We start from the raw sequence: 445,394 nt of genomic DNA, 5'->3' as shown, positions 1-445,394 counted from the left end.
GTGGAGTACACGTCGACACCGGTGGAGACCTGCTCGGAGAACTCGCCCTTCAGGTGGTGCGCGAGACCGGTCGCGAACTCCACGACCTCCTGCCCGCGCGTGATCTCGCCCAGCGCGTCGGAGACGACCTTGCCGTGCTCTTCGGTGATGATCTCCGCCAGCTCGCCCTTCTTCGCCTCCAGGAGTTCACGGAACTTGAACACGATCTGCTGACGCTTCGCCAGCGACAAGTCACGCCAAGCCGGGAACGCCTTCGCAGCCGATGCGACAGCTGCTGCGATCTCGTCCTGATCGGCGAGCGCGACGTGCTTCGTCGCGACACCGAGTGCGGGGTCGTAGACGGGGGCGGTGCGACCGGAGGTGGAGGGGGCTTCAGCGCCGTCGATCCAGTGCGGGATGACCGGGAGCGTGGAGTCGGTACTCATGTGCGGTGGGTTCCAATCTGTGGGGGAACTGCGAAGTCGTGCAGGTCAGAGGTCGTTGTGGACGAGGGCTGCGGCAGTGTCGACCGCTGCAGCCACGTCGCCGTCGTGCGGGTAGATGAGGGTGCGACCGACGACAAGGCCGCGCACTCCCGGCAGGGCGAGGGCTCGTTCCCAGCCCGCGTAGGCCTCGTCCTGGTCGCCACTCGGTTCACCGCCGAGCAGCAACGTGGGCATGGTCGTGGCGGCCATGACTCGCTCCATGTCGTCGACGACCGGCAGCTTCATCCAGGTGTAGGCGGAGCTGCTCCCGAGGCCCGAGGCGATCGCGATCGACGTGATGACCGCCTCCGGAGAGAGATCGTTCACGATCCGACCGTCACGCCACTCGCTCATGAAGGGCTCGAGCATGATCGGCACACGCGCGGCGACGGCATCGTCGACGGCACGGGCGTTCGCTTCGATCGTCGCGACCGAACCGGCGTCCGCGAGGTTCACCCGCAGGAGTGTCTTGGCGAAGTCGAGTCCGTCACGGACGATACCGGGGACGTCGTAGCCGGTGAAACGATCGTCCATCTCGAAGGCAGCACCACGCAATCCACCGCGGTTCATCGATCCGACCACGACCTTGTCGTCGAGCAGACCGAGCAGGGCGAGGTCGTCGATGATGTCCGGGGTGCCGAGCACGCCGTCGACACCAGGACGCGAGAGCGCGAGCGCGAGGCGGTCCAGGAGCTCGTACCGGTCGGCCATCGCCATCGACTCGTCGCGCACGCCGAGGGCTCCGCGAGCCGGGTGGTCAGCAGCAACGATGAAGAGTCGGCCATCACCGCGGATGAGCTCGCGCCGACGCCGGCCGGCATGGGCGCGGGCGATGGCGGCCGCGTCGGATGCGCGGACCTCGCGCAGGCGCTCGAACTCACTTTCGCGGAGGAAGCGTGATGTCCTGGTGTTGTTCACGATGGTCATCGGGCACCTCCGAGTTCTGCCGCACCGACGGTGCTGATGCTGTCGAGGATCTCGAGGACCTCGGCGGAGTTCGGCATGGCCGTCGAGCACTCACGCCGCGAAGCGACGATGGCCCCGGCGATGTTCGCGAACCGCAGGATCTTCTCGAGACCCCACCCTTCGATGAGGCCATGACAGAGGGCGCCGCCGAAACTGTCCCCCGCGCCGAGTCCGTTCACGACGTCCACAAAGTACGGCGGGATTTCGACGGTCTCATCGCGCGTCTTGGCGAGGACCCCCTTCGGACCCTGTTTGACGATGGCGAGTTCGACGCCGCGTTCCAGCAAGGCGTCCGCAGCGCGGTGTGGATCCGTCTCGCCGACAGCCACCTCGCATTCCTCACGGTTGCCGACCGCGACCGTGACGTGTTCGAGCGCTCGCCCGACCTGGGCGGAGGCCTGCCTGGCCGAGTTCCAGAACATCGGACGGTAGTCGAGGTCGAGGATCGTCAGCGGCCGGCGGGCGCGGGCTTCCCAGGCGGTGAAGTGGGCCGAGCGGCTCGGTTCTTCGCTGAGCCCCGTGACCGTCGCCCAGAACACCTTGGCGCGGTAGATCGCGTCGAGGTCGAGCGACTTCGACGTGATCGTCAGATCGGGTGCCTTCGGCTTGCGGTAGAAGTACAGCGGGAAGTCGTCCGGCGGGAAGATCTCGCAGAAGGTGACCGGCGTCTGCAGCTCGGCCTCCCAGCCGACGAACTCCTCGGCGACGCCGAGACGTCCGAGCTCGCGGTGGACGTATCGACCGAAGGGGTCGTTGCCCGTCCGGCTGATGAGCGCCGTCGGGTGCCCGTGCTGTGCGGCCGCGACGGCGACGTTAGCGGCGCTTCCTCCGAGGTACTTGCCGAAGGTGTCGACGTCCTCGAGCCCGATGCCGTCCTGCAACGGGTAGATGTCGACGCCGACGCGTCCCATGGTGACGACGTCGTACGTGGTGGCTGATGGAGCGGTCATTGGTGCGTGTACAACTTTCTGTGAGGTGATGCCGTCGGTTCACGCGTCTGCGGGGAGGGAGTCGTCTCAGATTCCTACGGCTGCTAGCCGCTGCGGCTCACGGGTGACCATGGGATTCATTCCTGGTCCGTCGACGTCGCTGCGGCCAGACGACGGAATGCAGAGCCGGAGACCAGGTCGCGAAGGTGACCACTGTGGACAGCGCGGAGAACAGCAAGTGCCTCGTCTCGCCAGGCCCGGGCTGCAGGCAGGATTTTCGTGAGCCCACCCGAGATGTGGATGTGCCCGCGCTGGAGAGAGAGTATGGCCGGGACTCCGGCCTCGTTTAACTTCTCGGCGTAGGCAGTTGCGTCATCGCGGAGGAGGTCGTATTCGGCCGGCATCAGGTAGGCGGGCGGAAGCCCCGCGTGATTTCCGGCGAACAAGGGCGAAACGTGCGGGTGTCGAGGGTCTCCGTTCTCGCCGAGATACAACGGCAGGAGTCTTTCCACATCCGAACGGTGGAGCGCGTACATGGAACCGAGTTCTGTATCTGCGTGGGACGGCAGGCTCAGGGTGAGGTCCAATGCCGGCACCTCGAGCAGTTGGAACGTGATCGCGGGACCGCTCTCGTCACGATTCTTCAGACATAGCGCGGCCGCAAGATTGGCGCCGGCCGATGCGCCGCCGACCGTGATGATGGACGGGTCCACTCCGATCTCCGCCGCATGGTCGACTACCCACTGCAGAGCTCCTTGGCAATCGTCCAACGGAATGGGATGCGGATGCTCTGGCGCTTTCCGATAGTCCACTGCGACGGTGACACAGTGTGCGCCGACGCAGCGTTCCCGCGCAACGATGTCCGTGAATGGGCTCAATCCGCTCCCTGCGACCCATCCGCCGCCGTGGAAGTAGATGTGCACAGGCAACGTCTCGTCCAGAGCGGGACGGTAGATCGCCAGGGCGATGGTCCCACCGGCGACGGGAACGTAAACGATGCGCTTCTGGGCGACGTCGGGGCCACGTTCGGCGACTTGTTCGACCATGGTGTCCGCGTTCGACTCCTCACGAACGCGAAGGACGGGGACATCGAGGTCATCCGGCAGCGTTGGAGCTGGCACGAACGCTGCGAGGATCGGTTCCAGAGGCATCGGATCTCCTTCGGGTTTCGAGGCGGTACTAGAGAGATTCGCGGAGGGCGACGCAGAGCGCCTCGGCTCGTATGTCGTCGTCACCACCGGGCTGGATGGTCTGGTAGCCGAAGCCAAGGCCGAGTGAGGGCTGCGCGAACGCGAGCTGCCCGCCGGCGCCGTCGTGCCCGAAGCTTCCGGGACCCGCCATGCTGCGACGCGCAGAGTGCAGCATGAATCCTGTTCCCCAGACATCACCTCTGTCCGCTCCGATCAATGGCTTGCCGTAGGAGATTGGTTCGATGGCGTGAGCGATGGCATCGTCACTCAGCAGGCGGGGGCCATCTGTCGCATACACCGTCGCACCGTAGAGCGCGGCAAGATCGGCCGCGCCGGTCACGATATTCGCGGCAGGGCTCTCGGGCCCCAGGAATCCTGGCAAGTTCGCTGCCGTGAACAAGTCCGGCGCGTAGGCGCCGTCCATCAGGACCATCCGAGCCGCCAGCGCAGCGTCCTCAGCAGACAGTGGGATGCCCCCTCCAATCCCCTCCGGCTCCAATTGCAGGGCGAGGTCCGGGTCGCTCACCGGTGCTCCGTAGGACATCTGCAACCCATACGGGCCCGTGACGTACTCGGCCAACCACTCACTGGGCCGCTTTCCGGTAGCTCGGCGCAAGACCTCGCCTGCGATAAAGCCTACGGAGACGGGGTGGTAGAGGAAGGCAGCTCCAGGTTCCCAAAGCGGCTGCTGAGCTGCGAGGTCGGCAACCACCGGGTACCAATCGCTGAGCGCTGCAGCGTCCCACGGTTGTGAGAACGACGGAACTCCGCAGCGGTGCGCAAGCGCTGCCCGGATGGTGATTCGGTCCTTCCCGTGCGCGGCGAACTCCGGCCAGTAGGTGGCAACCGGCTGATCCAAATCGAGCAAACCTTGATCGGCCGCCATCACCAGGCTGATCGCGGTGACACCCTTGCTCACCGAGAACACGGCACTGCGGGTGTGAGCGGTCCACGGGACGCCGCTCCGAGCCTCGCCCCCGAAGATATCGACAACCGTCGTTCCTTCGATGATGATCGAACAGGCGGCACCGCGGTCGCCGCGGTCGCGGAAATTGAGTGCGAATGCGTCGGCGATCCGGCCGAATCCAGGGGCTACGTGCCCGCTGACGGTCTGAGCAGCGCTCACGAGAGTCACGCGACCGGGGTTGCTGCATCGGGAGCGACGAGCTGATCGCGCTCGAACGTGTTCGCGATCCGACCCTTCCGGAACCCGACCCATCCGATCAGAACCCCGAGCGCTGCCGCTGCCGCAGAAGCCACGTAGGCGACGGACGGATTGAACGCGATAAGGGCAGGGATGAGCGCCGTCACACCTGCGTTGAGCAGCCGTCCGAAAGTGAACACGAAGCCCTGGGCGGTGGAGCGCAGCATGGTGGGGAAGGCCTCGTTGGACCAGACCCGAGCGAGGGGTTCTCCTGCGCTGGTCGCACCGAGGCTGCAGATCAGCAGCGCCGCAAGCAGTGTGACGAGGGAGAAACCGAAAACCACCGGTATCAACAGGCCGGCCACGAGGACAGTGCCGCCGATGAGTAGCAACGGAATCCGGAATCGGGTGTCGACGTATTTCATGAACAGGAACAACGCGACAAACGCCAGAGGGAACAGCACTAGCGAGTACGGAACGATATCTGAAACCTCTAGCCCGACGATGTTGACTCCGACGTAGACCGTGAATCCACCGACGATGGTGCTTCCCGAAAGGGCGAGCGCATAGTACGAAGAAAGCACGATGAACGGTCGACGGTACGGGGTTTGAAACAGATCACGGATGCGGCCTTTGTCTGCGTCGACTGTGGGGACTCCGTTCCGGCGATCTTCGCGGGCTTGAAGCCACAATGGAGACTCCGGGACGGTCAGCCGCAGGACCAGTCCGATCACCGCGACGGCGACGATCATCCCGTACAAGATCTGCCCGCTGAGGCGACCCAGGCCGCTCGTGGCTGTGGTGAGGATCACCGTTGTCAAGGATGCAGCGTTCCACATCACCTGGGTGAACACCAACATCTTGCCTCGGTTGCTGTCCTTGGCCGCTTCAGCGATTGTGGCCAGCGAAACCGGCAGGTCTGCACCCACACCGAGGCCGACCAACGTCAATCCACCAAGAAGGACCCAGAAGTTCGTAGAGAACGTCGGTGCAAGCGCTCCGATAGCGATCATCAGCATGGTGACGATGAACACGGTGCGGCGCCCGTAGAGATCGCCGAGTCGTCCGCCGACCAGCGCTCCGATGGCCAGACCCGCAGCGACGACGGCGGACAGGAGGCCCACCTCGTTCGCGGACAATCCGATCGTCTGCTGATAGATCACGAGCGCGATGCCATTGACGGTGAGGGCGGCTCCATCGACGAACGATGCGAGTCCGGCGATGATCGCCACGCGCCAGGGGTGCTTGTAGACGCCGACCCGTTGGATCGTCCCGATGGACGTCGTGTTCGAACCGCGTGCGCCAGGAGAGTTCATGAAAATCCACCTTGATTAATCGTGTCAACTACTCTGTCGTCCGCCACCATATGCGGTACGGTTAATCGTGTCAAGCACAAGGGGGAACGATGAAATCTGCACCGTTGACGGTGACTGACATCGCCCGGGAAGCGGGCGTCTCGCGAGCAACCGTGAGCTATGTCCTGAACGACCGTCGAGATGTGCGAGTCAGCGAGGACACCCGCGGGCGCATTCTCGAGACCGCACGGCGGCTCGGGTACGTCGGATCACCTGCCGCCCGCGCTCTGCGCAGCGGACGCGGTGACGTCGTCCTGCTTCTGCTACCGGATTGGGACATCTCTGCTCAGCTCGAGCTCCTGCTCGAGGAGATCGGTCGCCTCGTCGCCGAGTATGGATTGGTATGTCTGCGCTATGAAGGCGAACACTGGCAGGGGGCTCTGCACAAGCTGCTTTCACGCATTTCAAGCGCTTGTGTGGTCACCTTCGATCCCTTGCATCGAGATGATCGGCAAGCGCTCGATTCTGCCGGAATTCCGGATATCTCCGCGCAGCTGCTTGATCACCCGGGCCTGCCGCACACGACCGCCTTGGGGCAGGACACGATCGTCTCCGCCCAGATCGATCACTTGCTCGCGCAGGGGTATACCCGCCTTGCCTACCTTGCGGTTGACGAGCCCCGTGGACGACCGTTCACCGAGGCTCGTGTGAAGGCTTTCCACGAGATCTGCGCGCAGCGGCAAGTCGACGGCGTCGTCTCGGCCACGGTTCCCAGTAGCGCCGAGGCGATCTCCGACACCATCCGCGACTGGACCAAGCGGTCTGACGAGCCGCTCGGGATCGCTGCATGGAACGACCTCGTCGGCCTCGCGATCACGAGTGCAGCCGCTGACCTGGACATCGCCATTCCTCGCCAGCTCGGAGTCATCGGGGGAGACAACACTCGAGTCGCCGCTTTCGCGCGGCCGCCGATCAGCACCGTCAAGTTCAACTTGCCCGCTGAAGCAAGGTGTATCGCAGCTCGAATCGCTGAGGTCGTCGGGCGCGAGGCGCAACACGACAGCTCCAATGACGATCCAACCGTTGAGGTCGTCCCCCGCCTTTCCACTGCCCTCCAAGCGACGCACGGGAATGACTTTGATGAACGAGAGACAGGCTGAGTCGCGCGCAATCAAGGCCGGGGGAGACAAGCGAATTCTGTCCGGGGACTTTCCTCCACGCGCGGATACGGAAAAGGACGGTCTCCGACGCCTCATGGCGTCGGAGACCGTCTGCGCTTTCCAGAAGGGTCAGTGCACCGGCAGCGCGGGTGAAGCCTCTGCGTCGGCGCCCTGGGGCAGCAGGTCCGACTTCGAGCCGCGGATGAACACAGCCGCGATGATCGACGCCAGTACCATTCCGATGGCAGCTGCGACGAACGCCGCGGCGTACCCGCTCGTGAACGCGTCGAGCTCCGATCCGCCGCCGTCGTAGCCGGCGACCGTGGATGCGTAGAGGGCAGTGAACACCGACAGGCCGATCGATCCGCCGATCTGGAGTGCGGAGTTCAGGGTGGCCGAGGCGGCGCCGGCGTCGTGCGGTGCGACTCCAGTGAGCGCGAGGTTCTGCAGAGGGACGAAGATCATCGCCATGCCAATGCCCACGACGATCAGCGCCGGCATCACCTGCACGAAGTACGAGCCGTCGGCCGTGATCAGGCTGAGGTATGCGAGACCCGCAGCGGCGATCAGCGGGCCGACGATCATCAGTGGCCGCGGGCCGATGGCGGACAGCAGCTTGGTGGCGACAGGTGCCATCACCATGATCATGAGCGTCATCGGCAGGGTGGCGAGGCCGGCGGGCAGTGGATCCATCCCGAGCACGATCTGCAGGTGGAATGCCACGTACAGCATCGAACCGATCAGGACGCTGCCCACGATGGCCTGCACGAGGAAGGCTCCACCTCGAACGGGGTTCGTCACGATGCGCAACGGCAGCAGCGGCTGGGCGACGCGACGCTCGATCACGACGAAGAGCACGAGCAGGCCGGCACCCAACGCGAGGAAACCGATCGTCTCAATCTGGGCCCAGCCATGCTCAGCGAGGCTGAAGCCGTAGACCAGCGAGCCGAGGCCCAGGGTGACGGTGAGTGCGCCAAGGAGGTCGTAGCGGTTGTTGCCTTCGGCCTTGGATTCCTTCACCAGGAAGATGCCGCCGATGAGTCCGACGATGACGAAGAAGACGTTCACCAGCAAGCACCAACGCCAGTCGGCGAACTCGGTCAGCACGCCACCCAGCACGAGGCCCACGGCCGCGCCGGCACCTGCGACCGTTCCGAAGACGGCGAACGCGGTGTTCCGTTCGCGACCGCTTGGGAAAGTCACCGTGAGCAGTGCCAACGCGGCCGGCGCGAGAAGTGCGGCGAACACGCCCTGGAGTCCGCGAGCGATGATGAGCTCGGTCCCGTTTTGGGCGACTCCGCCGAAGGCGGATGCCACGCCGAAGCCGAGCATGCCCACCAGGAAGGTGCGCTTACGGCCCCAGTAGTCAGCAACTCGGCCACCGAGCAGGAGGAGCGCTCCGAACGCGAGGGCGTATGCGGTGACGACCCACTGGCGTTCGACGTCGCTGAGGCCGAGCTCCTGCTGTGCCTGTGGCAGGGCGATGTTGACGATGGTGCCGTCGAGCACCACGACGAGCTGAGTGAGCGCGAGAACGACGAGCGCCCACCAGCGCTTGGGGGAAGGGGAGGATATGGACACAGGCCTCGAGGGCATAGACATAGAGAAGATCTCCGGGCTTAGATGAGGATGCCGGAGGTTTCGAGCCTCGGATCGACCGCGTCATGCGCTGTGTCGACCGCTCCGATCAGAATCGGCCAGACGACGACTATAGCCCACCTTTCACTCATTTCGTCAGTCAGCGCCCCGAAAATATTCTTCCCAGAAGCAGAAAAACTGAGATGCGTGGCTTGTGCCCCCACAGGCCATGTTGCCCGCGAGGGGCTCGTCTCCAGTAGTTGGCCGCGACGACGCCGAACGTGCGCCAGGGCTTCAATCGGTGGCGGGGAGCTCCTCTGCAGAAGTGGTGTCGGGAATGCGACTGGCGATGATGTTGGCGAGTGCGGCACGGAAGTCTGGGGCGAGCGGGGTTGATGTGAGCGATTCGTATGCCCAGAGGCCGTCCGCGGCTAGGCGTGCGAGGAATTGCTCGGTCGCTATCGGGTCGCTGGTGTCCGTTGGGGCGGGCGGAACCCATCGGTTCAGGACTTCATTCCATGGCGCGGCGTGCGCTGCGTTGGTGGACCCTTCAAGCTGGAAGAGCATCTCTGCTCGGGTGGCGCATTGCATCGCCGCTCGGGCGTATCCGACGAGTCGCTGCGTCTCGGAGGCTTCTGCCGCTGGCATCCCCACGGCCGCGACCATCCCTTGTTCCCACACCCCCGCCATGTGTTCGTGGAGGGCTGTGACCATGTCCTCTCGGGAGGTGAAGTGGTAGACCACACCCCCTTTGGTGAGTCCTGCCTCCGCTGCGACCGTCTCATACGTGACGGCCCTCACCCCTTCGCGTTCCACGACTCGGGCGGCGGCGTCGAGTATGTTGTCGCGTTTGCTTTCTCTCACGGATCTGCATTCCTAGTGGTCTGCGGCCATCTCTGAACCGGAGCCGTGCCGACGAACGAGGACGCCGGTGGCCGAACAGCAAACACGAGCAGACGAAGCATCATCGCGTCTGAGGACGCAGCAGAGATCCCTGCTGACCCCGCCGTTGCCCACTCCAACCGGTGGCGTTCCGACGATGATCGAGCTGCGCCAGCTCGCGAAGCAGCAGCGCATCGCCGGCTACCGCCGACAGCCACGCTCAGTGAGGCCCGCCCAGCACTCGTGCCCGTGATGCCGTCCTCGAGCAAGGGTCGGTTGGGAGACAGTCCTCCGCCCGACGGATGTGCAGTGGCTGATGTTCTCCTACGTTCGAGAGTAGAAGCAGAAAGGTGCCAGACGTGACCGGAGCAACGGACTTGAAACTGAACCAGGCCGCGGGCGTCATGACAGTGGTCATCGCTGTCGCGTTCATCATCTTCGGGATTGCTATCCAGAACTGGGCGGTTGTCGCCGTGTTCGTCGTATTCGGTATTGCCGGGCTGGCCGCCTCAACGACGGCCGCCCGCAAGCACTGACCGATACGCCTGTGTATGCCCACATCGCGTGTTTACGTGGAGCATCTAGCCTGCCGACATGACCAATACGATCCCTCCGCAAGGATCGACGCGGCGACAACGACGACAGAGGCGGATTGTTCTGGCTATCATCGTGCTCTTCGTGGCGTTGATCGGAGCGACCATGTGGCAGCGAGCGAATCCATTCACGATCGTGACCCAGATCGAGATCGATGCTCCGCCGGATGTCGTCTGGGAGGCGCTCACTGACTTCGACGCCTACCCGGAATGGAACCCGGCCTTGGCCGGAATGACCGGAGAGCTCGAAGTCGGCAAGAACCTCCGGTTCTCGACCGACGCCAGCGACGACGCGCTCACCTTCGAACCAGTAGTCCGTGAAGTGAGGCGGGGCGAGTATCTGCGGTGGGAGGGCCACCTGTTCGTGCCCGGCCTGTTCGACGGAGAGCACGCCTTCGTTCTCGATCCCTTGCCCAATGGCGGCACCCGGCTGACCCAGTCGGAGAACTTCCGGGGAATCACCGTTCCGTTCCTGACCGGTTGGTTGGAAGAAAACACCCGACCCGACTCCCTCGCCATGAATGAAGCGCTGCGTGATCGCGCCGTCAGCATCGACCCGGACCGCTAGAGACTGACGCCCGGACGATCCGGTCAGCCGGTCGACGTCGGCCTTCGGGAACGAATAGCGCATTCGCATGCGTTACGGAGCCTCGTCCCCCACCTCGCCCGACGCCCTGGCGAGGAACCCCTCGGCGCGCTTTCGCACGACGAGGATCGCGGCAAGTCGGTTCGCCCCGAACGACAGCAGGATCAGTCCAGTGGCTTCCGCCAGGTTCGCTCCGAGCACGGAGGCTAGGTAGAACGATCCGACCCGGATCACGATGAAAAGTGCCCACAACCAGATCCCGGCGGGGCTGAGCTTGTACTGGAGTTGCGCATCGGTGGTCCGAAATCGCGTGACCAAGCCCATGACGGTTCCGGTCACTGTGACCAGGACGAGTTCACCGATGATGATCCAATCCGCTGCAGCCCAACCGAAGCCACCCCACAGTTCAATGACGAGGTAGACGAGCCCCGCCGCGATGATCACGACGGGCAGCAGGAGCATCCGATGCAGCTGCGTCGAGCGCCAGATGAATTGGCGGACGATGAGGATGATAATCCCCGCCGCGATGATGACGTCGTCCAGACTTTTGTTCGCCGTGCCCCAGTTCCATTGCATTGATCCGCTCCGTTTCAATCACTAGTGATGAATCGAACAGTATCACTAGTGATTGAATGAAGTTATGCGCGCATCAGAACTCCACCGTCTCGCCCGCAAGCTCCGAGAGATCGCACTCGAGGCAACCGGAAATGTGGGCGCGGACCGCGTCAACGCAGGCCAGCTCGCCGTTTTCGAAGACGTCGCACGGCACCCCGGAGCATCAATCCGAGACGTCACCGTCCGAACCGGGCTGGCGCAGAGCCTCGTTTCGCGAATCGTTCACGCCGCCGCCGCCGCCGGGGCACTAACCGTCACGACCGACGAACGGGACCGCCGCAAGGTCCAGGTCGAGCTCAGCGACACCACGCGCACAGCGATGCTTCAGCGAGCCAACGAACCCCTCGAATCAGCGCTCATCATCCACACGCCCACTCTGACCAATCAGGAGCGCACCATGCTTCAACGGCACCTGGCCGCCGCCGCTGAACTCCTCTGTAGAGGCGACCGAGCGAACTGACGAGCATCACAGCTGCCGCCGAAGAGCGGGGTCGTGTTCGCAACGTCCCTGGGAACTACACCTAGGTCTCGTCGCTGGCGCTCCTGTGGCCGGCGCAGCACTGGCGCTCCTAGCCATTCACGAAGTTCTGCAACGCATTCGACACCGAGACGACTTCCAGCTGGCGCAACGGAAGCCCAGCTAGCCGATGTTGGCGGCGATCCAGGCTTGCATCGCTTCGCGGATGACCCTGGCGTTCGGCTTCCCGCCGTAGGTTGCTGCGAAGCGTTCGTCGCGGGCTGACCTGGCGTTGCTTACGCCTCGAGAACTGCGCGGTACCGCACGTCACCCCGGCGCACTCGGTCGACCGCTGCATCTGCGTCAGACATCGCGAATTGTTCGATCATCGGTGTGATGTTATGGCGAGCGGTGAAGGTCAACATCTGGGCAGTGTCGTCCAGGGCGCCGGTCTTGCCGCCGACGATCCGTCGCTCTTCGCTCAGCAGGTGATATAGAGACACTTGGAAAGGGCTCGGCGACGTTCCGGCGATGCAGAGTGTTCCCTGGGGCCGGAGCGCCTCGACGTAGTCCGTCCAGGGTAGGTCAGCGCCGACGGTCGAAAGGATGAAATCGAACTTTCCACGCACCGTGGCCATTGCACCCTCGTCACCGGACGCGACGAAGTGATGGGCTCCCAAGGCGCGTGCTTCGTCTCGTTTCGCGTTAGTTGAACTGATGGCGGTGACTTCGCACCCCCACGCCGCGGCATATTGCACGGCCAGGTGCCCGAGTCCGCCGATGCCGACGATTGCGACCCGGTCGGTTGGCTTGACGCCGTAGTGCACGAAGGGCGTGAACGCCGTGGCTCCTGCGCACATCAGCGGCGCGGCGTGTTCAGATGCAAGGCTGTCTGGCAGAGCGAACGCGAATCGAAAGTCATCGACACGAACGTGGGATGCGAAGCCGCCGTGGTGACCGCCGAAGATCGTGGCGACGCCGTTCGGGCAGACGTGCTGCTGCCCCCGGAGGCACCATTCGCAGGTCATGCAGGAACCGCAGAGGGCCCCGACGCCGACGCGTTGCCCAACTTCAAGGCCGACGACCGCCTCGCCAATGGCCTCGACGACGCCTACGATCTCGTGTCCCGGCACGAGTGGGTATTGCGAGAATCCCCACTCGTTGTCGATCATCCCGACGTCGGTGTGGCAGATGCCGACGTGCGTGACCCGCACGTCGACTTGGTACCGTTCAAGGTCACCGAGGTCGATCGTGCGACCGGTGAGAGTCCCAGCCGGGGCGTCGGCCGCCAGCGCGTTGATGAGCAAGTAGTTCTCCATTCGATTGATCTTGACTTCGATCGGAGTACTAACAGTATCTTTTGGAAACCAAGTGTCAATTGGGCACCTATCTGACACCTAGTATCCAAGGAGAAACCACGATGCCAAGGAGAAATCACGATGGTTGACAGCTCACGCGAGACGGTGGATGACGTCGAGTTCACGCGCCTGGTCCTCGATCAGCTCGCCAACAAATGGACGGTACGCATCATGTGGGCCTATTGCCCGGACATGCAACCCATCAGGTTCAACGATCTGAGGCGCCGCTTAGGGGGGATCACGCAGAAGGTACTCAGCGAGCATCTGCGTCGGCTGGAGCGAAGCGGCATTCTTGAGCGGCGGGTGTTGTCGACCCGACCGCTCGCGGTGGAGTATGCCGTCACGCCCCTCGGGCACAGCCTGCGGCGTCCCGTCTCAATCCTTTACGGATGGGCACGGGAGCACGCCGTGGACGTTCGCGCCTCCCAGCTTCGGCATGACCAATCGCTGGCCCGACATGACGAGCCTCTGACACCTTGAGGGCTGATGGTGTCTGCGAATCCTCGGTACACATCTCCTCGAGGCCGCGTCGCTTGTGGGCTGACTGCGGCGGTGGCTTAGATTTGAATCATGACCGACCTTCCGCTCGCCGAGCGAATATCCGCGCCGCGTCGCGCAATTCCCGCGGATGTCGACGGCGTCGAATGGCGCGAACTGCGCGTGACGGATGCGGATGCCCTCGTCGACCTTCACCAGGCCATCGGGGCGGTAGACCATCCAGGCTGGGCTGACTCCAGGGAAGAGATCCTCGAGGAGCTCGGTCACAGTTACGTTGACCTCGCCGCGGACTCGCTGGCGGCATTCGCCGCGGGAGAAATGGTCGCGTGGGGGCTGGTGGTGTTTCCGCCCTCGCAGGAGACCCTGGTGCGGTCGATTCTGTTGGGTGGGGTGACGCCCTCGTCGAGGGGCCGCGGCATTGGGCGCGCCCTGCTTGCCTGGCAAAAAGACCGCGCGCTGCAGCAGCTGGCCAGCTCACACAAAACACTCCCCGGCTGGATCGTTGCGGCTGCCGACGGGCGTGCTCCATCCGCAGCCCACTTGCTGCAGCGAGCGGGACTTGCGCCCAATCGCTGGTTCCAGACGCTCAGGAGGATCGTCGCCGACCCCATTCCCGCTTCAGAGCCAGGTGGCGGATTCCGGGTCGTTGCGTACACCGCTGACCGCTCGGAAGCCGCCCATGCCGTTCGTGATGCCGCATTCTCCGGGGTGGGTAGCAGTCAGTCGATGAGTGAGGAGCAGTGGCACTCGATGATGTCACTCAGCACTTTCGCCCCGCACCTCTCATTCCTCGCGGTCGATGGCGATGGAGCCGTGGTGGGCGTTCTGCTTTCCTTGCTCGAGCAGGCCACAGCGCGCGTCTGGGTCGTTGGTGTGCATCCGGATGCTCGTCGCCAGGGTGTCGCGAGAGCGCTCTTGACACGTCATCTCCTGGCTGCAGCGAAGGCGGATGTCGAGGCAAGCGCGCTGGATGTCGCTTCGGATGGGCCGGGCGAGGGTCTAGGGCTCTATCTCTGCCTCGGCTACGTGCCGCAGTCGACGAGCGTCAATTACGTAGACGTTTACTAGCTGCACTGCTCACCAAGCGTGGATCTACGCACTCAGGGCAGGCGAACCCTTCCGATCAGAATCGGCCAGACGACGACTATAGCCACCTTCGACAGGTTTCGTCAGTCAGCGAGCCCGGATTCCTCGCCACAAGCATGTTGTCACAGGTCAGCTGACCTCCGCCGGGATCTCCACTGCACCAGCGCCGCTGGCTGCGATTTCAGCTCCGTAGGTTTTGGCGAACTCATCGTCTGTGTAGTAGCGGTAGGTGTGGACGAGGCCTACTGCGTTGATCGTGAACCATACCGTGGCGCGTCCCTCGTAGCGTTTGCCGTTGGGCTGCACGACGAGGTCATTCGTGATGGGCCACGGGCGGTTCATGACCCCCGACTCGATGAACTCGCACACGACGGACTCGCCGCTGGCGACCATGTCGATGAGCTCCCAGTGTGTTTCGTCGAAGGCCAGGTTCCATCTGCGGGACATGTCTGAGTGCGCGTCACGCTGCATCGGACGCGCCTACTGAGAGGACCCGATCCGGGTGAAGTCGGGGGACATCAGGGACTTCATGCCGGCGGTGTCGGCGGCGTTGTAGTACTCGATGTACTGCAGCACCGTACCGATAGGCGTGCGGGCCCGCCAGGAACTGGTCTGCCGTGTGGGGTCGATTTCAGTCATGGTTCCTTATCTTCGTTTCGTCGGGCGGCTTGCTCGTTGTCTCGAGCTACGTGACGCTCGCTGCGCTGACAGCCGCATGTTCGGCGGTCCCTGGTTGGGGTTGTGGGGAACGCGATGCCCCAAGCGGTTCGACATCTGTCTCGCGCCGGGCGCTGGCCGCAGCTCGGCGTCGGTGCATGATTGCGGAAAGAGTGACGAGCACGATCGCGGTAGCCGTCCAGATGAGGAGTTGTGCGAGCCAGCGGCCGGTCTGATTGCCGTCGAAGAACATGATGCTGCGCATCGATTCGAATGCTCCGGAACCAAGCCAGCCGTTGTGGATGACCTGCCAGAACGGCGGAAGCATCGACTCCGGGACGCTCGCGCCCGCGCTGGGGAAATTCAGGGCGACGAGTATCAGGATCTCGGCGAGCACCGCGCCCTGCCCAAGGACGAGGGTAAGCAGTGTCGCGATCAATCCCACGGTGAGCGTGTAGATCATCCCGATCCCGATGACTGCCGCAACGGAACCGAACGTTGCCTCGAAGTCGACCCAGACGCTGATCATTGAAAACCCAAGTGCCGGAACGATGAGGGCGGCGCCGGCCGAGGTGGCGAGCATCGCTCTGGCGCGGACCTTCGGGATGGCCTGACTGATCACGGTGACGCTGAGGAAGCCGCCGACGGTGCAGACGATGAGGAAGTAGAACAGGACGGTGCCGCTCGGGTCATCGGCGGGGAGCGGTGCGACGTCCTCGACGGTGGCCGTGCCGCCAAGCTGGGTCGCGATCTTCGCGCCGAGCTGTCGTACGGCGGGCGCGGCGATCGCCCCGCCACCCGATGCGACGATGGTCGTGACAGCGGTGCCGTCGATGATCACGGCGCCGACCGCCTCCCGCTCGAGGACCGCGTCCCGAGCCTTGTCGGCGTTGGTCGTCTCCGTGACGGTGAAGGCGTTCTCCGCCTTGTCGGCGATGGTGTCAGCGAGCTTGGCGGTCAGCTCGGCTGGCCCGGAGATTGTGACGGCCAGGTCATGCGGCACCGGTGAGTGTGTGGCGCTGACGTAGCAGAGCGTGAACGCCAGGAGGAAGAACAGCGGCATGGACACCACGGCGATGACGCGAGTGCGGAGAGACGCTTCTCGGCTCGGCTCGACCGAGTCGGGAGTCACGACCATGTCGAGGTGGTTTTCCGGCATTTGCAGCGGATCGCGGCCATTGCCGTCTGGACGCGTGCTGGGGGTCTTCGTGCTCATCGGGTTGCTCCCTCGGACTGGGCAAGTGCACGCACTCGCTCGTGGTCTCGGTCATTGAACGGTTCGTGTTCGTGAAGCTGATAGGTCTCTGCTTTCACGTGTTTCACGTGTTTCGCGGGTGCCGGCTCAGCCTCGGGTTGGCGCTGCAGTGTCGGCTGCTCGGAGGCTGAACGGGAGAGCTCGACGATTTCGAGCTTCTGCCGGCGGACCGTCTTTGTGAGGTACACGACGAAGTTGACGAGCACGATGCCGAGCGTCCACGCGAGCAACTGGAAGATCCAGCGTGCAACACCGTTTCCACCGAAGTACACGATCGATCGCATCGCCTCGTACGCCCCGGCGCCGAAGTAGAACTCATGGATGAACTGCCAGAACGGTGGCAGCATCGCGGCTGGAGCGGCTCCACCGGCGCTCGGGAAATTCAGGAAGACGACGAACAGCATGATGCCGAACGTCGCGGCCTTGCCGAGAAGCTGCTCGACGAGGATCCCGATCGAACCGACGGTGAACACGTACAGCGCTGTGACCCCGAGCAAACCCATGATCGTGCCGAAGCTGGCCCCGTAGTCGCCGACGAAGATCGACGACAGTCCGAAGGCGATCAACGGTGCGGCGATCGCTGCCGCAGTGACCGCGCCGAAGCGGGCGCTCAGTCTGGCCTTCGGCATCACCTGCATCAGCACGATGACGACGAGGTACCCGCCCACTGAGGTGTAGGTGAGGAGGTAGAACAGGGTGACACCGAGTGTGTCGGTCGCTGCAAGCGGTGCGAGGTCTTTCACGGTCGCGGTCGTACCCAATTGTTCGGCAACCTTCTCGCCCGCAGCCGTGACGGACGCTGCGACTGCCCGACCTTCGGCGTTCGCGACGTAGGTCGTCACCATGTAGGTGGGTGTCGCGGCGGCGGAGTTGGCGGCCGTCGGATCCGGCGCCGTTCCCGCGGGATCTGACGGCGCGGCATTGTCGGCCGTGTCGACGCTGACGAGAATCGAACCCATGACCTTGCGCTCCTCGACGCTGCTCTTGGCGTCGTCGACGATGTCGGTGGCCGTCGCGGCGAACTCGTCGGTGTCGTCGAGTCCGGCAGTGATCTTCGACACGACCTGATCCGGTCCGACGACGAGGATGCTGAGATCGTGTGGTGTCGGCTTGTGGATCGCGCCCACGAACAGCAGGGGGAACGCGATCACGAAGAACAATGGCAGGAGGAAGGCAGCGGCGATCTTCACCGCCCCTGAGGATTCGCGGACCGGTGCAGCGATCTGTGGACGAGTCGATTCAGCCAATGTGGCTCCAAACTGCGGCGGAGGGATGGAAAGGCCACCTGAAGTAAACGGGGTTTACAGCAGCCGCGATCATCGTAAACGGGGTTTACACTAGGTGTCAACTCACTGTTACCCACTGAAGGGACACCATGACCGCTGTTCACACGGACCGGTCCTCACTCGTCAAAGACGCCATCCGAGACTCAGCACGGCGACTGTTCACTGCGCAGGGATTCGAAGCGACCGGGGTGCGCGACATCGCTGCCGACGCCGGAGTCAACCCAGCGATCGTGATCCGGCACTTCGGCTCCAAGGAGCGACTCTTCGTCATGTCCATCGACGCGCCAGCGAAGTGGCGGGCACTGCTGGAAGGTCCGCTCGAAACGCTTGGCGAACGGGTCACTCGCGCGCTGCTGCGAGGCCAACACAACGGATTGCCGATCTGGGGTGCGATGGTGCGCGCGTCCGGCAGACCCGACATTCACGACCACCTGAAGCGATCCGTCGTGGCGCTCTTCGCAGAGCCTCTCGTCGAACGACTGGCTGGACCGGATGCGGAACTTCGCGCACACCTGTTCGCCGCTCAACTCGTGGGCATCATGAGTGCGCTCGTCGTGTATGACGACGAGTTCGTCATGCATGCACCAGTTGAGTCGGTCGTGGCCCACTACGGGAGAAGCCTGCAGCTGACATTGACGCCAAGTGGGTAGGTCTGCCAGTTCGCTTGCGGACCTTGTCAGCCCGAATGTGCTCGTCTGCATTTGCTCACATGGCACGGTCAGATGTTCCGAGAATCTCAAGGTTCTAAGAGGTGCGCGACTATCAACATGGTTTCCATCTGACGACGTACCGCGCCCGCGAGGCTCCTAGACAACATCTGCGCTTGACTGCGCGCGCCACCTTTGCCGAAGTGCGGACAAACCTGGAATCATGACGTCATGTCGAACCTCGATGCGCGTTCCGAAGCTAGTGCCCCTGATCAGCCGGGCCTGGATGGCCTCGAGGCGAAGTGGGAACAGGTATGGCGCGACACGCAGATCTACGCCTTCGATCCCAATACGACGCGTGATCAAGTGTTCAGTGTCGACACACCTCCTCCGACAGCGTCCGGGGCTCTACATATCGGGCACGTGTTTGGCTATTCGCAGGCAGATATGATCGTGCGTTACCAGCGCATGCGGGGCAAGAACGTCTTCTATCCGCTGGGCTGGGATGACAACGGTTTGCCCACGGAGCGTCGGGTGCAGAACTACTTCGGGGTTCGGTGTGACCCGTCTTTGCCATATCAGGCTAACTTTGTGCCGCCGCGAGAAGGGGGCGACTCCTCGTCCACGAAAGCCGCCAATCAGGTTCCGGTATCCCGGCGGAACTTCATCGAGCTCTGTGAACGGTTGACCAAGGTCGACGAGGCCACGTTCGAGGGCGTATTCAGGACGCTGGGCTTGTCGGTGGACTGGAACCACAGTTACCAGACTATTGATTCTCGGTCCCGGGCAACGAGCCAGCACGCGTTCCTGGAGAACCTGAAGCGCGGCGAGGCGTATATCTCAGAAGCGCCGACAATGTGGGATGTTACCTACCGGACGGCGGTGGCGCAGGCGGAGCAGGAGGACCGCGACCGTGAGGGTGCCTACCATCGCCTTGGTTTCAGCAAGGTCAATAACTCCGGTGAGCGAGTGTTCATCGAGACAACCCGCCCAGAGCTGCTGCCCGCGTGTGTCGCCCTTGTCGCGCATCCGGACGACGAGCGTTATCGCAGCTTGATCGGCTCAACGGTAGTTTCGCCACTGTTCAAGGTTGAAGTACCCGTCCTTGCGCATCCCCTCGCGCAACCAGATAAGGGCGCCGGGCTAGCAATGATCTGCACCTTTGGTGATGCCAACGATGTTACGTGGTGGCGGGAGCTTCAACTTCCAACACGCGGGGTCATCGGAAGAGATGGACGCTTCCTGCCAGACGCGCCCTGGATTGCATCGGACGAGGGTCAGCAGCGGTATGCGGAACTGGTCGGGCTTACGGTCTTCAGTGCGCAGAAACGTATTGTTGAGATGGCTACTGAGTCAGGTGACCTCGTCGGAGAGCCGAAGCGGATCATGCACCCCGTCAAGTTCTATGAGAACGGTGACAAACCACTTGAGTACGTAACGAGTCGGCAGTGGTACATCACGAATGGCGGACGAGACGTCACCGAAGCCGGACTCCGGGATGCACTGATTGCCCGTGGTAAGGAAGTGTCCTGGCATCCCGCGTACATGGAGGCTCGTTACCGCAACTGGGTGGAGGGTCTCGCCGGCGACTGGCTGGTGTCTCGCCAACGCTACTACGGCGTCCCCATTCCAGTCTGGTATGCGGTCGACGACGACGGCCAGACTGACTACGACCGAGTGTTGACCCCGGATCGTGAACAGCTGCCTGTTGATCCGACAACTGACGCTCCGGCTGGTTACACCGAGGCCATGCGCGACCGGCCAGGTGGATTCACGGCGGATGCCGACATTCTCGACACCTGGGCGACCAGCTCGCTCACGCCTTGCATCGCGGGGAACTGGATCACTGATCCTGAACTCTTCGCGAAGGTGTATCCGATGGACCTTCGACCCCAAGGGCACGACATCATTCGCACCTGGTTGTTCTCGACCATCGTGCGCTCTCATCTGCAGCAGAATTCGTTGCCGTGGAAGAACACCTCGATCAATGGGTGGCTTCTTGGCCCAGACGGCAAGAAGATGAGCAAGTCGAAGGGCAACGGCGTGACGCCGCAGGGCTTGCTCGAGCAACATGGCGCCGATGGTGTGCGCTACTGGGCCGGGCGCGCTCGCCAGGGGGTCGACACCAAGCTCAACGAGGGCCAGATGAAGATCGGCCGGCGGTTGTCGATCAAGATCCTCAACGCGTCCAAGTTCGCTCTTGCGTTCGGTACCGCGCCCGAGGACCCCGCGAAGCGACTTGCTGCAGATCCGGCCGTCGTCACCCAACCGGTAGATCGAGCGATGTTGGCCGCCCTGGCTGGCGTGGTAATCCAAGCGACTGATGCGTTCGATGACATGGACTATGCACGAATGCTCGAAGTCGTTGAGCCGTTCTTCTGGGTCTTCTGCGACGATTACATCGAACTCATCAAGGACCGTGCGCATGGTGCTTCGAGCAGCGGAGCTGAAGGTGCCGCTTCAGCGAGAGCTGCTCTCGCGATTGCGCTGGAGGTGCTCTTGCGACTATTCGCCCCTGTGCTGGTGTTCGCCACCGAGGAGGTCTGGTCGTGGTGGCGAGACGGAAGCGTGCATCGTCAGCCATGGCCCGACTCCGCGCCATTGATCGAAGCTGCGCATGCGGAGACTGGCGCCCTTCTCGGCAGCCTTGAGCAAGCCGCGACCGTCATCCGACGCATCAAGACCGATGCGAAGGTGTCCCAAAAGACTCCGATCCTCGACATGCAGCTGCACGTACCGCACAACATCCTCGACCACATCGAGGCGGCTCGTGAAGAGCTCGTAGCGTTAGGACGCATCGGGACGTTAGCAGTAGTTCCCGTCGACGGGAACGACATCACGGCCGAGAACGTAGTGCTGGGCGAAGCTCCCGCTAAGCGACCGCGTCAGTGAATCACCGTTGACCAGGCACCGCGCCTTCGGGCAACCGTCTTGCGAGCGCGGGTATCGCACTCCGCGTTGTCCTACGGGTGACTTCTGTTCCACGAATCTCGCTGAACGTCGTCCTGCGGATGTTCAAGAAGATCGCGCCATCACGGTCCACAGCACCTGCTCGCGCCCAGCGATGCGCAGTATCCTCAAGTCTTGCGAGCGGACCCCTCGAAAAAGCCTCGCTGAAGTCCTGTGCAAATATTTGTTGAGACGTGCAAATTCATCGATCGTTCTTCCGCGCTAATTTGTTGCTGGTCATGAGGCTGTTGACGGCACGCGGCTGACCCTTGAGTCGCTAAGCAAAGTCGCTTACAGAAAGTGACATGGTTGATGAAAGAGTTGAAGAGGAAGTGACGTTCGGCACGTACTACGTTCGGGCTGGTTCTGCCGAGGAGTTCGAGCGAGTGCTGCCGGAGAGCTGGGCCGCTTTGCATCGGCTGGGCTTCATCGCTGAAGAGGCGCCGCTGCTGTTCCGATCGGTGTCTGCACCGCTGCGGTACATCGAGCTTGCCAAGCGGGTTCCCGGGGTGATGGGTCCCGCGCATGAGCACCCTGACCTGATCCTGATCTGGACTCGCCTTGCGAACCTCGTCGAGCCACACGCGCCGGCTGTTGTGGACCGTGGGCTGGTGTTCGATGAGTTCGTGCCGGTTGTGCTGAATGCCGTCGCCTGAGCTCATCCCGGGCCTTGCCGATCTAGAGCGCCTAGATGCAGTGTTTGCGGCGCTGTCGCACCGGACTCGGCGAGCAATATTGGTGACGCTGCTGGCAAACGGTGGCTCTCAGACCTCTGGGAGGATCGCTGGTCGAATGGACAACAGTTGGCAGACGACGAGCCGCCATCTCCGCCTGCTCGAGGAAGCGGGGCTTATCACCGTTGGATTGCAGGGGCGAGAGCGGATCTACTCGTTGGACAGCGCATCAATGTTAGACGCGCTCGATCAGTGGGGTAATCGGTTCCGGTCATGACGCGCGGGTCCCTTATCAGGCCTCCGCCCCCAGGGGGTCGCATTCGACTAGGTGTAGTTTCCCCGGACGTCGCGAACACGTCTCAGGGGAATCGGGTGAATCGTTCCTCAATGGTGCGGAGCATGTCGCGCCTCTGGCGGTCTAAGTGGTCAGCGACGCCACTGTGGTTGATCCGTGTCAGATTGCGAATGCCGATCTTGCGGAACGTGCCGCTCCGATCTGGCGGCTTGTGGCTTCAGCTATAGTTGCGCCGCATGACCTCTCCACGTCGACAGATCGGTTATCGATGAGCTCCGAGACGTTCGCCTTTCTCGCCGCGTCGGTGATGGTTGCTGGTTCGTGTGCGCTGTTGTTCGTCGCCGACAGCCGGCGGGCTTTCTCCGGACGGTACATGAATCTGTGGCTCACCGCCTCAATGCTGGTCGTGCTCTGTGCTGCCTCCTACCTCACCGAAGCAGAGTTGGATCACCCCTCGCTGGTCGTGGCACTGGCGAACGGCGCAATGGTTGGGGCTGTCGGGTTCGTCTGGCTTGGCTGCCGATCGTTCAACCAGGTTCCTTTCCGATTCGGCTGGGTCGGTGTCGCAGTCCTCCTGATCATGCTGCTGACGGTCCTGCAGAGTTCGCTGGGGTCGAACTGGTCGGGGATGTTCCCGAAGATGCTCGGACTCAGTGCCTTCTCTGCGCTGACCGCGATCGAATCACGCAGGGGAGCCTTCGGCTCGTTCCGGGTGAGTTGGGTGATGACCATCGCCCATGCCCTGTATGCGTCCTACGCCGGAGCGAGAGCGGCAGTGCTCGGTCTGCGAGGGCACGATGACGTCGTGTTCGAGAACTACTTCAGCGTTGAGGTCATGACGATCTTGAGTCTCGTTTTCGCTCTTGTCAACACCATCGTGCTGGTGTTCGTCCGAATCGAAGAACTCGTCGCGCGACGAGGGAACGGCGCTCCCGGCTGTTACACTTCGCTCCGCCGGCTGGCGACCCTGCATCGCCAGCTTGCAGGCTCCGTGGTCCTCGGGGTTGAAATCCTGGACTTCAGGGTCATCAGGCATGCCTACGGTGTTGCGCATGCACAAGAATTGGTGACGCGCCTGTTCTACTGCGTCCTCGAGTGTCGTCCTGACGCGCTGGCCATAGCCAGCGATCGTGGCGGTGTCGTCTCGGTGCTTCTGGCGGAACCGCACGTCCATGACGACTTCTTCACCGCGCTGAGGAGCGAGTACTTGGCGCAGTCGTCGGGGCTTGCAGACGGCTACGCGAGCACTCTACGGATCACTGTATCGACGGCGAACGATGAGGCTCGGCTCAGACAGAATGGGGCTGTGCCTCCTGCAGCAGGCTGAACATGCCCCGGGGCTCGGTCGTCGCTACCGCGGGCGATTGTGTCGAGCTCCATGTTGCTCGTGCGGCCTCGTATCCACTCGGTTCCGCGCCGAGTAGGTTCGCGCCGAACATCGTAGATTCCAAGACGAGTTGGCGGATCATCCCGTGGCGCTGCATCGCGGCGTCGGTTGTTCATCCACAATCGACATCCTCGAGGTACTCGCTTGACACAAGGATCAGGACATCGATATTGTCTCGCCTAAGTAAACTGTGAGCGCTAACAACTCTCCAAAAGGGCCCGAGCATTCTCGCTGACGAGATGAACAGGAGCCATCAAGGCCAGACCGGCCACGGGTCTTGTTAGCCCTCACAAGCCCTGCCCTGGTGCTGATCACGATTCGCAGCTCATCCATCTGCTCAAAGCTCGTGGTCGGTGGGGTTGCTCGCAGCGGAACCACTGCTGGTCCCGCACCGCGACCGCTCCATCCCACCGCGAAGCACTCGAGCAGCAACCCACGACGAAGTGAGTGTCATGACGAGATCCCGACGAGCCGGTATCACCGCGGACTCGGCTGCAGATCTGCTCGACCGTGTCTCGTGGTCGAACCACTCCTTCCTCCTCACTCCCGGTCGTGCGCGAACTCCGGGCGGCGGCATGAAACCCACTGACGCCGACGGCGACCTCAGCCAGACCGGATCCGGCATGTGGGATTCCGGCCGGGGGACTGCTGCTCGCCCATATCGACATTGATTGATCATCGCGTCGCCGCACCCACGCACGCACCTAGCACTAAGACGCAACACGACAGAAGGAGAACGATGACGTTTTCGACAGCGAAGGTCGCCGGGATACTGGCGACGATGGGAGTGGTGGCCTCGGCGTTGCTCGTCACTGCACCGGCGAACGCCGTATCCGCTGACGGGCTGATCGGGGAGTACCTCTTCACGCAGAACACGGGCAACGCCGTGGCGAATACTGCGACCGGCCCGGGTGCCGTCGCCGGCGGCAAGGTGGTGAACGGCACCGACGCTCAGTGGACAGGGAGCTCGCTCGTCTTCACCGGCGGAGCGAAGGACAGCGCCGCCAACTGGGTGGAGCTTCCCGACAACATCCTCGCGGGAAAGACCTCGGCCACGATCACGACCGAGGCCAAGATCGATCCTTCGATGAAGACTGCCAACCACTTCCTGTGGAACATCGGCGGCGACACGAATGCCGCCTACTGGTTCACCACTGCACGAGACACCGCGCGCACCGCTATCACCACCACCTCCGGAGGTGGTGAGGTGAACGCACGAGCCGCCGACGCGCTCGACGCCGACCGCTGGTACAGCCTGACCTCAGTGATCGACGGCGCATCCGGAACCATCACGTACTACGTCGACGGCACGCGGGTCGGGCAGGCCGACACCGAGCTGACCCCCGCATCCATAACCGACCAGTCGCTCAACACCATTGGCCGATCGCCGTGGCCCGACCCCTTCTTCAAGGGTGAGATCGCGGCGTTCCGTGTCTACGACCGCGCGCTGACCGTAGACGAGATCGACGCCGTCTCAGACGAGGACGCCCTCGTCCACTCCGAGAGCCTCGGTGAAGCTGCGCGGGCCCTCGTCGACGGCATCGCGCCCGTGACCCTCGATGACAGCTCGCTGGCGCTTCCCACAGTGGGGGGAGCGGTGAGCTGGACGACGAGCAGCCCCGGCATCACGATCGCCGCCGACGGTGTGACCGCGACGGCTGTGCAGCCGGCAGCGGGCGAACCCGCCATCACCGGTTTTCTCACTGCTACCGCGACGGTGCGCGGAATCACCGCGTCGAAGGAGATCGCCGTGGCAATCAGTCCGCTGGTCGCCCAGACCGACGACTACGGCTATCTGATGGTGCACTTCGTCGAGGACTCCGCCGGATACGCCGAGAAGATCTACCTCGATGTCTCGCGTGGGGACAATCCCGAGCAGTGGGACCCGCTCAACGGTGGCGTGCCGATCCTCGCGTCCGACCTCGGAACGACGGGTATCCGCGATCCGTACCTGACCTACAACCCCGAGACCCAGACCTACTACATCATCGCCACCGACTTGCGGGTCTTTGGCGGAGACAGCGGCTCGGGCTCCTGCACCACCTGGTGCTATTGGACCAAGAACGCGAGCACCAAGCTCAACATCTGGGAGTCGAAAGACCTCGTGACCTGGGGCGACCTGCGCCAGATCGACATGGCCGCCGATGCCGAGGGCAAGACGGTAGCCCAGCTCGGAATGGCGTGGGCTCCCGAGGCCACCTGGGTCGACGACTACTACCCCGACGGTCGCGGCGCCTTCGTCGTCTATTGGGCATCGAACGTCTTCCCCGCCGAAGATACGGCGCACGACTCGCCGTCCTACAACCGGGTGCTGTGGGGAGCGACCACCGATTTCACACAGGGCAGCTACTCCTACGGCGGAGATTTCGTGAACACCGGCGGTAACACGATCGACACCACGATCATCCAGAGCGATGCCACGACCTACCGCATTACGAAGGACAACTCCTTCGGAGACGGCATCTACATGGAGTCGACCGAGGCCACCCGCTGGTGGGAGCCCGAAACGACGTGGACGACCGTACAGACGACGATCGGTGCGGTCTGGGCTGGCGGCAATGCTGGTGGAGTCGAAGGCCCGGCGGTCTTCAAGAGCCACAGTGACGACACCTGGTATCTCTATGTCGATGTCATTCCCGCCACCGGCTACCGGCCGATGGTGACGAACGATCTGGACGACGGCTGGACGCAGTTGACCTCGGCCGGTTTCGAGATGGCCCCGAGTACGAAGCACGGCGGCATCATCTCGTTGACCAAGGCCCAGTACGACGAGGTCCGGTCGGCGGATGCGACGTCCGCGGTGTCGGCGGAGCTCGGCATCTCGTCCATGGTGCAAGGTGCGACGACGGAGGCGGTCGCTGCTTCGTTGCCTGCCACCGCCTCGGTCAATCTGGCGTACTCACGCGGTGTCGCCGAGCTGCCGGTGGATTGGGATCTCAGCGGAGTCGACACCTCCGTCGCCGGAGAGTACCCGGTCACCGGCACGGTGCGCTCGATCGGTGCGAACCTCAACGACTGGTTCGGCGCGGGCGGATCGACCACGTGGAACGCGGCTGACAAGCAGCTGTCGAGCTCGACAGTGATCGAGGTCACGGCGACCGTTCGAGTCTCTGCGGATCAGGCGGTAGTCCCACCGGTCGACCCGGGTACGGGTGTGCCCGAAACTGGGCAGCCCGGTACGGACGGGCCAGACGCGTCCATCCCGGCGTCGCCGGTCGCTGCCGATCGGCTCGCGGCCACGGGTTTTGCCACATCTGGAACAGCGGTACTCGCCGGCCTCCTGGTAGCAGCCGGTGCCGCAGCACTCATCCGTCGCCGCCGCTCCGCCTGACCATCCTCCATACCCTCAACCGAAGGTGAACACGTGATAACCAGAAATCTCAGGCGGGGCGCAGCAGCCGCGGTGTCGCTCGCCGTCATCGGTGCGGGCCTGTCCGCCGCCGGGGTCGCTTCGGCTGCCGCCCCGACCGACGGCCTCATCGGGGAGTACGTCTTCTCGCAGACGTCTGGACTGTCAGTGGTGAACTCCGCCACCGGAACCAGCGCCCTCGGTGACGCCACTGTCGTGAACGGCAGCGACGCCCGGTGGACGGGCGACTCCCTGGAGTTCTCGGGCGGCGCGAAGAACAGCGATGCCAACTGGGTTCGCCTGCCGAACGACATGCTTGCGGGCAAGACGTCGGCCACGATCAGCACTGAGGTCAAGATCGACGCCTCGATGAAATCGGCGTTCAACTTCCTATGGAGCGTCGGCAACGACTCGCCGTCCTCCTACTTCTTCGCCACAGTGCGGGATGTTCCGCGCACGGCCATCACCACAGCATCGAACGGCGGCGAGGTCAACGCTCGGGCGACGAACTCGCTCGAGGCCGACCGCTGGTACAATCTCAGCTCGGTGATCGACGGAACCGCGGGCACGATCTCCTTCTACGTCGACGGAGTAAGGACGGGCCAGGCGAACACCGCAGTCACGCCCGCCTCGATCACCGACCAGTCGCTCAACGCGATCGGTCGCTCGCCTTGGCCCGACGGCTTCTTCGCCGGCGAGGTCTCGGCATTCCGCGTATACGACCGCGCGCTCGCCGATGACGAGGTGGCAGCTGTCTCAGATCAGGATGCGACCATCCATTCGGGCGAGATGGCTGCACAGGCGCAGTCGATTCTCGACGGTCTCGGGCTCACCGATCAGACGGTCGACTCCGGCTACGTCGCGCTGCCGACGGCCGGGGGCGCGGTCACATGGACCACGTCGGACGAGGCCATCCTGACCGCCGACGGCCGTGTCAGCCAGCCCTCGGAGGAGGACGGCCCGGCGACGGTGACCGCCACGGCGACGAGCACCGTTCGCGGCGTCAGCGCATCCACCACTATCGCCCTCACCGTGCTGCCGACCAGCGACCAGGAGCGACTCGACGCCGCAGCGGAGGGCTATGTGCTACCGCCGGTCGTCATCTCGGGGACCGTGGTTCCTGCCCCCGCCGACGGTACGAGCGTCGTCCTCGAGAACGCGCAGGGCCTGACGGTCGCGGCCGACGGCACGATCACGGTGCCTGATGCAGCGGGCGCATCGGCGGTCACGGGGACGGTCGACGCGGTCATCTCCAGCGCCGAAACCCCCGCGGTCACGGTGACGAAGACGTTCACCGTGCGGGTGCTGCCGGCCGGTTCCTCGCAGGAGCTGCTGAGCTACCACCGCACCCCCACCAGCGCGAACACGGCGAACAACGCCGATGTCGCCCTGAGCATGCACCTCGCCCTCCCTTCCGCAGACGGCGGCGCTTGGGCGCCACTGAACGAGAACTACGGCATCTTCTTCCCGAAGACCTCCGTCACACCTCTGCCGAACGGGACGTCGAACGACCTCATCCGCAGTCTGGTGAACCCGCAGGTGTTCGCGCTCAAGGATGGTGGCTACGGGGTGATCTCCACGCGCACCGCCCGAGAGGGAGCCTCTGACGGCTCGCAGACCTCGAGCGTCCTCATCGCGACCTCGACCGATCTTCTGTCGTACACCGAGGTGGGTCTCCTCGACCTCGGCGAGACGAACGGTGTCAACGGGCCGCATGCTGTCTACGATTCTTCCGCCGACGTGTACCTCATAGCGTGGACCGATGATTCGGGGACGCCGAAGTACACGACGGTTGGAGACCTCGCCGATGCGGCCACCCGTGGGGACGTCGTGGTCGGCGTCATCAACGATCGAGACGTAGTTCCGGCCGCATCCGGAGTCGACGACTACGTTGCAGGGCGCACCGTACCCGTCGACGCGGCCACGATCACAGCCCTCGAAGAACGCTTCGGCCGCATTACGAACACCGGCTATGAGGCATTCGACGACGTCGACGTGTCGCTCGGTGCGGATGCGTCGGCGCTCGAATTGCCGACCGATGTCGAACTCGAGTACTCCGACGGATCGACCGGTTCGCTGCCCGTCGCCACCTGGGACACCAGCGCTGTCGACACCTCGAAGCCCGGCACCTACACCGTGACCGGAACCGTGAAGCAGACCGAGTACCCGCGCCCGTTCGCCGACGAGCGCGCCGACCCGTCGGTCTACAAGTACGACTTCAACGGCACCACGAAGTTCCTCATGATCGCCACGAACGACCTGTACGGGTCGAACATCGACCAGCAGGGTTCGGCGAGAATGCCCATTCGTATCGCTGACACGGTCTCGGGGTTGTCGGATGCGGAAGGAGCACAGGAGATCGACTTGCTGAAACGCGGCGACACCGACGCGCAGGGTGCGCTGATGACCGGCTGCTTCTGGGCCCCCGAGTATCACGAGATCAACGGTCGACTGTCGATTCTGTTCATGCCTTGCTACGGCGACAGCCCCGACATGTGGTCAGGCCGGGCGTCGATCATGCAGCTGAAGCAAGATGCGTCGGGTGCGGACCTCGACCCGGCCGTTCCCGCGAACTGGACGAAGCCATCCCATGTCCTGCGCGCAGACGGATCCGACCTCAACCAGGTCAACGGCATCTCGCTTGACATGACCTTCTTCCAAGACGAGACGGGCCAGGCATACTACGTGTGGCAGCACCTCGGCGCGCTCTTCATCGCCAAGGTCGACCCAGCCGATCCGACCCGTCTGACAACCGACCCGGTGCGCATCTTGGCTCCGGAGTACGCGTGGGACAACACGATCGCAGAGGGCCCGAACGTGACCACCCGCGACGGCAAACTTCAGCTCATCTACTCCGGCTCGACCGTCGGCGACACCTACACGACGGGCCTCGCAACGGCGGACGCGTCGGGTTCGACGGATCTGACGACCCCTGAGGCCTGGTCGAAGCTCAACTACCCGATTCAGAAGTCGAGCCTGTTCGACGGCGCCTGGCAGCTCGGCACCGGCCACGGCATGTGGTCGGAGGACGAGGACGGCAACATGATCTACGTCTTCCACGCCCGCACCGACAACAACAACCTGAACGGACGCGACATGTTCGTGCGCCGGGTGCACTGGTCGGCCGAGGGCCTGCCGGTGCTCGACATGGAACCCGAGGAAGAGCTTGCCTCGCCGACGGTGACGCTCGACGTGGTCGTCGCCGACGGCGAGGTCGTGTCGCCCACGAATCCGACCGATCCGACGAACCCCACGACTCCCACCGGGCCGACCGACGGCACGTCGGACGGTTCATCCGCCACGAATGGCTCTGTTTCGACGGGGCCGCTGGCGCTGACCGGTTCGGACGCGGTGTTCGCCGGTCTCTGCGCGCTCGGCCTCCTCCTCGCCGGCGGCATCGCTCTGGTTCTCAGACGTCGGAACGCCTCATCGATGTCGCTCACACAGTCCCCCCACGATCGGAGAGAAGCATGAAAGACACTGCACGTGATCAACGTCGTCTCAGGAGAGCTGGCAGGGGGCTGACCGGCCTGGCGCTCGTCAGCGCCATGGGCGTCGCTTCCGTCGCGGCGGGAGCATCTCCTGCGTTGGCCGCCGTCGTCCCACCGATCCTCGACTACACGTTCAACGATGCGTCGAGTGTTGCGACTGCCGCCCTGGTCCCTGATGCCAGCGGCAACGGCTTCGACGCCACGGTCGTGGGCAGCGGGGCAGAACTCACCGCGGGGCCGACCGGCCTGGCCGGTGACAAGGCGTTGAAGCTGCCCGGCGGCTCGAGCACATCCACGGCCGCCTACCTCTCGATCGCCCCGGGTCTGGTCAACGATGACGCCACCGACCTCACCATCTCAGCCTGGGTCAAGTGGGACGGAGCCAACCCTTGCACGTGGCCCTTCGCGCTTGGCTCTGCGGTCGAGCGACACGTATTCGCCACGACGCAATGCGGCAGCGGCGCTTACGGGGCTATCCGTGACGGGAGCGAGGTGCGCGCATCGGGCGCAGAGCCCGTGCCGGTCGGCGTCTGGACGCATCTGGCCGTCGTCGTCGACGGTGGTACGTCGGTCTCCACGTATGTCGACGGTGAACTCGTCGGCACGGCGCCGATCACCTACGCGGCCGCTGCCGCGCAGGGCACGACCACCTTCTCCGGCTATGTCGGAAAGTCGTTCTATGCGCCAGATGCCGTATGGGGTGGCGTCATCGATGACGTCGAAGTGCACGACAGTGCCCTCAGCGCAGCGGACCTGCAAGACAGCCAGGCTTCGGTCTACGAGGCGCTCGCACAGGCGGATGCCGCCGTCGATCTCGGCGATGTGAGTCAGGTCACCGCTTCGCTCACGCTACCGACGACCGGTGAATCCGGTTCTGTCCTCAGCTGGGTCTCATCAAACCCCACGGTCATCGCGGCGGACGGCTCTGTGACGCGGCCCGCCGCCGGTCAGCCGGATGCCACAGTGACGCTCACCCCCACCGCCACGCGTGGCGGGGCCACCGAGACGGGCGCGGGCATCACGGCTACAGTCATCGCGTATCCTGCCGGTCAGAATGCTGAATCCGAGCTCGCTGCGGCGGTCTCCGGAGCGCTCGCCACCTCGCCTCAGCTCGCCTCCGACGTGCTCGGAAGTCTCACGCTACCGGAGTCGGGAGCCGACCTGCCTGCCGTTTCGGCGCTGGCAGGAGCCTCGACGGCGGTCATCACCTGGGAGTCTTCCTCCGATGCGATCAGCACGGTCGACACAGGATCGGGAGAGAACGTCGTCAAGAAGGGTGCAGTAACCCGAGGTAGTACCGACACCGCAGTCACTCTCACGGCCACGGTGTCGGTACCCGGTGCCGAAAGCATCGCCGTGCCGTTCGACTTGACCGTTCCTGCGCTCGCGGGTCCGACCGCCGAAGACCTCGAGGCGTACATGTTTGTCTACTTCACGGGTGACTCGGTCGACGGTGAGAAGCTGCGTTTCGCCGTCTCCGAGGGCAACAATGCCCTGGACTGGGACGAGTTGAACGATGCCCAGCCCGTGCTCGAGTCGACGCTCGGCACCAAGGGGCTGCGTGACCCGTTCATCATGCGATCTCCGGAGGGCGATCGCTTCTTCCTGCTCGCCACAGACCTTTCAGTCGGCCGAAGCGGGTGGGGAGGGGCCGTGGGCAACGGAAGCCACTACCTCGAGATCTGGGAATCGACGGACCTGGTCAACTGGGGTGAACAACGTCACGTGGAGGTGAACCTGCCGAATGCAGGCATGACCTGGGCGCCTGAGGCGACCTACGATGCGACCATCGACGCGTACGTCGTCTACTGGACCTCTTCGCTGTACACCGATGAGACTCGCGTTGTCGGCGACGGAAACGGCCCTCAGATTCTGATGTCGATCACCCGGGATTTCAGGACTTTCACCGAGCCCACTCCGTGGTTCACGGCAGCCGACCTTCCCTCGCTCAGGCCCGAGAACGGACTCATCGACTCGACGGTGCTCGAGGAGGACGGAACGTTCTACCGGTTCACGAAGGCCACGCAGCTCGCAGGATGCCCCTCACCCGACATCATCGGGCAGAAATCCGAGTCGCTGCGGGCCACGACAGCGTCCGGAGCCTGGGAGCAGGTCGACGATTGCATCGGTCGCACAGCCGGAACCCCGGAGGTCGAGGGCCCCAGCGTCTTCAAGGCCAACCCTGGTGACGAGAGCGGATACAACTACTTCCTGTGGGTCGACAACTACGGCGGAGTCGGGTACATCCCGCTCGGAACCGACTCGCTGGAGGGCAACATTCAGTGGGACTACCCGGCGGACTTCTCACTCCCCGCGTCACCACGACACGGCTCGGTCCTCGCCATCACCCGCGAGGAGCGTGATGCTCTCGCTGCGAAGTGGGGACCGAACCTGCTCGTGACGAGTGTCGAACCGGTCGAGGTGCAGACGCCCGCCGGCGGGACAGCGGTGGCGCTGCCAGAGACGATTTCGGCGACCTTTGCCGACGGCAGCGCGCGTGAGCTCTCCGTGGACTGGGACTCGGTGACCGCGGCCGACCTCGCTGCACCAGGGATCCTCACGGTACGAGGGGATCTTTCGAACGGCGCGGCGACACGAGCGACCGCGACGGTCACCATCACCGCAGTACCCACGGAGCCCGGCGCGGTCACGCCTGCCCCCAGCCCGTCGACACCCGGCACACCGGGAACCGCCGTCGTGGGGAAGCCGGACACGTCGTCACCGGATTCGATGGCATCGGACCCTGCTCGCTTGGCGCGAACGGGCCTGGAGACACTTCTGCCTTCCGTACTCGGCACGCTCCTGATCGCCGCCGGTGTGCTGGCGATGATCGCTCGGAAACGTCGAGGTTTGATGACGCGCTGACCGTAGGACTCGTTTCGCTCGCGGGAGGCGTGGAGTCCGCGATACGGACCAGGGGGAACCGGTATGACGGTTTCCCCTCGTCGTATCTGCCATCTGATGTGTACTCACCGAGACGGGGCTTGCTCCCCGGCGACGCAGCAGGTGACAGAAAGCAAGGGGCAGTGTCGGAGCTTCGGAGGCCCCGGACGGTCAGGGTTTGAGAGCCCGGCGTGCGCGGTGGCCGCGGCCGGCGTGCGGGTATCAGCCGTCGCCGGCCCGGCGAGGCTGAACGCCCCTGGCGTTCCATACAGATCGGCCGGCACCGTCGGCTAGTTGTAAGTTCCCAGGGACGTCGCGAACACGTCTCAGTGGAATCGGGCGAATCGTTCCTCAATGGTGCGGAGCATGTCACGCCTCTGGCGGTCTGAGCGATCAGAGACGCCACTGTGGTTGATCCATGTCAGATTGCGAACGCCGATCTTGCGGAACGTGCCACGGAAGGCGATTTTCGTCAGGGGGTTACCGAACCACCATCGATAGATGGGTGCCGGCGTGCTCATGACGGTGATCAGGGTGACTCCGGCGAGCCGGGGCAGATTGTTGACGAACGGTTGCCCGGGCTTCGGCTCGTCGTAGACGATTCCTTTGGTAAGTACCCGATCGAAGAACCCTTTCGTCAGAGCTGGCATCGCTTCCCACCAGATTGGGAAAGCAAAGATGATGTGGTCGGCGGCGAGCACGCGCTGCTGGTAGTCCAGCACTTGGGGGTCGATGGCGCGCTTCGTTCGCCAGGCGGACAGGTCCTGAGCGCTCATGACCGGGTTGAACCCGTCCTCGTGCAGGTCGATGGCATCGACCTCGTGCCCCGCGGTGCGGAGTCCGCGTTCCGTGGCCGCAGTTAGCGCAGCAGTGAAACTGCGTCGATGCGGCACGTTCTCGGACGCACGGCGGGTGTATGGGTGGTCGAACACGATCAGTACGCGCATGGTTACTCCTTGATGGTTTGGTACTCAACTAATACCCAAATCAATAGTTGAGTGTCAAATAGTTGCGCGATAAACTTTTGTGATGATGACTGATGCGTCGCTGCCGGAGCAGCTGTGGTTCGAAGTCCGCAAAGCCGCCACCTTGATGGAACGGCGCGCGGAGTCCGTTGTGATGGCGAAGACGGGGGTGACGCTGGGGCTCTTCATGGTGTTGAGCGTCCTGCACGCGCGTGATACGCCGGTCAGTCAACAAGCCATCGCCGACCGGCTCGGGCTGACCAAGGGAACAGTCAGTCGGCTGCTGGAGTCCGCGCGAAGGGAGGGGTATGTGACCTCCGAGGTCGCTGCAGCATCACGCAGAGAGCGCGCAGTCGCGCTCGCCGCATCAGGGCGAGAAGTCGTCGAGGCAGGCGATGCCGCCCTAGCGCTGTCGGATCTTGCCGACTTCGCAGCGAAGGACCCGGCGACGGCACTCGCGGTGATCGGCGGACTGCGGGGCTTCATTGCAAGCATGGAAGTGAATCCATGATGCACCCGAACGCTCCGCTCACCCCTGAGGGGAGGCGGAGACTGGCTGCGCTCATTGTTGACAGTGCGTGGCCGGTGCGCCGCGCGGCCGAGCGGTTTCAATGCTCACCATCGACTGCGTCGAAATGGGACCGGCAGTTCAGAGGCGAAAGCGCCAAGACGACGTCGCCTTGGCGTCGCAGAGTGTCGACTCGACTCCCGAGATCGTCGATTCGATCACTACGTCGTAGTACTTCCAGCGCATGCGTGAGGCAGTGTCACCGCCTTCGGCGAACGGACGTATGAAGTCCTCTCCCATCGAGCGAACCTCAGCCGAGGCGGTGGGCATCTTCTGGAACTCGGCCATCATCGTGGCGTGATCGCGGGGGCCGTCACGTTCGTGCTGCAGCCGGTCGTCATTCATGGAGATGGTGAGCATCGCGTTGTTGAGCAGCACTGCGTAGGCGACATTCGACTGGGCTCCGAACTGAGCGCGGTGAAGGATGGCCATGCCTGCTTCCAGGATGGGGAGCACTGCCGGAATGGTGGGGCCGTGCATCAGCATCCACTTCGCCGTGCCTGGGTAGTCGGCTGCACAGCGGCCAGCGGAGTGCAGCAGCGTGCGGAACCAATGCTGCCAGGGAAGCTCGCTGCTCGGCATCGTGATCTGTCCGAGCATCCGCTCGACGACTCCGCGCGACAGCAGGTCTTTCCCGCCAACATGGTGGTAGATCACGGAGGGAGCCACGCCGAGGCGGCTTGCGAGATCGCGCAGAGACCAGGTCATCAAGTGTGAAGTACGGGTCAGCTCGGCAGCAGCATCGACGACGCGGTCCGGCGTGAGGCCGAGGTGGAACGGTGCTGGATCGGATGTGTTCACCGTGGGTCCTTCTGGTGGGATGCGCACGAGCTGTCGCGCGTTGGAATCGTGGGGTCGTTGCTGACAACTTCGCATACAGATTAGAACACCGTTCGGTAATTATGTGATAATCCTTCTCAATAACGTTTGGAGGTAGCGATGATTGGACAGCGCATGCGGGTGTCGCCCGAAGGAGCGCAGGAGTCGTTCTTCGCGCCGGTTCGCCATCGACTGGCCGGGATCGTCGCGTTGAGTGCGATCGGGGCGATCAGCGGAGTGATCCCGTTCATCGCGATCGTCGAACTCGCCCGCACCTTGTTGCCCGCGTCCTCGAGCGGAGCAGTCGATGCCGGCCGGGTGTGGTTGATCGCAGTCGTGGCGTGTGTGGCCCTGGTGGTGAGTTTCGGAGCGGCATTCCTCTCTGGACTGGTGAGCCACTTCGCGGACGCTGAGCTCCAGTTGTCACTCCGCAAGCGAATCGTGCGGCATCTGCAGCGGCTGCCGCTGGGGTGGTTCGATCAGCGCTCTTCGGGAACGGTGCGGAAGCTGGTGGAGAACGACGTTGTGGCCCTGCACCAGCTTGTGGCCCACACTGTTCACGATGTGGTTACGGCCGTCACCGTCGCAGCGATCAGCGTCGCCTATCTGTTCGTCGTGCAATGGCAGTTGGCTGTCGCTGCTCTCGTCCCGTTGATCCTCACGGCAATCCTCTACCCCCTCATGATGCGCGGGGGTGCCCAAAAGTACCTGCAGTACGACGAGTCCACGGCCCGGTTGTCTGGCGCCACCGTCGAATTCGTGCACGGGATTGCCGTGGTGAAGCGGTTCGGTCAAGTCGGGCGCAGCCACCGACGCTATCGGGAAGAGACGCAGAAATATGTGCGATTCGTCGGGGAGTGGGTTCGTGCCACTGCGGTCTTGTTCACCGTCATCGAACTACTCACGTCCCCTGTCGTGGTTCTCCTTTGGATACTGGCATGCGGACTCTCGCTGGTAGATGGAGGAGTGGCGAAGCCGATCGACATTTTGCCCGGACTTCTGCTGAGCCTCGGTCTGACAAGTCCACTGATGAAGCTCGGGACGTCCGCGCAGTTCTTGAGGACTGCAACGAAAGCCCAACAGTCGCTGGGCGAGTTCTTCAGGCTCCCGCCAGTCCCGCGTCCCGAGCAGCGACTCGTGCCGCGCGGGAACGACGTCGATTTCGACCACGTCTCGTTCAGTTATGACGGTGAGCATCCAGTCCTTCACCAGGTCGCGGCAACGTGCGCGCCGGGAACGGTGACGGCGTTGGTCGGGGCATCGGGTTCCGGGAAGTCGACGCTAGCGAAGCTGGTGCCACGTTTCTACGACGCACAGCGCGGTCGAGTCACCGTCGGGGGAGCCGATGTACGGCACGTCGCGGCGGCTGACCTGTACGAGTCCGTGGGCTTCGTCTTGCAGGACGTGCAACTGCTGCGCGCGAGCCTGCGCGACAACATCCGCCTCGCTGACCCCCAGGCCTCGGACGAGGCGGTCGTAGCCGCCGCACGCGCCGCGCAGATCCATGACCGGATCATGCAGTTCGACCACGGCTACGACACTGTCGTGGGGGAGGAGGCACACCTTTCCGGCGGAGAGGTGCAACGGGTCACGATCGCGCGCAGCCTGTTGGCAAACACTGCCGTGCTCGTGCTGGACGAGGCAACGGCCTTCGCGGATCCCGACTCCGAAGCGGCGATTCAGCGAGCCCTCTCAGCCCTTACCGCGAATCGGACCGTCCTGGTGATCGCGCATCGACTCCACACGATCATCGGCGCCGATCACATCCTCGTGCTTGACGACGGCCGCATCGTGGAGCAAGGCACGCACGCAGACCTCATCGCCGCCGGAGGCCGATACGCCCGGATGTGGACGGACTATCAGGCAAACCACACCCGGTCTCTCCCCGAACCTCGGCAAGCTCCTTCGGAAGGACGACTCTGATGATCCGACAACTGCTTCGCTACTCGTCGCCGACGGCGCAACGCCTCCTTCGCGCGGAACTGATGTTCATCGTCGCGACCGCGGTGCTGCAAGGCATCGCCTTCCTGCTCCTCGTCCCGCTACTCAGAGCTCTCCTGGTCGGCGACATGGAGGCCTCGGCCCGGTGGCTGATCGCCGTCGTCGGAGTCTGCATCGGCTATGTGATCACGACCTGGTTCTCGAGCCAGATCGGCATGAAGGCCAGCACCGAGTTGCTTGATTCCCTGCTGACACGATTGGGCGACCGTCTCGTCGAACTTCCCGTCGCATGGTTCAGCACTGACCGATCGGGGCTCCTCGCCGGGCTCGCGACCCAGGGGGCCATGTTCGTTTCGAACACGCCTTACGCGATTCTGCGTCAGATCCTTACCGGGTTCATCACTCCGGGCACGGTGCTGATCGGGATGTACTTCTTCGACTGGCGCCTCGCCTTGGCGATGACCGTCATGGTGCCCGTCTTGATCTTCGGCTATCGAAGGCTGCAGACGGCGATCGGTCGAAGCGACGCCATCCACTCCGACGCCGTCGATGATGCCTCCGGTCGCGTGATCGAGTTCGCGCGTGCGCAGCCGGCGCTCAGAAGCGCGGGTGACGCCACGATCGCCGATCGGCTCGTGGACGAAGCCCTGCAGAACCAGCACCGCGCCTACCGCGGATTGCTCATCTCCGGAGGTGCCGGTATGGCCACTTTCGCTGGTCTCGTGCAGCTCTCGCTGACCCTGCTGCTGGTCGTCGGCGCCTATCTCGCTGTCGGTGGTTCCGTCGATGTGCCCACACTGATCGCCGTGCTCGTGCTGGGGGTGCGGTTCAACGAACCGATCGTGTCCGCTGGTGACCTCGGCGGCGGAGTTGCCGTCGCCCGAACGACCCTCGACCAGTTCGACCGCCTCGCCGCGGTCTCTGCGCTGTCCGAACCTGAGTCGCCTCGTGTCCCTGATGGCTGGGACGTCGCCTTCGACGGCGTCACGTTCGGCTATGGGGACGTCCCGGTCTTGCGGAACCTCTCGTTCACCGCCCCGTCCGGCGGCATGACGGCCATCGTCGGACCATCAGGTTCGGGAAAGACGACGATCACGAGACTCATCGCGCGTTTCTATGATCCCGTGCATGGCGCGGTGTCGATTGGCGGGGTTCCGATTCCGGAGCTGGGCACGGCTATCGTCGAGGCCGCAGTCGCCCCGGTCTTCCAGGACGTCTACCTGTTCGACGACACCATTCTCAACAACATCTGGATCGGCAACCCCGACCTCGCCCGTGAGGATGTCATCGCCGCCGCGACGCGCGCACGGGTCGACGAGATCGCCGCGAGGCTCCCCGGGGGCTGGGACGCGCCGGTCGGCGAAGGAGGGTCGAATCTCTCAGGAGGCGAGCGGCAACGGGTCTCCATCGCTCGTGCGCTCCTCAAGGATGCTCCGATCGTCCTGCTCGACGAGGCCACCGCGGCTCTCGATATCGGCAACGAGATCGCGATCGGTGCCGCCATCGATGCGATTCGGTCCGAGCGGACACTGATCATCGTCGCTCACCGTCTTCAGACGATCATGACCGCCGACCAGATCATCATGCTCGACGGTGAGGGCGGCATCCGCGAGAGCGGAACCCACGAACAGCTCCTCGCCGCTGATGGGCCGTACGCGCGGTATTGGAAGGAACGCGTCGAGGCTGCCAGCTGGCAACTCGCGCCACCGCGATGACCTCGGTGCCCCTGTACCCTCGCGCGTCACGTCGAGAGTGTCGGCAATGGCGGACTGCGGAAGGTGGGCAGCGTCATCGCGATGATCGCCGTGAGTAACGCGACGGCCGCGGCGATGAGCAACGCTGTGCTGACATCGATCGTGTCGGCGAGGAGACCTGCTGCGCCGGCGCCGAGTGGCTGGCCACCCCATGCGATCATCCGAGCGGTGGTGTTGACGCGACCCTGAAGGCCGGCGGGCGTGAGCGTCTGGCGGACGATGATGCCGTTGAGGGAGACCGTCGTGGTGCCGATCTGCCAGGCGACGAGCGTGGCGCACCCGAGGGCGAAGGATCCAGCGACGCTCCATCCCGCGATGCCGAGTGCCGAGAGGACGAGCCCGGCCGCGGTAATGACGCCCGTCCGGATGCGCCGTTGGAGTCGACCGATGAGCCAGGACGAGGCGAGGGCGCCGACCGCACTGGCGCCGAACAGGACACCGATGGCTGGTGAGTCCGTGTCCAAGCCGAGCGTTCTGACGGCGGCGACGATGAGGAGGCCGGACACCGCGCCGCCCGCGAGGCTGTTGCCGATGCCGAGGAGAGTGAGGTCGCGGATGATGGGAACTGAACGGATGTAGCGGAGTCCTTCCAGGATGCCGTCCCTGAGCCGTCCCCGCGCAGCGCCGTCGGACTCGGGACGCCCGTCGAGCACGGCGATACGGGAGAGGAGCAGTGCGCCGACGAGATACGACGCGGCGTCGATCAGGAGGACGGCCGGCCCGCCCGTGGTCGCCGCGATCAGTCCTCCGAGTGGCGGTCCGGCGATCCCGATGAGTGTGCTGACAGTCATCATGCGGGCGGTCGCCGCGGCGATTCCGGTTCGCCCCACGATCGCCGGGATGGCGCCGAAACTCGCGGCGTCGAAGAAGACGAACGCGATCGAGGTCGTCAGGCCGACGAGGACGAGGTGTGCCGGAGTAACGGCGTCGAATATGGCCGCCATCGGGACGCTTGCTGTGGCTAGAGCGCTGATGACGCTCGACCCGGTCAGCGTGGAGCGGGGGCTCCAGCGGTCGACGAGCGCACCGACGGGAAGGCCGAGCACGAGGTAGGGAACCGCTTCGACGGCGGCCAGGAGTCCCGCGAGGGCGGCACTGCCGGTGAGCTGGAAGAGCATGAGGGGCAGTGCGACAGCCGTGAGGGCATTACCGGTCCAGGAGATGCCGCGGGACCAGAGGTAGACGCGGAGCATCAGTGCGGAAGCGGGGTCGGGCGGCGGACCGCATGGATCGGACGCCGTCCGCCGAGGAACGGCCATGCGTGGGGTGCGTTCGAGATACGCCCGGGCACGAGCATCCTGACGACGTGGAGCCCGTGCGGTCGGACATCGTCGGTCGTGAGATCGACGGTGATGACCCGCTCGCCCTGTCCGGAGAAGTGGGCGAGGAGGTGTTCGAGGTCCGGACCAGGGCGGACATCGCCCAGGCGGATTGTTCCGATGAGGCTGCGGTCGAGCTCGTCCGTGAAGCGCCCTTGGATCGTCGGGTCGAGGTGCAGCTGGAGGTGACAGCCGTAATCGAGGACGTCCGAGAGGTCCTCGGCGTACGAATGGGAGTAGCGACGGTCGGGGCGGTGTGGTGCCAGCGGGCTTCGCGGGTCCGTTGCGACCTCGGCGTACGGTCCCGCGGCTTCGTCGAGGTCCGCGACGAAGAGTTGCAGCTGCAGGGCCTCGCCGAGCGCCTTCAGCGCACTCGCCTCGGGGTCCGAACCCGTGCCGACGCCGAGCGTCAGGTACTCGGTGCTGCGGTCGTGCAGGAGGGCGCCGATGACGGGCACCCCGGTGTCCGTCGGGAAGAGCAGCCAGCGCGGCTGGAGGAGCCCACGCGGTCCTGCAGCGAAGGTGTCGAGCCATCTGGGCACCCGCAGTTCCAGCATGCCGCTCCCGCCGACCCAGGCGCGGGTCATCGCATCGCGTTCGACGATCTCACGGAGACCGCCGAAGCGCGCAGCGTCGAGCGAGCGCTCGGTGGCGAGGCCGGCCTGCATGACCGGGTGGAGCAGCGGTCTCGCCTGGAGGCTGTAGGAGACCCATACCGACGCCGCAGGGACGAGCACCTCGCTGCCGTTCGCGTCGTGGCCGATCGTCCAGTCGGTCACCGTGTCCGACGTGAAGTGGGACCTGGCCGGGAGTGCCAAGTCCTCGGGGTCGACGTGATCGACCCCGTCCAGGTCGCGGGCGCTGGAGCGCACGAGTGGTCCGGTGACGAGGTTGCCACAGTACCGTTCGACCGCCTCCCCGATCGCGGCCCCGAACATCGCCGCACCGTCGCCGAACGCGTACCCGGCACCGCTCGAATCTGAGCGCCATTGGGCGAACGCGGCGGTGTCGGAGAGGACGGCGTGCAGGAGCCCGAACGGTTCTGGGAAGTGAGCGGGGACACTTCGTGGTTCCACGGCGCGGATCACTCCGGTGCGCGCGTTGACGAGAGGTGCGAGGGCGGGAGGCAGGTCGAAGGACATCGGTGATCCCATCAGGCGAGGGGGAGGGGGAGATGCGTCAGTTCTGTTGTCGAGGCGGGTTGACGGTCCCAACCGAGGGCGCGGGGCAGGCGTAGGTAGCGATCGGAGCCGCGAAGCGGGAACGCCGGGGGTCCGTTGCCGACGAGCCCCGCTGCGACGACTCGCACGACGACGAGCCCGCAGCTGCGGATGTCTTCCGTCGTGACGTCGACCGAGATCATACGTACGCCGCGGTCGGTGAGCATTGCCACGCGATCTCCTGTGATCGGGGTGAGCGAGCCGAGATCGTGGCGCCGGTCGGGCCGGAGACGGGGGAGGGCCGCCGAGGCCATTCGAGGGTCCAGGTACAACTGGGCGATGGAGGGGAGGTCCGAAAGGGTGCTGAAGTCCTCCGGTACGGCGTCCCGGTAGCTTCGATCGGCACGGTAGGGCAGAAAGACGTGGGCTTCGATCGCGTCGGCGCGCATCGCACGCCAGACCTCCGACTCGGGATCGAGGAGCTGCCGGGTGATGCGGTGGAGGCCGAGGGCCTCCATGACGGCTTTCCGCGCGGCCGACCTCGGGTCGCTCCGACAGGCGCTGCCGAACGCAAACAGTCCATCCTGCTCAGGATCGCCGTCCTCGATGACGGCAGCGACGACCCGGCCGGGGAGGTCGGTGGGTATGTGAAGTAGCCGCACGTCGAGGCATGTCTTCCCGAGCATGCCGCGGACGACGCCACCGTCGTCGAGTTCGTGCGTCGAGGCGCCGGAGGCCCACCAGACGGTCGTCGCGTCGCGTTCGATCAGCTCGTCGATGGCGCCGGTCTCCGCGCTCGCGCGGTCCTGCCCGGCCGCGATCCCGGAGTACATCAACGAGTGCGTCGAGCGCTCCCCGGGCCGGTTCGACGCCCGCGTCTCCAGGTAGACGAGCGACGCCGGTACCCACACCTCGCCACCGGTGCGCACGTCGCGACCACGGGCCCACCGGACCGGGAGGTCTCTGGTGAACGGCGTGAACGGAAATCCGGGGAGCTGGTACTGCTCGGGTGTGTACAGGGCGAGCGTCTGCGGGTCCAGTGCATCCTCGCCACGGCGCGCGTGATCGTCCCAGCTGCAGTAGGTGAGGTCCGCGGGTACGGCGTTGCCGCAGTACCGTTCCACGGCTTCACCGATCGCGGCACCGCGGGCGGCGTCAAGATCGCCGAGGGAGGCTCCGAACCCGAACCCGTCGGCCCGCCACGCTGCGAAGCGCTCGGTGTGCGCGACCGTCGCTCCGTGCGAGCGCCAGAACGAAGGATCGTCCACCGATGGGGGCTGCGCTTGCGTCGAGGTGAGGATCCCGGTGCGCGGGTCGATGAGGCGGTCGACGTCGATCATGCGACGGTCCCGTCAGCGTGGCCGACCGCGGGCAGGATCAGGCGGCCTCGGTCGACGGTCTGGACGATGAGACGCGGGAGGCTGTCGGTCCCGGTCCGGTAGCGATCCGCGGTGCCGGTGTTCCTGGCGAGTCGCGGAAGGTCCGCAGCCGTCAGTTCAAGGACGAGCGAGTGTCCATGTTGCAGCTGGATCGACAGGGGACCGAGAGGGAGATGCAGGCGCACCTCGGTCGTGTCGGTGCTGGCTTCGGTCACGGCGAGTTCGACAGCAGGACCGCTCTCCGACACGAGGAGGAGCCGGAGGATCCAATCACCTACGTCCGCATCGCATCGGCCCTCGAGATCCACGGAGCCCCACCCCACGAACCTGGTCGCTGCAGTGGGGATCGGCCACCGGACGGCGTCGGCGCGCGCGAACAACGGGCTGCGATCCACCGCTTCCGCCCGGCTTGGGAAGGGGGATCGCGGATCGCTCTCCAGGACCGCAGCTCGGAGTTCGTGCACGTCCGAGGTGCTTGCCGGAGGCCAGCGGTCTGCGGTGTCCCAGGTGTCCGCCCCCATGACGAAGGTGTCGGCCCGCCGGAGCGGGAGGCGTCCGGTCAGGGCGTCGTCGATCCAGGTCAGCAGCTCGGTCGACCAGGCGATCCGTGATGCCTCGCCGTGGTCGAGTTCGCCCACCCGGGTTCCGACGGAGAACACCAGGTCGTGCAACCATGGGCCGACCAGGAGTCGCTTCGGCGTGACGGCGTCTCCGACGAGCTCCCAGTGTCCGAGGGTCCCGTCGACCAGCAGGTCGTGCCAGCCGCCGACGTGCAGACTCGGCGCACGGACGGCCGCGAGGTCGGATGCGGTGATCTCCTCACCCGTCAGCGCTTCCGGTCCCGCCACGATCACGGCATTCCAGCCGGGCAGAGCGACGCCGAGTCGATCGGCGATTTCGACGACAGGGAGGTGGTCGAGCAGGGTCGGATCCTCCCGGAAGACGATCGCGGATAGACCTTCCCTGCTCGTCCGGGCGTCTGCACGCTCGGCCCACCAGGCGGCGTGCTCGCCGAGGCGAAGGATGCCTGACGGCGAGAACTTGGTGCGTGCGAGCGACATCGATGGACCGAGGCTGACGATCGCAGCGGTCTCGTCAGGACGTTCGACGGCCATCGCCCAAGCGGTGTAGCCCGCGTAGGAGCCACCGATCACGATGATCCGTCCGTCGCTCCAAGCCTGCGCCGTGATCCAGTCCACAAGGTCGGCGCCGTCGGCCCGCTCGTTCCGATACGGGTCCCAAGTGCCATCGGAGTCGTAGCGACCGCGGACGTCTCCGACGACGAACGCGTAGCCGCGCGCGGCCCACCCTCGGCCCTCTTCGAGATGCTTCGAGCGACCGTACGGGGTCCGCAGCACCACGGTCGGTACCCGGTCTGCGGTCGGCGGTCGATGGACATCGTAGGCGAGGGCCGTACCATCGGCGGCGATCAGCCGCTGGTTCGCGAGGATCACAGCGAGGCCACTGCGGGAAGCGGGAGCACGGGGTGGTAGCGCAGCAAGCCATCCGCGCGGATCTCGACCTCCGTCGTCGCGTTCGGCACTTCGGTTCCGGACGCCCACGCGAAGAGGTCCGCGGCGATGATCGCAGCGGCGATCCCGGCTCTTCCGGGTGTTGCACGGAGCGGCACGGTCGGGAGGCCGTCGAGATGGGTCCAGAGCCCCTCGAGTTCGTCGAGGAGCGGGTCCGCGGCCCGTCGGCGCCCGCGATAGTCGAGATAGGAGGCGGCGTGGGGACCCGCACTGAACGGACCGACGAAGAGTGCGAGGCCATCGTCGTGGCAGCGGTGCAGGGGGATTCCGCTTGCGGCGAGTCCCGTCCAGTGCCGGTCTCGGAACCACGGTTCGACGGACACGACGGCGTCCGGCTCGGCATCGCCGATGAGCACTTGGACCAACCCCGACTGCGCGTCCAGTGCCAGTTGCAATGCGTCGGTCACAGCACCCCGTCCCAGGATCCGGACCTGCTTCGGTGTCACCTGTGCCTCGGTCCGTGCGGGATCGTCGATCAGTGCGCCTCGATGGCGAAGCTGTTGCTCGAGCGCCTCCGCGTCCGGTCCGAGCGAGGCCAGGTCGGTGCCGGACGAGATTGCGTTCGCAATCACCGACAAGCGGTCATCCGGTCCGTCGATCCGTTGATACCGTCCGCCAGGTTCGGCCAGTCGCCACGAGTCGGGCGCTGTGGCGTAGAGGTGGTATCCGGGGGCGAGGCGGGTCATGACATGGGGCCTTCCGACGACGGGGTGAAGTGGTTCGTTCGAGTGCAGAGCGGTGGTCGCCGCGCCGAAGCACGACGACCACCGGGTTCTCACTCCGCGTCGAACGCGAAGGGGTTGTGCACGAGAGCGTTCGTGCCCGGACCCTGTGGCGCGCTGAGCACACCGGCGGGAGCGATCGTCTCGAACGCGAACGGGTTGTGCACCAGCGCGTTCGTACCCGGACCCTGAGGTGCACTGAGCACTCCGGAGGCGGCGATCGGTTCGAGGGTGATGTTCTGCATGACATCGTCCTTTCTGTATTGAGAACCATTCTCAATTAACTCGACCCTAGAGAGCGTTCGTTGATTTCGCAACCGAATCGTCGGTTCGCTTCCCCCTCGCTTAATGAGTATGGTTCTCAATACGCGACGTGCTGTCGCGACGGAAAGGCATCAGATGCATGATCGACGGGCACCCTTCGCGAGCAGACCACGCACCCGGATCCTCTTGGTCGTCCTGGTCGTGTCCCTCGTCGTCCTGGGCGGGACTTCGATGGCTGTCGGATCCGTCGGGGTCACGCTCCCCGAGGTGATCGGCGTGATCCTGGCGCACCTCCGAGGAGGGCCGAGCGCCACGGGAGCGGTCGATCAGATCGTCTGGGACGTCAGGGCACCACGCACCATCCTCGCGACGGTCGCCGGGGGCGGGCTGGCGATCGCCGGCGCGGTGATCCAAGCGATCGTCAGGAACCCACTCGGGGATCCATCACTGATCGGGGTGACGCCAGGTGCGTCGCTCGGCGCCGTGGCGGTGATCGTCATGGGCGGCGGAGCACTCGGCGGCTTGCCCCTGACGATGGCCGCGTTCATCGGCGCTCTCGTGACCTTCGGCGTGGTGTTCCTGCTCGGGCGGTCCTCGGGCCGCATCCCTCCGACCCGGCTCATCCTCGCGGGCGTGGCCATTGGCTACCTGGTGTCCTCGATGACCTACTTCCTGCAGACCATCGCCACACCGAACCAGGTCCAGCGCGTGCTGTTCTGGAGCCTCGGCAGTGTGGGCGGCGCGGACTGGGGTGTGCTCCCGATCCCGGTGGTCATCGTCGTGCTCGGGACCGCATGGCTCCTTGTCAACGCCGTCGCGCTGAACGCCGTCGTCGGAGGCGATGATCTCGCTGCGTCACTCGGGATCGACGTGCCACGGCTGCAGATGACGCTCCTGGTTGTGGTCGCCGCCATGACCGGTTCGCTCGTCGCCGTAGCCGGTGGCATCGCGTTCGTCGGCCTCGTCGTCCCGCACATCGCACGTCTCCTCGTTGGCGCGGACCACCGCCGCATGCTGCCGGTGACGGCCGTCCTCGGCGCGATCTTCCTGCTGCTCGCGGACCTCGCAGCGCGGACCGTCCGTGCTCCTGCCGAGCTGCCGATCGGCGTCATCACCGCAGCCGTGGGCGCGCCGTTCTTCCTCTGGTTGCTCACATCGGGCAGGACGACGCGCGCCGTTCGTGCGCCCTTGACGGGTGCGCCAGCACTGCGGAAGGCGTTGCGCTGATGCGGGTCGAGGTCGACCAGGTCAGCATCGACGTCCACGGCTCGACTCTGGTCGACTGCGTGTCCTTCGTCGCGCCTGCGGGTGCGACTGTCGGATTGCTCGGCCCCAACGGCTCAGGGAAGTCAACCCTGCTGCGGGCCGTCTACCGTGCCCATCGTCCGGCGTCCGGCTCGGTCCGCATCGGCGGGGAGGACGTCTGGTGCCTTCGCGCGCGTGAGGCCGCCCATCGAACCGCGGTCGTCTTGCAGGAGGAGCAGCGCGAGTTCGAGTTCTCGGCTCGCGAAACGGTCGAACTCGGGCGCATCCCGCATCGACGACCTGGCCGTCGCACCCAGGGCTCGGATGAGGAGGCCGTCGGCCGCGCGATCGAGCTGTGCGGGATCGGCGAGTACGCGGACCGCCCGCTCGGATCACTCTCAGGCGGTGAACGACAACGTGTGGCCGTTGCGCGGGCCATCGCGCAGGAGACCCCGGTGCTCGTGATGGACGAGCCGACGAACCACCTCGACGTCCTCGCGCAGATCGAGCTGCTCGAGCTCGTGTCCGGGCTCGCGACGACCACCATCGTCGCACTCCATGATCTCGGGCTCGCGGCCGCGTATTGCGACCACCTCGTGGTGCTCGACCGTGGCCGTGTGGCGGCGTCCGGTCGTCCCGAGACGGTGATGACTGCGGCGCTCATCGCCGAGGTTTACGGAGTCACCGCCGAGATCGGCGTGAACCCGCTCACCCAACGTCTCGCCGTACACCTCGGCGCGGCAATCCCCAGAACCATCACGAATCCCGTGGTCCAGCCCGCGGGACGAAAGGAACCCCGACATTCATGAACCTCCACCCGAAACGCGCTGCCGCCAGCTTGGCCATCCTCGTTGCGACACTGATCACGTCCGCAGGGTGCGCGAGCGGAAGCACACCCGTCTCGACCGCCGCCGCTGCGACCGGGGAAGCATACCCCGTCACCGTGTCCAGCTGCGGAGCCGACTACACCTACGATCATGCACCGAAACGGGTGCTGCTGGGGGCTCCGGGTGTCATCGACACCCTCGACGCTCTCGGTGTCGGAGACCGAGCGATCGGCTATGCACTGGCCGACCTCGATAGCGGTGAAGCCAAGGCCCATCCGAAGCTCACGCACAACACCACCGATTGGACGCCCAGCAAGGAGTATCTCGTCGGCGCCGCTCCAGACCTGTTCATCGCAAACGACGAGCAGCAGTTCTCCGGAGATGGCGCTGCCGGACTCGATGACCTCCGAACACTCGGGTCCGGTCTGTACGTGCTCGGCGACTACTGCGCCGGCGCATCCGCAAAGCCATCGGTCGACGCTGTGTACGACGACATCGATGCGCTCGGTGCCATCTTCGACGTCCCGCAGCGTGCGAAAGCGTTGAATGACAAGCTGCGGGGCCGCGTCGCCGCAGCAGCCGCGTTGCGCGGCGACCAGCAGCTGAGAGTAGCCTCGGTGACCATCGCTGACGGGACGGTCTACGCCCTCACCGGCGCCGGGTACCAGGCGGTCCTCAATGCCCTCGACCTGAAGAACGTCTTCTCTGACGCGGGCGCGAACTTCACCCAGATCAGCCGTGAAGACGTCATCACCGCGGACCCCGACGTCATTTTTGTCACCTATGCAGGCGAGGGGGAGAAGGATGCGGCGATCGCATCTGCTAAGTCATTGTTCGCGGGGTCCCGGGCTTCCGAAGACGGGCGTGTCTTCGGGCAGGACGAGAACGCCTTCCAGGCCGGTGGTGTCCGCATCATCGGGGTTGTTGAGCAGGCGGCGAAGGACGCCTTCGCCGACTGAACCTGGCTCGACACGCGAGCGTGAGTTTCCGAGGTACTGCGTCGCGTAGCTCGGAGTCGCGCAACAGGTCATCCCGCGTCGGCGCTGGGCAATCGCCGCGATTTGCCCGCCAGGCGCGGCGTCCATCGTGTTCGGAATGGTCCCCAGTAACGCGCTTCCACGTGATCAGGTCTCATCGCCCCGAAATCGACGGTCGGCGAATTCGTCCAGCTCTCGGTGCCATCCGGCCTTTCGGCGGTCGTTGGCGAAGCTTGCATCGATGCCGGTCCTGACCAGAGGCCGGAGGTCCGCGCGTCCCAACCGGAACGCGTCCCGCACGCGGCGGTACTCGTCTGAACATCCGGGGGCCGTCGCTCCGAACCGTCATGGCGGCCATTGAGCTCTTCACACACATCGACAGGCTCAGAACTGGACTCTTCATCGACCCAGTGCCCGTAGAAACGAGCAGTGTTGGATGCGTCCCCGTGCAGAACCACCCTCAGCTTGCACCCGCTCCCCGGCTGGCATGTCTGCTTGCCCGCGTTTCCGACTGACCCTCCGGTCGTTGTTCGACGCGTGAATCACAATTCTACGACTTGTAGAGTTACTTGTAGCGCCTGCGTGGAGGTCCTCACGAAGCCCGCGACGCTCCGGTGCAAGCCCTGATGCCGTCCCCTCGGAGAAAGTTGTCTGTAGATGCCCTGTGATCGTTTAGCGGCCGCTCGGCGACGCACCTCCGGGCTGTTCGGACGGTGCCCGATGCCCATCCTCGTGGGTGTTCTCATCGCGGTCATCGTCGTCAGCGCGGTCGTCGCCATCGGTGTCGGAGCAGTTCCGATCACGCCCGGCGAGGTGCTGAACGCGCTCGGGGCAGGGGTGCAAGGTCGCGGTTCTGGCGCGACGGACTTCATCGTCTGGCAGCTCCGAACCCCTCGCCTGCTCGAAGCCCTGCTCGTCGGGGCGGGCCTTGCCACCGCCGGTGCGCTCGTGCAGGTTCTCGTCCACAATCCCATCGCGGACCCGTACACTCTGGGGCTGTCCTCCGGTGCATCTCTGGGCGCGGTGGCCATCCTGACGAGCATCGGTATCGGAACCTCCACCGGCTTGAGCCTCCCGATCGGGGCGTTCACCGGCGCCGCTATCGCCGGGGTGATCGTCTTCCTGTTCGCGACCTCGTCGTCAGGCATCAATGCAGGCCGCCTGGTCCTGGTCGGCATCGCGATCGGGCAACTGCTCTCCGGGCTCACGTCGTTCCTGGTCCTCCGCACGGGTGACAGCGACGCGACACAGCAGGTCATGTTCTGGCTGCTCGGGAGCCTCTCCGGCGCCACCTGGCAACTCCTCGGTATTGCGACGCCGCCCGTGGTCCTGATGTTCGTCGCCCTGGCGTTCCTCACCCGCCGCCTCGATCTGCTTTCCTTGGGAGACGCGACGGCGTCTGCGCTCGGCATCCATCCCGGACGCACCCGAATCCTCGTCTTTGCCCTCGCGGCCGTCCTGACTGGCACCGTCGTCGCGATCTCCGGAACCATCGGCTTCGTCGGGCTCGTGATACCGAATCTGGCCAGGATGCTGGTCGGCGGCAGGCATCGGAGGCTGTTGCCCATCTCGGCACTCCTCGGCGCCCTCCTCATGCTCCTGGCGGATACCGGGGCTCGAACGCTCCTCGCACCGACCGAGTTGCCGGTCGGCATCATCACCGCGCTCGTCGGTGTTCCGGTGTTCGTCGCCGTCGTCAGAAAGGCCGGTGTGCGGTCATGAGCGCCATCACCGTGAGGTCATTGGCCGTCACATTCGGCCGACTGGAGGTTCTCCACGACATCGATGTCGACGTCCCCGCGGGGAAGTTCACCGCCCTCGTCGGGCGGAACGGCAGTGGGAAGTCGACCCTGCTCGGGGCTTTCGCCGGGGGCACGGGCAAGACGCGTGGAACGATCCGAGTGGGAACCGAAGACCTACTCGCCCTCCGTCCAGCCGAGCGCGCGAGGCGAATCGGAGTCCTTCCGCAGGACGCGCTCAGCGGTGTCGAGCTCACGGTCGCCGAGGTGGTCGAGTTGGGGCTTCCGTCCGAGCGATCGCGTGTGCTCGCCGGCCGTGACCGGCGCGATGCCCGTGCGGCTGTCGATCGAGCGCTCCTGAGTGTCGGCGCCCTGGGACTCGCTGAACGCTCGCTCTCAGCGCTTTCGGGTGGAGAACGGCAGCGAGTCCTCCTCGCTCGTGCGGTCGTCGGCGACCCCGACGTCCTCGTTCTCGATGAGCCGACCAACCACCTCGATCCTGGCCATCAGTTCGACGTACTCAGCCTCGCCTCGTCCTCCGGCGCCACGGTCATCGCGGCCTTGCACACGCTCGACCTCGCCATCCAATTCGCCGACCATCTCGTCGTGCTCGACGCCGGGACGATCGTCTCCGCAGGTCCGCCGACCGAGGCTCTGACCGAAGAGGTCCTCACATCGATCTTCGGCGTGCGGGGTGCCTACCTCCCCGCGGCTCGGGGGAGGCGGCCGCATCTCACGCTCGATCAGCTCGACCCCGGACGTGCGGTAATGATCTCAGACCGGTGAGCGTTCCGCCGACGTCTGCGCTGCGCGGATTACGAGGCCGCAACCACCTCGTCGGCGATCGCTCGAATCACGTTCACGTTCAAGAGCCCTGGCGACAGCAATGCGCCGGAAGGCACGACGACGACATGGCGGTTCTTCACCGCTGAACTTTCCCGGAGGAGCGGACTGTCGAGGATCGCGTCGCGGAAGTCCGCGTCGCTGAGCTTGGTGAATCCGGATGCCGCGACGATCACCTCCGGATCCGCTTCCGTGAGCGCTTCGGCCGAGAGTGTCACGAAGTCCGACCGCTGGTCTCCGGCGATGTTCTCTCCGCCGGCAAGGGTGAGGACCCCGTTCGCAAAACTGGACTCACCCCGAACCGCGATACCCGCGCCGCCGTCCGGCACGGCGAAGACGGTGACGATCCGGACAGGTTCATCCCCGAGATCCGCGGTCGCCGCCGCGACCTCCTGCTTGAGTTCATCAACCAACGCCTCTCCGCGGTCGGCGACGTCGAAGACCTGAGCGAGGGCGGTGATGTACCGGTAGGTCGCGTCGATCCCGGTGGTGATACCGCCTTCCGTGACGCCGCAGGCGATCAGGGCGCTCGCGCCATTCTCAGCGAGGTCAGAGGCGGTCGGATTCCCCTGGAAGCCACCGATCTCCAATGCGGACATCCCTGTGACCAGATCTGGGTTCGCGGCGATCACCGCCTCCTTGTTACCGGTGCCTTGGTCGAGGACCGGTACCGACTCGAGACCTGCGCGAAGCTCGCCGTCGTAGTCGGCGATGAACTGGGGAGCCGCAGTGCCGACCAGACGGTCCTGTAGCCCGAGGCGGATCATGATCGCCGCGGCATTCGAGTCCATGGTCACCACCCGTTCCGGCGGGCTCTCGATCGTCACGGTCGCTGGGCAGTCCGACGATGCCGGCTCCGACGGCCCCTGGGTCGGATCTGTTACAGCGGTGGCCGTTGGAGCCACCGAGCACCCGGCCAGTGCGACCAACGTGCCCACGAGGGCGGGCAGAACAAGCAAGCGTCGACGCGACATGCAACCTCCTGAGTAGAAGCCAACTCTACATAACGTAGAGGACCATGTTTGTCGCGATCTACTTTGCGATCATCTCGGTCGACTAGTCCCTCGACGAGGCTGCTTCTCGCACCTCCTTCGAAGGCGCCGACTCAGCGCGCGCAGCTCGTGGATGGAGTCGCAGAGCTCGTCTCTCAGCGACGATGGCTGATCAACCTCGCCACGTTCCGGCGACCGCAGTCCGATAAGTGCAATGAACGATGCGAGGACAGCCACTTGAGTGAAGGCCAGTGCGTAGGCGATCATGATGGGCTCACCGATTCAACAGGGGAGATAGAAGACGCCCTCGGCGCTGACGGAGGGGCGCGCGTCGGCTCGTCGTTGCGTTGCCCTGACATGATTCGGGGACAGCTGCAGTAAGCGATCAGATCGGGCGACCAGGCCGGCGCTGCTACGAAGCTCAGCGATGCGAGCCAACGCCATCGAGACCTGGTGATGCCCGCACACACGGGCTGCGCTGTCGTCAGCGATGAGCTCGATCAGCAGATCGGTCGCGCGCTTGAATTCCGTCGCCCCCAGCACGCCCGGCAGACAGGCGGAGTTGATCAGGGCGAGTCGCTTCACGAGCGCATGCCGGTGTCGCAGATGAGCGCGCTCGTGCTCGATCACGGCGCGAAGCTCGCCGGCACTGAGCTCATCCTGCAGGCGGGTGGAGACGATGACCTCCGCGCGTCGTCCAGGCGATGTGCAAGCGATGGGGAGCGACGAAGCGATGAAACGGATCGTGAGCCGCCCGACGCGTTCAGAGCGAGCGAATCCGGAATCGAGGAGATCCGCGAACGATTTCTCGGCTTCGCGGTCGAGCTCGAGGAGTGGTTCCGCGCGTGCGAGGACGAGCGCGGACAGGCCGCCGACAATCGCCAAGGCCAACCACGCTGAGACGACGATGACCGTCGGACCGAACGCATCGGTCCTCATCGTGGGAACCATCCCGTTGACGCCGACGGCGAGTGCAACCGCGACGACCATGCTGACGATTGCGGCCGCTATTCCGCTCAGGAACGCCCCGTGCCAGAGGATCAGGGCGAGCCCGGGGCGTCGCATGCGCCAGTGCCCCCTCGTCAGGACGAGCGGCGCTGCGACGATCGTCAGTCCGGTGTAGGCGAGGAGTGCGAGGACCAGGGGCATGGACTCAGGGCTTACGGCGGGCTGCAGCATCCAGTGCTGAGCGGAGGAGTGCCACGTCGTCGTCGTCGAGGTCGCCGGCGAAGTGTATTAACGCGGCTGAACGGTCGCCGACGCTGGTCAGGGCGGTCAGCATCGCATCAGCCGCATATCCGGATTCCGTGGTGCTCGCGGAGAACCTGTTTCCCTGCGGGCCGTCCGACTCGCGCACCACGCTGCCCTTCAGTCGAAGTCGTTCGAGGACGGTGAGGAGCGTGGTGATGGCGGGCTGCTTGTCCGGAAAGTGCTCTTGGATCTCGCGGACACGGAGCGGCTCGGCGCTGTCCCACAGAATGCGCAGCACGGTGCTCTCTAGCTCACCGCGCGCACGCAAGCGCTCTCCCGCCATGAGCCGTTCCCTTCGATCGCAACCTCCGCGATTCTACATCCGGGAGTGCATGCGTCTACGTCTTGTAGAATGGACCCGGCGAGCAGGACAGACATCCCATCGAAACTGGAGAACACGCCATGCCCACGATCACCGAATCCTTCCGGGTCTCCGGAATGACCTGCGAGCACTGCGTCGCCTCCGTGACGCAAGAACTCACCGAGCTCGAGACGTTCGACAGCGTCAGGGTGACTCTCGAGGAAGGACTCGTCACGGTCACCTCAGCGCAGCCGATCGACGAAGAGATGATCCGTCAGGCCATCGAGGCGGTCGGCTACGACTTCGGTGGGCGCACGAACTCGTGAGTCGCCGAGCATGACTGCGACCGACGACGGATGGCATCGCCCAAGCACAGCGCCGCGCCTCACAATCACCCGGACACGAGCGATCGCCGTCGGCGCAGCACTGTTGTCGGGCGGAATCGTGGTCGGTACCACGATCACCCTCGGGGGTACCGGCTACGAATCGCTCAGCCGTGGCAACCCTGGTCTACTCGTCTCCGTCACCACCGCTGCATTGCGGGTCGTGGTCGAGTGGTCGGGCGCCATCACCGTCAGTGCTCTGGCCTACGCCGCATTCCTGCAACCACGCGCGGGACGCTCGCGGACCACGATCGACAATGTCGGCGACCTCGGCATCGTCCGGGTCTCGGCGCTGGTCTGGGCGCTCGCGGCCTCAGCTTTGGTCGTGTTCGATGCGGCGGACGCCAACGGCGTCACCCTCGATCGAGTGTTGGCTCCTGGCGGTCTTGCCTATCTGGTGGACGCCTCCTACCTTCCGAAGGCTTGGATCGTCGTCACGCTCTGCGCGTTCATCGTGCTCTGCTGTAGCTGGTGGGTGCGCAGCTGGACCAGCCTGCTGCCCCTGATCGGCCTGTCGCTCCTGGCGCTCATCAGCCCGGTCGTCGTCCACCAGGTGCTCGTGGGCCCCGGCCACGACTTCGGCGTCGACGCATCGCTGTTCGGTACGCCCGCGGTCGCGCTCCTCTTCGGCCTGCCGCTCGTGGTCGCGTTCACCGCGCGGCGAGAGCATGGACGCCTCCCGAAGCTCACCCTGACGCGCCTGAGGAACGTGCTCGTCGTGTCATGGGTCGCAGCGTTCGGCGCCGAGCTCATCATGCTGTTCTTCAAGACGGTGATGCTCCGCTTCCTCCTGACATCGACCGGCGGTCTGGTCGCACTTCGTCTGCTGCTGCTCCTCGCGTTCGCCGGACTCGCGTTCCTCGTCGCGCGACGCATCGACCGTTCGGCCTCGCCGCAGACTCCGGTGACCTTGCCGTCGGGGTTCGCGATCGGGTTCACCGTGCTCGCAGCGGCGTTCATCGCGGTCACCGTGGTCATGACGCGGATCCCGCCGCCGCAGTACTTCGTCTCCTCCAACGCCATGGACATCCTCTTCGGCTTCCAGACGATCCCGGCACCGACGATCGACGTCCTCATCAGCACATGGCGCCTGAATCTCCTGTTCGCGGTCGCAGGTGCAGCGGGTGTCAGCGTGTACCTCCTCGCCGTCGTCAGGTTGCGTCGCCGTGGCGACCGCTGGCCGGTCGGCCGGACGGTGGCATGGATTCTCGGCTGGGCGGTGATCGTGTACGCCACCTCTTCCGGCTTCGGACGCTACTCCGGACCGTCGTTCAGCATCCACATGATCGTGCACATGGCCCTGAACATGCTCGGCCCCGTGTTGCTGGTCATGGGCGGCGCGGTGACCCTGTTCCTCCGAGCGACGCCGTCGGCGAAGCGTCACGCGGTTGCCGGACCGCACGAGTGGCTGACCGACGTCATCGGCAGCGGGTTGGCCCGGTTCATCTTCAACCCGCTGCTCGTGTTCGTGACCTTCGTGGGCTCGTTCTACGTGCTGTACCTCTCACCGCTGTTCGGTGAGCTCATGCGGTTCCACTGGTCCCACCAGCTGATGAACGTGCATTTCCTCATCACCGGATACCTCTTCTATGCGCTGATCATCGGGGTCGACCGCCCGCCCAAGCCGCTCCCTCCCCTGGGGAAGCTCGGCTTCGTGCTCGCGGCGATGCCGTTCCACGCCTTCTTCGGGGTCGCCGTGATGACGAGCACCACCGTTTTCGCCGAGAACTTCTACTCCTACATCGACGCTCAGTGGTATGACGACCTCCTTGCCGACCAACACATCGGCGGCGGCATCGCCTGGGCAGCGGGAGAACTCCCGCTGCTGCTCGTAGTGGTCGCTCTCTGTCTCCAGTGGGCGAAGCAGGATCAGCGCGAGGCCAGACGCAAAGATCGACACCTCGACAGCGGCGTCGACGACGAGTTCGAGGTGTACAACCAGATGCTGGATCGACTGGCGCACCGCGGACCACAGCAGCAGCCGTCGGAGCCAGTGACGGGTACACAGAACGGATCGACCAGATGACCGTGACCGAGGAGTACCTCGAGCTGAACATCGCCGGAATGACCTGCGCCGCTTGCGCGGGACGTGTCGAGCGCAGTCTCAATAAGCTCGAAGGCGTCAGTGCATCGGTAAACTACGCGACCGAGCGTGCCGTCGTCAGCGGTGTTACCGTCCGCGACGCCGACGTCGCCATCGGAGCGGTCACAAAGGCCGGCTATAGCGCAGTACTCCGAACCGAGAACGACGATGAATGGACGCGGCGGGCCACCGCAGAACGGATCACCTCCCTTCGGCGACGGTTGACGGTGTCGGCGATTCTGACGATCCCGCTCTGCGACCTGACCATCATCCTCGCGCTCGTCCCCGCCATCCGCTTCCCCCTCTGGGAGCTCGTCTGCATCATGCTCGCGGTGCCGGTCGTGTTCTGGTGTGCGCTGCCCTTCCACCGCGCGACGATCCGCAACCTCCGCCATGGCACCGTCAGCATGGATACGCTGGTCTCGCTCGGGATCGTCGCCTCCTTCGGGTGGGCCGTCGCCACACTGCTGCTCGGGGTCTCGGACGAACCCGGCTACTGGCTCGGCTTTGGGATGACCCCGGCCGGCGCGGACTCGATCTACCTGGACGTCGCCGCGGGGATGACGACCTTCCAACTCGCCGGCCGCTACTTCGAGACGCGGTCGCGCCGTCGGGCCGGCGACGTCCTGAACGCCATCGGCGACCTCGCGGCCACCGAGGTGCGTGTGCTCCGGGGCGACGAGGAGCAGATCATCCCGACGATCGAGCTCCGCAAGCGCGACCACTTCGTCGTACTCGCGGGCGAGACGATCGCGGCGGACGGGACGGTCGTCTCCGGCCGCTCGATCCTCGATGCCAGCATGATGACCGGTGAGCCGGTGCCCGTCGAAGTCGGTCCCGGTTCGGCCGTCGTCGGCGGTACGATCAGTACCGCCGGTCGGCTCGTCATCGAGGCCGAATCGGTCGGTGCAAACACCCAGCTCGCGCAGATGGCGACGCTCGCCGAGCAGGCCCAAGGACGCAAAGCTCGCGTGCAGACGCTCGTCGACCGAGTGATCACGATCTTCGTGCCGAGCGTGATTGCGCTCTCGGTCGTCGTCGGCCTGGCGTGGCTCCTCGCCGGAGCGGCCCCCCGCGACGCCTTCGGTACCGCTGTCGCCGTGCTCATCATCGCCTGCCCGTGCGCGCTGGGCCTCGCCACACCGACGGCCCTCATGGTCGGCGTCGGTCGTGCCGCCCAACTCGGCATCCTCATCAAGGGCCAGGATGCGCTCGAAGCCAGCGGGCGGATCGACACGGTCGTGCTCGACAAGACGGGCACGGTGACCTCCGGGACGATGCGGGTCACCGCCACGGCGTTCGCCGACGGTCACCACGAGCTCGACGCCCTCCGGCTGGCATGCTCCGTCGAGGCGTCGTCGGAGCATGCCATCGCTCGTGCGATCGCCGAGCACGCGATCGAGCGGGGAGCGGAAGCGCACCCCGTCGAGCTCTACGAGACGCTGCCTGGGCTCGGCGCACGGGCGCTGGTCGACGGGCGGGACGTCGTCATCGGGAACAAGCGTCTCGTCGCCGCCCATCTCGCGGAGCCGTCAGCATTGCGTGGATTCGCTTCCAGCGAGCATTCCGAGCCCGGTGACACGACCGTGTACCTCGCCGTCGACGGCGCGTGTGTCGCGCGGTTCTCCCTCCTCGACACGATCAAGGAGTCCGCGGCGCCGACCGTCGAACGGCTTCGTGCCCTCGGGCTGCACACGATCCTGCTCAGCGGCGACGGCCCTGGGCCTGCGAATCGCGTCGGCGCGTTGATCGGGGTGGACGAGGTCATAGCTGGAGTCCTCCCGACCGAGAAAGCCGACATCATCCGTCGACTACAGCATGCCGGCCGCACGGTTGCGATGGTTGGGGACGGCATCAACGATGCGGCGGCACTCGCGACGGCTAACCTCGGACTCGCGATGGTCGACGGCACCGACATCGCGATGAAGTCGGCCGACATCATCCTCGTTCGAGACGACCTCGGCGTCATCGTCGATGCCGTCCAGCTGTCGCGTCGGACCCTCAACGCGATCACGGGCAACCTCATCTGGGCGTTCGGCTACAACCTCGCGGCGATCCCCATCGCGGCGATCGGGTTCCTCAACCCGCTCATCGCCGCCGCGGCGATGAGTCTGTCGTCAATCCTCGTCGTCTCCAACAGCCTGCGACTCCGCAACTATCAGCCGACTGCGCGGACGAGGACGAAGCGTGTTGAGGCTGTTGCGGGAGGATGAAGACAGTCGATGGAGGTCTCCGACGAATCGCGTAGGCGCTCTCCCGATCCAGGGCGAAGGGCTGACGGGGCTAGAGCGGGTTACCCGGATCCCGATGCAGACCGCGCACGGCCTCGGTGACCATCGCCCGCCACGCTCGCGATGACGGAGACACGGATGCGAGCTGGGGCGCGAAATGCACCTGGCCGCCGAACACGACCGACACGCAGATCACACCCGCGAGGCGGAGCCTGTCGGCGTACGCCTCTGCGGCAGGCCTCACGACGTCGATTTCGGCGGTCAGGATAAGGGCTGGAGGCAGGCCCACGACCGACGGGGTGTCTGCGGGCGACACGTAGGGATCATCAGACGGGACTCCTTCAGGGAGATAGAAGTGCTGGAACTCGAGGAACGAATCGAGGTCCGACGTCGAGAAGTCCGCTGGCGGGTCGGCGACGACGGAAAGCGCCAGATCGATGCCGGGAACCTCGAGGATCTGGAGCCGGACAAGTGGCGCCCCGCCGTCGCGATCCATGAGGGCTACCCCCGCCGCGATCGCACCACCTGCGGACAGGCCTCCCACGGCGAGTCGCGTGGCGTCGATGCCGTACTCGGAACCGCTCTCCGCCATCCAGCGCAGAACCGACATCCCCTCGTGTAGGGCGGCGGGATAGGGATACTCTGGGGCGAGTGCGTAGTCGATCTCGACGATCACCGAGTCGCCTTCGACGGCGAGTTGACGACAGATGGACAGCATGTCCTCCGTCTCGTACGAGCGCATCCAGAACGCGCCGCCGAAGAAGTAGAGCACCGACGGGAGCTGGGGGCGTTCACCGACGGGCCGGAAGAGCCGGATCGGTATCGGTCGGTGCGGTCCCGGGATCGTCAGCTCGGTGACCTCCACGCCGTCCCACCGGTTGTCGCGCGGGAGTGTGGTCATGAACTCCTGCAGGTTGTCGGCGATGATGTCGCGGCGTTGCGCGGGAGTGAGGGTCGGGTTCGACGGCGGTTGCGCCATGGTCGACAGGGTGTTCAGGGCGATCGGATCGATGGGCATGGGGTCCTCGGCTCGTTGGAGTGCAGCAGTGCGACAGGAGTGATCAGGTGCGCCGCGCGGGCCGCGCCGCTCCGGCAGCGAAGGCTCACGCGGCCGCACTCAGCGGCCGCCGAATTCGCGCAGGACCGCTGACACCTCGGCTTGCCAGAGGCGGGCCTGACGCACCCGCCCGGTGATCCCGGGCGCGCCGTGCAGCATTCCGAGGTGTCGTGTGGACGACACCTCGACACCGGCCTCGCGCAGGGCGACCACGTAGTCCTCCGCGGCGGCGGCGATGACGTCGTACTCGGCGGTCATGATGTGCGTCGGGGGTAGGCCCTGCAACGAGCCTGCCGCGGGTGACAGGGACGGATCGTCCGCCGACCGACCCGGTGCGTAGGCGTCCAGGACGGCGAGGAGGTCGACCTCGCCGATGACCTCGTCCCCCTCCGCCGACAATCGATCGGTCCGCCGGAAGTCGACGAGCGGGACCTCCAGGATCTGTCCGGCCAGCGATGGGCCTCCGCGGTCGTGCGCGAGGTGTGCAAGCGCGGCCGCGATGTTGCCTCCCGCCGACACGCCGCCGATGATGAGACGATCGGGGTCCACGCCGAGTCGGTCGTGGTGCTCGTGCACCCAGTACAGAGCCGCATACGCGTCTTCGAGCGGCGTGGGATGGGGATGCTCCGGCGCGAGTCGGTAGTCGACATCGAAGAGCGAGACGTTCCCTTCGGCAGCGCGCTGGGATGCCAATGCCTGGTTGATCGATTCGTCGATCGAACCCTCCCAGAACGCTCCTCCGTGCAGGAGGAGGTACCCGGGCAGGACGCCGACGGCGCCCTGCGGCCGGTAGTGCCGCACTCGGATCTCGCCCCCGCGCACCGCGACGACGTGGTCCTCGACGGTGACGCCCCAGTCGCGGTGCTGTCCGAACTCGGCGAACACCGCGTCGCTCAGTCGCTGGCGTGCCGTACGCCCTCGGGCATCTGGGGGATCGACGCCGAGATCGATCTCGGACGACAGCTCTTCGAGGCGGACGAGCCACTCGCGGATGCCGGCTTCGATGACGATGCGACTCACGGTGCGGTCCTCTCACGTCGTCGCGCTTGCTGGATCCGTGGATCGGGCGAGGGCGCGGCCGCCAACAGTGCCTGTGTGTATTCGTGCGTCGGTGTGTGGATGATGTCGCGCGACGGGCCCTCTTCGACGATCACGCCCCGGTGCATCACCGCTGTGCGATCCGCCATGTGCTCCACCACGGCCATGTCGTGGGTGATGAAGACGTAGCTCACGCCGAGGCGGTGCTGGAGATCGAGGAGCAGATTGAGGATCTGTGCCTGGATCGACAGGTCGAGCGCACTGACCGCCTCATCGCAGATCACGAGGTCCGGTTCGATCAACAGTGCGCGGGCGATCGCGATGCGCTGGCGTTGCCCTCCTGAGAAGTCGCCGGGATAGCGTTTCGCGGCTTCGGGGGACAGGCCGACGATGTCCAGCCACTCGGCCACGCGAGCCGTCGCCGCCGCACCTTCCGCGATGCGGTGGGCGATGAGTGGTTCGAGGAGGGTCGCTCCCACCGGCTTGGCAGGGTTCAGAGAACCGTACGGGTTCTGGAAGATCACCTGAATGTGCTTGGTGAGCTCGCGCCGACGTGCGCTGGACACCCCTACGAGTTCTTCGCCGTCGAACCGGATGCTGCCGCTCGACACCGGGGCGAAGCCCAGGATCGCATCGCCGAGCGTTGACTTGCCGGATCCGCTCTCTCCGACGATGCCGAGGGTCTTCCCGCGGGGGATCGAGACCGAGACCCGATCGTTGGCGAGCAGGGGCGAGCGACGGAACCCGCGCGAATACGCGACGGTGAGATCGCTGACTTCGAGCAGTTCGCTCATGATGCCTCCTCCAGTGCGTCGATGCGGATGCACCGGCTCCTACGGTCGTGTTCAGGATGGGCCATGGCGATCGGAGCCTCGCGGCAGGCATCGAGGGCGAGCGGGCACCGGCTCGCGAAGTGGCAGCCTGCCGGCCAGGCCACAGGTGCCGGAACCTGACCGGGGATGCTCGGCAGCGGCACCCCCGGCTCGGCGCCGTGCGGGTTGGCCGCGATCAGTGCCCGGGTGTACGGGTGGAGCGGCCTCTCATAGAGGTCGACAACGGTCGCCTCTTCGACGACCTCGCCGGCGTACATGACGACGGCTCGATCGCACACGTCGGCCAGGACTCCCCAGTCATGGGTCACGAGCACGAGCGCCATCCCGAATCGAGCTCGGAGTTCCACCAGCAGGTCGAGGATCTGCTGCTGGACCGTCACATCGAGCGCCGTGGTCGGCTCATCGGCGATGAGCAGCTTCGGACGCCCCGCGAGTGCGAGGGCGATGCCGATGCGCTGTGCCATTCCGCCGGACAACTCGTGGGGGTACTTCCGGAGCACGGTCTCCGGGTCGGGGAGACCCACCAGCTCAAGCAGTTCGACAGCCCGCTCGTGTGTCGCCCGTCCTGGGGTCTTGTCATGCCGACGGATGACTTCTCGGAGCTGCGAGCCGATCGTGAAGACCGGGTCGAGCGTGTTCATCGGCTCCTGCGGGATGAGCCCGATGCCCGATCCCCGGAGCCGCGCCAGCGCGGACTTGCCGAGTGTGCCGAGCTCGCTGCCGTCGAACGTGATGGACCCTCCGAGCGGGCGTCCGCCGTCCCCGAGCAGTCCGATCAACGCCCGGGCGGTGACCGTCTTCCCGCTGCCGGATTCGCCGACGATCCCGAGCGCCTCTCCACGCTTGACGTCGAAGTTCACGTTTCGCACGACGACCGTCGTATCGTTCCCTCGCCCGAACCCGACGGACAGGTTCCGCACGCTCAAGAGTGCCGATCGGCTCGCTGCAGGGACATCCCGGTCAGGAATGGTGATGGCACCGACGGACCGTCCCCGCGACCTGCCCTCTCGAGCGATCGCGTCGCGGACCCCGTCGCCGATGAGGCCGAGACACAGGACGACGAGTGCGATGGTCGCACCCGGCGGCACCAGCAACCAGGGGTACCGACTCAGGGCTTGTGAGGCCTCGCTGATCATCGAGCCCCAGCTCGGGTCGGGTGCTTTCACCGAGAAGCCGAGAAATGCCAGACCGCTTTCGACGAGGACAGCCGAGGCGGCGAACAGCGACACCTGGACGATGACGGGACCCCAGAGATTGGGGAGGATATGGCGCCAGAGGATGGCCCCGTGTCGCAGGCCGGACGCGCGCGCCGCCTTGACGTACAGTTCGCCTGCGGCCGCGATCGTCGTGGCTCGGACGACCCTGAAGAGCCCACCGAAGCCGAGGACACCCAAGGTGACCATGGCGACCACGAGGTTCTGGCTGAACACCGAGAGGACCACGAGCAGGATGATGATGACGGGCACGGCGAACAGCACCTCGACCACTTTGGTCAGCACCACGTCGATCAGTCCGCGTACGTAGCCCGCGATCATGCCGAGGGTGAGTCCGAGGACAGTGAACACGAGCACGGCGATGAGCGCACCCGAGAGCGTCACCTGTCCGCCGTAGAGGAGGCGGCTCAACAGGTCCCGGCCAAGGGTGTCGGCGCCGAGCGGATGTTCGGCGGTCGGGAGAGAGTTCGCCGACCCGAGGTCCTGGGCGATGGGGTCGAAGGGTGCGAGCTTGGAGGCGAAGACGCAGGCGAGGACGGTCACCGTGAGGAACACGAACGCCACGACGGCGACCGGCTTGCGGAGAAAGGTGCGTACAGGGTTCATGACATCCTCGTTCGTGGGTTGAGCAACCCGTAGCTGAGGTCGACGACGAGGTTGGTGAGGACGACGACGAGGGCGAAGACCAGTGCCACGCCTTCGACGACGGGAATGTCGTGCGACACCGTGGCCTGAACGACCAAGCCACCCAACCCGGGAAGGGCGAATACGTTCTCGACGATTACGGTGCCGCTGAACAGCCCCGTGAACAACAAGCCGAGGACGGTCGCGATGGGAACCGCCGCGTTCTTCAAGACGTGACGGTAGACGATCGAGCGTTCCGACAGGCCCTGGGCTCGCATCGCATTCACGTACTCGAGGCTGAGCTGCTTACTCATTGCGTCTCTCGTCTGCTTCGCGATCAATGCCACTCCTCCCACGCCGAGCGTCACGACCGGGAGGACCAGACTCCTCGCCCATTCGGATGGCGAACTGGCGAAGTCGACGTAGCCGGTAGCAGGGAACACCGGCAGGGCGACCGCAAACGCGATCACGAGGATGAACCCCAGCCAGAACGTCGGAATGGACACACCCAGGAGCGAGAGCACATCCGTCGCCCTGGAGAGCGCCCCGCGGCTGCGAGCACTGGCGATCCCCAGAGCGATGCCCAACACGGCGGAGAAGAGCAGGCCGCCGACCACCAGGGCGAGCGTCGGAGCCAGGCGACCGCTGATCATGTCTGTCACGCTCTGCTGGCTGTAGATCGACACGCCGAGGTCTCCGTGGAGGGCACCGCTGAGCCAGTGCCAATACCGGAGCGGAAGCGGATCGTCCAGACCGAGTTGCGCTCGCAGTGCTTGATATTGCTCGTCGGTGCCGTTCTTGCCGAGGATGACGCGAGCGGCGTCTCCTGGCGCGAGAGCGGTGAGCACGAAGGTCAACGCCGAGACCACGAACAGGAGTAAGGCCGAGGTACCCAGCCACCTCGCCAACAGACGAATCATGACGGATCCCGTTCAACGAGGTGGCTGGTGCTCATGGCGATTCCTTGGTGTCGAGAGTCAGTCGGCGGGCTTGATGTCGATGATCGCAGCGCTGGGCGACAGCCCGGTCGTCGCGTTCATCGCAGCCGAGTCGACCTTGTCGGACCAGTAGTACCCCAGGGGAGCCCAACCGACGGGGGCGAACCAGGCGAGTTCCACCAGACGCTTCTCCAGCGCTTCGCTGACCCGCTGGACGTCGTCGGGGGCAGCGACCAGCAGCTGGTTGTAGAGCTCGGTGAGCTGGGCGTCCTCGCTGTGGAGGCCGTTGAAGAAGGCGGTCGGCAAGAAGAGACCGGGACCCTCGACCGACAGGGGGAGGCTGCCGTACCCGATCGAGGCTGCGGGGAACTCACCTGACGACATCCGCGTCGCCCACTCGTTGGTGTCGGCGATGCTCTCCATGTTCACCGTGATGCCCACCTTCGCGAGTTGACCCGCGATGGCCTGCACCATGGTGTCGCCGTTGAAGAACGGCGTGGAGGCCACACTGAACTCGAAGCCGTCGGGGTACCCGGCCTCGGCGAGCAGCTCGCGAGCCTTGTCAGGGTCGTAGGAGTAGTAGTCGTCGAGCTCCTCCTGGAAACCGACGTCCTGCGTAGTCTGCGTCGTCGGATCCGCGAACTCGCCGTACAGCGCCTCGCCAACAGCCTTGCGGTCGATCGCGAAATTGATCGCCTGACGTACTCGGACGTCGCCGAGGGCGGGCACGATACTTCCCGCGCGGTCGAGCAGGTTGAGGCCCGTGAATACGTTGGGCACGGAATGCACGTTCAGGCTCGCGGCCTTGGCATCGGCGGCCGTCGTGTAGTCGAAGGGCGCAATGTCGACCTGCCCGGACTTCATAGAGTTCAGGATCGAGCTCTGATTCGCGATGACCTTGATCGTGACCTTGTCCCAGTGCACGTTCTTGGGGTCCCAGTAGTTGGGGTTCGGGGTGAACACGTAGTGGTCACCGGTGACCGTGGCGTCCTCGTCGAGCATGTAAGGGCCCGCACCGTGGGTGCTGGTCCCCAGTGCAGACGGGTCGGCGAGGCCGTCGGGGCTGATCACGTCCGCGAGGCCCGTGCCGAATTGCGTGAAGAAGAACTCCACGCCGGGGACGGGGCTCGCCAGGGACACCTGGACGGTCTGGTCGTCGATCGCCGCGAAGGTCGCGCCACTGAGCCAGGTCGAGGGCGTCGCGCCGGCGGACTGCACGTAGTTGAGGTGGTCCACGACCCCTTGGGAGGTGAGCTTGCCACCGTCCGAGAACTCGACGCCCTGTCGGAGCGTGAGTTGGAAGGTGGTGTTGCCCTCGCCGACGTATCCCCAATCGGTGGCGAGCCCTCCTCGGAGGGTTCCGTCGGAACCACGGATGATGAGCGGGCTGTACGCGAGGTCGGCGTAGTAGGTCAGGCCGGCGTCGAGGAGGGCGGGGTCGAGCGAGGACGGGTTGGTCTGCATGGCGACCGTGAGTTCCTTGGCCGACGACGCCGAGGGCGCCCCGGTGCAAGCGACGAGGGTGACTGCAGCGACGGCGAGGGAGGCTCCGAGGGCCACCGCTCGTCGTGCACGTGGAGAGAACATCGTTGTCATGGTTTCCACTTTCGTAGGCGAAGGGTGCGTGGGTGGTGCACCAGCAGCTGTGCCGAAGGACGTCCGGTTCGGTCAGGGTCTACGTACGCTGCGGCGGGGATCGGGGGACCCCTTGGGAATAGAAGGTATGCCGAGTGAAACGTCCTCGCTATGTTGCGTCCACCAGAAAGAGCTGCAGGAGTTTGTCCAGTCGGCCAAGGGTCTTGGTCCGCCATCACGGTCGGACTCTTGTACAGTCGTGCTCGATGCCGGGCCTCAGGTGATTCGGCGCAGGAAAGCGTGGTGTGTCGTGACGGTCGCCCTGGGAAAGATGCTCGACGAGCTCGGGCCTGTTGCGCTCGAACTCATCGCCGGGAGGATCGTGGCCTCCGCCCCCGTGGTGGACGTCCTGTACTACGACCCACTCGAGCCGATCACGACCACCGAGAGTGCCATCCTCCTCTGTCCGGGCGTGGCCGGCACCGAAGCCCTCGGCGAGCTGCTCACCGAGGCGAGTCTCAGCAGCGTCGTCGCGGTGATCGTGCGCAGCGCGGTGACCGCACCTCGTGACGCGGTGCGTCTGGCCGTCGAGCGCGGTATTGCCGTGTTCGAGCTTGCTGACGGATACACCTGGCGCCACCTCATCGTCTCCGTGCATCAGATCCTCGGTGACGCGCTCACGCCCGATCGGATCACCAGCGGGCCGGCTGCCGAAGACCTCTTCGCCCTCGCCAACGCCGTCGCCCAGATGGTGGGCGCCCCCGTCACGATCGAGGACCTCGGTTCGAAGATCCTCGCGTTCTCGGACGACCAGAACCGGGCGGACGAAGCCCGCAAGGCCACCGTGTTGGCTCGACAGGTGTCCCAGCACAACACCGACTTCCTCCGTTCCGAAGGGTTCTTCACACGCATCTACGGGCGCGACGAGGTGGTGCACGTTCCGACGGAGGGTGTCGGCGGCACGATCCCGCGCGCCGTCGTGCGCTTGCATCACCAGGGCCGCACGCTCGGATCGATCTGGGCGGCCACCGCGGCCGGGCCGAGCACGGATCTGCATGAGGCCCTGCTGCAGGGTGCCGCGATGGTCGCGCCACGCGTCGCCGAGCTGGCGGCCGGAGAACGCGCGGCCCAGGCGGGCACGGCCGCCCAGGTGCTCGGCCTCATGCGTGGCGGGCCGACGGCGCGCGAGGAGGCGTTCAAGCTCGGCATCACGCGGTCTCGATGGGTGGTCGTGGCGATCGCCTCCCAAGAGCCGGGTGCCATGGACACGGCCATGCGCGAGGCGGCGCTCGTGTTCGGCTCCCACATCAGAGGGACGTTCCCCAAGGCACGCAGCGCGCTGGTCGACGGACATCTCTATGCGGTCGTTCCCCTCGGTAAGAACGGCGACGTGACCGTCGCCGCGACGATCAAGATCTTCGTGAAGACATGGAGCGCCCAGGCGTTGCTGGCCGTCATCGGCGACAGCGTGGGAGATGCCGCCGACATACCCGACAGCCGGAGATCGGCCGACCAGGCGCTCAGGGCGCTGCTCCTCCAGCCGGTCCGACCGCGGCCGGCCGTGCCCATGCTCCTGCTCGCAGCCGAGCTGCAGGATGCGGTGCTCCTGCAGCGTCTCACCGATCTCATGGCCGCTGAGCATGTCCAGCCGATGGGTCCGCTGGAGCGTCTGATCAGGTACGACACGCATCACGACACCGATCTGGTGGCCACCCTCAGGGCGTGGCTCGACGCATTCGGGGACGTGTCAGCGGCGGCCGTGTCGCTCCACGTCCACGCCAACACCTTCCGGTACCGCCTACGTCGGGTGGCCGAAATCGGTGAGGTCGACCTCGGGAACAGCGAATCGAGGTTCTCGCTGATGCTGCAACTCCGGATCCTGCAACACTCGTCGACGCCCGAGTGAGCGATCGCACGAGGCAGGCTTCACCCGAATCGGTTCGGGTCCATGCTCTCGAACGCCGACTGATCGTCCATCGTCAGCGGACTCACTGCACCGAGGATGGCCGCGGCAGCGAGGATGGAGATCGCCGCAGAGGTCTGGATCCCGTAGCCGCCCTGCCCGGCAAGCCAGAAGAGCCCGTCGACATCACCGTCGAACCCCACCGCGGGTACGTCGTCGGGGGAGACGGTGCGAAGCCCGGTCCATGCCTCGCGGGCGGTCGTCACCTCGAAGGACGTCAGTGCGTTGAGCCTCGCGAGGGTCTGCTCGACCACCGCTCGTCGCGGACGCGCATTCTCGGCGACGCTCGCCTCGTCCTCCAGGGGTGAGGCGAGGACGTCTCCACCCCGCGGCCTGAAATAGACCGAGCCGGCGGCGTCGTACAGCATCGGCCAGGCCGCGCCGATCGGCGTCCGGGTCGGTGCGGCGAGGATCACGGTGCGACGTAGCGGAGTGAGGCCCAGAGGTTGTGACCCTGCAAGGACAGCGACATCGTCGGCCCACGCACCTGCAGCATTGACGATGATGGGGGTGGTGATGGTCCCCGCGGTCGTGTTGAGCCGATAGCTGGAGCCAACGCGCGCGACCGCGGTCAGCTTCGCACGCGACACAAACTCGACGCCCGCCAGCTGGGCGCGCTGCGCGTACCTGCTGAGGAGGACATCGACCTTGACCTCACTCGCGCGGTCGTCCGCCGCGACCTCGCGAACGAGCCCCGGGAGAACGCCCGGAATGGCGTCCTCGACTTCGGCGGGGGTCGTCATTCGCAGCCCGGTTCCTTGGTCCGCCATCCGCTGGACCATGGACGAGTCGTCCAATCCAACGACGTACAGGGTTCGGGGCGAGAGGACGGGATCGGGCGCACGCTCGTCGAGCGCTCGGAGGAGGTCCAGGGTGGTGGCGGTGAGTCGCCGGATCGCCGGCGGCCCGTAGCTGGGCTGGACCTGCTGGGCGGAGCGACTGCTCGTGTGCCGGAACAGGGCGTCCTCGGTCTCGAGCACCACCACGCGGGCCCGATCGCCGATCTCCGCCGCCAGCGAGACGCCGGCGATCCCGCCGCCCACGATGACGATGTCGGCGGTCTGAGGAACTTGCGTCGCAGTGGCGGGGCTGGTCATGTCGGTGTACACGCCGCTATTCCACCAAGGGCCGCGCCATGAAGCATCGTTCGATCGGACAACGATCTGGCCCGCAGTTGGTTCGTCGGCCCTCCGAGACCTGGGTCAGCGCCGTTCGCTGCGAATCGCGCGACCCGGACGGCTCGTGGCGATGGCGGCGCCGTCTCGGACGACGAAGGTACCGCCCACGACCACGTGCCGGAATCCTGTCGACGCTCTCAGCGTCTCGAAGGTGGCGCGATCGGAGATGGTCTCGGGATCGAAGATCGCGAGATCGGCATCCGCCCCGACCTGCACGCGTCCCTTCTTCCGCATGGCAGGGACTGAGTCCTCGAGGATCGACGCGGGAACCGACGTCACCCTCGCCAAAGCATCCATCAGCGTGAGGACACCGAGCTCCCGAACCAGCCAGCCCAAGGTGCGCGCGAAGCAGCCGGCACTGCGGGGGTGGGTGAGTGCCCCTTCCGGTGGTGGCCATTCGTTGTACACCCGGTGAGGCCCGTGCGTGAGTGGCATCGAGTCGGAGGCGATGACGCCACCGGGCATGGTGAGTCCGCGGATGAGCATCGCCAGCTGCGTCGGATCATCGGTGTCCAGGAAATCGATGATGCACATCCCGCCGGGATCCGTCTGACGGAGCTCGACCAGGCGATCCACTGAGGCGATGCGTTCACCCGTGGGAAGGTACTGGATCGACCGAGTCGTGATCCCCAGCCGGTCGAGCTTGTCGGGTTCGAAGAACGCAGCCCCCACGCCCGTGGAACCGGCTGCATACGGGTAGGCCTCCGTGGTGACGCGATTGCCGCGCGCCTGAGCATTCTCCACGGCGAGACCGACGTCGTCGATGCGCTGGAGCGAGGTGCTGTTGATGTGGCAGATGTGCAACGCGGCGCCCGTTCCCGCGGCCGCGCCGATGATCTCGAGCGCACCGTCCAGGGACGAACCGGGTTCGATGTTCGACATTTGTCGGGAGTGCGTGAAGGCAGGCACGCCCAGCCGCTCGGCCAGCTGCGCGGTGCGGAAGAACTCTTCGCGTCCGGACTCGGGGGAGTAGCCGAGGAGCACACCGATACCGATGCCGCCCTCGTGCACTCCCTGCTCCACACGATCCAGGATGGCTGAGACCTCCCATTCGCTGGCCGGGGTGTTCCACCGTGCTCTCGTCTGGTTCTCCTCGAACACGTGGATCGGCTCCGGCAGCGGGTCCGCGGTCCTCGCGTCGGGGAGCGGTACGGCATCGAGGACCTGCATCCGGGCAAGCGCCCAGGATGACGAGAACCCGAAGTTGATGGGTCGCCCCTCGGCTTCGGCCCGTTCGTACACCACGGAGATGGGCAAGGCACCGGCCTCGAGGTCGAGGGCCGTCGTTACGCCGTCCAGAGCTTGCAGCAGGAGGCCGGTCGGTGACTGAGCATGGCTGTGCATGTCGATGAAGCCGGGTGCGATCACCAGACCAGTGACGTCCACGATCGAATTCGAATGGGGGAACCCCTGGCCGATGTACGCGATCGACCCGCCCAGCACTCCGACGTTGCGTACCGCGTCCAAGCCGGTTTCGGGATCGATGACCCTGCCGCCGACGAACAAGATCTGGCAGGGGCGCGTGAGGGGTTCTTCGTCTCGGTTCAGCACGAGTGCCACGCTACCTCTCGGGCTCGGGCGTCTTGTTGTCCTGAGGACCACAATCGTCGAGTGCTACTTGTGCGGTTGGCCAACCGCGTCGGCCAACCGCGCGGCAGCGATCCCCTCGGCGGCGGCGAGAGGGGTGATGCCCTGATCCTGAGCTTCGCGGAACGATGCTCGGAGGGTGTCGCCGATGGCGCGGACCCGCTGGTCGATGAGCGCCCGGTCGGCACCCTCTGTTGCCATCGCCAGGCCGATGACTCCGCCGGCGTTGACGACGAAGTCGGGCGCGTAGAGGATGCCTCGCTCGGCTAGACGATCCGCCCCGTCGCGGACAGCGAGCTGGTTGTTCGCCGGGCCCACGACGGCGCGGACGGCCAGCACGTCGATGGTCGTCGCGGTCAGAACGCCACCTAGAGCGGCAGGGACGAACACCTCCGCAGGGGTCACGAGCACATCGTCAGCGGACACCCACCGGGCGCCGAGTTCGTCCGCAAGGGTCCTGCGCGAGGGATCCACGTCGGCGACGATCAGTTGTGCGCCATCGGCGGTGAGCAGCCGCGCAAGTCGGCCACCCACCTGACCGAGCCCTGAGATCGTGACGGTCCTCCCCACGACGCCGGGTGTGCCCATGGCTTCGAGCGTGGCGTAGATGCTGGCGTAGACGCCGAGGGCTGTGTCCTGGGCGGGCCCCCCGCGGCCCGGCGTGTGCCCAGGAAGACCGACCACATGCCGGGTGCGTTCGGCCACGATGCGCAGGTCGTCTTGGTCGATGCCGACGTCCTCGGCCGTGCGGTACCGGCCGTCCAGGGATTCGACGAGGTCACCCAGGTCGAACAGGACATCGCGCCGCCGCTGGAGATCGAGCGTCTCGCCGGTGCCCAGCGTGATCACGGCTTTGCCGCCGCCGGCGTCGAGTCCCGCCGCTGCGTTCTTGAGGGTCATGGCTGCGGACAGCTGCAGGGCATCCGTGACACCGTCAGCCCAGCTGTCGTAGTTCGACAGGCGGCAGCCGCCGAGCGCGGGACCGAGGCGGCTCGAGTGGATCGCTACCGTGATGGTGATGCCCGACCGTGCTCCCGACACAGTTGTCACGTGCTCGTGGTCGAACTCAGGCAGGGGGGCGTAGGTCATCTTCGTTCCTTCGTGGTGGGGGAGGACGGCTGTCGATCGAGGATGCGCACGCGCTGCACTGACACGATCCGGTTCAAGCGCTTGCTGAGCAGTTCGGCACGGCCGTGTGCCACGACGTCCATGAGGACCAGGCCGTTCTCGATGCTCGGGGTGTTCCGGAACTGCAGCCTGGTCAATGAGAACGGTTGCGTCGAGACCAGCCGCACAATGCGGCTGAGGGCCGTCGGGTCGTCGCTTACGACGACCTCCACGGTGGTCACAGCCTCGGCATCCATACGCAGATGGTCTCCACCATCGTTCAAGATATGGAATAGTCGTTCAACATATTGACCGATCTGATCGAAGATCCGGAGATGTTGGGAAGCACTGTGGCGAATATGGCCAAGAGGCTCGACGGGGCGAGCCAGAAGATCCTCCTTGCGCTCGATGCGCAGCCCCGTGCCACGGTGGGGTGGTTGTCCGAGCGACTGCGACTCGCCCGCGGGACGGTGCAGGCGCGGATGTCGCTGCTGTTCGGCGACGGAGTCCTCCGGCCGACGAGCACCCTCGTGCGGCCGGAGTCGTTGGGATACGCCACGCGCGCATTCATCACCGCCGAGGTGAGCCAAAGCGAGTTCGAACGCGCTATGAGAGCCTTGGAGACCATTCCCGAGGTGTTGGAGTGCCACGCGATCTCCGGGGAGACGGACCTCATCTGCCACGTCGTGGCCGTCGACGCGGACGACCTCTACCGAGTGGGCCAGCAGATCCTCCGCTGTGCAGGTATCCGACGGACCTCGACCTCGCTCATCCTGCGGGAGCTGATCCCCTACCGCGCTGCACAGCTCCTCCAGACCGGGCGGTCTTCATCGTCCGTTCCGCAGAATGAGCACGAAGGGAAGCGCCTGTGATCGAGTACCAACAGCAGACGGCGACCGCGGGACGCTGGCTCATCCGGAACGGGAGACTCTTCGACGGACGCGACGGTCGTATCACCGGTATCGGTCAGTCGATCGTCGTAGATCAGGGTGTGGTCGAATGGATCGGCTCTGACGGCGAGGCTCCCGCCGCATCCGTCGTCATCGATGCGGCTGGCGGAACGATCATGCCCGGTCTCATCAACTCGCATGTGCACCTCGCCAATGACGGAGCAGCAGACCTCGGAGCGCAGGTGCGCAGCGACTCGACGGCGACGGCGGCGTACCGCGCAACCGCGAACGCGCTCATCACGTTGAACGCGGGCATCACCACTGTGAAGGACTGCGGGGCGGCCGACAACGTCGTGATCGATCTCGGCCGGGCGGTCGAGGCGGGTATCGTGCCCGGTCCGCGTATCGTCGCTGCAGGTCGCGTCATCACGATGACCGGGGGACACGGCTACTTCATGGGTGTCGAGGCCGATGGTACCGATGCCGTCCGAACGGCCGTCCGGGGGCAGCTCAAAGCGGGGGCGGGGTTCATCAAGGCCATGGCGACCGGCGGAGTACTCACCTCGGAGGTCAAGCCCACGCAGACGTCGCTGTTGCGCGAGGAACTCGCAGTGATCGTCCAGGAGGCCCACCATGCGGGCCGACGGGTGTCGACCCACGCGATCGGCAGGGAGGGCATCGAGAACGCCATACGTGCGGGCGTGGACACGATCGAGCACGGGTTCCACCTCGATGCGAGCCTGTTCGCTCTCGCACTCGAGCGCGGCACCTACCTCGTCCCCACTCTTGCCGCGATCGGGAACATCGTCGCCCAGGCTCCGAACGGCACGATCCCCCCGTGGATCGTCGACAAGGCCAGGGCGGAGGAGGACCGGAGCATCTCGATGTTCCGCGCCGCAGTCGAAGCGGGGGTGAACATCGCCGCGGGGACCGATGCCGGAACGCCGTTCAACCCGCACGACGGTCTCGTCGATGAGATCATCGCCATGGTCAGGATCGGTCTGACACCCGAGCGTGCTCTGCTCTCCGCGACCCGCGATGGAGCGGTGAACGCAGGCCTGCAGGATCTGACCGGAACGCTCGAGTTGGGTAAGGCCGCCGATCTCATCGTCGTCGACGGTGATCCGCTCGCCGACATCACCGCGCTTCGCACGATTCGACTCGTCGCCAAAGCCGGAACGGTCTACCGCGACGACCTGACCGGGGCGGCAGTCGGTGTGCACGATGGTGGGATCGGGGGCGGTCTGGGATGACGCAGCAACCGGACCCGTCCGATCCTAACGTCCCGCCCGGTGCACCGCAGGAGCTCGGCGACATCGTGCGTTCCCTGCGGACGGCCTCGGGTATGAGTCTCAACGCCCTCGCCGGGGCCGCCGACGTGAGCTCCGGGCTCCTCAGTCAGATCGAACGAGGCAACGGGAATCCGTCGTACAGCACACTGATCAAGCTCGCTCAAGCGCTGGGGGTGGGCGTCGGCGAGTTCTTCGGCGGACAGGACCCCCGTCCCAAACAGGTCGACCTCGTACGAGCATCAGCCCGCCGCCGCCTCCTGCTGTCGGAGCACGACCTGTCGTACGAGCTCCTCACTCCGAGCCTGAACGGCCAACTCGGCATGATCCGCGCCGAGATCGGCGCCGGCTGGAGCAACGAGTCGGCACCGTTCCGCCACGACGGTGAGGAATGCGTGATCGTCGTAGCAGGCTCGTTGGTCGTCGTGGTCGGCGGTCATCGGCACGAACTGCTCGTCGGTGACACCATCACCTACGACGCGTCGATCCCGCACTGGTACGCGAACCGCACCGCCGAGCCGGCGGTGCTGATTGGCGCCATGACGCCCCCGTCGTTCTGAGGTCAGTGTTTGTTGACCTCTGAGATGCCCCGCGCGAGCACTTCGAGGAGACGTGGGGCGTCATACTTCGGGAGGACCACGCGGATGAAGGCGCCGACGTCGGAGGTACGGGTGCTCGACAGGGCTGCTTGCAGCTCGGCGGGCGTGCTGACGCTGAGGACGGTGACCTGGTCGGCGCCGAACGCCGCCGGCACGAGATCCCAGTTCCAGCGCACGATGTCCTGATAGCTGGCATCCGGGCTCTGGATCTTCCGTTCGACGGTGTACCCGTCGTTGTCCAGGAGGAAGACCACCGGGTTGCGACCGTATGCGTACAGATGTCCGAGCTCCTGGATGGTGAGCTGCGCCGAACCGTCTCCGATGAAGAGCACGGGCCGACGATCCGGCCGAGCGAGCATGGCTCCGAAGGTCGCGGGAAGGGTGAACCCGATGGAGGACCAGATCGGCTGGCCCATGAGGTCGCTTCGTTCGGGGATGTCGAGGTCCAGAACACCGTAGAACGCCGTCCCTGCTTCGGCCGCGATCGTGGTGTCGGGCTGGAGCCAGCCTTGGATCTGCGGCCAGAACGAATCGTGGGTGAGCGCGGAGTCGTCGGTCGCGGTAGCGGTCGCCGAAACGAGCGCAGCGGCCCTCGCGGTCGCAGGCACGGCCTGGAGTGGGGCCGATGCCGCAGCCGCGTGCAGGGCGCGCACGGTGTCGTCGAGCCGGACACCGCGGTAGACGGCGTGTCCGATCCGTGCGTGGTCCAGTGCAAGCTCCACAGCCGACGACGGGTCGTACCGATGGGTGAAGAACCCCGTCGTGAAGTCGCTGAACGTCGTGCCGATCATGACGAGATGTTCCGCGTCGTCGACACGGTCGCGGGACTCGGCGCTGCGCGTCGTCGCCCCGAGGTAGGTCCCCAGACTGGAGCGGTGGGTCTCGTCGAGGATCGCCTTCGAACCGCTTTGGGAGGCGATGCTGATGCCCGGAAGCTCCGCGAGGGCTGCGACGTCGCGCTCGATCCCTCGGCGGTGGATGTCAGGACCGGCCAGAACGACGAGGGATGAGGCGTTGGCGAGGTGGCGGGTGAGGGCGGAGGTGAAAGCCGAGAGCGCCTGAGGGTCGCTTGCCACTGCAGCGAGCGGAACGTCGAGCGATGCGGCCGCGACGGGCGCGTTCGCCACATCGAGCGGCACACCGAGGTAGACCGGCTTGCTCGCCGAGATCATCGCCACGAGCAGCCGATCGATCTCCTGTGCGGCATCGTCCGGGTCGATAACGGCATCCGCGACGGTCACCTCGCGGAACATCCGCACGAAATGGCCATAGTCGCCGTCGAGCAGGGTGTGGTGCAGCGGCGCTCCCGAAGCCATCGACGCACGGGCAGGAAGGCCGCCGATATGGATGACCGGCACCTGCTCGGCAAAACTCCCGGCGATGCCGTTGAGCGCTGAGAGCTCGCCCACCCCGAACGTCGTGACGAGCGCTCCTGCTCGCCGACCGACTCGTGCGTACCCGTCGGCGGAATACGCGGCGTTCAGCTCGTTGGATGACCCGACCCATTCGACCCCTTGGACGGTGGACATCTCGTCGAGCAGGTTGAGGTTGAAGTCGCCGGGGAGGCCGAAGACATGGCGGACCCCGAGCTGGAGGAGCCGGGTGGCGAGGTACTGGCCGACGGAGACGTGGCCATCAGTGAGCGTCATGCCGTCGATGTCATCATGAGCGCCGCGCGGACGGAAGCGCGGGCTTCCAGGTCGGTCGGAATGATCAAGATCAGAAGGGTTCAGCACGGTTTTTGAACAGGACTGATCGATGTCGGCTGGGAGATGCAGGATGTAACGATCATCACGAGCAGTGCCCCCTTGCAACTTTCGTTACGGCGCAGCATGATGTCACTACGAAGGAGGGCACATGTCCGATCGCACCCCGTTGATCGCGTGGTTGGAGTCACTCGCCGCCCAGGCGACGCGCACCGAGACGACGGAGAAGCTCAAGGACGCCCTCGCGCAGAACCCCTCGCGAGGTTCCTACGCCGCCATCTCCGACGTCTCGAGCCTTGCAGAGCTCAACCCGGCGGCGGTCACCCGCACCGCTCAGAGCTGGGGTTTCTCGGGTTGGCCCGAGCTGCGCGTCGCGCTGCGGAGCCGGTACCTCGAGTCGCTCTCGTTCACCGAGGTCGCTTCCGAGCGTCGGTTGGGTACGCCAGCCAGCCCTGTGGCGAGCTCGTTCGACGCCGACCGCCGCGCGCTGATGAGCACCTCGTCGACGATCGACCTCGCTGCCGTCCGCGCCGTCGCCCACATCGCTGGCGCCGCTCGGCGCCGTGTCTCGATCGGCTCCGGCACCTACAAGTCGGTCTCTGATCTGCTTGCCACCTACTTCACCCTCGCGGGGTACCCGACACAGTCGCCCGACGAAACCTCCGGGATGGTCGGTGCGCTCAGCGACCTCGGCCCCGGCGACATCATCTTCGGCGTCGACCTATGGCGCGGGTACGCATCGACGATCGAGGCGCTCGCCATCGCTCGGGAGACGGGCGCCACCGTTTGTCTCATCACGGATCGGGGCGCCACAGGCCTGCGTAAGGTCGTCGACCACCTCTTCCACGTCTCGAGCGAGTCCTCGACGTTCTTCCCCACCCTTGTACCCGCCGTCGCACTCGTCAACGCCCTCGCTTCGGAGCTTGCCTTGCTCGACTCCGCCGTGACCGAGGCCTCCTCGCAGCGCTTCGAGCACACCTGGCGTCGCATGGGCTTCGACCAGAAGCACCGACCCCCGTCCCCGACAGAGAGAAGCACCCCATGACCTCACCGCTCCAGATCGGCCTGATCGTCTTCCCCGACATGACCCAGCTCGATGCCACGGGCCCCCTGCAGGTGTTCACGAGTATCCAGATCTTCGCACCAGACCCCGGAGCCCAGGTGCACCTGCTCTGGAAGGACCTCGAGCCGGTTCCGACAGACGCCATCATGACCCTCACTCCGACGATGACCTTCGCCGACTGCCCGCAGCTCGACGTGCTCTGCGTGCCCGGGGGACAGGGAACGGATGCTCTCCTCAACGACCCCGAGGTGATCGACTTCGTCCGTCGCCAAGGCCAAGGGGCGCAATGGGTGACGTCCGTCTGCACCGGCGCGCTCGTCCTCGGAGCAGCGGGGCTGCTCGACGGGTACCACGCCGCCACGCACTGGTCGTCCATGCACCTGCTCGAGGAACTCGGCGCTATCCCCACGCAGCAGCGCGTGGTGGTCGATCGCAACAGGGTCACGGGTGGTGGTGTCACCGCCGGCATCGACTTCGCGCTCACGCTCGTCGCGAAGCTGGTGGATCAGCCGACCGCCGAGGTCATCCAGCTTCGGATGGAGTACAACCCCGCACCGCCGTTCCACGCAGGCCACCCTGACGAGGCTCCCGCAGAGATCGTCAACCGGTACAAAGACCGGGTGGCTCCCAGCCTCGCGAAACGCGAGCAAGCTGTGGCCGAGGCTGCTGCCCGCTTCGAAGTATGACAGCCGAATCAGGAGTACCCCGAGACGGCGTCCCGCGGTCTCGGACATCGCAGAGCGAAGGAACAGCATGAGACTCTCAACCACCACCGTTGGCGACGGCGCCAAGACCGCGGCACTCGTCCACGGCCTCTCAGCGCACGGTGGCTACTGGTCCGAGGTCGCGGCGTGGCTCGCATCGCTCGGTTACACCGTGACCGTCGTCGACCAGCGCGGTCACGGGGCGAGCGACCGCGCCGACAGTTACCTCACCGAGGAACTCGCGGACGACCTCGTCGAGACCCTTCCCGCCGGACTCGACATCATTGTGGGTCACTCGCTCGGAGGGCGGGCACTCCTCCTGGCCGCAGACCGATTGCGTCCCGAGCGTGCGATCTACGTCGACCCCGGTTGGAACGTCCCGGCAGGGCTGTCCATCAACTTGCCGGTCGACGAGAGCGGCGACATTCTGTCCCTCAAGTCGCTCTCCGAGCTCCTTCCGAACTACAACCCCGAACAACTGAACCGGTTGCGCCGCGGCTTCGTGCTCGCCGATCCGCTCTGGTTCCAGGCACCGAACCCGATCCTTCCCGACCTCGAACCGCCGCTGTCTCCCGTCGTGCCGTCGCTGGTCGTGCTCGCCGACCCGCCGCTCGCGGTCCGACCCGAGCTCGAGAAGCGGCTGCGTGACGGCGGCTACAACGTGCTCACCGTCCCGGGCGGCGTCCACGACATGCCCATCGAACAGTTTGAGCTGACGAAGCAGGCGCTCGCGGGCTGGGTCTGATTGCTGCTTGCGGACGAGGGTGAGCAAACTGCGAGCGTCGAAGACGACCATGGTGGCCTCGTACTTGTCCACGATCTCGGTGACAATCTTGGGGGAGAGGCGGCGACTCAGGCGCACATGTTGGACTGCGTCATCTGACTTCGGTTGGTGGGACTGGGCCTCTTTCAACAGACTTTGCAGGCGGTCCAGCGGCGGCGCCCAGGTGAACGAATTGTTCGAAGGTGAGCCCGGAAGGTCTCGGCGTTTGCCTTCTACCTCGCATGGTTCCCATTCCTGCCAACCACAGCGTCCATCGACTCCACCTCATGGGCGCCACCACACCGACGCGGCGCATCAACCTCGTCCTACGCCGTGGAAGTGCCAAGCACCCCACGATTGCCGCTGCGGTCGGTGCACTCGAGGCCGTCGCTAGCGCAGAGAACGGGTGACAGAGAGTGTTCCACGAACGTCGGCTAGCACCGCTGATGAAGTGTGTGTCCTGCTGCGTTCAGACCGGCGGTGCGTGGGACACCGGATGGGGTCCAACGCTACTTACAGTGGCGGGAGCTGTTAGAACCAGGTGCCGTGCCGGCCTCAGGTGCTGGCGTGGGTCTCCCGGAGAAATTGGGTCAGCGCGTCGCGGCTGGTGGTGAGGCAGGCGATCTTGGTGTCGAGGTCGTCGATCTGTTCATTCACCATGCGGGCGAGAATGTCGTCACAGGTGCTCGACCATCCGGAGTGGCCGTTCTGGCGGTCGAGCACGATCTTGATGAATCGCGTCGGGACACCGGAGCGGGAAAGATCGCGGATCGTGACGACCTGGTTCAGGTCGGATTCGGTGTAGTCACGATATCCGTTCAGGTGTCTTCCTGGGTGGAGGAGTCCCTGGGCTTCGTAATACCGCAGCATTCGGGGGGCGACTGCACTGCGCTGGGAGACTTCGCCGATCCTCATCCGCTCACTCCTCGTGCTCGGGCCCTCAGATTCCGGACTTGACCTTGACAGTGGTGTCAATCTTTAGCTTCGTCGCATGAGAACACGATCTACGGAGTCGCCCTCGCCTGGCACAGCCGGCTCGCACCGAACCTGGCCGATTCTGGCGGTGTTGACCACGGTGACGTTGCTGACGGTGACGGTCGAGATATTGCCATCCGGACTCTTGCCGGTGATGAGTGCTGATCTGGGTGTCTCGGAATCAGCGATCGGGCTGCTGGTGAGCGCCTGGGCGCTCACCATTGCGATCGTGGGGATTCCGCTTGTGCGACTCACGATCCGGGTGCCCCGCACACCGCTGCTGGCAGCGTGTCTGATCGTGATCGCCGCAGCGAACCTGCTCACCGCGACTGCTTCGGGCCTCGCGCTCGCGCTTGCGGGTCGTATCGTCGCCGCGACGGCGCACGGGCTGTTCTGGGCACTCGTCGTTTCCTCTGTCGCCTCCGTCATCACTGCCGAGCGGCTCGGACGGGCACTGGCGATCGTCCTGGCCGGGCCAACGCTCGCTGGCCTTGCCGGACTACCGGCGGCGGCGGCTTTGGCCAGTGTGGTGGGGTGGCGGGCCGTTTTCACCGGCCTATCTGTGGTTCTTGTCCTGACCGCCGGGGTGCTCTGGCTCATCCTGCCGCAGGTACCGTCAGCGTTGCCTACCCGTGGCGGCGCGTGGGATCGCAGCGCGTCCCGAGTGATCGCGGTCGCGATCGCGGGAGGGCTGGTGTTGGTCGGGCATTTCGCTGTCTTCACCTACCTCACGGCACTGGTCACCCGGTTGGGAGGTCTGCCCAGCGCCGCGATCCCCTTGATGCTGTTGGTGTTCGGCATGAGCGGGGCGGTAGGCATCGCCGGATCCGGCGCCGATAATGCGAACGCCGACGAGACCGCGCTGGCAGAAGGGTGTGCGTCGGGCACCACGAATTATCCAAGTCAGCCGCAGTTCAACTGCCTCAGCGTGACACTGGACGGTTCCGGGGAGAAGGTAGTTCTTCGGCAGGGACAGAGCGGCGCAAGCGGCTTCGGGTACCTACATGCCCTGCTGGATCACAACGTGGAGCAGCAGACCATTGAGCACACCGTCAGTATTAACACCGGCGGGTACGCGCAGCCCAACGGCCGTTACCTCTATGGGGCCTACTACAAGAACGAAGACGGGGATGTGGTCATCAACTTCGAGCTCATCCAGGAGCGCGGCCCCGGAGGGGACAGTCCCGACCCCTACGAGCTCGGTGTCGTGACGGCATATTGCCGAGATTCTGCGTCTGCACCGACGCGCGCTTGCCCACAATGGGTCAACGACAGCCTGTGACAACAGAAAGTTCTTCATCGCCCGCCGCGGCCTTTGCTCGACTCGTCCAGGCCGAATGGGGTTCGGGCCCCGGCGGGCCCATCTTTTCGAACAGCACCCAGCTGGGGTGGATTCCATACACCGCTGTTCCTCGGGCGACGCTCGACGCTCGCCTTCAGATTGAATCGGCTGGTTCCAGCGGCCCCTTGGCTCTATTCATATTCCGTCGATCGAATCAGAGGCTCGTGGTCGCCACCCAGCCTTCCACTGAAGTCGCAACGGTGGAACTTTTTGAGGCACTGTGGCGCACTCTCGACCCGCTGGTGACCGATCGACAGTCCTGGGAAGCAGCAACCCTACGGATCACTGATACTACGTACCTTCTTACGCCGTCATCCCTTCCGCGAGAGCTCACCGCGTGAGGCCGGCGTCGGGCAATACTGCTCGGCTTCTGCAGTTCCCTCGCCCACTCCGACACGGTGCCGGCGCCGCGGCGTCCGCCGGGCTCGTCGCGGGGCGTCCAGAACCGACCGAATTGCCCGCTCTTCCAAATCGGGCGGATACTCTTCGGGCAGGTCGAGTTCGATGTCAGCATCCGCGGCGCTCTGCTAAGGACCTGATGCAGTTGAGCGACGATGATTGCTGTGCCTCAAACGGCATGAAGCCGAACTACTCAAGTCCGCACTGCGAGTTAGATGCGGAAATACGCCTGCAAACTGGAATGCGCGCGACTATCCGAAGTCCGCGTCGTCCGCCGTGCCCATGGAGGGGGCTCGTGGTCACAGAAACCGCATGGGCCTCTCAGTACCACTTCGTCAGTCCACCGTCGATGACGAACTCCGCTCCGGTGGAGAACGAGTTGTCATCGGAGAGCAGGTAAAGCACCAACGATGAGACCTCGTCGGGCTGGGCGCGACGCTTCAGGGGGGTCATTCCGACATAGTGGCTCAGAACGTCCGCGTCGATGCCGGCATCCATCTCCGTGTCGATGAACCCAGGACAGATGGCGTTGACGAGGATGCCGTCATCTGCGAACTCGACGGCTGCGACGCGGGTCATCGCCATCACGGCGGCCTTCGAGGCGCAGTAAGCGACTCCGTGCACCGTTCCGCGCAGTCCAGATGTTGAACTCACGTTGACGATTCGACCTCCACCCGAGCGAGCCATGACCTGATGAACCTCGCGCATGCCGAGGAAGACGCCGAGCTGATTGATGCTCACCACCCGCTGGTAATCGGCCACGCTGAACTCGTCGATGCTTCGCTCCAGATTGATTCCGGCATTGTTGACCAGACCGTGCACGCCGCCGAACACTCGCTCCGCTTCAGAAATAACATTCGACCAACTCGCCTCGTCGCTGACATCGTGGGCGACGAAGAGCGCCCGCTCGCCGAGGGCATCGGCGTTTCTGCGTCCGCGGTCGACATTGATGTCGGTCAACACGACGTTCGCGCCCTCGGCGTGCAGCCGGCGCGCGTGAGACGCGCCCATGCCGCTTCCAGCGCCAGTGACGATCACTGTCTTCTGAGCCATACGGTTCATTGGTTCCTCCTAGTTGAGAGACGGTAGGTCAGACTGCGGCTGCCCGAGATGCGAGTCGTTGAGTCTCGTTTGGATGCTATGCGCAAAATCGCAACCTGTCTACTGTTGACAGATTGCAGATTCGTCCCTAGATTCACACAAACGACGATGCGCTCAGCAGGGCTCTGTCGACGATCGACTAAATCTGCTCGGCACGATGCGTCGCCATCGAGATGAAGAGGAGTTTGGATGCGCAACGGCGAAATCGGATATTGGATGGCGCAACCCGACCTCGACTGGCCAACGGCTCCGAGTGTCGATGGTGATGAGTCGGTTGACGTCGCGATCATCGGCGGCGGGCTTACGGGGCTCTGGACTGCTTGGGCCATCAAACAGTTGGACCCGCACGCGTCCGTCCATGTCTACGAGGCCGAGCAGCTCGGTTACGGCGCGTCTGGTCGAAACGGAGGTTGGCTATCTTCAAAGCAGATCGGCCTCCGCAGCGTCCTCGCGAATGGAGCCGGCGGAAGGGCCGGAGTGGTCGCGATGAACGAGCGGCAGAAGCGCGCCGTCTACGAGGTCGTCGACCTGCTCGGGGCGGATACGATCCACGCACGACGCGGCGGAGCTCTTCAGGTGGCACGGAGCCCTAGCGAGCTGGCGCGGTTGCGTGCATACATCGACAAGAGCCGCCAATGGTCCGTGGCTGAGGAAGACCTACGCCTGCTGAGCGCGGAGGAGACTTCGGAACGGGTCAACATGACTCGTCTGGTCGGTGGGATGTACTCCCCGCACTGCTTCACTGTGGATCCAGCTCGGATGGTCGCGAGCCTTGCGCGCCTCGCTCGCGACGCCGGGGTCGAACTGCGCTCGTCGGCCCGGGCCACGGCCATCCAGTCGGGGACATTCATGGTCGAGGGACACACGATCCGGGCGGGATGGATCGTCATAGCGACAGAGGGCTACACGTCCCTTCAGCCGAACCAACGCCGAGCAATGCTCCCTATGAACAGCTCCATGCTCATCACCGAACCCATCGCACCGGCCGATTGGAAGCGCATCGGCTGGTCGGAGCACGAGGGCGTATCCTCGACCGCCCACACATACTTCTACGGCAGACCGACAGTCGACGGACGCATCGCAATCGGAGGACGCGGCACACCCTATAATTTCGCGGGCTCGTTCGACCGCCCAGGCAGGGTAGACGGAAAGACGATCGAAGCACTGCAAGCGACGCTTGATGACCTTTTCCCTGACGTGTCCATGACGCCAGCGCACGCGTGGAGCGGAGTCCTCGGCATTCTCCGTGACTGGTCGCCATACGTGGATGCTGACGAGGAGGCGGGGATCCTGCGGGTCGGCGGCTACGCGGGCCAGGGTGTTACCGGTGCTTACCTCGGCGGGCAGATCGCGGCCGAGCTCGTGCTCAGCCGAAGGACAGAACTCTCCGACTCGCCGTGGGTACGACCATTGCCCAGTAAGTGGGAACCAGAACCCTTGCGATGGATCGGCGCCAATGCCCTGTACGGCGTGTATGGCTGGGCCGATCGCCTTGAGCGACACCGAAACGACGGTCGCACCTCGGCTCTAGCGACTATCGCAGACAAGTTCGCGCGACGTGGATAGCAGTCCCTGAGTCCTATGCGAGCAATTTCATGCATCACACAGAACGTCCCAAGACAAGCGACGATCGCTTGCGGGACCATGGATTGGAGAAGACAGTGAACCGATCAGGCCAACCCGCCCCCGAGGGAATCGCCGCAGCACTCATCCCCGCGCTCGAGACGGCTTTTGCCCAGCCCGATGCGGCAGACCTCGCCGAGCTGTTCGTTGACAACGTGGGATGGCGGGACGTGTATGGACTCACGCTCAACATTCGCCAGTGCCATTCTCGGGAGGAGGTCAGCGAACTTCTCGTCGCGGTCAGCGACGAGATGGCGCCTACCGGATTCGAGATCGACGTCGATCGCCCCGCGCCCTCTCACGCGGCTGACGGGACAGTCGAGGTCTTCTTCCGTTTCGAAACGACGATCGGGCGCGTTCGCGCGCTGGCATACGTCGATGGCAACGGGAAGGTGAGCAACCTGCTGACGCTGCTCGACGGTCTGCACGCCGCACCGCCCGTATGGCCCCGACGTGGAAGGTTCGACATCCAGAACCCGGGCCAGAGGTGGTCGTCGCACATAGAAGCCAAATCGGCGTTCGTCGATGAGGATCCCGAAGTCCTGATCGTCGGCGGCGGGCAATTCGGCGTCATGACAGCTGCCTCGCTCGCGCGACTCGGCATTGAAGCCCTTGTGGTCGACCGACTGCCGCGGGTCGGTGACGTGTGGCGCACGCGCTATGAGGCCCTGCTGTTGCATCAGAGCTACGGCGTTCTTCAGTTCCCCTTCATGAAGTACCCCGAGAGCTTCCCGGAGTACCTTCCGAAGGACAAGTTCGCCGACTGGTTCGAGGTCTACGTGAAGGCCTTCGACCTGAACTTTTGGACGTCGACGACGGTTCTCGGCGCGACCTACGATGAGGACACCGAGCGGTGGGCGGTCGAACTCGAGCTCGCAGACGGTACTCGGCGCACGATGCGGCCGGCGCAACTGGTCATGGCCATGGGAGGGCTCGGTGTGCCTTCGTTCCCTCAAATGGCAGGTCTCGACTCGTTCGCAGGCGAGAAAGTACATGCCGTGGACTACCGCGAGCCGTCACCCTATGTCGGAAAGGACGTCCTCGTTGTCGGTATGGGCACTACAGCGCACGACATTGCCCTCGACATCACCCTCGCTGGCGGGAGGGCCCACATGCTCCAGCGCAGTCCGCTGATCGTGATCGATCTCCCCACCGCCAACAAGATGTACGGCGATCTCAACAACCCAGAGATCCCCACCGATCTCGTCGACATGAGGAGCCTTGCGACGGTGTACCCGAAGCAGCGGCAGGCATTCCTCGACTTCCAGCGTGAAGTTGCTGATGTCGACGACATCGAGCTGTCGTCCGAGCTCGAGCGAGCCGGAATGAGGGTTTGGAAGGGCGAGGACCAGACCGGATTCTATTACAGCTTCCTCCGCACGCTGGGTGGCTTCTACATCAACGTCGGGGCGTCCGACGCGATCGTGCGTGGAGACATCAAGGTTGTCCAGGCCGCGGAGGTCCAGCAGTTTGACGAGCTCGGCCTGATCATGAGCGACGGGAGTCACCGTCACTTCGACTCAGTGATCTTCGCCACGGGGTCGGAAGCGCCGGCCGAAGGTCTGCGCCGGATCCTCGGAGACGATTTGGTCGCGAAGGTCGGGAAGATCTGGGGACATGACACCGACGGCGAGATGTCCAACGTCCTCAAGCCGACGGCTCAGGCCGGTCTGTGGATCATGATGGGCAGCATCCCCATGGCGCGCCAGTTGACGCCTCCCGTCGCGCTCCGCATCGCGGCGGAGCTGAAGGGAGTCATCCCGGCATCCTTCGACGATGAGGCCCATCCGACCAGGCGTCGACGCCTTCCCCTCCACGCTGCCGACAACGGTCGCCTGATCGCAGAGCCCGAGCCCATCTCCCAGCACGAAGCAACAGGACGGACGAACGCATGATGCATGAAGTGGTGAACCCCGCGACCGAAGACGTCATCACGACGATCGAGCTCGCAAACGCAGGAGAGGTCGATCGAGCGGTAGAGCGTGCGCAGCCTGCGCTGCGCGCGTGGAACGACATGGGGCCGAGTGGGCGGGCGCGCGCGCTGCACCGGCTCGCCAGAACGATCGAGGATCACGTCGACGAGCTTGCACGCATCGAGTGCTTGAACACGGGTCGGCCGCTGGCGGATGGCGTCGCTGATGCTCGCCACGTCCAGAGTGTCATCGAGTATTACGCGAACGCTCCAGAGAGGATGTCGGGAGAGCAGATTCCCGTAGACGGTGGCATGACGTTGACGTTCCGCGAGCCGCTCGGCGTGATCGGCATCATCGTGCCGTGGAACTTCCCGCTGATGATCACCGCATGGGGGGCAATCCCCGCCCTCGCAGCTGGAAACGCGGTCATCCTGAAGCCCGCTCTGCTGACGCCACTGTCCGCTCAGCGGCTGGAAGAGCTTTTCGTCGAAGCTGGACTCCCGCACGGGCTCTTCCAAGTCATCGTGGGCAGCGGTGCGGAAATCGGCGAACGAATCGCCACCCATCCCGGGATCGCAAAGGTCGTGTTCACCGGCTCAACCGAAGTGGGAGCGCGAGTAGCGAGCCTGGCGGCGCCATTGATGAAGAAAGTGACGCTGGAGCTCGGGGGCAAGAGCGCCAATCTCATCTTCGCCGACGCCGACATCGCAAAGGCAGCGAAGGCTGCGACGAAGGTGTTCCACAATGCGGGTCAGGACTGCTGTGCGCGCGCGCGCATCTACGTCGAGCGGCCAGCATACGACGAGTTCCTCCGCGAGTACGAGCGCGCGATCCAGTCGCTTCGGATTGGTCCTCCTGACCTGCCCGGCGGAGCGGATGTGGGACCACTCATCAGCCGTCGACACCTCGAGCACGTGTCAGCATTCGTTGATGGGAGCGACGAAGTGCTCATCCAGGCAGATCGGCCAGAGGGGCCCGGGTTCTGGTTCCCTCCCACCGTTATCTCGCCCGCGAGCCGTGACGCGCGGATCATGCGCGAGGAGGTCTTCGGTCCTGTCGCCACCGTGGTCCCCTTCGATCACGAGGACGAAGTGGTCAGGGAAGCGAACGACTCTCCCTTCGGCCTCGCCGGAACGGTATGGACCAGTAACCTCGCTCGCGGGGTGCGCGTCTCGCGCGCTATCGAGGCGGGCGTCATATCGGTGAACTCCAACTCCGCCGTACGCTACTCGACGCCCTTTGGCGGGTACAAGATGTCCGGCCTCGGCCGCGAGCTGGGACCGGACGCACCGTTCGAATTCACTCAGACGAAGTCCGTGTTCTTCGCGGCGGATTGACGCCGACTCGCTCCGGCGGAGCGCCTCCTGCGTAGAGTGGGGGGGCGGTCCGCCGGAGCAACTTGCGAACACACTCACGGGATGAATCCCAACCAGCACACGAGGGAGCAGTATGAGTGTCCTTGAGCCGGTAGCCAGCGGTGCACTGACCAGTGAGATCACGGCGAAGCTACGAGACGCGATCCTTGATGGCACCTACCAGCCTGGGCAGCAGCTTTCGCAGGCCGAGATCGCTCGGCAACTGGAGACGAGTCGCGGACCCGTCCGAGAAGCGCTCCTCTTACTCGTTGGCGAGGGGTTGATCAAGGAGATCCCACGACGTGGTTCATTCGTCACGAAGCTCAGCGTTCAGCAAATCGGCGAAATCCTTGATGTGCGAGTCGCTCTGGAGGTACGTGCCGCTCAACTCATCCTCCGTGATCGTCCTGACGGGTGGGAAGCGCTCCTCGAAAACGTATTGATCGAAATGGAGGCGGCCATAGCCTGCGGCGACGCCAACCAAATCTTGTCGCTCGACGTCGGGTTTCACGAAGAGCTCTGCCGAGCTAGCGAGAATACCTGGCTCCTGTCAGTCTTCAAACAGGTTTCCAACCAACTTCGGATCTACATCAGACTCGACAACGCCATCGCAAATCTCAGCGGCGGGAGCATCCTCGACGAGCACCGGAGGCTGTTCGATGCCCTCCTGAAGGGCGCTGGCGAGGAATTCTCGGACCTCATCGTCAGACATATCGAGCAGACGAGGCTTCGCCTTCTGCAGCGACTGTCGGACTAGGCGCTCGCGACGCCGCAGATGCGAATGCCTCGAGCACGGTGCTGATCGCCGGAGCGACCTCCGCCCCAGCACGATAGGCCGCGAACACCTTCCTCGCCGGTGCTCCATCGAGCCTGACTGACTGCAGGGCAGGGCGCTCGCTCTCGATCAGCAGCCGTGGAAGCAGTGCCATTGCATGGCCCTTCTCGACCAGACGCATCTGCACCAGGAGGTCGTCGGACTCGAACTGCACGTTGGGCTCTACTCCCGCGTTCCTGCACATCGACATCGACCAGCGACGAGCATCGCTGCCTTCTGGCTCCATCACCCAGGGCAGGCTTTCGGCGGCCGAGGCAATCGTTCGGCCCCCTTCATAGTTCGGAGGCACCACGAGATCCAAGGAGTCCAGCAGGATGGTTGTGCGATGCAGCAGACCAGTGCGTGTCACCGGCTGACCCGGATACTCCTCACCGATCACCAAGTCGAACTCGCGAGCTGCAAGCGCGCCAAGCGCTCGAGCCGGTTCGATTCGACTCACCAGCATCCGGAGCTGCGGCGACGTACTCGCCAGACGTTGCAGCACGTGAGGTACGAGTGCGAGTGCAACGGTCTGCAACGCGGCCACCCGCACGTTGCCGGCTGGCTCCGCTCGTACAGCTGCGACCTCGGCCTGCGCTATCTCAACGAGTGAGAAGATCCCAGTCGCGTGATCAGCGAGAAGCTCTCCCTCTTTCGTCAGTCGCAGTCCTCTTCCGACCCTCTCGACGAGCTGTGCTCCGACTTCACCCTCCAGCACCTTCAGCTGCTGCGACACCGTGGATGGAGTGAAAGAGAGTGCGTCGGCGACCGCTGCAAGCGAACCCCGCCGTTGCAGCTCCTCCAGGAGCGCGAGCCGATGCAAATTCAGCATTCGCCATTGTAACCATTCGATGAAACCGAAGTAAACACCAGCAAATCATTCGCTTGTCACTGAGGGTTGATCCACTCATTGTTGACCCATCACGCACGTGATGTGAAAACGACCTAACGCGAACTGAAGGCAGAACTTGCATGGCCCCCTACAGCCCCTTTCTCTTCCTCTCCGAGACGGACATGTTGACGGCTGGGGTGAGCGACGCCGGGAGAAGCGTTGACGTGGCAGACGAGGTCTTCCGGCTGCTGCACACCGGCGACTATGTGATGGGCGGTCTCGACCAGAACAGTCATGGCCTTGCCCTGGTGTTCCCGAAGTGGTCTCCGTTCCCGCAGATGCCGGTCGCGGGTCCGGACCGCAGATTCTCCGCGATGCCGGCATACCTCGGCGGCCGTTTCGACCTCTGTGGAGTCAAGTGGTACGGCTCGAACGCCGCCAACCGTGAGCGGAACCTACCGCGGTCAATCCTCACGCTGATGTTGAACGACAAAGACACCGGTGAGCCGCTCGCTTTAATGTCTGCTGGCGCACTGAGCGCGTCACGAACTGCAGCGGTCCCAGCGGTGGCGAGCAGGTACTTGCCGGCGCGTCCGCCGCGGACTCTGGCTGTGATCGGGTGCGGGGTCATCAACCGGGCAATCGTGCGCGCACTGCTCTCGCAACACCCCGGGATCGAGCGTGTGGTGTGCCACAACCGCACCACGTCGACAGCTCACGACTTCGCCGGGTGGCTGCAGGACGAGTATGGCCTTGATACCGCAGTTGCCGACACGGCCCGCGAGTGCGTCGAACTTGCCGACATCGTGTCGGTGGCTGCTTCGCGCACGGCGCCACTGCACCTGGAGGCGTCCTGGTTCACGGCGCATGCGTGCATCCTGCTGAGCGGGCCCATGAGCGCTGATACGGATCTGTGGACCAGCAGCAGAATCGTCCTCGACCATGTTCCTCTCCATGAGTCCTATGTCAATGATGCCCGCCGTAGCGAAGACGTCAGCGCATCCTTCGCCGCCCAGATTGGCGGACCGGTCTACGAGCTCATCGATGCCGGTCTCCTGCCGCCCCTGGCTCGCTTCGAGGATCTTGGCGGCGTCATCGCTGCCGACAGCGCGCCGCACCCGGGCCGCACGGTGTTCATCGCGAGCGGCATGGCCGTCTTCGACGTGGCCTGGGGTTCCGATCTCCTTCGCACCGCTCGCGAACGAGGCATTGGAACCGAACTCGAACTCTGGGGTGCATCGCCCGATACCGTCGCCTCTCCCGCCACCGAAGGTGCTTCCGCATGAAGATCAAGAACTACGACGCATTGACCGCAGTCGGAGATATCTCATCGCGAGAGCTCGTCCTCGGCATCGCCAACGAAGCACTCCAGCAGGTTGACTCGTACCGGCGCATCCGAGACCTCATGAGAATCGACGGCGACGTTCTGCACGTCGGCGCCCGATCGTGGGATCTTGGGCAAAAGCGAAATGTCTATCTGATTGGGGCGGGAAAGGCCTGCAACTCCATGGCCATGGCCGTCGACCATGCACTCGGTGACCGACTGACACGGGGGATCGCGATCGTGAAAATCGCTGAGCCTGACGATCACTACCACCGCACCGAAGTGTATGTCGGTGGCCACCCGTTGCCCGACGCGGCAGGACACCGCGCCACCCTCCGCATCCTCGCGATGATCGACTCAGCAGGTCCAGAGGATCTCTTCATCGCAGTCGTGAGCGGAGGTAGCTCAGCGTTGCTGAACGCGCCCATCGCCCCCATTACGGTGGAAGACGAGGCTGTCGCGACAGAAGTATTGCTCACCTCCGGTCTCGGGATCTACGAGGTCAACGCGGTCCGACGACACATCTCTCGGACGAACGGCGGCCGCCTTGCGCAGCGCATCGCTGCGCAAGGAGCCGAGCTGATCACCATTGGTATCTCCGATGCCGTCGGGAAGCCCCCGACGGCCGACGTGACTCAACCCGACCCGGCATATTCCAGCACACCATTCGGCCCCGATGCGACCACGCTCGACGATGCCCGCGCCGCGATCGACGGGCATGGCCTTCGCAGTCGACTGCCGGAAACCGTAACCCGATTCCTCGACGAGGCCGGCGCTAGCGATGAGACCCCCAAGGCGTTTCCCGACAACACGTACTTCCTTATCAACACGCTCCCTGACCTCGCGGAGGCAGCCCTCGATGCCGCCCGATCTCGCGGAATCGATGCCCATCTGCTCACCACGTATCTCGAAGGAGAGAGTCGCGACGCGGGGACGTTCATGGCGTCGCTCGCGCACGAGATCCAAGCAACCGGCCGTCCCTTCGTGGCGCCGTGCATCGTTGTGAGCGCTGGAGAGACGACCACCCATATTCGACCGGCGACAACGATCACCGGGCACGGTGGACCATCCCAGGAGCTCACGGTCGGCTTCGCCCTCGCGTCAGCCGGAATTCCCGGAGCGTGCATGTATTCCATGGACTCTGAAGGCACCGACGGCACATCACCCGCCGCAGGTGGCATCACTGACTCGACATCATTGCGCCGGGCGATTGAGGCGGGAGTCGACCTGCGTGAGCACCTTCGAGGACATGCAAGTTTCGAGGCGCTGTCCGCCATCGACGATGTCGTGCTCAGTGGCAACACCGGCACCAACCTTTGCGACCTCAACATCCTCTTCGTCCCCGACCGACAGCAGCAGATCGCAGTTCAGGAGAACGCATGACCGTCATCACTTCCGTCGCCGCCCGACAGGTCCTCGACTCCAAAGCCCGCCCGATGGTCGAGGTTGAGCTCACTACCGCCTCCGGCGCGACCGGACGAGCCGCGGCTCCCACCGGATCGTCCGTCGGCATGTACGAAGCAAAGATCCTCCGCGACGGTGACGCAGCTCGCTACGGCGGCATGAGCGTTTACTCCGCTGTGCGCAACGTGACCGACACAATCGCGTCCGCCATTGTGGGGCGACCGTTCGAGTCCCAAGCCGACTTCGATGCTGCCCTGCTTACGCTAGACGGCTCGGCGGACAAGGGAGTCCTCGGCGGTAACGCCATCTATCCCACTTCCGTCGCATTCTTGCGAGCGCAAGCGGCAGAGACGGGTCGTCCGGTGTATCAACACATCGCCCGCGGTGACCTCAGCACGCTGCCCGTGCCCTGCTTCAATGTAATGAACGGTGGCCACAACGAAGTCCTGCAGGCGTTCAACGAGTTCCTCATCGTCCCGCACGGGGCGGAAAGCGTCGAGCATGCCGTCGAGATCGGTGTCTCTGTATTTCAGCGTCTGCCCGCCGTCATTGAACGTCGGACGAAGAAGGTGGCAGCGGTAGGCGGCTCTTACGGCTTCGTTGCGCCCTACAGCGATCCGGCCGCGGTCCTATCCCTCATCAGCGAGGCCGTTGACGCCGCCGGCTACACCGAGGAAGTCGCGTTTGCACTCGACTGCGCCTCGAGTGAAATGTTTGATGCGACGACCGACACCTATGAGCTCGACGGACACCGGGTTGACAGCGAGCAGATGGTCGATCACCTCAGGTCGCTGACCGAGGAGTTCGACCTGCTCTTCATCGAGGACCCGCTAGACGAGAACGACTGGGCTGGTTTCTCCCTCGCTGTTCGAGAGCTCTCCCGGACCCTGGTCTTTGGAGACGACCTCATCGTCACGAACAAGCAGCGGCTCCAGAGGGCGATCTCCGAACGAGCAGTCGACGGTTTCGTCCTCAAGCCCAACCAGGTGGGTACTGTGACGGAATCCCTGGAGACATTCGATCTCGCAGAGGAAGCTGGGCTGCTCGCGCTTCCTTCGGGCAGGTCCGGTGGCGTGATCGACGACATCGTGATGGACCTCTCGCTGGGCCTGCAGGTCCCTTTCCAGAAGAACGGGGCACCAAGGACCGGCGAGCGCATTGAGAAACTGAACTTCCTCATCCGAGCAGAACGCGAGCTCGGCAATGCCACTCTTAGCGATGTGGCACGCATCGCGCGCTATTGACGAACGACGGGCGCCGACGGCACCAGCAGCAAATTACCTCCGGAACCACTACCTATAGAGGAGTCACAATGACCACAAATCGCGCCGGTCACCCCCCGGTGACCCGCACCGAGCCGGAGAGCCATGATCTCAAGGGCAATCTCGGCTATTTCCATCTCGTCTTCACGGTCGTCGCGTACAACGCCCCGATGGTGGTGTTCCTCGGGTTCATCCCCGTCGCGATCCTTCTCGGCAACGGCACGGGCACCCCCGTCACGTTCATCGTATGCGGGGTCATTGCGCTCCTCTTCGCCGTTGGGCTGGTCGCGATGGGCCTGCGGATCCCGCGGCCAGGCGGTTTCTACACGTTCGTCACGGCCGGTCTGGGTAAGCGACTCGGCTTGGGCACAGGGTTCCTGGCAATCCTCGCCTACTACGCCTGCAACCTCTCGGCCTACGGCCTGGGTGGAGGCGCGACCCAGAGCTTGGTCCGCGATGTATTGGGCGGTCCGGACATTCCGTGGTGGGTCTTCGCCATGGGCTACTTCGTCATCGTCTCCATCCTGGGGTACTTGAATTTCGACTTGTCGGCGAACCTCCTTGTCATCTTCTTGGCGCTGGAAGTCGCATTGATGATCATCTACATCGTCGCTGTGTTCGCGCAAGGCGGGGCCGGAGGGATCGAGTTCGACAGTTTCCGTCCGGAGAACATCTTCTCCGGATCGCTCGGCATCGCTTTTGTCTTCGGCGTGGGAATTTTTGGAGGATTCGAGGCAACGATCATCTTCCGCAGCGAGGTGAAGAATCCGCAGAAGACCATCCCTCGTGCGACCTATACCGTCGTGATCGGCCTTCTCGTTCTCTACACGGTGAGCAGCTTCACGTTCATCAACGCCTACGGCGCGGATGTGGTGATGAGCGTGCTCTCAGACAACGTCATCACGGCATCCACTGAAAGTGTGCGGCAGTACACAGGCGAGGCGGGCTACGTGGCCGCTTCCATCATGCTCATCACAAGCGCCTTCGCCCTGATGTTGGCCAGCCACGGGATCGCCGCGCGATACCTGTTCAACCTGGGCGTCGACGGAGCCCTGCCCAAGTTCCTCGGGCGAGCACACCCCCGCTACTCGTCCCCGCATCAGGCCTCGATCGTCTTGAGCGTCGCGGTGCTGATCGCGCTCGCAACACTCATCTCGATGAACATGTCCGGCGACGCAGCCTACGCGGTGCTGGCGGGTGTGTTCTCCTATATGTTCTTGATCCTCCTGGTTCTCGCCTCGCTCGCCGTTACGATCTTCCTGTTCAAGGACCACTCGCAGCCTCGCCGTGCGACGAGAGCAGCGGTTTGCTCCGGCATCTCATTCGTGTTCTTGTCGACAGCGCTGGTCCTCGCGACGGGGAACTTCACCGTGCTGACGGGAGCGACCGGATGGATCACCCCCACGGTGATTGCCGTCATTTACCTCACGATCCTCGGCGGGGTAGTCGCAGCAAGCATCTATCGGACCCGTCGGCCCGAGACCTACCAGCGCATCGGAAGGTATGAGGCGGTGGTCACTCGCGAGATCAAGACCGTCGACTCGGACAGAGCTTGAGCTTCACAAGAAGGCGCGCTCCTCTAACGCCGACCTTTGTCAGGCCGAAATCGAGACCGCAGCATCGATATGTCGACTCCGTCGATCGAGTGAGGATACTGCACGCGGCGTCGAGCTTCCCTTCGGCAGGCGGTCAGCTCCTCATCAAGAGTGGCGAGGAGACCGCACGGACACGCGGGTGCTCGCGTCGATGATCACTGTCACGATGTCGACGGACCCGGGCACCGGGACGCACAAGGGCAGCACCTGGCCCGAGGACCGAGCCCTGCTGATCCGCCTTTGCATGAACCGGGCTACCGCCTGCGACGGCAGCTCATAGGCCGAGCCCTCATGCACCAGCACCCACCGTTGCGACATGGTCCCGCCCCCTCTCAACCATCACCCGGCAATCTTCACTGAGCGTGGCTGTCAGCGATGGGAAGTTCGACGGGTCGAGGAGGGTGGCCTTGTTCATGCGGGAGTAGCCGGGGAAGCGTTGCTGCTTCGTGAGCTGGCGCAGCTCGATCATCGTTGGGACGCCTCCGGTGCGAGCCGGCAGGGGAGGCGTAAGCAGCGATCTCCTCTGCGTCCTCAGACGTGACGATGCTTCGTCAGCTCGCGTTCGCTGTTCGGTCAGTGCGGTGACGGCTTTCTCGTGCTTGGCCGTGAGCCTTTCCGTCCGTTTCGCGAGCGCTGCCGCCTGTTTGCGGAGCTCTTTGCTCGAGGAGCGAACTGCTTCGCGGGCGACTTCCACTGCCTGTTCGGCACGGGCGAGGGCTTTCTCGGCAGCTCGCCGTTGCTGCTGCTCGGCCAGTTTCGCCGCGGCCTTGGTGCCCTGCTTTTGGTCGGTCTTGTTCTTGGACATCGCACGTACCTCCACTGGCTGAACCCGCTCGGTTGCGCCCCACGGTACCCAGGATTTGCAGTGCATTCCAGGCGTGTGGACTTCATACTGTGGGAATGCAGAACCAGGACGAAGTACAACAGATCGTGAACGTGGTCGATCGTCTCGCGCTGAAGTTCCCCGACACCCTGCGAGACGACGTCGCTCGGGTCGTCACCGAGGTGCATCGGGAGCTCGACGGGAGTCCGATCCGCGACTACGTGCCGGTGCTCGTCGAGCGCGAAGCCCGGCAACGTCTGCGACGTCGCTCGCAGTAGTCGCCATGGGAGGCTGGGCGGCATGAAAGCCGTGGGCGCCACGGTCCGACCGCGGTCCGGCCCTTGCGCGCTCCGAAAGCTGCGGCACCACTTCCTCGCGCTCGAACACATCGTGACAGCGCCGGGCGAATACCTCGTGCAGCTGCCCGGCACCGGTGCCGTGGTCGTCACCGAGGACGACGCAGCGATCACGATCGACATTGCCGTTCCGAGCGAGGCCGTCGAGCTCAACGCCATTGGTGCGATTGAGCGGTTCATAGCGGATCACGACTCGAACGTCACATTTTCGGCTGCCGTGCACGATCGCCTACGCCGAGACGATGACGGGAGCGTCGCTGGTTGTTCCACCACGTGTCGGATCCTTTGGGGGTGTCGATATTACCCAGCGCGGAGAACGGACCACTAGAGCTCCAGACCTCCCCCAGACGAAGTCTGATGCGGCGGATGAGCTTCGTTGGAGGCAGCCTGCGAGCGTGGTTGGTGGACTCTCCGCGAGAGCTTCCGAGCGAGTTCGGCCAATCGGCTCCTCGAATCGACGGCCAGTGCGTCTACGGAGTGTTCGGACACGCCCGACTCCCGTGCCTGTTGGCGACTATCGCGGAGCTCCCGAAGGTACCCCGCGGCTGGGTCCTCGTCCGGAGTCCAGTCGATGAGGCGGGGTGGCTCTCGCCAGCTCGAAGCTGTGGTCGACGGTGCGGGTTCTGGACTCGCAGGCACGGCAGCGACCGCAGCTTCGTGAACGTTGTCCAGCGGAAGGTACAAGTCCGGACGCCAGAGCGGCCCGCCGGTCTGCGAGAGGACCTGGTCGATGCTCTCCAGTTGTTCATCGATCACGGCATCTCGACCATTCCACGTTCCAGCCAAGACGTAGAACGTATCGAGCCACGAATCGGGATCGGGGTCGACGTCGAAGTAGGACGCCCCGGTGAACCGGAGGAGCAGATCCAGCTGTGCCTTGATGATTCTGCGTTGAATATCCTCCTCAGCCTGACGTGGGTCGCTGTGGGCGTCCAGGTAGAACGGACGGAGATCGCCGAGTCGCATTCCATAGCAATAGGCCCTCACCCACCCATGCTGAGCCTGGCTCAAGTCCGACGAGGGGCCGGTCTGTTCTTCGCTCATCCTGCGAGTCCCTCGCTTGAGTCGGTCAGGCTGGCTCGACGCCGTACGACACCGCGAACGACGAAGGGCGAGGCTCCGAGGAGCATCGTGGCGGCAGCGCCTGCGGCGAGGGTGGCGCCGTCGAAGCCGGTGCTCGCGAGCTGCTGTCCGGGGCGGTCGAGGAAGAGAGTCTGCTCACCCTCCTGCCCACAGACACCCTCGCTGAGTAGCACCTGCTTCGTGTCATCGGCATAGGTGCGCTCGATCCAGTTGACCCCGGTGCCCATATCGCGGGTGGCAGTGAATGTCGGCCCGGGCACATCCTTGCGGCCGTTGACCAAAATCGGCACCGACTCCGGCAGGTATTCGGTCGTGGCGTCGCAGACGGGCTGACCGTCGGTGATGCGGTAGGCGGTGAAAGTCTGCACAGCGGTGTCGGGGTAGAGGGCAACATCTTCGTGGTGGGCGGTGTCCCCGTACTGCTCTCCCTCCATCACCGACGGCACGGCCTTCGTCGTGACGCGGGGGATGACCGTGGTCTCGTCGGGCAGCCCGAACGCGTCGTGCCACGGTCCCTGCAGGACGGACTTGGTCGTGTCGGACTGCTTCTCGAGATCGAGTGACCAGACTGCAGTGATCGGCCCGTCGGCCTCGTCGGGGCGGGGGAAGCTGGCTTCCATGACGTCGCCGACCCCGTCACAGGTGGCGGTGGCCGTGCCGAGCGCCGGCCGCCCTTCCGGGACCTCAGGGAGGCCGCCCTCGCCGGGAAGCTTGGCGTAGATCGCGACGTCCCAGATGACTTCGACGCCTTCATCGTCCCGGTTGCGCCGCCAGGTGGTGCTGATGCTGTCGGGGGAGAGGTCGCAGGTTGCGTGGTCGATGATGGTGCCGCCGACGGGGACGAGGGTCCGCTGCATCTCGCTCGTCACGATCGGCTGGAAGATCGTCGAGGCGGTGATGCTGGCTTCGGAGGTGAACGGGATGGGGGAGCGGTTCTCGCTGCCGCGGGCGAGGCGCTGTTGACCGGGCGTCTCGTACATCCACGTCTCGGAGGCGTAGCCGCCGGGCGTGCTCCAGGAGCCGTCGGCGCGGATGTCGTAGTCCGCGATGCCGTCGGCGGGATCGCCGGTGATGTCGATGCGGGATCCGTTCCCGACTGCCACCGAGGTCGCGCCGGTGCTGGTCCCGTGTGCGCCGGTGAGGGTGAGCGTGCCGGTCGCCGCGGCGGGGTCCACGGTCACGTCGATGTAGCCGGTGGTGCCGTCGGTCATGGTGATGGTTGTGGTCGCCGTCTTCGAGCCGGCCGCGGCAGCCCAGTGCTCGCCGACCCATGCCCAGATGCTGTTGAACGCTGCAGTCACCGCAGCATCGTGGCCGTCGGCTTTCTGGCCGATGTAGTGGATGGCGCCGTCGTAGCCGGGGTGGTTCTGCGAGGTGAAGGCGTAGACGAACGCGGCGACGGCTGCCGCGGTGTCGTTGTCGGTGGTCTGCCCGAACTGGCCTCAGCCGAGCGGTTCATCGACGTCCCCGCCCGCGGTCGGTGCCGAACTGCTCGACGGCTCGGGGGTGAAGGTGACCGCGCCGGCCGGGTCGCGGGTCAGCACACCGGTGTAGGAGACGGTCGTGATGGGGAGCTCATCGTCGGAGAAGCGGATGCGGAAGGTCGACGTCGCGTGGTACTCGCCGTCGATCAGGGTGAACGCGGGTCCCGGCTCGCGGAACCACTGCGCGGTCACGGCCTCGCCGAGGGGTTCTGACAGCGACGCGGTCAGCTCCGCCGGGCAGGACGGCCCGACGAATCGCTCGGCTGCGCAGGCCGCTTGCAAGCCCTCGACGGCGGCGGCGAGTCCCGGTTCGACATCCGGCGTGAACGCCGGCGAGAAGCTGAAGTCGGCCTGGCCCTCGTCGCCCCCGAGGTTTGGGACATAGGCGGTGAACGCGTCCTCCGTGCCGAGGAGCTTCGTCAGGCCGGTCGGATCGTCGTAGCTCACGCCGTACGCGCCGGGGAGGAGCTGCAGTTCAGCGTCGTCCTCGGCGAGCGGGTACTCCAGCTGGTCGTTCACCGTCACCGTCGCAGCCGACTCGATGCCGCCGATCGTGATCGGGGTGTCGCCTCGCCAGCCGGTGATCTGGAGCTCCCCGTCCTCGCGATACACCACGAGTTCGAGCTTGCCGGGGGCTTCGGCGCCGTCGAAGGTGTACTCGACGGTCGCGGTGAATCGCCCGGCGTCGTAGCCCGTGGTCTCGACGATGCGTGCGTCGGTCGGCAGGGCGTCGGATGCGCGGTAGAAGTCGTCGTCGATGAACTCGTCGGGGAAGTCGATCGTGGTCAACGCTGCAGCCTTAGTGGCCTCGCCCGCTTCGAGGTGGGCGAAGAACTCCTCGACCAGCGCGGTGCTCCCGGAATCGTCCGTGTCGATCCCCCGTGCACATCCCGTGAGCGAGACGGCGATGGCGAGCACGCCGACGAGTGCTGTGCGTTTCCTCATGTCCACACGCTAGTGATCCCGCACGGCCGGGCATATGGGGACCGCTCCCCATCCACCGACCCGACCGTTCGCACATCCAGCGATGACCTCGTGCTCGTCCGAGCGTCATCTCCCTTGGGCGGCTCCATCAGCTTCACCCGGCTGTTGCCCTGGAACACCCAGGTCAGTGGCTGTTCTGGTTTTCGGGAGGCTCCTCGTCCGCCGCCGAAGCCGGTGCGGAGTCAGCCGTAGGATGACCGGATGGATGCACTCGCCAGAGCTACGGACGCACAGATCGATGCAGTCTGCGAAGCCTTCACGTCGGTGTCGTGGCCGCTCGGTCGCGACGACTTCACGGCACTCGCGGAGCGTCTCGGGTGGCAGCTCAAACTGGAGACGTCGAGCGGTGTCCAACACCGTTCCGGGTATCCGGTGAACCTGCCGACCGTTCGTTCGCTCGTCGCAGCTGAAGCGATCGCCCAGGTCGTGATCGCTGTCTCCGACAAGAGCGACGACCCCGGCGCGCTGCGGAGTGCCGCTCAGGCGCTGCAGTCGGCGCTGAGGGGGCACCTTGGTCAGCCCGCCGGATCCCAGGGCGGAGACCCTCACTGGGAACTGGCGAACGGCGGCAGGATCTGGCTCAAGACGGTGCCCAAGAAGGTGCTGCTCGTCGTCGAAGGGCAGCGGTTCGCCGACGTGGAGCGGGCCGAGGAGCGGCTGGGCATCGACCCCGGCCGCACGCCGGGCATCGATGACGACACTGACTGAACCCGTCAGGTCGACTGCGGCGTCATGACGACCCGTCCGCCGGCCTGATGAACACGCTCGCGATCGCGGTGAGGAGGATGAGCCCCGCGGCGATGACGAGGCTGAGTTGCAGCCCGGCGATGAAGCCCCTCGAGCCGGTGAGGAGCGCCCCGAAGACCGCGATGGCGACCGCACCGCCGAGTTGGCGGAAGGTGTTGAAGACCGCACTCGCGGTGCCGGCGCGCGACGCCGGAACGCTGGCGAGGACCACGGAGGTCACCGGCGGCATCGCCACGGAGCCTCCCGCGGCGGTGAAGCATGCGAAGACACCCACCCAGATCGGCGACCCCAGGTGCGCGGTGGCGACGGTGCCGACGAGGCCGACCACCATGAGGAGCAACCCCGCCACGATCGGGACGCGCACCCCGAACCGGTTGGCGATGGTGCCACTGACGATGTTGCCGACGACGGCGAAGAGGGCCGACGGGAGGAACACCAGGCCCGCGAGCAGCGGCGGCAGCTGGAGCTGCTGCTGTAGGAACAGACTCAGGACGAACACCGTCCCGAAGTTGCTCATCATGAACGCGAAGCCGACGGCGAGGGCGATGCGCATGCCGCTCGATCGGAACAGATCCAACGGCATCATCGGGTGCGCGCCCCTGGCCTGGATGACGAGGAAGCCAACAATGCCGACCAGCGCGACGCCGAGGCTTGCGACCACGACGGGACTGCCGAACCCGTCCGACCCGCCCTCGATGAGTCCGAACACCAGCGCCGTCGATGCGATGAGCCAGACGAACTGTCCGGCCCAGTCGAACGGCTCGGGCCGTGAAGGGGACGACGCGACCGTCCGGAGCAGCAGGAGCATCATGATGCAGACGGGCAGGTTGATCGCGAACACCAGTCGCCAGTCGATGGTCGTCAACGCGCCGCCGAGGACCGGCCCGAGCGCGGTGGCGACCGCGCCGCCGACCGCCCAGACGCCCAGCGCGCGAGCGCGCTCGCGACCACCGGGGAACGCCTCACGGATGAGCGCCATGGACGCCGGCAGCATCAACGCCGCACCGGCGCCCTGCAAGGCTCGAGCGGCGATGAGCACACCGATCGACGGGGCCACCGCACACGCGATCGACGTGACGAGGAAGGCGGCGACGCCGACGCCGAACGCCCGCTTCGCGCCGAACCGCTCCGAGAGGTTGCCGGCGAGGAGCAGGAGGGCCGCGAACAGCACGGTGTAGGCGTCGATCACCCACTGCAGCGATGCCGTCGTTCCGCCGAGGTCTCGCGCGATGCTGGTGAGCGCGATGGTGACGATGAGGATGTCGAGGGTGATCAGGAAGAACCCGAGCGCAGCCAAGAGCAGCGTCAGGCGTTGTCGCGGCTTCCGGTCTTCGCGGTCGTCGAGGCCGTCGTCCGAGGTCGGTGATGACACCCGGTGTGCTGCCGCGTTCCCATGGTCGATCTGCATCCCTCGATCACACACCACCGGCGACGAAGCAGGGATACTCCGCCAGGGCACGTCTCAGGGCGGCCCGAGCACGGGAGACGCTGCCTGCCTGCCCGGACGGCCTCCACGAGGGCGGGGATGGGTGTCCTGCAGGAACACCCCAGCCCCCGAGGCCGCGTCATATCGTTGTCGGCATGGACAATCGAGACGAGGTGCGCGAGTTCCTGACGACCCGTCGGGACCGACTCACGCCCGAGCAGGTGGAGCTGCCTGGCGGAACGAACCGACGCGTGCCGGGGCTGCGTCGCACCGAGGTCGCCATGCTCGCCGGGGTGAGCGTCGAGTACTATTCGCGTCTCGAGCGCGGGAACCTCTCGGGGGTGTCGGAGGCGGTCCTCGACGCGATCGGCACCGCACTGCGGTTGGACGACGCGGAGCGCTCCCACCTCATGGACCTCGCTCGGGCGGCGAACGAATCGCCGATCCGGGCCCGCCGACGGTCTGCGCCGGCCGGCGTGCGGCCCGGTATGCAGCTCGCCCTCGACTCCATCACCGCGGGCCCGGCGTTCGTCCGGAACGGCCGGATGGACGTCCTCGCCGAGAACGCGCTCTTCCGCGCGCTGTACGCCGACCTCTACGCGCTCCCCGAGCGCCCGGTGAACCTGGCTCGGTTCGTGTTCCTGCACCGCGACCTCGCGGAGGCGTTCTATCCGAGCTGGTCGACCTCGGCCGATATCAACGTCGCGATCCTTCGCACCGAGGCGGGGCGCAACCCGCACGACCGGGCACTGCAGGACCTGGTGGGTGAGTTGTCCACGCGCAGCGAGGAGTTCCGCGTCCGTTGGGGCGCGCACAACGTCCGCCATCACACGTCCGGCGAGAAGGTGTTCCATCACCCGGTCGTCGGCGAGCTCCGCATGATCTACGAGGCGATGGAGCCGATGGACCAGCCCGGCCTGAACTTCCTGATCTACAGCGCCGAACCCGGCTCGCCGAGCGAGGAGTCACTCAAACTCCTCGCCAGCTGGGCGGCCACCTCCGAACACGCCTCGCCCCACCACTGACCCAAGGAGCACCAAGCATGGAGTACACCCGCCTCGGAGCGACCGGGCTCCGCGTCAGCCGCCTCGCACTCGGCTGCATGACCTACGGCGATCCGAACCGCGGACTCCACCGTTGGACCCTGGACGAAGCGGCGTCCGCGCCGTTCTTCCGACAGGCGGTCGAGCTGGGGTTCACGTTCTGGGACACCGCGAACGTCTACCAACAGGGCAGCGGCGAGGAGTACGTCGGACGCGCGATCACGCGGTTCAGCCGCCGTGAGGACATCGTCCTCGCGACGAAGGTCTCGGGGAGGATGCATGACGGGCCCGGGGGATCGGGACTCTCCCGAACGGCCATCCTCGAACAGGTCGACGCGTCGTTGCGACGACTCGGGACCGACCACATCGACGTGTACTACGTCCACCGTTTCGACGAGGAGACGCCGGTCGAGGAGACGATGCAGGCGCTCGACGACATCGTCCGGGCGGGGAAGGTGCGCTACCTCGGTGCCTCCTCCATGTGCGCCTGGCAGTTCGCGAAGCTGCAGACGGCCGCAGCGGTGGGCGGGCTGACGCCCTTCGTCGCGATGGAGAACCAGTACAACCTGCTGAAACGCGAAGAGGAACGGGAGATGATCCCGATGTGTGCGGACACCGGCGTCGGCCTCACGCCGTACTCGCCGAACGGTAAAGGACGACTGGCGCGGCCGCGCGGCGCAGCCACGGACCGCTCGAACGTCGACGAGGTGGCGAAGGCGTTCGACACGGACGCCGACGGCCCGATCATCGACGCCGTCGAGGAGATCGCGGTCGAGCGAGGCATCCCGATGGCGCAGGTCGCACTGGCCTGGGTCTTGCGGAACCCGACGGTCGCAGCTCCCATCATCGGCGCCACCAAACCGGCACACCTCACTGATGCCGCCGCCGCGCTGGACGTGCAGCTGACGGACGACGAGGTCGCCAGGCTCGAATCCCCGTACGTGACGCAAGCGCCCTTCTGGTGGTGAGCGCCGCTCGGCCCGGGCGCCGGGGAGGGGGGGGCATCAGCTGATCCCGTCTGGTCGACTGCGGCGGTGCCGCTCAGAGCGTCGTGATCCGCAGGGTGCTCGCGTACCCGTCGACAAGCGCAACCGACTGCTTCCAGTAGGCGTCCTCGATCGCGGCGTCGACCTTCGCCTCCACGCTGCCGTGTCCGTCAGGCAGCAGGAGCAGGACGGTGCCTCGGCGGGTGCTGGCAACGGCTTGGGCACCCGGACTCGACTGGACGACACTGTCGATCAGCCGACTCACGAGATCGTTCGCGTGCGCCACGCCGTAGGCGTCTTTGACCACGGTCAGATCGACGATCTCGATGGAGTGGACCACGGAACCCGGGTGGTCACGATGGAGTGCCCAGAGCCGACGGACCGTCGTGAAGCAACCGGGTCCTCCGCTCGCCCGCCGGCTGGAGAGCTCTTCGATTCGCAGGAACACCAGGACCAACGTGGTGACGACGACGAACACCAGGTTGATCACCGTCGTGATCTCGGTGTTGAAATACCGCTCGAACACACCGCCACGGGGACCCTGGAGACCGAAGATGACGGCCCGCGCACCGCTGTAGGACCCGTGAAGTGCGTGCACGATGGTCATCGCCCAGCTCACTCGGAACGACCCGAAGAGACCCCTCCGCGATTCGACAGCGGTCAGCACGGCGAAGAGGCTCAGGCTCAGCAGTTTCGGGACGACCCCCGCCCAGTTCGGACCTCGGGACTCGGGCAGGAACGTCAGGATCATGACGATCAGCACCACCGTGACGACCAGCCAGAACCGGATCCGTCGGCCGTTGAACGCCTGGCAGCCCAGCCAGACGAATCCGACAGCGCCGACCATGGCGCCGTTCCCCAACGCCACGACCAGGGGCGGATGCCCCAGCCCCGTCGCGGCGAGGTAGGAAGCGGTGCACAGGACGGCGAGCATCGAGGCGGTGAGCCAGAGGTTGATGTACCGCCCGGAGAGCGACCGACGGCTGTCGACGACGAACAACAGGGCGCACGACCCGGCGACCAGCACGGATACGGCGAGCAGCACGAAGGTCTCGGAATTCATCGGTCCTCCGCATCGTCGCGCCTACCGTTTCGCCAGCACTCTAGTCCTCCCGCAGCCTTGGCCGTCGAGGCTCGATGGGTATCGCTCGCACGCTCACGGCAAGACAGCCGCGGGAACGGTCGATGACCGCCGGCCGTCCGTCGACGACCGATGTCTACACTCGTCGCATGGGCTTCTTCCGACGCAAATCCCAGCAGCCACCGATGTCACCCGCCGCGAGCGAGCCGGAGCCCGCCAAGGCTGAAGACCTCGACGACCTCGATGAGCGTGGATGGGACGCCGTCACGCAGGCGGTGTCGCAGCACTACCCGGGTGCCCGCGAGTTCCATGTCGCCTACTCGCCGGGACTGCACTTCGGGTCCGCTCTGCAGGGGTGTTCGGCATTGCCGGGCCCCGACCACTGGTTCTACGTCACCTACGGGCTCACCGAGCTGTGGGGCAAGGACTCCGACGATCCGACGACCAGCGGCTTCGGGTACGAGCTCACGATGCGCGTGCGCCGGTCTCCGGCGGACGAGACGCCGCCCCAGTGGCCGTACCGTGCGCTGATCGTCCTCGCGCAGTACGTGCGCAGCGGGCCGCAGGAACTGTGGCTGGGGGACCGGATCCGGCTCGCCGACGGCGTGACCGATGATCCCGACGGCGCGCTCACCACCCTCGCCGTCACCGCCGACCCGAAGGTCGTGCCCATCGAGACGCCGAACGGCCGGGTCGCCTTCTGGCAGGCCGTCGCGCTGACCGACACCGATGTCGAGGAGGCGAAGCGGTCGACGACGGACGAGGTACTGGAGCGTCTGGCGGCCGACGACCCGCTGCTGACCATCGACCCGGAGCGCCGCTGAGCCGTCAGGCCATCGGCCTCAGCCGCAGTCGCTCGCCAACAGACCGAAGACGACTGTGTCGGTCCACTCGCCCTTGCTCCACCAGTTCTGCCGGAGGTGGGCCTCGTGCCGCATGCCGACCCGCTCCGCGAGCCGCGCCGACGCCGTGTTCCGGCCATCCAGCTGAGCGGCGACCCGGTACATCCCGGGCGTGCTGAACGCGAGGTCCAGGACCGCACCGACGGCCTCGCTCGCGAACCCCTTGCCGCCGTGCGCCGGGTCGAGGACCCAGCCGATCTCGGCGACGCCCCGCTCATGGTCGGTGTACCAGAGCAGGACCTCGCCCACGGGTGCACCCTCATGCTCGACGATGAGTGCGAGCGCACGCGCCGGGCTGTCCAGGCCGGTGCGCTGAAGCCGCTCGGCACTCTTCGTCCGTGCGACCTCCTCCGTCCACGGCTCGTCGAGGAGATAGGTGGCGACGTCCGGCCGTCCGTAGACCGTGAGCAACCAGGAGACGTCCGACGGTTCGTGCAGGCGAAGGACGAGTCGGTCGGTGGATAGCGGGAACGTCGTGGGAAGGGAGGTACTCACGTCGATCAACGATACGAGATCACGCTCTGGAGCGCCGCTGAGCCGTTACCGGCGCAGGTCGGTCAGCGCAGCGTCGGTGGAAGACCGCGCGAGATCCGCAGCTTCTGGGCCCGCCGCTCGACGACGTAGTACCGCCACGCGATCGGGGTGAAGAGCATCTCGAATCCGAGGAAGAACCACTCCACCGGACCGAGCGGGTGGTCGTCCGGGTTGCTCGCGAGGAGGCCGTTGGCCTGGGCGATCCCGACACCGATGAGGACGAGGATGAACACGTTGAGCACGGTCAAGAGGAGCGCGATGAACAACAGACCACCCGCCGAATTGACGGGTTGGACGATACTGCCCACGTCGCCCTTGTAGACGCCGTACTCCTCGGCGGTGAGGCCCCGGCGCTTCGCGTCCTCCGAGGACAGCTCGTCGTAGAACCCCTGCATCCGGGGCGGACGGGGTGCGCGGGGCGCGCGCGTCACCCGGGGTTTCGGCGGGGCACGGAAGAACCGGACGATCCCGAGGACCAGGACACCGAGGGTGAGGATGACACCGACGATCATCGTGAACGTGACCGCACGGATGGCCTCCCTGGGGGCGTCCACCGATCGCAGGGCGACGATGAGGAGCACCGCGGCGACGATGATGACGGGGATGGTCACGAGCGGTGCCACCCAGGTGCGGTGCCGACGCGTGCGAACCACGCCGAGGGTCGGCGTGTTGGTCGGCGGCCCGCCCTGAACCGCCGCCGACCACGTCTGCTGCGGCTGCATCGGCCCACCAGGCACCCACTGCGCTTGCCGGGCGGCCTGCCTCGACCGGTACTCGCGCTCGGCGCTGCGTGCGACAGCGAACCGCCACCATGCGGCGGGCGTCGCCGCGACCGCGAGGAACAACCACGCTCTGGACCCACCCGTCCCAGCCCGGTCGGCGATGAAGTCCCCGAACCCGGCGACCATGACGATCACCGACACGATCGTGAGCCCGATGGCGACCGCGAGCAGGACGCCGGAGGTCCGTCGAGGCTCCGGTTCATCGCCGGGGAGTGGGTTCACGTTGGCGCTCATGGATACAGTCTGACGCCTCTCCCGGCGCCAGGGCCCGAGGGTCCGCCTGCGCCGGGGACCTTTCGGACGGCCCACAGGTGCGGCAACATGGGTGGCGCCGACTCGCAGATCGTTGAAGGGGACCTCGTCCATGACCGCACCGCACCGCAGCCGACTCGCCCTCGTCTGGGGCTCCGGCCTCCTCGTCGCCGGCCTCCTCGCGGGATGCTCTGCACCGTCCAGCGGGGACCGCGACTCCGCGGCGCCGTCGTCGACCCCGACAGCCACGGCGACCGCCGATGCCGCGGACGGGCCCGCCGACTACACGACGTTCTGCGCGGCCAACCGCGCGGCGGCGACCGCGAAGTCGGGCACCGTCGGCGAGGACCTCGAAGCCGTGCAGGCGCAGGTCACGACGATCCGCGACCTCCTCCCGCCGGACGACGTGAGCGCCGAGGTCGCAGCCGGCGCCGAGGTCTTCGCCACCGCCGCTGAGGAGACCGCCGCGATCCTCGCCGAGTTCCCGGCCGACAGCCTCGTCTCCGACGTCGGGCTCGACCCGAGGTTCACCGAGTCGCAGGCCGTGCAGAGCGCCGCGACCGACCCGGACTACCAGGCGTTCATCGCCTGGACCATCCAGACCTGCGGCTTCGACACCGGCGGAGAGTGAGCCGGTTCCTGCCCTGACGGGCGACACCGCCTGCCGACGCTGCCGCCGTCACCACGTCTGCGCGGTGATCGCCTCGGCGACCACTCTCACACCGAGCTCCGATCAGACTCCGACAACCCGGCGATCGCGGCCCGCACCGTCTCGCGGCCGCGAGAGAGTTCCTGCATCCGCTCCTCGATGACCTCGAGCTGCTCCCGCAGCAGGTCCACGCGCTGCGAGACGGGCATGGTGTCCCAGTCGCGCATGCGATCCCGCATCTCGTCGAGCGAGAAGCCGGCCGCTCGACCCGCCTGGATCAGTTCCAGACGCCGCACGGCGCTCGGCCCGTAGTCGCGATACCCGTTCGCTCGCCGTTCGACCTGCCCGGGGCTGAACATGTCGCGCTGCTCGTAGAAACGGATCGCGGACGTCGCCAGACCGGTCCGTCTCGCCAGCTCACCGATCCTCACCGGAACCCTCCTTGACCTTCAAGTGACTTGAATCTCTAGCCTCATGGACGGAAGCCCGTTCCACAACGTCCTGAAGGGTCATCATGTCTCAACCGATCTTCGTCCTCGCCTCCGTCCTGTTCGGATGTCGACTGCTGCTGCTGATCGCCCTCCATGTCGTGCCCGGCGGGGTCCACCCCGTCCGCGACACCGTGAGCGACTACGCGGTCGCCGACTCGCGCACCACGCGGACCCTTGCGACCGTATCCTCCTGGAGCGCGGCTGCCGCCTGGGCGGCACTGGGCATGGGCGTGTTGACGGACGCGTCCCTCGGCGAGAGTCGGCTCGGTGTCGGCGGCTGGCTCCTCGTGCTCGGGGGTCTGCTGGCGGCGATGCCGTTCGTGCCGACGGATCGGACTGGTTCCTCGACGACAGCGGGCGGGAGGGTGCACCTCCTGTTCGCCGTCGCCTGGTTCACCCTCGGGTACTCGACCATCGGCCCGCTCGGACGCCTGCTCGGTGGAGCGCCGGGCGCCGTCCTGGGCGTCCTCGATCCGATCGCCGCCGTCGCGCTCGCCGCCCTCGTGGTCTCACTCCTGGTCCAGGCGCTTCGTCCGCACACCTTTGGCTTAGCCGAGCGCGCGTTCATCCTCGTGGTGACGGTCGCGCCGCTTATCGCGAGCGTCGGTCTCGCCGCTACCGGGTCTGGGCGATGATCGCCTCAGCGACCGTCTGCGCGCCGTCACCGGAGCTGACGGCGTAGAACGTCTCACCGACGATGAGGTAGAGCGGCGACCGCGGACCGTCCGTGCGGCGCGCGACGAGTGCCGATTCGCCGTCGACCGCGCCCTCGAGGGTGACCGGCTCGAGCGCCGCCGCCATGTCGGGCTGGGCTGCCAGCTCGTCGATGATCGTCGCGCCGTCGCGCACGACCAGGATGTCGGTGTACCCGAAGCCCTCTGCGAAGAGTTCGCAGCTGAACGCACCGACACGGGCGCTCGCCGCATCCTCCAGATCGCCGATCGGCTGGGCCCGCGGATCGATGACGGTGTAGGTGGTGGTGGCCTCGCCATATTGCAGCGCGGAAGCGATCCCGGCCTCGTCCAGCCCGCCGTCGCAGGTCGCGTCGCCTTCGCGTGGCGCGAGCGCAGGCCAGGCGAGCTGAGCCTCGGAGGCGGGCTCCACCGTCGAGAAGGTGGTCTCCGCCGCCGAGGCGAGGTTGTCGAGGACCTCGCCCGCCGGCGTGCCGTCGAACCGGCTGCCGGTGGACGTCAGTCCGGAGGCGGTGATCGACAACTCGACCCAGGCCGAGCCGACGGGAGCGGACACGCGCCACCCGGTCTCGCCCGACGCGGTCGTCGCCTCGACACCGGCGATCGTCCTCGTGTCCTCGGACGGTGTGTCGCCGGCGTAGGGCGGTGCCCAGTCGTCGGCAGCACCCGGCAGGATCTCGATCGAGAGGTAGGCCCAGTCACCCGCTCCGTCGCCGATCATCTGCTGACCGGTGCCCACCCGCCAGGAGCATGCGAGCCCGCCGGCCGCGGTGAGGACCGCCAGATCCACGGCGTCGGACGGTTGGACGGCCTCGACGACGTCCGTCGGTTCAGCGGCGAGGACGCCGGCGACGGTGTCGAGCGATGCGAGGTCGCTGCACGCGAGGAGGTCGGCCGACGCCGGGGTGCTCGGTGCATCGGAGGTCGGCGACGCGTTCGGCGTCGCGGACGATCCGCACGCCGACGCTGACAGCACCACCATCACGGCGAGTCCCGCACTGATCCCGACCGACCGCATCCCCGCACCCCTGATCCCCATGCGCCGAGACTATCGGTGGCGCGCGTCGTCCGCTTCCGAGGGAGGATGGAAGCGGTGTCGTGCCGATGCCATCACCGAACCGAGGAGTTCTTTGTGACCACGACCCGTCGCGCCCTGATCCTGATCGACGTCCAGCAGGAGTACTTCGCCGGTCCGCTCGCGATCCAGTACCCGCCGCGCGACGAGTCGATCTCGCGGATCGCGGACGCCATCGATGCGGCGACCACGGCCGGGGTGCCCGTCGTGGTCGTCCAGCACTCATCCGGCAGCGGGGCCCCGGTCTTCGACCCTGACACGAGCGCGTTCGAGCTGCACCCCGAGGTCGCCCGCCGGGTGCAGCCGTCCTGGAAGGGCGTCGTGAAGCAGTACGGTTCGGTCTTCGCCGGGACCGAGCTCGAGGCGTGGCTGCGCGAGCAGGGCGTCGACACCGTCACGCTCGTCGGGTACATGACGAACAACTGCGTCATCGCGTCCGCGGCGGGCGCCGAGGAACTCGGTATCCAGGTGGAGGTGCTCTCCGACGCGACCGGCGCGATCAACCTCGAGAACGCGGCCGGGTTCGTCGACGCGAAGACGGTCCACACGACCCTCATGGCGCTGCTCGATTCGAACTTCGCCGCGGTCGCGACGACCGCGTCCTGGACGCAGGTCCTCACGGACGGCACGGCGCTGCCGAAGGACGACCTGGTGTCCTCCGCCACGCGCGGTGCGGGTCGCGGGTAGCCTCCCGCCACCGATCAGTCGGTGACGGCGACGTCCCTGAGGTCGAGGTGCTCGCTGACGAAGTCGGTGGGGAAGCCGGTGACCCCGTCGCGCACGACGGTGAGGGTGATCCCGGTGTAGAGCCAGTCTGCGGCGTGGTCCTTCGAGACCAGCGCTGCGGCTTCGCGGAGTCGTTCGTCCGCGACCTCGGGGTCGGTCGCAGCCCTCGCCTCGGCGACCAACGACTGCACCGTCGGGTTGTCGTAGCCGAAGTAGTAGTCCGGGTCCGCCCAGTGCCGGACGTCGCGTGCCTCGACGTGGTTCACGAGACTGAGGTCGTAGTCGTGGTTCGTGTAGACGTCGTTCAACCACGTGGGGAACTCGACGCTGTCGACCGTGAGGGTGACGCCGATGGCCTTGAACTGCGACACCAGGACGTTGGCGGCGGCGGTGCCGTAGTGGTTCGGGACGGTGAGCGTGAGTGCGAGGTCCTCCTGGCCGGCCTGGGCGAGGAGCGCCTTCGCCGCTTCCGGGTCGTAGCTCACGACGTCACTGAGGTCCTCGTAGCCGGGGTCGAGCTCCGGGATCGGTCCGTACTGCAGGGCCGCGGCGCCACCGACCGCTTCGACGATGGCGGAGTGGTCGATCGCCGTGCGGAGCGCCTGGCGGACGAGGGGGTCGTCGAGCGGTGCGCGCTGGTTGTTGAAGGCGAGGGTGTACTTGTCGGTCGTCTTCCCCTCGACGATCGTCAGGCCGTCGGCACGCTCGACCTGGTCCCGCAGGTTCGCGTCGAGACCGATCTGCACGTCGACCTCGCCCGCGAGGGTCGCGTTGACGGCCGAGGACGCATCGGGGATGTAGCTGAAGACGACCTCCTTCACCTTCGGAGCGTCACCCCAGTAGTCGTCGTTCCGCTCGACGGTGATGCTGTCGCCCTGCTTCCACGACGCGAGCGTGAACGGCCCGGTGCCGTTCGCCGTCGTCGACAGGTCGTTGTCCGCCCCGGCCTGGAGGACGAGCCCCGCACGACCCGTCAGCGCCCACAGCAGGTCGGAGTCGGGGGAGCTGAGCTGCAGCCGGACGGTCCGGTCGTCGACCGCCGTGACGGTCTGCAGCTGCTCCAGGTCGAGGTGGTCGACGAACGCCGCGTTCTGCTGCACCTGCGTGAGCGAGTCGACCACGTCGGTGGCGGTGAGTGAAGCGCCGTCGTGGAAGGTCACACCGTCGCGAAGGACGAAGGTGTAGGTGAGCCCGTCGGCACTGACCTCGTGGCGCTCGGCGAGGGTGTCGACGATCTCGTTGTCCGTCGTGCGCGAGACCAGCCCCTGGTAGACGTTGTCGATGAGGACCTGCTCGAGTGCGACGCCGGAGGTCGTCCGGATGTTCAAGTCCGACGGCTCGAGGACGAGGCCCACGCGGAGTGTCGCGTCGGTGTCCGCGGCCGGTGTCGTGGCGGGGCCCGCGCAGCCGGAGAGGACGAGGAAGGAACCGGTGGCCGCGATCACGGCGGTGAGTAGGTGACGACGCAGTCGGTGACGGGGCATGGGGAACATTCTCGCGGATCCCGGCACCAGCCCGAGCCGGGTCAGTCCGAGGCGTCGTCCGACAGCGAGCCGCTGATGACCGCGAGCGTCGCCGACTGGGCGCGCTGCGCACGATCGCCACGTCGGCCCACGAGCAGACCGACCACGGATTCCGTCACGAGCATGATGGCCGCCCGGGAGGTGTGCACGAGTTCGTCCCGGAAGGTCGCGTCGATGGGAGCGACCACGAGCGCGACATCGGCGAGTTCGGCGACGGCCGAGCGCGGGAAGGAGGTGATCGCGAGGACGGTCGCGCCACTCGCTCGAGCTGCCGCGGCCACGTCGACGGACGCCCGGTTCGCGCCCGAGCCCGACAGGACCAGACACGCCGCGCCCGGGCCGAGATGGGTGGCGGCGATCTGCTGCCCGAGCGTGTCGGGCAGGTACTCGGCCGGTCGGCCGGCCGAGATGAGCCGCATCGCCAGATCGGACCCGAGCGGTGAGGAGAGGCCGTTCGCCGCGATGAGCAGTCTCGGCGCCTCGTCGAGCACGCGGACGAACCGTTCGAGCGTCTCCTCCGTCATCGCCGACGTCGTCTGGCCGAGGCGACCGGCGAAGTGGTCGACGGCCCCGCGGAGGGTGCCGAGCATCGTGTCGTCACCATCGTCGCGGGCGGTCGGTGTCCCGAGCGCGACCTCGCGGGTGAGGGCGACGCGCAGCTGCGGGTAGCCCTCGTACCCGAGCGACTGCGCGGTGCGGATGACGGTGGCGCGGCCGACACCGGCGAGGTCGGCGACCTCCTGAGCGGTGCGCTCGATGCTCGCCTCGATGTCCTCGGCCACCGTCTCGGCCACGCGGCGTTCGCTCGGCTGGAGCGACGGCGCGAGCATCGCGATCCTGGCCGTCGGCGGGGCGTCAGCGGACCCTGTCCACATTGCGGCTCCTCGTCGTGCGGGCGGGAAGGGCGGTACGGGTGGTGCGGGCGACGCCGGGGCCCCGGGTGACCCGGCGTCGGATGGCACCCGAGATCGCGTCCATCGTCATGGTCACGACGACCACCACGATCAGCAGCATCCCGACTGTATCCCACTGGCGATAGTTGGTGTAGTTCGCCAGCATGCTGCCGATCCCGCCCGCGCCGACGAGCCCGAGGACCGCCGAGGTGCGGATGTTGATCTCGAACCGGTAGAGCGCGAGCGACAGCAGTGCCGGGGCGGCGGCGGGCCAGAGCGCCCAGCGCGTCACCTCGGCGGTACCGCCACCGGCCGCGCGGACGGCCTCCGAGGCGCCCTCCTGCACGGACTCGATCGTCTCGTAGACCCACTTCCCCTGGGTGCCGATGCCGGCGATCCCGAGGGCGAGCGCGCCTGTGAACGGGGTGAGCCCGGTGATCGTGAGCAGGATGAGGGCGATGATCACCTCCGGGACCGCGCGGATGACGGCGAACACCCCGCGCATCGGCAGCCGCAGCCAGACCGGACCGACCGACCCTGCGGCGAGCATGCCGAGCGGGATCGACACGAGGACGCAGAGGATGGCCCCGATCCAGGCCATCGAGATCGACCGCCACATCTCGGTGAGGGCCCGCGGCAGCTTCTCCCAGTTCGGGCTCTCGAACATGAGCCCGCCGAAGTGCACGAGCTGCGCCGGGACGGTGCCGAGGTCGCGCCAGTCGATCGGCAGGCCGGCGGTCGCGGCGATGACGACGATCCCGACGGCGACGGCCGCGATGGTCGGGACGAGTCGAGAGGGACGGCGGGGGAGCACGGGGTTCGGATCGTTCGCGGTCATACGAGTCGCCTCCGCAGCAGGTTGGACGCGACCTCGATGAGCACGACGACGACGAGGATCTCGAGGACGATCACCGAGACGTCGTCGTAGGCGTAGAACGCCCGCCGTTCGTCGAGCAGCCGACCGATGCCGCCGGCACCCACGATGCCGAGGATGGCGGAGATGCGGACGTTGAGCTCCAGGGTGTACAGCCACTGGTTCGCGAACAGCGGCCAGACCTGCGGGAGGACGGTGACGCGGTTGATCTGCGTCTGCGTCCCACCGGCGGCCTTGCCGGCCTCGATGTACGGGTGGTCGGCCGAGTCGATCGCCTCCGAGACGAGTTTGACGATGATGCCGAGGTCGAAGAGGAAGAGCGTCAGGAGGCCGGGCAGCGCACCGACGCCGACCATGGCGACGAGGATGGTCGCGTAGACGAGGTCGGGCACCGCTCGGATGACGTTGACGATCGCGCGCAGGATGCGACGCGACAGACCGTTCGGGTTCGTCGGGGCTGCCGCCCACAGCGTCAGCGGGACGGACAGCAGCGCAGCGGCCACCGCACCTACGAGCGCCATCTGCAGCGTCTCCAGCATCGGTTGCACCGTGCGGGGTAGGAAGGCGAAGTCGGGTTGGAAGAGCTGGAGGAGCAGCCCGGATCCGTTGTCCCAGTGGGAGATGAGCGCGCCGAAGTCGAGCTGCACGCCGCCGATCGCAGGGAGGCAGGTGGCGATCGTGAAGGCGGCCACGGCCCCGATGATGAGGGCGGTCCGCAGCCGGGTGCTCGGCCTGGGCGGCAGCTGCCAGTCGGTCCCGGACGGCAGCTTCACGTCGGTCCCGGTCGCCGTCATCGGTCGAGCCGATCGTCGGGCTGGATCGGGCGACCGTAGATCCGCTCGAAGTCCGCCTCGGTCGCGTCGGCTGCGGAGCCGTCGTAGACGAGTTCGCCGTCGCGGAGCCCGATCATGCGCGTCGTGTAGGTGCGCGCGAGGTCCATGAGATGGATGTTCACGAGCACCGTGAGGCCCGTCTCGGTGTTCACCCGGCGCAGGTCGTTCATCACTGTGTGCGCGGTCGGCGGGTCGAGGCTCGCGACGGGCTCGTCGGCGAGCATGACGCTCGGCTGCTGCGTGAGGGCGCGGGCGATCGCGACACGCTGCTTCTGCCCGCCGGAGAGCTGCGCCGCGCGGGTCCAGACCTTGTCGAGCATGCCGACCGACTGGAGCGAGCGCAGCGCGAGCTCCCGGTCGGTAGCCGTCGTCAGGCCGAGGACGTTCCGGTACGTCGGGGTGCTGGCGAACCGGCCGACGAGCACGTTGCGGTACACACTCGTCCGGTCGGCCAGGTTGAAGCCCTGGAAGATCATGCCGACGTGCCCGCGCAGACGACGCAGCTGCCGGCCGCGCAGACCGGTGACGGTGTGCGGCCCGACGGCGACGGTCCCGCTCGTCGCCGGCACGAGGCCGTTGATCGTGCGGATGAGCGTCGACTTGCCGGAGCCGGAGAGCCCCACGACGGAGACCATCTCCCCGGCGGCGATGTCGAGTGAGACGTTGCGGAGCGCCTTCGTGCCGTTCGGGTAGGTGACCGAGACGTCGTCGAGACGGATGGACCACGACGCGGAGGCCGCGAGCTGGGCTCGGGCCTCCGCGCGATGCTGATCAGTGTTCATGCACCGGATTCCTGGAGAGGGTCGATCGGTTGGAGCGGGTCAGTTCGAGAACTGGTCGAGGATCTCGCCGTAGCGGGTGATCTCGTCCGGTGCGGTCTTGTCGGTCCAGCCGGAGAGGCCGACGAGGTCGAACATGACCTTCTTCGCCGCGTCGGAGGAGTCCGCGTAGCCCGCCATGAGCTTCGTGAGCTGCTTGGTGAGGTCGGCCGGGAGCGACTTCGAGACGGCGACGCCACCGTTGGGGATCATCTCGGTGTAGGCGAAGGCGACGACCTTGTCGGCGACGTCGGGCGCCTCCTTGAGGACGGTCGTGCGCGCGTCCCAGTAGCCGAACGAGACCTCGGCGTCGCCGTTGTAGACGGAGAGGACCGCGTTGTTGTTGCCTTCGACCGGCACCTGGGTGATGTCGGCGTCGGTGTCGATGCCGGCGTCACGCATGGCGACCACGGGGTACTGGTATCCGGCGGGTGAGGTCGCGGCCTGCAGGGCGACCTTGGTGCCCTTCGAGATCTTGTCGAGGGCCTTCAGTGCCGCCGGCCCTGCGCCGGTCGCAGCGTCTGCGCCGGGCTCGATGCCGTTGCAGTACGAGAGCGGGGTGTCGCTCGCCGCATAGGTGACCATGACCGGCGCCTCAGCGCAGTACTTGTCGGGGTTGTTCGTGTAGGCGACCGACGCGTACGAGGTCGCGCCGAAGCGGACGTCGCGCAGGACGAGGTTCGCGTCGTAGCGCTCGGTCGCGTTGTAGAGCGAGCCGGCGTCGGTGATGATGACCTGCGCCTGGTCGCTGCCGAGGGCCTCGACGGTCGCGGCGTAGTCGGTCGCGACGACCCCGTTGACCTCGATGCCGAGGTTCTCCGACAGGTAGCTGGTGAGCGGGTCGAGTGCTTCGGCGAGGTCCTCGCCCTCCACCGACGGCACGAGCGAGATGGTGATGGAGTCGGGCCAGGATGCCGTGCCCGTGGCCGACGGGGACGAGGCGGCGGGGCTGCAGCCGGCGAGGGCGAGGGCGGCGACGGCCGCGACGCCGGTGAGGAGCAGGGTCTTGCGCATGTTCGGGATGCCTTTCGAGGGTGGAGGGTGATCAGGAGGCGGACGGAGCGGGAGTGGAGGTCTGGGAGGCGTCGGGGAGGCGCGATGCTGCTGCGGCCCAGGCGATGATCTGCTCGTACAGATCGGCGAGCGACCGCCCACGCATCGTGGCGGTGGCCGTCGAGCGCTCGAAGGTCGCGCCGACGAGGGCGGTGTCGGCGCCCAGCTCGGCGGCGGGAGCGAGGTCGTTCTCGACGATGTCGCCGACGGCGAGGACGGGGCCGGCGGCGAGCGCGTCGCGGATGAGCGGGACGAGTCCGGCCGGCTTCCCGACGGTGAAGTGCACGGCGTCGAACGCCTCGGCGACGCCCCAGGACTGGAGGAGCGCCGTGATGCCGTCGCCGGGGGCGTTCGTGGCCAGGACGAGTCGGGCGTGGGCGCCCAACGTCTCGAGGAACGCGGGCAGGCCCTCAGGGGAGTCGACCGCCGCTTCGCTCGAGCCGAGCAGCGCGCGGGAGTCGTCGTAGGACGCGCCGATGACGTCGGCGCCGACGCCGGCTTCGCGGGCGATCCGGGTCACGGCGTCGTACCCGTCGCGGGCGTCTGTCTCGCCGTTCGTGAATGCGGCGAGGGCGGCCTCGGCGCGCATCGCGAATCCGGTGTTGCCGGTGCGCTCGGCGATTGCGCGGGCGAAGGCCGTGATCGGCCCGTCGCCGAGGGCGAGGGTGCCGTCGAAATCGAAGAGGATGGTGGGGGCCACAGGCGCTCCTTCTGAGCGTGTCGTTCACACGGCCGCTCCTGCGGACGCTGCGTCCATCATGGATGGCGAGTGTGGACGCAATCACCATGGCGGGTGAACGGCGGGTGAATTCACCGACGCACGAGCCGCCTATGCTCTGGTGCTGTGATGATGACGGAGCTCGCGCGACGAGCAGAGACCGAACCCTCGACCGTGCTCGAGGAGCACTCCTGGTTGGGCGCGGCGATCGACGACGACACGGCGGCCGGCCGGTTCGCCTCGTGGGGTGCGTCGACCGTCATCGACGAGCACACCGGCGGGCCCGTGATCCCACGTGCGCTGTTCGAGGCGCTCCATGCGCGCGCCGGCCTCGCCGCGGCCTGGCCCGTCGGGAACGCCGGGCTCCTCCACGTGTACGGCTATCTGCTCTCGTCGGTCCCGACGCCGTACGGGTTGAAGCGCGACCGCTGGCTGGACGGAACGCTCGCGCGCGCGTTCGGGCTCCCCGACGACGAGTTCGTCCCGTGGGCCCGTGCGTCGTCCCTGCTGTCGCGGGTGACGGCGGCCGCGCAGGACCTGCTCGCACGACCGGTACGGATGGCCGACGGGCCGATCGGTCGGATGGTTCTGGGGCTCGGTGACCCGACGGACACCGACGCCGTCGCGCTCGTGTACGGCATCGACGAACGCCTGATCACGACCTTCCCGGTCGCCTCCGGAGCGGCGGTGCTGGAGGAGTGGGACGCCGACCCCGACCGTCCCCGGTGGAACGCGGCTGTCGAAGGCTGACGCGGATCAGGCGTCGGAGGATCCTCGGTGGGCGTCCCGGCGACGCCCTGATCGCACGCCGGATCGGCGGAGGCGCCCGGCGACGAGACCGGCCAGCTCCATGGCGAGGACATAGCTCACGACGCGGACCACGAGCAGCACGATGACGAGCACCGGCGAGACGAGGTCGGGCGAGATCAGCGCGAACGACAGTGCCCAGATCGCGACGCCACCGGCCGCAGCCGCAAGCCAGGTCGTCACGCGGCCGGGGTGACGGCGGCGGGCGAGCACCAGGTCGATCGCGGCTGCCGGAACGACGAGCGCGACGATGATCGCCGGGCCGAGGGCCGTGACGGGCAGCGCCAGGAGCCCCGTGACGGCTGCGGTGAGCACCGTCGCACCGGGGACGCCCGTCCAGCGCCTGGCGAGCATCGGCATCACCATCGTGACGGCGGCGATCGCGGCGTAGAGCACCGGGTTGAGCACCGCGGCGGTCGACGTCAGCGGGCTGACGAGGAACAGGACGACGGCACCGACGGCGCCGAAGGCCGCGCAGCGCAGCAGGGTCGTGGTGGTCGCGGATCTCATGGCCTCAACAGGGTAGTGGTGGTGGAAGTACGACGGGCGGGCCGAGCCCGAAGGCTCGACCCGCCCGATCGGTCAGGTCCGGGTCAGCGCCCGGTGACGAGGCGGCGTCGGATGACGAGCCCGGTACCGAGCAGCAGCAGGATCGCCGCCCCGACCACCAGCGGTGCGAAGGTCGTTCCGGTCGAGGCGAGCACCGGACCCGGCGTGCGCACGGTGGCCGTGGACGGGTCGGAGGTGAACGACTCGCCGCCCGGCGTCGTGCCGGTCCCGAACGCGGTGTTGCGGATCGAGCCCGCGTTCAGGTCAGCCTGGGTGACCGTGTAGGTCGCGGTGCAGACGACCTGGAGGCCGGGGGCGAGGAGCGCCGTGCCGGTCGGGCAGGTGATCGCCGAGAGCGTCCCGGTGCCGGTGAAGTCACCCTCCTGGACCGCGACGTCACGCAGCGTGACGTTGCCGGTGTTCGTCACCTGGAACGAGTAGGTGACGACCTGTCCCGCAGTCGTGGCCCGCTCGACGTCGGCCGTCTTGACCACCGAGAGACCGGGGACCGGCGGCGACGGGATCGTGACCTCGGACGGCGGCGAGACCGGCGGCACACCGTTCACGCTGTTCGGCGGCGTGGCCGTCGCGGTCGCCGAGTTCGTGATCAGGCCCGCGTCGACGTCGGCCTGCACGACCGTGTAGGTGGCCTCGCAGGTGATCGTCGCGCCCGGCGCCAACGAAGCGGCTTCGGCCGGGCAGACGACGTCGGACAGCTCGCCGGCGCCGGAGAACTCCCCTTCCACCACCGTCGGGTTCGTCAGCGTGACGTTCCCGGTGTTGGTGAGGAGGAAGGAGTAGGTGACGACCTGGCCGACCGCGAGGCCGTCCTGAGCCACCGCATCGGCCGACTTCACGACCGTGATGGCCGGTGTCGCCGGGAACGCGACGGTGGTGTCCGACGGCGGCGAGACCGGGGGAGTACCACCGTTCGGCGGGGTGCCGGTCGCGGTCGCGCTGTTCGTGACCGATCCCGCGTCGACGTCGGCCTGGGTCACCGTGTAGGTGGCCTCGCAGGTGACGGTCGCAGCTGGGGCGAGCGCGCCTGCCGCGGGCGGGCACACCACGTCGGACAGCTCGCCGGTGCCGGTGAACTCGCCCTCGATGACCTGGACGTCGGTGAGGGTGACGTTGCCGGTGTTCGTGACGAGGAACGAGTAGGTGACGTCCTCTCCGGCGTTCGCGACCGTGGTCGGCGTCGCGGACTTCGCCACCGTGATGGCGGGCGCGGCGGGGAACTCGACCGTGGTCTCCGACGGCGGTGAGACCGGGGGAGTGCCGCCTGCCGGCGGGGTGCCGGTCGCGGTCGCCGAGTTGGTCACCGAGCCGGCGTCGACGTCGGCCTGCGTGACCGTGTAGCTCGCTTCGCAGGTGACGGTCGCCGCCGGGGCGAGCGAGCCCGCTGCGGGCGGGCAGACCACGTCGGAGAGCTCGCCGGAGCCGGTGAAGTCGCCCTCGATGATCGAGACGTCGGAGAGGGTGACGTTGCCGGTGTTGGTGACGAGGAAGGAGTACGTGACGTCGTCGCCTGCGTTCGCGACCGTCGTCGGCGTCGCCGACTTCGCGACGGTGAGTGCCGGGGCCTGGGCCACGCCCGGGATGGTGACCTCGGACGGCGGTGAGACCGGCGGCTGGCCCTGGGGCGGTGTCCCGGTCGCAGTGGCCGAGTTGGAGACGCTACCGGCATCGATGTCGGCCTGCGTCATCGTGTAGGTGGCCTCACAGGTGACGGTCGCCGTAGGCGCGAGCGAGGCGGCTCCCGCCGGGCAGACGACATCGGAGAGGTCACCGGTCCCGGTGAACGCGCCCTCGTCGACCTGGACGTCGGTGAGCGGGACGTTGCCGGTGTTGGTGACGAGGAAGGAGTAGGTGATCTCGTCGCCGACGGCGTACTCCGCAGCAGCGGGGGACGCGGACTTCACGACGGTGATCGCGGGGGCCCGCGGCACGAACTCGACCGTGGCGTCGGCCGGCGGGTTGAGGCCCACGCTCGTGATGTTGTCGGGACCGTTCGTGAAGGTCCCGGCGACGGGCGAGGTGACCTCGACGGTGACGGCGCAGGAGGTCATCCCCTGGCTGAGGTTCCCGGTGACGTCGATCGACGAGCCGCCCTCGGGCGCGGTGACGACACCCGACGGGCAGGTGGTCGAGGCGTCGCCGTCGGCGATCGTCAGGCCGGCGGGCAGCGCGTCCGTGAAGGACCAGCCGTTCTTCGCCGCGAGCTCGTCGGTGTTCGTGATCGTGAGGGTCAGCGTGGACGTCTCACCGGCGACGACGCTCGCCGGGCTGAACGACTTGTCCAATTGCGGGGAGACGTCGAGCACCTGGATGTTGTCGAAGGCGTGGTCGTTGCCGGCCGTGCCGCCGCCGGTCAGGTTGCGGGCGACGATGCCGACGGTCGCCCCGGGGAGCAGGACCGCTCCCGGCGAGACGTAGGTGCCGACGCGGACGTTCTCGGCCCCTGCCGCACCGGTGGCCGGTGCCGTGACGGACCGGGAGCCGGCTGCGGTACAACCGTTGATGGCCCCGACGGAGTGCGCACCGCCCTGGTCGTCGGTGAGGAAGAACTCGAGGACGGGCTGCTGCGACGCGTTGCAGGACACCGCCGCGAGATCCACCGAGGTCGTGAGGTACCGGCCGGCGCTCGTGAGCGCGATCGGGTCGACGGTCGCGAACTCGACCGCGTTCGGCGGGTTCATCGTGAGGTTCTGCTGCGAGGTCCAGGCGCTCACGGAGTGGTTGGCCGTGTCGCCGGCGCCGAGGGCCCAGGCGAGCTGCCGCGTGCGCCCTTCACCGGACGCCGACGCCGCGAGGCACTGCGGCTCCGCGGACGAGGCGAAGCTCGTGATGTTGCCGTTGCACTGGGTGTGGTCGCGCCAGGAGGCGTCCGCGGTGTACCGCGTGCCGTCGGCTCCGACGTAGTCCTCGATGTACGTCGGCGACGTCACGCCGTTCTCGAAGTCCTCGGTGTAGACGACCGAGCCCGACTGCGGTGTTCCCGGCGTCCCCGGCAGCGCCTGCGCGCTCGAGCCGACCCCGACGAGCGAGAGCGCCGACAGGACGGTCACCCCGATGATCCCCATGGTCGCGCGACCGGCGGACGGTGCGCCCCACCGGTTCCGCCACCGTGCGCGGTGACTCCTTCGACCCGTGTGCTGCTGCATGTGTGTTGCCTTCCCCGTGAAGCGGCGGTGCGCCCGCCGAAAACCTGGCCCCAGCTGTGGGGCCGAGGATCAGTAGAGCGGCAACCCCGACGCGGCCCGGGCGGATCGGCCAAAGACCACCCCGCATCCTGCCCCGGGTGTTCCCCGACAGGTGACGGTCACTTAGGGTTGACCCGTGCGCATCGGTCGGAATAGGTACTTTCCCTCCCTCGGGGCGGGGTTCCTCCACCCCACGGACGTCGCCCCGGTCACCCGTCTCCTCACCACGGCCATCCAGGAGGAGGACTGGGACACGGTCGTCTCGGTGATCGAGTACGAGTGGGGGATCCTCATGGCGCTCGACCTCGCGACACTCGACCACGCACTGCAGGCGCTCCCGGCGCGGGTGCTCTCGAACCACCCCATCGTCTTCGCCGTCCGGGAGATCCGGCTCAACATCCGTGGGGAGACCGACGCACTCGACCAGTCGGTGGCGCGGTTCCAGCTCCCGAACGATCCCGACGACCTCCGAGACCGAGCCCGCGGCGAGCTCGCGCGCATCAGCCTCAGCGCATCGACGGCGTTCATGATCGCCTACCGCGTGCACGGTCGGCACCAGCGGGCGTTGCATTACGCGCGGATCACCGAGGAGCTCGCGCGACGGGCCCGCGTGCACCGCCCGACCGAGTTCGCGCCCCGTGTCCCCACCGCCCTGCTGCAGGTGGGGATCACGAAACTGCTCGTGGGTGACCTCCACGAGGCGAGCCTCGTGCTCCGCGAGGCGTACGAACTCCGGCACGAGTCGTGGGACGGCCGGAACGGCGGTGACGCCTCCGGCAAGCTCGCCCTGCTCTACGCGGTGCGCGGCGAGATCGTGGAGGCGGACCGCTGGCTCGGGCGCCACGACGACGGGGGCGGCGCCCATGGGTGGATGGTGCCCTTGGTCCAACTGTCCGGTTCGATCGCCCGGGCGTTGATCGCCATCGCCCGTGTCGACCGTGTGGCGGCGGAGGCAGCGCTCGCGACCCTGGAGCTGCAGGTCAACCGTGAACGGTCCTGGGCGCCGTTCATCACCTACGCGCAGGCGCAGCACGCACTCCTCTGGGGCGATCGACGGGCGGCGCTGCAGCTCATCGAACGCACCCGGGTGTTCGCCGGTCGCAGCCTGCGTCATGCCGGGTCGGAGCGCCTCCTCGACGCCGTGGAGGCGTCACTCCTCCTCGCCCTCGACCGTCCGACGGAGGCCAGCGTCCTCCTCGACGGCCGTGACCGGAACGCCCACACCGCGGCGGTCGCCTCGCGGCTCGCGCTCCTGACCGACCGCAAACCCCTCGCCCGGGAGCTCGCCACCGCCGGGCTCGCGGAGGAGCACATCGACGCCGGTGCGCAGACGGAGCTGCTCATCACCTCCGCGCTCGCCGACGACTCGGACGAGGACGGTCGGCGGCATCTCCTGCAGGCGATCGCGACGACGGCGCGGACGGGGATGCTCACACCGTTCGTGGTCGCGCCGCGCAGGCCGCTTCGGCAGCTCCTCGGCACGATGTCGCCCAGCGAGACCCATGCGCGGATCGAGCGGACGCTCGCCTCGAGTCCCGAGCCGACGCCGGAGACCGTGCAGCTCGTGGAGCTCACCGCCACCGAGCGCCGGATCCTCCAGCTCTCCGCGGAGGGCCGGACCCGACAGGACATCGCGCAGGCGCTGTACGTGTCCGCGAACACGGTGAAGTTCCACTTCCGGAACGTCTACCGGAAGCTCGGGGTCGACTCCCGGGAGGACGCGCTGGCCACCGCACGGCGGTTGGGGTTGCTTCCGACCGAGCGGTGACGCGCGGCGCATCCAGCGCTGCGCGTCACCGCGTCTCCGGGTCAGTGGGGCGCCGACACGCCGCCCGCGACGGGGAGCGCCAGCGACCAGGCGTCGGCTCGCACGCCCGCGTCGTGCCGCACGGCGTACCGCTCGCCGTCGGCCGGATACGCGCGGAACGTCCGGGCGGGGTGCCCGGTGTGGTGGATCTCGACGATGGACGCGTCGATGAGGATCCGGACCTCGTCGCCCTCGGCCAGCTCGCCGTGCCAGATCAGCTGCGTGTCTGAACCCGCCAGCTCGAGGGAGGCCGCGCCGGCGCCCGTGAGTCGCACCTCCGCCTGATCGGGGAGTTCCGCCGCGTCGACGACCTCGGCGCGGAGTCCCGTCAGTTCCCGTGCGGGGATCAGCTCCACCTCGTCGCCGCGGACCACGAGCTCGCGTGGGAACGTCAGCATGCCCGACCAGCCCTGCGCGTCGGTGTCCGCCTGCGTCCGGCCGCGCACGCCATCTGGTGCGATCTCCTGGGCCCAGCCCCAGAGGAGCACCCGCTCCGACTGTCCATCCGAGCCGTCGGACTGCACGGCCTGCGGCGCGTAGAAGCTCGATCCCTCGTCGATGATGCCGGTCCGGCGAGCGCTGAACACCGGCCGCCCGGTGGCCTCGTCGAGCTCCATCGAGCCGAGGACCCAGGCCACCCCGCGGTGCGGCTGGCCGTCGAGCCACAGTGACACCAGCAGCACCCAGTCGTCGCCGACGCGCACGAGCTGGGGGCACTCCCACCCTTCGCACGGAGCGAGCTCCGAGACGACCGGCGCCTCGGCCGTCAGCAGGTACCCCTCCTCGCTCCAGGCGTCGAGGTCGTCGACGCCGTACAGGAGTAGTGCGCCACCGACGTCGGAACGGCCGGCGCCCTGGATCGCCCAGCGGCGCCCACCCAGCTCGAAGACGAACGGGTCGCGCACCATCGTCACGCGCTCATCCGCGGGGAGCCCGGCAGCGACGATGCGTTCGCCGCTCCAGTCCTGCGCATCCGCCGAGCCGTGGACGACGACGACCTCCGAGAACCCGTGTCGATCACGCGCGCCCGAGTAGACGACGGCCGGCCGGCCCTGGTCGACGACCCCGACGCCGCTCCAACAGCCGAAGCCGTCGGTGGTGCCCGGGCGGGGTGCCAGGGCCACCGGGTGCTCCTCCCAGGCGAGCAGGTCCGGCGAGCTCACGTGACCCCAGTGGATGTCCTCGTGCCGGGCCGACCCCGGGTTGTACTGGAAGAACACGTGCCAGCGACCGTCGACGGACATGATGCCGTTGGGGTCGTTCAACCACCCGGCCTCGGGTCGTGGGTGCAGCTGCGGGAAGCCGCGGTCGAGGACGTGCGTTGCGTGGAGGCCGGTCATGGCTTCCTTTCGGTTCGAGATCAGTCGGATCGAGGGGAGGGCGGTGGTGCTGATCACTTGCTGACGCCGGCGGTGAGCCCCTCGCGCAGCGGCTTCTGGCCGAAGACGAAGACCAGCGCGGCCGGGATCATGGACAGGACGACACCGGCGAGGACGGTCGCGACCGACCCGGTGCCGAGGTTGCCCTGCAGGGTCACGAGCCCGAGCGGGAGGGTGAAGTTCTGCTCGCTGATCGTGAGGATCAGTGGTCGGAAGAACTCGTTCCAGTGGTAGTTGAAGGCGAGGATGCCGACGATCGCGAGGCCCGGGGCGGCGAGCGGCAGGTAGATGCGGAAGAAGATCTTCCACGGTCCCGCCCCGTCGATCTGCGCCGCCTCGGCGAGCTCCGGCGGCAACCCCATGAAGTACTGCCGCATGAGGAACGTGCCGAACGCCGTCGGGATCATCGGGATGATGAGCGCGAGGAGCGTGTCGGAGAGTCCCATGCCGCGGATGAGCATGAACACGGGGACGATCGTCACCTGCATCGGCACCATCATCGTGGCGAGGATGAGGCCGAACAGGATGCGCTTGCCGCCGAAGTCGAAGCGCGCGAACACGTAGCCGGCCATCGCCGCACTGAGCATCTGCCCGGCCGCGATGAGCAGCGTCACGAGCGCGCTGTTCCACGTGTAGAGCAGGATCGGGATCTTCTGGAAGACGTCGATGAACGCTCCTGGGCCGAACTCGGTCTGCCCGGTGGCGACGTTCGCGGGGGTGAGGGCCGTGATGAGCGTCCACACCACCGGAGCGAGGGTGAGGAAGGCGGCGATGACGAGGACGAGGAACTTCCCGGCCGTGGCGAGTCGGCGGCGTGACGAGTCGGGGGTGACTGCTGCGATGGACATCTGGGACCTCATCCGTAGAAGACGAAACGCTTGCTCAGCCGGAACTGTGCGGCGGTGACGAGCATGATCAGGAGCGTCAGCACGATGCCGATCGCTGCGGCGAGACCGAAGTCGAGCTGCTGGAACGCGGACTCGTAGATCACCATCACCGCGGTACGGGTGTCGTCTCCCGGCCCACCTCGCGTGAGGACGTACGGCTGGTCGAAGATCTGCAGGGCGCTGATGATGGCCATGACGGACGCGACGAGCATGGTCGGGCTCACGAGGGGCAGGGTGACGTTCCGGAACTGGCTCCAGCCGTGTGCGCCGTCGAGCGACGACGCCTCGTAGACCTCGCGTGGGATCGCGGCGAGTCCGCCGATGAAGAGCAGGAAGGTGAAGCCGAAGTTCTGCCACACGTACACGAGCAGGACGACGATCTTCGCGCCGAACCCGGTCGTCAACCAGCCGATGTTCCCGACGCCGAAGAGCCCGAGGAACTCGTTGACGAGGCCGAACTCCTGGTTGAACAGGTACGACATCACGAGGGACACGGACGCGGCCGACAGCACCAAGGGGAAGAACAGCGCGGAACGGAAGAAGGTGCGAAGCCATTCCGGCATCCGCGACTGCACGAGGATCGCGAGCAGGAGGGCCACGGCGAGCTGCAGCGTCACCGCCACCACCACGAAGCCGACCGTGTTCAGGAAGGACACGCGCACCGTCGGGTTGGCCGCGAGGTCGACGAAGTTGCCGACGCCGACGAACTCGGGTGCCGAGATGATGTCCCACCGGAAGAAGGCGAGGACGAACGACCCGATGATCGGGACGAAGCTGAAGAGTCCGAGGCCGATGAGCGTCGGGGCGAGGAACACCCAGACGAGCAGCCGGCTGCCGCGGGGGGACCGCTTGCGCCGTCCGGTCTCGGCCTCGGGCGGGACGACCAGTGCCCGGGTCGCCGTCGGTGACTGCAGTGCCATCATCGTCCCTTCAGCGCGAGCTCGAGGTCCCGCTGCATCGTCTCGAGGCCGCGGCGGACGCCGTTCGGGCCGTTCGTGATCGTGCCGACCACGTTCTTGATGAGGGCCGATTCCACGGCCGCCTGTTGGGGCGGTGCGGGCATCGGGCCGGTCGTCGGGAACCGGTCGAGGGTGTCGTAGAAGACCTCCCAGTGCTTCGGGCCGATGTCACCGCCGTACAGCTCCGCGTTGAGTGAGCGCCGGGGCAGCGACGAGTCGGGCTGGCTGTGCGCGATCGACATGCCCTCGACGGAGATGCAGTACTTCATCCACTCCCACGCCTCGTCCTTGCGTTCGGAGGTCTGCATCATCGCGTACCCACCGGCTCCGAACTGGTGGCGCTGTCCGCGCATCTTCGGGAAGTAGGTCACGTCGTACTCGTCGTTCCCGAGGCCGGCGTCGTTGAGGCCCTTGACCCAGAACCCGCCGGCCGGCGTCATGCCGACCGAGCCGCGGGAGAAGAGCGAGACGAGCTCGTTACCGCCGCCCTGCGCGGGGTTCGCGGCGATGCCTTCCGAGACCATGCGCTGCAGGACCTCGAAGCTCTCGACGGTGCGGTCGCTCAGCGCGTCGGCGTTCTCCCACAGGTACCCACCACCACGAGGGGTCTCGTTCGGGTAGAACTTCGACCACATCCAGTCGCCGCCGGGTGCCTTCTCCTCGGTGAGGAAGCTCGTGTCGTTGATGTACAACCAGGGCACGACGCCGCCCCAGAGCCGGTTGTTCCAGAAGTACGGCAGGAACGATCCCGGGGCGCTGGCCTGCATGGTGCGGCCGACGGTGAAGAAGTCCTCCACCGACCAGTCGTCGCGCGGACGCTCGAGGCCGGCGCGCTCGAACGCGGAGGTGTTGTAGTACATGTTCGCCGCGTTGAAGTTGTCGGGCAGTTGGAACAGGTTGCCCTTGTACATGAACGACTCGATGAGCGAGGGGTTCACGTCGTCGAAGTACTCCTGCAGCTCGGCGGCGTCGCGCTGCACGTACTCGTCGATCGGGTGGGCGAGGCGCTCGGCGAACAGCTGGGTGCCCTCCGTGGCGACCGACACGATGTCCGGCGGGGTGCCGGCCGCGACCATCGTGAGGATCTTCGCGAAGAAGTTGCCCCAGTCCTGGCCCTGGATCGCGATGATCCGGACGGGGATGTCGGGGTGCAGCTTCTGGAAGCCGTCCACGAGCGACTGCCGCGCGGCGGCGTCCTGGGCGGTGCCGAAGAGGGCGACGGTGAGGGCGTCGTCGCCTCGGCCGGGGATGTCTCCGCCGGTGAGGCGCGGCCAGGAGATGGCCGTGCCCGCCAGACCGAGACCGAGCAGGGCGAGTGCCGCCCTGCGACTCAGATCAACCACGTTGTTGCTCCTGCGAGATCGGGGCAGATCGTTCGCAGGGCGCGGACGATGAGCCGTGAATGGAGGTGCTGAACGGATTCAGCAGACGAAACATAACACAGCTCCGCGCGATATGCTGAACTGATTCAGCAAACCGCACGAGGGAGTGTCATGTCCACGCAACGCCGCCGCACGACCCTCGCGGACGTCGCGGAGCGTGCGGGCATGTCCAAGGCCGCGGTGAGCATGATCATGAACGACCGCCCCGGCTCCCGGCTGTCCGCGGACGCCGTCGAGCGGGTCCGCGCCGCCGCGGCGGAGCTCGACTACCGCCCGAACCCCGCGGCCCAGGTGCTGCGCCGCGGGAAGACCAGGACGATCGGGTTCATCTCCGACGAGGTCACGCTCACCCGGCACGCTTCGGGGCTCATCGGCGGTGCGCTCGAGGTGTCGAAGGCCCACGACCACACGATGCTCATCGCGGAGACCGAGGGGATCGAAGGCGGTCTCGCCCGCGCGTTCGAGACGATGATCGACCACCGGGTCGACGGCATCCTCATCGGCCTCCTCGGTGCCCGCCTCATCGACCTCCCCGCCACCTCGACCGGTGTACCGGTCGTCGTGCTCAACGGAGCGTCCTCCGCCGGACACGCGAACGTCCTGCCCGACGAACGGGCTGCCGGGTACGCGGTCGCGAAGCGGCTCGTCGACGCCGGCCACCGACGGATCGGCGTGGTCGGCGACCTGCCGCAGGACGTCATCAGCGACCCACGACAGAGTGCGACGGTGGCACTCCGCTTCGCGGGCATCGCCGCGGCCTTCGCAGAGGCCGGGATCGAACCGGCGCGCGTCGACATCGTCGAGTGGCAGCCGGAACCCGGTTACGAGGCGACGGCCGCGCTCCTCGAGCGCCACCCCGACGTCACGGCCATCCTCGCCGCGAACGACGGCGTCGCCTTCGGTGCCTACCAGGTGCTGCTCGAACAGGGGCGTCGGATCCCGCAGGACGTCTCCGTCGTCTCCTTCGACGACGAGATCCTCGCCGGCTACCTGCGCCCGGGCCTCACCACCGCGCGGCTGCCCTACCAGGAGATCGGCGCGCTCGGAGCCTCGATGCTCCTCGGCCAGCACGCCCTCGGGCACGAGCTGGTCACGATGCCGATCATCGAGCGGGACTCGCTCATCGCCGCGGTGTCGACCGACGCCGGTTGACGCCACCTGACCCTCGGATCCAGCAGAGAGAGATGCCATGCACGCAGCCCCCACGACCGACGTCCTCATCGCCGGCGAGACCCTCATCGACATCGTCCGGCGGCTCGACGGGACGCAGGCGGAGAGCCCCGGCGGCAGCCCGGCGAACGTCGGGATCACCCTCGGTCGGCTGGGCCGCGCCCCGGCCCTGGTGACCCATGTGGGCGACGACGAGCGAGGCGCGGCGATCCGCTCCTGGCTCGACGCGTCCGCGGTGACCCTCGTGTCGGCTCCGACCGGCCGGACGTCCACGGCGCAGGCGACCCTCGACGCCGAGGGCGCGGCCACCTACGAGTTCGACCTCTCGCTCGATCTGGAGGCTTCGGGTGCGCCGGACGCCGCCGTCGTCCACACGGGCTCGATCGCCTCGGTCCTCGAGCCGAGCGCCGACCGCCTGCGCGAGCTGGTCGAGGCGCGTCGTCCCTCGGCCCTCATCACCTACGACCCGAACATCCGGCCGTCGCTCATCGACGACGCGGCCCGCGTCCGTCAGGCGGCCCTCGACTGCATCGCGCGCGCCCACGTCGTGAAGGCGAGTGACGAGGACGTCGTGTTCCTGCTGCCCGGTGTGGCGCCGGTCGACGCAGCTCGGGAGTGGGTCGCGGCCGGGCCGGGACTCGTGGTCGTGACGATGGGCGGTGACGGGGCGGTCGCGGTCAGAGACGGTTCCGTGCTCGAGATCGAGACGCCGCGGGTGCAGGTGGCCGACACCGTCGGTGCCGGCGACACGTTCATGGGTGCGCTGATCGACGGGCTGCTGACCGCCGGTATCGCGGGGCCCGGGGCCGAGGAACGGCTTCGCGGGGTGTCCGACGAGGTGCTGCAGCAGCTGCTCGACCGCGCCGCACGAGCTGCGAGCATCACGGTGTCGCGGCCGGGAGCGAACCCGCCCACCTCGGCGGAACTCGACGCCTGAGCGTCAGGACGGCTGGGACGCCGGGGCTTCCGTCCCGGCGAAGCGCTCCGACGACACCACCTGCTGGGCCGCCCGACGGAGGGCGAGGATCAGTGGTTCGGTGAGCACGGTGCCGAGCACGATGTACTGCACCGCGAGCTCGGGGGAGTCCGCGGGGATGCCGTCGATCTCGGCTTCGGCGATGCTGCGCGCTGCGTCGACGTAGCGGTCGAGCACCGTGGGTGGCACGGTGAAGCCGGCTCGTTCCAGGGTGTCCAGCGCCCCGGCCAGGCCGGCGAGGAGTCCGGGATCGCACTGCGCCTCGATGCCGCCGAGCCGTTCGTAGAGCTCCAGTGCGCGGGTCGTGTCGACCGGACCGCTCGGGCGCGGGGTGACGGCGGTGTGGGCGACGCCGAGGAGGTCGTAGGGGCCCGCCGGCGGTGAGTCCAGCGCGGCGACGACGTTGCGGGTCTCCGCGATGCTCACGCCGGCGGTGAGCAGTGCGCGGATCACGCGGAGCCGGGACACGTGGGCGTCGCCGTAGCTCGCTTGGGTCGCCGAGGTGCGCTCGCCCTCCGGGAGGAGTTGCTCGCGCAGGTAGTACTTGATGGTCGCCACCGGCACCTCTGACGCCGCCGCGAGTTCCGAGATCCTCATCCTGTCCCCCTCGTCTGGATAGTGCTACTATCCAACTTGGATAGCGTCACTATCGAACAGGAGCAGTCTATGTCACGCGTCGTCGTCGGCCGAATCACTCATCGTCACGAGGGTGAGCTCGTCGTGTTCCACATCGGGATGACCATCAACCAGTGGTGGCGGGTGGACAAGTGGCTCCCGATCTTCGGCGACATGCCGCGCATGCTGCAGGAGCTCATGTCCGACCCGGAGTCAGGGCTCCTCGGTTCGCACATCCTGCTCGGTTCCAGCGGCCCGTACCTCGTCCAGTACTGGTCGTCGATCGACAAGCTCTACGCCTACGCGTCGGCACCGGCCTCCGCCCATCGGCCCGCCTGGTCGCGGTTCAACAAGCGCGCCCGGTCCGCGCCGAAGGCCGTCGGCGTCTGGCACGAGACGTTCCTCGTCGATCGCGCCGAGAGCATCTACGTGTCGACGCCGTCGATGGGGCTCCCTGCGGCGACCGAGGCCGTGCCGGTCGGGTCACGGCAGCAGCACGCGCGCCAGCGGTTCGCCGACGGCCGGACCGCCGGTCAGCGGTAGCGCGGCGGAACCGCGAGGGGAGCGGAGACGAGGGCGGCACCCTGCGGGACCTCGCCCTCGCCGCGCCGGATCGGACCGCGCAGGGTGAGGGTGATCCGCAGGCCGTCGGCGGGATCGTGCTCCGTCTCCGGCTGCTCGAAGTTCAGCGTCGGAGGGTCCTCCGAGGTGCTGTAGCTCAGCAGGATCATCGAGCTCGACCCCGAGGCCCGCAGTCGCGGTCTCGAGAGACGCACCGAGGATTCGCGCACGGTCAGGACCTCGTCGCGGTGCAGGATGCGTCCGGGGCCGTTCAGCTCGTTCCCACCCGCGCGGACCGCGACCTGTGGGCCGGCGAAGCCGACGATCGCATGGTTCATGTCGTCGGGAGCGGTGATGAGTCCGGCGGCGTCACGGAGCTCGACGACCTGCAGTCGCCAGCGGATGCGGCGGTCGACGTCGGTGCTGGTCCACACGTCTCGCACGCTGCCCCGGCCACGGTCGAGTGGTTGCCGCACGAGGTCGGCGAACCGGATGAGCCGCGGTGGGCCCGGGTCGGCCGGTGGTCGTGACGCGACGTCGACGAGGACGAGATGAGCGGGGGTGGCAGCCGGTTCGGGTCCAGCTGCTCCGCGCATCTCGTCCTCGTCGGGTCGGGTCGGGCAGGTCGTTCAGGCCGGTGGATCAGGCCTTGTCGTCGACGAGGATGTAGCCCTCTTCACCGTGGACAACGGTGTCGATACCGGCGATCTCATCCTCGTTCTTCACACGGAATCCGATCGTCTTCTCGATCGCGAAGCCGATGATGAAGGCGAGCACGAAGGAGTAGATGAGGACGGAGAACGCGGCGATCGCCTGGACGAGCAACTGCGAAGCGTCACCACCCATGAAGAGGCCGGTGCCGTTGGCGAAGAAGCCCAGGTACAGGGTGCCGATGAGACCACCGACGAGGTGGATGCCCACGACGTCGAGCGAGTCGTCGAAGCCGAGCTTGAACTTCAGGTCGATCGCGAGCGCACAGACCGCGCCGGCGACGACACCGAGGACGATGGCCCAGATCGGGTGCAGCGAACCGCACGCCGGGGTGATCGCGACGAGACCGGCGACGGCACCCGACGCGGCACCGACGGAGGTCGGCTTGCCGTCCTTGATCTTCTCGACGACGAGCCAGGCGAGCAGGGCTGCTGCCGGTGCGGCGATGGTGTTGACGAACACGAGTGCCGCGGTGCCGTCGGCCGCCAGTTCCGAACCGGCGTTGAACCCGAACCAGCCGAACCAGAGGAGACCGGCGCCGAGGAGGACGAACGGCGGGTTGTGGGGGACGTAGGCGCCCTTCTTGAAGCCGACGCGGCGGCCGAGGACGAGCGCGAGGGCGAGGGCTGCAGCACCGGCGTTGATGTGGACCGCGGTGCCACCGGCGAAGTCGATGACGCCGACGCCGAAGACGTCCTGCAGGCCGTGCGTGATCCAGCCGCCGTAGGCGAAGCTGCCGTCGTCGGCGAGGCCGAAGTTGAACACCCAGCTCGCGACCGGGAAGTAGACGACGGTCGCCCAGATGCCGGCGAAGATCATCCAGGAACCGAACTTCGCGCGGTCGGCGATGGCGCCGGAGACGAGGGCGACGGTGATGATCGCGAAGGTGGCCTGGAAGGCGACGAAGGCGAGTGGCGGGTAGGCCGCTCCCTCAGGCGTCTCGAGGGCGGCGGTCAGGCCGATGTTCCCGGTGTCGATCGCCCAGGGGGCGACGGTGCCTTCGGAGCCGGGGAACGCGATCGCGTAGCCGTAGAGCACCCAGAGGACGCCGATGAGGCCGAGTGCGCCGAAGCTCATCATCATCATGCTGATGACGCTCTTCGCCTTGACCAGGCCGCCGTAGAAGAACGCGAGCCCTGGTGTCATGAGCAGCACGAGTGCCGCTGATATCAGGATGAACGCTGTGTTTCCTTGATCCATTCGAGGTGCCTCTCCGCAGGGACGCGGCTGGAGCGCGTCGGGTGCGCCCAGCGTGACACCGGCGTGTTTCCGATGGCCTGTGCGCGTGTTTCCGGCACGTTGCGGAATCGGCCGCTGCGTAAACAGCACATGACGGATCGCTCGACGTACAGTGGGGACGAACGGAAGGGAGCCCCGATGTCGACATCGAGCACACCCGAGGATGGCCCGCAGGTCGTCCGCAACGACGAGCGTCACGAGTACGAGATCCTCGTGGGGGAGCGCGTCGCCGGGATCGCCGGGTACCGGGAGGAACCGGGTCGCATCCTGTTCACCCACACCGAGATCGATCCGGACTTCGGTGGGCGGGGGCTCGGCAGCGTCCTCGCTGCCGCGGCACTCGACGATGCGGTCGAGCGAGGACTGACGATCGTGCCGTACTGCCCCTTCATCCAGGCCTACCTCCGCAAGCACCCGGACTTCAGTGGCGAGGTGTCCTGGCCCGACGAGGCGTCGCGGCCCGAGTGAGCGGTCGTCACCCGGTGCGCGGCAGTCGGAGCAGGACGGCCTCGCACCGGTAGTCCTGCGAGCTCGCCATGTCGCCGCGGAACCACAGGAGCGAGACGATCGAGGGATCGCCGGGCGCGACGATCGGCCGCAGGTTGTCGACGTCCGAGTCCGCCGTGACCGGCGTCCAGGTCCAGGTCGCCCCGTCGTCGTCGGTGCGACCGTGGAAGATCTCGTGGTGGGCGAGCGGTTGGTCGTCTCGCGGATCGATCGGTGTCGAGACGTAGAGCGAGTCGATGTCGTCCGGGTCGATGGCGGCGAGTCCGGTGTAGTCCTGCTCGTGCGGGAGGAGGCCGGGGCCGGCGAGGGCGAGTGGGTGTACCTGCCAGGAGCCACCGGGCGTGAGGCGGGCGAAGAGGAACCGGTGGTCCAGGACGGGCCGGAGGCGTTCGGTCGCCTCGTCCGGATGCGCCGGTCCGTCGTCGGCGCGAGCGGAGACGATGGCGGCCACGGTGCCGTCGGGGGCTCGCCGCAGATCGACAGTCCAGCAGTGGGAGAGCAGGTCGCCGGCCCAGCTACCGCCGTCGGGCATTCGTGAGCCGGCGGCGACGAGGGTGGTGAGCTCGACCTGCGAGGGTGCGTCGCCGCGCAACGGATGCGGGTCGATGACGGCGCCGTCGGTTCGGTGGAGCCCGTCGGCGTCGAGGAAGCCGTGATACACGCTGTTGTCGTAGTCGCGCGGGTGGTGGTCGGTGGTGATGAGGTCGATGCGACCGGGGGCGGAGACGTAGCGCGTGTAGCCGTTGACGTAGCCGATCTTCGGTCGGGTGAACAGCTTGCCGGCGTAGCTCCAGGTGTCGCCGTCGTCGTTCGACACGAGGGCGCACTGGTCGTCGTTGACGGCGCGGGCGAAGCAGTACAGGCGGCCGTCGAGTTCGTGGAGGTTCGAGTAGGTCACGCCGAGTCCGCCGGTGTGGGCGCTCCAGTCGAACGTGTGCTCGGGCCCCCAGCGGCGCGGGTCGTGTGGTTCGCTGATGCGCCAGCGGGTGAGGTCGTCGGTCTTGTGACGGGTGTACATCGCGAGCCAGCGCCCGTCGCGCCGCCGCCAGAGGGCCGGGACGTCGTGGTCGTCGGACTCGAGGCGTTCGTGCAGGACGACGATGTCGGCGGTGCCGCTCGCGAGGTCGACGACGGTGACCTCGACGTTGCCGCCGCGCTGCTCGCCGTCGACGCCGCCCGTTGACGCGATCGAGCCGACGACGAGGAGGTTCGAGACCGGATCGACGAGTGCGCGTTCGTCCTGGAACCAGCACCAGGCGGCGTTGTCGTTGACGACGATCGGCGTGGTGGAGGTGTCGTTTCGGCGCAGCATCGCGACCTTCCGGGTGGGGTTCCGGACGAGGCTACCCGCCTGGACGCGCGTTCGGCAAGCGCTTTCCGCCCGTGCGACGATTCAGTGCGATAAAGAATGTTACATTCTAGAAGAAGTTCGTATTTCACACATGAAAGGCAATATGAGTGACGACACCTCCGTCGGCTACGCGCCCGGCCCACCCGACGGGCCGACGTGCGCAACCCGCTCCGTCCGCGGGGCCGACGCTCCGCAGGCACATGCTCTCCCGCTCCCCGGGGCCACGATGTCACAGGCGATCGAGCGCTGTTTCCGCCAGTATGCGACCTTCACTGGTCGAGCCTCGAGGAGCGAGTACTGGTGGACGGTGCTGTTCCTCTCCCTGGTCTGGCTGGTACCGACCGTCCTGTTCGGCCCCGGCCTGGTGATCGCGGGCGTCGTGGCATCGCAACGGGAACCTGGGTTCGACGACGCGTCTCGGCTCCTCAATGCCGCCCTGATCGTCGTCGGCCTGCTTGTTGTGGTCACGGTCGTGCCCAGTTTGGCCATCCTCTGGCGGCGCTTGCATGACGCCGGCTTCCCCGGTGCGCTGTGTTTGCTCTCGATGATCCCGTTGATCGGCGGCATCACCGTGTTCGTCCTGCTCCTGATGCCGTCGAAGTCGGCAGGGCGGCGGTTCGACAGGACGCTCTGATCCGCTCCCGGTTCGAGCGTGCCCTTCGACAGGCTTGAGGGCCAACCTGTTCCGGGTGCACTTCTCCCGGTCGCTGAGCCTGTCGAAGTGCCCACGAGGGCGCGTCGTCATTCCGGGCGCACGTCTCCCGGTCACTGAGCTTGTCGAAGTGCCCACGAGGATGCGTCGTCGTTCCGGGCACACTTCTCCCGGTCACTGAGCTTGTCGAAGTGCCCACGAGGGCGCGTCGTCATTCCGGGCGCACTGCTCCCGGTCACTGAGCTTGTCGAAGTGCCCACGAAGAACCCTTCGACACTTCGACAGGCTCAGTGCGGCGCAGCTCAGGGCCCGGAAACGGTCAGAACGGTGCGGGATCCGGTTCCGTCCGATGATGCTTCCCGTCGGGCGTCGTCCACTTGAGCACCCCGCCGGGCCCGTGGTCGAGGTTCCACCCCGGGAGGTGCTTCATCCGATGGTGATGTCGACACAGGCAGGCGAGATTGCCCACATCCGTCGTCCCGCCGTCCTCCCACGCCACCGAATGATCGAGGTCGCACGCCCGGGCTCGTCTCCCGCAGCCAGGTGCGCGACAGGTGCCGTCCCGAAGGCGCACCGCGCGCTGGAGGTCTGCCGGAACCCGATACTGCTTTCGCCCGACGGAGAGGACCGCGCCGGTTTCCGGCTGCACGAGGATCCGGGCGAAGCTGGGCGCGTTCACCGCGATACGTGCAGCGGTCGCCGGGTCGATGGGACCGTAGCCGTCGAGGGTGGCCGGGGCGTCAGAAACGCCGGCCATGGCGAGCGCCGGCACGGTGATCTGCACCGTGGGCACGATGTGTTCCTGGACCTCGATCGGGTGCGGGAGCACTGCGCTTGAGGCGGCCTCATCGGGGGTGACGCCGGTGAGCGCGAGGGCCGCGAGGGCGTCTGCCTGGAGTTGTGCGCAGGTGCGAGTGTCGCCAGCGGCGCGCGACTCCGCTGCCGCGGCTTCGACCCGCTCGATGATCCCCTGCGCTATGGGCGCCGTGGTGAACAGGTGCACCCACGCCATCCCGTCGGCGGCAGGCTCGAACTCGACGCGACGGTCCGCTTCGGAACGCTTCGAGCGGGTCGTGATGGATTCCGGGTGGAGGCGTTCGCGCAGGACGCGGGCGCGCCTGCGGAGCTCCGCGTCGGTGGTCTGCTCGGCCACGGGCAGCACCTTCGCGAGGAACACCGCCCGTCCCTCGGTGGGGACGTCGCTGAGTTGATCGGTGATGGTCTTGGCATGCCGAGCCGAGATGCGACCTGCCTCCAATGACTCGAGAACGGACGGGGCCTCGTCCATGAGCGCCTCAGCGTCGTTCGTGGCCCGCTGCACGGTCCGCTCAGGTGTGCGGGTCGCCATCGCGAGGGCCGCGCAGGTTGACCGGCGAGACAGGGCACGGCGTTCAGCGGGCGGGAACGCGGCCGGGACCACCGAGTCGGCGAAGGCATCCGCGTATGCGGCGGAGCGGGCCAGGAGGCGCGCCTTGCGTGCGTCCAAGACGGCCTGTTGCCGGTGGATGTCCGCGTACTCGTCCGAGAACTGCGCGAGCTGCGCGGCGTACTCGTCGCCGTCGCGGATCGCGGTGGTGGTCTCGGTCATGGGACAAGTCCACCATGGACCACTGACATTCCAGATGGTGAGTTGTACCGGTTGTGGAAGTCTTCTCGTGTGCCCTTCGACAAGCTCAGGGGCCGGGAGAAGGTCACCGGAGCGGGAGCGTCCTCGTGCGCCCTTCGACAGGCTCAGGAACCGGGGGAAGATCACCGGAGCGGGAGGGCCCCGCGCGCCCTTCGACAGGCTCAGGGACCGGAAGAGGTGCGTCGTATTGGCGGGATTACCCGTGTGCCCTTCGACAGGCCAGGGACCGGGAGAGGTCCGTCGGATTCGTGGGATGCGCCGTGCGTCCTTCGACAGGCTCAGGGGCCGGACGAGGTTGCCCGGGACTGATGGGGCCATGCCCGAAATCGGTCGGTCGCGCAAGTTGTTCTTGAGTAGTCCAGTGTTATGCCAGGATCTCAGTACCGTGTACCTCGATCGAAAGACACCATGAGTTCCAACACCACCCCTGAATACCCCGCGACGCCGACGTACGGACAGCCGTACGCGCCCGCTCCGATCCGCGGCGCCGCCTCCCCGGAGGACCTGACGCTCCCGCTCTACGGGGCGACCTTCCCGCAGGCCATCAAGCGCTACCTCCGCAAGTACGCGACCTTCACCGGCCGCGCCTCGCGGAGCGAGTACTGGTGGGCCACGCTGTTCGTCTTCCTCGTCGCGCTCATCCCCAACATCCTCTTCATCACGGGTGTCGTGATCGGGTCCGTGTCGGCCGCCGCGCAGCGTGAGCCGGTCGTGTTCGACGGCATCACCAGTTCCAAGACGTACTACACCCAGCCCGGCATCCTCGAGATCCCCGGAGCCGCTCCCTTGATCCTGACCGGGCTGGTGCTCCTCGGCCTCATCTGGCTGGCGACCATCGTCCCGAACCTGGCCATCGCCTGGCGCCGCCTGCACGACGCCAACTTCCCCGGCCCGTTCTACTTCCTCTCGCTCATCCCGTCGGTCGGCGGCCTCATCCTGTTCGTCCTCTTCCTCCTGCCCTCGAAGCCCGAGGGCCAGCGGTTCGACCTGGCGCGCTGAGCCGCGACCTGACGACCGGAACGGGCCGGTGTGGACACGATCGTCCGCACCGGCCCGTTCTCTGTCTCGCAGGACAGGCGGGAACGCCTCAGCCGGCCGCCGCGACGTCGAGCACCCACGTGACGCCGAACCGGTCCGTCACCATGCCGAAGCCGGGGCTCCAGGCGGACGCGGCGAGCTCCTCGACGACCGAACCTCCGACGACGAGGCGGTTCCAGAACACCTCGACCTCCGGGAGCGTCTCGCCACGCACCGCGACGAAGCAGGACTGCTCGGTGACCGTCGTCCCGTGCTCGCGGCGGGTCGTTCCGGTGCCGATCAGCGACGCCGCAGGAGCTCCGGGGCTGTCGTACGCCATCACCCGGAAGCCGTCCTCGGATTCGACCTGACCGAAGACGACCAGGTCGGCACCCGGGGCGTCCTTCGGCATCCCGAAGTCGCTGTAGCTCGCGATCGTCGTCCGCCCGCCGAAGACGGACTCGTAGAACTCCAGCGCAGCGCGGGCGTCGCCCTGGAAATTGAGGTGGGTCGTGGTCGTGATGCTCATGCGTGCTCCTCGGTTCGTGCCGGGCTCCTCCCGGTCGAGCACCACTGTCCCAGGCGTCTAGGACAGTTCATGTCCTGCACTCGGACTACGCTCGCACCATGGCTTCACCGACCTCCCGACTCCTGCAGTTGCTCTCGCTCCTGCAGGCTCGGCGCGACTGGCCGGGTGCCCTGCTCGCCGACCGGTTGGACGTCAGTCACCGCACGATCCGCCGCGACGTCGACCGGCTCCGGGAGATGGGGTATCGCATCGAGGCCACGATGGGGCCGGACGGCGGGTACCACCTCGACGCCGGGAGCGAGCTCCCGCCGCTGCTCTTCGATGACGAGCAGATCGTTGCGCTCGCCATCGCCCTCCAGACCGCCGCCGTCGCGGGATCCGGGTTCGAGGAGCCCGCGCTCCGAGCACTGGCGACCGTGAGACAGGTCCTGCCGTCGCGGCTGCGGCATCGACTGGACGCCGTCGACGTCACCTCGGTGCCCCGCTCAGGCGATGGGCCGACCCCGCAGGTGGCCGTTCCGGGCCTCCTCGCGCTGTCCGCGGCCATCCGCGCACGGGAGGTGCTCCGCTTCGGCCGGTCCACGGACGACCCGGAACCCCCTCGGCGCGTCGAGCCGCACCACCTGGTCACCTCCCAGGGACGCTGGTACCTCGTGGCCTGGGACCTCGATCGCGACGACTGGCGGATCTTCCGTGCCGACCGCATCGTGCCGAGGACGCCGACCGGACCGCGGTTCCGTCCGCGTGAGGTGCCGGGTGGAGACGTGCAGGCGTTCGTGGCTGCGAGGTTCAAGGGATCCGATCAGACCGACGCCTGGCCCTGTGTCGGCACCGTCGTGCTCCACCTGCCGATCGAGGCGGTCCGACCGTTCGTCGGTGACGGCACCGCCGAGCCCCTCGGCCAGGAACGCACGCGCTACACCGCCGGCGCGTGGTCGTGGGTGGCGCTCGCCGCCTCCTTGAACCGCTTCGACACCGACATCGACGTCGTCGAGCCGCCCGAGCTCGTCACCGCGTTCGCGCAGCTCGCGGAGCGCAATGCCGCGACCGCGCAGACCGTCAGCCGTGGAGCGCGTCGTCCGGCGGACCGAGACGGACGGCGGTGAACCGCACGGTGAGACCGGCCCGCGTCGGCGCCGCGCAGAAGAGTCCCGCCTCGATGTCGGCCTCCGGGTCGAGGTGGGCGACGCGGACCAGTCTCCAGTCCTCGTCGTCCACCCGGGCGCGCACGGTCACGGCGTCGCCGTCGCGGCTCGCGCGCACGGTGACCGTTCGTCCGAGCCAGTCGGGGACCGGCGCCACCGACCAGTCGGAGGTCCCGTGCGTGACGACCGCACCGAGCTGGGCGACCCCGTCGGACACCTCGACCCCGGCCTTGATCCACGTCGACTCGGAGGCGCGGAGGAACACGCCGGCCTGATCGAACTGCTCGGAGCCGTCGAGGACGAACGACACCTCGATCGCCGCCCGTCGTTGCATCGGCGCGATCAGCGCATGCTCCGTGTCATGGACGAAGCCGTAGGAGGTGTGCCGCCAGGCGTCACTGCCCTCGACGGCGGTGACGAGCAGGGAACCGTCCGGCTCCGTCGTCACCGCCGCAGGGGCTGTCGTCCAACGTCCGTGCTCGGCGAGGTTCTGGAGATCCATCCGTCCATCCTGACGTATGGATGCGGGCGCCGCAGGGGCGGGGTCGTTGAGGCACGGTGCGGGACGGCGTCCGGTCGGTCAGGCCGGCGACGTCTGTGCTGTGCCGCCGGTACGGCGTCGCCTCGTCACGATCAGGTAGACCGTCACGATGAACACGACGTGGACGGCCGAGTTCGAGGCGCCGGAGGTGATCCAGCCCTCGAGCCACTTCGCCGGACCCTGATTCAGGTCCAAGACGGAGAAGCGTCCGACGAGGAGGGCGACACCGACGGCGATCTGCACGAGCGTGCCCGTGCCGAAGCCGAGTCGCAGGAGGCGTTGCGTGTCCGTCCCCGTGGTCCCGCCGCGCCGCATCAGGATCCACAGCACCGCTCCGCTCGCCACGGCGATACCGAGCAGCTGCAGCAGGCCGGCGTTCGGTTCGGTGACGGCCGTCAGGGTGTTGCTGAGGTCGAACACCGCGCCACCGGCGACACCGGCGATCTGGATCGACAGCACGCCGACCAGAGAGACGTAGACCAGGCTCAGCGCGAGTCCGATCGCGTACGACGCGGCGTGTTTCACGGGATCCCCATCTCCTGTTGTCCGGCGATCCCGCCGGAAGGAACGTCAAGCCTAGCGAGCGCACCCGTCGGACGCGGTCGGGCACCGTCGCCGCGCCCGACCGCGCTCGCCTCAGATCGCCGTGCCGAACTCGCGGATCGTGATCCCCGAGGCGGTCAGCGGCCCGCCATCGGAGTAGAGCGAGATCCCCGTGTCGCCCTCGGCGAAGTGCACCTGCTGCGAGACGACGGTGTGACCGGCGTCGACGAAGACCTCGACGCTCTGGGTGTCGATGAAGACCCGCAGGTGGACCGAGCGCGCAGCGGCATCGATCGGCGCTGCGGCCCGCGTGTACGGCTGCAGCGAGAAGCCGGCCAGGTCGGACGGCGCGCGGTCGACGTAGAGCTCGGCCCCGGCCTTCCCGATGTTGGTGTGGCGGGAGCCGTCCGCCGAGCGCCCGACGGAGAGACCGACGTTGGTCGCGGTGTCCCAGGTGAGGTCGAGCTCGATCTCGTACGCCAGGCCGCTCCAGGGCAGGACGGCGCTCCCGGTGACCGTCTGGTCCGGGAGGGGGACGGTGGTGGTCGCATACCCGGCGAGGGCGTCCACGGGTGAGCTGAGCAGGCTGTACCGACCACCGGACTGGGCCTCGAGTCGCAGCTCCCGGACGACGGAGTTCTGGCCGTTGTAGCCGTCGGAGGCGTCGGTGGGGACGTCGCGGGCCGCGTACTTCCAGTTGTTCATCCAGGCGATCGCGAGCCGGCGGTCGTCGGGCGACTCCGCCTTCGGCCAGGTGACGGCGGCGTACCAGTCCCAGCCCCAGTCCAACCACTGCGGGGTGAGGTCGTCGGCCGTGAACCGCGTCCCGTCCCAGGTGCCCGTCCAGTAGGCGTAGGTCATCGGCAGGCCGATCGAGTAGGCGTCCATGCTGGCGCCCAAGACCCAGTGCCAGCTGCCGTCACCCGCTCGCATCTGGAACAGGTCCGGGCACTCGATGCCGCCGAGGTCGTGGTTCGGGAAGTCGAAGTTGTGCTGCAACTGCCACGTCGTGAGATCGGGCGAGGTGTAGAAGGCCGCGTAGCGCGCCCGGCCGATGACGCAGACCCATTCGTTCCTGGCCGCGTCCCAGTGGACCTTCGGGTCCCGGAACCACTCGGCGTTCTCGATCTCCGCCGTGGTCTGGGCAGCACGTCCGTCGGTGTTCACGATCACCGGGTCGGGGAGCATCGTGAACGTGAAGCCGCCGTCCGTCGACCAGTAGAGGTACTGCTCCTGGTACTTCCGGACGCCGTCCGTGGGCTGTGTCGCGAGGGCGATGACCGCACCCGCACCGAAACCGGCGGTGTTCGCGGTGTCGACGACGGCGGATCCCGACCACACCGGGAAGTCCGGCTGCAGCGGCATGACGGTCCCGTGGTGGGTGAAGGCGACCCCGTCGGTCGTCGTCGCGTGATCCCAACCGCCCGGGCCGTTGTTCTGGCCGGAGTGCAGGTAGTACAGCTGGTAGGCGCCGTTCGTGAACACCGGTCGTTGCGGGTCGCAGAGCCACCCCGACGGCGGCGTCATGTGGAACACCGATCGGAGGGAGGCCTGCGCCTGGGCGGTGGTCGTCGCCTGGGCGGCGAGGGGCGTGCCGGCACTCACGAACAGGGCGAGCGCCCCGAAGCCGACGCCCTGGAGGACGGTCCGGCGGGAGAGGTCGTGCGTCATTGCTGTTCCTTTCGTCGGTGCCGCGGGCGCGCCGAAGGCACCCGTGGCGGGGATGGTGCTGGATCGTGCGGTGGAGGACTGCTCAGGCGAGCGCGTGCACCTGGTCGGTGGCGGGTGCCCGGTCGAGGACGGCGACGGCGACCGAGACGGGACTGGCGCGTTCGCTCGCGAGCGTCAGCGTCGGTCGTCCGCTTCCGAGGAGGACGAGGTCGGAGACGGTCGCGAGACCGCCGTCGACGAACAGCTCGAGCAACGGGCCGTCGAGGCTGAGGAGGAGCCGGGCCGGACGGTCGCCGGTGAGCGGGACGATGCTCGTGGAGGCGAAGTCGGGGTGCACCGTGTCCATGGCGCCGCCCGACCGGGTGACGGCGAGTGACGACGACCTCGGGTCGTGGACGATGAGGACCGCTCCGTCGGTGTCGGCCGTCAGTCGGAGCCGCAGCTCGCCCGTGACCGACGGATCCCAGCGCAACTCGACCACGCCGTCGCCCTCGAGCGGCAGGTCGACGGCGTCCGAGGAGAGGGCGACGGTCGTCGGTTCGATCGTGGCCAGTCGATCCCTGACGAAGGCCGGCGGCTCCTGCACGAGTCGCGGCGCGCCGTCGACCGTGGTCAGGGCGAGGCGTCTGGGGAGCGACATCGCGCCCCGCCACGGTGAGGCGGGGAGGTCGGCCGCGTAGCGCCAGTTGCCCATCCAGCCGAGGATCACCGCTTCACCGTCCGGAGCGCGGTCGAACCCGACCGCCGCGTAGAAGTCCCGACCGTGGTCGAGTCGCTGCAACTCTGCCCGCTGAGGCGTGAACACCGTGCCGTCGAAGTCGCCCACGAGATAGCTCATCGACGACCCGTCCGGGTCCTGCGCGTCGCCGACCGGGTTGGTGCTGAGGAGCAGGACCCACCGGAGCTCGTCCGGGCGGCCGTCGACCGCGAGCGGGATGAGGTCGGGGCACTCCCACACGACACCGGCGGGACCGATCGGCCCGACGGTGCTGACGTGCTCCCAGGAGCGCAGGTCGGTGGAGGAGTACACGAGGACCTGACGCTCCACGGCTTCCACCGTGAGCATGATCCAGCGGAAGCCCGCTGCGTCCTCGTACCGGATGATCTTCGGGTCGCGGAACGCGTGCGAGCCGCGATCGAGGATCGGGTTGTCCGGGTCGCGTTGCCAGGTGAGCCCGTCGTCGTCACTGGTCGCCCGGGCCTGCGCCTGCCGACCGTCGGGGGACACGCTCGTGTAATACGCCGTGAGGCGTCCGTCGGGACCCGCGGCGACCACGGATCCCGAGTACACCTGCTCCTCGGCGGTGTACCGCAGGGCGACCGGATGCTCGTCCCAGTGCTGCAGGTCGACGCTCGAGGCGTGGCCCCAGCTCATGTTGCCCCAGTCGCCACCCTCCGGGTTGTACTGGAAGAACGCGTGCCACCGCCCGCGGTGGAAGACCAAGCCGTTCGGGTCGTTCATCCAGTTCCGCTGCGGCGTCAGGTGGAAGCCGGGCCTCGGCAGGGCGTGCTGCTCGTCGTGCACGGTCGCGCCCTCAGACGGAGTGCCGCGGGACGGCCGGGCAGGCGATGAGCTGCGGCCCGGCGGGCAGCGCGGCGTCGAGACCGAGCAGCCGACGGACACCGGCCGCTCCGAGCTCGTAGTGGGGGAGGGCCACCGTCGACAGCGGCGGCCGGAGGTGGGCGGCGATGACGTCCTGGTTGTCGAAGCCCATGACGGCCATGTCGTCGGGGATCCGCAGTCCGCGTTCCCGCAGGCCGTCGTAGAGTCCCATCGCCACGCGGTCGTTGTGGCAGAACACCGCGCTGGCGCCCGAGTCGACGACCGCCGCGGTCGCCGCGTACCCGCCCTCCTGCTCCGGTGAGGCCGGGAACACGAGGGCGTCGTCGAACGCCACCCCCGCCGTCTGCAACGCCGAGCGGTATCCGGCGAGCCGGCCGGTCTGTGCCGGTGAGGGGGTCGTCGTGTTGACGAACGCGATCCGTCGGTGACCGGCCGCGAGCAGCGCCTCGGTCGCGGTCCGCCCGCCCTGCTCCTCGTCGGGGACGACGGCCGGGAGCCCGCTGCCCGCGGCGTAGCAGTCCACGAGCACCGTGTCGGTCTGGAGGAGTGCCTCCGGCACGGTGATCTCGTGGTGGAACCAGGTCGAGTAGAGGATCCCGCGGACCTGGTGCTCGAGCATCATCGCGATCGCCTCCTCCTCGGCGGCCGTGTTGCCGTCGGTGTTGGCGACGAGCAGGACGTAGCCGTGGCGCCACGCCTCGTCCTGGGCGCCGTGGATGATCTGGCCGGCGAACGGGGTCGTCGCGATCGCGTCGGCGACGAGGCCGATGAACCGGGAGTGCCCCTGGGACAGGGTCTTCGCGAGGGCGTTCGGCCGGTAGCCGAGCTCCGCCACCGCCTCGTGCACCCGGCGCTTGGCGTCTTCGCCGATCCGCGACCCCGGCTTGTCGTTGACGACGTGCGAGACGGTCGCCACGGAGACGCCGGCGGCCTTCGCGACGTCGCGCATCGTGATGCCCGAGGTGTTCTTCGGGTGGTCCGCGCCGGGCTTCGACTGGTCGGTGCTGCTCATCCCTTGGTCGCTCCGCTCTCGAGGCCGCTGATCATCGCTTTGTTCAACACGAGGAACACCAGCAGCAGCGGTGTGACCGTGACGCAGACGGCGGCGAACGTCGCCGTCCAATCAGTGTTCCCCATCGCCCCGATGTAGTTCTGCAGGCCGAGCGGGATGGTCTTCAATCCATCGGAGAGCACGAAGGTGTTCGCGAAGATGAAGTCGTTCCAGATGAAGATGCTGTTGACGAGCACGACCGTGATGATCGTGTTGACCGAGAGTGGGAACGTGATCTGGCCGAAGATCCGGTACGGGCCCGCCCCGTCGAGCGACGCGGCCTCGTACATCTCCCTCGGGATGTACTCGTAGAACGACGAGAACAGGTACACCGCCATCGGCAGGGCGAACGCCGCCAGCGGGATGATCATCGACAGGTGGGTGTCGAGCAGGCCGACCTGCGAGTAGTCGATGAACAGGGGGACGAGCGCGATCTGCACGGGCACGATGATGCCGAGGAGGAACAGGCCGCGGACGAGTCCGCTGAACCGGAACCCGAGGACCTGGAGCGCGTACGCCGCCATCATGCCGGCGATGACGATCAGGGCACTCGACCCGAGGGTGACGATCAGACTGTTGACGATGTTCAGCCCGAGGTTGCCGGTCGAGAACGCCCGCGCGTAGTTGTCGAGCGTCCACTCGGACGGCAGCGCGAAGGGGTTGCCGCCCGCGAAGTCCGCCGCCGTCCGGAAGCTCGTGAGCAGCAACCAGACGAGTGGGTAGACCTGGACGACCACGATCGCGACGACGGTCACGGTGAGGATCGTCCGCTGCACCCGCACGCGTGGCGTGTGCCGGGGCTTCCGCTTCGGTGCCGGCGCCGCCGGGGGCGCGACGTCTTCGGTCGGCCGGGCGGGGAGGGTGGCGGTCATGACTTGTCCTTCCGTCGGAGCAGCAGGAAGATGAGGCCGACGGCGACGAGGCACTCGACGACGATGAACATGGAGATCGCGCTGGCGTAGCCGTAGTCCGTGTGGACGAACGCCGTCTTGTACATGTACGTGGTCAGCAGCTCCGACGACTGGCCGGGCCCGCCGTTCGTCAGCAGGTACGGGATGTCGAAGCCGCGGAGGGCGAAGGTCGTCGCCATGACCGTCGTCGTGATCCACACCGGCCGGATGTACGGGAAGCGGATCCGCCAGAAGATCTGCCACCAGGAGGCGCCGTCCAGCCGGGCGGCCTCCTCGAGGTCGCGGGGCACGGCCATGAGGGCGGCGTAGATGATGAGCATGTACAGGCCGGTGAACCGCCAGCCCTCCGGGATCGACACGGCTGCGAGGACGGTCTGCACGTTCGACAGCCAGGCCGTCTGGAGGTCGCCGAGTCCGACCCACGCGAGCAGCTGGTTGATCAGCCCGACCGGTTCGAGCGCGTACAGCCGCTGGAACAGGATGGCGATCGCGACCGTCGAGATGACGGCCGGCAGGAGGTACAGCGTCTTGACGAGCTCGCGGGCCCGGGGGAGGGCGGTGAGCAGCCCGGCGACGAGGAGTGCGCCGCCGAGCTGGAGCACCAGGCAGATCGCGAGGTAGCCGAGGGCGTTGCCGAAGGAGGTCCAGAAGACGTCGTCCCGCGTGAGCATCTTGACGTAGTTGTCGAGTCCGACGAACGCCATGTCCGTGATGCCGTCCCACGAGAACAGGCTGAGGAACAGCGACTGCACGATCGGCAGGAGGACGGCGACACCGTAGAGCACGAGGGGCGGCACGAGGAACACGAGCACCGACAGCGTCGACCGGCGGGGCAGCATCGACGTGGACATCGGCTTCCGCCGCCGCGGTGGGCGGGCCGGTGCCGCGCCCACCGCGGTCTGGGTGAGCTCAGTCATCGACGTTCTCCGTGAGGGCCGCATCCATCGTCGTGATGAACTCGTCCGGCGTGATGTCGCCCTGCACGAGCAGGGTCAGCTCCTGCTGGAGTCGGGTGTTCGTGGCCGGGTCGAGCTGGGTGTCCCAGGGCATCGCGATCGCCGGTCCGACGCCGTCCGCCTGCGCCACAGAGCTCGCGTACAGCTCGGTCGCGTTCGCGGGGACGGTGGTCTGCGCGGAGGTCGTCGGCGACAGCGCGCCAGTCGCCGCGTAGAGCTCCGGGTAGCGCTCGAGGGCGAACGCGAGGAAGTCGCGCACGAGCGGGTCGTACGTCTTCGCGTTCACCGCCATGCCGATGCCGGACGGGGTGACGTACTCGTTGTCGGCGGTGACGGCACCGTCGATGGTCGGCAGCGTGAAGGTGCCGACCGCGTCACGGACACCGGGGTCGAGCGCATCCGTCGCGAGGTTCGAGAGCTCCCACGTGCCGATGTTGTAGACCGCCGCCTTCCCCGAGGTGAAGAGCGCCTGCGCGTCCGCGTAGCCGGTCGAGGAGAAGCCCTCCTGGAAGCAGCCGGCCTGCCCGAGGTCGTACAGCCACTCGGCCGCGGCCTTTCCTGCCGGGTCTGAGAAGGAGGCCTTCCCGGCCTTGAGGTCCTGGATGTACTCGGGACCCGCCATCCGGAACGGGTAGTAGGCCATATAGCGCTCGAGCGGCCACTGGTCCTGACCGTCGAGTGCGATCGGGGTGACGCCCTTGGCGCGGAGCGCCTTGCACATGGCGGGGAAGTCGTCGAGCGTGGCCGGGACGGTGACACCGGCGTCCTCGAGCAGGGAGCGGTTGTACCAGAAGAACTCCAGCTGGAACTCGAACGGCACCATGTACAGCGAGCCGTCGTCGAACCGCTGGTAGTTGAGCGCCGCCTCGCGGTAGGAGTCGGCGAGACCGAGGTCTTCGAGGAGCAGGTCGACGTCGACCATCCGGCCCTGCTTCGCGAGCTTCTGCGCGAACGGGGTCGCGTCGGTGTCGAAGAGCTCGGGGAGCTTGTTCGCGGCCGCGAGCGTCTCGTACTTCTGGATGTAGGACGGACGGTCGGGCGTCGTGATGAGGTTCAGCGAGAAGCCGGGGTGGTCCTTCGCATACTCGTCGGCGATCTGCTCCATGGCGGTGATCACCCCGCCGTCGGCCGGGCGGGAGAGCAGCCACGAGATCTCGCGGGGGACGATGTCGCCCTTCGGGTCGACGTCGGTCGGGTCCGTGGCGCTCGATCCGCCGGCACAGCCGGAGAGGGCGAGTGCTGCAGCGGCGACGAGCGCCACGAAGGCGGTGCCACGGGTGGGGCGCATGGTGCGGGGGCGTGCGGTGGTTGGCATGGTCGGAATCTCCGTTGATCGATCACAGGTGGGTGCGGGTGTGCGGGTAGTGGTGCAGCAGGGCGGAGCGTGGTGCCGGGATCAGGACGTGGTGCTGGTGAGGAGTCGGTGTGAGGTGGGGTCGTCGTCGGAGTCGCCGCCGTCGCATTCCAGGAGCGTGCACGCCTCGACGGTGACGGTCCCTTCACCGACGAAGACGCCGACGCGACCGGTCGGTCGGTCGTAGAGGCGCGTGCTGAGGACGACCGCGTCGTCGACGGTCGCGACGCACAGGTCGCCGTCGACGATCACCTCGAGCTCGTGCAAGCCGGGGGCGAGGTGGCAGGGGCGTTCGAGCTCGACGACGAACGGGACGTCGCCGGAGATCTGCCACTGCTCCGTGCCGGTGCTGGAGCGCGGCCAGCGGTCGAAGACGAGGCGGTCGCGCTTCGGCTCCAGGCGCAGGACGTACCCCTCGTCGCCGTCGTCGCTCGCCCGGAGGAGGACGCCGCACTCGGTCGTGCCGGGGGCGATGTCGAATCGGGCGACCAGCCGGAAGGACGTCGGCGCGTCCACGGCCGAGAGAGCGTCGGCGTATCCGTCCGGAGCGCTCAGCACCGTGCCCGAGGCGACGACGGTGTCAGTCGGCTCGTCGGCGGGTGCGAACGTGTCACGCAGTTCGGCGGGCGGGTGGAAGGCGAGGCTGCCGTCGGCACGCTGCTCCGCTTCGAGGACCGACATGGTGCCGGCCCACTGCCAGGCGCCCGCGTCGTGGGCTCCCTCACGCGAGGCGATCCAGCCGAAGAAGAACCGACGTCCGTCGCGGGCGGCGGACTTCGCCGCGTAGTAGGCGCGCCCGTCGAGTGTGTCGTGCTCGGGGACGAGCCAGGGGCCGTGCAGGGTGCGCGACATCCGGTAGCGCGTCGTGAACGACTCACTGAACTCGGAGTACACGAGGTACCACCAGTCGCCCCATTGGAAGACCTCGGGGCACTCGTGGGCGATGTAGCGGCGCGGGTCCCAGAACGGCTCGACCGGTTCCCAGCTCGAGAGGTCCGTGGAGATGCATTGGGCGATGACGCCACGACGCCGTTCCGGGCCGTGTGCGTGTCGGGCGGTGATGAGCATCCGCCAGACGGCCGCGTCCTCGTCCCAGAAGACGAAGGGATCCCGCCAGTCGGCGGTCTCATACCCTGCGGTGGCGCCGAAGGTGTCGGCCTCCCGGCGCTCCCAGGTGCGCATGCCGTCGGTGCTGACGGCATGCATGACGAGTTGCAGCGCCAGACCGTCGGCACCGCGGCGCTCCGGGTGCTGTCCCGTGTAGAAGACGTGGTGGACCCCGTCGGGACCCCGGACGATGCTCCCCGTGTAGACGTTGAAGTCCGGCGCGGACGGTCCGCCCGACGCCAGTGCCTCGCCGAGCTCGTCGAAGTCGACGAGGTTCCGGGTGGTCACGCGATGCCACGGCATACCGATCTTGGGCACGCGACGCGACTCGTGCAGGTAGAGGAGGTGGAAGACACCGTCCTCCTGCCAGGGGATGACGTCTCCGACCCATGCGCCGTTCGGCTGGTGGAACCCTCGTTGGTTCATGACGTCCTCTGCAGTGAGTGGTTAATCGGTTACGCAGTTACCGTAGCGGGGTGCTGAGAAGGTGGTCAAGCGGTTAAGCAAAGTTAAGCAGCTCGATCCTCGACTTGCCTCGTGCGACATTCGAACGTATGTTCGACACATGACCCGTCCGCGTCCGATCCGCCTCGACCACGACACGTGGCTCGTGATGCGGAACGACCCGGTGATCCCGAAGGCGGTCATCGAACGGCGCCGGGATCGGGGCGGTGCCGACGCGTACTTCGTCATCGCCTGGGACATCGATCCGCTCAAGCGGGTGTTGATGAGCGTGCAGCCGAGCCTCGAGCGTGCCGATGCGCTCGTGCGGTACGACGTCCCGCGCACCGCCTCCGACCGCGATGGACCGCCCAACGGACTCAAGGCCACCCCGCGCTGATCCGCTCTGTCGGTGCGCGCCGTCGGGGAGTAGCGTTCCCGCATGGCGATCGATCCGAAGCTGCTCGACTGGTTGCTCGACGCCGATCCGGCCCTCCGGTGGCAGGTCGAACGAGACCTGGCGGGTGCGCCACCCGAGGTCTGGGAGGCGACGCGGAGCACCGTCGCGACGACCGGGTTCGGGGCCGAGCTGCTCGCACATCAGGACCCCGACGGGCAGTGGGCGGGCGGTGCGTACTTCCCGGCGGGCTTCTTCGGCAGTGCGGAGCAGGAGGAGCCCGGGCAACCCTGGGTCGGGACCACCTGGGCGCTCAAGGACCTCCGTGAGTGGGGCGTGGATGCCGCCGTCCTGACCGACACGGCCGAGCGCCTGGCGGTCAACAGTCGGTGGGAGTACGACGATCTGCCGTACTGGGGCGGTGAGGTCGACGTCTGCATCAACTCGTTCACGCTCGCCACCGGCGCCTGGCTCGGCGTCGATGTCTCGCCGCTCGCCGCCTGGTTCACCACGCATCGCCTCGCCGACGGCGGCTGGAACTGCGAGGCGGAGGAGGGCGACTCGGTGCGGTCCTCCTTCCACTCGACCCTCAACGCGGTGCGCGGTCTCCTGGCGTACGAGGCGTACACGGGTGACTCGAGCGTTCGTGAGGCCCGGCAGGGTGGCGAGGAGTACCTCCTGACGCGACGACTGCTCAACCGGGCGACGACCGGGGAGCGGGTCGGCTCGTTCGTCGACCACCTGGTCTTCCCGAACCGCTACCGCTACAGCGCCCTCGCCGCCCTCGACCACTTCCGGGACGCCTCCGTCGCCGATGGCGCGCCGCCGGATCCGCGCCTCGCCGACGCCGTCGAGCTCGTCCGCGCGGCTCGCCGGTCGGACGGGACCTGGCTCCAGGGGCGGCCGCTGCCCGGACGCGTCTGGTTCGAGACCGACGTGCCGGAGGGCGAACCGTCGAAGTGGCTCACGCTCATCGGTTCCCGGGTCCTCGCCTGGTGGGACGATGCGGGCTCGGCAACCGCCCAGCAGACCCATCGACGACGTATGGACAGCTCAGAGGAAGCCCATAGCCGGCACACCGATGCTCGTCTTACGACCGATCGAGACCACCGATCGCAGACGAAGGCGAGGCGCACCATGAGCAGGATCCCGACACCCGAGACCACCCCGGACGGCCCGGCCTACGAGGGCCGCTTGCTCGACCGGGCCGACGAGGAGGTCGTCGACCAGGGCGTCGCGTTCGACCTCGGAACCCTCGTCAGCCGACGCACGGTGCTGAGCCTCGTGGGTGCCGGGGTCGGGGCCGTCGCGCTCGCCGCCTGCTCCACCGGGGCGTCCGGTAGCAGCAGCACGAGCACCGGCGCCGCGAGTTCCGGCACGAGCACCGCGACCGCGACCGGCGACCTCCCATCGGGCGAGATCCCCGACGAGACCGCAGGTCCCTACCCGGGCGACGGCTCGAACGGAGCCGACGTGCTCGAGGAGTCCGGCATCGTCCGCAGCGACATCCGGTCGAGCATCGGGTCCGGCACCACCGCGAGCGGGGTCCCCATGGCCCTCTCGCTGACCATCCTCGACATGGCGAACGGTGACGCGCCGTTCGCCGATGTCGCCGTGTACGTCTGGCACTGCGACGCGTCGGGCGGCTACTCGATGTACTCCGACGGGATCGAGGACGAGACCTACCTGCGCGGTGTCCAGGTCGCCGACAGCTCAGGGACCGTCTCGTACACCTCGATCTTCCCGGCCTGCTACTCGGGCCGGTGGCCGCACATCCACTTCGAGGTGTACCCCACGGTGAACGACATCTCCGACTCCGCGAACGCGATCGCGACCTCCCAGGTCGCCCTCCCGCAGGCGGCGTGCGACACCGTCTACGCGCTGTCCGGCTACGACGGATCGAGCGCGAACCTCGCCCAGGTGAGTCTCGACGACGACAACGTCTTCGGCGACGACGGCGGTGCCCTGCAGCTCGCGACGGTGACGGGCGACGCGACCTCCGGGTACCAGGTGGCGCTCACCGTCCGGGTGGACACCACGACGACGCCGACCGCCGGTGCCGCGCCGTCCGGCGGTGGCGGGGCTGGCGGCGGAGGAACGCCGCCGAGCGGACGCTGATCGCGGCGCCTCCACGCCCTCCTGTCCCGACCCGCATCGACCCGAAAGGACCCGTCATGGGATTCCTCCAGAACCTCACGGGCTGGCACGCCCTCATCGTGCTCGCCGTCATCCTGCTGTTCTTCGGCGCCGCGAAGCTCCCGAGCCTCGCCCGCAGCGTCGGGCAGTCGGCACGCATCCTGAAGGACGAGGTGTCGGGCGACGCCGACACGCGCGCCGACACCCGCGCAGACACCCCGGCCGCCTGATCACCGGAGCGCATCGTGTTCGGACTCACCATGGACAAGCTGATCGTCATCGGCATCCTCGCGGCCGTGCTCATCGGCCCGACACAGTTGCCGGTGTACGCCGAGCGACTCGGGGTGCTCGTCCGTACCGTGCGCGACCTCGTCGCCACGACCAAGGCGCGAGCCGCCGAGGAGCTCGGCCCCGAGTTCGACCCGACCGAGTGGAAACGCCTCGACCCTCGACAGTTCGATCCCCGACGGATCATCCAGGAGGCGCTCGTCGAGGATCGTGGGTCGGTCCCGCAGCTCGAGCAGTCGACGACGTCGGAGGTGCAGGTGGAGCCGTCCGTGCCGTCTGCCCCGGCGAAGCCGGTCGCGAGCGGCGGCTGGCAGGCCGCGCTCCTCGAGCGGGTGGGACGCGACGGGGCGGATGCGCACCGCGCACCCGCCCCGATCGTGATCACTGAACGCGTCGGACTCGACGAACGTGTCGACGAGTCCGCTAGCCGGCGGGCGTCGTGACGCGTCCGTCCTGGCCGTCCGCCGCGGCACCGGTGGTCGACGCGGGCGGCAGGATGTCGAGCGGCATCGTGTGGGTGTCGATGAGCGGGTTGTCGTCCTGCCCCTTGACGAGTTCCACCGCCTCGGCCTTCGTCTCGACCGTCGGCACCGAGCCGATGAGCGGACGACGAGCCGTCTCCCGCATCGTGAGCACGCCGACGCCCGCCACCGCCGCGAAGAACATGATGTAGAACGCGGGCATGAAGGTGTTGCCGGTGAGCTGGATGAGGAACTCGCTGAACAGCGGCGTCGTGCCACCGAAGAGCGATACCGACAGGTTGTAGGCGATCGCCATGGCACCGAAGCGGGACGCCGTCGGGAAGAACGCCGGCAGCGAGGCCGCGGACGGTCCCGCCCAGAGCGCGACCGGGGCGGCCACCATGAAGAGGGCGATGAAGATCGCCCAGATCTCACCGATCTGCATGACCGCGAACGCCGGCACCATGAGGGCGAGGGTCGCGCCGACGGCCATGAGGTAGACGGGCTTGCGGCCGAGCTTGTCGGACATACGGCCGACGAGCGGCAGGCAGGCGGACATGATCAGCAGGACCGGGATGGTCGCGACCGCGGCCGTCAGGTTGGAGACGCCGACGTCCTTCTCGAGGTAGGTCGGCATGTAGCTCGTGAGCGCGTAGCCGGCCGTGTTCGTCGCGGCGACGATCGCCATCGCGATGAGGATCTGGCGCCAGAAGTGACGGAAGATCCCGAAGACACCCTGGCGGGCCATCGGGTCTTCGTGCTCGGACTCGATCCCGCCGGCGGTCTCGGCGACCTCGTAGGCCGGGGTCTCGGGGATCTTGAGGCGGAACCACACCGCCACCGCACCGAGCGGCAGGGCGATGAGGAACGGGATGCGCCAACCGAACTCGGTCATCGCGTCGGGGCCCGCGAGGCCCTCCGCGATCAGCGTGGTGAGGGCGACGGTCCCGGCGCCGGCCGCGAAGCCGACGTAGGACCCGACGTCGAGCCAGGAGGCCCAGAACCCGCGGCGACGGTCGGGTGAGAACTCGGCGACGTAGGTGGACGCGCCGGCGTACTCACCACCGGTCGAGAAGCCCTGGATCATCTTGAGGAGGTACAGCGGGGCGATGGCCCACAGCCCGATCTGGGCGGCGGTCGGCAGCACGCCGATGAGCGCGGTCGCCGCGGCCATCATCGACATCGTGAGGAAGAGGATCTTCTTCCGGCCGATCTTGTCGCCGAGTGGTCCGAGCACGAGCCCGCCGAGCGGACGCACGAGGAACGACACGGCGAAACCGAACAGGGTGACGAGGATGCCCGCCTCAGGAGGGAGTCCCTCGGTGAAGACGACGGTCATCGTGACCGCGAGGTAGCCGTAGATGCCGAAGTCGAACCACTCCATGAAGTTGCCGACGACGGTGCCTGAGATGGCAGTGCGGACCTTGGACGTCTTCACGACGAGGACGTCGTCGACGCGGAGGCGCCTGGTCTTGCGGGCCGGCTTCCGGCCGGTTTTGGGGGAGGGGGATGCGGGGGACGATGATGCCGCGTTGTCGCTGGAGTTCACAAGTAGTACTCGTTTCCTGACAGTCGTGTTGAATCATTCGGCACTCGCGTAGTCGCTCAGTGCCCGAGAAATGCCGGAGGATCGCCATGCTGCACTGGCACGGAGCTCGGGGGAGCTTCACGTCGGGTGGCGGGTCGTTCTCGGGGAGAACGCGTCCTCTCGGCTCTGGACGGGTATAGACAATACCAGGTGTCCAGTGGCGCCCCTCCCCGCGGTCGTACGGGCACAATGGACGGCATGGATGTTCGTCGCGGTGTCTGGACCCTCGACGGTGGTCTCGGAACGCTGCTCGAGGCACGCGGGCACGACCTCTCCGACGCGCTGTGGAGTGCTCGTCTGCTCCTCGAGAAGCCGCAGGCGATTCTGGACGCTCATCGGGAGTTCTTCGCCGCTGGAGCGCAGATCGTGATCACGGCGTCGTACCAGGTCGGCTTCGAGGCGTTCGAGCGGATCGGCATCTCGGATCTCGAGACCGAACGGCTTCTGCGGTCGAGCGTCGAGCTGGCGCGTGCGGCGCGCGACACGCGGTCGGAATCGGACCCCGACGGCCCGCTCCTCGTCGCCGCCTCGGTCGGTCCGTACGGCGCGACGCTCGGTGGCGGCTCGGAGTACCAGGGGGCCTCCGGTCTCAGTCGGACCGAGCTGCGGCAGTGGCACGAGCGGCGTCTGGCGGTGCTGGCTGACGCGGGCCCCGACCTCCTCGCCCTGGAGACCATCCCGACGCTCGACGAGGCGACGGCGCTCGCCGATCTGGTGCGGGGTTCGGGCGTGCCGGCATGGTTGTCGTTCACGGTGGAGGGCGGTCGTCTGCGCTCGGGTGAACCGATGGCGGAGGGCTTCTGTCTCGTCGAGGGGATCGACGAGTTCCAGGCCGTCGGCGTCAACTGTTCGCACCCGGACGAGGTCCTCCCGGCCATCGCCGCTGCGCGGTCCGTGACGGACAAGGCCGTGGTGGTCTATCCGAACTCGGGCGAGCGCTGGGATGCCGACGCCCGCTGTTGGCGCGGAGCCGCCGGGGTCGGTGAGGTGGAGGCCTGGCTGGAGGCCGGGGCGACGATCGTCGGCGGCTGCTGCCGGATCATGCCGGACGACATCGCCGACATCCGTGCGCGGATCGGCCGGGAGGGACGCCCCTAGCCGACGTTGAACCCGCCGTTGCTCGAGAGCACCTGGCCGTTGATCCAGGACCCGGCCGGCGAGAACAGGAAGCGGACGAGGTCGGCGGTGTCGGACGGCGTACCGAGCCGGCCGGCGGGCGTCGCCTCGGCTCCCCAGCGGCGGATGTCGTCGGTCATCCAACCCGTGTCGATCGGACCCGGGTTGATGACGTTCGCCCGCACCCCGCGGTCGCCCAGCTCCACCGCGGCGGCGGTCACGATGCGGTCGAGCGCACCCTTGCTCGCGCCGTAGGGGAGGTTGTTCACGGTGTGATCGCTCGTGAGGGCGACGATGCGACCGGCCACCCGGGGCGGCGCCTCCTGCACGGGGAGCTGTTCGGCGAAGGCCTTGATGAGCAGCCACGTCGCCCGCGCGTTCACGGCGAAGTGGCGGTCCCAGCTGTCGAGGTCCGTCGTGAGGATCGAGCTGTCCACCGACTCGCAGTGCGACATGACGAGCCCCGACACGGGACCCAGCTGCGCCGCCCGATCGACGAGTTCGGCCGGGAACGCGGGGTCGGCGAGGTCACCGAACACGACCTCGACGGTCACGCCGAGCGCGCGGCACTCGTCCGCGATCGCCTCGGGGTCGTCGGGGGTCCGCTCGTAGCCGAGGCGCTCGTCGTAGGGCCGCCACGCGTTGAGGACGAGGTTCCAGCCGTCCGCGGCGAGACCGGTGGCGAGCCCTGCGCCGATCGAGCGGCGGCGTCCGACCCCGGTGATGATAGCGATGCGGTCGGCGGCGGTGGCGTCATCGGTGAAGTCCATCCCGAGACCCTACGCGATGTCGGGTGGTCGCCGACAGGTCGCCCCGGTTCCGGTCAGACGGCCAGGAGGCGACCGGCGATCGCGCGGGCGGTCTCGAACGGTTCGCGGAAGGTGCGCATCCCGACCGTCACGATGGCGCCCTCGTACAGCAGCATGAGTTCGCGGGCGCGTGCTCCGGGGTCCGACAGGCCGGCCTCGGTGATGAGCTCGGCGAAGCGGTCGAGCAGCCACTGCTTCTGTCGGGTGACCTCGGGGAGGACGAGGCCGCTCGTCGCGTGGTCGGGGATCTCCGCGCGCGCGTTGACGGCACTGCAGCCCTTGGGGCTGTTGTCGTCCGACCAGCCGATCGCCGCGTCGAAGATCGCGAGGACCCGGTCGATCCCGGGCTCCGGGTGCCGGGCGAGGAACTCGTCGACCCAGACGCGCCAGCGGGCGTCGCGATGCTGCAGGTAGGAGAGGACGAGGGCCTCCTTGCTGCCGAAGCGGTCGTAGAGCGTCTTCTTCGTGACCCCGGCCGCCTCCGCGATGGTGTCGACGCCGACCGCGTGGATGCCGTTCTCATAGAAGAGCACGGAGGCGGCGTCGAGCACGCGTCGGGCGCCCGGCGTGAGGGGTGCGAGCTCTGGAGTGTCGACCGTCATGCGAAAACTATACCAGTCTGTATACTGCGGGGATGAGTAAACAGATCGGTATACCTGCGGTTCGTGCGATCCGCGCGGTCATCGTCCCCCTCGCGGCGATCGGGTTCGTCCTCGCGTGGAGCTCCGGGTTCATCGTCGCGAAGATCGGAACCGAGGAGGTGCCGGTGCTCACCGTGCTCCTCTGGCGGTTCGTGCCGCTCGCCGTGGGGCTCGCGATCGTGCTGCTGTTGAGCGGGCAGTGGCGGAACGCCACCCGGGCACAGGTGCGCTCGCAGCTCGTCATCGGCCTGTTCGCGCAGTTCGGCTACGTCGTGTTCGTCTACGCCTCGGTCGCGGTGGGCATCTCGACCGGGACGACCGCGCTCATCGACGCCGTCCAGCCGCTCGTCATCGCGGCGCTCGCCGGACCGCTGCTGCACGTGCGGGTTCCGGGGGCCCAGTGGCTGGGACTCGGGATCGGCGCGGTCGGGGTGTTCCTCATCGTGCAGTCCCAGTTCGGCGCCTCGGACGCACCGCCGATCGCCTACGCCCTGCCCGCACTGGCCATGGCCAGCCTCATCACCGCGACGATCCTGGAACGGCGCTCGCCGCACCGAGCCCCGGTCCTCCTCACGCTGACCGTCCACGCGACGGCGACCATGGTGCTCCTCGCCGTGCTCGCCCTCGCGACCGGTGAGGCGGTGCCGCCGGGCGACGCGACCTTCTGGTTGACGACGCTCTTCCTCGCGCTCGTCCCCACGCTCTCGGCCTACGGGCTCTACTGGTGGCTGCTGCATCGCATCGGGGTCACGGTCCTCAACGCGCTCCTGTTCCTCGTCGCGCCGACGACCGCCGTCGCGGGTGCGCTCCTGTTCCGGGAGCCGTTCACGCTCCTGACGGCCGGCGGGTTCCTGCTCAGTGCGGCGGGCGTCGCCCTCGTGCTCGTGAGCGACGCCCGCGGTCGCGTCGACGCCCGTCGGGTCAGTGCCCCTCCGGCTGCCGATCCTGCTGACGGCGCATCTCTTCGGCCAGTGCCGGATTCCGCTCCGCAAGGTGCGCGGTGATGTCGTCGACCACCTCGGGCGTCTTGTTCTGACTGAGCTTCGCGCGGGCGTCGAAGCGGGTCACGCGCATCCGGAGGCCGACCGTCCCCTTCGCGGCCCGCCGGGTGCCGGCCTCGTCCTGGGACAGGTGGCGGCCGTCCGGGCGGTGATCCTCGAAGTGGTCGGTGAGTCGCGAGAGCATCTCGTAGTTCTCGTCCTCGCTGAGGACCTCCGGTGTGCCGTACAGGTGCGCTGTGACGTGGTTCCACGTCGGGATCAGCTGGCCCTCCGGATACCAGCTCGGCGAGACGTAGTCGTGCGGTCCCTGGATGATGACGAGGACCTCGTGCTCGCCGAGCTCGTGCGAGCGCTCGTCCGGCCGGCCGAAGTGGCTGACGATCGACAGCTCGTCCCGGTCCTCCTCGAGGATCGCCGGGTAATGGGAGGCGACGAGTCCGGTGCTCGCAGGCGAGACGAACGTCGCCCACGGGTGGTTGCGGATGAGGCGCTTGACCTCGTCGACGTCGGTCATCAGGTACGTGGGGGTGTGGCGCATGGTGGGGTCACTTCCGGTCGAGACGGGTGCGGACGGCGAGGCCGGCGCACAGGATGACCGCGAGCCCGCCGAGCACGGTGGCCCAGTCGAGTCGCTCGCGGAGGATGAGGGTCGCCCAGACGATGCTCAGCACGGGCTGGACGAGTTGGATCTGGCTGACCCGGGCGATCGGGCCGATGGCGAGTCCGCGATACCAGGCGAAGAAGCCGAGGAACATGCTCACGACGCCGAGGTAGCCGAACGCCAGCCAGCTGCCGATGGCTGCGGTCGGCGGCTGCTGGACGACCGACAGTGCCGTGAGGGCGACCATGAGCGGTGCTGCCACGACGAGCGCCCAGGAGATCGTCTGCCAGGAGCCCAGCTCCCGGGCGAGCAGTCCGCCCTCCGCGTAGCCGATCGCGGCCGCGACGACGGCACCGAGCAGGAGCAGGTCCGACCAGGCCATCGGTGCGAGGCCGCCGTGCTGCACCGAGGCGAAGACCATCGCCGCGACCGCGCCCGAGCCGGCGAAGATCCAGAAGCGGCGCGTCGGGCGCTCGCCGCCCCGGAGGACGGCGGCGACCGCCGTCGCCGCCGGGAGGAGGCCGATCACCACGGCGCTGTGACCGGCGGGAGCGGTGGTCAGCGCGAAGGAGGTCAGGAGTGGGAATCCGACGACGACGCCGCCGGCGACGATCGCGAGGCGAGCCCACTGCACGCCGGTCGGTCGCCGCGCTCGCAGGGTGGCGAGGGTGATCGCGGCGAGCAGGGCTGCGACGACCGCGCGCCCGGAACCGATGAAGAGTGGCGAGAGCCCGACGAGCGCGACCTTCGTGACGGGGACCGTGAAGGAGAACGCCAGGACGCCGAGGAAGCCCCAGCCGAGCCCGCTGCGGGATAACACTCGCGCCGGCGTCACGATAACGCTACTCTTTAGACTCATGGACAACGATAGCACCGGACGGATCGTCGCCGCCATGGCCGCCTGGATCGCCGCGGCACCTCCGGGTGCACGCGTGCCCTCCAACCGGGCGTTGACCGCCGAGTTCGCAGCGAGCCCCGTCACCGTCCAGAATGCGATGCGCCAGCTCGCCGGCCGAGGGCTCATCGAGAGTCGGCCGGGCGTCGGCACCTTCGTGCGGGCGGCTCGTCCGGCGCGATCGGTGGACTACGGCTGGCAGACCGCTGCGCTCGGGGCGCTGCCGTGGCGCTCTGGCGCACTCTCCTCGGCGCAACGGTCGGTCGCACCCGCTGCGATCGCGATGCACTCCGGATACCCCGCCCGAGAACTCCTGCCTGAACGGCTGGTCCGCGCCGCACTCGCGCGTGCCGCCCGCACCGACGTGGCGATGACCCGATCGCCGGCGGCCGGCTCGCCGGAGCTCCAGGCGTGGTTCGCAGCCGACCTCGCGGCAGCCGCACCGCCCGGGGTCACGCCGCCGACCGCGCGGGACGTCATCGTGATCTCCGGCAGTCAGAGCGGGCTCAGCTCGATCTTCCGAGCGCTCGTCGGCCCGGGGCAGCCGATGCTCATCGAGTCGCCGAGCTACTGGGGTGCGATCCTCGCGGCCGAGCAGGCGGGCGTGACGCTGGTCCCCGTGCCGACCGGTCCCGACGGACCGGACCCGGACGTCGTGGAACGCGCGTTCCAGGACACCGGTGCGCGGGCGTTCTACGCGCAGCCGACCTTCGCGAATCCGACCGGCGGCCGCTGGTCGCCGGAGACGGGGATCGCGATCCTCGAGGCCGTCCGGCGGCACGGCGCGTTCCTCGTCGAGGACGACTGGGCGCACGACCTCGCGATCGACGTCGATGCCCGGCCGCTCGCCGCACTCGACGACGACGGACACGTCATCTACCTGCGGTCGCTGACCAAGAGCGTCTCGCCGGCGCTCCGGGTCGCCGCCGTCATCGCGCGGGGGCCCGCCCACGACCGGATCCTGGCCGACCTGGCCGCCGAGTCGATGTACATCAGCGGGGTCCTGCAGGCCGCAGCCCTCGACGTCGTCACCCAACCCGGGTGGCGGTCGCACCTCCGTGGTCTGCGACCGCTCCTCCGTGCTCGGCGGGACCTGCTCGTCGCGAGTCTGCGTGAGCACGCCCCGACGGCGCACCTCGAGCGGCTGCCGCTCGGTGGGCTGAACCTGTGGCTGCGGCTCCCGGAAGGCACCGATGTGCCGCGCGTGGTCCGCACCTGCGAGAGCCGTGGGCTCATCGTCTCCGACGGCACCGAGTGGTTCCCGGCGGAGCCGGCGGGGCCCTACCTCAGAATCAACTACTCCGGCGAGGACGCGGGTCGCTTCGGTGAGGCGGCCCGCATCCTCGGCGGTGTCCTGGCGGACGAACGTGCCTGAAGGTGTCCAGGCGATCGTTCGTTACAGGTCGAGCTTCGCGTTGTCGCCGCCGTCGTAGGTCTCGCCGGTGACCTTCGACTTCACGAACGCGACGGCGGTCGCGATCTTGCCGCCGGGGCTGTCCCAGTACTCGGCGCTGTCGGCCGAGAACTTCAGCAGACCGACGCGCGGGTCGGAGGGGCCGTCCGGGAACCAGGCCTCGACGACGCTGTTCCAGAGCTCTTCCAGCTTGGCGTGGTCCTCGACGAGCTCGGCGGTGCCGGCGAGCGACACCCATGAGCTGTCCGAGCTCAGCGTGACGCCGGCGTTCGGGTTGACGTCGAGCTGCTGGACGGCGGAGGCGTCCTTGCCGACGATGAACCACAGGTCGCCATCGAACTCGCGCTCCTGGACGGTGAGCGGGTGGGCGACGAGCTTGCCGTCGAGGTCCACCGTGGTGAGCATCGCGAAGCGGAAGTCCGCGAGCAGCTTGTTGAGGGTCGTATAGGGGTCGGTGTCTCCGGCCATGGGGTCTCCTTCGTCTCGTCGACCGGCCCGTCGGTGTCGGGGTGCCGGTCTGCGTGGCTCGCAGCCTACGACTCGCGGCTCCGACAGCACCTGGATGGTGCCGACCGTTGACGCGAGGCGGATCTTCTGCTCCTGCGGCGACTCCGGCCGTCGTGTCCGATCGCCGTCTCCAGGCGACGTCTCGGGTCGCCCTATCGCACATCTCGTGCGCGAGCGCCATGCTCCCGTCGTTCCCGGGTCCGCTCACTACCCTGGACTCTTCACCACCGTAGGGAGAGACACATGAACACCTCATCGCTCACGAACCAGATCAACGAGGCGCTCGCGGCACTTGGAGGCGGTCCGTTCCTCACGACGAAGACCACCGAGCAGGACGCCACGACCACGGTCACCGGCACCCTCGGCGACAGCGAGATCCACATCGACTTCATCGAGGAGGGTAACGGCACCGAGGCCGAGAAGGACCACACGGTCGTCGTCCGCGACGCCTCGGGCAAGCAGATCGGCGAGGGGCGCGGCGACTCGACCTTCGCCGACGCCATCTCCGCCTTCGGTTGGGCGGGCGTGCTCGACGCCGTCAAGAACGGCTGATCGCGTCGTCATGACCTCCAGGGTCCGGTCTCGTCCGCATGCGCGGTGGGCCGGGCCCTGCGTCGTCTCCAGGAAGCACCCGTGACGCCGCGATCGGACGACGGGCCGGTGGAGGACGACCACTGGTTCGTCGTGAACGGCAGGCGCTGGCGCCGGACGGACCCGAGTCTGCCGTCGGAGCTCGTCGCGTCCCTGCAGTCCCACCTCGGCCGCGGGCGTTCCGGCGTCGGCGTCGCGAAGCGGGCGGGTGACGACGATGCGGTCGCTGCTGCCCGCCGTCGCGTCGGCCTCGCCAAGCACGGGCTCGGTGAACGCGGCCCGAAGTGGTGGGAGGAGCCGGAGGCTGATCGACTCCAGCGTGCCGAGGCGGCGCTGCGAGAGCTCGACGCGCTCGACGAGTCACCGCCCGGATGATCCGGCTGGGCGGACGTGCTTGCCGCCCGCTCTTGCGTTCTGATCGATCTCGGCATATCGTTTATCGATACCAACGACAATCGATATGGATGTGATGATCATGACCGAGTCCACCGATCGCCCGACGCCGTCCGGCTTCGACCACGCGGCCTGGCAGGCTGCGAAGACCGAGCGCTCCACCCGCAACGACCTCGTATCCGTGCTCGGTGCCGCCGTCGTCGCGGCAGGGGCTGTCGTCGTCACGCTCGTCCTCCGGCTGCTCGACGTCTTCGGCACCGACGGGACCCGGGTGCCCGTCTTCTTCGACGCCGTCGATGCAGTCCTTCCGGGTGCGGCAGGAGCCGGCTCCTTCACGATCGACCAGGGCTCGGTCGTCGTGGCCGACCTCCCGGTGGTGACCTTCGTGTGTGTGCTGCTCGCCGCGATCCTGCCGGCGATCGCGAACCTCGTGGTCATCGTCTGCGCGTTCCGCTTCTTCCGCCGCCTGCTGCGTGGCGATGCCTTCGCACCCGGGAACGCACGGCTGCTCTCGATCGCCTCCATCGCCATCCTCTGCGGGTGGATCGCGGACACCTGGTTCGGCACGATGGCGTCGAACGGCGCGCTCGCGGCCGCGACCGACGGCGCCGTCGAAGGAACCCCCTATCCGCTCACCTGGATCCCGTTCTTCGTCGCCATGGCGGTCGGCGGCCTCGCGATCGCCTTCCGCGCCGGTGAGCGCCTGCGCGCCGACACCGAGGGACTCGTCTGATGGTGCCGGCGCCCGAGGAGGACGTCGCGACCGGCGTGCACTGCAACCTCGACCGGTTGCTCGCCGACCGCGGTCTCACCCTCGCCCGACTCAGCGAGCTCGTCGGGGTGAGCGTGGTGAACCTGTCGGTGCTGAAGAACGACCGTGCGAAGGCGATCCGGTTCTCGACGCTGACGGCGATCTGCCGGGTGCTCGACTGCACGGTCGGCGAACTGCTGGAGCTCGACGACGCCCGCTGAGCCGTGCGGTCCCGACCCCTCAGCGCCGCCGTTCGCGGAGCAGCAATTGCGTGAGGTACAGCCCGCCGACGACCACCGTGACGACGCCGACCGGCACCGTCAGCGGGATCAGATGCTGGGCCACGAGGTCGGACGCGAGGAGCAGGACGCCGCCGACGAGCCCCGTCGCGACCAGCGGGATGCCCGGCGAGCGGGTCAGTCGGCGTGCGATCTGCGGCGCGGCCAGGGCGATGAACGCGATCGGGCCAGCGACGGCGGTCACCGCGCTCACCAGCGCGACCGCGAGGCCGATGAGGATGGCGCGTTCACGGGTGAGGCGCACCCCGGTCGCAGCGGCCACGTCGTCACCGAGTTCCAGCTGGCGGAGCGGACGGGCGGCCAACGGCAGGACCGCGAAGAGCGCCACGAGGCACGCGAGTGCCGGCCAGACGACGGTAGCGGTCGCGGTGTTGAGCGTCCCCGCGCCCCAGGCCGCCGCGAAGAGCGCGACGTCGAGGTCGGCCCGGAGCAGGAGCCAGCTGTTGAACGCCGCCAGCATGGCCGAGACGCCGATGCCCACGACGATGAAGCGGAAGCCCGACAAGCCCTGGCGGAGGGCCAACAGGAAGATCGCGACCGCGGCCGCCAGACCGCCGATCAGCGACCCGGCCATCAACGCCGGCCAGCTGCCACCGAGGAGGAGCAGCGCGACGAGCATCCCGGTGAACGAGCCGTTCGCGAGGCCGATGATGTCGGGGCTCGCGAGCGGATTCCGGGTGAGGGTCTGGAAGATCGCTCCCGAGACACCGAGCGCTGCGCCGAAGCCGATCGCCGCGAGGACCCGAGGCAGGCGCCAGTCCAGCACGACGGTGCGGGCCAGGCCGTCGACGCGTCCGGTGAGGACGCCGACCACCTCGTCGGTGGTCAGCGGGTAGTCGCCGAGCGCGAGACCGGCGATCGCCGCGACGACGATCGCCAGGAGTGCGGCGGCGCAGACGAGGAGCGTCCGCCGTGCCGGTCGGCGCCCGGTGATCGGATGTGCGGTCTCCCGTTCCCGTGTCGTGCTCACAGGCCCGAGGCCGTTCTGCGTCGGGCGAGCGCGATGAGGACGGGCGCCCCGACGAACGCGGTCACGAGCCCGACGGGCATCTCGCCCGGGAGCACCGCGATCCGTCCGACGACGTCGGAGCACAGCACGAGGACGCAGCCGACGAGGACCGAACCCCCGAGGATGCGGCGCTGATCACTGCCGATCGACCAGCGCACGAGATGGGGCACGACGAGGCCGACGAAGGCGATCGGCCCGGCGATCGCCGTGGCGCCGCCGGCGAGCAGCGTCACCGCGGCGAGCACCAGGATGCGACTGCGCGTGACGCTGACGCCCTGTGCTCTGGCGACGTCCGGACCGAGGGCGATCGCATTGAGGCTCCGCGCGCTCGCCGCGGCCAGGACGAGCCCCACGACGAGGAAGGGGAGGACCGGCACGACGACACCGAGGTCGCGTTCGAGCAGGCTGCCGGCATTCCAGCCGCGCATCCGGTCGAACGCGTCGGGGTGCGTGATCGCGATCCCCGTCGTCAGCCCGGCGAGTACGGCGCCGAAGGCGACACCCGTGACCGTGAGGCGGGCGGTGGAGGACTGCTCACGCCCGCCGGAACCGATCGCGTACACGACGAGGGTGACGACGAGCGCCCCACCGCAGGCGAGCCAGGCGATGTCGCCCGGCGCCCGGACGCCGAGGAACGCCAGGCCGATGGCGACCGCGAAGCCTGCCCCGGCGTTGACCCCGAGGATGCCCGGGTCGGCGAGCGGGTTCCGGGTGAACGCCTGCATGAGCGCACCCGCGACACCCAGGGCCGCACCGACGGCCAGCGCTGCGACCGTGCGCGGCACTCGCTGGTCCCACACGACGAAGTCCGCCTCGTCCGAGCCCGCGCCGAGGAGCGCCGCACGGACGTCATCCGGCGAGATCGGGTTCGCGCCGACGAACAGGGACAGGAGGACGGCGACCGCGAGCACCGCGACGCCCGCGAGCAGCACGACGAGCAGGCGGTGTCGCTGCGGCGCCCGCCGTCCCACCGAGGTGTCGCGGGCGGTCAGGATCGCGGTCGGGTTCGTCACGACCCGTCGGAGAGCAGCCGGTCGAGGTCGTCGAGGACGGCCATACCGCCGAGGGGGCCGACACCGGTGATCCAGAACGACTGGTCGACGAGGTGCAGCTCGGGGAAGGCGTCCGTGTTCGCAGTGAGGGAGGCCGGCAGCGTCGAGGTGTCATCGGGATCGACGCTCGTCACGAAGACCTGGTCGGCCTTCGCCTCGAGTACGCGCTCAGGGGAGAGGTCGAGGGAGATGTCCTCCCAGGCGTGTTCGGGCGTCGTGAACCCGGCGCACTCGAGGGTGCTGCCGGCGAAGGAGGTCGGGCCGTAGAGCGTCAGGACACCGTCGCGCGGGCGGATCAGCTGTGCCGTCTTGCTGGCGGTGTCGTGCTCCTTCGCGATCTCCGCGCAGCGCGCGTCGTAGGCGTCGAGGAGTTCGTCCGCGCCGTCCGGGTCACCGAGTGCCTCGGCGACGAACTGCACGTTGTCGCGCCAGGGGTCGGTCTGCGTCGCCATGAACACGGTCGGCGCGATCTCGGACAACTGGTCGTACAGGGCGGAGTGCCGCGACTCGGTGCCGATGATGAGGTCGGGCTTCGCGGCGGCGATCAGCTGCACGTTCGGCTCCGCCACGGTCCCGACGGTGGGGATGTCGGCGGCCTGCTCGCCGAGGTAGGCGGGGACGCCGGCGGTCTCGTTCAGCACCGCTGCGCCCACCGGGGTGATGCCGAGCGCGACGGTCGTGTCGAGCTGCACCGGTTCGAGGACGACGACCCGCTTGGGTGCGTCGGGGATGGTGGTCTCGCCGTGGGCGTGCTCCATGACGTGGGTCGCGCTCGTCGCGGTGTCCGAGGGGGTCGAGGCGCTCGAGCTGCTGCAGGCGGCGAGGCCGAGGGCGGCGATGGAGAGGGCGGCGACGGCGACGAGACGTCGACGATCGGCGAGGAGGAGGGGCACGGATCACCTTTCGAACGGGTCGCGGCGGACGCGACCGAGTAAGGCAAGCATAACCTTCACTCGGGTGTGGCTCTGGGCCGGGCGTTCCAGTAGCCCTGCCCGTGGACGCGCTCCGGGTCGATCCCGTGGTCGGTCGTCGCAGCGCGCAGGAGGGGGATCCGGGTGCTCTCGGTCACCAGCCAGGCGGCGAAGCCGGTGCCCAGTGTCGCCGCCGACGAGCCGTGGGTGCGGAGCCACTGTTCGACGCCGGCGACGAGCGCGTCACCGCCCGCCTGCCCGGCCCGTTCATGGACGTCGACCGTGTGACGCTCGAGCAGGGGCTCGAGCAAGGCGGTGTCGGCGGGGTCGCCGAGCTCGAGGAGGACGTGGGCGCGGACGTCGTCGTCGAGGGAACGCAGGATCCCGTGGACGGCGGGGAAGGCCGTCTCGTCCGCGGCGATGAGGACGGTCGTCGCGGTACCGGGTGCCCACTGGACACCGTGTGTCGGGTCGCCGCGACGGACGTCCGGCCCTGAGACGAGCAACCGGTCGCCCACCCGCGCCCCGAGTGCCCATCGACTGGCCGGGCCGGCCGGTTCATGGACGAACACGTCGAGGTCGACCTCCTGCTGCGCCGGCCTGACGCGGTGGGCGGTGTAGCTGCGCATCACCGGGCGGTCCGCGGGTGGGAGTGCGCGCCAGGCCCGCCGCCACGCGTGCTCCGGCAGACCGTCGTGGAGTTCGTCCGGGTAGGCGCCGTCCTCTCCCGGCAGCAGGATCTTGATCCGCTGGTCCCGCTCGTACGGGGCGAAGTCGGCGAGCGAGGCACCGGCCAGGGTGAGGCGGACGAAGCCGGGCGACAGTCGTTCCGTGCGGTCCACGACGGTGTCGAACAGGATGTTCGGCGAGTGCAGGAACGGGACGGGCATCGCATCGAGTCTAGGAGGACCCGGCTGCGGCGTGCCGGGTCCTCCGTCGTTCACCCGCGGCGGACGGCGCGTGCGATCACGGCGCAGAGGGGGATGGCGACGACGGTCAGCGCGGCCGCTGCCGGGAGGAGCAGGGCCGGGCCCCAGGTGCCGAGGACGATCCCGCCGACCGCCCCGCCGGTGGCGATCGAGCAGTTCCACACCGTGACGAGCGCCGACTGGGCCGCGTCCGCAGCGTTCCCGGCGACCCGGGCGATCGCGACCTGGAAGAGCACGGAGTAGGCGCCGAAGGCGAGCCCCCAGCCTGCCGCGGCGAGGAGGAGGACGACGACCGGGGGATCCCAGGCCACGACGGCGAGGCCGACGGTCCCGAGGAGGGCGGCCGCGAGGATGGTCGTCCCGAGGCGCAGGTTCGCCAGCCGTCCGGCGCCGAGCGTCCCGACGACCGACGCCACACCGAAGGTGGCGAGGAGCAACCCGAGCGGCACGGGCGTCCCGCGGGAGGACAGGACCGGTGCGAGGTAGGTGTACGCGATGTTCTGGCCGATGATGCAGACGGCGAGGGCGACGAGGATCGTGACGACCGCGGGGCTGCGGAGCGCCGCACCCATGCGCGTCGAACGCCCGGGGGCGCTGCCTGCCACGCGAGGAGCGACGACGACCGCGAGGACGCCGAGGAGCGCGGTGGTGGCGGCGACGATCCCGAACACCGCGCGCCAACCGAACTCCTCACCGAGGACCGCGCCGGCCGGGACGCCGAGCGCGAAGCCGAGCGTGGCACCGGACAGCACGATGCCGAGGGTGGAACCGAACCGCTCCGGGGCGGTGAACCCGCGCGTGTACCCCGGGAGCATCGCCCAGACGACGCCGGCCACGAGACCCGCGACGAACCGGGTCGCGAGATGCGTGAGCAGGTCGGGCGCGACGGCCGTGCCGGCGTTCGCGAGCGCCGAGACGACCAGGGCGAGCAGCACGACCGTCCGGCGGTCGAGCTTCGCGAGCGCACGGCTGAGCGGGATCGCGGCGACGATGCAACCGAGTGCGAAGACGGCGACGCTCTGGCCCGCGATCGACTCCGAGACGCCCAGGCCGGCGGCCATCGCAGGGAGGACCCCGGCCGGGAGCACCTCGGTGAGAAGTGTCACGAAACCGACGGCGGCGAGGAGCAGCGCGGTCGGGAGGGGAGAGCGGGTTCGGGTGGCAGGAGGGGTCGTGGATCGTGTCGTGCGCACGCTGTCGGTGGTCATGTCGGTGAGTCTCCCGGCCTGCCACTGGTGGCAGGGTCAAGTCGACGAGGATGTCCCGGGAATATCCTCCCGGCACCGACGGCTGCTCCAAGAGGACACAACTCGGTCGAAGGGGTCTTGCATGCGCATCGGCGAACTGGCGGCGGCCACCGGGAGCACGCCGCGGCTGCTCCGGTATTACGAGCAACAGGGGTTGCTGCGCCCGACCCGCTGCCCGAACGGGTACCGCGAGTACGGGGACCACCTCGTCGCGAAGGTGCAGCGCATCCGCGAGCTGATCGCCGTCGGCATGCCGACCGCACTCATCCTCCAGGTCCTGCCCTGCTTCGAGGACGACGACACGATCTACCAGGTGACGCCCTCGGCGGAGGTGCTGGAGCGGTTGCTCGAGCACCGTGAGCGGCTGGACGCGAAGCTCGGCTGCATCCAGGAGAGCCGGGACGCCATCGACGTCTACCTCCACCGCGTCGGCGGCATCGTGGTCTGAGTCGGCTGGGTCGACTGAGTCGGCTGGGTAGGCTCGGCGCATGTCACTCGATCCGTACTACCGCGACCGCCTGAGCCTCTTCGACGGGTTCTCGAACACCGATCGTTCCGCCGCCGGCGGGACGCTCGACGAGGCGTTCCAGGAACGACTCGCAGACTACGGCGACGACGGGCCGTGGAGTCCGTCGAGCGACGTGGTGATCACCGACGAGGCCGTCGACGGTCCGCACGGTACGGTCCCGATCCGGCGCTACGTCCCGGCAGACCCCGGTGGTGTCGCCCTCCTCTGGGTGCACGGCGGCGGCTTCGCGGCGGGGACGCTCGACTGGCCGGAGGCGCACGTCGTGAGCGCCGAACTGGCGGCGCGGGCGGGCGCCGAGGTCGTCTCCGTCGACTACCGCCTGGCAGAGGGCACCACGCGATACCCGGTGCCGCTCGACGACGTGCTCGCGGTCTGGGAGCAGCTCGACGACGAGCGGTCGGCCGTTCCCGGTGCACGGACGGCCATCGGTGGAGCCAGCGCCGGAGCGGCCCTCGCGCTCGCCGCGTCGCTCCGCAGCGATCGTCGCGCGGACGCCGTGCTGCTGGCCTACCCGTTCCTGCACGCCGCCGTGCCAGCCCTGCCCGCGGACGTCCTGGCCGAGATGGCGGTCCTCCCAGACTTCATGCGGTTCCCGACCGAGTCGATCGACTGGATGGTCGAGAACTACGTCGGTCGATTGGAGGACGTGCCCGAGCTCGCCCTGCCGGGAATCGTCCCCGTGACCCCGGACCGCCCGCCGCTGTCGGTCCTGCTCTCGGAGTTCGACGACCTCCGGCCGTCGGGGGAGCTGCTCATCGCGGCGTCGGAGGCCGCCGGTGCACCCGTCCGCAGTCGGCTCGAGCCGGGCGTCCTCCACGGCCATCTCAATCGCCATCCGGTCGCGCCAGGCGTCTCCCCGTCGCTGGACTGGCTGGCCGACGGGCTACGCGCCATGGGGAACCACGCCGGCTGAGTCTTGCGTGATCCTCGTCAGCGGGCATACTGGAGTCACACTCCGTTCCCGAACGGAGTTCGGTTTTCGCTTCCGGCTCGCCTGAGCCCGGGTGATCCCGACGCCGCCCCACTCACTGACGAGAAACGGACCACCCATGAGCGAGCACGAATCGGCGCTGCCCTACCGCGACGCGAGCCTGCCGGTGGAGGACCGGGTGGAGGACCTCCTCGGACGGATGACCGTCGCCGAGAAGGCCGGCATGCTCTTCCAGACGATGATCGCCCCTGGCCCCATCGACGAGGCGAACCCGCACATGGGACTCGCGAGCGGCGAGCACATGATCGGCGAGCAGCTCATGTCCCACTTCAACGTCCTCGGCACCGCGCCCGACACGACGGCCCTCGCCGAGTGGACCAACGCCCTGCAGGAGCGCGCGTCGCGCACGCGACTCGGCATCCCGGTCACGCTGTCGACCGACCCGCGCAACCACTTCACCGACAACGTGGGGACGGCGGCCCGTGCCGGCGCGTTCTCGCAGTGGCCCGAGACGCTCGGCCTCGCGGCGATCGGATCGGCCGACCTCGTCGAGGCGTTCGCCGACACCGCGCGGCAGGAGTACCTCGCGGTCGGGATCCGGCTGGCGCTGCACCCGCAAGTCGACCTCGCGACTGAACCGCGCTGGTCGCGCATCGGCGGCACCTTCGGCGAGGACGCCGAGCTCAGTGCCGAACTCGTCGCCGGCTACATCCGAGGGTTCCAGGGCGCCGAACTCGGGCCGCAATCGGTCTCCACGATGACGAAGCACTTCCCGGGTGGTGGGCCCCAGCTCGACGGGGAGGACCCGCACTTCGCCTACGGACGCGAACAGGTGTACCCCGGCGACAACTTCGACTACCACCTCATCCCGTTCCGCGCCGCGATCGCCGCCGGAGCCGCGCAGATGATGCCGTACTACGGGATGCCCGTCGGGACCGAGCACGAGGAGGTCGCGTTCGCCTTCAACCACGGGATCATCACGGGGCTCCTCCGCGAGGAGCTCGGGTTCGCAGGCATCGTCTGCACCGACTGGGGACTCGTCACCGACACGTCGATCATGGGACAGGACATGCCCGCGCGGGCCTGGGGCCTGGAACACCTCGACGAGCTGTCCCGGGTCGAGCGCATCCTGCAGGCCGGCTGCGACCAGTTCGGCGGCGAGGCCCGACCCGAGCTCGTCGTCGAACTCGTCGAGCAGGGACGTGTCACCGAGGATCGCATCGACGCTTCGGTGCGCCGACTGCTGCGCGAGAAGTTCGTGCTCGGGCTCTTCGAGCAGCCGTACGTCGACGCGGGCGCCGCGAGTGGGATCGTCGGCCGCGCGGACTTCGTCGCCGCCGGCGAGGCCGCACAGCGCCGCGCGTTCACCGTCCTGACGAACGTGGAGGAGACCCTGCCGGTGCGCTCGCCGCGTCCCCGGTTGTACCTGGAGGGCGTCGATCCCGAGCTCGCGGGCGCGTACGGCGAGATCGTCGCGGACCCGGCTTCGGCGGACGTCGCCCTCGTGCGCATGCAGACGCCGTACGAACCGCGGCCCGGCGGCTTCGAAGCCATGTTCCACGCCGGATCGCTCGACATCCCGGCCGACGAGGTCGAGCGGTTGCAGACGCTCGCGCTGACGTTGCCGACCGTGCTCGACATGCACCTCGACCGACCGGCGATCCTCACCGGGGTGGCGGATGCGGTCGCGGCGCTCGTCGCGAGCTTCGGCGGCAGTGACGCGGCGTTCCTCGACGTCGTCTTCGGCCGGGCGCTGCCCGAGGGCCGGCTGCCGTTCGACCTGCCCCGCTCGATGGCGGCCGTCGAGGCGAGTCGGTCCGACGTCCCCTACGACACCGAGGACCCGATCTTCCGCTTCGGCCACGGCCTCACGTACCCCGCCGGTCCCTGAGCCCCCGTCCCCGGTCCCTGAGCTTGTCGAAGGGCGTCCGGGTGCACCTCTCCCGGTCCCTGAGCCCCCCCCCTTCCGGTCCCTGAGCTTGTCGAAGGGCGGCGTCTTCTCGTGTGCCCTTCGACAGGCTCAGGGAGCGGTTCTCCGTGTGCGGTTTCTTCGTACTCGGGGGTGGCTTCCCCCGGTCCGTGAATGCCCCTCCGGCCCCGGAGCATTTCTTCCGGTCCCGGTGCACTTCTTCCGGTCCCTGAGCTTGTCGAAGGGCGGCGTCTTCTCGTGTGCCCTTCGACAGGCTCAGGGAGCGGTTCTCCGTGTGCGGTTTCTTCGTACTCGGGGGTGGCTTCCCCCGGTCCGTGAATGCCCCTCCGGCCCCGGAGCATTTCTTCCGGTCCCGGTGCACTTCTTCCGGTCCCTGAGCTTGTCGAAGGGCGTCAGCGCTCGGAACCGCGCAGCTCCAGACGCACGTCCAGCGTGTGGGTCACGGGCGGGCCCGCCTCGCCTGCGATGAGTCCGAGGAGGGTCTCCGCCGCGACCCGGCCCATGAGCGCGACGTTCTGCGCCACCACCGACACCGCCGGGGACACGAGCGGTGCCGCCTCGAAGTCGTCGAACCCCACGAGCGGCAGCCGTCGCCCGGCCGTCGCGAACGCCTGCATGGCCCCGATCGCGGCCCGGTTGTTCGCTGCGAACACCGCGTCGACCTCACCCGACGCCAGGAACCCCGCCACGACCGCCGCAGCGTCCTCGACGGAGTGTGCGCCGTCGGAGACGATCGGCTCGATCGGACCCGTCCCCGTCGCGCCGCCGAGATCGGCCTCGGCGAGCGCCCGGTGGTAGCCGGCCAGTCGCTCGCGCATCGTGTACAGCTCGAGTGAGTCGCCGAGGAACGCGACCCGACGTGCACCCGCGGCGAGCATGGCCGCGGTCGCCCGGGTCGCCCCGCCCGCGTTGTCGGCGAGCACCGTGTGCACCTCGACCGACTCGAGCGGCCCGGTCGGTCGGTCGACGAGCACCATCGGGACGTGCACGATCGTGCTCGTGGCCCAGGACGTGGTCGCCTGCCGTGGTGGCACGACGACGAGGCCGTCCACGCGTTGTGCGACCAGCCGGTCGACGAGGAGGCGGTGCCGGCCGGCGTCCTCCTCGGAGCTCGCGGACATCAGCAGGTAGCCGTGTTCCGTGCACACGCGCTCCACCGAGCGTGCCAACACCGAGTAATAGGGGTTCGCCAGGTCGCTGATGATCAGCCCGACGACCTTGCTCGACCGGCCGGGCCGGATGCTCGCGGCCGCCAGGTTGTGTCGGTAGCCGAGGGCCTCGATCGCCGCGCCGATCCGTTCCGACAGCTCCTGGTTGATGTTCGTCGCGCCGTTCACGTACCGCGACACCGTCTTCAGCCCGACCCCGGCTGCCGCGGCGACATCGTTCATGGTCGGGGGTCGGGAGCTGCGCATGCTCACCATCCTGGCGTATGGGGGATCACTCGACCGGCTCGCCCGCCCCCGCGACCGCGAAGCGACCGCTGAGTCCGGGTCGCAGTCGGGTGATCTCGGCCGCCGTCGGACGGCGTCCCGCGATCGTCGCTGCGGCACTCGCGCCCGCGAGTTCGGCCGCTTCCGCCGGTGCGGCACCGTGTGACATCGCGAAGAGCAGGCCGGCGGTCGACGCGTCCCCGGCGCCGTTGGTCGACACGAACGCGGGTGCGGGGACGGGCGGCGCGACGAGGTCGACGTCGGCCCAGGCCTCGGCGAGCGGTGCGAGCATCCGTCCGCCCGAACGCAGGCGGTCGACACCGGCGGCCCGGAGGAGCAGACCGTCCTCGCCGGCCGAGATCGCCACGACTCCGGCACCCCATGCGAGCAGCAGGTCGGCGAAGGCCGCCGCTTGGGCCAGGGGCGATGCGCTGGTTCCGGCCGGCAGGCGGAGCGTGCCGAGCGCCGAACGCAGGTCGTCGACGCTCGGACTCACGATGTCGGTCAGCGGCAGGGTGCGCCGGAGGATCGCCTCCCAGTCGAGTCCGCCGACGGCGCTCGTGGGGTCGACGACGGCGAGGTCCATCGAGGTGGTGGCACCGTGTCGGTGGATCCGTTCGAGCAGTTTCGCGAGGGGCGCCGCGTCGTCGGCGACGATCCCGGGGAGCAGCGGGGGATAGCCGAGGTGGACGAGGTCGGCGTCGCCGACGGCCAGGTGTTCGCCGGTGAACACCTCGTTCGCGCCCGTATGGTGCCAGAAGGTGCGGTCGAGGCCGGCGGGCTCGACGACGACGCTGTAGGAGGTCGCGGCCCGGTCGGTGACCTCGAGCGCCGGGTGCAGCCGCTCGTGCGCGGCGATGCGCGACGCGACGATCGCGCCGAGCTCGTCGTCGCCGACGGTCGCGTGGAGGCGGACCGTGCTCCCGAGGTCGGCGAGGGCCAGGCCGGTGTTCGCGACGCAGCCGCCGAGGGAGATGCGGAGCGGGCCGGTGTCGATGAGGGCGCCCGGATCGATGCGTGCGCTCGCGCTCAGCCCTGGCGACAGGTCGACGCAGATGTGACCGGCGACGACGATCTCGCCCATGGACCCTCCGTTCTTCGCCCCGGGGTGACCCGACGCAAGCTAGACAACGTTGTCTCAGGCCACTACTGTGACACACCGAGGGACGATTCGGAAACCCTCCCCGTCACGATCAGGAGCCGCCGCAATGTCGCTGTACCGCCTCAATCGTCTCTTCAACGCCCGATCCGGTCGCGCGCTCGACGTCGCCGTCGACCACGGGTTCTTCGGCGAGCGTTCGTTCATCACCGGTATCGAGGACATGGGCGAGGTCGTCCGCACCCTCGTCGCCGCGGGCCCGGACGCCGTCCAGCTGACCCTCGGCCAGGCCCGTCTCCTGCAGCAGGTCCCCGGCAAGGACAAGCCGGCGCTCGTCCTGCGCACGGACGTCGCGAACGTCTACGGCAACCCGCTCGACTCGATCCTCTACAGCCACCACGTCCCCCACGCGATCGAGGAGGCCGTCCGGCTCGACGCCGTCGCCGTGTGCGTCAACCTCATGCAGATCCCCGACCACCCCGAGGTCCGCGAGGCGAACATCCGCTCGATCATGGCCCTGCGCCGCGAAGCGACCCGGTACGGGATGCCGCTCATGATCGAACCGCTCGTCATGCAGGACAACATGACGGCCGGCGGGTACCAGGTCGACGGCGACATCGAGAAGATCGTCACCCTCGTGCGCCAGGCGGTCGAACTCGGCGCCGACCTCATCAAGGCCGACCCGAGTAGCGACATCACCGAGTACGCGCGCGTCGTGCAGGTCGCCGGAGACATCCCCGTCCTCGTCCGTGGTGGCGGTCGCGTCGACGACCGGACCCTGCTGGAGCGCACGGTCGCCGTCCTCGACGCCGGGGTCAGCGGCATCGTCTACGGCCGCAACATCATCCAGCACGAGCACCCGGCCGCCATCACCGCGGCACTCATGGCGGTGCTGCACGACGGCGCCGACGCCGATGCCGGCCTCGCGATCCTCGAGGCGGCTCGCGCATGAGCGCCGACCAGGTGACGGCCGACCGGGCGACGGCGGAGCGCGTCAACGTCGCGATCATCGGCGGCGGACTCATGGGGCGCGAGATCGCCGCGGCCATCCAACGCTGGCCGGCACTCATCGACCACCCGGTGCGACCGCGACTGACCGCCGTCTGCGACATCAACCCGGCGGCGCTCGACTGGTTCGACGAGATCGACACGGTCGTCACGAAGACCACGGATTACCACGAGCTGCTCGCCGACCCGTCGGTGGACGTCGTCTACGTGGCCGTGCGTCACGACCTCCACGAGCAGATCTACACCGACGTCATCCGCGCTGGGAAGGGTCTCCTGGCGGAGAAGCCGTTCGGGATCGACGCGGCGGCCGCGCAGTCCGTCCTCGCGGCGATGGCCGAGCACCCGGAGAGTTTCGTCCGGTGTTCGAGTGAGATGCCGTTCTTCCCGGGTGCGCAGCTGGCGATCGACTACGTGCGATCCGGAGCGCTCGGCACGATCGTCGAGGCGCGCAACAGTTTCCTGCACTCGAGCGACATCGATCGGGGCAAGCAGATCAACTGGAAGCGCCAGACGCAGTTTTGCGGTGAGGCCGGCGTGATGAACGACCTCGGGATGCACACCTGGCACGTGCCGTTGCGGCTCGGCTGGGCACCCGAGAGCGTGTACGGGGTGCTGCAGAACATCGTCACCGAGCGTCCCGGCCCCGATGGTTCGCTCGTGCCGTGCGACACCTGGGACAACGCCGTGCTGCACAGCTGGGCGACCCACGACGGTGTCCGCTTCCCGCTGACGACGGAGACGAAGCGCATCGATCCCGGGCAGAAGAACACGTGGGAGTTCGAGGCGATCGGTCTCGACGGCGGGGTCCGGTTCAGTACGAAGAACCCGAAGCTCGTCGAGGTGTTCGCGATGCGGGACATCCCGGGTGGCGGTCGGGAGCAGGTGTGGCAGCAGCTCGACGCGGGCAGCCAGTCGGTGTGGCCGACGGTGACCGGGCCGAACTTCGAGTCCGGGTTCTCCGACACGATCCTGCAGATGTGGGCCGTGTTCCTCGCCGAGCGGCACGGTTCGCTCGGCGACCGCTTCGGGGCCGCACGTCCTGAGGAGGCAGCACTCACCCACGACATCTACCGAGCGGCGATCCGCTCCCACGAGGAGGGTCGCGCGATCGCGCTGTGACGTGCGCATCGGCTGGGAGGCCACCCGATCGTCTCCCAGCCGGGAGCGCGCGGGCCGGCCCTGAGCTTGTCGAAGGGCGTTCCCGGTCCGCACACCTGTCCGGTCCCTGTTCGCTCGCCTCTCGGGCCCCTGGGCCTGTCGAAGGGCGGTCCCTGACAGCCCAACCAATCGGTCCCTGAGCTTGTCGAAGGGCGGGGTCTTGCCGTGTGCCCTTCGACAGGCTCAGGGACCGGGTTGGAGTCGGTCGTTTCTGAACGGCCGGTCCTTGTCTGCTCACTCGGCCGGTCCCTGCCAGCTCAACCGATCGGTCCCTGAGCTTGTCGAAGGGTGGGGTCTTGCCGTGTGCCCTTCGACAGGCTCAGGGACCGGGGTTGGAGTTGATCGTTTCTGAACGGTCAGTCCCTGTCCGCTCACTCGGCCGGTCCTTGCCAGCCCAACCGTTCGGTCCTTGCCGGCCCACCCGTTCGGTCCTTGCCGGCCCACCCGTTCGGTCCTTGCCGCCGCACCCGTTCGGTCCCTGCCAGCCCAACCGTTCGGTCCCTGAGCTTGTCGAAGGGTGGGGTCTGTTCGTGTGCCCTTCGACAGGCTCAGGGACCGGCCACCGGGTCCGTTCCGGGTTCTGGATCGCGCCGGGCGGTGATCCGCGAGCAGCTGAGACGCGGGAGGTCGTCGAACCGCCCGTCGATCACGGCCTGCTTCTTCGCCCGGCTCCACCCCTGAAGACGTTTCTCGATGAAGAATGCGTCGTCCACGCGGTCGTACTCGGCCGACCAGACGAGTGTGACGGGCAGCCGCTCGCGGGTGTAGGTCGCTCCGAGGCCGTCCATGTGCTCGGCGATTCGTCGAGCGAGGTCGATGGTGCTGCCGGTGTAGAAGGATCCGTCGGCGCATTTGAGGATGTAGACGTGGGGCATCCGGGAAGCCTCGCAGGACCTCGATCCTGTCGGTCTGCGCTGACGTCCGACGGTGGACGCTCTCGGATCACGGGGGAGTTGTGGAGGACCGTCGCTCGACCCTGCCGCTTCGCCCGATCGGTCCCTGAGCTTGTCGAGGGGCGAGGTCTGTTCGTGCGCCCTTCGACAGGCTCAGGGACCGGGTCGGAGTCGGTCGTTTCCGAACGGCCGGTCGCTGTCTGCTCACTCGGCCGGTCCCTGCCAGCCCAACCGATCGGTCCCTGAGCTTGTCGAAGGGCGAGGTTTTGCCGTGTGCCCTTCGACAAGCTCAGGGACCGGGGTCGGAGTCGGCCGTTTGTTCGACCAACCGGTCGGTCCTTGCCAGGCCAATCGTTCGGTCCCTGAGCTTGTCGAAGGGGCGGGGTTTTGCCGTGCGCCCTTCGACAGGCTCAGGGACCGGGGTTGGAGGCCGGTGTCGGCGGGGTGGGGGACACTCGGGAGATGCCCCACAGACGATGCGTACAACCCGGGTGTGACGCCGCGACACCGGTCGACGCGCCCGTCGCGCTCTGCGAGGATCACCTGGCCCTCGCCGCCGACTGGGCGGAGCGCCGTTGGGGTGTGGTCGACGCCCTGCCGTCGCCGTGCATCATGTGTGGCTCGCGGCTCGGCCGTCACTACCCGTCCGCTTGGTTGTGCGCCGCGTGCGAGTGGCAGCAGGGGGACGTGCCCGACGACGACCTCGCCCGGCCACGGATCGACGTCGTCTACTACCTCCGTCACGGCGACCGCGTCAAGATCGGCACCACGACGAACCCTCGCCAGCGGTTCGCCGCGATCTGGCACGACGAACTGCTCGCCCTCGAACGCGGCGACCGGCACGTCGAGCGTGCGCGTCACGAACAGTTCGCCCGCGAGCGCCTCGAACGCTCCGAATGGTTCACGGGGTCGCCTCGACTGCTCGCCCACATCGCCTCGGTCGCCCGCGACGTCGACCCCTGGGACTGCTACAGCCGCTGGCTCAGCGAGGCCGCGGCACTGCGTGGGCGATAGCCCCTCCGGCGAGCACCGCGCTCGGAGTACGCTCAGCGCGTGTGCACTCGAATCTTCTGGAACGACAACGCGGTCGCCAAGACGGTCAGCCGCTGCATGGACTGGTCGGAGAGCGACGAACCCGAGCTGTGGTTCGTCCCGAGCGGTACCGACCGAGGTGGCACGGGCGACGCCACTTCACACCGGTGGACCTCCCGGTACGGCAGTGTCGTCACGAGCATGTGGGGGATGGGGACCGTCGACGGCCTGAACACGGCGGGTCTCGGGGCGCACGCGCTCTACCTCGACCCGGAGGACGTGACGTTCGCCGAGCCCGACGGCCGTCCGACGGTCTCGAACGCGCTGTGGGTGCAGTACCTCCTCGACACCTATGGGTCGGTCGCCGAAGCGATCGCCGACATCGACACCGTCCGCATCACGTCCCCGATGTTCCGCGGCCTCCAGATGGGGATCCACATCGCGCTCGAGGACGCCTCGGGTGACTCCGCGATCATCGAGCCGATCGACGGCCGGCTCGTCGTCCACCACGGTCGCGAGTTCACCGTCATGGCCAATTCGCCGAGCCTCGACGAGCAGATCGCCAACCGCGACCGCTACCGCCCGTTCGGTGGCGAGCTCCCGCCTCCCGGGGACATCACCTCGGTCGACCGGTTCGTCCGCGCGTCCTACTTCCTCCACTACCTGCCGGAGCCGGCCGACACCGTTGAGGCGGTGGCTGGTGTGTTCCAGCTCATCGCGAACGTGTCGGTGCCGTATGGCGCGCCGTATTCGACGGGCGACGTGTACCCGACGTGGTGGCGGGCCGGGGCGGACCTCACGAACCGGGTGTACTACTTCGGCTCGACACGGAGTCCGAACATCTTCTGGATCGAGCTCGACGAACTCGCGGACGTCGGCGAGGTCCGTCGCCTCGACCCGCGCGACCCGAGCCGCGTCGGCGACCAGACGGCGGAGCTCGCGCCGGCGACGTTGAGCTACTAGGCCGGCCGGTTTCGTTTCCCGAGCCGGTCGAGTGTTCGGGGCGTTCGCGTGGCGCCCTTCGACAGGCTCAGGGACCGAGATGGTTCAGGGGCCGGGGACTTGGCGGCTAGGCCGGGGACTTGACGGCTCGGCCGGGGCGGCTCGGAGCCGGCGACTCAGCGCACCGCGGGCGATACCCGGCATGAGTCGCGCTCGACGAGGTGCACCGGGAGGACCGTGCTCCGGCGGTATCGCGCGTCGGGGCGGTCGAGGCGGTCGATGATCCGTTCCGCAGCGAGTCGGCCGAGGGCCTCCGGGTCCTGCGTGATCACGGAGACCGACGGCCGCAGGAGCTCGGCCAAGGGGAAGTCTCCGAACGCGACCAGTGGGAGCGGTTGCTCGGCGAGTGCGGGCAGCAACGCCATCGTGCAGACGGCGTTCGACGAGAAGAGGGCCGTCGCCTGAGAGCCGACCGCCGCCAGCGCACGCGCCGCCCCCTCGCGGGTCGCCGCGCCGAGGGCGATGAGTTCCTCGTCGGCGGGCAGCCCGGCTTCGGCGAGTGCCGCCCGGTACCCGCGCAGCCGCTCGGCGGTCGTCGGCAGGGCCAGCTGGTCGCCGACGAAGGCGATCCGGCGGTGGCCATGCTCGACGAGGTGGGTCGTCGCCGCGAACGCCCCACCGAAGTCGTCCTGCGTGAACGCGTCGGCGGCGAGGCCACCCGGCGCGCGGTCGACGAACACGAACGGCGTCCGCGACGCCCACGCGGCCAGGGAGCTCTGGTCGTCGCCGATCGGCGCGAGCACCACTCCGGCTAGCTGACGCCGGAGCATCGGCTCGAGGACCGCGCGCTCGCGGTCCGGGTCGTCGCCGAGGCTCGTGACGAGCGTCGACATGTCGTGATCGCGCGCCGTCCGCTCCACCGCACGGGCGATCTCGGCGAAGAACGGGTCGACGATGTCGGGGACGGCGACCCCGATGACCGACGGGCGGCCCGAGCGGAACGCCGTCGCCAGGGAGTTCGGCACGTAGTCGAGCTCCCGCATGATCGACTCGACCCGTTCTCGGGTCGCCGGGAGGACGTGCGGGTCGTCGTTGAAGACCCGCGAGACCGTCTTCGCGCTCACACCGGCGGCTGCGGCGATCTGGCGCATCGTGGCCATGCTCGGGTCCCTCCCGTTCGGTCCTGCCGGATCGGGTCAGCGCGCGGTGTAGCCGCCGTCGATCGGCAGCGAGACGCCTGAGATCATGCCGGCGGCGTCGCTCAGCAGGAAGGTGATCGGGCCGGCGATGTCGTCCTCGGTGGCCCACTTGCCGAGCGGCATCGCCTCGAGGAAGGGGCCTTCGATGTCGGGCCGACCCCAGTACCAGGCGGACATCGGCGTCATCACGACGGTCGGGTTGACGGCGTTGACCCGGATGCCGTACTTGCCGAGTTCCAGGGCGGAGACCCGCGTGATGTTGTCGAGCGCAGCCTTCGAGGATCCGTAGGAGATGTGGCCGGAGAGGGCGACGAGGCTCGCCTGGCTGGAGACGTTCACGATCGCGCCGCCGCGTTCCTGGCGGATCATCTCGCGGGACGCGTACTTGGTGACGAGCAGCGACCCACGTGCGTTGATGCTGATGACCTTGTCGAACACGTCGATGTCGGTCTCCTGTGGGGAAGCGATCTCGCCGCCCCAACCGCCGGAGTTCACGACGCCCCAGATGTCGCGTCCCTCGATCGCGTCGCGGATGCTGTCCTCCGAGGTGAGGTCGAAGGGCAGCGGTTCGGCACCCGTCTCGGCGGCGATGGCGTCGAGGTGCTCGACGTTGCGACCGGAGGCGATCACCTGCGCGCCCGCTGCGACGAGGTGGCGGACGGTCGCGCCGCCGATGCCGCCGCTCGCTCCCGTGACGAGGATGGTGCGGCCGTTGAAGTCAGTCATGAGGTGGTCCGATCGACGTGATGAGGCCCGTGCGTCGGTGCACCGGGTCGGGAGCATCATAACCACGGAACAGCGGCCATGTCACCCGTGACATGGATTTCGCGAGCGGATCATGACACCGGTGACATTCGGTGTTGACACTTGCATCCCCTGGACCTACCGTGAGTCGGGCGACGGCGCGACCACGACCGGTCGGCTCTGAGGAGAGGTCAGGCATCACGATGAGCGGCACGACGACCACCGCCGGGACCGGCCTCGATGGCTTCGTCGACCTCGACGGCCTCATCGACCACGCACGTTCGCTCGCGTCCACCGGGTCCCGCCGGATACTCGGGATCGTCGGCGCGCCAGGTGCGGGCAAGTCGACCGTCAGCGATGCGCTGGCCGCAGCACTCGGCGACCAGGCCGTCATCGTCGGGATGGACGGCTTCCACCTCGACAACCCCGAGCTCGTCCGCCTCGGGCGACGCGACCGCAAGGGCGCGCCCGACACCTTCGACGTCGATGGCTACATCGCGCTGCTCTCCCGCCTCGCCCGTGCCGGACGCACCGCCGAGTCACCGGGCACATCGATCTACGCACCCCGGTTCGACCGCTCGCTCGAGGCGTCGATCGGCAGTGCCGTCCTCGTCCGCCCCGAGGTGCCGCTCGTGATCACGGAGGGCAACTACCTCCTGTTCGACGACCACGGCTGGCAGGGTGTCGCCGCGCATCTCGACGAGTCCTGGTACGTCGACGTGGACGACGAGGTCCGCCGCGACCGACTCATCGCCCGACGCCTCGGTCACGGCCACCCGCGCGACGAGGCCGAAGCCTGGGTGCTCGGCGTCGACGAGCCGAACGCCCGCCTCGTCGACGCGACCAAGCAACGCGCCACCCGCATCGTCACGCTCGACGCGTCGACGCCGGTGGAGACCGAGTCCACCCACGGCGCCTGACCCACCCTCACCGCTCTCGACCCGCAGCACCCAGCAACCGCACCACCCTCGACCTGCACCACCCGGAACCCGCTCACCGACGAGAAGGCACCACATGACCCAGCTCTCCGACGCCACCCTCACCGCTCTCGACGAGCGGGTGGCCGTCCCCGCCTACGATCGCTCGACCATCCGACCCGGCATCGTCCACTTCGGGGTCGGCGCCTTCCATCGGGCGCACGGAGCGATGTTCGTCGACCGCGTGCTCGGGCTCCCCGGCGACGAACACGCGTCCTGGGGGCTCGTCGGCGTCGGCACACTGGCCGGTGACGCCGCCATGCGGGACGCGCTCGGCGCTCAGGACAGGCTCTACACGCTCGTGACGACGAGTCCGGACGGCGAGGTCGAGGCGCGCGTCGTCGGGTCGATCGTCGAGTACCTGTTCGCTCCCGACGGCCCGGAAGCGGTCCTCGCGCGGGTGAGCGACCCGTCGACGCGGATCGTGTCGCTCACGATCACCGAGGGCGGGTACGGGGTGAACGACGCGACCGGCGCGTTCGAGCCGAGCGACGGTGCGACGCTCGCGGACCTCGACGGTCTGCCGGCGGGGGCGCTGCCGCAGAGCCCGCTCGGGTTCATCACGGCGGCCCTCCGTGCCCGACGCGACGCCGGTGCGGTCCCCTTCACGGTCATGTCCTGCGACAACATCCAGGGCAACGGGCACGTCGCCCGGACGGCGATCCTCGACTTCGCCGAGCGCATCGACCCGGCGCTCGCCGCCTGGATCGGTGCCGAGGTGCGGTTCCCGAACTCGATGGTGGACCGCATCACGCCGGCGACGACGGACGAGCAGCGTGCGTTCGTCTCCGAGCGGTTCGGGATCGACGACCGCTGGCCGGTGCTCTCGGAATCGTTCGAGCAGTGGGTGCTCGAGGACGACTTCTCGGACGGCCGTCCGCCGTACGAGCAGGTGGGCGTGCAGCTCGTGGAGGACGTCGAGCCCTACGAGCTGATGAAGCTCCGGTTGTTGAACGCCTCCCACCAGGCGATGAGCTACCTCGGGTTGCTGGCGGGGGAGACGTACGTGCACGACGTCTGTCGCGACGAGCTGTTCTCCCGGTTCCTCCTCGGGTACATGCACGAGGAGGCGAGGCCGACGCTGGCGCCGGTGCCGGGGATCGACATCGACGCGTACTGTGCGGAGCTGATGCGCCGGTTCGGCAGCGAGGCGATCAAGGACACCTTGGCGCGGCAGATCGTCGACGGTTCGGAGCGCATCCCGAAGTTCCTGCTCCCGGTCGTCCGTGAGCAGTTGCGGACCAGGGGCGGGATCGCGCGTTCGGCGCTCGTGCTCGCGGCGTGGAGTCGGTTCATCGAGGGTGTCGGTGACGATGGGCGCGAGCTTGCGCCGGTCGACCGGCGGTTGGCCGAGTTGCAGGCGGCCGTCGCGCAGGAGGCGGAGCGCCCCGGAGCGTTCCTCGACCTGGAGGTCGTGTTCGGCGACCTCGGCCAGGATGCGCGGCTCCGTGAGGCGTTCATCGCGGCGCGCGCACGGCTGGCTGCCGTCGGTGCGCGGGTGGCGGTGGAAGAGGTCGTCGCCGCAGGCTGAGCCTGCGGCGGACGGACGGTGCCTCGTCGGCCCTTCGACCGGTTGAGGGGGCGCTCGGTCGCTGACCCGTTCCCGCCGTCGAGGCATGGTGGTTCCCGTCTCGGTCCCTGAGCTTGTCGAAGGGCAGGTGTGGCGGTTGTTCGTGTGCCCTTCGACAGGCTCAGGGACCGGGGTGGCCGGGTTGTCGAGGACGGCGTCGGCCGCTGAGCGTGTCCGAGGCAGGGTGGTTCGCGTCTCGGTCCCTGAGCTTGTCGAAGGGCGGGCGGTCGCTCGTGGGCCCTTCGACAGGCTCAGGGACCGGGATGGCCTGGTTGTCGAAGACGGCGTCGGTCGCAGAGGTTGGCTAGGCGCGATGGTGTTCCGTCTCGGTCCCTGAGCTTGTCGAAGGGCAGGTTCAACGGCTGTTCGTGGGCCCTTCGACAGGCTCAGGGACCGGGGTGGCCGGGTTGTCGAAGACGGCGTCGGTCGCTGAGTGTGTTCGAGGCAGGGTGGTTTCCGTGTCGGTCCCTGAGCTTGTCGAAGGGCGGGCGGTCGCTCGTGGGCCCTTCGACAGGCTCGGGGAACGGGTGGCTGGGTTGTCGAGTGGGGCGTTGCTCGCTGGGCGTGTCTGAGGCAGGGTGGTTCGCGTTTCGGTCCCTGAGCTTGTCGAAGGGCGGGCGGTTGCTCGTGGGCCCTTCGACAGGCTCAGGGACCGGGGTGGCCGGGTTGTCGAGGTCGGCGTCGGTCGCTGAGGTTGGCTATGCGCGATGGTGTTCCGTCTCGGTCCCTGAGCTTGTCGAAGGGCGGGCGGTCGCTCGTGGGCCCTTCGACAGGCTCGGGGAACGGGTGGCTGGGTTGTCGAGTGGGGCGTTGCTCGCTGGGCGTGTCCGAGGCAGGGTGGTTTCCGTCTCGGTCCCTGAGCTTGTCGAAGGGCGGGTTCAACGGTTGTTCGTAGGCCCTTCGACAGGCTCAGGGACCGGGATGGCTGGGTTGTCGAATACAGCGTCGTTCCCTGAGCGTGTCTGGGTGTGCTGGGTCCCGGTTTCGGTCCCTGAGCTTGTCGAAGGGCAGGTGGGGCGGTTCCTCGTGGGCCCTTCGACAGGCTCAGGGACCGGGGTGGCCGGGGTATCGAGTGCAGCGCCGGTCAGAGAGGTTGGCTCGGCGTGGTGGTTCCCGTTTCGGTCCCTGAGCTTGTCGGAGGGTGTGTGCAGGCAGAGGGGTGCCATGCGTTAGGCGGCGAGGTGGATGCGTCCGCCTCGGATGGGGGTGCGGTGGCGGTCGATGGTGCCTGGTGGGATGAACCAGGGGATGCCGTCGCGGACGTCGATGTTCCAGTGGTCGTCGTGGATGCGGTGGTGGTGGAAGGGGCAGAGGAGGATGCCGTTGTCGAGGTCGGTGGGGCCGCCTCGTGACCACCAATCGAGGTGGTGGGCTTCGGTGAAGGATGGTGGGTGGGTGCAGCCGCTCCAGGCGCAGCCGCCGTCGCGTTCGGCGAGGGCGACTTTCTGGGCGCGGGAGAACAGGCGGGCGCCGGCGCCGAGGTCGAGGACCTGGGAGGGTCCGCCGAGGACCATGGGGATGAGTTTCGCGTCCGCGGCGAGCCTGCGGAGGGCTCCTGCGCCGATGGGTTCCTCGATGCCGTCGATGGTGGCTGCGCCGAGGCCGGTTTCGAGGGTGTCGTGGTCGACGCGGATGACGACGGACACGGGTGCGAGCTCGGTGGCGGCGCCACTGCAGCCGGCGGTGTGGCGGAAGATCTCGGTGAGCGCGATCGCGCGGCGTCGGTCGGTGGGGATCAGCGATGGGCCGTCTGGCATGGGTGTGCCGGAGCCGTCGGGCTGATCGCCGGCGGTGTCGGCATCCACGAAGGACGGTCGGCGCAGTCCGGCGCCGATGAGGGCGTCGAGGCCGGCGCGGACGAACGCGGCGCTTTCGGGGGCCAGTTCGGCGCGGAGGAGCGTCATGCCGGAGGGGAGTTCTCGGAGGGTCGCGCGTTCGGCTCGTCGGAGGAGTTCGTCGCGGGGTTCCCGGCCGTCCTGGTCGAGGCGGGTGCGGACGAGCTTCGCGATCCGGACGACATCCTGCAAGGGCGCGTTCGCGGCGTGCTCGACCGCGATGACCGACGCCGCCTGGAGTTCGACGGTGGCGCAGATGCGGCCCGCGTTGCGCAGTTCGCGGACGATGACCGCCGCCCCGTCGACGCTGAGCGGGGCGGGCACCGTGCCAGCAGCCTCGGCCTGAGCGGGCCCGGCACCGTCCGTTTCGGCAGAGACGGAGGAATCGTCGGCGGCTGGTGTCGCCTCGAGGGCGGCGGCGATGTCCGGGAAGGGGCACTTCTCCAGCTCGCCGAGGAGCCCGCGTGGTTGCGTGATCGCGGCGCCGACCTCGGCGATGGCCGAACCGCGGGCGCGGGAGACCCGCCACCGCTCCGACACCATCACGCCCGGGTTGGCGTAACCGGCGGCGCGGACGAGCGACCCATCGCGGCCGGTGGGCGACGGGCGGAGCGCGATCGCCCCGGTGACCCGGGCGGCGAGCACCTCGACGGCGTGCTGCACGGCACCGAGTTCGTCGAGGACCCGGAGGATCGCCTCATCGTTCATGTTCTCGAGCTGCTCCGCGACACTCGAGCCGGCACGGATCGCACTGAGCGCACCGTTCCACACGGCATCGAACCCGGCCGCGGCTGCGGCGAGCGGGTTCGGTGCGGTGCTGGTCATGGGTCCATCCAAACACGGACCACTGACATTCGAACGCGCGCAGAATAGGCCTCTGATCTGTGCATTTATCCGACAGTCGATGCTTGCTCGTGGGCCCTTCGACAGGCTCAGGGAACGGGTGTCCGCGGTTGTCGAGGTGCGGTGGGGAAGGGTGCTCGTGGGCTCTCCGACAGGCTCAGGGAACGGGTGTTCGCGGTTGTCGAGGTGCGGTCCGGGCGGTCCCTCGGGGTGCCCTTCGACAGGCTCAGGGAACGGGTGTCCGCGGTTGTCGAGGTGCGGTGGGGAAGGTTGCCCGTGGGCCCTTCGACGGGCTCAGGGAACGAGACTCCGCGGTTGCCGAAGAGCGTCGACTGCCTCGGGCTGTTCCGACGCGCTCAGGTGGCGGGGTGCTGCTCAGCCGAGCGACGCCGGGACGAGTCGGAACCCACCCTCGGCGACCGGCTCGAGCCGCAGCTGGAAGAGGCCGTCGATGACGACGTCCGCATCGAGTTCGTGCGCCTCGTGTGTTCCCGCGATGCCGACCGTCCAGCAGCCGGCGGCGCGCGCTGCGGCGAGCCCGGCCGGTGCGTCCTCGAACACGACGCACGGCAGCGACTCCATGCCCAGCCGGGTGCGTCCGAGCAGGAACGGTTCGGGGTCCGGCTTGCCCCTCGTGACGTCGTCGAAGGTCACGACGACCTCTGGCCGCACGAGCCCGGCGGCGGCGATCCGGTTGCCGGCGATGAGCCTCGTGCCACTCGTGACGATCGCCTTCGCGTCGTCGCCGAGCGCCGCCAGTGCCTCTGCCGCCCCCGGGAGCGCGATGACGTCGGCGACCTCGTCGGCCTCGATCTCGATGATCCGTGCGAGTGCTTCGGCGACCTGCTCGGGCGGGAAGATCCCGGCGAGCACCTGGGCAGCGGGCTGGCCGTGTCCCGCGGCGAGCAGGTCGCCCTCGAGGCCGTATTCGCGGGCGAGCTGTGCCCATGACCGGTTCACGGCCGGCGTCGAGTCGATGAGGGTCCCGTCGAGGTCGAAGAGCCCGGCGGCGAAGACCTGGTCGAAGATCGGTGCGGAGGCCTCGATGGTCCGTCCGAGGCCGAGCGCGCGTTGGACGGCGGCGAGCTGCTGCGAGGTGGACAACGCCGCTTCGATCGACAGGTGCTCGATGGCGGGTGGGGTGTCGGTCGACGGGTCCACGATGTGCGTGTCCCGCTCGGCACCGCGTTCGGCCCGGCGGGCTGCGAGCGTGGCGGCGTCTGCGTGCAGCCAGACGACCTTCGGGACGACCCCGGCCGCCTCGACGAGCGCGTCCCATTCGGCGCCGCCACGGAGCTCCGCGGTGAAGGGGGCCACGAGTACCGCGCCGACACCGCTGTCGCGTTGGTCGGCGAGGACCGCTCGGAGGGCCGCGTACCGTGCCGGGCGCATGGTCGGGCGCAGCTTCGCGTCATTCCAGTGGAGCGGTTCGGCGCCATCAGGATCGGTCACCGCACCGAGACCGTCGAGCAACGGATTGGTGATGGTGTCGAGGTCGAGGAGCGGGAGACGGAGGGCCCTGGCGAGCTCACGTCCGAGGGTGGTCTTGCCGCTTCCGGCTGCTCCTGCGACGACGACGATCACGCTGACTCCTCGATGATTCCGGGGTGGCGACCCGCATCCGAGGGGTCTGAACGCCTCTTCAATGCGAGTTCCAAATGAATTTGATCTCTTTCAGACAACGTTGCTTGACAACGTTGTCGGTCTGCGGTCAGTATAGGCGCACGAAGGAACGACGGGGTTCTGCAGCTGCACCACCCCGACCGATGACAACGCTGTCAGGAGGTGGAGCCCATGGGCACCTGCAACCCCGCGATCACCGCGACCAGTCCGATCCGGACACGTGCGCACGTCCCGTCGCTCCGGACCGGCTGCGACGTCCGACCCGTTCCGCTTCCCGTCAGGGGGACTCGCTGATGCGGCCGCCCGGGATCAAGGATGTGGCTGCGCAGTCCGGCGTCAGCATCAAGACCGTCTCGCGGGTGGTGAACGGCGAAGCCTCCGTCCACCCCGAGACCCGAAGCCGCGTGCTCGAGGCGATCGATCGCCTCGGGTACGTGCCCAACACGGCCGCCCGCTCGCTGAAGTCCGGCACCGGCGGTGCGATCGGAGTCCTCATCGACTCGCTCGCCGACCCATTCTTCGCCTCGCTCGTGAGCGCCATCGAGGCCCGCGCGCTCAAGGAAGGCCTCAGCGTCCTCGTCGCGAGCACCGGGCTCGACGAGGGGCGCGAGCGCGACCAGCTCACCGGGTTCATCGCCGGCCACCAGGTCGCCGGCGTCATCATCGCCCCGGTCGCCGCGGAGCTGCCCTACCTCGAGGCGTTCCGGAACGTGACGCCCGTCGTCGCCGTCGACCGTCCGCTCGCCGCTTTCGACAGCGTCGTGGTCGACGACTACGCCGCAACCCAGCTCGCGATCCGCCAGTTCGTCGAGCTCGGCCACACCCGCATCGCCTTCTACGACCGGGACGAACGCTTCCTCACCATCCGTCGGCGCTACCAGGGCTATACCGACGTCCTCGCCGAGGCCGGCATCGACCTCGACCCGTCGCTCGTCTCCTGGACCATCGACGGCTCGCTCGACTACGCCGCCGAGACGGAGCGCCTGCTCGGACTCGAGGACCCGCCCACCGCGTTCTTCGCGTCGAACGCGAAGGCGGCGATCGGTCTGACGACCTCCCTGCACCGCATCGGGCGGGAGGGGACGGCGCACATCGCGTTCGGCGACTTCACCCTCGCCGACGTCCTGCGACCGGCCGTCAGCTGCATCAACCAGGATCCGTTCGTCATCGGCACCGCCGCGATCGAGCGACTCCTCGAACTGCGCGAATCACCGGCCGACGAGCCGCGCGAGTGGGTCGTCCCGACCTCGCTGGTGTCGCGTGGTTCCGGAGAGATCCCCGGCCCGGCACAGCGTCACACCGTGGACGCGCGCACCGCGTCCACCACGAGCATGGTCGGAGGACCAGCAGCATGAGCACGACCCAGCCCACGAGGCTCGCCCAGCCGACGCGACTCGCGCCGAACCTCATCGAGCACTTCTACCGCGGCGGCGACCGCATCGCCGGCCTGCGCGGCATCGAACAGCAGAGCGAGTTCCAGCCGGAGGAATGGCTCGGGGCGACCGTGAGTCGCGCCGACCAGGAGCCCGGCGGCGCCATCGGCCTCGCGCGCACCGTCGACGGCGTCCTCCTCCGAGACCTCGTCGCGGCCGACCCGGAACAGTGGACCGGGACGGGACCGGACCACGGCACCGACGCCGCCGACACCGGCATCCTCGTCAAGCTGCTCGACGCGCGTCAGCGACTCCCCGTCCACGTCCACCCGGATCGGGCGTTCGCCGCCTCCCACCTCGACTGCGCCTACGGCAAGACGGAGGCCTGGTTCATCCTCGACGCCGAGCCCGGTTCGGCCGTCCACCTCGGATGGAGCGAGGACGTCGACCCCGACGAACTCGACCGCCGTCGCGACGCCCAGGACAGCGAGTGGATGCTGTCGCACATGAACCGGATCGTCGTCGAGCGCGGCATGGGCATCCTCGTCCCGGCCGGCACGGCGCACGCGATCGACGGCGGCATCTTCCTCGCGGAGGTGCAGGAACCGACCGACCTCTCCATCCTCCTCGAGTGGTCGGTCACGACCTCGACGCGCGACGAGTCCCACCTCGGTCTCGGGTTCGAGACCGTGATGGGCGCGGTGTCGACGACGGCGCTCCCGCAGTCCGAGATCGAACACCTCGTCGTGCTGCACAACCTCGACGCCCGGACGGACGCGCCGGTGTCGCTGCTGCCCGCGGCCGCCGACCCCTACTTCCAGCTCTTCGCCGTGGCGCCCGGCACCGACGGCATCGCCCCCGTGGACGCCGGCTTCTCGGTCGCCCTCGCGCTCACCGGCGCAGGCGCACTGGTCCCGGAGGTCGGCACCGACGCGGTCGACTTCTCCGCCGGGGAAGTCTTCGCCGTCCCGGCCGGGTTCGGTCCCTGGACCGTCAGCGGCTCGGGCACCGTGCTCGTCGCCGGCCCCGGTGCCGGCTGGCCGGCAACGCTCGCGTCGGGAGGCATCCGATGACGCCACCCCTCGACGCAGGACCCACGATCACGCAGCAGCTCACCACACACCACCGCCCCGAACGGCGGTACGACAGCCACCACACGCCGGACCCGTCCACTGGGGCCGGCTGGAAAGGAACGAGAACGACATGACGACTCCCGTCTTGGAGGCCAGAGGCCTCACCCGGCAGTTCGGGCACGTCCGCGCCCTCGACGAAGCGGACTTCGAGGTCTACCCCGGCGAGGTCACCGCCCTCATCGGCGACAACGGCGCGGGCAAGTCCACCCTGGTCAAGGCACTCTCCGGCAACCTCGCGGTCGACAGTGGCGTGATCAAGTTCGAAGGCGAACCGATCACCCTCACCTCGCCCATGCAGTCGAGTGCGCTCGGCATCGAGACGGTCTACCAGGACCTCGCCCTCGCGCCCCACCTCGACCCCGTCCAGAACGTCTACCTCGGCCGCGAGATCATGCGGCCGGGCCTCGGCGGGCTGCTCGGCCTCATGAACGTCAAGGAGATGAGCAAGCAGTCGCGTCACGCCTTCGACGAACTCGGCGCGACCGTCCGCTCGCTCACCGACCCGGTGGGCGCGATGTCCGGTGGGCAGCGCCAGGCGATCGCCATCGCCCGCGCGGTGCACTGGGCCAACAAGGTCGTCTTCCTCGACGAACCGACGGCCGCCCTCGGCGTCCGTCAGACGAAGAACGTGCTCGAGACGATCCGCCGGGTGCGCGACAAGGGCATCGCGGTCGTCTTCATCAGCCACTCGATGCCGCACGTCATGGAGGTGTCCGACCGCGTGCAGGTGCTGCGGCTCGGCCACCGCGCGGCGACGGTCGACACGAAGGACACGAACATGGAAGAACTCGTCGGTCTCATGACCGGTGCCAGCACGAGGAACGTCGCATGAGCGCGGTGAAGCAGGCCGAGATGGGGCCGGAGACGACCGCCATCGAGACGGCCAAGGATCGGGAGACCCCGATCAGGAAGCTCTTCAAGGCCCAGGCCTTCCAGATCTTCATCGTCCTCCTCGTCGTCATCGCGATCTTCTCCGCGATCGCACCCGACACGTTCGCGCAGCTGTCCAACCTGCGGCTCGTCGTGCAGAACGCCTCGATCCTCGCGGTGCTCGGCGTCGGCATGACCTACGTCATCATCACCTCCGGCATCGACCTCTCGATCGGTTCCGTCCTCGTCTTCTCGGGCGTCGTGTCCGCGACGACGATGCGGGCCATGGGCGGCGACGACTGGGGGACCGCGATCGTCGGCATCATCGTGTCGATCGGCGTCGGCATCCTCTGGGGCACGTTCAACGGCATCCTCATCTCCAAGGCGAAGGTGCCGCCGCTGATCGTCACCCTCGGTAGCCTCGGCATGGCGCTCGGCCTCGCCCAGATCCTCACCGGCGGTGTCGACATCCGTGAGGTGCCGTCGGTCCTCACCGACTCCATCGGGTACGGCAACATCTTCGGCGCAGTCCCGATCATCTCGGTCATCGCCCTCGTCGTCGTCATCATCGGTGCGCTCGTGCTCCACAAGACGAAGTTCGGCCTGTACACCTACGCGGTCGGATCGAGCGAGGAGGCGGCACGACGCGTCGGTGTGAAGGTCGACCGTCACCTCATCCGCATCTACGCGATCTCGGGTGGCCTCGCGGGTCTCGCTGGCATCCTGTCGCTGTCGCAGTTCGGTACCACCGCGATCGCCGGCCAGTCGCAGACGAACCTGAACGTCATCGCCGCGGTCGTCATCGGTGGCACCTCGCTCTTCGGTGGCTACGGGACGATCTTCGGCACCGTCGTCGGTCTGTTCATCCCCGCCGTCCTCCAGAACGGCTTCGTCATCACCGGCGTGCAGCCCTTCTGGCAGCAGGTCGCGGTCGGCGCCGTCCTCATCCTGGCCGTCTACGTCGACCAGGTCCGCCGTTCCTCCGCAGCCCGCGGTGGATCCACGAGCTTCTGGCGAGCCCTCGTCAGCAGGAAGAAGAAATAACCCCTTACACAGATCACCACCCCCCCCCGCACCATCCCAGTAGTCCAGCAGTTCAAGAGAAACGGGTAATCACAATGAAGTGGAAGAAGTCAGTTCTCGGAGTCCTCGCGCTCGGCGCGTCGGCAGGCCTCATGCTCACCGGTTGTTCCGGGGGCGCGAGCTCGGGCGGCAGCAGCGCAGGCGCAGGTTCCGACGGCTACAAGATCGCGTTCATCCAGGGCGTCGCAGGCGACGAGTTCTACATCTCGATGCAGTGCGGTATCGAATCGGCGGCGAAGGATGCCGGCGCGACGGTCACCACCCAGGGTCCGGAGAAGTTCGACCCGACGCTGCAGAAGCCGCTCGTCGACTCGGTCGTCGCCTCGAAGCCGGACGCGATCCTCGTCGCCCCGACCGATGTGAAGGCCATGGAGGCCCCGCTGAAGGCTGCGGCCGACGCGGGCATCAAGGTCGTCCTCGTCGACACCACCGTCGACGACCCGTCGTTCGCGGTCTCGCAGATCTCGAGCGACAACAAGGGCGGCGGCGCTGCGGCGTTCGACGCGATCAAGGAAGCGCACCCCGAGGGCGGTAAGGTCCTCGTGGTCTCGGTCGACCCCGGCATCTCGACCACGGACGCCCGTGCCGAGGGCTTCCAGGAAGCGGTCAAGGGCGATGACAAGTTCACCGACCTCGGCGTGCAGTACAGCCACAACGAGCCGTCCACGGCTGCCGAGATCGTGACCGCGGCGCTCCAGAAGGACCCCGACATCGTGGGCATCTTCGCAGCGAACCTGTTCGCGGCCGAAGGTTCCGCGACCGGTGTCAAGCAGGCCGGCAAGGAGGACTCGGTCACCATCGTCGGGTTCGACGCGGGTCCCGCCCAGGTCAAGCAGCTGAAGGAGGGCACCGTCCAGGCGCTCGTCGCTCAGGAGCCGGCCACCATCGGCAAGGACGGCGTCGCCCAGGCGATCGCCGCTCTGAACGGTGACAAGGTCGAGGCCAAGATCGAGACCGGCTTCACCATCATCACGAAGGACAACGTTGACGGCGACGCGAAGGATGCCGTCTACCAGTCCAAGTGCGGCTAGGCCTTCCGGCCACCCCGCACCACCAGACCGCGACGGCGTCGGAGCTTCGAGCTCCGGCGCCGTCGCGCTGCGTTCGGGAGGATCTCTGCCCGGACGCCGCCGGTCCCTGCGCGACCGGCGGCAGTCCTCCGAGCCCCGACCCGGTCCTGGAGCGCGAGCCCCGACCCGGTCCCTGAGCTTGTCGAAGGGCAACTCGACAGGCTCGACGGCCAGCCGGTCCGCTCCGCCTCGACGCCACCCTCCACGGGGTGCGAGAATCGCGACATGACCCAGGTGATCGTCGCGGCGACCGCGGTGCGCCGGCTGTCCGACGATGCTCCGGGACGGATCGAGGCCGAGGTCGTCGATGCAGCGGGGCGAGCCCACCGCCTGGTCATCACGATCCCCGAACGTGCGAGCCGTGCGGTCACCGCCTCGACCGACGTCCCGTTCCGACTCGGGCTCCGGGCCGAGTACGTGCGTATGGAGGGACGGGCCGTGGTGATCCGGTTCGCGGACGGCGTCACCACCACCGAGGGCCTCGGCGGGGTCTGCCTGGACCCGGACATCGTCCACTGGTTGTGAACGACTCGATCGACCGACGGTCGGGTCGGCGACGAGTCCTATGCGACGAGGGTGACGAGCCGCGCGACCTCGGCGGCGACGGCGTCGCGTGCCGGGCCGAGGTACTTCCGCGGGTCGACGAGTGACGGGTCCGCGTCGAGGCGCTCGCGGACGGCTCGGGTGAAGACGCCGTTGATGTGGGTCGAGATGTTGATCTTGCGCATGCCCGCGTCCACCGCCCGCACGAGGTCCGCATCGCTCACGCCGCTCGAACCGTGCAGGACGAGCGGGACGGGGACGGCCGACGCGAGTTCGCGGATGAGCCCGAAGTCGAGGGTCGCGCTCCGCGACGTCATCGCATGTGAGCTGCCGACCGCGACCGCGAGGCCGTCGACGCCCGTGCCGGCGACGAACGCCACGGCTTCACCGGGGTCGGTCCGGACGCCGGGCGTGTGTGCGCCGCCCTTGCCGCCGATCGCCCCGAGTTCCGCCTCGACCCACACGCCCTGCGCCTGAGCCGCGCGGGCGACCGCTGCGGTGCGTTCGCGGTTCTCCTCGTCGGGGAGGGTCGCTGCATCGAACATGACCGAGGTGAATCCGAGCCGCACCGCCTCCTCGACGAGCGTCTCGTCCTCGGCGTGGTCGAGGTGCACGGCGGTCGTGGTGCCGGCCTCGCGGGCGAGCTCCAGGCTCGCGAGCCCGATCGGTGCGAGGCCGCCGTGGTACTTCGCCGCGTTCTCGGACACCTGCAGGATGACGCCGCGGCCCGCGAGCTCCGCGCCGCGGAGGATGGCCTCGCCGTGTTCGAGTTGGACGACGTTGAAGGCGAGCACGGCGCGCTGTGCGTCGAGGAGCGCGGCGGTGGAGACGAGCGTCATGGTGGTTCCTCTCGGGGTGCACGCGGGATGATCGACCCGGTGCCGGTGGGGATGGTCAGGTGGTGGCCAGCAGCAGCTCGGGACCGCTCTCGGCGAGCGCGTCGACGGTGTCCGGGTCGAGCCCGTCGTCGGTCACGATCTGGTCGAACTCGTCGAGCCCCGCGGCCCGGTGGAACGAGGTGGTGCCGAACTTCGCGGCGGTGACGGCGAGGATGCGTCGTCTGGCGATGCCGAGCATCGCCCGCTTCACCTCGGCCTCCTCGGGCAGGGTCGTCGTGGCACCCGAGGTGAGCCCCACCCCGTTGGCGCCGAGGACGGCGACGTCGGCGTGGAGCCCGGACAGCCGTTCGACGGTCCACGCGCCGACGGTCGCCTGTGTGACGGCGCGGACCCGTCCGGGCAAGGCGAGCACGGTGAGTCGCGGCCGGCCACCGAGCAGGGCGACGATCGGCAGACTGTTCGTCACCACGAGGAGTCGGTTGGTGTGGGGGAGGAGCGCGGCGACCTCGAGGGTCATCGCACCGGAGTCGAGCAGGACGACCCCTTCCTCGGGGAGTTGTTCGACGACGAGCCGGGCGACGGCGGCGCGCTCGATGCGCTCGCCCTCGCGGCGTCGTTGGAGGCTGGGCTCGAACGCGGATCGTCGGGCGAGGACCGCGCCACCGTGGTGACGGCGGATGAGTCCCTGGCGCTCGAGCACGGCGAGGTCGCGCCGGATGGTCTCCGGTGTGACGCCGAGTCGGCTGCTCAGCTCGGCGACCGACAGGGCACCGTCGCCGTCGCGGGCACCCGCGAGGATCGCGGCGTGACGCTCTGCTGGGTACATGACTGCTCCGTCCGGTCCGGCCAGCGTATCCGAATCTGTCCGATATCCCTTCCGATTCGGTGGGATCGATGCAAAGATCAACATGATCGGGCGCACCCGACGACGACGATGACGACGAACGGAAGGCCGCCGATGGCTGAGCACGGGCCGCACAGCGCACCCCACGAGTCCGGGTCGCGGTTCCTGCTCGGGATCGACGTCGGGCAGACCGCCGTCAAGGCCGTCCTGCACGACGACCGCTTGCTGCCGGTCGCCGTCGCTCGGCGCGCGAGCCCCGTCGACCGCCCGGTCGCCCGGCACGCCGAGCGGTCGCAGGACGCCCTGTGGGTCGCGGTCGCCGATGCGGTGTCGGAGGTGATGGCGACGTCGGGTGTCGACCCGAACCTGGTCGCCGCCGTCGGGATCACCGGCCACGGGGACGGCCTGCACCTCGTGACCGCCGCCGGAGCGCCGGTCGGCCCGGCCATCACGGCGATGGACTCCCGGGCGCACGTCGAGGCCGCCGAACTCGCCTCCGATCCGGACCGGCTGCGCGTGGTGCTCGAACGCTCCGGACAGCTGCCGACGCCGGGCGCCGCCGGCAACCTCCTCCGCTGGTTGCTCCGCCACGACCCGGAGCGGGTCGCGCGGGCAGACGCCATGCTCTTCTGCAAGGACGTCGTCCGCCTCCGGCTCACCGGCGAGATCTCCACCGACTACTCCGACGCCTGCGCCTCCTTCCTGGACGTCGGGACCGCCACCTGGAGCGCCGAGGTCCTCGACGCCTACGGCCTGCCCGCCGAACTGCTCCGCCTGCTCCCGCCGATCAACCCGAGTGGCACAATCGTCGGGCGGGTGCTCCCGGAGGCCGCCGCGGTCACAGGCCTCGTCGCCGGGACACCGGTCGTCTCGGGACTCCACGACGTGCAGGCCTCGTCGATCGGCATGGGAGCGCTCGTCCCCGGGCGGCTCGCCCTCGTGGCCGGCTCGTTCAGCACCAACGGCGTGACGACGACCCAGCCCGACGTGGACCCGCGGTGGCAGTCCCGCCTCTCGATCACCCCGGACCTGCGGATCGCGATGTCCACCTCGGCGACGGCATCGCCTTCCTTCGACTGGACGCTCCGGCTCCTGGGCGTGACCGATGCCACCGGCCGCGACGCGCTGATCGCCGAGGCCGCGGCACTCCCTCCGGAGGAGCCGGTGCCGCTCGTCCTGCCCTTCCAATCGGACTCGCCGCTCGGCGCCGAAGCGTCTGCCACGCTCACCGGCGTCCGCGACTGGCACACCCGGGCGCACGTGCTGCGCGGAGCCCTCGAGGGCATCGTGCTCATGCACCGCTGGCACACCCGGGCACTCGGCGAACGGTTCCGGTGGGACGAGCCGATCGTCCTCGGCGGCGGCCTCGCGCGGTCGCCGCTGTACGTGCAACTCGTGGCCAACGCGCTTCGAGCGCCCGTGACGGTCGTCGACTCCGAGGAGGCCGGGGCACTGGGTGCCGCGATCGTCGCCGGGGTCGCCGCCGGACTCCTGCCGTCGGTGGAACAGGCCCAGCGCGACGTCGTCCGACACGCACCCGCCGTCCTGCCGACGGACGCCTCGGCCGCGTACTGGGCCGGGGTCGGAACCGCGTTCGACGAGCTCGTCGAAGCCCTCGGCCCCTGGTGGCGACGACGGGCCGAGGAGTCGAGCCCCGACGGTCCGGCGTCCGAACGCGACGACCGTGCCGGGGTGGAACGATGAGCGCGTCCATCGGAGGCCGCGGGACGGCCACGTCCAGTCCGGTGGACGACCGGCGTCGGGAGATCCTCGCCCGACTCGACCAGGACGGGCGGGTCGAGGTCGGCGTGCTCGCAGTGGACCTCGGCGTGACCGAGGAGACGATCCGGCGCGACCTCCGCGTCCTCGAACTCGACGGACGCCTCCGACGCGCGCACGGCGGTGCGGTGCGGGTCGACCTCGACCCGGGTCAGGACTCCGGGGCGTCCGGTGCGCTCGCCGCGCGGGCGCTGACCCTGGTCGACCCGGGCTCAGCGGTCTTCCTCGGCGCGGGCTCGGCCTGCGAGGCGCTCGCCGCGGGCCTCGCGACGACCGCCGGGACCGTCATCGTGACCGGTTCGGTGCCGGTCGCCCTGGCCGCGGCCGCTGCCGAGGAATCGGCCGTCGTCCACCTCGTCGGCGGGACGGCGGACGGGCGCGGCGTCCTCACGGGCGCCTGGGCGCGCGAGCAGCTCGCCGGCCTCCGCCTCGACGTCGCGGTCGTCGAGGCGCTCGGTGTCTCCGCGGACGGCCGACTGCTCCACGCCTCGCCGGAGGATGCGGCGGTCGTCGCGTCGGCGGTCGAGTTCGCCTCCACGGCGATCCTCCTGGCCGACCCGGCGACGTTCGGCGCCGACGGCCTCGCTGCCTCCGTCCCGGCGGCCCGCCTCGACGTGGCGGTGGTGCATCATGGGGTCGACGAACCGGCCCTCGAGGCCCTCCTCGCGACCGGCGTCCGCGTCGAGACGGTCGGAGCCGACGCATGAGCGGCATCGTGACGGTCACGCCGGCGGCCGCGATCGACCAGACCTACCGCGTCGACGGGCTGCGACTCGGCGACGTCAACCGGGCGGTGGGTGTGTCCACCGAGCTGAGCGGCAAGGGCGTCAACGTCGCGCGGGCGGTCACCCTCTCGCCGCTCCCGGTCCGAGCGGTGGTGCCGATGGGTGCGGACGGACGGATCCTCGCCGATGACCCCGCACTCCGGACGTTGCTCGCCGTGGTCCCGACCGACGGCCGGACGCGCGTGAACACGACCATCCTGGACGCCGCGACCGGGACGACCAAGGTCAACGAACCGGCGATCCCGCTGCGAGCGGAGGACTGGGCCGCCGTGGTCGCGACCGCCGGGGCCGAGATCGACCGGATCGGCGCGGACTGGCTCGTCCTCTCCGGCACGATCCCGACGGTCCAGGGCGGCACCGGCCTCGTCGACATCCTGCAGTTGCTCCGGCAGGCGGGTGACCGGGGAGCGCGCGTGGCCGTCGACACCGCGGGTGCGGCGCTCGAGACCGCCGTCGCGAACCTCGACCTCGTCCACCTGCTCAAGCCGAACGCGCACGAGCTCGCCGAGCTCACCGGCCGTGAGCTGCTGACGATCGGCGATGTCGCGTCCGCCGCCGACGAACTGCACCGTGCCGGTTGCGACCTCGTCTACGTGAGCATGGGGGCCGACGGGGCGCTCCTCCGCACCGCTGCGGGGCTGTGGCACGCGCACGTCGCAGCCACGGTCGTGAACACGGCCGGTGCCGGTGACGCCTCGTTGGCCGGATTCCTCGTCGGACTCCACGGCGAGGACGGACGGGACGACCCGGCGGCCGCAGTCGCGTCGGCCGCCGCCTGGGGTGCACTCGCCGTGTCGAGCGCGACGACCATCCTCACCTCCCTCGAGGCGCTGACGACACCGGTCGCCGTCCAGGACCCCGACCCGACGACGCCGTTGGGCGAACCGGCCACGCCGCCGCGCGACGAGATGCCGACGCCATGATCGACCAGGCCGTTCCACGCTTCCACGCCGCCGTGGACCTCGGTGCGTCGAGCGGTCGCGTCATGCTCGGGCGATGGGCCGACGGCCGCTTGGAGCTCACCGAGGTGCACCGGTTCCCGAACGGCCCGATCACGCAGGACGGTCGACTCCGGTGGGATGCGGAGCGCCTGTTCGAGGAGACCATCGTCGGGCTCGCGGAGGCCGTCCGGATCGCAGCGGCCGCCGGCGGCGTGCTCGACGGGATCGGGGTCGACAGCTGGGGCGTCGACATCGCAGTCGTGGACGTCGGCACCGGTACGGCGTTCCCGACCGTGCTGCATCACCGCGGCGCCGACGCCGACGGACCGGCCCGCGCCGCCGTACTCGTCGACGCCGCGACGGCCTACGCGGTGACCGGCGTGCTGGAGCAGACCATCAACACCTCGTATCAGCTGCGGTCCCGCGCCGAGGAGCTCGACGTCCGCCGAGCCGACGGCGATCGCCCGACCGTGTTGCTCGTCCCGGACCTCTGGGTGTGGCTGCTCACGGGCGTCGTCGGAGCGGAGCGCACGATCGCCTCGACGACGCAGCTGCTCGATCAGGGCACCGGCGACTGGGCGGCGGAGCTGATCCGTCGCTGGGGTCTCGACGGCTTCGACTTCCCGCCGGTGGTCGCACCGGGGACGGTCGCCGGCCCGACGACGCCGGAGGTCACCGCGCGTCTCGGATCGAGCGTGCCGATCCCCGTCCACCGCGTCGCGGAGCACGACACCGCGTCCGCGCTCGCCTTCGCCTGCCCGGACGGCGCGGAGCTCCTCGTCTCGAGTGGTAGCTGGTCCCTCGTCGGGGTATGTCTGCCGGCACCGGTGCTCACCGAGCACGCGCGGACCGCAGGCTTCACGAACGAGGCCGGTGTCGCCGGATCCTCCCTGCTCCTCCGCAACCTGGCGGGGATGTGGCTGCTCACGGAGTGCGCCCGCGCCTGGTCCGCCGAGGACGGGAGCGCGGTCGACCTCGTCGAACTCGTGGCGGCCGTGTCGGAGGCGGAAGAAGACACGGCCACGGACGTCACGCCCGCCGTGTTCGACGTCGCCGACCCACGGCTGCTCGTCCCGGGTGACATGCCGGAACGGATCGCGACCCTCTGCCGGGAGACCGGACAGCGTCCACCGGGCGGACGGAGCGACGTCGTGCGCACCGTGGTCGAGAGCCTCGCGGTGGCGTACGCCGAGACGGTCCGGGCCTGCGAGGCGATCACCGGGGTGGCGATCCGTTCGGTCCGCATCGTCGGCGGCGGATCGCGCAACCGGCTCCTGTGCGCCCGCACGGCGGCACGGACCGGTCTTCCGGTCACCGCCGGTCCTGCGGAGGCCTCGGCGCTCGGCAATCTGGCCGTGCAACTCGTCGCGGCCGGCCACGCGCCATCACTCGACGCGGTCTACCGGCACGGCCAAAACGACCACGACGACCACGACCATGAGCGGACACCGACATGACCGACAGCATCGACCAACCGGAGGCCGAGACGGACCTCCTCGACCGCTTCGTCACCTTCTCGCGCGACCTCGGCCGTCCCGATCGGGCGTGGGCGCTCCTGGCGGAGGGCAACACCTCCCTGCTCCTGACCGACGACGGTGATCCGGCGATGCTCGTGAAGGCGAGCGGAGCGTCCATGGCCGTGGCGACCGCCGACGACGCGGTCCGTCTCGCGATCAGACCGGTGCTCGACCTCGTCGACTCGCACGCGGGCGGGGACGCCGAGGTGGCCGCGTTGTTCGATGCCGCGGCGCTCGCCGGCAACGGTCGGCGCCCCTCGGTGGAGGCGATCCTCCACGCCGTCTGCCTCGACCTGCCCGGCGTCGTCGCGGTCGGTCACACCCATCCCGTGCCGGTCAACGCGCTGCTGTGCTCGCCGTCGGCCGACACCCTGACCCGCGGTTCGCTCTTCCCCGACCAGATCGTGGTCCTCGGCACCGATCCGCTGCTCGTGCCGTACGTCGACCCCGGGCTCGAGCTGGCCCGCACGGTCCGCCGCCTGCTGCGCGAGCAGCTCGCCACGACCGGCCGGGTGCCGAAGGTCGTGTACCTGCAGAACCACGGGATGTTCGCCCTCGGATCGAGCGCGGCCGAGGTCCTCCGCATCACCGAGATGGCCGTGAAGGTCGCCCAGGTGCTCCTCGGAGCACTCGCCGCCGGCGGGCCGGTGTACCTGAGCGACGAGGCCGTCGCCCGCATCGACACGAGACCCGACGAACTGCTGCGACGAGCCGCGCTCGCCGCGCAGGAATCCACGACCGACCGCGCCGGGACGGCGCACGGAAGGACCACGACATGAGCGTGTCGACCAGCGCCATCGACCTCACCGGGCAGGTCGCGATCATCACCGGAGCGTCCTCGGGCATCGGCCGCTCGTACGCCCAGGCGCTCGCCGGAGCCGGGGTGCGCACGGTGCTCGTGGGACGCTCCACCGAGCGACTCTCGGGCGTCGCCGACGCCCTGCCGACACCGAGCGTCTTCCTGGCGGGTGACCTCGCCGGCCCCGCCGTGTCCGAGCAGGCCGTCGCCCTGGCGCTCGCCGCCTTCGGACGCCTCGACATCGTCCTCGCCAACGCGGGCCTCTACGTCGGCGGTGACGTCGTCGACACCCCGATGACCGCGATCGAGGAGCTCGTCGGCGTCAACGTCCTCGGAGCGATGGCGACGGTTCGCGCAGCGCTGCCGCACCTCGTCGAGCAGGGCGCGGGCGACGTCCTGGTGACGAGCTCGGTGTCCGGGCACCAGGACATCCACTGGGAGCCCGTCTACTCCGCGACGAAACACGCCATGCAATCGTTCGTCCACACCACCCGGCGGAACCTCGTCGGATCCGGGGTGCGGATGGGCGCGGTCGCCCCCGGCGTCGTGCTCAACGAGCTGTGGGGGATCGCCGAGGGGGCCTTCGGCGTGGAGGACCAGATCGCCGCACGCACCGGCATCCGTTCCGAGGACGTCGCCGACGCCGTGCTCTTCATGCTCACGAGACCCCGGCACGTCACCATCCGCGACCTCGTCATCCTGCCCACCGACCAGGAGATCTGAGCGACTCGCGTCGCCCGACGACACCTCCACCAGCCCGCCCCGATCGAAGGACCGCACATGTTCTCTGACCTCCACGGCCGCACGGCCGTCATCACCGGCGGGGCCCGCGGGCTCGGCTACTCGATCGCCACGGCGCTCGCCGCGCAGGGCGTCCAGGTGGCGTTGCTCGACCTCCTGCCGACCGTCCACGAGTCGGCCGAACGGCTGGGGTCCGAGTACGGCGTCCGCACCTCGGCACACACGGTCGACGTCACCGACGCCACTGCCGTCGAGGCCGCCTTCTCCGCCGCGGAGGCCGAGCTCGGTGCACCCTCGCTGCTCGTGACCGCGGCGGGCATCACCATCTGGGGCGACAGTGTCGACGTGCCGGCGGACACCTGGCGGAAGGTGCTCGCCGTGAACCTCGACGGCACCTTCTTCGCCGCGCAGTCCTTCGCCCGTCGTGCCGTCGCGGCGGGCCGGCCCGCCTCAGCGGTCTTCATCTCGTCGATGTCGGCGTTCATCGTGAACCAGCCGCAGTTCCAGGCCTCCTACAACGCGTCGAAGGCGGCGGTCAGTCACCTCGCGTCGTCGCTCGCGGTCGAGTGGGCGCCGTCCGGCGTCCGGGTCAACGCGATCGCCCCCGGGTACTTCCTCTCCGACATGACGCGCGAGTTCACCGAGGCGAACCCCGACCTCGCCGCCGAGTGGACCGCGGACATCCCGGCGGGCCGGATGGGGCAGCCGGAGGACCTCCACGGACTCGTCCTGTTGCTCGCCTCCGACGCCTCCTCGTACCTCACGGGCCAGAGCCTCGTGATCGACGGCGGCTACACCGCGCTCTGAGCCGGCCCCACCCGCCGAACCGTTCGACCCGACCACATCGACCCGACCGCCCCGCCCAGAGGACCCGCCATGACGACGACGCCGCCCGAACAGACGCCTGACGACCAGGTCGACCGCGACGCCGTGTGGGGCGCCAGACGTCGACGCTTCGTCGAAGCCCGATCCGGTGCCGTCGAGCGAGCGTGGGCTCCGCGCGCGGTCCGCGTCGACGACGGGCCGTCGACGGGTCGGCGCCAGGTCGAACTGCGCCATCTCGGCGGACTCGAGGTCACGGTCGAGGTCGACCAGTTCCTCGACCTCGGCGAGGCCTCCTGGAACGGCGACGTCGTGTCGTTCGTCGCGCCGACGACCGCTCCGCAGGCCGAGAGCTGGGCCCGCCGCTGGCAGGGCGGTCTGCTGACCACCTGCGGGCTCACCGCCGTCGGCGTGGCCGCGGAGGCGGACGGCGGGATGCACGGTCGGGCGCATCGCATCCCGGCGACGCTCACCCGCCGCGAGGGGCGATGGACCGCGGCGGGCCGGTACGAGCTCCTCGTCGACGGTCTACTCCGCGAGGGCGCCGTCTTCCAGCAGAACCTCACGGTGACCCGCAGCATCCGAGCCGAGGTCGGCGTCGCACGGATCCGCCTGCACGACGTCGTCCGGAACGAGGGGTTCGTCGCGGAGCCGGTGCGCCTGCTCTACCACGTCAACCTCGGCTGGCCGGTGTTGCACGGCGGTGCCATCGTGGCGGCCGAGGCCGACGATCCCGGCGGGGCACGGTCCGAACCCCAAGACGACGGTGGTTGGCGGCGGGTGATCGGTGAGCCCGAACCGGCCGCCGACGAGAAAGTCGACGCCCTCGACGCGGTCGCCGGGCCCGACGGCTGGTCCATCGCGACCCTGTCGGGCGAGGCTGGAACGGTCACGGTCCGGTTCCGACCGGAGCAGTTGCCGTTCCTCACGGTGTGGCGGAGCACAGCCGCGGGGTCGTACGCCCTCGGCATCGAACCCGGCACCTGTTGGCCGAGTCACGCCGCCGGTCCGGATCGCGGGAAGGTCGGCCGGATCGTGGAGCCCGGGGAGTCGTTCGAGGTCGATCTCGAGATCGTGTTCGAGCCGGCGGTGGACGACTTCGGCGACTGAGCCCACCGGCCTCCGCCACCATCCGGTTCCCGGTTTCCGAAGAATTCACGCTGGGGTATGTCATCGATGACATGAACGAGGTATGCTCGCCATGACATCGATGACATGGAGTCATCGTCGGAAGCCGACACGGACGTCGGAACCTGAACGGACACCGCCGTGCACCCTGCTGCGAACCTCGACTCGACCGCCGTCACCTCCGTGGCCTCGGATCGACTCGTCGCCGGCCTCGACCTCGGCAGCACCGGCGTCAAGATCCTCGTGACCGACGCCGACGGTGCCGAGGTCCTCATCCACCAGCTGCCCACCCCGTGGCTCGCCGGTCCGGGCGGCACGACCGTGATGGAGGCGGCGTCCCTCATCGCCACCGTTCGGGAGCTCCTCGACCACGTCGGTGCGGAACTCGTCGACCGGTTCGGGCCGGCCGCGCGGGTCCGGGCGCTCGCCGTCTCCGGCATGGGGGAGTCCGGGATCGTCCTCGACGCCGTCGGCCGGCCCGTCGCGCCTGCGATCGCCTGGTTCGATCCGCGCGGCGCCGAACAGCTCGCGGCCCTCCCGGCCGCGATCGCGGAACAGTTCGCCGGTCGGACCGGCCTGCCGCTCGGCGTGCAGGTCTCGGTCATCAAGCTCCTCCACCTCCGTGACGCCGGACTCGAGCTCGCCGGAACACGCTGGCTCAACCTGCCGGAGTACCTCGTCTCGGCCCTCGGCGGCGAGGAGGCAGCCGAGTACTCGCTCTCGTCGCGCACCGGCCTGCTCGATCAGGACACGGGGAGGCCGTGGCCCGAACTGCTCGACCACCTCGGTGTGGACGCGTCGTTCCTCCCACCGTTCACCGACGCCGGTGCCCCGCTCGGCGCCGCGAACAGTCCGTGGGTGCCGCCGGTCTTCTCCGGTGCGGCTCTGACCGTCGCCGGCCACGACCACCTCGTGTCGGCCGTCTCCACCGGCTCGTTCCCCGCCGAGCGGTACCACGTGTCGATGGGCACGGCCGAGGTCCTGCTGCGACGCCTCGACGAACCACTCCCGTTCGCCGCCCGGGAACGGCTCGCCGAGGTCTTCATCAACTGCGTCCGTCACGTCGTGCCGGGTACCTGGGTGCTCGTCGCCGGCGTCAAGACCGGCCTGCTCATGCGTCGTACCCTCCAGCTCGTCGGGGTGACCGACCGCGCAGGGCGCGACCGCCTGGACGACGAGATCATGGCGCTCCCGGCGGGCGGGCTGCTCGGCGACGGCGACGTCTCGGTCGCGGGCGCCCGGAACGACGACGGCGTCCTCAAGCTCACGGTCCGTGCCGACGGCGCAGGACCGGCAGAGGTCTTCGAAGCGGTGCTCCGGCACGGCAACGACGAACTCGCCGTGCTCATCGCAGCGATGGACCGCGAGGTCGCCCCGGCCACCTCGGCGCTGCTCACCGGCGGCTGGGCCAGCATGCGGTCCGTGCAACGCGCCCGAGCGGCCGTCCTGCCCGGCGCGCAGGTGTCGCACCGGTCCCAGGACACCGCGTACGGCGCAGCCGTCTTCGCCGGGGCCCTCCTCGAACCAGCCATCTCCCGATCGAACCCCTGACCGACCGACCACCCGACGACCCAGACCGATCCTCCCCGGCGCGACCGCTGCCGGGTTCAGACCCCATCCGAAGCACAAGGAGCACCTCATGAACGCAGTAGCCACCAGGACCAACGAGCTGACGACGCTCGAACGCCGCGCCATGGCCACGATCAGCACCCCGGGCGGCGGCATGCTCATCGTCGCCGGCGACCAGCGCAACGGCATGAAGGCCGTCATGACCGACGCCCCGAACGGCGCGGCCGGCATCAGCCGTGACGAACTCGCCGAGGCCAAGAGCGACCTCGTCCGGTTCCTCGGCAACCACGCACCGGCCATCCTCCTCGACCCGGAGGTCGCCCTCCCGCTCGTCGTCGACGAGCGCACCCTCTCCCGCACGACCGGTCTCGTCGTCGGCATGGACTCCTCGGGCTTCGACACCGAGAACGGTCTGCGCCGGACGAAGTACGTCCCCGGCATGGACGCCCGCCGGGTCCGCGAACTCGGTGGCGACGCCGCCAAGATGCTCTTCTACCTGCGCTCCGACCAGCGCGAGGCCGAGCAGGTCGTCATCAACGAGATCGCCCGCCTCGTGGAGGAGTGCACCGCCGAGGGCGTGCTGCTCATCGTCGAGATCCTCGTCTACCAGCTCGACGGCGAGAGCGACGAGGCCTACGCCGAGATCTTCCCCGAGCTCGTGCGCGGCGCCGCGGAGATCTCCGTCGCCGCCGGTTCCAAGGTGCTGAAGCTCCAATACCCGGGCTCCGCCGAGGCCGCCGCAGCCGTGACCGAGGCCGCCGCCGGTGTGCCGTGGGCCGTGCTGTCCGCCGGCGTCGACCACGAGACCTTCGTCGGCCAGGTCCGCACCGCGGTCGAGAACGGTGCCGGCGGCGCGATGGCCGGTCGTTCGCTGTGGAAGGATAGCCTTTCGATCTCGTCGGCGAAGCGTGAGGAACTGCTCACGAACCGAGCATTGCCTCGCCTCCGTGAGCTCGAGCAGGTCATCGAGACCGCGCTCGCCGGTCGCTGACGGATCGCGGGCGGCGTCCTCGGTCGCCGCCCGCGAACCAGCCCGATCCGACCACGCCACACAGGTGGAACCACCCGAGGAGCAGCCATGGCCACGATGCAGGACGTGGCGTCCCTCGCCGGGGTGAGCTCGAAGACGGTCTCCCGCGTGTTCAACGACGACCCGCACGTGCTTCCGGAGACGCGGTCGCGGGTCGAATCGGCCATGCGGGAACTGAACTACGTCCCGAACGTCCTGGCGCGCACCTTCCGTGCCGGGCGGTCCTCCTCCGTGGGCGTCGCGGTCCCGGACGTCGTCGACCCCTTCTTCGCCGCGGTCGTCCGCGTCGTCGAGGAGGTCTGCTCGGTCTCGGGCATCACCACCCTCGTCACGAGCATCGGCGACGACCCGGCGCGCGAGCGTGCCGTGCTCGACTCCCTGCTCCGCTCGCAGCTCATGGGGCTCGTCCTCGCGCCCGTCGCGGAGGACCAGTCGTGGCTCGCGCCGTGGGCCGAGCACACACCCATCGTGTTCGTCGACCGCGCCCCTGGTGGGCTCGACGCCGACAGTTTCGTCGAGGACGACCACCGCGGCGCCTACCTCGCGACGAGGCACCTGCTCGAGCACGGGCACACCCGGGTCGCCTTCGTCGCCGACTCGGCACACCCGCCGAGCACCCGTCGCCGGCTCGAGGGGTACCGTTCGGCGCTCGCCGAGAGCGGGATCGACCTCGACGACGCCCTCGTCAGCCTCGACGCGACGGACCGCGAACCGGCCGCCGCCGTGGTCGACGGTCTCCTCGCCCTCGCCTCCCCGCCGACGGCCCTGTTCTCGGCGAACGCGCGTGTGACGATGGCGCTCGTCCCCGCGCTGCGCTCACGGGGGATCGCCTCGCTGGGCTTCGGTGACTTCCCGATGGCCGACCAGCTCGATCCGGCGGTCAGCGTGATCGAACAGGACCCGGCACGACTGGGCCGCTTGGCCGCCACCCGGGCGCTCGCCCGTTTCGGTGACGCGGACGGCGAGCACGAGCGCAGCACCGTCGTCCCCGTCGGTCTCCTCCTGCGGGAGTCCTGCGGCTGCCGCCTCACCGCGTGATCCCCCGGGCGGCGGATGCGCCCCGCGCCGTCGCTCCGTAGCGTAGGAAGCTGTTCGCGACCACGGGGGATGACATGCAGCGACCGGACGACACACCGACCGAGGGCGGCTGGGCGCCGATCGGACAGCCCGCGCCAGGGCCGATCCTGACGCCGGTCGCCGACGGATCGCCGGCACCTGGACCGGCCGCGGGCCCGGTGATCGGTGCCGCCGGGCGGGCCGTGCTCGCCCAGCAGCCGGAGTCCGCGGCGGATCGCCAGCGTCGGCGGAACCGTGAGCTGGCCCCGATCCTGCCGACCAGGGTCCCGTGGGTCGCCGTGACGGTCTTCACCGTGCTCGCCGTCGGCCTCGCCTGGCTCGTCGCCGCACCGCTGTGGCTGTCGGGTGAGGGACTCGCGAACCCCTGGTTCCAGCTCATCGCCCTCGGCATGATGTACACCCCGACCATCGCTGCGCTCGTCGTGGTGCTGTTCGTCGCCCGCCCGAGGAGTATCCCGCGGCTGCTCGGACTCGCGCCCCTGCGTCCGCTCGGCCGGACCCTCGGGCTGTGCGCGGCGGCGCTCGTCGGGTTCCCCGTCCTCGCGTTCTGCTCCATGCTGCTCGGGCAGGCCATGGGGCTCATCGAGCTCGACCTGGTCGGCCTGTCCGGTCTCGCGGCCATCATGACCGCCTCGGGCGCCGGTGAGCTCGGGCGGGACGAGCTCACCACCCTCGCCCTGGTCCAGCTCCTCGCCCTGCCGCTCGGCGTGCTGGTCGCGTCGCTGTCCGCGTTCGGTGAGGAGCTCGGCTGGCGCGGCTGGTTGCTGCCGAACCTCCTCCCGCTCGGCACCTGGCCCGCCCTCCTGCTGTCCGGGGCGATCTGGGGCGTGTGGCACGCACCGCTCATCCTCCTCGGCTACAACTACCAGCGGACCGACGTCCTCGGCCTGCTCCTGATGGTGGGCTGGTGCATGCTGCTCGGCGTCCTCATCGGCTGGTTGCGTCTCCGCTCCGCCTCGGTCTGGCCGGCGGTGATCGCCCACGGCGCGGTGAACGCCGCCGTCGGGGCACTGCTGCTGTTCGCCAGCCCGACGTCGATGCAGGACACCGGCAGTGTGTTCGGCACCCTGCTCGGCTGGCCGGGCTGGATCCTCCTCGCAGCGACGACGCTCATCCTGGTCGTCATCGGCCAGTTCGGTAAGCGTGCGGTGCCCGGGCTGCGTGGCTCGGAGGTCGCGTCGGCCGTGAGCTGATCCTCCGACGCATGCGCGCCGCGTATGAGTCGCACCGGGCAGGCTGCTTGTCCGCCGCTTCGACGCTTGGTGCACTGGGACGATGCGCAGACCCGATCTCCCCGAGGCACCCGTCCGTCCACGTGCCGCTCACGCTCGCCGTCACGGCGGTGGGGTGAGCGCGCGGGTCCGCCGTCGGCGCCTCATCGTCGGCATCGCAGGCGGCCTCGTGCTCGCGCTCCTCGGGGGTGTCGGTGCGCTCGCGCTGCGCCTGCAGGGCAACCTCAGCTCCGAGGCCATCGCCGCCCCGACCGGGCGTTCGACCGAGCCCGCGCAGCCGGGCGCACCGGACCCGGCGATCAACGTCCTCCTCCTCGGCTCCGACAGCCGTGACCTCGCAGTCGGCGACTACGGCGAGGACACCGGCACCAAGCGCAGCGACGCGATGGTGCTCGTGCACGTGTCCGAGGGCAACACCCGGATCGACGCGATGCAGATCCCGCGTGACACGCTGACCGACCTGTCGATGTGCACGGACACCGGGCGGGGGACGCCCGACGACTACGGCATGGTGAACGCGGCGTTGAACTCCGGGGCCGCCTGCTCGGTCGCCGCGGTCCAGGCGATGACCGGTGTGCCGATCGACCATTTCGTCGAGCTCGACTTCAGCGGCTTCCAGGCGATCGTCAATGGGATGGACGGGCTGGCGGTGTGTCTGCCGGCGGACATGGAAGACCCCTACTCCAACCTCGCGCTGCCCGCCGGAGCGCAGGTCATCGACGGGACGCAGGCGCTCGCGCTCGCCCGCACCCGGCACGCGGTGGGTGATGGCAGCGACATCTCGCGCCTCGGCAACCAGCAGATGGTGATGTCCGCGATCGTGCAGCGGGCGCTGAGTGCCGAGGTGCTCACCCGGCCGGACCGCCTCATCCGCTTCCTGGACGCGGTCACCTCCTCGCTCACCGTCGACACCGGGCTCGGCGACCTCGCGAGCCTGACCTCGCTGGCGCACCGGGTCTCGCAGGTGCCGGCGTCGGCCATCACCTTCCTGACGATGCCGTGGACCGAGGCGCCGTCGGACGCGAACCGGGTCGTCCCGAGCGATGACGCCGCGATCGTCTTCTCGAGCCTCGCCACCGATGTCCCGGTGCCGATCGCGGGAACCGCTGACGCGTCCCCCGCCGAGCCGGTCACGCCGGTCGAACCGGTGCGGGTCGAGGCGGTCAGCGTCCTCAACGGCTCGCAGACGAACGGGATCGCGACGGCGACGGCCGACCGACTGACCGCCCTCGGCTACGCCGTCGCGTCGATCGGCGACGCGGAGACGGACACGCCGGTCACGGTCCTGCTCGCGCGCGACTCGGACGCGGCCCGGGCGACGGCCGCCTCCCTCGCCCAGGAGTTGGGGATCACGGTCGTCGTGAGCGGCGAACCGGGGCCGGACGAGGAGGACGTCGTGCTCGTCATCGGCGACGACTTCGCCTCACTGACCCCGCCTGCCGCGCCCGCGCCCGTCGAGGTCGAGTCCCGCAACGCCGCCGCGGACCTCTGCGGCTGACGCGGGGCGTCGTCATTCCCCGGATGGGACCCGCTCCGCCAAGCGGAGGAAGGCACTCGCGGCGGGGGTCCCGAGGCTGTCGTGCCGCACGAGCAGGCCGATGCCCCTCGTGACCGGTGTCGGGAACCGGCGGACCCGGGCGCCGTTCGCCGCAGCCCAGTCGGCGAGCCGCTCGGGGACCACGGTCAGCCCGACACCGGCGGTCGCGAACCGCGTGAGCGCGTCGCGCTGGGTGGTCACGATCACCCGCGGTGGCTGCACGCCGAAGCGGGCATAGGCCTCGTCGGTCACGGCGCGCATCGACGTCCCGCGCGGAAGGGTCACCAGGGTGTGTGCAGCCAGCTCGTCGCCGGTGATGGTCGGCGGCGTGTGCTCGGCCTCGCGCTCGGCGACGGTCCTGAGGCCGGGGAGGACGACCGCGAACCGCTGTTCCTCCAGAAGCCGCACCTCGACACCGGGGCCGGCAGTGGCCACGTCGGCCACACCGAGGTCGATGCGCCCGAGGTCGACGGCTTCGAGCAGTTCGGCGGAGTCGACGGCGCCCGCGACCTCGATGCGGACGTCGGGGTGCGCGGCGTGGAACCGGGCGACGAGCTCCGGGACGTGGGTCGCGACGAGCGAGGGGAGCGCGCCGATCCGGAGCGTGCCGGCGGTGAGCGCCTGCTGGGCGTCGGCGAGTGCGCGGAGCCCGTTCGCCTCCTGCAGCATCCGCCTCGCCGGGCCGAGCACGGACCGGCCGGCGTCGGTGACCTGCATGCGCCGACCGACCCGGGTGAAGAGCGCGAGCCCGAGGTCGGTCTCGCAGCGTTGGATGCGTCTCGTGAGCGAGGGCTGCGAGATCCGGAGGACGTCGGCCGCTGCGGCGTACGAGCCGTAGTCGACGACAGCGACGACCGCCTCCAGCTGCTCCAGGTTCATGCGTCGTGGGTCCGGATCATGCCTCCACGCTACCGACACCTGCTGGAGATGCCTGGGCGCAGCGGGTCCACCCCGCAACAGGACGCTTCGCTGCGGAAGCTCCTGCCCTGAGCGGATCTCCTGCCGGAGCCTACCGAGCGCAGGCTTCGAAGACGTGGGCGGGGTCGTCGGCCGTCCGGAGGTCGCGGTCGCGCAGGATCGTGGAGAACGGGACCTGCGGATCGGCGCACACCTCGTCGAAGGTGCCGCGCAGGTCGTCGGTGTACTCGATGTCCAGCACGGCGTCTCCGTACACCTCGGTGTAGGTGGCGCACTCGTCGAAGCGGTGGCACTCCTCCGCGACGGCGAAGTCGAACCCGACGTCGTCCCGACCTCGCGTGCCGAGCTCGGCGGCGTTCTTCTGCCCGATGAGGAGGCCCGCGTCGTGGGCGAGGTCGGCGTACCGGGTGGCGAGGGCGATCGCGTCCTCAACAGTGAGTCGACCGTCGGACCGGGTGTACGAGTCGAGGTTGTCGATCTCGACGGCGTCGAAGCCGGCCTCCGCGCAGCGGGTGATGCTCGCACCGACCCGCTCGGCGATGCGCGCGCGACGGTCGTCGGTGGAGAGGTCGAAGATGAGTTCGTCGGGCCAGTTCTCGTCGATGACCGGTTCACCGGCATCGTCGGTGAGGACGAGGTCCGGCTCGGCCAGCCAGGCCTCGCGATCGGCCGGCTGGCTCTGGAACCCGTTGACGTAGCAGATGGAGTACCGGTCGCGGTCGGGGGAGTCGGTGCTGTCGCGGGCCACGCCGCCCACGCCCGCCGCCGGCTCGTAGCCGCCACCGAGCTGGTAGTCGAAGACGACGTCCGTAGGGAACTCGCCCGCTGAGTGGGTCGGTCCGGTGTCGGAGCTCGCACCGCTCGGGAAGGTGGAGCAGCCGGCGGCGGTGACCGCGAGCAGGAGGGCGGCGCCCGCCGCGGTGAGCTGGTGCGCGCGACGGGGGAGACGGGTCATGCCTCCACCCTAGGTCGCGGTCCCGTCCCGGGGTCGCCGTTCAGCCGGTACCGTTGGGGCATGAAGTATCTGGTGCTGTTCTCCGCGGGTGCCGCGCTCATCGTGCTCGGGGTCGTCTTCGCGCTGCTCCTGGAGCTGCCGGTCGGGTTCCGGATCGCCGGGCTCGTGTCCATGCTCCTCGGCACCGTCGTCATGGCTGTGAACATCGGTCTGCAGTTCTTCGACCGCCGCAAGGAGCGCGCACGTCGGCTCTGAACCACGACGGCGCAACCACCTGACCCGGTCGGTTCCACGGCGTTACCCTCGATGGAACCCATCTCCACCGAGGCGGGACGACGACAACCCGGAGGCATCGTGGCGCGCGCGCTCTTCATCATCGACGTACAGAACGACTTCACCGAGGGCGGTGCGCTCGGCGTGAACGGCGGCGATGCCGTCGCCGCGGGGGTCACGCAGCTGTTGGCCGAGCACGGTGACGAGTACGCGCACGTGTTCGCCTCACGCGACTGGCACGACGCCGAGGGCGACAACGGCGGTCACTTCGCGACGGGTGAGCCCGACTACGAGACGAACTGGCCGGTGCACTGCGTCGCGGGGAGTGCAGGCGCGGAGTACCACCACGCGCTCGACACCAAGCGCGTCGACACCCACATCCGCAAGGGCCAGGGTGCCCACGGATACTCGATCTTCGAGGGCGTGACGCCGGAGGGTCGGAGCCTCGACGAGGTCCTCACGGATGCCGGCATCACGGAGGTCGACGTCGTGGGTCTCGCGACCGACTACTGCGTCCGCCGGAGTGCGCTCGACGCCATCGAGCACGGCCTGCAGGTCCGCGTCATCGCCGGTCTCGTCGCACCCGTCGACCGGGCCGCCGGGGATGCGGCGCTCGCCGAGATCGCCGAAGCCGGGGGAGTCGTCGTCCCCGCCTGAAGTCCGTCCCCGGCCGCCCGTCGTAGATAGTAAGCTAGCTGCATATTATTTCGAGCAGGGCGAGAACGGGGCGCGCGCATGACGCACGGACGACACGGCGGAACGCAGAGGGACGCGGACCCCCGGACGCAGCAGCGGGATCGGGCGGGTGCGCCGCGGTGGCTGCGGGTCGTGCTCCCCGCGGTCCTCATCCTCCTCTGGCTCACGGCCGCCGGTGTCGGCGGTCCGTACTTCGGGAAGGTGAGCGAGGTCGCGACCAACGACCAGACGAGCTTCCTCCCAGCGAGCGCGGACGCGACCGAGGTGCAGACGGCACTCGACGGGTTCCGGGAGGGTGACGACATCCCGGCCCTCGTGCTGTTCGTCCGCGACGGCGGGATCACCGAGGAGGACCGGGCGGCGATCGACGACGAGCTCTCAGCCCTGTCCTCCACCGAGGGCGTCTCCGACGGCGTCTCTCCGGCCATCCCCTCCGAGGACGGCGACGCGATCGAGGTCTTCGTCCCGATCAGCGGTGACGCGGAGGTCGGCGACGTCGTCGAAGCCCTCCGTGCGCAGCTCGCCGAAGCCACCCCGGCCGGCCTCGACGTCTTCGTCACCGGCCCGGCAGGGTTCACCGCCGACCTCACCGACGCCTTCGCCGGCATCGACGGCATCCTCCTCCTGACCGCGCTCGGCGCCGTCTTCCTCATCCTCATCGTCGTGTACCGCTCGCCGGTCCTCCCGTTCCTCGTGCTCGGCACCTCGCTGTTCGCCCTCTGCACCGCACTCCTCACCGTGTGGTGGCTCGCGAAGGCCGGTGTCGTCCTGCTGAACGGCCAGGTCCAGGGCATCCTCTTCATCCTCGTGATCGGAGCGGCGACCGACTACTCGCTGCTCTACGTCTCGCGATACCGGGAGGCGCTCCGCGACCACGAGCGGCGGTGGGACGCGACGTGGGCTGCGCTCCGAGGATCGTTCGAGCCGATCGTCGCGTCGGGCGGCACCGTCATCGCCGGACTGCTCTGTCTGTTGCTCAGCGACCTGAACTCGAACAAGGCGCTCGGGCCGGTCGCCTCGATCGGGATCGTCTTCTCGGTCCTCGCGGCGCTCACCTTCCTGCCCGCGCTCCTGCTGGCCTGCGGTCGCACCTCGTTCTGGCCGTTGCGTCCGAAGGTCGGGAGCGAGCACCGTGTGCGCGCCTCGTCGACCGACGACACCGCCGTGCCGACCACCGGTCTGTGGGGTGGGATCGCCCGCCTCATCTCCCGCCACGCCCGCGTCGTCTGGATCGGGAGCACCTTGCTCCTGCTGGTCGCGAGCCTCGGGGTCTTCCAGCTCAAGGCGGACGGCGTCGCCCAGAGCGACCTCATCCTCGGCACGTCCGAGGCCCGTGACGGTCAGGCCGCCCTCGGCGAGCACTTCCCGGCCGGCTCGGCGAGCCCCGTGTACGTCCTCACGCAGGAGGGCGATGCCGCGCAGGTCATCGGGATCCTCGAGGAGTCCGACGGTCTCGACAGCGTCCAGGTGCTGTCGAGCGACTCCGCGACCGGCACCGCCGATGCGACGGTGAGCGACGGGGAGGCGGTGTTCACGGCTCCCGCCGCGGGACCCCCGGGGACCCCGGCGGCGTCCGCCGAACCGACGGTCGACGACGGCCGTATCCTGCTCCAGGCGACGCTCGACGCGGCCCCCGACTCGACGACGGCGGAGGAGAGCGTGCGACAGCTGCGCTCGACCCTCGAGGCCGAGGTCGGCGTCCACACACCGGTCGGCGGCGTCACGGCGACCGCCATCGACTCGAACGACGCGTCCATCCACGACCGGAACCTCATCATCCCCGTGGTGCTCGCCGTCATCCTCCTCATCCTCATGCTGCTGCTGCGCTCGGTGCTCGCCCCGGTCCTGCTGATCATCAGCGTGGTGGTGTCCTTCGGGGCGGCCCTCGGGGTCTCCGCGCTCGTGTTCAACCACGTGCTCGGGTTCCCGGGCGCGGACCCGAGTGTGCCGCTCTACGGCTTCGTCTTCCTCGTGGCGCTCGGGATCGACTACAACATCTTCCTCATGACGAGGGTCCGCGAGGAGTCGCTGCGGGTCGGAACGAGGGCCGGCGTGCTGCGGGGGCTGGCGATCACGGGTGGCGTGATCACCTCGGCCGGACTCGTGCTCGCGGCCACGTTCGCGGCGCTGGGCGTCATCCCGATCCTGTTCCTCGCGCAGATCGCGTTCATCGTGGCGTTCGGGGTCCTCCTCGACACGATCATCGTCCGGACGCTGCTCGTCCCAGCCCTCAGCCACGACATCGGGAGCGCCATCTGGTGGCCGTCGAAGCTCGCGAAGGGTCGTGTCGAGCACCGGCACGCGGCCTGACCGAGGCGGTCGCGACCGGCTACCCCTGCTCGGCGAGGAACGCCAGCACGGCATCCTTGAACGCCCGCGACGAGACCGCGTTGAAGTGCTCGCGGCCGGGCAGCCCCACGTAGCGGGCACCGGCGGCTTCGGCCAGCCGCCGACTCCCGGCGGCGACCGCGTCGTCGTCTCCGGTCACGAGCAACATGGGCAGCGGCGGCACCTCGGCCGTGGTGGGCTGCGGTCCGCCGCGGAGGCCTTCCACCAGGGCGATGAGGGCCTCCACGTCGTTGCCCGGGACGCCCTCGGCCATCGTCACGTACGTGTCCGTGAGGGCGTGGATGATCGTCGTCCCGGTCCTCACGTGGTGACGGGCCGCCTCGAGGTCGAAGTCGCGGAGCGAGTCGCCCTCGGGGAGGCCGCCGAGGCTGAGGGAGCGCATGCGGTCGGGGTGCCGGACACCCAACCGCCAACCCACCCGGGAGCCCAGCGAGTACCCGAGGTAATGCGGCTCGTCGACGCCGTAGCCGTCGAGGACGGACAGGACGTCGTCGACGAGGATGTCGAGACGGTATGCGGTGGGATCCGTCGGTTTGTCGGAGGCGCCGTGACCCCGCTGGTCGAGCGTGAGCAGGCGGTACCCGGCGCGGGTCAGCGTGCGTGTCCACCCGGCGAGGTCCCAGTTGAGTCCGGCGCTCGAGGCGAAGCCGTGCACCGCGACGATCGTGCCGAGGTCGCCTGTGCCCGGAACCGGTTCGTGGAGGTACGTCGCGATCCGGATGCCGTCCGTCGACATGACGTAGGTGGGTGCGGTCGGGGCAGGCTGAGGAAGCACCCGTCAACGATACCCGCGGTGGCGCCGCACAGGCTCAGTCGACGGCGACCGGCCGTGGTCCCTGCCGCATCATCTCGGAGAGGTACGGGGCGACGACGCTCGTGGAGATGCGGCAGTCGAGCAACAGGACGCCCTGCGCCCCGGCGTGGACCCAGTCGGTGAGGCCGTCGAGGTCCGCCAGCGTGTCCACCGTCACGCCCTGACCACCCAAGGCACGCACGAGGGCGGCGAAGTCGACCTCGTCGATGAGCATCGGGGTCTGGTCGAGTCCACGCGAGCCGTACTGGTGGACCTCGGCTCCGTAGGCGGCGTCGTTGAAGACCACGATCACGCCGCTCGGCACCGTGCGGATGACGGTGTCGAGGTCGGGGAGCGCCATGAGGCCGCCGCCGTCGCCGGTGCAGAGGACGGTGGTGCCCGTGTGCCCCGCCGCCGCGGCACCGACGGCGCTCGGGAACCCGAGTCCGATCGACTGGTACGCCGTCCCGACCATCACGAGACGGTCGGGGGAGGGGATGTCGAAGTACATCGGCGCCCAGCCGATGAAGTGGCCGCCGTCCTGCACGACCGTGCGGTCGGTCGGGAGCAGCTCGTCCAGTCGGTGCGCGAGGCTGCGCGGGTCGAGGCGCCCGTCGGCGCAGCGTCCGTCGCCGGACGAGCCGTCACCCAGGTCGCGGTCGAGGTGCGGTGCTGGGCGGGCGGGACCGGCCGACGCGACCCATCCGGACCCCGTGCTGCCGGAGAGCCGTTCCAAGAGACCTGCGGCTGCGAGGGCCGCGTCACCGTGGATGAGCTCGTCGACCCTGGCGTTCGTCGGGGCGTCGGCGAGGTCGACCTGGATGACGTGCGCGTCGTGGGCGAAGGCCTCGCCGAACCGCATCGTGAACTGGTTGAGGCCGGCGCCGACGACGAGCACGACGTCCGCTTCGGCGATGCGCCTCGCGGCGTGCTCCGTCGCGAAGCCGCCGGCCACTCCGAGATCACGGAGGCTGGAACCGAAGAGCCCGCGTCCGAGCGCCGTGGTCGCGGTGTGGGCGTCGAGCCGCTCGGCGAGCTCGCCGAGGACGGGCCCGGCGTCGGCCAGCCAGGCTCCACGCCCGGCCAGGATGAGCGGACGGTGTGCGCTGCGCAGGGCGGCGGCGGCGGTGTCGAGGCGCCGCGCGACGGGCTCCACACGGGACGGCCGGACGAGCGCCGGGTGGTGCGGTGTACCGTCCGCCCGCAGCGGCTCGTCGGATGCCACGGCGGCGAGGTCGTAGGGGATCGCGAGCACGACCGCGGTCCGGCGGTGGACGGCGTGCTCGATGGCGCGCAGCGTGGTCGCGGTGGCGTCGTCACGACCGACGGTGAAGGTCGGTGCACCGAGCCCGGCGGCGATCTGGAACTGGTCGACGTCCCAGGGGCGGGCGCCGGTGGTCGGGGCGTCACCCACGACGAGGACCAGCGGGATCTGGGCCATCACCGCCTCCGCGAGGGGCGTCAGGGTGTTGGTGAATCCGGCTCCGTAGGTCGCGGTCGCGGCAGCGAGGCCGCCGCCCGCGCGGGCGTAGGCGTCGGCTGCGGCGACGCCCCCGGCCTCGTGGCGCATGGCGGTGAAGCGGGTCGTGGTCGCGGCGAGTGCGTCGAGGAGGTGCGCGTTGCCGTTGCCCATGACGCCGAACACCTCGGAGACATGGCGGCTGAGTGCCTGTGCCACCCGGGCGGAGACGGTGGAGGAGCGGATCGACGCGGGAACGGTCGACGAAGCGTGTTCGGACATGGGAGACCTTCGAGAACGTGGACGGATGGGATTCCGTGTGTGTCTCGCCGGTGCTGGCCGCGCTATCGCCCTTTTTTCGAGCAACGACCCCGTGCTGCGGAGTCTGACGAGCACACTCTACTCCGCGGCGACCGCGCTGCACAGTGCCGCCGCGATGGCATCCGCTCCACATCCGTGACGACTGCCGGACAGTCGGACCCGGGTTCGACCGAGGCTTGTTCCATGACCCACATCGTGCAGGCCAACGCGGCCGAAGACCTCCTCGCCCTCATCCCCGGACTCGTCGGAAGCACTCCGAGATCGAGTCTCGTCGTCGTCCTGTTCGCGGGCCGCTACAGCCGCGGCGCACTCCAGGTGCACCTGCCGGCCGGAACGGACGTCGACCGGCAGGTGGCGGACGCCGCAGCGGAGCGCGCCCTCGGGTTCGCCTGCCGGGCCCCGGGTGTCGACGCCATCGTGCCCGTGGTCTACACGGACGACGCGTTCGGAGCCGGGGCGGAGCCGCCGGGCAGGACGATCGCCGACGCCGTCCTGGAGCTGGCGAGCGCACAGGGGTTCACGGTCAAAGACGCCCTCTGCTCGGCCGCTGACGGCTGGGGCTCCTACCTCGACCCCGGACTCCCCGCCGGAGGGCGTCCGCCGGCGATCGTGGCCTCGGCGGCGGTCCCGCCGGTCCCACCGCTCCCCTGGGAGCTCGTCACGACCGAGGTCCCGTCGGTGGACGTGGCGACGTTCGCAGCCGTCGACCTCGAGTACCGGGTGCTCTGCGCTCGACTGGCCTCCATGCTCGACGCGGCCGCCGATCACGCCCGCACGACCTGGCGGATCGACGTCGGAGACGCCGTGGAACGACTCGACGGCCTTCCTGCGGTCTTCGAGGACGCGCTCGCACGCGGCGTCGAGGGGATGACCGCTCGGGAAGTGGCTTTCCTGTTGCTGAGCCTGTCACGTCCGTGGGCGAGTGATCTCGCACTCATGCAGTGGGCGTTCGGGCGCGAGCTGGGCGAGGAACTCGATGACGCCGAACGCGCGTACGGGCACCTGCCGGTCGGGACGGACGACCCGGAGGTGTTCCACCGGGTCGCCCACCTGCTGGTCGGCGACGGACCGCATCCCGACGTCCAGCGCATCCGGGCAGCGAGCAGCCTGCTCCTCGGCGTCGCGGCGCGAGCGTCGGAGTCGGCACGCGTCGCGCCGCTCGCCATGCTCGCCTGGCTGTCGTGGGCGCTCGGTCAGAGCACGCGCGCGGCCGCCTTCCTCGCCGAGCTGATCGACGAAGAGCTGGACCACCCGCTGGCGGCGACCGTCGGATCGCTGATCCGCCAGGGGCACCTCCCGGCCTGGGCGTTCTGCAGCACCCCGGGAACACACGGCGGCGTCGCCGCCCCCAGCGATCAGCCCGCCGCGTGACGCTCGAGGAAGTCGTAGACCTCGGAGTCGTCGACGCCCGGGAAGGTGCCGCTCGGCAGCGGGGAGAGGATGTGGGTGTGCAACCGGGCGCTCGGCCAGGCCTGCTCCCGCCACTTGTCGGCGAGGTCCGACGGTGGTCGACGGCAGCAGGTCGGGTCCGGGCAGGTGGAGACCGCACGCGTCGTGGTCTCCCGTCCACGGAACCACTTCGCCTCGCCCCAGGGCACGCCGACCGAGATCGAGAACTCCCCGGCCTCGGTCGTGCCGGTCTGGGTCGCGCACCAGAAGGTACCGGCCGGGGTGTCGGTGTACTGGTAGAGCTCCGTGGTGCGGTTCGTCCGCGCGAAGGCGTTCCGCGCGCTCCACTTCCGGCACACGATCTGGCCCTCCACCGCGCCCGTCACGTCGACGGGCAGCGGCAGCGCATCGTTCTCATAGGCCTTCGAGATCGCCCCGTCCTCGGAGACCCGCAGGAAGTGCAGGCGCATGTCGAGCCGGGCGGTCGCCAGGTTGGTCAGGCGCAGCGCCGCGGCCTCATGGGTGACCCCGAAGGCGTCGCGGAAGTCCTCGACGGCCAGGTTGCGGTCGCGCTTGGCCTGCTGCAGGAACGACACGGCGGCCGTCTGCGGCATGAGCGCCGCCGCCGCGAAGTAGTTGATCTCGAGCCGTTGCCGGAGGAACTCCGCGTAGCTCGTCGGACGCTGGTGCCCGAGCAGGCGGTGCGCCATCGCCTGCAGGGCCATGGATCGCAGGCCGTGTCCGCCGGGGATCGAGGCCGGTGGCAGGTAGATGCGCCCGTTCTCGAGATCGGTGACGCTGCGGGCGGAGTGCGGCAGGTCGTTGACGTAGATGAGGTCGAAGCCGAGCTGTTCCGCCATGATGCTCACCGTGCGGTGGGTGAGGGCGCCGGTACTGTGACCGGCGCGCAGCACGCGCGACTCCGCGAGTTCCTCGATCTCGGGGAGGTGGTTGTCGCGCTCCCGCATCCACTCCCGCAACTCGGTGTTGGCGCGCCGCGCCTCCTCAGGGGTCGCGATCGCCTCACTTGCATGCCGCTGCAGTTCGCGGTGCAGGCCCACGAGCGCGCGGAGGGCCTCGTCCGGGATGCCCTTCGACGGCTTGACGATCGGCAGGGTCAACTCGCCGTAGAGGGCACTGCGCTGGAGGCGGTCCAGCTCGATCTCCAGCGCCGCGCGGGGGTTCGGTGCCTCCTTCGACAGGAGGTCGGTCAGGTCGACCCCGAGCGCGGTCGTCAGCTCCTGCAGGACCGACAGCTTCGGCTCGCGCTTCCCGTTCTCGATGAGGGAGAGCTGGCTCGCCGCCAAGCCGACCCGTTCACCGAGGTCGTCGAGGGTGAGGCCTCGCCGGGTCCGGAAGTGCCGGATCCGATGGCCGAGCGTGAGGAGTTCGGCGGCGGCGGTCGATGTGGGAGTCGGCGTCATTCCTTCACCGTATCGAAAGAAACACGATTCTTGAACAGAGAAGGCGTATGAAAATCGGCGAATCCAGGCGCATGGTGGCTCTACGACCACTTCTTGACCGTCCCACCAACGCCGGAGGAACGCATGTCCATCGCAGAACTGATTCCCGACACCGCACCCGCTCCCGCCGCCCGCGCGGAGCTCCGAGCGGTGCCGCGCCCGAAGCGGAGCGGCCGCGCCGAGCTGCACGCCTGGGTCGACGACCTGGCGGCCCTCCTGGAGCCGTCCGCGATCCACTGGGTCGACGGCTCCGCGAGCGAGTCGCACCGGCTCACCCACCAGCTCGTCGAAGAGGGGAAGCTGATCAAGCTCAACCCGGAGTGGCGGCCGAACAGTTTCCTCGCCCGCAGCGACCCGCGCGACGTCGCGCGCGTCGAGGACCGCACCTTCATCTGCTCCGAGCAGGAGGAGGACGCCGGCCCGACGAACAACTGGCGCGATCCCGCGGCGATGCGCGACGAACTGCACGGGGTCTTCGCCGGCAGCATGCGCGGCCGCACGATGTACGTCGTGCCGTTCTCGATGGGCGCGGTCGGCGGGCCGCTCTCGCAGCTCGGCGTGCAGATCACCGACTCGGCGTACGCGGTCCTCAGCATGGGCATCATGACGCGGATGGGCGACCGCGTCCTCGAGCTCATCGCCGACGGACAGCCGTGGGTCCGGACCGTCCACTCGGTCGGCGCTCCGCTCGAAGCAGGGCAGGCCGACGTGGTCTGGCCGTGCAACGACACCAAGTACATCGTCCAGTTCCCGGAGACGCGCGAAGTGTGGTCCTTCGGCTCCGGCTACGGCGGGAACGCGCTTCTCGCGAAGAAGTGCTTCGCGCTGCGGATCGCCTCGGTCATCGGACGCGACGAGGGCTGGCTGGCCGAGCACATGCTGCTGGTCCGGGTCGTCTCGCCGGAGGGCCGGGCGTTCCACATCGCCGCCGCGTTCCCCTCGGCCTGTGGCAAGACCAACCTCGCGATGCTGCGGCCGACGATCCCCGGGTGGACGGTCGAGACCCTCGGCGACGACATCGCGTGGATCCGGCCCGGCGACGACGGCCGCCTGTACGCCATCAACCCGGAGGCAGGCTTCTTCGGGGTCGCACCCGGCACGGGCGCCGGCACGAACGCGACGGCCGTCGACACCCTGTGGGGCAACACGATCTTCACCAACGTCGCGCTCCGCGACGACGGAGACGTCTGGTGGGAGGGGCTGACCCCCGAGCCGCCCGCCCACCTCGTCGACTGGCAGGGGCAGGACTGGACGCCCGAGTCGGGGCGCCCGGCGGCCCACCCGAACTCGCGGTTCACCGTCGCGGCGGCACAGTGCCCGTCGATCGCCGACGACTGGGACGCGGCCGACGGTGTCCCGCTCGACGCGATCCTCTTCGGCGGGCGTCGTGCCACGAACGTCCCGCTCGTGGTCGAGGCCAGCAGCTGGGAGCACGGCGTGTTCATGGGGGCGACCATCTCCTCCGAACAGACCGCCGCCGCCGAGGGCACGGTCGGGGAGCTCCGTCGCGACCCCTTCGCGATGCTCCCGTTCTGCGGCTACAACATGGCGGACTACTGGAGTCACTGGCTGCGGGTCGGCGGCGCACTCGAGCACGGTAGGGCGCCGCGGATCTTCCAGGTCAACTGGTTCCGGAAGGATGCCGACGGCTCCTTCCTCTGGCCTGGCTTCGGCGAGAACTCGCGGGTCATCGAGTGGATCGTGCGGCGGCTCGAGCACGAGGTCGACGCACGGGAGTCGGCGATCGGCCGGTTGCCCGTCCTCGACGAACTGAACCTCGACGGCATCGACGTGCCCGAGGCCGACCTCGACGCCCTGTTCGCCGTCGATCGCGAGTCCTGGCTCGTCGAGTGCGACCTCACCGAGTCCTTCTTCGACACCTTCGGCAACCGGGTCCCGGCCGCCCTCCGCGCGGAACTCGCCGCCCTGCGCTACCGCCTCCGGTCCTGATGCTCGTCCTCCATTCGCCCAGTTTTGGGCGAATGGAGGTTCGTGCGCCCAAAGATGGGCGAACGGACCGGCGACGAGGACGCTCCACAGCTCGACGGTTGGCCGGGACATCAACGCGTGACCGATCGCGCCGGTCGCGGACCGACCGATCGCGCGACGATCGAAGCATGACGCCCACCGATCTACCCGATCACCACGCCTTCTCCGTCCGCTCGGCGCTGGAGCAGGGCGTCTCGCCGGAGCGCCTCCGCACGACGCGTGTTCCAGCACCGTTCCCGGGGGTTCGGAGCTTCGCTGCACCGCGCAGGGGCGTGGACCTGCCTCCCGAACAGCGTCATCTCGCGCACCTGGAGCTGTGTCGGGCGTACGCCCAGCGAATGGCACCGGCGCAGTTCTTCTCGCACCTGTCGGCCGCGCACCTCCTGGATGCTCCGCTCCCGGCACGGCTGCGCTGGGACGAGGTGCATGTCGGCGTCCGGCCGCCGGACCGAGCGCCCAGGGTCGCCGGGGTCGTCGGCCATCGCTTGGCGGGCCTCTTCGGCGATCCGATCCTCATTGAGAGGCTCGCGGTCGTGAGTCCCGCCGACATGTGGTGCCAGCTCGGACCGAGTCTCGACATCGATGAGCTGGTCGCGGTCGGCGATCATCTGGTCCGTGAGCGTGGTGCCTCCGGGCGCTGGCTCCACCAGCGCCTTCCAGCGCTCTGCTCGCTCGACGACCTCGCAGCGGCGCTCAGTGGATCCCGGCATGTCGGCGCGGGGGCGCTCCGTGCCGCACTGCCGCAGATCCGCGCTGGTTCCGAATCGCCGAAGGAGACGGAACTCCGACTCGCCTTCGTTCGCGCCGGTCTCCCGGAGCCGGTGCTCAATCACGAACTGCGCGATCGCTGGGGGAGATTCATCGCACGTCTCGACCTCGCCTACCCGGCGTATCGCGCAGCGTTCGAGTACGACGGGCGCCAGCACGCCACCGACCCGGGTCAGTTCGCGAAGGACGTCGACCGGATCCATGCCGTCACCAGACTCGGCTGGTCCCACGACCGCTTCCTCGCACATCACCTGCAGGCGGGTGCCGCCGTCGCGGTCGACCGAGCGCGCGAGCGCCTCATCGCGGCAGGATGGCGCCCTTGACGCCGTTCATTCGCCCATTTTTGGGCGACGGAGCACTCGTTCGCCCAAACATGGGCGAATGAACCGGGGTCACACGAGGAGCTGGTGCTTCGCGAGTTCGCGGTAGAGCGGGACCTCGGTCACGAGGTCGCTGTGGGTGCCGACGCCGACCACCCGACCCTCCTCGAGGACGACGATCTGATCGCTGTCGACGACGGTCGAGAGCCGATGTGCGATGACGATGAGCGTGCGTCCCGTCGCGACCGCGTCGATGGCCTCGCGCATCATCTGCTCGTTGACGCCGTCGAGGCTCGAGGTCGACTCGTCCAACAACAGGATAGGGGGAGCCGCGAGGATGGCGCGCGCGATCGCGAGGCGTTGCCGCTCGCCACCCGACAACATGATGCCGTCCTCGCCGACCGGAGCGGCGAGACCGAGCGGGTTGCGGTCGAGGACCCCGCCGAGGTTGACCGCGTGCAACACGCGCTCGCAGTCGGCGTCGCTCGCGTCCGGTGACGACAGCAGCAGGTTGTCGCGCAGCGTGCCGGCGAGGACCGGGGCGTCCTGTTCCACGTACCCGATCTGGTCCCGGAGGTCGGCGCGGGGGATCGTGCGGATGTCGACGCCGCCCAGGCGGATGGCACCGGCCGTCGGGTCGTAGAACCGTTCGATGAGCCCGAGGATCGTGCTCTTGCCGGCGCCGGACGGTCCGACGAGCGCCGTGCGTCTGCCCTGCATCGCGGCGAAGGACACCCCGCGGAGCACCTGACGACCGAGCGCGGACTGCGCCTCGGTGAGTCGGGCGGCGTCGGCGGCAACGACCTCCGGTGCGCTGGTGCCGTCGCTCAGCGCCTCGGTCGCGAGCGCCTCCGCTGCGGCCCGTTCGCGCTCGATGACCGCCGCGTCCGGGTAGGCGAACTCGACGCCGTCGAACTCGATCGCCGGTGCGGACGCTGAGGCGGTCCCGGGACGTCCGACCCGCGCGGCGATGGCCGCGTCGTCGTCGCCCTCGTCGGGCAGGTCGAGGATCTCCTGGATCCGGCCGAGCGCTCCGAGCGCCTGGTTGACGCTCGTGATCGCGCCGAAGGCCTGGCCGAGCGGCATGATCATCATGAACAGGAAGAGGATGAACGCGACGAGACTCGCGATGGTGATGGCCCCGGACGCGACGCGGAACCCACCGACGCCCAGGACGACCAGGAACGAGGTCTGCATGGCGATGCCGGCGACCGGGACGACCAGCGAGGAGATCTTCGCGATCCGCACACCGACGCCGTAGACCTCCTTGGCCACGCCGTCCACCGCGTCGATCTCGCGGTCGGTCGCGTTGGACGCCCGGATGGTGCGGATGGAGCTGATGGCGCGCTCGACCGCAGCGGCGAGCTCACCCACCTTGGTCTGCTGTTCGCGGCTGGCGACGCGGATGCGTCCGCTCAGGGCGACGACCACGACGACCGAGACGATCACGACGAGGAGGGTGAGACCCAGCAGGACGGGGTCGATGATCGCCATGGCGATGAGCGCCCCGAGGAAGGTGATGGCACCGCCGACGGCGTCCACGAAGCCCTGCGTCAGGACGGCGTAGAGCATGGTCGTGTCGCTGCCGACCCGCGAGACGAGGTCGCCGGTCCGGCGCGTGTCGAACTGGCTGATCGGCAGCCGGAAGATGCGCGCGATCAGCTGGCGCCGCGAGGAGTAGACGACCCCGGTGCCCGCGCGCTGCAGGAGGTAGTGCTGGTACCCGCTGATGACGCCGGAGACCACGACGAGCCCGACGAGGAGCCACGCCAGGTTGCCGAGCGACCGGCCCGCCTCGACGACCCCGATCACCTGGCTGACGATGAGCGGCTGGGCGAGTGACGCGGCCGCTCCGATGACGCTCAGGATGATGACGACGATGAGGATCGAGCGGTGCTCGAAGATGTACGGCATGAGCTGCTTGAGGCTCGCGCGGGGACCGTCGTCCTTCGGTCGGCTGAACGGGTTGCGGCTGCGTGCCGGGCGCGCTGGGGTGCTCATGGTGCTCTTCCTCCGAGGTGCGGTGCGCGGCTCCGAGACGTCCATGGCGACGGCGCACCGTGGTTCAACTCTAGGCGACGGTCGCACGCGCCGAGTCCGAAGCCGACGCACCGAGCGCCCGCGCACCGAGGGCCGGTGCGCGGAGACGTCCTCCACGCACCGGCCCTCGGTGATCGCCCCGATCAGGCGTCGATGTCGACGTCCTTGGTCTCCTTGGAGACGATGAGGGCGACGAGTGTGATGAGGGCCATCGCCGAGAGGTAGACGCCGACCCAGAACGGGCTGCCGCCGCCGGCACTCCACAGCGCGACGGCGATGAACGGTGCCACCGCGGCGCCGAGGATCGACGACACGTTGTACGAGATGCCCGACCCGGTGTACCGGACGTTCGTCGGGAACAGCTCGGGCAGCAGGGCGCCCATCGGCCCGAAGGTGAACCCCATGAGGCTGAATCCGATGATGAGCCAGATCATGACCCCGGTGAACCCGGCGCCGAGCAGCGGGACCCAGACGAGCCCGAACACGAGGATCGCGCTCGTCACGACGATGAGCGTCTTGCGGCGTCCGTACCTGTCTGCGAAGGGGCCGGACACGAGCGTGAAGATCCCGAAGAAGACCACGCCGGCGATGAGCATGAGCACGAAGGTCGTGTAGCTGTAGCCGAGCCCGGCGACCGGTGCGTCGAGCGGCGCACGGCCGTAGCTCAGGGAGAACGTCGTCATCAGGTAGAAGAGCACGTAGGTGGCGAGCATGAAGAAGGTGCCGAGGAGCAGCTTGCGCCAGTGCAGCTTGACGACGCTCGCGAGCGGCGACCGCTGCACCTTGCCCTGCTCCTTCGCGTTCGTGAACGCGTTGCTCTCGACGAGACGGAGACGGACCCAGAGACCGACGATCACCATGACGACGGAGAAGAGGAACGGGATGCGCCAGCCCCACTCGAGGAACGCCTCGGACGGCATGGACGGGTCGTCGCTCGGGAGGATCGCCGCGATGATCAGGAAGAGTCCGTTGGCGATGATGAAGCCGATGGGCGCACCGAGCTGCGGGAACGTGCCGAACAGGGCGCGCTTGCCGGACGGGGCGTTCTCCGTCGCCACGAGTGCGGCGCCGGACCACTCGCCGCCGAGCGCGAAGCCCTGACCGATGCGGAGGATCACGAGGAGCAGCGGAGCGACCCAGCCGACGAGCTGGTAGGTCGGTAGGAGGCCGATGAGGAAGGTCGCGATCCCCATGGTGAGGAGGGCGCCGACGAGGGTCGCCTTCCGACCGCGCTTGTCGCCGAGGTGCCCGAAGATGACGGCACCGACGGGTCGGGCCACCATCGCGGCGCCGAACACGGCGAAGGAGGCGAGGAGACCCGCGGTCGGGTCCTCACTCGGGAAGAAGAGGTGCGGGAAGACGAGGACGGCGGCCGTCGCGTAGACGTAGAAGTCGTAGAACTCGATCGTCGTGCCGATGAGGCTGGCGAGGACGACACGGGAGCGCGGATTGACCGGGGCCTTGGTGACTGGGGTTGCTTCGAGAGACATGCGTGCGCGTTTCGGTTCGGGGATGGACGCCGTCGAAGCATCAGCACCGGTCGCGCACGCCCGCCGACGACGGCAGGATCAGAGGTTCGCCCGCTTGTGGCAGGACCATGACACTGTACGCCGAAGTACGGCATTCCGGTATTCGGTTGCCCGGACGGGCGTATGCCGATACGGGAATGCCGCGTGATGCGCCCGCGCTCGGGTCAGCCGCGCAGCTCGCGGAGGACGACCGCGGTCGCGACGGCGGCATCGGCGGCCTCCGCCCCCTTGTCCTCCTTCGACCCGGGCAGCCCTGCGCGGTCGAGCCCCTGCTTCTCGTCGTCGAGGGTGAGGACGCCGAAGCCGACGGGCTTGCCCGTCTGGATGCTGACCTGCGTGAGGCCACTCGTCGCGGCGTCGGAGACGTACTCGAAGTGCGGCGTGCCGCCACGGATGATGACGCCCAGCGCGACGACCGCGTCGGCCCCGGCCTCGAGGGCGGCCTTGGCCACGACCGGGAGTTCGAAGCTCCCGGGGACCCGCACGAGGCGGTGGTTGGCGCCGCTCGCATCGAGGGCCCTGACGGCTCCGGCGATGAGACCGTCGGTGATGGTCTCGTGCCAGGTGCCGGCGATGACGACGATGTCGAGGCCGGTGCCGTCGACGCTGATGGTGGGGGATCCTTCGCCGCTCATGCGGTCTCCTGTCTTCGTCCCCCGAGTGCGTCGAGGGGTTGGTGGTGCTCGCTCCTCGAGGGAATCGAGGGCGGCGGTGGACTACTGGTGGGGGTGCGGTTCCGGTGCGAGCTCGAACCCGATGCTGTGGCCCATGCGGTCGCGCTTCGTCTCGAGGTAGCCCTCGTTGAACAGGCCGACGCCGACCACCAGCGGGACGCGCTCGCTCACGGCGATGCCGTGGTTCGTGAGCTGTCGCTCCTTTTCCGGGTTGTTCGAGAGCAGGCGTACGGAGGTGATGCCGAGGTCGGTCAGGATCGCGCTCGCCGCCGTGTAGTCGCGGGCGTCGGCCGGCAACCCGAGCGCGAGGTTGGCGTCGAGGGTGTCGAGACCGTCCTCCTGCAACCGGTAGGCGCGCAGCTTGTTGACGAGGCCGATGCCGCGCCCCTCGTGCCCGCGCAGGTAGACGACCACACCGCCGTGGCGCTGGATGGTGTCCAGGGCGCTGTCGAGCTGCGGACCGCACTCGCACTTGAGCGAGCCGAACGCCTCGCCGGTGAGACACTCCGAGTGGACGCGCACGAGCGCACCGGTGGCCTGCGGGTCGCCGGCGATGATCGCGACGTGGTCGGCACCGGTCCTGCGGTCGCGGTAGGCACGCAACCGGAACGAGCCGTGCGTCGTCGGGACCGTCGTCTCCACCTCGAACGACACGTTCGACGACTCGGGGATGGCCGCCTGGGCGGCACGTTCCTCGGCGCAGACGGCGGCCGTGTCGGGGTTCTCTTCCAGGAACGCGATGAGGGCGGCGATCGTGGTGACGAGCACGCCCTCCCGCTCCCCGAGGGCGATGAGCCCGGGCAGACGCATCATCTCGCCGTCGTCGGCGACGATCTCGGAGATCGCCCCGACGGGGACGAGCCCCGCGAGCTTCATGAGGTCGACGGCCGCCTCCGTGTGGCCGTCGCGCTCGCGCACCCCGCCGTCGACGGCTCGCAACGGGACGATGTGTCCGGGGCGCGACAGACTGGCGGGCACGGACGCCGGGTCGGCGAGCACGCGCAGGGTGTGGGCGCGGTCGGCGGCGCTGATGCCGGTGCTGAGCCGGTCGGCCGCGTCGACCGTGACGGTGTACGCGGTGCCTCGGGGATCCTCGTTGAGCGCGACCATCGGTGGGAGGGCCAGGCGGTCGGCGATCTCGTTCGTCATCGGTGCGCAGATGAATCCGGAGGAGTGTCGGACCGTCCACGCGATCCACTCTTGCGTGGCGGACTCCGCGGCGAGGATCACGTCGCCCTCGTTCTCTCGGCCTTCGTCGTCCGCCACGATGACCGGGCGGCCCTGGCGGAGTGCCTCGAGGGCCTCCGGGATGCTGGCGATGCTCATGCGTTGCCCCTTCCGGTGGCGGTGGTGCCGACCGGGTCCGCGGACTGCGGATCCTGGTCGATGCTGCTGGGGAGTGCCGACTCGAGACGGCTGAATGCGAGCATCCGTTCGACGTGCCGGGCGAGGATGTCGGTCTCGAGGTTCACACGGTCGCCGGGGACCCGCTCACCGAGCGTCGTCGCGGCCAGCGTCTCGGGGATGAGGGACACCTCGAACCAGGCCTCCGGTGCGTCCGGTGCGCTGATGGCGCTGACGGTGAGCGAGACGCCGTCGACGGTGATCGACCCCTTGTCGACGACGAGCGGCGCGAGTGCCGCGGGGAGCGAGACGCGCACGACGCGCCAGGCCTCGCCGGGCACCGTGGCCAGGACGGTGCCGGTGCCGTCGACGTGCCCTTGGACGATGTGGCCGCCGAGGCGGTCGCCGACGCGGGCCGCACGCTCGAGGTTGACCGGGGATCCCACTGTGACGCCGTCGAGCGAGCTCATCGCGAGGGTCTGGGCCATGACGTCGGCCGTGAACGTCTCGCCGGTCTGCTCGACGACGGTGAGGCAGACACCACTCACGGCGATGGAGTCCCCGTGCCGGGTGCCCTCGAGGGCGAGCGGGCCGCGGACGGTGAAACGTGCCGAGTCCTCGCCGTGGTCGATGGCGACGATGGTGCCGAGTTCTTCGATGATGCCCGTGAACATGGGTGGTCCGTTCTCTGGGGGTCAGGCGGTGAGGTCGTGGGCGGCCGAGGCGGAGGCGCTGCGGTCGGGTGTCGTGATGACGAGGAGGTCGTCGCCGAAGGGTTCGACGCCGACGGTGGTGAGGCGGATCGCATCGCCGATGGTGTCGACACCGAGGTCGCCGATCGCGAGGCGAGGGCCGCCGAGGAGCACCGGGGCGAGGTAGGTGAGGACCGTGTCGGCGAGTCCTGCGCGGAGGAACGCCGTGGCGATGGTCGGGCCGCCCTCGATGAAGACGCTCCGGACGCCCGCGGCGCGGAGTTCGGCGAGCAGCGCAGCCGGATCATGCCCGTGGTGGACGACGACCGGCCGGGGGTGGCGGTGGACGGCGGCGTCCCGGGGGATCGGGCGATCGCCCATGACGACGGGCAGGGGCTGCTCGGGCAGGAGGTCGCCGCGGTCGTCGCGAGCGGTGAGGCTCGGGTCGTCGGCGAGGACCGTCCCCGTGCCGACGAGGATCGCGTCGTGGGCGGCCCGCCGACGGTGGACGTCGTCGCGCGCGGCATCGCCGGTGATCCAGCGGCTCGTGCCGTCGCTCGCGGCGATCCGCCCGTCGAGACTCGAGGCCCACTTCACTGTCACGAGCGGACGCCCGAGGCGGGCGGTGGTGAGCCAGTCACCCAGGAGGGCTTCCGCCGGTCCGGCGAGCACACCGCCGACGACGGTCACGCCGCCGTCGCGGAGTCGTTCCGCTCCACCTCCGGAGTGGTGGCCGGGGTCGTCCACGGCGAACACGACGCGGTCGACACCGGCCTCGAGGAGGGCGACGGCACACGGTCCGGTCCGGCCCGTGTGGTTGCAGGGTTCGAGGCTGACGACGGCGGTCGCGCCGAGGGCCGCTCCGGGAGCGAGGTGGGACAGGGCGTCGACCTCCGCATGCGGGGTGCCGGCTCCACGGTGCCAACCCTCGGCGAGCACGGTGCCGTCGGCGTCGAGGATGACGCAGCCGACGCGGGGGTTGACCCCGCGGGCGGGGCCGTTGGCGGCGAGTTCGAGCGCGCGCAGCATGGCCTGCTCCTCGCGGACACTCGCCTGCGGTGCCTCGGTTCCTGCGCTCATCTGTCCGTCATCTCGGTCGGTACTGACACGAGTTCCGGGGTCGCGGGCAGGTGCTCGCCGGCGTCGACCATCGGCCGACGCCCGTGCTTCCTTCCATCCGGACTCGAACGCCGCCTGCGAGCAGACGCGTTCATAACCGTCGGTCCTGGAGTTCCACCAGGTCAACCGGGCCTCGCTTGCGCGAGACACGGGTCGCGGACTATCACCGCCGGTTCGGACTCTCACCGACCCCGGAGCACGTTACATGTTGTCGATTCTAGGTCAACGGGCTGAGACACCCGTCTATTCCGACGAACTGTGACGATGCTCACGGCTGCCCGGACTGCCTGATTGTCGGCGATCTTCGAGCTTCTCGCAAGAGGCATTTTTGCTGACTAGCATTTAAATTTTACATATACATACGGTAATGGAACGAAATCAGATCGGGCGCGGGAACCCGCGCCCCGTACAGATAGGAGAACACCATGCGAATCCTCTCGCGGTCCCTCATGTCTCTCGCGGCGGGCGCAGTTGTCATCTGCTGCGGCGCATTCGCCCCAGCACCGACGATCGTGCCTCACGTCAGCCCATCGCACAGTGAGCAGCTGGTTCAGGTGGAGCGCTCTGAATCCGGCGCGTCGTCTCGTATGCTCCAGTGGTCGTTGTTCGAACGCAACATCAGCAGCTTGGCGGCGTGCAACTCGCTGATGAACAAGATGAAGCCTGCGTATGGCCCGAACTTCCGCTGGGATTGCGAGTCCTATTTGTCGTCGACGTGCCCGCCGATCACGAGGTGGGCTCTCTGGTTTGCTGACGCGAGCGGCACTCGGGCGGCGTCCCAAGCCGGAGTTCCCGCAGAACCAGCGGCGCACTGCTGATGAGGACGGAGCCGACGTGGTGAGGATGTCGCCGGATGTACCGAACGCTGCCCAGGTCGCAGACCTGGTGTGCAGCTTGCTCGAGATTGGCTGGCCCGCCGGCATACCTCGGGAGGACTGGCTGTCCGGGGTGGGCTGTTCGCCGCTCCGAGCGGTGATGCCCGGACTCTGGGAATTCGAACTGCGTTGGCCGGGCTGCACCGGTACGTGGTGGTCGAGTGATGATGAGCAGACGCTCACGCTCTATCCGTATCAGGCGCAGCCCACTGACGTCGCAGCTCTTCATGCTGCATATGACGCCCTGTCCCGAACCCTGTCAGCCGTCTGCGGCTTGCCGGAGGAATCAGCAGCCGCAGCGTCCAGTGGGCCCAGGGCGGACTGGCTGATCGGCGATCGTTTCGTCGAGCTCGCGGGGTACTGGAAGCACGGAGTGATCGGCGTCGTCGCGGTCTCGCTTGGATCGCGCCACGGCTGACGACACGACCGGATCGATGACACACGCTTCCGCGGAGACGTGATCGTCGGCGAGACGACCACCACGTCCAGCCGGTCGCAGCCAGCCCGTCGTCTCGGCAGTGCAGCGCGGGGTGCTCGGGTGCAGGCCCGAGCACCTCAGCGCTGGGCGTCGTGTTGGTCGATCGCCGCGCGGGCGGTGCCCTCGTCGACCACGAGGTCGGAGATGAGCCCGCCCGCCAACGCCCCGAGGAGCGGGGGGACCTTGGCGGCTCCCGCGACCACGCAGATCCGGCGGGAGACGCCGCGCAGCACGTCGAGGTCGGGCCCGGACGCCCGGTTGTTGAATGGGATGTCGCGCCAGGAACCGTCGGCGCGGAAGAACACGGTCGCGACGTCCCCGACCGCGCCGGCGCTCGCGAGCGCCTCGAAGTCGCTGTCGTCGAGGTAACCGCCGACGTACACGTGGCTGGGCACACCCGACAGCTGCGAACCGAGACCGAACAGTGCGACGTCCATGCGGCGCTGGATCTCGAGCACGCGTCGGATGCTGCGCTCCCGCCAGAGGGCGAGCTTGGTCGACGGGTCGTCGAAGAAGGCCGGCACCGCGAACTGCTGCGCGTAGGCCCCGTAGGCGTCCGCGTACCGATGCAGGATCTCGCTCGCGTAGAGGATGCCCGAGGTGCGCGTGTTGGCCGCACCGTTCAGCTGGACGATCTGCGAGTTGTGGGTCCGCTTGGGGGTGAGGTGCCTCGCCACCGCGCTCACGGTCGAGCCCCATGCCAGGCCGAGCGTCATGTTCGAGTCGAACACCGAGCCGAGAAAACGTGCAGCCGAGAGGGCGACCCGCTCCAGGCGGTCGATGTCGCTCGTGTGGTCGGGGACCGGGACGATGTGGGCGGTCACGCCGAAACGGTCGCGGAACTCCGCCTCGAGCCGCGACGGCATGTCGTGCGGGGAGCGCACCTGGATGTCCACGAGCCCGCTTTCCCGCGCATATCCGAGCAGGCGGGACACCGACGACCGGGAGGTGTGGAGCTCCTGGGCGATGGCCTCCATGGTGAGGTCCTGCACGTAATACAGCTGTGCGGCACGGAGCGCCTCGGCCGTCCTGTCCGGCTGGCTGAGCGCGTCTGCGAGCGACATCGGGTCTCCTTGCACGTTTGTTCACTAGGGCTGTTCAGAGTTGCAGCGGGTGTCACGATGTATTCAGTCACATCATTCAGCGGCGCGCAATCCCGGCAGCGTCGCGTACCAACCGCGAAGAAGCGAGGCATCTCATGTCCCTCAAGTCGTCAGCTCCCCGTTCCACCGTCCAGTCCGTCATCGACCGCCCGCAGGCGTCGGTGCTCATCATCGGCGGCGGCATCAACGGCATCGCGACCTTCCGCGACCTCGCGCTCCAGGGTGTCGACGTCACACTCGTGGAACGCAACGACTGGGCCTCCGGCGCCTCCGCCGCGTCGAGCCACATGATCCACGGCGGTATCCGGTACCTCGAGAACGGCGAGTTCCGCCTCGTCCAGGAGTCGGTGCAGGAGCGCAACGGGCTCATCAAGATCGCCCCGCACTACGTGAAGCCGCTCGAGACCACGGTCCCGATCTTCTCGACCTTCTCCGGCATCCTCTCCGCACCGCTGCGCTTCCTCACCCACAAGCAGGGCAAGCCGCAGGAGCGTGGCGCGCTGCTCATCAAGGTCGGCCTCACCGCGTACGACTCCTTCTCCCGCGACGGCGGCAGCGTGCCGCGTCACCGCTTCCACGGCCGCAAGAAGTCCCTCGCCGACCTGCCGAAGATGAACCCGGGCCTCAAGTACACGGCGACCTACTACGACGCCTCCATGCACGACCCGGAGCGCCTCGCACTCGACGTCCTCATGGACGGCCTCGCCGCCGGCCCGCACGCCCGCGCCGTCAACTACGTCGAGGCGGTCGGCATGGGAGCCGACGGCGTCGAGCTCCGCGACACCGTCACCGGCCAGACCTTCACCGTGACGAGCGACGTCGTGGTCAACACCTCCGGCCCCTGGACCGACCTCACGAACGCCGGCCTCGGCGAGCCGACGACCTACATGGGCGGCACGAAGGGCTCGCACATCGTCCTCGACAACCCGGAGCTCTACGCGGCCACCAAGGGGCGCGAGATCTTCTTCGAGCACGAGGACGGCCGCATCGTCCTCATCTACCCGCTCAAGGGCAAGGTCATGGTCGGCACGACCGACATCGACGCCGACCCGAGCACTCCGAGCGTCTGCACCGAGGAGGAGGTCGACTACTTCTTCGACCTCGTGAAGCACGTCTTCCCGACCATCGCGACCTCGCGCGAGCAGATCGTCTACCGGTTCTCCGGCATCCGCCCGCTGCCGAAGCACGACGACGAGGCACCCGGCTTCGTGTCGCGCGACTACCGGATCGAGCGCCGGGCCGCCGCTGCACGTCCGTCCACCACCGTGTTCAGCCTCGTCGGCGGCAAGTGGACCACCTTCCGGGCCCTCGCCGAGCACCTCAGCACGGACGTGCTCAACACCATCGGGGCCCCGCGCCCCGTGGAGACCCTCGGACTCGCGATCGGCGGCGGCGCCGGCTTCCCGCGCACCGACGCCGCGACGCGCACCTGGGTCGCCGCGCACGAGGACGGCACCGGTGCCAAGCGTGCCGAGCAGCTGCTGGGCCGGTACGGCACGAAGGCCGCCGCGCTCCTCGAGCACCTGGCCGAGCATGGTGACGACCGGCTGCAGGGCGCTGCAGACTACAGCGTGCAGGAGCTCGAGTACCTCATCGAGCAGGAGCAGGTCGTGCACCTCTCCGACGTGCTGCACCGCCGCACGAGCCTCGCCTTCACCGGATCGCTCACCGCCGGCCTCGTCGACGAGATCGCCCGCGTCGTCGGCGGTGTCCTCGGGTGGGACGACGCCGAGCGGACCGCGCAGATCACCGCAGCGCTCGACCGCCTGCGCGACGCCCACCAGGTCGACCTCCGGGTCGACGCCGCCAAGGAGGCCCCGGCGTTCTCATAATGCACGAATGTGCAGGCAAGGCCCTTGTCCTGTGCAACAGGAGCTGGCTACCTTACAAGCAACTGGTCAGTGCAACCTCGCCCAGCGGGGGCTCGCGCCTCGGCGTCGGCCCCCACACGGCCACACCTATGAAAGGTCAATGAAGACATGAACCTCGGAACCATCTTCCTCTCCGAGACCGTGGGGACGGCGATGCTCGTCCTCCTCGGTACCGGTGTGGTCGCCACGGCGATCCTCACGAAATCCAAGGGCCTCGGTGGCGGCTGGCTGCTCATCAACTTCGGTTGGGGCCTCGCGGTCTTCGCCGGTGTCACGGTGTCCTACGCCTCCGGCGGACACCTGAACCCCGCCGTCACGATCGGCTTCCTCACCACCGGATCGATCGACTTCGGGACGGCGCTCGTCTACTGGGCGGCGCAGATGGTCGGTGCCTTCATCGGTGCCGTGCTGACGTACTTCGCCTTCAAGCAGCACTTCGACCAGGAGGAGGACCCGGGTAAGAAGCTCGGCGTCTTCTCGACCGGTCCGGAGATCCGCAGCTACGGCTGGAACCTCGTCACCGAGGTCATCGCGACCTTCGTCCTCGTCTTCGTCGTGATGTCCTTCGGCAAGACCGGCCCCGACGCGGTGGTCATCGAGGGCGTCCCCGGGGGACTCGCAGCCCTCGGCGCCCTGCCCGTCGCCCTGCTCGTCGTCGGTATCGGTGCCTCCCTCGGTGGCCCGACCGGCTACGCGATCAACCCGGCACGTGACCTCGGTCCGCGCATCGCCCACGCCCTCCTCCCCATCAAGGGCAAGGGCAAGAGCGACTGGTCCTACGCCTGGGTGCCGGTCGTCGGCCCCCTGCTCGGCGGTGTCCTCGCGGCCCTCGCCTCGATGGTGCTGCTCCCGGCCGTCTGACCTGACGCCGCGGCGGTGACCGGACACGATCACCGCCGCGGCACCCCGGGGTACCGGTTCCGGTGCCTCACCTCGCAACGCACGCAACGAAGGAGTATCCAATGGCGGACTACGTCATCGCAATCGACCAGGGGACGACGAGTTCCCGGGCCATCGTCTTCGACAAGAGCGGATCGATCGTCTCGACGGGCCAGCTCGAGCACGAGCAGATCTTCCCGAAGGCCGGCTGGGTCGAGCACAACCCGAACCAGATCTGGAACAACACCCGCGAGGTCATCGGCCAGGCGCTCAGCAAGGCCAACATCACCCGGCACGCCATCGCGGCCATCGGCATCACGAACCAGCGCGAGACCGCCGTCGTGTGGGACAAGACCACCGGTCAGCCCGTCTACAACGCGATCGTCTGGCAGGACACGCGCACGCAGGACATCGTGAACCGCCTCGCTGCGGACGGTGGCGTCGAGCGCTTCAAGAAGACCGTCGGCCTGCCGCTGGCGACCTACTTCTCCGGTACGAAGATCGTCTGGATCCTCGAGAACGTCGAGGGTGCTCGCGAGAAGGCCGAGGCGGGCGACCTCCTCTTCGGCACGACCGACAGCTGGGTCATCTGGAACCTCACCGGTGGTGTCAACGGCGGCGTGCACGTGACCGACGTCACCAACGCCTCGCGCACGCTCTTCATGGACCTCGAGACCCTGCAGTGGGACGACGAGATCCTCAAGGCGTTCGGGGTCCCGAAGTCGATGCTCCCGGAGATCAAGAGCTCCTCCGAGATCTACGGCCACGCGTCCGACGACAGCCTCCTCCGCGAGACGCCGATCGCCGGCATCCTCGGTGACCAGCAGGCGGCGACCTTCGGTCAGGCGGCGTTCCAGCAGGGCGAGGCCAAGAACACCTACGGCACCGGTAACTTCATCATCTTCAACACCGGTGAGGAGATCGTCCACTCCGAGAACGGTCTGCTGACGACGCTCGGCTACAAGCTCGGCGACGCGAAGCCGCACTACGCGCTCGAGGGTTCGATCGCCGTGACCGGTTCGCTCGTCCAGTGGCTGCGCGACAACCTCGGCATGTTCTCCTCCGCTCCCGAGGTCGAGGCGCTCGCCAAGACCGTCGAGGACAACGGTGGCGCGTACTTCGTGCCGGCGTTCTCCGGGCTGTTCGCGCCGTACTGGCGTCCGGACGCCCGCGGTGCGCTCGTCGGGCTCACCCGCTACGTGAACAAGGGCCACATCGCCCGGGCCGCCCTCGAGTCGACCGCATTCCAGACGGCCGAGGTCATCGACGCCGTCAACGCCGACTCGGGTGTCCCGCTGACGGAGCTCAAGGTCGACGGCGGCATGACCGCCAACGACACACTCATGCAGTTCCAGGCCGACATCCTCGGCGTCCCGGTCATCCGACCGGTCGTCGCCGAGACCACGGCGCTCGGCGCGGCCTACGCGGCCGGTCTCGCCGTCGGCTTCTGGTCCGACCTCGACGACCTCGCGAAGAACTGGCAGGAGGACAAGCGCTGGGAGCCCAACATGGACTCCGCAGAGCGCGACCGCCTCTACCGCAACTGGAAGAAGGCCGTCACGAAGACCTTCGACTGGGTCGACGACGACGTGCAGTAGTCCCGACCGACCGGAACGGCCCGTCCTCCTCGCGGAGGGCGGGCCGTTCTGTCGTTCCTCCTCGTGCCGCTCCCCGCAGGGTGCACCTGCGCACAACTCCTGCAGCTTGAGGACCGACTCGGGAGCAACCGCGCCATTCCGCCTGCCCGCGCCGTCCGGGCCGGTCGGGCGCAGGAGTTCTGCGCGAACTCGGCGCCTCCCGCGAGACTCGCTCCGACCCCCATCTCGTCGAGACTGGTGTCCCACATGCGCATAACTCCTGCTCGTCGCTGCTGTGGCGCCTCGCTGGGGTCGATCCTGAGCGTTGGCCAGCGGCCAGCAGGAGTTGTGAACCGCGCGCGACGGTGACGCCCCGACCGTGACCCTCCTCCACAGCGTTCCCGCAGTCGTCGACCGCCGACGACGCAGCCGCGTGGGACCGCCCGCTCGATCGGTGCCCCGAACCTCGATGGATGGACAGTGCAGCTTCTGGTCACACGATCCTCGCCCGCTCGACGCTTCTCGAGGAAGGGATGCGACCGCGTGAGATCACCCAGGCGGTGCGTGACGGAACGATCGTTCGCGTGCGGCGCGATCGATACGCGCTCCCCGGAGTGCATGATGACATCCGTGCCGCAGTGCGCATCGGAGGGAGGCGGGCATGCCTGTCCACCCTGGCCGCCCGTGGAGTATTCGTGTTCGACGCCACTCGGGTCCATGTGCATGTGGACCGCAGCGCCTCACGACTTCGTGGACCGCGGGCGGAGGACCGTCGGCTGGCTACCAGCGATCGACGGGAGTTCACCCTGCACTGGCGACCGCTTGACCAGCCGTGCGGCACGTTCGACTGCGACGTGTCGATCATCGACGCACTGGCCCAGTCCATTCGGTGCCAGGTGCCGCGCATGGCACTCGCGACGCTCGACAGCGCGGTCCACCTCGGGTTGGTCGATGAGCCCGACCTCAGACGAGTCTTCGCCCTGGTGCCCGAACGCTTTCGTGCGCTCATGGCGTTGATCGATGGACGTGCCGAGTCAGGTCCGGAGACACTCCTGCGCTTGATCGTCCGCAGCCTCGGTCTGCCGTATGAAGTGCAGCCCCGTCTGGCGGAGGGTGGACGCGGTGATCTCCTGGTGGCTGAGTCGTTGTTGATCGAGGTCGACAGTCGAGCCCATCATGAAGGGTGGTCGCACGCCGTCTCAGACCGCACCCGCGACCTCAGAGCCGCCTCGCGCGGGCTGATGACGTTGCGACCGCTCTACCAGCATGTGGTGCATGAGCCCGGGCTCGTCGCGGCAGCGATCACCGGTCTGATCGGGGACGTGCGCACCACTCCTGCTCACCGCGCGGGTACTCCGCGGGCCGCGCGGTGAATGCGGTGACTGTGGGCTTGCAGACAGTGACGAGCAGGAGTTGCGAACGGGGGGGGGGGGCGGCGGGATCAGGCGGGGCGGAGGAGTCCGACGCGGTCGTAGACCTCGGCGAGGGTCTGCTCGGCGACCTCGGTCGCGCGCGCGGCGTTGACCGCGAGCAGGCGGTCGAGCTCGGCGGGGTCGTCGAGGAGCTCGAGCGCGCGCGCACGGACCGGCTCGAGTTCACCCACGACGACCTCGGCGAGGCCCTTCTTGAGGTCGCCGTAGCCACGACCCTCGAACTCGCCGACGACGGCCTCGATGGGGGAGCCGGTGATCGCGGAGTAGATGCTCAGTAGGTTCGAGACACCGGGCTTCTCCTGGGTGTCGAAGGCGATGACGCCGTCGTTGTCGGTGACGGCGCGCATGATCTTCTTCTGCGTGACCTTCGGTTCGTCGAGCAACCAGATGATGCCGGCCGGGGTCTCGGCGGACTTCGACATCTTCGACGTCGGGTTCTGGAGGTCGTAGATGCGTGCGGAGTCCTTCTGGATCTGCGCCTTCGGGACGACGAAGGTGTCGCCGAAGCGGGCGTTGAACCGCTCGGCGAGGTCGCGCGTGAGTTCGATGTGCTGCCGCTGGTCGTCGCCGACCGGCACGATGTCGGTCTGGTAGAGCAGGATGTCGGCAGCCATGAGGATCGGGTAGGCGAAGAGCCCGACCGAGGAGGCGTCACGCCCGTGCTTGGCCGACTTGTCCTTGAACTGCGTCATGCGCGCGGCCTCGCCCATGCCGGTGATCGTGTTGAGCACCCAAGCGAGCTGTGCGTGCGCCGGGACGTGCGACTGGACGTACAGGGTCGACGCCGAGGGGTCGATGCCTGCGGCGATGTACTGAGCGGCCGTGCGACGGGTCTTCTCGCGGAGCTCGGCGGGGTCCTGCGGCACCGTGATCGCGTGCAGGTCGACGATGCTGAAGAAGGCGTCGTGCTCCTGCTGCATCTGCTTCCACTGCAGGAGGGCGCCGATGTAGTTGCCGAGGTGGAGCGAGTCGGCGGAGGGCTGCATGCCGGAGTACAGGCGTGGCTTGGTCATGTGGGTTCTCGCAGAGGGATCAGCGGCCGAAGTCGGGCGCGGGTGGTCTGGTGGTGGGGTGCCGGTGGTCAGACGGCGTAGTCGACGACGACGGGGGCGTGATCGGACCATCGCTGGTCGTATGCCGCGGCCCGGTCGATCGTGTAGCCGGACGCGAGTGCCGCGAGCTCGGGAGTGGCGAGCTGGTAGTCGATGCGCCATCCGGTGTCGGTGTCGAAGGCCTGGCCGCGCTGGGACCACCAGGTGTACGGACCGGGGACCTGGCCGGCGGACTGGCGCCCGATGTCGACCCAGCCGAGGCCGGTGCCGGTCACGCCGTCGACGCCCGTCACGGTCTCGCCCGCCGGGCCGAGGTAGCGGTCGAAGTAGGACCGCTCGGCAGGCAGGAAGCCGGCACGCTTGACGTTGCCCTTCCAGTTCTTGATGTCGAGCTCGGTGTGGCCGACGTTGAGGTCGCCGACGACGAGGGACAGCGGGTTGTGCTCGCGCAGCGCGGGCAGCCGCTCGAGCATCGCCTCGAGGAAGCGGAACTTCTCGACCTGCTTCGGGGTGTCGACCTCGCCGGAGTGCACGTAGGTGCTCACGACCGTGACGAGGGTGCCGTCGATGTCGAAGTCGGCCTCGATCCAACGACCCGCGCTGTCGAAGTCGTCGGCTCCGAGCGCGACGCGGTGGATGCCCGCCGAGCGACGGCTGACGATCGCGACGCCCGCGCGCCCCTTGGCGGTCGCGGCATCGTGCAGGATGTTCCACCCCGGGCCGAAGAGCGTCTCGAGGTCGCTCGTCGCGGCGCGGACCTCCTGGAGGGCGAGGATGTCGACCCCGCGGTTCTCGAGCCAGTCGCCCATCCCCTTGCGGAAGGCCGCGCGGACTCCGTTGACGTTGACACTGGCGATGCGGAGGGGTGCAGACATGCCTCCAGCTTAGTCGCGGGGGCCGACAACGCCCTGGCCCCGGCGTCCGCCCGGGCGTCGGCGATGGGGCGGGTCCGACGCGTCCGATGCTGGCGACTCGGGGGCTTCCCCGTGCTGTCGGATGAGCTCGGCCGAGGCCTCCTCGGCGTGCCGGACGCGCCGGCGGGCGAACCAGACCGCCGGACCCTTGGCGCGCCGGAGGGACTCGCGAGCCTCCCGCAGTTCCGCTTCGGCGATCAGTCGTCTGGCCGCCAGCTCTTCGGCCGCCTGCTCCTCAGGCGTCGTCGTGCGCACACTGATGCCCTGGTCGTCGAGCCCCACGGCGATCCAGGCGGCGGAGGCGAGGACGACGCGGCTCACGAGGTTGAACCACAGCATGAGGCCGATGAACACCGCGAAGGTCGCGAGCAGCGGGTTCCGGGAGGCTCCGGCGATCACCGCACTGCTGGCGACGCTCAGGAGCGAGAGCACCAGACTGCCGAGGAGCGCGCCGCCGAAGAGGTTGCGCCACGGGATCCGGATCCGGCTGAGCACGCGGTACATGGCGCCGAGTGTGACGAGGTTCACGACGACCGCGACGACCAGCCCGACGACCCGGCTGCCGACGGTCACCCAGAAGGTGCCCTCCAAGCCGACGAGCGACAGCAGCCAGCTGAGTGCCTGGGTGCTGGCGACCGACAGCGTCGCGGAGACGAGGAGGAGGACGCCGAAGGCGAGTGCCAGGACGAGGTCGACGACCTTCAGCAGGAAGAAGCTCGCGGCGACCTTCGGGAGCGCGAAGATCGACCTGACCGCCTGCCGCGTGTAGTAGAGCCAACCGATCGCCGTCCAGATGAGACCGACGGCGGCGATGACCCCGGTCCACCCGAGCAGGGAGGCACTCGACAACTGCTCCTCGGCGATGATGCCTTCGCCGTCGGTGCCGATGAGGCCGGGGACGGCGCGGTTGATGATCTCCACCAGCGCTTGGAAGACCTCGGCGTTGTTGCCGAGCCAGATGCCGGTGATGGCGAATCCGACGTAGACCGCGGCGAACACGGCGAAGACGGCCTGGAAGCTGATCCCGGCGGCCAGGAGGTTGCCGTCCATGGCGAGATACCGATGGATGACGCGATAGGGCTTCAGCCGCATGACCCACGTCGTGGCGCGCTCCGCTCTCGCCGCGCGGGGCGCGAGTCGCCGGATGAACGGGTTCTCGCTGTTCTGGATCCATTGGAACACCAGTGGAGGTGGCGTCTGCTGGAGCCGCACCCTGGGCGTGGTATCGACGTCCGGCGCGTCGGCGGAATCCTTCCTCGGCGCACGCGGATTGGTCACCGGACCAGCCTACAAGCGGGCCGGACCGGGGGAGAGGCGGTGCACTAGGGTCGAACCATGCGCGAGGCGGAGGGGCAACGCACGTTCACCGGCACCGGCGTCGGACGCGGCGTCGTCGCCGGTCCCGTGCTCCGCATGCCGGAGCCGCTGCCCGAACCGAGTGCCGACCCGTTCGGCGGGGACGTCGCGCTCGAACAAGCCAGGGCCGTCGCGGCGCTCAGCGCGACGCGGGCCGACCTCGAGGAGCGGGCTCGACGAGCCGGCGGACATGCGCAGGACGTGCTTGAAGCGCAGGCGGTCATGGCGGACGACCCTGCGCTCGCAGAGGACGTCGCCACGCGCATCGCGGCGGGGCGTTCCGCGGAGCGCGCCGTGTTCGAGGCCCTGGCGACGGTCCAGCAGGTCCTCTTCAACCTGGGGGAGCCGATGGCGGCGCGCGCGACCGACGTCGGCGACGTCTCGCAACGGGTCATCGCGCGGTTGCTCGGCCGACCTGTCCCCGGCCCACCCGAGTCGGACGAGCCGTTCGTCCTCGTCGCTGCGGACCTCGCTCCGGCGGACGCCGCGCTCCTCGACCTCGATCGGGTGCTGGCACTCGTGACGAGTGGCGGCTCGGCGACCTCGCACACGGCCATCCTCGCGCGCGAGCAGTCGCTCATCGCCGTCGTGGGCGTCGCCGGAGCCGAGCAGTTCGAGGACGGCGAGATCGTCCTCGTCGACGCCGGAGCCGGGGTCGTCACCGGGTCGCCGACGAAGCGCGAGGTGCGGTCAGCCAGGTCCACCGCGGCCGAGCGCGTGCGGGTCTCACCGCGGTCGCCGGGCGAACTCGCCGACGGCACCCCGGTGCCCCTGCTCGCGAACCTCGGGTCCGTCGCCGGTGCGGCCGGTGCGCTGGCCCTCGGAGCCGAGGGGGTCGGGCTGTTCCGCACCGAGCTCCTCTTCCTGGACCGCGCGGAGGCGCCTGGCGTCGCCGAGCAGGCTGACCGCTACGGCGAGTTGCTCGCGGCGTTCCCGGGGAAGCGCGTCGTCGTCCGGGTGTTCGACGCCGGAGCCGACAAGCCGCTCGCCTTCCTCCGACCGGACGAGGCCGAGCCCAACCCGGCGCTCGGGGTGCGGGGCATCCGGGCCCTCCGCGCTCGTGACGAGGTGCTCCGAGACCAGCTCACGGCGCTCGCGCTCGCGCAGGACGCCCACGAGGCGGACCTCTGGGTGATGGCCCCGATGATCGCCGACCTGCCCGAGGCCGCGGCGTTCGTGACCTTCGCCAAGCGGCTCGGCCTGCGGACGGTCGGGACGATGATCGAGGTGCCGTCGAGTGCGCTGCTCGCCGCGCAGATCCTCGGGGTCGCGGACTTCGTGAGCATCGGGACCAACGACCTGACGCAGTACACGCTCGCGGCGGACCGTCTCCTCGGGCCGCTCGGCTCGTATCAGGACCCGTGGCACCCGGCCGTGCTGCGGCTCGTCAAGCTGGTCGGCGACGCCGGGCTCGCCTCCGGGCGCTCGATCGGCGTCTGCGGGGAAGCCGCAGCGGATCCGGCCCTCGCGGTCGTGCTCGTCGGCCTCGGGGCGACGAGTCTCTCGGTCACCCCGGCCGCGCTCGGCGACGTTCGGAGCGAGCTGCGCCGGTACACGCTCGAGGCGGCCCGTGCCATGGCGATGGACGCCCTGAGCGCCGCGTCACCTGCTGAGGCCAGAGCTGCGGCGCTGGCCTGACGTCGCCCGACGCAGGGGTCGTCCCGCACGAACGCGTCCGGCCCAGCGCAGTGCGCTGGGCCGGACGGACGAACCGGGTGTGGGCTAGGAGACCTTGCCGGAGATCATCGCCTGCTTGACCTCGGCGATCGCCTGCGTGACCTGGATGCCGCGGGGGCACGCCTCGGTGCAGTTGAAGGTGGTGCGGCAGCGCCACACGCCCTCCTGGTCGTTGAGGATGTCCAGACGGACCTGCGAGGCGTCGTCGCGGGAGTCGAAGATGAAGCGGTGCGCGTTCACGATCGCCGCCGGGCCGAAGTACTGACCGTCGGTCCAGAAGACCGGGCACGATGAGGTGCACGCGGCGCACAGGATGCACTTCGTGGTGTCGTCGAAGCGGGCGCGCTCGGCGACCGACTGCACGCGCTCCTTGTTCTTCTCCGCGGGCTTGCCCGGCATGAGGAACGGCTGCACTTCGCGGAACGACGCGAAGAAGGGGTCCATGTCGACGACGAGGTCCTTCTCGAGCGGCAGACCCTTGATCGCCTCGACGTAGATCGGCTTCGAGATGTCGAGGTCCTTGATGAGCGTCTTGCAGGCGAGGCGGTTCCGACCGTTGATCCGCATGGCATCGGAGCCGCAGATGCCGTGCGCGCAGGAGCGACGGAACGTGAGGGTCCCGTCCTGCTCCCACTTGATCTTGTGGAGCGCGTCCAGGATGCGGTCCGTCGGGAACATCTCGACGTCGAAGTCCTCCCAGCGCGGCTCGGCGTCCACGTCCGGGTCGAACCGACGGATGATCAGGGTGACCGTGAAGGACTGGATCTCCTCCGGTGCTGCGGCCGGCGGGTTCTCGAGCGTTGCAGTGCTCATCGCTAGTACTTCCTCTCCATCGGCTGGTACCGCGTGATGACCACGGGCTTCCAGTCGAGCCGGATGTGGTCGGCCGCGTCGGACGAGTGCGGGTCGCCGGACAGGTACGCCATCGTGTGCTTCATGTAGTTCTCGTCGTCGCGCTTCGGGTAGTCGTCGCGCATGTGACCACCACGGCTCTCCTGACGGTTGCGAGCGGAGTAGACGACGACCTCGGCGAGGTCGAGCAGGAAGCCCAGCTCGATCGCCTCGAGGAGGTCGGTGTTGAAGCGCTTGCCCTTGTCCTGGACGGCGATGTTCTGGTACCGCTCGCGCAGGTTGTGGATGGTGGCGGTGACACCGGCGAGGGACTCGTCGGTCCGGAACACCTGGGCGTTGCGGTCCATCTCCTCCTGCAGCTCCTTGCGGATCGTGGAGATCCGCTCGGTGCCGTTGGAGTTCCGCATCTGCTCGATGAGGCCGGAGACGAAGCCGGCGGGGTTCTCGGGCAGCGGCGTGAAGTCGACGCCCTGGACGTACTCGACGGCGTTGTTGCCGGCGCGCTTGCCGAACACGTTGATGTCGAGGAGCGAGTTCGTGCCGAGTCGGTTCGAGCCGTGGACGGACACGCACGCGCACTCGCCGGCCGCGTACAGGCCGGGGACGACGGTGTTGTTGTCGCTCAGGACCTCGGCCTTGACGTTCGTCGGGATGCCGCCCATGGCGTAGTGCGCCGTCGGCATGACCGGGACGGGCTCCGTCACCGGGTCGACGCCGAGGTAGGTGCGCGCGAACTCGGTGATGTCGGGCAGCTTGGTCTCGAGGACCTCGGCACCGAGGTGGGTGCAGTCGAGGTAGACGTAGTCCTTGTTCGGTCCGGCACCGCGGCCTTCCGCGACCTCCTGGACCATGCAGCGCGCGACGATGTCTCGCGGAGCGAGGTCCTTGATGGTCGGGGCGTACCGCTCCATGAAGCGTTCACCGCTCGCGTTGCGGAGGATCGCACCCTCGCCTCGGGCTCCCTCGGTGAGGAGGATGCCGAGACCGGCGAGGCCGGTGGGGTGGAACTGGAAGAACTCCATGTCCTCGAGCGGGAGGCCCTTGCGCCAGATGATCCCGACGCCGTCGCCCGTGAGGGTGTGGGCGTTCGAGGTCGTCTTGTAGATCTTGCCGAAGCCACCGGTGGCGAAGATGACCGCCTTCGCCTGGAAGACGTGGATCTCGCCGGTGGAGAGCTCGTACGCGACCACACCGGACGGCTTGTCGACACCGTCGACGTTCGTCATGATCAGGTCGAGTGCGTAGTACTCGTTGAAGAAGTTGATGCCGAGGCGGACGCAGTTCTGGAACAGCGTCTGCAGGATCATGTGGCCCGTGCGGTCGGCCGCGTAGCAGGCGCGGCGGACCGGCGCCTTGCCGTGGTCGCGGGTGTGGCCGCCGAAGCGACGCTGGTCGATCTTGCCCTCGGGGGTGCGGTTGAACGGCAGACCCATGTTCTCGAGGTCGATGACCGCGTCGATGGCCTCCTTCGCGAGGATCTCCGCAGCATCCTGGTCGACGAGGTAGTCGCCGCCCTTGATGGTGTCGAAGGTGTGCCACTCCCAGCTGTCCTCCTCGACGTTCGCGAGCGCAGCGGCCATACCGCCCTGCGCCGCTCCCGTGTGGGACCGCGTCGGGTAGAGCTTGGAGATGACGGCCGTCTTCGCTCCGGGGCCGGCCTCGATCGCGGCGCGCATGCCGGCACCGCCGGCACCGACGATCACGATGTCGAACTGGTGGTAGTGGATGCCGTCGATGACGGTGGACTCGGTGGTTTCTGTAGTCACGGTTTCCGTTGCTCGGTCTCGGTTGCTCAGTTGGCGGGGCAGAACGACGCGAGCAGGTCTGCAGGTGCGCCGGCGGGGCACGGGTCGAAGGTGAAGACGACCAGGGTCCCGAGGATGATGAGGATGGTGACGGCGGCGAGGATCGCGACCTTGAGGACACCGCGGATCGTGCGACCCGTGGCGTAGTCGTTGACGATGGTGCGCATGCCGTTGCCGCCGTGGATCAGTGCGAGCCACAGCATGGCGACGTCCCACCACTGCCAGAAGGGGTTCGACAGCTTGCCGCCGACGAAGGCGAAGTCGATGGCCTTGATGCCGTCGCCCACCATGAGGTTGACGAATAGGTGGCCGAAGATGAGGACCAGCAGGATCACGCCGGAGACGCGCATGTAGATCCAGCCCCACTTCTCCCAGTTGACGCCCTTGCGGCGCGCGGGACGAGCGGGGGTGCGGGGAGCGGCGATCGTCGTCATCAGTGGCCCATCTCGCTGAACACGTTGATCAGGTGGCGCGGCGTGAAGCCCAGCATCGTCACGACCCAGAGACCGATGACGATCCAGAACATGGGCCGCTGGTACTTGGTGCCCTTCGACCAGAAGTCGATGAGGATGATGCGGATGCCGTTGTACGCGTGATAGGCGATGGCGGCGACGAGCGCGACCTCACCGAGCCCCATGATGGGGTTCTTGTACGTGCCGATGACCGCGTTGTACGCCTCGGGGGAGACCCGCACCAGCGCGGTGTCGAGGACGTGCACGAGGAGGAAGAAGAAGATGGCGACGCCGGTGATCCGGTGGAGCACCCACGACCACATGCCCTCACGGCCCCGGTACAGGGTGCCGGCCGGGCGTTTGGATGTCGTGGATTCCAACGGTGACGTTCGCGTGAGACTCGCGGTCACGAGGTCCTCCCTGATAGTCGCTATCTGCGGCAGATCGTTCTGCCGTGCGGGGGTTGTTGCCTGCCGTGCGTCGAATCGGCGCGCTGGACCAAGTGTAGGCGTGGGATGCGCGGTCCCGCCGCTAAGGCTGGCCTAACTGTCTCGACGTCGAGAGAGGCCGGACACCTGCGCGACGACCGGGTGACACCGGCTGTTCACAACCAGTTCCGACGCTTGAACACCTTGTAGAGGATGACGCTCGTGGTGGCCATGAGCGCGAGCGCCATCGGGTAGCCGAACCACCACGACAACTCCGGCATGTGGGTGAAGTTCATGCCGTAGATCCCGGCGATGAGACTCGGGCCGAACAGGATGGCGGCCCAGGAGGAGATCTTCTTCACCTCGTCGCCCTGTTTGAGGCTCGCCTCGGTCATCTTCGCCATCTCCTCGTTCTGGCGTTGACCGACGAGGGTGCTGTTCACGGTCAGGATGTCGCGCAACAGCTCCCGGTAGGCGTCGATCCGCTGGTTGACGCTCGTGAGGTGGTCGGCGACGTCGCGGAGGCCGCGTTGCAGCTCGTCGGCGACGCCATACTTCGCGCTGCCCTGCTCGAGCGACAGCATCACATCGCTGAGCGGGTGCGTCGCCCGCTCGAAGGCGATGACCTCGCGGGAGAGCTGGTAGATACGCCGGGACACCTGGGATTCGCCGACGAAGACCTGCTCCTCGATCTCGTCGATGTCGTTCGAGAGCCCGGCGACGACCGGACCGTAGCCGTCGACGACGGCGTCGATGATGGCGTACAGGATCGCCTGCGGACCGTAGGCGAGGAGTTCGTGCTCCTGCTCCATCCGCGCCCGCACGTGCGACAGGTCGGGGGATTCGGCGTGCCGGAGGGTGATGACGAAGTTCGGGCCGACGAAGACGTGCAGCTCGCCGAACTCGACGGTCTCGGTCTCGTCGACGTAGTTCGCGGCCCGGAGGACGACGAACAGGACGTCGTCGTACCGCTCGATCTTCGGCCGCTGGTGCGCGGTGATGGCGTCTTCGACGGCGAGCGGGTGCAGGCCGAACTCCGCGGCCAGGACGCCGAGCTCACCGGCATCGGGCCGGTAGAGGCCGATCCACGCGACGCCGTCCGGGGTCTCGTGGAGCGCGCGGAAAGTGTCCTCGAGCGAGGTGAGCGTCGAGCTGCGGGAGCCGTGCCGGTAGATGCAGGCGTTGACGATGCTGTTTCGTCCGTCGAGGTCGGCTGCATCAGGCGGACCGACGGGGGCCGGGGGAGCCTGCTTGCTGCCGAAGGACGGGATCGGGATCCCGAGGACGTTGCGTCCAGCCATGCTCGTACCGTTCTTTCTCGTGCTCGATCTGGCGCTCATCGTAAACCCGTCAGATGACGCTTCCGTGCCGTCGTCCTCAGCCTGGACCCTGGCGGTACGCTCGGGGGATGACCACGCCCCTCGAACGCTTCTACGCAGTGATCCCGGCCGGCGGCATCGGCAGTCGTCTCTGGCCGCTCTCGCGAGCCGACGCCCCCAAGTTCCTGCACGACCTCACCGGTTCCGGCAGCACGCTGTTGCGTGCCACCTGGGACCGCCTCGCGCCGATCGCCGGCGACCAGCGCATCATGGTCGTGACCGGGCGTGCGCACCGCGCTGCCGTCGAACAGCAGCTGCCCGACCTCGCCGACGCCAACGTGGTCCTCGAGAGCGAGCCGCGCGACTCGACCGCAGCGATCGGGCTCGCCGCAGCGATCCTCGTCCGCCGCGAACCCGACGTCATCGTCGGCTCGTTCGCCGCCGACCACGTGATCCGCGGAGACCGCCTGTTCCGCGCCGCGGTCGCCCAGGCCGTCACTGCGGCCGAGGAGCGCTACATCGTCACGATCGGCATCCAGCCCACGGAGCCCGCCATCGGGTTCGGCTACATCAAGAGCGCCCGCGACCTCGGCATCCGCGGGGCCGAAGGGGTCATGCTGGTCGACTCCTTCGTCGAGAAGCCCGACCTCGTCACGGCCAAGCGCTACGTCTCGAGCGGCGAGCACCTCTGGAACGCCGGGATGTTCATCTCGCGGGCCGACGTCCTCCTCGAGGAGATCGGTCGGCAGAAGCCCGAACTCCTGGCGGGCCTCCTCGAACTCGCCGAGGTCTGGGACGACGCCGCGGCTCGCGGCCCGGTCGTCGACCGCGTCTGGCCGGCGCTCGAGAAGATCGCGATCGACTACTCCGTGGCGGAGCCCGCCGCGGCCGCCGGTCGCATGGCCGTCGTGCCGGCGCACTTCGACTGGGACGACGTGGGGGACTTCGCCTCGCTCGCCAAGCTCAACTCCGGTGGGCGCAAGTCCGACCTCGCCATCCTCGGCGAGAACGCGCGGGTGCTGTCGGACGCCTCCAGTGGCATCGTCGTCAGCCAGACCGGTCGGGTCATCAGCCTCATCGGCGTGCAGGACATCGTCGTCGTCGACACCCCGGACGCCCTGCTCGTCACCACGAGCGCCAATGCGCAGCGGGTGAAGAGCGTCGTCGACGCCCTCAAGCTGTCCGGTCGCGACGACGTCCTCTGATCGGCGACCGACGGTGACCGCGCTGCGCGAGCTGCTCCTGCAGGCGGGCGCGCGTCTCCAAGCCGCAGGCGTGCGTGACGAGGCCCTGGCGGAGGTCTACACGCCGCGCGGACTCCCGCTCGTGAAGCGGGCGCCCGCGCTGCGGCCGATCGGTCGGGCATGGCGCCTCGGGGTCGTCCTACTCTCGGCCGACGGTCGCCTCTTCACCGCGGCGGAGTCCACTCGGGCGGTGGAGCCGAAGTGGTTCAACCACCGCTCCTCGGAGGTCGAGCACCGTCGGATCGCGCAGCAGGCGGCCCATCGCGGTCCGTTCGCCGAGGGCGACGTCGTGAACTTCGAGGTCGTCGAGCTCGCGCTGGACGAGGGGTCACTCCGGGAGGGGTCGGGTCCGCTGCGACTCGTCGACGATACGGTCATGCTCCGCTGGGCCGGGCACGACCTCGGGCTCACCCCGCTCGACGCCTACCTCGACGACCGCGTCGCGCTCCTCATCGGCGAGTGACCCGTTCGTTCGCCCATCTTCGGGCGAGCGGGCTCTGATTCGCCCAAGAATGGGCGGACGAACGGGCGATCAGACCGCGGGGCCGAACCACTCCGTGTAGAGCCGCCAGAAGTTGCGGTTGCCGTAGGCACTGCAGGCGTCGCCCGTTCCCGAGACGTTCGCGAGGGCTGCCGCGTTCGGTTGGTACGGCGTGTAGAGGTAGAGGTTCGCCGTCGCCTGGTTGCGGATGTCGACCTGGGTGCCGCCGCAGGCCGCGTCGGGGCTGTACTGGATGTAGACCGATCCCAGGTGATACGCCCGCTGGTAGGACTCACCCGGCACGTTGAGCGGGTACAGCGTGTACTGCCGGAACTGCCATGCGGAACGGTAGACCTGGTTCTGGAACCCGAAGTAGTCCGCGTCGCAGCTTGCGCTGAAGTTCGGGCCGGTGTCGGGGCAGCCCCAGCCCATGGCGCGCGCGTAGCCGTACTCGCTCGGCCCGGTGATGAGCGACTGCTCCTTCTGCATGAGGACGAGCAGCACCTTGGGGTTGATCCCGCACGCGTGCGCGACCTTCGCGACGATCCTCGCCGCCGACTCGTTCACGGCGCCGCGGTAGGCCTCGCAGTGTCCGGGCTCGGCCGCCGGGACGGACTCGGTGCTGGCACGGAAGTCCGCCAGGCACGGCACGCCGTCTTTCGGGGTACAGGGCTGGGAGGCGAAGAACGCCTGGACGTCAGCCTCGCTCATGGCGTTCGCGTCGTAGAAGTTCGCGTCGCTGATGATCTCGCCCGGGTCGAAGTCCGTGCCGCGGACCGTGGGCGGCGCCGGCTGGGCAGGCTTGGTGGGAGCCGGCGTCGCTGGCTTCGTCGGCTTCGGGGTCGCCGTCGAGGGCGTGGCCGGCGAAGGACTCGGGGTGGGCGTCGGCGTCGTCTGCGTCCGGCTCAGCTGCGAGCTCGCAGCTGCCGCGGTCGCCGGCGTGGTCGGCAGTGCGCCGAGTGCGACGAGCGCACCGATACCGAGCGCGGCGAGCAGCGAGGCCGCGGTCGATCGATGCGCACGGCGACGCCGCGCGGGCGAGGGGACCGACGGAGCACGCATGACGACCAGCCTAATCGGGACCGGTGACGTGCAGGGCTTGCGGCTGCCGACAACCGACGGATAGCCTGAGATCACTGTGAAGAACTGAGCGAATCGACGTCCCGCGCCTGCGGCAGATCATCACGAACGTGATGTGCCCGGCGGGAATCCATCGAGGTACGCCAGACGCTTCCAGGTCCGCCCAGGAGTTCGAGCCCAGCGCTCACTCCTGACGTGTCGGACGACGGCCGTGCGCGGCGTGCCCCATCTCGAAAGGGGCCTCCATGCGAGCACCCATGACCCACGCAACACCAGTCCACCGTCTCACCGCTTCGAGGTTCGGGCGATCCATCGACATCCAGCAGCTCCGCGCCGACGGCGTCACCCGCTCCTACGGCGACCGCGTCGTGTTGCGCGACGTCGACCTCGTCGTGTCGGCCGGGGATCGTCTCGGCCTGATCGGCGAGAACGGCGCGGGGAAGTCCACGCTGCTGCGCATCCTCGCCGGGATCGACGAGCCGGACGACGGCGAGGTCGTCCGCCCGGTGCGCACCGGCATCCTCGTGCAGGAACTCGAACTCCCGGAGGACACGACGGTCGGCGAGTTGCTGGAGCAGGCGCTCGGCGAGGTCCGGGCCGTCGAGCAGGAGCTCGAGACGTCGGCGGCGGCACTCGGTGAGACGGGTTCCGCCGGTGACGGTTCCGCCGAGCAGCGGTACGCCGCCGCGCTCGATGCGGCTGAACGCGCCGACGTCTGGACGGCGGACGCCCGGTTGGACGCGGTCGTCGACGGCCTCGGCATCGCCGCGATCGAACGGACGCGACGACTCGGTGAGGTGAGCGGGGGACAGCGATCCCGCTTCGTTCTCGCCGCGCTCCTCGTCGCCAGACCGACCGCACTGCTGCTCGACGAGCCGACGAACCATCTGGACGACGAGGCGGTCGCCTTCCTCCGCGGCCACCTGTCGGAGTGGCCGGGTCCGGTGCTCTTCGCGAGCCATGACCGCGCCTTCCTCGACGAGGTGGCGACGGGGCTCGTCGACATCGATCCGTCCCGTCCCGTCCCCGTCGGCGAGGCGTCACCCGTCGTGGAGTTCGGCGGGCCGTTCAGCGAGTACCTCGGCTGGAAGGCAGCGGAACTCGATCGCTGGTCGGCGCGCTATGAAGAGGAGCAGGCCGAACTGCGCCGCCTCGCGTCCGCGGTGCACGACGTCGCACCGCGGATCAACCACGATCGGGGCATCCGCGACAACAACCGCATGGCCTTCGGCATGCGCGGCGACCGCGTCGAGCAGCAGATCAGTCGGCGGGTGCGGAACGCGCAGCTCCGGCTCGAGGTCCTGGAACGGGAGCAGGTGCGGCGCCCGCCTCGCCAACTCTCGTTCGCAGGGATCCCGAGCGGATCGACGGTCCTCGACGAGGGGGAGCAGCTGCTCGACCTCGCCGACGCCCGCGTGGACGGCCGGCTGCACCTCGAACGCCTGCAGCTGGCGCCCCGGTCGCGGGTGCTGGTCACCGGGGCGAACGGTTCGGGGAAGTCGACGCTCCTGGCGGTGCTCGCCGGGTCGCTGCGCCTCGATGCGGGGACCGTCCTCCGGCGGAAGGGGCTCCGCGTGGGGCTCCTCGAGCAGGACGTCGCGTTCCCGGATGCGGAGCGATCGCCTCGGGAGGTCTACGACCGGACGCTCGGCGAGGCGCGTGCAGCGCGCACCCCGCTCGCGGGTCTCGGGCTCCTGCCGCTTCGCGACCTCGACCGCCCGATCGGCCAGCTCTCCGTCGGGCAGCAGCGCCGTCTGGCCCTGGCGCTGATCATCGCGAGGCCTCCGCACCTGTTCCTCCTGGACGAGCCGACGAACCACCTGTCGCTCGCGCTTGCGACGGAGCTCGAGGACGCCCTCGGCGACTACCCGGGGGCGGTCGTCATCGCGAGCCACGACCGGTGGCTCCGTCGGCGCTGGAGCGGCGACAGCCTGATGCTGGACCGCCGCTGACCGGGATCCCGGTCGGTTCGGCCTGGGCACCGAGCCGCGCTCGGTGCCCAGGTGGGAACCGCAGCTACCCGGAGCGCAAGGCGCCCGTCGGCGGGGTCGCTCCGCGCTCACGTGCGCAGCATTACGGCGCGGCGCTGCGCGTCTGCGCATCCGCGTGTTTCCGGCGCATGACGCCGGTGCCACCGTTCTGTAACGCTTCGGTCGCGAAGCCGGGATCGTCCGTCCGGCGGTCGTCGCATTGGGTAACGTAACCCCATACGCCCCGTGACCCGCGGGGCTGCATCTTGGAGGCTACCTTGGCAATCTCAACTCGGAAGGCCGCTGCGGGCGCAATCGCCGGCGTCGGTCTCATGGCACTGCTCGCCGGCTGTGCATCGGCTCCCAGCACCGGTGGCGGCGACTCGACCGGTGCCGCATCCGACTTCCTCCCGTGCATGGTCTCCGACGCCGGTGGCTTCACCGACAAGTCGTTCAACCAGCTCGGCTACGAGGGTCTGACCGAAGCGGCGAAGGATCTCGGCGTCGAGCCCATCACCGTCCAGTCCGACAAGGCCGACGACTACAAGCCGAACCTGCAGAGCCTGGCGGACCAGGGCTGCTCGCTCATCGTCAGCGTCGGCTTCGCCCTCTCCGCCGACACCGTCACGGCCGCCCTCGCGAACCCCGACATCGACTACGCGATCATCGACGACGCCGCCGACAACGACTTCGACGGCAAGGTCGACGCCCCGAACATCAAGCCGATCCTGTTCGACACCGTCCAGGCCGCCTTCCTCGCCGGCTACGCAGCGGCCGACTACTCGAAGACCGGCGTCGTGGGCACCTTCGGTGGCCAGCCCTTCCCGTCCGTCCAGATCTTCATGGACGGCTTCGCCGAGGGCGTCGCCTACTACAACGAGCAGAAGGGCAAGAGCGTCCAGGTCGTCGGTTGGGACGTCGCCGCTCAGACCGGCTCGTTCACCGGTGGTTTCGAGGCCAACGACACCGCGAAGCAGCTCGCCCGCACGCTCATCGACCAGAACGCCGATGTGCTCATGCCCGTCGGTGGCCCGATCTTCCTGAGCGCGATCGCCGAGATCCAGGAGACCGGTAAGGATATCGCGATGGTCGGTGTCGACGCCGACCTGTTCGTCACCAACGCTGACACCGGCAACCTGTTCCTCACCTCCGTCCTCAAGGACATGAAGGCCGGTGTCGGCGACGTCGTGACCGAGGCTGGCGGCGGCAAGTTCGACGCAGCCGCGTACATCGGAACGCTCGACAACAAGGGCGTCGGCATCGCACCGTTCCACGACTTCGAGTCCAAGGTCTCCCCGACCCTGGCCGACGAGCTCGAGACCATCAAGAAGGGCATCATCGACGGTTCCATCAAGGCGACCTCGGTCTCCTCGCCCGTCAAGTAGTCCCTCTTCACCCGGGCCCTCGCCCGGGACTCCGGGGGGAGGCCGCGATCTGCGGCCTCCCCCCGCTTTGTTCGCGGCACGGTCGGTCGGCGATCCCGACCGCCTGTGCCGACCTCCGACACGTGACTAGATTGGGACCCATGAAGCTCGAGCTCCGCGGCATCACCAAACGGTTCGGTGCACTCACCGCCAACGACCACATCGACCTCACCGTCGAACCGGGAGAGATCCACTGTCTCCTCGGCGAGAACGGTGCCGGCAAGTCCACCCTCATGAACGTCCTCTACGGCCTGTATCAGGCCGACGAGGGCGAGATCCTCCTGGACGACGTCGTCCAGCACTTCCAGGGCCCTGGCGACGCCATGGGCGCCGGCATCGGCATGGTGCACCAGCACTTCATGCTCATCCCCGTCTTCACCGTCGCCGAGAACGTCATGCTCGGCCACGAGCAGACCAAGGGCGGTGGCCGCCTCGACGTCGCAGCGGCCCGCAAGCTCGTCACCGACATCTCCGAGCGGTTCGGCTTCAGCCTCGACCCGGACGCCATCGTCGGCGACCTCCCGGTCGGGGTGCAGCAGCGCGTCGAGATCGTCAAGGCGCTCTCCCGCAACGCCAACGTCCTCGTCTTCGACGAGCCCACCGCCGTGCTCACCCCGCAGGAGACGGACGAGCTCATGGCGATCATGAAGCAGCTGAAGGACGAGGGGACGTCCATCGTCTTCATCACCCACAAGCTGCGCGAGGTCCGCGAAGTCGCCGACCGCATCACCGTCATCCGACTCGGCAAGGTCGTCGGCGAGGCCTCGCCCACCGCGACGAACGCCGAGCTGGCGTCCCTCATGGTCGGGCGTCCCGTCGAACTCACCGTCCACAAGGAGGCGCCGAACCTCGGCGACACCACCTTCACCGTGCAGGACCTGTCCGTCGTCGACCACCTCGGCCAGCTCGTCGTCAACGGCGTCAGCTTCGAGGTCCGCGAGGGCGAGGTGCTCGCCATCGCCGGTGTCCAGGGGAACGGGCAGACCGAGCTCACCGAGGCGATCCTCGGGCTGCAGCCGCACACCAAGGGCAGCATCAAGCTCGACGGTGTCGAACTCGTCGGGTCGACCCCGCGCAAGGTGCTCGACGCCGGCGTCGGGTTCGTGCCCGAGGACCGGTCCGAGGACGGGCTCGTCAAACAGTTCACCATCGCCGAGAACCTCATGCTGGACCGATCGACGGGTGCACCCTTCGTGAAGGGCGGCAACGTCCAGCGCGGGTTCCGCGACGAGTTCGCGCGCGAGAAGTCGCAGGAGTTCGACGTCCGGTCGCAGGGCATCGAATCGCCGGCCGGCTCCCTGTCGGGCGGCAACCAGCAGAAGGTCGTCCTCGCCCGTGAGCTCAGCCGCGAGCTGCGGCTGTTCGTCGCCGCACAGCCGACCCGCGGGATCGACGTCGGCTCGATCGAGTTCGTGCACAAGCGCATCGTCGCCACGCGCGACGCCGGCATCCCCGTCATCGTCGTGTCGACCGAGCTCGACGAGGTCGTCGCGCTCGCCGACCGCATCGCCGTCATGTACCGCGGCGGCATCGTCGGGATCGTCCCGGCATCGACCCCCAGAGAGGTCCTCGGCCTCATGATGGCCGGCGAACTCCCGGCAGGAGCAGCAGCATGAGCGAGACGTCCCACACCCCGCCCGGAACGGTCCAGCCGGTGGCACCGGGTGAGGCGAAGCCCGACACGACCCAGCCGCGCTCGAACAAGGTGCTCGCCGAGATCCTCAACTCGAGCATCGTCATCTCGATCCTCGCCGTCGTCCTGGCGATGGTCGTCGGTGCGATCCTCATCGCGCTGACCGATCCGAAGGTCCACACCGCCGCCGGGTATTTCTTCGCCCGCCCGGGCGACACCATCGCGGCGGTCTGGCAGTCGGCGACCGGTGCGTACGGAGCGCTCTTCCAGGGGTCGATCTACAACTTCAAGCGCCCCGACTTCCTGAACGGCATCCGCCCGCTGACGGAGACGCTGACCTTCGCGACTCCGCTGATCCTCGCCGGACTCGGTGTCGGTCTGGCGTTCCGGGTCGGCATGTTCAACATCGGTGGGCGCGGTCAGATGCTCATCGCCGCCGCCTGCGCCGGATGGGTCGGCTTCACGCTCGACCTCCCGCCCGTGGTGCACCTGCTCGTCGCGATCGCCGCCGGCATCATCGGTGGCGCGTTCTGGGGCGGCATCGTCGGTGTCCTGAAGGCCCGCACCGGCGCGCACGAGGTGATCATCACGATCATGCTCAACTACGTCGCGTTCTACCTCATCACCTTCATGCTCTCGACCCAGGGGCTCCTGCAGGCTCCCGGCTCCAATGTGCCGAAGAGTGCCGCGATGGCGCCGAACTCGGTGCTGCCGAAGCTCCTCGGCGACCGCTACAACCTGCACGCCGGCTTCCTCATCGCGATCCTCGCGGTCGTGTTCGTCTGGTGGCTGTTCAGCCGGTCCTCGATCGGGTTCCGCTTCCGAGCGGTGGGTGAGAACCCGAACGCCGCGCGCGTCGCGGGTATCGACGTCAAGAACACCTACGTGTACGCGATGCTCCTGTCCGGCGGGCTCATCGGTCTCGCCGGCGTCTCGCAGGTGCTCGGTACGGTGACCTCCGGGTTCGACAACGGCATCGACGCCGGCATCGGCTTCGACGCCATCACCGTAGCGCTCCTCGGACGCAGTCGGCCGGGCGGCATCCTCATCGCCGGCATCCTGTTCGGTGCGCTGAAGGCCGGTGGGTACTCCATGCAGGCCACCCAGGGCGTCAACGTGCCGATCGACATCGTGCTCGTCCTCCAGGCACTCATCGTGCTGTTCATCGCGGCTCCGCCGCTCGTGCGGGCGATCTTCTTCCTGCCGAAGCCCGACGGTTCGACGCGCCGAACGCGTCGCTCCGCCAAGAAGGAGGTGTCCGCATGAGTGGATTCACGCTCGACAAGCAGACGCCGCAGCCGGCTCCCGACGCCCCGATCGTCCTCGAGACGGTCGTCGTCCGGAGCTGGAAGGCCCCGATCGCGTTCGGGATCTTCACCGTCATCGCGTTCCTGCTCTTCGTCATCTGGCACCGCGACGGCAACAGCACCTTCCGGCTCTCGAGCGACGGCGACGTCATCCAGCTGCCGACGGTGGTGCTCCCGTCGACGATCACCGGCATCGTCGTCACGATCCTGCTCGCCGCCGTGGCCGCGCTGAGCGCGTACCTCGTCACGACGGGCAAGAAGGTCCCACTCTGGCTCATCACCGTGTTCGGCGTGCTGTTCATGGTCGGGTTCCTGTCGTGGGCAGCCGCGGGCAAGGCGATCCCGATCACCGGGCTCCTGCTCGGCACCGTCGCCCTGAGCGTCCCGCTCATCTTCGGTGCGCTCGGCGGCGTCATCTCCGAGCGGGTCGGCGTCGTGAACATCGCGATCGAGGGCCAGCTGCTCGCGGGCGCGTTCTCGTCCGCCTTCGTCGCCTCGGTGACGGGGAACGCCTTCCTCGGGCTCGTCGCGGCAATGATCGCCGGCACGCTGGTGAGCTTCCTGCTCGCGGCGTTCTCGATCAAGTACCTCGTCGACCAGGTCATCGTCGGTGTCGTGCTGAACGTCCTCGTCGTCGGACTCACGAGCTTCCTGTACTCGCAGGTGCTCACGAAGAACGAGGCGCTCTTCAACAGCCCGCCGAAGTTCCCCCGGATCAACATCCCGATCCTCAGCGAGATCCCGCTCATCGGGCCCGTGCTGTTCCGCCAGACGATCATCATCTACCTGATGTACATCGCCGTGGCCGTCGTGTTCTTCTGCCTGTTCTACACGCGCTGGGGCCTCCGCCTCCGCGCCGTGGGTGAGCACCCGCAGGCGGCCGACACCGTCGGCATCAACGTGAACCGGACGCGCTTCTGGAACGTGGCGCTCGCGGGCGCGATCGTCGGCCTCGGTGGGGCGTACTTCACCCTGGGCTCGGTCGGTGCGTTCAACAAGGAGATGACGGCGGGTGCCGGCTACATCGCGCTCGCGGCGGTCATCTTCGGACGTTGGGACCCGCTCAAGGCGACCCTCGCCGCGCTGCTGTTCGGCTTCACGCAGAACCTCCAGTTCGCGTTGAGTGCCATCGGCTCCCCGGTGCCGAGCGCGTTCATGCTCATGCTGCCGTACGTGGTGACCATCTTCGCGGTCGCCGGGCTCGTGGGCGTCTCCCGCGGACCGGCGGCCGCCGGCAAGCCCTACGTGAAGGGCTGACCGTGAGCGACACGACGACCACGCCACCCGTCGACTGGGAGGCGCTGCACACCGCGGCCCGGGAGGCGATGGGTCACGCCTACGTGCCCTACAGCCGGTTCCCGGTCGGCGCGGCTGCTCTCGTCGACGACGGCCGGATCATCTCCGGCTGCAACGTCGAGAACGCCAGCTACGGCCTGACGCTGTGCGCGGAGTGCGCGCTCGTCTCCGCCCTCCACATGTCGGGCGGAGGACGCCTCGTGGCGTTCGCCTGCGTCGACGGCAAGGGCGAACGCCTCATGCCGTGCGGCCGCTGCCGACAGCTGCTGTACGAACACTCGACGGCGGGCATGCTGCTCGACACCGTCTCCGGCATCCGCACCATCGACGAGGTCCTGCCGGACGCCTTCGGACCACGTCAACTCGAGGAGTACCACGCATGAGTTCCGTAGAAGCATTCGACGTCGTCGACCTCATCCGCACGAAGCGCGACCGCGGCGAGCTGTCGACGCCGCAGATCGACTGGCTGATTGACGCGTTCACCCGCGGCTACGTCGCCGACGAGCAGATGTCGGCGCTGGCGATGGCGATCCTGCTGAACGGCATGGAGCGGCGCGAGATCCGCGATCTCACGATGGCGATGATCGCCAGTGGTGAGCGGATGAGCTTCGCATCGCTCGACAAGCCGACCTCGGACAAGCACTCGACGGGCGGCGTGGGCGACAAGATCACCCTGCCGCTCGCCCCGCTCGTCGCCGTCTTCGGCGTCGCGGTGCCACAGCTGTCGGGCCGCGGCCTCGGACACACGGGTGGGACGCTCGACAAGCTCGAGAGCATCCCGGGATGGCGTGCGGCGCTGACGAACGACGAGATGATGGCGCAACTGGCGGACGTCGGCGCGGTCATCTGCGCCGCCGGCTCCGGTCTCGCCCCGGCCGACAAGCGCCTGTACGCCCTGCGCGACACGACGGGCACGGTCGAGGCGATCCCGCTCATCGCGTCGAGCATCATGTCGAAGAAGATCGCCGAAGGCACCGGGGCGCTCGTCCTCGACGTCAAGTTCGGGTCGGGTGCCTTCATGCAGGACTACGAGCGCGCCGAGGAACTGGCGCGCACGATGGTCGCGCTCGGGACGGACGCCGGTGTGGCGACGACCGCGCTGTTGACGGACATGAACGTCCCGCTCGGCCTCGCGATCGGCAACGCGAACGAGGTCCGCGAGTCCGTCGAGGTCCTGGCCGGCGGCGGTCCGGCGGACGTCGTCGAGCTGACCCTCGCCCTCGCGCGGGAGATGCTGACCCTCGCCGGGCAGCCGGATGCGGACGTCGAGGGCGCCCTCGCGGACGGTCGGGCCATGGACGTCTGGAAGCGCATGATCCGCGCACAGGACGGCGACCCGGACGCACCGCTGCCGGTCGCCAAGGAGACCCACGTCGTCACGGCGTCGCGCGACGGCGTGCTGGCGACGCAGGAGGCACTGCCGTTCGGCATCGCGGCCTGGCGCCTCGGTGCTGGGCGGGCCAGGCAGCAGGACCCGGTCATCCACGCGGCGGGCATCGACCTGCACGCGAAGCCGGGCGACGAGGTCCGGGCCGGACAGCCGCTCTTCACCCTGAGCGCCGACGACGCGGCCCGCTTCCCGCGGGCGCTCGAGGCCCTCGAGGGCTCCTACACGATCGAGGACACCGCCCCGCCCCGCGGCCCCATCGTCCGGGCCCGCATCGAGGCCTGAGTCCGTTGAGGTGAGGCAATTCGTCGCCCAGAGCCCTTCCGGACGACGAGTTGCCTCACCTGAGTACGCGACCTGTGGAGAACGACTGGGGAAGCTCCTGCCAGCGGCACGATCGAGGGATGACCTTCCGATCCTCGATCTCGATCATGGCCGGGCCGAAGCCCGCTCAGTCGGCAGTGCGCGCCGGGTTCACTCCCCGCCAGCTCCGGAACCCAGCGCTCGGTGCTCCCTTCCACGGGATCCGAACGCCACCGGGCTACCCGGCTGACCTGTACCACCGGGCGGTCGCCTACCTGAGCGCTCTCCCGATCGGGGGAGCCTTCAGCCATCAGACGGCCGCCGCCCTGCACGGCATTCCGACGCCCAGGTCGACGAGCCCGGACGACCCGCTGCATGTCATGTCGCCCGCCGGTGTCCGGGCACGCGAGGGGCGGGGCGTCGTGGGGCACCGCGACACCCTCGCTCCTGAGGACGTCGTCGACCTGGACGGCCTCCCGGTCACCAGTGTCGAACGGACCTGGTGCGATCTCGCGACGGTGATACCGCTCCGGGCACTGATCGCGGCCGGGGACGCCCTCCTCTGGTTCCTCGAGCCTCGAACGTCGGTCGATCGACTGCAGGCGGCCGTCGCGGAGTATCCGTCGCGTCGTGGCGTCGTCGCCCTTCGGGCTGCGATCCCGCGGTTGCATGACCGCTGCCAGTCGCCGAAGGAGACCGAGCTCCGGTTGATCCTCGAGGCGTCGACGCTCCCGAAAGCGGAACACAACGCCGAGATCGTCCTCCACGGCTCCGGGCGAGTGGTCCGGGGCGATGTGGTGTTCCGTGACCAGCGTCTCGTCCTCGAGTACGAGGGAGACCATCACCGGACCGACCGGTTGCAATGGCGGAAGGACATCGCGCGCACGGAGGAACTGGCTCACGAGGGCTGGACGGTGATGCGCCTGACCGCCGACGACCTGCGCCGGCCGTCGGCGCTGGCGGAGCGCATCCGGGCGCGCCTCCACGGTCCCGGCCGAGGTGAAGCAGTTCGTCGTTAAAGCCGTTTGCAAGCGACGAAGTGCCTCACCTCGGCAGGGGGTGGAGCGGTACAGTGAACCCCGTGACCTCTGCAGACGAATCCCCCCTCTCCGGCGTCGACCTCCGCGCGCTCCCGAAGATCTCGCTCCACGACCACCTCGACGGTGGTGTGCGGCCCGCCACGATCATCGAGCTGGGCGAAGCGAACGGTGTCGACGTCCCCGTGACGGACCCCGACGGCCTGGCCGACTGGTTCTACACGCAGTGCAACGCCGGCTCGCTCGTCGAGTACCTGAAGACCTTCGACCTCAGCACCGCGGTCATGCAGACCGAGGAGGGGCTCGTCCGCATCGCGCGCGAGTTCGTCCAGGACCTCGCTGCGGACGGCGTCATCTACGGCGAGGTGCGTTGGGCTCCCGAGCAGCACCTCACCCGGGGCCTCAGCCTCGACGCGGTCGTCGAGGCCGTCCAGGAGGGCATCGAGCTGGGCATCAAGGATGTCGCCCACTCCGGCTCCGACATCCAGATCGGCCAGCTCATCACGGCCATGCGACATGCCGACCGCGGCCTCGAGATCGCGGAGCTCGCCGTGCGCCATCGCGAGCGCGGCGTGGTCGGGTTCGACATCGCCGGCGCCGAGGCGGGCTTCCCCGCCAGCAAGCAGCGGCTGGCCTTCGACTACCTCGCGGCCGAGCTGTTCCCGGTCACCGTCCACGCGGGGGAGGCCGACGGCATCGAGTCGATCCGGAGCGCCCTGCTCGACGGCCGTGCGCTGCGACTCGGCCACGGTGTCCGCATCGCCGAGGACATCTTCATCGAGCGCGACGACGCCGAGTCCCTCTACGCCACACTCGGCCCCGTCGCGGAGTGGGTCCGCGATCGCAAGATCCCCTTGGAACTCAGCCCGCAGTCGAATCTGCAGACCGGCGCCATCGCGGCCTGGGGTGAGGAGCTCGAGGACCACCCGTTCGACCTGCTCTACCAGCTCGACTTCGCCGTCACGGTGAACGTCGACAACCGCACGATGAGCGACACGAGCCTGACGAAGGAGCTCACGCTCCTCTCCGAGGCGTTCGACTACGACCTCACCGACCTGGAGACCTTCCAGCTGAACGCCGCGGCCGCGACGTTCCAGCCGCTGGAGTTCCGCGAGGCCCTGGCGGACCGCATCAGCGAGGCGTTCGACGAGTTCCTCGACGACGACGAGGACTGACGATGTCGGCAGGTGCTGTTCCGGCGACCGCCTGGGCGACACCTGCGCGGCAGGCTTCCAGCCTCGGAGCGTTACGATGGTTCCGATCCATTCGGGTCGACCGATCCTCTGATTGAAGCGATGCCACTCCCAGAACTGTCCGAAGCCAGCGTCGCGCTCCACGTCGATGCCGACGACTGGCGCGAGGCGATCCGCGTAGCCGGAGCGCTGCTGTCCGACACCCGCGCGACCGACGTCGCGTACACGCAACGGATGATCGACGTCGTCGAGGAGTTCGGCGCGTACGTCGTCATTGCGCCGGGCCTGGCGCTCGCGCACGCCCGACCGGGTGCCGACGTCCACGACGACGCCCTCGTCGTCGCGACGTTCGCTGCTCCGGTACGGTTCGGCCACCCCCACAACGACCCCGTGTCGGTGGTCCTCGGCCTCGCCGTCACCACCGCCGAGTCGCACGTGGGCTGGGTGGCGGAGATCGCCAACGTCTTCAACGACGAGACCGCCATCCCGCGGCTCGCAGCGGCCACGACGCTCGACGAGGTGCGGGCCGTGTTCGGCGCGTCGCCCCTGTCCAACGGAGACCCCTCATGAAGATCGTCGCCGTCTGCGGCTCCGGGGTCGGCTCCTCGGCGATCCTCAAACTCAACGCGGAACGCGCGCTCGAACGCCTCGATCTCGAGGCCGACGTTGTCGCCGGCGACATCGAGAGCCTCGGCACGACCGCGGCCGACGCCCAGGTGATCCTGACCTCGCCGGAGCTCGTCGACCGCATCGGCAAGACCTTCGCCGACATCGTCGTCATCGACAACTACTTCGACCTCGCCGAACTCACCGAGAAGCTCGAACGCGCCATCGGCTGACCGGTGCGGCCCGGTCTCCGGGCCGCACCCCACCAGGCGCCGAGCGTGTCGAGCAGCTAGGAGACGAGCGCCGTCAGGTCCGTCCGCAGAGCGGTGAGCCGCGCGGTGACCGTCGCCGCACGCTCGGCGGCGTCGCCGTCGGCGGACTGGACGTCGACGTACACCTTGAGCTTCGGCTCCGTGCCGCTCGGCCGGATCATGACCCGGGTGCCGTCGTCGAGCCAGACGCGCAGGACGTCGCTCGGCGGGAGCGTCTCGAACCCGTCGGCGAGGTCGTCGATCCGGGTCACCCGGGCGCCCGCCAGTTCCGTCGGTGGGAGCGCCCGCAGCCCGGACATGACCTCGCCGATGCGGCTGAGCTCCGCGTAGCGGATGGAGATCTGGTCGCTGCCGAATGAACCGAAGGTGTCCGCGAACCGGTCGAGGAGCCCCGCGACGCTCTCGCCCGCCTGCGCCGAAGCCGTCGCGAGACCGAGGAACGCGACGGCGGCCGAGATGCCGTCCTTGTCGCGCACGGTCCCGGGGTTCACGAGGTAGCCGAGGGCCTCCTCGAAGCCGAAGAGCATGCCCGGCGTCCGGGAGATCCACTTGAACCCGGTGAGGGTCTCCCGGAACTCGAGGCCGTGCGCTTCGGCGACGATGCGCAGGGCCGGGGAGGAGACGATCGAGCACGCGAGCGTGCCCTCGGGTGCCGCGTCGCCGTCGAGTGCCGCACTGGCGGCCTGGGCGGCCCGCCACCCGAGGAGGAGACCGACCTCGTTGCCGGTGAGCCGACGGAACCCCGAGGGGGCTGCGTCGTCGGGGATCGCGATCGCCAGGCGGTCGGCGTCGGGGTCGTTGGCGATGATGAGGTCGGCCCCGACCGCTCGCGCCGTCGCGAACGACAGGTCGAGTGCGCCGGGCTCCTCCGGGTTCGGGAAGCTGACGGTCCGGAAGGTGGGATCGGGATCGATCTGCTCGGTGACGAGTTCCGGTGCCGGGTAACCGGCGGTCTCGAGGACGCGTCGGGTCGTCTCCCAACCCACGCCGTGCATGGCCGTGTAGACGACGCGCAGCTGGCTGCCCGCCGGGGCGGGTGCGACGGCCGCGGTCGCCGCGACATAGGCGTCGACGACGTCCTCGCCCGCGATCTCGAAGGCGTCGCTGCGCGGGAGGTCCTGGACGAGCGCCGTCTCGGCGATGCGCCCGATGTGGGCGGCGATGGCCGCGTCGGCGGGGGAGACGATCTGGGACCCGTGGTGCTCACCGCCGAGGTACACCTTGTAGCCGTTGTCGGCGGGCGGATTGTGACTGGCGGTCACCATGACGCCGGCCGAGGCGTCGAAGAACCGGACGGCGAACGCGAGGACGGGCGTCGGGAGGAGCCGTGGAAGCAGGATGGCGCGGACACCGGCGCCGGCCATCAGCTCCGCGGTGTCGCTGGCGAACACGGCGGAGTTCTTCCGGCCGTCGTAGCCGATGACGACGCTCGGCGTCACGCCTTCCGGCGCCTGCTCGAGCAGGTAGGCGGCGAGCCCGGCGGCGGCCTGTGAGACGAGGACCCGGTTCATCCGGTTGGAACCGGCCTCGATGCGACCGCGGAGCCCGGCCGTGCCGAACTGCAGTCGGGTGTCGAAGCGGTCGTGCAGTTCTGCGACGGCCACGTCGTCGGACACGCGGGCGCGCTCGACGAGGCCTGCCAGTTCGGCCCGGGTCTCGTCGTCGGGATCCTGGGCGAGCCAGGCCTCGGCGGTCGCGAGCAGGCTCGTCGCCTCGCTCACAGGGCCGCGACGATCTGCGCGAGGAGCTTGCTGATCACCGGCTCGGCCGCCTGGCCGGCTTCGATGACCTCGGCGTGGCTGAGCGGCGTCTGCTGGATGCCGGCGGCGAGGTTCGTGATGAGCGACATCCCGAGGACCTCCATACCGGCCTGACGTGCGGCGATCGCCTCGAGCGCGGTGGACATGCCGACGATGTGGCCACCGATCGCCTTCGCCATCTGGACCTCGGCGGGGGTCTCGTAGTGCGGTCCGCGGAACTGCGTGTAGACGCCTTCGTCGAGCTCCGGAGCGACGCTGTGCGCGATGTCCCGCAGCCGCTTGGCGTAGAGGTCGGTGAGGTCGATGAACGTCGCGCCCTCGAGCGGCGAGTCGGCCGTGAGGTTGATGTGGTCGCTGATCAGCACGGGCGTGCCTGGCGTCCAGTGGTCCTTGATGCCGCCTGCGCCGTTCGTCAGCACCATGATGCCCGCGCCGGCCGCAGCGGCCGTCCGCACGCTGTGCACGACACGGCGGACACCGTGGTTCTCGTAGTAGTGCGTCCGGGCGCCGATGACGAGCGCACGCTTGCCGCTCGGGAGCAGGACCGAGCGCAGGGTGCCCACGTGGCCCTCGAGCGCCGGCTTCGAGAAGCCGACGATCTCCGAGGCCGGGATCGTCGCCGTCGTCTCGCCGATCAGGTCGGCCGCCTTGCCCCAGCCGCTGCCGAGGGTGAGCGCGATGTCGTGGCGTTCCACGCCGGTCTTCTCGGCGATCTGGCCGGCGGCTTCGCGGGCGATCTCGAAGGGATCGACATCGGACAGATCGAGTGGGTTCGCAGAGGTTTCGGACATCCTCTCACTCTAGACAGGGGCGGGGCCGCCGCCCAACCGTGCCGACCCCGCTCATCCGCGCACGATCCCCGCCGCGGCGGGCCCGAACGGGTTTGGTCCCGCCCCTGGTGGCGCGCGAGAATGGACGCATGGCCTACGAGTTCGAACGCAAGCAGCGAGTGGCGATCATCGGAGGCGGACCCGGCGGGTACGAGGCGGCCCTCGCCGGGGCGCAGCTCGGGGCCGACGTCACGCTCGTGGAGCGCACGGGCGTCGGCGGCGCGGCGGTCATCACCGACGTCGTCCCGTCCAAGAGCCTGATCGCCACGGCCGACGCGGTCGGGGCCATCGGCGAGGCTGCCGACCTCGGTGTGCAGTTCTTCGTCCGCTCGGACACCACCGGCAAGCCCAGCCGTCCCGAGGTCGCTGTGAACCTCGCCGCCGTCAACAAGCGACTGCTCGGGCTGGCCCGCCAGCAGTCCGAGGACATGCGCGCGAGTCTCATCCGTGCCGGTGTCCGCATCGTCAACGGTCAGGGGCGGCTCGACGGACCGAACGAGGTCATCGTCTCGACCGACCTGTCCGGCGGCACCGACTTCGACCGCATCGAGGCCGATACCGTCGTCGTCTCCGTCGGCGCCAGCCCGCGCCAGTTGCCCTCCGCCCTGCCGGACGGCGAGCGCATCCTCACCTGGACGCAGCTCTACAACCTCACCTCCGTCCCCGAGCACCTCATCGTCGTCGGCTCGGGCGTCACCGGCGCCGAGTTCGCCTCCGCCTACACGGCACTCGGCTCGAAGGTCACGCTCATCTCGAGCCGCGACCAGGTGCTGCCCGGCGAGGACGCCGATGCCGCGGCGGTCATTGAGAACGTCTTCAAGCGCAACGGCATGACGGTCCTGTCGAAGTCGCGGGCCGACTCCGTCACCCGCACCGAGCACGGCGTCGTCGCCACACTCTCCGACGGTCGCACGGTCGAGGGGTCGCACTGCCTCATGGCGGTCGGTTCGGTGCCGAACACCGCCGGGATCGGTCTCGAGGAGGCCGGCGTGCAGCTGACCGATTCCGGGCACATCCGTGTGAACCGGGTGGCCCGCACGAGCGTCCCCAACATCTACGCCGCCGGTGACTGCACGACCTTCCTGCCGCTCGCGTCCGTCGCGTCGATGCAGGGTCGCACTTCGATGCTGCACGCGATGGGCGACGCGGTGAACCCGACGGAGATCCGCAACGTCGCCGCGAACATCTTCACGCAGCCGGAGATCGCGACCGTCGGCTGGACCCAGAAGCAGATCGAGGACGGCATCGCCCAGGGCGAGATCTACAAGCTGCCCCTCGCCCAGAACCCGCGCGCGAAGATGATGGGCATCAAGGACGGCTTCGTCAAACTGTTCGCGCGGACCGGCAGCGGGACGGTCATCGGCGGAGTCATCGTCGCCCCGAAGGCCAGCGAGCTCATCTTCCCGCTCGCCCTCGCGGTCGAGCAGCGGCTGAACGTCGACCAGGTCGCACGTGCCTTCACGGTCTACCCGTCACTCACCGGGTCGATCACCGACGCGGCGCGCGCCATGCACATCGTCGAATAGCCCTCATCCCCGGCGTCCTCGTCGGACCGTCGTCGAGGCGCAGCGGTTCACCGAGCGCGGTTCGCGAGCACGATGCGTGCGACGGCGACCCGCGAGCGCACGCCCCAGGCGTGGAAGACGGCGCTCAGATGCTTCTCCACGGTCTTGCGGGAGATGCCGAGGGCCGTCGCGATCTCGTCGTTCGACAGGCCGTCCGCGACGAGTTCGGTGAGATCCCGTTGTCGTGGCGTCAGCGGTGCGGTCGGGACGGGGACGGCGGTCAACGGCAGCGTGGCCGGGAGCCGTGAGGGGAGCTGGCGGCGGGACACGATCCCGAACGCCGCGAGCACCCGGGTGACGTGGGCGTCGACGGTGCGCGAGGAGAGCTGGAGCACGGACGCGATCTCCGCCGTCGAGTTGCCCTCCGCGGAGAGCAGGGCGACCTCGCGTTCGCGTGGCGACAGTCCGTCCCAACCGGACCCCGCGACCGGCGCGAGGCGTCGACCGATCGCCTTCAGCTCCCGGGCGGCGGAGCGGGTCGCGGCCGTGTGCCCACCGCGGACCGCCTGCTCGGCGAGCGCGGCCAACTCACGGACGGCCTGCGTCCGGTCGGACATTGCGATCAGGGCACGCGTCGCGAGGATCTCGCCGATACCGGCTTCCAGCATGCGACCGTCGGCCAATGCGCGGGTGGTCGCCGTGCGCGCGAGCGCCAGCGCGTCGGCGGGTCGCCCGTGGAGGAGTTCGAGCTTGCACTGCATCCGGAGGATGGCCGGCCCGGGGACCCTACGGTCGACATCGGCGGCGATGAAGCCGATGAGGCGTTCCGATTCGACGATGTCGCGGTCGAGGAACGCGCTCGAGACGAGCAGCTCGATCGCGAGGGCCCGGTCCTGGACGGACAGGCCGCTGAAGTCATTCCCCGAAGCGCTCCGTGCGAGGGCCGCGGCGCCGTGGTCGTCCGCGAGGGCGGCGAGTCCGTAGCCGACGAGGAGGTAGCACGTCGTCTGGAAGGCGCCCGTGGGTTCGGGGATGGCCTGACGGACGCGGCGGGCGAGCGTCCTGGTCGCCCCCTGCTCGGCACGGTTGCCGGCGACGAGGCACTGCACGGCCTCCGCGTACAGGGCGGTCGGTCCGCTCCCGGCCCGCTCGAACATCGCGAGCGCGGCGGCCTCGGCCTCGGCGACGCGTCCCTCGTTGAGGAGCAGTCGGGCGAGGACCCCGTCGACGAGTGTCCGGTACAAGCGGCTCGGGGTGGCGGCGATCTCATCGGCGAACGCGTCGGCGAAGCGCCGGGCGGCGTGGATCAGGACGTTGACGACCGCGCCCTCGACGAGCAGGTACCCGACGAGCCAGGCCAGGGTCGGTTCGAGGTCGCCGCCGTCGTCGACGAGGGCGTCCGCCTCCGTGAAGCACCCTTCCAGCTCCGAGCCGGACGAGCGGTCCGATCCGAGCGCGAGCCCGGCGGCTCCGAGCACGAGCAGGCGCGTCGTCCGGTCGGAGTCCGTCGAGGCGGCGAGCGCGTCCACCGCGTCCCGTCGGCAACCCGCGAAATCGGCGGTGGTGAACCGGGCGTAGGACAGGAGGGCGAGGACGCGGGGATCGGACGCCGCGTGCGGTTCGGCCTCGAGCAGCGCGATCGCGCCGACGGCGTCGAAGTCCGCCACACGATCCAACGCGTCTTCGAGGAGGTCGGCTGCTGACACCTGCTCAGCGTATCGTCGCCGGGTCCGATGCGACGCCCGAGGGCGCCGGTCGGGTCAGCTGATGGTGAGGAGCTGGTGACCCGAGGAGACCGTGGCACCGACCGTCGCGTCGATCGCGCCGACCGTGCCGTCCTTGTGCGCCGTGATGGGCTGTTCCATCTTCATCGCCTCGAGGACGACGACGAGATCGCCCTTCACGACGACATCGCCCTCGGCGACCGCGAGCTTCACGATGGTCGCCTGCATGGGCGCCGAGACGGAATCACCCGTCGCACCCGAGACCACCGCTGCACCACCGCGGCGGTGCGGAGCGGGAGCGGCGACCGGTGCACCGACGTTCAGCCCCAGCTGTCCGCCCGGAAGGCTGACTTCAAGCCGCTTGCCGCCGACCTCGACGACCACCGTCGAGCGGGCAGCGGGCGCCTGTTGCGCATCGATGGATCCGTCCCAGGGCTCGATGTCGTTGACGAACTCCGTCTCGATCCATCGGGTGTAGACGCCGAAGGTGCCGTCCTCCGCGGTGAAGGCGGGGTCGCGGACGATCTTGCGGTGGAAGGGGATGACGGTGGGGAGGCCGGCGACCTCGAACTCGTCGAGCGCGCGACGGCTGCGCTCGAGCGCCTCCTCGCGGGTGCGTCCCGTGACGATGATCTTGCCGAGGAGCGAGTCGAACGCGCCTGAGATCGTGTCGCCGGCCGTGACGCCGGAGTCGAGCCGGACACCGGGGCCGCCGAAGGTCTTGAACACGTGGATCGGGCCCGGCTGCGGGAGGAAGCCGCGTCCCGGGTCCTCGCCGTTGATGCGGAACTCTAAGGAGTGGCCGCTCGGCTGCGGGTCGTCGTAGTCGAGGACGCCGCCCTCGGCGAGGCGGAACTGCTCGCGGACGAGGTCGATGCCGGTGATCTCCTCGGAGACCGGGTGCTCGACCTGCAGGCGGGTGTTGACCTCGAGGAAGGAGACGGTGCCGTCCTTGCCGATGAGGAACTCGCAGGTGCCGGCACCGAGGTAGCCGACCTCCTTGAGGATCGCCTTCGAGGCGCGGTAGAGCTCCGTCACCTGGTCGTCGGTGAGGAAGGGCGCCGGTGCCTCTTCGACGAGCTTCTGGTGGCGACGCTGCAGCGAGCAGTCGCGGGTGGAGACGACGACCACGTTGCCGTGCGCGTCGGCGAGGCACTGTGTCTCGACATGGCGCGGCTGGTCGAGGTACTTCTCGACGAAGCACTCGCCCCGGCCGAACGCTGCGATGGCCTCGCGGGTTGCCGACTCGAAGAGCTCGGCGACCTCCTCGCGCTCGCGGGCGACCTTCAGGCCGCGACCGCCGCCACCGAACGCCGCCTTGATGGCGACGGGCAGGCCGTGGATGTCGACGAAGTCGAGCACCTCCTCGGCACCCGAGACGGGGTTGAGCGTGCCGGGGGCGAGCGGAGCGCCCACCTTCTCAGCCACGTGGCGGGCGGATACCTTGTCGCCGAGACGCTCGATGGCCTCGGGCGACGGGCCGATCCAGATCAGCCCTGCGGCCATGACGGCACGCGCGAAGTCCGCGTTCTCGGCGAGGAACCCGTAGCCCGGGTGGACGGCGTCGGCGCCGGACCGTCGGGCGATGGACAGGAGCTTGTCGATGACGAGGTACGTCTCCGCGCTCGTCGTCCCGTCGAGGGCGTAGGCCTCGTCGGCGAGACGGGCGTGCATGGCGTCGCGATCCTGGTCGGCGTAGACGGCGACGGAGGCGATCCCGCTGTCCTTCGCGGCTCGGATGACGCGGACGGCGATCTCGCCACGGTTGGCGATGAGGACCTTGGTTATACGTGGCACAGTCCACGAGCCTACCGGGAGGCCCGGGTGAGCCTTTGGCTCACACGCACAAAAAAGTCGCGGGAACGACGTGTCGCCTCTACAAGGGCTGGGGTGTCAGAGGGCACCGGGTCGGTTGCGGAGCTCGTGCCAGTCGTGTCCCAGCGTGCGGACGAGACGCCGCAGGGTCGGGAGCGAGAGGCCGACGACGGTCGACGGATCGCCCTCGATGCGGGTGATGAAGGCGGCACCGAGACTGTCGATCGTGAACGCGCCGGCGACCGCCAGGGGCTCACCCGAGGCGATGTAGGCGTCGATCTCGGCGTCGTCGAGGTCGTCGGCGAAGGACACCTCGGCGCTCGCGACCGCACCGATCCCGACCGGCGAGGCACCGGTGCAGTCGATGAGCCAGTGACCGGAGTACAGGGTCCCCGTCCGGCCGCGCTGGGCGTGCCAGCGTTCGCGGGCGCGCTCGGGGGTGTGTGGCTTGCCGTGGACGACGCCGTCGAGGACGAAGACCGAGTCGCCGCCGAGGATGAGGTCGGCGGCGTCGCCACGTCCGCGCACGACGGCCAGAGCGGCCTCCGCCTTCGCACGGGCGAGGAGTGCCACGACCTCGTCGGGGGCGAGCGGCGCACCCGCGGCACGGGTCGCGTCGTGGACGGCCTGCTCCTCATCGACCGACGACGGGACGACGATCGGCTCGATGCCACTCGACCGCAGCAGGGCGAGTCGGGCCGGTGACGTGGAGGCGAGCGTGAGGTGCATGACGGTTCCTTCTGCAGTGGACGGTGGACTCCCCGCAGCCGCCCGTGTGACATGCTCGACGCATGAGCACGACGACTGCACGCACCGTGGAACTGGACATCACCAACGTAGCCCACGGGGGTGTCTTCGTCGCCCGGCACGAGGGCCGGGTGGTCTTAGTCCCCGACACGCTCCCCGGTGAGCGCGTGCGGGCACGCATCGTCGACGAGAACGAGAAGCGCTTCTGGCGGGCGGAGACCCTGGAGGTCCTCACGCCGTCCGAGCACCGCCGTCCGCACGTCTGGGCCGAGGCCTCCGTCGACCGCGAGCCGAGCGAGCGGGCCGGGGGAGCGGAGTTCGGACACATCGAGCTCGCCCACCAGCGCACGCTGAAGCACCAGGTCCTCGCGGAAGGGCTCGAGCGGTTCGCCGGAGTCGCTCCCGAGTTCACGGTCGCCGCGGTCGACGGTGAGACGCCCGACGGCACGCGGTGGCGGACGCGGGTCTCCCTGCACGTCGACCAGCACGGCAACATCGGTCCCTACGCCTCGAGGTCCCACCACGTCGTCCCCGTCGACGACCTGCCGCTCGCGATCGAAGCCGTGGCCGAAGCGGCCAAGCTCGAGGAGCTGCCGCACGGCACCACCTCCATCGACATCGTCGCCTCCTCGACCGGGACGGTCCGCGTCCTGACGCGCGCGGACGAGGCCGGAGGCGGCGACCGCCGACGCGGTGGCGGGCGCGGTCGACGCGGGGGACCGAAGCCGGTCCGCCCGGCGGCAGACCCGATCCGCGAGCTCGTCGGCGAGCGCGAGTTCATCGTCGACGCGAACGGATTCTGGCAGGTCCACCGTCAGGCTGCGACGACCCTCCAGCAGGCCGTGTCCGCGGCCATCGATGACGCTCGCTTCGACCCACGCGCCGCGAACCTCGACCTCTACGGCGGCGTCGGACTCCTTGCCGCGGGCGTGGGGGACCGCTTCGGCGCCACCACCCGCATCACGACCGTGGAGAGTGACGAACGCGCCACCGAGTACGCGGGGGAGAACCTGTCCGAGTGGGTGGGTGCACAGGCTGTCACCGCGAAGGTCGACGCCTTCCTGCGGTCGGAGATCGCGACGGGCAGTCGGATCGAGCGGTCCCGGTACGCCACCGCGACCGTCGTGCTCGACCCGCCCCGCTCGGGTGCCGGCGCGGAGATCGTCGCCATGCTCGGCGAGCTGCGCCCCGCGTCGATCGTCTACGTCGCCTGCGACCCCATCGCGCTGTCCCGCGACGTCGCCCTCCTGGCGGAGCAGGGCTACGAGCTCGACCACCTCGCGGCCTACGACCTCTTCCCGAACACGCACCACCTCGAGGCCGTCGCGGGCTTCTCACGGACGGCTTGAGCGGGCCCGTGCCGACGGAGACGACTCGCGATCAGGCCGTCGCGCCCGGCGGGTCCGTCACTCGCTACGATGGTGCCGTGGTGACCGTCGCAATCATTGATGATCACGAGTCCGTCCGGCTCGGGATCGAAGCGGTGTGCGCGCACGCCGGGTATCAGGTCGTGGCGAGTGCCCCGACCGCCGTCGAGTGCATCGCCGCATTGAACGGCGTGGTGCCCGACGTGGTCGTGCTCGACCTCTCCCTCTCCGACGGAAGCACGCCGACCTCGAACATCCATGCGGTGCAGGCAGTGGGGGCGCACGTCCTCATCCACTCCATCGCCGATAGGGTCGCGCTCGTGCGCGAGGCGCTGGCCGCCGGAGCGTCCGGGGTCATCCCCAAGTCCTCTCCGACGGACACGGTCATCGCCGCCATCGGCACCGTGGCCCGCGGCGAGGCCCTGAACAACATCGAGTGGGCGAGCGCGATCGACGCCGACAGCGATTTCGCGCGGGCGCAGCTGGGCCGTCGCGAACGCGACGTCCTGCACCTCTACGCGTCCGGCCTGCCGCTGAAGACCGTCGCCATGCAGCTCGGCATCGCCTACTCCACGGCCCGCGAACACATCGACCGCATCCGGGTGAAGTACGTCGAGGTGGGTCGCCCGGCACCGACGAAGGTCGACCTGCTCCGCCGAGCGGTCGAGGACGGGATTCTCCCCGGCCTCGATCAAGGCGGGACGGATGTCTCCTAGCTTCCGGGCACCGACCAGGCATCCCGCGATCCCCGCGACCACGAAAGATGCCCAGGTTCAGCGCCGGATGCTGAACACCGCGAACTTCGAACGCCTCCTCGGCCGTTCGGTCGCGATCATCGGACTCGTCTTCGGACTGCAGACCGCGTTCACCACGCTCGGGCAGGGTGTCCAGATCACCGGCTGGTTCGGCGTGGTCTACGTCTCCCTCGTCTTCGGGACGATGTTCGGCGCCATCATCTGCTGCTTCTTCCTGTGGCACCACCGCATCGCCTCCGGCGTCTTCGCCGCCGTGTTCCTCGTGGCCCTCCTCATCTGGCCCGCGGTGAACGCGCAGGCGTCGGCGGACATCAACCAGGAACCGTGGATCTGGTACCTCTGCACGATCGCCGTCGCGTTCGCCTGCATCCCGCTGCACTTGCGGGGGGCCATCGTGTACCTCGTCGTGACGTCGGTCATGTACGGCGTCAACCGTGTGATCGACGCCGACTTCGCGCCGGCCTCCTTCGAGATCGGGGCGCTCGACGCGTCCTACGCGACGATCATCGGTGGGCTCATCGTCGTGCTCGTCGGGTTGTTCCGCGTGCTGGCCGGTCGGGTCGACACCGCGAGGGCGGCCGCACTCGCCACCTACGACGCGGCCGTCAAGCAGCACGCCACGGAGGTGGAGCGCGTCGAGGTCGACTCGATCGTCCACGACAGCGTCCTCGCCTCCCTGCTCGCGGCGGATCGGGCGCTGACCCCGAAGTCGGAGGCGCTCGCCGTCATGATGGCACGGGTCGCGATCGAGCAGCTCGAGGGCGTTGGAGCGCCGATGACCAACGAGGACGAGGTCACCGGCCTCGCCGAGCTCATCGAACGGCTGCGTGCGGCCGCGTCGATGCTCGGTGAACCGTTCTCCGTAACGGTCGAGGGGGCGTCCGGCCGGGTCCTGCCCGTCACGGTCGCGAACGCGGTCTACTGGGCGACGGTGCAGGCGATGGTCAACAGCGTCGAGCACGCGGGTTCGGGAGCTGCACGGAGCCTGTCGATCGAGGGCACGGTCTCCGGCGGCGTCTGCGTCATCGTCGGCGACGACGGCGTCGGGTTCTGCCCTGAGCAGGTCGCCGAGGAGCGGCTCGGGTTGAAGGTGTCGATCGTCGAGCGCGTCGCCGCGGTCGGCGGCCGGTCGACCGTGATCTCCCGTCCGGGTGAGGGTGCCGTCATCCGTATCGAGTGGTCTCCGGAGCACGGCTCGTGACCCCGGCACCGCGGTACGCCCTCGTCATCCTCGCCGCCCTGTTCTCGGCGTACCACCTGCTCCGTGCAGCGCTGACGCTCGAGACACCCCGCGACGTCGTCCCGGTCCTCATCGCGATGCTCGTCTACGCCGTCGCGAGCGTCCTGAGTCTCTGGCCGATGGGCACGACGCGCATGCCGTCCTGGCTCGCGAGCATCAACCTCGCGACCGCGATCATCGTCCCGTTGCTCGTCACCAGCCAGCTCGACCCGACGCGGAACAACGGGTACGCCACCTGGCACGTCGCGTCGATCGGGACGCTGATGACGATCACCGTGGTCCGGCAGCGGGAGGCGGTCGCCTACATCGGGATCGTCTTCCTCACGGTCCAGTCGCTCCTCTGGGCGGGTCCGGGACTGGCGCTCGGGATGGGCGTCACAGGCAGCCTCATCTGGGTCGTCCTCGCGAGTGTGCTCACCCGATCGATCGCCGGGGCGCAGCACGACGCCGAGCGCCTCACCCAGGCGGAGCACGCGACCTCGGACTGGCAGGCGGCGCAGTACGCGCACGTGCACGAGCGGAGACGACGCCTGAGCCAGACGGGCCGCCTCGCGACCCCGATGCTCCGCACGATCATCGCCAACGGCGGCAGACTCTCCGTGGCCGATCGCACGGAGTGCCGCACGCTGGAGGCCAGTCTCCGCGACGAGATCCGCGGGCGTCACCTCCTGAGTGACCCGGTCCGATCCGAGGTGCTCGCGGCCCGGCGGCGCGGAGCGATCGTGAACATGCTGGACGAAGGTGGCCTCGAGGAGCTGGATGCCGGCGTCCTCGACGCGATCCACGAGCAGATCGCCGAGGCGCTCGCCGCCTCGCAAGCCACGCGCTTCATCGTGCGGAGCGTCCCGGACGACGAGCGCGTCGCGGTGACCGTGGTCGGCCTGCGTGCGGTGCACCGCGATCCGGGTGTCGCTGCGGGGCCGGACGACGACGATGAGGAACTCGACGTGTGGCTCGAGATCCCACGCGACGGCTCCCGTGCCGACCTGGGCGCGGTGGGCGTGTCCGAGGAGGACTGAACCGCTCCGACGAGGACAGTGCCAGTCGACAGGCGCAGGGACCGGGACGCATCCGCGCGCGCTTCTCCCGGTCGCTGAGCCCGTCGAAGTGCCCACGAGGATGCCTCATCGTTCCGGGCACACCTCCTCCGGTCCCTGAGCCTGTCGAAGTGCCCACGAGGTCGCCTCATCGTTCCGGGCGAACCTCTTCCGTTCACTGAGCCTGTCGAAGTGCCCACGAGCAACCCTTCGACAGGCTCAGGGGCCGAGGCATTCCCGGTGAACCTCCTCCGGCCACTGAGGTGTCACGACCCAGCTGCCCTTCGACAGGCTCAGGGACCGAAACGGTTCGGGCGCACTGCTCCCGGTCACTGAGCCTGTCGAAGTGCCCACGAGGTCGCCTCATCGTTCCGGGTGCACTTCTCCCGGTCACTGAGCCTGTCGAAGTGCCCACGAGGAACCCTTCGATCTGAGGACACCGAGGCAGGTCAAAACGCTGCTGGATCCGGCTCGGTCCGATACTGCTTCCCGTCGGGTGTCGTCCACTCGAGGACCCCGCCGGGTCCGTGGTCGAGGTTCCACCCGGGGAGGTGCTTCATCCGGTGGTGATGTCGGCAGAGACACGCGAGGTTGCCGACATCTGTCGTGCCGCCGTCCTCCCAGGCGACCGAATGATCGAGGTCGCAGGCCCTGGCTCGTCGCCCGCACCCTGGTGCGCGACAAGTGCCGTCCCGAAGCCGGACCGCGCGCTGGAGGTCGGCCGGAACGCGGTACTGGCCCCGTCCGACGGAGAGCACTGCGCCGGTTTCCGGCTGGACGAGGATCCGGGTGAAGCTGGGGGCGTTCACCGCGATGCGGGCTGCGGTCTGCGGGTCGATCGGGCCGTAGCCGTCGAGCATGCCGGGCGCGTCGGAGACGCCGGCCATGCTGAGCGCTGGCACGGTGATCTGCACGGTCGGCGTGATGTGCTCCTGGACCTCGATCGGGTGCGGCAGGACTGGGCTGGACATGACGTCGTCGGGCGTGACGCCGGTGAGCGCGAGGGCAGCGAGGGCGTCGGCCTGCAGCTGCGCGCAGGTACGGGTGTCGCCGGCCTGGCGCGATTCGGCGTCTGCTGCTTCGACGCGCTCGATGATGCCCTGCGCGATCGGTGCGGTGGTGAACAGGTGCACTCACGCCATGCCGTCGGCGGCCGGTTTGAACTCGACCCGGCGGTCGGCCTCGGAGCGGACCGCGCGTGCGGTGATGGACTCGGGGTGGAGTCGCTCGCGCAGGACGCGGGCGCGCCTGCGAAGGATTGCGTTGGTGGACTCTTCCGCGACGGGCAGGACCTCCGCGAGGAACCCCGCCCGCCCTGCGGTCGGCACGTCACTGAGTTGGTCGATGATCGTTTGCGCGTGCCGGGCCGAGATGCGACCGGCCTCGAGCGACTCGAGCACGGCCGGAGCATCATTCACGAGGCGCTCGGCGTCGTTCGTCGCCCGCTGCACGGTCCGCTCGGGCGTGCGGGTCGCCATCGCGAGCGCCGTACAGGTCGACCGGCGGGAGAGCGCCTGCCGTTCCGCGGGCGGGAAGATCGCCGGAACCGTGGCGTCGGCGAAGGCGTCCGCGTAGGCGGCAGACCGGGCGAGCAGCCGAGCCTCCTCGGCGTCCAGAGCAGCACGCCGACGCTGGATGTCCGCGTAGTGGTCCGAGAACTCCGCGAGGCGCGCGGCGCACTCGTCGCCCACGCGGATCGCGGCGGAGGTGGTCTCGGTCATGGAACCAGTCCACCACGGACCACTGACATTCCAGATGCTGAGTCGAGCCGAGTGTGGAAGTTGCTCGTGGGCCCTTCGACAGGCTCAGGGACCGGAGGAGGCATGCCGGATTGGCGGGGTTCTCCGTGGGCCCTTCGACAGGCTCAGGGACCGGGGAAGGCATGCCGGATTGGCGGGGTTCTCCGTGGGCCCTTCGACAGGCTCAGGGACCGGAGGAGGGTCACCAGGGCGAGAGGTTCCTCGTGTGCGCTCGACAGGCTCAGAGGCTGGATGGGGTTGCTCAGGGACCGGAGGGGGTCACTCGGAGGGCCGGAGAGGGTCATCGAAGCGGGAACTTCCTCGAAGCGGGAACTTCCTCGTGGGCCCTTCGACAAGCTCAGGGACCGGAACGCGTCCGAGTGGACTTCTCCCGGTCGCTGAGCCTGTCGGCGTGCCGGGTCTCGAACGAACGAAAGGAGGGCCAGCACCCGATGCTGGCCCTCCGTGACGTTCGTGGGTCAGAGCGGTAACCCGAATACCGCTCTGACCCGCCCCCGAACTCCTGCCCGCTTACCCTAGATGGAGCAGGAGCTGGTGAAGTGGTCTCGATGAGACGCAACTTTCGAGAATGATGATCCTCCATCAGGGGTACCCCCGACAGTCGGCACTATGGAGGACACGAATGGGGGACAGCACCGCGCGCCACGAGGGGCAACCGGCGTGAGTCCTCCGTCGAGACGGCTCAGCCCGTGAACGCGCGCCAGTGTCCAGGACCCGCGGTGATCCCCGTACGGAGGTTCCGCCTCGTCCGCTCCCACGTCGACGGGACGCGGGGTGCCGGGGCGGTGTCCGCGTCGCGCAGTGCCTGTTCGGCGATCGCGACGCTCAGCACCGCGGTGAGCGCCGCGAGTTCCTCGTCGGTCGGGGTACCGCGCTCGATCCGGAGATCGATCGACGACGGCTCGGTCGTGTTCGGCTCGGCGCCGGTGCTCACAGCGGGATGTTCCCGTGCTTCTTGGCGGGCAGGCTCGCACGCTTCGTCCGGAGTGCACGGAGCGCCTTGATGACCGAGACCCGTGTGGCCGCCGGCTCGATGACCCCGTCCAGTTCGCCGCGTTCAGCGGCGAGGAACGGGCTCGCGACGTTGTAGGTGTACTCGTTCGCGAGGCGCGTGCGCACGGCGGCGACGTCCTCGCCGGCCTCCTCGGCCCGCTTGATCTCGCCGCGGTACAGGATGTTGACGGCACCCTGCCCGCCCATGACCGCGATCTCGGCCGTGGGCCAGGCGAGGTTGATGTCGGCCCCGAGCTGCTTCGAGCCCATGACGATGTAGGCGCCGCCGTAGGCCTTGCGCAGGATGACGGTCACCAGGGGCACCGTGGCCTCGGCGTAGGCGTAGAGGAGCTTCGCGCCGCGGCGGATGACGCCGGTCCACTCCTGGTCGGTGCCGGGCAGGTAGCCGGGGACGTCGACCAGGGTGAGGATCGGGATGCTGAACGCGTCGCAGAACCGGACGAACCGACTCGCCTTCTCGCCCGCTTCGATGTTGAGCGTCCCGGCCATCTGGGAGGGCTGGTTGGCGATGACGCCGACCGACCGTCCTTCGACGCGCGCGAAACCGATGACGATGTTCGGCGCGAAGAGCGGCTGGACCTCGAGGAAGTCGGCGTCGTCGACGACATGCTCGATGACGGTCTTCACGTCGTAGGGCTGGTTCGGCGAGTCGGGGATGAGGGTGTTGAGTCGGCGGTCCTCGTCCGTCGTCTCCAGCTCCACCTCGACGTCGAAGACCGTGGCCTCGGACAGGTTGTTGTCGGGCAGGAAGCCGACGAGGGTGCGGGCGTAGTCGAGGGCGTCCGGTTCGTCGCTCGCGAGGTAGTGGGCGACGCCCGAGCGGGTGTTGTGCGTGTACCCGCCGCCGAGCTCCTCCATGCCGACGTCCTCGCCCGTGACGGTCTTGATGACGTCGGGGCCTGTGACGAACATCTGGCTGGTCTTGTCGACCATGATGACGAAGTCGGTGAGTGCGGGGGAGTAGACGGCGCCGCCTGCTGCCGGACCCATGATGATGGAGATCTGCGGGATGACCCCGGAGGCCTGCGTGTTGCGTCGGAAGATCTCGCCGTACTTACCCAGTGCGACGACGCCCTCCTGGATGCGCGCCCCGCCGGAGTCGAGCATGCCGATGATCGGGACGCCCGTCTTCAACGCGAGGTCCATGATCTTGATGATCTTGTCGCCGGCGACCTCGCCGAGCGAACCGCCGAAGATGGTGAAGTCCTGCGAGTACACGGCGACCTGGCGGCCGTGGATGGTGCCGGTGCCGGTGACGACGGCATCGCCGTACGGCCGCGAGCGGTCCATGCCGAACGCCGTCGTACGGTGCCGCACGAACTCGTCGAGTTCGACGAAGCTGCCGTGGTCGAGCAGCTGCTCGATGCGCTCCCGCGCGGTGAGCTTGCCCTTCTTGTGCTGCTTCTCGATGGCGGCTTCGCCGCTCGCCGTCACGGCCTCGTGATAGCGGTTCTTGAGGTCGGCGAGCTTCCCGGCCGTCGTGTACAGGTCAGGGCCGGAGGTGGTTTCGTCGGTCACGCTTTCACCTTACCCGGTGGTCCCCCAGCCGACCCGTTGACGATCGGGTACAAGCGGCGCGCCGATCCGTTGTCGGCATCGTCCAAGCATGCCGGTGGGCGACGCGGGCGCCGGCGACCGGCCTCAGTAGGGTTGTGCCATGGATCTGCCCCTCACCGCCGCCCTCGTGCCACGCCTCGAGATCCTCGCCCACGCCGGCTCCACCAACGACGAACTCGCCCGACGCGTGCGCGAGGACGGCGGCGACGCGTGGCCGGACCGCTCGGTCGTCCTCACCGACGACCAGCGCGGGGGACGCGGTCGCCTCGGTCGCGTGTGGACGGTGCCACCCGGCACGTCACTCGCCGTGTCGGTCCTGCTCCGGCCGGTCACTCCGTCAGGCGATCCGCTCCCGCTGCAGGCCTACGGCTGGCTCCCGCTCCTCGCGGGTGCGGCGCTCGCGGAGTCGCTCCGGGAGCTCGGGGTGCCCGCTGACGTGAAGTGGCCGAACGACGTGCTCATCGGCGGTCGGAAGGTGTCAGGCATCCTCGCCGAGCTGTTGCCGAGCGGGGACGCGGTGATCCTCGGGACCGGTGTGAACCTCCGTCAGCGTTCCGAGGAACTGCCGACCGACCGGTCGACCTCGCTCGCGCTCGCCGGCCTCGCCGATCCTGACCCGGACACCGTCCTCGTCGGCTACCTGCGTGCGTTCGGCACGCTCTACGACGCCTACCTGGCGGCGTCCGGTGACGCCGAGGCCAGCGGGCTCCGAGCTGCGGTCACCGAGCGATGCGTGACGTTGGACAGCTCGGTGCGGGTGGAACTCCCCGGCGGCGACGTCCTGACCGGCACGGCCGAGCGGATCGACGCGGACGGGCGGCTCGTCGTCCGACCGACCGACGGTGGTGCGCCGGTCGCGGTGGCGGCCGGCGACGTCACGCACGTGCGCTGAGCGCTCCCGCCTGTTCGGTGAGGGACCGGCGCGCGAGCACGGTCGCGCCGGAGACGGCGGCCGGCATGACCAGCACGGACAGGACCGGCACGAGGAAGAGGACCGCGACCGTCATCCCGAAGCCCAGGGTGCGGGCGCGTCGCCTGGCGAGGGTCCGGCGGCGGTCGCGTAACGACAACCCCCTCGCGTCGAACGCGTAGCCCGTCAGTTCGAGGGCGAGGAACCAACCGCTCACGGCAAGTCCGAGCGCCGGGACCACCGTCTGGCCGATCACCGGGACGAAGCCGAGCAGGAAGAGGACGGCCGCCGTCGGGATGGTGAGCAGGAGCAGGCCGAGCGCCCGGGTGACACCGGTGAGGAGTCCGCGCCACGCGGACTCACCCGACTCCGGAGGAGCGTCGCCGAGGGTGCGTTCGACGTCGGCCCAGATCCGCTCGTAGAAGGGGTCGCCGACGAGGAGCGTCGCTGCGGCGTAGGCGTACAGCATCACCACGACGGCAACGGCCACCAACGCGACCGCGGCGGCCACCCGGATGGACGAGCGGTACGGCTCGTCCCAGGTGTCGGCGAACGGTGTCGCCCAGTCGACGATCGTGGCGGCGTTGACGCCGAGGACGACGAGCAACGCGATGAACACGACGCCCACGATCGCGGCGGGGACCGTGCCGAGCAGCATGCGCTTCGGCGAGGTACCCCAGAGGCGGAACCCGCCGAAGAGGATGCCGATCCCCTCGAGGAACGACCCGACGACGCCGGGTTGCTGCGCCGTCGGTGCGGTGCTGTCGGCCGGTTTCACGCCTTCATGGTAGCCGGGCGGCCGATGCACGGATGTTCGGGATCGCCGACGGGCGGGGTGGGAGCAGGCGGCGGGTTGCCGCGACTGCTAAGAATGGGAGTATGGCTGATCCCGGTATGACGGGGCCGGGCAGGCCGGCTCCTCCCGCGGCGGCGACCGAACGTGTGGTCGCACGCCTGCGTCCGCATGCCCGGCGGCTCCTGCTCCCCGCCCTCCTGCTCATCGCGGTGAGTGGCGCCGGTGCGTTCTTCTTCGGCTCGTTCGACCTCGAGTGGCAGAACTGGGCCGTCCTCATCGGCGGCGGGGTGATCGTGCTGGTCGCCTGCGTCCTGCCGTTCATCGCCTGGCTGTCGGTCCGCTACGTGATCACGACCCGCCGACTGATCGTCCGTCGCGGGTTCTTCGTGCGGACGCGCCAGGAGCTCTACCACGCCCGCGGCTACGGCATCACGGTGCACAAGAGCTGGGTGCAGAGCGCCTTCGGCAGTGGCAACGTCCGGGTGACGAGCGGCGGCGAGGTGCCGGTCGTCCTGCGGGACGTGCCCGGCGCGGTCCTCGTCCAGAACGCCCTCCACGAGCTCGTCGCCGAGAACCAGAGCATCGCCGCGCCCTACCCGGCTGCACCGAACCCGACGCAGCAGCCACCGGTCCGACGCTGACCCGTGCGGGGTGTGCCCGGCCGGTACGATGTTCGAGTCGGGGCACCCGCCGATCCGCCTCCGGATCCGCCCGTCCCGCCTGCTGAAACGAGACCCGCCGGCCGGTCGCCGGAGAGCTGGAGTGAACCCATGAGCATTCGCGTCGGAGTGATCGGCGGCGGTCAGCTGGCCAGGATGATGGTGCCCGCGGCCGTGAACCTCGGACTCGACATCCGGGTGCTCGCCGAGCAGCAGGGCATGTCCGCCCGACTCGCCACCGTCGAGGTGGGCGACTACCGCGACGCGGACACCGTGCTCGCTTTCGCCGAGACGGTCGACGTCATCACCTTCGACCACGAGCACGTGCCGCAGCACGTCCTGCGGGCACTCGTCGACGCCGGCGTGCAGGTGCACCCGGGACCGGACGCGCTCGCCGTCGCCCAGGACAAGCTGCTCATGCGCGAGCGCCTGACGGAGCTCGGACTGCCGGTGCCCGACTGGGCGCGTGTGCACGACCAGGAGGAGCTCGCCGCCTTCCTCGCCGAGCACGGCGGGAAGGGTGTCGTCAAGACTCCGCGTGGTGGCTACGACGGCAAGGGCGTCCGCGTCGTCCACGGACCGAACGAGGTCGACGACTGGTTCACGGCGCTCTCCGAGGACGCCAACGGCGGCGCATTGCTCGTCGAGGAACTGGTGTCGTTCCGGCGCGAGCTCGCCCAGCTCGTCGCCCGGCGCCCGTCCGGCGAGGTGGTGCCGTGGCGCGTCGTCGAGACCGTGCAGCTCGGTGGGGTGTGCAGCGAGGTCATCGCTCCGGCGCCCGGCTCGGCTGGTCGGCTCGCCGACACCGCGGAGGAGATCGCCGTGACCGTCGCGACGGCGCTCGGGGTGACCGGGGTCCTGGCCGTCGAACTCTTCGAGACGGACGACGACCGCCTGCTCATCAACGAACTCGCCATGCGTCCGCACAACAGCGGGCACTGGACGCAGGACGGCAGCGTCACGAGCCAGTTCGAGCAGCACCTGCGCGCCGTCCTCGACCTGCCCCTCGGCTGGACGGGCTGCCACCGCGATTGGACCGTCATGGTGAACGTGCTCGGCGGGCCGGCCGAGGGGACGCTCGACGACCGCTACCCGCAGGTCCTCGGTGCGCACCCGCTGGCGAAGGTGCACAACTACGGCAAGGACCCGCGCCCCGGGCGCAAGGTCGGCCACGTCAACGTCGCGGGCGACGACCTCGACGACGTCGTGTACGAGGCACGGGCGGCCGCGGCGTTGCTCGGCGCCGAGAACGCCTGACCGCCCTTCGACAAGCTCAGGGACCGTGTGGGGTGCACAGGGACCGCGTGGGGTGCTCAGGGACCGGTGGTCGATGACCGGTCCCTGAGCCTGTCGAAGGGCCCTGCTCAGGGACCGGTCGAGGAGCGCCTCAGTACACGTCGCGGATGTAGCGCTTCTCGCGCTTCAGCGTGTGCACGTATTCGGCTGCGGCCTCCGTCGAACGCCCACCGTGCTCGGCGATGAGCTCGTGCAACGCCTGGTCGACGTCCTTCGCCATCCGTGAGGCGTCACCGCAGACGGCGAAGTGGCCGCCCTCCTCGAGCCAGGCGTAGAGCTCCTTGCCGTTCTCGCGCATCCGCGTCTGGACGTACACCTTCTCGCGCTGGTCGCGGGAGAACGCGAGGTCCAGACGGTCCAGCACCCCTCCGGTGAGCAGCTCGCCGAGCTCGTCCTCGTAGATGAAGTCGTGCGCCCGGTGCTGGTCGCCGAAGAACAGCCAGTTCCGACCCGTGGCCCCGCGCTCGCGGCGCTCCTGCAGGAACGAGCGGAACGGCGCGATCCCGGTTCCCGGGCCGACCATGATGAGTGGCGCGTCGTCGTCCGACGGCACGCGGAAGCCCGCGTTGGCGGAGACGAAGATCCCGCTCGTGGCACCCTCCGTGACCCGGTCGGCGAGATGCGTCGACGCGACGCCGCCGTGCAGACGGTCGCCGACCGCATACCGGACGCTCGCGACGGTGAGGTGTACGCGCCCGTCGGCCGCCAGCGGACTGGACGAGATCGAGTAGGCGCGGTGCTGGAGCGGACGCAGCACGTCGAGGAGCGCGGCGGCGTCGAACCGGACCGCGGTGGAGCGCAGGAGGTCGAGGATGTCCCGGTCGCGCAACCAGGAGTCGAGCGTCTCCGCCTGGGCGAGCGCGAGGATCCCCGCCAGCTCCGAGTCCGGCGCGCGGTCGGCGAGCTCGGCCACGAGGTCCTTCGACGGGGTGCGGATCTCGAACCCGTGGGTGAGCCGGTCCGCCAGGGTCGAGCCGTCGACCGACTCGTCCGCGGTCGCGTCCAGTTCGGCGATGATGGCGTCGACGAGCGCCGGGTCGTTGCTCGGCATGACGCCGAGGGCGTCGCCGGCCGCGTACTCGATGCCGCTGTCGGCCAGGTCGAACTCGTAGTGCCGGATCTCCTTCGACGAGGCTGGCCCGGACAGGACGCGGTTGACGGCGAGGGTCGCGCCGTACGGCGTCTTGCGGGTCCACGGTGAACGCGTGCGGCCGGGCTTCTTCGCCGGTTTGGCGGCCGGCGCGGGAGCGGATGCGGCATCGGCGTCCGTCGGGGCGAGGGCGCCGAAGAGCGACAGGGCCTGCGTGGTCCACGCCGCGGCGGGCTCCTCGTAATCGACGTCGCAGTCCACGCGGGCGAGGATCCGTTCCGCACCGAGCTGCTCCAAGCGCGTGTCGATGAGCTTGCCCGCCTGGCAGAACCCGTCGTATCCGGAGTCGCCGAGCGCGAGCACGGAGAACCTCAGGCCGTCGAGGCGTGGCGCAGTGCTCGCCTGGAGCGTCTCCCAGAACAGTTCGGCGTTGTCGGGCATCTCACCCTCGCCGTAGGTGGAGGTGATGACGACGACGTGTCCCATCGACGGGAGCCGGTCGACCTCGACGTCGTCGAGTCCGACCGTCGTCACCGCCACACCGTAGCCGGAGGCGGCTCGGCCGAGGTCCTCAGCGATGGCCTCCGCGGTGCCCGTCTGCGTCCCGACGAGCACGTGCAGGGCGAGCTGCGGCGTGCGGCCACCGGCGTCGGTGGCATCGATCGCGCTGGAGCGGACCCCTGCCAGGAATCCCGCGAGCCAGACCCGCTGCTCGGGGCTGAAGGGCGCGTCCGCCGGGATGAACGGGTCGTCGGCGCTGCTGCCGAGCGCGGCGAGCGCCTCGAAGAGCACCGGGCTCGGTGTGCTGGCCGCCGGGGCCTGGGTCGAGGTCATCGTCCCCTCCAGTTCGGGCGCGTTCATCGGGAACCCGCCAGGGTCAGCTCGGCCAGAGCGGCCGATGCAAGGAGTGCTTCGGTGCCGCCGGTCGCTGCGGATCGGGCACGGTTCTTGGCGTGTTGGTGCATGATCCACCCCGTGGTGCCCGGGTGGTCGATCGACCGCACGTTCCGCAGCCGCAGTGCCTCGGTGTAGTCGTGGAGGCGCTTCGCGGCGATCATGGCGGCCAGCGCCCCGTCGTCGTACCGTTCGAGCAGCTCTCGAGCCGCCCGCTGCACCCGCTGCATGACGAAGAAGTCCTCGGTGAGGATGAGCGTGCGGACGCTCGCCTGCACGAGCGGGTGCGACGGGTCGTCGACGCCGGGCGTGCGGGAGAGCGCGACCTCCTGGGCGAGCTTCAGCACCGTGTAGCTCGTGAGGAGCGCGTAGACGTCCTGCGGGTCCGCCGCGGGCTCGCCGAGTCCGGGGGCGCGACCGCCGCGGACCGGTCGGCGGTCGCGGTAGTCGAGCTTGAAGGTGCGGAGCTGCTGCGCCGCGAGGGCCGCGCCGAGTTCGTCGAGGAGTTCCTTGCGGCTCTTGGCCGCGAGGATCGCGTCGCTGTCCTGGTAGAGGAGCAGCGCGCGCGGCATGCCGAACACGAACTGGTGCCTGGCCGTTTCCCACTCGGCGAGCAAGCGGGAGGCGAGCGGCGAACCGGTCGCCTCGACGTGCCACTCCAGCAGCAGGAGCACGGCGGCCTCGTGGAACGCCGCCTGCTCGCCCTCGGTGATCGATCCGAGGAGGAGGGAGTCCGCGCTGACCTTGCTCGGCAGTTCGCCCCGCGGGTCGTACTGGTAGACGAAGCCACCGCTCATCCCGTTGCCGAAGCCGATCCCGAAACCGCCGAGGTTCAGCACGGCGCCGTTGGTCATGTATTCGCAGGCGTAGTCGCCGACGCCCTCGACGACCGCGGTGGCGCCCGAGTTGCGGACGGCGAAGCGGTCGCCGGCCTCGCCCTGGACGAAGGTGCGGCCGCCGGTCGCGCCGAAGAGGGCGAAGTTGCCGATGAGGACGTTCCCGCCGTCCTCCGAGCTGCCGCCGCCGGGGGAGAGGATCGCGATGGTGCCACCGGAGGCGCTCTTGCCGACGCCGTCGTTGCAGGTGCCGGTGTGCCGCCAGTGCAGGCCGTCGACGCAGAACGCCGCGTACGACTGCCCCGCGGAGTGTTCGGTGCGGATGGTCACAGTGTCGGCGGCGAGCGAACGGTGGCCGCGGTCGTCGGTGACGACGGAGGGGATCGCCGCCGCCTGGGCGTCGTCGAGCTCGTGGTTGAGGATGCGCTCGAGGTCGATCGCGAGCTGCCCGCCCACGGAACGCCAGCGGTTGCCGAGGCGGATCCCGCCGTCGGTGTCCTCGGCGCCCAGGTCGAGCGTCGTCCGGCCGTCGTCGAACAGGCCGGCGCGCACACGCTCGATGAGGGCGTCGTCGAGCGTGAAGTCCTTCTCCAGGTACACGGGGTCGGTGACGACGACCTCGGGGACGACCGCGAGCATGGCCCGCAGGTCGAGGTCTGCGACGGCCGCCGGGTGGTCGACGAGGTGGAGGAGGTCGGTGCGACCGCGGGCTTCGCGAAGCGAGCGGAGGCCGAGGATGGCGAGCCGCTCGCGGACGTCGTGCGCGATGTTCAGGAGGTACTGCGCGAGCGCGCGCGGGTCGCCGTCGAAGGTCTCCGGGTTGGTCGTGAGACCAGCCGGGCACTTCACGTTGCAGTTCTTCGCCATGACGCACTTGAGCATCATGAGCGCGGTGGTCCCGAACTCGAAGCTGTCGCCGCCGAGCAGGGCGGAGATGACGACGTCGCGACCGGTCTGATGCGCGCCGGAGCAGCGCAGCGTGACCTTCGACCGCAGACCGTTCGCGCTGAGGGCCTGGTGGACCTCGGCGATGCCGATCTCGGCGCTGCGTCCGGCGTACTTGAGGCTCGTCACGGCGGCTGCGCCGGTCCCACCGGTGTTGCCGGCCACGTTGATGACGTCGGCACCGGCCTTGGCGACGCCGACGGCGATCGTGCCGATGCCCTCGGAGGAGACGAGCTTGACGACGACGCGGACCCGTGCCGCCTTGCAATCGTGGATGAGCTGCGCGAGGTCCTCGATCGAGTAGGTGTCGTGGTGCGGCGGCGGCGAGACGAGCTCGATGCCGGGCGTGCCGCCCCGGGCGGCGGCGATGTCCACCGTCACCTTGGGAGCCGGGAGCTGACCGCCCTCGCCGGGCTTGGCGCCCTGGCCGATCTTGATCTCGAGCTCCTGCAGCATCGGGTCGGCGAGGTAGCCGGCCCAGACGCCGAAGCGGCCCGAGGCGAACTGCTTGATGCGCGAGCCGCGGATCGTGCCGTAGCGGGACAGGTGTTCGCCACCCTCACCGCTGTTCGACATCCCGCCGACCATGTTGGTGCCGTGCGCGACCGCCTCGTGCGCGGTCGCCACGAGGGCACCGTGGCTCATCGCCCCGGACGCGAGGGATCGGGTGATCTCGCTCGCCGGCTGGACGAGGTCGGTCGAGATGCTCTCGGCACCCTCGACGAGCATCGAGAAGTAGTCGTCGGCCGAGCCTGTCGCCTCCACGATGAGGTCGCCCCCGGAGATCCAGTGCCCCGTCACCTCGCCGCCGAAGCGGTGGACGTAGTACTCGCCGAGCGCCGAGACCCGGGTGAGGTCGCCCGCGAGCGGTCCCGTGAGCTGCAGCCGGTGCCGTCCCTGCTCGGTCCGCGTCGCACGCAGGCCGCGGACGACGATCGAGGAGTTGCCGACGGGGCCGAGCCGGTCGAGCTCCCGTGCGAACTCCTCCGGGGTGGTCAGCCGGGTGATGTCCTCGGGCAGCACGAGCACGTCGCGGAGGGCTGCCGGGCGACGGCGCCGCTCGGTCGTCATCGACTGCACGAAGGAGCGGTAGCCGGGCGTGATGGTGAAGGCGTCGATCTCGTCGTCGTCGAGGGCGTCGAAGGAGGTGTGCTGGTAGGCGTCGTCGTCGATCCCGAACGCGTCCTCGAGGTTCCCGATGGTGTGGAGGCGCAGCGGGTCGTCGCCGAGCGTGCCCCCGTCGCGATCGACGGCCGTCGTGTCCGCTCGCGGCAGCTGCACGGGCTCCTCGGTGAGGTCGACGAAGCCGCGGACCGCGGTCGTCCCGTAGGAGTGGCCGGCGCCCTCGGCGCGTTCCTTGAACAGGCCGAGGAGCGGGACGTCCGCGTCGCTCGACGTCGTCAGGGCGCGCTGGTGCCAGGCGCTCGCCGTCCGGGCGATCCCGGCGAACCCGACGCCGCCGACGGGGGCGCGGAGGTGCGGGAAGGCGCGCGCGAGCACGGGGTCGCTCGTGTCGAGGTAGTTCGGCTCGAAGAACTCGCCGCCGATGTAGCTCTCGACGGTGCAGAGGCCGACCCGGCCCATGGTCTTCAGGAGCGACTTCTCGGCGGCGTAGGCGAACCGGCGGAACGCTGCTTCCACCTCGTCGGGGTGCTGCTGCTCGGCACGCAGACGGACCGCGAGCGGGTGGACGGCCGACGCACCGAAGCCGAGGGCGGAGGCGACGTGGTGCGAGGACGGCAGCTGGCCGCTGTCAACCACGAGCGACACGCGGAGCCGGAGGCCGTCGTCGATGAGTCGCTGGTTGACGGCCGCCACGACGAGGATGAGCGGCAGGGCGGCACCCTCCGCGTGGACGCCGCGGTCGCTGAGGATCGCGATGCCGCCGTTCTCGGCGGCGAACCCGGCGACCTCCGCTGCCACGCGCTCGACGGCGGCCTCGAGTGCGTCGGCGTTCGCCTGCGCGTCCACCTCGGGCCGGTAGAGGATGTCGAACCACGCGACCGGCGACTCGTGCTGAGCGCTGAGGCGTCGGAGTTCGTCCTCGCTGATGATGGGGGACCGGAGGACGAGCTGCTTCGTGCCGACCGTGCCGCTGCCGGGCTTCGGGCCGAGTGCGACCCGGAGGGTCATGCCGTCAGCCTCACGGATGCTGTCGAGCGGCGGGTTGGTCACCTGGGCGAAGCGCTGGGAGAAGTACTTCGCCAGGCCGCCCTCCTGGTCGGACAGGGCGTTGATGGCGTTGCCGTAGCCCATCGCCGAGATCCGCTCCTTGCCCGAGGCGAGCATCGGGTCCGTCATGAACCGGAAGCTCTCCTGGTTGAGGGAGTAGGCGACGTAGCGCTGCACCTGGCTCAGCCCACCGCGGTAGGCGAAGGCGTCGTCCGGCGAGGCCGTCGGTGCCGACACCGGGACGCCCCGGTCCTCGAGCGCGTCGAGGTCGGTGGCCGATGCGGCGAGCATCGCCGGGTAGTCCTTGCGCGCCGCGAGGAGCTCGAGCGCCTCGCCCGTGCGGAGGCGCGTGCCCGTGCGGTGGTCGTAGGCGAGCATGCCGCCGGCCTCGATGCGACCGCGGTGGACCACCTCGTCGTCGGGGAACGGCAGCTGCCCGGCCTCGGAGGTGACGCAGAGGTAGTCGGCCGTCTCGACGCTGCGCAGCGGACGCAGGCCGAGCCGGTCGAGCCGGGCGCCGACGGTCGTGCCGTCGTTGAAGATGAGCGCGGCTGGACCGTCGTTCTTCTCCTCGACGAGCGAGAAGTACTCGAGCATCGCGCGCACCTCACGGCTCAGGGTGCGATCGTTCTCCCAGGCCGGGGGCATGACCGACACGACCGCCTCGAGCAGTTCGAGTCCGTCCTCGACCACGCGGCTGTGCAGCGTCTGGTCGAGGCGCGAGCTGTCCGACTGGCCCCTGGCCCGGATGATCTTCCGGCCTCGCGACGCCGCCAGCGCCGTCTCGGACAGGCGGTTCTTACGGTCGGTGTTGAGCTCGCCGTTGTGCGCCATGAGGCGGAAGGGCTGCGCCATCGACGGGTGGGGCGCGGTGTTCGTCGAGAACCGGGTGTGGAAGGCGAGGGTCCTGACCCGGTGCAGGGGGTCGGCCAGGTCGGCGAAGTAGGGGATGACCTCGCCGGAGTTGAGACGTCCCTTGAGGACCTGGGTGCGCGTGCTGAGTGACAGCGGGTACAGGCCGTCGAGAGTGAGGTCCGTGTACGCGGTCGCCTCGATCGCGAGCAGGGCCGCGTGCGCGCGCCTGTCGAGGTCCTCTGTGGAGGCGTCGTCCGACGGCTCGAAGATCCACTGCCGGATCGGCAGCTGGTACTGCACGGCCTTCGGGCGCAGGACGGCCTCGACCGTCGGCACGGCACGGGCGAGCAGCACCGTGAAGCCGGCCTCGCCGAGCGAACGTTCGATGAGCGCCTCGGCGTCGCCGATCCGACCGTGGTCGACCGGGAGGAAGACGTTCGCGACGCCGAACCGCCCGGCGACGAGCGGCTTGCCGACGAGGGAGCTGAAGAAGTCGACCGAGAGGTCGATCTGCACGCCCGCTCCGTCGCCGACGCCCTCGGAGGACATACCCCCGCGGTGGGGGATGGCGCACAGGGCGGTGTCGCCGAGTGCGATGACGTCGTGGCTCTGCACGCCGTCCTTGCGGGTGATGAAGCCGACGCCGCAGTCGCTCTTGTCGGTCTGGCGATCGACGAGGTCGGGCAGGGGCGATGGTGCGGCGGTGCGCGGGCGCGGTGGAACGGAAGACGAGATCACGACGGGGTACCCCTCGGAATGCGGGCGCTGGACGGCCCGGAGACGGTGAGATGACGGGACCGGATCTACGTCGCTGGAGGGTGGGTCCGTGTCGACGCGGGCGCTGGGTGCGGCGGCCGTCGTCTGCATGAATGGAGGTGTTCCGATCCTAACCGGGCCGTCCCGCCCACTCAACCGTAACGAGCCGAACCGGGCCGTTCGGCGTAGGCTGGGTGTTTCCGGTACGCATGGGACACGCCGTGAGCGCTCCGGCGGCTCCCGTCGACGGCCCATCGTGCAGCGCCCGGATGTGCTGCGGGACGGCTCACGAGCCTGCCCGTGGTGGATCGGATCGCGACCGGACGACCGATGTGCAGCCAGCTGCATGTTTTTCGGACCAGAATGGTGAGATGACGACAGAGCATACGGCTGCGACCGGTCGCGGCTTCGCGCACGCCAAAGCGATCCTGCTGGGCGAGCACGCCGTCGTCTACGGGTCTCCAGCCGTCGCCCTGCCCATCCCGTCGCTCCGGGTCGAGGCGACCGCCCGACCCATCGGCGGGGCCTCGGTCCTCGACACCGAGATCTCACTCGGCCCGCTCGACGCCTCCGATCCGCTCGGGACCACCGTCCTCGAGACCCTCGCGCACGTCGGTGCGGCTCCGGCCGGCGTCGAGGTCGTCGTCCGCGGGACGCTCCCGATCGGCAGAGGCCTCGGATCGAGTGCCGCGGCCGCCAACGCGATCGTCGACGCCGTCGCCGACCTGCACGGCGTGGCGCTCGACGACGCCGACCGGTTCGAGCTCGTGCAGCGCGGCGAACGCGTCGCCCACGGGACGCCCAGCGGTCTCGACGCCCGGGCCACGAGCGCCTCGACACCCATCCTCTTCACCGCCGGCCGGGTCGAGCATCCGCCGATCCGCTTCGGCGGCAGCTTCGTCGTGGCCGACACCGGTGCGCGCGGGTCGACCCGGAAGGCGGTCGCCGACGTCCGCGCCTTCGTCGAGCTGCACCCCGAGCGTGGTCGCGCGCTCCTGGCCGAGCTCGAACGCGGGACGGTGGCGGGCGTCGCCGACCTCGCTGCGGACCGCCGCGACGACCTCGGGACCCGCATGAACGCGGCACAGGTCGTCCTCGACGAACTCGGCGCCGGCCACCCGGCCATCACCGCGCTCATCGCGGTCGCCGAGGCGAACGGCGCCCTCGGCGCGAAGCTCACGGGCGGCGGGCAGGGCGGATGCATCATCACCCTCGCCGCAGACCCCGCGTCAGCCCGACGCATCTCGCAAGCCCTGCTCGAGGCCGGAGCACTCGGCACCTGGACGATCGACGCGGAGGACTACGCGTGACCCTGACCCCGCAACAGCCCGCGACGACCGCCTCGGAGGAGGGCAGTGCGACTGCTCTGGCCAACCCCAACATCGCCCTCGTCAAGTACTGGGGCAAGCGGGACGAGGCGCTCATCCTCCCGTGGACCGGAAGCCTCTCACTGACCCTCGACGCAGCGCCCACGACGACGACGGTGCGACTGACGGACGCACCCGACGACGTCGTGCTCCTCGGTGGACGACCCCTCGAGGGCACCGCCCGCTCCCGCGTCACGCGCTTCATCGACCTCGTGCGTGCGCTCGCCGGCCGAGACGAGCGCGTCACCGTCGACTCCCACAACGAGATCCCCACGGGGGCCGGCCTCGCCTCCTCCGCCTCGGGCTTCGCCGCACTGGCGCTCGCCGCGTCGACCGCGTTCGGACTCGACCTCGATCGGCGTGCCCTCTCCCGGCTGGCCCGCCGTGGTTCCGGGTCGGCCTCGCGTTCGATCTTCGACGGGATCGCCGTCTGGCACGCCGGGCACGACGACGAGAGCTCCTTCGCCGAGGCGGTGCCCGCGCCCGGACTCGAGCTCGGTATGGTCCTCACCGTCCTCGACGCCCGGGCCAAGTCGGTCTCCAGTCGCGACGGCATGCGGCGCACGGTCGACACCTCCCCGTACTACCCCGCCTGGGTCGAACGCACCCCCGTCGAACTCGAGGAGATGCTCGCCGCGATCACCCGCGCCGACTTCACCGCGGTGGGCACGATCGCCGAGCGGAACGCGATGCGGATGCACGCCACGATGCTCGGCGCCGAGCCGCCGGTCCGGTACTGGGGACCGGCGAGCGTGGAACTGCTCGATCTCGTCGCAAACCTCAGAGGCGACGGCCTCGAATGCTATGCGACGATGGACGCCGGCCCGAACGTGAAGATCCTGTGTCGAGCCGACGCGGTCGACGAGCTCGCGACTCGGATCCTCGAGGCGCAGCCCGACATCGGCGTCATCCCCGCCAGAGCCGGACGGGGCGCGAGGCTCATCACCTCGGAGCCCGGCGGATCGGCGGGCGAGCAGACAACGGAAGGAGCGCGATGATCGAGATCAAGGCGCCCGGCAAGCTCTTCGTGGCCGGCGAGTACGCCGTCGTCGAACCAGGGCACCCCTCCATCCTCGTCGCGGTCGACCGGTGCGTCACCGTCCGACTCGAGGCGAGCGAGCACGAGGGCCGCATCTTCTCCGACCAGTACGGCCGAGCGCCCATCATCTGGCGTCGCAACCGCAACGGGGTCGTCGTCGAGCACGAGGAACGCCCGCTCGACCACGTCCTCTCCGCCGTGAGCACGATGGAGACCCTCGTCGCCGAGCTCGGCGTCGCGCAGCGGTTCTCCGCCCTGTCCATCACGAGCGAGCTCGACGACGCGAGTGGCCGGAAGTTCGGCCTCGGCTCGAGTGCGGCCGTGACGACCGCCACCATCCGCGCCCTCGACGAGTTCTACCAGCTCGACCTCACCCGGACGCAGATGCTCAAGCTCGCGATCCTCGCCACCATCGACGTCGCACCGGCAGCGTCCGGAGGCGACCTCGCGGCGAGCATGTTCGGCGGCTGGCTCCGCTACACCTCGCCCGATCGGGCACGGCTGCGGGAGGTGCGCCACCGCGAAGGGGTGCTCGCAGCCCTCCGCGACCCCTGGGCCGAGCTGGGGCTCGAGCGCCTGTCGCCGCCGACCTCGCTCCGGCTCCTCGTCGGCTGGACCGGCGAGCCCGCCTCGACCACGCGTCTCGTCGATGAACTGCAGTCCCGCAAGTGGGCGGAGACGGCCCACTACACCTCCTTCCTCGCGGCCAGCCGCGCCGCCGTCGACGCGCTCACGATCGGCTTGAACGACGAGGACCCGGCCCTCGTGCTCGGTGCCGTCCGCTCCGCGCGCGCGACGCTCGCCGGTCTCGGCCGCGACGCCGGTGTCGACATCGAGACCGCCGCGCTCGCGCAGCTCTGCGACGCCGCCGAACGCCTCGGCGGGGCGGCCAAGTCGTCCGGTGCCGGTGGTGGCGACTGCGGGATCGCGTTCATCGGCCAGTCCGTCTCCACCGCCGCCCTCGAAGACGACTGGTCGGCGCACGGCATCGAGCGGCTCCCGCTCACGGTGCACCCACCGACCGGACTCATCGACGCCGCCCACAGCCCGTGGGGGCCGTCGGAGATCAGCCGGACCGACGACGACGCGGTCGAATCCATCAGATCCACCTACGCTCGTGCCTTCGCCGAGCAGCACGACGTCCTCCGAGGCGGAACGGAACCCCACGCATGAGCAACGAACCCGACGGCGTCGCACCGGTCCCACTCAAGTGGATCGGCCCGCTCCACCTGAGCGGCAACGTCATGGAGGGCGAGCAGGAGGTCCCGCTCGCCACCTACGAGAGCCCGCTCTGGCCGTCGGTGCGCCGGGGCGCCCGCATCTCCTCCATGGTCCCCGGCGGCATCCGCGCGACGCTCGTCGACGAGCGGATGAGCCGCTCCGTCCTGTTCGAGGTCGACTCCGCCGGCGACGCCCTGCAGGCGCTCCGCGAGATCGAGCGCAGCCTGCCCGAGCTGCAGGCCGTCGTCGCCCAGTCGAGTCACTTCGCCGAACTCATCCAGATCAACTCGCAGATCGCCGGCAACCTGCTCTTCCTGCGCCTCGAGTTCCGCACGGGTGACGCGTCCGGCCACAACATGGTCACGCTCGCGGCGGACCGTCTCATGCCGTACATCATGGAGCGGTGGCCGATGCTCCGGTACGGATCGATCTCCGGAAACTTCTGCTCCGACAAGAAGGCGACCGCGGTCAACGGCATCCTGGGTCGCGGCAAGAACGTCGTCACCGAGATGACGATCCCGCGGGCGATCGTCGAGCGGTTCCTGCACACGACGCCCGAGCAGATCGTGCAGCTGAACGTGCGCAAGAACCTCGTCGGGACGATCCTCGCCGGTGGCCTGCGCAGCGCGAACGCCCACTACGCCAACATGCTGCTCGCGTTCTACCTGGCGACCGGCCAGGACGCGGCGAACATCGTCGAGGGCTCGCAGGGCGTCACCCATGCCGAGGTCCACGACGGCGACCTCTACTTCTCCTGCACCCTGCCGAACCTCATCGTCGGCACGGTCGGCAACGGCAAGGGGCTCGGCTTCGTCGAGGAGAACCTCACCCGCCTCGGGTGCCGCGAGGACCGTGAACCCGGCGCAAACGCCCGGCGACTCGCCGTCCTGTGCGCCGCCGCCGTCTGGTGTGGCGAACTGTCACTCCTCGCCGCGCAGACCAACCCCGGTGAGCTCATGGCCGCCCATCTGAAGCTCGAACGCAGCGCGCAGACCGCAGCCGGCGCGCCCGCCTGACCCTCCCACCGCACCGGGGGACCGGTGCATCGTCGACGCTCGAACGGAGCACCCCGCACGTGAACACCAACCAGACCACCAGCCCCGCCGTCGGCATCGACGACATCGCTTTCGCGACCGGTGCGAACCGCATCGACCTCGCCGAGCTCGCCGGGCGCTTCGGTGTCGAACCCGCCAAGTACTACGTCGGTCTCGGCCAGAGCGAGATGAGCGTCCCGGCCGCCGACGAGGACATCGTGACGATGGCCGCCGCCGCTGCCGCACCCATCATCGAACGGCACGGCAGCGATCGGCTCCGGACCGTCCTGTTCGCCACCGAGTCCGGGATCGACCAGTCGAAGTCCGCGGGCGTCTACGTGCACCGCCTGCTCGGTCTGCCGCAGGCGGTCCGCGTTGTCGAGCTCAAGCAGGCCTGCTACTCTGCCACCGCGGCGCTGCAGTTCGCGGCTGCGCTCGTGGCGCGGAACCCCGAGGAGACCGTGCTCGTCATCGCGAGCGACGTCGCGCGGTACGAACTGCACTCCAATGCGGAGCCGACGCAGGGTGCCGGGGCCGTCGCCATGCTCGTGGCCGCCGATCCGGCGATCCTCGAGCTCGAGACCGCGACCGGCGTCTACACGCAGGACGTCATGGACTTCTGGCGCCCGAACCACAGTGCGACGGCGATCGTCGACGGCAAGCTGTCCATCTCCGCCTACCAGGACGCGATCGAGGGTGCCTGGGCGGACTACCGGTCACGCGGTGGGGCGGACTTCTCCGAGGTCGACCACTTCTGCTACCACCAGCCGTTCACGAAGATGGCGATCAAGGCGCACCGGCACCTGGCCAAGTCGCTCGGCTCCGAGCGTACCCAGGAGGAGTTGGACGCACAGATCGAGCCGACGACGGGGTACAACCGCCGGATCGGGAACAGCTACACGGCCTCCGTGTACCTCGCGCTGCTCGCGCTGCTCGACGGCGACGACGACCTCACCGGTCGGCGTATCGCGTTCCTCAGCTACGGCTCGGGTGCGGTCGCGGAGTGCTTCAGCGGCATCGTGCGTCCGGGTTACCGCTCGGCTCTGCGGAGCGACGCGAACCGTGCGCAGCTCGATGCCAGGACGGTCGTCGACGACGCCCGCTACCTGCAGCTCCTGGAGGACGCGGCGTCGGCCGACGTCCACGACTCCGACCGCCCTCGTGAGACCAGCGCGCCGTTCCGCTTCGCGGGCGTCGTCGGCGACCGTCGGCAGTACGAGCCCACCTCCGCCTGACCGCTCCCGCGCCCGAGCTCTCCCGGGTGGTCGCCAGCGCGGTGCGCTGACGTCACCGCGGGTCGGGGACGTCAGCGCGGGTCTCCGGAGGGGCGCGCTCACGCGTGTGCCCCGCGCTCGTGCCGGTTCCGCCGCGCTCGCGCCAGCGCACCGCGCCGACGCCGGGTTCGACACCCTCGCATCAGCGCACCGCGCTGGCACTCCACCCGATCAGGGACTGGTCACCCACGGGAGGTGGCGGCTCGGATCCGGTCGACGAGGAACGGGCCCAGGGTCCGCGACCAGGTGGCCGTGATGTGGTGCAGATCGCGATAGACGAGCACGTTCCCGACGGCGAGCGGACAGGTCCCGGCCGCGCAGTACAGCTCGCCGAGATCCACGACCGGCACGGCGCCGTCGGTCATCGCCGCCGTGGCGGTGTTCAGGTCGAACGTCGGGTACGCCTCGGCCACGGGGAAGGCGCACGCCCCCGCGATGAGCTCGGCGGCACTCGTGCGGTCGACGCACGCCGCGGCTTCGTTCGGCACGCGGGGATTGTCCCGCAGCACCACGATCGACGTCCCCTGCTCGAGCACCGGTCTCCACGCGGCGAGCGTCGCGCCGCGGATCGCGGCCTGTTCGGCCACCGAGGTCTCGTCCGGGCTCTTGGAGGTCACCAGGATGATGTCGTACGGGCGCTCACCCGTGAACGCCTCCTGCATGAGCGTCCGCCGGGCGTCGCAGGCCGCCGAGTCGTCGGGTCCCGGTGCCCGCCACTCGCAGCCCTTGCCGACGTACACGTCGAGCCGCCAGTTGCGTGCCTCGAGCTGGTCGACGAGTCCGGGGATGAGCATCGTGGCGTGGGAGTTGCCGGTGAGCGCGACCCGCGTGGCGTCCGGGCGCTCGGAACCGAAGGTGCAGCCGGGGAAGTCCGGGGCGTCTGCGGCTGCGGAACACCGGAAGGTGTCGCCAGTGTCCTCGGTCCGCACCGACAGCGGCGGCAGGAGTTCGTCCGCCAACGCCGGATTGGTGCAGCCCGACGCGGCCGCATCGGCACCGAAACACGGCTCGCCGTCCGAGACGTAGGCGTCCACGGTGCTCGCGAGGGTCCGTTCCTCGGCGGCGACGGTCAGCAACCCCGCCGCCGGGATGCAGAGCACGAGTGCGGTCGCCGCGCCCGCCAGCAGGACGCTCCGTGCGGAGCGCGCGTGCGCGAGGACCGGGGCTCGTCGGACGGGGTCCTCGACGAACCGTTTCGTCAGTGCGGCGAGGACCACGGCGACGACCAGGAGTGCGGCAGCGACCGCCAGACCGAGCGGGTCGCCGAGCGCGACGGGCACGCCGAGCACCCACGGCGCGACCACGATGAGCGGCCAGTGCCACAGGTACAGCGAATAGGAGAGATCGCCGAGGAGGAGCGACGCACGTGTGCGCGCAAGGGTCGTCACGGACCACCGATGGGTCGACGACCCACCGAGGATCACGAGGAGCGTCCCGAGGACGGGGAGGGCGGCGGCGATCCCGGGGAAGGCCGTCTGCTCGGTGAAGGCGACCAGCGCGACCGCCAGGAGGACGACGCCGAGGACGCCGGAGGCCGTCCGCCAGCGGGTGCGGTGGACGACCACGGCCGGCCCGAGGAGCGCGAGCAGACCGCCGGCCGCGAACTCCCAGGCACGGGTCGGTGTGGCGAAGTACGCCGGTGCCGGATCCGCCGCGGTGTACAGGACCGAGCACAGGAGAGAGAGGGCACCGATGATCCCGAGCGCCACACCGAGGGTGCGGCGGAGGTCCGACGGTCGCCGCCGGGTGAGCCACACGCACAGCAGGACGACGAGTGGCCAGCCGAGGTAGAACTGCTCTTCGACGGAGAGCGACCAGAAGTGCTGGACCGGTGACGCGGCGCTGCCCTGTGCGAGATAGTCCACGGAGCTCCCGGCCAGGAACCAGTTCTCCCAGGAGGTCGCGCTCGCCACGGTCTCGGTGAAGAACTGCGTCCAGGCGCTCGGCGGGGCCAGCCGCCAGATGAGCACGGCGGTGACGGCGAGGACGAGCAGGGCGGCCGGCAGGAGTCGCCGGATCCGGCGGGCCCAGAACGCCGGGAGGTCGACGCGGCCCGTCTCGTCGGCCTGGCGTGCGAGGTGGCTCGTGATCAGATATCCGCTGACGACGAAGAACACGTCGACGCCGGCGTACCCACCGGGCAGGAGGCTCGACGACAGGTGGAAGACCACGACGGACAGGACGGCGATCGCGCGGAGCAACTGGATGTCGGGCTGCGTGCGCGGAACTGCTCCGAGGAGGGGAGACGCGTCGGTCCGGTCCTGCACCTCCCTCACGCGCCCTCCTCCGCCCTCCGGGTCGACGGACAGCGAGCTCAGCGTAGGGAACGCCGGTGACGCGCTCGTGGACGGCAGATGACGGGTTCGCATCGGCTCCCGGTATCGCTCGGCGGACAGCCGACGGTCGGGTCAGCCGACGTTCGCGCCGAAGAGTAGGCCGAGCACGTAGGTCGCCGCCGCTGCGCCGTACCCGATCGCCAGTTGTCGCAGTGCCCGGCGGAACGGGGGTCCGCCCGAGAGGAGCCCGACGACGGCGCCGGTGCCGAGCAGGGCCACCCCGACCAGGAGTGCGGCGACGAGCAGCGCAGCGACACCCTGCAGCCCGAACAGGTAGGGCAGGACCGGGATGACGGCGCCCGATGCGAAGAAGCAGAAGCTCGAGAGCGCGGCACCGAGCCCGGTCCCGATGGCCTCGTGCTCCATCGCCGTGCGGGCCTCGCGCTGGTAGGTGCCGGCGCCGACGCGGGCCAGGACGTCAGCGGCGTGGGCCTCGGCTTCCTCGACCTCCATTCCGCGTGCCCGATAGACGAGCGCGAGTTCGTTCGCGTCGACGTCGAGGTGGGGGAGGGCGTCGTCGGCCGCCGGGTTGGGGCTGGACGCCTCGAGCAGTTCCCGCTGCGACCGGACCGAGACGTACTCGCCGGCTCCCATCGACAGCGCGCCCGCCAGGAGGCCCGCCAGCCCGGCGGCGAGGACGACGCCGTTGCCGACGCCGGTGGCGCTCATGCCGATGACGAGTGCGAGGTTCGAGACGAGTCCGTCGTTCGCCCCGAACACGGCCGCCCGGAAGGTTCCGGACAGACGGTTGCGTCCGCGGGCGGCCAGGCCCCGGACGACCTCCTCGTGGATCTGCTCGTCGGCGGCCATCCGCTCGGTTGCCGCCCGTTCGGTCGCGTAGGGAGAGCGTGACTCGGCACGCTGGACGAGCGCCAGGACGAAGACGGATCCGAACCGCCTCGCGAGCCAGCCGAGCAGCCGGGTCCGCAGGTCACCGCGTTGCGGCTTGCCGATGTCGTCGCCGAGCAGGGCGATCCAGTGCGACTCGTGGCGTTTCTCGGCCTCGGCGAGCGCGAGCAGGATGTCGCGCTCCTCACCGCTCCGCCGACCGGCGAGATCCCGGTAGACGGCGGCTTCGGCGCGTTCGTCGGCGAGGTACCCGCGCCACCGCCGCAGCTCGCGCTGGCTGGGTGGCTCATGGTGTGCTGCGGATCCATCCGCGGTCGACGTGCTCATCCGCCGATTGTCCCAGACACCTGTCGATCGGTGCGCTGCGCGGTGCGCAGGCGTCCCCGGACTGGGGTCGCCCGGGTCAGGGCTCGTCCGTCGGCTGCGGTGCGTCCTGAGCCGATCTTCAGGCACCGCGATCTACGATGGTGCTCATGCCCGAGAACTCCGCCCCGTCCCGTGACGCCCCGCCGCTCGTCGGCGTCGTGATGGGCTCGGACTCCGACTGGAACGTCATGAGCGATGCGGCGCAGGTGCTCCGCGACTTCGGCGTGTCGTTCGAGGTCGAGGTGCTGTCGGCCCACCGCACGCCCGAGAAGATGATCGCGTACGGCAAGGCCGCCCACGGCCGTGGCGTGAAGGTCGTCATCGCCGGCGCCGGTGGCGCGGCGCACCTCCCCGGGATGCTCGCCTCCGTCACCACCCTGCCGGTGGTCGGCGTCCCGGTGCCGCTCTCCCGCCTCGACGGCCTCGACTCGCTCCTGTCGATCGTACAGATGCCCGCGGGCGTGCCGGTCGCAACCGTCTCGATCGGCGGCGCGAAGAACGCCGCGCTGATCGCCGTCAAGATCCTCGCCACGGCCGACGAGGCCCTGCACCAGGCGCTCGTCGCCTACGCCGAGGCCCTCGCCGACTCGGTCGAGGAGAAGAACCGGAACCTCAAAGCGCAGCTATGACGAGTGCAGCCACCGCCGCGAAGCCGATGCGGTACCCAGACACCCGTTCACGCGAGGTGATGACGAAGCGCGCCTGGTGGCTCGTCCTGCTCAACCTGCTGATCCCCGGGTCCGCACAGGTGCTCGCCGGGAACCGGAAGCTCGGCCGCTTCGGGCTCGGGTTCACGCTGTTCCTGTGGCTGCTCGTCGTGGTCGGCGTCGCGCTCATGTTCCTCGCGCGCGAGGTGCTCTTCACGCTCGCGACGAACCCGATCGCGCTCACCGTCGCCCAGGTGCTCCTCGTCGCCTACGCGATCCTGTGGGTCGTGCTGACGCTCGACACCCTGCGGCTCGTCCGCCTCGTCAAGGCCTCCCCGAACGCCAGGCTCGGCGTCGCGCTGTTCACGACCCTCGCCATGGTCCTGGTGGCCGGTGGCGCCGGGTACGGAGCCGTCGTCGCCGGTGCCACCCGCGGCTCGATCTCCTCCATCTTCGGCAACACCGGACCGTCGGAGCCGCCGGTGGACGGCTACTACAACATCCTGCTGCTCGGTGGCGACGCTGGCCCCGACCGCGACGGCATGCGTCCCGACAGCATGTCGGTCGTCAGTATCAACGCGGAGACCGGGCAGGCGACGACGATGTCCATGCCGCGCGACCTCGTCGACATCCCGTTCCCCGAGGGCAGCGAGATGGCGTCCCTCTACCCCGACGGCTACGACGACTCCTGCGACGTCGACGTCTGCCAGCTCAACTCGATCTACACCGAGATCGAGCTGAAGAACCCCGAGTTGTTCCCGAACGCCACGGCCCACGCGAGCGAGCCAGGCATCGAGGCGATGAAGCAGGCCGCCGAGGGGATCACCGGGCTGCACATCCAGTGGTACGTCCTCATCGACATGTACGGCTTCGCCACCCTGATCGACACGCTCGGCGGCGTCGACATCGACGTCAAGGAGCGGCTCCCGATGGACGGCGACGCCGACCTCGAGAACGTCACGTCGTGGATCGAGCCCGGCGAGCAGCACATGGACGGCTGGACGGCGCTCATGTACGCCCGGTCGCGGCACTCGACGAGCGACTACGACCGCATGGAGCGCCAGCACATCCTGCAGACCGCGATGCTCAAACAGTTCAACCCGGCGAACGTCCTCGCGCGCTTCCAGGACGTCGCAGCCGCGGGAGGCGACGTCGTCAAGACCGATGTGCCCCAGGGCATGCTCGGTTACTTCGTGAACCTCGCGCTCAAGACGCGCGAGCTGCCGATCAACTCCCTGCAGTTCGTCCCGCCGACGATCGATCCGGAAGAGCCCGACTACACGCTCATCCGCCAGATGGTGCAGGACCAGCTGTTCCCGCCGTCGCCGAGCCCGGAGCCCGACGCCGGCTGAGCCCCGGTCGCTGAGCCGACGTCCCGGTTCGTCCCGGTCCCTGAGCCTGTCGTCGGGCTCAGCGCACGGTCGCGACGATCTCCCCGTGCGGGACGGCGAACCACCCGTCGGACGCGTCGACCCAGTCGCGCCACGCCGTCGAGATCAGCGCGAGGTCGGCGTCGTCCGCGATCCCGGTCTCGAGCGCCTGTGTGGCGAAACTGGAGGTCCGCGCTCGCTCGGACCACGCGCCTCCCCACCACTCCCGGTCCTCCGGAGTCTCGAACGACCAGACACTCGCGCTGCTCCGGATGTCCGTCAGCCCGGCTTCCATCGCCCAGGACTTCAGCCGGCTGCCCGCGTCGGGTTCGCCGCCGTTCGAGCGAGCCAGCTCCTGGTAGACCTCCATCCAACGGGTGAGTCCCGGGGACAGCGGATACCAGACGGCGCCGCCGTAGACGATGTCACGGAACGCCACGACGCCGCCGGGTCGCACCACTCGCCGCAATTCACGGATGACGGAGACGGGGTCGCCGACGTGCTGGAGGAGCTGGTGCGCGTGGGCCACGTCCACGCTGTCGTCCGGAAGATCGAGGGCGTAGGCGTCACCGACGGCGTAGGACACGTTGTCGACGCCGGCGGCTGCCGCACGCGCGCCGGCATCCGCGACCACTCCGGCGTCGGCGTCGATGCCGACGACGGTGCCTGGTGCGACGATGCGCGCGAAGTCCAGCGTGATCGTTCCGGGACCGCTGCCGAGGTCCAGCACCTCGAGGCCGCTGTGCAGGTGCGGCAGGAGGTATGCGGCGGAGTTCTCGGCAGTGCGCCACGAGTGCGTGCGCAAGACGCTCGGGTGGTGTCCGAGGGTGTAGCGTTCGCGTGGTTTCGAAGAGGTCACCAGACAACCCTACGGGTGTCGCATCACGACTCGTCCCACATGACGACGGACCTGCAGCAGAGGTCGGTTCGACACCGGACCGGAGGGAACGTGGTCGTGAGCCGGGACGACCTGCTCAGATCTCCGCGTGGAGCTGCCAGACCCGTTCGGCGGAGTCGCGCCAGCTGAAGGCCTGCTCGCGGTCCATGCCGAGGATGCGCAGGCGGGCGAGGCGTTCGCTGTCGCCGATGACGTCGTTGATGGTGGCGATGAGTCGATCGGCGTATCCCTTGGCGCCGGACTCGACCACGACGCCGGCTCCACCGCCGACCTCGACGAGCGCGGGGACGTCGGAGTGGATGACGGGCGTGCCGAAGCGGAACGCCTCGACGAGTGGCAGGCCGAACCCTTCGGCGAGACTCGGGTACACGAAGGCGGTCGCGCGGTCGAGGACGACGGCGAGGTCGGCGTCGTCGAGGAACCCGAGGGCACGCACTCGCCCTTCCGGCAGACCGGCCTCGTCGGCCACCTGCGCGAGCGTGACGTCGCCCCAGCTGTCGGTGCCGACGATGAGCAACGGGAGGTCGGGGGCGCCGGGGCGGCCGAGGCCGGTGATCAGCTCCGTGATGCCCCGCCGAGGGTCGAGCGATCCGACCGACACGAGGTACTCGGACGGGAGCTCGAGCGTCCGTGCGCGGCCGTCGGCGTCGGTCGGGATGGTGAGGGTGGTCGCGGCTGCACCGCCGATGACGCGGACGCGGTCGCCGAGATCGACGATGTCGCGCAGCTCGTCGGCGACCGCGTGCGTCGGTACCACGATGGCGTCCGCGTGCTTCCGCGCCCGCTTGACCATCGCCTTCTGCCAGGCCACCGACATCGGGGTCAGCGACGAGGGGTGCGACCAGGCGAGCGTGTCGTGGATGGTGACGACGATCTGGTTGCCGTCGTTGATGCGGTCATGGCGGTTGAGCGGGGCTAGGAGACCCGGGGCGTGCACCATGCCGTTCGCGGTACCGGGCGCCACGATGCCGAGCTGCCAGGCGGCACTGAGCTCGCGACGCGGCAGGGTGGTCCGGTGGAGCGTCGCGAGTCCGGGGAGCTTGGACTCCAGGAGGTCGATCTTCTCCTTCGGCACCGCCGAGACGATGCCCTCGACGTCGCATCCCGCCGGGGCGCTCGCGATGAGCTCGCGGGTGAGTTCCTCGGAGTAGCGACCGACTCCACCGGCGACCGGTGCGACGATCTGGTCGACGACGACGCGGAGGGTGGTCACGGTGCCGTGACGACGCCGTGCTGCGTCGCTGCCTCGAAGGCCTCCCGCCAGTCACGCATCGGGGCGAGACCGGCGGTGGACCAGGCGTCGTGACCGAGCACCGAATAGGCGGGGCGCGGCGCGGGGCGGACGAACGCCGAGCTGTCGGTGGGGGAGACCCGAGCGGGATCCGCGCCGACCGCCGCGAAGACCGCCTGGGCGAACTCGTACCAGGAGGCCTGCCCGGCGTTGGTGCCGTGGTAGACCCCGGCGGGTGCGTCGGCGTCGAGCAGCGCGACGATCTGCGCGGCGAGATCGGCGGTCCACGTGGGCTGTCCCAGCTGGTCGGTGACGACGGCCGGGTCGACGCCGTTCGCCGCGAGCTTCGCCATGGTGGCGGCGAAGTTCGGTCCGTTCTTGCCGTACAGCCAGGCCGTGCGGACGATGTAACCGCCGTTCGGGTGCTCGGCGAGGACGGCTCGCTCCCCGTCGGCCTTCGTCCGGCCATAGGCGCTGATCGGTGCCAGCGGGTGGTCCTCCTGATACGGCGAGGTGGCGGAGCCGTCGAAGACGTAGTCGGTGGACACTTGGACGAGCTTCGCGCCGGCCTCCCGGGCGGCGACCGCGAGGTTGCGGGCGCCGATGGCGTTCACAGCGGCTGCGTCCGCTTCGTGTGATTCGGCGTCGTCGACCTTCGTGTAGGCGGCGGCGTTGATGACGGCGGTGTGACCCGCGACGGCGGCGCGGACGGCCTCGAGGTCGGTCACGTCGAGCTCGGCACGACCGAGGGCGGTGACCTCGCGATCCGTCAGGGCCTCCTGCAGGTCGTGGCCGAGCATGCCGGAAGCGCCGGTGATCAGGTACGTCAAGATAGGGGTCCTCTCGGGAGTGGCCCGTTCATCGTACCCGGCTCGGTCGGGGAGGCCGCTGACCGGGCGGCGTCGGTCGGCGGCTCCTCGAACAGGGTCCGCTGTGCCTCCTCGGCCCGGGCGAGGTTGGCCAGGCCGTCGGCCCGATGATGTCCGTAGACCCAGAACCGGTAGAGGAAGAAGCGGAAGAGGGTCCCGAGGCCGAGCCCGATGACGTTCGACGCGACGTTGTCGGCGAGGAGGGAGGTGAAGCCGAGGACGTAGTGGCTGACGAAGAGGCATCCGACCGCGATGGCCATCCCACCCAGGGAGACGATGACGTACTCGCCGAGCTCGAGGAGGAAGTTCTTCCGGCGGTGCTCGCGGAAGGTCCAGTACCGGTTGCCGATCCAGTTGAAGACGATCGCGACGGACACGCTGATGACCTTGGCGCCGATGGGGGACTGCGCGAGGTGGTCGTGCCCGAAGACGCCGACGCGGAGCAGGTTGAACACGAGCACGTCGAGGCCGAAGCCGATGAGTCCGACGACACCGAACTTCACCGCGTAGGCGGCGACGCCGTTCCAGAGGCGGCGGAGCAGAGGGATCATGGCGGGCCGTTCTGTGCGCGGACACTCGATTATGCCTGAGGCCGGGTCCTCGACGACCGTGCTCAGGCTCCTCTTGGTAGACTCCCCGGGTGCAGATCCGCGAACTGAACATCCCTGACAGCTATGAGATCACCCCGAAGCAGTTCGGTGACGACCGAGGGGTCTTCCTCGAGTGGTACCGCTTCGACAAGCTCGAAGAGGCCACCGGTCGGTCCATCAAGCTGGCCCAGTCCAACACCTCGGTCTCGAAGCGTGGCTCGGTGCGTGGCATCCACTTCGCGGACATCCCGATCGGCCAGGCGAAGTACGTCACGGCCACCCGCGGTGCCGTCCTCGACTACGTCATCGACATCCGTGTGGGCTCGCCGACGTTCGGCCAGTGGGATTCGGTGTTGCTCGACGACACCGACCGCAAGGCCATCTTCATCTCCGAGGGCCTCGGCCACTGCTTCGTGGCGCTCACCGACGACGCCACCGTCAGCTACCTCGTGACCGACGTCTACCGCCCCGACCGCGAGCACGGCATCAACCCGCTCGACGAGCGGGTCGGTCTCGTCATCCCGCCGGAGGCAGGCACCCCGCTGCTCTCACCGAAGGACACCGAGGCCCCCGGCCTCGACGAGGCGGCCGCCGCCGGCCTCCTGCCGACCTGGGACGACGCCCGGGCGTTCTACGCGACCTTGAAGGGGAACTGACGATGCGCGGCATCATTCTCGCCGGTGGATCCGGCACGCGGCTCTGGCCGATCACCAAGGGCATCTCCAAGCAGCTCATGCCGATCTACGACAAGCCGATGATCTACTACCCCCTGTCGACGCTCATGATGGCGGGGATCAAGGAGATCCTCATCATCACCACCCCTGAGTACAACGAGCAGTTCCGTGCACTCCTCGGCAATGGTGACGACCTCGGCATCCGGCTCGAGTACGCGGTGCAGCCCTCGCCCGACGGCCTGGCACAGGCCTTCATCATCGGTGAGGAGTTCATCGGCGACGAGAGCGTCGCCCTCGTCCTCGGCGACAACATCTTCCACGGCACCGGCCTCGGTTCCGCCCTCCGCAGCCACAACGACATCGACGGTGCGCTCATCTTCGCCTACCAGGTCGCCGATCCGAAGGCGTACGGCGTCGTCGAGTTCGACGACGCCTTCAAGGCGCTCTCCATCGAGGAGAAGCCCGAGAAGCCGAAGAGCAACTACGCCGTCCCCGGCCTGTACTTCTACGACAACTCGATCGTCGAGATCGCCAAGACCATCGAACCCTCCGCTCGCGGTGAGCTCGAGATCTCGACCGTCAACGAACGCTACCTCGAACAGGGCGACCTGCAGGTGCAGGTGCTCGACCGCGGTACCGCGTGGCTCGACACCGGCACCTTCGAGTCGATGATGCAGGCGTCCGAGTACGTGCGCGTCATCGAGGACCGCCAGGGCTTCAAGGTGGGCTGCATCGAGGAGATCGCTTGGCGCGCCGGGTGGATCGACGACGCGCAACTCGCTGCGCTCGCTGCCCCGCTCGTGAAGAGCGGCTACGGCAGATACCTGCAGACGCTGGTCGAGGTGGGTCGCTGATGGCTGTGAACCGCCTGCGCCAGAAGGCCGGACGCGCGCGAAAGCTCGCGAAGGACGAGGGCATCCGCAACCTCTTCGGCTACATCGCTCAGCGGGCCGCGCTGAAGCTGCTGACGCGCGAACCGGCGGGCGGCATGCTGGTCGACTCGCTCGACGTCTCGGACGTCGACTGGACCGAGCGCGCCGAACGCTTCGAACACCCGGTCACGGTCGCCGAAGGGCCGGTGAAGATCGCGTGGATCATGTCCCCTCCCGGCAAGGAGAGTGGCGGACACCAGAACCTGTTCCGGTTCATCAACTTCGCCGAGCAGGCCGGGCACGAGTGCACGATCTACCTGTACGACAACGTCGGGGCGGCTCCGACCCTTGCCGCGACGAAGGCCATGCTCAGGGAGTCGAGCGCGTACCCGAACCTCCGTGCCGAGATCGTCGAGTACGACCGCGACGCCGGCGTGCGCGCCGACACGCAGGCGCTCTTCGCCACCGGCTGGGAGACCGCGTACCCGGTGTACCGCGACGCCTCCTCCGCTCGACGCTTCTATTTCGTCCAGGACTTCGAGCCGCTGTTCTACCCGCTGGGCTCGCAGGCTCTCCTCGCTGAGAACACCTACAAGTTCGGCTTCCACGGCATCACCGCCGGCGGCTGGCTGAAACACAAGCTGAGCACCGACTACGGCATGCCGTGCGACTCCTTCGACTTCGCGGTCGACAAGGCCCACTACAGCGTCACCAACCGCGGCAAGCGGAACGAGATCTTCTTCTACGCACGCCCCGTGACGCCCCGACGCGCGTTCGAGCTGGGCATCCTCGCGCTCACCGAGTTCGCACGGATGCGTCCCGACGTGACGATCAACCTCGCCGGCTGGGACGTCTCCGAGTTCATCATCCCGTTCAAGCACAACAACCTCGCGAGCATGGAGATCGACCAGCTCAACGCGGTGTACAACCGTTGCGGTGCCGGTCTCGTCCTGTCCCTGACGAACATGTCGTTGCTGCCGCTCGAGCTCATGTCGGCCGGCGTCACGCCGGTCGTCAACGACGGGCCGAACAACCGCATGGTGTCCGACAATGCGAACATCGAGTACGTCCAGCCCTCGCCGCGGCTCATCGCGAAGACGCTCGTCGAGGTCCTGGACCGACCGGACGCGATCGAGCGGTCCATCGCCATGTCCGCATCCGTCGAGGACGTCGACTGGGCCGACTCCGGCACGCAGTTCGTCGACGCGTTCGAACGGGCAATGCGTGGCTAAGACGCTGGTCATCGGGGCGAACGGATTCATCGGGTCCCATCTGGTCGAGGCCCTGCAGCGCGCAGGGCACGAGGTCTCCGCGTTCGACCGCTTCAGTGGGGCGGCTCCCACGTTCCGAACGGACGGCATCAGGCTGATCCGCGGCGAGTTCCTGAGCCGGGCCGACCTCGACGAGGCCGTCTCCGGGCAGGACTACGTGCTCCATCTGTTGTCGACGACGTCGCCGGCGACCGCCGAGAGCGACCCCACACTCGACATCCGGACGAACATCGCCCAGTCGGTCGAACTGCTCGAGTCGGCCTCGAGTGCCGGGGTCAAGCGCTTCTACTTCGCCTCGACAGGGGGTGCCATCTACGGCCCGCAGGGGCGGGACCGCTACGCCGAGGGCGACCGCGCGATGCCGATCTCGCCGTACGGCATCGGGAAGCTCGCGATCGAACACTACCTCCACTACTTCCGGACGCGTCACGGACTCGCATCGACGGCCCTGCGCATCTCCAATCCGTACGGCACACGGCAGCATCCAGGTCGACGGCAAGGTCTCATCCCCATCGCACTGCGCAACATCGCAGAGGGCCGGCCGGTGGTCCGGTTCGGTGACGGCTCGATGGTGCGCGACTACATCTTCGTCGAAGACCTCGTTCGTATGATCGTCGCGTTCGTGGGGCGGGAGACCGAGTTCGACCTCTACAACCTGGGCAGCGGATTCGGGTTGTCCGTCACGGACATCCTGGACGAACTGCGCCTGGTGACGGGTGTCGACTTCGACATCGAGGAGCGAGCGACGCCGCCCACCTTCATCGACAAGGTGATCCTCGACACGAACCGCTGGGCGCAGGAGTTCGGTCCGATCGAACTCACCACGCTGGGTGACGGCATCCGCCGCACGTATGAGGACGTGCTCGCCGCGCCGTGACATCGTGTGTCGGTGAGGCGGGGGCAGCTAGATGTCGACGGCGTGATCACGCACGTCCGACCAGCTGTACAGCGGCCGACCGAAGTCCGACTCCGTATGGATCGCCTTGCCGAGCCTGGCGGCCCACTTGTCGCGATACAGGGCGGGGAAGTGCGCCATGTAGTACCGACAGGTCTCGTCCCACTGCTCGACGGAGAGCGCTTTGCCGTAATGCTGACAGGAGAACCGCACCACCGTGGTGCCAGTGATGCCTTGTGGCTCTCGAGAATCCGGAAGTCGGTAGTCCACTCCGGGGAGCAGCCGCCAGGCCATCAGGATGTTCCGACGCTCGGGTCCGAAGCGGGAACGGAAGTTCCACAGCCGGTCGGTCGGAGTGAACGCGCGCGCATCGGATTCCGTGAGATACGCGTCGAACAAGGAGACACGGACGGACGTGACGTCTGCCGGGCATTCGTCGAGCAGGAACGTCCTGATGTCCCCTTCGAAGCGCTCGTCCGCATCCGAGTAGAAGACCCACTCGGGGGAGAGGCGGCGTGCGCGCTGCATGAGCAGCCGCCGATTGGCGGTCTCCTCCCAGATGCGGTTGTCGGAACGCCAGGATCGATTGCGGATCACTTCGTGGACGGCGGGGTGGGCGAGGGCGATCTCGACACTGCGGTCGGTGCTCGCATCGTCGAACACGATGATCGTGTCCACGATGCCCGCGAGATGGTCGAGCGTGTCGTTGAGCAGCAGCGCCTCGTCACGCAGACGGATCATCCCGACGATGCGCGGAGCACTCACCTGCGAGAGCCCGCGGACGACACGATAGGTGGTCGGTCGATTCCGCCACCGGACCCGGCGGGTGTACTCGAGCTGTGTCGCACCAGCCGCGATCGTCGCCTTCGCCTTCGTCTGCAACGCCACGCGCTCACGACCGAGGCGACCGCGGATGCGACGGCCGAGGTTCACGACGGGTAGGACGACTCGTAAGCCGCGATCGTCGATGCTGCGGGCCCGACGGCCTGCAGGTTGCCCTTGTTGATCCAAGCAGCGTGGTCACACATCGACTTGACGGTGGCCATCGAGTGGCTGACGAGGATCACCGTCTTCCCAGCCGCCTTGAAGTCCTGGAACTTCTGGAAGCACTTCGCCTGGAACTCGGCGTCACCGACGGCCAGGACCTCGTCTACGACGAGGATGTCCGGGTTGACGTTGATCGCGACGGAGAACCCCAAGCGGACGTACATGCCCGACGAGTAGTTCTTCACGGGCTGATCGATGAACTGCTCGACACCGGAGAACTCCACGATGGCGTCGAACTTGCTGTCGATCTCCTTGCGGCTCATGCCGAGGATCGACCCGTTCAGGTAGATGTTCTCGCGTCCGGACAGCTCCGGGTGGAACCCCGAACCGACCTCGAGCAGTGCGGCGACCTTGCCGTTCGCGGTGATCGTCCCGTGCTCGGGGTACAGGATCTTCGCGAGACACTTCAGGAGCGTCGACTTGCCGGAACCGTTGCTCCCGATGAGTCCGAAGGTGGACCCGCGGGGGACCTCGAAGCTGATGTCGTTCAGTGCCCAGAAGTCTTCGTGGACGGAGACGCGACGCCGCATGATCGCTGACTTGATGCTCTGATTGCGCTCGTGATACAGCCGGAACTTCTTGCTGATCGATTCGACGCTCACCGCGATGTCGCTCATAGGATCTCCGCCAGTCTCTTCTCCTTGCGCGCGAACACGAACAGACCCACCGCGATCGCGGCGACGGCCCACGCGACGCACGCCCACACATCGGCCGAATCCGGCCAGCGGTTGTCGTACATGATGTTCCGGAACACGTGCACGAAGTGGAGCATCGGGTTCAACGAGTAGATGTCCATGACTTCGATGTTCGTGCCGAAGAGTCCGCCGACCTTGTCCGACTGGTCGCGGACCAGGCTCTCGGGGTACACGATCGGGGTCAGGTACATCCAGATCTGCAGGACGATGCTCAGCAGGTACTGGGTGTCGCGGAAATAGACGTTCGCGACGGAGAGTGCGAGACCGACGCCGGTCGCGAAGACGACCAGGATCAGCATCATCAGGACGACGAGGGGGAGCCACGGCAGGACGAACGCGCCGACGATCAGCAAGGCGATCGTCAGGACCGCCATCTCGAAGAGCCAGTTGTACCCGACCGTGAGCACGGAGGAGATCGGGAGGACGACCCTCGGGAAGTACACCTTCGTGATCAGGCCGGAGTTGCCGACCAGTGAACCCATGCCGGCGGAGATCGCGGCGGAGAAGAAGGTCCATGGAAGCAGGCCGCAGAGCAGCCAGATCGCGAAGACGTTCACCCCGCTCGGGTCACCCGCAGCGGGCTTGATGTTGAAGATGAACGAGAAGACGAAGGTGTAGACGAGCATCGCTGACAGCGGGCTCGCCAGGGACCAGACGCGCCCGAGGACGGTGCGCTTGTATTGCCCTCGGATGTCGCGAAGCGTGAGATTCGCGAGGAGTTCTCTGGCGGACGCCAGCTCCTTGAAGTACTGCATTCAACCTCTTTTGTCGGGATGGCCGAAGTGCAGAACGATACGGACGCACCAGCCAATCGAACATACTGTACCTTCCTGAGCGTCCACTGGCGCTGTAGGGCACTCCCGGTGTCGCGGTGCCGCTCGGACACCGTCCGATAGACTGGGGCGTCGCGAATGGACGTCGATCCGACGATTCGTGCAGCCCCGCCCCCGACCTCAAGAACGGTGCCGAGACATGCGACTCTCCGGAATGAAGATCCTGCTCACCCAGGCGCACTTGATCAGGTATCAGGGCTCCGAGATCGTGACACTCGAACTCGCCGAGTACTTCGCAGGCGAGGGCGCCGAGGTGCTCGTCGTGACGCATGCGATCGGCCACCCGGCGTCGGACGGCCTGCAGGGCATGGCCGGGGTGACGTTGCTCCAGCTCGACGACCCGGCACTGGAGGAGAACCTCCGGGATCGTCTGCCCGATCTCGCGTGGGTGCACCATTCCATGTTGCCGATGGCCGTCCTCGAGCATGCGGAGCGCATCGTCTTCGTCTTCCATCACATGTCCTCGATCCTGGCGGCGGAGTTCTTCATGGCCGCGGCGCTCGAGACGGAGCTGGCGACAGCGGTCCTGTTCGAGTCGCCGAAGTCGCGCGACGTCCATGTCGCCACCGGGATCTACGACGACCTCCCCGCCGAGCGGTTGCAGGTGATGGGGAATCCGGCGTCCCCGGGCTTCGCCGCGCAGCGCCGGGGCGACGGGACCGGGCGCATCCTCGTCGTGTCGAACCACCTGGCGCCGGAGGTCCGCGAGGCGGTCGACTCGTTGCGTGATGACTTCGAGGTCGCGCTGGTCGGTTCGCAGCGCGATCTCGGCGCCGAACCGCAGCGTGTCACACCGGATCTCATCGCATCGGCGGACGCGGTCGTCACGATCGGCAAGACGGTGCAGTACAGCATGGTCGTCGGGACGCCAGTGTACGTGTACGACCAGTTCGGCGGTCCTGGGTGGCTCGATCAGGACAACCTGGAGCAGACGGCGTACGAGAACTTCTCCGGTCGGGGGTTCGCCTCGAAGAGTGCCGCCGAGATCGCCGCGGAGATCCGGGACGGCCTCGCCGAAGCACGTGTCCGAGCCGATGAACTCCGGACCCTGGCGCTCCGTCGATACGAACTCTCCGCGCGCATCGAGACGCTGCTCGAGTACATCGAGGCCCACCGACGCGACGTCGCTCCGATCGACCGACGTCGTGCGCGTGCCCACGACCTCGTCCAGCAGGCGTTCGGATCCTATGTCCGAGAGCTGTCGCGTGTGCAGCGCGACGCAGAGTTCCTGCGCGGCGACGTCGCCGGTCTCACCGACGCGCTCGCGAACGTCGAGCGCGATTTCGATCGGGTCACGACGAAGCCGCTCGTCAAGCTCGCGCTGAAGGCGTCACGCTGACGGGTCCTCCCGAGGACGCGTCGACGTCAGGCCTCTGCGCGTCAGATGTCCGTCTCCACGTCGCGTGAGACCGCGCGATCCCGATACTCTTGTGGCACCCGTCCGGGGCACGAGAGGAACGACGACATGCGGAACCATCGGAATCGAACGATGGCGGTACTCACCGCGGTCGTCCTGATGACGGGGCTCGCGGGCTGCTCGTGGTTCTCGAACCCCGTCTCGACCGCCATCAGCACGCCGCCCGACGTCGACAAGGGGACGGACGCACCGATGCCTCCCGAGCCGACCGCTCGGCCGGACGCGGTCATCGTGTTCGCCGAACTCGACGGCGATCAGGCGCACGTCTCGGTGTCCGGTTACATCTCGGGCGTGGTCGAGAACGGCGGCGTGTGCACCTGGGTGGTTGCGAACGGCACCTCGGAGCAGCGCACGGATGTCGAAGGCCTCGCAGACCGGGCCCAGACCTCGTGCGGGGTGACGCAGCTCGACGCCGGGCTCTTCACGCCCGGCACCTGGACCGTGACCCTCGAGTACAGCTCGACCGCACAGCCCTCGCTCAGTTCGGAACCCACCACGTTGGAGATCCCATGAAACGCAGCTTCATCGCCGTGGCCGCAGTGATCGCACTGCTCGTCAGCGGACTCACGCTCGGGGCCGCCCCCGAACAAGCGGCTGCAGCCGACGCACGGGACTTCAACCCGGGGAACATCATCAGCGACGATCTGTTCTTCGACGGTGGGCAGATGTCCGCACCCCAGGTCCAGGCGTTCCTGAACTCGCGCGTGTCGAGCTGTCGCTCCGGGTACACGTGTCTGAAGGACTACCGCCAGATCACCCCCAACCGCGGCGCCGTCTCCGGGCGGTGCGGTGCGTACACCGGCGGGAACGAGAGTGCGGCCGACATCATCGCCAGAGTGGGCGCTGCGTGCGGCATCAGCCAGAAGGCGCTCATCGTACTCCTCGAGAAGGAGCAGAGCCTGATCACGGACGACTGGCCGTCCGCGCGCCAGTACCGCAGCGCGATGGGCTACGGGTGCCCCGACACGGCGGACTGCGACACGGAGTACTACGGCTTCTTCAACCAGGTCTATGCGGCCGCATTGCAGTTCAAGAACTATGCAGCCAACCCCACCCGGTGGAACCACATCGCCGGACGTGTGAACTCGATCAGGTTCAACCCGAACGCCAACTGCGGTTCGAGCGCCGTGTACATCCAGAACCAGGCCACCGCCGGCCTCTACAACTACACGCCCTACCAGCCGAACGCTTCAGCGCTCGCCAACCTGTACGGCACCGGTGACGGCTGCGGCGCGTACGGCAACCGCAACTTCTGGCGGATCTTCACCGACTGGTTCGGCCCCACGACCAGCCGCGGTGCCATGGCCATCGACAACGCCTACCAGAACGCGGGCGGGGTCAACGGGTATCTCGGAGCCGCTGTCACCGGGTACAACGCCATCACGGCGAACGGCGGCGGCATCGTCCGCGGATTCGCGGGAGGCGCGATCGCCTGGTCCGCCCCGCTGGGCGCCTACGCCCTGTCCGGTGACATCCGGAACTACTACAACACCCGGGGCGGCGTGTCCGGCGCGCTCGGCTGGCCCGCGAGCGACATGAACACGGTCACTGCGAACGGTGGCGGGAAGGTGCAGGCGTTCGCTGGCGGTGCCGTCGCGTACTCGGCTGCGGGAGGCTTCACCATCCTCGGTTCGATCCGGACCCACTTCAACCAGTTGGGCGGCATCGGTGGCTCCTTCGGGTGGCCCGTGAGCGAGGAGATCTGCGCTTCCGGCACCTGTCGCCAGGAGTTCCAAGGCGGGCTCGTGTACAACTCCGCGAGCTATGGCTCACGAAGCGTCTCCGGAGCCATGCTCACCGCGTACAAGGCCGCAGGTGGCATGGGCGGCACGCTCGGGCTGCCCGTGACCTCGGCGATCGCCATCGCCGACAACGGCGGTGGCACCGTGCAGGCGTTCGAAAAGGGAGCGATCACGATCGCGACCAACGGTGCCGCGCAGCTCCTCCAGGGAGACGTGCGTAACGCCTTCAACGCGTCCGGGGGCATCGCAGGCCCACTGGGCTGGCCGACCGGCGCACAGAGCTGCGGCGGAGACGGCACCTGCACCCAGGCCTTCGCCGGTGGCTCGGTCATCTTCTCGGCGGCCAAGGGTGGGTTCTCGATCCCGACCTCGATCATGACGCCCTACACGGCCGCAGGCGGCACGACGGGCTCGCTCGGTTGGCCGCAGACGGGTCCGATCCCGCTCAACGGAGGCATCGTGCAGGCGTTCGAAGGCGGCGCGATCGCCTGGAACGCCTCGACCGGCGGATTCCCCATCCAGGGCGTCGTCCGGACGTTCTTCAACGCTCGTGGTGGCATCGGCGGTTCGCTCGGCTGGCCCACAGGCGCGGCCAGCTGCGTCTCGGGTGTCTGCACGCAGTCCTTCCAGGGCGGCGTCGTCGTCGTGCAGTCGGACGGCACGGGCGCGGTGCTGCAGCCGCAGATCGCGGCCGCGTACACGCAGGCCGGTGGCCAAAGCGGTGCACTCGGCGCGCCGACGGGGAGCTCGGTCGCCATCAGCGGGTCGACCTCTGGATGGGTGAACGCCTTCGTGAACGGCGCGATCGCCTGGACGGCGACGACGGGTGCCGCCGTGCTCACCGGAGAGATCCGCGCGTTCTACAACACCAAGGGTGGCGTCACCGGGCCGCTCGGATGGCCCACGGCGAACCAGACGTGCACGGGCGATGGAACCTGCACCCAGACCTTCCAGGGCGGCACCATCCAGTGGTCGCCCGCGACCGGTGGATCGGTGAAGTAGGGCCGAGCGGGCCCGGGGACTCGCCGCTAGACTGGGCGGGTTCCAATTCGATCGGTCGCAGAGTACACGGCAGTCTGCGCAATGCAGGGGGTACGTGTGTCTCGTCTTCATTCCTGGATGCAGGCCCGGACGTGGCGGGTCCTCCTCACGAGTTTCGCGGGACTGTTCCTGCTGTCCACCGTCTGGGCCATCTCCACACCGCTGGGAGGCAGCCCGGACGAACCGTCGCACATCATCAAGGCAGCTGCCGTCGTGCACGGCCAGCCGATCGGTGAACCGACCGAGAAGCCGTCATGGACCTCGGTCCAGGTTCCCCGAAGTGTGGCCGGAGCGCAGTCGTGGCCAGGATGTTACGCCTTCCAGGCGACGGCTCCCGCATCATGTTCCGTGACGGCTGGTAGCGGTCTCGGCCTCACCGAGGCGACGACCTCGGCCGGGCTCTACAACCCCACCTACTACGCTCTCGTCGGTTGGCCGAGCCTCGTGCTCGCGGAGTCGAAACAGGTCGTCTTCGGCATGCGCCTCGTGAGCGCCGCATTGTCATCGGCGCTGTTGGCCATCGCCTTCACGGCCCTCCTGTCGTTGAGGCGTCCATGGCTCACGACCGTCGGCTTCCTCACCGCCGCGACGCCGATGCTCTTCTTCCTGAACGGCTCCGTCAATCCGAACTCGCTCGAGATCGCCGGGTCGATGGCCGTGCTCGCCTTGTTGCTCCGGGTGACGATCGGGTCCAGTCCCGACCGAGGGTTCGGGTGGTCGATGGCCGGTGTCGCCGTCGCCGGCGCACTGACCGTCAACGCCCGCAGCATCTCGCCCCTCTGGCTGCTCCTCTTCATCCTCGTGGTCCTGGTCGTGACGCCCCCGCAGCGGCTTCGCGCCGTCTTCACGCGAGCCTCGACCTGGATCGCGATCGGCGTCGTAGCGCTCGCGACCGGAGGTGCCGCGGCGTGGGTGCTGGCTACGAACACGCTCGGACAGCTCGGCACCTTCGCAGGAGCGGGTACGGTGGGACCGGTCCGCGCGTTCGTGACGATGCTGCTCGACCGTTCGTTCGATGCCGGGATCGTCGGGGTCTTCGGATGGCTGGACACCTGGAACCCGGCGTTCGTCTACGTCCTCTGGAGTGCGCTCGCCGTCGTCCTCGCGGTCGCCGCGGCGGTGCTGCTTCGTGGTCGCCTCCTCGTCGGCTTCCTGCTCATGCTCGCGATCGTGTTCCTCGGACCCCCCGCGATCCAAGCGGCATCCGTCGTGAACTCGGGATACATCTGGCAGGGCCGCTACACGCTCGTCGCGTTCTCGGCACTGTTCGTCTACGCCGTCATCGCGCTGTCGGTCAGCCCGGATCGCGGCGAGATCCGCATCGCCGAGCGCGTTCAGCATCGTGTGTACTGGATCGTCGGCACACTCGTCGTGCTCGCCCACGTCGGTGCCGTGGCGACGTCGATCCGGCGGTACGCGACCGGTGCGACGGTCGATTGGATCGACATGCTCCGGGGCGCGCTCTGGCTTCCGCCGCTGGGGTTCTGGCCGTGGCTCGTGCTGGCAGCGGCCGCATCAGCGAGTCTCGTCTGGCTTGGCGCCTCGGCGCGAGCTGAACGGCCGGCGACAGGTCTCGAAACGCCGGTGACCGCCTCGCATGAGCCTGCCTCGCAGACCCCCTGAACCGTTCGCGCGGATGGCACCTGATCGGCGACCAGCCTCCACGTCGTTCGACCGACGCCGATCGTCATCGTCGGTGAGTGCCTGATCAGTTGTCGGGGAAAGGCGCGTGCGTGGGAGTCTGCGGGCTCGCCTGGATGTCGAGTTGCAAGGCGCTGATGAGCATCTGCGTTCCGAGCATCAGGGGGAGTGCCGCGAGCATCACCGTGGCTGCCGTCGCCACGACCGAAGCTGCGACCTGGAAGCAGACCCAGATCGCCACCGCGAGACCGAAGACGAACAGCACCAGCCCGAGGGTGAGCAGCAGCGCGATCGGCGAGAACGACCACAGGACGTAGCGGTACCAGATGCGCCGCCAGAAGCCCTGCGTCAGGAGGCTGAGGAGCTCGGGGATGACGCGACTCAGCTTGATGCTCGACACCTCTTCGCCGTAGACGGCGGGGATGGGGACATCGATCGCAGGCACCTGCAGGATGTTCAGATGGATCAGGAAGTCGTTCTCGAAGCTGTATCGTCGCGACACGTTGTCGAGCGGAACGCGGCGCAACTCCGAGGTTCGCACGGCCGTGTACCCGTTCTGCGGGTCGAAGAGGTGCCAGTACCCCGATGCGAGTTTCGTCATGAACGACAACACGATGTTGCCGAAGACGCGGTAGCCCGGCATGCCATGGAACGACTCGGGGGAGAAGAACCGGTTCGCCTTAGCGAAACCGTACCCGTCAGTGGTGACCTTGTTGAGCAGCTCGGGGAGATAGGCCGGATCCATCTGCGCGTCGCCGGCCATGATGACGTTCACGTCCGCGCCGAGCTCCATCGCGCGTCGGTGACCCGTGATGATCGCTCCGCCGACGCCTTGGTTCTCCTCGTGCCGGATGAGCACGACGCGATCGTCGGTCGATGCAGCCACCACACCGCTGGTGTCGTCCGGGCTGCAGTCGTCGACGATGACGATGTGGTCGACGAATTCCGGCATGGTGTCGATGACCGTCGAGATCATCTTCTCCTCGCGATACGCCGGCACGACTGCCGCGATGATGGCTCCGTTGAACACGGTCTATTCCTCCTGGAGACCGGCGGGCCCGGTCGGTGTCTCAGTCCGGTGGGCGAACACCCAGTACCGGTAGATGAAGTAGTTCCACACCGTCGTGGCGACGGTGGCGACGATCTTGCCGCCGATCCAGCCGGCGAACGTGGTGTCGATGAGTGACACGATGGACGCTGTGGCGATCGTGTTGAACGCGACGAGAGCAGCGTACTTGATGAGGGCTGCACCCTGCGGTGCGCTCGACCCGAACGCGAAGACACGCTGCATCGAGTAGGTGTAGACGAAGCTCAACAGGAAGGCGACCGTGGTCGCGATCCACAGGGTCCAGCCGAACACGTTGTAGAACAGGGCCAACATGCCGAGGTCCACGAGGAACGCCGATCCACCTACCAGCAGATAGCGCACACCGCTGTTCCAGAGCAGCCCGCGGACGCGTCCGCGGCGCCCGGGTGTCGGCGAGGTCACGCCATCGCCGGAGCGGAGTCGAGGACCTTCGCGATCACCTCGTGGGCGGGGAGGAGGCTTCGTCGCTCCTTGCCGGCATCGATCGAGCCGTCGATGATGCCGCAGAAGTGCGCGAACTGTGCCGTGAGCGGTTCGACACTCGTGACCATCTCGGGGATCTCGATGACCGTCTGCTGCCGGTAGCCGCGATGAGCGCCCGCCACGAGGTCCTCGGAGACATGACGGTACACCGTCACGTCGCGGCGGAGGAGATCGATCTCGATCAGTCGCTCGCGCTCAGAAACCGACACCTGCCGGATCTTCTTCTGTCCCATCCGGCTGGCGGAGATGTGGGCGATCGCACCCGTGTCGAAGCCGAGGATGGTCTCCGCGACGTCCTCCGCGTCGGCGAGGGAAGACGGATGGAAGTGCCCGAGCGTCGAGGACACCGTCTCCGGTACCCCGCCGGCGAACACGATCGCGAGGTCGACATCGTGCACGAGCAGGTCCCAGGCGACCCCGGTGCGGATCCGGGGGGCGTAGGGAGAGTGCCGGATGGCCGAGATGTGGATCGGAGTCTCGATGAAGGAGCGGGCGGTGAGCACCGCCGGATTGAAGCGCTCGAGGAGTCCGCACATGAGTGGGATGTCGTTCGCCTCCGCCGTCGCGACCACTTCTCGGGAGTGCTCGATCCCGGCCGCGATGGGCTTCTCGATCAGGAGCGGGACCCCTGCCGCGAGCACCTGCATCGCGAGTTCATGATGGGCCTCGGTCGCTGCTGCGACGATGACGCCGTCGATCCCGTCGAGCGAGGGGAGTTCCGGCGCCCAGCTCGCGCCATGCTGCTCGGCGAGTCGTGTACCGACGTCGCTGCGTGGGTCGACGAGGACCGCGAGCTCGGCAGACTCCGATTGAGCGACCACCCTCGCGTGATTGGTGCCCATCATTCCCGCACCGACGACGACGAATCGTTTCCGCGCGCCCATCAGCGACCCGCCGCCACGTCACGCACGGCGTCGATGATCGTGTCGAGATCCTCGGGCGAGAGCTCGGTGTGCACGGGCAAGGACAGCGCCTGCGCAGCGACCGTGGCCGCCGTCGGGGTCGAGTCCTCGGCGACATCAGGGCGTCCTCGATACGCGTCGTAGTCGAGGATGAGTTTCGGGTAGTAGATGCCGCTCCCGACGCCACGCTCGGCGAGCGCGGCCGGGAAGTCGTCGCGCGTCGTCGCTGATTCGTCGGTCACGCGGACGGTGTACTGATGCCAGACATGGTCGCGGTCGGCGAAGGTCGCCGGGGTCCTGATGCCGGGAACGTCGGCGAGACCTGCGGTGAGGGCCGCCGCGTTCGCTCGGCGAAGCCGCACGGTCTCGTCGTAGCGGTCGAGTTGCGGGATCGCCAACGCGGCATGGAGGTCGGTGAGCCGGAAGTTGTTGCCCACGGTGACGTACTCGTAGCGGGCGCGCATGCCCTGGTTGCGGAGGACGCGCAGACGGTCCGCGAGCGCGTCGTCGTCCGTCGTGATCATGCCACCCTCAGCGGTCGTGATGTTCTTCGTCGCGTAGAACGAGAACGTGCCGAGTCCGAAGCTCCCGGCGGCGCGTCCGCGGTACCGCGCGCCATGCGACTGTGCCGAGTCCTCCACGATCACGAGGTCGTTCGCCGTGGCGAGCTCGGCCAACGGCGCCATGTCGACCATCTGGCCGTACAGGTGGACCGGCATGATCACGCGGGTGCGGTCGGAGATGAGCCCGGCGACGGACGTCGCATCGAGCCCGAAGTCGGTGTCGTGGATGTCGGCGAATCGCACGGTCGCCCCGGTCTGGAGGATGGCGTTGATGGTCGCCACGAACGTGAACGGCGAGGTGATGACCTCGTCGCCAGGACGGAGGTCGAGGACCTGGAGCGCTGCGATGAGGGCGGTGGTGCCGTTGTTCACCGCGATCGCGTGCCGGGCGTCGTGCATCCGGGCGAAGCGGTCCTCGAGTTCGGCCACGACGGGTCCTTGAGCGATGCTGCCCGACCGGATGACCTCGACCACCCGTCGTTCCTCTTCAGCTCCGAACCGGACGGTGGTGATTGGAATCATGCTGCCTCGTTCTTGCGTGCGCGGGAGACGGCCCCCCAACCCCTACGATACCTCGTCCGATCGAGCGGACCGGTCAGACGTACACTTGCCGCATGAACACGATCCACCCCACCGCAGTGCTCGACGGCGACATCAGGATGGGCGATGGCAACGTGATCGGTGCGTTCGTCGTGATCACGGGACCGGTCGTGATCGGCGACGGGAACTTCATCGGGAGTGGGGCGATCATCGGTGCACCTCCCGAGGTACGCGACTTCCCGCATGCCGGTCGCGATGAGTCGCGCACCGGTGCAGCACGTCCAGCCGGAGTGGTCATCGGTGACCGCACCGTCGTGCGGGAGCAGGCTCAGATCCATCAGGGATGGCAGCGTGCGACGACCGTCGGCGACGACGCCTTCATCATGAACCAGGCCTACGTCGCGCACGACGTGCAGCTCGCTCGAGCGGTGACGGTCGCGGGTGGCGTCCGGCTGGCCGGCCACGTCGTCGTCGGCGACGGTGCCAACATCGGGCTGGGGGCACTCGTCCATCAGCGCCGGACGATCGGCGCCGGCGCGATGGTGGGCATGGGGGCGGTCGTCACGCGCGATGTCCCGGCGTACGCGAAGGCGTACGGAAGTCCTGCTCGCGTCCGCGACGTCAATCGACGCGGGGCCGAGGCTGCCGGACTGTCCGTCGAGCAGATCGAGAGCCTGCGCGAACGGTTCGCGGACGCGCTCGGCTCGTCGGTCGTCGAGGGGCGCGATCCGATCTAAGCCGGGGCCTCCGTGCTCGCGTCCTCGAGGACCGCTGCCGGTTCGGCGGTCGGCGCGGCGCGGAACAGCCGGCGCGCGAGGAGGACGTCGACGACGAGGACGAGCGCGAAGAGCATCGCAAGCGTCTGCCACCCGAGGGGAGGCTGCCACTTCGGGGCGAAGAAGAACTCCCCGAAGTCGATAGCCGATCCGACGGCGAAGCGCTGCATCGCGAAGACGAACGCGAAGAGGTGACCGATGGCGAGTGCGGCGAACCCACCGGTGATCAGCCGAGTCGTCAGGCGATCGGCCTCCCGCGATGCGTCGTCGAGTGCGAGCCCGGCGCAGATCAGCAAGCAGATCAGCATCGCCAGCATGTAGCGGCCCTGCCAGATGTACCCGTACTGCGCGTACACCGAGATCGTGACGGCGGCAGGCACGAGCAGACAGACGACGACCAGTGCCCACGAGGCCATGGTCGTCCGGCGACGACCCCAGACGACGGAGACGCCGAGCATCGCGACGAGTGCCGTGCTCCAGGCGAACACCGTGGCGGAGGGGGCGGGAGTGTCGACCCATCCGAACAGGCCGATCATCCCGAGCACCCAGTCGAAGGACCGGAGCAGGATCGAACCTGCTGCGAAGGCGTAACTGACGAGGCCCACGCTCGAGGCCGGCTCGCCCTCGAGCGCGGGTGGGTTCAGGTACCAGGCGACGGTCGCCAGGCCGATTGCGGCGGTGGCGATCAGGAGGGTGATGCCCTGCGGTGACCGGAGGAGCTGGAACGTCCGACCCCGGGTTCCGAGGAAGATCGCCACGCCGAGGATGATCGCGATCCACAGGAGCGAGATGCTGCGCGTGCTCATGAGGAGGATCGCCGTGACCAGCGCGAGGATCGCCTGTTCCCAGAGGAGCCGACCGCGGGCCGTCCCCCTCGTCATCGCGACGAGGGTCGCGAAGAGCCCGCCGGCGGCTGCCACCTCGACACCGTTCGGGTTGATGGATCCGCCGAGGTAGAGGACCATCGGCGTGATGCCGACGACCGCCCCGGTGACCGCCCAGCGCCAACGCGGGAGGAGGGTCAACTGCATGAACATCGCGGCCAGTGCGAGCGCTGAGACCACGGCGCCGGCCAGGCGCATGGCGTAGAAGACCGCGTCACCGTCGACGAGCAGGGAGGGCCAGCCGACGATGGCGTAGAAGAGCGGACTGTTGGCGCCGGCGGACGATCCGGTGGTCACGAGCTTCTCGCTGCGGTCCCGTATCGGGTATTGGCAGTCTGCCGTCGTCGTCTCGCTCTTGAAGGCGAAGCACGCGAGTGCGTGCGCGTTGGCGATGTTCTCCGGCACGGTGGCCTCGGCCAGACCCGGGTTCTCAGGCCACGGGATGGACGCGAACTCTCCGCGCGCGACCGCGGCGGCTCGGATCGCGTGGGATGGCTCGTCCGGCACCGAGCCGATGGGTGACGCCAGCGCCCAGAGGGACATGGGGGCGAGGACCGCGAGGAACGCGATGACGAAGGTGACCCACCGCCGTCGTTCCCATCGAGTCGGGCCGACGGTCGGAGCTGGAGCTGCCATGCGCGGAATGGTCCAATCGGAATGCTGGGCGTCGCCGCCGTTCGTTCGCCGGTCAGTCTACTGGCGTGTGCGCCACGGGCGTGTGCGCGGAACGGCAGCGTTCGACCCGTCGGGCGAGGAGACACGCTACTATCAGCCATCGAATTACTTGGGGGGACGACCATGTCGATGGGGAATTCGCGCAGATCGCTGCTGCACGGGAAGCACCGGTACGGAGTCATCGTGCTCGTTCTCGCGGGGGCGAGTGTGCTCGCGCCGGCCGGTCTCTCGCCGGTGTCCGCGACGGCTCGATCCGTCGTCGACGTGCCGCCGGTGACACCGGAGGAGGTGGCCCCGGCCGCAGCGCTGCAGCCGCCCGTGTTCACCTCTCCTGACGACGGCGAGCGCATACCCGGTGTTCTGTACGGCATCTTCGGCACGGGTGTTCCGGGAGCGACGATCGCGCTCGACGGCGGAGGCACGAGGACGGCCGTCGTCCAGCCCGACGGAACCTGGTCGGTCCCGTTCATCCCGCCCCTGTTCCCGTCGAACGAGTACGACTTCAGTGCCACGCAGACCGTCGGCACCGAGACGTCCGAGCCCGCGTTCCTGTCGTTCTCGCTGTACTTCCCGCCTCGGATCCTCTCACCCGTCGACAAGCACGTCTTCCCGCTGAGTGAAGCTCCCGTCGAGGTCGCCGGGTTCGCGGCCCAGGGGTCGATCATCCGCGCGGTCCTGGACGGCGTCCCGCAGACCGCCGAGGCGACACCGAACGCCGAGGGACTCTTCCAACTGCGGTTCGACACCGCGGTCGGTCCTGGAGATCACGAGGTCAGCGTGACGGAGGAGCAGGAGGGCGGCATCTCGAGCCCGGTCGCCCACACGTTCACGGTCGAGGCCGGGCCGGCGTCGGCGGCGTTGCCGGATGCCGGATCGGATGGCGGTGTACCCCGCCTTCCCGACACCGGTTTCGAGGCATCGCCGTTCGGACTCGTCCTGGTGGGCCTCGGAGGAGTCGTCATGGCCGCCGCAGGGTGGTCGCGACGCGTCCGCACCCGTCGCCGCACCCACGTGATCTGACCGCGGCGATTCCGGAAGCTTCAGACCGCCGGGAGGCGCCGACTCACGCGTCGAGACGGGGCGGCTGTCCTGCTCGTCGACGTGTGATGGCTCCATGGTCGGAGCCGCCCGGAAGAGTCGTCGATGCCGTTCGTTCGCCGGTCGGTCTACTGGCGCGTGCGTGGAACGCCGGGATACCCGACAGGTGCGCGGTAGTCTGGGTCGACCCTCCCGTGCAACCGATCGGACCGCATGACGTCGACGACGAACGTACCGTTCGATCAGCCGCCTCGGCCTCGTGGCACGCGCGGGACGTGGGTCTCGCTCAGCGAGGGTCTCGCCGGCCACCGCAACTCGCTCGGCGTCATCCGCCTGGTGCTCGCGTCCGCCGTCATCTTCTCCCACGCATTCCCGACGGGAGGCTGGGGCGAGGACCCGTTGCTGCACCTCAGCCGAGGTCAGGACACGATCGGCGGCATCGCCGTCGCCGGGTTCTTCGCCGTCAGCGGGTACCTGATCGCCAAGAGTGGCGCGTCGGCCGACATCGTGCAGTTCCTCTGGCGGCGGGCCCTCAGGATCTTCCCGGCGTTCTGGACGGTGCTGATCGTCGGCGCACTCGTCGTCGGTCCGATCGCGTGGGTGCTGGCGGGCAACACCCTCCGCTCCTACGTCGGTGGTCAGCCGATCACCTACGTGCTGCTGAACGCCGACCTGATCATGCGGCAGTACGGCATCTCCGACATCTTCGCGCAGACCACTCCCTATGGTCGGTCACTGGGTGGGCAGAGCGTGTTCAACGGTTCACTGTGGACGCTGGTCTACGAGTGGTCCTGCTACCTCCTCATCGCCATCCTGCTCGTGACCGGCGCCCTCCGCCGGGCGAAGTGGGTCGTGCCGGCGCTCGCCGGGGTCTTTTACCTCCTGTTGGTCGTGCACACCCTGTCTCCGCTCACGGTGCAGACGTACCTGCCCTACTTCGCCGACCGGTTCAAGATCACCCTGACGCTCGTCTTCCTCATCGGGTCGACACTCGCCATGTACTCGCGGAGGATCCCGCTGAACGACTGGATCGGCGCGGCGTGCGGTGTCGTGATGGTCGTCACGCTCTTCACCGGCGGGTGGTTCTTCCTGGGGTATCCGGCCTACGCCTACTTCGTCCTCTGGCTCGCGGCTCGACTGCCCAAGCGCGTCCAGTGGATCGGCGCGAAGAACGACTACTCCTATGGCATGTACGTGTACGGCTTCCTCGTGCAGCAGTTCACCGCGTTCCTCGGCTGGCACCTGCTCGGCTACTGGGCCTGGGTCGCGCTCACGATCGTCGTCACCGCAGGGTGCGCCTGGTTGAGCTGGCACATCGTCGAGAAGCGGGCGATGGCGTTGAAGGACCGTGGGCCGGGCCGAGGCATCGCCTTCCTCTCGCCACGGACTCGTCCAGTACCATCGAATGTCGACTCGCCTACAGCTAAGGACACCGCTTCGTGACTGCATCAACCCTCGGGACCGTTCTCGTGACGGGAGGCGCCGGCTTCATCGGCTGCGCACTCTCGCACAAGCTGGCTGCGACCGCGGAGCGCTGGGTCGTCATCGACAACCTGCACCCGCAGGTGCACCCGAGCGCGGAGCGCCCGGCGGACCTCCATGAGGCGGCTGAACTCGTCGTCGGCGACGTCACCGACGCCGCGGCGTGGGACGCGCTGCTCGCCGACGTCCGGCCCGACGTCATCGTGCACCTCGCTGCTGAGACCGGCACGGCGCAGTCGCTCCACGCGGCGACGAGTCACGCCGAGGCCAACGTCGTCGGCACGACGGAGATGCTGGACGCCCTGGGGCGTGCGGGTCAGGTGCCCGCGCACTTCGTCCTCTCGTCGAGTCGCGCCGTCTACGGCGAGGGCCAATGGCAGCGTGAGGACGGCACCGTCTTCGAGCCGGGACAGCGTTCGCACGCCCAGTTCGAGCGGGGCGAGTGGGACTTCCCGGCAGCGAAGCCGTTGCCGAGCCGAGCCGCCGTGACGATGCCGGCCCCCACGAGCGTCTACGGAGCGACCAAGCTCGCCCAGGAGCACATCCTGTCCGCCTGGTCGGCCGCCCATGACGCCAAGCTGACCGTCCTGCGACTGCAGAACGTGTACGGTCCTGGCCAGTCGCTCATCAACTCCTACACGGGCATCGTGTCCCTGTTCTCCCAGCTCGCCATGGACGGCGGCACCATCCAGGTCTACGAGGACGGCCGGATCGTCCGCGACTTCGTGTTCATCGACGACATCGCCGAATCCTTCCGAGCCGTCATCACGGCCGGGCCCGCGGCGGACGTGTCGCGGTTCGACATCGGGTCCGGTGTCGGCACCACGATCCTCGAGCTCGCCCAGGCGATCGCCGCCTACCACGACGCTCCGGCTCCGGTGGTCAACGGCATGTACCGCGACGGCGACGTCCGGCACGCCGAGTGCAGCATCGAGGACTCGCTCGCCGGTCTCGACTGGGCCCCCGCCTGGGACGTCACGCGAGGCGTCGCCGCACTGCAGGAGTGGATCGCCGCCCAGCGTGGTGCCGACGTCCAGGAATAGGGACGTGCCTCCCGAGGTCGCGCGCCGCGGGCCGAACGGCGCCGTCCTGATCCTGCTGGCCACCGCCGTCGGTGGGGGAGCGGGGTACCTGCTGCAGATCGTCACCGGGGTGGCGCTCGGGACCGCCGCCTACGCCTCGTTCGCGGTCTTCTGGTCGGCGCTCTACCTCCTCGTCAGCGCGTTGTCCGGCGCACAGCAGGAGATCGCCCGTGCGACGCACCCGGTCGACCGATCCGGGGCTGGTCCCGGCGAGACCCGACGAGCCCCGGTGGTGCGCAACTTCACCCTCGTGGCGGTGGTCGGGGTGGCGGCGATCCTCGCCGGTTCGGCCTGGATCTGGGTCGGCGCGGTGTTCCCCGACGAGGGTTGGGCGCTCGTGCCACCACTCGTCCTCGGCGTCTCCGCCTACCTGGTGGTGGCAGCCGTGTCCGGCGTGCTGTACGGGCTGTCGTTCTGGGTCGCAGCGGCCGCGATGACCGTGATCGACGGCGTCCTCCGATTCGCGCTCGTCGGCGGCCTGCTCCTGGTCACGACCGACACCGCCGTCCTCGCCTGGGGCGTGGCCCTGCCCTTCGCCATCACCCCGCTCGTCCTCTGGCTGTTCATCCGCCGCGGGGTCGTGGGGCGGTTCGCCGTCGACGTCGGACCGAGGGAACTCAGCTGGAACGTGCTGCGCACCGTCGTCGCGGCCGCGGCGACCGGCGTCATGGTCAGTGGTCTCCCGCTGATGATCCAGGCCACTGGCGACACGGTGTCGCCGGACGCGTTCGGCTCGCTGACGTACGCGATCACCCTCACTCGCGCACCGATCGTCATCGTCGTCCTCGCGCTGCAGAGCTACCTCGTGGTGGTGTTCCGATCCCATGCCGACGCGGTCCTCGGCTGGGTAGCCAGACTCTCCGCGCTCGTCCTCATCGGTGCAGGACTCCTCGCGCTCCTCGCCTGGTGGCTCGGTCCCTGGGCGCTCTCGGTCCTCTTCGGACGTTCCGACGTTCTGGCGGGCGGCACGATCGGCCTGCTCGTCGCGACCGCCGGCCTCGTCGGCGTGCTCTGCGTGACCGGTGCCGCCACCCTGTCCCGCGCACAGCACGGAGCGTTCGCGGGTGGTTGGATCCTCGCCGCCGTCGTGACGGTGGGAGTGCTGCTCCTTCCCCTCGGCCTGCACGAGCGGACGATCCTGGCGCTGACCATCGGCCCGGCCGCGGGACTCCTGCTGCAGGGCGCGGCCCTGTTCCGACCGCCGAGGGCGGACGTCGCCGGAGCGGACGCCCCGCCGGTGCCGCCGTCTGCCTGAACCGTCGGCCTCAGGAGGAGCGGTCGCCTCGACGCGTGTCGGCCAGCCGCTGCTCCAGTGTGCGGATGCGGAGGTCCTGCAGCGCGACCTCTTCGGCGAGGGTGCGGCTGCGGTTCTCCAGCGTCGTGAGTTCCGAGCTGTGCTGGATGCTGACGAGGAAGAGGATGAGGATGCTGACGAAGAAGACCAGGTTCGTCGGGATCTCGACGCCGATCACGCCGGCTGCCCACACGAGGACCTGCGGGAAGACACCGATGACGAGTGCGAGCAGGCCCGCGATCAGCCACCAGATCGCATGGCGTTCGCGGAGCTGGCGCCGACGGAGCATCTCGACGACGAGGCCGAGCGTGAACAGGGCCGCGACGATGCCGAGGATGTACGTGCCGATGGGGATCACGCCGTCACCACCCCTTCGTGGAGCGCGACGGGTGGTCGGATCAGCGCGAAGACGAGCGCGAGACCGGCCCGGGCGAGGTAGCGGGCAGCCTTGAACGGATTGTGCGAAGGAGTGCCACCGGCGCGCGGACGCATGGCGACGGGCACCTGCCGGATGACGCAGCCGGCGCGTGCGGCGATCACGAGCGACTCGATGGTGTCACCGAGGTACTCGGCCGGGTAGTGCTCCGCGAAGAGGCGGACGGCACGAGGGCCCGTGGCACGGAATCCGCTGGTGGTGTCGGTGAGCTTCGTCCTGGCGACGCCGCTCAGAGCGCCGGACAGCACGACCATCGCCCACCTCCGGGGACCCCGGACCTCGTAATCGCCCTCGCCGGCGAAGCGTGCGCCGAGGACGAGGTCGGCGGACTGGAGCTCCTCGACCAGGCGGACGACCCCGGCGGGGTCGTGCTGGCCGTCCGAGTCGACCTGCACGACGTTGCGGTAGCCGTGGGCGAGCGCGTACTTGAACCCCGCGCGCATCGCGCCGCCGACCCCGAGGTTGAAGGGGAGTTCGGCGACGATCGCGCCCGCGGCACGCGCTTCGGTCGTGGTGGCGTCGGTCGAGCCGTCGTTGACGACCAGCACGGCGACCCCGGGGAGCTTCTCGTGGACCTCGCGGACGACCGCCGCCACAGAGGCTTCCTCGTTGAGTGCCGGCATGACGATGAGGGTGCCGGCGAGGGAGGTCGTCATGTGCGGAATCCTAGCAATCGGAGGGCGGAGCGCTCGGGAGGTGGGGCGTGGGGCGGTCAGACCCTGGCGAACACGTGCTCGAGCAGGGCTCGACGCCCTGCGGCGTTGCGGGACCGCAACGCCGCCGGCAGCTCGCTGAGCGCGTTGGCACGCGAGGTCCAGTGGTTCGCGGCCGCTCGGGCCGCGCGCTTCCATCCCAGCGCGGTGAGATCGCGTCGCGCTTCGGCGAACAGGGTCCGCTCCTGCCGGAACTTCGATCCGTCCGGTCCGGTGACCGCGGACACACTCTGGGAGTGTCTCCGGTAGGCGAAGCAGATCTCGTCGTCGAGGACGAGGCTCCCGCCGTCCTTCGTGATCTCGAGGAGCATCGCGAGGTCCTGCACGACGTCGAGGTCGAGCCGGAACTGGTGCTTCCGGAGCGCCTCGACCCGCCAGACGAGCGACGGGAAGTAGGTCCAGTTGCCGCGGAGCAGGCTCGTGGCGAGCTGCTCGCCCCGGTACTCGCGGGCTCCCGTGCCGGAGAACCGGTACATCGCCTTGATCCGATCGGCGAGCGGACTGGACGGGGTGCCGTGTTCGTCGATGACGGACACGCCGGGCTGGATGATCGAGGCGTCGGGGTGCTCGGCGATGAGCTCGCGCACGCGACGGACGTAGTTCGGCAGCATCACGTCGTCACAGCCCATGATGACGGAGAACTCGCCCGTCATGAGGCTCACGCACTTGCGGTAGTTCTTCGAGGGGCGCAGGTTCACCTCGTTCCGGAGGTAGGTGATGCGCGGGTCACCGAGGGCGACGGCCCATTCGCCGGGAGCGAGGTCCGGATAGACGTCGTCGACGATCGTCAGCGTCCAGTCGGGGTCGGACTGCGCGAGCACGCTCTCCACCGCCGCCTGGAAGTGGTCGAAGCGGCCGTAGAAGGGCATCATGATGTCGAGCGTCACCCGGCTACGCTAGCAAGCTTCCTCCGGCGGCCGAGATCGCCGGGCCGTGAGCGCCCGATCGCGGTTCAGCGGGGTCGCGCCGCCGTCGGGTCGAGCGCAGCACGGAACGCATCGAGCGTGCGCTCGGCGGTCGACGCCCAGCTGAAGGCGGCTGCTCTCGCCCGCCCGCGCTCGGTGAGGCTCGTCACCTCGGCTGGGTCGGTCGCCAGGGTGCGGAGACCGGCCGCGATCGACGCGAGGTCGTGGGGATCGACGAACAACGCTGCATCACCGCACACCTCCCGGTGGACGTCGATGTCACTCACGAGCACCGGAACGCCGCTGAGCATCGCCTCGAGCGGCGGCAGGCTGAACCCTTCGGCGAACGAGGGCACGGCCAGAGCGGTCGTCGTGCGGTAGAGCTCACCCAGCTCCTCCGGGGACAGCCAGGACCGCAGCTCCACGAACCGCTCCAGGCCGAGTTCGGCGACGACGGCCCGCAGCGGATCGTCGAGCCCGTGACTGCCGGTCACGACGAGACGCGGGCGCACCCGTTCCTCGACGAGGGCGAGCGCTCGGATCAATCCTTCGTAGTTCTTGTGCGGGCGGCGGTTGCCCGTGGCGAGGATGAACGGGTGCTCGCGATCCGGTTCCCGGGTGGCCGTCCACGGTGTCGACGCGGCCAGCGGGATGACGTCGATCAGGTCCGGGTCGGTCCCGAGGTACTTGACGATCTCCGCCTTCGAGACCTCACTGATCGTGATGATGCGGGAGGCCGCCCGCGAGACCCGACGCTCCATCCACTTCACCGGCCCGGTGTAGAAGGGCGTCGACATCAGGTCCGGGTGGCTCCAGTACAGCAGGTCGTGCATGGTGACCACGAGGGGGAGCGCGGAGCGAGCCGGCCCGAGTGTCGCGGGCGCGTGGATGACGTCCGCTCCGTGCTTCCTCGCGATCCCGGCGATCCGCCAGAGTTCGCCGGCCGCCCACACGAAACGGTTCTCGCCGCTGATCCCGGTGGGGACGATCTCGCCGGGGAACCAGGAGAGATCGCCCAGCATCGCCTCCGCGCTGGCCAGACCGACGAGGTCGAATTCCGCAGCCTGCGGACCGACTGCTCGGTAGAGCTCACGGGTGTAGGTCTCCATGCCGCCCTTCGTCCCGGTGAAGGACAGGAGATCGACGGCAAGCAGAGGCACGAGAGCCGAGCATAGCGGTGGGTGAGGGGTGCTCGGGTAAGCTCGGGCGGGTCGATGTGCCTCAGCAGAGGAACGAACCATTCACCGAGGATCAGCGCGAAGCGATCCGGAGCGGACCCCATGACGGAGCAGCACCCCGTGACCCAGACCCCCATCAAGAAAGCCGTCATCACCGGTATCACCGGTCAGGACGGCAGCTACCTCGCAGAACTCCTCCTGTCGAAGGGGTACGAGGTACACGGCTTCGTGCGTCGTGCGTCGACCTTCAACACCGGGCGGATCGACCACATCTACGACCCCGAGGCGACCCACGACGGCTCGCCCCGGCTCCAGTTGCACTTCGCCGACCTGGCCGACGGTTCGCGCCTGGCGACCCTGCTCGCGGAGATCCAGCCCGACGAGGTCTACAACCTCGCCGCCCAGTCGCACGTGCGCGTGAGCTTCGACGAGCCCGAGTACACGGGCGACACGACCGGCATCGGGACGGTCCGGTTGCTCGAGGCCATCCGCCAGATCGGTCTGCACTGCCGCTTCTACCAGGCCTCGAGCTCCGAGATGTTCGGTGCGACGCCGCCGCCGCAGAACGAGGAGACCCCCTTCTACCCGCGTTCGCCCTACGGCGTCGCGAAGGTCTACTCCTACTGGATCACCCGGAACTACCGCGAGGCCTACGGCATGTTCGCGGTCAACGGCATCCTGTTCAACCACGAGTCGCCGCGACGCGGTGGCACTTTCGTGACCCGCAAGATCACGCGCGCCGCTGCGCGGATCGCCGCCGGTCGGCAGGACTTCCTCTACATGGGCAACCTCGACGCCGTCCGAGACTGGGGCTACGCGCCCGACTACGTCGAGGGCATGTGGCGGATGCTGCAGGCCGACGAGCCGACCGACTTCGTGCTCGCCACCAACACGGCGTACACGGTCAAGGACTTCCTGCAGTTCTCCTTCGAGCGGCTCGACCTCGACTGGGAGCAGTACGTCAAGTTCGACGAGCGCTACCTCCGCCCCACCGAGGTCGACGCGCTGATCGGCGACTACGCGAAGGCCGAGTCCGTCCTCGGCTGGACCCCGAAGGTGCTCCCGCCGCGGCTCGCGCAGATCATGGTCGACTCCGACGTCGCCGAACTCGAGGCGTCGGGCAAGCCCTACATCGACACCGCGGAGGTCTAGGCGCGGTGCGCGTCCTCCTCACCGGTGGTGCCGGCATGCTCGGTTCGAGCATCGCCGAGGTCTGGCCCACGCTCCGCGCCGCCGACGAACTGATCGTGGCGACGCGCGCGGACGCCGACCTCACCGATCGCGCCGCCGTCGCAGCCCTCATCGGTCGGACGGCGCCGGACGCGATCGTGCACACCGCAGCGAAGGTCGCCGGCATCCAGGCGAAGCTGCAGCGCCCCACCGACTTCCTGCTCGACAACCTCCTGATCGACACCTCGGTCATCCGAGGCGCGATCGACGCCGGTGTCCCCGAGCTGCTCTACGTGTCGAGCGCGGCGATCTACCCCGAGGGGCTCCCACAGCCGATCGGTGAGGACGCGCTCCTCAGCGGCACACTGGAGGGCGCGAACGAGGGATATGCGCTCGCGAAGATCGCCGGGACGAAGCTCTGCGAGTACGCCAGTCGTCAGTATGGCTTCGCCTATCGCGCAGCAGTGCCGTCGAACCTCTACGGCCCGGGCGACGACTACACGCACGGGCAGGCACACCTCATCGCCGCGGCGCTCGGCAAAGTCCATGCCGCAGTCACCGGCGGCTCCGACGAGGTCGAGGTCTGGGGCGACGGCACCGCCCGACGGGAGTTCACCTACACGCCCGACCTCGCGGCGTGGCTCGTCACGCAGCTCGGCTCACTCGACGCGTGGCCCGTCACGCTCAACCTCGGGCCTGGTGTCGACCACAGCATCACCGAGTACTACGAAGCAGCCGGTCGCGCCGTCGGCTTCACCGGTCGCTTCCGGTACGACGCCACCAAGCCGTCCGGCGTGCACCAGCGCCTGCTCGACTCCGCCGCCGCCCGCGCGCTCGGCTGGAACCCCACCACCCCGCTCGCGGCCGGCGTCGCCGCGAGCTACCACGCCTACCTCGCAGCTCAGGAGCCACAGACAGCATGACCGACGACACCTTCGACTCCGGTTTCCCCCTCGCCACGTCCTCCTGGGATGCCGCGGAATACGCCGCCATCCAGCGCGTCGTCGACAGCGGCCGCTTCACCATGGGGCCGCTCGTCGCGCAGTTCGAGCGCGACTTCGCCACCGCGTTCGGCGCCGGTTTCGGCGTCATGGTCAACTCGGGGTCCAGCGCGAACCTGCTCGCGATCGCGGCGGCCGTCCTCGACGACCGGGTCGACCTGCAGGCCGGTGACGAGGTCCTGGTGCCCGCCGTCTCCTGGGCCACCACCTACTACCCGCTCCAGCAGTACGGCCTCATCCCGAGCTTCGTCGACATCGACGTCGACACGCTCAACCTGGACCTCTCGCTCGCCGAGGCCGCAATCACCCCGCGCACCAAGGCGATCTTCGCGGTCAACCTCCTTGGCAACCCGAACGACTTCGCGGCGCTCACGGCGCTCGCCGAACGTCACGGTCTCCTCCTGTTGGAGGACAACTGCGAGTCGCTCGGCGCGAAGGACGACGGTCGGTTCGCCGGCACGGTCGGCGCGATGGGCACGTTCAGCGCCTTCTTCTCCCACCACATCTCGACGATGGAGGGTGGGATGATCCTGACGGACGACGAGGCCACGGCGCAGATGCTCATCTCGCTGCGGGCCCACGGCTGGACGCGCGGACTCCCCGAGCAGAACGCCGTGCACGACAAGTCGGGCGACGAGTGGGACGACCTCTTCCGCTTCGTCCTTCCCGGCTACAACGTCCGTCCGCTCGAGATGTCCGGCGCGATCGGCATCGAGCAGATCCAGAAGGTCCCATCGCTCATCGCCGGTCGTCGCGAGAACGCCGTGTACTGGACGGAACGCTTCGCCGACCTCGACTCCGTGCGCATCCAGCGCGAGCAGGGCGAGAGCAGCTGGTTCGGCTTCTCCCTCGTGCTCGAGGGCGCGCTCGCCGGCCGACGCAAGGAGGTCGTGCGGGCGTTCGCTGCCGAGGGGATCGAGTCACGGCCCATCGTGGCGGGCAACTTCACGAAGAACCCGGTCATGAAGTACCTCGACGCGAAGGTCCCGGCTGAACTCCCCGCCGCCGACAAGATCCACGAGGACGGGCTCTTCGTGGGCAACCACCACTTCCCGGTCCACGCCGGTATCGACCGCGTGTACGACGCGGTGGCCAAACTCTCCTAGGCTGGGTCTGCGCGGTCGCCCCACCGGTCCGCAGCAGCTTCCGTCCCACTGTCCACCTCTTCCCCCGACCGACGAGGACCGTGCACCGTGAACCAGCCGATCAACGCGCCATCGAACGACGTCCTGAGCCTTCCCGAGGCGGCCTCGCGCCTCCTCGGATGCAAGGCGGTGCTGTTCGACCTCGACGGCGTCATCACCCCGACCGCAGAGATCCACATGCATGCCTGGGCGAAGCTCTTCACCGACGAGCTCGTCGCCCGCGGGATCACTGAGCCGTACACCGACGCCGACTACTTCCAGTACATCGACGGCAAGCCGCGGTACGACGGGGTGCGCGCGATGCTCGCGTCGCGTGGCATCACGCTTCCCGAGGGCTCGCCGTCCGACGCCCCCGAGCTCGAGACCGTGTGTGGCCTCGGCAACCGGAAGAACTCGGTCTTCTCGGCCGTCCTGGAAGCCGACGGCATCGCGGCGTACCCGGGATCGTTGACCTTCCTCGACACCGTCGAGCAGGCAGGCCTCCAGGTCGCCGTGGTGTCCAGTTCCAAGAACGCCGAGGTCGTCCTCCGAGCGGCAGGACTCCGTGAGCGGTTCCCGGTCGTGATGGACGGCGTCGTCGCCGCGCGCGAGGGGATCGCCGGCAAGCCCGCTCCGGACACCTACGTCGAGGCCGGTCGTCTGCTCGGCCGCTCCCCGGCTGAGTGCGTCGTGGTCGAGGACGCGCATTCCGGCGTCGAGGCGGGGCGTCGCGGTGACTTCGGTCTCGTGCTCGGCGTCGACCGCGGCATCGGGCACCAGGCGCTCATCGACGCGGGCGCCGACATCGTGGTCGACGACCTCGCCGACCTCGTCGACCCGCTGCGGTCGGCCTCGCGAACAGCCGGGCCGGACGATCCGGCCGACGACCAGACCCCCACGGCACCCCACGACTCCTCCGAGGACCAGGCATGAACCACATCACCAGCGACCCGCTCGACCGTCATCGGTTCCCGCTCGACGACTGGGCACTCGTCGAGACGCATGTCGACGCGGACGACGAGGGCACGACTGAGACCCTGTTCGCGCTCGGCAACGGCTACCTCGGCTTCCGCGGCAACGTCGAGGAGGGCCGCGACGGCCACGTCCACGGCACGTTCATCAACGGGTTCCACGAGACCTGGCCGATCCGTCACGCCGAGGAGGCGTTCGGCTTCGCCCGCGTCGGCCAGACGATCGTCAACGCGCCCGACACGAAGGTCGTCCGCCTCTACGTCGACGACGAGCCGTTGATCCTCAACGACGCCGACCTCCTGAGCTTCGAGCGTCGCCTCGACTTCAAGACCGGTGTCCTCAGCCGTGAACTCGAATGGCGGACGCCCTCCGGGAAGCGCGTCCACATCCGCTCCCGTCGCATGGTGTCCTTCACCGACCGCCATCTCGCGGTCCTCGACTACGAGGTCACGTTGCTCGACGCGGACGCGTCGCTCGTGCTCTCCAGCCAGATCATCAACCGTCAGGACCGTCAGGACGACTACCTGACGAACGCACCCGAGCCGGGGATGGGTGATCCGCGCAAGGCGGAGTCCCTCACCGAGCGGGTGCTGCAGCCGCGGTACAAGCTCATCGATGGTCCGCGCGCGATGCTCGGCTACCAGACGACGAACTCCGGCATGACGATCGTGGCCGGCGCCGACCACACGATCGAGACCGAGAACGAGTACGAGGTCTCGACGCACATCGAGGCCGACCTCGCGAAGCACGTGTACACGATCCGCGGCCGCGCGGGCGTGCCCACGAAGCTCACCAAGATCATCAGCTACCACACCTCCAACGCCGTCCCCCCGAAGGAACTCGCCGACCGTTGTGCCCGCACGCTCGACCGTTCCGCTGAGAACGGCATCGAATCGGCGATCCGCAACCAGGAGCTGTGGCTCGAGGACTTCTGGGCGCGCTCCGACGTCGAGGTCCACGGACAGCCGGCCATCCAGCAGGCGACGCGTTGGAACCTCTTCCAGCTGGCGCAGGCGTCCGCACGCACGGACGGCGGCGGTGTCGCGGCGAAGGGCGTGTCCGGCTCCGGGTACGGCGGCCACTACTTCTGGGACACCGAGGTCTACGTCCTCCCGTTCCTCAGCTACACGGCACCGCTCGTTGCGCGGAACGCCCTCCGGTTCCGTCAGAACATGCTCGACGCCGCCCGCTCCCGCGCGACCGAGCTCAACCAGCACGGCGCCCTGTTCCCGTGGCGCACGATCAACGGGCTCGAGTCGTCCGCGTACTACGCGGCCGGCACGGCGCAGTACCACATCGACGCCGACATCTCCTATGCGCTGCGGCAGTACGTCGCGGCGACGGGGGATGAGGACTTCCTCGCTCGCGGAGCCGTCGACATCTTCGTCGAGACGGCGCGCATGTGGGCCGACCTGGGCTTCTGGCGCGCGAACGGCAAGGACTCCTTCCACATCTACGGGGTCACGGGGCCCGACGAGTACACGACCGTGGTGAACGACAACCTCTACACGAACGTCATGGCGCGGTCGAACCTGCTGTCGGCCGTCGAGGCCGTGGAGCGCCTTCGCGAGGACGATCCGGCCTCCTTCGAACGCCTGGTCACGCGGCTGTCGCTCGACGACGCCGAGGTCCGCGAGTGGCAGCGCGCCGCCGAGCACATGCACATCCCCTTCGACAAGCGGCTCGGCATCCACCCGCAGGACGCCCAGTTCCTCGAGAAGGAGCTGTGGGACCTCGATCACACGCCTCCCGAGCACCTCCCGCTGCTCCTGCACTTCCACCCGCTCGTCATCTACCGGTTCCAGGTGCTCAAGCAGGCGGACGTCGTGCTGGCGCTGCTCCTGCAGGGCGACCACTTCACCGACGAGGAGAAGCTCGCCGACTTCGACTACTACGATCCGCTGACGACGGGCGACTCGACCCTGTCGGCGGTCGTGCAGTCGATCATCGCCGCCGAGGTCGGGTACCAGCGGCTCGCGCTCAAGTACTTCTGGTCGGCGCTGTTCGTCGACCTCGCGAACCTGCACCGCAACACGCCGGACGGCGTGCACGTCGCCTCCACCGGTGGCGTGTGGAGTGCGCTCGTGCTCGGCTTCGCCGGCATGCGAGACCACGGCGGCGTCATCTCCTTCTCACCGCGCCTGCCGGTCGACTGGCAGGGCATCACCTTCCGGCTCACGGTCAAGGGAACGCGGGTGCGCATCTCCGTCCGGCGCACCGAGATGCGGTTCACCGTCGAGGAGGGCGATTCCGCCTCGTTCGTCGTCGGCGGCGGCAACGTCCTCGTCGAGGCCGGGACGACGGTCACCGTTCCGCTCGACAACCAGGGTCCGCACCTCGTCGGCGAGCCGAGCGCGAGCGACATCGAGGGCAGCCGCCGTGCCGACGGCTCGCTCATCACCGTGTCGATGCCGACGATCGCGCTCGGCCCGGCCGACACCGAGTCCATCCCGATCATCCAGCCGCAGTCGGAGTAAGCGACTCCCGCCGTCCGCTGAGGCACTCGACCGACCGTCGAGTGGCTCAGCGGAAGGCGGTCTGCCCCGTGCGCCGGTTCCTGGCCGTTGGGCCGGGAGCGGTGCGACGCTAGACCGTCAGGGCCTGTCTGAAGGTCTCGAGCGTCTGGGTCGCCGTGCGCTCCCAGGAGAACCGCTCCGCCTGCTCGAGACCGGCCGCGGCGAGGCGTCGCATCTCATCGGGCCGGGTCACGGCAGTGCGCATGACCGATGCGATGCTGTCGAGTGACCTGGGGTCCAGGTAGAGGGCCGCATCTCCGCAGACCTCGTGGTAGACGGGGATGTCGCTCATCATGACCGGGAGACCCACCATCATGGATTCGAGCGCGGGGAGGCTGAAGCCGTCGACGAACGAGGGCATCGCCATGATGGTCGCCCGCCGGTAGAGCTCTCCGAGCTCATCGCTCGTGAGCCAGCCCTTGAGCTCGACCCAGTCCTGCATGCCGGTCTCCTCGACGACCGCCTGCAGGGGGTCCTCTCCGTGGCTGCCGGTGATCACGAGCCGCGGGCGTTCGTGCTCGGCGAGCAACGGCAGCGCTCGGATGAGGCTGGCCCAGTTCTTGTGGGGGCGACGGTTACCGGTCGCGAGGACGAACGGTCGCTCCTGATCGGGTTCACGCCGGCCGTCGATGGTCGGCATGGTGCCGGCCAGCGGGACGAGGTCGATCCTGGCCCGCGGGACGTGCAGATATTTCTCGATCTCGGAACGGGAGACCTCGCTGATCGTGAGGACCCTGGTCGCGTTCTTGGAGGTGAGGCGCTCCATGAGCTTCACGGGGCGGGTGTACAACGGCGTCGTCATGAGCTCCGGATTGCTCCAGTACAGCATGTCGTGCATGGTGACGACCGACGGCATCGACGAGCGCGCCGGCCCGAGCGTGGCGGGGGAGTGGATGAGGTCCGCTCCGTGTCGCTTCGCCTGACGAGCCACCTGGAACAGCTCGCCGTAGGCCCAGATGAACCGGTTCTCGCCGCTGATCCCGGTGTCGACCATCTCGCCGGGGAACCATGAGCGGTCGAGCCGGTATCCCTCTCGGCTGGCGAGCCCGACGAACTCGAACTCGCTGCCCTGTCGGCCGATCTCCCGATAGAGCTCGCGGGCGTAGGTCTCCATGCCGCCCTTCGTCCCGGTGTAGGAGAGGAGGTCGACGGCTACGCGGGGCATAAGGCCCGAGGATACCAGCGAGACGGTGGGGATAGGCTGGTGGGCGGTCCGGCGAGCGGTGAGGAGCGGGTCAATGCCAGGAGCACCAGTCGACGCACGCGTCTCCGTCTCCCTGTGCACCTACAACGGTGAGGCGTTCCTCGGCGATCAGCTGGCGAGCATCGCCCGGCAGACCGTGCTGCCCGGCGAGATCGTGATCAGCGACGACGGGTCGACCGACGGTACGTCGGTCATCGTCGAGCGGTTCGCCGCCACGTCGCCGGTCCCGGTGCGATTCCTGCGCAACCCGACCGCGCTCGGCGTGACGCGCAACTTCGAGCGTGCCATCCGTGCGACCGTCGGAGACCTGGTCGTCCTGTCCGACCAGGACGACGTGTGGCGGCCCGACCGTCTCGAGCGTGCGCTGGCTGCCTTCGACGCGCGACCGGAACTGCAACTCGTGTGCTCCGACGCGCGGCTCGTCGGAGCCGACGGTGCTCCGCTCGGCACCACCCTCTTCGCCTCGCTGTCGATCGGGCCGCACGAGCGCGACCGCATCCGCGCGGGCGACGCGTTCGGTGTGCTCTTGCGACGCAACCTCGTCACTGGCGCGACCGCGATGTTCCGACGTGCGGTCTTCGACGCGGCCGCGCCGTTCCCCGCACCGTGGGTCCACGACGAGTGGTTGGCGATCGTCGCCGCATCACGAGGACCGATCGAGTTCCTGGATGAACCGCTCGTCGACTACCGGCAGCACGGCGCGAACCAGATCGGGATCGTCGAGCCGACGCTGGCGTACAAGATCTCGAGACTGATGCAGCCGGGGCGGCAGCGCAACAGCGACATCGCGGATCGCGTCGCAGGGCTCGCTTCCTGGCTCGACGACGCCCGTGATCCCGCGCCGCGCGCCGACCCCTCGGCGGTCGTCGCCAAAGCGGCCTTCGAGCGGTTCCGGGCCGATCTCGCTCCGGCCCGGTGGCGACGGATCCTCCCCGTCATGCTGCGTGCTCCCCGCGGCGAGTACCAGCGGTATGCGAGCCAGGGGGCGCTGGACATCCTGAGGGATCTGCTGCAGCCGGCCTAGCCTCGGGTCAGATGCCATACGGCCGCGCCGACCAGGACGACGCCGAGGGCGAGGAGGCCACCCCGCCACGGGGCCCGGTGGCGAGCGGCGAGGAGGAGCAGCGCCATCACGACGAGTTCCCGGGCGTTCACGAGCCAGGCCGCGAGCTGCAGGTCCTGGAGGGCGACGAGGCCGACCGGGAGGGACAGCAGCACGCCGACCGCTTTGATCGGACTCGCCCAGCGCATCCGGCTCTCGGCCTGGAGGACCGCTGTGATCGACCAGGCGACGACCGAGGGAGCGACCGACAGGGCGAGGATGGGGACGAGTGCGAGGGCGGGGTCCCAGTCGTCTGCGAGGAAGGGGGCCACGATCAGCTCAACCCCGATGCTCGTCGCCACGGCGGCCAGGACCGCCAGGACCAGCGATCGTCGGAGCGAAGCTTCCGTGACCGCGACGATCTCGGACCCTCGGCCGTCACGTGCCGCCTCGGTGAGGGCCGGCCGGAGGACGTTGACCGCGGCAAGCGCCGCCGCGTCGCCGATGCTGCGTGACAACGACATGGCGAATGCGTATTGGCCCAGGCGCGAACCGCCCGCAAGACCCCCGATCGAGAGGCGGTCGGTCTGTCCCTGTCCCCAACCGAGGAGGGCGAAGAGCGCCGTGTGCAGGTAGTCGCGGAACACGCCGCCGGTCAGCTCCGAGGGTCGCGTCCCGGTGTCTGCTCCACGTCCCAGTCGCGCCGCTCGCCGACGGTTGAGGACGGCGAACCCGGCTTCGGCGAGGAGCGCCTGCAGCGCGCTCGCGAGGAGCGACCCTGTCGCGACCAGCGTCGGCACGCTGCACAGGAGGGAGCAGGTCGACGACCATGCCTGATTCGATGCGATGTCCTTCCAACGCCCCGATCGCTGCAGTCTGACCAGGGCATCGATACCGGCGGCCGACGCGGCGGGGACGAGGACGAACGGCGCGAGGGCGAGCGCCTGCCACCGGTCCTGCTCCGCCTGTGTGAGGAGGAGCGCCATGACGACGACCGAGAGGAGGGCTCCTCCGACGACGGCGGACCACACCCGGAACCGTCCGATGAATCGTGCCCCGGAAGCGGTCCCGTCGTGGACGACGGCGGTCTGCCGAGCGGCCGTGTCGCCGACGGTCTGGACCAGCGTGAGGGCGAGGACCATCCACGCGTACATGCCGACGACGGACGGCGCGAGGCTCGCGGCCAAGACGAGCATGATGAGCGCCGAGGCCGCGCGCGGCAGGACCCGCTCGAGCACCGACCACGCGAGGTTGATCACGGCACGACTCGTTCGTGGGGACCTTGCGATCCTCGATGATATGTCAGTATCTTTGTTTGTACGTGTGAGTGGGGATGAAACATGATGCGCAAACGGCTGGGCCTCATCGTCGGTTCGATCGAGGTGGTCGTGCTGTGGCTGGCATCGATGACGCCGAGCAACGGGCTTCGTATCATCGCGCTGCGCGGCTGGGGTGCGGCGATCGGTGCGGGGTGTGCGATCCACCACGGACTCCAGGTCCGTGTCGCCCGGCGGCTCGTCCTCGGGGTGGACTGCTTCATTGCCGAGGGCGTGACCCTGGATGCGCGCGGTGGGCTGTCGGTCGGATCCCATGTGAGTATCAACAGTGGAGCACAGATCTGGACCGCCCAACATGACATCCGCTCGCCCGACTTCGCGTACGTGTCGGCTCCGGTACGGATCGGCGACCGCGCCTGGATCAATGCCAGGTCGATCATCCTGCCCGGGGTGTCTGTCGGGGAGGGGGCGGTGGTCGCGGCCGGGGCGGTCGTCACGAAGGATGTCGCCGCCTGGACCATGGTGGGTGGGGTTCCGGCCAGCGTCATCGCCGAACGCCCGAAGGTCGACGCCTACCGCCTCGAGGCGAAACGGAACAAGGTGTGGTGGTGGTGACGCCTGGCCTCGAGCACGACGTGGTGCGGACGCGGGTCGTCACAGGTACCACGTCCTCGAATGCATGCTCTCGACCAGGCGCCCGGCTCGCGACGCCAGCCGTTCGACACCTCGGCGGCGTCGGGCGCTTCCCGGGCGAGCCGACACGATCTGCAGGACTCCGACGACGATGACCGCGGGCAGATCCCAGCCGAGGGATCGTGGCATGCCTCGCGAACCGTGTCGGTGGAACAGTCGGACCGTCCCTCGACCATAGGCGAAGAATTGCCGTGACACCGCCCGGAGGTTCTCGCGCAAGCGATACTCGACCAGGGCTTCGGGGACGGCAGTCGTCGGGTGGCCTGCTTCTGCGGCGCGCCAGAAGAAGTCGGTCTCATCGCCTCCTCCCCGGAGTGATTCATCGAAGCCACCGATCCGGTCGAAGACGTCTCGTCTGACGCCGCAGTTCGCTCCCGGCGGCCACGGATGGAATCGGTGCAACGTGCTGACCGCCTCCTGTGTACCGTCTGACATGCCGTTCGGGAGGACCCGTCGGAGCGGTCCGCCCACACAGTCCGCGCCCCGCTCGAACGCGCGCACGTGCGCCTCGATCCACCCTGGTTCGACGACGTCGTCGGCATCGCAGAACAGCACGGCGGTTCCTCGAGAGGCCAGGATGCCGACATTGCGAGCGTGGTTGATTCCAGGTCTTCCTCCGGCGCCGACGAGTCGGATGCGCTCGTCCATCTCGATGAACCGGCGCACCAGCTCGGCCGTCCCGTCGCTCGAGCCGTTGTCGGCGACGATGATCTCGACGTCCGCGGCGTGCTGCTGAGCGAGGAGCGCCTCGAGTTGGTCTGAGAGGGTGGCCGAGCCGTTCCGGCACGGGATGACGATCGAATACACAGGTCTCCAGGGGTGGAACGGGCGGTGACAACCTACTGAACCGACCGACTAACATGCAACATATGAGATATGACGATCCTACTGATCCGTCGCACACGCCGCACGTTCCCCCGGCGGCGACCGCAACCGTTCTCCACGTCACCGATTGCTATGCGGGAGGTATTCCGGTCGCCATCGACGCGTACGTCCGGAACGCGCCCGCCGGGGTCGAACACCATCTGCTCGCCGAGGTTCCGGTGGGGGCATCGGTCGACGACAGCCTGTTCGACCGCTTCGCGTCGGTCACCGCGCTCGGTCGGAGCCGGCTCGGTGCCGTGCGCGCGATCAGGAGCGCACGGCGTCGGACGGGCGCGGACATCGTGCACGCCCACTCGAGTTTCGCCGGTGCGTACGCCCGTGTCGCCATGCGCAGCTCGCCGCGGTCCCGCATCGTCTACACCCCGCACTGTTACGCGTTCGAGCGTGCCGACCTCCCGCGATGGAGTCGTCGAGCGTTCCGTGCCGTGGAATGGTTGCTCTCGTTCAACGTCGAGACCATCGCCGCCTGTTCCGAGGGGGAGGCGGCAACCGCGGAACGGCGCGGACCCTTGCGGCCACGGGTGGTCCACGTGCCGAACGTGGTCGCGGTTCCGCCTCCCAGCGCTCGCCGGAACGATGACCCGGACCTCCATCGGCCGCTGCGGGTCACGAGTCTCGGACGCATCGCTCCGCAGAAGGATCCGATGCGGTTCGCCGAGGCGGTCGCGTCGATCCGGTCGGGCGGGGTCGAGGTCGCTCCCGTGTGGATGGGCGGAGGCCGCGTCGACGACGTCACCCGACTGGAGACGGCCGGCGTCGAGGTCACCGGTTGGATCCCGCACGCCGAGGTGGGCTCGCGCCTTGCACGGAGCGACGTCTACCTCCACACGGCCGCCTGGGAAGGGTTTCCGCTCGCCGTCCTGGAGGCCGTGCAGGCCGGCGTCCCGACGCTCGTCCGCCCGATCGCCGCGTTCGGGGCGCTCCCGGACGTCCTCACCCTCGACCGCGGCCTCGAGGTGATGGTCGCCCGGAGGCTGGCCGGCCCGGAGGCGTTCGCCACCTGGGCGGAGCGGAACGTCTCCCGCTGGTCGGAACGCCTCAAGGATCACACCCCGGCCCGCCAACGGGCGGCCCTCGCCGAGGCGTACCGGATACCGCAGGTGGCCTGATGCGCGTCGCGGTCGTGCAGTGGGGTCGGACCGGGGGAGGCCCGCTCTTCGCCCAGGAACTGGCTCAGGCGCTTCAGGAGGACGGCTGCGATGTCGTCGTGTCCTATTCCCTCGACGCCGAGGTGGCGGAGCGGTTCGTCGCCCTCGGGGTGCCGTCCTTCACGATCCGCACGTATCGCGACAAGCGCGGCGCGGTGCTCGGCCTCCCGCGCCTCCTCTGGGCGGCGCTCCGGCTCGACCGCTTCCTCCGTCGGCATCGCATCGACGTCGTCGTCATCGCGATGGAGCAGCTCTGGCAGGGGGTGGTCGCGCCCGTGTTCCGCTTCGGTGGTCGTCGGAGTCTGCTCTGCGTCCATGACGCGACGATGCACCCCGGGGACTTCTCGCGGCTCGAGCACCTCCTGCGTCGTGCCGAGCGTCGGGCGACTGACGGAGCGATCGTGTTCTCCGCCCCGGTCGCCGCTGCACTCACGTCCCGTGGTGAGTTCCGCGCGGACCGTGTCCACGAGACCGTCCACGCCGCGTACCGGGTCGACGCGGGCCGTGCCGTGGTCCGGTCGACGCACCGGGAGGGCGTTCCGGTCGTCGGATGCTTCGGTCGGCTGTCGGCGTACAAGGGGCTCGGTCTCGGTGTGGCGGCGATCACCGAACTGCGCCGTCGCGGTGTCCGCGTCCGGCTTCGGGTCGTCGGGTCCGGGACCGACGACGCCCTCGCACTCCTGCACCACCCGGACGACGAACTGGAGAACCGCTGGGTCGCCCAGGAGGAGATCGTCGACGTGGTGGACGGCTTCGACATCGCCCTGCTGCCGTACACCGAGGCCAGTCAGTCCGGTGTGCTCGCCTATGCAATGGCACTCGGGGTGCCGTCCGTCGTGACGCCGGTCGGCGGACTCGCCGAGCAGGCGATCGCGTCGGGATCGGGCATCGTGGCCACGGCGGTGACGTCGACCGCGCTCGCCGACGCGCTGGAGGAGCTCCTCGCCGACGCCGGTCGTTACCAGGCGCTCTCCACGGCGGGGGTGCTCGCTGCAGCGGGTCCGTTCTCCTGGGCGCGCGTCGCAGCCGACGTGCGCGTCGCGGCAGCATCCGTCGTGCCCACGGGTCGCTGACCCCGACGGCATGCGGCGGATGTCGGCCCCCGCCGGGCTGAGGCTCCCGTCGCTCCGGGCCGCAGGCTCAGGAGGAGGCACACGGCGACGATGAGCATCGGTGTGAGATGCCGGAGGAACGAGCCGTAGTCCGGCTCGAAGATCGACTGCACGATCAGGAACGCGAGGATCGCCGCGAACAACCGGTTCTGGAACGCCGTGAGGACCGACGAGCCGCGGGGCGCTCGGATCCTCGCCGACCGGATCGCGGCGATGAGCGACCCCCAGATGGCGAGCAGGACGAGCGCCACGACCAGGTAGATCGCCCCGCCGCGGAGCATCAGCGGGATCGGGATGACGAACGAGGCGAAGGTGAGGACACTGTTGACGAACCCGGACACGGGGCCGGCACCGGGGAAGAACTGCACGATCAAGGTGTTGACCGATTCCGCGGTGCGGTGCTCGTTCACCATCAGGCGGTAGTGGTCGAGGTCGACACCGACGACCAGCGGGAAGACGACGGACAGCCCGGCGTAGAGCACCAGGATGAGCGCCAGGGTGGCTGTCCAGCCGCGCCGCGCCCGCAGTGCGAGACGGAGCGCCAGGTAGAGACCGGCCACGAGGAACCAGTACGTGCGGAAGCCCTGGGCGTACAGCAGCATCGCGGCCACCGGTACCAGCTCGGCCGGCAGGCCTCGTCCCCGGTTGACGACGAGCGTGAGGACCGCTCCCACGGTCAGCAGGTCCTTCGTGTATGCGCCGTGGTAGACGGCGGCGAGCGCGACGCAGCAGATGATGATGGCCCAGTCCACCCACTCGGCCGTCGTCGTCCGGGTGCGTGAGATCGCCACCGTCAGGACGAGCAGGTAGCTCGCGACACCGACGAGCGCGGCGAGCGTCGGCATTTCGGCGAGGCCCATCCAGCGGTAGACCGCGGCGATGAGCTGGAACGAGGAGTCGGCCTCGGTGAACGTCCCCCGGTTCACGCTGATGATCGTGCCCTCGTCATTCGCGAAGTGCCCGGGCAGTCCTGGTTGTTCGGCTGCCACCCAGGCGAGCGCGAGGAGTGAGGCGATCATGAGGAGCGACCCGCCGACGAACGGACGGTGGTGCCCGCGATCGCCGATCCCGGGTGTCCGCTGGATCAGCCGATGGCGGTACTCGGTCCGGCGGGCGGCGGCGTCGGCCCGGGCACGGGTCAGTTCCCGCCGGGTCAGGGGTTCGGAGGACTGCCGGGCGGTCACGGACGGAGCGTGTGCGGAGCGTGCTCGAACCGTAACGACGGCTGGAGCGCGCCGAACCAGGTCTCCGCGTACCTGGTCAGCTTGCGGTTGTTGTTGTCGATCGCGATGACGTGGCGTCCCATCTGCAGGGCGATCAGCATGGCGTGCAGGCGATCCGTGACGACCTCCTCGCCGCGGGAGATGAGTCGGACCGCCGCGGTGAAGCGGCGCTCCGCCCGCCGCATCCACGCCTCGTGGTCCCGCGCCATGAGCGGCTTCAGGGCCGGGTGCTTCGCCGCCCGCCAGCCGAGCCACTCGTGTGCCCGGAGGTCCAGGGGGTCGGCTGGCCAGTCGGCGCTCTCGGAGCCCGCGAGCCGACCCGAGGTCTCGTCGTCCGTCCGGGCGATGACGATGCGCCGCTGCGTCGGTTCGGGGGCGCTGATCGAGCCGAGGAGATGCACCGCGTCCGGCGAGAGGCTGAGGTCCTCGACCTCGTCGCGGAGGAGGTCGTAGGAGGTCTGGTCGCGGACGGCGACCCGCAGGTTGGGTCGGGCGGCGAACCGTCGGGAGAACGTCCGGCGGTCTGCATCCGTGGGGAACACGACCGACTGCGGTGCCTGGATGAGCAACGTGTCGGCAGGGAGGCGCTCCGCGAGTTCGTAGCGAGCCTCGCTCAGCACCGGGTAGAGGCCTCCGAGATTGCCGCCGCCCTGGATGAGGACCGGGATCGACGAGTCTCGGACCCGCTCCGGCATGCTCCCGGCGCTCGACGTGGTGCGGACCGCGATGCCGTGTTCCCGCCAGAACCGGGCCTGTCCGAGAGCGATGGCCGAGTCGCCGGAGTTCTTGTGGTCGGGGAACTGCGTGTAGTGGAGCTCGGAGACGCCTCGGTGCAATGCGGTGAACGCCGCTTCCGTGCGTCGACGCATGGTCTCGAGATAGGTCATGGCACTCCGTCCGGCCCGCTCGCATCAGCGGATATGAGTTGGTTAAATACATTATGCTCGAATATCGGTCGCCTCGCTTGCGGCCCCAGCCGGGACCGGTCCGGCTGACTGGATCAGTCCGAACCTAGGAAGGCCACCGTCATGCCCTTCGTCGAAGCTCGACGCCTCTGGGAGCGCCGGTGCTCACGCGTGATCCTCGTCCTCGACCTCCTGGCCGTCACGCTGGCGCTCAGCGTGACCCAGCTCCTGTGGTGGGACGCGTACTGGCACGGGACCGTGAAGGTCGTCGGGTCGTTCGGACGCTTCGACCTCGGCTATCCCGTAGTCACCCTCGCGCTCGCCGTCGCGTGGTGGTCGCCCCTGGCCGCTGCCCGGTCGCGCCACCCGCGGGTCCTGGCGGACGGGTGGACGCCGTATCGACGGGTCGTCGTCGTGACGACGACGGTCTTCGGCACGGTGGCGATGGCGTCCTACCTCCTCAAGCTCGAGATCGGACGCGGGTTCCTGCTCACAGCCATGCCGCTCGGGGTCGCCCTGCTCCTGGCGGTCCGCTGGGGCGCCCGTCGACACCTCCGTGCGCGGCGGCGCGGAAGCGCACTCGTCTACCGCACGCTGCTCGTGGGTGACCGCGACCACGCGGTGCATGTCGCCGAGCGCATGCGACGGGGCGACTGGGCAGGGCATCGGGTGGTGGGAGTCGCGACCCCGGGCATCGACGACGATGCACGCATCGCGGACGCCCCGGTCCTCGCCGGGCGGCCGTCGATCCTCGACGCCGCGATGGAGGTCCAAGCGGACACCGTGATCCTCGTCGGCCCCGTCGAACTCACCCCTGCAGAACTCCGACGCCTGGGTTGGGACCTCAGCGAGCGCGGGGTGAAGTTCATCATCGCGCCGACGCTGACGGGTGTGGCCTCGACCCGCCTGTACCTGCAGGCGGTGGCCGGCATCCCGCTCATCCACGTGGACCATCTCGAGATGTCCGGGGCCAAGGCTGCGGCGAAGCGGACGTTCGACATCATCGGGTCCGCGACGCTGCTCGTGCTCCTGGCCCCGGTGATGCTCGCGGTCGCGGTGGCGGTGAAGACGACGAGCCGAGGGGCAGTGCTGTACCGGCAGGAGCGTATCGGTCTGCGCGGCCGCCCGTTCCGTATCCTGAAGTTCCGCTCGATGGCCGCCGACGCCGACACCGGGGCAGCCCTCGCGGTGCAGCAGCACGCGGACGAACTGCTGACGAAGGCCCCGGACAACCCGCTCGTGACGCCGATCGGACGGGTCCTCCGGAAATACTCGCTCGACGAGCTGCCGCAGCTGTTGAACGTGCTCGGTGGTTCGATGAGCCTCGTCGGTCCGAGGCCCCATCGGGACTGGGAGGTCGAGCGCTACGACCTGCTCGCGCAGCGACGCCTCCTGGTGAAGCCGGGTATGAGCGGACTGTGGCAGGTCAGCGGGCGGTCCAACCTCTCCTGGGACGACTCGGTCGATCTCGACCTGTACTACGTGGAGAACTGGTCGGCTGCGGTGGATCTGAGGATCCTCGCGCAGACGGTGCGAGCGGTCGTCGTCCCGGGAACCGATGCACGGTGATCCGGAACCGCGGCCGGGTTCAGCGTTCGGGGAGCTTGTGCCGCCAGCTCAGCCCGCCGGCACCGATGACGGCGCAGACCACGAGGAGCAACCACCCGCCGCTCAGCAGCAGGCTGCTCTCGGCAGCGCCCGATGCGAGCAGGGTCACGACGATGAGCGCAGCCCAGACGTGCACGACGCTCCGCCGGTTGGTCGCGATGAGCCAGGTCCGCACGAGCGCCAGGCCGCCGAGGAGGAGGAACAGGGCGAGCCCGATCAGTCCGAGCTGCAGGTACACGTCCAGGTAGGCGTTCAGCGCCGAGTCGTTCGTGCGGCCGAGGCCAGCGTCGATGAACCGGTATGGGACGGCATCGGAGACCCAGCCGCCCGTCCATCCCCAGCCGTTGATCTCACTCGGAGCCAGGCGTCGCAGGGTCTCCTGCCAGAGTGCGTAACGCTGCTCGATCTCGAGCCCGAGACCGAGGACGCGGAACACCTCGGACCGGAAGAGGTACCCGATGAGGCCGACGAGCGCGAGGACGGTGAGGAGGACGAACTGCCAGGTGCGGCGCAGCTCCGGTCGGAGTTGTCGGAAGACGTAGAGCACGGCGGTCGCGATGCTGAGGGCCGCGGCGAGGAGCGCGATGCTCGGCGAGCGCGTGCCCAGGATGAGCCCGGCGGCGAGGGCGATGGACCCGATCGTCACCCCATGACGCACGGAACGGGTCCGCCATTCGACGACGAAGGTGACGAGACCGAGCAGGGCCGCGATGCCGAGGGCGCTCCGGCTTCCGAAGACCCCCTCCAACGGGCCACCGAAGGCGAGGTTCCCGCTGATCCCGAGGAACGGCAGCGGGGTGTCGATGAGGACGCCGCTCACGACCTCGAGGGCCAGCGAGGTGCCGAGGAGCGCGCGGAAGGCGGTGCCCGTCGCCCGGACGATCTGGATGGTGTCGCGGGTCAGCGCGATCACGATGGCGATGAAGGCCCACGCGAGCTGCCCGCCGATGGCGGGCACGGTCGCGAGCGGCGTGGCGCTCCACACCAGCGACAGCGCGCTCCAGGCGAGGAACAGCAGGACTGAGATCGGCAGGAGGCCACGCCACTCGATGATGGGGAGGCGTGCGAGGAGGATGCCCGTGCCGATCGTCGCGAGGCCCACGAGCATCGCGCTGAACCCGGCGACACCGATCAGGCTCGTGACGAGGTGCTCACCGAAGGCGGTCGCGACGGCGATGGTGGCGAACGCGGCGGCCAACGGCGCAGACGACAGGACGCGCGCGGCGACGGAGAACGCGTCGAAGTCCGCCGGTCTCACGCCGGGCTCATCCGCCGACGACGTCGCGCCGGTGCGCGGGTGCGAGATCGGACGACGCGGCGACGGCGGGGATCGGCCAGGCGGGTTCCTGCTTGGTCTTCACGACGAGGAGCACGAGGAGGACCCAGCCGGACTCGATGAGCAACCGACTCTCCGCGACCGACTGCACGACGAGGGAGACCGCGATGAGGACGGGGGCGAGCGAGAGGGCCGTGTACGGACGCCGCGCGTCGAGGTCGACGCGTGGACGGTCGACGGCGAGGAACCAGGTGCGGGTCAACATGGACAGGACGACCGCCGCGAAGAGCACGAGGCCGACGACGCCGAGTTGGAACCAGACGTCGAGCCACGCGTTGTGCGCCTGGAGCTGTCGGACGCCGCGTCGGATGACGAGGTCGGTGAAGAGCGGCTCCCACGGTGCCCACGGGCTCGAGAAGCCCCAACCGAAGACCGGCCGCTGTTCGATGAGGCGCCAGACGGTCGCCCAGATGTCGAGTCGACCGGTGAGGTCCGGGCTCTTCCCGAGGAGGCCGAGGAGTTGCGTCCGGAAGACGACCGCTCCCACCGCGCCGACGATACCGACGCCGAGGAAGCCGAGGTACACCGGTGTCCTCGCCTCCGGGCGAGGTGCCCGACGGATCGCCAGTGCAGCGGCGAGGACCACCGCCGTCACCACGGCGGCGAGCAGGATGGTGGTCGAGAAGCTCAGGAGGAACATCACGACGGAGAGACCGAGGCGGATGAGCAGGGTCCAGCGACGTTCCGGGCCGGTCAGCGTGGCTGCGCCGGGCTCGTCGCGCCGCGCCGCCAGTCGGAGCCCGAAGACGATGATCCCGAGCAGCGCGACCACGGCGAGGAGGTTGGCGTTCCCCGAGATGCCCTGGATGCGTCCTCCCGAGAACAGCAGGTCTCGCGACCAGTAGTCGAGCAGGGGCGGGTCAGCCGCGTCACCGGCGTAGAAGTTCGGGAGCACCGGGTGCCGGATGAACGCTGCGACGACGAACTCGAACAGGAGGGAGAGTGACAGCACCCACGTCACGGCTCGGCCGAGGACTCGGACGACTTCTGGCCAGGAGAAGCAGCTGGCGAGGGTCACGCCGAGGATGGTGCACAGCGCAGCACCGAGCAGGGTCGCGGCCGTGCCGCTCGGGTAGGCCGACCAGGCGAGCGAGACGATCGACAGCACACCGTACCCGACGAGCGACCACGGCACCCGGGTGCGGCGCCAGTCCGGGCGGACGACCATCAGGCACGTGAGCGCAGCGGCACCTGAGATGAGTGCCACCGCCGTGTAGCCCCAGATGGTGAAGAGGTTCGTCCAGAACGTCCCGGCGAGCACCGCGAACGTCGCGAACACCGCGACGTGCCTGACGACGAGCGCGCGGGTCGTCAGCGCTGCCGGCGGGCGGGGCGGGGCGGGTTCGGTGGACAGCATCGTGCCCCCAGGGTAGCGGCTGCGGCCGGCACCGAGGCCCCGGTCCAGCGCGGTGGTCAGACGAACGCCGCGGTGCCGGTGATGGCCCGCCCGACGATGAGCGCGTTCATCTCCCGCGTGCCCTCATAGCTGTAGAGGGCTTCGGCATCCGCGAAGAACCGGGCGGCGTGGTAGTCCAGCACGATGCCGTTCCCGCCCATGATCTCCCGTGCCCAGGCGACCGTCTCGCGCATCCGCGCGGTGCAGAACGCCTTGGCGAGCGCGGAGTGCTCGTCGCGCTGGGTGCCCTCGTCGAGCATCTGCGAGACCCGGACACACATCGCCATCGATGCCGTGATGTTCCCGAGGCACTTCGAGAGGAGGTCCTGGATCAGCTGGTGGCCAGCGATCGGCTTGCCGAACTGCACGCGCTCCTTGGCGTAGGCGACCGCCGCCTCGTACGCACCGACGGCGACGCCGACACTCGACCAGGCGACGCCCGCGCGGGTGAGCCGCAGGACCTTCGCCGTGTCGCGGAAGGAGTTCGCGTGCTGCAGCCGGAGGCGCTCGGGGACCCGGACGTCCTCGAGGGTGATGTCGGCGTTCTGCACCATGCGCAGGCTGATCTTGCCCTCGATCTTCGTCGCGGAGTAGCCGGGGGAGTCGGTCGGCACGATGAAGCCCTTCACCTGACCGTCGGCCGTGTCCTTCGCCCAGATGATCGTGATGTCGCTGAAGGTCGCGTTGCCGATCCACCGTTTCGAGCCGGACAGGATCCAGTCGTCGCCGTCCCTCGTGGCCGTGGTGCGGAGACCCTGCGCGCTGTCCGACCCCGACTGCGGCTCGGTGAGACCGAAGGCGCCGAGGACCTCGCCGGAGGCGAGCTTCGGGAGCCACTCGTCCTGCTGCTCCTGGGAACCGCACTCGCTGATCGACCCCATGGTGAGGCCGTCCTGCACCCCGACGAAGGTGGAGATCGACGCGTCGATCCGGGAGAGCTCCATCGAGGCGAGGCCGCGGAACACGGCGCTGTTCTCGAACGGCGTCGTCTCCGGCCAGGCCCACCGGGCGACGTCGAGCTCGAGCAGCGGGGTGATGAGGTGCTTCGGGAACTCGGCCCGCTCCCAGTACTCGTTCACGATCGGCTTCGCCTCGGTCTCGGCCCAGGCGCGGAGTCGGGCGATGGCCTCCTGCTCGGGAGCCGTCAGGAGGCTCTCGAAGCCGTAGAAGTCGCTGGCGAGGGGTTCGAAGATCATGGTCCGTTGCTCCATTGCGTCCGCTGGCGCCGGATCGGCGTCCAGGCCAGCCTAGGCAGGTGCGCTCGGCGCGGACAACGGCTTGGTAGTTTGGTGCACGGTGCCGGGCGACCGCGTCGCACGGCTTGTAGGACGACGCCAAGCGGCCCAGGCTCCGGCTGGCGCGTCACCCTCGTCCGTCGAAAGGGCTCCACCATGTTCGTGCCGCTCCATGCCACTCCTCGTGACTACGCGTGGGGGTCGTCGACGGCGATCGCGGAGGTGCTCGGGTCCGAGCCCTCAGGACGTCCGGAGGCGGAACTGTGGCTCGGTGCACACCCGGGGGCCCCGACGCCGATCGCGGATCCGTCGACGGTGGGGGGACACGCCGATCTCGAGCGCTGGCTCGCCGCCGATCCCGCCGCGCTCGGCGGGCACGGCTCGTTGCCGTTCCTCCTCAAGGTCCTCGCGGCTGCCCATCCGCTCTCGTTGCAGGCCCACCCCGACCTGCACCGGGCCGCCGCGGGCTTCGCCGCCGAGAACGCGCGAGGGGTCCCGCTCGATGCTCCGCACCGCAACTACAAGGACGCCCTCCACAAACCGGAACTCATCGTCGCGCTCCGGGACGGCTTCGAGGCGCTCTGCGGCTTCCGCGAGCTCCCCGCGACTGACGCCCTACTCATCGAGCTGGGGGCCTCGGCACCCGACCCGGCTGCTGCGGCGCACATCAACATGCTGCGGGGGATGGTCGCCGCTCCTGACGGGCTCCGCGATACCGTGCGGATCCTGCTCGAACACCGCCCCGGCGGGCTGTTGGACGCCCTCGTCGTGTCCGCTGCTGCTCCCGGCTCGGGTGCATTCGACGCCGAGCGGGCCCTGGTGGGGCGGCTCGCGGAGGAGTATCCGGGCGATCCCGGCATCGCGGTCGCCCTCCTCCTCAACCTCGTCACGTTGCGAGCGGGGGAGGCTCTCTACCTCCCGGCCGGCAACATCCACGCGTACCTCCGCGGGATCGGCGTCGAGCTCATGGCCGCGAGCGACAACGTCCTGCGCGGGGGGCTCACCCCGAAGCACGTCGACGTGCCCGAGCTGCTCGACGTCCTGGAGTTCGAACCGCGTCCGGTGCCGCGGCTGACCCCGACGGACCTGGGCGGGGGACGCAGCCTCTTCGTGCCGGACGTACCCGATTTCGAGCTGCTGCGAGTGGACCTGTCCGATGAGCCGTCCGAGCAGGATCCCTCGTTCCACCTCCCCGGACCCGGCATCGCGATCGTGACCGACGGTTCGGTGCGGATCACCGGAGCCACCTCGTCCTTGGAGCTCGATCGGGGTGGCTACGCCTTCATCACGCCCGACGAGGCGGAGCTGTGCTTCTCCGGGACCGGGACTCTCTTCCTCGCGACCACCCAGGGCTGACCGCCCGGCCGACTGGTCCGGTCCACGCGGCTCAGGCGCTCTCCCGGACCCCGAAACTGCGGCGGTAGGCGGCGGGCGTGGTGCCGAGGACGCGGTCGAAGTGGTGACGGAGGACCGCGGCGGTGCCGAACCCGGTGTCGGCCGCGATCCGCTCGACACCGTGGTCGGTGCGTTCGAGCATCTCCTGCGCTCGGAACAGGCGTTGCCGGTTCAGCCAGGCGGCCGGCGTGCTGCCGAGTTCCGAGCGGAAGCGGCGTGCGAAGGTCCGCTCGGACATGTGCGCCTGCCGCGCGAGACGCCCGATGGGCAGGTCCTCGGCGAGGTGGTCGAGCATCCAGTCGACGACCGGGGCGAGCGACTCGCACTGCTGCGCCGCGACGGGGGAGAGGACGTACTGTGCCTGACCGCCGTCGCGCTGTGGCGGGACGACCATCCGGCGGGCGATGACGTTGGCGCTCGCCGCGCCGTACTCCTGCCGCACCAGGTGCAGACACGCGTCGATGCCCGCAGCGGTTCCCGCGCCCGTGATGACCTTGCGGTCCTCGACGAACAGCACGTCGGGGTCGACGATGGTGCCCGGGAACATCGTCTGCTGCTCGCTGGTGTACATCCAGTGGGTCGTGCTGCGCCGACCGTCGAGCAGCCCTGCCTGACCGAGGACGAACGACCCGCTGCACACGCTGAGGACCCAGGCACCCCGTGCCTCCGCGGCTCGGAGGACGTCGAGGTAGGCCTCGTCGACCGCTCCGCCACGCGATCCACCACGACCGGTGATCACCACGAGGTCCGCTTCGGCCGCGAAGGACAGGTCGTCGTCGACGATCATGTCGAAGCCCCGCGCACCGTCGTCGCTCAGGTTCATCCGGACGGGACCGGGGTCCTTGGTGACGATGCGGAGATCGAAGGCGGGACCGCCCTGGTCCGACCGGTCGATGCCGAAGACCTCGCAGACGACGCTGAACTCGAACGGTTGCAGCCCCGGGATGGCGAGCAGGGCGACCTTCGACAGCATGGGACCTCCGATGATCGATTTGGCAGGAATGTGCTGCTTTGCGTCCATCCTGCCACTGGTGGCAGTTTTTCGCCATTCTTAGAGTTTCAGACATGTCCATCATCGCACTCGTCGTCGGCCTCATCATCGTCCTCGTCGCGGTCGTCGCCTCCGCAGCGACCCTCCGTGCCGTCCTGACCGACGGCTATCGCCGCGTCCCCGATCGCCCCGCCGCACGGCGCACGCGCCTCCAGTAGTCTGGTCACTCCGTCTGCAGCACGGCAGGTGGAGGACTCCCTGGAGGAAGCATCGTGGCGTGGCTGGTGACGGGCGGAGCCGGATACATCGGCGCCCATGTGGTTCGGGCCTTCCAGGCGGAGGGGATCGACGTCGTCGTCCTCGACGACCTGTCGAGCGGACACGAGCGCTTCGTCCCCGCGGGAGCGCCCTTCGTCCGTGGGACGCTCCTCGACGGCTCGGTCCTCGAGCGCACGTTCTCCGAGTTCGAGCTGAGCGGCGTCGTCCATGTCGCCGGGTACAAGTACGCGGGTGTCTCCGTGCAGCGCCCGCTCCACACCTACGCCCAGAACGTCACGGCCACCGCGATGCTGCTCGCCGCAATGGAGGAGCACCGGGTGGAGCGCATCGTGTTCTCGTCGAGCGCCGCGGTGTACGGGACCACGGACGTCGACCTCGTCACCGAGGACACCCCGAAAGCGCCCGAGTCGCCCTACGGCGAGACCAAGCTCATCGGCGAGTGGCTGCTCCGCGACCAGGGTGTCGCCACCGGGTTGCGCCACACCTCGCTGCGCTACTTCAACGTCGTCGGCTCCGGGACGGACGAGGTCTACGACACGAGCCCGCACAACCTGTTCCCGCTCGTCTTCGACGCGCTCCTCGCCGGACGCACCCCTCGGATCAACGGCGACGACTACCCGACGCCGGACGGCACCTGCGTCCGCGACTACCTGCACGTCGCGGATCTCGCGGCCGCTCACGTGGCTGCAGCCAAGCGGCTCGATGCGGGTGAACCCCTCGAGGCGGCCTACAACCTCGGGAGCGGGGACGGGTCGAGCGTCGGCGAGATCATGACCGCGATGGCAGACGTGACCGGGATCGATTTCACCCCCGAGATCATGCCGCGGAGGGCGGGCGATCCCGCACGGATCGTCGCGTCCGGCGCGCTTGCAGCTCGTGATCTCGACTGGCGGATGCGCCACGATCTGCGCCAGATGGTGGAGAGCGCGTGGCGGGCCAGGCGCGCCGCCGACTGACGTCGCGCGGCCGCACGATCCGCCCCGACGGGTCCTGACACCCAGTTCGGGTCACACCCGGCGCGTCGCGAACCCTCACCTCGTGATTGAGGCTTTACGATGTGCGACTTGACTCGACCATAACTACAAGGGTGTAATTATGTATCGCGCCGCGTGGCGCAGGGTACGAGTAGGTGGGGAGACGGTATGGCGATTCCTGAGTATCGTGCCGGAGTACCCGACGACTGGTTCGTCGATCCGGTCAATCTGGGAGTCCCCGGCGTCCGCCAGCCCGCTGCGGAGGGCGAGGACGACACCCAGCTCTCCTGGCAGACCGACGCCCTGTGTGCGCAGACCGACCCCGAGGCGTTCTTCCCTGAGAAGGGTGGCTCCACGCGCGACGCGAAGCGGATCTGCACCAGCTGCGACGTCAAGTCGCAGTGCCTCGAGTACGCGCTGGCGAACGACGAGCGTTTCGGCATCTGGGGCGGACTGTCCGAACGCGAGCGTCGCAAACTGCGCAAACGCGCCGTCTGAGCCGTCGGCGAACGCTGACCGAACCCCTCCTGGCTCACCGGGACACCCCCGATTCGGGGCGCGCCCGCTCGGTTCCCGATCTTCCGGCCGGACCCGCTTAGTCTGAATCCGATGTCTCCCCGAGTAACGGCGATTCTCGTGGTGCGCGACGGCTCAGAGCCGCTCGCGCGCACGCTCGACGCCCTCCGTGCCCAGACCCGTCCGGCGGACGGGATCATCGCCGTCGCCATGCGCGGGAGTGAGGCGACGATCGAGGAACTCGGTCGCGTCCCCGGCATGAAGCTCGTGACCTCGACCGAGGACCTCAGCTTCGCGCAGGCCGTGGCGGCCGGCGTCCGGGTCACCGATCAGCCGGAGGACGCCGAGCAGATGCTCTGGTTGCTCTCCGAGGACACGGCTCCAGAACCGACGGCGCTCGCCGCCCTGTTGGGCGCCCTGGAGGTCTCGCCGTCCGTCGGTGTGGCCGGCCCGAAGATCCTCGACTGGGACGATGCGTCCTTCCTCCGCCGCTACGGCGAGACGATCACCTCTCTCGGGGCGGCCGTCCCGGTGGTCGAGGACGAGCTCGACCAGGCCCAGCACGACACGATGAACGACGTGATGGCGGTCGGTCCGGCCGGTATGCTCGTCCGTCATCAGCTGTGGGACCAGTTGGGCGGCTTCGACCAGGCCCTCGTGGCGGACGACGCCCTCGACTTCTGCATCAGGACCCGCCTCGCGGGCTACCTGGTCGCGGTCGTGCCGACGGCGCGGGTCGCCTCCGCAGGTGAAGGCATCGCCGGGCCCTCCTGGTCGAACCGGCTCGGTGCGCGTCGCCGCCGCCACCGCCAGGCCCGCGCCGCACAGCTCCACCGCCGTCTCGTCTATGCCCCCGGGATCATGGTGCCGGTGCACTGGCTCAGCTTGGTGCCCCTCGCCATCCTGCGAGTCATCGGCCACTTCGTGAAGAAGCAACCCGAACTCGTGCTCGGCGAGCTCTCGGCGGCGTTCGCCGTCGCGTTCTCCGGGACGAAGGTCGGCAGTGCCCGGCGCCAGCTCGCGAAGAACCGGACCCTGGGCTGGTCGAGCATCGCCGGCTTGCGGATGAGGCTCGACGAGGTCAGACGCAAACGCGCGCTCGCGCGGGAGGCGACGCAGATCGGCTTCATCGGCGAGGAACGCGACCTCCGCTTCTTCTCCGGCGGAGGTGCCTGGGTCGTCCTCGCGACGGCAGTCGTCGGCGCCGCGATCCTCGCTCCGCTCCTCGGGGCCACGTACCTCACCGGCGGGGGGCTCCTTCCGCTCTCGGCGACGGTCGGCGACCTCTGGCAGCACATCGGCTTCGGGTGGCGCGACGTCGGTCTCGGCTTCGTCGGTGCCGCCGACCCGTTCAGCGCGGTCCTCGCGGTGCTCGGGAGCATCACCTTCTGGCAGCCCTCGTTCTCCCTGGTCCTCCTCTTCCTGCTCGCGCTGCCGCTCTCTGCGCTCGGCGCCTGGTTCGCCGCCACCCGGCTCACGGAGCGCAGCGGTGCTCGTGCGGTGGCGGCGCTGCTCTGGGCGCTCGCCCCGACGCTCCTGACCGCGCTCGCCGAAGGCCGTCCCGCGGCGGTCATCGTGCACGTCCTGCTGCCCTGGCTCTTCTACGCGGGTGCGGTCGCGTCCCGGTCGTGGGCTGCAGCCGGCACGAGCGCCTTCCTGTTCGCCGCGATCGTCGCGAGCTCACCCTCCCTCGCCCCGGCGTTGCTCGTCATCTGGGTCGTCGCGATGATCTTCGCCGGTCGGGGTGTCGCCAGGGTCGGACTCGTCCCGATCCCCGCCATCGCGCTGTTCGCCCCGCTCATCTGGCAGCAGGGCATCCATCGCAACAATTGGCTCGGACTCCTCGCCGACCCGGGCGTCGCGACGCCCGGGACCGCGGCGTCCGGCTGGCAACTGTCCCTCGGCTTCCCCAGCGGCAGCCTGGGCGGATGGAGCCAGCTCGGTGCAGCGCTCGGGCTGCCGGGTGCGGCCCCCGCCATCGTGGTGCCCGCGCTGCTCGCGCCACTCGCGATCGTCGCTCTGCTGGCCCTGTTCCTCCCGGGGTCCCGACGGGCCGTCCCGTTGCTCATCGCGGCGTTCCTCGGACTCGTGTCGGCGGTGTTCGCCACGCATCTCCTCCTCGCCTCCGCCGCCGGAACGGCCGTCCCCGTCTGGGCCGGCGCGGCGATCAGCCTGTACTGGCTCGGGATCGTGGGTGCTGCGACCCTCGGCCTCGACCGCATCCCGCGGTTCCGGGCCGTTCCGGCGCTCGTCATGGTCCTCGCCGCCGCGGTGATCGCCCTCCCGCTCGCCCTCGCCCAGCCCCTCGGCACCTCGGTGGTCCGTGAGAGCTCCGGTCGCCAGCTGCCCGCCTACGTGACGGCCGCGACGCAGACCGATCCTCGGCTCGGCACCCTCGTCATCACGCCCGGTGACGACGGGACCATCACCGCGGTCGTCATCCGTGGCCAGGGTCAGACGCTCGACGGCCAGTCCACCATCGCCCAGACGGCCCCCGGCGTGTCCTCGGACGACCGCGTCGTCGCCGAGCTCGCCGGCAACCTCGCGTCGCAGAGCGGACTCGACCCGACGGAGACCCTCGTCGAGCACGGCATCGCCTTCGTGCTGCTGTCGCCGGTCGCCGACGGCGAGGAGCAGACGGTGGCGGGTCAGACCGCCGGCCGCGCGGCGAGTGCACTCGACGCCAACGCCGCGCTGGTCGCCGTCGGCGACACGACCAGCGGGACGCTCTGGCGGACCGTGGCGGATGTCGGCACCGGTCCCGAGCTCCCGACGTCCAACGTGCTGGGTACGCTCATCGGTGTCGGACTGGGTGTCGTGTTCCTCATCACCCTGCTCCTGAGCATCCCGAACGGCGCATCCCGCGACGGGTACCGCGCCGGGTCCCGGAAGCCGGCGAAGCTGAAGGGCCGGGCCGCTCGCAAGGCGGCCGCGTCCGGGTCGACGGTCGCGGTGATCGACGACGAAGCGACCGGCACCTACGACGACGAGGAAGCGACCGCCGATCTCGAGGACGAGGCGGAGGAATCCGAGTCGGCCACCACCGCCGACGCGTCGAGCCGCCCGTCCAAGCCTCGCTGGTGGCGTCGGGCGCGGTCCTCCGCCGGGGAGCCCGCTCCCGTGGCGGTGCAGGCCGAAGCAGCCGATGACGCCGTGTCGGACGATGAACATGCGCCGAACCCCGACGCCGCGTCGGCCGACGACACCGTCGCTCGCGATGAAACCGGGCCGGTCGCGGACGACGCCGTCGACGCGGACCGCGACGTGACCGGGTCGACTCCAGCTGTCGACGCGGACACGAACACCACAGCCGACCGGGTCCCCGACGAACCGGCGGTCGCCACGGGCGATGCCGTCGTGCCCGATCCGGATCCGAGCGACTCGACCGAGACGACGTCGGATCCCGACACCAGCCGCCGGGACACCCCGGGAACGGAGCAGCCGCATGCCCAGTAAGCGCGGAGTCGCCATCACCTCCGGTCGGATCGTCACCGGCCTCGTCGGGATCGGGATCGCCGCGGTCACGATCGCAGCGGCCGGGCAGCTGCCCCTCCCGACGGTCGAGATCGCCCCTCAGGACATCCGAGTCACCCCGGTGGCCGGCGACCAGTCGGTCGTGTGCCCGGGGCCACTGCTCGCCCTGGCCCAGGACGCGACGGCCGCCACCGCAGCCGGCTCCTTCGGCCCGGCGACCGTGGACTTCGGGGCGAACGGGGTGACGCCCACGACCAGCGAGCTGGCCGCACCCGACAACACGAGCGGTGCGGCGGACGGCGGACCGACGGTGATCACCGTCCCCGGCGCGACCGACGGTACGGTGACGCCCCTGAGTGGCGCGCAGTCGCAGATCGCCGCCGAAGCCGAGGTCGCCGGTCTGGCGGCCGCCGCCTGCACGCCGGCATCGGCCGAGAGCTGGCTCGTCGGCGGGTCGAGTGACATCGGTCGCACCACGCTGGTCCTCGTGAGCAATCCGTCGGCCGTCGATGCGAACGTCACCCTCGAGGTCTTCGGCGCTGCCGGGCGGATCGACGCTCCCGGTGCCGCCGGGATCGTCGTCGCCACCGGCACGCAGCGGGTGATCGCCCTCACCGGCCTCGCACCCAACGAGCCGACCCCGGTCGTGCACGTGACGAGCGAGGGCGGCCAGGTGGTGGCCGCGCTCCAGCAGAGCACGGTCCGTGTCCTGACCCCCGGTGGCGTCGAGGTCCAGGGGCCGACCGCGTCGCCCTCGACCGACCTCGTGATCCCTGGCGTCGTCGTCACGGCCCCCGCGGCCGCAGGGGCGAGCTCCGACACCGCGTCCGTCGACGACCGGGCCACGGCCCTCAGACTGTTCGCGCCGGGCTCCGAGCCCGCCGACGTCGTCATCACCGCCACCCGAGAGAACGCGAAGGATGAGCCGATCGTCATCGACGCGACCATCCAGCCGGGCGTTCCCGGTGAGATCGCCCTGGCCGACCTCCCGGCCGGTGAGTTCTCGCTGGAGGTCACCTCGACCCGACCGGTGGTCGCGGCGGCCAGGACGAACTCGCGCGGCGGAACGCTCGAGGACTTCGCCTGGTTCGGAGCGACGCCCGCACTCGACGACACCGCCGCCTTCACGGTCCCCACCGGGCCGGGGCAGAAGCTCCACGTCTTCAACCCGTCCGGAACCGACGCCGAACTCACGTTGACGGGGGACGACGGCAAGGAGACCACGGCGAAGGTCGGAGCCGGTGCGGCGGTCACGATCGGCGTCGGCTCGGGTCAGAGTTACGTCGTCGCCGGGGCCGACGGCCTCCACGCCTCCATCAGTCTCGCTGCGCCGGGGCGGCTCACGTCGCTGCCGGTCACACCGCCGAACCCGCTGGCGGCGCCGATCAGCGTCTACCCGCGCTGACCGCAGCGGCCTCGGGTCAGAGGAACCGGTAGCGTTCCGGCCCGAGGTCCCAGGGGTCCTTGCCGAGGAGTTCGGCGACGGCGCGGAACACGCAGCTCTCCACCATCATGCGCTGATGCAACTCGTCGTTCCTGTGGAGCTTGCTCATCCGCTGGATGGGCAGCCGGTACAGGATGATCCGTCGGCGAGCTCGGTCGACGAACCAGCGGTCGACGCCGTCGGTCCCGGAGTTCTGCGCCGGCATGGCGCCGACCTCGAACCGGACGTCGGCGAGTTCGGCGGGCCAGGCCCCGCGGAGATAGTCGGCAGTGGTCGCGACCGTCAGGTCGAACTGGTCGATCCGGGTGTCGATCGGTGGCACGTCCGGTCCGACGACGCTCGAACGACCGTTGCGACCATGCCGTGATCGGCGGCGCGAGAGGGTGCCTCGCGTCTCCTCGTCCGCCTGCGCCATGCGTCCAGTCTAGGTGTCGTCGGCGGCCCGGTTCAGACCCGCTCGACCGGCGAGCCGGACGGTGCCGTCGCCGCCCGCGGGCTACGCTGGGGCAAATGGTGGACAGGATGTGTTCGAAGGTCGGCTGCTCGCGCGAGCCCGTGGCGACGCTGACCTACGACTATCGTGACTCGATGGCCGTCCTCGGTCCGCTGAGCATCGAGAAGAGCCCGCACAGCTACGACCTCTGCTCCATCCACGCCGTACGGCTGAGCGTGCCGCAAGGCTGGAGCGTCGTGAAGCACAGCGTCCTCGGCGACGTCGGCTACGGTTCCTGACCGTCGGCAGCCCACCGCGCCGTGCCCGATCCCGGCGCTGACATGAAGGTCCACGACGCCTGACGGTCTGCGAGAATGGCGTCATGAGTTCTTCCGCACCGTCTGCCCCCACGACCACCCTGCCCTTCAAGGTGGCCGACCTGTCGCTCGCCGAGGCCGGCCGACACCAGCTCCGCCTCGCCGAGAACGAGATGCCCGGCCTGATGGCCCTCCGCGAGGAGTTCGGCGCGAGCCAGCCCCTCGCCGGCGCCCGTATCGCCGGTTCGCTGCACATGACGGTGCAGACCGCGGTGCTCATCGAGACGCTCGTCGCGCTCGGTGCCCAGGTGCGCTGGGCGAGCTGCAACATCTTCTCGACCCAGGACGAGGCGGCGGCCGCCGTCGCCGTCGGTCCGCACGGGACCGCCGAGGCACCGGCCGGTGTGCCGGTCTTCGCCTGGAAGGGCGAGACGCTCGAAGAGTACTGGTGGTGCACCGAGCAGATCTTCGACTGGTCGACCGAAGCGGACACGGCCGGAGCCGAATGGACCGGCCCCAACCTCATCCTCGACGACGGCGGCGACGCGAGCATGCTCGTCCACCAGGGCCGTCGGTTCGAACTGGCCGGAGCGGTCCCCGAGACGACTGACGCCGACAGCCACGAGTACAGCATCGTCCTCGACGTGCTCCGTCGTTCGCTCGCCGGTAGCAGCGACCGCTGGACGAAGGTCGCCGCGGACATCCTCGGTGTGACCGAGGAGACCACCACCGGAGTCCACCGCCTCTACGAGCTGGCGAAGCAGGGTGAGCTGCTGTTCCCCGCGATCAACGTGAACGACTCGGTCACGAAGAGCAAGTTCGACAACAAGTACGGCATCCGCCACTCCCTTCCGGACGGCCTCAACCGCGCGACCGACGTGCTCATCGGTGGCAAGGTCGTCTTCGTCGCGGGCTACGGCGACGTCGGCAAGGGCGCGGCCGAGGCCCTCCGCGGCCAGGGCGCCCGGGTCATCGTCTCCGAGGTCGACCCGATCTGCGCCCTCCAGGCGTCGATGGACGGCTTCCAGGTCGCGACCCTCGAGAGCGTCGCCGACCAGGTCGACATCATCGTCACGTGCACCGGCAACTTCAACGTCGTCACCCTCGACCACATCCTCGCGCTCAAGCACCTCGCGATCGTCTCGAACGTCGGGCACTTCGACAACGAGATCGACATGGCCTCGCTCGAGGCGCTCGAGGGCGCCGAGAAGATCGAGATCAAGCCCCAGGTCCACGAGTGGCGCCTCCCCAACGGGCGGAGCGTCCTCGTGCTCAGCGAGGGGCGACTCATGAACCTCGGGAACGCGACGGGGCACCCCTCGTTCGTGATGAGCAACTCGTTCACGAACCAGGTGCTCGCACAGCTCGAGCTCTGGACGCGGATCGAGGAGTACCCGATCGGCGTGTACGTGCTGCCGAAGCACCTCGACGAGAAGGTCGCGCGCCTGCACCTCGACGCGCTCGGCGTGCAACTGACGACGCTCACGGGCGAGCAGGCCGACTACATCGGTGTGCCCGTCGAAGGCCCGTACAAGGTCGACCACTACCGCTACTAGACGGTGCCGCCGGTTCCCCGCCTCAGCGGTCGGGGAACCGGTGCGGCTGGCCGCTCAGCACCGGCTGGAGGAGCGACAGGCGCTGACGGGCCGCGAGCTGGGCCTGGTACTCGCGCTCCCGGCGGATGACGGAGACGCCGACGAGGAACGCCTCCGGGGGAGCGATCGGCAGCGGCGACACGAATCGGGACACCTCTGCCGCGAGTTCCGCCGCCAGTCGGGTCCTCGTCGCAGGGGTGAGCGAACCGGCCTGCTTGAGGAATTGGGTGACTCGCCGCGCCAGCGGGTCGGGCAGTCGTGCCACGTCCGCGCCGCCGGCCCAGGCGGCGAGCTGCGGTGGGATCATCGCGACGGGCTCCACCATCCGCGGTAGACGCTCGCGTTGGCTGTAGGTCCCGGCGAGCACGTCGCCGAGACGCTTCGACCGGGCGCTCAGCAGGCCGGTGAGCGCGGCGATGCCGCCAGCTGTGGCGTAGATCTCGAAGTACCCGGTGAGGGCACGGATGAACGCGTGCCGGAAGCCGGGCGCACCTCCGTCGTCTCGGACGATGCGGGCACCGACGACGAGTCTGCCGAGCGACCGCCCGCGGGTGGCGATCTCGACCGCTGCCGGCAGGACGACGAGGCAGAGCACCGTCAGGCCGAGCACGATGGCGGTGAACATCGCGGTGTCCATGGCGACCCCGGACAGGATCCACGAGAACATCGCGAGCATGAGGCCGACGAACACGAGGATCGACACCACGTAGTCGATGATGGCGCCCGCAGCGCGCAGGATGAATCCGGTGGGACGCACGTCGAGGGCGACCGCCTCGCCGGTGATCAGCTCGGTGCCGTCGTCCAGCGTCGTCTCGTGCAGCGGGACCCGGGCCGGTTCGGACATGTGCTCCATTCAAGCAGATGCGCGGGGGACCGGCCATGGAGCACCACCACCGCGTAGCATGGCTGCGATGGACCTCGACGCCTACTCCGCAGCCCACCGCCAGGAATGGGATCGCCTCGACGCGCTCGGCAAGCAGCGGTTCTTCAGCGGGCCGGAGGCCGATGAGCTGATCGACCGCTACCAGGCCGGAGCGACGCAGCTCTCCGCGATCAAGACGACGGCCGGATCGACCCTCGTCGGCGACCGCCTCTCGGTGTCGCTGTCGCGGGCGCGCCTCCGGTTCACCGGGGCCAGTGCGAACGTGTTGTCGAGTGTCCCGCGGTTCTTCGTCCTGGCGCTGCCGGCCGCGCTCTACCGCGTCCGGTGGGTGACCCTCGCCGTCGCGGTCGCGACCGTCGTCATCGCGACCCTGTACGCCGTGTGGATCGCCGGCAACCCGCAGGTCCTCGCGAACCTCGGTACCGACGCCCAGCTCAAGCAGTACGTCGAGGACGACTTCGTCGCCTACTACTCCAACAACCCGGCCGCGAGCTTCGCCGGTCAGGTGTGGACGAACAACGCGTGGATCGCAGCGCAATGCGTGGCGTTCGGCATCAGCGGCGTCTGGGTCCCGTACATCATCGTCACCAACGCCCAGGGGGTCGGGCAGGCCGCGGGTGTCATGTTCGCCTACGGCAAGGGAGACGTGTTCTTCGAGTACATCCTCCCGCACGGCATGCTCGAGCTCACGGCGGTGTTCGTCGCGGCCGCGGCAGGTCTGCGCATCTTCTGGGCCTGGGTGGCACCGGGGCCACGGACGAGGGGCCAGGCGCTCGCGGAGAAGGGCCGAGCACTGTTCACGATCGCCATCGGGCTGGTGATCGTGCTCTTCGTCTCAGGGCTCGTCGAGGGCTTCGTGACGCCGGCTCCGTGGCCGTGGGCGGTCAAGATGATCATCGGCGGGGGAGCACTCGCCGCATTCCTGACCTACATGTGCTGGTGGGGCGGCCGCGCGTACCGCTCGGGCGAGCGCGGCGACCTGGCTGAGTTCGAGGCCGGCGCGAAGCGGATCGTCGCCGGCTGACGGCTACTCGCCGGCTTCGGATCGTGCGCGACGCTCGGCGTTCCTGGCGTTGACCCGGGCGTTCTCCGCGTTCACCTCGGCGTGGACGGCGCGCTCCTGCACGAGCCAGGCGGGCAGCGTGCGGAGGAGCTCCTGGATCTGCTCGGTGGTCAACGCCTCGGTGATCTCGGCGCGAGCCAGACCGGAGGTCGACACGCCCAGCTTGCGGGCGACGACGTCGCGCGGGTGCGGTCCGTTCTTGCGGAGCTCGACGAGCCAGTCCGCCGGGTTCGCCTGCAGTTCGAGGAACGCCGACCGCGTGATCGGCTCCTCCTGGAACGACGCCGGGGTCGCCGGCAGGTAGACCCCGAGCTTCTTCGCCGCGGTCGCCGGTTTCATGATCTGTTCGCTCGCACCCATCCGCTCAGCGTACCTCGCTGCGGTGTCCTCGCCCAACCAGCCGGATCACCCGTCGACTGAGCTGCAGTAGTGTGGCAAGCCGAGCAGTGGAGGCTTCGATGGACAGGCAGGACGACCAGGTCGACGGGATCGAGGTCGGCGACGACGGGATCGATGCCGACACGGTGCCGGAGATCGTGCCGCCGGCGCTGACCGTCGCCTACGCGCGCGGCGTGAACCCGGGGAAGTGGGCGCGCATCTGGAGCGAGCGCCGGCCGGACGACGAACTCCGCCTGATCCGAGTGGACCTCGACGAGCAGCGAGCGGTCCTGGCCTCCGGTGCGGCGGACGTCGTGCTCGCCCGGGTCCCGATCGACCAGGACGGGCTGAACACGATCGCCCTGTTCGAGGAGCTCCCCGTCGTCGTCTTCGCCAAGGGCGCTGCCCTCGGAGTCGAGGACACGGTCGGGATGGCCGCGCTCGCCGACGAGCAGCTGATCATGACGCCGCTCGTCCTCGAGTGGGCTGAACGTGCCGCCGTGCTCGGGTTCGACGCCCCGGCGGCCCCGTTGACCGACGACCCGGAGGTGGCGGTCGAACTGGCCGCGTCCGAGGTCGGTATCGTCGTGGTCCCGCAGTCGGTCGCGCGACTGCATCAGCGGAAGGACGTGGAGTACCGTCCGATCGCCGATCTTCCATCGATCCCGGTCGTGCTGGTCTGGCCGCAGGACCGCGAGGACGAAGCCGTGGAGGAGTTCATCGGCATCGTGCGCGGACGCACGGCCAACAGTTCGCGACGGTCCGCCCCGACCGAGCAGGCCGCCGCTCCTGCACCGCAGCAGGCCGCGAGACGACGGAAGAAGCCGAAGGCCGGTTCGACCCAGGGCACCGCCGCCGGGACGAGCCGAGGCGCCCAGCTCGCCGCGCGCAAGGCCAAACAGGAGGAGCTCGCCCGGGAACGCCGCAAGAAGCGCAAGGGCCGCTGACCCGTCGATCCGGTTCCGTCCGGCACGCGGAGGAAGCCGATCGATCGGCGACGGATCGGGCTAGAGCCGACCGGAGGCCTTGAGCGCGATGTAGGCGTCGGCGAGCGCCGGGGGCAGGGTCTCGGGTGAGCCGGTGACGACGTCGGCCCCGAGCTGTCTGATCGCCGCCGACACGCGTTCGATGTCCAGCAGGGCGCGTTCGGCCGCAGCGGCGCGGTAGACGGTCTCGCGGTCGCCGCGGTCGCGCGTGGCCTCGAGGGTCGCCGGGTCGACGACGCTCGTCACGACCACCGTGTGGCGCTGCGTGAGCTGGGGGAGGACGGCGAGGAGCCCGCGCGCGGCCCCGGGGGCGTCGATCGAGGTCTGCAGGACGACGAGGGCGCGCTGGTTCGTGATCTGCCTGACCTGGCCGGGGACGGCGTCCCAGTCGGTCTCGATGAGTTCCGGGTCGACGAGCGCCATCGCGTCGACCATCCTGGACAGCAGTTCGGCGCCGGTCGCCCCCTGGACGCGACCACGCACCCGGCGGTCGTAGGCGAGATAGTCGATGCGGTCCCCGGCTCGCGTGGCGAGCGCGGCCAGGAGGAGCGCGGCTTCGAACGCGGTGTCGATGCGCGGCTCGTCGGCGATGCGGGCGGCGGAGGTGCGGCCGGTGTCGGTGACGATGACGACCCGGCGGTCGCGCTCGGGCCGCCAGGTGCGGATCATGACGTCACCCCGTCGTGCCGTGGCACGCCAGTCGATCGACCGGACGTCGTCGCCCCGCACGTATTCGCGCAGGGAGTCGAACTCGGTGCCCTGACCGCGGACCATGACGCTCGTCGCGCCGTCGAGTTCACGGAGGCGTGCGATCCGACTCGGGAGGTGCTTCCGCGAGGCGAACGCCGGCAGGACCCGGAGGTGCCCGGCGCTGTTCAGCGTCGCCTGTCGTGCCAGGAGACCGAGCGGACCGAAGGACCGCACCGTGACCTGGGACACCCGCCGCTCGCCGCGGCGGAACGGGGTGAGCACCAGGCTGACGCTCCGTCGCTCGCCCGGTGGGAGGTCGACGCGGAGCCGCTCGGCGGGCGCACCGGCGGACGGCTGCCAGGCATCGCGCACCAGCGCCCGGACACGGCGGCGTCCGCGGTTGGTGAGGAAGAGGGTGCTCGTCGCCGAGTCACCGAGCCTGACTCGGGACGGCAGCTGCCGCTGCAGGACGACGTCCCTCGGCGAACCCGCGACCACGAGGTCGAGCGCTCCGAGCGCGGCGGCGAGGACGAGCCAGGCGATGAACGCCGGAGCGGCGTCGCCCGTGAGCACGCCGAGCACCACGATCGGCACGACGCCGAACGCGACGAGCGCGACGAACCTCCCGGTGACCGCCATCTAGATGGGCACCTGCACCTGCTGCATGATCGAGCGCAGGATCGCGTCGACCGAGACACCCTCGAGCTCGGCCTCGGGCCGCAGCTGCATGCGGTGGCGCCACACCGGCAGGACCATCGTCTGCACGTGGTCGGGGGTGATCGACTGGTAACCGCTCAGCCAGGCCCAGGCCTTCGCCGACGCGAGGAGGGCGGTCGTCCCTCGGGGGCTGACGCCGAGTCGGACGGACGGACTGCGCCGCGTGGCGCGCGCGAGGTCGACGATGTAGGCGAGGACGTCGGCGCTGGCGCCCACGCGTCCGACCTCGAGCTGCGCCGCCCGCAGATCGGCTGCGCCCATGACCGGCCTGACACCCGCAGCCGTGAGGTCGCGCGGGCTGAACCCGGCGGAATGCCGTCGGAGCACCTCCACCTCGACGTCGCGTTCGGGCACGTCGAGGACGAGCTTCAGCAGGAAGCGGTCGAGCTGCGCCTCGGGGAGCGTGTAGGTGCCCTCGTACTCGATCGGGTTCTGCGTGGCGGCCACGATGAACGGGTCCGGGAGCGGGAGCGAACGGCCGTCGACGCTGACCTGGCGCTCCTCCATCGCCTCCAGCAGGGCGGACTGGGTCTTGGGGGGTGTGCGGTTGATCTCGTCGGCCAGCAGGATGTTCGTGAACACCGGGCCCTCGCGGAACTCGAACTCGCCGGTCTTGGCGTCGTAGACGAGCGAGCCCGTGACGTCGCCGGGCATGAGGTCGGGCGTGAACTGCACGCGCTTCGTGTCCAGACTGAGCGCGTGGCTGAGCGAGCGGACGAGGAGCGTCTTCGCGACGCCGGGCACACCCTCGAGGAGCGCGTGGCCCTTGGCGAGGAGCGCGATGACGAGCCCGGTGACGGCGGCGTCCTGACCCACGACGGCCTTGCCGACCTCGACGCGGACCTGGGCGAGTGCTCGCCGGAGGTCGTCGGGGTTCGGTGTGGTGGATCCTGGCACGGGGGCGTCGGTCATGGATGGTTCCTTCCGGTGAGGTCCGTGGCGCGCGCGACGGCGGCTTCGAGATCGAGCAGGTGATCGGACAGGGAGACGAGGTCGGCGTCGCTCGACGGTACGGCGTCGAGCAGGACGGATCGCACGTGCCGAGGGTCGAGTCCGGTGAGTCCGGCGACCGTGCCGGCGACCTCGACGACCGAGGCATGGCGGGAGAGGCCTGCGGCGACCGCGAGGCGGGACACGGTGCCGATCCGCAGCGCGTCGAGCGCCCGCTGACGGTTGCCGGACCGCTGGTAGAGGCGTGCGCGCCCCTCCATCGTCTCGCTCGCGCGGACCGCGACGGGCAGGTCCTCGATGACGAGCGGGCCGAATCGGCGCCCGCGCCAGAACATGGCCAGGATCGCCGTGACGACCACGGTGCCGGTGACTCCGGCGACCCAGCTCGGCGTCAGCTCGTCGAGGCTCGGGGGACCGGTGACGGGCACGTCGGCGAGGCTCGGCAGGTACCAGACCAACTGCTCGGTGGAGCCGAGCAGGCCGAGCGCCAGGGCGGCGTTCCCCGCCCGGTCGACGACGTCGTTCGTCAGGGCGTCGGCCGAGCCGAGCAGCACCCGTGCGCCGTCCGCCTTCGTCACGACCGCGCTCCCTCCGCTGTCGGCGGTGAAACAGCCCTCGGCGTCGGCGTCGGTGGTCGTGTACAGCGTCCAGCCACCGGTGACCGTCCCCGCCCGCTCGGCGGTGGGATCGCCGCAGTCGGACGACAGGACGTCGGCGGAGTCCGAGCTGCCCGCGAACGAGACGCCGGGGAACAGGGTGCGGAGTGCTGCGGCCCGGGGCGTGACGACGACGAGTCGGGCGTCGGCGTCGCCCAACCGCTCGAGCTGCGAGGCGTCGAGCAGTCCGCTGGGATCGAACAGGAGGACGGTGCTGTCGGTGTCCTCGACCGCCTCGAGCGTTGCGTCGAGCGTGGTGGTCTCCGTCACGGTGACGCCCTCCTGGCGGAGCACCTGCGCGAGCGCGCGACCACCGTTCGGGGTCTGGTTGCCCGGGCTGAGCAGCGCCGCGTCGATCGACGCGCCTCGCGTCGCGAACATGAGCACGAGGGCGATCCCGACCGCGAAGACCGCCGCGATGATCCAGAACCGGTTCCGTCGCAGCCGGGTCCGCAGCCGTGGTGTGGCGACGTCGGGCTCGGGCTCCCGCTGCATCGTGGGCTTCGTCGCGAGCGTCACCGGACCAGCTCCTCGGGGTCGGCGAGGAGCCGCGGCGCGGCGGCGGAGAGCCGGGCGTCGAGCGCTTCGAGCTCGCGGTACTGCGCCTCGGTGCCCGTCGCCTCGAGGTAGCGGACGGCGTCGAAGACGTCCGCGGCCTCCGCGAGCGCGCGCCCGTCCTGCGGGAACGCGGCCGCTGCCCGGGCGGCGAAGCCGTGCGCCGTCGTGCCGGGGGTGACCACGACGATCGTCCGCTCGGACAGTCCGCGAGCGATCGCCCGGTACAGCTCCTGGAGCGCGAGGGTCCAGTCGCCGGCCGCGGCGGCGGTCCGCGCGTCCTGGCGCAACCGCTCGGCGGTCCGATCGTCGCGTTCGCCGAAGAGGTCGAGCTGACGGGCACTCCGCCGGTTGAGGCGGGGGACGCCCCACACGATGAACGCGATGACGATCCCGACGACGACCACGGTCATCGCGATGATCGGGAACAGGCCGGTGAAGGGGCCCTCACCCGGCACCCGGAGGGAGTTCACCCAGTCCCAGAACGCCTTCGACACGATGTCCCACAGCGACGGTTGTGCTGTCTGGTACTCGGGCTTCGACAGCTCGCGCTGCAGGAGATCCCGGGCGCCCGGTGCATCCGGGACGAGCGGGACGTCGAGGCGCGACGCGAGGAACAGCGGGCTCATCGGGTCGCTTTGCCTCCGGCAGCGGCGGCGGCGTCGAAGGGGTTGTCGACCGTCTCATGCCCGCCCGCGCGCGCCTCGACGAACCGCGCGAGGTCGAGGTCGAGCCCCTCCTTGCGCATCCGCAGGTCCACATAGATGACCGCCGACGTTGCACTGATGACGACGACCGTGATCGCGCCGATGATGACGGAGACGAGCAATGACAGGCCCTGCGCGGCGATGGTGGCGACGATCATGGTCGCCTCCGAGTCCACCCCGACGAACAGCACGGGGACGAGACTCGCGAGCAGGCTGATCGGCGTCGCGACGACCTGCGACGCGACACTGACGACCGAGGAGACGAGGAACTGGACACCGAAGGTCCGCCAGAAATAGCCGTCGGTCAGGCGCCAGGAGCGAGCGAGCGAGGGGAAGACCTTGCCGTTCTCGAGGACGATGATGCTCGGTGTGAGGGAGAACTTCGTCCCGAGCCACACGGAAGCGGCGATCAGGACGAGCAGCGCGCCGATGCCCATGACCACCGTCAGGGCCACGCCCGCGGTCCCGCCGAGACCGGTCAGCACGAATCCGAGGCCCACCGCGACGGCGATGAACACCGTCACGACACCGATCAGGAGGAAGGTGTAGCCGATGAGCGGCAGGAACCGCGCCTTCGTGCGCCGCCAGAGGACGCCGAGCGGCAGCTTCTCGCCGAGGGTGCCGCGAGCGACCTCTTGCGCGATGATGCCCTGCAGGATCGCGCTGCCGGCGATCGAGACCGCCACCGGGATGAGGAAGGACAGGATGATGGCCGTGACCGCCCCGGCGCTGATGGCGTCCTCCTCGCCAGGAGCCGCCTGTGACAGCCGGCTGAGGGAGAGCCAGGTGACGAGGCCGACGATGACGAGGGAGAGGACGGCGGTGAGACCCTGCAGGAGCAGGGCGCTCCCGAACGTCGCCTTCGGGTTGCGTCGCAGCACGAGGAATGGGGCGCCGAACAGGTCGCTGAAGGACAGCGGCCGGAGCGGGATGAGCCCCGGCTTCGGCGGTGGTGCCCATCCCTGCTGGGGACCCGGGGCCCAGGACGCGCCGGTCGCGTACGGGTTCGCGTCGTAGGCGGCGGTCGGAGCCGAGGGAGGAGTACCGTACCCGGCTTGCTGAGCATGGGGGTACGGCTGGGTGTACTGGGGCGGGACCTGTTGCGGATACGGCTGCTGGCCGTATCCCTGCTGTGGGTACGTCGCCTGCGCCGGATACCCGGGCTGCTGCGGGTATCCCTGCTGCTGCGGGTACCCGGGCTGCTGCGGGTATCCCTGCTGCTGCGGATACCCGGGTTGCTGTGGGGATCCCTGTGGCGGCAGCGGCGGATACCCGGGTTGCTGTGGGTACCCCTGCTGCGGCGGCAGCGGCTGCGGTGTCGCCGGTTCCGGCGCCACCGGCTGCTGTGGCCCCTGCGGCGTCGCCCACGGGTTCGGATCCTGATCGCCCATCTCGCCCCCGGCTCGCTGTTCCGTGTCCATCAGCAACACCCCCTCGCCGTCTCGAACCCCTCCATGTTGTCACACCGAGCCTGCCCGGGACCGGCGGTTCGGCGGTTCTCCTGGACACTTCGACTACGCTGAGGCGAGACGTAAGGACACCGGTCAGGCAGCGCGGCCGGCCGGTCACACCCGAGACGGAGCTATGAACGCACGCATTCTCGTCGTCGACGACGACACCGCACTCGCCGAGATGATCGGCATCGTGCTGCGCACCGAGGGCTTCGAGCCGTCGTTCTGCGCGGACGGCGGCGGCGCGCTCCAGGCGTTCCGCGACACCAAGCCCGACCTCGTCCTCCTCGACCTCATGCTTCCGGGGATCGACGGGATCGAGGTCTGCCGCCTGATCCGCCAGGAGTCCGGCGTCCCGGTCATCATGCTGACCGCGAAGTCCGACACCGCGGACGTGGTGAAGGGGCTCGAGTCCGGAGCCGACGACTACATGGTGAAGCCGTTCAACCCGAAGGAGCTCGTCGCCCGGATCCGCACGCGGCTGCGCGCACCGGCCGCCGACCTCGCAGAGACCCTCCGCATCGGCGACCTCACCGTGGACGTCGCGGGCCACGAGGTCCGTCGCGCCGACGGGGTCATCGGGCTCACGCCGCTGGAGTTCGACCTCCTCCTCGCACTGGCGAGCAAACCGCAGCAGGTCTTCACCCGCGAGATGCTGCTCGAACAGGTCTGGGGATACCACTACAAGGCCGACACCCGACTCGTGAACGTGCACGTGCAGCGGCTTCGCGCCAAGGTCGAGGAAGACCCCGACAACCCGAGGATCGTCATGACGGTGCGTGGCGTCGGGTACCGCGCCGGCGCGGTCACCGGCTGATCCGAGATGGCCTCCCGACTCGCCGGCTGGGCGGCCGACTGGCGGCTGTGGCGGAGATGGCCGCAGCAGGTGCGCTCGCAGTGGCGGCGCTCGCTGCAGTTCCGGACGGTCGCCATCACGGTCGGCCTCTCGGGACTCGCCATCCTCCTGACCGGCGCCTACCTCTCGTTCAGCATCGGCAACGACCTCTTCCAATCCCGACTGCAGCAGGCGCTCGGAGGCTCCGGTCGCGCCATCGCGTCTGCGCAGAGCATCCTCGACGCCTCGGACGCCAGCGAGCGCGTCGCCCTCCAACAGCTCATGGGGACGGTGCGGACCGATCTCCAGACGACCTCCGGCAGTAGCCTCATCGCCGCCTACCGGGCTCCCGGACAGGACCCCAGCCAGGTCACACCTCCGGGCTTCGAATCGCCGGGGCTGGGAGGTGGTGTCATCTCGGACGCGCTCAGTGAGGCGGTGCGGGCCGACCCGGACTCCCTCCAGTGGCAGTCGGTGACCCTGACCGCCGCCGACGGCTCGACCACCGCCGGCATCGTCGTCGGTTCCATGGTCTCGATGCCGACCGCGGGGTCGTACGAGATCTACCTCGGCTACGACCTGAGCGAGTCGGAGCAGACGCTCGGCTTCGTGCAGCGGACCCTGTTCGTCGCGGGCGTCGGCCTCATGATCCTCGTCGGTGGTGCCGCGTGGTTCATCGTCCGCTTCGTCGCGACTCCGATCCGGTTCGCCGCCGAGACGAGTCAACGTCTCGCCGGCGGCGACCTGGACGTGCGGATGCCCGAGAAGGGCGAGGACGAGCTCGCCATCCTGGCCCGCTCCTTCAACGGGATGGCCGCCAGCATGCAGAAGCAGATCAAGGAACTCGCGGAGCTCTCGCTCGTGCAGCAGCGCTTCGTCTCGGACGTCTCGCACGAGTTGCGCACGCCCCTGACGACCATCCGCCTGGCCGGTGACGTGCTCTACGACCAGCGTGACTCCTTCCCGCCGGCCACCGAGCGGACGGCCGAGCTCCTGCACGACCAGGTCGGGCGGTTCGAGATCCTGCTGGCCGACCTCCTGGAGATCAGCCGGTACGACGCCGGCAGCATCGAACTCGAACTGGAACCGACGAGTCTCGTCCATCTCGCGGAAGAGGTCGTGGAGGAGCTCCGACCGCTCGCGGAGCCGACCGGTTCGGACCTCCGGATCGTCGCACCGGGTGGCTACTCGGCGGTCCCGATGGACCCGCGGCGCATCCGGCGGATCGTGCGCAACCTCGTCGGCAACGCCATCGAGCACGGGGAGGGCAAACCGATCGTGGTGTCGGTGGACAGCAACGAGTCCTCGGTCGCGATCGCGGTGCGCGACTACGGCCAGGGCATGACGCGTGAGGCCACCGAGCGCGTGTTCGACCGCTTCTGGCGCGCGGACCCGTCGCGCAAGCGCACCATCGGCGGCACCGGGCTCGGACTCGCGATCTCCCTCGAGGACGCGGTCCTGCACGAGGGGTGGCTGGAGGTCTGGTCTGAGCCCGCCGCCGGCTCGTCCTTCCGGCTCACCATCCCGCGCGAACCCGGGACGGACATCGTCCGCTCGCCCATCAGCCTGCCGCCCGACGATGCGATCGAGACCATCGTGGACGAGCTCACCGCGCCGACGACCCGCTCACTCCCGACCGTGCGATCGGCCGACGACGACAAGGAGGGTGCTCGTGGTTGACGTCACCGCACGATCGCCGAGACGACGGTCCGCAGCACGTCGGATCGCTGCTGCGGCACTCCCGATGCTCCTCGTGGCGGTGCTGTGCGCCTGTGTCGGCATCCCGCGGGGCGGTTCGGTGCAGGACGGCGGCGCGGTCGAGGGGGACGGCGGCGACGTCGACGTCAACTTCATCGCGCCAGGTCCCGCCGAGGGGGCGACGCCGGAGCAGATCCTCCGGGGCTTCATCGACGCCGCCGCGAGCCCGCAGAACAACTACGAGATCGCGCGGGAGTTCCTCGCACCGGCGCTCCGGTCCGAGTGGGATCCCGATGCCGGGGTGACCATCGACCAGGGCGGCCGCACGTTCGCCCCGGTCGCCGACACGGTGCAACTCACCGTCAGTCCCGTCGCGGCGGTCGACGACCGCGGGGAGTACCGCGAATCGGGGAACTCGTCGCCGCTGAGCTGGACCTACTCCTTCGAGCAGGTGCGGGGGGAGTGGCGGATCGCGGCCGCTCCGCCGGGCATCGTCCTCGAGTCCTCGACGTTCGCCGACGTCTTCGCGGCCTACTCCCTCAGCTACTTCGACCCGAGTTTCACCCGACTCGTCCCCGACCAGCGCTGGTTCCCCTCGCGGGCGTCGACCGCGACGAGGATCGTGGGGGCACTGCTCGACGGACCGGCGGAATGGTTGAAGGGCGCGGTGGCGACGGCGTTCCCGGAGGGGACCTCGCTCACGAGCGACGCCGTTCCGGTCGAGGCAGGGACCGCGCGCGTGGACCTGACCAAACCGGCCCTGCAAGCGGACGCGGTCACCCTCCAGCGGATGCAGCTCCAGCTGAGCAGCAGCCTGGTGCAGCTGTCGGGCAGCGTCGGCGGGGTCGCCGCCGTCTCGAACGTCGCGATCACCGTCGTGGGCAACTCCACGCAGACGGTCTCGCCGCTCTCGCTCGCCGCACCGCGGGTCGACCCCCGGGCGCTCGTCCAGCGCGGGGACGAGTTCGGCTTCGCCTCGGGGAACCGCATCGAGGCCGTGCCGGGGATCTCGGCGGCGGTCGTGGCGGCCGGGGCCGACGCGGCCGTGTTGTCGGCCGACCACGACCAGGCGGCGGTCCGTTCCACCGCCGGTGTCACGGTGATCCAGGCGGACGGCGACGTCCGACTCGTCGACAACCGCCAGGGGCTCCTTCCACCGACGATGGACCCGTTCGGCTTCACCTGGACCGTCCCGGCTGCGGCGCCGTCCGCACTGCTCGCGCACGACGCCGCGGGTGGCACCGTGCAGGTCGCGACGAGTTGGACCGGGGCCTCCACGATCGATTCGATCCAGGTCTCCCGGGAGGGTACACGCCTCGTCGCGCTGCTCCGGGACGGGACGCAGTCGCGGCTCGTGGCCGCCGCCATCATCCGCGGCGATCGGAACGCGCCGTTGCGACTCGGCGATCCCGTCGAGCTCCGCGTGATGTCCACGGCGGCGACGACCGTCACCTGGGTCGACGACATCACCGTCGCCGTCCTGCTGGGCGGCGGTGACGGGACGACCATCGTCACGCAGCAGATCGGCGGCCGCTCCGCACCCGTGCCGAAACTGGCGGACGTGACGAACCTGGTCGGGGGCAACGGACCGACGCAGCTGCGGGCCCTCACGAGCGACGGCCGGCTGCTGCTGCCCCGCGGGTCGAGCTGGCAGGAGGCGGGTGGTGACGTCCGATTCATCGCGACCCAGCTGGGTGCGCCCGACTGACTGAGCGCGCTCCACAGTGCGTCCGGACCGTGAAGCCGTCCCAGGCCTGCGCGATGCGTCACCGGACGCACTGCGTGGGCACGACCATCGGATGATGCGATCCTCGTCCAGCCGAAGCACGCCCCTCGCGAATGCCAGCGAGGCCTGCCTGGACGCCTGGGCCCTGCTCGTCCCGGTCACGTGCGCCGGATGCGGCGCGCCGGACCGCGGGCTGTGCGACGACTGTCGCGGGCGTCTGATCCGGCCGGCGGCCTCCGATGACGATGCCCACCTCGTGCGGTGGAGCGGTGCGGACGGCACCCCCGGTCTCGCCGCCCGTCGCTACGACGAGTTCGTCGGCGCCGTCCTCCTCGCCTACAAGGAGGACGCCCGGACAGGCCTCGTCCGTCCGCTGGCAGCCGCACTCGGACCGGCGTTCCGGCTCGCCGTCCTCGAGGCGAGCCGCGAAATGGGAGGCGCTTCACCGGAGATCGCGACGATCCCGGCCCGACGACGCGCCGCCCGCGATCGGGGCTTCCATCCGGTGGAGCAGCTCGCGCGCCGGCTCGGCGCCAGACCCTCGCGCCCGCTGCGATGGGCGCGGGAGCCCGCCGACCAGCGGGACTTCGGTCGGGCGGAGCGTCTGGAGAACCTCGCCGGTGCCCTCGTCGCGCCACGGCGGCTCGACGGGCGCCGCTTCCTCCTCGTGGAGGACGTCGTCACGACGGGAGCCACCGTGGGGGAAGCCGTCCGGGCGATGCACGACGGCGGTGGTCTCGTGGTCGGTGTCGTGGCCCTCGCCAGGGTCGGACCGTGAACGGACGGTGGGCCCCGTACCCGGAAGATGAACGTTCCCTGAACACCGCTGATGACTTCCGCAGGCTCGGGCACTACGGTGGCAGAACGGCGTGAAAGGACCGCCCGGGACCGGGTGGTCAGCCGGATGAGGAGGTCGAACGTGGATATCAACATCGTCGGACTTGGACTCGGCATCACCGATCGGTTCCGCGAGTACGCGACCGAGAAGGCGGAGAAGGTCGCCCATCTGGTCGAGCAGGCGCAATCGCTCGACATCAAGGTGTCCCGCCATCACGACGCCAACGGACGCAAGGGCGAGGACCGCGTCGAGATGACGCTCGTCGGCCCCGGACCGTTGGTTCGTGCGGAGTCGACCGGCTCCGACAAGTACGTGGCCTTCGATCTCGCGATCGCGCGGATGCTCGAGCGCGTCCGCCGGTCGAAGGACCGCAAGAAGGAGCACCGTGGCAAGCACCGCACCTCCCTGCACGCCGCCAGCAGCGAGGGGTTCAGTGGCGTCGACATCACTCCTGCCGCGCCGGAGCTGCTCGAGCAGGTCGCGACCGGGAGCGTCGCGACGCTGACCCACGAGGACGAGGAGCAGGAGGCGTACTCGCCCGTCGTCATCCGCACGAAGGAGTTCCCCGCGGAGTGGATGAGCGTCGAGGACGCCGTCGACCGCATGGAACTCGTCGGCCACGACTTCTTCCTGTTCATCGACGCCTCGTCGGAGCGGGCGAGCGTCGTGTACCGCCGCAAGGGCTGGGACTACGGCGTGATCAGCCTCGAGGACGGCTCGAACTAGCGTCCTGCACACCGACCGACGCGGTCGCCCGGTTCGCCGGGCGGCCGCGTCGTGGCATGTCGGTGCCGACCTCGAAGACGGCGTCGTGCACGCGCAGGCGTGCCGAGGTCACCTCGAGCCAGTCGAGCTCGGCCAGGGAGCGTCGCCGTCTGGCTTCGAGCCCGATCCACGCGATGTCACCCTGCGGCGTCCGGGGGAGCGCCGACAGCTTCTCGTCGAGCTGCTGCACGAGATCGAGCGCCCAGGCACGTTGGACGGCGATGACCCCGAACACGTCGACGCCGTCGAGCGACGCCGCGAGGGCGACCTTGTCCGGGAGTTCGTCTCGCGAAGCGCTCGCCGTGACGGGTGTCGTCCACCAGCGTTCGAGGACGTCGCGCCCGCCGGCGGTGATGCGATAGAAGACATGTCCCTGTGCATCCACGGCGGCGCGCTCGACGAGCCCGTCCCGCTCGAGACGATCGAGGGTGGCATAGGCCTGGCCGACGTTGAGCGGCGTGTCGGGCGTCGTCCGTCGGTCGAACTCACCGCGCAGACGGTACCCGTAGTCGTCGCCGAGCGCGAGGATCGCGAGCAGACCGTGCTTGACCGACATCGAACCTCCATGAAATACCTACGCCGTAGGGTGTCGCCAGCCTAGTGAGCCGTCCGTCCCGTGCTGCGGCGGCACTCCGTCGACATCCGTCCGCCCCTCGATACACAGCGTCCACTCAAGGGACTCCCCGCTAACATGTTCAGAGGACTGCCCCGTTCTGGTGCACCCCGTCCGTCCCGGTCAGTCGACCAGGGCGGAGATCAGGAACACGTAATGGAGAGCAATTCGTGGCCTCACCACTTGAGAAGATCCTTCGCGTCGGCGAAGGTCGCATCCTCCGGAAGCTGACCAGCCTCACGAAGGCGGTCAATGCCCTCGAGGACGACTTCACGGAGTTGAGCGACGAGGAGCTGAAGAGCGAGACCGTCGAGCTGCGCGAGCGCTTCGAGAACGGCGAGACCCTCGACGACCTCCTCCCGGAGGCCTTCGCCGCGGTGCGCGAAGCTGCGCGCCGCACGATCGGTATGCGCCACTTCGACGTCCAGATCATGGGTGGCGCCGCGCTCCACCTCGGCAACATCGCCGAGATGAAGACGGGTGAGGGCAAGACGCTCGTCGCGACCCTCCCGGCCTACCTCAACGCCATCGCAGGCAAGGGCGTGCACATCGTCACGGTGAACGACTACCTCGCGTCCTACCAGTCGGAGATCATGGGGCGCGTCTTCCGCGCGCTCGGCATGACGACCGGCGTGATCGTCGAGGGGCAGACGCCGGAGCAGCGCCGCGAGCAGTATGCGGCCGACATCACCTACGGCACGAACAACCAGTTCGGCTTCGACTACCTCCGCGACAACATGGCGTGGCAGGCCAAGGACATGGTCCAGCGCGGTCACTTCTTCGCCGTCGTCGACGAGGTCGACTCCATCCTCATCGACGAGGCCCGGACCCCGCTCATCATCTCCGGGAAGGCCTCCGGCGAGGCGAACCGCTGGTTCCAGGAGTTCGCCCGGCTCGCGGTGCGACTCGAGCCCGGTGAGGACTTCGAGGTCGACGAGAAGAAGCGCACCGTCGGCGTGCTCGAGCCCGGCATCGAGAAGGTCGAGGACTACCTCGGCATCGACAACCTCTACGAGTCCGCCAACACCCCGCTCATCTCCTTCCTGAACAACGCGATCAAGGCCCGCGCGCTCTTCAAGAAGGACAAGGACTACGTCGTGATGAACGGCGAGGTGCTCATCGTCGACGAGCACACCGGCCGCATCCTGGTCGGACGTCGCTACAACGAGGGCATCCACCAGGCGATCGAGGCCAAGGAGGGCGTCGCCGTCCAGGCCGAGAACCAGACCCTCGCGACCGTGACGCTCCAGAACTACTTCCGTCTCTACGAGAAGCTGTCCGGCATGACCGGTACGGCCGAGACCGAGGCGGCGGAGTTCATGTCGACGTACAAGCTCGGCGTCGTCCCGATCCCGACCAACCGCCCGATGCAGCGCATCGACCAGTCGGACCTCGTGTACAAAAACGAGGAGGCGAAGTTCGCACAGGTCGTCGAGGACATCGTCGAGCGCCACGAGCAGGGCCAGCCGGTCCTCGTGGGAACGACGAGCGTCGAGAAGAGCGAGTACCTGTCGAGGCTCCTCGCGAAGAAGGGCGTCAAGCACGAGGTCCTCAACGCGAAGAACCACGCGCGTGAGGCCGCGATCATCGCCCAGGCCGGGCGACTCGGCTCGGTCACCGTCGCCACCAACATGGCCGGTCGTGGAACCGACATCATGCTCGGCGGCAACGCCGAGTTCCTCGCCGTCGCGGAGATGAACGCCAAGGGCCTCAGCCCGATCGAGACCCCCGAGGAGTACGAGGCCGCGTGGGACGACGTCTTCACCGAGGTGAAGGCCGCGGTCAAGGAGGAGGCCGACAAGGTCATCGACGCCGGCGGGCTCTACGTCCTCGGCACCGAGCGCCACGAGTCGCGCCGCATCGACAACCAGCTGCGCGGTCGCTCCGGTCGTCAGGGCGACCCTGGTGAGAGCCGGTTCTACCTGTCCCTCACCGACGACCTCATGCGCCTCTTCAACGCGGGAGCCGCGGAGAGCCTCATGGGGCGCCAGAACGTGCCGGACGACCTCGCGATCGAGTCGAAGATCGTCAGCCGCGCGATCCGCAGTGCGCAGTCGCAGGTCGAGGCGCGGAACGCCGAGATCCGCAAGAACGTGCTCAAGTACGACGACGTCCTCAACCGGCAGCGCGAGGCGATCTACTCCGACCGCCGCCACATCCTCGAGGGCGACGACCTCCACGATCGCGCACAGCAGTTCCTGGAGAGCGTCGTCGACGACGTCCTCGACGAGCACACCGGCGAGGGCAACGGCGACGACTGGGACTTCGACGCACTCTGGGCCGAACTGAAGACGCTCTACCCCGTCGGCCTGACGATCGACGAGGTCGTCCAGGAGGCGGGAACGAAGGGGCGGATCAACCGCGACTTCATGCGCCGCGAGATCCTCTCCGACGCCAAGCTCGCCTACAGCAACCGCGAGGAGTCGCTCGGTGCCCCGGCCATGCGCGAGCTCGAGCGCCGCGTCGTCCTCCAGGTGATCGACCGCCGCTGGCGCGACCACCTGTACGAGATGGACTACCTGAAGGACGGCATCGGTCTCCGGGCCATGGCGCAGCGCGATCCGCTGGTCGAGTACCAGCGTGAGGGCTACGCGATGTTCCAGCAGATGATGGGGCAGATCCGCGAGGAGAGCGTCGGCTTCCTCTTCAACCTCGAGGTCGAAGTCGCCGGCGAGGTCGATGCGGGCACCGCCGCGCCGGCGATCACGGCCAAGGGCCTGACGCAGGAGACCCCCGACACCGAGAAGCTCAGCTACTCCGCTCCGAGCGAGCAGGGTGGGGTCGAGGTCCGCAACCAGCGCGGGCAGATCGAGAAGGCGGCCACCGAACGGGCACAGCGTCTCCAGCAGACGAACCGTCCCGCCGGCGATGCGGCTCCCGCGACGAAGGCCGCCCCGGCCGCGAAGGCGTCGCGTGGGGCGTTCGGTCAGCAGTCCGAGGCGCCCGCGGCTGCTCCGAGCAACCGTTCGGACCGTCGCAAGCAGGGCAAGAAGAAGTAGGCCCACGCCGGCACGAACGGGAGCCCTCCGGACCATGGCGACATCGGTCCGGAGGGCTCCCGTCTGCCGGGTGCTGCGGAGGTTGCAGCGGCGGTCAGAGCACGCTCACCGAGGTCGCCCGCCAGCGGCCGTCCAAACCTTCCAGTCGGATGGCCACGGCACGGGACCGTGCTCGTCCGTGGACGATGACCACGGACTCGACGACGCCGTCGCGTAGCTCTGAGACGGTCACGGTGCCGATCGAGACGACCGGGACGGTGCCGGGGACGCCGCGGACGCGCCGTGCCCGTTCGGCGAGGATCACGCGCTTCAGCAGGACGGTGTGCACGTCGGCGGTGATCCACCGCGCGAGCTGCGTGAGGTCCCGGGCTCCCGCGATCACCTCGATCACGCTGCGAGTGAGGTTCTCGAGCAGTGGTCGCGGATCGGGGAGTTCGTCTCGGGGTGCCGGCTGCGGCGCGAAGTAGTCGTCGGTGCCGGTGCGCGCGGCCGCCCGCGCCTCCGGCGTGCGTCGCTCGGGGAGCGGAGGCGCCGGCCGGAGGCGAGCCGTGCGTGCTTCGGGCTCGTCGTCATCATGCCGGGCAGCGGTGCTCATAGGGCCTCCGTGGGGTTGACGGCCGCAACGAGTCGGGCGACCAGAATCTGAAATGTCACACTCATCATGGCAGTTCTTCGGTGTCCGGTACCAGGGGTCTGTGGAGAACGCACGACGCGACCGACCACGGCGCACTACCGTCGGCGTATGCGTTGGGACAGCCTGTTCGACGATCTCGCCGGTCAGCTCGACGACGAGCTCGCCGTCGACGACGACGCCGTCCGGATCGAGGCCGAGCGGCTTCGGCGTGGGCGCCTCGCGCTCCGCGAGCGGCTGGTCGCCCTCTGTGGAGACGCCGGCGCACCAGGACCGCTCGTCGTCGAACTCGTCGACGGGACGACCTGGCGGCTGCGGGTCCGGAGCATCGGGAAGGACTGGTTGCAGGCCGACTCCGGCACCCCGGGCGGCCGGGAGGTGGTCGTCCCGCTCGATGCGATCGCGGCGATCGCCATGACGCAGACCCAGATCGATTGGAGCCTCGACGACGTCGCGGTCCGTGAACCGCGACTGCTCGACCGGCTGACCGTCTCGTTCCTGCTCCGTGATCTGTGCCGACGCCGTGCTGCAGTGGTCGTGCGGACCCGGACGGCGAGCTGGGCGGGCACGATCGACCGGGTGGGCCGCGACCATCTGGATCTGGCCGTCCATGAGCCAGGGTCGCCGCGCCGGAGCCGGAGCGTCGAGCAGATCCGCGTCATCGTGCTCTCGGAGGTCGTCGTCGTCGAGCGTGCCGACTGAGGCGTCGCGTCGGCCGCCTGCCGGAACCGGGGCTCAGTCGAGGGGTGGCACGGGCCGGAGCATCGGTGCGCCGGAGAACTCGGCGAGTTCGGTGAGCTGAGCCTGGTGCCAGAGACCTGCACGACGTGCTTCCTCGTACTGTCCGCTGATGAAGGCTTCGAGTGCCGGGATCTCGATGCGCCACGGTCCGCTGCGTCCGATCCGGATGGCGGGCAGCTCGCCGCTCGAGATGAGCTCGGCCACGTGCTGGGCCGAGACGTTCAAGACCTCGGCCGTGTCGGCGACGGTGAGGAAGCGACCGAGCGGGGCCGCATCGCGCTGCGATTCCATTCCTCGATTATCCTCTCGCGCGGGCGGCGTCCGCCGGGCTGTGGATAACTTCGGCGCGATGTTCGGAGCCCGGGCAGCATGGGACCGGAGGCGGCGCACGGGGCGCCGATGAAGGAGGAGACGGTGCGGGGAAGCGAGCGGGGACACGGAGCCGAATCGGGAGGAGGGCGGATCGACGGCGGCGAGCGGATGAGCGACCGTCTCGCGGGACTGCGCCATGGTGTCGGCGGACGGCAGGTGTCCCGGTCGCGCATCGGGGTGGACCCACGCTTCCTCGTGGGACTCATGCTGGTGGTCGCGTCGATCCTGGGCGTGTGGTGGCTCGTCACGACCTCGAGCCGGACGACTCCGGTGTATGCGGCGTCTGAGACGCTGACGCCTGGAACCCGTCTCGACCGCTCCTCACTGCAGGTGATCGACGCGCGTCTGGGATCGGTCGAAGGCGGGTACCTCACAGCCGGCCAAGGGCCGCCGCCCGGGACCGTCGTCACCCGGACGATCGCAGCGGGGGAGCTCGTGCCGCTCGACGCGCTCGGCGAGGCGCGCTCCGTCGGCGTGACCACGCTCGTCGTCGAGCCCGCCGGGCGGCTCGGCGCCGACATCGTGCCGGGGACCGTCGTCGACCTCTGGTCGGCCACGCCGGACGGCGACGGCTACGGTGTGCCGGACGTGCTGGTCTCGGCCGCGACGGTCGTCCGGGTCGGCGAGGACGAAGGGCTCCTGTCCGGCCGTGGCTCGGTCGCCCTCGAGCTCGCCGTCCCGCGCTCGGCCGTCGCGACGGTGCTCGCGGCGACGGCAGCAGCGCACCTGCTGTCCGTGGTCCCCACCGAGCCCGGCGAACGCTGATGCTGCGCGTCGGACTCGCCCTCGATCCGCGGGTCGAGGGCGAGATCCTCGCGACGATGCTCGACCTCGGACACCGCGTCGCCTGGCGCTGTCACGACGGCGCCGAACTCGAGGAGCGCATCGGCACCGGTACGCCAGTCGACGTGCTGCTCGTGTCACCCGGGGCCGACCGCCTGCGCGCCGAACTCGTCGACCTCGCGGACCGCGTGGGCACGAGGGTCGTGGCGCTCGCGTCCGGCGAGTCCGAACGACGCCAGGCAGTTGGGCTCGGTCTGGTCGACATCGTCCTCCTGCCGGTCGATCCCGAGGAGCTGGATCGGAGCATCGCGCCGCTCGACCTCGGCGGCGACGACCCGCGTCCGGTCGCCCAGGCCGCCGGACGGGTCATCGCGGTGTGGGGCGCGGCCGGATCGCCCGGCACGACCACCGTCGCCGCGGGCATCGCCAGCGAGCTCGCCGCGCGCGGACGCCGGGTCGTCCTCATCGACGCGGACACCTACGGGTCGTCCGTCGCGGCCATGCTCGGCCTCCTCGATGAGGCACCCGGGTTCGCCGCGGCCTGCCGGCTGGCCGGAAGTGGAGCGCTCGACATCGAGCAGCTCGAGCGGATCGCGGTCGTCCATCCGTCGCCCTCCGGCGCGTTCCGGGTCCTGACCGGCATCTCACGTGCGGCACGCTGGACGGAACTGTCGACGGAACGCGTCGCGACGACCATCGAACGGTGCCGGGCGTGGATGGACGACATCGTGATCGACACGGCGTTCTGCCTGGAGGCGGACGAGGAGATCTCGAGCGACCTGTTCGCGCCCAGACGGAACGGGGCGGCGTTCGCCGTCCTCGGGTCCGCGGACCGGGTGGTGGAGGTCGGTGCGGCCGACCCGGTCGGGGTCACGAGGCTGCTCCGCGGCCACGCGGAACTCGTCGAACTCGTCGACCCGTCGCGCATCTCGGTGGTGGTGAACCGGGTGCGTGGCGTCGCGCTCGGTACCGGGCCGGCCGGTCAGTTGGCGTCCACGCTCTCCCGCTTCGGCGGGATCGAGGCTGCCGCGCTCCTGCCCGAGGACCAGCGGGTGGTGGACGCCGCGGTGATCGCGGGGAGGAGCCTCCGCGACCAGGCCCCGCGCGGGGCGCTTCCCGTCGCGTTGCGGCGGTTCGTGTCCACCGTCCTCGACCAGGAGCCGGCGCCGGTGCGGGACCGATCGCGGCGCTCGGCGGGTGGAGCACGCGGGCGTCGTGCGCGGAGTCGGTCACGCCGAGCGCAATAGTCTCGACGGAGTCACTCAATACAATTGGGTGATCAACCGAATATGCATTTGCTCGCCGATATATGCATCTGCATTCTTCTCCGATGCATCGCTATCCGTTGGGTGATGAATTACTCCGGTATCGTGTCGGTATTCAGATTCGCTTGGTGAGGTTCGATATGATCGGATAACCGTCGGACTCACCACGGATATCTTCAGGAGGACCCCCCATGGCTCAGAAAGTCATCACCACATACATCGACGATCTCGACGGCAGCGAACTCGCTTCTGGTGCAGGAGAGACCGTCCGGTTCGCGATCGACGGAACCGAATACGAGATCGATCTCGGTGCAGACAATGCGAACAATCTCCGCGAGTCGCTGAAGCCCTACATCGGAGCCGGACGCCCGGTCAAGCGTGGGCGCCGCACCTCGAGCACCAGCACCCGCAACAGCGCCGAGAACCTCGCCGCGATCCGCGAGTGGGCCGCGAAGAACGGGCACGCCGTGTCGTCGCGCGGACGCATCCCCCAGGCGGTCCAGGACGCTTACCGCGCAGCCAACTGACACAGTCACGTCCGGCGACGGCGCTCAGTGGCCCCCCACGGGCCGCTGAGCGCCGTCGCCGTTCCATGCCTGCCCTGCCAGTGGTCATCGGGGCACGCCCGGCGCACTCGGTGTCGGCCGGCCGAGCCTAGACTGGAATCGTGTCGACGCTCAGTGATCTCGTTCTCGCCCAGGGCCGCTCCAGTGCGGCCGACGTGGAGTGGCTGCACATGCTGCTCGCGGACAGCCAACTCCTCGCGGATCTGGCGTTCGCCGATATCGTCATCTGGGTACCGACGGATTCCGGCAGTTTCATAGCGGTCGCGCATTCGCGTCCGTCGAGTGCCGCGACACTCTTCTATCGCGACTTCGTCGGCCAATCCATCAAGCAGGAATGGCGTAAGCAGGTCACCGACTGTTTCGAGAGCGGACGGATCATCGAGTCGTCCGCGCCGGACTGGTACGAGGAGACCCCGACCAGGGTTCGTGCAGTGCCCGTCGCCCGGCGGATATCGCCGACCGAGACGACCAATGCCGACGGACCGATCGCGGTCATCACCCGCCACACCAATCTCGGTGAGGCCCGTACGCCGAGCCGCCAGGAACTCACCTTCAACGACTGCGCGAGTGACCTGTTCGAGATGATCGCAGTGGGCGACTTCCCCGATCTCGGAGCGCCGACCGGACCACGCCGGGGCGCGCCGCGCGCGAGCGACGGCCTGATCCGTCTCGATGTCGACGGCACCGTCACCTTCGCCAGCCCCAACGCGCTCTCGGCCTTCAACCGGATCGGATTCGCCGAGGAACTCGAGGGCGAGTCGCTCGCGGACGTCACGACCCATCTGCTCTCCGGGACCGGGACCGTCACCGTCGACGAATCGCTGCCACTCGTCGTCACCGGTCGGGCGCCCTGGCGGACCGACATCGAGGACAAGGGCGTGACGGTCTCCCTCCGGGCGATCCCGTTGCGCAGCCGGGGCGAGCGGGTGGGTGCGATCGTGCTCTGCCGCGACGTCAGCGAACTGCGTCACCAGGAGCAGGAACTCATCACCAAGGACGCGACGATCCGCGAGATCCACCACCGGGTGAAGAACAACCTCCAGACCGTCGCATCGCTCCTGCGGATCCAGGCCAGGCGGACGCACTCGGAGGACGCCCACGACGCCCTCACACAGGCCATGCGGCGCGTGGCCGCCATCGCGGTCGTGCACGACACGCTGTCCGAGGGGCTCAATCAGAACGTCGACTTCGACGAGGTCTTCGAGCGCGTGCTCCTGCTCATCGCCGAAGTGGCGAGCTCGCACAACACCACGGTCCGCCCGAAGTCCTCCGGCTCCTTCGGCGTGCTCCCGAGCGAGTACGCGACGCCACTCGCCCTCGCGCTCACCGAACTCGTCACCAATGCGGTGGAGCACGGCCTCAACGGCCGTGACGGCGACGTGGAGATCACGGCCGACCGCACGGACGAACTGCTGAGCGTGCAGGTCCGCGACAACGGCGTTGGGCTCCCGGAGGGGAAGGTCGGGTCCGGTCTCGGCACGCAGATCGTGCGCACGCTCATCCAGGGCGAGCTGGGCGGGACGATCGACTGGCACACGCTCATGGGGAGCGGAACCGAGGTCACGATCGCGATCCCGATGCGCTGGGTCGCCAAGAGCTGAGGTCCTGGTCCGTCGCCAACGGCCGCAGACATGCGAGAACCCCGGGGCCGTTCGGCACCCGGGGTTCTCGTCTGCGACTAGGAGGCGCGGCGGGCGCGAGCCGCGCGACGCTTGAGGGCGCGACGCTCGTCTTCGCTGAGGCCGCCCCACACGCCGGAGTCCTGACCGGTCTCGAGCGCGTACTGGAGGCACAGCTCCGTGACACTGCAGGTGGCGCACACGGCCTTCGCCTTGTCGATCTGATCGACCGCCGGACCGGTGTTCCCGACCGGGAAGAACAATTCCGGGTCGACGGTCAGGCAGGCAGCTTTATCGCGCCAATCCATAGGGGAGCTCCTTTTATTGCATGGTGAGATTTCTTCAACCGAGTGAGGGGTCTCGGGAAGCGAAAGCCGAAATGCGAGGGGGATGATCGTCCGGGATTCGGGATCTGTCCACACCCTCGTGGACCTCATGTCGGCCTCAAACATGGTTTCATATCGGTAAGAGCAAATCAATAGTCAAGTTTGGGTGAACCCTGTGAGTACCGATCGAAACGCCGCCTCCGCTCCGAACCCGGAGAGGCATCGTCAGCCCGCGGTGCTGGCCTTCATCGTCTTGCTCGTCGCCGAGGCGCTGCTCATGATCGGGCTCTCGGCCTGGTTCCTCTTCGAGCTGGTCGCGGCGACGCCGGCCTCGTTCACGAGCGCACTGGCGATCTTCGTCATCCTGCTCATCGCCACGGCGTTCGTCACGGCGCTCGCCCTCGGCGCGATCCGCGGACGAAGCTGGATCCGCGGGGGAGCGGTCACCTGGCAGCTCGTGCAGATCGCCGTCGCCGTCGGCGCGTTCCAGGGGGTCTTCGCGCAACCCGCGATCGGGTGGTTCCTGCTGCTGCCGTCGCTGGCCGTCCTCGGGCTCCTGTTCACGCCGGCGGTCGCCGCCGTGACCCGACGCGAGATCTGAGCGCGACGCGTCGGTCGTGACGGTCCGGCCGTGACGCGTCAGGCGTCGAGGCCGAGCGCCTTGCGGAGGCTCTTCACGTGGCCCGTGGCCTTGACGTTGTACCGGGCGAGGGTGAGGGTGCCGGTCTCGTCGATGACGAACGTGGAGCGGAGGACTCCCGTGACGATGCGTCCGTACGAGTTCTTCTCACCGTAGGCTCCGTACGCCTGGTGGACCGTCAGCTCCGGGTCGCTGAGGAGCGGGAACGTGAGCCCGTCCTCCTCCTGGAAGGCCTTGAGTTTCTCGACGGAGTCCTTCGAAACGCCGAGCACCACGTACCCGGCACCGCCGAGCGATGCGAGGTTGTCGCGGAAGTCGCACGCCTGGGTGGTGCAGCCGGGCGTCATCGCGGCGGGGTAGAAGTAGAGGATCACCCGACGTCCGGCGAAGTCGGCCAGGGACACGCTGGTGCCGTCCTGGTCGATGAGGGTGAACGCGGGGGCCGGGTCGCCGGCGGAGAGACGGAGTGCTTCAAGCATACCCCAAGCCTAGTCAGGAGTACTGGTCGGCTTTGATCGTGGCGAAGGTGCCCAGCAGCCGCTGGAGCGAGTCGAGGCGTGCTGGGCCGTTCTCCCCGAGCCGTCCCTCGGCGACGGCCTCGATGATCGCGCAGTCGGGGGCGTCGGGCAGATGGGTGCAGCCACGTGGGCACTCGAGCGCGATCTCGGCGAGGTCGGTGAACGACTTCAGGATGTTGGCGGTGTCGACGTGTCCGAGACCGAACGAGCGGACGCCCGGGGTGTCGATGACCCAGCCGGATCCTCCGGGCGCCTCGATGCGCAGCGAGACGGTCGACGAGGAGGTGTGGCGGCCACGCCCGGTGACGACGTTCACATGCCCGGTGGCGCGCTCAGCGGTCGGGACGAGGGCGTTGACGAGGGTGGACTTGCCGACGCCCGAGTGGCCGACGAAGACCGTGTCGTGGCCGATGAGGGCCTCGGTGATCTCGGCGAGGGGGACGTCGTCCTCCCGGCTGCGGAACACGCGCAGGCCGAGCCCGGCGAAGTTCGCGAGGAACTCGTCGGGGTCTTGGAGGTCCGTCTTCGTGATGCAGAGGATCGGGGTGATGCCCGCGTCGTAGGCGGCGACGAGGTAGCGGTCGACGAGTCGGGCCCGAGGCTCGGGGTTCGCGGCGGCCACGACGATGAGCATCTGGTCGGCGTTGGCGACGACGACGCGCTCCATGGCGTCGGTGTCGTCGCCACTGCGGCGGAGCAGCGTCGTGCGCGGCACGATCCGCACGATGCGCGACAGCGTGCCCTCGGCCCCCGAGGTGTCGCCGACGACATCGACCCGGTCGCCGGTCACGATGGCCTGCTTGCGGAGTTCACGAGCGCGTGTCGACGTCAGGACGCGCTCCTCGGGCGTGCCCTCGTCGAGGAGCACGGTGTAGCGACCGCGGTCGACCGCGAGGACGCGTGCGGTCAGTGCATCGAGGTGCTCGGGCCGCGTCTTCGTCCGTGGGCGGTTCGCCTTCGGGTTCGGCCGCATCCTGATGCTCGACTCGTCGAGTTCCGGCTCGTCGTCGTCGACGCCGTCGTCCCACCAGCTCATCGGCTCAGCCTCCGAGCATCGCGTGCCACAGTTCGGTGAACTGTGGGAGCGTCTTCGCGGTCGTGGCGACGTTCTCGATGGTGACCCCGGGCACGACGAGACCGAGGATCGCTCCCGTGGTCGCCATGCGGTGGTCGTGGTAGCTCGACCACTCGCCGCCGTGGAGGGGGCGCGGCTCGATGCGGAGACCGTCCGGCAGCTCCGTGACGGCGCCCCCGAGCTTGTTGATCTCCGTCGCGAGGGCCGCGAGGCGGTCGGTCTCGTGGTGACGGATGTGCCCGATGCCCGTGATGGTCGACGGTCCGTCGGCGAGTGCTGCGAGCGCGGTGAGGGCGGGCGCGAGCTCGCCGCCGGTGGTCAGGTCGAGATCGACCGCGGTGATCCGTTCGCCGCCGGTGACGGTGAGGCGGTCGCCGTCCAGGGTGACCGTCGCGCCGAAGCGGGGCAGGAGGTCCGCCAGGTCGGCACCGACCTGGGTGGTGGAGGCGGGCCAGCCGCGGAGCGTGACGCTCCCGCCGGTGACGAGCGCCGCAGCGAGGAACGGTGCGGCGTTGGAGAGGTCGGGCTCGAGGTCGACGTCGAGCGCGGCGATCGTGCCGGGGGCGACGACCCACTCACCGACGGCGGGTTGTTCGACGGTGACCCCTCGGGCCGCGAGGGCCGCGATGGTCATCTCGATGTGCGGCAGGCTCGGCAGACGCTCGCCCTCGTGGACGAGGTGGAGGCCCTGCTCGAAGCGGGCTGCGGCCAACAGGAGGCCGGACACGAACTGGCTCGACGACGACGCGTCGATCGTGAGCTTGCCACCCGTGACCGTGCCCGTGCCGTGCACCGTGAAGGGGAGCGCCTTCCGGCCGTCGTCGCTGATGTCGACGCCGAGCGCCTGGAGCGAGCCGATCATGGTGGCCATCGGCCGGTTCCTGGCCGAGGGGTCGGCGTCGAAGACGGTCGGCCCGAGGGCGAGGGCGGCCAGCGGCGGGACGAACCGCATGACGGTGCCGGCGAGCCCGCATTCGACGGTCGTGCTGCCGAACAGCTCGCCCGGCGTGACGAGCCAGTCCTTGCCGAACGCACCCGACGCCGGTCGCTCGACGATGGTGGTCCCGAGTGCGCGCAGCGCCTCGACCATGTTGGTGCTGTCCATCGAGTGGAGCGGGGCGCGCAGGAGGGAGGGCCCGTCGGCCAGAGCGGCCAGGACGAGCTCGCGGTTCGTGAGCGACTTCGAGCCCGGGAGCGAGACGGTCGCATCGACCGGACCGCCCGCGACGGGCGCCGGCCAGGCTGCGTCGTCGTGCTCGGGTTCGGCATCGCCGTACACGTCGAAATCTGGTGCGGAATACGGATTGGTCAACATTGGTTCCAACAGTAGTCGGGGTCGAGAGCAGAAGGAGGAGCGGATGTCCACAGCGGTACTGGAACGACCGGTGACGGAGGCCGATCACGGCCGTCTGGCGCTGGCCGTAGACTGGCCGGTGATGACCTCCGTCGACCCAGAAGCCCTTCCGGCCGAGCCGGACCCCCGATCACTGTTCGAAGCACAGGCACTGCCGTTCATCGATCAGCTGTACGGCGCTGCCATGCGCATGACGAAGAACCCGTCGGACGCCCAGGACCTCGTCCAGGAGACGTTCGTGAAGGCCTTCGCCGCGTTCGCGCAGTTCGAACAGGGCACCAACCTCAAGGCGTGGCTCTACCGCATCCTCACGAACACGTACATCAACACGTATCGGAAGAAGCAGCGCGAGCCGTACCAGGGCACCATCGACGACCTCGAGGACTGGCAGTTGGGCGGCGCCGAGTCGATCAGCGCCACCTCCAGCCGCTCCGCCGAGGCCGAAGCGATCGATCACCTGCCGGACAGCGACGTGAAGAACGCGTTGCAGGCCATCCCGGAGGACTTCCGCCTCGCGGTGTACCTCGCCGACGTGGAGGGCTTCGCCTACCAGGAGATCGCCGACATCATGAAAACGCCCATCGGGACCGTGATGAGTCGTCTGCACCGTGGCCGACGACTCCTCCGCGACCTGTTGGCCGACTACGCCGAGTCCCGGGGGTTCACCGTGACGAAGCAGGGGAGCAAGAAATGAGCGACTGCGGCTGCGACAAGGCCAAGAAGGACCTCGAGGAGTACCTCCGTCACGAGGTGTGCACGACCGAGGCGGCCGACATCCGTGAGCACCTCGCGAACTGCCCGGAGTGTCAGAACGAGGCGCTCGTCGCCCAGACCCTCACCGAGGCCGTCCAGCGGGCGTGCAAGGAGACGGCACCCGAAGACCTGAAGAACCAGGTCCTGGCGTCGCTGCGGGCCACCCAGGCCACCCACGAGAGCGCCTGACGGCGGACCGACCGCATCAGCCGGCGCCGTCGAGGCGTGACTCCTCGACGTCCAGCATCCGCTGTGCCTTCGCCAGTACCTCGGAGGAGTAGCTGCCGGTCGCCCGCGCATCGAGGAGCGCATCGCGTTCGGCGTCGAGCACTCGGCGTCGCAGCTGTCGGAACTGCTCATGCGGGCCCACGCCGGCATCGGTCCGTTCCGCTGCCGACTCGACGCGGATGAGGCTGCTCGTGCGCACCCGGTCGACGACCGCGGAGTCGAACGGCTCCCCGCCGTCCGTTCGCAGCTGCGGGTCGTCGAGGGCGGCCACGCCGACGGTCGAGATCTCCTCGACGAGACCGGCCAGCTCCGCCATCGCCGCCTGCTCGTCCGTCCCGCCGACCCGGGTCAGCCGGATGACGAGCGGGAGGGAACCGCCCTGGAGCAGGAGGGTGACGATCGCGACCGTGAACGCGATGAGCACCAGCTCCGCCCGATACGGGGTGTCGAGTGGGAGCGACTGTGCGGCGGCGATCGTGACGACACCACGCATCCCCGCCCAGGCGAGTACCGCGCCGCCCCGCCATCCGAGTCCCTCGCGCTGCAGGAAGTCCAGGTCGGCGCTCCGCCGGGCGATCGACCTCGAGAAGGCGGCCTTGCGCTTGGCCGATCGCGCGTTCTCCGTCGGATGCTCCTCGAGGCGTGCGGAGACCTGCTCCAGTCTCGGCCGCCGGGCGAGGGCCTCCCGTTCGTCGCGTCGCAACGACCAGACGAGGACACCGACGAACACGATGCGGACGACGATGAGGGTGATGGCGGTCAGCAACCCGAGGCCGATCGACGACCAGATGCCGAGGTCGTCCTGCTCCACCTGCGAGACGATGGCCTCGAGCTCGAGCCCCATGAGCAGGAACACCCCGTTCTCGAGGAGGAACTGCGTCGTCCGCCAGTTGATGCGCTCGCTGATGCGGTCCTGGGCGGTGAAGTACTTCGCGCTCTGATGCCCGGTGTAGAGTCCGGCGACCACGACCGACAGGACGCCTGAGGCGTGGAAGTGCTCGGCGGGCAGATACGCGATGAACGGCACGGCGAAGGAGATGACCGTCGTCAGGACCGGGTCGCCCAGGCGGGATCGGATCCGGACCGTGATGAACCCGACGACGATCCCGATCGCGATCGCGAGCGCCACGGCATAGGCGAAGTCGCCAAGGACACCCCACAACGAGACCGTGCCGGCGGTCGCGGCGATGGCGGAGCGCAGGAGGACGAGGGCCGAGGCGTCGTTCACGAGGCTTTCGCCCTCGAGGACGCTCACGAGGCGCGACGGCATGCCCAGTCGCTTACCGATGGAGGTCGCGGCGACCGCGTCGGTCGGGCTGACGACGGCACCGAGTGCGATGCCGGCGGCCAGGCTCAGGTCGGGGAGGATCGTCGACAGGATCCAGCCGATGAGGACCGACGACACCACGACGAGGACGACCGAGAGCCCGGAGATCGCTTTGAGGTTGCGGCGGAAGTCGACCAGCGGGACGTTGACGGCAGCCGAGTAGAGCAGCGGCGGCAGCACCCCGGCGAGGATCCACTCCGGCTTGACCTCGACGTCCGGCACGAACGGCAGATAGCTGAGGGCGAGGCCGACCAGGACGAGGATGAGCGGGGCTGCCACACGCAGCTTGTTCGCGAAGCGGGCCACCGCGACGATGGTCACCACCGCGACGACGGCGAGGAATGCGAAGTCCATGGCGTCAGCCTATTGGCGGTGGCTCACCGCCCACTCACGGATCGCTGTCGCCGTGCTGACCACCAGCCTCCAGACGACGACGCAGACGACAACGACCGCCTGTCGGAACAGGCGGTCGTCGTCGGTCGTGCTGCTGAGGTCAGAGCGCCAGCGCGCTGCGGAGGAGCTCCGCCTGCTCGGCGGCGTGACGCTTCGCCGAACCCGTGGCGGGCGAGGCGGACGCGGTGCGCGACACGTTGCGGATCGTCCGACCCTCGAGGTGCTTGGCGGCCTCCAGGCAGATGAACGGCCACGCGCCCTGGTTCTCCGGTTCGTCCTGCACCCACACCAGTTCGGCGTTCGGGTACTGCGCGACCACGGCGTTCAGCTCGGCCACCGGGACCGGGTAGAACTGCTCGACGCGGACGAGGGCGATCTCGTCGTTCGGCTGCTTCTGCAGCTCGCTGAGGAGGTCGTAGTGGATCTTCCCGGAGTGCAGGAGCACCCGCTTGACCGCGGCCTTGTCGGTGATCCGTGCGTCGTCGATCACCGGCTCGAAGCGGCCGGAGGTGAAGTCCGCCACCGGGCTGGTCGCGCCACGCAGACGCAGCATCGCCTTCGGGGTGAAGACGACGAGCGGCCGACGCGGGCGTGCGTACGCCTGGCGACGCAGGAGGTGGAAGTACGACGCGGGGGTCGACGGCCGTGCGACGGTCATGTTGTCCTCGGCGCAGAGCTGCAGGAACCGCTCGATCCGCGCGGACGAGTGGTCGGGGCCCTGGCCTTCGTAGCCGTGGGGGAGGAGGAGCGTGACACTCGACCGCTGCGACCACTTCTGCTCGGCGGAGGAGATGAACTCGTCGATGATCGTCTGCGCGCCGTTGGTGAAGTCGCCGAACTGCGCCTCCCACAACACGAGCGCGTCGGCGCGTTCGACCGAGTAGCCGTACTCGAAGCCCATGACCGCGTACTCGCTGAGGAGCGAGTCGTAGATCCAGAAGCGGGCCTGGTTGTCGCTCAGGTTCGCGAGCGGCAGCCACTCCTGGCCGTTGACCCGGTCGTGGAGGACGGCGTGGCGCTGCACGAAGGTGCCGCGGCGGGAGTCCTGTCCGGACATCCGCACCGGGGTTCCCTCGATGAGCACCGATCCGAGCGCGAGCAGTTCTCCGAAGCCCCAGTCGATGTTGCCGTTGCGGCTCATGTCGAGTCGCTTCTCGAGGAGCTGCTGCACCTTCGGGTGCACGGTGAACCCGGCTGGCTTGTTGTTGAACGCGTCGCCGATGAGCTGCACGACGCCCTCGGAGACGCCGGTCGTCTCGAGTTCGCCGGAGTAGCCGTCCTCGTCGAGGACCTCGGTCGGGATCGGCGTCGGCGAGGTCTGCTCGGCGTGCGTCTCCATGAAGGCGCGTTCGAGGCGGTCCTGGAAGTCGCGGTGCGCGGCCTCGTACTCCTCCTCGGTGATGTCGCCGCGGCCGACGAGCGCTTCGGTGTACAGCTTGCGGACGGACCGCTTCGCCTCGATGAGGCTGTACATGAGCGGCTGCGTCATCGACGGGTCGTCGCCCTCGTTGTGGCCGCGTCGGCGGTAGCACACGAGGTCGATGACGACGTCGCGCTTGAACTCCTGGCGGTACTCGAAGGCGAGCTCCGCGACCCGCACGACGGCCTCGGGGTCGTCGCCGTTCACGTGGAAGATCGGCGCCTGGATGGTCTTCGCGACGTCGGTGTTGTAGATGGAGGAGCGGCCCTCGCCAGGAGGCGTGGTGAAACCGACCTGGTTGTTGATGACGACGTGGACCGTGCCGCCCGTGCGGTAGCCGCGGAGCTGGGACAGCTGCATCGTCTCGAGGACGACGCCCTGCCCGGCCATCGCCGCGTCGCCGTGGATGAGGATCGGGAGGGTACCGAACGCGCCGATCGGCCCGCGGTCCTGTTTCGCGCGCACGATGCCCTCGAGCACGCCGTTGACGGCCTCGAGGTGCGAGGGGTTCGCTGCCAGGTAGACCGGGATCTCGCGGCCGTCCTCGGCCTTGAAGGTGCCCTCGGTGCCGAGGTGGTACTTCACGTCGCCGGAACCATGGCTCGCCGGATCCTGGGTGCCCTCGAACTCGCGGAAGATCTGACCGTAGGTCTTGCCGGCGATGTTCGTGAGGACGTTGAGGCGGCCGCGGTGGGCCATACCGATCGCGACCTCGTCGAGCTGGGCCTGCGACGCACCCTGGAGGATGGTGTCGAGGAGGGCGATGGTGGACTCGCCGCCCTCGAGGCTGAAGCGCTTCTGGCCGACGTACTTCGTCTGCAGGAAGGTCTCGAAGGCCTCGGCCTCGTTGAGCTTGCCGAGGATGCGCATCTGCTCGTCGTGCGTCGGCTTCTCGTACTTGCGCTCGACCTTGCTCTGGATCCACTTGCGCTGCGCGGGGTCCTGGATGTGCATGTACTCGATGCCCGTGGTGCGGCAGTACGAGTCGCGGAGGACGCCGAGGATGTCGCGCAGCTTGGCCGTGCGGGCCGAGCCGAAGGCGCCCGTGACGAACTCGCGGTCGAGGTCCCAGAAGGTCAGGCCGTGCGTCTCGATCTCGAGGTCGGGGTGCGAGCGCTGCACGTACTCCAGCGGGTCGATGTCGGCCATGAGGTGGCCGCGGACGCGGAACGCGTTGATGAGCTCCTGGACGCGGGCGGTCTTGTCGACGGCGTCGGCGAGGTCGACGCTGATGTCGGGCGACCAGTGGATCGGGTCGTACGGGATGCGGAGCGCGGCGAAGATGTCCTGGTAGAAGCTGCGGCTGCCGATGAGCAGCTCGTGGACGACCTTGAGGAACTCGCCCGAGCCGGCACCCTGGATGACGCGGTGGTCGTAGGTGCTCGTGAGGGTGATCGTCTTGCCGATCGCGAGCTCGTTGAGCGTGCGCTCGGAGGCGCCCTGGAACTCTGCCGGGTACTCGAGGGCACCGGCGCCGATGATGCAGCCCTGGCCCTTCATGAGGCGGGGGACCGAGTGCACGGTCCCGATGCCACCGGGGTTGGTGAGCGAGATCGTTACGCCCTGGAAGTCGGCTCCGGTGAGCTTGCCCTTGCGGGCGCGGGTCACGAGGTCCTCGTAGGCCGAGAGGTACTCGTTGAAGGTGAGGGTGTCGGCGCGCTTGATGCCCGGCACCATGAGGGCGCGGGAGCCGTCGGGCTTCGGGAGGTCGATGGCGATGCCGAGGTTGATGTGCGCCGGGGCGACGACCGTGGGCTTGCCGTCGGTCTCCTCGTAGTAGACGTTCTGGCTCGGGAAGTCCTTCAACGCCTGGATGAGGGCCCAGCCGATGAGGTGGGTGAAGCTGACCTTGCCGCCTCTGGCGCGCTTCAGGTGGTTGTTGATGACGATGCGGTTGTCGATCATCAGCTTCGCCGGGATGGTGCGCACGCTCGTCGCGGTCGGGACCGTCAGGCTCGCGTCCATGTTGGTGGCGAGCGACTTGGCCATGCCCTTCAGCACGGTGACCTTGTCGACGTCCTCCGGAGCGGGTTCTGTCTGGTCGGTCTTCGGCTGCTGGACCTGGTTCGGGCTCGTCATCGGGGCGTCGGCCGGGATCGGGGCCGGCTTCGCCTGGACCGAGGTGGTGCGGGCGACCGGCTGCGCGCCGATGACCTGGATCGGGGCCGTCGGCGGGTTGACCCGGGCCGCCTCGTCCGCCGCTGCGGGGGCGGGAGCCGACGCCGTGGCACCGGCGGATGCCGCACCGTCGTCCGGCTGGCCGCCCGTCGTTCCCTGGGCTGCGCCGTTCACCGGCCGGTAGTGCTCGAGGATCGGCCACCAGGAGCGGTCCACCGAATCCTTGTCGACGAGGTACTGCTCGTACATCTCGTCGACGAGCCATTCATTGGCTCCGAATTCGTTCGTTGCGCCGTCATCGGCGCCCACTCCGGTCATCTGGCTCGACACCGTCGATCGCCCACTCTCTCCGTTGAATTCTCACTGTTTGCAGGCAGGGAACATGCCCGCACGATCCAGTCATCAAGCCTAAACCCATTCCGTCGTCGGTGCGGCTCGGACGCCGGTCGGGATACGGTGTTCTCATGCGGTTCATCGGTGAGATTCCCAGCCACGACCTGACGTACTCGGACGTGTTCCTCGTCCCCAGCCGCTCCGGGATCACGAGTCGACTCGACGTCGACCTGGCCCCGGACGACGCCACCGGCGCCACGATCCCGATCGTCTCCGCCAACATGAACTCCGTCACCGGGCCACGCCTCGCGGCGGCCCTGGCGCGGCGTGGCGGACTCGGCGTCCTGCCGCAGGACATGCCGCTCCAGGAGCTCGACGCGGCGATCCGCTGGGTCAAGGAGCAGCCGGTCGCCTTCGACACCCCGCTGATCATGCGAGCCGATCAGACCGCGGCCGACGCCCTGCGGCTCATCCCCGCGGTCGCCGGTCACGGCATCGTGCTCCACGACGAGCGCGACGCCTTCGCCGGCTGCATCCCGGCCGCGCGTCTCGCCACGGCGCTGCCCGACGCACGGCTCGGCGACCTCGCTCGCGGGTCACTCGCCTCGATCGACGCCGACGACGTGACCGGCGGCCGGGCCGCGTTCGACCTCATGGTCGCCGCCGACCTCGAGTTCGCGCCCGTGCTGCACCACGGCGCGGTCGTCGGCACCCTCAGCCGGACGAGCGCACTCCGGTCGACCATCTACACGCCGGCGCTCGACGCGTCGGGCCGACTGCGGGTCGCCGCGGCGATCGGCATCAACGGCGATGTCGCCGTGAAGGCGCAGGCGCTCGCCGCCGCCGGGGTGGACGTCCTCGTGATCGACACCGCCCACGGGCACCAGGAGGGCATGCTCCGGGCGATCGCGGCCGTCCGTGCCCTCGGTCTCGGCCTCCCGATCGTCGCCGGCAACGTCGTGTCCGCCGTCGCGGTGCAGGACCTCGTCGACGCCGGTGCGGACATCCTCAAGGTCGGCGTCGGACCCGGTGCGATGTGCACCACGCGGATGATGACCGCGGTCGGACGTCCGCAGTTCTCGGCCGTGCTCGAGACGGCCGCGGCCGCTCGCGCGCTCGGCGCGAGGGTCTGGGCGGACGGTGGCGTCCGCTACCCCCGCGACGTCGCTCTCGCCCTCGCCGCCGGCGCGTCCTCGGTCATGATCGGGTCCTGGTTCGCCGGCACGATCGAAGCCCCCGGTGAACTGCAGCGCGCCGCCGACGGGTCGCTCTACAAGGAGAGCTGGGGCATGGCGTCGACCAAGGCCGTGCACGAGCGCTTCGGCCGACTCGATCCGTTCGAACTCGCGCGGAAGACGCTCTTCGCCGAGGGCATCTCGTCCTCCCGCATCACGATCGACCCGCTCCGGCCCTCCGTCGAGGACCTCCTCGACATGATCACCGCGGGGGTGCGCTCGTCGTTCACCTACGCGGGTGCCGACTCGGTCCCCGGCTTCCACGAGCGCGCCATCGTCGGTGTCCAGTCGGCCGCCGGGTACGAGGAGGGCAAGGCGCTGCCCGTCTCCTGGTGAGCCGCGGTGGTGATGCGGCGCGCACGACCGCGGTGGGATGATGGGCGCATGGTGGTGAACGGTGGGACGCACGGGTTCGGTGTCGGCATGCAGGTCCTCGTGCTCGTGGACCCGGGATCCGATCCCTCGACGGGGGAGCGTGCCTCCGGGGTCATCGTCGCACCCGGCCGCCAGCGTGCCGCGGCGTTCATCTCGGTGTGGACCGAACAGCTGACGACGTGGATCGTCGAGTTCGACGAACCGTTCACCGCGCCCGACGGCAGCGGCCCGCACGAATCGGCCGAGGTCCGCGAGACCTACCTCATCCCGGCGCCGTTCGCCGAGGCGTCGGAGTCGGTCGACGCCTGACCGCCGCGTGCTCGCTCAGGCGAGCGACCGGTCCATGATGGCCGAGGAGAGCGCCTCGACCGGGCCGGCCGCCGCCAACGGGTTCGCGAGCAGGGTGAAGTCGACGCCGCCCAGGGCGGGGAGTTCCAGTCGATTGCTCAGCATGACGAGGTCGCTGGGGATGAGGCTGCGCGGGAAGACCGCGACACCGAGCCCGGCCCGCACCGCTGCGAGGACGCCGTTCACCTCCCGGGTGCTGCAGGTGATCCGCCAGGTGCGCCCGGCGGCCTCCAGGGCGTCGATCGCCAGCTGCCGGGAGAGGCTCGGGTCCTGGTAGGCGATGAGGGGGACGGGCTGGCCGGGTTCGATCGTGGTCTTCTCGAGACCGACCCAGACCATCGAGTCGGTCCGCACGAGCTTGCCCTCGTTCTGGCCGGGGTGCATCTTGATGAAGATGAGGTCGAGGGCGCCCGCCTTCAGTCGGCGGTAGAGCGGCCCGCTCTGGTTCACGGTGAGTTCGAGGTTCAGCTGCGGGTGACCCTGACGGAAGTGCCGCAGGATCCGAGGGAGCTGGGTCATCGCGAGGTCGTCGGCGGCCCCGAATCGGAGGCGACCGCTCATCGCCGAGCCGGTGAAGTAGCTCTCCGCCGAGGCGTGTGCAGCGAGGATGGTGCGCGCGAACCCGGCCATCGCATCACCGTTGTCGGTCAGGCGGACCGCCCTCGTGTCGCGGACGACGAGCCAGCGGCCGGCGGCCTCCTCGAGCCGTCGGATCTGCTGACTGACCGTCGGCTGGCTCAAGCCGAGCTGCGCGGCGGCGCGCGTGAAGTTCTTCGTCTCGGCGACGGCCAGGAAGGTGCGCAGTAGTGCGGGGTCGAACATGCAGGAGCCGATCATTCGGGAATCGAATAGGACTGATAGGGATCATCCTGCTCAGAAATGGCTGTGTCGGCAATAGCGTGGATGGGAGCCGACGGCCTCCGCGGCTCCACCCATACGACACGCACTCGACATACGAAACGCTGGCTCTCTCTGTGACCCCTCCATCCGACACCGCCGTCGCTCCGCCGCCGCCCACCGCCCCCATGCCCATCGTGGGGGAGCGCCCCGCCTGGCGGGACACCTTCTCCTCGCTCCGCGTCCCGAACTTCCGACTCTTCACCATCGGGCACATCGTCGCGACGACCGCGATCGGGATGCAGCGCATCGCGCAGGACTGGCTCGTCCTCGAGCTCTCCGGCAGCGTCGCCGCCGTGGGGATCACGGTCGCGATGCAGTTCGCGCCCATGCTCCTGTTCGGACTGCTCGGTGGCGTGATCGCGGACCGCTACTCCAAGCGCGTGCTGCTCATGATCACCCAGTCGCTCGCCGCCGTCCTCGCGGTCGCGCTGTCGATCCTGACGCTCAGCGGCGCGGTCGAGGTGTGGCACATCTACGTCATCGCCTTCATGCTCGGGCTCGTCACCGTCGTCGACAACCCCGCGAGACAGGTGTTCGTGAACGAGCTCGTCGGGCCGGCGAGGCTGCGGAACGCCATCAGCCTCAACTCCGCCGTCTTCCAACTCGGCCAGCTCGTCGGTCCGGCCGTCGGCGGTGTCCTCATCACCGCCGTCGGCTCCGGATGGTCCTTCGCGATCAACGCCCTCGCCTGCTCCGGCGTCGTACTCACCCTGGCGCTCATGCGTGTCTCGGAACTCGTCCCGACGCCGGTCGTCGCGAAGGCCAAGGGCCAGCTCAAGGAGGGGCTCGGCTACGCCATGCGGAAGCCGGCCATCCGGTGGACGGTCATCATGGTCGCGTTCATGTCGGTGTTCGCCTTCAACCTGCCGGTCCTGCTGGCCGCCTACGCCTCGGACGTCTTCGACATCGGCGCGAGCGGCTACGGGTTCCTCAACGCCCTCGTCGCCGTCGGAGCGCTCACCGGGGCGCTCGCGTCGACGAGGCGTGGGGGTGTGGACCTGCGCATCGTGATCGTCGCGGCGGCGGCGGTCGGCGTCCTGCAGGCGGCCGCCGGCGCGATGCCCGTGCTCCTCCCCTTCGCCCTCCTGCTCATCGCGGGCGGGGTCGCGAACCTCCTCTTCATCACGGCGGCGAACTCGCTCGTCCAGCTGTCGTCGAACATGGCGATCCGCGGCCGGGTGATGTCGCTGTACATCCTCGTGCTGCTCGGCGGGCAGTCGATCGGCGGTCCGCTCATGGGGTGGCTCGTCGAGGTCGCCGGGGCACACGTGGGCATGATCGTCTCGGGTGGGGTCCCGGCGCTCGCTGCAGCGTGCATCGGCGTGCGGTTCCTCCTCCTGCGGCGTCGGAAGCGTCGCGCGGCCGAGGAACGCCAGCGTCTCGCGGAGGCTGAGAAGAACCCCGGAAATCCGGGGTCCACAGCCGCGGATGTCCGATAGACTCGTCCGCACAATGGACGACCCTCCTTCAGACAGATCCCCCGGCCACCATCCCAGCCCCGTGCTGACCCGATCACGGGAGACGACCGCCCACCCGGGCGACGGAACCCCCACTCCGGCACACACCGCTCAGCACGGACGGGATCGTCATGTCTGAGTGGATCATGCTCGGCGTCGGCCTCATACTGACCATCGGGACGGGCTTCTTCGTCGCCTCCGAGTTCGCGCTCGTGAACCTCGACCGCGCCGATCTCGAGGCCCGCCGCGACCGTGGTGAGACCCGCCTGACGATGACGATCGCAGCGCTCAAGATCACCTCGACGCACCTTTCGAGCGCGCAGCTCGGGATCACCCTGACCACCCTCCTCACCGGTTACACCATGGAGCCGGCGCTGTCGTCGATGCTGGCCGGTCCGCTCGGCTCCATCGGGATCCCCGAGGGCGTCGTCGCCGTCGTGGCGACGATCGTCGCGATCACCCTCGCCACGCTGCTCAGCATGATCATCGGCGAGCTCGTCCCGAAGAACTTCGCGCTCGCGCTGCCCCGACAGACGGCCAAGTTCGTCGTCCCGTTCCAGACGGCCTTCACCTGGGTGTTCAAGCCCGCCATCGTCGTCCTCAACGGCAGTGCCAACGGCTTGCTGCGGTCGATGGGCATCGAGCCCAAGGAGGAGCTGTCCGGAGCACGGACGGCCGAAGAGCTGTCGTCGCTCGTGCGTCGATCGGCGCTCGAGGGCACGCTCGAGGCCGACACTGCGACCCTGCTCAACCGCACCCTCCGCTTCTCGAGCCACGATGCGTCGGACGTCATGACGCCGCGGCCGCGCATCGCGTCGATCCAGCGTGGCGAACCCGCCCAGGCGGTGCTCGCCCTGGCGAGGTCGACCGGCCACTCGCGCTTCCCGGTCACCGATGCCGACGTCGACGACATCACCGGTGTCGTGCACGTGAAGCAGGCCATCGCGGTTCCGCGCGACCGCCGCGGCGAGGTGCCCGTCTCCGCTCTGCAGTCGCCGGCCCTGCGCGTCCCCGAGACGATGAAGCTGGACGTGCTGCTCTCGCAGCTGCGCGGACGCGGCTACCAGATGGCCGTCGTGGTGGACGAGTACGGCGGCACCGCCGGCGTGACCACCCTCGAGGACCTCGTCGAGGAACTCGTGGGCGAGGTCGCCGACGAGCACGACCGTTCGCGTGCCGGGGTGGTCCGCGGACGCGACTCCACGACCTTCCCGGGCAGCCTCCGTCCCGACGAGCTCCTCGAGCGCGCCGGCGTGCGCGTCCCCGAGGACGGTCCGTACGAGACGGTCGCGGGCTACGTCATGAGCGAGCTCGGACGGCTCGCGGTCTCGGGCGACGAGCTCGAGCTCGAGGACGGCACGCTCCGCGTCGAGCGACTCGACGGCCGACGGATCGATCGGATCCGATTCACCCCGAGACCCGTCGTGTCGGAGGACGGTGGTGACGTATGAGCGACTGGGCAGGAATCGCCTGGCTCGTGGTGCTGTTGCTCGCGAACGCCTTCTTCGTCGGTGCGGAGTTCGCGGTCATCTCCGCGCGACGGTCGCAGATCGAACCCCTCGCCGAACAGGGGAGCCGGAGCGCCAAGACCGCGCTGTGGGCCATGGAACACGCCACGCTCATGTTGGCGACCAGTCAGTTGGGCATCACCGTCTGCTCGCTGCTCATCCTGAACGTCTCCGAGCCGGCGATCCACCACCTGCTGGAGGTGCCGTTGGCGCTCACCGGCTGGCCCGAGGAGACCATCGGTACGGTGGCATTCATCATCGCGCTGCTGCTCGTCTCCTACCTCCACGTGGTCTTCGGCGAGATGGTCCCGAAGAACCTCTCCTTCTCGATCCCGGATCGCGCGGTCCTGCTGCTCGCTCCGCCGCTCGTCTTCGTGGCGCGCGTCTTCCGTCCGATCATCGTGTCCCTCAACGCGACCGCGAACGCCGTCCTCCGTCTGTTCCGGGTGGAGCCGAAGAACGAGGCCGCGAGTGCGTTCACGCTGGACGAGGTGGCGACCATCGTCGACCAGTCCACCCGCGAGGGTGTGCTCACCGACTCGACGGGTGCGCTCGTGGCGGCGTTCGAGTTCACCGAGAAGAAGGTCCACGACGTGGCCCTGCCGCTCGGGAGCCTCATCACGCTGACGGAGCAGGCCACCCCCTCCGACGTCGAGCGCGCCGTCGCGAAGTACGGCTACTCGCGGTACGTGATCGTCGACGACGAGTCGGTGCCGATCGGTTACCTCCATCTGAAGGACGTGCTGCGGTACGACGACCTCGACGGCAGTGGCGACGAGGAGCGCCCGGTGCCCGCGAAGCACATCAGGCAGTTGGTGTCGGTCTTCGAGGATTCGGACGTCGAAGACGCGCTGACCACGATGCGCCGCTCGGGGGCACACGTCGCCCGGGTGTTCGACGAAGCGGGCGCCACCACCGGGGTCCTCTTCCTCGAGGACATCATCGAGGAGCTCGTCGGAGAGGTCCAGGACGCCACCCGGCGTCGCTGATCGGAGGCCTGAGCGCTGACACGACGACGGCCCGCACGCGATCGCGTGCGGGCCGTCGTCGTGTCGGGGTCGCGGTCAGGCGCGCGGCTTGGCCCGCTCGTACTGGCCCGGCCAGGCCACCTCCACGCCGAGCTCGGTGGCGGCGCGCAACGCGAAGTGCGGATCACGGAGCGCCTCGCGGGCGACCATGACCGCCTCCGCCTGCCCGTCGGCGACGATGGCCGCGGCCTGCTGGGCGTCGGTGATGAGCCCGACGGCGCTCGTGTCGACACCCGTCGACCCGATGTGCGCGGCGAACGGGACCTGGTACCCGGGGGAGAGCGGGATGCGGACGCCGCCGACGGCTCCGCCGGTGGAGATGTCGAAGAAGTCGGCGCCGCGCTCGGCGCACCAGGCGGCGACGGTCGCGGTCTGGTGTTCGTCCCATCCGTCGTCCACCCAGTCCGTGGCCGAGAACCGGACGAACAACGGCAGACCGGCCGGGAGGACCTCGCGCACCGCCTCGACGACCCGCAGGAGGAGCTTGGCCCGGTTCTCGAGCGAGCCACCGTAGCCGTCCTCGCGGTGGTTGACGAGCGGGGAGAGGAACTGGTGCAGCAGGTAGCCGTGTGCGGCGTGCAGTTCGATCACCTGGAAGCCGGCGTCGACCGACCGGACGGCCGCCGCCCGGAAGTCGTCGACGACGCGGTCGATGCCCTCGTCGTCAAGGGCTACCGGGACCGCGTAGCCCGGGAAGGCCTCGGGCGACGGAGCGACGGTCGACCAGCCGCCGTCCTCGATCGGGACGCTGCCCTGGCCGTCGGTGCCCCAGGGGGCGAACGTCGACGCCTTCCGGCCGGCGTGCGCGAGCTGGATCCCGGGGACGGCACCCTGCTCGGTGATGAACGCGGTGATGCGTCGCCAGGCGTCGCGCTGTTCGTCGTTCCAGATGCCTGCGTCCTGGGGCGAGATCCGACCCTCGGGGCTGATCGCCGCCGCCTCGGAGATGACGAGGCCGAAGCCGCCCGCCGCGAACTGCCCGAGGTGCATGAGGTGCCAGTCGGTGGGGACCCCGTCCTGGGCGGCGACGCTGTACTGGCACATTGGGGCGATCCACAGGCGGTTGGGGATGGTGAGGTCGCGGATGGTGATCGGATCGAACAGCTGGGGCACGGAACTCCTCGGGTCTCGGGGCGACGGGCGCCGCCACCCGGGCCAACGTTCCGGAATGCGTTCGGATTCCCGTCTCCGGAATGACCGACGATCGACGGCTCAGAGCCGGACCGCCGCGACGACTGGCCTAGGGTGATGGCATGGCCGAACCGCGACTCTGGACCCCTGCCGACGCACGCGAGTGGATCGCCGTGCCCGACGCCGAATCGGACAAGTACTCCCGGGGTGTCCTCGGCGTCGTGACCGGGTCGGACCGCTACCCGGGTGCCGCCGTCATCGGTGTCGAAGCGGCGATCCGCACCGGGGTCGGCATGGTGCGCTATCTCGGTGCGGACCGACCGGCGAACCTCGTGCTGCAGCGCCGCCCCGAGATCGTGACGGCGGAGGGGCGCGTGCAGGCGTGGCTCATCGGCTCCGGCATGGACCCCGGCAAGCTGACCCGCGAGGAGAGCTCCCTGCTCGACGCCGCCCTGCACGGGGGCGAGCCGGTGGTCGCCGATGCCGGGTCGCTCCGTCGCGTCGCCGCGGGTGCCCACCAGCGGGCGTTCGGTGTCGACGAGTCGTGGCGCATCGTGGCCACACCTCACGTCGGTGAACTGGCGACCATGTTGAGCGGGCTGGGGAGCCCTGCCGAGGTCGAGGCCATCCGTGCCGACCCGGTGTCGTACGCGGCCGACGTCGCCGCCCGACTCGGCATCATCGTGGTGCTGAAGGGCGGCACGACCCACGTGGTCGCCCCGGACGGCGACGCCATCGCGGTCTCCGGCGGATCGCCCTGGCTCGCGACCGCCGGCACCGGCGACGCCCTGGCCGGGATCATCGGGGCGCTCGTCGCCACGAACGCCGAGCGCGTGCTCGCCGACCCCGGCTGCCTGGCGAGCGTCGCCGCGAGCGGGGTGCTCCTGCATGCGGCCGCCGGGGATGCCGCGGCAGCCGATGGCCCGCTGGCCGCGCTCGACGTGGCCGAAGCGGTGCGCGGTGTCGTCGGTGGTCTCCTGCGCTGAACGAGCGTTCATCGGTGGACGAAGGACAACTCCCAGAACGCTCATAGCTCGCCCATAGGGAAGCTCAGGACACTGGTGCCACCGCGGCAGAGACCTCGCCGCGGCGGCCGCCGCACCGCGGCCCACACATCGCCCGAGGAGATTGAACGATGCGCAACCCCACCACCACCCAGCCTCCCGTCCGCACGCCACGCCTGTCCGTTGCGGCGAAGAAGACGACCTTCGCGGCCCTGACCGGCCTCACGCTCGTCGGCAGCCTGGCCGGTTGCTCGGCCGCCGACGCCGGCAGCGCGACCACGACCACGTCGCCCGAGACGAAGAGCACGGCGGCGCCGGAAGCGACCACCTCGACCGACGCCGCGGCGGGCTCCGGTTCCACCGACTACCAGGACGGCTCCTACACCGCGGACGGCAGCTACCAGTCGCCGAACGGCACCGAGTCGATCACGGTGACCGTCACGCTCGCCGAGGACAAGGTCACGGCGGTCGACGTCGTCTCGCACGCCGAGAGCGCGAACAGCAAGCGCTACCAGGCGGAGTTCATCTCGGGGATCGCCGCCGAGGTGGTCGGCAAGGACATCGACAGCCTCAAGGTCTCCAAGGTCGCCGGTTCCTCGCTCACGAGCGGCGGCTTCAACGCGGCCATCGACACGATCAAGACCGAAGCGAAGGGCTGAGCCGCGGGGCCGGACCGACGATGAGCGAGACGACACTGCGCTTCGAGGCGATCGGCACCGGATGGGAGCTCGACACGGATCTCCCGCTCGAGCCCGAGACCGCTGAAGCCGTCGCCGCGTCCATCGACCGGTTCGACCGGACCTGGTCGAGGTTCCGGGACGACGCGTTCATCGCGCGGTTCGCCGCCGGCCCGGTCTCGACCGCCTTCCCCGATGACGCGCGCGAGGATGCGGTCGCACTGTTCGACGCGTACCGGCGTCTGCACGATGCCACCGCCGGAGCCGTGACGCCGTTCATCGGCACCTCCCTCGAGCGGCTCGGCTACGACGCCTCCTACTCGCTCGTCCCCCAGGGCCCGGCGGTCGCCGCCCCGCACTGGGACGACGTGGCCCGGTGGGACGGCGAGGTGCTCGAGACGAGCCTCCCGCTCGTGATCGACATCGGTGCGGCCGGCAAGGGGCGGCTCGTCGACCTCGTCGCGGACCTCCTCCGCAGCCACGGCCACGAGTCCTTCACGGTCGACGCTTCGGGCGACCTGCGTCACGAGCACGGGTCCCGCGCGGCGGACCCGCTCCGCATCGCGCTCGAGCATCCGTACGATCCCAGCAAGGCCATCGGGGTCGCGACGATCGACGACGGCGCCCTGTGCGCCTCCGCCACCAATCGTCGTGCCTGGGGCGACGGCCTCCACCATGTCATCGACGGCCGGACCGGCGAACCGACGCGGACCGTCGCGGCGACCTGGGTCACCGCCCCGGACGCGATGGTCGCCGACGGACTGGCCACTGCGCTGTTCTTCACCGACCACGAGACGCTCGCGGAGGCGTTCACCTTCGAGAGCGTCCGCATGTTCACGACCGGTCTCGCCGATCGGTCCGTCGGGTTCCCCGGCGAACTCTTCACCTGAGTCACGCGCCACAGGGCCTGAGCCCGGGCGGCACCATCTCCCAGAAAGCAGACCGCACATGAACGGCCGCACCGGCTCCTTCTTCGGCACCGTCCTCGGGCGGGTCACCATGTACCGCCTCGTGACGCTGTCACTCGGCACCCTCGCGATCTACGCCTTCGTGCTGTCGCTGTTCGGGCAGGTGTTCTACAAGCCGCTCGAGCTCCTCGCCACCCTGGCAACGCTGCTCGCCGTCGGCTACCTGACGAACCGCCTGTTCGGTGCGCTGTTCCAGGTGCAGCCGCACAGCGAGTCGTCCGTCATCACCTCCCTCCTGCTGTTCTTCATCCTGTGGCCGACGAGCGAGCCCACCGCGCTGGCCTGGATCGCCCTCGCCGCGACGGTCGCATCGACATCGAAGTACCTGCTCGCGATCCGGGGTCGACACGTCCTCAATCCGGCGGCCATCGCCGCACTCGTGATGAGCGTGCTGGCGAGCTACGTCACCCTCCCCGGCGTGTCACCGTCGGTGTGGTGGGTCGCCAACCCGTGGCTGCTGCCCGGTGTCGTCATCCTCGGCGGCCTCGTCCTCATCCGGACGAAGCGACTCACGATGGCACTCGTCTTCATCGTGCTCTCCTGGGCACTCGTCACCGTCCGGCTCGTCACCGGTGGTCAAGAGCTGGGGCCGGCACTGCTGGCTCCGCTCACGTCGTACCCGATCCTCTTCCTCGCGGCGTTCATGCTCACCGAGCCGCTCACGCTTCCACCGCGGCGCTGGCAGCAGCTCGCCGAGGCGGCGATCGTCGCGGTGCTGTTCTCCATCCCGTTCACGCTCGGCCAGGTGGCGTCGACCCCCGAGCTCGCGCTCATCGTGGGCAACGTGCTGGCCTTCGCCGTCGCCCGTCGTCGGGGGATGCGACTGACGCTCGAAGGAACCCGCGCCCTCACCCCGACGGCGGTCGAGTACCGGTTCAGCTCGAAGCGGTCGATCCCGTTCGCGGCCGGCCAGTACCTCGAGCTGTCGTTGCCGCACCGCGGGGTCGACGTCCGCGGCTCGAGGCGCGTCTTCAGCATCTCTTCGCCACCCGACGACGACCGTACGATCCGCGTGGCGATGCGTGTGCCCGAGCGGGCCAGTAGCTTCAAGCGGGCGCTGAACGCGCTGCCGGTCGGCGCGAGCCTCTCGGCGACCGGCGTGTGGGGCGACTTCGTCCTGCCGAAGGACGCGAGCAAGCCCATCCTGCTCATCGCCGCCGGGATCGGGATCACCCCGTTCGTCAGCCAGCTCTCCCGGCTGCACCTCCGTGCCGACAAGCGCGACGTCGCCCTCGTCTACGTCGTGTCCGACCCGCAGGAGCTCGCCTACGCGGCCGAGCTCGAGACCTGGGGGACACCTGTGCTCGTCGTGGGACCGACGGACGACGTCCGGCTGCCGGACGGCTGGCGTGGCCTCGGATCCGGGCGCCTCGACCACGAGCGCCTCGCCGAGGCCGTCCCCGACCTGGCCGAGCGGGAGGTCTTCATCTCCGGTCCGCCCGCGATGATCGAGGCCCTGAAGCCCGCCCTGCGTGGGATCGGCGTCGGACACGTCCGCACCGACGCCTTCAGCGGGTACTGATCAGCAGGCTCGTGGACCCGCCCCGCTCGGGCGTCGAGCGAGTGGCGGACCGGTTCCTCCGGCGGCACGAGCCTAGGATGGTCAACGTGATGCGGCGTTGGCTCCTCTGGTGCGGGTTCGGCCTCGTGCACCTCTTCGTCGGGTGGCTGTGCCTCGTGGCGGAGGGCCTCCCGCTCGGCGACGTCGTCCTCGTGTACCGGCCGTGGGTCGAACAGGCGACGTCCGGCGGCCCGATCCCCGCCATCGACGAACCCTGGGTCTATCCGATCCTCGCGATCGTCCCGATGCTGATCCCCCTGCTGCTCGGCAGCGCCGGGTACGGTGTCGGCTGGCTCCTGCTGGTGACCGCGATGAACGCCGGCGCCTTCGCGGTCCTCCTCGGCAACGGCCACTCGCGCCCGCGGCTGATCGCGGCATGGTGGTGGCTCGCGTTCCTCCTCCTGCTCGGACCGATCGCGCTCGCGCGGATCGACTCCGTGACCGTCCCCATCGCGATCGTCGGGCTCCTCTGGGTCGCCGGCCGCCCGCGGGTCGCCGCCGTCCTCCTGACGCTCGCCGCCTGGATGAAGATCTGGCCGGCTGCGCTGATCGGCGCGATCGTCCTGGCGCACCGCCATCGCGGACAGGTCCTGGTCGCAGCGGCGGCGACGTCGCTCGTGGTCCTCGGGGTCGGTCTCGTGCTCGGCGGTGCGAACGCGGTCAGCTTCGTGACGGAGCAGACCGGACGTGGTCTCCAGATCGAGTCGCCCATCGGCAACGCCTACCTGTGGCTCGCCGTCCTGGGTGTCCCGCAGAGCTTCGTCTACTACGACCGAGACATCCTGACCTTCCAGGTCACCGGCCCGGGTGTCGACACGGCGATCGCCGTCATGACGCCGCTGCTCGGCCTCGCCGTCGCCGGCGCGGTGCTCCTCGGGGTGCTCGCGGTGCGGTCCGGACGCCCGCTCGTGCAGGTGCTCGCGCCGTTGTCGCTCCTGTTCGTCCTCACGCTCATCATCTTCAACAAGGTCGGGTCGCCGCAGTTCGCGATGTGGTTGGCGGCACCGGTGATCCTCGGGATCGTGCTGCAGCGTCGGCGCTTCGTCGCGCCGGCCGTGCTCGCACTGGTGATCGCCGCACTCACGCAGCTCGTCTACCCCTACCTGTACCTGTGGTTGCTCAACGTCGACCCGGTGCTCGTGACGGTGCTGACGGTCCGCAACCTCGCCTACCTGGTCCTCGCCGGTTGGGCCGTGCATGCGTTGTTCTCGCCGCACCACCACGACGAAGACGTCTCCTCGGTATCCATCCCCGTCCCCGCTCGAACCCACAAGGAGTGACCATGCTCGTCGCGTTCTCCGTCGCACCCAGCGGCACCGGCAACTCGGACGGTTCCGTCCACGACGCGGTCGCTGCGGCCGTGCGGATCGTCCGCGAGTCCGGCCTGCCCAACCGGACCGACTCCATGTTCACGACCATCGAGGGGGAGTGGGACGAGGTGTTCGCGGTCATCAAGGACGCCACCGAGGCGGTCGGCGCCTTTGGCAGCCGGGTCTCGCTCGTCCTGAAGGCCGACATCCGTCCCGGCTACACGGGTGAGCTGACCGCCAAGCTCGACCGCCTCGACGCCGCGCTCGAGAACGACGGCTGAGCCCACCGCGGAACGGTCGTCCGGTTTCGCCGTTCGGGGGACTCGAATCGATTCGAGGATTCCCGTACACTCGATCCATGCCCACCATCCTGGACGGGTCGACGCAGCTGTCGCCGACCCGTGTTCGTCTTGCCATCCTCGCGCTCGCCGTCGGGGCCTTCGGCATCGGCACGACCGAGTTCGTGGCGATGGGTCTGCTGCCGAACATCGCGACCGACCTCCTGCCCGAGCTGGCCGCTCGCAGCCAGGAGCAGGCGAACGCGCAGGCCGCCTGGTTGATCACGGCGTACGCGCTCGGCGTCGTCGTCGGTGCGCCGACGATCGCCGCACTCGTCGCGCGATACCGGCGCAAGACCGTCCTGCTCTGGCTGGGCGTCGCGTTCACCGTCGGCACGCTCGCGTCCGCGGTCCTGCCGAGCTTCGGTCTCGTCCTCCTCGCACGGTTCGTCGCGGCCCTGCCGCACGGCGCCTACTTCGGCATGGCCGCCCTCGTCGCCGCGAGTCTCATGGGGCCGGGGAAGCGCGGCAAGGGCGTCGCGCTCGTCATGACCGGGCTGACGATCGCGAACGTCGTGGGCGTGCCGTTCGCGACCTGGGTGGGCCAGGAGTTCGGGTGGCGCTCCGCCTACCTCATCGTCACCGGCATCTTCGCGCTCGCGACCGTGACCATCTGGTTCGCCGTGCCGGTGCAGGCGGGCAACCCGCAGCAGACGATGCGTCGGGAGCTCCGTGTCTTCCGACGCGGCCAGGTGTGGTTCGTGCTCGGGTTCGGGTCCATCGGGTTCGGTGGGCTCTTCGCCGTCTACAGCTATCTCGCGCCCCTCGTGACCGAGGTCGCGGGGGAGTCGGCGACGCTCGTCCCCTGGGCGCTCGCGACCATGGGGGTCGGTATGACGATCGGCAACCTGGTCGGCGGGCATCTCGCGGACCGCGGGGTGAAACGGGCCCTGATCGTCTTCTTCGCGCTCATGATCGTGGTCCTGACCGCCCTGGCACTCACCGCGACGTGGACCCCGACCATGTTCCTCTTCGTCTTCGCGGTCGGCTTCGCGTCGCAGGGCCTCGGTCCGGCCATCCAGACGAGGCTCATGGACGTCGCCGGCGACAGTCAGTCGCTCGCCGCCGCGCTCAACCACTCGGCGCTCAACATCGGCAACGCGCTCGGCGCCTTCCTCGGCGGTGTGGTCATCGCCGGTGGCCTCGGCTACCTCGCCCCGGTCTGGACCGGTGTGGGGCTGACCGTGATCGGCCTCGGAATCGTCATCACGAGCTTCACCGTCGAACGTCGGCAGCTCCGGCGCGAACTCCTGCGGGCGAACGACGCCGAAGATCGTAGGATCGCGGACCGCAACCCGCCGACGGCGCCGATCCCCGTCTGACCGACACCCGCCGCCCTTGCTCCGTGGCGAGGTGTGGCGCCAGCGCGGTGCGATCGCGTGAGCGCGTCCCGCACGCGTGAGCGCGGGTCTCTGGAGACCCGCGCTCACCTCTCCGGGTAGCGCTCACGCCGGACAGCGCGGTCTCGCGTCAGCGCACCGCGCTGGCGCCGATACCCGCGCGCTCGCGTCGGCGCACCGCGCTGCTAGTCGACGATGATGCCGTCGAGGATCGCCCGCTTGCGCAGGGCGACCTTCGTGCCGACGTCGATGCCGGCGTTGCGGTACTTCTCGCGGATGCGCTTGAGGTAGCTCTTCGCGGTCTCGTCGGAGATGCCGAGACTCTCGGCGACCATCTTCACCGGCTCACCCGCGGCGTACAGCGCCATGACACGACGCTCCTGCGCGCTGAGGCGGGGGCCGGTGCCCGAGGCGCCGCTCGCGAGGGCGAGATCGAGCTCGGGGGAGATGTAGGACTCACCGCGTGACGCCGCACGGAGGGCGTGCACGATGGTCTCGGCGTCCTCGCTCTTCGCGAGGTAGCCCAGGGCGCCGGCGGCCAAGGCCTCGCGGACGACCGCCGGGTCGCTGTAGGTGCTCATGAGCACGGTCGTGACGCCGGTGGTCTTCAGCGTCGCGAGCTTCACGGCGACCGGGACGTTGTCCTTGAGATCGACGTCGAGCAGCAGGACGTCGACGGGGAAGGCGGGGTGCGTGAGCAGCTCCGGCCAGGACGGGGTGACGACGACGAGTTCGATGTCGTCGGCGACGCTCCTGATCCACTCGGTGAGCGCACCGAGCAGCATCCGGTGGTCATCGACGATGCCGACCCTGATGCGAGACTCCTGTGAGGTCATTGACGTTCCCCTTTCCGCTGGCCCGCAGCAGGATTGTCGACGGTGCTGTCGATCTCGATCCTGATCCGGGATTTCTGGTACGTGTCCGTAGAGCTGCCCACTCGTCCGAGCGCTTCCCACACCGCGGGATCCACCTTGGCGCGTTGCACTCCGACCGCTTCGAGGACGATCGGGATGACGAGCGCACCAGATCGGCCCGGTCGTTCGGAGCGGTCGACCGGTCCGAGCGTCAGCACAGCTCTGGCACTCTGCGCATCTGCTTCCCCGAGGAGCAACCATACTGCAGAGAGCAGTCCATCCCGCTGATCCGTTGCGAGATACGTCGCGAGTCGCTCGGGGTCGCGCAGGGTCGCGCGGTCCGACAACACGGACGACTCCTGGAACGCGTGCTCGAGCCAGGACTCCTTGCCCTCGGACATGAGATGACGCCGGAGCTCGGTCGCGAGGCGGGAGGCGCGCGCCGCGAGCTCGGGGCTGAGCGGGAGGTCGACCGAGCCGTCGGCGACACCGACGAACAGCTCCTCCGCTTCGAGGTCGAGGGTGACGAGTTCCTCCGAGTCGAAGAACCCGAGTGCGTCTCGGACGCTCGCGACGGTGGAGGCGACCATGACCCGGTCGAGTTCGAGACGGACGATCCGCCGGTACTGGGAGACGATCGCGCAGGCGATGAGTGGCGGGACGACGGCGACCGCGGCGAAGAGCAGCTCCGCCCCGAGGGTCGGGCTCTGGGTCCGCGTGACGGTCAGGATCGACCCCACCAGCATCAGCCCCAGCACGACCGTCGCGGCGGCGGTGTCGCGGACCGGCCGAAGGGTGACGACCGCGAGCAGGACGCCGCCGACCGCCGCGGCCGCCGTCGGATAGACGCCGACGGCGTCGCGACTCCAGACGCTCGCCAGGTCGAGCGCTGCGACCACCACCAGCTGGATCAGCAGTGCGACGAACAGTCGATCCGAGAGGTGGAACGCGGAACGGCGGAGCAGGAGGAAGGTCGACGCGATCGCCGCGGTGAGCAGCAGCCAGGCGACGACGCTGAGCAGCGGCCGCGGGTAGTGGTGGACCGACCCGACGAAGCGGATCGCGGCGTAGACGACGAGGATGACGCCGGAGACCGAGAGGCCGATGCCGAGCTGTGTCGTTCCGAGTGAGGAGCGCTGCCGGTCGATGGTGCGCCGATGACGGTAGCGCCGGGTCGGTCCGGTGGTCTCCTCGAGGGCGTCGACACTCATGCCTGCGGGACCTCCAGGATGACGGTCGTCCCGGCCCCGGGCGCGGAGAAGACACGCGCCTGTCCGCCGACCTCCTGGATGCGCGCGACGACCGATTCCGCGACGCCGAGGTGACCGTCCGGCACGGCCGACGGATCGAACCCGGTGCCGGTGTCGGTGATGAGGAGTCGGGCCGTCAGCTCGTCGATCGAGACCGTGACGTCGGCCGAATCCACTCCGGAATGGCGCCGGACGTTCTCCAGGCACTCCCCGAGTGCGAGGAGGAACGCCTCGCGCACGCGTGGGTCGAGGTTCGCCTGTCCACCGCCGTAGACGTTGACCGTGAGGCCGAGGCCGGCGAACCGGTCCGTCGCGGCCTCGATACCTTCGTCGAGGGTGAAGTCGGCACCGCGCTGCAGGATGTACGAGCCGGAGGAGACGGGGCTCAGCTCCTCGCCGAGGCGGAGGCTGCGGAGCAGGTGCGCGTCGTTCCCGGCCTGCGAGCGGAGGGCGGCGGCATCGACGCCTCGTCCGGAGTGGGCGAGCATGGTGAGGGTCGCGAGCGCGGTGTCGTGCAGGAGTCGTGCGTCCTGTCGCCGTTGCGACTCGGCCTGACTCGCGAGCCGCTCCGCGTTGTAGGCGCTGCCGATGGTGTCGACCCGACGGATGAGTCGGGGGATGCTCGTGTCGAGCCACCCGCCGAAGGCGCCGATCGCGACCCACACGACCGCGGTCAGGCCGATGGTCGGGATCGTGAGCGCGGTGGGCCCGGTGACGACGATGATCGTGACCGCCGTCACGACGAACGCGGTCAGGAGCAGCGGCCAGGTGCGCCGGAGCGGCACGAGTCTGGCCGCGACAGCGCCCAGGCCGAGGGAGGTGATCGCGGCGATCGCGCTCGCGGAGCCGACTTGGCCGGTCTTCCCGTCCGACAGGCCGATGACGACGACGACCCCGACACCGACCAGGAACACCAGGACCAGCCAGCGACGGCCGTCGTACTGCTCCGCGGCCACGTGCGTGAGCGCGAGGGCGGCGACGAGGATGAGGAGGACGGTGTACCGACCTCCCGAGACGACGCCCGGGACGCTGAGGATCATCGCGGCCGTGACGCAACCCGCGAGCCCGAAGAGACGCGTCGTGCGCAGCAGCAGACGTCGCTGGGTCCTCGCCACCCGATCCATGCTCACGCTCCTCTGAGGAGTCACCTTATCGGGTGACACGACCGCCACGGAACGGGTGTCGGTCAGACGGGGCGTGGCCGTCAGACGGCGAGGAGCCGCCCGAGATGCGGCGCGACCAACGCGTTCTCGATGAGGAAGCCGTCGTGTCCGAAGTCGGACCGGAGGACCGACGGTCGGGTGCCGTCGAGGTTGCCGGGGAGATGGAGCGCGATCTCCTCCTGCCCACTGACCGGGAAGAGCCGGTCGCTGTCGATCCCGAGCACGAGCGACGGACCGGCGTAGGCCCGCAGCGCCGCCCCGACGCCGCCACGATCGCGTCCGACGTCGTGCGAGTTCATCGCCTCGACGAGGGTCACGTAGCTCCCGGCGTCGAAGCGTCGGGTGAACTTGTTGCCGTGGAAGTCGAGGTAGGACTCGACGGCGAAGCGTCCACCATGACCGAGCGGGCTCACGCTCGACTGCCAGCTGCGCTCGAAGCGGGCGTTCAGCTCACCCGGACTGCGGTAGTTGAGCAGGGCCATCCGGCGGGCGAGCGCGAGGCCGCGATGCGGGCCCTCACCGTCCGGGGCGTCGTAGTAGTCGCCGCCCTGGAAGTGCGGGTCCGTGCGGACCGCTTCGAGCTGCACGAAGTTCAGGGAGATCTGGTCGGCCGTCGTGACCGGGGGCGCGGCGATCACGGCCAGTCGGTCGACGAGCTCAGGGTGGGTGGCGGCCCACTCGAGTGCGTGCATGCCGCCCATCGACCCGCCGATCACCGCGGCCCAGCGGTCGAGTCCGAGGTGTCCGAGCAGTCGGTGCTGGGCCTCGACCTGGTCGCGGATCGAGGTGTACGGGAACCGCGAACCCCACTCGACGCCGTCGGGCGCGAAGGAGGAGGGGCCGGTGCTGCCCTGGCAGCCGCCGATCATGTTCGGCGCGACGACGAACCAGCGTTCCGTGTCGACGGCGAGTCCCGGACCGACGATGCCGGCCCACCAACCGGCGGTCGCATGCCCGTTGCCGGCGCCTCCGAGGACGTGGCTGTCTCCGGTGAGCGCATGGAGGATGAGGACCGCGTTGCCGCCGTCGTCGTCGAGGGTGCCCCAGGTCTCGTAGGCGAGCCTGGCGTGCGGGATGCTCCCGCCGTGCTCGAAGTCGAGGCGACCGAGCGGGGCGAAGAGCCGGTCGCCCGGCCGGTCGCCGTCGCGCCAGGCGCCGCTCGAGGGCGGGTTCGCGAGCAGGGCGCCGACCTCGGCTTCGGTCACGAAGCGGGAGGGCACGCTGTCTTCCGGGGTCTGCCAGTCCATAGGTCTCCATTGTGGCGTGCCCGCGGGCGTCGACCGGCCGTGTTACGTCACCCGATCGGTCATGGTCGGCGCGGTGCGCTGACCTGAGTGCGCTCCCGTCGGCCTCGGCGCGCCGGAACGGGCTCGGGTGACGGGGAACCGGCCCGAGCGACGCGGAACCGGCCCGAGTGCGCAACGAACGACGCGAGCGCGGGTCTCTGGAGACCCGCGCTCGCGGTTGTGGGGTGCGCTCGCGTCAGCGCACCGCGCTGGCGCAACCCGGGAGGGGGACGCGGTGGGACGGACTCAGACCCGGGCGGCCTCGACGACCTGCTTCGCGGCGGTCAGACCGGCCTGGAGGTCGGCCGTGATGTCGTCGATGTTCTCGAGCCCCACCGAGAGCCGCACGAGCCCTGGCGTGACGCCGGCCGTGAGCTGCTGCTCCGGGGTGAGCTGCGAGTGCGTCGTCGACGCCGGGTGGATGACGAGGGAACGGACGTCGCCGATGTTCGCGAGGTGCGAGAACAACTGCAGCGAGTTCACGAAGGCGCGGCCGGCGTCGACCCCGCCCTTCAGCTCGAAGGACAGGACCGCTCCGACACCCTTCGGGGCGTACTGGTTGGCTGCCGCGTACCAGGGGCTCGACGGCAGACCCGAGTAGTTGACGCTCGCGATGTCGGGGTGGGCGTCGAGCCACTCCGCGACCTGTTGGGCGTTCTGCACATGGCGCTCGATGCGGAGGCTGAGCGTCTCGATGCCCTGGATGAGCTGCCAGGCGCTCGCCGGGGCGATGGCCGCACCCAGGTCGCGCAGGAGCTGCACGCGCGCCTTGATGATGTAGGCGAGCGCGTCACCCACCGCGTCGGTGTAGACCGCCCCGTGGTACGAGGGGTCCGGCGTCGTGAGGCCCGGGAACTTGTCCGCGTGCCCGGTCCAGGAGAAGGTGCCGCCGTCGACGATGACCCCGCCGATGACCGTGCCGTGACCGCCGAGGAACTTCGTCGCCGAGTGGACGATGATGTCCGCTCCGTGCTCGAAGGGACGGATGAGGTACGGCGTGGCGATCGTGTTGTCGACGATGAGCGGGACGCCGGCCTCGTGCGCGACGTCGGCGACGAGGCGGATGTCGAGGATGTTGATCTTCGGGTTGCCGATGGTCTCCGCGAAGAACAGCTTCGTGTTCGGGCGCACCGCACGCCGCCACTCCTCGGCGTCGTCCTGGTTCTCCACGAAGGTGGTCTCGATGCCGAGCTTCGCGAGGGTGTACTTGAACAGGTTGTACGTGCCGCCGTAGATCGACGAGGACGACACGATGTGGTCGCCCGCCTGCGCGATGTTGAGGACCGCCGAGGCCTCCGCCGCCTGCCCGGAGGCGAGGAGGAGGGCGCCACTACCACCCTCGAGCGCGGTCAGGCGCTCCTCGACGACGGCCTGCGTCGGGTTCTGGATGCGGGTGTAGATGTTGCCGAACTCCGCGAGCGCGAAGAGGTTCTTCGCGTGGTCGGCGTTGTCGAACACGTAGCTCGTCGTCTGGTAGATCGGCGTGGCCCGAGCCTTCGTGACCGGGTCTGGTGCGGCTCCGGAGTGGATCTGCTTCGTCTCGAACTTCCAGTCGTTCGTGGCATCGCTCATGGTGGATGGTCCCCTCTGCTCGGGTGGTCGGTGCTGCTCGGGTGATGGGTGCCGCCGGTGAGGCCGCTCGGTCCGACAGCGATGTCGCCGGGCGTGGCTCCGGGTGGTGCTCCGTCGTGACCCCGAGGCTACCGGCCCCACCTGCACGCGCCAACCACGCGGAAACACGGCGTAACGCCTCCGCTCGGTGGCTACCCTGGAGGCATGACGACGAGACGTGTGGTGGTGACCGGTGCGAGTTCAGGGATCGGGGAGGCGACCGCGAGGCGATTCGCCGCCGACGGCTGGGACGTCGTGGCGGTGGCCCGCCGTGCGGAACGGCTCGAGGCTCTTGTCGCGGACATCGGCGGCACGGCGATCGTCGCCGATCTGACCGTGCAGGCGGACGTCGACGCGCTCGCCGCCCGGGTAGCGGAGCTCGGCGGAGCCCAGGCGCTCGTCAACAACGCGGGTGGTGCCTTCGGCCTCGCGTCCGTCGAGGAGGGCGACGTCGAGGACTGGCGCCGCATGTTCGACATCAACGTCCTCGGCACGAAGCGCGTGGTCCAGGCACTCCTGCCGATCCTCCGTCGGAGCATCCCGGAGGGTGGTGCCGCCACCATCGTCGGTGTCACCTCGATCGCGGGCCACGTCGCCTACGTGGGCGGCGGCGGGTACAACGCGGCGAAGTTCGCCGAGCGCGCCCTGTTCGAAGTGCTGCGGCTCGAACTCAACGGCGAACCGATCCGGGTGATCGAGGTGGCGCCGGGCATGGTCCACACGGAGGAGTTCTCCCTCGTGCGCTTCGGTGGCGACCAGGACCGCGCCGACGCCGTCTACGAGGACGTGCCGGATCCGCTCTCAGCCGACGACGTCGCCGAGGCCATCGTCCACGCGACCTCCCTGCCGCCGCACGTCAACCTCGACCTCATCACGATCAAGCCCGTCGCCCAGGCCGCCCCGTACCGCCTGGCGAAGGGGCCGTTGCGCGTCGCGGAGTAGCCCTTCGACAGGCTCAGGGACCGGTTGGGGCTCAGGGACCGGGCGGGAGCTCAGGGACCGGGCGGGAGCTCAGGGACCGGTTGGGAGGTCAGTGACCGGTCGGGTGCTCAGGAGCTGGATCGATGCGTGGCTCGAGTTCCGCGTCGACCGGGGCCGCGTCCGCGAACGCGAGTTTCGGGACGAAGCAGAGCAGGACGGCGGCGACGAGCGCGCCCGCCCCGCAGATCGCCCAGACCGTGAGGTAGCCGGACAGGCTCGACGCCCCGGCCGTGACGGCCTGTGCGGCGCCGGCGAACAACACCACGCCGAAGACGGCCGAGGCGAACGAGCCACCGATCGTCTTCGTCGTGTTGGTCAGCGCCGACGCGACACCCGTCTGCCCGCGAGGTGCGGCGGCCGCGGCCGCAGCCGGCATGGCTCCGACGAGGGCACCGGAGCCGAGCCCCGCGATCGCCATGTTCAGGAAGACCTGCCACGTCTCGAGGTGGAACGGGAGGAACAGCAGGTACCCGACCGCGACGAATGCCGCGGCGATGATGAGCGCGATCCGGGGCGTCGCCCAGCGCGACACGAGTGGGAACAGGAGCGCACCGACGATCATCGAGATCAGGTAGGCGCCGATGAGTGTGGAGATGTCGCCGGCGTCGAGCCCGAGTCCGTATCCGTTCTCCCGGGGTGTCCCCGCATAGGTGCTGAGCGGGGCCTGCGCGCCGAGCAGGCTGATCCCGATGAGCCCGGCGGTCAGTTGCACCGGCCACATGTTGGGTTGCCGGAGCACGCGGAGGTCGATCGCCGGGTCGGGCTGCCGCAGTTCATGTCGCCCGAACGGCAGGAACGCGAGCACGCCGATCGCGATGAGCCCCCACACCCACCACGTCTGCGGACCGTTGAGTCGCAGGAAGGTGAGCCCCGAGGTGATGAGGAGGAGCGCGAGGCTGAGGAGCACGAAGCCCGCGAGGTCCAGGGTCCTGCCCGGGAGGGGTTCGGACTCCGGGACGCCGAAGAGGATGGCGAAGAACACGAGGGTCACCGCGACGGCCGGCAGCATCATCGTGAGCGGGATGTCGCCGCCGAGGGCGGTGAGGATGCGTCCACTCGACAGCGCACCGATGATGGCCCCGGCCTCGAGCGCCACGACGAGGAGGCCGGCGGCCCGGCGGGTCTGCGAGGCCCCGGTGCCGGAGCGACGACCCCGCTCGAAGATGAGCGCGATCTCTAGTGGCAGCCACACGACGTAGAAGCCCTGCAGCGCCCAGGCCGCGAGGAACGACCAGAAGTCCCCGGCGACGACGAGCCACCAGCTGGCACCGGCCGTCAACACGGTGGAGACGAGGAGGACCCGCTTGTGGCCGAACATGTCGCCGAGCTTCGCGAGGATGGGGACGACGAGCGCCGACAACAGCAGCTGCGCGGCCTCGAACCAGTTGAAGTCCGCGTCGTGGATGCCCAGGTGCTCGACGAGGTCGGGGATGAGCGGGACGTAGTAGCCCTGCAGGACACCGCTCGTGATCTCGACGAGGAACAACCAGCCGATGAGTCCTGCGGTGACGCCCGCTGCCGACCCACGGATCGACGTCCGCCATCCGGTCGCCGAGGCTCCGCCGGTCGTCGTGCTGTCTCGCGCCATGGGGGGATGGTACAGGCGGCCCGGCCGGCAGGATAGCGTTGGAGGATGTCGACCGAGAACCCCAGCGCAGCGTCCCCGGAGCGAGAGGTCCTCGACTGGCCCACGTTCGGTGACGCGGCCCGCGAACTGTCCAGTGCGATCGTCGCGAGCGGGTTCCGGCCCGACTCCGTCGTCGCGATCGCGCGCGGCGGGCTCCTGCTCGCCGGTGCCATCGCCTACGCCCTCGACGTGAAGGCGTGCGGCGCGCTGAACGTCGAGTTCTACACCGGGGTCGACGCGCGTCTCCCCGAGCCCGTCGTGCTCCCGCCGCTGCTCGACGTGGCCGGGTTGCCGGGGAGCCGGGTGCTGCTCGTCGACGACGTGTCCGACTCGGGTCGCACGCTCGCGATGGTGCTGGAACTCATGCAGGCGAGCGGTGCGGAGGTCCGCACGGTGACGCTGTACGAGAAGCCGCAGACGGTGCTCCGGCCCGACTACGTGTGGAAGCGCGTCGACCGCTGGATCTCCTTCCCCTGGTCGACGCTGCCGACGATCACGGCCTGATCGTCCCCGCCTGATCCGGGGTGCCGGGTAGGGTCTCAGGGTGAGTGTTTTCCTCCTCGGCGGTCCGGCCGCCCCAGAGACCGAGTCGACCGTCTACGCAGCGTTCATCGCCGAGGCGGCCGCGCTCGCGGTCGTCGCCGGTCGGTTGGCCCCGCGCATCGCGATCGTCGTCGTGCACGACGGCGACGGGCTTGAGCAGTCCGCCGCCCTGGAACGTGCCGTCGCACGCTCCGGTGAGATCGAGGCGATCCGCGTGGTCGTCCGCGAGGGTGGCGTGGTCGCGCAGGCGCAGCTCGCCGAGGTCGACGGGATCGTCGTCGGCGGTGGGCTGCCCTCGGCCTACGCGGAGGCGGTCGCGCCGGTCGCCACCGACATCCGACGCCTCGTCGCGTCCGGTCTGCCCTACCTCGGCATCTCGGCCGGCGCGATGATCGCCGCCGAGCACGCGATCATCGGCGGATGGCGTGTCGGCGAGGTCCCCGTGAGCCCCGAGGCGGCGTCCGAGGAACTCGACGAGGTCACGATCGGCGACGGTCTCGGGCTCGTCGACATCGCGGTGGAGGCGCATGCCGCACAGTGGGGCACCCTGGGGCGGCTCGTCGCCGCGACGGAGGCCGGGGTCGTCGACGGCGGGGTCGCGATCGACGAGAACACGGCGCTCGTCGTCGGGCAGGGGGCGCTCTCGGTCCTCGGTGGCGGCAGCGTCTGGCAGGTCTTCACCGCCGAGCACGGGGTCGTCGTCCGCACGATCGGTGCCGAGCAGCCGCAGCAGCAGTAGTCCATGACGGACGGGATCCTCGGCGGCAGCCCGGCACAGCTCGCCGCGGCGGGGTCGATGGACGCGGGCTGGGCTGACGCGCTCGCGCCCGTCGCCGACCGACTCGCGACGATCGACCACTGGCTCGCGGCGCAATCGGCGGCCGGTGCCCGATGGTTGCCGGAACCCGAGCTCGTCCTGCGGGCCTTCCGCACGCCGTTCAGCGCGGTCCGGGTCCTCATCGTCGGGCAGGATCCGTACCCGACGCCGGGTCATCCGATCGGCCTGTCGTTCGCCGCCGACCGGGACGTGCGCCCGCTGCCGCGCAGCCTCGCGAACATCCATCGGGAACTCCGCGAGGACCTCGGTGTCCCGACGCCGGAACACGGCGATCTCAGTCCGTGGACCCGACAGGGCGTGCTCCTCCTCAACCGCGTCCTCACGGTCGAGGCGGGTTCCGCCGGGTCGCACCGCCGACACGGCTGGGAGGCGGTCACGGAACAGGCGATCCGCGCGCTCGCCGCACGCCCCGCACCGCTCGTGTCGATCCTCTGGGGCAAGGACGCCGAACGACTGGCACCGCTGCTCGAATCATCGACCGACCCCGACCGCCACGTCATCGTCTCGGCGCACCCGAGTCCGCTCTCCGCCTCGCGGGGCTTCTTCGGCTCGAAGCCGTTCAGCCGCACGAACGACTTCCTCGTCTCCCGCGGCGCGCACCCGATCGACTGGTCGCTCGACTGACGACCGGGTCGTGGCGTCGGCCGCAAGGGCTGTCCGCCGACCCACCCCCTCGTTAGGCTTGGGGGATGCTGGAAGAGGAGTACGAGCCGAGGCGCCGGCTGCCGCCGCACCTGCGCAAGCCGCCGACCCCCGAGACCCCCTTCGCCTTCACGATGCGCGACGCCACTGCGGCCGACCTGCCCGACATCCGGGCGATCTACAACCACTACGTCGCCAACAGCATGGTCACCTTCGACGAGGACGCGATGACCCTCGCCGAGTGGCGCTCCAAGTTCGCCTACCTGCAGCGGCTGCAGCTCCCGTTCATCGTCGCCGTCAACCCGACGGGACAGATCCTCGGGTATGCGCTGTGCGCGCCGTGGAAGCAGAAGCGCGCCTACCGATTCACGGTGGAGAGCTCGATCTACCTCGGAGCCGCGGCGACCGGCAAGGGCCTCGGCACCGATCTGCTCGGTGAGCTCATCGAGCGCGCGAAGGCCGCCGGGCTCAAGGAGATGCTGGCCGTCATCGCCGACAAGGGCGCCGAATCGTCGATCGCCCTGCACGAGAAGTTCGGGTTCACCGAGGTGGGCCGCATGGGCCGAGTCGGGTTCAAGTTCGACCGCTGGATCGGCACGGTCCTCCTCCAGAAGTCCTTGAAGCGCTGAACCGGTCGACGCCCTTCGACAGGCTCAGGGACCGGAACGGACAGGGAACAGGGACCGGAACGGACAGGGAACAGGGACCGGAACGGACAGGGAACGGGGACCACAGGAGAGCGCCGCCTCTAGGCTGGTCGCATGGCGGAACTCCACGAGCTGACGGCGCTCGAGCAGTGGCAGGCGTTGCAGCGGGACGAGGTCTCACCGACGGAGCTCGCCCGGCACTACCTCGACCGCATCGAGCGCCTCGACGACGCGATCGGCGCCTTCACCTCGGTCGCCGCCGGATCGCTCGCCGAACGCGTGGAGGCGGTCGAGGCGCTTCCTCGGACTGCACCGCTCTGGGGACTCCCGATCGGCGACAAGGACCTCGTGTCCCGTGCCGGTCAGCCCGTCCGCTTCGGGTCGCGGCTCACCGCGGATCTCGTGGCGACGACCGACGACGAGCTGGTCGGCGTCCTCGACCGGGCCGGTGCGGTGAGCCTCGGGAAGACCGCGACCCCGGAGTTCGGGCTCTACGGCTACACGGAGCCGCTCGACGGGGTGCCGACGCGGAACCCGTGGGCCCTCGACCGCGGAGCGGCGGGGTCGAGTGGCGGGGCCGCAGCCGCCGTCGCCGCGCGGCTCCTCCCGTTCGCCCCCGGCTCCGACGGAGGCGGCTCCGTCCGCATCCCGGCGGCCGCCTGCGGGCTCGTCGGCCTGAAGCCCACGAGGGGGCTCGTCCCCGCGGGCTCCGGTGTCGACCGACTCGCCGGCCTCGTCGTCCCCGGGCCGATCGCCCGGACCGTCGCCGACGCGGCGCTCCTGCTCGACGCGATGATCGAGCGAGTCCATGGCCGCATCGATCACCACTTCACGCTGCGCGCACCCGACGCCGACGACGGACCCCTGCTCGGGCACGCCGTCCGCGGCGAAGGCCGGTTCCAGTTGGCGGTCCTCGCCGGCTCACCCTGGGACAGCGCCTTCGAGCTGGCGGTCGACCCGGAGGCCCTCGCGGCCGTCGACGTCGCCACCCGGGCGTTCACCGCGATGGGGCACGGCCTGGAGGAGCTCACCCTTCGCGACGCCGAACGGTACCCGGCCGACTTCACGACGATCTGGCAGGCCTCAGCGGCCGGTGTCCCGGCGTCCTCGGAGGCGGAGCTGGCGCTCCTCGAACCCATCACGAGGTCCCTCGTCGAGCGCGGTCGGGCGCTGCCGGCGACCCGGCTCATGGAGACGCTCGCCAGTCTCCACCGGTTCGAACGCAGCGTCCTCGCGCAGTTCGCGCCGTTCGACGCGATCATCACGCCGGCGCTCGCCCAGACACCACGGCCGATCGGGTGGTACGACCAGGGCTCGCCCGAGCTGAACTTCGAGCAGCAGGTGCGCTACGCGCCGCACACCTCCTTCGTGAACGCGACCGGCCTGCCGGCCATCACGCTCCCGGTGCACGAGACGTCCGAGGGGCTGCCGATGGGCGTCCAGCTGATCGGGCGTCCCGGAGGCGAGGCGACCCTGCTCGCCCTCGGTGCGCAACTGGAGCGGCGACTGCGTTGGCAGGACCGCGTCCCGTCCGTCGCCCGCTGACCGATCGTCGCGCTCGCGTCGCCCGGTGGCGTATGACGGGATGTGACACGGCGGCCGGACCTCGTCCCTCCCGCTGCGCCTAGGGTGCTCAGGCGGCCCGGTCCGGACGGACCGATCGCCGCTCCACCGGAGGAGTCGATCATCAGCGCACAGTCCAGCCCAACGCAGTCCAGCCCCAAGCAGCTCATCCTCAACCTGTTCGAGATGAACTGCGTGAGCCACATCACCCACGGCCTCTGGCGCCTGCCGGACAACCGACGCGACCAGTACACCGACATCCGGTACTGGACGACACTCGCCCGGACGGCGGAGGCGGGCGGGTTCGACGCGATCTTCATCGCGGACGTGGTCGGCACCTACGACGTGTTCCGTGGTGGCCCGGCCGACGCCCTGCGCGAGGGCCTGCAGATCCCGAACAACGACCCGCTGCTCGTCGTCCCCGCGATGGCCGCCGTGACCGAGCACCTCGGCTTCGGCATCACCTTCTCGACGAGCTACGAGCCGCCGTTCGCCTTCGCGCGTCGCATGAGCACCCTCGACCATCTGACGAACGGCCGCGTCGCGTGGAACATCGTCACCTCCTACCTGCCGAACGCGGCACGGAACTTCGGCCTCGCCGAGGAGATCCCGCACGACGAACGGTTCGCGATCGCCGAGGAGTACCTCGACGTCCTCTACAAGCTCTGGGAGGGCTCCTGGGACGACGACGCCGTCGTCCGCGACCGGGAGGCCGGCGTCTACTCCGACCCCGACAAGGTGCGGTACATCGATCACGTCGGGCGCTACTTCCAGGTCGCCGGACCGCACCTGTCCGAGCCGAGCGCGCAGCGGACGCCGCTGCTCTACACCGCGACCGCCTCACCGGCCGGCATCGCGTTCGCCGGACGGCACGCCGAAGCGGTGTTCACGGGCGTGCGGGGGCCTGGAGGTGCAGGACCCCTCCTGGAGCGGTTCCGTGCCGCAGCGGCCGACAACGGACGCGACGGGGCCGCCCTGAAGATCGTGGTCCAGGCGGCCGTCATCGTCGCGCGGACGCAGGAGGAGGCCGAGGCCAAAGCCGCGCAGTACCGGGAGCACGCGAGCATCGTCGGCCGGTTCGTGCACGCCGGGCTGCCGTTCGACCCGCTGGCGCACCCGGAGGACCGGACCGTCGCCGTGGCGCTCGCCGCGGAGGGGGTCCCGGCGGACGCCCTGCCGCCGCAGGTGACGGCCGGCACCGTGGGCGAGTTCGTCGCGCGGGTCGGCAGCGACCTCGAACGGGACTTCTTCGCCGTCGGCACCCCCGAGGTCGTCGCCGACGAGATCGAGCGATGGTTGGACGAGGTCGGTATCGACGGGATCAACCTGCGTCAGTACCACAGCCTCGACACGCTCACCGATTTCGTCGAACTCGTCGTGCCGGAGCTGCGTCGCCGAGGGCGGCTGCGCGACGCGTATCGACCGGGGGAGACGCTCCGCGAGCGCCTGACCGGCGGGGCGGCCCGGCTCCCCGACGACCACCCGGCCGCACGATATCGCGGAGGACGGAACCTCGGCGACCAGCACGAGGGGACCGTCGACGGTCACACGGCGTCATCGAGGGAACCCGCGGGAAACCTGTCGTAACAGAGCGGCGGGGTGGCCCGGTGCGCCGACCAGGATGGGCAACCACACCGGCACAGCACCGGACCACCCCGACCCACAGGAGTACCCGTCATGACCCGAACCACCAGACGGCGAGCACGACTCGCCGCCGCAGCACTCGTCGCCGTGAGCATCGCGCTGACCGGCTGCTCGGCGGCGTCGGCCTCGTCCGACGCGGACGGTGGCAGCCTCACCTACCTCGACGCGGAGATCCCCACCTCGGCGCAGGTGCAGGAGGCGGGCACGTGGCAGACCCGTGCGCTGCAGCAGAACATCACCGACCGCCTGCTCTACCGCAACGCGGAGACGGGCGAACTCGAACCGTGGATCGCCGACTCCTGGACCGTCAGTCCCGACGGTCTCACGTACACCTTCGTGATCCGTGACGGCGTCACCTACAGCGACGGCACCGCCGTCGACGCCACGAGCGTCGCGAAGAACCTGAACTGGCAGTCGACCGGCGACGAGGCGAAGGGCACGACCCCGAACGCGCAGTTCCCGCCCGGTCTCGTCGCGACGCCGGACGACGCGACCAGCACCGTCACCGTCGTCCTCGCCGCACCCTACGCGCCCTTCCTCGACGTGCTCACCGGGTGGGGATCCGGGCTCGTCGCCGACGCCACGATCGACGCGAGCAAGGAGGAGCAGTCGAAGTTCGTGAACCTCATCGGCTCGGGCCCCTTCGTCGTCGCCTCCGAGACCTATGGCAAGGAGATCGTGCTCGACCGTCGTCAGGGGTACGCCTGGGCCCCGCCGTCCTCCCCGAACCAGGGCGAGGCGCACCTCGCCTCGGTCACGGTCATCCCCGTGCAGGAGGACAGCGTCCGGCTCGGCACCCTGAAGTCGGGCGAGGCGGACGTCATCCGCTACGTCCAGCCGAGCGAGGAGCAGGGGCTCGTCGACGCCGGCTACGACATCGTGTCCAAGACGGGTGTCGGTCTCAGCAACCAGTGGTTCCTCCGCAGCCAGGCGCCGTTCCTCGACGACGTCGACGTCCGCAAGGCGCTGCTGCACGCGATCGACCGTGAGCAGATCATCGAGACGCAGTACACCGACAGCTGGACGCCCGCGACGTCGGTCCTGTCGCCGGGCACCTTCGGCTACGTCGACGAATCGGCGAAGTTCGCCTACGACCCGGATGCGGCGAACCGCCTCCTCGACGGCGCCGGCTGGACCGAGCGCGACGCGGACGGCTACCGCACGAAGGGCGGCGAGCGGCTCACGGTGAAGACCTACATCGACGTCTACGACAACACGGCGAAGAGCCTCTTCCAGCAGATCCAGAACCAGTTCAAGGGCGTCGGGATCGAGCTGTCGCTCAACGAGCTCGACTACTCCACCTACTGGGCGACCGCGTTCGCGGACCCGGAGGTCGGGGCGCTCCGGGTCGGTTGGCCGCACCCTGACCCCTCGAAGGGCCTCAGCGAGTACTACAGCAAGGACGGCTCAGACCTCCTCGGTCTCGCCGGCTCCGACACGACCCTGCAGTCGCTGCTCGACTCGCAGAACGCCGCGACCGACGACGACACCCGTGCGGCGATCCTCGGACGGATCCAGGACCACCTGATCGACCAGGCCTACGTCGTCCCGATCCTCAACGACAGCCAGGTGTTCGTCACCCAGCAGCGGGTGAAGGGCTTCTCCCTCACCGACGGTGCCCTGCCGGAGTTCTACAACACCTCGATCGAGGACTGAGCGAGCGGGAGGGCCGTCGATCGGACGGCCCTCCCATGTTCGGTCCCGCCCCTTCCGAGAGGAGGCCCCACATGTCCAACCAGCATCCGAACGCCAGCGCGGCGGACACGCGACGCCGGCACTACCGCGAGTACGTGATCAGGCGCGTCGCCCAGGCGCTCCTCGTGATCGCCCTCGTCTACACGCTCGTCTTCTTCACCCTCTTCGTCCTGCCCGGCGACCCCATCGAGAACAAGCTGACGAGCCCGCTCAACCCACTGCCCCCGTCCGCAGGCGAAGCGCTGCGGGCGTACTACCACTTCGACCTGTCGCCGATCGAACAGTTCACGCTGACGGTCGGTCGGCTCCTCCACGGGGACCTCGGCTACTCGCTCGTGAGCGGTCGTGCCGTGTCGGACCTCGTCGCGCAGGGCTTCTCGGACACGATCGTGCTCGCGGGCGTGGCGTTCGTCATGACGATCGTGCTGTCGCTCGCGATCGCGCTCACCGCCGTGTACGCCCCCGTCAGGGCGATCAGGAGCATCGCGGCCTCGGCGCCCATCGCCTCGATCTCCGCGCCGAGCTTCCTCATCGGCTTCGTGCTCCTCGCGATCTTCTCCTTCCAGCTCGGCTGGGTGTCGTCGGTGCGCGATCAGGGCTTCGTGTCCTACGTGCTCCCGGCGCTGACCCTGGCGCTCGCGGTCAACGGTCCGTTGACGCAGGTGTTGATCCAGGGACTCCGGAAGGCCGCGGACGAACCCTTCGTCACCGTGCTCCGCGCGAAGGGGACGAGCGAGGTCCGGATCGCCCTCGGCCACGTCCTGAAGAACGGTGCGATCCCGTCGATCACGATGCTCGCCCTCGTCGTCGGAGAGCTGCTGGCCGGCGCCGTCGTCGTGGAGGCCGTGTTCACCCGCACCGGCCTCGGATTCATCACCTTCGAGAGCGTGCGCGATCAGGACACCCCGGTAATCCTGGCTGTCGTCATCCTCATCTCCTCCATCTACGTCGGCATCAATCTCGTGACCGACCTCGTCTACCCCGTCCTCGACCCGCGCATCGTCCGCCCGGGGCATGGGCGGTCCCGACGCTCCCGCCTCGCCAGGCCTGCTGTGGCGACAGCGGCGGCGACGGGGACGGCGGTGCCCGACGGTGTCCCGACGAAAGCGAGCGTGGACGCATGAGCCTCCGACTCCAACGGGACCGCGACGTCACCGCGGCCGACGACGGACCGGACGCGTTCCGTCGACTCCTCGGCCGCCTCGGTGTCGCTGAGGTCCTGGCGATCATCGTCGTCGGTCTCGTCCTCGTGTCCGTCGTCGCACCCGGCCTCCTCACGCCGTACGACCCACTCGAGCCCGACGACGCCAACGCGCTCGCCGCACCATCGGTCGCGCACTGGTTCGGAACCGACTCCCTCGGTCGCGACCTGCTGTCGCGGGTGATCCACGGCACCGGGCGGACCCTGCTCGGCTCGGCGGTCGCCGTCCTCATCGGCCTCGGCGCCGGCACGGTCCTGGGGCTCGTCGCCGCGTCGTTCGGCGGGCTCGTCGACGCCGTCATCAGCCGGATCGTCGACGTGTTGCTGTCGATCCCCGGGCTGCTCCTCGCGATGGTCGTCGTCGTGGCGCTCGGCTTCGGCACCCTGAACGCGGCCGTCGCCGTGGGGATATCCTCCATCGCGGCGTTCACGAGGATCATGCGCTCCGAGGTGCTGACGGTGAAGGACCTGCCGTTCGTCGAGGCGAGTCACCATCTCGGCGGGTCGCGGGCGTACGTCCTCGCGAAGCACGTCTTCCCGAACTCGTACTCCGCGGTGCTGTCGCTCACGGCCCTCCAGTTCGGCCTCGCGATCATCTGGATCTCCTCGCTCAGCTTCCTCGGGTACGGAGCTCCGCCGCCCGACCCGGAGTGGGGCCTGCTCGTCTCCGAGGGTCGTCAGTACGTCGTGTCCTCGCCGTGGCTCGTCGTCGTCCCGGGCCTCGTGATCGCCGTCACCGTGCTCGCCATCAGCCGTCTCAGCCAACTCACCCGCGAGAGGACCACCGCATGAACCAGGCAGCCCTGCAGCACAGCGCACTCCATGTCGTCGACGCGGCTCCGGTGCCGTTGCTCGTCGACGGACTCGCCGTCGGGTACCGGACACGTGGCTCGAGGGGGCTGACCGACACGGTGCGCGACGTGTCGTTCCAGGTCGGGCGCGGCGAGACGGTGTCGCTCGTGGGTCAGTCCGGTTCGGGGAAGAGCACGATCGCCCGGGCGGTCGCGGGGCTCCTCCCGGGCAACGGCTCGGTCACCGCCGGTCGGGTCGCGGTCGCCGGACACGAGGTCGCCGACTTCTCCCGGAGGCAGTGGCGCCCCCTGCGCGGCTCGACGCTCGGGTTCATCCCGCAGGATCCGCTGAGTTCACTCGACCCGCTGCAGCGGATCGGCGTGCAGATCGCCCAGGCGGTCCAGGTGGCGGGCGACACCCCGCGCTCGGAGATCCCCGCGCGCGTGATCGAGTTGCTCGAGCACGTGGGCATCCGTCAGGCCTCGGCCCGCGTGCGGTCCTACCCGCACGAGCTCTCGGGCGGGCAGTTGCAGCGGGTGCTCGTCGCGATCGCCATCGCGGCGAGGCCCAAGCTGCTCATCGCCGACGAGCCGACGTCCGCGCTCGACGTGACCGTCCAGCGGCGCATCCTCGACCTCCTCGACGGCCTCCGGCAGGAGCTCGGGCTCGGGATCCTCTTCATCACCCACGACCTGGCGCTGGCGCAGGAGCGCAGCGACGCGATCGTGGTCCTGCAGGACGGGAACGTCCGCGAATCCGGTCCGGCCGAGGAGGTGTTGCTCGCACCGCGGCATCCCTACACGGTGGGGCTGCTCTCGGACTCACCCGCGTCGTCGCCGCTGCGCTACCGGGAACGCATCCGTGCTGCGGCCGAGCAGGTGCAGGCGGAGCAGCGCGGCGGGACGATCGTGCCACCCGCCGTGGTCGAGGTGTCGTACGTGTCGAAACGGTACGGGCGCGATCACCAGACGCCGCCCGCACTCGACGAGGCTTCGCTCGTCCTCCGTCCGCGTTCGATCCACGCGCTCGTCGGCGAGTCCGGGTCCGGCAAGTCGACGCTCGCGCGCATCGTCGCCGGGCTCGCGTCCTTCGACGACGGGTCGGTACGGGTGGCCGGCCGGGAGCTGCCACGGGACAACGCCGTCGCCAACCCCTTCGCACGCGACCTCCAGCTGGTCTACCAGAACCCGCTCTCGGCGGTCGATCCGCGGTACACCGTCGGACAGATCATCGAGGAGCCCCTGCGGATCCACGGGGTGCGGAGCGCCGCCGAACGCCGGCGCCGCGTCGCGACCATCCTCGATCAGGTCGCCCTCCCCGCGAGTGCGCTGGGGCGTCGTGCACGGGAGGTGTCGGGCGGTCAGCGCCAGCGGGTCGCACTCGCGAGGACGCTCGTCCTCGCGCCGTCGGTCCTCGTCCTCGACGAGCCCACCTCGGCGCTCGACGTCTCGGTGCAGGCGCAGATCGTCGAACTGCTCCTCGACCTCCGGGACGAGCACGCGCTCAGCTACCTGTTCATCTCACACGACCTCGGTCTCGTCCGGCAGATCGCCGACGAGGTGACGGTGCTGTCGAACGGGCGCGTCGTCGAGTCGGGCCCGGCCACGGCCGTCCTCGGGCATCCGCAGCACGCGTACACTCGGGAGCTGCTCGACGCGGTGCCGCGGTTCGATGTCGAGCGGCTCGATCCGAGCCGGTTCGAGGCTGTCGGATGAGCGCACCGACCACGGAGCCGCGCCCGGAGGAGACCATGTCACGATCGTTCGACGACCTCGTCGCCGAGGCCGACGCCGCCTCGGTCGACGGGTGGGACTTCTCCTGGCTCGACGGCCGGGCCAGTGAGGAGCGCCCCTCCTGGCGGTTCTCGGAGCTGCTCGGGAGACGTCTGGCGAGCGTCCCGTCGTCGCTCGACCTCGAGACCGGCGGGGGAGAGGTGCTCGACACGGCGCCGGTGCTTCCGCCGCTCGCCGCCGCCACCGAGTCCTGGCCACCGAACCTCGCCCGAGCCGCCGCCCGCCTGCACCCGCGCGGCGTCGTCGTCGTTCGCACGGAGGAGGGTGCCGTCTTGCCGTTCGCGGACGACTCGTTCGCGCTCGTGTCGAGCCGGCATCCCGTCGCCGTGGACTGGACCGACGTGGCTCGGGTGATCGCGCCGGGAGGAAGCTACCTCGCCCAGCACGTCGGACCGGCGAGCGTCTTCGAACTCGTCGAGGCCTTCCTCGGCCCGCAGCCCGAAGCCGTCCGTCGAGCACGTCACCCTGACGACGAGGCCGACGGTGCCCGCGCCGCCGGACTCGACATCGTGTGCTTGCGGACCGAACGGCTGCGGATCGAGTTCCACGACGTCGGTGCGATCGTCTGGTTCCTGCGCAAGGTGATCTGGATGGTGCCCGGATTCACCTCCGCGCAGTACCTCGACCGCCTGCAGGAGCTGCACCGTTCCCTGCAGGAGGACGGCCCGTTCGTCGCGCACTCCACACGCACTCTGATCGAAGCGCGCAAGCCCGCCCGGTGACCGGGGCCCTGCCGAGGCGTCCTTCGACAGGCTCAGGGACCGGGATACCGGCTCAGGGACCGGAACTCGGGAGACGAGCCCCCTACGGGCGGGGCCACCGGCATCCCGACGTAGGCTCGTCGTGACGGCGAGTGGAGGACGATCGAGTGGTGGATGTCGGCACCGGACGGCGACCGGTCTCGCGCCTGCGCACCCGACTGCTCGCCGGGCTCCGCTCACGTATCCTCGCGGTCTTCGCGGTGGAGCAGGACCGCCCGCCGCAGTGGACGCTCGATCTCGAGGACGGCACCGACACGGGGTTCTTCACCCCCGACTCCGCGGCCTGGACGGTGCACGGCGGTGTCGAGACCATGGTCGCCGGCATCCGGGCGCTCCTCCTGCAGGCGGCCCACCCCGGGGCGCTCGCCGGCGTGCACGACTGGTCCCGGTACCGGGAGGACCCGCTCGGACGGCTCGACGGCACCATCCGCTGGATCTTCACCGTCACCTACGGCGATCGCGACACGGCCCGTCGGACGAGCGACTACGTGCTCAAGCTCCACGAACGCGTCGTCGGGGAGTACCTCGACGCCCATGGCGTGGTTCGCCCGTACGCGGCCAACGACCCCGACCTCCTGCGGTGGGTGCACCTGGCGTTCACCGACGCCTTCTTGAGCGTGCGACAGACCTGGGGCGGCCGGATCCCCGGTGGTGCGGACGCCTATGTGGCCGACTGGGCGCTCGCGGGTGAGCTCATGGGCGTCGTCGACCCGCCCCGCTCGGAGGCGGAACTGGCCAGGCAGCTGCGCGGGTACCTCGACGCGGGCGACCTGACCGGCGGCCCGCGGGTGGACGAGACCCTGGCGTTCCTCCGTCGACCGCCGCTCGACCGCTCGCTGCTCCCCGCCTACGGGATCCTCTTCGCGGGAGCCGTCGCGACGATCCCACCCGAGTACCGCCGCATCCTCGGGCTCCGCACCGCCCACCTCGGCCCGATCCCGCTGCCGGTCGTGACGGCGACCCGGGTCGTCCTGTGGATCGTGGGGCTCGTCCTGCACGGTGAGTCACCGAGCCAGCGCGCGGCCCTGCGCCGGCACCGGCGCCTGGCGGACCCGCCGGCCGTCTCCGGTCCCTGAGCTTGTCGAAGGGCTGTGCTCGGTGTGGCGTACGTCGCCCTTCGACAGGCTCAGGGACCGGGTGGTGGCTCAGGGACCGGGTGGTGGCTCAGGGACCGGTTCGGGGCACAGGGACTGGGACGGCGTCAGAGGCGGGGGACCGAGGCGAGCAACTGGGTCGTGTACGGGTGCGAGGGTCGGCTGAGGACCTTGGCGACCGGACCCTCCTCGACGATCGCTCCGTCGCGCATGACGACGACCCGGTCGCAGAGATGCTGCACCACGCCGATGTCGTGTGAGACGAGCACGATCGCGAGCCCGAGCTCCTGCCGCAGCCCGCCGAGCAACTCGAGGATCTGCGCGCGGACGGTGACGTCGAGCGCGCTCAGCGGTTCGTCACCGACGAGGAGGCGCGGGCGGTGCACGATCGCTCGCGAGAGGGCGATGCGCTGGCGCTGACCACCCGAGAACTCGTGCGGGAAGCGGTCGGCCGCGTCGGCGTCGAGACCGACGAGCCGGAGCACCGCGCGGACCTTGGAACGGTGGTCGCCCTCGATCCCGAGCGCCGAGAGGGGCTCGGCGACGATCCGCCCGACGCTCATGCGCGGGTCGAGCGACGCGTACGGGTCCTGGAACACCACGCCCGTCTGTCGACGGAACCAGTGCAGGCTCCTGGCGCTCGCCGCAGCGCTGACGGGACGGCCGTCGAACGCGACGGACCCGGAGCTTGGGGTGTCGAGCGCGAGCAGGAGGCGGACGAGCGTCGACTTGCCCGACCCCGACTCGCCGATGATGCCGACGGCTTCACCGGGGGCGACGACGAGGTCGCTCGGGTGGAGCGCGACGGTGCGGCTCGGGCGCTGGAAGAGCGACTCCCGCGGGTTGGTGTAGACCCGTCCGAGCCCCTGGGCGTGGAGCAGCGGCTCAGTCATCGTCCTCGCCCTTCCAGCTCATGGTCTTCGCGGCGGCCAACAGTCGCTGCGTCACGGGCGATACCGGCGTCGACAGCAGCTGGGCCACCGGCCCGGCCTCGACGACCTTCCCCTGCGCGAGCACCACGGCATCACTGGCGATCCGGGAGAGGACCGCGAGGTCGTGGGTGATGAAGACGAGGGACGCGCCGGTCTCGCTCACGAGACGCTCGAAGAGGCCGAGGATCTCCGACTGGATGGTGACGTCGAGCGCCGTGGTCGGCTCGTCCGCGATGAGCAGGGAGGGTCCGCACGCGAGGGCGATGGCGGCCGCGACCCGCTGGCGTTGCCCGCCCGACAGCTGGTGCGGGTACCGCCGGACGATGCGCTCGGGGTCGGGCAGACGGACCCGCGCGGCGAGTTCGACGGCCCGATCGAGCGCCTCCCGTTTCGACAGCCCCTCGTGGATGCGCAGTGGCTCGCCGATCTGACGTCCGATGGTGCGGATCGGGTTGAGCGCCGTCCGAGGCTCCTGGAACACGATCCCGATCTCACGCCCGCGGATCCGCGCGAGTTCGCGGTCGTCGCGGCCGAGGAGCTCCTCGCCCTGCCAGCGGATGCTGCCGCTCACCGAAGCGCCGTCCGGGAGCAGTCCGAGGATCGCCAGCGCCGTCAGTGACTTCCCGGATCCGGACTCGCCGATGAGGCCGAACCGTGCGCCCGCCGGCACGCTGAAGCTCACGCCGTCGACGACCCGGCGGCCGCCGAGCGTGACGACGAGGTCCTGGACGTCGAGACTCATGCGGTCACCCCCTGGGGCGAGGTGGGCGTCGAGGCGGGTCCTCGGCGACCGAGGGTCGGATCGGTCGCGTCCCGCAGGGCGTCTCCGAGCAGATTGAGGGCGAGGACGGTGATGGTGATGGCGAGCCCCGGCCACAGCACCGACAGCGGGTGCACGGCGAGGTAGGTCTGCAGCTCACTGAGCATCCGACCCCAGGACGGGACACTGGAGGGGGCGCCGTAGCCGAGGTACGACAGGCCCGCCTCGGCGAGGACCGCGACCGCCATCGACCACGACAGCTGGACGATGAACACCGGTGCGACGTTCGGCAGCAGATGCCGCGTCAGGTTCCTCACCGGTCCGAGACCGGCGGCCTTGCCGGCGAGCACGTACTCGCTGTGCGAGACCCGGCGGATCTCGGGGCGGGTCACCCGGGCGATGTTCACGCCGAAGCTGATGCCCACCGCCCAGATGACGACCCACAGCGAGCCGCCGAAGACCGAGGCGATCATCATGGCGATGAGCAGTGTGGGGAACGCGATGAGGATGTCGATCAGCACCGCGACCGTCTCCCGGACCCAGCGCCGCGTGAGTGAACCGAGGGCGGCGAGGGCGACCCCGAGGACCGTCGAGACGACTGCGGAACCGATCGCGACGGCCACGGTCACCCGCGCACCGACGAGCAGCAGGCTGAAGATGTCGCGTCCGACCTCGTCCGTGCCGAGCAGATGGGCCGGCGACGGAGCCAGCCATTTCGCGAACGGATCGGTGAGCTGGGGGTCGGACGGCGTCCAGAGGAAGGAGACGCCGGCGCTCAGGAGGAGCAGGGTGACCACGACGAGCCCGAACACGCCTGCCGGGCCGGACACGAGGGTGCGGAGTCCGCCTGATGCCGCGCGCCGACGCGGGTGATCCTGACGGGCGGTCATGTGGTCCGCTCCCGTTCGCGGAGTCGGGGGTCTGCGAGACGGTGGACGACGTCCACGACGGCACCGATCACGAGGACCACCCCGGTGAGGACGAGGAGCTCGCCCTGCACCTTCACGAGGTCGCGGTTGCCGACGTCGGCGACGAGCATGCGCCCGATGCCGGGAAGCGTGAAGAGCTGTTCGATGATGACGCTGCCGACGATGAGCCCGGCGATCTGGAGCCCGAGCACGGTGACGACCGAGAGCGCCACGTTCGGCAGCCCGTGGCGGATGAGCGCCTGCGAACGGGTCAGCCCCTTCGCCGCCGCCGTCCGGACGTAGTCCTGGCCGATCGCGTCGAGGGCGGCGGAACGGACGAAGCGCAGCAGGACCGCGCCCTCGACGATGCCGATCGTGAGTGCCGGGAGGAGGAGGGCACGGATCGCCGCCAGCGGATCGTTCCAGCCCGCGCGCGGGAAGCCCTGCGCTGGGAGCCAACCGAGCACGACGGCGAAGAGGAGCACGAGCATCATGCCGGCCCAGACGACCGGGACGGCAGCGAGCCCCTGCGACGCGAAGGAGATGACGACGCCCGTCGCGCGGGTGCGCCGGACGGCCGCCAGCACCCCGAGCGGAACACTGAACGCGAGGGCGATCACGAGGGCCATGATGCCGAGCGGGACGGTCACCTGCGCCTTCTGGGCGAGTTCGCTGGCGACGGGGGTGCCCGTGATGAGCGAGTTCCCGAGGTCGCCCCGGAGCAACCCGCCGATCCAGTCGAGGTACTGCAGGAGGACGGGCTGGCCGAGTCCCAACTGTTCGCGGATCGCGGCGACCGCTTCGGGCGTCGCATCCGTTCCTGCGATGACCTGGGCGACGTCGCCCGGG

394 protein-coding genes, 3 pseudogenes and 1 riboswitch (1 of these 398 cut by a window edge) are annotated in these 445,394 nt (G+C 68.9%); of the genes and pseudogenes, 211 read left to right on the top strand and 186 right to left on the bottom strand.

Translation table 11 applies throughout. The annotated features are described in order from the left end of the window. The 6 genes from CCK91_RS12515 to CCK91_RS12490 all read right to left on the bottom strand — a co-directional run. The coding region (locus CCK91_RS12515) for an aldehyde dehydrogenase family protein (protein ID WP_119863560.1) at positions 1–425 on the bottom strand (425 nt) is incomplete at its 3' end. 45 nt (positions 426–470) lie between these two features. Next, positions 471–1,391: a Cgl0159 family (beta/alpha)8-fold protein gene (locus tag CCK91_RS12510; RefSeq protein WP_086474288.1), complete on the bottom strand. Its 921-nt coding sequence runs from the start codon at positions 1,389–1,391 to the stop codon at positions 471–473. Further along, positions 1,388–2,380, bottom strand: coding sequence for a 5-dehydro-2-deoxygluconokinase (iolC, locus tag CCK91_RS12505; protein WP_086474287.1), 993 nt, complete (start codon positions 2,378–2,380; stop codon positions 1,388–1,390). The genes CCK91_RS12510 and iolC overlap by 4 nt, the downstream gene beginning before the upstream one ends. A 116-nt stretch (positions 2,381–2,496) precedes the next feature. Continuing rightward, a complete protein-coding gene (locus tag CCK91_RS12500; protein ID WP_086474286.1) occupies positions 2,497–3,510 on the bottom strand; it encodes an alpha/beta hydrolase in 1,014 nt (337 codons plus the stop codon). Positions 3,511–3,538: 28 nt separating this feature from the next. After that, entirely contained in the window at positions 3,539–4,675 is a 1,137-nt protein-coding gene (locus CCK91_RS12495; RefSeq protein WP_165767050.1) for a serine hydrolase domain-containing protein, read from the bottom strand. Between the two features lie 5 nt (positions 4,676–4,680). Next, positions 4,681–6,009, bottom strand: coding sequence for an MFS transporter (locus CCK91_RS12490; RefSeq protein WP_086474284.1), 1,329 nt, complete (start codon positions 6,007–6,009; stop codon positions 4,681–4,683). Between the two features lie 89 nt (positions 6,010–6,098). Here CCK91_RS12490 and CCK91_RS12485 point away from each other — a divergent pair, with 89 nt between their 5' ends. After that, positions 6,099–7,148, top strand: coding sequence for a LacI family DNA-binding transcriptional regulator (locus CCK91_RS12485; protein ID WP_086474283.1), 1,050 nt, complete (start codon positions 6,099–6,101; stop codon positions 7,146–7,148). Positions 7,149–7,277: 129 nt separating this feature from the next. On the opposite strand, the gene CCK91_RS12480 is transcribed toward CCK91_RS12485, so the two are convergent. Next, positions 7,278–8,729, bottom strand: coding sequence for an MFS transporter (locus CCK91_RS12480; protein ID WP_242664528.1), 1,452 nt, complete (start codon positions 8,727–8,729; stop codon positions 7,278–7,280). 291 nt (positions 8,730–9,020) lie between these two features. Further along, the gene (locus CCK91_RS12475) at positions 9,021–9,590 is read right to left on the bottom strand and encodes a TetR/AcrR family transcriptional regulator (protein WP_086474281.1); all 570 of its coding nucleotides are present in this window, start codon (positions 9,588–9,590) and stop codon (positions 9,021–9,023) included. 377 nt (positions 9,591–9,967) lie between these two features. Here CCK91_RS12475 and CCK91_RS19680 point away from each other — a divergent pair, with 377 nt between their 5' ends. Both CCK91_RS19680 and CCK91_RS12470 read left to right on the top strand, forming a co-directional pair. Beyond that, positions 9,968–10,144, top strand: a complete 177-nt coding sequence (locus CCK91_RS19680) for a hypothetical protein (RefSeq protein ID WP_165767049.1) — start codon at positions 9,968–9,970, stop codon at positions 10,142–10,144. 58 nt (positions 10,145–10,202) lie between these two features. Next, positions 10,203–10,769 carry an SRPBCC domain-containing protein gene (locus tag CCK91_RS12470; RefSeq protein ID WP_086474280.1) on the top strand — a complete coding sequence of 189 codons (567 nt, stop codon included), beginning with the start codon at positions 10,203–10,205 and terminating at the stop codon, positions 10,767–10,769. Positions 10,770–10,841: 72 nt separating this feature from the next. Here CCK91_RS12470 and CCK91_RS12465 read toward each other — a convergent pair whose 3' ends face one another. After that, complete coding sequence (locus CCK91_RS12465) at positions 10,842–11,363, bottom strand: hypothetical protein (protein WP_086474279.1); 522 nt, start codon at positions 11,361–11,363, stop codon at positions 10,842–10,844. A 64-nt stretch (positions 11,364–11,427) separates the two neighbouring features. On the opposite strand from CCK91_RS12465, the gene CCK91_RS12460 reads away from it, so the two are divergent. Further along, positions 11,428–11,862, top strand: coding sequence for a MarR family transcriptional regulator (locus CCK91_RS12460; protein WP_086474278.1), 435 nt, complete (start codon positions 11,428–11,430; stop codon positions 11,860–11,862). Positions 11,863–12,155: 293 nt separating this feature from the next. Here CCK91_RS12460 and CCK91_RS12455 read toward each other — a convergent pair whose 3' ends face one another. Beyond that, positions 12,156–13,178, bottom strand: a complete 1,023-nt coding sequence (locus CCK91_RS12455; RefSeq protein ID WP_086474277.1) for an NAD(P)-dependent alcohol dehydrogenase — start codon at positions 13,176–13,178, stop codon at positions 12,156–12,158. A 120-nt stretch (positions 13,179–13,298) separates the two neighbouring features. On the opposite strand from CCK91_RS12455, the gene CCK91_RS12450 reads away from it, so the two are divergent. Both CCK91_RS12450 and CCK91_RS12445 read left to right on the top strand, forming a co-directional pair. After that, a complete protein-coding gene (locus CCK91_RS12450; RefSeq protein WP_086474276.1) occupies positions 13,299–13,697 on the top strand; it encodes a winged helix-turn-helix transcriptional regulator in 399 nt (132 codons plus the stop codon). 90 nt (positions 13,698–13,787) lie between these two features. After that, positions 13,788–14,783, top strand: coding sequence for a GNAT family N-acetyltransferase (locus tag CCK91_RS12445; RefSeq protein ID WP_086474275.1), 996 nt, complete (start codon positions 13,788–13,790; stop codon positions 14,781–14,783). Between the two features lie 147 nt (positions 14,784–14,930). On the opposite strand, the gene CCK91_RS12440 is transcribed toward CCK91_RS12445, so the two are convergent. Genes CCK91_RS12440 through CCK91_RS12430 form a run of 4 tightly spaced genes read right to left on the bottom strand, consistent with a single transcriptional unit; the run spans position 14,931 to position 17,960 of the window. After that, positions 14,931–15,272, bottom strand: a complete 342-nt coding sequence (locus CCK91_RS12440) for a hypothetical protein (protein ID WP_086474274.1) — start codon at positions 15,270–15,272, stop codon at positions 14,931–14,933. Between the two features lie 9 nt (positions 15,273–15,281). Then, complete coding sequence (locus CCK91_RS19675) at positions 15,282–15,440, bottom strand: hypothetical protein (protein WP_165767048.1); 159 nt, start codon at positions 15,438–15,440, stop codon at positions 15,282–15,284. Positions 15,441–15,486: 46 nt separating this feature from the next. Next, a complete protein-coding gene (locus tag CCK91_RS12435; protein ID WP_133059987.1) occupies positions 15,487–16,674 on the bottom strand; it encodes a hypothetical protein in 1,188 nt (395 codons plus the stop codon). Further along, positions 16,671–17,960 (bottom strand): hypothetical protein, encoded by a 1,290-nt coding sequence (locus CCK91_RS12430; protein ID WP_165767047.1) that lies wholly within the window; start codon positions 17,958–17,960, stop codon positions 16,671–16,673. Before CCK91_RS12430 ends, CCK91_RS12435 begins: the two co-directional genes overlap by 4 nt. Positions 17,961–18,088: 128 nt before the next feature. On the opposite strand from CCK91_RS12430, the gene CCK91_RS12425 reads away from it, so the two are divergent. The 8 genes from CCK91_RS12425 to CCK91_RS12390 all read left to right on the top strand — a co-directional run bounded on the left by CCK91_RS12425 (position 18,089) and on the right by CCK91_RS12390 (position 33,656). Further along, positions 18,089–18,649 carry a TetR/AcrR family transcriptional regulator gene (locus CCK91_RS12425; RefSeq protein ID WP_086474271.1) on the top strand — a complete coding sequence of 187 codons (561 nt, stop codon included), beginning with the start codon at positions 18,089–18,091 and terminating at the stop codon, positions 18,647–18,649. 228 nt (positions 18,650–18,877) lie between these two features. Further along, positions 18,878–21,538 (top strand): valine--tRNA ligase, encoded by a 2,661-nt coding sequence (gene valS, locus CCK91_RS12420; protein WP_086474270.1) that lies wholly within the window; start codon positions 18,878–18,880, stop codon positions 21,536–21,538. A gap of 362 nt (positions 21,539–21,900) precedes the next feature. Next, complete coding sequence (locus CCK91_RS12415; protein WP_086474269.1) at positions 21,901–22,251, top strand: hypothetical protein; 351 nt, start codon at positions 21,901–21,903, stop codon at positions 22,249–22,251. After that, positions 22,238–22,546 (top strand): ArsR/SmtB family transcription factor, encoded by a 309-nt coding sequence (locus CCK91_RS20135; protein ID WP_086474268.1) that lies wholly within the window; start codon positions 22,238–22,240, stop codon positions 22,544–22,546. The genes CCK91_RS12415 and CCK91_RS20135 overlap by 14 nt, the downstream gene beginning before the upstream one ends. A gap of 286 nt (positions 22,547–22,832) precedes the next feature. Then, a complete protein-coding gene (locus CCK91_RS12405; RefSeq protein WP_086474267.1) occupies positions 22,833–23,891 on the top strand; it encodes a hypothetical protein in 1,059 nt (352 codons plus the stop codon). 799 nt (positions 23,892–24,690) lie between these two features. Continuing rightward, positions 24,691–27,282, top strand: coding sequence for a LamG-like jellyroll fold domain-containing protein (locus CCK91_RS12400; protein WP_086474266.1), 2,592 nt, complete (start codon positions 24,691–24,693; stop codon positions 27,280–27,282). A 33-nt stretch (positions 27,283–27,315) separates the two neighbouring features. Beyond that, positions 27,316–30,774, top strand: coding sequence for a family 43 glycosylhydrolase (locus CCK91_RS12395; RefSeq protein ID WP_133059986.1), 3,459 nt, complete (start codon positions 27,316–27,318; stop codon positions 30,772–30,774). After that, positions 30,771–33,656, top strand: a complete 2,886-nt coding sequence (locus tag CCK91_RS12390) for an immunoglobulin-like domain-containing protein (protein WP_086474264.1) — start codon at positions 30,771–30,773, stop codon at positions 33,654–33,656. Before CCK91_RS12395 ends, CCK91_RS12390 begins: the two co-directional genes overlap by 4 nt. 344 nt (positions 33,657–34,000) lie before the next feature. On the opposite strand, the gene CCK91_RS12385 is transcribed toward CCK91_RS12390, so the two are convergent. Beyond that, positions 34,001–34,621, bottom strand: a complete 621-nt coding sequence (locus tag CCK91_RS12385) for an NAD(P)H-dependent oxidoreductase (protein ID WP_086474263.1) — start codon at positions 34,619–34,621, stop codon at positions 34,001–34,003. Positions 34,622–34,703: 82 nt separating this feature from the next. On the opposite strand from CCK91_RS12385, the gene CCK91_RS12380 reads away from it, so the two are divergent. Together CCK91_RS12380 and CCK91_RS19355 are read left to right on the top strand one after the other, a co-directional pair. Continuing rightward, on the top strand, positions 34,704–35,150 hold the full coding sequence (locus CCK91_RS12380) for a MarR family winged helix-turn-helix transcriptional regulator (RefSeq protein ID WP_086474262.1): 447 nt from the start codon (positions 34,704–34,706) through the stop codon (positions 35,148–35,150). Next, positions 35,147–35,293: pseudogene (locus CCK91_RS19355) on the top strand (helix-turn-helix domain-containing protein); the annotation flags it as partial. The gene CCK91_RS12380 and the pseudogene CCK91_RS19355, both read left to right, overlap by 4 nt. Here the strand turns inward: CCK91_RS19355 and CCK91_RS12375 are convergent. Beyond that, positions 35,289–36,008: a TetR/AcrR family transcriptional regulator gene (locus CCK91_RS12375; RefSeq protein ID WP_086474261.1), complete on the bottom strand. Its 720-nt coding sequence runs from the start codon at positions 36,006–36,008 to the stop codon at positions 35,289–35,291. The pseudogene CCK91_RS19355 and the gene CCK91_RS12375 overlap by 5 nt on opposite strands. Before the next feature lie 138 nt (positions 36,009–36,146). Between CCK91_RS12375 and CCK91_RS12370 the strand changes: the two genes are divergently transcribed. Together CCK91_RS12370 and CCK91_RS12365 are read left to right on the top strand one after the other, a co-directional pair. Further along, the gene (locus tag CCK91_RS12370) at positions 36,147–37,949 is read left to right on the top strand and encodes an ABC transporter ATP-binding protein (RefSeq protein WP_086474260.1); all 1,803 of its coding nucleotides are present in this window, start codon (positions 36,147–36,149) and stop codon (positions 37,947–37,949) included. Continuing rightward, entirely contained in the window at positions 37,949–39,682 is a 1,734-nt protein-coding gene (locus tag CCK91_RS12365) for an ABC transporter ATP-binding protein (RefSeq protein WP_086474259.1), read from the top strand. The genes CCK91_RS12370 and CCK91_RS12365 overlap by 1 nt, the downstream gene beginning before the upstream one ends. Before the next feature lie 26 nt (positions 39,683–39,708). On the opposite strand, the gene CCK91_RS12360 is transcribed toward CCK91_RS12365, so the two are convergent. From CCK91_RS12360 to CCK91_RS12340, 6 genes are all read right to left on the bottom strand, one after another. Beyond that, positions 39,709–40,914 (bottom strand): MFS transporter, encoded by a 1,206-nt coding sequence (locus CCK91_RS12360; RefSeq protein WP_165767045.1) that lies wholly within the window; start codon positions 40,912–40,914, stop codon positions 39,709–39,711. After that, positions 40,914–42,182 carry a YcaO-like family protein gene (locus tag CCK91_RS12355; RefSeq protein ID WP_165767044.1) on the bottom strand — a complete coding sequence of 423 codons (1,269 nt, stop codon included), beginning with the start codon at positions 42,180–42,182 and terminating at the stop codon, positions 40,914–40,916. The genes CCK91_RS12360 and CCK91_RS12355 overlap by 1 nt, the downstream gene beginning before the upstream one ends. A gap of 11 nt (positions 42,183–42,193) precedes the next feature. Next, entirely contained in the window at positions 42,194–43,540 is a 1,347-nt protein-coding gene (locus tag CCK91_RS12350) for a YcaO-like family protein (RefSeq protein WP_086474256.1), read from the bottom strand. Beyond that, positions 43,537–45,033 carry a CocE/NonD family hydrolase gene (locus CCK91_RS12345; protein WP_165767043.1) on the bottom strand — a complete coding sequence of 499 codons (1,497 nt, stop codon included), beginning with the start codon at positions 45,031–45,033 and terminating at the stop codon, positions 43,537–43,539. The genes CCK91_RS12350 and CCK91_RS12345 overlap by 4 nt, the downstream gene beginning before the upstream one ends. Beyond that, complete coding sequence (locus CCK91_RS19670) at positions 45,030–45,797, bottom strand: hypothetical protein (RefSeq protein ID WP_165767042.1); 768 nt, start codon at positions 45,795–45,797, stop codon at positions 45,030–45,032. The genes CCK91_RS12345 and CCK91_RS19670 overlap by 4 nt, the downstream gene beginning before the upstream one ends. An 89-nt stretch (positions 45,798–45,886) precedes the next feature. Further along, a complete protein-coding gene (locus tag CCK91_RS12340; protein ID WP_086474254.1) occupies positions 45,887–46,078 on the bottom strand; it encodes a streptamidine-related RiPP repeat protein in 192 nt (63 codons plus the stop codon). A 103-nt stretch (positions 46,079–46,181) separates the two neighbouring features. On the opposite strand from CCK91_RS12340, the gene CCK91_RS12335 reads away from it, so the two are divergent. The 5 genes from CCK91_RS12335 (at position 46,182) to CCK91_RS12315 (ending at position 51,671) form a co-directional block, all read left to right on the top strand. Beyond that, entirely contained in the window at positions 46,182–47,324 is a 1,143-nt protein-coding gene (locus tag CCK91_RS12335; protein WP_369821897.1) for a FecCD family ABC transporter permease, read from the top strand. Next, a complete protein-coding gene (locus CCK91_RS12330; RefSeq protein ID WP_086474252.1) occupies positions 47,324–48,151 on the top strand; it encodes an ABC transporter ATP-binding protein in 828 nt (275 codons plus the stop codon). The genes CCK91_RS12335 and CCK91_RS12330 overlap by 1 nt, the downstream gene beginning before the upstream one ends. A gap of 182 nt (positions 48,152–48,333) precedes the next feature. Further along, complete coding sequence (locus CCK91_RS12325) at positions 48,334–49,128, top strand: ABC transporter substrate-binding protein (RefSeq protein ID WP_165767041.1); 795 nt, start codon at positions 48,334–48,336, stop codon at positions 49,126–49,128. Between the two features lie 738 nt (positions 49,129–49,866). Further along, positions 49,867–50,868, top strand: coding sequence for a FecCD family ABC transporter permease (locus CCK91_RS12320; protein ID WP_242664527.1), 1,002 nt, complete (start codon positions 49,867–49,869; stop codon positions 50,866–50,868). Further along, positions 50,865–51,671, top strand: coding sequence for an ABC transporter ATP-binding protein (locus CCK91_RS12315; RefSeq protein ID WP_086474249.1), 807 nt, complete (start codon positions 50,865–50,867; stop codon positions 51,669–51,671). The genes CCK91_RS12320 and CCK91_RS12315 overlap by 4 nt, the downstream gene beginning before the upstream one ends. Before the next feature lie 29 nt (positions 51,672–51,700). Here the strand turns inward: CCK91_RS12315 and CCK91_RS12310 are convergent, their stop codons facing one another. The 3 genes from CCK91_RS12310 to CCK91_RS12300 all read right to left on the bottom strand — a co-directional run bounded on the left by CCK91_RS12310 (position 51,701) and on the right by CCK91_RS12300 (position 54,254). After that, positions 51,701–52,519: an ABC transporter substrate-binding protein gene (locus CCK91_RS12310; protein ID WP_255378000.1), complete on the bottom strand. Its 819-nt coding sequence runs from the start codon at positions 52,517–52,519 to the stop codon at positions 51,701–51,703. A gap of 483 nt (positions 52,520–53,002) precedes the next feature. Continuing rightward, entirely contained in the window at positions 53,003–53,869 is an 867-nt protein-coding gene (locus tag CCK91_RS12305) for a M56 family metallopeptidase (RefSeq protein ID WP_165767040.1), read from the bottom strand. 4 nt (positions 53,870–53,873) lie between these two features. Further along, positions 53,874–54,254 carry a BlaI/MecI/CopY family transcriptional regulator gene (locus CCK91_RS12300; RefSeq protein ID WP_086474246.1) on the bottom strand — a complete coding sequence of 127 codons (381 nt, stop codon included), beginning with the start codon at positions 54,252–54,254 and terminating at the stop codon, positions 53,874–53,876. Positions 54,255–54,373: 119 nt separating this feature from the next. Between CCK91_RS12300 and CCK91_RS12295 the strand changes: the two genes are divergently transcribed. Genes CCK91_RS12295 through CCK91_RS12285 form a run of 3 tightly spaced genes read left to right on the top strand, consistent with a single transcriptional unit; the run spans position 54,374 to position 58,951 of the window. Continuing rightward, a complete protein-coding gene (locus CCK91_RS12295; RefSeq protein ID WP_086474245.1) occupies positions 54,374–54,598 on the top strand; it encodes a heavy-metal-associated domain-containing protein in 225 nt (74 codons plus the stop codon). 10 nt (positions 54,599–54,608) lie between these two features. Further along, positions 54,609–56,681 carry a cytochrome c oxidase assembly protein gene (locus CCK91_RS12290; RefSeq protein ID WP_086474244.1) on the top strand — a complete coding sequence of 691 codons (2,073 nt, stop codon included), beginning with the start codon at positions 54,609–54,611 and terminating at the stop codon, positions 56,679–56,681. After that, positions 56,678–58,951, top strand: coding sequence for a heavy metal translocating P-type ATPase (locus tag CCK91_RS12285; protein ID WP_086474243.1), 2,274 nt, complete (start codon positions 56,678–56,680; stop codon positions 58,949–58,951). The genes CCK91_RS12290 and CCK91_RS12285 overlap by 4 nt, the downstream gene beginning before the upstream one ends. 70 nt (positions 58,952–59,021) lie before the next feature. Here the strand turns inward: CCK91_RS12285 and CCK91_RS12280 are convergent, their stop codons facing one another. The 6 genes from CCK91_RS12280 to CCK91_RS12255 form a co-directional block, all read right to left on the bottom strand. Beyond that, positions 59,022–59,987 (bottom strand): alpha/beta hydrolase, encoded by a 966-nt coding sequence (locus CCK91_RS12280; protein WP_086474242.1) that lies wholly within the window; start codon positions 59,985–59,987, stop codon positions 59,022–59,024. 99 nt (positions 59,988–60,086) lie between these two features. Beyond that, positions 60,087–61,046 (bottom strand): alpha/beta hydrolase, encoded by a 960-nt coding sequence (locus CCK91_RS12275; RefSeq protein ID WP_086474241.1) that lies wholly within the window; start codon positions 61,044–61,046, stop codon positions 60,087–60,089. Then, the gene (locus CCK91_RS12270) at positions 61,043–61,858 is read right to left on the bottom strand and encodes an ATP-binding cassette domain-containing protein (protein WP_086474240.1); all 816 of its coding nucleotides are present in this window, start codon (positions 61,856–61,858) and stop codon (positions 61,043–61,045) included. The genes CCK91_RS12275 and CCK91_RS12270 overlap by 4 nt, the downstream gene beginning before the upstream one ends. After that, complete coding sequence (locus CCK91_RS12265) at positions 61,855–63,717, bottom strand: dipeptide/oligopeptide/nickel ABC transporter permease/ATP-binding protein (RefSeq protein WP_086474239.1); 1,863 nt, start codon at positions 63,715–63,717, stop codon at positions 61,855–61,857. Before CCK91_RS12265 ends, CCK91_RS12270 begins: the two co-directional genes overlap by 4 nt. Then, a complete protein-coding gene (locus tag CCK91_RS12260) occupies positions 63,714–64,655 on the bottom strand; it encodes an ABC transporter permease (RefSeq protein WP_086474238.1) in 942 nt (313 codons plus the stop codon). Before CCK91_RS12260 ends, CCK91_RS12265 begins: the two co-directional genes overlap by 4 nt. Before the next feature lie 57 nt (positions 64,656–64,712). Then, entirely contained in the window at positions 64,713–66,260 is a 1,548-nt protein-coding gene (locus CCK91_RS12255; RefSeq protein ID WP_165767039.1) for an ABC transporter substrate-binding protein, read from the bottom strand. 298 nt (positions 66,261–66,558) lie between these two features. Between CCK91_RS12255 and CCK91_RS12250 the strand changes: the two genes are divergently transcribed. Then, positions 66,559–68,154 carry a PucR family transcriptional regulator gene (locus CCK91_RS12250; RefSeq protein ID WP_165767038.1) on the top strand — a complete coding sequence of 532 codons (1,596 nt, stop codon included), beginning with the start codon at positions 66,559–66,561 and terminating at the stop codon, positions 68,152–68,154. Positions 68,155–68,174: 20 nt separating this feature from the next. On the opposite strand, the gene CCK91_RS12245 is transcribed toward CCK91_RS12250, so the two are convergent. From CCK91_RS12245 to CCK91_RS12230, 4 genes are all read right to left on the bottom strand, one after another. Next, positions 68,175–69,320 (bottom strand): NAD(P)/FAD-dependent oxidoreductase, encoded by a 1,146-nt coding sequence (locus tag CCK91_RS12245; protein WP_086474235.1) that lies wholly within the window; start codon positions 69,318–69,320, stop codon positions 68,175–68,177. A 93-nt stretch (positions 69,321–69,413) separates the two neighbouring features. Continuing rightward, positions 69,414–70,940 carry an amidohydrolase family protein gene (locus CCK91_RS12240; protein WP_207568226.1) on the bottom strand — a complete coding sequence of 509 codons (1,527 nt, stop codon included), beginning with the start codon at positions 70,938–70,940 and terminating at the stop codon, positions 69,414–69,416. Positions 70,941–71,003: 63 nt separating this feature from the next. Continuing rightward, positions 71,004–72,065 carry a Glu/Leu/Phe/Val dehydrogenase family protein gene (locus CCK91_RS12235; RefSeq protein WP_086474234.1) on the bottom strand — a complete coding sequence of 354 codons (1,062 nt, stop codon included), beginning with the start codon at positions 72,063–72,065 and terminating at the stop codon, positions 71,004–71,006. Further along, positions 72,062–72,340 carry a hypothetical protein gene (locus tag CCK91_RS12230; RefSeq protein ID WP_086474233.1) on the bottom strand — a complete coding sequence of 93 codons (279 nt, stop codon included), beginning with the start codon at positions 72,338–72,340 and terminating at the stop codon, positions 72,062–72,064. The genes CCK91_RS12235 and CCK91_RS12230 overlap by 4 nt, the downstream gene beginning before the upstream one ends. Positions 72,341–72,442: 102 nt before the next feature. Between CCK91_RS12230 and CCK91_RS12225 the strand changes: the two genes are divergently transcribed. From CCK91_RS12225 to CCK91_RS12215, 3 genes are read left to right on the top strand one after another with little or no spacing between them, the layout of a single operon-like run. After that, complete coding sequence (locus tag CCK91_RS12225) at positions 72,443–72,955, top strand: Lrp/AsnC family transcriptional regulator (protein WP_086474337.1); 513 nt, start codon at positions 72,443–72,445, stop codon at positions 72,953–72,955. Next, on the top strand, positions 72,952–74,226 hold the full coding sequence (locus CCK91_RS12220; protein ID WP_207568225.1) for a metal-dependent hydrolase family protein: 1,275 nt from the start codon (positions 72,952–72,954) through the stop codon (positions 74,224–74,226). The genes CCK91_RS12225 and CCK91_RS12220 overlap by 4 nt, the downstream gene beginning before the upstream one ends. After that, positions 74,223–74,822 (top strand): helix-turn-helix domain-containing protein, encoded by a 600-nt coding sequence (locus CCK91_RS12215; protein WP_086474232.1) that lies wholly within the window; start codon positions 74,223–74,225, stop codon positions 74,820–74,822. The genes CCK91_RS12220 and CCK91_RS12215 overlap by 4 nt, the downstream gene beginning before the upstream one ends. Positions 74,823–74,824: 2 nt before the next feature. Here the strand turns inward: CCK91_RS12215 and CCK91_RS12210 are convergent, their stop codons facing one another. Continuing rightward, positions 74,825–76,510, bottom strand: coding sequence for an alpha-keto acid decarboxylase family protein (locus tag CCK91_RS12210; protein ID WP_086474231.1), 1,686 nt, complete (start codon positions 76,508–76,510; stop codon positions 74,825–74,827). A gap of 208 nt (positions 76,511–76,718) precedes the next feature. Between CCK91_RS12210 and CCK91_RS12205 the strand changes: the two genes are divergently transcribed. The 3 genes from CCK91_RS12205 (at position 76,719) to CCK91_RS12195 (ending at position 79,079) form a co-directional block, all read left to right on the top strand. Beyond that, positions 76,719–77,612, top strand: a complete 894-nt coding sequence (locus CCK91_RS12205) for a MurR/RpiR family transcriptional regulator (RefSeq protein WP_086474230.1) — start codon at positions 76,719–76,721, stop codon at positions 77,610–77,612. Beyond that, positions 77,609–78,316: a DJ-1/PfpI family protein gene (locus CCK91_RS12200; protein ID WP_086474229.1), complete on the top strand. Its 708-nt coding sequence runs from the start codon at positions 77,609–77,611 to the stop codon at positions 78,314–78,316. The genes CCK91_RS12205 and CCK91_RS12200 overlap by 4 nt, the downstream gene beginning before the upstream one ends. A gap of 67 nt (positions 78,317–78,383) precedes the next feature. Beyond that, complete coding sequence (locus tag CCK91_RS12195) at positions 78,384–79,079, top strand: alpha/beta fold hydrolase (RefSeq protein ID WP_086474228.1); 696 nt, start codon at positions 78,384–78,386, stop codon at positions 79,077–79,079. 573 nt (positions 79,080–79,652) lie between these two features. Here the strand turns inward: CCK91_RS12195 and CCK91_RS12190 are convergent. Beyond that, positions 79,653–80,012, bottom strand: coding sequence for a MerR family transcriptional regulator (locus CCK91_RS12190; RefSeq protein ID WP_086474227.1), 360 nt, complete (start codon positions 80,010–80,012; stop codon positions 79,653–79,655). Between the two features lie 160 nt (positions 80,013–80,172). On the opposite strand from CCK91_RS12190, the gene CCK91_RS12185 reads away from it, so the two are divergent. Next, the gene (locus CCK91_RS12185) at positions 80,173–81,354 is read left to right on the top strand and encodes an MFS transporter (protein ID WP_242664533.1); all 1,182 of its coding nucleotides are present in this window, start codon (positions 80,173–80,175) and stop codon (positions 81,352–81,354) included. Between the two features lie 780 nt (positions 81,355–82,134). Here CCK91_RS12185 and CCK91_RS12180 read toward each other — a convergent pair. Next, positions 82,135–82,875, bottom strand: coding sequence for an SDR family NAD(P)-dependent oxidoreductase (locus CCK91_RS12180; protein ID WP_086474225.1), 741 nt, complete (start codon positions 82,873–82,875; stop codon positions 82,135–82,137). A gap of 228 nt (positions 82,876–83,103) precedes the next feature. Between CCK91_RS12180 and CCK91_RS12175 the strand changes: the two genes are divergently transcribed. From CCK91_RS12175 to CCK91_RS12160, 4 genes are all read left to right on the top strand, one after another. Then, the gene (locus CCK91_RS12175) at positions 83,104–84,480 is read left to right on the top strand and encodes an NAD(P)/FAD-dependent oxidoreductase (protein WP_086474224.1); all 1,377 of its coding nucleotides are present in this window, start codon (positions 83,104–83,106) and stop codon (positions 84,478–84,480) included. A gap of 95 nt (positions 84,481–84,575) precedes the next feature. Continuing rightward, complete coding sequence (locus CCK91_RS12170) at positions 84,576–86,432, top strand: flavin-containing monooxygenase (protein WP_165767036.1); 1,857 nt, start codon at positions 84,576–84,578, stop codon at positions 86,430–86,432. After that, the gene (locus tag CCK91_RS12165; protein ID WP_086474222.1) at positions 86,429–87,787 is read left to right on the top strand and encodes an aldehyde dehydrogenase family protein; all 1,359 of its coding nucleotides are present in this window, start codon (positions 86,429–86,431) and stop codon (positions 87,785–87,787) included. Before CCK91_RS12170 ends, CCK91_RS12165 begins: the two co-directional genes overlap by 4 nt. A 112-nt stretch (positions 87,788–87,899) precedes the next feature. After that, entirely contained in the window at positions 87,900–88,562 is a 663-nt protein-coding gene (locus CCK91_RS12160) for a GntR family transcriptional regulator (protein WP_086474221.1), read from the top strand. Here CCK91_RS12160 and CCK91_RS12155 read toward each other — a convergent pair. After that, positions 88,510–89,451: a LysR family transcriptional regulator gene (locus CCK91_RS12155; protein WP_086474220.1), complete on the bottom strand. Its 942-nt coding sequence runs from the start codon at positions 89,449–89,451 to the stop codon at positions 88,510–88,512. The two genes, CCK91_RS12160 and CCK91_RS12155, sit on opposite strands and share 53 nt — an antisense overlap. Before the next feature lie 140 nt (positions 89,452–89,591). On the opposite strand from CCK91_RS12155, the gene CCK91_RS12150 reads away from it, so the two are divergent. The 4 genes from CCK91_RS12150 to CCK91_RS12135 all read left to right on the top strand — a co-directional run bounded on the left by CCK91_RS12150 (position 89,592) and on the right by CCK91_RS12135 (position 94,997). After that, positions 89,592–90,737, top strand: a complete 1,146-nt coding sequence (locus CCK91_RS12150) for a tyramine oxidase subunit B (RefSeq protein WP_086474219.1) — start codon at positions 89,592–89,594, stop codon at positions 90,735–90,737. Further along, on the top strand, positions 90,734–92,158 hold the full coding sequence (locus CCK91_RS12145) for a glycerate kinase type-2 family protein (protein ID WP_086474218.1): 1,425 nt from the start codon (positions 90,734–90,736) through the stop codon (positions 92,156–92,158). Before CCK91_RS12150 ends, CCK91_RS12145 begins: the two co-directional genes overlap by 4 nt. Next, positions 92,155–93,423, top strand: a complete 1,269-nt coding sequence (gene eno / locus CCK91_RS12140) for a phosphopyruvate hydratase (protein WP_086474217.1) — start codon at positions 92,155–92,157, stop codon at positions 93,421–93,423. The genes CCK91_RS12145 and eno overlap by 4 nt, the downstream gene beginning before the upstream one ends. Before the next feature lie 68 nt (positions 93,424–93,491). After that, the gene (locus CCK91_RS12135; protein ID WP_086474216.1) at positions 93,492–94,997 is read left to right on the top strand and encodes an APC family permease; all 1,506 of its coding nucleotides are present in this window, start codon (positions 93,492–93,494) and stop codon (positions 94,995–94,997) included. Positions 94,998–95,325: 328 nt separating this feature from the next. Here CCK91_RS12135 and CCK91_RS12125 read toward each other — a convergent pair whose 3' ends face one another. Further along, a complete protein-coding gene (locus CCK91_RS12125) occupies positions 95,326–95,841 on the bottom strand; it encodes a hypothetical protein (RefSeq protein WP_086474214.1) in 516 nt (171 codons plus the stop codon). A gap of 95 nt (positions 95,842–95,936) precedes the next feature. Between CCK91_RS12125 and CCK91_RS12120 the strand changes: the two genes are divergently transcribed. Next, entirely contained in the window at positions 95,937–96,137 is a 201-nt protein-coding gene (locus CCK91_RS12120) for a three-helix bundle dimerization domain-containing protein (RefSeq protein ID WP_086474213.1), read from the top strand. Between the two features lie 402 nt (positions 96,138–96,539). Here CCK91_RS12120 and CCK91_RS12110 read toward each other — a convergent pair whose 3' ends face one another. From CCK91_RS12110 to CCK91_RS12100, 3 genes are all read right to left on the bottom strand, one after another. Then, positions 96,540–97,259: a hypothetical protein gene (locus tag CCK91_RS12110; protein WP_086474211.1), complete on the bottom strand. Its 720-nt coding sequence runs from the start codon at positions 97,257–97,259 to the stop codon at positions 96,540–96,542. Beyond that, positions 97,256–98,599, bottom strand: coding sequence for a hypothetical protein (locus CCK91_RS12105; protein ID WP_086474210.1), 1,344 nt, complete (start codon positions 98,597–98,599; stop codon positions 97,256–97,258). The genes CCK91_RS12110 and CCK91_RS12105 overlap by 4 nt, the downstream gene beginning before the upstream one ends. A gap of 141 nt (positions 98,600–98,740) precedes the next feature. After that, on the bottom strand, positions 98,741–99,727 hold the full coding sequence (locus CCK91_RS12100; RefSeq protein ID WP_086474209.1) for a hypothetical protein: 987 nt from the start codon (positions 99,725–99,727) through the stop codon (positions 98,741–98,743). Between the two features lie 240 nt (positions 99,728–99,967). Here CCK91_RS12100 and CCK91_RS12095 point away from each other — a divergent pair, with 240 nt between their 5' ends. After that, a complete protein-coding gene (locus CCK91_RS12095; protein ID WP_086474208.1) occupies positions 99,968–100,474 on the top strand; it encodes a DUF6301 family protein in 507 nt (168 codons plus the stop codon). A 22-nt stretch (positions 100,475–100,496) separates the two neighbouring features. Here the strand turns inward: CCK91_RS12095 and CCK91_RS12090 are convergent, their stop codons facing one another. After that, on the bottom strand, positions 100,497–101,921 hold the full coding sequence (locus CCK91_RS12090; RefSeq protein ID WP_086474207.1) for an MFS transporter: 1,425 nt from the start codon (positions 101,919–101,921) through the stop codon (positions 100,497–100,499). A 173-nt stretch (positions 101,922–102,094) separates the two neighbouring features. Here CCK91_RS12090 and CCK91_RS12085 point away from each other — a divergent pair, with 173 nt between their 5' ends. Continuing rightward, on the top strand, positions 102,095–102,964 hold the full coding sequence (locus tag CCK91_RS12085; RefSeq protein ID WP_369821896.1) for a helix-turn-helix transcriptional regulator: 870 nt from the start codon (positions 102,095–102,097) through the stop codon (positions 102,962–102,964). A 17-nt stretch (positions 102,965–102,981) separates the two neighbouring features. Then, positions 102,982–103,950: an aldo/keto reductase gene (locus CCK91_RS12080; RefSeq protein WP_086474206.1), complete on the top strand. Its 969-nt coding sequence runs from the start codon at positions 102,982–102,984 to the stop codon at positions 103,948–103,950. A gap of 73 nt (positions 103,951–104,023) precedes the next feature. Here CCK91_RS12080 and CCK91_RS12075 read toward each other — a convergent pair whose 3' ends face one another. Next, the gene (locus tag CCK91_RS12075) at positions 104,024–105,031 is read right to left on the bottom strand and encodes a hypothetical protein (protein WP_086474205.1); all 1,008 of its coding nucleotides are present in this window, start codon (positions 105,029–105,031) and stop codon (positions 104,024–104,026) included. Between the two features lie 167 nt (positions 105,032–105,198). Between CCK91_RS12075 and CCK91_RS12070 the strand changes: the two genes are divergently transcribed. Beyond that, positions 105,199–105,873, top strand: a complete 675-nt coding sequence (locus tag CCK91_RS12070; protein WP_165767035.1) for a suppressor of fused domain protein — start codon at positions 105,199–105,201, stop codon at positions 105,871–105,873. Between the two features lie 18 nt (positions 105,874–105,891). Here the strand turns inward: CCK91_RS12070 and CCK91_RS12065 are convergent, their stop codons facing one another. Then, positions 105,892–106,446: a GNAT family N-acetyltransferase gene (locus tag CCK91_RS12065; protein ID WP_242664526.1), complete on the bottom strand. Its 555-nt coding sequence runs from the start codon at positions 106,444–106,446 to the stop codon at positions 105,892–105,894. 62 nt (positions 106,447–106,508) lie between these two features. Then, entirely contained in the window at positions 106,509–107,501 is a 993-nt protein-coding gene (locus tag CCK91_RS12060; RefSeq protein WP_086474202.1) for a hypothetical protein, read from the bottom strand. 130 nt (positions 107,502–107,631) lie between these two features. Between CCK91_RS12060 and CCK91_RS19665 the strand changes: the two genes are divergently transcribed. Then, positions 107,632–108,150, top strand: a complete 519-nt coding sequence (locus CCK91_RS19665) for a hypothetical protein (RefSeq protein WP_086474201.1) — start codon at positions 107,632–107,634, stop codon at positions 108,148–108,150. Positions 108,151–108,236: 86 nt separating this feature from the next. Here CCK91_RS19665 and CCK91_RS12050 read toward each other — a convergent pair whose 3' ends face one another. After that, on the bottom strand, positions 108,237–108,599 hold the full coding sequence (locus CCK91_RS12050) for a MerR family transcriptional regulator (protein ID WP_086474200.1): 363 nt from the start codon (positions 108,597–108,599) through the stop codon (positions 108,237–108,239). An 83-nt stretch (positions 108,600–108,682) separates the two neighbouring features. On the opposite strand from CCK91_RS12050, the gene CCK91_RS12045 reads away from it, so the two are divergent. Continuing rightward, the gene (locus tag CCK91_RS12045; protein ID WP_086474199.1) at positions 108,683–109,294 is read left to right on the top strand and encodes a DUF998 domain-containing protein; all 612 of its coding nucleotides are present in this window, start codon (positions 108,683–108,685) and stop codon (positions 109,292–109,294) included. Here CCK91_RS12045 and CCK91_RS12040 read toward each other — a convergent pair. Beyond that, the gene (locus CCK91_RS12040) at positions 109,275–110,390 is read right to left on the bottom strand and encodes a hypothetical protein (protein ID WP_133059985.1); all 1,116 of its coding nucleotides are present in this window, start codon (positions 110,388–110,390) and stop codon (positions 109,275–109,277) included. The genes CCK91_RS12045 and CCK91_RS12040 overlap by 20 nt on opposite strands. A 93-nt stretch (positions 110,391–110,483) precedes the next feature. Between CCK91_RS12040 and CCK91_RS12035 the strand changes: the two genes are divergently transcribed. Continuing rightward, the gene (locus tag CCK91_RS12035) at positions 110,484–111,113 is read left to right on the top strand and encodes an isochorismatase family protein (RefSeq protein WP_086474197.1); all 630 of its coding nucleotides are present in this window, start codon (positions 110,484–110,486) and stop codon (positions 111,111–111,113) included. Between the two features lie 14 nt (positions 111,114–111,127). On the opposite strand, the gene CCK91_RS12030 is transcribed toward CCK91_RS12035, so the two are convergent. Genes CCK91_RS12030 through CCK91_RS12000 form a run of 7 tightly spaced genes read right to left on the bottom strand, consistent with a single transcriptional unit; the run spans position 111,128 to position 117,846 of the window. Next, a complete protein-coding gene (locus CCK91_RS12030) occupies positions 111,128–112,636 on the bottom strand; it encodes an ABC transporter substrate-binding protein (protein ID WP_086474196.1) in 1,509 nt (502 codons plus the stop codon). A 41-nt stretch (positions 112,637–112,677) separates the two neighbouring features. Beyond that, positions 112,678–113,550, bottom strand: coding sequence for a MurR/RpiR family transcriptional regulator (locus tag CCK91_RS12025; protein WP_086474195.1), 873 nt, complete (start codon positions 113,548–113,550; stop codon positions 112,678–112,680). Next, positions 113,531–114,406 carry a phosphonate ABC transporter, permease protein PhnE gene (gene phnE, locus CCK91_RS12020; protein WP_086474194.1) on the bottom strand — a complete coding sequence of 292 codons (876 nt, stop codon included), beginning with the start codon at positions 114,404–114,406 and terminating at the stop codon, positions 113,531–113,533. Before phnE (CCK91_RS12020) ends, CCK91_RS12025 begins: the two co-directional genes overlap by 20 nt. Next, positions 114,403–115,236, bottom strand: coding sequence for a phosphonate ABC transporter, permease protein PhnE (gene phnE, locus CCK91_RS12015; protein ID WP_086474193.1), 834 nt, complete (start codon positions 115,234–115,236; stop codon positions 114,403–114,405). Before phnE (CCK91_RS12015) ends, phnE (CCK91_RS12020) begins: the two co-directional genes overlap by 4 nt. Then, a complete protein-coding gene (phnC, locus tag CCK91_RS12010) occupies positions 115,233–116,057 on the bottom strand; it encodes a phosphonate ABC transporter ATP-binding protein (RefSeq protein ID WP_086474192.1) in 825 nt (274 codons plus the stop codon). Before phnC ends, phnE (CCK91_RS12015) begins: the two co-directional genes overlap by 4 nt. A 39-nt stretch (positions 116,058–116,096) precedes the next feature. Beyond that, entirely contained in the window at positions 116,097–117,107 is a 1,011-nt protein-coding gene (phnD, locus tag CCK91_RS12005; RefSeq protein WP_086474191.1) for a phosphate/phosphite/phosphonate ABC transporter substrate-binding protein, read from the bottom strand. Positions 117,108–117,138: 31 nt separating this feature from the next. Further along, positions 117,139–117,846 carry an HAD family hydrolase gene (locus CCK91_RS12000; RefSeq protein ID WP_207568224.1) on the bottom strand — a complete coding sequence of 236 codons (708 nt, stop codon included), beginning with the start codon at positions 117,844–117,846 and terminating at the stop codon, positions 117,139–117,141. A gap of 147 nt (positions 117,847–117,993) precedes the next feature. Here CCK91_RS12000 and CCK91_RS11995 point away from each other — a divergent pair, with 147 nt between their 5' ends. Beyond that, positions 117,994–118,614, top strand: coding sequence for an amino acid deaminase (locus CCK91_RS11995; RefSeq protein ID WP_207568223.1), 621 nt, complete (start codon positions 117,994–117,996; stop codon positions 118,612–118,614). A gap of 6 nt (positions 118,615–118,620) precedes the next feature. Here CCK91_RS11995 and CCK91_RS11990 read toward each other — a convergent pair whose 3' ends face one another. Together CCK91_RS11990 and CCK91_RS11985 are read right to left on the bottom strand one after the other, a co-directional pair. Further along, the gene (locus CCK91_RS11990; protein WP_086474190.1) at positions 118,621–119,181 is read right to left on the bottom strand and encodes a hypothetical protein; all 561 of its coding nucleotides are present in this window, start codon (positions 119,179–119,181) and stop codon (positions 118,621–118,623) included. 83 nt (positions 119,182–119,264) lie between these two features. Beyond that, complete coding sequence (locus tag CCK91_RS11985; RefSeq protein ID WP_086474189.1) at positions 119,265–122,384, bottom strand: DUF7507 domain-containing protein; 3,120 nt, start codon at positions 122,382–122,384, stop codon at positions 119,265–119,267. Between the two features lie 175 nt (positions 122,385–122,559). Here CCK91_RS11985 and CCK91_RS11980 point away from each other — a divergent pair, with 175 nt between their 5' ends. Beyond that, positions 122,560–124,191 carry a LuxR C-terminal-related transcriptional regulator gene (locus CCK91_RS11980; RefSeq protein ID WP_086474188.1) on the top strand — a complete coding sequence of 544 codons (1,632 nt, stop codon included), beginning with the start codon at positions 122,560–122,562 and terminating at the stop codon, positions 124,189–124,191. 41 nt (positions 124,192–124,232) lie between these two features. Here CCK91_RS11980 and CCK91_RS11975 read toward each other — a convergent pair whose 3' ends face one another. From CCK91_RS11975 to CCK91_RS11960, 4 genes are read right to left on the bottom strand one after another with little or no spacing between them, the layout of a single operon-like run. Then, positions 124,233–125,570, bottom strand: a complete 1,338-nt coding sequence (locus tag CCK91_RS11975) for a glycoside hydrolase family 32 protein (RefSeq protein WP_086474334.1) — start codon at positions 125,568–125,570, stop codon at positions 124,233–124,235. 53 nt (positions 125,571–125,623) lie between these two features. Next, on the bottom strand, positions 125,624–126,457 hold the full coding sequence (locus CCK91_RS11970) for a carbohydrate ABC transporter permease (RefSeq protein ID WP_064294695.1): 834 nt from the start codon (positions 126,455–126,457) through the stop codon (positions 125,624–125,626). An 8-nt stretch (positions 126,458–126,465) separates the two neighbouring features. Further along, positions 126,466–127,416: a carbohydrate ABC transporter permease gene (locus CCK91_RS11965; protein ID WP_086474186.1), complete on the bottom strand. Its 951-nt coding sequence runs from the start codon at positions 127,414–127,416 to the stop codon at positions 126,466–126,468. Next, the gene (locus CCK91_RS11960; protein ID WP_086474185.1) at positions 127,416–128,798 is read right to left on the bottom strand and encodes an extracellular solute-binding protein; all 1,383 of its coding nucleotides are present in this window, start codon (positions 128,796–128,798) and stop codon (positions 127,416–127,418) included. Before CCK91_RS11960 ends, CCK91_RS11965 begins: the two co-directional genes overlap by 1 nt. A gap of 150 nt (positions 128,799–128,948) precedes the next feature. On the opposite strand from CCK91_RS11960, the gene CCK91_RS11955 reads away from it, so the two are divergent. Then, entirely contained in the window at positions 128,949–129,989 is a 1,041-nt protein-coding gene (locus CCK91_RS11955; protein WP_086474184.1) for a LacI family DNA-binding transcriptional regulator, read from the top strand. 37 nt (positions 129,990–130,026) lie between these two features. Then, positions 130,027–130,944 carry a carbohydrate kinase family protein gene (locus tag CCK91_RS11950; protein WP_086474183.1) on the top strand — a complete coding sequence of 306 codons (918 nt, stop codon included), beginning with the start codon at positions 130,027–130,029 and terminating at the stop codon, positions 130,942–130,944. A gap of 3 nt (positions 130,945–130,947) precedes the next feature. Here the strand turns inward: CCK91_RS11950 and CCK91_RS11945 are convergent, their stop codons facing one another. Next, positions 130,948–131,580, bottom strand: coding sequence for a MerR family transcriptional regulator (locus tag CCK91_RS11945; protein ID WP_086474182.1), 633 nt, complete (start codon positions 131,578–131,580; stop codon positions 130,948–130,950). A gap of 69 nt (positions 131,581–131,649) precedes the next feature. Here CCK91_RS11945 and CCK91_RS11940 point away from each other — a divergent pair, with 69 nt between their 5' ends. Continuing rightward, a complete protein-coding gene (locus CCK91_RS11940) occupies positions 131,650–132,141 on the top strand; it encodes a DUF4188 domain-containing protein (protein ID WP_079706937.1) in 492 nt (163 codons plus the stop codon). Here the strand turns inward: CCK91_RS11940 and CCK91_RS11935 are convergent. Continuing rightward, entirely contained in the window at positions 132,132–132,755 is a 624-nt protein-coding gene (locus tag CCK91_RS11935) for a hypothetical protein (protein ID WP_086474181.1), read from the bottom strand. The genes CCK91_RS11940 and CCK91_RS11935 overlap by 10 nt on opposite strands. Positions 132,756–132,801: 46 nt before the next feature. Further along, entirely contained in the window at positions 132,802–134,070 is a 1,269-nt protein-coding gene (locus CCK91_RS11930) for an ammonium transporter (protein ID WP_085512342.1), read from the bottom strand. 177 nt (positions 134,071–134,247) lie between these two features. Here CCK91_RS11930 and CCK91_RS11925 point away from each other — a divergent pair, with 177 nt between their 5' ends. Further along, positions 134,248–134,577 (top strand): GNAT family N-acetyltransferase, encoded by a 330-nt coding sequence (locus tag CCK91_RS11925; protein ID WP_086474333.1) that lies wholly within the window; start codon positions 134,248–134,250, stop codon positions 134,575–134,577. A gap of 7 nt (positions 134,578–134,584) precedes the next feature. Here the strand turns inward: CCK91_RS11925 and CCK91_RS11920 are convergent, their stop codons facing one another. Then, complete coding sequence (locus CCK91_RS11920; protein WP_086474180.1) at positions 134,585–135,928, bottom strand: BNR-4 repeat-containing protein; 1,344 nt, start codon at positions 135,926–135,928, stop codon at positions 134,585–134,587. Here CCK91_RS11920 and CCK91_RS11915 point away from each other — a divergent pair. Then, on the top strand, positions 135,885–136,601 hold the full coding sequence (locus CCK91_RS11915; RefSeq protein ID WP_133059984.1) for a DUF805 domain-containing protein: 717 nt from the start codon (positions 135,885–135,887) through the stop codon (positions 136,599–136,601). The two genes, CCK91_RS11920 and CCK91_RS11915, sit on opposite strands and share 44 nt — an antisense overlap. Positions 136,602–136,938: 337 nt before the next feature. Here CCK91_RS11915 and CCK91_RS11910 read toward each other — a convergent pair whose 3' ends face one another. Further along, entirely contained in the window at positions 136,939–138,207 is a 1,269-nt protein-coding gene (locus tag CCK91_RS11910) for an HNH endonuclease signature motif containing protein (protein WP_165767034.1), read from the bottom strand. A gap of 447 nt (positions 138,208–138,654) precedes the next feature. Here CCK91_RS11910 and CCK91_RS11905 point away from each other — a divergent pair, with 447 nt between their 5' ends. After that, entirely contained in the window at positions 138,655–139,245 is a 591-nt protein-coding gene (locus CCK91_RS11905; RefSeq protein ID WP_086474177.1) for a DUF805 domain-containing protein, read from the top strand. Between the two features lie 88 nt (positions 139,246–139,333). On the opposite strand, the gene CCK91_RS11900 is transcribed toward CCK91_RS11905, so the two are convergent. Beyond that, complete coding sequence (locus tag CCK91_RS11900; RefSeq protein ID WP_086474332.1) at positions 139,334–139,792, bottom strand: VOC family protein; 459 nt, start codon at positions 139,790–139,792, stop codon at positions 139,334–139,336. A gap of 98 nt (positions 139,793–139,890) precedes the next feature. Here CCK91_RS11900 and CCK91_RS11895 point away from each other — a divergent pair, with 98 nt between their 5' ends. Then, positions 139,891–140,898, top strand: a complete 1,008-nt coding sequence (locus tag CCK91_RS11895; RefSeq protein WP_086474176.1) for a helix-turn-helix transcriptional regulator — start codon at positions 139,891–139,893, stop codon at positions 140,896–140,898. Here CCK91_RS11895 and CCK91_RS11890 read toward each other — a convergent pair. The 9 genes from CCK91_RS11890 to CCK91_RS11850 form a co-directional block, all read right to left on the bottom strand. Further along, a complete protein-coding gene (locus tag CCK91_RS11890; RefSeq protein WP_086474175.1) occupies positions 140,852–141,439 on the bottom strand; it encodes a DUF1349 domain-containing protein in 588 nt (195 codons plus the stop codon). The genes CCK91_RS11895 and CCK91_RS11890 overlap by 47 nt on opposite strands. Positions 141,440–141,517: 78 nt before the next feature. Next, positions 141,518–142,003: a hypothetical protein gene (locus CCK91_RS11885; RefSeq protein WP_086474174.1), complete on the bottom strand. Its 486-nt coding sequence runs from the start codon at positions 142,001–142,003 to the stop codon at positions 141,518–141,520. A gap of 111 nt (positions 142,004–142,114) precedes the next feature. Next, on the bottom strand, positions 142,115–143,692 hold the full coding sequence (locus tag CCK91_RS11880; RefSeq protein WP_086474173.1) for a glycoside hydrolase family 32 protein: 1,578 nt from the start codon (positions 143,690–143,692) through the stop codon (positions 142,115–142,117). An 82-nt stretch (positions 143,693–143,774) separates the two neighbouring features. Beyond that, complete coding sequence (locus CCK91_RS11875) at positions 143,775–145,217, bottom strand: glycoside hydrolase family 32 protein (RefSeq protein WP_086474172.1); 1,443 nt, start codon at positions 145,215–145,217, stop codon at positions 143,775–143,777. Between the two features lie 10 nt (positions 145,218–145,227). After that, positions 145,228–146,268: a LacI family DNA-binding transcriptional regulator gene (locus CCK91_RS11870; RefSeq protein WP_086474171.1), complete on the bottom strand. Its 1,041-nt coding sequence runs from the start codon at positions 146,266–146,268 to the stop codon at positions 145,228–145,230. Beyond that, a complete protein-coding gene (locus CCK91_RS11865; protein WP_086474170.1) occupies positions 146,265–147,179 on the bottom strand; it encodes a carbohydrate ABC transporter permease in 915 nt (304 codons plus the stop codon). Before CCK91_RS11865 ends, CCK91_RS11870 begins: the two co-directional genes overlap by 4 nt. Next, positions 147,176–148,057: a carbohydrate ABC transporter permease gene (locus CCK91_RS11860; RefSeq protein WP_056013507.1), complete on the bottom strand. Its 882-nt coding sequence runs from the start codon at positions 148,055–148,057 to the stop codon at positions 147,176–147,178. Before CCK91_RS11860 ends, CCK91_RS11865 begins: the two co-directional genes overlap by 4 nt. A gap of 70 nt (positions 148,058–148,127) precedes the next feature. Continuing rightward, positions 148,128–149,489: an ABC transporter substrate-binding protein gene (locus CCK91_RS11855; RefSeq protein WP_369821894.1), complete on the bottom strand. Its 1,362-nt coding sequence runs from the start codon at positions 149,487–149,489 to the stop codon at positions 148,128–148,130. A gap of 81 nt (positions 149,490–149,570) precedes the next feature. Further along, the gene (locus tag CCK91_RS11850; RefSeq protein WP_086474169.1) at positions 149,571–151,061 is read right to left on the bottom strand and encodes a glycoside hydrolase family 32 protein; all 1,491 of its coding nucleotides are present in this window, start codon (positions 151,059–151,061) and stop codon (positions 149,571–149,573) included. 139 nt (positions 151,062–151,200) lie between these two features. Between CCK91_RS11850 and CCK91_RS11845 the strand changes: the two genes are divergently transcribed. From CCK91_RS11845 to CCK91_RS11825, 5 genes and pseudogenes are all read left to right on the top strand, one after another. After that, positions 151,201–151,476 carry a hypothetical protein gene (locus CCK91_RS11845; protein ID WP_064294714.1) on the top strand — a complete coding sequence of 92 codons (276 nt, stop codon included), beginning with the start codon at positions 151,201–151,203 and terminating at the stop codon, positions 151,474–151,476. A gap of 42 nt (positions 151,477–151,518) precedes the next feature. After that, positions 151,519–152,481: pseudogene (locus CCK91_RS11840) on the top strand (squalene cyclase); the annotation flags it as partial. 129 nt (positions 152,482–152,610) lie between these two features. Then, the gene (locus CCK91_RS11835; RefSeq protein ID WP_086474330.1) at positions 152,611–153,591 is read left to right on the top strand and encodes an intradiol ring-cleavage dioxygenase; all 981 of its coding nucleotides are present in this window, start codon (positions 152,611–152,613) and stop codon (positions 153,589–153,591) included. A 56-nt stretch (positions 153,592–153,647) separates the two neighbouring features. Then, positions 153,648–153,839 (top strand): twin-arginine translocase TatA/TatE family subunit, encoded by a 192-nt coding sequence (locus tag CCK91_RS11830; RefSeq protein WP_079706953.1) that lies wholly within the window; start codon positions 153,648–153,650, stop codon positions 153,837–153,839. 15 nt (positions 153,840–153,854) lie between these two features. Next, positions 153,855–154,340 (top strand): Sec-independent protein translocase TatB, encoded by a 486-nt coding sequence (locus tag CCK91_RS11825; RefSeq protein ID WP_207568221.1) that lies wholly within the window; start codon positions 153,855–153,857, stop codon positions 154,338–154,340. Here CCK91_RS11825 and CCK91_RS11820 read toward each other — a convergent pair. Continuing rightward, positions 154,321–155,907: an MFS transporter gene (locus CCK91_RS11820; protein ID WP_242664525.1), complete on the bottom strand. Its 1,587-nt coding sequence runs from the start codon at positions 155,905–155,907 to the stop codon at positions 154,321–154,323. The two genes, CCK91_RS11825 and CCK91_RS11820, sit on opposite strands and share 20 nt — an antisense overlap. A gap of 237 nt (positions 155,908–156,144) precedes the next feature. Here CCK91_RS11820 and mmuM point away from each other — a divergent pair, with 237 nt between their 5' ends. Beyond that, complete coding sequence (mmuM, locus tag CCK91_RS11815) at positions 156,145–157,044, top strand: homocysteine S-methyltransferase (RefSeq protein ID WP_242664524.1); 900 nt, start codon at positions 156,145–156,147, stop codon at positions 157,042–157,044. Here mmuM and CCK91_RS11810 read toward each other — a convergent pair. Together CCK91_RS11810 and CCK91_RS11805 are read right to left on the bottom strand one after the other, a co-directional pair. After that, on the bottom strand, positions 157,041–157,832 hold the full coding sequence (locus tag CCK91_RS11810; protein ID WP_086474167.1) for an SDR family oxidoreductase: 792 nt from the start codon (positions 157,830–157,832) through the stop codon (positions 157,041–157,043). The genes mmuM and CCK91_RS11810 overlap by 4 nt on opposite strands. Positions 157,833–157,885: 53 nt before the next feature. Further along, positions 157,886–158,473: a TetR/AcrR family transcriptional regulator gene (locus CCK91_RS11805; protein ID WP_086474166.1), complete on the bottom strand. Its 588-nt coding sequence runs from the start codon at positions 158,471–158,473 to the stop codon at positions 157,886–157,888. Between the two features lie 32 nt (positions 158,474–158,505). Here CCK91_RS11805 and CCK91_RS11800 point away from each other — a divergent pair, with 32 nt between their 5' ends. Beyond that, entirely contained in the window at positions 158,506–159,516 is a 1,011-nt protein-coding gene (locus tag CCK91_RS11800; RefSeq protein ID WP_086474165.1) for a DMT family transporter, read from the top strand. Here the strand turns inward: CCK91_RS11800 and CCK91_RS11795 are convergent. Beyond that, complete coding sequence (locus CCK91_RS11795) at positions 159,434–160,051, bottom strand: FMN-binding negative transcriptional regulator (protein WP_086474164.1); 618 nt, start codon at positions 160,049–160,051, stop codon at positions 159,434–159,436. The two genes, CCK91_RS11800 and CCK91_RS11795, sit on opposite strands and share 83 nt — an antisense overlap. Positions 160,052–160,058: 7 nt before the next feature. Then, on the bottom strand, positions 160,059–160,973 hold the full coding sequence (locus CCK91_RS11790) for a DMT family transporter (RefSeq protein ID WP_086474163.1): 915 nt from the start codon (positions 160,971–160,973) through the stop codon (positions 160,059–160,061). Here CCK91_RS11790 and CCK91_RS11785 point away from each other — a divergent pair. Beyond that, complete coding sequence (locus tag CCK91_RS11785; protein WP_086474162.1) at positions 160,972–162,384, top strand: aminotransferase-like domain-containing protein; 1,413 nt, start codon at positions 160,972–160,974, stop codon at positions 162,382–162,384. The genes CCK91_RS11790 and CCK91_RS11785 overlap by 2 nt on opposite strands. A 21-nt stretch (positions 162,385–162,405) precedes the next feature. Here the strand turns inward: CCK91_RS11785 and CCK91_RS11780 are convergent, their stop codons facing one another. Beyond that, complete coding sequence (locus CCK91_RS11780; RefSeq protein WP_064294726.1) at positions 162,406–162,891, bottom strand: pyridoxamine 5'-phosphate oxidase family protein; 486 nt, start codon at positions 162,889–162,891, stop codon at positions 162,406–162,408. Positions 162,892–163,173: 282 nt separating this feature from the next. On the opposite strand from CCK91_RS11780, the gene CCK91_RS11775 reads away from it, so the two are divergent. From CCK91_RS11775 to CCK91_RS11760, 4 genes are all read left to right on the top strand, one after another. Further along, positions 163,174–163,482, top strand: coding sequence for a hypothetical protein (locus CCK91_RS11775; RefSeq protein WP_064294727.1), 309 nt, complete (start codon positions 163,174–163,176; stop codon positions 163,480–163,482). 81 nt (positions 163,483–163,563) lie between these two features. Further along, positions 163,564–163,896 (top strand): biopolymer transporter Tol, encoded by a 333-nt coding sequence (locus CCK91_RS11770; protein ID WP_086474161.1) that lies wholly within the window; start codon positions 163,564–163,566, stop codon positions 163,894–163,896. Positions 163,897–163,996: 100 nt separating this feature from the next. Then, complete coding sequence (locus CCK91_RS11765; RefSeq protein WP_133059983.1) at positions 163,997–164,647, top strand: DUF2975 domain-containing protein; 651 nt, start codon at positions 163,997–163,999, stop codon at positions 164,645–164,647. Further along, complete coding sequence (locus CCK91_RS11760) at positions 164,647–164,886, top strand: helix-turn-helix domain-containing protein (protein WP_079706965.1); 240 nt, start codon at positions 164,647–164,649, stop codon at positions 164,884–164,886. Before CCK91_RS11765 ends, CCK91_RS11760 begins: the two co-directional genes overlap by 1 nt. A gap of 19 nt (positions 164,887–164,905) precedes the next feature. Here the strand turns inward: CCK91_RS11760 and CCK91_RS11755 are convergent, their stop codons facing one another. The 5 genes from CCK91_RS11755 to CCK91_RS11735 are packed head-to-tail and all read right to left on the bottom strand — an operon-like array spanning position 164,906 to position 170,073. Then, positions 164,906–165,934, bottom strand: coding sequence for a FecCD family ABC transporter permease (locus tag CCK91_RS11755; protein ID WP_242664523.1), 1,029 nt, complete (start codon positions 165,932–165,934; stop codon positions 164,906–164,908). Next, a complete protein-coding gene (locus CCK91_RS11750; RefSeq protein ID WP_242664522.1) occupies positions 165,931–166,986 on the bottom strand; it encodes a FecCD family ABC transporter permease in 1,056 nt (351 codons plus the stop codon). The genes CCK91_RS11755 and CCK91_RS11750 overlap by 4 nt, the downstream gene beginning before the upstream one ends. After that, complete coding sequence (locus CCK91_RS11745; RefSeq protein ID WP_086474159.1) at positions 166,983–167,918, bottom strand: ABC transporter substrate-binding protein; 936 nt, start codon at positions 167,916–167,918, stop codon at positions 166,983–166,985. The genes CCK91_RS11750 and CCK91_RS11745 overlap by 4 nt, the downstream gene beginning before the upstream one ends. A gap of 56 nt (positions 167,919–167,974) precedes the next feature. Further along, entirely contained in the window at positions 167,975–168,826 is an 852-nt protein-coding gene (locus CCK91_RS11740; RefSeq protein WP_086474158.1) for a siderophore-interacting protein, read from the bottom strand. Between the two features lie 50 nt (positions 168,827–168,876). Then, positions 168,877–170,073, bottom strand: a complete 1,197-nt coding sequence (locus CCK91_RS11735) for an MFS transporter (protein ID WP_086474157.1) — start codon at positions 170,071–170,073, stop codon at positions 168,877–168,879. 121 nt (positions 170,074–170,194) lie between these two features. On the opposite strand from CCK91_RS11735, the gene CCK91_RS11730 reads away from it, so the two are divergent. The 3 genes from CCK91_RS11730 (at position 170,195) to CCK91_RS11720 (ending at position 173,463) form a co-directional block, all read left to right on the top strand. Then, positions 170,195–170,560, top strand: coding sequence for a MerR family transcriptional regulator (locus CCK91_RS11730; RefSeq protein ID WP_086474156.1), 366 nt, complete (start codon positions 170,195–170,197; stop codon positions 170,558–170,560). A 40-nt stretch (positions 170,561–170,600) separates the two neighbouring features. Continuing rightward, positions 170,601–171,554, top strand: a complete 954-nt coding sequence (locus CCK91_RS11725) for an alpha/beta hydrolase fold domain-containing protein (RefSeq protein ID WP_086474155.1) — start codon at positions 170,601–170,603, stop codon at positions 171,552–171,554. Between the two features lie 136 nt (positions 171,555–171,690). Further along, positions 171,691–173,463, top strand: coding sequence for a glycoside hydrolase family 3 protein (locus CCK91_RS11720; protein WP_086474154.1), 1,773 nt, complete (start codon positions 171,691–171,693; stop codon positions 173,461–173,463). Positions 173,464–173,894: 431 nt separating this feature from the next. Here CCK91_RS11720 and CCK91_RS11715 read toward each other — a convergent pair whose 3' ends face one another. Next, complete coding sequence (locus tag CCK91_RS11715; RefSeq protein WP_086474153.1) at positions 173,895–174,917, bottom strand: LacI family DNA-binding transcriptional regulator; 1,023 nt, start codon at positions 174,915–174,917, stop codon at positions 173,895–173,897. A gap of 25 nt (positions 174,918–174,942) precedes the next feature. After that, positions 174,943–176,019 carry a carbohydrate kinase family protein gene (locus tag CCK91_RS11710; protein ID WP_086474152.1) on the bottom strand — a complete coding sequence of 359 codons (1,077 nt, stop codon included), beginning with the start codon at positions 176,017–176,019 and terminating at the stop codon, positions 174,943–174,945. Positions 176,020–176,143: 124 nt separating this feature from the next. Between CCK91_RS11710 and CCK91_RS11705 the strand changes: the two genes are divergently transcribed. Beyond that, complete coding sequence (locus CCK91_RS11705; RefSeq protein WP_086474151.1) at positions 176,144–176,986, top strand: class I fructose-bisphosphate aldolase; 843 nt, start codon at positions 176,144–176,146, stop codon at positions 176,984–176,986. Further along, entirely contained in the window at positions 176,983–178,161 is a 1,179-nt protein-coding gene (locus CCK91_RS11700) for a Gfo/Idh/MocA family protein (RefSeq protein ID WP_086474150.1), read from the top strand. The genes CCK91_RS11705 and CCK91_RS11700 overlap by 4 nt, the downstream gene beginning before the upstream one ends. Positions 178,162–178,748: 587 nt before the next feature. On the opposite strand, the gene CCK91_RS11695 is transcribed toward CCK91_RS11700, so the two are convergent. Then, on the bottom strand, positions 178,749–179,075 hold the full coding sequence (locus CCK91_RS11695; RefSeq protein ID WP_086474149.1) for a GIY-YIG nuclease family protein: 327 nt from the start codon (positions 179,073–179,075) through the stop codon (positions 178,749–178,751). A 480-nt stretch (positions 179,076–179,555) separates the two neighbouring features. Here CCK91_RS11695 and CCK91_RS11690 point away from each other — a divergent pair, with 480 nt between their 5' ends. Together CCK91_RS11690 and CCK91_RS11685 are read left to right on the top strand one after the other, a co-directional pair. Next, complete coding sequence (locus CCK91_RS11690) at positions 179,556–180,107, top strand: GIY-YIG nuclease family protein (RefSeq protein WP_086474148.1); 552 nt, start codon at positions 179,556–179,558, stop codon at positions 180,105–180,107. A 39-nt stretch (positions 180,108–180,146) separates the two neighbouring features. Further along, entirely contained in the window at positions 180,147–181,088 is a 942-nt protein-coding gene (locus tag CCK91_RS11685; RefSeq protein WP_086474147.1) for a linear amide C-N hydrolase, read from the top strand. Positions 181,089–181,243: 155 nt separating this feature from the next. Here the strand turns inward: CCK91_RS11685 and CCK91_RS11680 are convergent, their stop codons facing one another. Beyond that, positions 181,244–182,227, bottom strand: a complete 984-nt coding sequence (locus CCK91_RS11680; protein ID WP_086474146.1) for a LacI family DNA-binding transcriptional regulator — start codon at positions 182,225–182,227, stop codon at positions 181,244–181,246. Positions 182,228–182,263: 36 nt separating this feature from the next. Further along, the gene (locus CCK91_RS11675; protein WP_064296395.1) at positions 182,264–182,992 is read right to left on the bottom strand and encodes an SDR family oxidoreductase; all 729 of its coding nucleotides are present in this window, start codon (positions 182,990–182,992) and stop codon (positions 182,264–182,266) included. A gap of 221 nt (positions 182,993–183,213) precedes the next feature. Between CCK91_RS11675 and CCK91_RS11670 the strand changes: the two genes are divergently transcribed. Both CCK91_RS11670 and CCK91_RS11665 read left to right on the top strand, forming a co-directional pair. Continuing rightward, a complete protein-coding gene (locus CCK91_RS11670) occupies positions 183,214–183,930 on the top strand; it encodes a nucleoside/nucleotide kinase family protein (protein ID WP_086474145.1) in 717 nt (238 codons plus the stop codon). A gap of 94 nt (positions 183,931–184,024) precedes the next feature. Then, the gene (locus CCK91_RS11665; protein WP_086474144.1) at positions 184,025–185,518 is read left to right on the top strand and encodes a mannitol dehydrogenase family protein; all 1,494 of its coding nucleotides are present in this window, start codon (positions 184,025–184,027) and stop codon (positions 185,516–185,518) included. Between the two features lie 1,208 nt (positions 185,519–186,726). On the opposite strand, the gene CCK91_RS11660 is transcribed toward CCK91_RS11665, so the two are convergent. After that, positions 186,727–188,217 (bottom strand): HNH endonuclease signature motif containing protein, encoded by a 1,491-nt coding sequence (locus CCK91_RS11660; protein WP_086474143.1) that lies wholly within the window; start codon positions 188,215–188,217, stop codon positions 186,727–186,729. A 393-nt stretch (positions 188,218–188,610) separates the two neighbouring features. Then, positions 188,611–189,819: an HAD-IA family hydrolase gene (locus CCK91_RS11655; protein WP_086474142.1), complete on the bottom strand. Its 1,209-nt coding sequence runs from the start codon at positions 189,817–189,819 to the stop codon at positions 188,611–188,613. 356 nt (positions 189,820–190,175) lie between these two features. On the opposite strand from CCK91_RS11655, the gene CCK91_RS11650 reads away from it, so the two are divergent. From CCK91_RS11650 to CCK91_RS11625, 6 genes are all read left to right on the top strand, one after another. Continuing rightward, on the top strand, positions 190,176–191,213 hold the full coding sequence (locus CCK91_RS11650; protein ID WP_165767033.1) for a LacI family DNA-binding transcriptional regulator: 1,038 nt from the start codon (positions 190,176–190,178) through the stop codon (positions 191,211–191,213). After that, a complete protein-coding gene (locus tag CCK91_RS11645) occupies positions 191,210–192,304 on the top strand; it encodes a class I mannose-6-phosphate isomerase (RefSeq protein WP_086474140.1) in 1,095 nt (364 codons plus the stop codon). Before CCK91_RS11650 ends, CCK91_RS11645 begins: the two co-directional genes overlap by 4 nt. Before the next feature lie 130 nt (positions 192,305–192,434). Then, positions 192,435–193,196, top strand: a complete 762-nt coding sequence (locus tag CCK91_RS11640; RefSeq protein ID WP_079707372.1) for an ATP-binding cassette domain-containing protein — start codon at positions 192,435–192,437, stop codon at positions 193,194–193,196. Beyond that, complete coding sequence (locus CCK91_RS11635; protein WP_079707371.1) at positions 193,193–194,278, top strand: ABC transporter permease; 1,086 nt, start codon at positions 193,193–193,195, stop codon at positions 194,276–194,278. The genes CCK91_RS11640 and CCK91_RS11635 overlap by 4 nt, the downstream gene beginning before the upstream one ends. A 74-nt stretch (positions 194,279–194,352) precedes the next feature. Then, entirely contained in the window at positions 194,353–195,348 is a 996-nt protein-coding gene (locus CCK91_RS11630; RefSeq protein ID WP_056013014.1) for an ABC transporter substrate-binding protein, read from the top strand. 264 nt (positions 195,349–195,612) lie between these two features. Next, positions 195,613–195,912, top strand: coding sequence for a hypothetical protein (locus tag CCK91_RS11625; protein WP_086474139.1), 300 nt, complete (start codon positions 195,613–195,615; stop codon positions 195,910–195,912). Positions 195,913–195,950: 38 nt separating this feature from the next. Here CCK91_RS11625 and CCK91_RS11620 read toward each other — a convergent pair whose 3' ends face one another. Continuing rightward, entirely contained in the window at positions 195,951–196,769 is an 819-nt protein-coding gene (locus CCK91_RS11620) for a class II fructose-bisphosphate aldolase (protein WP_086474138.1), read from the bottom strand. A gap of 55 nt (positions 196,770–196,824) precedes the next feature. Next, complete coding sequence (locus tag CCK91_RS11615; RefSeq protein WP_086474137.1) at positions 196,825–197,595, bottom strand: DeoR/GlpR family DNA-binding transcription regulator; 771 nt, start codon at positions 197,593–197,595, stop codon at positions 196,825–196,827. Positions 197,596–197,727: 132 nt separating this feature from the next. On the opposite strand from CCK91_RS11615, the gene CCK91_RS11610 reads away from it, so the two are divergent. The 13 genes from CCK91_RS11610 to CCK91_RS11550 all read left to right on the top strand — a co-directional run bounded on the left by CCK91_RS11610 (position 197,728) and on the right by CCK91_RS11550 (position 212,531). Next, the gene (locus tag CCK91_RS11610) at positions 197,728–199,317 is read left to right on the top strand and encodes an FGGY-family carbohydrate kinase (RefSeq protein ID WP_165767032.1); all 1,590 of its coding nucleotides are present in this window, start codon (positions 197,728–197,730) and stop codon (positions 199,315–199,317) included. After that, positions 199,314–200,099 (top strand): DeoR/GlpR family DNA-binding transcription regulator, encoded by a 786-nt coding sequence (locus tag CCK91_RS11605; RefSeq protein ID WP_086474135.1) that lies wholly within the window; start codon positions 199,314–199,316, stop codon positions 200,097–200,099. Before CCK91_RS11610 ends, CCK91_RS11605 begins: the two co-directional genes overlap by 4 nt. Continuing rightward, positions 200,096–201,100 (top strand): 1-phosphofructokinase family hexose kinase, encoded by a 1,005-nt coding sequence (locus CCK91_RS11600; protein ID WP_086474134.1) that lies wholly within the window; start codon positions 200,096–200,098, stop codon positions 201,098–201,100. Before CCK91_RS11605 ends, CCK91_RS11600 begins: the two co-directional genes overlap by 4 nt. Then, positions 201,097–202,575 carry a rhamnulokinase gene (locus tag CCK91_RS11595; protein WP_086474133.1) on the top strand — a complete coding sequence of 493 codons (1,479 nt, stop codon included), beginning with the start codon at positions 201,097–201,099 and terminating at the stop codon, positions 202,573–202,575. Before CCK91_RS11600 ends, CCK91_RS11595 begins: the two co-directional genes overlap by 4 nt. Then, the gene (locus CCK91_RS11590; protein WP_086474132.1) at positions 202,572–203,414 is read left to right on the top strand and encodes a class II aldolase/adducin family protein; all 843 of its coding nucleotides are present in this window, start codon (positions 202,572–202,574) and stop codon (positions 203,412–203,414) included. Before CCK91_RS11595 ends, CCK91_RS11590 begins: the two co-directional genes overlap by 4 nt. Beyond that, a complete protein-coding gene (locus CCK91_RS11585) occupies positions 203,411–204,157 on the top strand; it encodes an SDR family oxidoreductase (RefSeq protein ID WP_086474131.1) in 747 nt (248 codons plus the stop codon). The genes CCK91_RS11590 and CCK91_RS11585 overlap by 4 nt, the downstream gene beginning before the upstream one ends. 57 nt (positions 204,158–204,214) lie before the next feature. Further along, a complete protein-coding gene (locus CCK91_RS11580; RefSeq protein WP_086474130.1) occupies positions 204,215–204,982 on the top strand; it encodes an SDR family oxidoreductase in 768 nt (255 codons plus the stop codon). A gap of 69 nt (positions 204,983–205,051) precedes the next feature. Beyond that, the gene (locus tag CCK91_RS11575; RefSeq protein WP_086474129.1) at positions 205,052–206,107 is read left to right on the top strand and encodes a DUF4432 family protein; all 1,056 of its coding nucleotides are present in this window, start codon (positions 205,052–205,054) and stop codon (positions 206,105–206,107) included. Positions 206,108–206,266: 159 nt separating this feature from the next. Continuing rightward, on the top strand, positions 206,267–207,676 hold the full coding sequence (locus tag CCK91_RS11570; protein WP_207568220.1) for an FGGY-family carbohydrate kinase: 1,410 nt from the start codon (positions 206,267–206,269) through the stop codon (positions 207,674–207,676). A gap of 88 nt (positions 207,677–207,764) precedes the next feature. Next, positions 207,765–208,685, top strand: a complete 921-nt coding sequence (locus CCK91_RS11565) for a hypothetical protein (protein WP_207568219.1) — start codon at positions 207,765–207,767, stop codon at positions 208,683–208,685. Between the two features lie 87 nt (positions 208,686–208,772). Further along, positions 208,773–209,762 carry a LacI family DNA-binding transcriptional regulator gene (locus tag CCK91_RS11560; RefSeq protein ID WP_086474128.1) on the top strand — a complete coding sequence of 330 codons (990 nt, stop codon included), beginning with the start codon at positions 208,773–208,775 and terminating at the stop codon, positions 209,760–209,762. Positions 209,763–209,836: 74 nt separating this feature from the next. Then, on the top strand, positions 209,837–210,994 hold the full coding sequence (locus CCK91_RS11555) for a CPBP family intramembrane glutamic endopeptidase (RefSeq protein ID WP_086474127.1): 1,158 nt from the start codon (positions 209,837–209,839) through the stop codon (positions 210,992–210,994). A gap of 82 nt (positions 210,995–211,076) precedes the next feature. Beyond that, a complete protein-coding gene (locus CCK91_RS11550) occupies positions 211,077–212,531 on the top strand; it encodes an LCP family protein (protein ID WP_086474126.1) in 1,455 nt (484 codons plus the stop codon). Positions 212,532–212,543: 12 nt separating this feature from the next. On the opposite strand, the gene CCK91_RS11545 is transcribed toward CCK91_RS11550, so the two are convergent. Further along, a complete protein-coding gene (locus tag CCK91_RS11545) occupies positions 212,544–213,449 on the bottom strand; it encodes a LysR family transcriptional regulator (RefSeq protein ID WP_086474125.1) in 906 nt (301 codons plus the stop codon). Positions 213,450–213,579: 130 nt separating this feature from the next. Further along, positions 213,580–214,443: an endo alpha-1,4 polygalactosaminidase gene (locus CCK91_RS11540; protein WP_086474124.1), complete on the bottom strand. Its 864-nt coding sequence runs from the start codon at positions 214,441–214,443 to the stop codon at positions 213,580–213,582. 60 nt (positions 214,444–214,503) lie between these two features. On the opposite strand from CCK91_RS11540, the gene CCK91_RS11535 reads away from it, so the two are divergent. The 3 genes from CCK91_RS11535 (at position 214,504) to CCK91_RS11525 (ending at position 217,722) form a co-directional block, all read left to right on the top strand. Then, the gene (locus CCK91_RS11535; protein WP_086474123.1) at positions 214,504–214,698 is read left to right on the top strand and encodes a hypothetical protein; all 195 of its coding nucleotides are present in this window, start codon (positions 214,504–214,506) and stop codon (positions 214,696–214,698) included. 99 nt (positions 214,699–214,797) lie between these two features. Then, positions 214,798–215,373, top strand: a complete 576-nt coding sequence (locus tag CCK91_RS11530; protein ID WP_086474324.1) for an isochorismatase family protein — start codon at positions 214,798–214,800, stop codon at positions 215,371–215,373. Between the two features lie 78 nt (positions 215,374–215,451). Continuing rightward, the gene (locus CCK91_RS11525; protein WP_086474122.1) at positions 215,452–217,722 is read left to right on the top strand and encodes an MMPL family transporter; all 2,271 of its coding nucleotides are present in this window, start codon (positions 215,452–215,454) and stop codon (positions 217,720–217,722) included. Between the two features lie 19 nt (positions 217,723–217,741). On the opposite strand, the gene CCK91_RS11520 is transcribed toward CCK91_RS11525, so the two are convergent. Beyond that, positions 217,742–218,536, bottom strand: coding sequence for an alpha/beta fold hydrolase (locus tag CCK91_RS11520; RefSeq protein WP_242664521.1), 795 nt, complete (start codon positions 218,534–218,536; stop codon positions 217,742–217,744). A 34-nt stretch (positions 218,537–218,570) separates the two neighbouring features. After that, on the bottom strand, positions 218,571–220,295 hold the full coding sequence (locus CCK91_RS11515; RefSeq protein ID WP_086474120.1) for a thiamine pyrophosphate-binding protein: 1,725 nt from the start codon (positions 220,293–220,295) through the stop codon (positions 218,571–218,573). Positions 220,296–220,517: 222 nt separating this feature from the next. On the opposite strand from CCK91_RS11515, the gene CCK91_RS11510 reads away from it, so the two are divergent. Then, positions 220,518–221,705, top strand: a complete 1,188-nt coding sequence (locus CCK91_RS11510; protein WP_165767031.1) for a DUF4192 family protein — start codon at positions 220,518–220,520, stop codon at positions 221,703–221,705. On the opposite strand, the gene CCK91_RS11505 is transcribed toward CCK91_RS11510, so the two are convergent. Then, positions 221,690–223,147, bottom strand: a complete 1,458-nt coding sequence (locus CCK91_RS11505) for a helix-turn-helix transcriptional regulator (RefSeq protein ID WP_071262537.1) — start codon at positions 223,145–223,147, stop codon at positions 221,690–221,692. The genes CCK91_RS11510 and CCK91_RS11505 overlap by 16 nt on opposite strands. A gap of 123 nt (positions 223,148–223,270) precedes the next feature. Between CCK91_RS11505 and CCK91_RS11500 the strand changes: the two genes are divergently transcribed. Both CCK91_RS11500 and CCK91_RS11495 read left to right on the top strand, forming a co-directional pair. Continuing rightward, complete coding sequence (locus CCK91_RS11500; RefSeq protein ID WP_086474119.1) at positions 223,271–225,136, top strand: phosphoenolpyruvate carboxykinase (GTP); 1,866 nt, start codon at positions 223,271–223,273, stop codon at positions 225,134–225,136. A 167-nt stretch (positions 225,137–225,303) separates the two neighbouring features. Then, positions 225,304–226,266 carry a hypothetical protein gene (locus CCK91_RS11495; RefSeq protein ID WP_133059982.1) on the top strand — a complete coding sequence of 321 codons (963 nt, stop codon included), beginning with the start codon at positions 225,304–225,306 and terminating at the stop codon, positions 226,264–226,266. Positions 226,267–226,335: 69 nt separating this feature from the next. On the opposite strand, the gene CCK91_RS11490 is transcribed toward CCK91_RS11495, so the two are convergent. From CCK91_RS11490 to ribD, 6 genes are all read right to left on the bottom strand, one after another. Next, positions 226,336–228,264: an ABC transporter ATP-binding protein gene (locus CCK91_RS11490; protein ID WP_086474322.1), complete on the bottom strand. Its 1,929-nt coding sequence runs from the start codon at positions 228,262–228,264 to the stop codon at positions 226,336–226,338. A gap of 182 nt (positions 228,265–228,446) precedes the next feature. After that, on the bottom strand, positions 228,447–229,793 hold the full coding sequence (locus tag CCK91_RS11485) for an MFS transporter (protein WP_086474117.1): 1,347 nt from the start codon (positions 229,791–229,793) through the stop codon (positions 228,447–228,449). A gap of 203 nt (positions 229,794–229,996) precedes the next feature. After that, the gene (ribH, locus tag CCK91_RS11480) at positions 229,997–230,467 is read right to left on the bottom strand and encodes a 6,7-dimethyl-8-ribityllumazine synthase (protein WP_086474116.1); all 471 of its coding nucleotides are present in this window, start codon (positions 230,465–230,467) and stop codon (positions 229,997–229,999) included. A gap of 81 nt (positions 230,468–230,548) precedes the next feature. After that, a complete protein-coding gene (gene ribA / locus CCK91_RS11475; RefSeq protein WP_086474115.1) occupies positions 230,549–231,832 on the bottom strand; it encodes a GTP cyclohydrolase II in 1,284 nt (427 codons plus the stop codon). Continuing rightward, on the bottom strand, positions 231,829–232,524 hold the full coding sequence (locus tag CCK91_RS11470; protein WP_086474114.1) for a riboflavin synthase: 696 nt from the start codon (positions 232,522–232,524) through the stop codon (positions 231,829–231,831). The genes ribA and CCK91_RS11470 overlap by 4 nt, the downstream gene beginning before the upstream one ends. Before the next feature lie 21 nt (positions 232,525–232,545). Then, the gene (gene ribD / locus CCK91_RS11465) at positions 232,546–233,622 is read right to left on the bottom strand and encodes a bifunctional diaminohydroxyphosphoribosylaminopyrimidine deaminase/5-amino-6-(5-phosphoribosylamino)uracil reductase RibD (protein ID WP_242664520.1); all 1,077 of its coding nucleotides are present in this window, start codon (positions 233,620–233,622) and stop codon (positions 232,546–232,548) included. A gap of 80 nt (positions 233,623–233,702) precedes the next feature. Continuing rightward, a riboswitch (FMN riboswitch) is annotated at positions 233,703–233,864 on the bottom strand. Between the two features lie 640 nt (positions 233,865–234,504). Between ribD and CCK91_RS11460 the strand changes: the two genes are divergently transcribed. Next, a complete protein-coding gene (locus tag CCK91_RS11460; protein WP_165767030.1) occupies positions 234,505–234,954 on the top strand; it encodes a hypothetical protein in 450 nt (149 codons plus the stop codon). Between the two features lie 137 nt (positions 234,955–235,091). Here CCK91_RS11460 and CCK91_RS11455 read toward each other — a convergent pair whose 3' ends face one another. Beyond that, on the bottom strand, positions 235,092–236,078 hold the full coding sequence (locus CCK91_RS11455) for a sugar-binding transcriptional regulator (RefSeq protein ID WP_064294816.1): 987 nt from the start codon (positions 236,076–236,078) through the stop codon (positions 235,092–235,094). Positions 236,079–236,212: 134 nt separating this feature from the next. On the opposite strand from CCK91_RS11455, the gene CCK91_RS11450 reads away from it, so the two are divergent. From CCK91_RS11450 to CCK91_RS11435, 4 genes are all read left to right on the top strand, one after another. Then, positions 236,213–237,949: a glycerol-3-phosphate dehydrogenase/oxidase gene (locus CCK91_RS11450; protein WP_086474112.1), complete on the top strand. Its 1,737-nt coding sequence runs from the start codon at positions 236,213–236,215 to the stop codon at positions 237,947–237,949. Positions 237,950–238,096: 147 nt separating this feature from the next. After that, entirely contained in the window at positions 238,097–238,849 is a 753-nt protein-coding gene (locus tag CCK91_RS11445; protein ID WP_079002885.1) for an MIP/aquaporin family protein, read from the top strand. 101 nt (positions 238,850–238,950) lie between these two features. Continuing rightward, a complete protein-coding gene (gene glpK, locus CCK91_RS11440; RefSeq protein ID WP_079707342.1) occupies positions 238,951–240,465 on the top strand; it encodes a glycerol kinase GlpK in 1,515 nt (504 codons plus the stop codon). Between the two features lie 452 nt (positions 240,466–240,917). Continuing rightward, positions 240,918–241,817 (top strand): hypothetical protein, encoded by a 900-nt coding sequence (locus CCK91_RS11435; RefSeq protein WP_086474111.1) that lies wholly within the window; start codon positions 240,918–240,920, stop codon positions 241,815–241,817. A 68-nt stretch (positions 241,818–241,885) separates the two neighbouring features. Here the strand turns inward: CCK91_RS11435 and trpS are convergent, their stop codons facing one another. The 3 genes from trpS to CCK91_RS11420 all read right to left on the bottom strand — a co-directional run bounded on the left by trpS (position 241,886) and on the right by CCK91_RS11420 (position 245,121). Then, the gene (trpS, locus tag CCK91_RS11430) at positions 241,886–242,890 is read right to left on the bottom strand and encodes a tryptophan--tRNA ligase (protein ID WP_086474110.1); all 1,005 of its coding nucleotides are present in this window, start codon (positions 242,888–242,890) and stop codon (positions 241,886–241,888) included. A gap of 68 nt (positions 242,891–242,958) precedes the next feature. Next, a complete protein-coding gene (locus tag CCK91_RS11425) occupies positions 242,959–243,804 on the bottom strand; it encodes an exodeoxyribonuclease III (protein ID WP_086474109.1) in 846 nt (281 codons plus the stop codon). Positions 243,805–243,813: 9 nt separating this feature from the next. Continuing rightward, entirely contained in the window at positions 243,814–245,121 is a 1,308-nt protein-coding gene (locus CCK91_RS11420) for a YihY/virulence factor BrkB family protein (protein ID WP_133059980.1), read from the bottom strand. A 57-nt stretch (positions 245,122–245,178) separates the two neighbouring features. Between CCK91_RS11420 and ptsP the strand changes: the two genes are divergently transcribed. Next, positions 245,179–246,837: a phosphoenolpyruvate--protein phosphotransferase gene (gene ptsP / locus CCK91_RS11415; RefSeq protein ID WP_086474107.1), complete on the top strand. Its 1,659-nt coding sequence runs from the start codon at positions 245,179–245,181 to the stop codon at positions 246,835–246,837. An 84-nt stretch (positions 246,838–246,921) separates the two neighbouring features. Here ptsP and CCK91_RS11410 read toward each other — a convergent pair whose 3' ends face one another. From CCK91_RS11410 to corA, 5 genes are all read right to left on the bottom strand, one after another. Then, positions 246,922–247,689 (bottom strand): succinate dehydrogenase iron-sulfur subunit, encoded by a 768-nt coding sequence (locus tag CCK91_RS11410; RefSeq protein WP_064294822.1) that lies wholly within the window; start codon positions 247,687–247,689, stop codon positions 246,922–246,924. A 2-nt stretch (positions 247,690–247,691) separates the two neighbouring features. After that, entirely contained in the window at positions 247,692–249,494 is a 1,803-nt protein-coding gene (gene sdhA, locus CCK91_RS11405) for a succinate dehydrogenase flavoprotein subunit (RefSeq protein WP_086474106.1), read from the bottom strand. A 26-nt stretch (positions 249,495–249,520) separates the two neighbouring features. Then, complete coding sequence (locus CCK91_RS11400; protein WP_064294824.1) at positions 249,521–249,967, bottom strand: succinate dehydrogenase hydrophobic membrane anchor subunit; 447 nt, start codon at positions 249,965–249,967, stop codon at positions 249,521–249,523. After that, complete coding sequence (gene sdhC, locus CCK91_RS11395) at positions 249,967–250,395, bottom strand: succinate dehydrogenase, cytochrome b556 subunit (protein ID WP_255376691.1); 429 nt, start codon at positions 250,393–250,395, stop codon at positions 249,967–249,969. Before sdhC ends, CCK91_RS11400 begins: the two co-directional genes overlap by 1 nt. Positions 250,396–250,589: 194 nt before the next feature. Then, positions 250,590–251,714: a magnesium/cobalt transporter CorA gene (corA, locus tag CCK91_RS11390; RefSeq protein ID WP_085512255.1), complete on the bottom strand. Its 1,125-nt coding sequence runs from the start codon at positions 251,712–251,714 to the stop codon at positions 250,590–250,592. 107 nt (positions 251,715–251,821) lie between these two features. Between corA and CCK91_RS11385 the strand changes: the two genes are divergently transcribed. Together CCK91_RS11385 and CCK91_RS11380 are read left to right on the top strand one after the other, a co-directional pair. Further along, complete coding sequence (locus tag CCK91_RS11385; protein ID WP_086474105.1) at positions 251,822–252,937, top strand: mannose-1-phosphate guanylyltransferase; 1,116 nt, start codon at positions 251,822–251,824, stop codon at positions 252,935–252,937. A gap of 13 nt (positions 252,938–252,950) precedes the next feature. Next, positions 252,951–253,439, top strand: a complete 489-nt coding sequence (locus CCK91_RS11380; protein WP_086474104.1) for a hypothetical protein — start codon at positions 252,951–252,953, stop codon at positions 253,437–253,439. 69 nt (positions 253,440–253,508) lie between these two features. On the opposite strand, the gene CCK91_RS11375 is transcribed toward CCK91_RS11380, so the two are convergent. Then, positions 253,509–254,519, bottom strand: coding sequence for a hypothetical protein (locus tag CCK91_RS11375; protein WP_086474103.1), 1,011 nt, complete (start codon positions 254,517–254,519; stop codon positions 253,509–253,511). 275 nt (positions 254,520–254,794) lie between these two features. On the opposite strand from CCK91_RS11375, the gene CCK91_RS11370 reads away from it, so the two are divergent. The 11 genes from CCK91_RS11370 to CCK91_RS11320 all read left to right on the top strand — a co-directional run bounded on the left by CCK91_RS11370 (position 254,795) and on the right by CCK91_RS11320 (position 266,926). Further along, complete coding sequence (locus tag CCK91_RS11370) at positions 254,795–256,489, top strand: ABC-F family ATP-binding cassette domain-containing protein (protein ID WP_086474102.1); 1,695 nt, start codon at positions 254,795–254,797, stop codon at positions 256,487–256,489. Between the two features lie 296 nt (positions 256,490–256,785). Further along, complete coding sequence (locus CCK91_RS11365) at positions 256,786–257,892, top strand: BMP family lipoprotein (protein ID WP_086474101.1); 1,107 nt, start codon at positions 256,786–256,788, stop codon at positions 257,890–257,892. A 140-nt stretch (positions 257,893–258,032) separates the two neighbouring features. Further along, positions 258,033–259,547 (top strand): ABC transporter ATP-binding protein, encoded by a 1,515-nt coding sequence (locus CCK91_RS11360; protein WP_086474100.1) that lies wholly within the window; start codon positions 258,033–258,035, stop codon positions 259,545–259,547. Beyond that, positions 259,544–260,830 carry an ABC transporter permease gene (locus tag CCK91_RS11355; protein WP_085512245.1) on the top strand — a complete coding sequence of 429 codons (1,287 nt, stop codon included), beginning with the start codon at positions 259,544–259,546 and terminating at the stop codon, positions 260,828–260,830. The genes CCK91_RS11360 and CCK91_RS11355 overlap by 4 nt, the downstream gene beginning before the upstream one ends. After that, the gene (locus CCK91_RS11350; protein WP_086474099.1) at positions 260,827–262,128 is read left to right on the top strand and encodes an ABC transporter permease; all 1,302 of its coding nucleotides are present in this window, start codon (positions 260,827–260,829) and stop codon (positions 262,126–262,128) included. Before CCK91_RS11355 ends, CCK91_RS11350 begins: the two co-directional genes overlap by 4 nt. 2 nt (positions 262,129–262,130) lie before the next feature. Next, a complete protein-coding gene (locus CCK91_RS11345; protein WP_064294834.1) occupies positions 262,131–262,550 on the top strand; it encodes a cytidine deaminase in 420 nt (139 codons plus the stop codon). Beyond that, positions 262,547–263,839, top strand: coding sequence for a thymidine phosphorylase (locus tag CCK91_RS11340; protein WP_086474098.1), 1,293 nt, complete (start codon positions 262,547–262,549; stop codon positions 263,837–263,839). The genes CCK91_RS11345 and CCK91_RS11340 overlap by 4 nt, the downstream gene beginning before the upstream one ends. A gap of 119 nt (positions 263,840–263,958) precedes the next feature. Next, positions 263,959–264,876: a DUF559 domain-containing protein gene (locus CCK91_RS11335; protein WP_086474097.1), complete on the top strand. Its 918-nt coding sequence runs from the start codon at positions 263,959–263,961 to the stop codon at positions 264,874–264,876. A 62-nt stretch (positions 264,877–264,938) separates the two neighbouring features. Further along, a complete protein-coding gene (locus CCK91_RS11330) occupies positions 264,939–266,069 on the top strand; it encodes an adenosine deaminase (RefSeq protein WP_086474319.1) in 1,131 nt (376 codons plus the stop codon). Between the two features lie 120 nt (positions 266,070–266,189). Then, entirely contained in the window at positions 266,190–266,657 is a 468-nt protein-coding gene (locus tag CCK91_RS11325; RefSeq protein WP_086474096.1) for a PTS sugar transporter subunit IIA, read from the top strand. Beyond that, a complete protein-coding gene (locus CCK91_RS11320; RefSeq protein WP_086474095.1) occupies positions 266,654–266,926 on the top strand; it encodes a PTS sugar transporter subunit IIB in 273 nt (90 codons plus the stop codon). Before CCK91_RS11325 ends, CCK91_RS11320 begins: the two co-directional genes overlap by 4 nt. Before the next feature lie 56 nt (positions 266,927–266,982). Here CCK91_RS11320 and CCK91_RS11315 read toward each other — a convergent pair whose 3' ends face one another. Together CCK91_RS11315 and CCK91_RS11310 are read right to left on the bottom strand one after the other, a co-directional pair. Then, positions 266,983–268,686: a phospho-sugar mutase gene (locus CCK91_RS11315; protein WP_086474094.1), complete on the bottom strand. Its 1,704-nt coding sequence runs from the start codon at positions 268,684–268,686 to the stop codon at positions 266,983–266,985. Further along, a complete protein-coding gene (locus tag CCK91_RS11310) occupies positions 268,683–269,516 on the bottom strand; it encodes a purine-nucleoside phosphorylase (RefSeq protein WP_079707324.1) in 834 nt (277 codons plus the stop codon). The genes CCK91_RS11315 and CCK91_RS11310 overlap by 4 nt, the downstream gene beginning before the upstream one ends. Positions 269,517–269,644: 128 nt before the next feature. Here CCK91_RS11310 and CCK91_RS11305 point away from each other — a divergent pair, with 128 nt between their 5' ends. Beyond that, the gene (locus CCK91_RS11305; RefSeq protein ID WP_086474093.1) at positions 269,645–271,081 is read left to right on the top strand and encodes an NAD(P)H-quinone dehydrogenase; all 1,437 of its coding nucleotides are present in this window, start codon (positions 269,645–269,647) and stop codon (positions 271,079–271,081) included. A 47-nt stretch (positions 271,082–271,128) separates the two neighbouring features. Here CCK91_RS11305 and CCK91_RS11300 read toward each other — a convergent pair whose 3' ends face one another. From CCK91_RS11300 to CCK91_RS11290, 3 genes are all read right to left on the bottom strand, one after another. Further along, positions 271,129–272,766: a helix-turn-helix transcriptional regulator gene (locus CCK91_RS11300; protein WP_086474092.1), complete on the bottom strand. Its 1,638-nt coding sequence runs from the start codon at positions 272,764–272,766 to the stop codon at positions 271,129–271,131. A 54-nt stretch (positions 272,767–272,820) separates the two neighbouring features. Then, entirely contained in the window at positions 272,821–274,581 is a 1,761-nt protein-coding gene (locus CCK91_RS11295) for an ATP-binding protein (protein WP_086474091.1), read from the bottom strand. A 96-nt stretch (positions 274,582–274,677) separates the two neighbouring features. Beyond that, positions 274,678–275,328, bottom strand: coding sequence for a Maf family protein (locus tag CCK91_RS11290; protein ID WP_086474090.1), 651 nt, complete (start codon positions 275,326–275,328; stop codon positions 274,678–274,680). Between the two features lie 62 nt (positions 275,329–275,390). Here CCK91_RS11290 and CCK91_RS11285 point away from each other — a divergent pair, with 62 nt between their 5' ends. The 4 genes from CCK91_RS11285 (at position 275,391) to CCK91_RS11270 (ending at position 279,727) form a co-directional block, all read left to right on the top strand. Continuing rightward, a complete protein-coding gene (locus CCK91_RS11285; protein ID WP_086474089.1) occupies positions 275,391–276,695 on the top strand; it encodes a class I SAM-dependent RNA methyltransferase in 1,305 nt (434 codons plus the stop codon). A 77-nt stretch (positions 276,696–276,772) separates the two neighbouring features. Next, positions 276,773–277,429 (top strand): response regulator transcription factor, encoded by a 657-nt coding sequence (locus CCK91_RS11280; RefSeq protein WP_064294846.1) that lies wholly within the window; start codon positions 276,773–276,775, stop codon positions 277,427–277,429. Between the two features lie 67 nt (positions 277,430–277,496). Further along, positions 277,497–278,669, top strand: a complete 1,173-nt coding sequence (locus tag CCK91_RS11275; RefSeq protein ID WP_086474088.1) for a sensor histidine kinase — start codon at positions 277,497–277,499, stop codon at positions 278,667–278,669. Beyond that, positions 278,666–279,727: a hypothetical protein gene (locus CCK91_RS11270; RefSeq protein WP_086474087.1), complete on the top strand. Its 1,062-nt coding sequence runs from the start codon at positions 278,666–278,668 to the stop codon at positions 279,725–279,727. Before CCK91_RS11275 ends, CCK91_RS11270 begins: the two co-directional genes overlap by 4 nt. 467 nt (positions 279,728–280,194) lie before the next feature. Here CCK91_RS11270 and CCK91_RS20150 read toward each other — a convergent pair whose 3' ends face one another. The 4 genes and pseudogenes from CCK91_RS20150 to CCK91_RS11250 form a co-directional block, all read right to left on the bottom strand. Continuing rightward, positions 280,195–280,503 (bottom strand): HNH endonuclease signature motif containing protein, encoded by a 309-nt coding sequence (locus CCK91_RS20150; RefSeq protein ID WP_242664531.1) that lies wholly within the window; start codon positions 280,501–280,503, stop codon positions 280,195–280,197. After that, positions 280,495–281,466: pseudogene (locus CCK91_RS19935) on the bottom strand (DUF222 domain-containing protein); the annotation flags it as partial. The pseudogene CCK91_RS19935 and the gene CCK91_RS20150, both read right to left, overlap by 9 nt. Positions 281,467–282,187: 721 nt before the next feature. Continuing rightward, a complete protein-coding gene (locus tag CCK91_RS11255) occupies positions 282,188–282,439 on the bottom strand; it encodes an acyl-CoA carboxylase subunit epsilon (protein WP_242664519.1) in 252 nt (83 codons plus the stop codon). Then, positions 282,436–284,037, bottom strand: coding sequence for an acyl-CoA carboxylase subunit beta (locus tag CCK91_RS11250; RefSeq protein WP_071262519.1), 1,602 nt, complete (start codon positions 284,035–284,037; stop codon positions 282,436–282,438). Before CCK91_RS11250 ends, CCK91_RS11255 begins: the two co-directional genes overlap by 4 nt. Positions 284,038–284,176: 139 nt before the next feature. Between CCK91_RS11250 and CCK91_RS11245 the strand changes: the two genes are divergently transcribed. Next, a complete protein-coding gene (locus CCK91_RS11245; protein WP_086474084.1) occupies positions 284,177–284,968 on the top strand; it encodes a biotin--[acetyl-CoA-carboxylase] ligase in 792 nt (263 codons plus the stop codon). Here the strand turns inward: CCK91_RS11245 and CCK91_RS11240 are convergent. After that, on the bottom strand, positions 284,952–285,764 hold the full coding sequence (locus tag CCK91_RS11240; protein WP_086474083.1) for an EI24 domain-containing protein: 813 nt from the start codon (positions 285,762–285,764) through the stop codon (positions 284,952–284,954). The genes CCK91_RS11245 and CCK91_RS11240 overlap by 17 nt on opposite strands. Before the next feature lie 101 nt (positions 285,765–285,865). On the opposite strand from CCK91_RS11240, the gene CCK91_RS11235 reads away from it, so the two are divergent. Together CCK91_RS11235 and CCK91_RS11230 are read left to right on the top strand one after the other, a co-directional pair. Continuing rightward, positions 285,866–286,423, top strand: coding sequence for a PH domain-containing protein (locus tag CCK91_RS11235; protein WP_165767028.1), 558 nt, complete (start codon positions 285,866–285,868; stop codon positions 286,421–286,423). Positions 286,424–286,552: 129 nt separating this feature from the next. Beyond that, positions 286,553–287,698 carry a 5-(carboxyamino)imidazole ribonucleotide synthase gene (locus CCK91_RS11230; RefSeq protein WP_086474081.1) on the top strand — a complete coding sequence of 382 codons (1,146 nt, stop codon included), beginning with the start codon at positions 286,553–286,555 and terminating at the stop codon, positions 287,696–287,698. 130 nt (positions 287,699–287,828) lie between these two features. Here CCK91_RS11230 and CCK91_RS11225 read toward each other — a convergent pair whose 3' ends face one another. Both CCK91_RS11225 and CCK91_RS11220 read right to left on the bottom strand, forming a co-directional pair. After that, positions 287,829–289,661 (bottom strand): sulfite reductase subunit alpha, encoded by a 1,833-nt coding sequence (locus CCK91_RS11225; protein ID WP_086474317.1) that lies wholly within the window; start codon positions 289,659–289,661, stop codon positions 287,829–287,831. A gap of 23 nt (positions 289,662–289,684) precedes the next feature. After that, positions 289,685–295,267: a glutamate synthase-related protein gene (locus CCK91_RS11220; RefSeq protein WP_242664518.1), complete on the bottom strand. Its 5,583-nt coding sequence runs from the start codon at positions 295,265–295,267 to the stop codon at positions 289,685–289,687. Positions 295,268–295,656: 389 nt separating this feature from the next. Here CCK91_RS11220 and mvk point away from each other — a divergent pair, with 389 nt between their 5' ends. Genes mvk through CCK91_RS11195 form a run of 5 tightly spaced genes read left to right on the top strand, consistent with a single transcriptional unit; the run spans position 295,657 to position 301,181 of the window. Next, on the top strand, positions 295,657–296,595 hold the full coding sequence (gene mvk, locus CCK91_RS11215; RefSeq protein ID WP_165767027.1) for a mevalonate kinase: 939 nt from the start codon (positions 295,657–295,659) through the stop codon (positions 296,593–296,595). Further along, on the top strand, positions 296,592–297,650 hold the full coding sequence (gene mvaD / locus CCK91_RS11210) for a diphosphomevalonate decarboxylase (protein WP_242664517.1): 1,059 nt from the start codon (positions 296,592–296,594) through the stop codon (positions 297,648–297,650). Before mvk ends, mvaD begins: the two co-directional genes overlap by 4 nt. Then, positions 297,647–298,864 carry a phosphomevalonate kinase gene (locus CCK91_RS11205; protein ID WP_071262515.1) on the top strand — a complete coding sequence of 406 codons (1,218 nt, stop codon included), beginning with the start codon at positions 297,647–297,649 and terminating at the stop codon, positions 298,862–298,864. Before mvaD ends, CCK91_RS11205 begins: the two co-directional genes overlap by 4 nt. Beyond that, entirely contained in the window at positions 298,861–299,928 is a 1,068-nt protein-coding gene (locus tag CCK91_RS11200) for a hydroxymethylglutaryl-CoA reductase (protein ID WP_086474077.1), read from the top strand. The genes CCK91_RS11205 and CCK91_RS11200 overlap by 4 nt, the downstream gene beginning before the upstream one ends. 59 nt (positions 299,929–299,987) lie before the next feature. Continuing rightward, positions 299,988–301,181: a hydroxymethylglutaryl-CoA synthase gene (locus CCK91_RS11195; protein WP_086474076.1), complete on the top strand. Its 1,194-nt coding sequence runs from the start codon at positions 299,988–299,990 to the stop codon at positions 301,179–301,181. Between the two features lie 221 nt (positions 301,182–301,402). Here the strand turns inward: CCK91_RS11195 and CCK91_RS11190 are convergent, their stop codons facing one another. Next, positions 301,403–303,496 (bottom strand): acyltransferase family protein, encoded by a 2,094-nt coding sequence (locus tag CCK91_RS11190; protein ID WP_165767026.1) that lies wholly within the window; start codon positions 303,494–303,496, stop codon positions 301,403–301,405. 132 nt (positions 303,497–303,628) lie between these two features. Further along, positions 303,629–304,732, bottom strand: coding sequence for a VIT1/CCC1 transporter family protein (locus CCK91_RS11185; RefSeq protein WP_086474074.1), 1,104 nt, complete (start codon positions 304,730–304,732; stop codon positions 303,629–303,631). Positions 304,733–304,869: 137 nt separating this feature from the next. Between CCK91_RS11185 and purE the strand changes: the two genes are divergently transcribed. After that, complete coding sequence (gene purE / locus CCK91_RS11180; RefSeq protein WP_086474073.1) at positions 304,870–305,400, top strand: 5-(carboxyamino)imidazole ribonucleotide mutase; 531 nt, start codon at positions 304,870–304,872, stop codon at positions 305,398–305,400. After that, positions 305,397–306,770, top strand: a complete 1,374-nt coding sequence (locus CCK91_RS11175; protein ID WP_242664516.1) for an LCP family protein — start codon at positions 305,397–305,399, stop codon at positions 306,768–306,770. Before purE ends, CCK91_RS11175 begins: the two co-directional genes overlap by 4 nt. 58 nt (positions 306,771–306,828) lie before the next feature. Here the strand turns inward: CCK91_RS11175 and CCK91_RS11170 are convergent, their stop codons facing one another. From CCK91_RS11170 to CCK91_RS11155, 4 genes are all read right to left on the bottom strand, one after another. Beyond that, entirely contained in the window at positions 306,829–307,647 is an 819-nt protein-coding gene (locus CCK91_RS11170) for a class I SAM-dependent methyltransferase (protein ID WP_086474072.1), read from the bottom strand. Between the two features lie 115 nt (positions 307,648–307,762). Further along, entirely contained in the window at positions 307,763–308,899 is a 1,137-nt protein-coding gene (locus CCK91_RS11165) for a glycosyltransferase family 4 protein (protein WP_086474071.1), read from the bottom strand. Then, positions 308,896–309,747, bottom strand: a complete 852-nt coding sequence (rfbD, locus tag CCK91_RS11160) for a dTDP-4-dehydrorhamnose reductase (protein ID WP_086474070.1) — start codon at positions 309,745–309,747, stop codon at positions 308,896–308,898. Before rfbD ends, CCK91_RS11165 begins: the two co-directional genes overlap by 4 nt. Next, positions 309,744–310,337 carry a GtrA family protein gene (locus CCK91_RS11155; RefSeq protein WP_086474069.1) on the bottom strand — a complete coding sequence of 198 codons (594 nt, stop codon included), beginning with the start codon at positions 310,335–310,337 and terminating at the stop codon, positions 309,744–309,746. Before CCK91_RS11155 ends, rfbD begins: the two co-directional genes overlap by 4 nt. An 89-nt stretch (positions 310,338–310,426) precedes the next feature. On the opposite strand from CCK91_RS11155, the gene CCK91_RS11150 reads away from it, so the two are divergent. Genes CCK91_RS11150 through CCK91_RS11135 form a run of 4 tightly spaced genes read left to right on the top strand, consistent with a single transcriptional unit; the run spans position 310,427 to position 314,070 of the window. Next, the gene (locus CCK91_RS11150) at positions 310,427–311,032 is read left to right on the top strand and encodes a dTDP-4-dehydrorhamnose 3,5-epimerase family protein (RefSeq protein WP_086474068.1); all 606 of its coding nucleotides are present in this window, start codon (positions 310,427–310,429) and stop codon (positions 311,030–311,032) included. A 2-nt stretch (positions 311,033–311,034) separates the two neighbouring features. Continuing rightward, positions 311,035–311,904, top strand: coding sequence for a glucose-1-phosphate thymidylyltransferase RfbA (rfbA, locus tag CCK91_RS11145; protein WP_086474067.1), 870 nt, complete (start codon positions 311,035–311,037; stop codon positions 311,902–311,904). Then, positions 311,904–313,154, top strand: a complete 1,251-nt coding sequence (locus CCK91_RS11140; RefSeq protein ID WP_086474066.1) for a rhamnosyltransferase WsaF family glycosyltransferase — start codon at positions 311,904–311,906, stop codon at positions 313,152–313,154. The genes rfbA and CCK91_RS11140 overlap by 1 nt, the downstream gene beginning before the upstream one ends. Beyond that, positions 313,147–314,070: an NAD-dependent epimerase/dehydratase family protein gene (locus CCK91_RS11135; RefSeq protein ID WP_086474065.1), complete on the top strand. Its 924-nt coding sequence runs from the start codon at positions 313,147–313,149 to the stop codon at positions 314,068–314,070. Before CCK91_RS11140 ends, CCK91_RS11135 begins: the two co-directional genes overlap by 8 nt. A gap of 27 nt (positions 314,071–314,097) precedes the next feature. On the opposite strand, the gene CCK91_RS11130 is transcribed toward CCK91_RS11135, so the two are convergent. Genes CCK91_RS11130 through CCK91_RS11120 form a run of 3 tightly spaced genes read right to left on the bottom strand, consistent with a single transcriptional unit; the run spans position 314,098 to position 316,585 of the window. After that, entirely contained in the window at positions 314,098–315,021 is a 924-nt protein-coding gene (locus tag CCK91_RS11130; protein ID WP_086474064.1) for a glycosyltransferase family 2 protein, read from the bottom strand. Beyond that, positions 315,018–315,752 (bottom strand): ABC transporter ATP-binding protein, encoded by a 735-nt coding sequence (locus CCK91_RS11125; RefSeq protein ID WP_086474063.1) that lies wholly within the window; start codon positions 315,750–315,752, stop codon positions 315,018–315,020. Before CCK91_RS11125 ends, CCK91_RS11130 begins: the two co-directional genes overlap by 4 nt. Then, a complete protein-coding gene (locus CCK91_RS11120; RefSeq protein ID WP_086474062.1) occupies positions 315,749–316,585 on the bottom strand; it encodes an ABC transporter permease in 837 nt (278 codons plus the stop codon). The genes CCK91_RS11125 and CCK91_RS11120 overlap by 4 nt, the downstream gene beginning before the upstream one ends. A 217-nt stretch (positions 316,586–316,802) precedes the next feature. Between CCK91_RS11120 and CCK91_RS11115 the strand changes: the two genes are divergently transcribed. The 4 genes from CCK91_RS11115 (at position 316,803) to CCK91_RS11100 (ending at position 322,486) form a co-directional block, all read left to right on the top strand. Continuing rightward, on the top strand, positions 316,803–318,002 hold the full coding sequence (locus CCK91_RS11115; protein WP_133059979.1) for a hypothetical protein: 1,200 nt from the start codon (positions 316,803–316,805) through the stop codon (positions 318,000–318,002). 150 nt (positions 318,003–318,152) lie between these two features. Continuing rightward, a complete protein-coding gene (locus CCK91_RS11110; RefSeq protein ID WP_086474060.1) occupies positions 318,153–318,593 on the top strand; it encodes a hypothetical protein in 441 nt (146 codons plus the stop codon). Next, complete coding sequence (locus CCK91_RS11105) at positions 318,590–320,824, top strand: LGFP repeat-containing protein (RefSeq protein WP_086474059.1); 2,235 nt, start codon at positions 318,590–318,592, stop codon at positions 320,822–320,824. The genes CCK91_RS11110 and CCK91_RS11105 overlap by 4 nt, the downstream gene beginning before the upstream one ends. A gap of 96 nt (positions 320,825–320,920) precedes the next feature. Then, positions 320,921–322,486, top strand: coding sequence for a DUF2142 domain-containing protein (locus CCK91_RS11100; protein WP_165767025.1), 1,566 nt, complete (start codon positions 320,921–320,923; stop codon positions 322,484–322,486). 85 nt (positions 322,487–322,571) lie between these two features. Here CCK91_RS11100 and CCK91_RS11095 read toward each other — a convergent pair whose 3' ends face one another. The 4 genes from CCK91_RS11095 to CCK91_RS11080 are packed head-to-tail and all read right to left on the bottom strand — an operon-like array spanning position 322,572 to position 326,061. Next, positions 322,572–323,534, bottom strand: a complete 963-nt coding sequence (locus CCK91_RS11095; protein WP_086474057.1) for a glycosyltransferase family 2 protein — start codon at positions 323,532–323,534, stop codon at positions 322,572–322,574. Positions 323,535–323,537: 3 nt separating this feature from the next. Continuing rightward, complete coding sequence (locus CCK91_RS11090) at positions 323,538–323,993, bottom strand: GtrA family protein (RefSeq protein WP_086474056.1); 456 nt, start codon at positions 323,991–323,993, stop codon at positions 323,538–323,540. Further along, the gene (locus CCK91_RS11085; RefSeq protein WP_086474055.1) at positions 323,990–324,958 is read right to left on the bottom strand and encodes a Gfo/Idh/MocA family protein; all 969 of its coding nucleotides are present in this window, start codon (positions 324,956–324,958) and stop codon (positions 323,990–323,992) included. Before CCK91_RS11085 ends, CCK91_RS11090 begins: the two co-directional genes overlap by 4 nt. Next, positions 324,958–326,061: a DegT/DnrJ/EryC1/StrS family aminotransferase gene (locus CCK91_RS11080; RefSeq protein ID WP_086474054.1), complete on the bottom strand. Its 1,104-nt coding sequence runs from the start codon at positions 326,059–326,061 to the stop codon at positions 324,958–324,960. The genes CCK91_RS11085 and CCK91_RS11080 overlap by 1 nt, the downstream gene beginning before the upstream one ends. Before the next feature lie 92 nt (positions 326,062–326,153). On the opposite strand from CCK91_RS11080, the gene CCK91_RS11075 reads away from it, so the two are divergent. After that, entirely contained in the window at positions 326,154–326,816 is a 663-nt protein-coding gene (locus CCK91_RS11075) for a hypothetical protein (RefSeq protein WP_086474053.1), read from the top strand. Here CCK91_RS11075 and CCK91_RS11070 read toward each other — a convergent pair. Further along, a complete protein-coding gene (locus CCK91_RS11070; RefSeq protein ID WP_086474052.1) occupies positions 326,813–328,375 on the bottom strand; it encodes a DUF2142 domain-containing protein in 1,563 nt (520 codons plus the stop codon). The genes CCK91_RS11075 and CCK91_RS11070 overlap by 4 nt on opposite strands. A gap of 222 nt (positions 328,376–328,597) precedes the next feature. On the opposite strand from CCK91_RS11070, the gene CCK91_RS11065 reads away from it, so the two are divergent. The 4 genes from CCK91_RS11065 (at position 328,598) to CCK91_RS11050 (ending at position 333,271) form a co-directional block, all read left to right on the top strand. Then, the gene (locus tag CCK91_RS11065; protein WP_133059978.1) at positions 328,598–329,434 is read left to right on the top strand and encodes an LPXTG cell wall anchor domain-containing protein; all 837 of its coding nucleotides are present in this window, start codon (positions 328,598–328,600) and stop codon (positions 329,432–329,434) included. Positions 329,435–329,665: 231 nt separating this feature from the next. Further along, positions 329,666–330,895, top strand: a complete 1,230-nt coding sequence (locus CCK91_RS11060; RefSeq protein WP_086474050.1) for an acyltransferase family protein — start codon at positions 329,666–329,668, stop codon at positions 330,893–330,895. After that, a complete protein-coding gene (locus CCK91_RS11055; protein ID WP_086474049.1) occupies positions 330,892–331,977 on the top strand; it encodes an NAD-dependent epimerase/dehydratase family protein in 1,086 nt (361 codons plus the stop codon). The genes CCK91_RS11060 and CCK91_RS11055 overlap by 4 nt, the downstream gene beginning before the upstream one ends. A 4-nt stretch (positions 331,978–331,981) precedes the next feature. Continuing rightward, the gene (locus CCK91_RS11050) at positions 331,982–333,271 is read left to right on the top strand and encodes a hypothetical protein (RefSeq protein ID WP_086474048.1); all 1,290 of its coding nucleotides are present in this window, start codon (positions 331,982–331,984) and stop codon (positions 333,269–333,271) included. 10 nt (positions 333,272–333,281) lie between these two features. Here CCK91_RS11050 and CCK91_RS11045 read toward each other — a convergent pair whose 3' ends face one another. The 4 genes from CCK91_RS11045 to CCK91_RS11030 form a co-directional block, all read right to left on the bottom strand. Then, positions 333,282–333,668 carry a DUF2304 domain-containing protein gene (locus CCK91_RS11045; protein WP_240555495.1) on the bottom strand — a complete coding sequence of 129 codons (387 nt, stop codon included), beginning with the start codon at positions 333,666–333,668 and terminating at the stop codon, positions 333,282–333,284. Next, positions 333,665–334,402 (bottom strand): glycosyltransferase family 2 protein, encoded by a 738-nt coding sequence (locus CCK91_RS11040; RefSeq protein WP_086474047.1) that lies wholly within the window; start codon positions 334,400–334,402, stop codon positions 333,665–333,667. The genes CCK91_RS11045 and CCK91_RS11040 overlap by 4 nt, the downstream gene beginning before the upstream one ends. 56 nt (positions 334,403–334,458) lie before the next feature. Then, the gene (locus CCK91_RS11035) at positions 334,459–335,346 is read right to left on the bottom strand and encodes a glycosyltransferase (RefSeq protein WP_086474046.1); all 888 of its coding nucleotides are present in this window, start codon (positions 335,344–335,346) and stop codon (positions 334,459–334,461) included. Positions 335,347–335,411: 65 nt separating this feature from the next. Continuing rightward, positions 335,412–336,524, bottom strand: a complete 1,113-nt coding sequence (locus CCK91_RS11030) for a glycosyltransferase family 4 protein (RefSeq protein WP_165767024.1) — start codon at positions 336,522–336,524, stop codon at positions 335,412–335,414. Positions 336,525–336,662: 138 nt separating this feature from the next. Between CCK91_RS11030 and gmd the strand changes: the two genes are divergently transcribed. From gmd to CCK91_RS11005, 5 genes are all read left to right on the top strand, one after another. After that, positions 336,663–337,694 carry a GDP-mannose 4,6-dehydratase gene (gene gmd, locus CCK91_RS11025; RefSeq protein WP_242664514.1) on the top strand — a complete coding sequence of 344 codons (1,032 nt, stop codon included), beginning with the start codon at positions 336,663–336,665 and terminating at the stop codon, positions 337,692–337,694. Positions 337,695–337,699: 5 nt separating this feature from the next. Beyond that, positions 337,700–338,635, top strand: coding sequence for an NAD-dependent epimerase/dehydratase family protein (locus CCK91_RS11020; RefSeq protein ID WP_086474044.1), 936 nt, complete (start codon positions 337,700–337,702; stop codon positions 338,633–338,635). Further along, on the top strand, positions 338,632–339,819 hold the full coding sequence (locus CCK91_RS11015) for a DegT/DnrJ/EryC1/StrS family aminotransferase (protein WP_086474043.1): 1,188 nt from the start codon (positions 338,632–338,634) through the stop codon (positions 339,817–339,819). The genes CCK91_RS11020 and CCK91_RS11015 overlap by 4 nt, the downstream gene beginning before the upstream one ends. A gap of 123 nt (positions 339,820–339,942) precedes the next feature. After that, positions 339,943–340,770: an HAD family hydrolase gene (locus CCK91_RS11010; protein ID WP_086474314.1), complete on the top strand. Its 828-nt coding sequence runs from the start codon at positions 339,943–339,945 to the stop codon at positions 340,768–340,770. After that, positions 340,767–343,286 carry a glycoside hydrolase family 65 protein gene (locus CCK91_RS11005; protein WP_086474042.1) on the top strand — a complete coding sequence of 840 codons (2,520 nt, stop codon included), beginning with the start codon at positions 340,767–340,769 and terminating at the stop codon, positions 343,284–343,286. Before CCK91_RS11010 ends, CCK91_RS11005 begins: the two co-directional genes overlap by 4 nt. A gap of 109 nt (positions 343,287–343,395) precedes the next feature. Here CCK91_RS11005 and CCK91_RS11000 read toward each other — a convergent pair whose 3' ends face one another. Then, a complete protein-coding gene (locus tag CCK91_RS11000) occupies positions 343,396–344,490 on the bottom strand; it encodes a glycosyltransferase family 4 protein (RefSeq protein WP_086474041.1) in 1,095 nt (364 codons plus the stop codon). 73 nt (positions 344,491–344,563) lie between these two features. Between CCK91_RS11000 and CCK91_RS10995 the strand changes: the two genes are divergently transcribed. Next, entirely contained in the window at positions 344,564–345,553 is a 990-nt protein-coding gene (locus tag CCK91_RS10995) for a glycosyltransferase family 2 protein (protein ID WP_086474040.1), read from the top strand. On the opposite strand, the gene CCK91_RS10990 is transcribed toward CCK91_RS10995, so the two are convergent. After that, complete coding sequence (locus tag CCK91_RS10990) at positions 345,550–346,830, bottom strand: lipopolysaccharide biosynthesis protein (RefSeq protein WP_086474039.1); 1,281 nt, start codon at positions 346,828–346,830, stop codon at positions 345,550–345,552. The genes CCK91_RS10995 and CCK91_RS10990 overlap by 4 nt on opposite strands. 81 nt (positions 346,831–346,911) lie before the next feature. Here CCK91_RS10990 and CCK91_RS20075 point away from each other — a divergent pair, with 81 nt between their 5' ends. Continuing rightward, on the top strand, positions 346,912–347,463 hold the full coding sequence (locus CCK91_RS20075; RefSeq protein ID WP_086474038.1) for an acyltransferase: 552 nt from the start codon (positions 346,912–346,914) through the stop codon (positions 347,461–347,463). 39 nt (positions 347,464–347,502) lie between these two features. Here the strand turns inward: CCK91_RS20075 and CCK91_RS10980 are convergent, their stop codons facing one another. Then, a complete protein-coding gene (locus CCK91_RS10980; protein ID WP_086474037.1) occupies positions 347,503–348,348 on the bottom strand; it encodes a glycosyltransferase in 846 nt (281 codons plus the stop codon). A 62-nt stretch (positions 348,349–348,410) separates the two neighbouring features. Between CCK91_RS10980 and CCK91_RS10975 the strand changes: the two genes are divergently transcribed. Next, positions 348,411–349,535: a glycosyltransferase family 4 protein gene (locus tag CCK91_RS10975; protein WP_165767023.1), complete on the top strand. Its 1,125-nt coding sequence runs from the start codon at positions 348,411–348,413 to the stop codon at positions 349,533–349,535. Then, positions 349,535–350,647, top strand: coding sequence for a glycosyltransferase family 4 protein (locus CCK91_RS10970; protein ID WP_086474035.1), 1,113 nt, complete (start codon positions 349,535–349,537; stop codon positions 350,645–350,647). The genes CCK91_RS10975 and CCK91_RS10970 overlap by 1 nt, the downstream gene beginning before the upstream one ends. Here CCK91_RS10970 and CCK91_RS19340 read toward each other — a convergent pair. Together CCK91_RS19340 and CCK91_RS10965 are read right to left on the bottom strand one after the other, a co-directional pair. After that, positions 350,533–351,870 carry a hypothetical protein gene (locus tag CCK91_RS19340; protein ID WP_119863553.1) on the bottom strand — a complete coding sequence of 446 codons (1,338 nt, stop codon included), beginning with the start codon at positions 351,868–351,870 and terminating at the stop codon, positions 350,533–350,535. The genes CCK91_RS10970 and CCK91_RS19340 overlap by 115 nt on opposite strands. Beyond that, on the bottom strand, positions 351,867–352,796 hold the full coding sequence (locus tag CCK91_RS10965; RefSeq protein WP_086474034.1) for a polysaccharide pyruvyl transferase family protein: 930 nt from the start codon (positions 352,794–352,796) through the stop codon (positions 351,867–351,869). Before CCK91_RS10965 ends, CCK91_RS19340 begins: the two co-directional genes overlap by 4 nt. A gap of 141 nt (positions 352,797–352,937) precedes the next feature. Between CCK91_RS10965 and CCK91_RS10960 the strand changes: the two genes are divergently transcribed. Further along, complete coding sequence (locus tag CCK91_RS10960; protein ID WP_086474033.1) at positions 352,938–354,383, top strand: sugar transferase; 1,446 nt, start codon at positions 352,938–352,940, stop codon at positions 354,381–354,383. A 19-nt stretch (positions 354,384–354,402) separates the two neighbouring features. On the opposite strand, the gene CCK91_RS10955 is transcribed toward CCK91_RS10960, so the two are convergent. Genes CCK91_RS10955 through CCK91_RS10945 form a run of 3 tightly spaced genes read right to left on the bottom strand, consistent with a single transcriptional unit; the run spans position 354,403 to position 358,350 of the window. Beyond that, positions 354,403–355,680 (bottom strand): O-antigen ligase family protein, encoded by a 1,278-nt coding sequence (locus CCK91_RS10955; protein ID WP_086474032.1) that lies wholly within the window; start codon positions 355,678–355,680, stop codon positions 354,403–354,405. Between the two features lie 7 nt (positions 355,681–355,687). Beyond that, the gene (locus tag CCK91_RS10950) at positions 355,688–357,115 is read right to left on the bottom strand and encodes an O-antigen ligase family protein (RefSeq protein ID WP_086474031.1); all 1,428 of its coding nucleotides are present in this window, start codon (positions 357,113–357,115) and stop codon (positions 355,688–355,690) included. Between the two features lie 56 nt (positions 357,116–357,171). Further along, the gene (locus CCK91_RS10945) at positions 357,172–358,350 is read right to left on the bottom strand and encodes an acyl-CoA dehydrogenase family protein (protein WP_086474313.1); all 1,179 of its coding nucleotides are present in this window, start codon (positions 358,348–358,350) and stop codon (positions 357,172–357,174) included. A 195-nt stretch (positions 358,351–358,545) separates the two neighbouring features. Here CCK91_RS10945 and manA point away from each other — a divergent pair, with 195 nt between their 5' ends. Continuing rightward, positions 358,546–359,745: a mannose-6-phosphate isomerase, class I gene (gene manA, locus CCK91_RS10940; protein WP_086474030.1), complete on the top strand. Its 1,200-nt coding sequence runs from the start codon at positions 358,546–358,548 to the stop codon at positions 359,743–359,745. A 31-nt stretch (positions 359,746–359,776) separates the two neighbouring features. On the opposite strand, the gene CCK91_RS10935 is transcribed toward manA, so the two are convergent. Then, the gene (locus CCK91_RS10935; RefSeq protein ID WP_086474029.1) at positions 359,777–360,757 is read right to left on the bottom strand and encodes a GlxA family transcriptional regulator; all 981 of its coding nucleotides are present in this window, start codon (positions 360,755–360,757) and stop codon (positions 359,777–359,779) included. 92 nt (positions 360,758–360,849) lie between these two features. Between CCK91_RS10935 and CCK91_RS19660 the strand changes: the two genes are divergently transcribed. From CCK91_RS19660 to CCK91_RS10915, 5 genes are all read left to right on the top strand, one after another. Continuing rightward, the gene (locus CCK91_RS19660) at positions 360,850–360,993 is read left to right on the top strand and encodes a hypothetical protein (RefSeq protein ID WP_165767022.1); all 144 of its coding nucleotides are present in this window, start codon (positions 360,850–360,852) and stop codon (positions 360,991–360,993) included. 54 nt (positions 360,994–361,047) lie between these two features. Beyond that, positions 361,048–362,010: a UDP-glucose 4-epimerase GalE gene (gene galE, locus CCK91_RS10930; protein WP_086474028.1), complete on the top strand. Its 963-nt coding sequence runs from the start codon at positions 361,048–361,050 to the stop codon at positions 362,008–362,010. Between the two features lie 186 nt (positions 362,011–362,196). After that, the gene (locus tag CCK91_RS10925; RefSeq protein WP_079002812.1) at positions 362,197–362,526 is read left to right on the top strand and encodes a WhiB family transcriptional regulator; all 330 of its coding nucleotides are present in this window, start codon (positions 362,197–362,199) and stop codon (positions 362,524–362,526) included. A 111-nt stretch (positions 362,527–362,637) separates the two neighbouring features. Beyond that, positions 362,638–366,000 carry a glycosyltransferase gene (locus tag CCK91_RS10920; RefSeq protein ID WP_086474027.1) on the top strand — a complete coding sequence of 1,121 codons (3,363 nt, stop codon included), beginning with the start codon at positions 362,638–362,640 and terminating at the stop codon, positions 365,998–366,000. Continuing rightward, positions 365,990–367,423, top strand: a complete 1,434-nt coding sequence (locus CCK91_RS10915; protein ID WP_086474026.1) for a DUF5719 family protein — start codon at positions 365,990–365,992, stop codon at positions 367,421–367,423. Before CCK91_RS10920 ends, CCK91_RS10915 begins: the two co-directional genes overlap by 11 nt. A gap of 16 nt (positions 367,424–367,439) precedes the next feature. Here the strand turns inward: CCK91_RS10915 and CCK91_RS10910 are convergent, their stop codons facing one another. After that, positions 367,440–367,877: a metallopeptidase family protein gene (locus CCK91_RS10910; RefSeq protein WP_086474025.1), complete on the bottom strand. Its 438-nt coding sequence runs from the start codon at positions 367,875–367,877 to the stop codon at positions 367,440–367,442. 107 nt (positions 367,878–367,984) lie between these two features. Here CCK91_RS10910 and CCK91_RS10905 point away from each other — a divergent pair, with 107 nt between their 5' ends. Together CCK91_RS10905 and ahcY are read left to right on the top strand one after the other, a co-directional pair. Further along, positions 367,985–368,194 (top strand): DUF3499 family protein, encoded by a 210-nt coding sequence (locus tag CCK91_RS10905; protein WP_369808449.1) that lies wholly within the window; start codon positions 367,985–367,987, stop codon positions 368,192–368,194. A gap of 83 nt (positions 368,195–368,277) precedes the next feature. Further along, positions 368,278–369,768 (top strand): adenosylhomocysteinase, encoded by a 1,491-nt coding sequence (ahcY, locus tag CCK91_RS10900; RefSeq protein ID WP_086474024.1) that lies wholly within the window; start codon positions 368,278–368,280, stop codon positions 369,766–369,768. Between the two features lie 22 nt (positions 369,769–369,790). Here the strand turns inward: ahcY and CCK91_RS10895 are convergent, their stop codons facing one another. Continuing rightward, positions 369,791–370,651: an RDD family protein gene (locus CCK91_RS10895; protein WP_086474023.1), complete on the bottom strand. Its 861-nt coding sequence runs from the start codon at positions 370,649–370,651 to the stop codon at positions 369,791–369,793. 67 nt (positions 370,652–370,718) lie between these two features. Between CCK91_RS10895 and CCK91_RS10890 the strand changes: the two genes are divergently transcribed. Next, entirely contained in the window at positions 370,719–371,714 is a 996-nt protein-coding gene (locus CCK91_RS10890) for a stage II sporulation protein M (RefSeq protein ID WP_086474312.1), read from the top strand. A gap of 3 nt (positions 371,715–371,717) precedes the next feature. Here CCK91_RS10890 and CCK91_RS10885 read toward each other — a convergent pair whose 3' ends face one another. After that, positions 371,718–372,113 (bottom strand): DUF5997 family protein, encoded by a 396-nt coding sequence (locus CCK91_RS10885; protein ID WP_056012681.1) that lies wholly within the window; start codon positions 372,111–372,113, stop codon positions 371,718–371,720. Positions 372,114–372,211: 98 nt separating this feature from the next. Between CCK91_RS10885 and CCK91_RS10880 the strand changes: the two genes are divergently transcribed. After that, positions 372,212–373,078, top strand: coding sequence for a LysR family substrate-binding domain-containing protein (locus tag CCK91_RS10880; protein ID WP_086474022.1), 867 nt, complete (start codon positions 372,212–372,214; stop codon positions 373,076–373,078). A gap of 60 nt (positions 373,079–373,138) precedes the next feature. Here CCK91_RS10880 and CCK91_RS10875 read toward each other — a convergent pair whose 3' ends face one another. The 5 genes from CCK91_RS10875 to CCK91_RS19815 are packed head-to-tail and all read right to left on the bottom strand — an operon-like array spanning position 373,139 to position 378,814. Beyond that, complete coding sequence (locus CCK91_RS10875; protein WP_086474021.1) at positions 373,139–374,446, bottom strand: DUF58 domain-containing protein; 1,308 nt, start codon at positions 374,444–374,446, stop codon at positions 373,139–373,141. Next, positions 374,447–375,436 carry an AAA family ATPase gene (locus CCK91_RS10870; protein ID WP_086474020.1) on the bottom strand — a complete coding sequence of 330 codons (990 nt, stop codon included), beginning with the start codon at positions 375,434–375,436 and terminating at the stop codon, positions 374,447–374,449. Next, positions 375,433–376,650, bottom strand: a complete 1,218-nt coding sequence (locus CCK91_RS10865) for a DUF4350 domain-containing protein (RefSeq protein ID WP_207568216.1) — start codon at positions 376,648–376,650, stop codon at positions 375,433–375,435. Before CCK91_RS10865 ends, CCK91_RS10870 begins: the two co-directional genes overlap by 4 nt. Then, a complete protein-coding gene (locus CCK91_RS10860) occupies positions 376,647–377,315 on the bottom strand; it encodes a DUF4129 domain-containing protein (protein WP_086474019.1) in 669 nt (222 codons plus the stop codon). Before CCK91_RS10860 ends, CCK91_RS10865 begins: the two co-directional genes overlap by 4 nt. Then, positions 377,312–378,814 carry a hypothetical protein gene (locus CCK91_RS19815; protein ID WP_086474018.1) on the bottom strand — a complete coding sequence of 501 codons (1,503 nt, stop codon included), beginning with the start codon at positions 378,812–378,814 and terminating at the stop codon, positions 377,312–377,314. Before CCK91_RS19815 ends, CCK91_RS10860 begins: the two co-directional genes overlap by 4 nt. 163 nt (positions 378,815–378,977) lie before the next feature. On the opposite strand from CCK91_RS19815, the gene mtrA reads away from it, so the two are divergent. From mtrA to hpf, 5 genes are all read left to right on the top strand, one after another. After that, positions 378,978–379,661, top strand: coding sequence for an MtrAB system response regulator MtrA (mtrA, locus tag CCK91_RS10850; RefSeq protein ID WP_086474017.1), 684 nt, complete (start codon positions 378,978–378,980; stop codon positions 379,659–379,661). A gap of 6 nt (positions 379,662–379,667) precedes the next feature. Beyond that, positions 379,668–381,359 (top strand): MtrAB system histidine kinase MtrB, encoded by a 1,692-nt coding sequence (gene mtrB / locus CCK91_RS10845; RefSeq protein WP_086474016.1) that lies wholly within the window; start codon positions 379,668–379,670, stop codon positions 381,357–381,359. Continuing rightward, positions 381,352–383,085, top strand: a complete 1,734-nt coding sequence (locus CCK91_RS10840; RefSeq protein WP_165767021.1) for an LpqB family beta-propeller domain-containing protein — start codon at positions 381,352–381,354, stop codon at positions 383,083–383,085. The genes mtrB and CCK91_RS10840 overlap by 8 nt, the downstream gene beginning before the upstream one ends. A 94-nt stretch (positions 383,086–383,179) precedes the next feature. Next, on the top strand, positions 383,180–383,881 hold the full coding sequence (locus tag CCK91_RS10835; protein ID WP_165767020.1) for a ComF family protein: 702 nt from the start codon (positions 383,180–383,182) through the stop codon (positions 383,879–383,881). A gap of 141 nt (positions 383,882–384,022) precedes the next feature. Further along, on the top strand, positions 384,023–384,667 hold the full coding sequence (hpf, locus tag CCK91_RS10830; protein WP_086474013.1) for a ribosome hibernation-promoting factor, HPF/YfiA family: 645 nt from the start codon (positions 384,023–384,025) through the stop codon (positions 384,665–384,667). Here the strand turns inward: hpf and CCK91_RS10825 are convergent. After that, positions 384,642–385,262, bottom strand: coding sequence for a PadR family transcriptional regulator (locus CCK91_RS10825; protein WP_086474012.1), 621 nt, complete (start codon positions 385,260–385,262; stop codon positions 384,642–384,644). The genes hpf and CCK91_RS10825 overlap by 26 nt on opposite strands. Before the next feature lie 227 nt (positions 385,263–385,489). Here CCK91_RS10825 and secA point away from each other — a divergent pair, with 227 nt between their 5' ends. Further along, positions 385,490–388,318: a preprotein translocase subunit SecA gene (gene secA / locus CCK91_RS10820; RefSeq protein WP_086474011.1), complete on the top strand. Its 2,829-nt coding sequence runs from the start codon at positions 385,490–385,492 to the stop codon at positions 388,316–388,318. 94 nt (positions 388,319–388,412) lie between these two features. Here secA and CCK91_RS10815 read toward each other — a convergent pair whose 3' ends face one another. Next, entirely contained in the window at positions 388,413–388,913 is a 501-nt protein-coding gene (locus tag CCK91_RS10815; protein ID WP_207568215.1) for an Rv3235 family protein, read from the bottom strand. Between the two features lie 147 nt (positions 388,914–389,060). Here CCK91_RS10815 and CCK91_RS10810 point away from each other — a divergent pair, with 147 nt between their 5' ends. After that, on the top strand, positions 389,061–389,651 hold the full coding sequence (locus CCK91_RS10810; protein WP_086474010.1) for a hypothetical protein: 591 nt from the start codon (positions 389,061–389,063) through the stop codon (positions 389,649–389,651). Between the two features lie 33 nt (positions 389,652–389,684). Here the strand turns inward: CCK91_RS10810 and CCK91_RS10805 are convergent, their stop codons facing one another. Continuing rightward, positions 389,685–389,981 (bottom strand): helix-turn-helix domain-containing protein, encoded by a 297-nt coding sequence (locus CCK91_RS10805; protein ID WP_086474009.1) that lies wholly within the window; start codon positions 389,979–389,981, stop codon positions 389,685–389,687. Between the two features lie 189 nt (positions 389,982–390,170). On the opposite strand from CCK91_RS10805, the gene CCK91_RS10800 reads away from it, so the two are divergent. From CCK91_RS10800 to CCK91_RS10785, 4 genes are all read left to right on the top strand, one after another. Next, positions 390,171–390,827: an SAF domain-containing protein gene (locus tag CCK91_RS10800; protein WP_165767019.1), complete on the top strand. Its 657-nt coding sequence runs from the start codon at positions 390,171–390,173 to the stop codon at positions 390,825–390,827. Beyond that, positions 390,827–392,092: an AAA family ATPase gene (locus CCK91_RS10795; RefSeq protein WP_086474007.1), complete on the top strand. Its 1,266-nt coding sequence runs from the start codon at positions 390,827–390,829 to the stop codon at positions 392,090–392,092. Before CCK91_RS10800 ends, CCK91_RS10795 begins: the two co-directional genes overlap by 1 nt. Positions 392,093–392,301: 209 nt before the next feature. Then, positions 392,302–392,637, top strand: coding sequence for a histone-like nucleoid-structuring protein Lsr2 (locus CCK91_RS10790; protein WP_086474006.1), 336 nt, complete (start codon positions 392,302–392,304; stop codon positions 392,635–392,637). Positions 392,638–392,777: 140 nt separating this feature from the next. Then, complete coding sequence (locus CCK91_RS10785) at positions 392,778–394,277, top strand: sensor histidine kinase (protein WP_079002802.1); 1,500 nt, start codon at positions 392,778–392,780, stop codon at positions 394,275–394,277. Positions 394,278–394,354: 77 nt separating this feature from the next. Here CCK91_RS10785 and CCK91_RS10780 read toward each other — a convergent pair whose 3' ends face one another. Beyond that, positions 394,355–394,603 carry a WhiB family transcriptional regulator gene (locus tag CCK91_RS10780; protein ID WP_056012627.1) on the bottom strand — a complete coding sequence of 83 codons (249 nt, stop codon included), beginning with the start codon at positions 394,601–394,603 and terminating at the stop codon, positions 394,355–394,357. Positions 394,604–394,796: 193 nt separating this feature from the next. Here CCK91_RS10780 and CCK91_RS10775 point away from each other — a divergent pair, with 193 nt between their 5' ends. After that, positions 394,797–395,222, top strand: coding sequence for a hypothetical protein (locus tag CCK91_RS10775; RefSeq protein ID WP_242664513.1), 426 nt, complete (start codon positions 394,797–394,799; stop codon positions 395,220–395,222). Between the two features lie 38 nt (positions 395,223–395,260). Here the strand turns inward: CCK91_RS10775 and bcp are convergent, their stop codons facing one another. From bcp to aroA, 3 genes are read right to left on the bottom strand one after another with little or no spacing between them, the layout of a single operon-like run. Further along, positions 395,261–395,740, bottom strand: coding sequence for a thioredoxin-dependent thiol peroxidase (gene bcp, locus CCK91_RS10770; protein ID WP_086474005.1), 480 nt, complete (start codon positions 395,738–395,740; stop codon positions 395,261–395,263). A 13-nt stretch (positions 395,741–395,753) separates the two neighbouring features. Continuing rightward, positions 395,754–396,815 carry a ribosome small subunit-dependent GTPase A gene (gene rsgA / locus CCK91_RS10765; protein ID WP_064295360.1) on the bottom strand — a complete coding sequence of 354 codons (1,062 nt, stop codon included), beginning with the start codon at positions 396,813–396,815 and terminating at the stop codon, positions 395,754–395,756. 4 nt (positions 396,816–396,819) lie between these two features. Beyond that, complete coding sequence (gene aroA / locus CCK91_RS10760; protein WP_086474004.1) at positions 396,820–398,169, bottom strand: 3-phosphoshikimate 1-carboxyvinyltransferase; 1,350 nt, start codon at positions 398,167–398,169, stop codon at positions 396,820–396,822. A gap of 43 nt (positions 398,170–398,212) precedes the next feature. Between aroA and CCK91_RS10755 the strand changes: the two genes are divergently transcribed. Both CCK91_RS10755 and CCK91_RS10750 read left to right on the top strand, forming a co-directional pair. Beyond that, the gene (locus CCK91_RS10755; RefSeq protein WP_079707243.1) at positions 398,213–398,902 is read left to right on the top strand and encodes a sigma-70 family RNA polymerase sigma factor; all 690 of its coding nucleotides are present in this window, start codon (positions 398,213–398,215) and stop codon (positions 398,900–398,902) included. Then, positions 398,899–399,150: a zf-HC2 domain-containing protein gene (locus CCK91_RS10750; RefSeq protein WP_079707242.1), complete on the top strand. Its 252-nt coding sequence runs from the start codon at positions 398,899–398,901 to the stop codon at positions 399,148–399,150. The genes CCK91_RS10755 and CCK91_RS10750 overlap by 4 nt, the downstream gene beginning before the upstream one ends. A 16-nt stretch (positions 399,151–399,166) precedes the next feature. Here the strand turns inward: CCK91_RS10750 and CCK91_RS10745 are convergent, their stop codons facing one another. Both CCK91_RS10745 and CCK91_RS10740 read right to left on the bottom strand, forming a co-directional pair. Then, on the bottom strand, positions 399,167–400,870 hold the full coding sequence (locus tag CCK91_RS10745; protein ID WP_085513347.1) for a cation:proton antiporter: 1,704 nt from the start codon (positions 400,868–400,870) through the stop codon (positions 399,167–399,169). Positions 400,871–401,009: 139 nt separating this feature from the next. Then, positions 401,010–404,777 carry a multifunctional oxoglutarate decarboxylase/oxoglutarate dehydrogenase thiamine pyrophosphate-binding subunit/dihydrolipoyllysine-residue succinyltransferase subunit gene (locus tag CCK91_RS10740; protein WP_207568214.1) on the bottom strand — a complete coding sequence of 1,256 codons (3,768 nt, stop codon included), beginning with the start codon at positions 404,775–404,777 and terminating at the stop codon, positions 401,010–401,012. 134 nt (positions 404,778–404,911) lie between these two features. Here CCK91_RS10740 and CCK91_RS10735 point away from each other — a divergent pair, with 134 nt between their 5' ends. Next, the gene (locus CCK91_RS10735) at positions 404,912–406,351 is read left to right on the top strand and encodes a GuaB1 family IMP dehydrogenase-related protein (RefSeq protein ID WP_086474310.1); all 1,440 of its coding nucleotides are present in this window, start codon (positions 404,912–404,914) and stop codon (positions 406,349–406,351) included. A 48-nt stretch (positions 406,352–406,399) separates the two neighbouring features. Then, positions 406,400–406,699: a hypothetical protein gene (locus tag CCK91_RS10730; protein WP_086474002.1), complete on the top strand. Its 300-nt coding sequence runs from the start codon at positions 406,400–406,402 to the stop codon at positions 406,697–406,699. Between the two features lie 15 nt (positions 406,700–406,714). Here the strand turns inward: CCK91_RS10730 and CCK91_RS10725 are convergent, their stop codons facing one another. Next, on the bottom strand, positions 406,715–407,560 hold the full coding sequence (locus tag CCK91_RS10725) for a LysR substrate-binding domain-containing protein (RefSeq protein ID WP_064295362.1): 846 nt from the start codon (positions 407,558–407,560) through the stop codon (positions 406,715–406,717). Between the two features lie 203 nt (positions 407,561–407,763). On the opposite strand from CCK91_RS10725, the gene CCK91_RS10720 reads away from it, so the two are divergent. The 3 genes from CCK91_RS10720 (at position 407,764) to CCK91_RS10710 (ending at position 411,592) form a co-directional block, all read left to right on the top strand. Continuing rightward, complete coding sequence (locus tag CCK91_RS10720; RefSeq protein WP_086474001.1) at positions 407,764–409,077, top strand: MFS transporter; 1,314 nt, start codon at positions 407,764–407,766, stop codon at positions 409,075–409,077. A 149-nt stretch (positions 409,078–409,226) separates the two neighbouring features. Next, positions 409,227–410,546, top strand: coding sequence for a hemolysin family protein (locus CCK91_RS10715; protein ID WP_079707236.1), 1,320 nt, complete (start codon positions 409,227–409,229; stop codon positions 410,544–410,546). After that, on the top strand, positions 410,543–411,592 hold the full coding sequence (locus tag CCK91_RS10710; RefSeq protein WP_086474000.1) for a hemolysin family protein: 1,050 nt from the start codon (positions 410,543–410,545) through the stop codon (positions 411,590–411,592). The genes CCK91_RS10715 and CCK91_RS10710 overlap by 4 nt, the downstream gene beginning before the upstream one ends. 75 nt (positions 411,593–411,667) lie before the next feature. Here the strand turns inward: CCK91_RS10710 and CCK91_RS10705 are convergent, their stop codons facing one another. After that, positions 411,668–412,744, bottom strand: coding sequence for an NADH:flavin oxidoreductase/NADH oxidase (locus CCK91_RS10705; RefSeq protein WP_086473999.1), 1,077 nt, complete (start codon positions 412,742–412,744; stop codon positions 411,668–411,670). Between the two features lie 140 nt (positions 412,745–412,884). Between CCK91_RS10705 and CCK91_RS10700 the strand changes: the two genes are divergently transcribed. From CCK91_RS10700 to CCK91_RS10670, 7 genes are all read left to right on the top strand, one after another. Next, positions 412,885–413,748, top strand: coding sequence for an ADP-dependent NAD(P)H-hydrate dehydratase (locus CCK91_RS10700; protein ID WP_086473998.1), 864 nt, complete (start codon positions 412,885–412,887; stop codon positions 413,746–413,748). A gap of 149 nt (positions 413,749–413,897) precedes the next feature. Beyond that, positions 413,898–414,425 carry an FMN-binding protein gene (locus tag CCK91_RS10695; RefSeq protein WP_119863552.1) on the top strand — a complete coding sequence of 176 codons (528 nt, stop codon included), beginning with the start codon at positions 413,898–413,900 and terminating at the stop codon, positions 414,423–414,425. A gap of 20 nt (positions 414,426–414,445) precedes the next feature. Next, entirely contained in the window at positions 414,446–415,333 is an 888-nt protein-coding gene (locus CCK91_RS10690) for an FAD:protein FMN transferase (RefSeq protein ID WP_086473997.1), read from the top strand. Between the two features lie 58 nt (positions 415,334–415,391). Beyond that, the gene (locus CCK91_RS10685) at positions 415,392–416,933 is read left to right on the top strand and encodes an FAD-dependent oxidoreductase (protein ID WP_086473996.1); all 1,542 of its coding nucleotides are present in this window, start codon (positions 415,392–415,394) and stop codon (positions 416,931–416,933) included. 89 nt (positions 416,934–417,022) lie between these two features. Continuing rightward, a complete protein-coding gene (locus tag CCK91_RS10680) occupies positions 417,023–418,252 on the top strand; it encodes a glycosyltransferase 87 family protein (protein ID WP_242664512.1) in 1,230 nt (409 codons plus the stop codon). Between the two features lie 2 nt (positions 418,253–418,254). Then, positions 418,255–418,563 carry a thiamine-binding protein gene (locus CCK91_RS10675; protein ID WP_086473995.1) on the top strand — a complete coding sequence of 103 codons (309 nt, stop codon included), beginning with the start codon at positions 418,255–418,257 and terminating at the stop codon, positions 418,561–418,563. A 77-nt stretch (positions 418,564–418,640) separates the two neighbouring features. Next, positions 418,641–419,942: an MFS transporter gene (locus tag CCK91_RS10670; RefSeq protein ID WP_086473994.1), complete on the top strand. Its 1,302-nt coding sequence runs from the start codon at positions 418,641–418,643 to the stop codon at positions 419,940–419,942. A 203-nt stretch (positions 419,943–420,145) separates the two neighbouring features. Here CCK91_RS10670 and CCK91_RS10665 read toward each other — a convergent pair whose 3' ends face one another. The 5 genes from CCK91_RS10665 to CCK91_RS10645 all read right to left on the bottom strand — a co-directional run bounded on the left by CCK91_RS10665 (position 420,146) and on the right by CCK91_RS10645 (position 426,085). After that, positions 420,146–420,796, bottom strand: a complete 651-nt coding sequence (locus CCK91_RS10665) for a response regulator transcription factor (RefSeq protein WP_056012577.1) — start codon at positions 420,794–420,796, stop codon at positions 420,146–420,148. Continuing rightward, a complete protein-coding gene (locus CCK91_RS10660; protein ID WP_086473993.1) occupies positions 420,793–422,025 on the bottom strand; it encodes a hypothetical protein in 1,233 nt (410 codons plus the stop codon). The genes CCK91_RS10665 and CCK91_RS10660 overlap by 4 nt, the downstream gene beginning before the upstream one ends. Further along, on the bottom strand, positions 422,022–423,188 hold the full coding sequence (locus CCK91_RS10655) for a sensor histidine kinase (protein ID WP_133059977.1): 1,167 nt from the start codon (positions 423,186–423,188) through the stop codon (positions 422,022–422,024). The genes CCK91_RS10660 and CCK91_RS10655 overlap by 4 nt, the downstream gene beginning before the upstream one ends. 80 nt (positions 423,189–423,268) lie before the next feature. Then, positions 423,269–424,474, bottom strand: coding sequence for a homoserine O-acetyltransferase MetX (gene metX / locus CCK91_RS10650; RefSeq protein ID WP_086473991.1), 1,206 nt, complete (start codon positions 424,472–424,474; stop codon positions 423,269–423,271). A gap of 285 nt (positions 424,475–424,759) precedes the next feature. After that, the gene (locus CCK91_RS10645; RefSeq protein WP_086473990.1) at positions 424,760–426,085 is read right to left on the bottom strand and encodes a bifunctional o-acetylhomoserine/o-acetylserine sulfhydrylase; all 1,326 of its coding nucleotides are present in this window, start codon (positions 426,083–426,085) and stop codon (positions 424,760–424,762) included. Between the two features lie 204 nt (positions 426,086–426,289). Between CCK91_RS10645 and CCK91_RS10640 the strand changes: the two genes are divergently transcribed. Beyond that, complete coding sequence (locus tag CCK91_RS10640; protein ID WP_207568213.1) at positions 426,290–427,066, top strand: SDR family oxidoreductase; 777 nt, start codon at positions 426,290–426,292, stop codon at positions 427,064–427,066. Positions 427,067–427,154: 88 nt separating this feature from the next. On the opposite strand, the gene CCK91_RS10635 is transcribed toward CCK91_RS10640, so the two are convergent. Then, on the bottom strand, positions 427,155–428,693 hold the full coding sequence (locus tag CCK91_RS10635; protein WP_086473989.1) for an MFS transporter: 1,539 nt from the start codon (positions 428,691–428,693) through the stop codon (positions 427,155–427,157). Between the two features lie 45 nt (positions 428,694–428,738). On the opposite strand from CCK91_RS10635, the gene CCK91_RS10630 reads away from it, so the two are divergent. The 12 genes from CCK91_RS10630 to CCK91_RS10575 all read left to right on the top strand — a co-directional run bounded on the left by CCK91_RS10630 (position 428,739) and on the right by CCK91_RS10575 (position 441,927). Further along, complete coding sequence (locus CCK91_RS10630) at positions 428,739–429,236, top strand: phosphoribosyltransferase (protein WP_071262460.1); 498 nt, start codon at positions 428,739–428,741, stop codon at positions 429,234–429,236. 40 nt (positions 429,237–429,276) lie between these two features. Then, on the top strand, positions 429,277–430,014 hold the full coding sequence (locus CCK91_RS10625; protein WP_064295268.1) for a Type 1 glutamine amidotransferase-like domain-containing protein: 738 nt from the start codon (positions 429,277–429,279) through the stop codon (positions 430,012–430,014). A gap of 3 nt (positions 430,015–430,017) precedes the next feature. Beyond that, the gene (locus tag CCK91_RS10620) at positions 430,018–430,737 is read left to right on the top strand and encodes a uracil-DNA glycosylase (protein WP_086473988.1); all 720 of its coding nucleotides are present in this window, start codon (positions 430,018–430,020) and stop codon (positions 430,735–430,737) included. A gap of 65 nt (positions 430,738–430,802) precedes the next feature. Further along, positions 430,803–431,384: a GNAT family N-acetyltransferase gene (locus CCK91_RS10615; RefSeq protein WP_086473987.1), complete on the top strand. Its 582-nt coding sequence runs from the start codon at positions 430,803–430,805 to the stop codon at positions 431,382–431,384. Between the two features lie 132 nt (positions 431,385–431,516). Then, on the top strand, positions 431,517–432,947 hold the full coding sequence (locus tag CCK91_RS10610) for an amidase (protein WP_086473986.1): 1,431 nt from the start codon (positions 431,517–431,519) through the stop codon (positions 432,945–432,947). A gap of 204 nt (positions 432,948–433,151) precedes the next feature. Next, positions 433,152–434,552 carry an NtaA/DmoA family FMN-dependent monooxygenase gene (locus CCK91_RS10605; RefSeq protein ID WP_086474307.1) on the top strand — a complete coding sequence of 467 codons (1,401 nt, stop codon included), beginning with the start codon at positions 433,152–433,154 and terminating at the stop codon, positions 434,550–434,552. Between the two features lie 90 nt (positions 434,553–434,642). After that, positions 434,643–436,265, top strand: a complete 1,623-nt coding sequence (locus CCK91_RS10600; RefSeq protein ID WP_086473985.1) for an ABC transporter substrate-binding protein — start codon at positions 434,643–434,645, stop codon at positions 436,263–436,265. Between the two features lie 71 nt (positions 436,266–436,336). Beyond that, a complete protein-coding gene (locus tag CCK91_RS10595; protein WP_207568212.1) occupies positions 436,337–437,428 on the top strand; it encodes an ABC transporter permease in 1,092 nt (363 codons plus the stop codon). Next, complete coding sequence (locus tag CCK91_RS10590; protein ID WP_086473984.1) at positions 437,425–438,297, top strand: ABC transporter permease; 873 nt, start codon at positions 437,425–437,427, stop codon at positions 438,295–438,297. Before CCK91_RS10595 ends, CCK91_RS10590 begins: the two co-directional genes overlap by 4 nt. Beyond that, the gene (locus CCK91_RS10585; protein WP_086473983.1) at positions 438,294–440,012 is read left to right on the top strand and encodes a dipeptide ABC transporter ATP-binding protein; all 1,719 of its coding nucleotides are present in this window, start codon (positions 438,294–438,296) and stop codon (positions 440,010–440,012) included. Before CCK91_RS10590 ends, CCK91_RS10585 begins: the two co-directional genes overlap by 4 nt. Beyond that, complete coding sequence (locus CCK91_RS10580; protein WP_242664511.1) at positions 440,009–440,812, top strand: class I SAM-dependent methyltransferase; 804 nt, start codon at positions 440,009–440,011, stop codon at positions 440,810–440,812. Before CCK91_RS10585 ends, CCK91_RS10580 begins: the two co-directional genes overlap by 4 nt. A gap of 149 nt (positions 440,813–440,961) precedes the next feature. Next, positions 440,962–441,927 (top strand): oxygenase MpaB family protein, encoded by a 966-nt coding sequence (locus CCK91_RS10575; RefSeq protein ID WP_242664510.1) that lies wholly within the window; start codon positions 440,962–440,964, stop codon positions 441,925–441,927. A 125-nt stretch (positions 441,928–442,052) separates the two neighbouring features. Here CCK91_RS10575 and CCK91_RS10570 read toward each other — a convergent pair whose 3' ends face one another. The 4 genes in view from CCK91_RS10570 to CCK91_RS10555 are tightly spaced (each overlapping or abutting the next) and all read right to left on the bottom strand, a layout consistent with a single transcriptional unit that may run on beyond the window. Continuing rightward, positions 442,053–442,838, bottom strand: a complete 786-nt coding sequence (locus tag CCK91_RS10570) for an ABC transporter ATP-binding protein (RefSeq protein WP_086473982.1) — start codon at positions 442,836–442,838, stop codon at positions 442,053–442,055. Continuing rightward, the gene (locus tag CCK91_RS10565; protein WP_086473981.1) at positions 442,831–443,619 is read right to left on the bottom strand and encodes an ABC transporter ATP-binding protein; all 789 of its coding nucleotides are present in this window, start codon (positions 443,617–443,619) and stop codon (positions 442,831–442,833) included. Before CCK91_RS10565 ends, CCK91_RS10570 begins: the two co-directional genes overlap by 8 nt. After that, positions 443,616–444,527 carry an ABC transporter permease gene (locus CCK91_RS10560; protein WP_086473980.1) on the bottom strand — a complete coding sequence of 304 codons (912 nt, stop codon included), beginning with the start codon at positions 444,525–444,527 and terminating at the stop codon, positions 443,616–443,618. Before CCK91_RS10560 ends, CCK91_RS10565 begins: the two co-directional genes overlap by 4 nt. Then, positions 444,524–445,394, bottom strand: partial view of an ABC transporter permease gene (locus tag CCK91_RS10555; protein ID WP_086473979.1) — the 3' portion only. 89 nt of this gene lie beyond the right edge of the window; the window shows 871 of its 960 coding nt (coding positions 90–960); its start codon lies beyond the right edge, outside the window; its stop codon occupies positions 444,524–444,526. Before CCK91_RS10555 ends, CCK91_RS10560 begins: the two co-directional genes overlap by 4 nt.

Source organism: Plantibacter elymi (nom. nud.) (assembly GCF_900177795.1).
Taxonomy (GTDB): Bacteria; Actinomycetota; Actinomycetes; order Actinomycetales; family Microbacteriaceae; genus Plantibacter; species Plantibacter elymi.
This window is presented reverse-complemented; position numbering and strand designations above follow the sequence as displayed.

Coding starts and splice junctions, on each gene's coding strand:
- CCK91_RS12210 (WP_086474231.1), bottom strand. CDS start 76,510: ATGACGCTCACTGATGGCCACGTCTCCGTCGGCCAGTACCTCGCCACC.
- purE (WP_086474073.1), top strand. CDS start 304,870: ATGGTGCTCATGCCCGAGAACTCCGCCCCGTCCCGTGACGCCCCGCCG.
- CCK91_RS12455 (WP_086474277.1), bottom strand. CDS start 13,178: ATGGAGAACTACTTGCTCATCAACGCGCTGGCGGCCGACGCCCCGGCT.
- CCK91_RS19670 (WP_165767042.1), bottom strand. CDS start 45,797: ATGACCCGCCTCGCCCCCGGATACCACCTCTACGCCACAGCGCCCGAC.
- CCK91_RS11800 (WP_086474165.1), top strand. CDS start 158,506: ATGAGTAAACAGATCGGTATACCTGCGGTTCGTGCGATCCGCGCGGTC.
- CCK91_RS11725 (WP_086474155.1), top strand. CDS start 170,601: ATGTCACTCGATCCGTACTACCGCGACCGCCTGAGCCTCTTCGACGGG.
- CCK91_RS12290 (WP_086474244.1), top strand. CDS start 54,609: ATGACTGCGACCGACGACGGATGGCATCGCCCAAGCACAGCGCCGCGC.
- CCK91_RS11590 (WP_086474132.1), top strand. CDS start 202,572: ATGACCGACAGCATCGACCAACCGGAGGCCGAGACGGACCTCCTCGAC.
- ribA (WP_086474115.1), bottom strand. CDS start 231,832: ATGAGCATCGCCAGCATCCCGGAGGCCCTCGAGGCACTCCGCCAGGGC.
- CCK91_RS11900 (WP_086474332.1), bottom strand. CDS start 139,792: ATGAGCATCACGACCACGACCCACCTCAATTTCCAGGGCGACGCCCGC.
- CCK91_RS10720 (WP_086474001.1), top strand. CDS start 407,764: ATGCCCATCGTGGGGGAGCGCCCCGCCTGGCGGGACACCTTCTCCTCG.
- CCK91_RS11245 (WP_086474084.1), top strand. CDS start 284,177: ATGGATCTGCCCCTCACCGCCGCCCTCGTGCCACGCCTCGAGATCCTC.
- CCK91_RS12215 (WP_086474232.1), top strand. CDS start 74,223: ATGACGCAGCAACCGGACCCGTCCGATCCTAACGTCCCGCCCGGTGCA.
- CCK91_RS11720 (WP_086474154.1), top strand. CDS start 171,691: ATGAGCGAGCACGAATCGGCGCTGCCCTACCGCGACGCGAGCCTGCCG.
- CCK91_RS11005 (WP_086474042.1), top strand. CDS start 340,767: ATGAACCACATCACCAGCGACCCGCTCGACCGTCATCGGTTCCCGCTC.
- CCK91_RS19665 (WP_086474201.1), top strand. CDS start 107,632: ATGACCGCACCGCACCGCAGCCGACTCGCCCTCGTCTGGGGCTCCGGC.
- CCK91_RS12265 (WP_086474239.1), bottom strand. CDS start 63,717: ATGAACCCTGTACGCACCTTTCTCCGCAAGCCGGTCGCCGTCGTGGCG.
- CCK91_RS11595 (WP_086474133.1), top strand. CDS start 201,097: ATGATCGACCAGGCCGTTCCACGCTTCCACGCCGCCGTGGACCTCGGT.
- CCK91_RS12110 (WP_086474211.1), bottom strand. CDS start 97,259: ATGAGCGAAGAACAGACCGGCCCCTCGTCGGACTTGAGCCAGGCTCAG.
- CCK91_RS11485 (WP_086474117.1), bottom strand. CDS start 229,793: ATGTCTCTCGAAGCAACCCCAGTCACCAAGGCCCCGGTCAATCCGCGC.
- CCK91_RS11975 (WP_086474334.1), bottom strand. CDS start 125,570: ATGACCGGCCTCCACGCAACGCACGTCCTCGACCGCGGCTTCCCGCAG.
- CCK91_RS10905 (WP_369808449.1), top strand. CDS start 367,985: ATGTGTTCGAAGGTCGGCTGCTCGCGCGAGCCCGTGGCGACGCTGACC.
- CCK91_RS11990 (WP_086474190.1), bottom strand. CDS start 119,181: ATGAGATCCGCGACCACCACGACCCTGCTGCGCTGCGCGGCCTTCGGC.
- valS (WP_086474270.1), top strand. CDS start 18,878: ATGTCGAACCTCGATGCGCGTTCCGAAGCTAGTGCCCCTGATCAGCCG.
- metX (WP_086473991.1), bottom strand. CDS start 424,474: ATGGACTGGCAGACCCCGGAAGACAGCGTGCCCTCCCGCTTCGTGACC.
- CCK91_RS11955 (WP_086474184.1), top strand. CDS start 128,949: ATGTCCACGCAACGCCGCCGCACGACCCTCGCGGACGTCGCGGAGCGT.
- CCK91_RS12310 (WP_255378000.1), bottom strand. CDS start 52,519: ATGGACTCGAATGCCGCGGCGATCATGATCCGCCTCGGGCTACAGGAC.
- CCK91_RS10735 (WP_086474310.1), top strand. CDS start 404,912: ATGCGGTTCATCGGTGAGATTCCCAGCCACGACCTGACGTACTCGGAC.
- CCK91_RS11555 (WP_086474127.1), top strand. CDS start 209,837: ATGCAGCGACCGGACGACACACCGACCGAGGGCGGCTGGGCGCCGATC.
- CCK91_RS11340 (WP_086474098.1), top strand. CDS start 262,547: ATGAGTTCCGTAGAAGCATTCGACGTCGTCGACCTCATCCGCACGAAG.
- CCK91_RS11560 (WP_086474128.1), top strand. CDS start 208,773: ATGGCCACGATGCAGGACGTGGCGTCCCTCGCCGGGGTGAGCTCGAAG.
- CCK91_RS12040 (WP_133059985.1), bottom strand. CDS start 110,390: ATGGGGATCAGGGGTGCGGGGATGCGGTCGGTCGGGATCAGTGCGGGA.
- CCK91_RS12305 (WP_165767040.1), bottom strand. CDS start 53,869: ATGCCCCTGGTCCTCGCACTCCTCGCCTACACCGGACTGACGATCGTC.
- CCK91_RS12100 (WP_086474209.1), bottom strand. CDS start 99,727: ATGAGGAAACGCACAGCACTCGTCGGCGTGCTCGCCATCGCCGTCTCG.
- CCK91_RS11855 (WP_369821894.1), bottom strand. CDS start 149,489: ATGCCAACCACCGCACGCCCCCGCACCATGCGCCCCACCCGTGGCACC.
- CCK91_RS12025 (WP_086474195.1), bottom strand. CDS start 113,550: ATGTGGACAGGGTCCGCTGACGCCCCGCCGACGGCCAGGATCGCGATG.
- CCK91_RS12440 (WP_086474274.1), bottom strand. CDS start 15,272: ATGCAGCGTGACGCGCACTCAGACATGTCCCGCAGATGGAACCTGGCC.
- ribH (WP_086474116.1), bottom strand. CDS start 230,467: ATGAGCGGCGAAGGATCCCCCACCATCAGCGTCGACGGCACCGGCCTC.
- CCK91_RS12390 (WP_086474264.1), top strand. CDS start 30,771: ATGAAAGACACTGCACGTGATCAACGTCGTCTCAGGAGAGCTGGCAGG.
- CCK91_RS12060 (WP_086474202.1), bottom strand. CDS start 107,501: ATGAGCGCCAACGTGAACCCACTCCCCGGCGATGAACCGGAGCCTCGA.
- CCK91_RS11290 (WP_086474090.1), bottom strand. CDS start 275,328: ATGCACCTCACGCTCGCCTCCACGTCACCGGCCCGACTCGCCCTGCTG.
- CCK91_RS11510 (WP_165767031.1), top strand. CDS start 220,518: ATGACCCACATCGTGCAGGCCAACGCGGCCGAAGACCTCCTCGCCCTC.
- CCK91_RS12235 (WP_086474234.1), bottom strand. CDS start 72,065: ATGACCTACGCCCCCCTGCCTGAGTTCGACCACGAGCACGTGACAACT.
- glpK (WP_079707342.1), top strand. CDS start 238,951: ATGGCGGACTACGTCATCGCAATCGACCAGGGGACGACGAGTTCCCGG.
- CCK91_RS10755 (WP_079707243.1), top strand. CDS start 398,213: ATGTCCACAGCGGTACTGGAACGACCGGTGACGGAGGCCGATCACGGC.
- CCK91_RS12285 (WP_086474243.1), top strand. CDS start 56,678: ATGACCGTGACCGAGGAGTACCTCGAGCTGAACATCGCCGGAATGACC.
- CCK91_RS11645 (WP_086474140.1), top strand. CDS start 191,210: ATGAGCACGACCCAGCCCACGAGGCTCGCCCAGCCGACGCGACTCGCG.
- CCK91_RS10880 (WP_086474022.1), top strand. CDS start 372,212: ATGGACAGGCAGGACGACCAGGTCGACGGGATCGAGGTCGGCGACGAC.
- CCK91_RS11460 (WP_165767030.1), top strand. CDS start 234,505: ATGTCGCCGGATGTACCGAACGCTGCCCAGGTCGCAGACCTGGTGTGC.
- CCK91_RS11120 (WP_086474062.1), bottom strand. CDS start 316,585: ATGCAGTACTTCAAGGAGCTGGCGTCCGCCAGAGAACTCCTCGCGAAT.
- CCK91_RS11765 (WP_133059983.1), top strand. CDS start 163,997: ATGACCGAGTCCACCGATCGCCCGACGCCGTCCGGCTTCGACCACGCG.
- CCK91_RS10885 (WP_056012681.1), bottom strand. CDS start 372,113: ATGGGTGCGAGCGAACAGATCATGAAACCGGCGACCGCGGCGAAGAAG.
- iolC (WP_086474287.1), bottom strand. CDS start 2,380: ATGACCGCTCCATCAGCCACCACGTACGACGTCGTCACCATGGGACGC.
- CCK91_RS10730 (WP_086474002.1), top strand. CDS start 406,400: ATGGTGGTGAACGGTGGGACGCACGGGTTCGGTGTCGGCATGCAGGTC.
- CCK91_RS11385 (WP_086474105.1), top strand. CDS start 251,822: ATGACCACGCCCCTCGAACGCTTCTACGCAGTGATCCCGGCCGGCGGC.
- CCK91_RS12380 (WP_086474262.1), top strand. CDS start 34,704: ATGATGACTGATGCGTCGCTGCCGGAGCAGCTGTGGTTCGAAGTCCGC.
- CCK91_RS11665 (WP_086474144.1), top strand. CDS start 184,025: ATGACCCAGCTCTCCGACGCCACCCTCACCGCTCTCGACGAGCGGGTG.
- CCK91_RS11085 (WP_086474055.1), bottom strand. CDS start 324,958: ATGGGCGCGCGGAAACGATTCGTCGTCGTCGGTGCGGGAATGATGGGC.
- CCK91_RS12365 (WP_086474259.1), top strand. CDS start 37,949: ATGATCCGACAACTGCTTCGCTACTCGTCGCCGACGGCGCAACGCCTC.
- CCK91_RS11115 (WP_133059979.1), top strand. CDS start 316,803: ATGCGACTCTCCGGAATGAAGATCCTGCTCACCCAGGCGCACTTGATC.
- CCK91_RS10580 (WP_242664511.1), top strand. CDS start 440,009: ATGAGCGCACCGACCACGGAGCCGCGCCCGGAGGAGACCATGTCACGA.
- CCK91_RS12435 (WP_133059987.1), bottom strand. CDS start 16,674: ATGAGCACGAAGACCCCCAGCACGCGTCCAGACGGCAATGGCCGCGAT.
- CCK91_RS11660 (WP_086474143.1), bottom strand. CDS start 188,217: ATGACCAGCACCGCACCGAACCCGCTCGCCGCAGCCGCGGCCGGGTTC.
- CCK91_RS11140 (WP_086474066.1), top strand. CDS start 311,904: ATGGCTGTGAACCGCCTGCGCCAGAAGGCCGGACGCGCGCGAAAGCTC.
- CCK91_RS10950 (WP_086474031.1), bottom strand. CDS start 357,115: ATGCTGTCCACCGAACCCGCCCCGCCCCGCCCGCCGGCAGCGCTGACG.
- CCK91_RS11445 (WP_079002885.1), top strand. CDS start 238,097: ATGAACCTCGGAACCATCTTCCTCTCCGAGACCGTGGGGACGGCGATG.
- CCK91_RS11125 (WP_086474063.1), bottom strand. CDS start 315,752: ATGAGCGACATCGCGGTGAGCGTCGAATCGATCAGCAAGAAGTTCCGG.
- CCK91_RS10565 (WP_086473981.1), bottom strand. CDS start 443,619: ATGAGTCTCGACGTCCAGGACCTCGTCGTCACGCTCGGCGGCCGCCGG.
- CCK91_RS12160 (WP_086474221.1), top strand. CDS start 87,900: ATGAGTGTCCTTGAGCCGGTAGCCAGCGGTGCACTGACCAGTGAGATC.
- CCK91_RS11540 (WP_086474124.1), bottom strand. CDS start 214,443: ATGACCCGTCTCCCCCGTCGCGCGCACCAGCTCACCGCGGCGGGCGCC.
- CCK91_RS11075 (WP_086474053.1), top strand. CDS start 326,154: ATGAACACGATCCACCCCACCGCAGTGCTCGACGGCGACATCAGGATG.
- CCK91_RS10635 (WP_086473989.1), bottom strand. CDS start 428,693: ATGGCGCGAGACAGCACGACGACCGGCGGAGCCTCGGCGACCGGATGG.
- CCK91_RS11400 (WP_064294824.1), bottom strand. CDS start 249,967: ATGACGACGATCGCCGCTCCCCGCACCCCCGCTCGTCCCGCGCGCCGC.
- phnE (WP_086474194.1), bottom strand. CDS start 114,406: ATGACCGCGAACGATCCGAACCCCGTGCTCCCCCGCCGTCCCTCTCGA.
- CCK91_RS12405 (WP_086474267.1), top strand. CDS start 22,833: ATGAGCTCCGAGACGTTCGCCTTTCTCGCCGCGTCGGTGATGGTTGCT.
- CCK91_RS11070 (WP_086474052.1), bottom strand. CDS start 328,375: ATGGCAGCTCCAGCTCCGACCGTCGGCCCGACTCGATGGGAACGACGG.
- CCK91_RS11325 (WP_086474096.1), top strand. CDS start 266,190: ATGCCACTCCCAGAACTGTCCGAAGCCAGCGTCGCGCTCCACGTCGAT.
- CCK91_RS12315 (WP_086474249.1), top strand. CDS start 50,865: ATGAGCGCCATCACCGTGAGGTCATTGGCCGTCACATTCGGCCGACTG.
- CCK91_RS11630 (WP_056013014.1), top strand. CDS start 194,353: ATGAAGTGGAAGAAGTCAGTTCTCGGAGTCCTCGCGCTCGGCGCGTCG.
- rfbA (WP_086474067.1), top strand. CDS start 311,035: ATGCGCGGCATCATTCTCGCCGGTGGATCCGGCACGCGGCTCTGGCCG.
- CCK91_RS11360 (WP_086474100.1), top strand. CDS start 258,033: ATGAAGCTCGAGCTCCGCGGCATCACCAAACGGTTCGGTGCACTCACC.
- CCK91_RS10655 (WP_133059977.1), bottom strand. CDS start 423,188: ATGGATCGGGTGGCGAGGACCCAGCGACGTCTGCTGCTGCGCACGACG.
- CCK91_RS11550 (WP_086474126.1), top strand. CDS start 211,077: ATGCGCAGACCCGATCTCCCCGAGGCACCCGTCCGTCCACGTGCCGCT.
- CCK91_RS12360 (WP_165767045.1), bottom strand. CDS start 40,914: ATGCTCCGCGTCTACCTCTGGTCCCGCGGCATCTCCTGGACCGGTAAT.
- CCK91_RS11545 (WP_086474125.1), bottom strand. CDS start 213,449: ATGAACCTGGAGCAGCTGGAGGCGGTCGTCGCTGTCGTCGACTACGGC.
- CCK91_RS12490 (WP_086474284.1), bottom strand. CDS start 6,009: ATGAACTCTCCTGGCGCACGCGGTTCGAACACGACGTCCATCGGGACG.
- CCK91_RS10710 (WP_086474000.1), top strand. CDS start 410,543: ATGAGCGACTGGGCAGGAATCGCCTGGCTCGTGGTGCTGTTGCTCGCG.
- CCK91_RS12195 (WP_086474228.1), top strand. CDS start 78,384: ATGAGACTCTCAACCACCACCGTTGGCGACGGCGCCAAGACCGCGGCA.
- CCK91_RS11670 (WP_086474145.1), top strand. CDS start 183,214: ATGAGCGGCACGACGACCACCGCCGGGACCGGCCTCGATGGCTTCGTC.
- CCK91_RS12385 (WP_086474263.1), bottom strand. CDS start 34,621: ATGCGCGTACTGATCGTGTTCGACCACCCATACACCCGCCGTGCGTCC.
- CCK91_RS10695 (WP_119863552.1), top strand. CDS start 413,898: ATGCGCAACCCCACCACCACCCAGCCTCCCGTCCGCACGCCACGCCTG.
- CCK91_RS10995 (WP_086474040.1), top strand. CDS start 344,564: ATGCCAGGAGCACCAGTCGACGCACGCGTCTCCGTCTCCCTGTGCACC.
- CCK91_RS10630 (WP_071262460.1), top strand. CDS start 428,739: ATGTCGACCGAGAACCCCAGCGCAGCGTCCCCGGAGCGAGAGGTCCTC.
- CCK91_RS10835 (WP_165767020.1), top strand. CDS start 383,180: ATGCGATCCTCGTCCAGCCGAAGCACGCCCCTCGCGAATGCCAGCGAG.
- CCK91_RS10910 (WP_086474025.1), bottom strand. CDS start 367,877: ATGGCGCAGGCGGACGAGGAGACGCGAGGCACCCTCTCGCGCCGCCGA.
- CCK91_RS11910 (WP_165767034.1), bottom strand. CDS start 138,207: ATGACCGAGACCACCACCGCGATCCGCGACGGCGACGAGTACGCCGCG.
- CCK91_RS12370 (WP_086474260.1), top strand. CDS start 36,147: ATGATTGGACAGCGCATGCGGGTGTCGCCCGAAGGAGCGCAGGAGTCG.
- CCK91_RS11000 (WP_086474041.1), bottom strand. CDS start 344,490: ATGCCCCGCGTAGCCGTCGACCTCCTCTCCTACACCGGGACGAAGGGC.
- CCK91_RS12350 (WP_086474256.1), bottom strand. CDS start 43,540: ATGATCGACGTCGACCGCCTCATCGACCCGCGCACCGGGATCCTCACC.
- CCK91_RS10645 (WP_086473990.1), bottom strand. CDS start 426,085: ATGAGCGATGCCACGAACGACTGGAAGTTCGAGACGAAGCAGATCCAC.
- CCK91_RS11155 (WP_086474069.1), bottom strand. CDS start 310,337: ATGATCCCTCTGCTCCGCCGCCTCTGGAACGGCGTCGCCGCCTACGCG.
- CCK91_RS11870 (WP_086474171.1), bottom strand. CDS start 146,268: ATGAGCAGCACCGACCAGTCGAAGCCCGGCGCGGACCACCCGAAGAAC.
- CCK91_RS12080 (WP_086474206.1), top strand. CDS start 102,982: ATGGAGTACACCCGCCTCGGAGCGACCGGGCTCCGCGTCAGCCGCCTC.
- CCK91_RS11950 (WP_086474183.1), top strand. CDS start 130,027: ATGCACGCAGCCCCCACGACCGACGTCCTCATCGCCGGCGAGACCCTC.
- CCK91_RS12090 (WP_086474207.1), bottom strand. CDS start 101,921: ATGCAGATCGACCATGGGAACGCGGCAGCACACCGGGTGTCATCACCG.
- CCK91_RS19675 (WP_165767048.1), bottom strand. CDS start 15,440: ATGACTGAAATCGACCCCACACGGCAGACCAGTTCCTGGCGGGCCCGC.
- CCK91_RS11040 (WP_086474047.1), bottom strand. CDS start 334,402: ATGACGACCTCCCTCGCCGGCACCCTCATCGTCATGCCGGCACTCAAC.
- CCK91_RS11895 (WP_086474176.1), top strand. CDS start 139,891: ATGGCTTCACCGACCTCCCGACTCCTGCAGTTGCTCTCGCTCCTGCAG.
- CCK91_RS11735 (WP_086474157.1), bottom strand. CDS start 170,073: ATGACCACCGACAGCGTGCGCACGACACGATCCACGACCCCTCCTGCC.
- CCK91_RS11580 (WP_086474130.1), top strand. CDS start 204,215: ATGTTCTCTGACCTCCACGGCCGCACGGCCGTCATCACCGGCGGGGCC.
- CCK91_RS10870 (WP_086474020.1), bottom strand. CDS start 375,436: ATGACCGACGCCCCCGTGCCAGGATCCACCACACCGAACCCCGACGAC.
- CCK91_RS11785 (WP_086474162.1), top strand. CDS start 160,972: ATGGACAACGATAGCACCGGACGGATCGTCGCCGCCATGGCCGCCTGG.
- CCK91_RS11940 (WP_079706937.1), top strand. CDS start 131,650: ATGTCACGCGTCGTCGTCGGCCGAATCACTCATCGTCACGAGGGTGAG.
- CCK91_RS12500 (WP_086474286.1), bottom strand. CDS start 3,510: ATGCCTCTGGAACCGATCCTCGCAGCGTTCGTGCCAGCTCCAACGCTG.
- CCK91_RS10815 (WP_207568215.1), bottom strand. CDS start 388,913: ATGAGCACCGCTGCCCGGCATGATGACGACGAGCCCGAAGCACGCACG.
- CCK91_RS11495 (WP_133059982.1), top strand. CDS start 225,304: ATGACGCCCACCGATCTACCCGATCACCACGCCTTCTCCGTCCGCTCG.
- CCK91_RS11925 (WP_086474333.1), top strand. CDS start 134,248: ATGTCGACATCGAGCACACCCGAGGATGGCCCGCAGGTCGTCCGCAAC.
- CCK91_RS12030 (WP_086474196.1), bottom strand. CDS start 112,636: ATGCCCCGTCACCGACTGCGTCGTCACCTACTCACCGCCGTGATCGCG.
- phnE (WP_086474193.1), bottom strand. CDS start 115,236: ATGACGGCGACCGGGACCGACGTGAAGCTGCCGTCCGGGACCGACTGG.
- phnD (WP_086474191.1), bottom strand. CDS start 117,107: ATGCGCAAGACCCTGCTCCTCACCGGCGTCGCGGCCGTCGCCGCCCTC.
- CCK91_RS12165 (WP_086474222.1), top strand. CDS start 86,429: ATGATGCATGAAGTGGTGAACCCCGCGACCGAAGACGTCATCACGACG.
- CCK91_RS11935 (WP_086474181.1), bottom strand. CDS start 132,755: ATGCGCGGAGCAGCTGGACCCGAACCGGCTGCCACCCCCGCTCATCTC.
- CCK91_RS11185 (WP_086474074.1), bottom strand. CDS start 304,732: ATGAGCACGTCGACCGCGGATGGATCCGCAGCACACCATGAGCCACCC.
- CCK91_RS12095 (WP_086474208.1), top strand. CDS start 99,968: ATGGATGCACTCGCCAGAGCTACGGACGCACAGATCGATGCAGTCTGC.
- CCK91_RS10595 (WP_207568212.1), top strand. CDS start 436,337: ATGTCCAACCAGCATCCGAACGCCAGCGCGGCGGACACGCGACGCCGG.
- CCK91_RS11775 (WP_064294727.1), top strand. CDS start 163,174: ATGAACACCTCATCGCTCACGAACCAGATCAACGAGGCGCTCGCGGCA.
- CCK91_RS10685 (WP_086473996.1), top strand. CDS start 415,392: ATGAACGGCCGCACCGGCTCCTTCTTCGGCACCGTCCTCGGGCGGGTC.
- CCK91_RS11105 (WP_086474059.1), top strand. CDS start 318,590: ATGAAACGCAGCTTCATCGCCGTGGCCGCAGTGATCGCACTGCTCGTC.
- CCK91_RS11970 (WP_064294695.1), bottom strand. CDS start 126,457: ATGTCCATCGCAGCAGTCACCCCCGACTCGTCACGCCGCCGACTCGCC.
- manA (WP_086474030.1), top strand. CDS start 358,546: ATGTTCGTGCCGCTCCATGCCACTCCTCGTGACTACGCGTGGGGGTCG.
- phnC (WP_086474192.1), bottom strand. CDS start 116,057: ATGAACACTGATCAGCATCGCGCGGAGGCCCGAGCCCAGCTCGCGGCC.
- ptsP (WP_086474107.1), top strand. CDS start 245,179: ATGCGCGAGGCGGAGGGGCAACGCACGTTCACCGGCACCGGCGTCGGA.
- bcp (WP_086474005.1), bottom strand. CDS start 395,740: ATGCTTGAAGCACTCCGTCTCTCCGCCGGCGACCCGGCCCCCGCGTTC.
- CCK91_RS10915 (WP_086474026.1), top strand. CDS start 365,990: ATGCCCAGTAAGCGCGGAGTCGCCATCACCTCCGGTCGGATCGTCACC.
- CCK91_RS19815 (WP_086474018.1), bottom strand. CDS start 378,814: ATGGACACGGAACAGCGAGCCGGGGGCGAGATGGGCGATCAGGATCCG.
- CCK91_RS10790 (WP_086474006.1), top strand. CDS start 392,302: ATGGCTCAGAAAGTCATCACCACATACATCGACGATCTCGACGGCAGC.
- CCK91_RS12300 (WP_086474246.1), bottom strand. CDS start 54,254: ATGGCGGGAGAGCGCTTGCGTGCGCGCGGTGAGCTAGAGAGCACCGTG.
- CCK91_RS10795 (WP_086474007.1), top strand. CDS start 390,827: ATGCTGCGCGTCGGACTCGCCCTCGATCCGCGGGTCGAGGGCGAGATC.
- CCK91_RS11235 (WP_165767028.1), top strand. CDS start 285,866: ATGGCTGATCCCGGTATGACGGGGCCGGGCAGGCCGGCTCCTCCCGCG.
- CCK91_RS11335 (WP_086474097.1), top strand. CDS start 263,959: ATGACCTTCCGATCCTCGATCTCGATCATGGCCGGGCCGAAGCCCGCT.
- CCK91_RS11455 (WP_064294816.1), bottom strand. CDS start 236,078: ATGTCGCTCGCAGACGCGCTCAGCCAGCCGGACAGGACGGCCGAGGCG.
- CCK91_RS11780 (WP_064294726.1), bottom strand. CDS start 162,891: ATGGCCGGAGACACCGACCCCTATACGACCCTCAACAAGCTGCTCGCG.
- CCK91_RS11305 (WP_086474093.1), top strand. CDS start 269,645: ATGGCCTACGAGTTCGAACGCAAGCAGCGAGTGGCGATCATCGGAGGC.
- CCK91_RS12415 (WP_086474269.1), top strand. CDS start 21,901: ATGGTTGATGAAAGAGTTGAAGAGGAAGTGACGTTCGGCACGTACTAC.
- CCK91_RS10975 (WP_165767023.1), top strand. CDS start 348,411: ATGAGATATGACGATCCTACTGATCCGTCGCACACGCCGCACGTTCCC.
- CCK91_RS10890 (WP_086474312.1), top strand. CDS start 370,719: ATGGACCTCGACGCCTACTCCGCAGCCCACCGCCAGGAATGGGATCGC.
- CCK91_RS11865 (WP_086474170.1), bottom strand. CDS start 147,179: ATGACCGCCACCCTCCCCGCCCGGCCGACCGAAGACGTCGCGCCCCCG.
- CCK91_RS11680 (WP_086474146.1), bottom strand. CDS start 182,227: ATGGCCACGATGCGCCAGATCGCCGCAGCCGCCGGTGTGAGCGCGAAG.
- CCK91_RS11740 (WP_086474158.1), bottom strand. CDS start 168,826: ATGCCCGTCCCGTTCCTGCACTCGCCGAACATCCTGTTCGACACCGTC.
- CCK91_RS11620 (WP_086474138.1), bottom strand. CDS start 196,769: ATGACGCTCGTCTCCACCGCCGCGCTCCTCGACGCACAGCGCGCCGTG.
- corA (WP_085512255.1), bottom strand. CDS start 251,714: ATGGCTGGACGCAACGTCCTCGGGATCCCGATCCCGTCCTTCGGCAGC.
- CCK91_RS11275 (WP_086474088.1), top strand. CDS start 277,497: ATGCTGAACACCGCGAACTTCGAACGCCTCCTCGGCCGTTCGGTCGCG.
- CCK91_RS19660 (WP_165767022.1), top strand. CDS start 360,850: ATGTCCATCATCGCACTCGTCGTCGGCCTCATCATCGTCCTCGTCGCG.
- CCK91_RS11175 (WP_242664516.1), top strand. CDS start 305,397: ATGACGAGTGCAGCCACCGCCGCGAAGCCGATGCGGTACCCAGACACC.
- CCK91_RS11500 (WP_086474119.1), top strand. CDS start 223,271: ATGTCCATCGCAGAACTGATTCCCGACACCGCACCCGCTCCCGCCGCC.
- CCK91_RS11615 (WP_086474137.1), bottom strand. CDS start 197,595: ATGTACCCAGCAGAGCGTCACGCCGCGATCCTCGCGGGTGCCCGCGAC.
- CCK91_RS12155 (WP_086474220.1), bottom strand. CDS start 89,451: ATGCTGAATTTGCATCGGCTCGCGCTCCTGGAGGAGCTGCAACGGCGG.
- CCK91_RS11715 (WP_086474153.1), bottom strand. CDS start 174,917: ATGCGCAGCTCCCGACCCCCGACCATGAACGATGTCGCCGCGGCAGCC.
- mtrA (WP_086474017.1), top strand. CDS start 378,978: ATGAACGCACGCATTCTCGTCGTCGACGACGACACCGCACTCGCCGAG.
- CCK91_RS10570 (WP_086473982.1), bottom strand. CDS start 442,838: ATGACTGAGCCGCTGCTCCACGCCCAGGGGCTCGGACGGGTCTACACC.
- CCK91_RS10810 (WP_086474010.1), top strand. CDS start 389,061: ATGCGTTGGGACAGCCTGTTCGACGATCTCGCCGGTCAGCTCGACGAC.
- CCK91_RS11060 (WP_086474050.1), top strand. CDS start 329,666: ATGACGTCGACGACGAACGTACCGTTCGATCAGCCGCCTCGGCCTCGT.
- CCK91_RS11640 (WP_079707372.1), top strand. CDS start 192,435: ATGACGACTCCCGTCTTGGAGGCCAGAGGCCTCACCCGGCAGTTCGGG.
- CCK91_RS11225 (WP_086474317.1), bottom strand. CDS start 289,661: ATGACCTCGACCCAGGCCCCGGCGGCCAGCACACCGAGCCCGGTGCTC.
- CCK91_RS11710 (WP_086474152.1), bottom strand. CDS start 176,019: ATGGGCGAGATCGTCGTCGCCGGTCACATCTGCGTCGACCTGTCGCCA.
- CCK91_RS11605 (WP_086474135.1), top strand. CDS start 199,314: ATGAGCGCGTCCATCGGAGGCCGCGGGACGGCCACGTCCAGTCCGGTG.
- CCK91_RS12510 (WP_086474288.1), bottom strand. CDS start 1,391: ATGACCATCGTGAACAACACCAGGACATCACGCTTCCTCCGCGAAAGT.
- CCK91_RS11795 (WP_086474164.1), bottom strand. CDS start 160,051: ATGCGCCACACCCCCACGTACCTGATGACCGACGTCGACGAGGTCAAG.
- CCK91_RS12255 (WP_165767039.1), bottom strand. CDS start 66,260: ATGTTCTCTCCACGTGCACGACGAGCGGTGGCCCTCGGAGCCTCCCTC.
- CCK91_RS12335 (WP_369821897.1), top strand. CDS start 46,182: ATGAGTATGGTTCTCAATACGCGACGTGCTGTCGCGACGGAAAGGCAT.
- CCK91_RS10825 (WP_086474012.1), bottom strand. CDS start 385,262: ATGTCGGTCAAGCACGGTCTGCTCGCGATCCTCGCGCTCGGCGACGAC.
- CCK91_RS11110 (WP_086474060.1), top strand. CDS start 318,153: ATGGCGGTACTCACCGCGGTCGTCCTGATGACGGGGCTCGCGGGCTGC.
- CCK91_RS10675 (WP_086473995.1), top strand. CDS start 418,255: ATGCTCGTCGCGTTCTCCGTCGCACCCAGCGGCACCGGCAACTCGGAC.
- CCK91_RS10725 (WP_064295362.1), bottom strand. CDS start 407,560: ATGTTCGACCCCGCACTACTGCGCACCTTCCTGGCCGTCGCCGAGACG.
- CCK91_RS12465 (WP_086474279.1), bottom strand. CDS start 11,363: ATGCAATGGAACTGGGGCACGGCGAACAAAAGTCTGGACGACGTCATC.
- CCK91_RS12085 (WP_369821896.1), top strand. CDS start 102,095: ATGGACAATCGAGACGAGGTGCGCGAGTTCCTGACGACCCGTCGGGAC.
- CCK91_RS12045 (WP_086474199.1), top strand. CDS start 108,683: ATGTCTCAACCGATCTTCGTCCTCGCCTCCGTCCTGTTCGGATGTCGA.
- CCK91_RS12340 (WP_086474254.1), bottom strand. CDS start 46,078: ATGCAGAACATCACCCTCGAACCGATCGCCGCCTCCGGAGTGCTCAGT.
- CCK91_RS11805 (WP_086474166.1), bottom strand. CDS start 158,473: ATGACGGTCGACACTCCAGAGCTCGCACCCCTCACGCCGGGCGCCCGA.
- CCK91_RS11535 (WP_086474123.1), top strand. CDS start 214,504: ATGAAGTATCTGGTGCTGTTCTCCGCGGGTGCCGCGCTCATCGTGCTC.
- CCK91_RS10800 (WP_165767019.1), top strand. CDS start 390,171: ATGAGCGACCGTCTCGCGGGACTGCGCCATGGTGTCGGCGGACGGCAG.
- CCK91_RS10945 (WP_086474313.1), bottom strand. CDS start 358,350: ATGATCTTCGAACCCCTCGCCAGCGACTTCTACGGCTTCGAGAGCCTC.
- CCK91_RS10680 (WP_242664512.1), top strand. CDS start 417,023: ATGCGGCGTTGGCTCCTCTGGTGCGGGTTCGGCCTCGTGCACCTCTTC.
- CCK91_RS10875 (WP_086474021.1), bottom strand. CDS start 374,446: ATGGCGGTCACCGGGAGGTTCGTCGCGCTCGTCGCGTTCGGCGTCGTG.
- CCK91_RS12175 (WP_086474224.1), top strand. CDS start 83,104: ATGCGCAACGGCGAAATCGGATATTGGATGGCGCAACCCGACCTCGAC.
- CCK91_RS10615 (WP_086473987.1), top strand. CDS start 430,803: ATGCTGGAAGAGGAGTACGAGCCGAGGCGCCGGCTGCCGCCGCACCTG.
- CCK91_RS11635 (WP_079707371.1), top strand. CDS start 193,193: ATGAGCGCGGTGAAGCAGGCCGAGATGGGGCCGGAGACGACCGCCATC.
- CCK91_RS11375 (WP_086474103.1), bottom strand. CDS start 254,519: ATGCGTGCTCCGTCGGTCCCCTCGCCCGCGCGGCGTCGCCGTGCGCAT.
- CCK91_RS12445 (WP_086474275.1), top strand. CDS start 13,788: ATGACCGACCTTCCGCTCGCCGAGCGAATATCCGCGCCGCGTCGCGCA.
- mmuM (WP_242664524.1), top strand. CDS start 156,145: ATGGATGTTCGTCGCGGTGTCTGGACCCTCGACGGTGGTCTCGGAACG.
- CCK91_RS10780 (WP_056012627.1), bottom strand. CDS start 394,603: ATGGATTGGCGCGATAAAGCTGCCTGCCTGACCGTCGACCCGGAATTG.
- CCK91_RS12120 (WP_086474213.1), top strand. CDS start 95,937: ATGCAGAACCAGGACGAAGTACAACAGATCGTGAACGTGGTCGATCGT.
- mvk (WP_165767027.1), top strand. CDS start 295,657: ATGACGACAGAGCATACGGCTGCGACCGGTCGCGGCTTCGCGCACGCC.
- CCK91_RS11985 (WP_086474189.1), bottom strand. CDS start 122,384: ATGCAGCAGCACACGGGTCGAAGGAGTCACCGCGCACGGTGGCGGAAC.
- CCK91_RS11790 (WP_086474163.1), bottom strand. CDS start 160,973: ATGAGTCTAAAGAGTAGCGTTATCGTGACGCCGGCGCGAGTGTTATCC.
- eno (WP_086474217.1), top strand. CDS start 92,155: ATGACCGTCATCACTTCCGTCGCCGCCCGACAGGTCCTCGACTCCAAA.
- CCK91_RS11525 (WP_086474122.1), top strand. CDS start 215,452: ATGACGCACGGACGACACGGCGGAACGCAGAGGGACGCGGACCCCCGG.
- CCK91_RS11470 (WP_086474114.1), bottom strand. CDS start 232,524: ATGTTCACGGGCATCATCGAAGAACTCGGCACCATCGTCGCCATCGAC.
- CCK91_RS11355 (WP_085512245.1), top strand. CDS start 259,544: ATGAGCGAGACGTCCCACACCCCGCCCGGAACGGTCCAGCCGGTGGCA.
- CCK91_RS10935 (WP_086474029.1), bottom strand. CDS start 360,757: ATGCTGTCGAAGGTCGCCCTGCTCGCCATCCCGGGGCTGCAACCGTTC.
- CCK91_RS12485 (WP_086474283.1), top strand. CDS start 6,099: ATGAAATCTGCACCGTTGACGGTGACTGACATCGCCCGGGAAGCGGGC.
- CCK91_RS10700 (WP_086473998.1), top strand. CDS start 412,885: ATGGCCGAACCGCGACTCTGGACCCCTGCCGACGCACGCGAGTGGATC.
- CCK91_RS11850 (WP_086474169.1), bottom strand. CDS start 151,061: ATGAACCAACGAGGGTTCCACCAGCCGAACGGCGCATGGGTCGGAGAC.
- CCK91_RS11860 (WP_056013507.1), bottom strand. CDS start 148,057: ATGCTGCCCCGCCGGTCGACGCTGTCGGTGCTCGTGTTCCTCGTGCCG.
- CCK91_RS11695 (WP_086474149.1), bottom strand. CDS start 179,075: ATGCCCCACGTCTACATCCTCAAATGCGCCGACGGATCCTTCTACACC.
- CCK91_RS11285 (WP_086474089.1), top strand. CDS start 275,391: ATGAGCACGACGACTGCACGCACCGTGGAACTGGACATCACCAACGTA.
- CCK91_RS11760 (WP_079706965.1), top strand. CDS start 164,647: ATGGTGCCGGCGCCCGAGGAGGACGTCGCGACCGGCGTGCACTGCAAC.
- CCK91_RS11310 (WP_079707324.1), bottom strand. CDS start 269,516: ATGTCCGAAACCTCTGCGAACCCACTCGATCTGTCCGATGTCGATCCC.
- CCK91_RS10660 (WP_086473993.1), bottom strand. CDS start 422,025: ATGAGTGTCGACGCCCTCGAGGAGACCACCGGACCGACCCGGCGCTAC.
- CCK91_RS11945 (WP_086474182.1), bottom strand. CDS start 131,580: ATGAGGATCTCGGAACTCGCGGCGGCGTCAGAGGTGCCGGTGGCGACC.
- CCK91_RS11810 (WP_086474167.1), bottom strand. CDS start 157,832: ATGGACTTCACCGATGACGCCACCGCCGCCGACCGCATCGCTATCATC.
- CCK91_RS11890 (WP_086474175.1), bottom strand. CDS start 141,439: ATGGATCTCCAGAACCTCGCCGAGCACGGACGTTGGACGACAGCCCCT.
- CCK91_RS10965 (WP_086474034.1), bottom strand. CDS start 352,796: ATGACCTATCTCGAGACCATGCGTCGACGCACGGAAGCGGCGTTCACC.
- CCK91_RS10925 (WP_079002812.1), top strand. CDS start 362,197: ATGGCGATTCCTGAGTATCGTGCCGGAGTACCCGACGACTGGTTCGTC.
- CCK91_RS10640 (WP_207568213.1), top strand. CDS start 426,290: ATGACGACGAGACGTGTGGTGGTGACCGGTGCGAGTTCAGGGATCGGG.
- CCK91_RS10585 (WP_086473983.1), top strand. CDS start 438,294: ATGAACCAGGCAGCCCTGCAGCACAGCGCACTCCATGTCGTCGACGCG.
- CCK91_RS12075 (WP_086474205.1), bottom strand. CDS start 105,031: ATGAATTCCGAGACCTTCGTGCTGCTCGCCGTATCCGTGCTGGTCGCC.
- CCK91_RS10745 (WP_085513347.1), bottom strand. CDS start 400,870: ATGGACTTCGCATTCCTCGCCGTCGTCGCGGTGGTGACCATCGTCGCG.
- CCK91_RS11200 (WP_086474077.1), top strand. CDS start 298,861: ATGAGCAACGAACCCGACGGCGTCGCACCGGTCCCACTCAAGTGGATC.
- CCK91_RS12070 (WP_165767035.1), top strand. CDS start 105,199: ATGGGCTTCTTCCGACGCAAATCCCAGCAGCCACCGATGTCACCCGCC.
- CCK91_RS11705 (WP_086474151.1), top strand. CDS start 176,144: ATGTCGCTGTACCGCCTCAATCGTCTCTTCAACGCCCGATCCGGTCGC.
- CCK91_RS11205 (WP_071262515.1), top strand. CDS start 297,647: ATGATCGAGATCAAGGCGCCCGGCAAGCTCTTCGTGGCCGGCGAGTAC.
- CCK91_RS11965 (WP_086474186.1), bottom strand. CDS start 127,416: ATGGCACTGCAGTCACCGACGGCGACCCGGGCACTGGTCGTCCCGCCC.
- CCK91_RS10715 (WP_079707236.1), top strand. CDS start 409,227: ATGTCTGAGTGGATCATGCTCGGCGTCGGCCTCATACTGACCATCGGG.
- CCK91_RS10665 (WP_056012577.1), bottom strand. CDS start 420,796: ATGACCTCACAGGAGTCTCGCATCAGGGTCGGCATCGTCGATGACCAC.
- ahcY (WP_086474024.1), top strand. CDS start 368,278: ATGAGTTCTTCCGCACCGTCTGCCCCCACGACCACCCTGCCCTTCAAG.
- CCK91_RS11015 (WP_086474043.1), top strand. CDS start 338,632: ATGACCGACGACACCTTCGACTCCGGTTTCCCCCTCGCCACGTCCTCC.
- CCK91_RS12295 (WP_086474245.1), top strand. CDS start 54,374: ATGCCCACGATCACCGAATCCTTCCGGGTCTCCGGAATGACCTGCGAG.
- CCK91_RS12425 (WP_086474271.1), top strand. CDS start 18,089: ATGACCGCTGTTCACACGGACCGGTCCTCACTCGTCAAAGACGCCATC.
- CCK91_RS10750 (WP_079707242.1), top strand. CDS start 398,899: ATGAGCGACTGCGGCTGCGACAAGGCCAAGAAGGACCTCGAGGAGTAC.
- CCK91_RS12125 (WP_086474214.1), bottom strand. CDS start 95,841: ATGTCCAAGAACAAGACCGACCAAAAGCAGGGCACCAAGGCCGCGGCG.
- CCK91_RS10620 (WP_086473988.1), top strand. CDS start 430,018: ATGACGGACGGGATCCTCGGCGGCAGCCCGGCACAGCTCGCCGCGGCG.
- CCK91_RS11450 (WP_086474112.1), top strand. CDS start 236,213: ATGTCCCTCAAGTCGTCAGCTCCCCGTTCCACCGTCCAGTCCGTCATC.
- CCK91_RS12330 (WP_086474252.1), top strand. CDS start 47,324: ATGCGGGTCGAGGTCGACCAGGTCAGCATCGACGTCCACGGCTCGACT.
- CCK91_RS12200 (WP_086474229.1), top strand. CDS start 77,609: ATGACCTCACCGCTCCAGATCGGCCTGATCGTCTTCCCCGACATGACC.
- CCK91_RS11730 (WP_086474156.1), top strand. CDS start 170,195: ATGCGCATCGGCGAACTGGCGGCGGCCACCGGGAGCACGCCGCGGCTG.
- trpS (WP_086474110.1), bottom strand. CDS start 242,890: ATGACCAAGCCACGCCTGTACTCCGGCATGCAGCCCTCCGCCGACTCG.
- CCK91_RS11435 (WP_086474111.1), top strand. CDS start 240,918: ATGGACAGTGCAGCTTCTGGTCACACGATCCTCGCCCGCTCGACGCTT.
- CCK91_RS12205 (WP_086474230.1), top strand. CDS start 76,719: ATGTCCGATCGCACCCCGTTGATCGCGTGGTTGGAGTCACTCGCCGCC.
- CCK91_RS20075 (WP_086474038.1), top strand. CDS start 346,912: ATGATGCGCAAACGGCTGGGCCTCATCGTCGGTTCGATCGAGGTGGTC.
- CCK91_RS10805 (WP_086474009.1), bottom strand. CDS start 389,981: ATGGAATCGCAGCGCGATGCGGCCCCGCTCGGTCGCTTCCTCACCGTC.
- CCK91_RS12135 (WP_086474216.1), top strand. CDS start 93,492: ATGACCACAAATCGCGCCGGTCACCCCCCGGTGACCCGCACCGAGCCG.
- CCK91_RS12260 (WP_086474238.1), bottom strand. CDS start 64,655: ATGATTCGTCTGTTGGCGAGGTGGCTGGGTACCTCGGCCTTACTCCTG.
- CCK91_RS11995 (WP_207568223.1), top strand. CDS start 117,994: ATGATGACGGAGCTCGCGCGACGAGCAGAGACCGAACCCTCGACCGTG.
- CCK91_RS12225 (WP_086474337.1), top strand. CDS start 72,443: ATGGCCAAGAGGCTCGACGGGGCGAGCCAGAAGATCCTCCTTGCGCTC.
- CCK91_RS11835 (WP_086474330.1), top strand. CDS start 152,611: ATGAGCAGGATCCCGACACCCGAGACCACCCCGGACGGCCCGGCCTAC.
- CCK91_RS11920 (WP_086474180.1), bottom strand. CDS start 135,928: ATGCTGCGCCGAAACGACACCTCCACCACGCCGATCGTCGTCAACGAC.
- CCK91_RS11585 (WP_086474131.1), top strand. CDS start 203,411: ATGAGCGTGTCGACCAGCGCCATCGACCTCACCGGGCAGGTCGCGATC.
- CCK91_RS10605 (WP_086474307.1), top strand. CDS start 433,152: ATGAACTGCGTGAGCCACATCACCCACGGCCTCTGGCGCCTGCCGGAC.
- CCK91_RS10690 (WP_086473997.1), top strand. CDS start 414,446: ATGAGCGAGACGACACTGCGCTTCGAGGCGATCGGCACCGGATGGGAG.
- CCK91_RS10920 (WP_086474027.1), top strand. CDS start 362,638: ATGTCTCCCCGAGTAACGGCGATTCTCGTGGTGCGCGACGGCTCAGAG.
- CCK91_RS11675 (WP_064296395.1), bottom strand. CDS start 182,992: ATGACTGACTTCAACGGCCGCACCATCCTCGTCACGGGAGCGAGCGGC.
- CCK91_RS11575 (WP_086474129.1), top strand. CDS start 205,052: ATGACGACGACGCCGCCCGAACAGACGCCTGACGACCAGGTCGACCGC.
- CCK91_RS11905 (WP_086474177.1), top strand. CDS start 138,655: ATGAGTTCCAACACCACCCCTGAATACCCCGCGACGCCGACGTACGGA.
- CCK91_RS11490 (WP_086474322.1), bottom strand. CDS start 228,264: ATGAGCACCCCAGCGCGCCCGGCACGCAGCCGCAACCCGTTCAGCCGA.
- CCK91_RS12470 (WP_086474280.1), top strand. CDS start 10,203: ATGACCAATACGATCCCTCCGCAAGGATCGACGCGGCGACAACGACGA.
- CCK91_RS10610 (WP_086473986.1), top strand. CDS start 431,517: ATGGCGGAACTCCACGAGCTGACGGCGCTCGAGCAGTGGCAGGCGTTG.
- CCK91_RS10860 (WP_086474019.1), bottom strand. CDS start 377,315: ATGAGCCCGCTGTTCCTCGCGTCGCGCCTCGACGTCCCGCTCGTCCCG.
- CCK91_RS10590 (WP_086473984.1), top strand. CDS start 437,425: ATGAGCCTCCGACTCCAACGGGACCGCGACGTCACCGCGGCCGACGAC.
- CCK91_RS12280 (WP_086474242.1), bottom strand. CDS start 59,987: ATGCCCATCGATCCGATCGCCCTGAACACCCTGTCGACCATGGCGCAA.
- CCK91_RS11505 (WP_071262537.1), bottom strand. CDS start 223,147: ATGACGCCGACTCCCACATCGACCGCCGCCGCCGAACTCCTCACGCTC.
- CCK91_RS20135 (WP_086474268.1), top strand. CDS start 22,238: ATGCCGTCGCCTGAGCTCATCCCGGGCCTTGCCGATCTAGAGCGCCTA.
- CCK91_RS11410 (WP_064294822.1), bottom strand. CDS start 247,689: ATGAGCACTGCAACGCTCGAGAACCCGCCGGCCGCAGCACCGGAGGAG.
- CCK91_RS12460 (WP_086474278.1), top strand. CDS start 11,428: ATGCGCGCATCAGAACTCCACCGTCTCGCCCGCAAGCTCCGAGAGATC.
- CCK91_RS11880 (WP_086474173.1), bottom strand. CDS start 143,692: ATGACGCACGACCTCTCCCGCCGGACCGTCCTCCAGGGCGTCGGCTTC.
- CCK91_RS12190 (WP_086474227.1), bottom strand. CDS start 80,012: ATGAGGATCGGCGAAGTCTCCCAGCGCAGTGCAGTCGCCCCCCGAATG.
- CCK91_RS10960 (WP_086474033.1), top strand. CDS start 352,938: ATGCCCTTCGTCGAAGCTCGACGCCTCTGGGAGCGCCGGTGCTCACGC.
- aroA (WP_086474004.1), bottom strand. CDS start 398,169: ATGTTGACCAATCCGTATTCCGCACCAGATTTCGACGTGTACGGCGAT.
- CCK91_RS12150 (WP_086474219.1), top strand. CDS start 89,592: ATGGCCCCCTACAGCCCCTTTCTCTTCCTCTCCGAGACGGACATGTTG.
- CCK91_RS11080 (WP_086474054.1), bottom strand. CDS start 326,061: ATGATTCCAATCACCACCGTCCGGTTCGGAGCTGAAGAGGAACGACGG.
- CCK91_RS11930 (WP_085512342.1), bottom strand. CDS start 134,070: ATGGATCAAGGAAACACAGCGTTCATCCTGATATCAGCGGCACTCGTG.
- CCK91_RS11830 (WP_079706953.1), top strand. CDS start 153,648: ATGGGATTCCTCCAGAACCTCACGGGCTGGCACGCCCTCATCGTGCTC.
- CCK91_RS11625 (WP_086474139.1), top strand. CDS start 195,613: ATGACCCAGGTGATCGTCGCGGCGACCGCGGTGCGCCGGCTGTCCGAC.
- CCK91_RS11370 (WP_086474102.1), top strand. CDS start 254,795: ATGACCCACGCAACACCAGTCCACCGTCTCACCGCTTCGAGGTTCGGG.
- CCK91_RS10970 (WP_086474035.1), top strand. CDS start 349,535: ATGCGCGTCGCGGTCGTGCAGTGGGGTCGGACCGGGGGAGGCCCGCTC.
- rsgA (WP_064295360.1), bottom strand. CDS start 396,815: ATGAGCTGGTGGGACGACGGCGTCGACGACGACGAGCCGGAACTCGAC.
- CCK91_RS10670 (WP_086473994.1), top strand. CDS start 418,641: ATGCCCACCATCCTGGACGGGTCGACGCAGCTGTCGCCGACCCGTGTT.
- CCK91_RS11350 (WP_086474099.1), top strand. CDS start 260,827: ATGAGTGGATTCACGCTCGACAAGCAGACGCCGCAGCCGGCTCCCGAC.
- ribD (WP_242664520.1), bottom strand. CDS start 233,622: ATGAGCGCAGGAACCGAGGCACCGCAGGCGAGTGTCCGCGAGGAGCAG.
- CCK91_RS12230 (WP_086474233.1), bottom strand. CDS start 72,340: ATGGATGCCGAGGCTGTGACCACCGTGGAGGTCGTCGTAAGCGACGAC.
- CCK91_RS12320 (WP_242664527.1), top strand. CDS start 49,867: ATGCCCATCCTCGTGGGTGTTCTCATCGCGGTCATCGTCGTCAGCGCG.
- CCK91_RS11320 (WP_086474095.1), top strand. CDS start 266,654: ATGAAGATCGTCGCCGTCTGCGGCTCCGGGGTCGGCTCCTCGGCGATC.
- CCK91_RS12270 (WP_086474240.1), bottom strand. CDS start 61,858: ATGAGCGAACTGCTCGAAGTCAGCGATCTCACCGTCGCGTATTCGCGC.
- CCK91_RS11515 (WP_086474120.1), bottom strand. CDS start 220,295: ATGTCCGAACACGCTTCGTCGACCGTTCCCGCGTCGATCCGCTCCTCC.
- CCK91_RS12450 (WP_086474276.1), top strand. CDS start 13,299: ATGGTTGACAGCTCACGCGAGACGGTGGATGACGTCGAGTTCACGCGC.
- CCK91_RS12355 (WP_165767044.1), bottom strand. CDS start 42,182: ATGTCCTTCGACCTGCCTCCCGCCCTCGCACCTCTCGTCAACGCGCGC.
- CCK91_RS11565 (WP_207568219.1), top strand. CDS start 207,765: ATGAACGCAGTAGCCACCAGGACCAACGAGCTGACGACGCTCGAACGC.
- CCK91_RS12180 (WP_086474225.1), bottom strand. CDS start 82,875: ATGAACCGTATGGCTCAGAAGACAGTGATCGTCACTGGCGCTGGAAGC.
- CCK91_RS12145 (WP_086474218.1), top strand. CDS start 90,734: ATGAAGATCAAGAACTACGACGCATTGACCGCAGTCGGAGATATCTCA.
- CCK91_RS11610 (WP_165767032.1), top strand. CDS start 197,728: ATGGCTGAGCACGGGCCGCACAGCGCACCCCACGAGTCCGGGTCGCGG.
- CCK91_RS11425 (WP_086474109.1), bottom strand. CDS start 243,804: ATGTCTGCACCCCTCCGCATCGCCAGTGTCAACGTCAACGGAGTCCGC.
- CCK91_RS11700 (WP_086474150.1), top strand. CDS start 176,983: ATGAGCGCCGACCAGGTGACGGCCGACCGGGCGACGGCGGAGCGCGTC.
- CCK91_RS11230 (WP_086474081.1), top strand. CDS start 286,553: ATGAGCATTCGCGTCGGAGTGATCGGCGGCGGTCAGCTGGCCAGGATG.
- CCK91_RS10895 (WP_086474023.1), bottom strand. CDS start 370,651: ATGTCCGAACCGGCCCGGGTCCCGCTGCACGAGACGACGCTGGACGAC.
- mtrB (WP_086474016.1), top strand. CDS start 379,668: ATGGCCTCCCGACTCGCCGGCTGGGCGGCCGACTGGCGGCTGTGGCGG.
- CCK91_RS12400 (WP_086474266.1), top strand. CDS start 24,691: ATGACGTTTTCGACAGCGAAGGTCGCCGGGATACTGGCGACGATGGGA.
- CCK91_RS11600 (WP_086474134.1), top strand. CDS start 200,096: ATGAGCGGCATCGTGACGGTCACGCCGGCGGCCGCGATCGACCAGACC.
- CCK91_RS11690 (WP_086474148.1), top strand. CDS start 179,556: ATGCCCCACAGACGATGCGTACAACCCGGGTGTGACGCCGCGACACCG.
- CCK91_RS10600 (WP_086473985.1), top strand. CDS start 434,643: ATGACCCGAACCACCAGACGGCGAGCACGACTCGCCGCCGCAGCACTC.
- CCK91_RS11845 (WP_064294714.1), top strand. CDS start 151,201: ATGACCCGTCCGCGTCCGATCCGCCTCGACCACGACACGTGGCTCGTG.
- CCK91_RS10560 (WP_086473980.1), bottom strand. CDS start 444,527: ATGACCGCCCGTCAGGATCACCCGCGTCGGCGCGCGGCATCAGGCGGA.